The following is a 461,373-nucleotide window of genomic DNA, read 5'->3' as shown; positions in this document are numbered from 1 at the left end:
CGACCATGATGATAGAAATTGTGCCGTTGAACAGATTAAAACCTTTGGCCAGCGGATTGAAATAGACGTGAGCCACCATCCAGTACGCCGCGTAGTTCACGGTCACGTAGAGATACGCCAGCGGGATCAGGCAGGTCAGCATATAGCGGCGCTTATCCGCCAGACGCAGAATAATGGTCGCGCCGATCATCAGGCCGATTGAAGCCATCAGCTGGTTGGAGACGCCAAACAGCGCCCAGACTGAGTTAATATCGCCGGAGTTCAGCAAATATCCCCACAGCAGGCAGGCGACAATACTGCATGCCACCGCGCCCGGCCACCAGTCAGTGCGTTTCAGCGGCGCCCACAGGTCACCGAAGAAATCCTGCAACAGATAGCGCGCCACACGGGTGCCTGAATCGACCGCTGTCAGGATGAATACCGCCTCGAACATCACCACGAACTGGAAGAAGTAAGAGGACAAATGGCTGAACCACGGGATGCGCGTGAAGATATCTGCCATGCCCACCGCCAGCGTCACGGCACCGCCGGTGCGCCCGCTCAGATCTAAGCCAATTTCCTGGCTAAGCGACGGCAGATTCACCACCTGCATGCCAAGACCGGCAAACACTTCTGGCGCGGAGTTAATCGCAAAATAATCCGCCGGATGCAGCGCGGTGGCGGCAATCAACGCCATCACGCCGACCACGCACTCCGCTAACATCGCCCCAAAACCGACCGGCAAAATGTCACTCCATTTGTCTATTTGCTTGGGCGTGGTGCCGGAACCGATAAATGCGTGGAAACCTGATATCGCGCCACAGGCGATAGTGATTGAGATAAACGGCCAGACCGGACCGGCCAGCACCGGGCCGCCACCGTGGATAAACTGCGTGATCGCCGGGAACTGAATTTCCGGGTTGATGAACACCACGCCGACGATCAGCGCGCCGAACACACCGATTTTCATGAAGCTGGAGAGATAACCGCGCGGCGTCAGTAACATCCATACCGGCAGAGCGGTGGCGAAGAAAGCGTAGACCGGCAGGACCAGACTGACCGTCGAGGCGCGCAGGCTGAGCCATTCGCCAAACGCCGAGGCCTGGATGTACGGCCCGATCACCACGCAGGCCATAATCGCGATAATGCCTGCCCACGAAGCGGCTTTCATACTGCCGGTCAGACGCTCCCACAGGCCGACGCAAATCGCCACCGGGATGGTCATGAAGACGGCAAACGTGCCCCACGGGTTACGCTCAAGGGCATGTACTACCACCATCGACAACCCCGCCATGGTAATGGTGATGATAAATAGCATCGCCAGCCCGGTACACCAGCCAGCTACCGGCCCGAGTTCACGCTTAGCGACTTCCGACAGGGACTTACCCCGGTGTTTCATCGAGGCGAACAACACGACGGTATCGTGTACCGCGCCGCCGACCACGCAACCGATCAGCAGCCATAACATGCCGGGCAGATAACCGTACTGCGCCGCCAGCACCGGGCCGACCAGGGGCCCCGCCGCCGCAATTGCCGCAAAGTGGCTGCCAAAGTTCACCCATTTCTTCGTCGGGACATAGTCTTTCCCGTCTTCCAGTAAATGCGACGGCGTGACCTGAGCATCATCGGCTTTCAGCACTTTACGGACGAAAAACACGCCGTAAAATCGGTAGCAGATGGTCAGGATACACAGAGTCGCGATGACAAAAGTCAGTGCGTGTTGCATCTTGTTGTTCTCCGGATGAGGAATAATCCGGTGCAACGTAGCAAAGCCCTGTAGAAAGCGCGTCCGCTGTTTAGGTCAGCGGCGGCATAGCGATTTAAGCGGCAAAATGCAGGGATGAACGGCGTGCCTCAGAGCCCCAGTTGAGCTTTCAGGGCTTTCAGATAGCGACGGCTGACCGGTACGCGCACCTGGTTTTTCATCACCAACTCCGCCAGCCCGCTGTCGTCAAAACGAATTTCCCGCAGATGGCTTATGTTGATCAAAAACTGCCGGTGGCAACGCAGCAGCTGCGTCCGATTTTCCAGGGTGCGCAGTGTCAGTTCTGTAAAACATTCACTGCCATCGGCGCGGTTTACGAAGACGCCGCTGACGCGCGAACTGACAAAAATCACCTCGTCGAAGGAAAGCAGATAAATGCGGTTCTGGCCGCAGCAGGGGATCAGCGCCAGATCCGGTTCTCCGGCCATCAGCGCGGTGATATTTTGTTCCGGCAGATGCTTACGCAGACGACATAGGGTTTTCTCCAGCCGCGATGCCTGTACCGGCTTGAGCAGATAATCAAAAACGTTCTCTTCGAACGCCTGCAGGGCATATTCGTCATAGGCGGTGAGAAATACGATGTGCGGCATACGCTCAGCGTCGATCATCCCGACCAGCTCCAGCCCGCTGATGCGCGGCATATGGATATCGAGAAACACCACGTCGGGTTGCAGCCGGTTGATAGCTCCCAGCGCTTCCACGGCGTTTTCACACTCGCCGATCACGCTGATATCCGCCCTATCCTGCAACAGAAAACGCAGATTTTCACGCGCCAGTGGCTCGTCATCAACAATCAATATTTTCAGCATGCTGACTCCTTAACGGCAACCGTAAAATGACACGGGTAAACTGTTCCGGTTCGCATTCCACATGCAGACCAAATTCTTCGCCGTAGCGCCCGCGCAGACGACGATCGACCAGACTCATGCCCAGTCCCTTTCCGCCAGCCGACGGCGCATACAGCCCGGCGTTATCTTCGACGGTCAGCACCAGACAATCGCCCTGCCCGATGGCGGAAAGATGAATGTGCCCGGCGCCCAGCAGCTGCGACGTCCCGTGCTTGATGGCGTTCTCCACCAGCGGTTGCAGCATAAAAGCGGGTAAAAACAGCTGTTGCAGTGCGTCGGGGAAATCAAACGTCACGCTGAGACGGTCGCTGAACCGCGCGCGTTCGATATGCAGATAGGCTTCCACGTGCTCAATTTCATCGGCCAGCGTCACCACCTCCTGGGGCCGTTTGAGATTTTTGCGAAAGAAGGTGGAGAGATGCTGGACCAGTTCGCCCGCCTGCTGGCTGTCGCGGCGGATCACCGCCACCAGGGTATTCAGCGCGTTAAACAGAAAGTGAGGATTCACCTGCGCGTGCAGCAGTTTGATTTCAGACTGGATCAGCAGCTGCTTGTGGCGCTCATACTGTCCGGCGAGGATCTGCGCCGACAGTAAACTGGCGATCCCCTCGCCCAGCGTCCGGTTGATCGAACTGAACAGCCGGTTGCGGGCTTCGTACAATTTGATCGTGCCGATCACTTCCTGATTCTCGCCGCGCAGCGGGATCACCAGCGTCGACCCTAGCTTGCACGACGGGCTTTGCGTACAGCGATACGGCACTTCATTGCCGTCGGCGTAGACCACTTCGTTATGTTCGATAGCGCGGTGTGAGTGCTCGGACAAAATCGGCGAGCCCGGAAGATGGTGATCGTCGCCGATCCCGACAAACGCCAGTAGCTTCTCGCGATCGGTTATCGCCACCGCGCCAATATCCAGTTCCTGATAAATGATCTGCGCTACCCGCGCGGTGTTTTCCTGATTAAACCCTTGCCGCAGCACGCCCTCGGTACAGGCCGCAATATTCAGCGCACGGGCGCTGAATGCCGTGGTGTAGCGCTCGAACATCGCCCGCCGGTCGAGCAGAATGCGCATGAACATCGCCGCGCCAATGGTATTGGTCACCATCATCGGCGTGGCAATACTTTTTACCAGCCGCAGGGCCTCGTCGAAAGGACGTGCGACCATCAAAATGATCGCCATCTGCAATATTTCGGCAAACAGCGTGACGCCCGCAACGGTCAGCGGATTGAACAACCGGTCAATACGCCCCCGCCGCATCAGCACGCGATGAACGATACCGCCGAGCAGCCCTTCCATCACCGTCGAAATCATGCAGCTCAGCGCCGTCATCCCACCCAGAGAATACCGGTGCAATCCACCGGTCAGCCCGACCAGCACGCCGACGACCGGCCCGCCAAGTAAACCGCCGAGCACTGCACCGATCGCGCGGGTATTGGCAATAGAGTCCTGAATATGCAGCCCAAAATAGGTCCCCATGATGCAGAACATCGAGAACATGAAATAGCACAACAGTTTGTGTGGCAGCCGAACGGTGACGTGCATCAGGGGAATAAACAGCGGGGTTTTACTGAGTAAGTAAGCGATAACTAAATAAACGCACATTTGCTGCAACAGCAACAAAACCAAATTGAACTCATACATAGTCGCTGGCAGTATCATTAAGTGAGACGCGCACTATAGTCGACAATATCCACACAATCTTTGAGGGGGTTCACTCTTTGGTATCACCACTACACATTCGCCCTTACGAAGAAGCCGATCGCCCTTTTTTACGTACGCTGTATCTGGCCGCACGCAAAGACACCTGGACCTGGCTGGAAAACGCTGACTATAAGCTGGAGGACTTCGATCGTGCGGTGATTGGCGAGACGATTCTGGTCGCCGAGCGCGACGGCCATTTGCTCGGCTTTGCTTCCATTTTCACTCAGGAAAATTTTCTGCATAACCTGTTTATCGATCCCCAGTTTCAGGGAACGGGCGCTGGCAGCGCATTGCTGCATGCCGCCGAAAAAACCTTTACCCGCACCGGCTCGCTGAAATGTTTAGTAAACAGTAAAAAATCGGTGGGATTCTATTTATCAAAGGGCTGGATCGTAGTCGCCACGGGGGATAGCCCGAAAGGGGAGTATTATCTCTTTCATTCATCTGCTAAATAAAACAAAGTGAGTTATTCGTCGCTTACCTCATAAATATCAATATTCTGTTCTCCATCAATTTTTCTTTGTTGTTAAGAGGTTAAATTCCCCAGCAGTGCTATACATACTTTGTCTTCTTAAACTTTTTGAGGGTACGAATGAAAAAAATAAAACTGCTTCAGGCCGCACTCGTGACCGGTGCCCTGCTCTTAGCTGGCTGTACCAGTCATGTCACTCAGAGCGAAAAATTCTCTGGTTTCCTCGGTGATTATTCCAACCTGAAAGAGACCAAAACCGCGTCAGGCACCCCTGTGCTGCGCTGGATTGATCCTTCCTTTAAAGCATCAAACTATTCTTACCTGATGTTTGAACCGATCAAATTCTATCCGGAACCACAACCTACCGCGCAAATCAGTAAAGAAACGCTGCAAGGCGTGCTGGATTACGCCAACACCCGCCTGAAACCGGCCATGGGTGAGCGTCTGCAACTGACGGATCACGCAGGTCCACGCACGCTTATCTTCAAAGGGGCCATCACCGGCGTAAATACGTCAGCCGAAGGTCTGCAATTCTATGAAGTGATCCCGGTTGCACTGGTGATTGCAGGAACCGAAACAGCTACCGGCCACCGTACCCGTGATACAGAAGTGTATTTCGAGGGCGAACTGGTCGATGCCAGCACCGGTAAACCCGTCTTCAAAGTGGTACGTAAAGGCTTCGGTAAACAAGTGTCCAACGACACCCAGAAAGTTACCGCGAATGACCTGAAAGTCGTGGTCGATAGTCTGGCGAATGACACTAAGTTATTCCAGGCTAACTAAACCAGACGCGTGAGTGAGTATTTTATGAGGCAGCCGGATGGCTGCCTTTTTTATTCCCTGCACGCTTGATCATACCTCGCGGCTCATAAATTCGCGCAGCCAGATATGGGCAGGATCCCGGTGAGAACGTTCGTGCCAGTACATATACATTTCAAAGCCGGGGATGGTCACCGGCGGTTCAGTGATTTGCAATGCCGGATTGTCGCGTACCAGCCGCTCAGGAAGCATTGCCACTAAACCGGTGGTCATCAGGACCTGAATCACGAATAAAAAATGGGGTACAGAGAGCACCACACGTCTGGATAATCCGAATTGCGCCAGCGCACTGTCTGTTATGCCCTCAAACCCTCCCCCATCCGGTGAAACGACAACATGTTCGAGCGCGCAAAACTCGGCGACAGAAATGTTGGCTGACACGCGCGCAGGATTTTTCCGGCTCACCAGAACGTAGCGCTCGTTGAACAATAACTTCCGATGTAACCCCGACGCCACTACGTCAGAGGTATGAAACGCCAAATCCAGCTCCCCCTGATCCATCTTCCTGACAATGCGCGTCGGAGATGTTTCAAATATTGCCAGCCGGGTTCCGGGAGCGGCCTCGCGCAAAGCCTGTAGGGAAGGTAAAACGATGGTCGATTCGCCATAATCCGCCGCGCCCAGTCTCCACGTATTGACCGCCCTGAAGGGTTCGAAAACTTCACCCGTAGCAACCGCATTTTCAAGTGCTGTCAGCGCCCGCCGGAGAGGTTCACGTAACTCATCCGCGCGTGCCGTCGGGCGCATCCCGCGTGGCCCTGGCAGCAGCAGCGGATCGTCAAAAAAATCGCGTAACTTAGCGAGCTGAACGCTGATAGAGGGTTGAGAAAGGTTTAACCGCTGCGCCGCGCGCGTCACATTATGTTCAGCCAGCAGAACATCCAACGTCATTAAAAGGTTGAGATCAAGACGGCTGAAATTGTTCATGACTATACCTGTTATATTTTAAATTCATTTTAACTATACCTGATGACATCTTACTCTGCATTGATACCCACCACAGAGAGTTCGTCATGAATATTTTAATTGTGTATGCCCACCCGGAACCTCAGTCCCTTAACGGATCACTGAAAGATTTCGCTATCACCCACCTTCGTACTGCGGGTCACAACGTTCAGGTTTCTGACCTTTATGCTATGCAGTGGAAAGCTCAACTGGATGCCCGTGACAACATTGCCCCCTCAGCGGACATTCCGTTTCATCCTTCTCTGGATTCCCAGCGCGCGTTTAAAAATGGCACACAAAGCGCCGATATCGTCGCTGAGCAGGAGAAATTACGCTGGGCGGATACGGTCATTTTCCAGTTTCCGCTGTGGTGGTTTTCAATGCCTGCCATCATGAAAGGCTGGGTTGATCGCGTTTATGCTTATGGATTTGCTTATGGCGTAGGGGAACATTCGGATACGCACTGGGGTGACCGATACGGAGAAGGCGCGATGAAGGGTAAACGTGCGATGCTGATGGTCAGTACCGGCGGCTGGGAATCGCATTACAGCCCGCGTGGCATAAACGGAGCTATCGACGATGTGCTTTTCCCTATCCAGCATGGGGTACTGCATTATCCGGGATTCACCGTGCTTCCGCCGCTGGTGTTGTATCGCACAGGCCGTACTGATGCCGCACGCTTTAATCAGATCTGTGATGAACTCGCCACACGGCTGGATACGTTAGAGAGCACCACACCCATCGCTTTCAGACACCAAAATAGTGGCGAGTACGAAATCCCTTCACTGACGCTGAAGCCTGAAATCGCACCGGGCAAGACGGGGTTTGCGGCGCATTTAAAATAAAAAAGGAAGGCCGTCAACCGATGGCCTTATCGCTGTCCATACCTTCTCGCGCCATCGCCAGAAAAGTACAGGCTGCGCCATTGGTTTCTCCGGCGCGGCTCACCAGCATCAGGTTGGCGGCCAGATCGGGTTCTTCCAGCTTGCGGTATATCAGCCCCGGTATATGCACCTGTTCCAGAGGCTCAGGGACTAATGCAATACCCATTCCGGCCGCCGCTAAAGCCAGAACACTCAGGGTGCTGGAAGTACGATGAGCGATATTAGGTGTATGCCCCAGCATCTCAATGAGCCTGTGAAGCAAATACTCATCCGCATCGTGCGCATCGTAGAAAATCAGCGGTTCTGTCGCGAGCATTGCTACTTTGAGCCGGGGAATATAGGCCAGAGGGTGATCGTCAGCCATGGCCACCCGTCTTTCCCAGTAACCAATTCTTTCAGCCACCAGCGCCCGAACGTGTAACTTGCTGTGATCGGGGGTGTACCCAATGTCCAACTGCCCTGCCAGAATCGCGTCTGCCTGCTGCTGCGGGGGGATTTCACGGACAATCAATTCGACATCAGGATACGCTTTGTGAAAGGCGCGCAGATCGCGCATCAGTTTACCGCTAAAAACGGCGTTCCCGGCAAACCCCAGCCGTATGCTTCCCAGCTCACCCCGTATGACGCGCTGGACGGTTAATTTGGCATGTTCAACCTGAGCGAGCGTACTACGTGCCTGGGCGAGCAGTAAGTGGCCTGCGTCGGTCAGGTCTACCCGGCGGCTGGTGCGCACAAACAACGGCCCTCCGAGCTCTTCCTCCAGCGCACGAATTTGCATACTCAAGGCCGGTTGCACAATGTGCAGTCGCTCAGCGGCTCGCCCAAAATGCTTCTCTTCGGCAACCGCCAGAAAATACCTCAGATGACGTAATTCCATCGCACCCCCATTAATCATTTAAAATGATAGATTATTCATATTAACACATTGGAATTTATCAACGTTAAAGAGGATGCTCTGCTTCATCGGCACACAGGTGCCTTCTGCTTAAGGACTTTGCCATGCAACATTATCTTGAAGATCGTCTGCAAATAACCGACCTGATGACCGGCTGGATCCATCGTGATCTGGGTCAATGGGATGGGCTTCGTGAGCTTTTTCATCCTGATGGCACTATTGAAGTCACCTGGTTCGAGGGTCTGGCCAGCGAGTTTGTTGATGGCTCGATGAAAATGGGTGCATCCGACGCACGAACTAAACACCTGATCGGCACCCCCAATGTGACGTTCAATCAGACCGCGACGAAAGCAATTGTCGAGACCAATGCCATGATCATCGGCGAGAACGTCAAACTGAACGTAGGCTGCGTGGGGCATAACCGTTTTTACGATTGGGTGGAAAAGCGTGATGGTGTCTGGAAACTCCTGCACCGCCAAAGCATTTACGATATGGCGAGTTTCACTTTCCCGATGGGGCCGGTCGAGATCGATAGCGCCGTAGCCGCAAAATATCCGCGTGAATATGCGGCGCTGGCCTACATGCTGGAAAAAAGCGGCTTCCCGGTCAAACGCGTGTTTGCCACCCGCGGGAGCGAGTTAGAAAAAGAAATGAAAGCCAGCGGCGTTGCCTGGCTAAAAGCCTGATCCTCCCTCTCCTCACCGGTGAACCCACTCCATTCCCCGGACATGCTATTTTGCGATTGCAAAAACCCCAAATAAAAAGCCAGCGGATAAGGTTATCAACTGGCTATTTAAGGGTTCTCAATAACAGGTTTATTATTCCTGTTTAAAAATGCGCAGACGTATTCACAATTAAAAAGCCTGTGTATTTCTACTTTGCAGACACACGCTCCAACCATTCTCTATAGGCTTTGCTTGCGTCAGCAGAGACATTTTGACGATGAGCGTTAAATTCGTCGCGCATGCCGAATATTTTCCATACGAGCGGTGCAAGATGAATTGCCGGACTATTGAGTTCTTTAGCTTCACGCAATAAATTCAGGCTTCGTTCCCGATATTCTGCGAGAACCTCTGACTGATAGTCGAAGGCTTTACCCAGCCCGGAGATATACATCACTTTAAGGACTTCTGCTGACGGCCAATGTAAAGCCATGTTAAGCGGCCAGTCGAGCATTGCCCGTTCACCCCACATTGAAGACGCCGGCACCTGTTCATTGGCAATCAACGTCAGCATGAAAGTTTGCCCCAACGCTGTCAGATACACTTTCATGGCTTCAGTAGAAGGACGGAGATAAAACGTATCAAGAGGCTGTTCACGCCTCTGCCCGATGTGAGCAAGCAGACGTTCTTCAAGATTCAGTATCAGAGAACCAAGCTCTGCATCGGGTGCCTGACCACTTTCGAAAGCCTGTTTCTTGCGGGTGGTGCAATTCCACAGACTGAGCGAAATTTGCCACTGACGCTGCTCATCTTCGCCCGAGCAACCGATTTCACCTGTTACAAAAAACTTCATCGCAGGCGGTACAACGTCGAAAAGCGCATTTGCATCCGCCTCCTCTCCCGATACAACAGGGCCTCCGCCCTCTGCGACCTGAATATAGAAACGGGCCGCAAACTGACTCCAATAGTGAGCGGCTTCGGCGAAATACAAAGGAATAGCGCGTGTCAGACGACCAATTTCATCCTCTCGCTGCGATTCGGGACCTTCGTCCCCCTCCCTTTTTTTCGCAAGGGCGAAGAAACCCACATGGTCGATGTCCTCACCCTTTTGTTCGAAGAGCCAGTCTGCTTTGCATAAACCGTAATGCCAGACGGGCTGGGTGAGTACCAGCGTGCTGATTTTTAGCGTGTCAGGGTCAACAGGTATCCCCTCTTCGGCTCTTTTACGCATCGCCTGAAAGGTTTGGGCAAATTCGTCCAGATACTGTTTGATTGGCGTAAAACTCAGGGAATACATTCGAGTTAGCAGCTTTTCGCCCTCCTGAGCATCGCCCAATGCCTGATAGGCGCGCAGCAAATTGAGACCGGCCATCGGATCATGCTTGTGCTCATCATAGACCGGAGCAACAAGTTCGACGATCAGTGGAATCTGCCCATTATTGCCTAGATCGCCGGAAATCATCATTAAAGCTCCCCCGTCGAACAGGCCGCCAGCCAGCACGTCGCTATATAAGGTACGGGCAGATTCAATCTCCTGGTGTTCCAGATGATAACGGGCAAGGCAACATTGTGCTCTCCAGCTGCCGGGCAAAGCAGCTACAGCACGCAGGCCTGATAAATAGGCCGCATCGCCGCCACGTTCCTGCTGAATCGTTGCCCACCACATCAAACCATTCTCCAAATTAGGATCGGTTAAAATGGCTTGCCAAAGCGTTTCCTCTGCCCGGTTTTCATCACCCGCCTCGGCAAATACTTTCGCTAAATTTGTCAACAGCGTGCCCGTGGCACCGGCTTTTTCAATGCCTGTGCGCAAGGTCTTTTCAGCGTCAGATAATTGACCATTTTTCATCAGCACAATGCCCTGAATTACATGGCAGCGCTCGGGAAGATCGTCAATCTCAACCAGACGTCGGGCTGCCGGCATCAGGTCGGCTGCAAAGCCGTCATTCAACCCCGAGAGTATCGTGTCATAGAGCCCGGCAGCGTCGGCCCACTTTTGTTGTAAAGCAGGCAGAAAGACTTTTTCGCGCCAGTCGCCGCGCGTGATATGCATCTCGCGACCATAGGCATCATAAGCAACAATCAGTTCTTCCTGAGTTGTCGGAGGGGTGAGTTCACTTGTTTGATCAGAGACGATGGCAGGAGATTTAACATTCTTTTTGCCGCTGAAGGCAGACAGGATACGTTTGAACATAGTTGAAAATTGCCCATTAGTGATGAGTGTTCATGGTGTTCAAACGGCCAATACCCTCCCTGCCGTTTGTAAATCGATTATCACCCGGTGGGATTTTCTATCCAATAAAATTATAGAGCGGTTTGCGGCACCGCTGCGACGACGCTATCCTGCATCAGGGATCGATTTCAGCTACTGCGTTACTTCCGGTAGCAAGACAGAATAAAAATGAGGCAAAGTCAGATATGAACTCAAATTCCCACCCACCTGCGCCTTCCGGCGAGCTCCCGCCACTGGCATGGCCGGAATTTTCAGATGACAAAGCACGGCTGGGCTGGTGGCGTAGCTGCACCCAGGCCTGGCTTGCACAATGGGAAAAACCGGATCCCTTCACGCCAGTCAGCGCAAAAGAGTTAGCAGCGCTCGAACAGCGTCTGGGCTGCGCCATTCCACCGTTACTTCGTGTTTATCATGAGCAAATTGGTACCCTGAATCTGGCCGAAACGTTGTGCAGTGTAACGCCCGCAAAATACGCCAGCATAGAACCGCTGCACGATGCCTATCCTGGCATTACTGACATTCTGGAAAATGTCCCCGACGCCGCCCCGCAATGGGCGCTGGTCAACCAACTGGTTGTTTTCGGCGACTATCTGGGCAATGGCAACCTGTGGTGTTTTCACCGTGAAACGGGTGAGGTCTGGTACTTCGATCACGACTGCTCGCCGATGCTCACGCAAATGTTCACCGATGTCGGCCAGTATCTCGACATACTGATGTTCAAATGCCTGCTCGACGCGCATGGCGAAGAAGATAATGAAGACCTGCTGCGCGAGCATCTGGGTGATGCCATCGTGGAAAAGTGGATGTATTGAGAGGATAAACCCTCACTGACGCACCATAAAAAAAGCCCGCAAATGCGGGCTTCGTTAATGCAGTGGTTATCGGGGGAGAATCATTCCCACTCAATCGTCGCCGGTGGCTTGCCGCTGATGTCATACACCACGCGGGAAATACCATCGACTTCGTTGATGATGCGGTTGGAGCAGCGGCCAAGGAAATCGTACGGCAGGTGCGCCCAATGCGCGGTCATGAAGTCGATAGTTTCAACTGCGCGCAGTGAAACAACCCAGTCGTATTTGCGCCCATCACCCATCACACCAACGGAACGGACGGGCAGGAAGACGGTGAACGCCTGGCTGACTTTGTTATACAGGTCGGCTTTGTGCAGTTCTTCGATGAAGATAGCATCCGCACGACGCAGCAGGTCGCAGTACTCTTTCTTCACTTCGCCCAGCACGCGCACGCCCAGACCAGGCCCCGGGAACGGGTGACGGTACAGCATGTCGTATGGCAGGCCGAGTTCCAGACCGATTTTGCGCACTTCGTCTTTGAACAGCTCTTTCAGCGGCTCAACCAGACCCAGTTTCATTTCTTTTGGCAGACCGCCCACGTTGTGGTGGGACTTGATCACGTGCGCTTTGCCGGTCGCAGAGGCAGCGGATTCGATCACGTCAGGGTAGATGGTGCCCTGCGCCAGCCATTTCACCGCATCCTGCTTGCAGGCTTCTTCATCGAAGACTTCAACAAACACGCGGCCAATGATTTTACGTTTTGCTTCCGGCTCATCAACACCGGCCAGCGCAGAAAGGAAACGTTCTTCCGCTGCCACGTGAACAATGTTAAGACCGAAACGGTCGCCGAACATTTCCAGCACCTGGTCGGCTTCGTTCAGACGCAGTAAACCGTTATCGACGAAGACACAGGTCAGACGGTCGCCGATGGCGCGGTGCAGCAGCATCGCGGTCACGGAAGAGTCCACACCGCCGGACAGGCCGAGGATCACATGATCGTCGCCAATCTGTACGCGCAGGCGCTCGATGGCGTCTTCGATGATTTTAGCCGGGGTCCACAACGCTTCGCACTGGCAGATGTCCATCACGAAACGTTCCAGAATGCGCAAGCCCTGACGGGTATGCGTCACTTCCGGGTGGAACTGTACGCCGTAAAAACGTTTTTCTTCATTCGCCATAATGGCAAACGGACAGGTATCGGTGCTGGCAACGGTGACGAAGTCTGACGGAATAGCCGTTACTTTATCGCCGTGGCTCATCCAGACGTCGAGCAGCGGCTTGCTGTTATCGCTCAGGGCGTCCTGAATGTCGCGGATCAACGCGCTTTCAGTCTGAACTTCAACCTGTGCATAACCAAATTCGCGTTCGTTAGAACCTTCAACATGGCCGCCTAACTGCATTGCCATGGTTTGCATGCCGTAGCACACGCCCAGCACCGGCACACCGGCTTCGAAGACGTAGTCTGGCGCACGCGGGCTGTCATGCTCGGTGGTACTTTCCGGGCCACCGGACAGGATGATCCCGTTCGGGTTGAATTCGCGGATTTGGGCTTCGGTTACGTCCCAGGCCCAGAGTTCGCAATAGACACCGAGCTCGCGCACGCGGCGTGCAACAAGTTGAGTGTACTGGGAGCCGAAATCGAGGATAAGGATACGGTGCTTGTGAATATTTTCGCTCATGAGGGGCGTTTTCCAGAAAGCAATAAAAGCGTTAAAACAACAGGTTAAATTTTTCTTAGTGCAATAAAAGCAGACAGCGAGCTAATTGCTCGCTGTCTTAAGGGATTAAGAACCCATGCGGTAGTTCGGTGACTCTTTGGTAATGGTCACGTCATGTACGTGGCTTTCCTGAATCCCGGCACCGCTGATACGAACAAACTCAGCCTTGGTGCGGAGGTCGTCGATGGTAGCACAACCGGTCAGACCCATACAGGAGCGCAGACCGCCCATTTGCTGGTGAACGATTTCTTTCAGACGGCCTTTGTAAGCAACGCGACCCTCGATACCTTCCGGCACCAGTTTGTCAGCGGCATTATCGGTCTGGAAGTAACGGTCTGAAGAGCCTTTGGACATTGCGCCCAGAGAGCCCATACCACGGTAGGATTTGAAGGAGCGGCCCTGATACAGTTCGATTTCGCCCGGAGATTCTTCGGTTCCTGCCAGCATCCCGCCGACCATCACGCAGCTTGCGCCGGCAGCGATAGCTTTAGCGATGTCGCCGGAGAAGCGGATACCGCCGTCGGCGATAACAGGAATCCCGGTGCCTTCCAGCGCTTCAACCGCGTCAGAAACGGCAGTGATCTGTGGAACGCCCACGCCGGTCACGATACGTGTGGTACAGATTGAGCCTGGACCGATACCGACTTTCACCGCGCTCACACCCGCTTTCGCCAGTGCCAGAGCACCTGCGCCAGTCGCGACGTTACCGCCGATGATTTGCAGATCCGGGTATTTTGCGCGGGTAGCGCGGATACGTTCCAGAACGCCTTCGGAGTGGCCATGGGAGGAGTCGATCAGCAGAACGTCAACGCCCGCCGCAACGAGTGCGTCGATACGTTCTTCGTTGCCAGCACCCGCGCCAACCGCAGCACCGACACGCAGGCTACCCTGCTCATCTTTACATGCGTTAGGTTTGCGTTCGGCTTTCTGGAAGTCTTTAACGGTGATCATACCGAGCAGATGGAATTGCGCGTCAACCACCAGCGCTTTTTCCACGCGTTTTTCGTGCATTTTCTGCAGCACGACTTCGCGAGCTTCGCCTTCTTTCACGGTAACCAGACGTTCTTTCGGCGTCATGACTGCGGTGACAGGCTGTTCCAGATCGGTCACGAAGCGCACGTCACGACCGGTAATAATACCGACCAGTTCGTTCTCTTCGGTCACCACAGGATAACCGGCAAAACCGTTAATTTCAGTGAGTTCTTTAACCTGGCGCAGAGTAGTTTGTGGCGTAACCGTTTTAGGGTCAGCAACAACGCCGCTTTCATGCTTTTTCACGCGACGGACTTCTTCCGCCTGACGCTCAATAGACATGTTCTTGTGGATGAATCCGAGGCCGCCTTCCTGCGCCAGAGCAATCGCCAGATTCGCTTCAGTCACGGTATCCATCGCTGCGGACAGCATAGGGATATTCAGACGGATTTTAGCGGTCAGTTGAGTGCCGAGATCGGCAGTATTGGGCAGAACTGTGGAGTGGGCTGGAACAAGGAGAACGTCGTCGAACGTTAGTGCTTCTTTTGCGATACGTAGCATGGGCAATATCTCACCAAGGTGGATGCGGAAAAGATAAAATATTGCAGCGGGAGTATACAGGTGAGTAGGCATTCCGACCAGAACTATTTCAAAAACTTCTTGATTACCTTTTACGGGCATGTAGTATCGTTCGATTAAGTCTCTGTTTTTGAATTTGATCTGGATCACATGCCGCTACCTTCTTCGCCTCCTATTTTTACCGTAAGCCGCCTGAATCAGACGGTCCGACAGTTGCTGGAAAACGAAATGGGTCAGGTCTGGCTCTCCGGTGAGATCTCAAATTTCTCTCAGCCCTCTTCCGGCCACTGGTATTTCACCCTCAAAGATGACCGCGCGCAGGTCAAATGCGCCATGTTCCGCAATACCAACCGCCGCACCACCTTCCGTCCGCAAAACGGCCAGCAGGTTTTAGTCCGCGCGACTATTACGCTGTATGAACCGCGCGGCGATTATCAGCTGATTGCCGAAAGTATGCAGGAAGCCGGTGACGGTCTGTTGCAGCAAAAATTCGATTTGCTAAAGCAACAGCTGGCGGCTGAAGGTCTGTTCGATAGCCAGTTCAAACAAGCGCTGCCCTCGCCGGCAAAAAGCGTTGGCGTGATCACCTCCGCCAGCGGTGCGGCGTTGCATGATGTTTTAAACGTATTAAAGCGGCGCGATCCATCACTCCCGGTGATTATCTATCCCACGTCCGTTCAGGGTGTGGATGCGCCCATGCAAATCGTCCGTGCTATTGAGCTGGCGAATGCTCGTGAAGAGGTGGATGTCCTGATCGTCGGGCGCGGCGGCGGTTCGCTGGAAGATTTATGGAGTTTTAACGACGAACGCGTTGCGCGGGCCATTTTCGCCAGCCGCATTCCGATAGTCAGCGCTGTCGGCCACGAAACCGATGTCACTATTGCCGATTTTGTCGCGGATTTGCGCGCACCCACGCCATCAGCCGCCGCAGAACTTATCAGCCGCAATCAGCTGGAGTTGCTGCGTCAAATTCAGTCACAGCACCAGCGTCTTGAAATGGCGATGGACTATTACCTCGCGCAACTTGCCCAGCGCTTCAGCCGTCTCAACCATCGTCTGCAACAGCAGCATCCGCATTTGCGCCTGGCGCGTCAGCAGACTGCGCTGTTCAAACTGCGCCGCCGTCTGGATGAAGCGATGCAAAATCAGCTGCGTCAGATGCTGCGTCGCACTGACCGGCTGCAACAGCGCCTGACACAGCAACAGCCGCAGCCACGTATTCACCGCGCGCAACAGCGGGTTCAGCAGTTACAGTACCGTCTGCAACAGGCCATGTCCGAGCAACTGGGTGAACACCGTGAACGTTTCGGCAAAGCCTGTGCGCAGCTCGAGGGGGTCAGCCCACTGGCAACGCTGGCACGCGGTTATAGTGTAACAACCACGCCGCAGGGCGCTTTGCTGAAGAAAACCACGCAGACCGCACCGGGCGATACGCTGAAAACGCGTCTGGCCGATGGCTGGATTGAAAGTGAAGTGAAATCGATCGTGGTGGAAAAGAAGGCACGTAAACGGGCAGTGAAAGGGGCCTGAAACAGGCCCCGGTTTAATATCAGATTAAGTAACTGTTTGTCCGTTCCCCGTTTATCCACACCTCACGCGCTTCGCCTTCCGGCACAACGATATCCAGGGATTTCCACGCAGGTTTGAATTCGCCACGCTGAGTGATTGTGATATCGATACGTTGCGCGCTGCTGGCAATCTCCCAGTTCAGCCATAGCGCCTGATTTTGCTGCCAGCGGTGGCTTTCGCCGTCATCCTCGAACAACATGCCCGCTGATGTCACCGCTCCCGGCGCCGGATAAACGTGCAGTTCGCGCGTCATATCCTTTTTGCTGTCTGCATGCGCCAGACGCGCAGACTGCGGCAATGCGGCACCGGCGCGCACCAGCAGCGGCAGACGATCGAGCGGCGCATCGCGGCTAATCGTCTGACCGCCTGCGAACCATTCTCCGCTGTAAAAATCGCACCAGCCGATGCTGTTGTCCGGAAGATAAACTGCGCGCTCGCACTGCCCTTCATCGACCACGCTGGCCACCAGTAAATCCCGGCCCATCAGGAAATCGTCGGTTTCGGCAAAGGTGTTTTTATCATGCTCGTGGTCGAGGAACGTGGGCCGCAGCATCGGTTCGTCGTCAGCGTGCGCCTGCCATAACAGCGTGTAGAAATATGGCAGCAGGCGGTAGCGCAGACGGATAGCATCGCGGATAAGCGGCGTCACCTGCGGATACATCCACGGCTCGTTGACGGTGTGATCGTCATTCCATGAGTGAATGGTAAAGCGCGGATGCATCACGCCGTTTTGCACCCAGCGCACAAACAGTTCGGCGTCGGGTTTATCGCCGGAGAACCCGCCGACGTCGTGCCCGACGTTGTACAGCCCCGATAAGCTCATGCCAATACCCATACGCGTGTTATAGCGCAGCGTCTGCCAGCTGGTGCGGTTATCGCCGCTCCACGTCTGTACATAGCGCTGCATGCCCGCACAGCCGGAACGCGAAATCAGGTACGGACGGGTTTCCGGTGCAAAGTTTTGCTGCGCTTCATACGACGCACGCATCATCAGCAACGGCATCACCGGGCGAATGTGTTTGATGGCGATGGATTTACCAAATCCGTGGCAGCGGGCGTCACTGTCCCAGACTTCGTATTCATTGTTGTCATTCCACGTCGAGCCGATGCCTTTTTCCAGCAACTGCTGCGTGACGCCTTTTTGCCACCAGCGCACGGCGGCCGGATGGGTGAAATCGAGGTGTGATCCTTCGTCATCCCAGAACACCGAGCGCTCAGGCACATTGTTTTCGCTGTCGCGGATAAAAAGCCCCTGCTCTGCCACCTGCGGGTACTGAGGGTGATCCTGCAACAGACAGGGTTTGATGTTGGCCGCCAGACGAATACCGGCGTCGAGAAACGCCTGCGACATCACCTCCGGCTGCGGCACTTTTTCGTGGTTCCAGTTGAAGACGTAGCGTTTACTGCCAATCGACGTATAGCCCGATGAAAGCTGGAACGAATCGCAGGGGATCTCATGTTGCTGGCAAAGTGTGATGAATTTCATCAGTTGCTGCTGGGCGTCCGGTGCATCGGTGTAATACATGGTCGAGCCGCTGTAACCCAGGCTCCATTTCGGACCAAACATCGTTTTACCGGTCAGCCTGACAAACTTTTTAGTGACCTCCAACGAGGTCGGGCCGATAAACAGATAGTAATCCAGATCGCCCGCTTCGGCGCTGAAACGACGATACGGCAGATGATAATTATCCAGCTCCTTGCCAAGATCCAGCCAGACATTGCTAAGATTGTCGTAGAACAGGCCAAAACTGACGTCATTACGACGGGTCATCGTAAACGGAATATGTTTGTACAGCGGATCGGTGCTGGCAGCGTTGTATCCCATGGCATCCAGATTGCGCATTTCGAAACGGCGGCCACTGCGGTTGAGATCACCGGCTTTTTCGCCCAGTCCGTAAACGCCGTCCTGCGCCTCACGTCGCTGATAGTGCGCCGATGCGTCGCCTTTCACCGAGAGCATATAGGCGCCGGTTTTGCGGTCACTGACCAGAGGCAACCAGTCACCCGCCGCGTTTTTATGTTCCCACTCCAGCCAGAGAGGCTGATGGACGGTCACGCGCAGCGCTTGCGTCGTGAGGGTGAGCGTGTTTTCGCCCTGTGACAGCTGGAAGCCCGGCAGAGAGAAACCTTCATTGCTCAGACGGTCGCGCCCTTCCCACGGCACATCATTTTGCGGCGCGATGCTCCAGGTGCGATCCAGTGCCAGCTCGCCGTTGCGCTGAATAAACACGCGGATTAAGCCGTGCTCCAGCACCCGCAGACAAAACAGATGCTTACCATCGACACGCAGATCCACACCTGCGTCGTGTTTTCCGGCCAGTTCCCAGTATTTCAACGTCTTCATACGTGCTCCCTTTTTGCCGGATTGCGGCGTTCAGCGATCAAAGCAATCAGGAAGACCGCCCCGATCAAATCAAAGAATCCCATCGCGATAAACAACGGGTTAAAACCGATTGTGTCGGCAACGGCGCCGATCAGCAGAGAAAACAGGAAACTGGCGATCCACGCCGAAGAGCCGCGCATTCCGTTAACGGTCGCGACCTGATTTTTGTCGAAGGTTTCCACGACAACAGCGCTCAACATGCAGGAAATAACCTGATGGCCGAAGCCGCCGATGGAGATCAGCGCAATCGCTGCGTACGGGCTTTGCGTGAGCGCCACCAGCGCCAGCGACAGCATCATGAATGCGCCGGTGACGGAGCTGGCAACGATGGAGTTGATACGGGTGCAGCCGAAAACTTTGCGATACAGCGTGGTGAGATAGCCGCTGGCGATACTGCCGAGATCGGCGGCCAGAAACGGCAGCCAGGCGAACATTACGATGTGTTTTAAATCCATCCCGCGTTCGTTGGCCAGATACAGCGGAACCCAGAAGCTGAACACTGCCCAGGCGGGTTCGGCCAGAAAAGCCGGGATGGCAATCCCGTAGAATTTTTTGTTTTTGCAGACGATTTTCAGCGACTGAATAAACGGCAGACGCGTTTGCTGCGGTTCGTTGTCCTGGCGGATCAGCGCCAGTTCGTCTTTGCTCAGATTAGGATGGGTTTCCGGCGAATGGTAGAACTTCCACCACAGCAAAACCCACAGCATAGAGAGCAGACCGCAGAACAGGAACGCCCCGCGCCAGCCGAAAGACAGATGCGCCACCAGAATAATGGGGGGTGCCAGCATCGCACCAATGGAAAAACCCACGCCCGCCCAGCCTGCGGCGACTGGCCGCTCTTTACGCGGAAACCAGTCAGAAATCGCTTTGGCGTTGGCCGGTGTGGCCGCCGCTTCGGCGCTGCCCATGAAAAAGCGCAAAATCGCCAGCTGGATCCAGCTTCCGGCACCGGCGTGCAGCATACACACGACCGCCCAGACAGAAGCACAGATCAGGAAACCGAGCTTCAGGCCGATCACGTCGATCAGCCAGCCACACAGTGGCTGAAAAATGGTATACGCCGCCTGAAATGCCGCGACGATGTAAGAATATTGTTCGGTGGTCATATTCAGGCTGGTTTTGAGTTCCGCAGCCAGTAATCCCAGCGAGTTACGGGTGATGTAGTTCACCGTCACGCCGAGCAAAAACAACGCCAGCATCCACCAGCGTAACGCCTTTATTTTTCTGCGCCCTGTAACCGCAGTCTTCTCAGTGCTGATTTGAATTGTCATGCCTGTTCTCCCACCCGTCGGCCAATGCCGCAGATGATGTGTTATGTAAGGTACTTCGGCAGAGTAGGCAGACGGATTTGTGAGCGAAACGTGATTTTTTGCAAAAGCTTTCACGCTATAACTTCCCGGCGGCATCAGGAGGAGAAAACGCTTATGTGCTGCTCATCTTCTGTAGTGAAAAATTTTGCATGGTCGATTTTGAAGGAGATCACAGTTTGAAAGGAAAGTTAAATATCCAGCAAATTGCCGACCAGACCGGGCTGTCGATCAGCACCGTTTCACGGGTTCTGGCGGGGAAAAATAATACCAGCACCAGGGCCCGCGAGCGGGTGATGGAATGTGCCAAATCGCAGGGCATTTTCACCGGGCTTTCCACCGGACGCCTGATGCTCAATAACATCATGATTTTCGCCCCGGCCCGCGCCTTCGATGTTCGCAGCGATATTTTCTATTACAAAGTGGTACAGGGGATTCTGGCGGCGACCGCCCATCATGAAGTGCGCGTGCGCTATTGCGCGATGGAAGAAGAGAACGCCGACGCCGCGCTGTTTATCGCCAAAATGACCGACCCGCTCACCGAAGCCGCGCTGCTGGTTGGCATCGACGATCCGCATATCCATCAACTCGCCGCCGAAATGGGCAAACCCTGTGTGCTGGTGAACTGCCATGACCGTTATATGCGCCACGACAGCGTCAGCCCCGATCATCAGACCATGGGCGATTTCGCCTGCGATTATCTGTTCGCGCAGGGGCATCAGCACATTGTGACGCTGCAATGTCTGCGTCGTCATACTATGGAACTGCGTCTGAGTGGCATCAGACAGGCGTTCGCACGTCATCATCAGACCTTTAGCGACAGCCTTCATCTGCTGAATACGTCGGGTTTCGGTGCGCAGGAAAGCGAGCAGGCCATGCTCAACTATCTGGAAGCCTTGCCGGCGGGTCAGCCGCTGCCAACGGCGATTCTGGCAGGCGGCGATTTTATGGCCTCCGGTGTCGTGGCAGCGCTCAGCAAAAAAGGCTTTTCGGTGCCGGGCGATATCAGCGTGCTCAGTACCGACGGGTTTAATCTGGCGGAAATCCACGACGTACAGCTGACCGCCGTCCACGTGCCGCGCGATGAGTTGGGTACTGAAGCCATCGCGCTGTTACAGCGGCGTATGCTGCGCCCTGACGCGCCCTGCACTAATCAGCTCCTTCAGGGAAAACTGGTGGTGCGGGATTCGGTACGTAAGGCTTCAGGCCGGGCAGTCACGCCCCGTGCCCATCAGCTTTATGACCAACAAATCTGATGAATCACAGGTTGTGCGAGGGGCAGCCGGACAGATAAATCTCATCTTTGACCGGCAGAACGTGACGCGGTTCTATACTGATTTGTGACGACTATTCATTAGCCGCTTTTCAGTATCAGATATTCAGAACACCTTTCTTTCACCTGCGGGTGACCCTTGATAAGGAGATTCACGATGAATCACAGTTCAGCGAAGCGTTATAACAGCGTCATTCCACCCTACATGCTCAACCGCATTATCGAACACGGCTCAGAACCTCAGCGCAAATGTGCCCGGCAAACGCTGGTGCATGTAAATACCCTGATGGCACAGCCTTACGCCAAACCGCAAAAAATCGTCACCGCCAAAGCCGGACAGGTGGAGCGCGATATTTATGATGCGAAAAACACCACCCGGCTGCCGGGCGAATCGGTGCGTAAAGAGGGGCAGAAAAGTAACGGCGATGTCACAGTGGATGAAGCCTATGATTATCTCGGCGTCACCTATGATTTCTTCTGGCAGGCGTACCAGCGCAACTCTCTTGACGGGAAAGGTCTGGCGCTGCTCGGCACCGTTCACTACGACAAAGGCTATCAGAACGCCTTCTGGAACGGCCAGCAGATGGTGTTTGGTGACGGTGACGGCGAGATATTCAACCGGTTCACGATTGCCATCGATGTGGTCGGCCATGAGCTTTCGCACGGCGTCACGGAAAGCGAAGCCGGGCTGGAATACAATGGGCAATCCGGCGCGCTGAACGAATCGCTGTCTGACGTATTTGGTTCGCTGGTCAAACAGTTTCACCTGAAACAAACTGCCGATAAAGCGGACTGGATCATCGGCGAGGGCTTGCTGGCCAAAGGCATTCAGGGCACCGGCCTGCGCTCAATGTCGCATCCCGGCACCGCGTACGACGATCCGCTGCTCGGCAAAGATCCGCAACCCGCTGACATGAGCGGTTATGTGAATACCCGCGATGACAACGGCGGTGTCCACATCAACTCCGGGATCCCGAACCGCGCCTTTTACCTTGCCGCGACCAAACTGGGTGGCAACGCCTGGGAACGCGCAGGATATGCCTGGTACGATACGGTGTGCGACAAATCGTTGCCTAAAAATGCAGACTTTGTGACGTTTGCCCAACTGACGGTAAAGCATGCCGAAAAACGGTTTGATGCCGCCGTCGCGCAGGCCGTCCGTGAAGCCTGGGAGCAGGTCGGAGTGATGTAAATGAAACCTTTAGATTCGCTGGAAAGTAATGCGGTTATCGAGATTTACCGTGAAGGTGGTATCGCGTTTATCCCTAAACTCAGCGGGCCGCGAAGGGTCGAGCTTTCGGACATGAGCGATGATAAGCGGCAGCAACTCTGTCAACTTATCAACCAGGCGATGCCCTATGCTCAGGAAAAAGAAAACGCCGGTCATGGAGACCAGCGTTATTTCCGCATCGAGATTTACTTTGCGTCGGCGGAGCATTCGGCCAGTCTGGTGGTGATCGTTCCGGAAACCGAAGCGCCGGAAGAACTGGTGAATTTATGGAAACAGGCCCGGCCAGAGGATCACCCTTCTGAGTAAGGGGAGTACGTCAATATCACCCGCTTTTTAGAAATCATTCCATGCCCGTTTTGGCAGATATAATCCACCGCACCGCAGGCTTTCAGTTCCTGCAACGGTTGCTGACAATCCGGGCATAACGCCGTTTGCTGATACTCACTATGACATGCGTCACAGCGAAAGTGACCGCTTACCCAGCTCATCGGCTGGTCGCAAACCGGACAATGTGCATCCATCCCGCTTCTCCTCTAAATAGCGCCCAGCGTCCGTAATAAATACAGGCCGAGCGCGGTGGTGAAAAATGATCCCAGCGTAGTGACGGCAATAATATTCGCCGCCAGCGTCGCGTTGCCGCCCATGGCCCGGGTCATGACATAACTGCCCGCCGCCGTCGGTGTGCAGGAAAACAAAAAGATGACGCCGAGCGCCGCGCCGCGAAAACCAAAAGCCCAGGCACCCAGAGTCATCAGCGCCGGAACAAACATCACCCGCGAAGCCGATGACCAGGCCGCGACATTTGAGCTGCGAAACATTGCCCGCCAGTCAAGGCTGGCACCCGCGCACAACATTGCCAGCGGCAGTGCCATGCCGGAGATAAACGCCCCGGTACTGGCGAGGGTGGCGGGCATCGGCAAACGGCTGTACTGGAAGGCCAGTCCAAGCACCAGTCCGATAATCAGCGGATTGGTGACGATACCGCGCAAAATCGGCTGTAAGCCGATGCGATTCCCCTGCCCGCCTTTCAGGCTGCGGGTCAGCGTGATCACTGACAGCACGTTGAACAGAATCACTGTCACTGCCAGATACATCGAACCGAGCGCGATCCCTTCGCTGCCAAACGCCAGCGAGGCGTAAGCCAGACCCGCAATGCCGGTGTTAGCGCGAAATCCACCCTGAACAAATATGCCGCGCTCTCGCGGATCCTTCACCAGCTTTAGTGCCACCAGTTCCAGCAGCAGGAAAGAAACCACCGTCGCCACGCCGCCATAAACGGCCAGCGGCAGGTTGGAGCCCGAAGAGTCATGCCCCTGCGCTACGCTGAAAAAGAGCAGGCAAGGTAACGCGATATTGAAAACTAACCGGCTGGCTTTCTCATTAAAACTGTCGTCCATCAGGCCGGTGCGGCGCAGCACCATGCCCAATAACAAAATCAATAAATTAGGTACCGTGACGCCAAATGCAAAACTCCAGGTCTGCCAGAACATCCAGCCAGCTCCTCGCGTAAAAATGAGACAAAAAAATGGGGTACATTTTCATGCACCCCATCAGTTTTTAGGATTTGTTTTTCAGGTGCTGCAGAAGGCGTCTGCGCTTACGCTGCTGATGTGGCGACAGCGTGTTTTTCTTGCCTTCATACGGGTTCTCACCCTCTTTGAACTGGATGCGGATCGGGGTACCCATCACTTTCAGTGAACGACGGAAGTAGTTCATCAAATAGCGTTTGTAGGAGTCAGCCAGATCTTTCACCTGATTACCGTGGATAACCACGATAGGTGGGTTATAACCGCCGGCGTGCGCATATTTCAGCTTCACACGACGACCGTTCACCAGCGGTGGCTGGTGGTCGTCAGCGGCCATCTGCATGATACGGGTCAGCATGGAAGTGCTGACGCGCGTGGTCGCGCAGGTGTAGGCTTCAATCACGGATTCGAACAGGTTACCCACGCCGCTGCCGTGCAGGGCAGAGATAAAGTGGATACGTGCGAAGTCCACGAAACCAAGGCGCAGATCCAGCTGGTCTTTCACCTGAGCACGCGCTTCTTCACTCATGCCATCCCACTTGTTCACCACAATCAGTAGTGAGCGCCCGCTATTGAGGATGAAGCCCAACAGCGAAAGGTCCTGATCGGAGATACCGTCGCGGGCATCAATGACCAGCATCACGACGTTCGCGTCTTCAATCGCCTTCAGGGTTTTGATGACGGAGAATTTCTCGACGGTTTCAGTGACTTTACCGCGCTTACGCACACCGGCGGTGTCGATCAAAACGTATTCACGTTCGTCGCGCACCATCGGGATATAAATACTGTCGCGGGTGGTGCCCGGCATGTCGTAAACCACGACGCGCTCTTCGCCCAAAATGCGGTTAGTCAGTGTGGACTTACCTACGTTCGGACGCCCGACGATAGCCAGTTTGATTGGCAGAGATTGCGGATCGAAATCGTCTTCTTCGTCTTCCGGAATTTCATCACCGGTCGCTTCCTGCTCTGCCCAGTAAGCGGCGTTAGCCTCTTCTTCGGTCAGTTCGACTTCTTCAGGTTTAGCCCCAACGAACGGCACCAGTACGTGCTCAATCAGTTGTGCCACGCCACGGCCATGCGAGGCCGCGATCGGATAGACTTCGCCTAAGCCGAGTGAGTAGAAGTCACCGACGGCGCTGTCAGGGTCAATACCGTCCGTTTTGTTCGCCACCAGGAAAGTCGCTTTTTCACGGCTGCGAAGATGCTGAGCAATGCCCTGATCGGCAGGCATCAGGCCCGCGCGCGCATCGACCATGAACAGAACGATGTCTGCTTCTTCGATAGCCAGCAGAGACTGGCCGGCCATACGGGTTTCAACGCCGTCTTCGGTACCGTCGATACCGCCGGTATCCACGATGATGAATTCATTACCCTCAATCTCAGCACGACCATACTTGCGGTCACGCGTTAGCCCCGGGAAATCCGCAACCAGCGCGTCACGCGTCTTGGTCAAACGGTTAAATAAAGTGGATTTACCCACATTCGGGCGCCCAACAAGCGCAACGACAGGTATCATTTTGAAGCCTCAGTGTTTTTATTTATAGCTAAACGCAAATAGTCTGCTGCCCTTCTGTTTCAGACAAACAGCTATAATTCAATTTGTTACAGCGCAATTCAACGTTCAAATTGCACGGTTTTCAGAATACGAAACGGCCCCTGAGCAATTCAGGAGCCGTTTTTAAGCCCGCGATCAAATGATCTCAGGGCCAGACGCCGGGCGCGGTTTTAGCGGGTGAAGGAGTAAACTTCGCCACCTTTCGCCTGTACCACCAGCTTATCGCTTGCCACAATCGGCGCACTCAGGAAGCCATCACTGTCGACTTTCTGCTGAGCAACGAAACGACCGTCGGTGGTGTTGATCCAGTGCAGATAACCTTCTGAATCACCGACCACGATATACCCATTATACAGCACTGGCGCGGTAAGATTACGGTGCAACAGATCGCTTTGACGCCACAGGCTTACGCCGCCCTGTGTATCCAGCGCCATCACACGGTCATCCTGATCGACCATATAGATACGGCCTGCATCGACGATGATGTCATTTACAGAGCCGACATCACGTTTCCACATCACCTGACCAGAACGCAGATCCATCGCCACCAGATTGCCGTTGTAAGCCAGCGCATAAACAACTCCATCAACGATAACCGGTGTGGTATCAACATCACTCAGACGGTCGATTTCAGTCGTACCGGTAGTTTGTGAAATACGTTGCTGCCAGATCAACTGACCTTCTTTCATCAGCACAGCGCTGACGCGGCCGTTATCACCGCCGACAATGGCTGCACCAAAGGCAACCGCTGGGGCAGATTCACCACGCAGAGAAAGCGTCGGCATATCGAGGTTAGCGGTCCACTGGATCTTACCGTCAGATTCGCTCAGACCCTGCAACATGCCGTTGCCGGTATGCACCAGCACTAATCCATCGCTGGCCACAGGACGGGACAATGCTTCGCCCGCCACTTTGGTCTGCCATGCCACGGTGCCATCTTCAGTGTTCAGCGCATAAACCACCGCTTTTTCACTGCCGATATACACATGGCCGCCGGAAACAGTCAGGCCGCCGGACAGTTGTGCTGAACGGTTGCTGGAGAAGAAACCGGTTTTTTCGGACAGGTTAACACTCCATTTTTCTTTACCGCTGTCAGCATCCAGCGCTTTCACGATGCCAAAACGATCGGCTGCGTAAATGGTGCTGTCCTGCCAGGCCGGACGCAGATGGGAGTAAAAATCACCAACGCCATCGCCTACGGATTTGCTCCAGACTTTCGTCGGAGTAAATTGATTCTCAACTTTTGGCAGCGGGGACATTTTGACGACATCTTCTTCGCTGTTAAACAATGAACAGCCACTCAGCAGGGCAACAGAAACCCATCCTACCAAGAGTGTTTTACGCAATTGCATCGGGGTTCCCCTTAGCTGGCTAAGTTGTTCAATTTCATACGCAGCATTGTTTGCAGCGTTTGAGAGGGTTTAGATTCCAGACCTTTGCTGAAGGCATCACGAGCCCCTTTCGCATCGCCTTTAGCAAGCAGAACATCACCACGGATGCCTTGCTGCATTGCTGCCCAGCCTTCACCCTTCACGCCGTCTAACGTTTTGAGTGCATCATCAAATTTGCCTTGCTGCATCTGGACACGTGCCAGACGTAAATTCACCAGCGAGCGTAAATTGTCTTCTTTGGCCTGACCTTGCGCCTGCGTTAACTGCTTTTCAGCATTGGCGAAATCTTTCGTTTCGACAAAGTGATCGGCCAGTTGCAGAGCGGCAAACACACCGTAATTGTTGTCATTGCTCTGACCAAATTTCTCGAGCTCGGCCACGCCTTGCGCACTTTTGCTGGCCATTGCCTGATTTGCTTTCTGGAAAGACGCAGAAGCTTCCGTCAGGGCAGAGTCCTGATGGCTCTGCCAGAAACGCCAGCCGCCCAGGGCTACAATACCCAGAACAACGCCGATGGCCAGCGCTTTACCGTTTTCGGCAAAGAAGCGACGTACAGCATCAACCTGTTCATTCTCAGTGGTATAGACTTCCACAGTGTCCTTCTCCTTAACCCAACATCGAAGCCAGACGCCCAGCGACTTCACTGTGCGTCAGCGTTTCTTGCGTTCCAGTTTGCAGGTCTTTGACCACAACCTGCTGGTTAGCGACTTCATCTTCGCCTAATACCAGGGCAACTCGTGCACCCCATTTATCAGCACGGGCGAATTGCTTCTTGAAGTTGCCGCCACCGTAATTCGTCATCACTTTCAGTTCCGGCATAGCATCACGCAGCGTTTCAGCCAGTTTCATGGCTGCACCTTGTGTACCCGCGCCAGAAGAAATGACGTAAGCATCAACCGTCGCAGGCGCTTTGAAGTCTGGATTTACGGCCTGAACCAGTAATACCAGACGCTCAAGCCCCATCGCAAAACCGACGGCAGGCGTCGCACGACCGCCCAATTGTTCAACCAGCCCGTCGTAACGGCCACCAGCACACACAGTACCCTGTGAGCCCAGACTGCTGGTTACCCACTCGAACACGGTGCGGTTGTAATAATCCAGACCGCGCACAAGTCGCTGATTAATCGTATATGGGATACCAGACTGCTCTAAAAGTTCACACAGACCGGTAAAGTGTTCCCTTGATTCATCATCAAGGTAGTCACCGAGCTCTGGCGCATCGTTCAATAACGTCTGAATTTCCGGATTTTTGGAATCCAGAACACGCAGAGGATTGCTGTACATTCGACGTTTGCAGTCTTCATCCAGCTTGTCTTTATGCTGCTCAAGGAAGGCCACCAACGCATCGCGATAGTTCGCACGGGCTTCCAGTGAACCGATAGAGTTCAGTTCCAGCGTAACGTGCTCGGAGATGCCCAGCGCACGCCACCAGCGGGCGCTCAGCAGGATCAGTTCCGCATCGATATCCGGGCCTTGCAGACCAAAGACTTCGACACCCAACTGATTAAACTGACGATAGCGTCCTTTTTGCGGGCGTTCGTAGCGGAACATCGGGCCGATGTACCACAGACGTTGTTCCTGATTGTACAGCAGACCATGTTCGATACCGGCGCGCACGCAGCCGGCCGTTCCTTCAGGGCGCAGCGTCAGGCTTTCACCGTTGCGATCCTCAAAGGTGTACATTTCTTTTTCCACGACATCGGTCACTTCACCGATCGCGCGTTTAAACAATGGGGTCTGCTCTACAATCGGCATACGGATTTCGCTGTAGCCGTAACCGCCGAGTACCTGTTTCAAAGTACCTTCGATACGCTGCCACAGCGCCGTGTCTTCCGGCAGGTAGTCGTTCATGCCGCGAATGGCCTGGATATTCTTTGCCACGTCAGTTCTCTATCGTTTTATAAAAAATGAACCCGATTATAGGGGGTTTGTGGTCTGCGGTTCAACGCACAGACGCCATCACCCCTGTCGGGTTCAATATAATACTGCGAGCATACTCTGACGCCCGCAACCGATGTTACTTTTCAAGATGATTGATAACGATACGTTTACTCTCATCCATAATCGCCGCTTTGGCGCGGATCTTCGCTTCTAACTGATCGATCATCTGCTCGTTATCAAAACGATCTCTCTGACGAACGCCGTCTTCGTAGAAACCGCTTTTATTATGGCCGCCAGTGACGCCAATAGTGGAAACCAGCGCTTCGCCCGGACCGTTCACCACGCAACCGATGATGGAAACATCCATTGGCGTGATCAAGTCTTCAAGACGCTGCTCTAACGCATTGACGGTGCCGATGACATCAAACTCCTGACGCGAACAGGTCGGGCAGGCAATAAAGTTGATGCCACGGGAACGGATGCGCAAGGATTTCAGAATATCAAAACCGACTTTCACTTCTTCGACCGGATCGGCGGCCAGAGAAATACGCAGCGTATCGCCGATACCTTCAGACAACAGCAGGCCGAGACCGATAGCAGATTTCACCGAACCGGCGCGTAAACCGCCCGCTTCCGTGATACCCAAATGCAAAGGCTGATCAATACGCTTCGCCAGCAGACGATAAGACTCGACGGCAAGAAACACATCAGAGGCTTTTACGCTGACTTTGAACTGATCAAAATTAAGTCTGTCGAGAATGTCGACATGACGCATCGCGGATTCCAGCAGCGCTTCGGGCGTAGGTTCGCCGAACTTTTCCTGGATATCTTTTTCCAGAGAGCCACCGTTCACACCGATGCGGATAGGAATATTGTAATGTCGGGCGCAGTCCACCACGGAACGGATGCGTGATTCATTACCGATGTTGCCCGGATTAATGCGCAGGCAATCAACGCCGTACTCCGCCACTTTCAGCGCGATACGGTAGTCAAAATGGATATCAGCAACCAGCGGAACATTCACCTGCTGCTTGATAAGCTTGAACGCCTCAGCGGCATCCATGGTAGGCACAGAAACGCGGACAATATCGACGCCTACGCGTTCCAGCGATTTGATCTGGGCGACCGTCGCCGCGACATCTGTGGTGCGGGTGTTGGTCATCGATTGCACAGCAATCGGTGCGCCATCACCTACAGGCACCTTGCCGACATAAATCCGGGTTGATTTGCGACGGGTAATGGGTGCTTGGTTATGCATTACTTCACTCTCCATCGTTGCAATCGTCCGACAAGCTGCCGATTACTCGGCAGCGATAGTCAGGCGCGCAACACGGCTTGATTTTACAAAACGACTTAAATCAACCGGCTTGCCCTGGAATTGAATATCCACTGCACCCGGTGCGCCGATTTTCAGCTTATAAGGTGCAGTTCCCTTCACGCTCAGGGTTTCGCCGCCTTTTTTGATGCCGCTGAACAAGGTTTTACCTGACGCGTCATCGATCTGTAACCAGCAGTCAGCTTTGAACGTCAAAGCGACAGCTTGCGGATCCGCACCTGCCGCAGCAGTTTGTGCATCACCGGTTGGCAGACCATTCTCAGCCGTTGCTGGCTGGCTGGTGGATACCGCAGCAGGTGCTTGTGCTGCAGGCGTTCCGGCGGAAGCCGGTGCGCTGTTATCCGTTGGCGTTTGCGCCGTGTTCAAAGGAATTGAGTTCTGTGATTGTGGCGTCGTCGCTGCTGCGTCAGGCGCAGAAGACGTGTCTTCTGTCGTCGGTGCAGAATTAGAGTTGTCACCACCGCCCAGAGGAATAGTTTGCCCCTGGCCGTTATCCTGATTCAGTTGAGCCGTAGACTGATCGGCCATTGTCGCGATTTCTTCCTGCTGCGCCTGATGGTTTTGCCACCACCATGCACCGGTCAGGCCAATCACCACAAACACCACCAGCCAGGTAAAGCCCATCAGCCAGCCATCGCGTTTTTTGCGAGACTTACCGAGAGAGAAACCCTGCATAGAAGCGACTTTCGGCACTTTAATCGGGGCTTGCTTACCAATCAGGTTTAAGAGCTCTTCTTCCGGGATATGAACCAGTTTGGCATAGGAACGAAGATAACCACGCAGGAAAGTCGGCGCGAGATCGGCCGGCGTCGCATCTTCTTCAATTTGGCGAATCGTAGAGACTTTCAGACACAGGCGTTCTGCAACGGCCTGATGGCTGAGCCCTAACTCTTCACGCGCCTGACCCAGACGTTGGCCTGCGGTCAATGTAACTTTATTTTCTTGGGAGGCTTCAGTATTCATTAGCTAAGAACTGCTGGTACTGTTTGGATTGTGGATAACTTCGCGCAAGCTGCTTACCGAAGCGTTGAACGCTATCCGGATTGCCCGCTAACGCAGCGAATCGAATTTGTAACATAATGCTGTCAGCCGTGGCTGGCAGGACATGCTGGTAGATATCCAGTAGAAGTTTCGCCTGAGCGCGATTCCCTTCTTCAAATTCTTTGGTTGCCTCTGTCAGCAAGGGTGCGCCTTTATCGGGATCGGTTTTTAATGCCCGGCTCAGTAACACTCGCGCTTCCTCATTCTGATTTGCCTTCAGAAAACAGTAGCCTGCATTTTCGAGACTGTCTGCCACCTGACCGTAATCAGGCGCATTGGCTGCGGCGCTAAACTGCTGTTGTGCCGGTACATACTGCCCTAAACTACACAAAAACGCACCGTAATTATTTAAGACGGTCCCATTTTGCGGAGCCAGCTTCAGCGCTTGCTGATAGCGGCTTTCGGCAGCTTTCTGATCGCCGGTTTTTTGCTCGTAAAGTGCCATGCCCAACTGAGTACGATAATCATCCGGCGCACTGTCTGCGGCTTTTTGCAGATTCTGTTTCGCCGCATCCATATTTCCCTGAGTGAGATACGCCATCCCCAGTTCAAGACGGGTTTGGGATGCACCTGTTGCTGCCTGCGTCTCTTTCGGAGCGCTTGAACACCCCGACAACAGAGCAGCCGCCAAACCGGCAGCCATCAGCATTTTCGCACTGCCTTTCATTGCCATGCTTAATTCCCTTTATTCTGCCACCGACAATAAAACGCAGGGCTTTGAGTGATACCTCCAGGCCCTGCGCTGCCCTTCTGACGATTAAACGGCTTTAACGGAAATCTGTTGTTCAGCCGCCATCTTTTTCTTCAACGTACGTTTGGTGCGGTCAATGACGTCACCGGCCAGCTGGCCACAGGCGGCATCAATGTCATCACCACGGGTTTTACGCACGATGACGGTAAACCCATACTCCATCAGTACTTTAGAGAAACGATCGATACGGCTGTTTGAGCTGCGGCCATACGGCGCGCCAGGGAACGGGTTCCATGGGATCAGGTTGATTTTGCACGGCGTATTTTTCAGACGCTCAGCCAGCTCATGCGCATGCTCGGTGCCATCGTTGATATGGTCGAGCATAACGTACTCAATGGTCACGCGGCCCTGGTTGGCGTTGGATTTGCTGATGTAACGTTCAACGGCGGCCAGGAACGTATCGATATTGTACTTGCGGTTAATCGGCACGATTTCATCGCGAATAGTGTCGTTCGGCGCGTGCAGAGAAATAGCCAGCGCAACGTCAATCATGTCACCCAGCTTATCCAGCGCAGGCACGACGCCAGAAGTGGACAGCGTCACGCGGCGTTTAGACAGGCCAAACCCGAAGTCATCCAGCATGATTTCCATCGCCGGAACGACGTTCGTCAGGTTCAGCAAAGGTTCGCCCATGCCCATCATCACGACGTTAGTGATAGGACGGGTGCCCGTAATTTTGGCAGCACCGATGATTTTCGCCGCACGCCAGACCTGACCAATGATTTCGGACACGCGCAGGTTACGGTTAAAGCCCTGTTGAGCCGTAGAACAGAAAGTACATTCCAGCGCGCAGCCAACCTGGGAGGAGACGCAAAGCGTGGCGCGGTCGCCGTCCGGGATGTACACGGTTTCGACCAGTTGCCCGCCGACCTGAATCGCCCATTTGATGGTGCCATCGGTAGAACGTTGTTCGGAAGCGACTTCCGGAGCGCGGATTTCAGCCACGCGCGCCAGCTTGTCACGCAGCGGTTTATTGATATCGGTCATTTGCTCGAAATCATCGCTGCAATAGTGGTACATCCACTTCATGACCTGATCAGCACGGAACGGTTTCTCGCCCATGTTGATGAAGAACTCACGCATTTGTTTGCGGTTAAGATCAAGAAGGTTAATTTTTGCGGCAGCAGGAGCAACAGTTTTCACTTCCTCTGCGGAAATCGGGAAGGTTTCAGACACGTTTTGCTCTGGAGTTGTTGATTCTAACATAATGAAATATGGCCTCGTTGTTACACGTTATGGCGCCAGGGAAGTGCAGAACCGGTACCGTCTGCGCGCATAAGCGGCATTCAGGTGGCCTGCAATAAATTGCGCCCCGAAGAGGCTGGCTCATTCGGGGCGCAACATTGTACAAATTTTAGGGCAGAGTTGCCATGTTTGGAAGGCGACGCTGACAAAATTCTTGCGAATTTGCGGTCTGTCTTCCGGCAATGACGCCCGAAAATCTTAACGCGGGCAGATTTCGCTTTCGTCGAAGAAGTAAGCGATTTCGCGTTGTGCGGATTCTACTGCATCAGAACCGTGAACGGCGTTAGCAGTGAAGCTGTCTGCGAAATCTGCACGCAGGGTACCGGCCAGTGCGTTTTCCGGGTTAGTTGCACCCATGATGTCACGGTTACGCTGAACTGCGTTTTCGCCTTCCAGAACCTGAACAACGATTGGGCCAGACGTCATGAATTCAACCAGACCGTCAAAGAATGGACGACCTTTGTGCTCAGCGTAAAAACCTTCAGCCTGCTCTTTGGTCAGTTTCAGCATTTTAGAAGCAATGATGGAGAAACCTGCGCGTTCGAAACGTGCGTAGATTGCGCCGATGTCATTGTTAGCAACGGAGTTTGGCTTGATGATGGAGAAAGTACGTTGGATAGTCATGGAAAAACCTCTGTCTGACTTTTATAGGTAGGGCCGGTTAATTTAATGTTATACCTGCCGTAAAATGGCGGTGATTATAGGGAGCGAAGTTAAGATTGCCTACCCGAATCACAACATTTAATTAAAAAAATGCGGCATTGATTCACGATCATGCACAAACTGCCTAATCCCCTTAAACAAAACGGGGACAATTAGGGGATTAACGCATAGATCCCCCTTACCGTTTTACGCCTGCCCGGACGAAGGAATAATGTTACGCAGCCAGCTTCCCCACTTGCGCTGATAGAACGGTTGCGTATGGCTTATCAGATAATGACTGATGCCGCGTTCCTTTTCAGAAACGATACAGAAATCCACAGGACGGTCGTCCGGTGATGTTTCGGCGGCCACATTTCCCGCTTCACGGATCAGCGCATCAATTTCCTGCTCATCACCGTCAGCTTCAACCCCAATTAACAGGTTCGGCTGCTCGTCGACGGTTTTGTCGTGGATAAGCGCCATGAACGCCCGGCGTACCGGTTTTTTTTGCGTGAACAATGTCGTCAGCGCGTCAATCATCGCCGACGGATACTCTTCCGGCTGGCCTATCAGAAGCTGGCTTTCTTTATCGAGTACCAGTTCCGACGGCGCATTCAGGCCGCCGTTGTTGAGCAGCAGCGTGACTTCGCTCGGGTAAAACTCTTTACCGTATTCAGATTTCGGATTCAGAAACAGCTCATCACCCTGCGTCATTTCAAATAACACCCGGGCCGGAAGTGCCACAAAGGCCTGCTCATCCGGGCTTTCGCCAGCGCTGGCTTTTTCCAGAACGTCGACGGACGAAAAGAAAGGAATGATCGAGCTACCGTCCTGTTTTTCCCAGTGCAGGATATTCAGTTCGCTGCCCGCAGTGATCGCCACACTGCCCTGTTTTTCCGCATTATCCTGACCGGCATCGCCCAGAACAAACACGGTGGAATCCAGCAGCGTCTGGTAAAACGCCGGACGCCAGGCGGCAGCGGTCACGGACAGACGGAGCAGTCGCTCCAGCTCGTTTTCACCGTCCGTCGCAGCGCTACCGGCAGGGAGATGATCGTGTGGGACACTCATGGTTCTTTACTCCGGTAAAGGTATAAAACGGGGCGCCCGTGAGCGCCCCGTGGTCAAAACAATGCCTGATACAAAAATTCGAGTTGTACGACAAAAGGATCAGGCCTTTTGCGCAGCACTTGCGCATTTGCCGCTCGAAGGGTGCTGGGTAGTTATTTTGCTTTGGCTAACAACAGGTTGGCGACAGTGCGCACGCCCAAACCGGTGGCACCGGCAGACCACTGGTCAGCCGCACTTTTGCGGTAAGTTGCGGAACAGTCGATGTGCAACCAGCCTTTTTTGTAATCCGTCACAAAGTGAGACAAGAACGCGGCAGCCGTGCTCGCACCCGCGGTGTGAGAGGGACCGGCGATATTGTTCAGTTCCGCGAAGTTTGACGGCAGATGTGAACGATGGAACTCTTCCAGTGGCAGACGCCAGAAAGGTTCGTGTTCGGCTTTCGCGCTTGCCAGCAGTTCGCCAGCCAGCGCATCGTCGAAGCTGAACAGCGCGTGATAATCGTTGCCCAGCGCCGTTTTGGCCGCACCGGTCAGCGTTGCCGCGTCGATCAGCAGTTCAGGATTCTGTGCAGAGGCGTCGATCAGGCCATCTGCCAGTACCAGACGGCCTTCGGCGTCGGTGTTCATCACTTCAACGGTTTTGCCATTGCGGTAGCGAATGATATCGCCCAGTTTGAGCGCATTGCCGCTGACCATATTGTCCGCGCAGCACAGATAAAGCTTCACGCGTTTATTCAGGCCGTTGGCCGCGGCCAGCGCCAGCGCACCGGTCAGGGTCGCTGCGCCACCCATGTCAGCTTTCATGGAATCCATAGAGCCGCTCGGTTTGAGGCTGTAACCGCCGGTATCAAAAGTAATACCTTTGCCCACCAGGCAGGCGTAAACCGGCGCTTCAGCGTCGCCGCTTGGGTTGTAATCGAGCGCCAGCAGAACCGGAGCGCGATCTGAACCACGGCCAACAATGTGCAGGCCGTTATAATTTTGCTGACGAAGATCTTCACCTTTGGTGATGCGGTAGCTGACTTTGTCGTTACCAAATTCGCACATCAGATCCACAGCGCGCGTGGCCAGTTGCTCTGGTGACAAGTCTTCTGCAGGGGTATTGATAGTGTTGCGCACCCAGTCGATGATTTTCAGGCGCTGCTTTAGCGTGGTCGAATCATCTTCTGATAATTCGGCCCATTCGACGTTACGGGTGCCTTTCGGGCCACGGAAGCCCTGCCAGAATGCCCAGCTGTTTTCGAGATCCCAGCCTTCACCGGCCAGTTTGACATTTTTAACGCCCTGACCGTCGATACGACGTGCCGCGCGGGAGATTGCCGTCAGCGCGTCGCCGCCATTCAGATGAATGGTCATGCCCGCAGAATCGGTACTCAGTGTGGCTTTTTCGCCCCAGCGCGCATCAGCAGGCTGAGTGGAAAGGAACACGGGCATGGCTTCATTGGTCGTTACTTCGGAACTCATAACAGCACTCCTGATTGTTTTTATCTTCAATGATGACAGGTAAATCGCCCTTTTATAGGGAGGGACTTCATTTCATATAAACCGGTGGCAACTCACGCAGGCGGCGGACCGATTTCACCACCAGCGCAATGGCATAATCAATTTCTTCTTCGGTGGTCCAGCGCCCCAGCGAAAAGCGGATGGAGCCGTGTGCCAGTTCTTCGCTCAATCCTATGGCACGCAAAACGTAGGAAGGTTCAAGGCTGGCGGAGGTACAAGCCGAACCGGAGGACACCGCCAGATCTTTGAGCGCCATGATCAGAGATTCCCCTTCCACGGCGGCAAAGCTGACGTTGAGAATGTTGGGTGCCGCGTGCTGCGGCGATCCATTGAGATGCACCTGATCCAGCTGCTGAATGCCCTTCCACAGACGATCCCGCAGTACGGTCAGACGCTCTGCTTCGGCGGTCATCTCTTCTTTGGCAATGCGGTACGCTTCGCCCATGCCGACAATCTGATGCACCGGCAGCGTCCCGGAACGCATACCGCGCTCGTGGCCGCCGCCGTGAATTTGCGCGTCGATGCGCACTTTCGGCTTGCGGCACACGTAGAGCGCGCCGATACCTTTAGGGCCGTAAATCTTGTGCGCCGAGAACGACATCAGATCGACCGGCAACTCGCTGAGATCGATAGCTATCTTGCCCACGCTTTGGGTCGCATCGACATGGAATAAAACGCCGCGACTGCGGCACAGTTCACCGAGAGTAGCGATGTCCTGAATTACGCCGATTTCGTTGTTCACCTGCATGATTGACACCAGAATCGTCTCCGGACGCATCGCCGCTTCTACCGCCGCCGGGGTGATCACACCGTCTTCGCGCGGAGCCAGATAGGTGACGTCGAAACCTTCGCTTTCCAGCTGGATACAGGTATCGAGCACCGCTTTGTGTTCGGTCTGGCTGGTGATGATGTGGTTGCCTTTCGCACGCTGCGCATGGGCTGCGCCTTTGATAGCCAGATTGTCAGATTCTGTCGCGCCCGAGGTGAAGACAATTTCACGCGGATCGGCATTGATCAGATCAGCAATCTGGTTACGCGCCACGTCGACGGCCTCTTCGGCCTGCCAGCCAAAGCGGTGCGAGCGGGAGGCCGGATTGCCGAAAGTACCGTCCAGTGTCAGACACTGCATCATCATCTGCGCAACACGCGGATCGACCGGCGTGGTGGCGGAATAATCGAGATAGATAGGTAGTTTCATGGCAGGCAAGCTCCGGACTGCGCGTTCGTTATCGAACAAAAGAATTAAAAACGACAGCCAGTTTAAAACGGCTTCACGGATTCTTAAAAGGGAAATGACGTTTTGCGGGCACTAATCGGTAAGAATTGACGTCAGTAAAAGAAAAAAGCCCGCGGAAATTAATTTCCCGCGGGCTTTTTTAAGCGTCGATCATCAGTGGAAAAAGAGATTACGCTCTTAAATTCACATTGATCGTTTCCATCTGACGGCCATTTGGCTGACGACGGACTTCACCGTTCTGACGGTCGGCCACTTCCAGGATTTCCTGGTTATTGACCAGCTCTGCCAGCGTAATGTTGTTCAGGAAGCCGCTGATGCGTTCACTCAGATCACGCCACAGGGTATGAGTCAGACAGCGTTCGCCGTTCTGGCACCCTTCTTTACCCTGACAACGGGTTGCGTCAACGGATTCATCGACGGCAGTGATGACTGCGCCAACAGCGATATCCGCGGAATCTTTACCTAACAGATAACCACCGCCCGGACCACGAACGCTGGCAACCAGACCGTTTTTACGAAGACGCGAGAACAGCTGCTCCAGATAAGAAAGGGAGATGCCCTGGCGCTCAGAAATGTCAGCCAGTGGTACCGGTCCTTCCTGTGAATGCAGCGCTACGTCAAGCATAGCGGTCACGGCATAACGGCCTTTGGATGTCAGTCTCATAGCATGGTTACCTGTGTTGAATTACTTAAAAAAAAATACATTGGTTCGGAACATGCAAATGAGTCTGCCATTCCCGAGTAAAACAGTCAACTATTTAACCTAGTAATTTACTCAAGTATTACAGAGCCAAAAGAACGAGGGAGAAGCAAAGTCGCAACCTTATGATAATCAGACTAAAAACTGTCTTTATTATCAGAAAGTGAGGCTTATTCCTTGCCGTTCTTAGTCTTTTCGATCGACGTCAGGATGCCGCGCAGGATGTTTAACTCCTGAGATTCAGGTCGCGCACGGGTGAATAACCGACGTAATTTGCTCATTACCTGACCGGGATGCGCCTGTCGAATAAAGCCGGTTTCCAGCAACGTATGTTCAAGATGCTGATAGAAACGCTCGAGGTCATCGACCAGCGGATACGGTGACTCTTCATACTCTACCTGCGGCTTCGCGGCTTCCAGTAAAGCAAGGTGCGCCACGCGCACTTCATACGCAATGATCTGCACAGCCATCGCCAGATTCAGCGAACTGTATTCAGGGTTCGCGGGAATGCAGACGTGGTAATTACACTTTTGCAGCTCTTCGTTAGTCAGACCAACGCGTTCACGACCAAACACCAGTGCGACTGGCGCGGTTTGTGCCGCGATGGCACTGTGCTCGCCGCATTCACGCGGTTCGAGCATCGGCCACGGCAATGTGCGCGAACGGGCGCTGGTGCCGATCACCAGACTGCAGCCCGCCAGGGCTTCGTCCAGCGTATCAACGATCTTCGCGTTTCCGATCACATCACTGGCACCGGCAGACAAAGAGATGGCCTGAGAGTCAGGTTTCACCAGCGGATTGACCAGATACAGGCTGGATAATCCCATAGTTTTCATGGCACGGGCGGTAGAGCCCATATTGCCAGTGTGGGAGGTTTCAACTAATACAATACGGATATTGGGCAGCATACAAACTCTGAGCGTGGCGGAAAATCACAACAGCCTATCACAACGGTAGTTAATTTTCAGAACCCCTGCTATACTGCGCGCCGTTTCCCGTATTCCCGTTCTTTAACATCCTAGTTGGAAGATATCCATGCATCCGATGCTCACCATCGCCGTGCGCGCTGCGCGCAAGGCCGGTAACCTGATTGCCAAACATTACGAAACGCCAGATTCTGTAGAAGCGACTCAAAAAGGTACCAATGATTTTGTTACCAATGTAGACCGCGAAGCCGAGCACATGATTATCGACGTCATTCGCAAATCCTATCCAAAACACACCATCATCAGTGAAGAGTGTGGCGAACTGGAAGGCGAAGACAAAGATGTACAATGGATTATCGACCCGCTGGATGGCACCACCAACTTCGTTAAACGCTTCCCACATTTCGCTGTATCTATCGCCGTGCGCATCAAAGGCCGCACTGAAGTCGCGGTAGTTTACGATCCAATGCGTAACGAACTGTTCACCGCGACCCGCGGTCAGGGCGCACAGCTGAACGGTTACCGTCTGCGCGGCACCAACGCTAAAGACCTCGACGGCACCATTCTGGCTACCGGCTTCCCGTTCAAAGCCAAACAACACGCAAAAAGCTACATCAACGTGATTGGCAAACTGTTCACCGAGTGTGCAGATTTCCGTCGTACCGGTTCTGCTGCGCTGGACCTGGCGTATGTCGCCGCTGGTCGCGTTGACGGTTTCTTCGAAGTGGCGCTGAAGCCATGGGATTTCGCCGGTGGCGAGCTGCTGGTTCGTGAATCAGGCGGCGTGGTGACTGACTTCGTTGGCGGCCACAACCATTACTCTTCTGGCAACATCGTTGCCGGTAACCCGCGCGTTGTTAAAGGTATTCTCAATACCATGCGTGAAGAACTGAGCGAAGCGCTGAAGCGTTAATTCCGCTGCTTATCAGTTAAAAAAAACGGACGTCCATTGCGGGCGTCCGTTTTTTTATGCCTTTTTTTAGCGACCGAACGGACCGCCCAGCCCCGATGAAGCCTCTCCGCCCGCTGTGCTGTACAACAGAATACCTGCTACCAGCAGCACAATTCCTCCGCCCAGTGCCAGCAGCGACCAGGCGATGCGTTGCCAGACCGCAGGCGTCCGGCTGGCGCTCAGCTTCACCGCCAGCGCCCGGCTGTAAAATACCAGCACGCCAATAAGGGAAACGGTGAGTGAGGTGCCGATGGCCATGGCGATAGCTGAAATCACGCCCCAGCTGTACACGCCGATCACCTTGGCAAACAGCAACACCATGACAGCACCCGAGCAGGGTCGCAGCCCCATCGCCAGCACGATCGCAATTTGCGTGCGTAAATCTCCGCCCGCCTGCAACTGTTTGTCACTCGGCACATGCTGATGGCCGCAACCGCAATGATCGTCATGAACATGCGGCTGCGCGCCCTGCGGTGAAATACTGCGTATCTTCATCGCGGGCACCGGTCGCAGACTTTTCAGCGTGTGATAAACGCGTTTCAGCGCCCGCCAGCACAGCAAAAGACCGAGCAGGATAACCAGAATGAAGCTCCCCTGCTCCATCCAGAAACTGCTCTGATGCAGCTGACGGGAAGAGAGCTGCAACACGCCGAGCACCACGCTGACCAGCAATATCGCCACCAGCCCCTGCACAATCGCCGAGGCAAAAGTCAGTTTCAGGCTACTTTTCAGTCGGGAAGGATGGGTGGCGAGATAGGTGGTGATGACGATTTTTCCATGCCCCGGCCCGATGGCGTGTACAACGCCGTAAATGAGGCTAAAGCCCGCCAGTGTCATGCCCGCCCGCATCGGATTTTCTTTTACCTGGCGCAATAATCCCGCCAGTTCCTGATGTAAATCCCGTTGCCACATAATGCTGCTGAGCAATATGCGCGGCCAATAATGCATCAGCAGGAAACCCCCTGCCGCCAGCAGAATAAGAAAGACCGCCAGCGGCCACAGATCGCGCCAGGAAATGGTTTTCGATGACGTTGAGATTAATGACATTCCAGCGTGACCTTCTGTGCAAATTGCTGACCGAGATCCATGCTTTCCGGCGGCGCATCGGCTTTATCGAGCGACAGCGCGTAGCTTTGCAGCGAAGCGTTTGGCTTTGGCGTAAACAGCGCCAGCGTGCAGCGCTTTTCCAGGGCAGCCGGCATGTGCAGCGCGGTTTTGTCTTTGTAGGTCATATCGACAAAGTAGGACGGGTCAAACGTCATAAACTCCATCGGTTTTCCGGTCAGTGGCTGAGGACGGGCGAGCGGCAGAACAAACTCAAGCACCGCCTGGTCGCCTTTGCGGGAAAGCTGATATTCGCTCGGTAAGTCCAGATATTTCACCGGCTTTCCCTCACGATAAAAGTTGGTGAAATAATGCTGGCTGAGCACGCGCGCCATCACTTCTGCTGCCAGCTTCTTCCAGATATCCGAACCGGTTTTGGCATTTTGCGCGTCATACAGCAAATCTGCCGAGGTGATTTCATCCATCGTCCAGACCATTTTCAGGCCGGTCAACGAAGTCTCGTCGGCAACCAGCGTGGTCTGCATATCAATAAAGCTGTGCGGATGCGCAGACGCAGCGCCCGGCAGGCAAAATAGCGCCAGCGCAAGCCAGCGCATACTGCGTCCTGAGAGCCTGTCCCTGGTTTTTTGCAACGTCACTCTCCTGTAAAGCATCATTAAATTGTTACTTAGTAACAGTATTTTGCTGTGCATTTAAGCGGTCGTCAAAAATATCTGTGATCTGAGTTGTAAGCCGGAGTAAAACCCAATGGCCGCGGCCTTTCGCGGGCGGGCGGTTTGCTATGCTTGACTAATAATTTCAAGTGACACCATTACAGAAGGTGATATGACTCTGGATCCACAACCTGCTCCCGCGCTTTCCGCTTCGCAACGTCGCTGCCACGTGTTGCTGATGCTGTACGCGCCGCTGACGGCTGTGCAACTGGAGATTATCAGTGAAATCAACCGGGTTGATCTGCGAACGACGTGGGACGATCTGGCGGAAGTCACCTGCGAGATCCAACGCATACACCGGCTGGACGTTCTGCAATACAGCGAAAAAGAGTGCCGCATTCAGGGCGACACCCTCGCCCAGCGCCTGTGTCTGTTTCAGGGATTACGCCGCACCCTGCGTATTTCCCCGGATTTCGTGCCGCGTCATTTTCTGCCCTGGTTACATATTGCGTTCGAAGGTCAGCCTTGCCCAAAGGTGGTACTGCGCACCGATATTCTGGGGGTCATGATCGAAGATTGTGCCTCGCTGTTGCCGAAAGGGCTGAGCGAGCACGATTGCCAGCTGATACGCATTTGTTTGCAATATTGTCTGTGGCAGAACGGTGCATGGCAAAGCGCGCCGTCCGGTGGGATTCGTTTCACCGAACAACAGCGTCGCTGGCTGCGCGAAAAAGCGGAGTATCCGGCGGCGCGAACGCTGTTTACGCAGTTGCAAACCCTGAGTCACGGCCTGATGGATGACAGCGAGTGTGAGTTTTTCACGCTGATGCTGCGCATGCTGAAAACGCACACCTACCAGAGTTCCGGCTCGACCGAAGATCAGCGGTTGCTGCTGCAAATCGAGAATCTGGTGGCGCGCTTTCAGGATGTCGCTGGCATGAAATTCAGCAGTTACGAAGGTCTGGTCGGCCAGCTTTTTGCGCATCTCGGTCCGGCGATTGAACGCTGTCATTTCGGCATTGGCATCGATAATCTGATGCAGGAAGAGGTCAACCGGATGTATCCGCGTCTGGTACGTACCACCCGCGAAGCGCTGGAAGGGTTTGAGCAGGAGTATTTGATCGCGCTCTCAGAAGATGAAATCGGGCTGGTGGCGATCACTTTTGGCGCCTGGCTGATGCAGGGCAATGCGTTACAGGAGAAACAGATATTACTGCTGACGCACAATAATCCGGAACTGGAAGAGGCGGTCGAGCAGCAAATCCGCGAAGCTACGCTGCTGCCACTTAATATCAAATATCAGACGCTGACGGATTTCTATAAATTCGGTGCCCCGAGCGGCGTAGCAATGATTGTTACGCCCTACGCCACCCGCAGCACCGACGCCGATCCGCTGGTCATTCACACCCAACTGCCGCTGGCGAAAGAGCAGCGAAAACGTATCCGCTCGCTGCTCGAAGCGCCTTAACTGACAGGCGTTGCCGGTGCGGAAGGCGTGACGTTTGGACGCAGGAAAATAGCCGGAACCGCCAGAATCGCCATCACCCAGAACAATCCGGCATGCAGATGTTCAAACAGGAAGCCGGACACCATCGTCATAATTGCCACCCCGCCACCCATTGCCAGCGCAGAATACACCGACTGTAAGCGGATCACCTGATCGCGCGGACGCGCTGCAATAAAGCGCATACCCGCCAGATGACAGACGGTGAACGTGCCGCAGTGCAGGATTTGAATCAAAATCAGCCACGGCAGCGCGGTAAATTCGCCCATCAGTCCCCAGCGCACCACACCGCACACTGCCGACAACAGCAGTAAATCGCGCGCCGACCAGCGGCTGAACAGCTGTTTGCTGAAGGTAAATACCAGCACTTCCGCCACCACGCCCAGCGACCATAAATAGCCGATAGTCGTCGAAGAATAGCCGACGTCTTGCCAGTAGATGGCGCTGAAGCCGTAATAGGCCGCATGCGCACCCTGCAACAATGTGACGCACAGCAGGAATCGCCAGACCGGCGTTTCACTCAGCAGCGCTTTCCAGGTGATGGTCGGCGCGCCGCTCTGACGCGGTTCCCCGACCGGCTTCACACTTGGACGCAGCAGCATCCCGAGCAGCATCGCCGCCGCGCCTGCGGTCAGCGTGTATAAAATCGCGTTATGGCCGTAGACCTCCACCAGTTTGCCGGTCAGCGCCGACCCTATCACAAACGCAATCGAGCCCCAGACGCGCACTTTGCCGTAATCCATGTTGATCTGACGTTGCAGCGTCCCCGCCAGCGCATCGGTCAGCGGCACCAGTGGCCCGAAGAACAGGCTGAAACCGGCGATGTTGATCATCAGCCACGCCCAGCCGTTGCCGAACCAGAAGCCGACGGCGAAGGCCAGTGTGAGCAATGCCAGGATGCGCAGCCCGGTTACTAAATGAGAGGGGTCTTTGATGGAAGGAGAAATGATTAACGTGCCAAGGAAGCGAGCGACTAACCCTGCGCCGAGCAGCAGGCCGATATTTTCAGAAGAGATCCCCTCGCCTTTAAGCCATAACCCCCAGAAGGGAAGAAAAATACCGTAACTGAAAAAATAGGTGAAATAACTGAGTGACAGCCAGCGTGTGGAACGCAATTCCATAGATCCTCCGGTGTGAGGCCAATACTTTGACAGAGCTCACAATCGCTAGCAATCCGCAAACCTCTCCATGACAAAAGAATGTCTGCCAGCTCACAAATTCTGATTCATACGTATAAAAAAACCCGCCGGAGCGGGTTTTAGCACCTGACGGTTACCGCAATATTATGCGTAAACCGGGAAGCGTGCACAGATGTCGAGAACTTTGTTTTTTACGCGTTCGATAGTGGCTTCATCGTTCACGTTGTCCAGTACGTCACAGATCCAGCCAGCCAGTTCACGGACTTCTGCTTCTTTGAAGCCGCGACGGGTCACAGCAGGTGTACCGATACGTACGCCAGAAGTTACAAACGGGCTCTTCGGATCGTTTGGCACGCTGTTTTTGTTCACGGTGATGTTGGCGCGACCCAAAGCGGCATCAGCTTCTTTACCGGTCAGGTTTTTATCCACCAGATCCATCAGGAACAAGTGGTTGTGCGTACCGCCGGAAACCACTTTGTAACCACGTTCCAGAACCACAGCCACCATTGCCTGTGCGTTTTTCGCCACCTGCTGTTGGTACACCTTGAATTCAGGTTCCATCGCTTCTTTCAGTGCTACCGCTTTACCGGCAATCACGTGCATCAGCGGGCCGCCCTGACCACCAGGGAAGACGGCGGAGTTCAGTTTTTTGTAGAACTCTTCGCTGCCGCCTTTCGCCAGGATCAGACCACCGCGTGGGCCAGCCAGCGTTTTGTGCGTGGTTGTGGTGACGATGTGTGCGTGTGGCAGCGGATTAGGGTAAACGCCTGCGGCGATAAGGCCAGCAACGTGTGCCATGTCGACGAATAAGTAGGCACCAATGCTGTCAGCGATTTCACGTAGTTTGGCCCAGTCAACAATACCGGAGAACGCGGAGAAGCCGCCGATGATCATTTTTGGTTTGTGCGCTTCAGCCTGACGTTTCACATCTTCGTAGTCGATATCGCCAGTTTCGTCGATACCGTAAGGCACCACGTTGTACAGTTTACCGGACAAGTTAGCCGGTGAGCCGTGAGTCAGGTGACCGCCGTGACCGAGGTTCATCCCCAGAATGGTGTCGCCCGGTTGTAACAGTGCGGTGTAAACCGCGAAGTTTGCCTGTGAGCCGGAGTGTGGCTGAACGTTAGCAAAATCAGCACCGAACAATTCTTTTGCACGGTCGATAGCCAGTTGTTCAACGATGTCGACGTACTCACAGCCACCGTAATAGCGTTTGCCTGGGTAGCCTTCGGCATATTTGTTGGTCAGTTGCGAGCCCTGAGCCTGCATAACGCGCGGGCTGGTATAGTTTTCTGACGCAATCAGCTCGATATGTTCTTCCTGACGAACAACTTCTTTTTCCATTGCTGCCCACAGCACTTCATCATAATCGGCAATGTTCATTTCACGCTTTAACATCCGCATCTCCTGACTCAACAAACTAAAAAATAAACGCCCCTTGCGGGTTCTGCGCCACAGTGTAAATGTTTAAGCGGCCTTCGGATAGGGTCAGCTTAAGGTTTTTAGGCAAACGATTGGCTCCAGATACAGCAAGGCTTTGATCTGTGAACCTCTGTCCATAATCAAGGGAGTTTTATTCACCTGAACATGTACAAATTTCAGCTTTGTGAGCCATTCCTCATCTGATAATAGCCCTACCCCTTTAGGGGTGTTTACAAAAATTGTGGGTTTACATAAGATGCATTTAAAATACATGTTATGGCGTTACAATAAACGACACGGAGTTCACCATGCTTGACAGTCAAACTATCGCAACCGTTAAATCCACCCTTCCTTTACTCGCCGCGACCGGCCCGAAGCTCACCGCGCACTTCTATGACCGCATGTTCGCCCACAATCCTGAGCTGAAAGACATCTTCAATATGAGCAATCAGCGCAACGGCGATCAGCGTCAGGCACTGTTTGACGCCATCTGTGCTTATGCCGCCAACATCGACAATCTCGCGGCGCTGCTGCCTGCGGTAGAACGTATTGCTCAGAAGCACACCAGTTTCACCATCCGCCCGGAACAGTACAATATTGTCGGTACACACCTGCTGGCGACGCTCGATGAAATGTTCAGTCCGGGTCAGGAAGTTCTGAATGCCTGGGGCGAAGCCTACGGCGTGCTGGCGAACGTGTTCATCAACCGTGAAGCCGAAATCTATCAGGACAGCGCAGAGAAAACCGGGGGATGGAGCGGTACTCGTGAATTTCGTATCGCCACGAAACAACCGCAAAGCAGTCTGATTACCTCTTTCCTGCTCGAACCGGTCGATGGCCAGCCGGTAGCGGACTTTCAGCCGGGGCAATATCTGGCGGTGTATATCCGCGACGCTTCGCTGAAGAATCAGGAAATTCGCCAGTATTCCCTGACGCAGGCACCGAACAGCAAAACTTATCGCATCGCGGTGAAACGCGAAGATCAGGGCGCGGTGTCGAACTTCCTGCACAACCACGCACAGCCTGGTGACATCATCCACCTCGCCGCACCGCACGGTGATTTCTTCATGGAAATCAGCGACACCACGCCGGTCGCGCTGATTTCCGCCGGTGTCGGCCAGACGCCGATGCTGGGAATGCTAAATACGTTGGCGCAGCGCGGGCATAACGCCCCGGTTCAGTGGCTGCACGCTGCCGAAAACGGCGCTGTCCATGCTTTCGCCGGTGAAGTGAAAAGTGCCGGGGCGCGACTGCCGTCGTTGGAAAGCCATGTCTGGTATAACCAGCCGCAGGAAAGTGATCTCCCTGGCGAAGATTTCCAGTTTCAGGGGCTGATGGATTTAAGCAAAGTCAGCTCGCAACTGGGCGACCCGGCGATGCATTTTTACCTGTGCGGCCCGGTCGGGTTCATGCAGTTCGCCGCGCAACAGTTGCTGGCGATGAACGTCAGCGAAGACAGAGTTCACTATGAATGTTTCGGCCCGCATAAAGTGATCTGAATCTGAAAGGCTGTAAAGCAAAAAGGCTGACGCGATGTCAGCCTTTTCCGTTTCTGCTCCGCACGGCGGATCAGATAGCTTCTTCGTCCTGCTCGCCGGTACGGATACGTACCACGCGCGCCACGTCGAACACGAAGATTTTACCGTCGCCGATTTTACCGGTCTGCGCGGTTGTCATGATGGTTTCCACGCAGGTATCCACGATGTCATCAGCCACAACAATTTCGATTTTCACTTTTGGCAGGAAATCGACCATGTATTCAGCACCACGGTACAGCTCGGTGTGACCTTTCTGACGGCCAAAACCTTTCACTTCGGTGACGGTCATCCCGGTAATCCCGACTTCTGCCAGCGCTTCGCGGACATCGTCGAGTTTGAATGGCTTGATAATCGCATCAATCTTTTTCATGGCGGACCCTTATAATCATTCGTTTGCTCTCCGCCTTCCTGAGCGGCAGCATGGTTCACAATCTGGCTTCGCAGGCGCGTGGCGTACGAAGGGGCTAAAGGTATCATAGTTCAGGGGCGGGAATGTACCCGATGGCGCTGATATTCTTTACAGTCTTTACTCTTTAAAATCGGTCGCTTCCAGTTCGTGGCGCGACAGCAATTTATAGAATTCGGTGCGGTTACGTCCGGCGATACGCGCCGCCTGCGTGACATTGCCTTTGGTTATCTGCAAAAGCTTACGCAAATAATTCAGCTCGAACTGATTACGCGCATCGGCGAATGTCGGCAATGCGGTGTTCTCCCCTTCGAGCGCCTGCTGAACCAGCGCTTCGCTGATCACCGGCGCGGAAGTGAGCGCGACACATTGCTCGATCACGTTCACCAGCTGACGCACGTTTCCCGGCCAGCTGGCCGCCATCAAACGTCTCAGTGCATCGGTAGAAAAACTGCGCACAAACGGCTTGTGCCGCTGCGCCGAGATCCGCAGCAAATGATTGGCGAGCAGCGGAATATCCTCCGCCCTTTCGCTCAGCGTTGGCAATTTCAGGCTGACCACATTCAGACGGTAGAACAGGTCCTCGCGAAATTCGCCCTTCTCCATCGCTTTGGGCAAATCACGGTGCGTGGCAGAAATAATGCGGACATCGACGTCAATATCATGATTGCTGCCGAGCGGGCGCACCTTGCGCTCCTGCAAAACACGCAGCAGTTTTACCTGCAATGAAAGCGGCATATCGCCGATTTCATCAAGAAATAACGTCCCTCCGGTTGCCGCCTGAAACAGCCCTTCCCGGCTGCTGACCGCGCCGGTAAACGCACCTTTGGCATGGCCGAACAGCTCGGACTCCAAAAGTTGTTCCGGCAACGCACCACAGTTGATGGCGATAAACGCTTTCTTCCCGCGCGGGCTGGCACCGTGGATCGCCTGCGCCAGCACTTCTTTACCGGTGCCGCTCTGGCCGTTGATGAGCACGCTCACGTCGGACTGGGCGACCATATTGGCTTGCTCCAGCAGACGTAGCATGACAGGGCTGCGGGTGACAATTGCTTCGCGCCAGCTTTCATCCGCCGACGGGCTGGACTGCGCCAGCGCCTCATCGATGGCTTTATAGAGCGCATCGCGATCGACAGGTTTGGTGAGGAAACTGAAGACGCCCTGCTGCGTGGCGGCGACCGCATCGGGGATCGAGCCGTGCGCGGTAAGAATGATCACCGGCATGCCCGGTTGGAATTGTTGGATCTCCGCGAACAGCGCCATGCCGTCCATTTCATCCATGCGCAAATCACTCAAGACCAGGTCGATACGTTCACGGTGCAGCACACGCAGCGCTTCTGCCCCGCTTTCGGCAGTGGTGACACGGAAACCTTCGCTGGTCAGGCGCATACCCAGCAGTTTTAACAGGCTGGGATCGTCATCGACCAGCAATAAACTGGCAGCTTTTCGTAGCGTCATTTTGCGTTCGGATCCTTAGGCGGCGTGTAAGTCTCAGCCGGTTTCACGGAGGATTCAGAAGCCGGTTTCGCCGGCGTGGCGGGATCGTTGTCCGGTAAATCACCCTGAATTTGTTTGCGCGAGGAGAGCTGACGTTCGATATCAGTCAGGTTCTCCAGCTTACGGCGCGTATCCGCCAGACTGTTTTCCAGTGTCTGCTGTTGTGCAGTCATCACCTGAAGTTTTTCTTCATTTAGTGATTGCTGGCGGAGATTGCCGGCTTTTTCATCCCCCAGTACCACCTGCAAATTCTGACGCTCGCGCCACAGCTGCACCAGCGGGCGGATTGAAGACGGCATCTGTCCGCGATTCTGGCTGACTTTATTCAGCAAGGCCCGGCGCTGCGTGAGATCCGGATCGGCACCTGACAGCAGGATGCTCTGTTTGAAGATCTGATCCCAGCTGGCGGCGGGGATCTGCTGCGCCTGAAAACGCGCCTGCGCGTCGCTCATACGATCGGCACAATCCATCGCACGCAGCCAGTAGAGGGAATTGGTCAGCGCGTCGTCATCGTCCAGCGCCCAGAGGGTCTCACAGGGCGCAATACGAAAATCAGTCACTTTGCTTTCAGGAACAACATTACTGGAAACTTGCTGATAATAGGAATTATCGGCAGTGTGCTGCACGCATCCCGCCAGTACCAGCGCGCTACCGATCGACAAAAATCGGCGAACAGATTTAATCAGTAAGGTGAATGCGCTCATTGGTCGCACCCGCCAGCGAATATCATCATTATTTATTCTTCTCAGCCGTCAGGGGCAATTCGATACGGAAACAGACGTCAGCATCCTCAACGGCAACCAGTTGCAGCTCTCCATGCATACGGCGAATACAGTCCTGAGCAATGCTTAACCCCAGACCGCTGCCTTTTACAGCCCCTTTTCTCTGCTGGCTGCCCTGATAAAAAGGTTCAAAAATCATCGCGCGCTCGGCGTCGGGGATCGGGGCTCCGGAGTTCGCCACCTCGATAATCACCCGCTCTTCACCATACCGGCTGCGGACCCAAATAGTACCGGATTCAGCCCCGTAGTGCACCGCATTGGAGTAGAGATTATCCAGCACCCGGCGCAACAGCGTCGGTTCTGCCAGACACTGTGGCGCATCAATAACCACTTCACTGCGGATTTTCTTCGCCCGCGCAGGCAGACTGTTGGCTGCCACCACGTCAGTGACCAACGCATTAAGATCGACATTCACGCTGAGCGTTGGCGCATCCGCCAGTTTCCGGTTGTAATCGAGTAACTGTTCGATCAGCGTCTGTAAATGGCGACTGCTGTTGTTTAAGATCGCCACCACTTCTTTTTGATCGGGCGTCAAGGGTCCGGCGACTTCATCGGCCAGCAATTCAGTGCCTTCGCGCATACTGGCGAGCGGTGTTTTCAGCTCATGAGAGATGTGGCGCAGGAATTCATGACGCTGCGATTCCAGCCACGCCAGTCGTTCACTCAGCCAGACAATACGCTGCACCAGCGAGCGGATTTCCCGCGGGCCTTTAAAACGCGAGACATCCCCCAGATTACGCCCTTCGCCCAGCCGGTTGATCATGCGTTCAACGCCTTTCACCGGGCCGATAATCATGCGGGTAAACAGCACCACCAGCGCACCGCTGAGGAGGAACAGCACCAGCGCCTGCCAGCCAAAGAACTGGCCGCGCTCGGCAATTTCTCGCTGCAACTGTAAACCGCGTGAAAACACCACTTCGCGGGTGGCCTGCACCATTTCAGCATTGGTGCGCGAGAAATTCTCCAGCCGCGCTGAGGAATCGTCATCCGGCGAGTTATTGCGGCAAACCGGCATAGTCAGTTGGGTCAGCAACGTGCGCAGCGTCTGGTAATAACGTAAATCTGGCAACACGGCAGAATGCGCGTCCAGTAATTGCGAATATTGTTTGCGTTGATTTTGATAAAGGCGGGAAAGCGTCGGATCGTCAAGGACACAATACTGACGGTAGCTGCGCTCCATTTCCAGCGCGATGCTGGACATGGCCTCGCTGCGACGGGCATCGGTCAGCGTAGTGCGGTTGATCCGTGCAGCCTGGCGGCTGAGCTGGTCGAGACTGTCATAGGCCTGATAAGCCAGTACCAGCAAAGGCAGCAGGACTAACAGGAAAGCCATCAATACCAACTGGCGTAACGAACCGGGGAATAAACGTCCTCTTTTCAACGCATTCATCTCATTTTCAACAGATGAAGTCATGCTAGCTGACAAAGGTATGAACAGCCAGTGTCGCGGCGAATGGTCTTTAAGGTTTTTGGAATGGTAGAAAAAAAGGAAATTTCAGAGGGGTGGTGTTGCAGAACATCCATCAGGATGTTCTGCAAACCGGAAGAGGTGGTGCCTCACTCAACGTGTCGTTCGATGCTTGATAACGTGCTTGCGCAACGATTATCGGTCTGGTGAACGATAGGCACCGTTTCTTAGGCGTCATTCGGGCATTATGAGCATATCAACGCTTTCGCGTGAGCCAATCATAATCAGGTGAATGAGCAACTGCAGTGATACTAGCACAATGCATGCCAACATTTAAATAAAAAATATATCACACTGAAATTTATCATTTTTTATATAAATGTGATTTTATTGTTCTGCCTGCAAACCCGATAACCCGCTGAAAAAACAGCCAGAGTGTCGCCGTAAACCAACACTTCAGACACCTTTTATTAAATAACTTAAAAATCAATAAGATATATGTCTCTAAATGGCGACACCTTTTTTGGGGATTGTCGCCAAATTATGACAATAAGAAATCAGTGGCTAATCACCGCGCGTTTAATGAGCTGCTTCTGGCTGTACATCGCCTGATCGGAGTCTGCCAGCAGGCTATGGACGGAGGCGTGTTTCGCCGCGTCATATTCAATTTGCCCGACGCTGAATTTAATGTCGTAGCCGCGCTGTTCCTGCAAGTTCCACGCAACTACCGCTTCGTGCAGACGCTGCATGATTTCCCTCGCCTCAAGATGGCTGGCGTTGGTCAGCAGCGCAACAAACTCATCGCCGCCGAGTCGCCCGACCACATCAGTTTCGCGTAGCAATCCGCTGAGAATACCGGCGAATACGGTCAGCGCGCGATCGCCTTCGGCGTGCCCGAACTTGTCATTAATCGCTTTAAAATCATTCATATCGAAAAAGAGCATCGTGGCCGGTAAGCCCAGACGCTGACACGCATTCAGCGTCTGCTGCGCCTGCGCTTCGAATCCACGACGATTCGCCACCAGCGTCAGTTCATCCATCGTCGCCATTTGCAGCGCACCGATTTCCTGCTCGGCCATTTTGGCTAAGTCGCGCAGCAACTGGCGTTCATCATCGCTCATCTCACGGGGTTTCACGTCGATCAGGCACAAGGTACCCAGTGAACTGCCGTTGGGGACGACCAGCGGGCATCCGGCATAAAAACGAATACCGGGATCGCCGGTTACCAGCGGATTATCGTGAAAACGTTCGTCACAAAGGGTGTTGGGCACCAGCATGACGTCATTTTCCAGAATCGCGTGAGCGCAGAAAGAGACATCCCGCGAGGTTTCGGTGGCCGCCAGCCCCTGGCAGGATTTAAACCACTGACGGTTGACGTCTACCAGCGACACGAGTGCGATGGGCACATCAAACAGTCTTCGTGCGAGACGGGTCAGGCGATCAAAACGTTCTTCCGGCAGGGTATCGAGCAGATTGTAGGCACGCAACGCGTGGATGCGCTTCGCCTCGTCAGTAGGGATTTCTGGCGTTTTCATTCACAGACCTCATTTTTCATGCGCCGCTTTTCATCGTAAAAACCGATGACGCAAAAGCGAAGCAGATTTCCCGGGTTCAAAATAACTGCAAAAATACGTATTGCGGATGTCCTGAAAATAAAGACATCGTCCTGTTTAGCATGTGTTGTTTATTTAAAGGCTTCATCAAAACAATAGCAAAAAATACAACCACGAAGAGGATGGTAGATGCTGAACAGGTCAGTTTGAACTAAGAATTTTATTACTTACGCAATTTCATCGCGCTGAAGTGCGGGTTAATCCCCGGCACAGCAGCGCTTAAACCACGTATTCAGAGAAGTCCGTAAAGTGCACTAAAACCCTAAATCCGGGGGAAAAAAGCCGGCAAACCACTGTCAATGCTCGCTGAAACCCAGTGAATTTGGCGTCGGCACCGGCTGTTCGCAGTCTATCGGATTATCCACTTTGGCCGGATCGCACTGAGTAGCCTGCTGCGGGATAAATATATGATCGAGGATCGCGCGCGCCGTCGGCCCGGCGACAACGCCATCGCCTCCGCCGTTTTCCAGGATCAGCGCCATCACCACCGAAGGATGTTTATACGGCGCGAACGCGGTATAGAAGATATGGTCACGCAGGCGAACCGGGGTCATTTTAGCGTTATAGACCTGATTCTCACGCAGGCTGAATACCTGAGATGTCCCGGATTTCGCCGCAATTTGATAAGGGGCGGTGTGGAACAACTTATAGCCGGTGCCGTTCGGCAGATTCGCCATGCCGAACATGCCATTTTTGACGATACCCCAGACAGGCGACGTCGGATCGGCAATTTGCTGCGTCGGCGGCATTTTATACGGCGTGATCGTTTTGCCGCTTTTTGACGAATACAGCAGATGGGGCGTTTCGAGCTTACCGTTATTCACCAGCGCACTCAGCGCCCGCACCATCTGAATCGGCGTCGCCACCCAATAACCCTGCCCGATGCCGACCGATACCGTATCGCCCTGATACCAGCCTTTCTTGTGTACCTTCATTTTCCACTCACGGCTGGGCAGAACGCCGCTGTACTGCTCGTCCAGATCGATACCGGTAGACTTGCCGTAGCCGAATTTGCTCAGCCAGGTGTGAATACGGTCGATGCCCATTTCAAACGCCACCTGATAGAAGAAGGTATCGGCAGATTCTTCGATGGCTTTGGTGACATTGAGCATCCCGTGGCCCGTTTTCAGCCAGTCACGATAATGGCGCTGCGTGCCCGGCAACGTCCAGGTCGGCGCGCCGAAGAAAGAGGTTTGTGGCGTGATAACACCTTCGAACAACGCCGACGTCGCCATAAACGGTTTTACCGTAGACGCTGGCGGATAGAGCCCCTGCGTCACGCGGTTGATCAGCGGTAGATCCGGGTTTTTCAGCAGCGCGCTGTACTCTTTGCTGGAGATGCCGTTCACAAACGGATTCGGGTCGTAACTCGGGCTGGACACCATCGCCTTGATGCCGCCGTCGCGCGGATCCATCACCACCACCGCGGCACGCTGGCCTTTCAGCACTTTCTCAATGTACTGCTGCAAACCGAGATCCAGCGTCAGATAAATATTCTGCCCGGCCTGCGGCGGGACTTCTTTCAGCAGACGCACCACGTGACCGTGGTTATCGACCTCCACTTCCTGATAACCGGTGCGGCCATGCAAAATACTTTCGTAATACTTTTCAACGCCCTGCTTGCCGATATCATGGTCTGCGGCATAGTTCTCGGAAATCCCCTCGGCGTCGAGTCGCTTTTCGTCTTTATCATTAATCTTCGATACGTAACCCACCACGTGCGCCAGCTCCGCGCCATAGGGATAACGCCGCTGCTGATAGGTACTTATCGACACGCCGGGGAAATTGAACTGATTTACCGAAAACCGCGCGACTTCGACATCGGTCAGCGCCAGTTTCAGAGGGATTTGCGCAAAGCGACGCCCGTGGATCATCGCGTCATGGAAGCTGTCGAGATCGTCCTGGGTTAAGTCAACAATCGGCTTAAGCGCATTGAGCGTTGCCTGTAAATCCGGGACTTTGCCGGGGATCATCTGCAACTGATACAGCGTGATATTTTGCGCCAGCACCACGCCGTTGCGATCCATAATCAACCCGCGGCTGGGGGCGATCGGGAGCATTTTGATGTCGTTCTGATTTGAGCGGGTCTGATAAAAATCATGCATTCCCACCTGTAAATGATACAGATTTAGCACCAGAACGGCGGACAGCAGAAACACGACCATAAAAGCAATCACGGCGCGGCGGACGAAAAGGACGGACTCGGCGGTATGGTCGCGGATTTCGTCGTTTAGTAAGGCCATAAGCGGGCAACTACCTTTATTATCTGCTTCTTAAAGCGGGCGAAATGAAAAAGAGTGGAGTCTGGAAAAGTGCGAAAGGATAGCCCGCCCTGCAACAGGCGACTATAAGAAGTGTGCTAATGAAGTAGCAGGAGTGTTTCTATTTATTGCAGGAATATTGCAGTGCGTGGCGGATCCGGCCAACGCACCTGCTGCCTGAAAGGGGGCGCCTTTTATTTGGCGGTGTTGAGTTTGCAATCCCCATAGACGTAACCTTCGGTCTGGGTAGCGACCACAAAGCTGTCTTTCGTATGGATATACATCAGGTTATCCTGCGCGCCCGCTTTCATCGGCTGATTGTCTTTGCCGATAATGTCGGTCAGTTCAGGGCTGGTGATCAGTTTGCTACCATCCGGTGAAAAGCTGAACGTATTGCCCGCATCATAAACAGCGGCGTTTTTATTCACCACTTCAGAGACATCACTGCCATCATCCGACTGCGTATGATGGGTTAAAACACATTGATATTGCGTAACAGCCGATGCTGAAAACGACGCCAGCGCCAACATCACCGCCACACAACCGCCTGACCTGACCATCAGATAAATCCATAAAGTGAGTAAGAACGCCATGCTATCACTTGCCCGGCTGGTGGGAAGAGCCTGCAAATAAATATTCATAAGCAGAATGTCTTAAGCCAAATTACTTCTCATAAATAATGGGTTGCCAAACACTCATCTAATGACTCGTTTTTTATACAGTGTTAACTAAAAAATCTGCTTATAATCCGCCCATGACTCTCTTATAAAAACAAAGGATTGAGATGAGATCTTTCAAAGTGCCTGGGGCAGACTTCTATTTACGGTTCCATGAATTATCAGGGCTTGGGGTTCCGCTGGTATTTATACACGGTCTGGGTTGCGCATCATCTTGCGATTTTCCACGCGTGGCGACCGACGCGTCACTGCGCCCGCGACGTTCCTTCCTGCTCGATTTAGCCGGTTCAGGTTTCAGCGATAAACCGCAGGATTTCAGCTACAGCCTGCAGGCCCACGTTGACTGCGTAATCGCCTGGCTGGAAAATCTCGCCGTGCCGCAGGTGAATCTTATCGGCCACAGCATGGGCGGCAGCATTGCCATTATGGTCGCGTCCCGGCGTCCGGATCTCATCCAGCGGCTGATCGTTGCCGAGCCGAATCTGGATGCCGGTGGCGGCGCGTTCAGTCGGGCTGTCGCGAAATATTCTGAAGAAGACTATCTCGACGAAGGGCATGCGCGGCTGATTGAGATTGCGGTGCGTGGTAATGATCAGGTTTGGGCAGGGTCGATGGCGGTAGCTTCACCGCTGGCTATTCACCGTCAGGCCGTCGGACTGGTGAATGGCGAGGCAACATCGTGGCGTGAGCAGCTTTATCAGCTTGAAATGCCCGCCACGGTACTGTTCGGTGAGTTCTCCCTGCCGGAGCCCGACGTCGCGGTTCTGCCGCAGCACGGCATTCACACCGCCGTTGTCCCACAGGCTGGCCATTCGATGATGTGGGAAAATCCCACCGGCGTGGCCGCCGCAATCAACGCGGCGCTGAATGCGCAAGTGGTGTGACCCCCCTTTCATTGTTCCGACTAGCAGGGGCAAATTTTCGCCCCTTTCCCCCCGAACGCCCCTGCCCAAAAAACTAAATAACCGATTAGTGATCCAGATCAACTAAAACCCGCGTCCCGCAAGGACTGCGGAGGCATTTTAAGTCGAATTTCGGGGCGTTTTTAGCCCGAAAATGGCGACTCATACCCTCATAAATGCATTTCATTCCGCAACTCATGCATCTCACGCCGCAAATGAACCGCACATATTCCCGGGGACTATCATAGCCACAGTTAATTGAATCTACTTCGCTCGGGAGAACCCACTATGAGTGACAAATCTGGCATGCCGAACTACAACCGTACCCGCTGGCTGACTCTGGCCGGTACAATTCTGACTCAACTCGCGCTGGGATCTGTGTACACCTGGAGTCTGTTCAACGGTCAGCTTTCTGAAAAGCTGGGTGAGCCGGTCAGTCGCGTCGCACTGACCTTCGGGATCCTCAGCCTGTGTCTGGCTATCTCTTCTTCCGTCGCAGGCAAACTTCAGGAACGTTTCGGCGTTCGCAACGTCACCATCGCCGCCGGTGTGCTGATGGCTGCCGGGTTCTTCCTGACGGCGCATTCCGACAATGTGATCATGCTGTATATCAGTGCCGGTGTGCTGGTCGGTCTGGCGGACGGTGCGGGTTATCTGCTGACGCTTTCCAACTGCGTAAAATGGTTCCCTGAGCGTAAAGGGATGATCTCCGCCTGCGCAATCGGTGCCTACGGTTTAGGCAGCCTGCTGTTCAAATTCGTATGCGGTCATCTGCTGGCGACGGAAGGTTTGCAAAACACCTTCATGATCTGGGGCGGCGTGGCGATGGTGATGGTGATTACTGGTGCACTGATGATGAAAGATGCGCCGAAACAGGAAACCGCTGATGTGACTCGCGAAGAGAACTCTTTGAACGATAACAGCAAAGACAGCCGCGAATTCACGCTGGCCGAAGCGGTTCGCGCGCCACAGTACTGGATGCTGGCGCTGATGTTCCTGACTGCCTGTATGAGCGGCTTGTATGTGATTGGTGTGGCGAAGGATATCGGACAAAGTCTGGTGAAACTGGACGCCCTGACCGCCGCTAACGCCGTGACCGTCATCGCGATTGCTAACCTGAGTGGCCGTCTGGTGCTCGGCGTGCTGTCTGACAAAATGCAGCGTATTCGCGTGATTTCCATCGCGCAAATCGTCTCTCTGGCCGGGATGAGCATGATGTTGTTCACTCACATGAATGAAACCATGTTCTTCATCTCCGTGGCCTGTGTCGCCTTCAGCTTCGGCGGGACTATCACCGTGTATCCGTCACTGGTCAGCGATTTCTTCGGCCTGAACAACATGACCAAAAACTACGGTCTGCTGTATCTCGGTTTTGGTATCGGTAGCATCTTCGCTTCTCTGGTGGCTTCACTGTTCGGTGGTTTCGCGGTGACCTTCAGCATCATCACCGTATTATTGATGGTGTCATTGGTTCTTTCTGCCACGATTCGCTTACCGAATAAATCAGAAGCAGGTCATAATACGCTCCAGCACGTGTAAACCAGCACTTGAGCGCATCATAAATGATGAACGGGAGCGTAATTAGCTCCCGTTTCTTATGAATAAAGCATATCCGTTCAGTGGCTGATTCACACAATACTTATGAACCAATGTGAATACACCGGACACCCGACCATGAAACGCACCACCCTCGCTCTTTTCAGCCTGATGCTCAGCCTTACCGCGTTTAACAGTTTCGCCGTAGCCTATCCTTCCAGCGCACAGGAAGTCGCATCAGAACTGAGCCGTAAAGCCAGCGAAAGCAGCAATCAGCCGTCCACAACGCTTGATGCCAGCGCACACAGCACACTGACTTCCGGCAGCGATTACCTGTAATCAGCGCACCAGCGTCGCGCGCTTGCCGTCGAATTTCCATCCCTGAATCAGATACTGCATCGCAATCGCATCATCGCGGTCTTTTTGCGTCATAGTGTTGTAGCGCTGATGGGCAATACCGACCGCGTCCATATCCAGCTCCACGCCCAGCCCCGGCAGTTCGTTAAGCGCCAGCTTACCGTCTTTAATTTGCAGCGGATTTTTCGTCAGATGCTGGCCTTCCTGCCAGATCCAGTGCGTATCAAACGGTGTAATGTCACCGGGCGCGGCAGCCCCGAGATGCGCCAGCATGGCCAGCGATACGTCAAAGTGATTGTTGGAATGACAGCCGAGCGTCAGCCCCCACGCATTGCATAACGTTCCGATAGTATTCGCGCCGCGCATCGACCAGTAATGCGGATCCGCCAGCGGAATATCGATGGCGTTAAGCTGCAACGCATGGCTCATCTGCCGCCAGTCGTTGGCTATCATATTCGTCGCGACCGGTAATCCGGTGGCGCGCTTAAACTCAGCCAGCGTTTCCCGCCCGGAAAATCCCTGCTCTGCGCCGCAAGGATCTTCGACGTAAGACAAAATACCGTGCATGTCTTTGCACAGCGCAATCGCCTGATCCAGCGACCATGACGCATTCGGATCGACGGTGATCCGCGCCTGTGGAAAACGTTGTTTCAGTGCCCGCACGGTGTCGATCTCTGCCTCCCCTGCCAGCACGCCGCCCTTCAGTTTGAAATCCTTAAAACCGTATTTGTCCTGCGCGGCTTCAGCCAGTTGCACAACTTTCTCGTGCGTCATCGCCTCCTGATGGCGCAGGTGATACCACGCATGTTGCCCCGGTTGCACTTTCCCTTCCTGATAGGCCAGATCCGTTTTCTGCCGGTCGGCGATGTAAAACAGATAACCGAGCACCGGCACTTCATCGCGCTGTTTACCCGGCCCGAGCAGTTGCGCGACCGGCTGATTAAGATGCTGCCCCATCAGATCCAGCAGCGCCGTTTCCAGCACGGCAACCGCGTTGTGGTGCCGCTCGAGATCCCACGGACGAAAGCCGGGCAGCACGGGCCGCGGTGCACGGTTTTCTTCCAGATCGCGTTTATGCAAATCGCTGACCAGCTGATTCATTTTGCCGATCTCCTGGCCGACGATATGCGGGATCGCCTCATTGAGGATCTTCAGCACAACGCCCGTCGCGGGCGACTCGCCGACGCCCGTATGCCCTTCGCTGTCTTTTAGCACCAGCAGGATACGGGTGAAATAACAATTATGTGCACCGGCGATATTGAGCAACATGCTGTCGTAACCGGCAACCGGGATGACCTGCATTTCGACAATTTTTGGTGTATCAGACATGGCGTTTTGGCTCCAATCCCTGCGGGGCGTGATAGTCAGGTTGTGTTGGCGTGCGGTTAGTTTTAGTGAAAAACAGTGTGATGGCGGCGAAGACGGAGGCACCGCTGAGAATATACAGCCCGGCAGTCGTGCTGCCGGTGGTCTGTTGCAGATAGCCAAATACCGCCGGCGCGAAGAATCCGCCGAGATTACCCAGCGAGTTGATAAGCGCAATGCCCGGCGCGACGATAGAAGACGGCAGCTGGCTTTGCGGGATAGGCCAGAACAGCACAGCGCTGGATTTCGTGCCGATGCACACTACGCACAGCGCGAACAGGCCAAACCACGGGCTGCCGAGCGTACACAAACAGGTGCCGATGGCGGCGACAATCAGCGCCAGTGCCAGAATGGTTTCCCGGTTGCCACGGAACCTGTCGCTGACGCGGCCCAATATATTGATGGCGATAATCGCGCAAATCCACGGTACCGAATTCAGCAAGCCAATCTGTAACGGCGACAGCCCCGGAATGCGGCCAATGATTTCCGGTTGCCAGAACACCAGCGTGTAGCCGGTCATGCACATCACGAAGAACAGGAAGCACAGATAGGCCATTTTGCCGTCGGTGATAAGTTTCCAGCGTGACTGCCCCTGCGTATGGACGTCACGCGAACTCGCCTCTTCTTGCAGCGCGGTGCTGAGCGCCTGCTTTTCTTCGACAGTCAGCCATTTGGCTTCTTCCGGTTTTGAAACCAGGAAGAATGCGGCAACGATCCCCACTAACACCGACAGCGCGCCTTCAATGAACAGCACCCACTGCCAGCCGGGTAATCCCATAAAATCATGCAATTCCAGCAATCCGCCGGTAACCGGGCCGGATAACAGATAGGCCGCCGCCGAGCCGGTGAGGATCAACGCCGTGGCACGCCCGCGATAGACGTTAGGCACCCATTTGCGGAAATAAAATAAGATCCCAGGGAAGAAGCCCGCTTCGGCGACGCCGAGTAAAAAGCGCAGCACGTAGAACTGCATCGGCGTGGTAACAAAACCCATCGCAAAGACCACCGCGCCCCAGGTGATCATAATGCGGGTCAGCCAGACGCGGGCGCCGTACTTGTCCATCAGCATATTGCTGGGGATTTCAAACAGCGCGTAACCGACGAAAAACAGACCGGCACCGAAACCGAAGGCGGCGGTACTGATGCCGACGTCTGTTTCCAGGCTGTGTTTGATGAAGCCGACGTTGGTGCGATCGATTTGGTTAATGATCAACATCAGGATGAGCATCGGAATGGTGCGGGCAAAGAATTTGCGGTTTGCACTTCTTACCGCTTTGTTTTCATGACCGTTCATGGTGTTCCCTTAGCGTTGAAATAATGAACAACTGCAACACTACTTAAGAAGCGAACACGGTGAATTGCCATTGTGCACTCGCCCAATGTTTGATCACCCGCAAAGACTGGCGACAACAATTAATTCACATTATCAATGAATTGAGCCATGTGCATAAGCACAACTGATAATTAAGGCGTTTTTCCTTTTTAGATGGAATAGCGAGGCGGTTCACAGTTTACGGAGGGTCTTTTTCAAACAAAGCGCTTAAAATAGGAGCACGTAATTATCCATGCGGTTTATATGTTTGTTATAATTGCGCTTTGAAATCGATCAATGGGACACGCCGTCCCGACACAAGGAGTGTGAAATGAAAGCAACTGCATTTTGGTTAATCATGGCCGGAGGTTCCGTAGCGATTGGCTACGCGATGGCGCTGATGATGGAACTTTTGTAACGTCTTGCGCCGTTCCGCCCTTTTCGATAAGGACATATCTATGGCATTTTACAGCCCCAGGCGCATCATTCTCTATACCGCTGCGGCCATTGCGCTGCTGGTCATCGTGGGTCTGACGACCTACTTCACCGTCGGCCATCTGGCTGTTTAACGATTTCCAGTCTTCAGAATCCGTGGCGATACACAACGTATCGCCGCAAAATCTGCCTGAAAACCTGCTCTGAACATCACACTCACTGAGAGAAGAAACATGACATACAAGGGATTACTGGTGGTTGCTGTCGTTATTCTGCTGGCAAGCATCGGCTCGGAGTCATTGATTAAGAAGGGAATTGCGATGGCGGATGCCAAAATCGATCAGGTAATTGGTCATTACGCAGACAAATAAGGCTTACAACTGCTGGAGTAACCTTACCGGGCGATGACAAAACCATACACAGCGTTTGGTATCGTAAGTCCATCAAATGTTGTGTGATGTCCCTGTGTAATACCCCTGTAGAACCCTGTTATTTGCCCGCCGTGTGCGGGCTTTTTTTTGGCTTTTTTTTGGTTTTTTTTTAAGTTGTTATTGATGCAAAAGCCAATTCCCGAAAGCATGTGGGGTGAATCAAGGCGGCAAGAGAGAAAATCCCGATGCGCTGACATAAGCCAGTGATTCGGTGGAACGGGCGTAGCTAACACAGAGTCAGCCCAAGGGATGAAGGGAATTTGCCGGTGCTTTCCCGGCCGTCATATTGCGGCGTAAGCGTCCATCGTACACTCCTACATTACGCGGCCTGAGCGCGGCCTTATCACAACAGAAAAAACGGCTGAGTTTTTTATTTCCTGATTATCTATTTTTCATTTCGATAAAAATGGCGAGAAAAAAGAAACCGGCTTTTCTGTTGTGGCTCCCGAAATAATTCTGGAAGCTTTTAAATAATAAACCCCGGCGTTGGCCAGGGTTTATTTTTGTGGTTCATAATGTCGATATTGAAACAACGATTCCTGTCTGCTCCGGGTTTACCCCATCTTCGCTATTGCAGGTGATTTGCCTTCAATATCAGGCGACATTACAGAACGACAACGTTACCCGCTGAAGGGCCTTTCTGGCCTTGTTCGATGGTGAACTCTACGTTCTGACCTTCGTCCAGGGTTTTGAAATCATTGCTCTGGATTGCAGAGAAGTGTACGAACACGTCTTTGCTGCCGTCTGCAGGGCTAATGAAACCGAAACCTTTACCAGCGTCGAACCATTTTACTAAACCAGTCATTTTAGTAGACATAGGAAATACCTTCTTTTTTTATTTTATGATGCCATAGGGCAATATAGGTCTGTTTTTATTTGAAATACTTATGGATGCATCAGAGAAGGAAATTCGTCGGAGAAAGGATTTGCTATATCACTTGAACCAGGAACTGCTTTACTAAATGTCTTACATAAATAGGTCTTAACCACAAACCGTTGACGCTATTTACACACAGCAGGATTTATTAAGCAAGCCTTTATTTCAACGCAATTCTATTTATAGCCTTTATATTTGTTAATGGAATAACCCGCAGGGCACGCAGGGCGGCGGCTGTAGCCTGATGAATAAATAATTATGCCTGCCGGATTCAGGCAGGCATTAAGACGATTCTCACCGCGTCATAGATGAAACTCAGCGCGCCGTGGCTCTTTTAACGCAATCAGCGCGGCGTCCGTCCACCCGTTTGGCGAACCATGCGGTGGTCAACGTACGGGTAATTTTCGGACTTTCCAGCGTGATCCCCGGCAGCATCTCACGCGGCTGTCGCTTCCCGGTGGTTTTATCCGCCAGCGCAAACACCTTTTTATAGAGTGTAGTGTCTTCGAACTCCAGCTGTTCGCCCTTCTCCAGCGCCTTGCGGATTGAAGAATGGCTGATATCCAGACGCTTGCTCAGCGTGCGCACCGCCAGCTCGGTGCTGCCAGGCTTATCGGTGCCGTAGTTGATGAGGTCACCATCGAGCGCCAGCGGAATGCCCGAGGCCTTACTGACCGCGCTCTGGAACGCGGCATTCCGGCTGGCGTACCAGCCCGCATTAAAGTCGGCGAAACGGTACAGCGGCTGAGTGTAATTCGCCGGATAACCCAGCAGATGTTTCACGCCGAAATAGATACCGCCGCGACGGCTGAACACTTCGTTGCGAATCGAACTGTCCACCGGATACGGATACCCTTTAGCATTCTGCTCAGCGAACGCGATGCTGACCTGCATCGGCCCGCCGGTATGCACCGGATTGAGATTGCCAAACAGCTTCTGCCCCATCGGCACCATATCGATGAAATCATCGAAAATCGCACTCAGCTGCTTCTCGGTTTTCACATTATCCAGCCGCTCGCTGTAGGATTTGCCGTTTGGCGATTTCAGCAGCAGTGCGGTGTGTACCAGGAAATTCGGCACATGGACGGCATCTGCGCGGCGGTCTATCTCTTTCCACGCGATTTTCCCAAGCCCCGGCACCGGCGCGTCGGCGTTGAAGTTAGATTCCTGCTGCGCCACCGCCAGCACCGAACAGATATTCTCGGTGGTCGGCGCGATACCCTGTGCAGAAAACGCGGCGGTAATGTCCGTCGCCCAGCCCTTGCGATCCGGCGCGGTGGACGGCATCAGCCGCACGATATCCGCCTTAGTGTCCTGCGGATTTTTCACCGGCGCGTCGTTTTTCTTATTAGACGTACACCCTGCGAGGATCAAAATCGCTAATGCACCAAGCGTGCGGGGTGTGGAAAATCGCTTACCGTTCAAAATCATACATTTCCTGAAGAGGGAGTTTCGTGTGTACTTTGGTGACGTTAACCAAGATAAGCGCGGCTTTCTAGTTAAAATTTCAGCTTTTTACGCTAAGGTTAATCTTCTGAATATGGAGCAAAAGGAGCAAGGAATCTATGCAATACGCGATCAAAACCTCTCACTTCACCCGTACTTTCCTGATGCCATTGATGCTGCTGATGATGATTTTTGCCGTCAGCGGCTGTGGTGATAAAGAGCCTGCGCAGCGCAAAGCGTTTATGGATTTCCTCCAGTCGCGCATTCTCGATAAACAGGTGCTGGCCGTGCCGCAGCTGTCGGAAGCGGAGAAAAAACAGTTCGGCGATTACAGCAAAGATTATGCGATCATCACCGGTTTTCATCACCAGATGAACACTGAGCTCGATTCCTCGCTGGTACCCGTGTTTGCCGGTATGAACGGCGTCAACAGCGTTAATGCGCTGGTCGAGCAGCGCGATGACCTCAAGAAGATGGCCGACAGCAGCCAGAACTGGAAAGAGAAAATCATCACGCTCAGAACGCAGGCGGATACCCAACACGCGGCGCTGAAACAGCCGGACGATCTGAAAAAGGTTTACGATCAGGCTTACGAGAAAACAGTGGTCAAACCCTCTGAAATCACCGAACAGGTTTTTGAGCTGCTTCCGCAGGTGCTGAATCTTATCGTCGCCAAAGCCGATTTCATCAAGAGTCAGGGGAAAGATGTCACCATTACCGGCAACCGTCTGCAATTCTCCAACCAGAAACAGCTGGATAAATACAACGCTATCCAGCAACAGCTGGTGCCGCTAAATGCGCAACTGATGCAGCTTAGCCGCCAGATGCAGCAAATGGTACGCTAAACCACCACCCGAACGTCCAGACCGCCGCAAGGCGGTTTTTTCATGACGGCGCTTTTGTTATGGTGTGCGGCACTTAACTAAGGAGACACCGATGAGTGACGAAATTCTTGCCAAACGCGTTGACCAGCTTGAGCGCGTAAACCGTGAACTTCTGGTACAAATTTCCGCCATGCGCCTGCTGTTCGGCAGCGTGGGCAATGTGCTGAACGCCAGCCAGGAAAATGCTTTCACAGTAGCCGTGAATCAGGCGCTGGAAGCAAATCGCGCCGACGTGGCAAACCAGACCGATCTGGACGAAGCTTCCCGTAAATTCCGCGAAGACGTGTTCAAATGCACCGAATCTCTGCTGCCCGGCAGCCGTTAACCGGTGATAAACCGAAGGTGTGTATTCGCCTTCGGTCCTCCGCTCCTCGCGTACAATCTGCTGGCTCATCTGCAACTCCTTTTAGCAGACGTTTTAGTTTGGGCATACCAGCGCCAGCGCCTTATTTTCCGGGAACAGTCTTTCGCTGATAAAATCGATAAATACCCGAAGCTTAGGCGTCATATAACCGCCAGACGGCCACAGAATGAAAAAATCTGCGCTGCGTTCGACGTGCTCGTCTAATACGGTCACCAGTTGACCGCGCGCCAGCTCCTTGCGGACGCTGAAATCCGGCAGGCAGGTGATACCCAGCCCCTGCACCGAAAAACACAGACGCGTTTCAATGTTATTGCACACCATCGACACCGGCAGCGCGACATCCACATGCGCCGGAACCGGCCACGGCTCCAGCTTGCCGCTGTTGGGATAGCGGAAATGCAGGCAGCGATGCGTGAGCAAATCCTGCGGCTCACGCGGCCAGCCGTATTCTGCAAAATAGGCAGGAGACCCGACCAACAGATGACGGAATTTTCCGAGCTTGCGCATCGACAGCCGTGAATCCACCATCTGCCCGGTGCGTACCACCGCATCAAACCCTTCTTCCACCACATCGACCACGCGATCGGTGAAATCCAGATCCAGTTCAATGTCCGGATAGCGACGCATAAACTCGCCGAGCACCGGCAGCAGCAGTGTGCTGACCAGCGGTAAACTCAAACGCAGCCTGCCCCGCGGATTTTCCGAAAGCTGCGACAGCTCGCTTTCCGCGGCTTCCAGCTCCGCGACTATCCGGCGGCTGCGCTCGAGAAACAGTGCGCCTTCTGCCGTCAGCGTGACGCTGCGGGTGCTGCGGTGAAACAGTCTCACCTTCAGCTTGGTTTCCATCCGCGCGATGCTTTTACCCACCGCCGATGCCGACACGCCCAGTATCCGCCCTGCGGCGACGAAACTGCGGGTTTCAGCGACGTGCACAAACACATTCAGACTGCTCAGACTTTCCACCGCTACCTCCCATTGCGGACATCATCGTCCGCATACACTGGAAATCTACCCTACTTTTTCCGCATCGTGGAGATCTCTATTCTGATCCGACACTTTCTTACATTGAGAAATCACCATGAATTCACCTCAGTCCGCCTCGCCGTTGCCGCTTTCCGCCCTGCTGGCGATGGCGATGACCGGTTTTATCGGCATCATGACCGAAACGTTGCCCGCCGGGCTGTTACCACAGATTGCTGCGGGACTTAACGTGTCGCAGGCAATGGCCGGACAGCTGATCACGCTTTACGCCGCCGGTTCGCTGATGGCAGTGATCCCGCTGGCGGCGATGACGCGCGGCTGGAACCGGCGCACCGCGCTGCTCACGGCAATCCTCGGCTTTCTGGTCTTTAACACGCTCACCACGTTTTCGACGAATTATTTCGTGACGCTGTTCGCGCGCTGGATGGCCGGTGCGGCCGCCGGTCTGGCGTGGGGGTTACTGGCGGGCTACGCGAGACGCATGGTGCCGGTGCATCAGCAGGGGCGCGCACTGTCGGTGGCGATGCTGGGCGCGCCGGTGGCGCTGTCCGTCGGCGTACCACTCGGCACCTGGATGGGTACCCTGCTCGGCTGGCGGATGGCGTTTGGCGTAATGTCGGCGGTCACATTGCTGCTGGTCGTATGGGTGATGCGTAAAGTGCCCGATTATCCGGGGCAGGCGGCAGGCCAGCGTCAGTCGCTGCGTCACGTGATAATGATGCCGGGCGTACGCAGCATACTGGCGGTGATCTTATTGTGGATGCTGACGCATAACCTGCTTTATACCTACATTGTGCCGTTCCTAACCCTCTCCGGTCTGGCAGAACGGGCCGATCAGATCCTGCTGGTATTTGGCATCGGCGCACTGGCGGGTATCGCTTTCACCGGCTTGCAGGTGGATAAACGCCTGCGGAAAACTCTGCTGGCCAGCCTTACATTGTTTGCGGTGATTTCACTCGGACTGGCGCTCGACGGCCATTCACCGCTGATGGTCACGCTGTGCGTCGCCATCTGGGGGCTGACTTTCGGCGGCGCGGCGACGTTGCTGCAAACTGCCATCGCTGACGCCACCGGCGAGCAGGGTGATATGGCACAATCGCTGGTCGTGGTGTCGTGGAATCTGGCGATTGCCGGCGGTGGCTTGTCCGGCGGCATTCTGCTTAACACCGCTGGGGTCGGCATTTTTCCGTGGACGATGCTGGTGCTGTTGCTGGCCGCGCTGATTATCGCCTGGTGCGCGAAACGTCACGGTTTTAAGCCCGGTGCCCGATATGCAGAAAATCCTAAGGATCCGGTCGCGGAGGGACAGGATCAAAGTTTCGCATCGTCTGAGCGGGTATAATTTCCTAAACCCTTTCAGAACCAAACGCCTGAAACCTCCTCAGAGGGAGCACTTTCTGATAGAGTAAAAAACAGGCAATGCAAAGACGATGAGAACCATGGAAGCCCATAAGAAAGCCGCTATAATTTTGACTGTACTTGCCGCAACGGCCTTACTGCTGGTGGCTTTCGAGTGGCTTGCCGATCAAACCGTTCCCGAATTAAAGGAACATGTTGTTCATTACGTTGACCGGCACATCACCGGTTAACGTGGATTCAATAACACCTAAGCTCAATACAGGGAGGATCCGATGGTCACCAAAAGGATGATGAGTAAACACTGGAAGATGGTCGTCGTGTTGCTGTGCATCTGCGGCGGCCTGCTGTTACTCCGCTGGGCGGCCATGATTTGGGGTTGAGCTGATATTGTTAGCGATACTATTTTGAGTTAAGTTGACGCTCCTATGAAGACCCCAAAACCGCGTCGTCCCCACGGGCGATGGACCTATTACATTATGTACGAAGACATTCTGTGGCCATGCCCGGTTCGCTGGGAGTGGGAGAATAGCTATGGCGGCTGGCTGCCATTTTACTATTCCCCGACGCTGGAGTTTGTCGCCGGTGATCCGCTCAAAGCCACCAAAGTGCCCGGTTCCAAAACCCGGCCTCTCGTTAAAACCTCCCGCATTCCTCAATACGATTACTGATCCCGCCGTTCACACCGTTTCAATCAATCCGCTCGCCCGCAGCACCCTGCGCTGTACTGCATCCGGCAACACCGCATTCATGCCTCCGACACAGCCCAGGCTGAACCAGTGACGCGCACGGGTAATGCCGGTGTAGATCAGCTCACGGGTGAGGATCGGGCTGAGATTCTCTGGCAGCAGCAGCGCGGTATGGGTAAATTCAGAGCCCTGCGATTTATGCACTGTCATCGCGAACACCGTCTCCACCGCTTGCAACCGGCTTGGCATCACCCAGCGGATACTCTGGGTGCCGTCGCCCGCCAGAAAGGCGACGCGCGATACCCACACCGCTGATCCATCCGCCAGCGTTTGCGGAATTTGCAACGTAATGCCGATATCGCCGTTCATCAGGCGCTGGCCGTAATCATTGCGCGTGACCAGCACCGGACGCCCCGGATACCAGCCTGCCGCCGCCTCCAGCAGCCCTTCTTTCCATAAAATTTCCGCAATACGCAGATTCAGCCCCTCAACGCCCCACCGCCCGCCGCGCAGGGCGCACAGCAGCTGGAACTGGCTGTAGGCCAGCAGCACTTTGGTTGCCCAACGGTGGAAGGATTCCATCGGTTCGTCGATTTCAGGCCGCTCATTTTTCACGACCGTCAGATAGTGACGATATCCGACCGGCGGTGAGACGCCTGCCCGCGCCGTCGCAGCAGGAAACTGCCCCGCCGCGCCGTTAATCACCCAGTCGCGCAGTGCCTGATCGTCAGCCGCGCTGAGCGTCAGCTGCGCCAGATCGCCGTACCCCTGCTTCCACACCTGCTTCAGCGCTTTCACATCGCCATCGTTGACCGCTTCCGCCAGCCGCCCGATGCCGCTTTGAGCATCAAAACGGTAGCTGTGACGCAACATCACCACCGCCTGATCCATCGCCGTTCCGTGAGCATCCACCAATGCCTCCGGGATGATCTCGCCGGTGACGGTTTGCAGCCAGTCGCGGGTTTTCGGCAAATAATGGCCGCCCGCCGCACGCTGGCAAAGTTCGCTGAGCAACGCGCCCGCTTCCACCGATGCCAGCTGATCTTTATCGCCGAGCAGGATCAGGCGCGCCTGATCCGGTAACGCCGCCAGCAGCGCGGCCATCATTTCCAGATCGACCATCGACGCCTCGTCCACCACCAGCACGTCGAGCATCAGCGGATTACCCGGATGATGACGGAAGTGTCGGGTATCCGGGCGGCTGCCGAGCAGACGGTGCAGCGTCACCACGTCGGTATTAATGCTTTCACGTACGGCGTCACCGTTGCCGAGCGCGGTCAAATCGAGTTGAGATACCGCACCGGCAATTGACTCATTGAGCCGCGCCGCCGCCTTACCGGTAGGTGCCGCCAGACGGATGCGCAGCGGCTGCCCGTGGTCTTCCAGCGCCAGCGTTTGCAGCAACGCCAGCAGGCGTACCACGGTGGTGGTTTTCCCGGTGCCAGGCCCGCCGGTCACGATGCTGAACGCACTGCCCGCCGCCAGTGCACAGGCCAGTTTCTGCCAGTTGGCTTGCCCGCTATTGCCGCTGGCAGGAAACAGCGCATCGAGTGCCGCGCGCAAAGGTGCCACCGGCAACGCGTCCGGCTGACTGCGCGCTAGACGTTGTTCAATCGCGTCGCGGACATTCTGTTCATACTGCCAGTAACGGCGCAGATACAGGCGGTGCCCGATGAGCACCAGCGGTGAATTCCCCTCGCCGTTGCCCACCAGCTGCGGATGCACCAGCGCCGCCATCCATTCTGTCAGGCTGAGATTTTCCAGCACTGCGGCCGGGCGGATCACCGCACCGTCAGCATGATCACCCTCCGGCGGCAGCGAGAGCGAAAAGGCGCTGTCGGCGAGAGTGGCCTGCAAATCCAGACACACATGGCCGCGCCCAAGCTGATAGCTGGTCAGCGCCGTCGCCAGCAACAGCAGCGGCTGCGCGTCCGGCGACTGCTTCGCCAGAAACGTCACCAGCGCGCGATCCAGCTCACGCAGCCAGCCGCACTCTACCCAGCTTGCCAGCAGGTGTGCGATTTCTTCACGGCTGTTGATTTTCATGCGCGTTTCTCCTGATCACCGCTAAACAGCAGGTCGAGTTGTTCCATTAAGGCTTTATCCGGCCTCTGAACGCAGACGCCGTTGCCCGTCGCATGGCTGCCGCGCAGAAATAAATACACTGCGCCGCCGATATGTCTGTCGTAGTCATAATCCGCCAGACGGGATTTCAGCAACCGATGCAGCGCGAACAGATACAGCGTAAATTGCAGATCGTAGCGATGATCCAGCATCGACTGCGTCATGGAGACCGGGTCATAGCCGCTGGCGTCGCCGCCCAGCCAGTTGGATTTGTAATCAAGCACGTAATAACGCCCGTCGTGTTCGAACACCAGATCGATAAAGCCTTTCAGCATGCCGTTGAGGTCTTCCGCCAGCAGCGGCGCGCGTGCGGCGCCGTCCAGCGTGTACTGCGACACCAGCTTGTCGAGGCGGCGGGTCGATACCTGCGTCAGCGAGAACCAGAACTCCATTTCCACCTGATACGGCGGCAGCCCGGCCAGCGTAAATGTGTCGCCGTCCGGCAGCGGTAACGGCTGCGTCAGCAACGCGGTCAGCCATTCCGTCAGCGGCGTAATCCATTTTTCCCAGCCGCGCGTATTACAGCGCCGCGCTACCTGATCGGCGATTTTTTCCGGCTTCGACGTCAGTGCGGCAAACCCTTCGTCTCCCGCCCATTCCAGCAAACCGTGCAGGAAATTACCCGGTGCCGGACCGCGCGGAAACGCATACAGATCCGCGCCGGTCATCGGCGACGATACACTTTCCGGCGCTCCGATCGCTTCCAGACCCGTATTCTCTAAACTCTTATTTTCAAGATAGGTATCCTGCGCGGCGCTTTCGATTTCCACCGGCAGTTCACGCGTCACAACATCGGCGGCGATATAGGTCCCGGCCGGGGCGATTTGCAGGCCGGAAAAACTCGACACCCACCAGCGCGGTGCTTTGTGCGTGCGCAGCGGCGGGCGTGGTCCGAGCGCAGGCAGCGCCTGTTCATTACGGAACACCGCTCCGTCCGGCGCAGGCAGCGGCCATGCGCGGATATTCGTCGTTTCCAGCGCCTGTAAACGGGCAGGCAGCGCACCGGCCTCGAAGGTTTCTCCGTCGGGGACGCTGTCCTGATGAAATAAATAGCCGGGCGCACTTTTCTCAAACTCTTTCAGCGGCGCCATGCCGAGCCATAGCGCGTAACGCGAGCGGGTCAGCGCGACGTAAAACTTACGCAGATCTTCCCCCAGACGTTCGCGGTCTGCGAGCGCCAGCTGATCGTCGCTGGCGCTTAACGCCACTTCCAGCTCGCCCTCCGGCGTGTGCCATTTCAGCGGAGAGTCCTGTTTTTTCACCGCGCGGAAGGCGCAGGCAAAGGGCAGGAACACCAGCGGATATTCCAGCCCTTTGGATTTATGCACCGTCACCACTTTCACCAGTTCGGCATCGCTTTCCAGACGGAGTTTTCGCGCGTCGCCGCCCTGATGTTCGTCCTGACGCTGCTCCGCCAGATAGCGGATCAGCGCGTGTTCGCCGTCAAGCTGAACGCTGGCCTGTTGCAGCAGTTCGGACAGATGCAGCAGATCGGTCAGCGCACGTTCATCCCCGCGTCCAAGCAGGCGACGCGGCACATCAAATTCCCACATCAGGCGACGCAGCATGGGCAAAATGCCCTGTTTGCGCCAGCAAATGCGGTACTCCTGGAACTGACGAACGTAGCGATCCCACTCCTGCTCGTCCTGATTGAGGCGATCGAGCGCTTCCCAGCTTAAATTGAGTGACGGCGTGCCGAGCGCGGCGCGCAGCAGACGATCGTTTTCCGGCGCAGCGCAGGCCGCCAGCCAGTACTGCAATTCGCCTGCCTGCGCACTTTGAAATATCGATTCTTTGTCAGACAGATAAACGCTGCGAACCCCACGTTTGGACAGCGCCGTGCGGACAGCCGTGGCTTCACGGCCAGTATTCACCAGCACCGCAATATCGCCCGGCATCACCGGTTGCAGCGTTTCGCCAGACTGGCCGAAACCGGCAGAACCCTGCTGCCCGAGGCGCAGCAGACGGACGATTTCCGTCGCACAGCCGTCGGACATCAGCTGGATATACTGCGTTTTCGGCAGCGCGTCGGCCTGATTTTCCGGATACCACAGCGTCATCGCGGCGGCTTCAGCATCATCAATTATCAGCGTGTCAGCGCGCCCTTTGGCTTCCACCGGCAGGAACGGCACCTGATTTTCATCGCCCCGGCGGAACAAAAAAGCGCCCTCGCCAGAATCGCGGTTTTCGGCAAGCCCAAAGACTTCATTGACCGCCGCCACCATGCTGCGTGTGGAACGGAAGTTGGTCGCCAGCGTGTAGTGCCGTCCGCCCGTATCGCGGCGGGCACGCAGATAGGTATAAATATCAGCGCCGCGGAAGGCATAAATCGCCTGTTTCGGATCGCCGATCAGGATCAGCCCTTGCTCCGGTGCGTTTTTCGCCACGCGATAAACGGTATCGAAAATGCGATATTGCAGCGGATCTGTGTCCTGAAATTCGTCGATCATCGCCACAGGGAACTGGGTGCGAACGATCTCCGCCAATCGTTCGCCATTGTCGCTGCGCAGCGCGTCGTCGAGGCGGGTCAGTAAATCGTTGAAACCCATCTGTGCGCGCTTTTGCTGCTCGATGTCGAAGCGGTTTTCTATCCAGCGGCAGGCGTGTTGCAGCAAACCGCTGCGGGCATCCGGCAGATTTTCCAGCTGCGTTTTCAGGGTTTCCATGGCGGTGATCGCCGGATGCGCAGGGGGTTCGCCCTGCTTCCAGCATTCCGCTAAGCCTTGCGGTGTCAGGCGTTCCCAGCCGGTTTTCAGATCTGGCGTCAGGTCATCCGTGGTCGCCCAGATGTGCAGTTTCTCCAGCCACGGCAGAAAATACCGCGCCTGAATTTTACGGCCATCCACCACTTTCGCTGCCACCGCGCCTTCGAGGAGGGTGCGCAGTTCCTGCGTCCATTCCGGCCAGCCCTGTTTCAGCGCCGACAACTCTGCGGCTTTCTGCTGCCTGACCGTTTCGCAGATCTGCGCAGGCGTTTCGTCTGAGCCCAGTTCTTCGGCGTATTCCAGCAGCGGCGCAACCTTGCTGTGTAACTCTTCCGGCGTCCGCCACCATGCGCGCAGGGTGCGGATATCAGATTCCGGCAATGCGAAATAGAAGCTGCGCCAGTAGTCGCGCACCACTTCCATCAGCAGTTCCGTTTGATCGGTTTCCAGCGTCTGAGTGAACAGGCTGTCGCTGTCGAATGCGTGCTCGCCGAGCATGCGGTTACACCAGCCGTGGATGGTGGAGACCGCCGATTCATCCATCCATTCCGCCGCCAGTTGCAGCTTGCGGGCGCATCCCGGCCACTGTTCAGGAAGATATTCAGCGCGCAACGTCTGCAAAAATTCGTCGCCCTCAGAAGAGGATCCGTCCAGATTTAAAAAGTATTCTGCGGCCTGCGACAGACGCACACGGATACGGTCGCGCAACTCTTTGGTGGCCGCATCGGTGAAGGTCACCACCAGAATTTCCGGCGGCGTCAGCGGGCGACTAAAAGCGTTATCACCGCCGTGGCCGAGCACCAGCCGCACGTACAGCGCGGCGATGGTAAAAGTTTTCCCGGTACCGGCGCTGGCTTCAATCAGGCGGCTGCCGGTCAGCGGAAAATTCAGTACATTCAGGGCCGAGGGCACAGTGCGATCCGTCATTCCTTGCCTCCTTTCTTACTGCGGGAAAGATGATTACGAAGCGGGGCCAGCAGCGAATCGGCAAGCCGGGCGAATTCACCGTCGGACCAGAGCGTCGCGAAATCTGGCCACGCGCGCGCCAGATAACGGTTGCTGTCGCGCTCGCCGAATTTCATGTTGGCCGGATCGTGATTTTCATAAGCATCCCGCGCCGCAAACCACGCGTCGCTGTCCGGGGCACTCTGTTCACTGCCGTCTTTTTTCAGCCAGACGAACGCCGTTTTCACTGCCAGCGGCAGAGGTCGTAATTGCCCCTGCTGCCAGGTTTCGACCAACGTTTGCCACAGCGCTTGCGCCTGCGCAATCTCCAGCGGCGGCAGTTCGGCGGTGCCGTTTTTACTGACGATAATGCTGTGCATCGGCTGCCCGTTAAGGTGTCCGGCCAGATGTGCCACCCAATAGGGCAGCAGTTTGTCGAACCGGTAACTGCGCTCTTTGGTCATCAGGCCGCCGCTTTCGAGCACCACGCGCGCACGCTCGCCATTCTGATTAACACGCAGATCGCTGAGCCAGTCGGAGACATTCACACCGCCGATATCAGCCGACAACGCTTCATTGCCCAATGCCTGTGGCCACGCCTCAAGCACCTGCTGATAGCTGGCGAAAAGCGTGTCCATCGGTTCGGCGAGATCTTCACTCAGCACCGCAGCGAATTCGCCCGGTGCCAGTTCGCCACGCCGCTCGATGCGTTCCAGCTGCTGGCGCAACACGTCCTGACGCGAAACACCCGCCTCCAGCGCCCACTTCTGGGCGCGGATCAGTTCATCCTGCAAACGCCAGTTTTCCAGCGCATTCACGTCGAAAGGTTCCTGATCTTCGCTCCCCGGATCTTCCATCTCAAAATAGATATTGAGCCGCTGACGGAAGAAACTGCGCACCGGATCGGTAAGGAAATCCGACAGCTGACGCAGCGTCAGCGCGCCTTCCTGCTCCAGCGGTTCAAGCGGCCCGAACGCCGTCACCGGTGTATCCGCTTCCAGTCCGGCGCGCCATTCGTGGGCATAGCTGAACAGCGAACCGTCTTTCGTAAAGTAATCACGATTGAACGGTTGCAGACGATGCCCGACCGTCAGCGCGGGCAACAAATCCCCGCCGTCGTTGAGTTTCCAGCCTGCCGCCAGATGGTCGCGCAGTTGCGCTACCAGCACCGACGGCGGCCGCTCGGTATTGTCGTGAATGCTGCGACCGACCCAGCTGATGTGTAAACGCTCACGCGCAGAAAGCAGTGCCTCAAGGAACAGATAGCGGTCATCTTCGCGGCGCGAACGGTCGCCCGGACGGTAATCGCGCCCCATCAGGTCGAAATCCATCGGCACGCGGTTACGCGGATAATCACCGTCGTTCATGCCAAGCAGATAAACGTGACGGAACGGAATCGCGCGCATCGGCATCAGTGTGGCGAAAGTGACCGCGCCGCCGAAGAACGGCTGCGTCAGGCCGGACTGGTCGAACTGCGCCAGCCAGTGATCGCGAACCACGGAAAGCGGCAGTTCAGCTTGCAGATTGACGCTTTCACAGGCTTCCAGCCAGGTTTCCAGCTCAGTGTGCAAACGCACCAGAATAAAGCCGTCTTCGCCTTCATCCCCGGCAAAATACCGGGAAAGGATGGCGCGCAGGCGTTCGCCCCATACCGCCGGTGCAGCCGGTTCGCGCAGCTGACGCCAGGTTTCATCAAGGCAGTTTAAAATATGCGACAGCGGGCCAATCAGCGCCGCGTCCAGCCCGCCGATTTCATCCAGCGGTTCAATATTCTCCCACGCGTCACCGCTGCCCACGGCATATCCCAGCAGCATTCGTTGCAGGCCGAAGAACCAGCTGTTTTGCTCCGGCGAGAGCGGCAGTTCGAGGCTCTGACGCTGTTCCGCGTGCAGCCCCCAGCGCACATTGGCGGCGCTTATCCAGCGGTGCAGCAGCGGCAGCTGTTCTTCTTCAATGCCAAATCGCTCGCGCACCGAGGGCACGTCGAGCAAATCCAGCAGATCGCTGACCGCAAACCGCGACTGCGGCAAATTCAGCAATCGCTCGAGCGCGCCGAGCAGCGAGTTATTCTGGCGCGGCCCCTGATCGGCGACGGTGAACGGGATATAGCGCGGATCGTTGCGCTCCATCAGGCCAAACACCGCCTGAATGTGCGGCGCGTAGCCGTTGATGTCAGGCACCATCACGATAATGTCGCGCGCCTTCAGCGTCGGATCCGCCGCCAGCGCCGCCAGCAGCCTGTCGTGCAGCACTTCCACTTCGCGCTGGGCGCTGTGAGTAATGTAAAAACGCAGGGAATCGTCCTGTGCATCCAGCAGCGGCCAGTGTTCTTTGGTTTCGGCCAGCGGGCGCAGCTGCAAAATATCCTCCTGCAACTGGTGTAAAAGTGTATCGGTACCGTTCGAGGTGAAGAGATCGATGCGCGGGATCACCGGCGCGAGCTGGGCAGCATAGGATTCGTGATTGTCGTATTCATTGAGCAGGCCAATGTAATCACGCCCCTGCTTGCCCCAGGCCGCCAGCAGCGGGTGGGCGTGCTGATGAAGTTCATCTTCGGCGATCACCTGCGGCATGCCGGGCTTACGCAACTGACGGATACGCTCAGCGCGCAGCAGATCTTTATCGGCGATGATATCGCTCCAGTCGTGCTCGCAAGGGTTATGCACGCACATAAAGATGTGGGTCCAGCGGCCAAGAACCGCCAGCACTTCGAGAGATTGTTGCGGCAATGAAGAGATACCAAAGACGATCAGCCGCGCAGGCAGACCGGCCGGGCGCTCATTTTCCGGGATGGTCAGCGCATGTTGCAAAAAACGCTGGTGCAGCGCAGCACGGCTGGTGTTGCGCTCGTTTTCATCAACGTCGGCCAGCAGCGCGCGCCACAGTTGCGGTTGCCACAACAGATTTTCCGGCAGCGGCTCGCTGCCCTGACGGCTGGTGCGCAGCACATCCTGCCCGTTGCCCCAGTCTTCCAGCCAGTCGGCGCGGTACACCTGATACTGATCGAACAAATCCGCCAGACGCTGCGCCAGTTGGTGCAGTTTACGCATGTCGCCGTCGTCTTTTAAGAAACGCGCCAGTGGCGCAAAAACCGGTTGAGTGAGTAACTGAGGCAAAAGACGGATCAGCCGCCAGGTCAGCAGCGGGCGGTCAAACGGCGAGGATTCCGGCACCTGCTCTTTACCAAGCACAGCGCGATAAACCTGCCAGAAGAAACGTGCGGGCAGTTTGATGTCCAGCGCGGCCGCAATGCCGCAGCCGCCGTCCTCAGGGTCACGGGCCATCGCCAGTTTCAGCCACTGATTGATCCCGTTGCTTTGCACCAGAATCACTTCATTTTCCAGCGGCGGTAGCGGATGCGCCGCCATCCAAGAGATCAGCACATCCCTCAACGCTTCTGAGTGATTGCCGTGTAACACCATCAAACCTGAATTCACGCTCGCATCCCTTGTTATCGCCGGTTAAGGAGAGAGATTTTGCGTTGTTCTGGAAAGGATTGGAAGGAAAAGAGGCCGGGACTGCGGGCACTGATTGCCTGACAGTGAAATACACGGATTGATCATTTCGCCGTCCATTTCGTTAGCCAATTAATTAGTTTTATTTAAAAATTTTACATTACCATTCTAATACTCAATTAATTTCTGTTTAATGGAAATAAATTTCCGTATTTATCGCCATTTAAGAAAACACATTTTGTGTAATGAAAACTTAACTGATATAAAGTCGGTGTTAGTTGTTTACCGCATAAATAACAATCAGACCGTACTTTTATTCGCCAGTGCTAAATAACGTTAAAAACCGCATTTACTGGCTTGTAGTCAGGCATGAATAAAATTACCCGACGGATGCAGGGTATATCGGATATTAATATTGAATGTGGATATATCACACGCTGCGCCTTTCTTCCTGAACAGCATATTTTCCTTAGGTAAATTTTCTGCATGGAGACAAACCTGAGATTACCGCGCAACTCCCTGCTTCTCAACCAGGGTGAGCAACTGCTGGCCGTATGAAACTGGATCTCACGGCCAGCAACCGTTGGATAACGGGAAACGATGTCACGCTAAACGCTATACTCACCCCTGCCCCGAAATTAAAGAGGGTGAGGAGGCGACAGCGACGGCAGCTGGCGGGCCTGTGCAGCCTGCAATAAATCGCGCCACATCAGGGTATTTTCAGGGCATCATCTGCTTTCTACAAAACCAAAAACCTGTCTAAAAGGGCTTCATCATGGAAAAACTTCCGGCGGTCACTATTACTTATTGTTCCCAATGCAACTGGCTGCTGCGTGCGGCGTGGATAGCACAGGAGTTACTGAGCTCGTTCAGCACCGATCTGGCCTCAGTTACGCTGGTGCCAGGCACCGGGGGAATTTATGAAATTAAAGTCGATGATGAACTGATTTGGGAACGTAAGCGTGATGGCGGATTCCCTGAAGCGGCGGCGCTAAAACAGCGGGTGCGCGATATCTGTTTCCCGGAGCGGTCGCTCGGGCATATAGATAAGAAGAAAATTCCTGAGGCTGGACAGGCGGAGTGATTGAAAAGGCAGGAATGCCCTGCCTTCAGACTTCACGCGTTCATTAAATCTTACGTGATACGTGTTGCGCAGCAGCGCGGTTGGCTTTGCCGACGGCGTTGGTTGGCGTTGTCCAGCTGACCGACGAATTCGCTGAAGTTAAAGTGCCCGAAGATTTCGCGGGCATCGCGGGAGAAGCTCTGGACATAGTTCTCCAGATTATCTTTGATGTCTTTTTGCCCGAGGTTGCAGAGATTCATCGGCGACAGACCAGATAAAGGCCGCCGTTTGGCAAAAGTCCGTTTTAGGCATGATGGGTTCCATGAAGTAAATAAAGACATACAAAAAAGGGTCTTTATTAAACGCCCAAAACACGGAGATAAAAATAAAATTATATAAATCAATAGTATAATGATGTCGTTAAGCGATTCTAATACCAACCCTCCCCTGTTTAAAAATTGTGATGTACTTCAAGTTTCCCCGGTTTATGTCGATACCTTGATCTTAAGATTCCTTTCAGGGAAATGCCCATGCTTAAGACCCTCCGTTCGCGCATCATCGTGGCCTGCATTTCAATTGTGATTTGCTCGCTGGTTATCAATACGTTCCTGAGTTACACCGTTGCCAATAAATACAATAGTCAGGCGACCGACAGCACGCTCAATGCGCTGACATCCAGCCATACGCAAGGGATCAGCGAATGGGTCAGTTCGAAAACCAGGATGATTTTGTCACTGCAACCGGTGGCGCTGACCGCGGATCCGATCCCGGTCATGAAACAAATTGCGGCCGCGGGGGAGTTCGTCAACGTGTACGTCGGCTATTCCAATAAAACCGCGAAATTCTCGGATCCGACCGGCGTGCCTGCCGATTACGATCCGACAGGTCGCCCGTGGTACAAGCAGGCCGAAAGCGCCGGACGCCCGGTGGTAACGCCGCCGTATATCGATGCGGGCACCGGGAAACTGGTGGTGACGTTTGCTGTGCCGGTGATGGATAACGGCGAGCTGAAAGGGATTGTGGCTGGTGACGTGTCGATGGACAGCGTGGTCAATAACGTCAATACCATTCACCCGACGCCGGAAAGCTTCGGAATGCTGGTTGACCAGTCTGGTACGATCATCGCCCATCCAGACGCGAAACTGGCCCTCAAACCCTTCAGTTCGCTGGCGGAAGGTGTGGATCTGCCGCGTCTGTTTGCCGCCGGTGCGCCTTCAGATATCCTTCTGAACAATGCGGTGAAGCGCGTCCGCGCATTGCCGGTGGCGGGTACCGACTGGTTTACGCTGGTGATTGAAGATAAGAAACAATCGACGGCGGGCATGCGTTCCCTGCTGACGTCGTCGATGATGGCGCTGCTGGTCATTGTGCTGATTTCGGCGGCGGTCATCGGGCTTATCATTACCAAAGCGTTCCGACGCCTGTCGGTGGTACGCGATACGCTCAACGCCATCAGCTCCGGCGAAGATGACCTGACGCAGCGCTTACCGACCGACGGCCATGACGAAGTGACCCAAATCGCCCACGCCTTCAACACCTTCGTTGATAAGCTCAGCAAAGTGATGGGTGAAATCCGCACCACCAGTGAATCGGTGAAGGTCGCTGCCGATGAAATCGCGGCAGGCAATAACGATCTGTCGGGCCGTACGGAATCGGCAGCGGCCAGCCTGCAACAGACAGCGGCGTCGCTGGAGCAGATCACCGCCACGGTTTCGCAGTCCGCCAGTTCGGCCAGACAGGCCAGCGAGACAGCGAAATCCGCGTCCGAAGCCGCCTCCCGCGGTGACGTCGTGGTGAATAAAGTCATGACGACGATGGAAAGCATCGAAAGCGCGTCATCTAAAATCGGTGATATCACCGGGGTTATTGACGGCATCGCCTTCCAGACTAACATTCTGGCGCTCAACGCTGCGGTGGAAGCCGCTCGCGCCGGGGAACAGGGTCGCGGATTTGCCGTGGTCGCCAGCGAAGTCCGCAGCCTGGCACAGCGCAGCGCGCAGGCGGCGAAGGAGATCAAAGTACTGATCGAATCCACCGTCAGCAGCGTGGCGTCCGGTTCGGCGCAGGTGCGTCTGGCGAGCAGCAGCATGAGCGAAATTGTCAGCAACGTCTCCAACGTCAGCAGCGTGATGCTGGAAATTACTCATGCGTCCGAAGAACAGATGCAGAGTATCCACGAAATTAACCGCGCCATCACACAGCTCGACGGCATGGTTCAGCAGAACGCTGCCATGGTTCAGGAATCCACCAGCGCCGCCTCAGCCTTGCAGGAACAGGCCACCGGGCTGGCGGTGGCGGTCGGGCATTTCAGGGTCTGATCACACCGCTTTCCTAAAACGTTTATCACAGTCCCCCGGACCTTATCCTTCGGGGGCTTTGGCTTTACTTCCTCACGCTCATCAGGTTATTCCCGCCGACCTCATACTTTTGTTATGTCTGTTTTATGCTAGGATTACGACAAGAATATATAAACACAGCGTCTGACCTTTGAGGAATAAGGAATGAAGTATCCCGTGCAGTTTCGATGGACTCAAAAACATGAGGATTATTGTTCACGACATAAGGTCCATCTTAAATTCCCGGAAATAGTGGAAGGGATATATAAAAAGAGAAATATATTCCTTTTTAAAAAAGGGGAGAAAATAAAATTCACTGCGGATGTTTGGGTCGAAGAATATGCCTCAATGCCGCGAAAAAGTTTCTGCTCGATGGGCGCGTATTCTTACGCGTGCAGTAAATTACCGAATAACCTTACAACCGGCCGCTTTTGCAGCCTGGCGGCAGGCGTGCGGGTGATGGGACCGCAACATCCCATACACCGGTTTACGACCAGTCCGCTGACGTATCATGATTTCTTCTCGAAAGTGGCGCAGGAGCAATTCGGGGACACGCTGAACATTGCGGGGTTCGACTATATGCCGCCGGCGACGATATTAGGTCATGATGTCTGGGTGGGGGAACACGCCGTATTAAAAGGTGGCATCACCATCGGTAATGGCGCAATCATTGCGGCCAATGCGGTGGTCACCAGTGATGTGCCACCTTACGCCATCGTCGGCGGTATTCCGGCTAAGATCATTAAATACCGCTTTACGCCAGAAATCATCGAGCGTCTTCAGGCGACTGAATGGTGGGATTATAGAATTACCGATCTGCCGGATGTCACCCAGTCGGATGATATCGTTTATTTCATCGAACAGATGGAAGAAAAAATAGCCCGTAACGAAATAAGTAAATATCAGTATAAAATGATGAATATCGCCCAAGAACTGGCGGGGTTATAAAAACAGCAATAATGTCATTACGCCGATTCAACTCAATTGCGCGTACGCTAAAGGCCCGGCCAAAAGTATTGTCGAAGTGGTTGCCAGTTATAATTAACCGGCAACCGGCTTACTGACGGTCAGGCTTTAAGCTCCCGCTCCACCAGGGTAGCCAGCACGCCGATGCCCAGCGGAATGATGTCATCGTTAAAATCGTAGCGCGGGCTGTGCAGTGAGGCGGAAGGCGTGGTGCCATCGGCACCCAGCCAGAAGTAGGCGCCCGGACAGGCTTCGAGCAGATAGGCAAAATCTTCGGCGGCCATCGACGGCGCATTGTTGAAATGCACCTGCGTAATGCCCGGAGCGTTCTCTGCTGCATCACGCAAAATCACCGCCTGCGCAGGATGGTTTTGCGTCACCGGATATCCAAACTCCCAGCGCACCTCCCCTTTCACACCGTAGGGTTGCGGCACGGCCTGCACATATTCTTCAATCAGCCGCCAGCAGGTTTCCCGCGTCGTACGGCTCAGGCAGCGCAACGTGCCTGACATGTGCAGCGTTTCAGGGATAACGTTAATCGCTTCGCCCGCCTGTAACTGAGTGAGGCTGATAACCGTCTGTTCCAGCGGCGACAGGCGGCGGGAAATCAGGCTTTGCAGTGATAAAATCAGCTGTGCGCCCGCCACCACCGGATCCGCGCCCAGTTCAGGCATCGCCGCATGGCAGCCCTTTCCGGTCAGCGTGATGTAGAAATTATCCTGCGAAGCCATCATCGGCCCCTGACTGACCGCGACTTCGCCGACCGGCAGACCCGGCCAGTTGTGCAGCGCGTAAACCGCCTGCATCGGGAAGCGTTCAAACAGCCCTTCTTTGACCATCATCTCGCCGCCGCCGACGTTCTCTTCCGCAGGCTGGAAGATGAAATACACGGTGCCGCGAAAGTGACGGTTTTCACTCAGGTGACGCGCTGCGCCGAGCAGAATGGCGGTATGGCCATCATGCCCGCAGGCGTGCATCAGGCCAGGGTGTTGGGAGATGTGGTCAAACTCATTGAGTTCCTGGATCGGCAGCGCATCAATGTCTGCCCGCAGGCCAATCGACGGGCCTTCGCCGTTTCGGAGCGTTGCGACAATCCCGGTCTCAGCAATGCCGGTGTGGACGTCAAGGCCGAACGACGACAACAGTTCGCTGATGGTTCTGGCAGTGCCGTATTCTTTCAGTCCAAGTTCGGGGCGGGTGTGGAAATCCCTGCGCCAGAGTTTCGCCTGCTCAATAATCTCTCGGGAAATGACTGCCATAAACCCTCTGTGCTGATCTGAATTCCTGCCGGAGCGAGTCGCTCACCGGCAATATGCTGGTTCAAAGTATCACATTCGCGCGTGAACAGATAAACGTGAAAGCAATGGCGAAAAAGGATGTCAAAGCAGCGGGATAAATGCCGCATTGGGGTAGACGCCGGAGGCGCAAACAGAGACCATAAGCCATCAATTATGGTCAACGGGGCTTCAATGAGCGACTCGCCGCATCCCGTGCGTAAGCACCCCATGAAACTCAGCACATCTGTCAGCCTGATGATCAGCGCAGTGATCATTTCCGTCCTGCTGGTGGTGCATTTTCTGTATTTTGTTCAGGTCAGTGACACTACCCGCGACGGCGTGAAAGATAAGGCGCTGGCCGTGGCGCGCACGCTGGCGGATTTGCCTGAAATCAAACGCGCGCTCGCTCTGCCGCCCGACAGCGGCATTATTCAGCCTGTCGCCAGCGCGGTGCAAAAACGTAACGATCTACTGTTTGTGGTCGTGACCAATATGGACGGCATCCGTTATTCACATCCAAATGCGGACGTGATCAACCATCACTTTATCGGCAACGATATCAATCCGGCGCTGCTTGGCAAAGAGAACGTCTCGATCAATAAAGGCACGCTGGATAAAGCGCTGCGGGTGTTCACGCCCATCTATGATGATCATCATCACCAGATTGGCGTGGTGGCGATCGGCATCTCACTGGTGAAAGTGACGGAGCAGATCGACAAAAGCCGCTGGAGCATTTTGTGGACGGTATTGTTCGGCATGATGGTCGGTGGACTGGGCACCTGGATTTTAGTGAAAATGCTCAAACGCATTCTCTTCGGGCTGGAACCCTATGAAATTTCGACGCTGTTTGAACAGCGTCAGGCGATGTTGCAGTCGATTAAGGAAGGCGTGATCGCTATTGATGACGGCGCGCAGGTGACGCTTATCAATCAGGAAGCCCGGCAGATTTTTCTGGAAACCGGTACCCAGATAAGCACCCGCCCGGAGGACAACCGCGATTCTCAGCCGCTGCTCCTCGCATTGTGCGACGTCTTACGCACTGGCATTGCCCGGCGCGACGAAGAGATCAACTTTAAAGGCCGCTATCTGCTGAGTAACACCGTGCCAGTGCGCAGCAATGGCGTGATAATCGGGGCCATCTGTACCTTCAGGGATAAGACCGAAGTCAGCCAGTTGATGCAGCGTCTGAGCGGCATGGTAAACTACGCCGATTCGTTACGTGAGCGCTCACATGAATTCATGAATAAGCTGCATGTTATTCTTGGATTGCTGCACATGAAAAGCTATGCGCAGCTTGAAGATTACATTCTCAAAACGGCCAATAACTATCAGGCAGAAATTGGCTCCTTACTGTTAAAAATCAAATCACCGGTGATTGCAGGCTTTCTGTTGAGCAAGATTAACCGTGCGTCGGACACGCGCCATTTGCTGACGCTGAGCGATGACAGCCTGCTCCCCGACAACGCCAATGAAAATCAGGTGGCAGCGCTGATAACCGTGCTCGGTAATCTGATTGAGAATGCGCTGGATGCGCTGGCGGAACAGCCGGACGGTGAAGTGAGCGTGTTACTGCATTATCAGAATGGCTGGCTGGCCTGCGTGGTCAGCGACGATGGCCCCGGTATCCCGCCAGATGACCTTGAGGCTATTTTCGAAAAAGGTGTCTCGTCGAAAGGCGAAGAGCGCGGAGTCGGGTTATTCCTGGCAAAACAACAATTAGAAAACCTGGGCGGAACGATTGCCGTTGAGTCTGAACCTGACGTTTATACTCAATTTTTTGTTCAACTTCCGTGGGATGGTGAGAGGAAAACTGCATGATCAATGTGCTGGTAGTCGATGATGACGCCATGGTCGCAGAGCTCAACCGCTGCTACGTGGGCCAGATTGCCGGGTTTACGTGCTGCGGAACGGCTTCGACGTTACAGCAGGCGAAAGACATGGTGCTGAATAATCAGCTGCCGATCGACCTGATCCTGCTGGATGTCTATATGCAGCAGGACAACGGGCTGGATTTGCTGCCGGAGCTGCGAAACGCCAGGCGTCCGGTAGATGTGATTGTGATTTCATCTGCGGCGGACGCTAAAACCATCAAAAAATCGCTCAATTACGGCGTGGTGGATTATCTGATCAAACCGTTCCAGTTCTCACGCTTTGAAGAAGCGCTGACCGGCTGGAAACAGAAGAAAGCGCTGATGGATAATCAGCAATATTACGAACAGTCTGACGTTGACCGGCTAATTCACGGTAACAATCAGGCGACAGCGGATACTAAAAAACTGCCGAAAGGCCTGACACCGCAGACGTTGCGCACACTGTGCCTGTGGATTGATGCCCATCCGGACACGGAATTCTCAACAGATGAGCTGGCGCACTCGGTGAATATCTCACGCGTGTCTTGCCGTAAATATCTGATCTGGCTGGCGGACAGCCATATTTTGTTCACCAGCATTCATTACGGCGTGACCGGACGACCGGTGTACCGCTACCGTTTGCAGGCGGAGCATTATTCGTTGCTGAAACAGTACTGTCAGTAAACCGGGCGGAAAGCGTTATCCAGCAGCGTGAAGCTAAACTGACGCTGTGAGGAGAAAATCACCTGCTGATCTTTGGTGACGAAAATGGCCTCGATATCCGGGATATCCCGCAGATAACGCAGGCTTTTTTCGACGCCCATGCCGTACAGCAGCGTGGTGTAGATGTCGCCGTCGATGGAATCATCAGAAATAACGGTCACGCTGAACAGTTCGTTATCCAGCGGGTAACCGGTTTTGGGATCGAGAATGTGGTGGTAGCGGCGGCCATCGCATTCGAAATAACGTTCGTAAATGCCGGACGTCACCACCGATTTGCCGTTCACATTAATCACGCCGATCAGCGCATCCGGTGCTGAAAACGGCGTCTTCAGACCGATTGCCCACCCCCCTTCCCCGCCAGCGCCCAGCGTCTGCACATTCCCGCCTAAATTTATCAGCGCATTCTCCACCTTTTCCTGCTTCAGAAAATCCCGCACTACGTCGGCAATATAGCCCTTAGCGATCGCGCCCAGATCGATTTCCATTCCGGCTTTTTGCAGGAAGACCGAGCGCGTGGATTCGTCGAGAACGACGTCATGAGAATGTGTCAGCGGGAGAAGCGCCCGAAGATCATCGGCATCGGGCACGCTGTTACCGCTGAAGCCGATTTTCCAGCGTTTGACCAGCGGGCCGATGGTGAAGTTGAAACTGCTGTCCGGCGACTCGCTGACCGCTTTCGCGCAACGAATGAGATTAAACACCGGCTGACTGACCACCACCGCATGGCTGCCCGCCGCATGGTTGACGGCCATGACCTCGGAATCGTGCCGGTTAACCGTGAAGATATTTTCCTGCTGTTTGATGAGCCGGAAAACGCGAGACGCCAGACTCTCATTATGTTCAAACAGCTTGAGAAGAATGGGGGAACCCATCAAAACAGCGGAGTAAGCATAAACCCGGGCGTCTGGCGTCATAGAAAATACCTGAACTGAAGAAGTGAAAACCTGCGCCACAGGGCGCGACGCAGGCAATTACCCGTTACCGCAGAGCGTGAATGGCGGCATTACGTCCCGCCAGAATACCGAAGATGATGATATCTGCAACGGCATTCCCGCCGATGCGGTTCGCACCGTGGATCCCACCGGCCACTTCACCCGCCGCAAACGCGCCGCGGATAACCTGTTCGCTGGCATCCAGCACGCAGGTGTCGGTGTTAATGGTCACGCCGCCCATGGTGTGATGCACGCCCGGCGCGATACGGATCGCGTAGAACGGCCCCTGATTGATCGGATGGCGCAGCGCCGTTTTACGGCCAAACTCGGCGTCGTCCTGTTTATCAACGGCGACGTTATAGCTTTCCAGCGTGGCGAGGAGCGCATGGTGATCCATCTCCAGCTTCGCAGCCAGTTCCATTGGTGACGCTGCGCTGATGACAAAACCGCGCGCGATGTATTCATCGGCCGCTTTGTTGTTCAGGCGAATCTGCTCGTCAAACACCACGTAAGCAAATTTCTCCGGCAGAGCGATGATGTTCGCCGACACTTTGTCGCGGGTTTCCATCTCATTGAAGAACCGCTTGCCCGCCTGACTGACCAGAATCGCACCGCCGCCACGGATGGCTTCGGAAATCAGGTAGGACGTGGTTTGCTCCACGGTCGGGTGGATTTGAATTTCGCCCATATCCACAGTGCCTGCACCGATTTTCTGCAAAATCGCGATGCCGCTACCGGTCGCGCCTTTGTGGTTAGTGGTCACAAAGCCGTCCAGCTCAGGGCGATATTTCACCACCATTTCGCTGTTGGCGCTGAAACCGCCGGTCGCCACAATCACGCTTTTCGCGTTGACGATCAGCACATCGTTGTCGTCGTTGAGCAATTCCACGCCCTGCACCGCGCCGTCGTGATAACGGATTTCGGTGACGGAAGTATCGAGCATCACATCGATGTTACGTTTGTTGAGGTTCTTCACCAGACCGCTTATCAGGAAGCCGCCGACGGCGCTGCGATCTGCCGGACGGTGCGTGCGGTCAATGCTCATGCCGCCGGTGATGGTGATGTCGCTCAGCTCAATATTGTGCTCAGCCAGCCATTCGACCGCCTGCGGGGCGCGCTCGACGAACTCTTTGAGCAGCACGGTATTGTTCTTGAACTGGCCACCCTTCAGGGTTTCCTGATAGAACAACTCCTTGCTGTCTTCGATGCCTTTCAGTTTCTGATAACGGGTATCTGCGGCGTTCATGCCGACTGACGCCTTGATGGTGTTGCCGCCGATGGTAGACATTTTTTCCACGATCAGCACTTTTGCCCCTTCATCACACGCCTGAATCGCCGCAGCCAGACCGGCACCGCCGCTGCCCACCACCACAACGTCGTAGCTTTGCGGCTCTGACAGGCTGCCGCCCTCTTCCAGCAGCTGCGCTTTGCAGGATTTGGCGATAGCTTTAGAGACGGCTTTTTTCACCGCTTCACTTTGCTCGGTCGCGCCGGTCACCGCATCAACGTGCGGGCTGTTGGCATCGAGAATACGTGTACGGATGATTTCAAAACTGGTGGTGAATTCGACGTCAACATCACTACCGGCTTGCAGTTCGATATCGGCAATACGGTCAGTTTCCAGACTAACGTTAATCGCCAGCTCATTGACGGGATCCTGCACTTTTTCCTGGAACACGCCGGCTTTGAATTTCTTGGACGTCATGCTCATGTCGCGGATCATCGCGTCCACCAGCGAAAAGCGCCACAGCGGTTCAGGAATGGTCAGCGCCTCGCGCTGGGTGCTGTCGATGAACAGCTCGAGTTTCTGATCACTGGCAATGCGATCGGTCCAGTCGGGATAGGCGATGCAGGCTTTCCCGATGGCGATCATGTCGTAACCGTGGGCCATCGCCAGTTCAGCGTCGGCTTTATTAACGATTCCGCCCACGCCCATCACCGGGATTTTCGCCAGTGTGTCAGAGCGCATCGTGACGTATTTGTCGATAAGCGGCGTCGGGTCAGTGGTATCGACAATAGAAGGTCGCAGCGAGTAGCCCAGCGAGAAGTGCAGATAATCAAGACCGCGCGCCGCCAGTTGCTCCAGCAGATACATCGTGTCGGCGAAACGAATGCCCGGCTCTTCCAGCTCTTCCGGCGAGAAACGATAACCGATGATGAAAGAAGAATCGGCGTATTTCTGCGCCATGGAGTGCGTAATGTCGAGAATGGCCAGCGGGAAACGGGCGCGGTTTTCGCGGCTGCCGCCCCATTTGTCATCGCGCTGGTTGGAGTTCGGTGAGAAGAACTGCTGAATGAGATAGGTGTTAGCGCCGTGGATTTCCACGCCGTCGAAACCGGCTTCGATGGCACGACGCACACCTTCACCGAATTTGGCGATCATGTCGTCCACTTCTTCTGCAGTCAGCGCGACCGGCGTTGCAGCGCCATCACGCGGGGCAGCCAGTGCGCTAGGTGCGACCGGAGTCTGGCCGCCAATCAATTTAGGTTCGCTCATGCGGCCGCCGTGATAAATCTGCAACACCGCTTTAGAACCCTGCGATTTCACGGCATCGGCGATTTTGGCCAGACCTTCAATTTTGCTGTCGTTGTCGATGCCAATCGCACCAGGAAACGCCAGCCCTTTGTCATCAATAAAGCAGCACTCGACGATCACCGTGCCGATGCTGCCGGCACGTGCGCGGTAGTACTCGACCAGTTCGCTGGTCACAGTACCGTCGAAAAAACCAGTACAGGTCGTCATCGGTGCCATCAGCACACGGTTTTTCAGCACGGTGCCATTTGGCAGAGTGAACGGACTCAATAATTGCGGGTTATGGCTCATAATATCCAGCTCCAAATTTAGAAAATATTTAATAATCTGTGAATTCGTTATCGGATTTGTTTTATTAATTTTATTTGTAGCCGATGTCATAGGAGTAATATAACGATATCTTTACTTTCAAAATGTGTAACGTTAGTTTATTAACTATTTATCCATTAATAGAATGCCCGCATTATTAAATTAATGTTAACCATGTTATTAAACGATCACATTAATTTAAATTACAATCCGTTTTACCTGTCATTAAAAGCCGAAAGATTACATTTACGCGGCAGCACATGACGTCATCGCGCACTACGGCAGGGCTGATTTTGTCTGATGCTGGCGGTTTTCACGGCCAGAAGCGGGATTTTAAAGGCAGGATGACTACTCACTTTTTTCATCGGGTGTAGACGCTAAAAATACCCCTATGTGACACTCGGAATTAATTCATATAAATAAACCCTTCATCTATTCCCATTGCCTTTTCTTAAATTTACACAGCTCCGTATTTTCTTGATCGAGATCAACAGTAATAACTGCGAAAAACGCATTATATAAACATATCCTCCCTCTTAAGGGGAATGAGAATAACTAAACTCAAATAACAATAATGGAGCAATTTAAATGCCACCATTAAATAACTAAAGAAACTTGAGTAAGTAAAGAAAGCATAATCATCTTACCTATGTATCAACAAACCTATTCTCAACTACTTGTAGACAAATAAAATGACAGATATCTCAAAAACTACGGTTACACCGCAGGCGAACAAACCGGCCGGGGGCAAGAAAAACCGCCTTCTGCTGATGTTCTTACCTGTGCTGGTTGCAGTGTTGTTGTTACTCGCTCCCGTCCCCAACGGTTTAGAACCGCATGCATGGCACTTCTTCGCCATCTTTGTCGGTGTGATCGTGGGCCTTATCTTCGAACCTTTGCCTGGCGCAGTGATCGGCCTGACCGGCGTCGTGGTCATCGCACTCTTCAGCCAGTGGTTGCTGTTCAGCCCGGCGGAGCTCGCTGACCCTAAATTCAAAATGGCGGCACAGTCCTTTAAATGGGCCGTGAGCGGCTTCGGTAATTCAACGGTATGGCTTATCTTCGGCGCATTCATGTTTGCCGCAGGCTACGATAAGACCCAGTTTGGCCGCCGTCTGGCGCTGATTCTGGTGAAATATCTTGGCCGCCGCAGCCTGACGCTGGGTTATGCCATCACCTTTGCCGATTTACTGCTGGCTCCGTTTACCCCGTCTAACACCGCGCGCAGCGGCGGTACAATCTACCCGATTATCGCTAACCTGCCGCCGCTGTACGGCTCCAAGCCGAATGACCCGAGTGCCCGTAAAATCGGTTCATACCTGATGTGGGTGGCGATCACCGCCGCGTGTATCACCAGTTCCATGTTCCTGTCCGCTCTGGCTCCTAACCTGCTGGCGCTGGGCATCGTAAACAGCATCACCGGGATTAACATTTCCTGGGGCACGTGGTTCTTCGCCTTCCTGCCTGTCGGTTTGCTACTGCTGCTGACCATGCCGCTCCTGGCATATTGGTTCTACCCGCCGGAAGTAAAAATCAATGATGAAGTGCCGCGCTGGGCGACCGCCGAGCTGGCCAAACTGGGCAGAATGTCCCGTCACGAAATCCTGCTGCTGGTCTTCGTGTGCTGTGCATTAGCCATGTGGATTTTTGCCGCCAGCTTTATCGAACCGGCCATGGCTGCACTGCTGGTAGTGGTTCTGATGTTGTGGACTGGCGTTCTGAACTGGAACGATATCACCAGCAACAAACCGGCCTGGAATACCTTCGCCTGGTTCGCCACGCTGGTAGCCCTTGCTGACGGCCTGTCCCGCACCGGTTTCATCGCCTGGCTGGGTAAAGAAGGCGCGGCCACTATGGGCGGCATCTCTCCGGGTACCGCAACTATCGTGCTGCTGCTGGCGTTTTATCTGCTGCACTACCTGTTTGCCAGCACCACGGCGCACACCACTGCACTGTTACCGGCCATGCTGACCATCGGTGCTGCAATTCCGGGCATCAACATGCAGGTGTTCTGTCTGCTGATGGTAACGTCGCTGGGGATCATGGGGATCATCACGCCATACGGCACCGGCCCAAGCCCGATTTACTACGGCAGCGGCTATCTGCCAACCAAAGACTACTGGCGTCTGGGCACCATCTTCGGTGCGATTTTCCTCGCCGCGCTGCTGCTGATTGGCTATCCGTGGATGATGATGATGTTCTGATACGGGTGATAAAATACCCTACAAAGCATTAACAGAACATTTACTGGAAGAAAACATATAAACCACGTTGCCAGCCTGTGTATAAGGCTGGCAACATAGAGAAAGCATATAAACGTCGCCCGATTTATCCCTGATTCACCCGAAACGAGAAGTCCTGCTAGTGGCGGCAATAACGGATAAAGTGAGAAAAACAATGTCGAACAAACCATTCCATTATCAAGACCCCTTCCCCGTTACCAAAGACACAACCGAATATTACCTGCTGACCAAAGATCATGTTTCTGTGAGCAATTTTGATGGTCAGGAAGTTTTAAAAGTCGAACCTGAAGCCCTTACACTGCTGGCACAGCACGCCTTCCATGACGCGTCATTCATGCTGCGCCCTGCGCATCAGCAACAGGTGGCTTCTATTCTTCACGATCCGGAATCCAGCGAAAACGACAAATACGTCGCGCTGCAATTCCTGAGAAACTCTGAGATCGCCGCGAAAGGCATTCTGCCTACCTGTCAGGACACCGGCACCGCGATCATCATGGGTAAAAAAGGCCAGCGCGTCTGGACCGGTGGCGGCGACGAAGCCAGCCTGTCGAAAGGCGTTTACAACACGTTCATCGAAGACAATCTGCGCTACTCGCAGAATGCCGCGCTGGATATGTATAAAGAAGTGAACACCGGCACCAACCTGCCGGCGCAAATCGACCTCTACAGCGTCGACGGCGACGAGTACAAATTCCTGTGTATCGCCAAAGGCGGCGGTTCTGCGAACAAAACCTATCTGTATCAGGAAACCAAAGCGCTGATCACACCAGCGAAGCTGAAAGGTTATCTGGTCGAGAAAATGCGCACGCTCGGTACGGCGGCCTGCCCTCCCTACCATATTGCATTTGTGATCGGCGGGACTTCCGCTGAAGCCACGCTGAAAACCGTGAAACTGGCGTCCACGCATTATTACGACGGTCTGCCAACCGAAGGCAACGAACACGGCCAGGCGTTCCGCGATGTGAATCTGGAACAAGAGCTGCTGGTCGAGGCGAATAATCTTGGCCTGGGCGCGCAGTTCGGTGGCAAATACTTTGCGCACGACATCCGCGTCGTGCGCCTGCCACGTCACGGCGCATCCTGCCCGGTCGGCATGGGCGTTTCCTGCTCCGCAGACCGTAACATCAAAGCCAAAATCAACCGCGACGGCATCTGGATCGAAAAACTGGAAGAAAATCCGGGCCAGTACATCCCTGAAGCATTGCGTCAGCAAGGCGAAGCCGGTGTGGTGAAGGTGGATCTGAACCGTCCGATGCCTGAAATCCTCGCGCAGCTGTCTGAGTATCCGGTGTCTACGCGTCTTTCCCTGACCGGTACTATCATTGTGGGCCGCGATATTGCGCACGCCAAGTTGAAAGAGCGTCTGGATAACGGCGAAGGCTTGCCGCAGTACATCAAAGATCACCCGATCTACTACGCAGGCCCGGCGAAAACGCCTGAAGGTTATGCGTCCGGCTCCCTCGGTCCGACCACCGCTGGCCGTATGGATTCCTACGTGGATCAGCTACAGGCTAATGGCGGCAGCATGATTATGCTGGCGAAAGGCAACCGCAGCAAACAGGTAACGGACGCGTGCCAGAAACACGGCGGCTTCTATCTGGGCAGCATCGGCGGCCCGGCAGCGGTTCTGGCGCAGCAAAGTATTAAGAGTCTGGAATGCGTGGAATACCCTGAATTAGGAATGGAAGCTATCTGGAAAATCGAAGTAGAAGACTTCCCGGCGTTCATTCTGGTGGATGACAAAGGCAACGATTTCTTCGAACAGATCCATGCCAGTACTTGCGCGAAGTGCGTGAAGTAATTAAACAGTCCTTAGGATAAACACAAAGCCTGCCGGAAACGGCGGGCTTTTTTTATGCGATTGACCCGTCCTAAATAGCGCTGACGCTACAAATTGATGGCGCGAACCAAATGAAGAATTACTTATGATCTCTGCGATATAAATCCCACTCGTCGATACGCTCCCCGCCCGGCAGAACACAATCCGCCCGCTCGCCCTGCGCCGTCTGGACGCGCACCGACGTCCCCCCTTTTTCATGACAATATACCGCCGCAGGATTTGCCATGCCGACGGGCGGGTATTTGACCGGTTCTGACTGAGCACCCGCGCAACCCGCCAATACTACGGCACTCATCAGAAGAAACAGTTTGTTCATAGCAGACCTTTTTGAGAATTTCATTGCCGGAGAAAGTGAGGACATTTCAAAAGTCATCTCATCTCACAAACCCATAGCCACTTAAGGGCTATGATGGTTTTTGTCTTAATGACGTTATGAATTTGGGAGGGATGATATGGAAAGGTACCAAAATCGGGGAGGAAATTCAGGTATCGTCGCTTTCGCCATAACGGAAGATTCAATCACGCTGAAGTTTAAAGATGGCTGGCATTACATCTACAACGCCGTCCGGCCGGGGCAAACAGACGTCACCCTGATGAAGGCCATGGCAAAATCCGGCAGCGGGCTTCACGCCTTTATCAACCGCAAGATCCAAAATAATTACTTCCATAAATACCGCTAAAAACGAAAAAGGCGGCAATCGCCGCCTCTTCTGCTTACTTCGTTTAATCACTCATTTGAGCTTATTTATACAGCTCAGCGGTACCGTACATCTGGTTATTACCGGAAGCACCGATGATGCGGTATGAACTTGCACCTGCCTGCGCGGCTTTGGCATTCAGTTCTGATTGCAGACCTGAAAGGTCACCGTTAGAAGATGCACTTACCACACCGATAGTCTGCTGACCGGCCGGAGCAGACTGAACTTCAGTTGCAGCCAGAGTTGAGAATGAAGCGGTAGCCAGTGTCAGAGCAGCGATTGTCATTGCGATGGTTTTCATGATGTTTTGTCCTGTCAGTCAATATTGTGCGGGTCACCTGCTTCGGTAATCCCGGTTTCGGGTCAACGTTAGTTATTAATTAACGTTCGATAAGTAAATGATAGAGAGTGCGGGAAGTTTGCGCAAGACATTTATTTAATGAGTGTTAACTTATTGTGCGATCGGGTGACGGGACTTTTAGGATCAGTGACTTATGAGTTGACCTCAATTATTTTTCGGCTTATTACAGGGGCTTATTTTAGCGAATAACGTTATCTGAATAGTTGGTCATAAAACTCATACATACAAAATATCTATGGCACAAATGGCCTTGTTGTATCTGATTTTACAGGATTATTTTGAGTTTCTATTTTCTAAAAAGGAATTTTTAAAATGGCAATTCCAGCTTATTTATGGCTAAAAGATGATGGTGGTACGGAAGTGAAGGGCTCAGTTGACGTGCATAACCGTGAAGGAAGTATTGAAGTTCTAAGCTTTACCCATGGCCTGCATATCCCCACTGATTGCAACACCGGAAAACTCACCGGCACACGAATTCATGGTGCATTCACTTTCGGTAAAGAGTTCGACAGATCATCGACCTACCTCTACAAAGCTGTGGCCACAGGGCAAACATTGAAATCCGCCGAAATGAAGTGGTATCACATTAATGATGCGGGCTATGAAGTTGAGTATTTCAACATGCTGCTTGAAAACGTAAAAATCGTATCTGTCACACCCGTGATGAACCACTGCAAAGATCCGAACTCTTTACATCTGAATCATATGGAATACGTCGATATGAGATACGAGAAAATAACCTGGAAACATTGCGACGGTAACCTTATCTACACTGATGCCTGGAATGAAAGAGTGACAGCCTGATGTCGCGACTTTCCTTTGATGGCTCAACACACACCCTTTCTCTGCTATCCGATGATGGCTCTGTCATCAATACCTGGACTGCCTACAACAACGTTGATTCCCACGCCAGCCTACGACACGTCAACAATGGCACATATCAGATTCAGGATAGAAATGCGCCTCACCCTCACACCGCGAATCCTAACGGTCCCTACGGCTCATTTGGAATTATACGATTTAGTGTTCCGGGGCATTCAGGCGTTGGAGTACATTCCGGCAGGGCAAACGCCCGTCACCTTCCTGGGCCAGCGCATCCGACGATGGGGTGTATTCGGACTTCTGATGAGGCTATGAAAGCCCTTAAGGAACATATGACTGGTCACTCACTTTCCACGATTGAGATACGGAATAATAGTGGCCCGTCAGCCGTAGGTTCTACGCAAAGAAATGAAAAGCGGGAGTATCAGGGAATGCGGATGGATTTCATATGAAGTGGACTGTCGCCCTTTTGTCGCTATTCCTGTTTACAGGCTCAACACAGGCAAAGGTCTGTACTCAGGAAGATGCCGCAGCCGCAGATCTGGCTGTTGATGGCCTGAATTCATGGGAGGCTATACAGAAAAACTCTGTCGATTACGGCCAATGTGACGATGGCAGCATTGCCGAAGGAAATTCCGAAGCAGTTGCCAGAATGCTTGTCGATAAGTGGTCGGAGATCGGAAAGCTAGAAACGTTAATCAGTCGCGACCCAAGCTTGCAAGAATATATTCTCAAGCATGTCGATTCGACGTTAGCCACAGATGACCTCAATCGGATTATTGAGCTTTCAACTAAATCATGTCCCGAAAAAAACATATTGCTGTGCAAAAAACTAATCAGTGCGGCGAAGAAGTCCTTGGAATAATGAGAAGCAAATAATCAACAGGGGACTGAGGTTTGCGCCCTGTCGCATGAAAGTCATGCTTTGTCCTTTATTCCGCCCGCTGCGGTCGGGCAATAAAATTGCCATACTGATCATGGTCACGGGTCTGCCAGACCCTGTGCGGTATAATACCAAAAGTTAAAAAATAATAATTTCATTTAGTTAAATCTCTATAAATTAAACATGACTAAGATAGCAATATAGAAAATATTACGTTGACTCTTATTCCAACTGAGAAGACTATCGAATGCATCCGGATTTAAAAAATGACAAGTCACGAGTAAAGAAATTTCATTTTTAATAATACACAAATATAGAGGCACTTAAAAAACCAGTCGAGATAGTAACCTTACGTTATTTCCTCGCATTAAATTAATAGTGAGTTAAGTATGTGAGGATTATTAAACCATCATATTAGCAATATTGCTAATAAATAAAATTCTAATTTCCTTAAGGACTGCACATGTCAAATACACATGACTTAATAGCACGAGCAATTCGCGAAAAAAAACAAATAACTGCAATTTATCAAGGTTATTACAGAGAAATGTGTCCTCATGCATTAGGTACTAGAAATGGAAGAGAACAAGCACTTTTCTATCAGTTCGGAGGGCAGAGTAGTACAGGAATTGTTACTCCTGACTCTACTTTCAACTGGAGATGCATTCCAATTGAAGGACTTAGTGAGGTGAACATTCGTGATGGTGAATGGTATACAGCAAACAATCACTCTCAAGATCAAACTTGCATTGATGGCATTGAAATTGAAGTTAAGCCATAAAAAAATGGCGGGAATTCCCGCCATTTTTACATTTAGCTTTTATTCCGCGCCCGCATCGAGCGTGTAATCAAATTTCCACGCTCGTCATAGTAGCGGCTCGGCCAGATCCTATGCGGCGCAATACCGATTGCCGCACAGATGATTGCCTCACCTTTCGGCCATGGTCTTGCTAAAGCATTAGAGAGCGTTGAAGAACTTAACCCCGCAGCGCGTGAAACCGCTGCCAGCGTTGTGCCTTTTTTGCGGAGTGCCGCGATGATGTCAGCGGGATACCAGTCGTTGGAATAATTCATGGATTTCTCCTTCAGATAGTTAATCACTACCACGGGAGCTGCGAAACTCGGCTGCGGATTAGGCCGCAGCGCTGTAGATTATTTCGAAAATCGCAGGAGCAAACCAAGTAAAGTGTTGAAGTTGCGAGATGGATTCCAAGGATTTTGTAAAAAAAAATTTATTTTTAAAGTTTACTAAGGTAAACCACCAAAAAAATGATGGAATTCGACAAACGAATTTCATCATTAAGATGAGAAACTGAAGTTAGTATTTAGTGATTAGAAAACCCATGAGTTTGAAATTAAAAATATTACTGAAAATACTATTTATTGTATTTAAGGGCATTCAGGAAGACTAAGTAGGTTATTAGGTTGTTCACCATCATTTTGAGTTTTTAAATATTTATTTCCAGATGAGCTAGTAGATACGATTATCCAAACTGATTGCCCACCAGCACTGACCCAAAAACGCCACCTCCCTGACTCAATACCAGAAATTGCTTCATCTTGAGATACTCTCCAACGGCTTCCATCGGCATTAATGCCTCCTATGAATTGTATTATTTCATGTGCATTATTACGATTTGATTTATTGATACACTTTACTTGAAGATCCATTACACTAACCTCCTTATTACTACGTGAGAGCATACAGTAGAACAAAGGCGATTTTATAATAGTGATACAGTTCAAAATCTGGAATATTTATAAATTTAATATTTATTAGAAAAATTACTAAACAGGGTTAATAATTTAATAAAAAATTCTGCTGAAGAAATAAATTCACCCACAAAATATGAAATATGTAACTCTTGGAAACTATATTGAGTTCAGAAATGGTGCCGACTACCGGAATCGAACTGGTGACCTACTGATTACAAGTCAGTTGCTCTACCTACTGAGCTAAGTCGGCATTTTGAGGTGTTACCGGGGAACTACGGGGTGATAAATTATTGAAATTTGATGCTGCCGTCAAGCCCCTGACGGTGCGTTTGCTGATTTTCTCGTCATTCTGCGCAAATTAATGAATTCGCACCGGTTTCATGAACAAAAATCCACCGGTGCAACGGCATTACGGACGCACTAAATCATCGCCGTAACCAATCCATTTGTAGGTCGTCAGGGCTTCTAATCCCATCGGGCCGCGCGCGTGCAGTTTTTGCGTGCTGACCGCCACTTCTGCGCCTAAACCGAACTGGCCGCCGTCGGTGAAGCGGGTGCTGGCGTTGACGTACACCGCCGAGGAATCAACTTCACGCACGAAGCGGTCAGCGCTGCTGATCGAACGGGTGAGGATCGCATCCGAATGCTCGGTGCCGTAGGTGCGGATATGCGCCACGGCGGCGTCCAGACCGGCGACCACGGTGACGTTCAGATCCAGCGACAGCCATTCGTCCTGATAATCCTCTTCTGTCACTGCCAGCACGTTCGCCGGGCCACTTTGCAGATGCGGCATGGCAGACTCACTGGCATGCAGCGTGACGCCAGCGCGATGCATTCTGGCGCTCAGCTCCGGCAGAAAACGCGCGGCGATCGCCTGATGCACCAGCACAGTCTCCAGGCTGTTACAGGCGCTCGGACGTTGCACTTTGGCACTTTCAATCACGGTCAGCGCTTTGTCAAAATCAACGCTCTCATCGACGAAGGTATGACACACGCCGATACCGCCGGTGATCACCGGAATAGTCGACTGTTCGCGACACAGTTTGTGCAGCGCCGCGCCACCGCGAGGGATCAGCATGTCGACGTATTTATCCAGACGCAGCAGTTCTGCCACCAGCGCGCGATCCGGGCTGTCGATGGCCTGAACGGCGGCTTTCGGCAGCCCGCACTCTTCCAGCGCCTGCTGAATGACTTTAACCGTCGCCTGATTGGTGTGATGTGTCTCTTTACCGCCGCGCAGGATCACCGCATTGCCGGTTTTCAGACACAGGCTGGCGACGTCGATGGTGACGTTCGGGCGCGCTTCATAAATCACGCCGATAACACCAAGTGGCACACGGCGGCGCTCGAGGCGCAGACCGCTGTCCTGCAATGAACCGTCAATCACCTGCCCGACCGGATCGCTCAGGCGGCAGACATCGCGCACATCGCTGGCAATCGCCGATAAACGGGCGGGCGTCAACAACAGGCGGTCTAATAAGGCTTCGCTCATGCCGCTTTCGCGTGCAGTGGACATGTCGAACTCGTTGGCAAGAATAATGCTCTGGCTGTTGGCTTCAAGCATATCGGCCATCAGCATCAGCGCACGATTTTTCTGCGCAGTGCTGAGGGTAGCAAGCTGCCAGGACGCGGCTTTCGCGGCCTTGCCCATCTCGTTAAGCATGGTAACTCCTTAACTGACAATCATGTCGTCACGATGAACGGCCACCGGGCCGTACTCGTAACCGAGAATATCGCTGATCTGCTGGGAATGGTGACCGGCAATCATGCGCATCGCATCACTGTTATAGCGGCTGACGCCGTGCGCCAGGTCGCGCCCGTTCAGATTGCGGATACGGATCACTTCCCCACGCGAGAAATCACCTTTCACTTCGCGGATGCCTTTGGGCAGCAACGAACTGCCGCGCTCAAGCATCGCCGCCACCGCACCATCATCAATGGTGATTTCACCGGCTGGCGGTGCGCCGAAGATCCAGCGCTTACGGTTCTCCAGCGGCGTCTCCATCGCATGGAAACGTGTACCGACGGACACGCCGTTAATCACATCCGCGATCACGCCCGGCAGGTTACCGGCCGCAATGATGGTATCGACACCCGCACGGCACGCGACGTCCGCCGCCTGCAATTTGGTGGCCATACCGCCGGTGCCGAGGCCGGAGACGCTGTCACCGGCGATGCCGCGCAGGGCGTCATCGATGGTCGTGATCTCACGGATAAGCTCGGCTTCGGGATTGGTGCGCGGATCGGCGGTGAACAGGCCGCGCTGATCGGTCAGCAGCAACAGTTTATCGGCACCCGCCAGGATCGCCGCCAGCGCCGATAAATTATCGTTATCACCCACTTTGATCTCAGCCGTCGCAACCGCGTCGTTCTCATTAATCACCGGAACGATGTGGTTATCGAGCAGCGCATTCATGGTGTCGCGGGCGTTCAGGAACCGCTCACGGTCTTCCAGATCGGCACGGGTCAGCAGCATCTGGCCTATGTGGATGCCATATATCGAGAACAATTGCTCCCAGAGCTGAATTAAACGGCTTTGCCCGACGGCAGCCAGCAGCTGTTTGGAAGCAATGGTGGCGGGGAGTTCGGGGTAGCCAAGATGTTCGCGCCCGGCGGCTATCGCGCCCGAGGTCACAATCACAATCCGATGCCCTGCCGCATGTTGCTGCGCGCACTGGCGGACAAGCTCAACAATGTGAGCCCGGTTGAGGCGGCGGGAACCGCCAGTGAGCACGCTGGTGCCCAGTTTTACAACCAGTGTTTGGCTGCCACTCATAGTCATCTGCCGTTTAATTAGTGTGTTTGATTGAATTGAAACGCTTTGCTTTGATGTGTTTGTATCAGGAGAGAAGCGTTATGCCAACCGGCATAACGCTATAATAGCAGCATTCATGATGGGAATGGGTAGTACGCAATGGTGCGAAAGGTCAGGCAGAAAGCTTCACCGGTTCTTCGCTGAAATCATCAGCAGGTTCCAGTTTGAGGGACATTTCTACAATCATGGCATTGAGTTTTTTGTGAAACCCTACCAACGTCGTCTCAAGCTTCTCGCGAACTTCAGCATCCTTAATGTTTTGAGCCTTCCAGTCGCCTTCTTTGTCGAACAAACCGAAGTGATACACGTAGGTAAAACGTTCGGCTTCGGCCTGTAACTCAATCCACCAGCCCCAGAACTCACGCTTCTCTGGCGCGGGCTTCACGTTGACACAGACAGCTAAGCAGTCAAAGAAAAAGCGGTCGTTCTCGCATTTCCCTTCTCTAATGTACGGCCCCAACGTACCGAAACGTTTCATTAGCCTGCTTTTAGGATGACCACTTGGTAACGTCATAGTACAACCTCCATATAAAGACGATCCTTTTTAGCAAAACGTTAAGAATAAGCAACCATTAAGTTATTGCATTCTCTTTTGCAGCCACTCGCAAATCTCATGTAATGCACGATCAAAGTGCTGATAAAGCGGCTCGCTCTGGATAGCCATCAGCTTGCCGTCAGAGGAGGAATCCGCTATCAGCTTCGCTTCGCTCTTCGGACTGAACACATCGTTCTCCCAGTATGCGGCAAGCATCGGCGTCGGCGTTCTGCGCCCCAGCAGGCCCTGCATTTTCAGAGAATAACGATTAAGTTCGGTTTTCAGCGCCGAGTCCGACGCGCTGGACATGCCGATGCGGCTGGCCAGCACGTCCATGTACATATCCGGCACCTGTTCCTGACATTTTGGGTCACTGAGCAGCGTATGCACCAGCGCACCCAACGTGGCGACAGCGCGCACGCGGCGCGGTTCGAGATATGCCAGACGCACGGCGACGTTGGCGCCAAAACGGTAACCCAGCAGGCTGACGCGCCCGGCATCCACCCATGGAACATTCGGCAACTGCTGCAACACCTGCTGATGTAGGAAGCTGGTGTCCTGGGTCAGTTTCCACTTGGCGGAAAAACCGATCGACGGCATGTCGATGGTCAGCATCGCAATGCCCATCGGCGCCAGATAAGAACGGAACAGGCGCTGATGGTCACTTTGTAACGTATCCAGACCGCCACAGACCATCACCGTCGGGAACGGCGCTTTGCCTTCATTCGGCAGATGCAGGAAACCGGTGATCGGCGCACCGCCAGGGATCGCAAAATCCAGCTCTTTGAGTTCATAAGGCGAATGCTCGGAGGATTTCTCAAACGCTTTGTTCGCCAGGGCTTCGGCCTGTTCCGCCAGCGTATCGCCTTTGAGATGCGGATAACCGGCGATACTGTAAAGGTTGGCAGCTTTCAGCCAGTATTCGCTGGCCAGATCTGCATCTGACTCTTCTGCGGCTTTCTTCTGCCAGAGCATGGCCTGATTCGACCATTCATAAATCCAGTTGCCGTTGCGATAGCCGATGACCGTATCGAGCAGCAGCGGATTGCTGTGCTCGGCTTTGCAAACCGCAATGCGCGACAGCACCTCTTCCACTTCGAGCGGATCCACGCCGCGCCACATCCACATCAGACGGTTAATGGTCCGGTACCAGCAATTCACCGTATCCCCTTCCAGCGCTGAGTGCATCGGCGGGTGAACGTTGTGATGATGAACGCGACGGACAAGCGTCGAGGTTTCCGGGTATTTGAAGGAAGGTTTGAACAGTTTTTCCGTGAGATTGACTGGCGCCATAATGCATGATCCTCCGTTAGCAAGCAGATGGTCGCCCGCAGGCCACCCTTTCATGAGGGGATTATAACGTGTTAACGGTGCGACAAGACAGGAGTGAGGTCAAGCGAAAGGGATTTCAAGTCAATGAAAGCAAAACGCCCGGCAATGAGCCAGGCGTCTTTTATAAAGCGTAGTAAATCATTTTCCCACTAAAGGAGGAACAAACACGACGCCCATATCCCACGGCTGTTCGATCCAGGTGTTCTGCGGGATGTCTATCACGTAGTCATCGACCAGCGGTGCGCCAGCTGGTTTAGCAAAGATAGTGATGAAGTGAGCTTTCGGGTACATCTCACGGATGGCTTTCGCGGTGCCGCCGGTGTCTACCAGATCATCGATTACGATAAAGCCTTCACCGTCACCTTCTGCGCGTTTCAGCACTTGCATTTCGCGCTGATTGTCATGGTCGTAGCTGGAGATGCAGACGGTGTCTACGTGACGGATACACAGTTCACGCGCCAGTAACGCTGCCGGGACCAGGCCGCCACGGCTGACTGCAATAATGCCTTTCCATTGTTCTGCCGGCAGCAGACGTTTAGCCATCGTGCGGGCGTGGATTTGCAGCATGTCCCAGGTTACAACGTATTTTTCGCTCATAAAGGTGTCCCAGCCAGTGAAAAGACGGCTTCTAAGAATGTATTCGGGGGAAAAAAGGTTGCGCGGGATTATAGAGATTCTGGCTCACAAAAACCAGCGAATATCTGGTATCAGGTGCCCAAAAACCCCGGATTTTCTCCCCACATACGCGCACAGCATCAGATTAAGTGATATTCTGTCAGGCCACTCGCCACAACGTCTGGCGGGGATTACTCAACCTTAAACCTACAGCATCTCAATCAGTTCGCCTGCACATGGAGCCTGAATGAGCTGACTGTTACAGGAGACTTATAGTGTCTGAACTGTCTCAGCTTTCGCCACAACCGTTGTGGGATATTTTTGCCAAAGTATGTTCGATTCCGCACCCTTCTTATCATGAAGAAGCGCTGGCAAAACACATCGTTGAATGGGCACAGGAAAAAGGTATCCACGCTGAGCGTGATGAAGTCGGCAATATCTTGCTGCGCAAACCGGCCACCCAGGGCATGGAAAATCGCAAAGCCGTCGCCCTGCAGGCTCACCTCGATATGGTGCCGCAGAAGAACAACGATACCGTTCATGATTTCACTAAAGATCCCATCCAGCCGTTTATCGAAGACGGTTGGGTAAAAGCACGCGGCACCACGCTGGGTGCTGATAACGGTATTGGTCTGGCCTCTGCGCTGGCGGTTCTGGCGGATGAAAGCGTCGAACACGGCCCGCTGGAAGTGCTGCTGACCATGACTGAAGAAACCGGCATGGCGGGCGCATTCGGCCTGCAACCAAACTGGTTACAGTCTGAAATCCTGATCAACACCGATTCCGAAACCGAAGGCGAAATCTACATGGGTTGCGCGGGCGGGATCGACTTCACTGCCACGCTGCCGCTGAGCCGCGAAGCCGTACCGGCCGGTTTCACCACGCTGAAACTGACCCTGAAAGGCCTGAAAGGCGGCCACTCCGGCGCAGACATTCATCTGGGTCTGGGCAACGCCAGCAAACTGCTGGCACGTTTCCTGGCCGATCACGCCGACTCTCTCGGCCTGCGACTGCTGGACTTCACCGGCGGTACGCTGCGTAACGCTATTCCGCGCGAAGCCATCGCGACGCTGGCGATTGCCTCTGACAAATCTGACGCACTGAAAGCGGCTGCACAGGAATTCCTGGCGACGATCCAGTTCGAACTGTCTGCGGTAGAGAAGAAAATCGCGCTGGTGGTTGAAGCTGAACAAAGCAACGCGAAAGCGCTGACGGCACAAACCCAGGGCAAATTCCTCGCGCTGCTTAATGCCACGCCAAACGGTGTGATCCGCATGAGCGATGACGTGAAAGGCGTGGTCGAAACCTCTCTGAACGTCGGCGTTGTCACCATGAAAGATGACGAAGTGGCGATCAACAGTCTGATCCGTTCCCTGATCGACAGCGGGAAAGAGTACGTGGTCAGCATGCTGAACTCACTGAGCGCGCTGTCTGGTGCGAAAAGTCTGGCAAAAGGCAGCTATCCGGGCTGGAAACCAGAGCCAAGCTCGCCGGTGATGACGCTGGTGCGTGAAACTTACGAAACGCTGTTCAATAAAACCCCGAACATCATGGTGATCCACGCCGGTCTGGAATGCGGTCTGTTTAAAAAACCGTACCCGGACATGGACATGGTTTCCATCGGGCCAACCATCACCGGCCCGCACTCGCCGGATGAGCAGGTTGAAATCGAAAGCGTTGAGCTGTACTGGAAACTGCTGACAGCGTTGCTGAAGGCGATTCCTCAGAAGAACTGATTTTTAAGCTCCTCCCCCTTCGCAGGGGAGGAGCTTAAGGCATCCCTACAAACGCGTGAAATTATTCCCAGGGCAACAGCAACTGCCGCTCGATCTGCGGATCCTGCAACGTCACGTGCAGTCCCACCAGCCTTACGCCCCGCCCGCCCCGTCGTTGTTCCCAGGCTTCCCGCGCGACTTTCAGTAAATCTTCTTTATTGAGCACCGGCCAGACGTGTTCCTGCGTGGTCTGCTGAAAATCATGGAATTTGAGTTTTACGCCTTGCCGCGCGATGCGAAGCGTAGGGCTGACTTTGCTCAGCCGCGTATGCAGTTCGGGATATAAGCGTTCGATCAACGCCGCACACTCTTCCCAACTGTGAATATCTTCCGCCAGTGTGCGCTCGACGCCCACTGATTTACGCAGCCGTTCAGCGGAAATTTCCCGCTCGTCGATACCCTGACAACGCTCCCACAGGACCCGTCCAAACTTGCCAAAACCTTTGAGCAACGTTGCCAGATCATAGCGTTGCACATCACCGCAGGTAATTAGCCCGTGTTCCTGCAAGCGCTGGGCGGTCACTTTACCGACGCCGGGAATTTTGCTCAGCGGTAAATCTTGTAAAAACGCATCGACTTCATCCGGCGTGATCACGAACTGGCCGTTGGGTTTATTCAGGTCAGAGGCGATTTTCGCCAAAAACTTGATGGGCGCGATACCGGCCGAGGCGGTCAGATTGATTTCATCAGATATCGCCTGACGGATTTCGGCGGCAATAAGCGTCGCCGAGCCGTTGCACTGGGTGGCGTCTGACACGTCCAGATAGGCTTCGTCGAGAGACAAGGGTTCGATAAGCGGCGTATAACGCGCAAAGATTTCACGGATGTGGTGAGAGGCTTCTTTATAGGCTTCCATTCTGCCGGGGATGACTTTCAGGTGCGGGCAGAGTTTCAAAGCCATCCCGGTGGGCATCGCGCTGTGGACGCCGAATTTGCGTGCCGGATAGTTGGCCGTGCTAATCACACCACGACGATCGCGGCTGCCGCCGATGGCGATCGGAATGTCGCGCAGGGACGGATCATCGCGCATCTCAACGGCCGCGAAAAAGCAGTCCATATCCACGTGAATGATTTTACGCATACCCCTCCCCTGATGACTGTATAAGTATACAGTGAAGAGATGCAATTTCAAACACAGAAAATGGCGATAAATTTGGGTTAATTAATCACCCATTCTGGCAAGTACACATATTTAACAATACGACATTCATTATTCATTATTTGGTGATTGCTAAAATATTAATCAGTATTAATATGGCAGCGTTTGAGACAGGCTGTACATAAGAATCAATCAGTGGCGGTCTTAAAGATGGTTTCATCTGAGAGACAAAACATCAGAATTATTATTAAGCAGGATTTAGAATGATCAGAATCGCGCTGTTCCTTGCGATGCTCCTCAGTTTGCCTTTATTTACAGCAAATTACGCCGTGGCCAGCGAACCTGTCCCGGTCAACGCTGCGCTTAAAAAGCAGTTGTTAGGCGCTCCGGTATATATCCAGATTTTCAAGCAAGAACGTAAACTCGAAATGTACGCGCAGCTCGACGGCGAATTTCGTCTGATCGGCAGCTACGGCATCTGCGACTTTTCTGGTGGTTTGGGAAATAAACGTCGTGAAGGCGATTTCAAAAGTCCGGAAGGTTTCTACAATGTGGATATTCACCACCTGAAACCAGACAGCCGCTTTTATCGCGCGATCAATATCGGTTTCCCGAACGCCTATGACATTTCCCAGGGTTACTCAGGCAAGTACCTGATGATCCACGGTAACTGTAAATCAATCGGTTGCTACGCGATGACCGACGGCTACATGGATGAAATTTTCACCTATGTCCAGGCTGCTTTCCAGTTCGGCCAGCGCAATATGCAAATCAGTATTTATCCGTTCCGTATGACTGATGCCAACATGCAGGCGCACAAAAACTCAAGCTACATTAACTTCTGGCGTCAGCTCCAGCCGGGATATGCGTACTTTGAGAAACACCATCAGGCACCCAACGTGGTGGTAACTGACGGTAAATATGAAGTGCTTCAGCCGCTGTCCAATACCCCGCTGTCCTCACAGCTGGCGTTCACCCAGGTGAAATAACGCGAACTCGCCTGGGGCAATCTTGTTCCAGGTTTCGTTTGCAGTCAGCGGTTGTGTGGCAATCACGGTGACGACATCATTGGGTGTCGTCTGCTGCTGAAAATCAATCTCTACATCCTGATCCAACAACGTGGCCTTGCCGAACGGCGCGCGGCGCGTGATCCAGTACAGATTTGTCGAACAATAGGCCATCACAAAATGCCCGTCCGACAACAGCATGTTAAACACCCCTTTCTGCCTTAACTCATCCGCCAGCGACGCAATGAAGCGAAATACCGCAGGCCAGCTCGCAGGCCGACGCGGATAACGTTCCGTCAGCTTGTGCAGCAGCCAGCAAAACGCGTATTCGCTGTCGGTCTGACCTATCGGGCGCAGCGTACCGGTGTCGAGCTGACGATAACCGCGCAGCTGACCGTTGTGCGCATAAGTCCAGTTGCGGCCCCACAGTTCGCGGGTAAACGGATGGGTATTTTCCAGCGCCACTTCGCCACGGTTTGCCTGACGAATATGGGAAATCACCGCGCAGGATTTGATCGGGTATTCCTGAACAAGGCGGGCGATGGGCGAATTAAAACTCGGCAACGGATCTTTGAAAGTACGACAGCCATTCCCCTCGTAGAAGGTAATGCCCCAACCGTCTTTATGCGGGCCTGTCCCGCCACCGCGCTGCACTAATCCACTGAAGCTAAAGCAAATATCAGTAGGAACGTTAGCGCTCATCCCGAGCAATTCGCACATCTCCCGCCTCCTTTACAACAAAGGTCTTACGCCTTCGCCATCTCTTTTTCGATCAAGAGAATTAAAATATGAATGACTTTAATATGGATTTCCTGCACACGGTCTGCAAAACCAAAGTGCGGAATGCGGATTTCCACGTCGGCAGAACCGGCCATTTTACCGCCGTCTTTACCGGTCAGGGTAATGACTTTCATGCCTTTGGCGCGGGCAGCTTCGATGGCTTTAATCACGTTGCCGGAATTACCTGAAGTCGAGATGCCGAGCAGCACGTCACCTTTCTGGCCTACCGCTTCCAGATAGCGGGAGAAAATGTATTCGTAACCGAAATCGTTGCCGACACAAGAGATGTGGCTGACGTCGGAAATCGCAATCGCCGGGTAGCCGGGGCGGTTTTCACGGTAACGGCCCGTCAGTTCTTCCGCGAAGTGCATAGCGTCGCAGTGTGATCCGCCGTTGCCGCAGGAAATCACTTTCCCGCCCGCTTTAAAGGAATCGGCCAGCAGTACTGCTGCACGTTGAATAGACTCAATATTTGCCGGATCGCTGATGAATTTATTCAGCGTTTCAGCAGCTTCGTTCAGTTCAGTACGGATAATACCCTGGTACATAGCAACCTCTTTTATGTCCATTTGCAGCCGTGTCACACGCGGCCGATAGCAATAAAACTTTCCGCTGTGCAGTGTAACGGATCGGCGGATCGCCGAGAAGCAATGAAGCGGTAATGATTCCGATAGTTTCCATTTTTGACGCTTCGTGCGGCCGGTTTGTGAGCTGTGTTGTAATTAGTATGTAAACACATTGATAAAGAAATGAGCATGGACTAAAACCATTATATCCCTACAACAGGTCAGACCTCCTACTACTCAGGAGCTTTACTATGATGGTTCTTAGCATTGTTGCATTTGTCGTTATCCTGGGCGCGCTGTTCTATCACCGCGTCAATCTTCCTATTAGCAGCCTGATTTTGCTGGCGTTTACCGCCGTGATGGGCGCAATCAACCTGTGGACGCTGTGGCTGTTGCTGCCGCTGGCGATCATTTTGTTGCCACTGAACATCCCTGCCGTACGTCGCGCATTATTCTCAGGACCGGCGCTTCGCACCTTCCGTAAGGTCATGCCCGCCATGTCCCGCACGGAAAAAGAAGCCATTGAAGCCGGTACGACGTGGTGGGAAGGCGATCTGTTTGGCGGTAAGCCAGACTGGAAAAAGTTGCAGGATTACCCGGAACAACGCCTGACCGAAGAAGAGCAGCGCTTTATCGACGGCCCGGTGGAAGAAGCCTGCCGCATGGCGAATGATTTTGAGATAACCCATGAACTGGCCGATTTGCCGCCGGAGCTGTGGGCGTATCTGAAAGAACATCGCTTCTTCGCGATGATCATTAAGAAAGAATACGGCGGTCTGGAATTCTCCGCTTACGCTCAGGCGCGCGTTTTACAGAAACTGGCAGGTGTGTCCGGCATTCTGGCGATCACCGTCGGCGTTCCGAACTCCCTCGGTCCGGGCGAACTGCTGCAACATTACGGCACTGAAGAACAAAAAGATCACTATCTGCCACGTCTGGCCGAAGGTCTGGAAATTCCGTGTTTCGCGCTGACCAGCCCTGAAGCCGGTTCTGATGCCGGTGCAATCCCCGATTTCGGTATCGTCTGTAAAGGCCAGTGGCAGGGCAAAGAAGTGCTCGGCATGCGCCTGACGTGGAACAAGCGTTACATCACGCTCGCACCGATTGCCACCGTGCTCGGTCTGGCGTTCAAACTGAAAGATCCCGATCACCTGCTCGGCAATGATACCGAACTGGGCATCACCTGTGCGCTGATCCCGACTGATACCAAAGGCGTGGAAATCGGCCATCGTCACTTCCCGCTTAACGTCCCGTTCCAGAACGGCCCGACGCGCGGTAATGACATTTTCGTGCCAATTGACTTCATCATCGGCGGCCCGAAAATGTCCGGTCAGGGCTGGCGTATGCTGGTGGAATGCTTGTCGGTTGGACGTGGCATTACGCTGCCCTCCAACTCAACCGGCAGCCTGAAATCACTGGCGCTGGCGACCGGCGCTTACGCCTATATCCGCCGTCAGTTCAAACTGCCGATCGGCAAAATGGAAGGCATCGAAGAACCGCTGGCGCGCATTGCGGGTAACGCTTATGTGATGGACGCTGCGGCGACGCTTATCACCAACGGCATCATGCTTGGCGAAAAACCGGCAGTGCTGTCGGCGATTGTGAAATACCACTGTACGCACCGTGGCCAGCGCGCCGTGATGGATGCGATGGATATCACCGGCGGGAAAGGCATTATGCTCGGTAAAAGCAACTTTGTGGCCCGAACCTATCAGGGCGCGCCAATTGCGATTACCGTCGAAGGTGCCAATATTCTCACCCGCAGCATGATTATCTTCGGTCAGGGCGCGATCCGTTGCCATCCTTACGTTCTGCGCGAAATGGCGGCGGCAGAGAAAAACGATCTGGTTGATTTTGACCGCGCACTGTTCGGACATCTCGGCCACGTCGGCGGAAACACCATGCGCAGTTTCTGGCTCGGCCTGACCCGTGGCCGCACCAGTGATACGCCGGTGAATGACGCGACCGCCCGCTACTATCAACACATCAACCGTCTGAGTGCCAACCTGGCGCTGCTGGCTGACGTGTCGATGGGCGTGCTCGGCGGCAGCCTGAAACGTCGTGAACGTATTTCGGCGCGCCTCGGCGATATCCTCAGCCAGATGTATCTGGCGACCGCCACGCTGAAACGTTTTGATGAAGAAGGTTGTCACGAAGCCGATTTACCGCTGGTTCACTGGGGCGTGCAGGATTGTCTGCATCAGGCAGAAGTGGCGATTGACGACTTGCTGCGTAACTTCCCGAACCGCTTTATCGCAGGCTTGATGCGTCTGGTGGTGTTCCCGCTGGGCGGCACGCACGCGGCACCGTCCGACCGTCTGGACCATGAGCTGGCGCGTATTCTGCAGGTACCGTCTGCGACCCGCAGCCGCATAGGTCGCGGTCAGTATCTGACGCCAAGCGAGCACAACCCGGTCGGTTTGCTGGAGCAGGCGCTGGAAGATATTCTGGCTGCCGAACCGGTGCATAAACGCCTGTGTGACGCGATGGGTAAAAAGTTGCCGTTCACCCGTCTGGATATTCTTGCGCAGAAAGGGCTGGATGCCGGTCATCTGAGCGCCGACGATGCGCGAATTCTCAGCCGCGCGGAAGAGAGCCGTCTGCGTTCTATCAACGTTGATGAATTCGAACCTCACGAACTGGCCGCACACCAGCCGAAGCAAAAGGAAGCCAGCGTAAAAAAGGATGAAGCGAAACCGCGTCATACCGAAGCCGCGTAATCCAAAAGATTAACGGATCAAAAAAGCCTGAGTGTTTACGCACTCAGGCTTTTTTTTCAACATTTCGCCGGATTACCCTAAATAAATCGGGTTGCAGGGGGCACCACGAAATCTGACGGGCAATCAGAAGAAGTATTTAAAGCGGACACGCCCGCCATACCTTTGATCGCTGTCGTTATCGTTGCTGTAATGTTTATCCGCTTCCAGCATTGACACATACGCGCCCAGATAGACGTTGAAGTTTTGCATGTTCATCACGTTCGGGATCAGGTAACTCGCGTGGATCGTATGAATATCGTAGCTACCCGGTTCACTGAACCAGTCATCGCCGGCGTTATCGTTATCCATCGGGCGCAGGCCGTTAGCATTAAATTCTTCTATGCGGTTATGCGCGAAGATGTAACCCAGTTCGAAGTTCTTCCACAGCGCGTTGGTGCCGACGGTAAAGTCTTTCTCGTCAGAAGCATCCATGTACGCCGTACTCAGGTTCGCCACAATGCCGTCCTGCGGATCGGCTTTCTGACCGTTCCACGTCATCGTCATACCGTAACCGTTACGTTTGGACTGATCGATGGTTTCACCCTGATCGTTCTTATAGCCGTAAGCATTATTGACGACGTTGGTTTCCATTGCCGCCGCGATGGAGAACGCATCCCCTTTCCAGGCAATGATCGGACGCAGATACGCGACGTTTTTATCCTGTTCGAGTTTGTTGCCGTGGTAGTTTTGATCGGCAAACAGCGAGGTGCCATTTTCCATCAACGTGTTCAGTTCGAAATACCAGTTGCCGATATTTTTGTTCAGCAAAATATTACCGCCGCTGTCACTACGTCCGCGCCCTTCTTTCATCATGTACACATAGCCGTAGCCATCAGCGTACAAATCGTTGGCGGTATTACCGGAGTATTCAATGAAGGTATCCTGATTCAGCGGGAACATATCGTACGCTTCGAAGCGGCCGATTTTCGCCATCCAGTTTTTCTCTTCACCGAAGAAGAATGCCGCATCATCGACATTGGTCGAACCGTTGAGATCCGCAGTCGGCTGCACCGAGAAACCGGAGAATTGCCCGTTGTCATTACGGCGGTAACCATCAAGACCAATCAACAAACGGCCATTAACATCCCAGCGTTCATTGCTGCCCGCCCATTTATTCCCGTCACCGCTTTTAGCCGATATTAATTGACCGGTACGGCTTGCGCCGTCTACGTTAAATTCCACGTCGCCATACAATTTCAAATTATCGAAGCCATTTAACGTTAATGGTTTGCTGGTCGAGATACCGTCAGATTTCACTTCCACCGGCGTGGCTTCTTTCACACTGGCAATTTCCTGCTCGCGTTGTACATCTTGTTTTTTCAACTGTTGGATCTGTTTCTCTGCCGTATCTGCCCGCGCTTCCGCCTGCTGAAGACGCTGCTCGAGCACTGCCATACGGGCTTCCAGGCTGGAGGACGAACCCGCAGCCAGCACGGAACCCGACACAGCAAGACCAATCAACAAGGCAATTGGCTTAATTTTCATCATATATTGATGTCCTTTTCTTATACCCAGATTAACGATCAGCATTGAATTAAATTCAGCTGTATTATTTTATAGAAATAAGAGCCAGAGGCGTTTTGGCGAGAAATGAAGATAATAGCCAGAGGAATCAACTGTCAAAAAACAAACCGGGGAAACGTGAAGTAAAACTGTTATAACGAAATTTCGCACTTACAAAACCAATAAACGTAACACGGGGCGCCTTTATTCAAGGCGCCCCGTAAATAGATTATTTAGATAAATACGATTTAATTATTTATCGGCTGAATCATCAATACTCAGCTTTTTTTAGGACGGACTTTCGCAGTCAGGCCTTTGAGGAAATAGCGCAGAACCTGATCGCCGCACGGACGGTAGTTCTTGTGGCCTTCTTTGCGGAAGAACGCGCTCAGTTCACCTTCGGAGACTTTGAAATCTGCCGCATTAAGCACGGCGATCAAATCTTCGGTTTTCAGCTCAAATGCCACACGCAGCTTTTTCAGCATGATGTTATTGGTCAGACGTTTTTCCACTTCCGGCGCCGGGAAGCGATCGTCTTTGCCACGTTTGAAAGTAATCAGGCCATTCAGGAAATTTGCCATCACTTCGTCAGGCACTTCCATATAACCTTCTTCATCTTCTTTTTTCAGATAACGGGACATCACGTCAGGACTGACCGGCGTGCCCGTTGTCTTGAGGATCTCAATCAGTTGACCTTCGCTCATATCCAGCATGTAGCGGACGCTGCGTAAGACATGGTTGTGCATCATAATTCTGTATTCCTGTTAAAAGTAAACCGAGGAAATGCCACCGGGTTTACCCCTACGCACCTCGAAGGCGTGCATTATACAAGAAACTCACAGGATTAGCTGAACTGACGGATGCGTGCGATGAGAGACTCCACGTCGTCAATTTGTGATGCCGTAATCATTAACTTTTGACCCAGGCTCAGGGCATGACGCTGGCAATCGGCACGCATCGCGTCGTCTTTGATGGCATCGAGATCGGCAACGTGCGCCAGCCCGATAGTGCGGCGAATCAGCTCCGCACCACAGTAGCCAACCGTATCGCGCCAAACCTCTTGCAGGAAAATCTCCGCGTAGCCCGGTTCCGCCAGTGCCGGATCCTGTGACTTTTCGCGCGCCAGTTGCAGAAAACGTTCGCTGAAACTCAGCCACAGCTCGCGCACATCTTTCAGACGTTGCTCACGACCGTCCGCCGCCTCGCGCACGCCCACCAGCCCCGGCAGACCGCAATAGTTCAGCAGAAGGTTACCGATAGCAGAGCCGGGATCAAATCCGATCGGTCCGTAATAGCCGAACTCGGCATCGATCGCTTTCAGTTTCCCTTCGGCGACAAAAATCGAGCCGCTGTGAATATCGCCGTGCAGCAGTGCTTCGGCTTTACTCAGGAAACGATGTTTCAGTGAAGCCACCGCCAGACGCAGCGGTTTATCTTCACGCAGCGCAGTCACTTCCGGCAGCAACACCGGATCAACGTTATTGCGCTCGTGATCGACATAGGGATCGGTGAAGAACAGATCTTCAGTGATCTGGCACAGTTCAGGGTTGGTGAACCGCGAAACCTCGGCTTTCTTGGTCTGCGCGTTCTGATAAAAATCGGAAGTGTGGAACAGCGTCTGCGCCAGATATTCCCCCAGCTGGCTGGCGGCCTGCGGGAAATATTTCCCCTGCACCAGCTCGCTGCGCCAGATCTGATGATCCGATAAATCTTCCTGCACCATCACCGCCAGTTCCGCATCGTGATGCAAAACGGTAACGGTATGCTGCGGGCAATATTTTCCGTGAATAATCAGGGTTTCGGCTTCGATTCGGGCACGGTCTAAGGTCAGCGGCCAGGATTCACCCACGCAGCGTACATAAGGCAACGCCTGTTTAACGATCACCCGGCTTTTCCCCGCCGTATCGCGGATCTTGAACACCAGATTCAGGTTTCCGTCACCGATTTCATCGGCGGTCACCAGGGATTGCGGATCCGCCACGCCACCAAACTGGCGGGCATATTCAACGGCATCTGCGGCGGTAAACGTGTAGTAGCGCGACATCCTGACCTCTCGAATTCTTTTTTCAGCCTTAAAAGCGTTTAGACGTCTATACATCTATAAAACATGTTGGCAGAATAAGTAATCAGATGCAACCGGGCAACAAGGATTTAACCAACCATGCAAAGCCTCACAACCACCAGTTTACGTATTCGTGAAAACCAGCTGTGGATCCTCGATCAGCAGGCCCTGCCGCAGCGTTCTGACTGGCGCGAATGTCGCGACGTCAGTGAGCTGGTGGATCACATTCGCAGCCTGCGCGTCCGGGGCGCGCCGCTGATTGGCTTATCCGCCAGCCTGCTTCTGGCACTGCTGGCCGAAAATGGTATGCCGCAGGATGCGCTGCATCATTCACTGGACAGGCTTCGCGCTTCGCGCCCGACCGCGGTGAACCTGATGAATAATCTCGACCGGATGAAAATCGCTTTGCAGCGACCTGATTTCGTTACCGCGCTGGTGGAAGAAGCGTTGCGCCTGGTTGATGAGGATCGCACATTGTGCGAAAGCATTGCGATGCACGGCGCAACACTGGTCACGCCCGGCAGCCGCTTACTGACCCACTGCAACACTGGCGGACTGGCGACCGCAGGCGTCGGCACCGCGATTGGCGTGATCCGTCGCGCGCACGAACAGGGTCATGTGCAGCAGGTTTGGGTGGATGAAACCCGCCCGCTGTTACAGGGCGGACGTCTCACCGCCTGGGAACTTGGCGAGCTGGGTATTCCTTATCAGCTGATTTGTGACTCAATGGCAGCAAGCCTGATGGCACAAAAACAGGTCGATGCTATCTGGGTCGGCGCTGACCGCATCGCCGCCAACGGTGACGTGGCGAATAAAATCGGCACTTACAGTCTGGCGGTTCTGGCAAAATATCACGGCATTCCGTTCTACGTCGCCGCGCCACATACCACGCACGATCCGCACTGCCCGGACGGTGCCGCCATTCCCATTGAACAGCGCGATGCCCGCGAAGTCACCGGCGTTTCCGGCAGCTTTGGTTCCGTTCAGTGGGCACCGGTGGATGCGCAGGTGTACAACCCGGCGTTTGATGTGACACCGGCGGAATTGATCAGCGGATGGGTGCTGGATATCGGCGTGGTAACGCCGGAGCAGGTGAAAGAAGGCATTTTCCACCAGACGCTGATCTAAACAATTTTCATCCAATATAACGGCACCTGGAGGGTGCTGTTTTTTTATGCAATAGATAAAAAACAGTACAAATGTAAGGAAACCGAAAGGGGTTATCTGTTAATATTATTCTTAGCCATTTTATTTTTATTGCCTGCCATCGCTGAGGCTATTTCAGCACGTGCATCCAACAGAAATTGGCTATTCGTTTATTGTGTCTGCCTTTAAGTGAAATACCTGTACGTAAAAAAACACAAAATTTTAGTTAAGTTATTTATTAATTAACGGACGTTTATCTTTCGTTGAATATATATAAAATGGACAAGGAAAAGTAACATGATGAAATCAGTTTTGGTTCTGTCGGCATTGATTACCGCAGGCACATTAACCGGCTGTGCCACAGAATCTTCGCGTACTCTGGAAGTCCAGAAAGTCGCTTCTTATAACACGCAATATAACGGCCCACGCAGCCCGATTTCAGTCGGTAAATTTGATAACCGTTCCAGCTACATGAGCGGGATTTTCTCCGACGGTGTTGATCGTCTGGGGAATCAGTCTAAAACCATTCTGGTTACCGATCTGCAACAGACCGGCCGCTTCAATGTGTTAGACCGTACCAACATGGCCGAAATTAAAGAAGAAGCCGGTATTAAAGGCCAGGCTCAGACCCTGAAAGGCGCAAACTACGTGATCACCGGTGACGTCACCGAGTTTGGTCGTAAAGAAGTGGGCGACAACCAGCTGTGGGGCATCCTTGGTCGCGGTAAGCAACAAATTGCCTATGCAAAAGTCAGCCTGAACGTGGTGAATGTTCAGACCTCAGAAGTGGTTTATTCCTCTCAGGGCGCAGGCGAATACTCCCTGTCCAACCGCGAAATTATCGGCTTCGGCGGTACTGCAAGCTATGACTCGACGTTAAACGGCAAAGTGCTGGATTTAGCGATTCGTGAAGCGGTGAATAATCTGGTTAACGGTATCGAAAGCGGTGCATGGCGCCCGACTCATTAATAATACGGATGTTATAAAATGACCTTAAGCAAAACCCAAAGTACGCTGGTAAAAGGCGGACTTATTACCCTGCTGTTATTATTAGCGGGCTGTTCTACAAAGGCGGATAAATCGCTCTATAACTGGGACAATTATCAAACAACGGTATACCAGTACTATCAGGGCGATAAAGTTGGCCCTGAGGAGCAAATCGCCTCACTGAAAGAATCGATTGAGAAATCCCGTGCGACGAATAAAGCGGTTCCACCGGGCCTGCACGCCCAGCTGGGATTACTTTATGCCAACACCGGCCATACTGATTTAGCATTCCAGGAATTCAATACTGAAAAAAGCCTGTTCCCGGAATCAGCAACTTACATGGACTTTTTGCTGAAGAATAAAGGGAAAACTAAATGAAGCGTTTATTCGTATTATTGACAGTCGCCTTCACGCTGGTGCTGACCGGCTGCGCAAAGAAACCGGGATATGATTACACCGCGTTTAAAGAGAGCAAGCCGAAATCGATTCTGGTACTGCCGCCGGTAAACCATTCACCGGACATCAACGCCAGCCACAGTATGCTTTCCACCGTAACCACGCCGCTGGCGGAAGACGGCTACTATGTTTTCCCGGTTGCCGTGGTGGAAGAAACCTTCAAGCAGAACGGCATGACGTCGGCGGAAGATATCCGTTCAGTCAGCGCGGCGAAGTTACGTGAGATCTTCGGTGCGGACGCTGCGCTGTACATTGATATCACCAGCTATGGCAGCACCTATATGGTGGTTTCCAGCGAAACGCGCGTGACGGCGAATGCCAAACTGGTCGATTTGCGTAATGGCAAAGTGTTATGGACCGGCAACGCCACAGCCTCGGACAATGAAAACAGCAACAACAACGGCGGCATCATCGGAATGTTGGTGCAGGCGGCAGTGAAGCAAATCTCCAGCACGATGTCCGATAAAGGTCATGATATTGCCGGGCTCACCAGCTATCGCCTGCTGAGTGCAACGCAGACTGACAGCCTGCTGTATGGCCCACGTTCGCCAGAATATGGCAAAACAGTCACGCGCTAAGCACGCTCCGGTGTTGCTGGCAGTCTGGACAGCGCAGTACGCAAAACAGCCTGTTCAGCTACCAGACTACTTATCTGACCGGCACAAAAAAACCACCTTCGGGTGGTTTTTTTGTGCCGCTAATTCAACCTTAAAATGTTTAAAGCCTTTCAAATGGCAAAAACATCACTCTCCCAACCGCGGGTATGCATCGGCGATTTTATCGCCCGTAAAGTGCGCCACCCACCCTTCCTGATTATCAAATACGCGTATCGCTGTGAACGACGGAGAGCCGCCCATATCAAACCAGTGGCGGGTATTGGCAGGAACGGAAATCAGGTCGTTCTTCTCACACAGGATCTGGTAAATCTTGCCGTTGAGATGCAGGCAAAACAGCCCGGCACCTTCGACGAAGAAACGCACTTCGTCTTCGCCGTGGGTATGCTCGGAGAGGAATTTGGTGCGCAGTACTTCACGCTGTTCGTTGTCAGGGCGCATGCTGATAACGTCCCAGCTCTGGTAACCCTTTTCTGCCACCAGCTTGTCGATTTCATGCTGATAGGCGGCGATCACGTCCTGCGGCTGCGGGTTTTCGCCTAAATCACGATCGGCCTGCCAGCGCTCGAAACGCACGTCAATTTTGTTCAGTTCGGTGGCAATTGCGTCACCGTCGCGGCTTTCCCAGGCGGGGGCCGAAGGATCCTGGTCACTAAAAATCGTCAATGCACTCATGGTCAACCCTCTTATAAGAATGTTTCTAAGGCTATCTGATCAAAACGATTAACTTGCAGGTGATCGCTGACATCATCGGCATCGTCGCGGATCAGCTGACAGGTGTGCCAGCCCGCTAAACGCGCGGCGTCGAGTTCCTGACGGATGTCAGATAAAAACAGTAAATCCTGTGGCGGTAAAATCAGTTGCTCGGCGATGTTCTGATACGATTCAGTCTCGCGCTTGGCGCCCACGCGGGTATCGAAATAACCGCTAAACAGCGGCGTTAAATCGCCCGCGTCGCTATGACCGAACAGCAGTTTTTGCGCATCCACCGAACCGGAAGAATAGACGCAGAGCTTCAGGCCATCTTCATGCCACGCCTGCAACTGCGGCGCGACGTCCTCATACAGATGTCCGCGAAAATCTCCGTTTTCATAGCCGGTACGCCAGATGATGCCCTGCAACACTTTCAGCGACGTCGATTTCACGTCGTTATCCATATAAGTGAAAAGCTGCTCGATCAGCGCTTCGATACTGGCCTGCGGCCTGTCGATTTCGGCACGCAGGGCATCGAGTGCGGCTGCGACGTCAGGTTGTTCGTGCTCATGACGCAGGAATTCGGCCAGACGCTGACGTGCATAAGGAAATAACACCTGATGCACGAAACGAATGTCAGTGGTAGTGCCTTCAATATCAGTGACGATGGCGCGGATCATTTTGCCTCCAGCAGACGACGTTGCAGTTCACACTGGAACAGGAATTCCAGCCCTTCCAGATGGCGACGCGCCTCGGCTACATCTTTGCCCCAGCAGGTCAACCCGTGGCCACGCAGCAGAAAACCATACTGCAATGGCGCGTGCTCTGTTGAAGCCATAATTTTATCAGCCAGCGCGGGAATTTCCTGGCTGTTGTCAAAAATAGGAATAAGCACCCGATCCAAATGCGTCGTCTGGCCGCTGAGGGATTTCTGCATCTCGTAGCCCTCCAGCACCAGCGTACCGCTGCGTTCCACGCGCGACAGTACCGTCGAATTCACCGAATGGGTATGCAGCACCGCGCCGATTTGCGGGTCAAGGGAATAGAGCATGGTATGCAGACCGGTTTCCGCCGAAGGACGACGCCCCTCCGGCGCCCGCCCGCTTGCCAGTTCGACCCGCAGGAAATCCTCTGCGGTCAGCGAACCTTTGTCTTTGCCCGATTCGGTGATAAGGCAATGTTCTTCGCCCGAACGCACCGACATATTGCCGCCGGTCGCCGGGCTCCAGCCCTTCTGACCAATCCAGTGACAGGCCGCCAGCAGCGCGCCCAGTTGCAAATTTTCTGTCATCGTATTCCTGAAAAACCGTGCGTTGATGGGCTGATTTCGAGGTGAAAATCGCGATATATAAATATTTGATATGTTCTAGACTGAATTGGCATTTAGCCATCTAAGCGTCTTGATTGCCAAATATTAACATCGTGTTATATTGTGAGCAACATCGCTATCTGCACCGGTCCAGGAGTATTGACCCGCCATGAGCACAGCCGCACTGATCCCCCAAAGCAAACTTCCCGCATTAGGCACCACGATTTTTACTCAGATGAGTGCTCTGGCGCAGAAACATAACGCCATTAATCTCTCGCAGGGTTTTCCTGATTTCGACGGCCCGGAGTATCTGCGCGAGCGTCTGGCTTACCACGTCAGTCAGGGATCGAACCAGTACGCGCCGATGACCGGTACTGCACCGCTACGTGAAGCCATTGCCGCGAAAACCGAAAAGATTTACGGCTTCGCGCCCGACGCCAATACCGACATCACCATCACTGCCGGTGCGACGGAATCCCTGTACATCGCGATTACCGCGCTGGTGTCGAAAGGTGACGAAGTGATTGCCTTCGACCCGAGCTATGACTGCTACGCCCCTGCGGTGGAACTGGCAGGCGGCGTGATGAAGCGCATCCAGCTCCAGCCGCCGGAATTCAAAGTGAACTGGGCGGAATTCGCCGATCAGGTCACCGACCGCACCAAACTGGTGATCATCAATACCCCACACAATCCATCGGCGACCGTCTGGCAAGACAGCGACGTCGAGCAACTCTGGCAGGTCATTGCCGATCGCCACATTTTTGTCCTCAGCGACGAAGTGTACGAGCACATCTGCTTCGCACCAGAAGGTCACGCCAGCGTGCTGCGCCATCCGCAGCTGCGTCAGCGCGCCATTGCGGTTTCGTCGTTTGGTAAGACTTATCACATGACCGGCTGGCGTGTCGGGTATTGCATCGCACCGGCGGTCATCAGCGCCGAACTGCGCAAAGTGCATCAGTATCTGACGTTTTCGATCACCACCCCGGTTCAGCTGGCGCTGGCAGATATGCTGCGTGAAGCGCCGGAGCACTGGCAGGAATTACCGGCATTTTATCAGGCCAAACGCGACCGTCTGGCGCAGGGGCTGGCGAACAGCCGCCTGAAAGTGTTGCCGAGCCAGGGAACCTATTTCCTTCTGGTCGATTACAGCGATGTATCCAGTCTTGACGATGTTGCATTCTGCCACTGGCTGACTGAACATGTGGGCGTGGCGGCCATTCCGATGTCGGTATTCTGCGCCGCACCTTTCCCACATAAACTGATCCGGCTGTGCTTTGCCAAACAGGAAGCCACGCTGGACGCGGCTTCGGAGCGCCTGTGTCAACTTTAAAACTGTCCGTACTGCAACAGCCGCTGGTGTGGCTGGACGGCGAGGCTAACCTTGCCCATTTCGACAGCCTGCTCGGTGCGCTGACCGGTCGGGATCTGATAGTCCTGCCGGAAATGTTCACCACCGGCTTTGCCATGCAGGCACCGGGCAGCGCGCTGCCGCAGTCTCGCGTGGTGCAGTGGCTGCAACAGTGGGCGCAAAAACTCAATGCAATGATTGGCGGCAGCGTGGCGCTGAGCACCACCGACGGCGCCGTGAACCGTTTCCTGCTGGTTGAACCGCAGGGCAACGTCCATTTTTATGATAAGCGCCACCTGTTCCGCATGGCCGGTGAGCACAATTATTATGTTCCCGGTAAACGCCGTGAAATCGTCGAATGGCGCGGCTGGCGGATCCTGCCGCAGGTCTGCTACGACCTGCGTTTCCCGGTCGCGTCGCGCAATAAACAGGATTACGATCTGGCGCTCTACGTCGCCAACTGGCCTGCCCGACGCAGCCATCACTGGCAGACACTGCTCACCGCCCGCGCCATAGAAAATCAGGCCTACGTGGCCGGATGTAACCGCGTCGGCGATGACGACAACGGCCATCATTACAGTGGCGACAGCCTGATTATCAATCCGCAGGGTGAAGAGCTGGCGCGCGCAGAGCCGGGTTCAGCGATGATCATTCAGGCCGAACTGTCGCTGGAAGCGTTGCAGGATTATCGCGAGTCCTTCCCCGCATGGCGCGATGCCGATACGTTTTTACTGCACGATTAATCCGTCCGCACCTCAGCGCTTCATCAGAACGCTGAGCAGTTTTTTGACCGCCGGGGAATGCTCGAACCGGCGGTACACCAGCCATAGCTCGCTCTCTTTCAACGTATTTTGCGGCACAATAAACCGTACACCTGGCAGTTGGATCACGGATACCGACGCGGGAACCAGCCCCACGCCCAGCCCTGCCGCCGCCAGACTGACAATACTTGCCACATCCCTGACCTGCTGAGCGACCTGCGGCGTGAATCCGGCCTGCGCGCAGGCATCCTGCACTTCCTGCCCCAGCCCGATCCCCGGTTTATCGTCCATCAGCAGCCATTCATCTTGCGCCAGAGCCTCCAGCGGCAAACGGCTTTCTGCGGCTAACGGGTGCAGATGATGCAGGGCAATCAGCAAAGGTTCACGGCTGAAGAGCTGCTGCTCCAGCCCGTCCGGCAGAAGGCCATAGGGCGCGCGAACAATCGCCACATCGAGAATCTCATCGGCCAACGCCTTGAACATAGCGTCCACCGGATACGGCGACAGTCCGATGGTCACGCGTGGCGCAATGCGGTGAAAGTGATTGAGTCGCTCCGGCAGCAAGCCATTGAGCATCGCACTGGCGACGTGCCCCATCGCCACCGTTCCCTGCTCACCGCGCGCAGTGCGCTGAGCCTCACGCACGCCGCTCTCGGCGATCTGTAACGCCAGCCGCGCCTTTTGCTCGAAGGCCACACCGGCTTGCGTCAGCGTCAGACGGCGGTTGGCGCGCACAAACAGCCGCACATCCAGTCGCTCCTCCAGCGCTTTGATCTGCTGGCTCAGCGCCGGTTGGGCGATCGACAACATTTCCGCCGCCCGCCCCATGTGTAACTCTTCCGCCAGCGTGACGAAATAGCGTAAGTGTTTGAAGTCCATCTGCCCTGCTCTGTGTAAAATCGATAAGAAAAACGTATCAATAATGCCGTAACGATGCAATTGATCGCCGACTTTTAAAGGCTCAGAGTAAAGGTAATTTAGTTACGCAGGAAATGATCATGAAAAGCCAGACCCCTCAGCACGCCCTGCAAGCCAGCGACGTCAATGATTTACGCAGCGCCATCGCGTTGCTCAAACAGCACCATGGTCAGTACATCGAAACCGATCATATTGTCGATCCCAACGGCGAACTGGCGGGGGTTTACCGCCACATCGGCGCGGGTGGCACGGTTAAGCGCCCAACGCGCATTGGTCCTGCCATGATGTTCAATAACATCAAAGAGTATCCGGGCTCACGCGTGCTGGTCGGCGTTCACGCCAGCCGTCAGCGTGCCGGATTGCTGCTGGGCTGCAAACCGGAAGATCTGGCGTTTCACATGGGGCAAGCGGTTAAAAATCCGATCGAACCCGTGAACCTGAGTGCTGGATCCGCGCCCTGTCAGGAGCAGATTTTTCGTGCCGACGATCCGGATTTTGATCTGCGTAAACTGCTGCCCGCACCGACCAACACGCCGCTGGATGCCGGTCCGTTCTTCTGCCTCGGGCTGGTGCTGGCAAGCGATCCGGAACTGGGCGTGAGCGATGTGACCATCCACCGTTTATGCGTACAGGGCAAAGACGAGCTGTCGATGTTTCTGGCCGCCGGGCGTCATATCGAAGTGTTCCGCCAGAAAGCCGAAGCCGCCGGTAAACCGCTGCCGATCACCATCAACATGGGGCTGGATCCGGCGATTTATATCGGTGCCTGTTTCGAAGCGCCAACCACCCCGTTTGGCTTCGACGAGCTTTCCGTGGCGGGCGCGCTGCGTAACCGCCCGGTGGAACTGGTGGACGCCGTTTCCGTACCGCAAAAATCTATAGCCCGCGCAGAGATAGTGATTGAGGGCGAACTTATCCCCAACGTCCGCGTGCAGGAAGATCAGCACACGCATACCGGCCACGCGATGCCCGAATTCCCTGGCTACTGCGGAGATGCCAATCCGTCGCTGCCGCTGATCAAAGTCACAGCGGTGACTATGCGCCATCACGCGATTTTACAAACCCTGGTCGGCCCCGGCGAAGAGCACACCACACTGGCGGGCATCCCGACCGAAGCGAGTATTTACAACGCGGTAGAAGCCGCCATTCCAGGCTTCCTGCAAAACGTTTACGCCCACACGGCGGGCGGCGGTAAATTTCTGGCGATCTTGCAGGTAAAAAAAAGGACTGCCACCGACGAAGGTCGTCAGGGACAGGCCGCGCTGATTGCGCTGGCAGCTTATTCAGAATTGAAAAACGTGATTCTGGTGGATGAGGATGTGGATCTGTTCGACAGCAGCGACGTGCTTTGGGCGATGTCGACGCGCTATCAGGGGGATATCAGCACGACGTTTTTGCCGGGGATCCGCGGGCATCAGCTTGATCCCTCACAAATGCCGGATTACAGCCCGTCCATACGCGATCGCGGGATCAGCTGTAAGACCATTTTCGACTGCACCGTGCCCTTTGCCCTGAAAGATCGCTTCGTCCGCGCCCCCTTCCAGGAAGTCGATCCACGCCCTTTTGCGCCGGAACTGTTTGATTAAAGCGTCAATATCTCAGCCATAAAACGAAAAAATCCCGCCAGGTTTATTCACCGGCGGGCTTTGATTTATTGAGGAATTACTGAGATCAGACTGTCGGCAGCCCTGACGTCAGCGCATCGATTAACCCCTGATCCAGCACCTGTTGCGGATGCACCTGAATCTCAGAGCTGTATAACGGCGGCAGTTTCTGGCAATACGCATCCAGTTCAGCCTGTGTAATCGTCGGCACTCCGTACTGAAATGAGTCCGGGTTTTCTGCGGGCAATGCCCCTTCCATTGTCGATCCGTAAGCGCCGAGTTCAATCAGGCTGTGTGATGACTCATCCGGACCATGAGAAAATACAAAAGTACCGTATTTAGGATGGCCGAGATAAGGAAGTACTTTTTCATCGCCCTGACTGTTTCGCAGGTTATAACGCAACTGAGCATAATTGCGGGTCACCAGCAAAAATGCCGTCTGAATAAGCGAGGCTTTTTCGTTGCCAGATAAGCAAAGCAGCAAATTACCGAAGTAATCGAGAAATGCGACTGAATTCCCCTTACCGCCCTGCGCAATATCAGTATTCGCCGCATCAATCATGAATGGCGCCAGTCCGGCATCCGGCGCGCCACGTGTTGGCGCGGTATATTGCAGCGCATCCGGATAGATGGCCTTCAACGCCACCACGATCGGGTCATCTGACGGCAGCTCTTTAATATTTTTTAACTGATCCGGCGGCAAATCCGAATTGATGCTTTCTTTTACCTGAGTCAGGGTGGCATCGAAAATCGATTCACACAGCGCCAGCGTCTGAACATTAATCACGTCTTCAGTAAAGAACGCCGGTACCGGCGCAGAACTGGCCGGACGGGAGAAACAGTTATCCCCGTTCACGGCCGGATAACTGAATGTATCCTGCGCCACCAATGCCAGTTCGGGAGTAAGTGAAGGGAAATCCGCCCTGGTATCATAATTGATACCAGAATAGGTATCGAAAGCCGCGGAAATAACCTTAAAACCGCCGGTAATAATCGAACCGGTACACATGCAGCATGGGTCGAGCGAGGTCACAATGGTAATATCCGACGGTGCAGGCATTTCAATACCTTGAGCAATTTGATCGTAATACCAGTCGATCAGTTGTCTTTCACCGTGAGCGGTCGGGTCATTGGTTTTATTATCTATAACGACGTTATTATGGATTGCATTCAGCACATTACCGCTGGCATCCAGCATCACCCCACCGACGCTGAAAGTATTCTGACAATACGCCAGCATCGCCTGATCCGCTGCAGCAGCAGCGGCGGCTTCAACAGTAGAATACGTGGCTTTGACCGCGGTTGTTTTTTGCGAGTTACAATTACAATTACACATATTAATTCCTTCCATTAGATTAAGTGTATTGATTGAGGTTCAATAATTCGTAAAGCGTCGTTGATTAATAACGCCGAAATTAAAGAGACTGCATCGTGACAAGTTAATCTTCATTTAAACAATGGAAGGTGTTGTGCCAGTACTGGCACCAGAATGAGTTATTAAAAAATATTTTACTGGTGTCGATGTTTAATTTATTTATTTACAACTTGGATAAATATAATATTTTCATTCACGCTCTGAATTAATGCATTTCAGAGCGTGAATATAATTAGCTATTCAGGTAATGACCGGAGAAAATGACGTTTAGATCGCGCCAATAAAATCAGACTTCCCAATCTTCACGCCAACGTGACGTAAAATATTGTACGCCGTGGTGACGTGGAAATAGAAGTTCGGGACAGCGAAAGTGGTGACGTAGCTGTGTGCGGTGAAGTTAAGTTCGAAGTTTTTTCCCTTCACGACGATCGGACGGGATTCATCGCCTTCCAGCTGTTGCGGTTTAACGCTTTCGATAAAGTGCAGGGTTTTCGCAATACGTTCCTGTAACTGCGCGAACGTGGCTTCTGTGTCTTCCATCGCCGGTGCGGCGATACCGGCCAGGCGGGCGATTGCACCTTTCGACATATCGCTGGTGATCTGCACCTGACGCGCCAGCGGATACATATCTTCTGCCAGACGGGTGTTCAGGATCTCCTCTTCAGATTTCCCGTTTTCCTGCGCCCAGGCCGCGCCTTTCTCCAGCAATGCAGAGAGATTCTGTAAACCACGAACAAACTGTGCCGCCGTGCTGGCATAAAGTGATGCTGACATGATGCTTCCTTAATGAGTGTAGGGTTCAGAACAACCGGCGATAGATTAGCGCGTTATGGTCTGAACAGCGTGGCGTTTCGTAGTAGTGAAGTGTTACCGGAGATCACTTTTGCGAGCCGCCGCGCTCTTTTTGTCAACACTTGTAAGCAGACCGCTGTGTGGATCAGTTCTTGCATTCAATATCCCCGCAAAAACATCTGACAGAGGAAACCTGATGACCATCACCTTTATTGCACACTCCACGCCCGAACCTGCGTTGTACGGCGCGATGGCAGCGATACTTGCTGAATTGCGCGCGTTGCCGCTGTGTCACTTTCCCGTCAGTCATGATGCGCGACGTTTCCCGAATGCCCGTCAGCACGTCACGGCACAGGGGCATTCTCTGACCAGCGGACTGGTATGGCTTGAGCGCCTGACCGGGCGCGGTGCGGGTGCTGAATCCAGCCTGGAATCGCTGATTTATCGGGCACTTAAAGAGGATGTCGTGGTGCCACTGCGTGAGCCTCTCTCCGCCGAACTGAGTGCCCAAATCACCGCGCATGGCATCGAAACAGAATCATTAACCGTGGTGCGCCATCAGGATAAATTCCAACTGGAAGACTGCACCACCGGCAAAGTTCGCAGTAACGGCTGGGGGCGCGATGCCTTCGGGCGCTGGGCGTTAGGATCGGTGTCACAACCGGTGATGCGCGCCGGAAAAACCCTTCGCATCGCCTTAGTCGGGGATTTTGCTGAACAGCGCGACAGCTATCCGGCGATGCTCGCTGCACTGGGAGACGCCGCCGATGCACTGGCAATGAACATCGACGTGGTCTGGGTGACGCCTGCACTGCTCGGCAGTCAGCTCGACTCCACCCTTTTTGACGTCGACGGTATTATTTTGCCAGGCACCACACTGACCCAGGGTGACCATCAGGCCGCAGCGCTGGCGACTGCCACGTGGGCGCTGGAAAACCCGACGCCGCTGCTGGGCATTAATCAGGGGATGCATCAGATGGTGACGGCACTGGGGCAGCGGGTGCTTGGGCAGGAGTGCGTGGTGATGCAGGGTCCGTCTACGCTCGGCAGCCTGCAAACCGCGCTGCCGCTGAGTGAGCACTCACAACCGCGTCTGGGCAATCACCCGGTTAAAACCTGTGCGGGCAGCCTGCTGGCACACAAAATGGGCGAGGAATTTACGCTGCGCTATAACCAGCGCCGTTATCTGAATCCGCACATTCTCAGCGCACTGGAAAACGCCGGTCTTACGGTGTCTGGAATGGATGAAAGCGGGGAACAGGCGCAGGCGGTGGAACTGATGAATCATCCGTATTTCATCGGCGTTCAGGGCCAGCCTGAGCTGATGTCACGTCGCGAGCGCCCGAATCCGCTGCTGATGGCGTTCCTGCAACAGGTCCGTCAGAGTAACCGCGAATGCGACGTCAGCCACGCGGCGCTGACCAAAAGCGTACGCCTCAGGCATCCGCACTTCTCAATGGGGTGAAGGAAAAGTATCGTTTCAATTATGCCCCCACGCGTCTTTAAATGAGCAATATCCCCCTCAAAACCACCGCGACCACATGACGCCCTCACCTTCAGGAGGGCTTACTGTCCGACCATTCCCTCATCGCCATCAGCCTGATCCCGCATTTCACCTACAGTCAGCGTGATCCTCAGGACTGGGCAACTGCCGGAATTAGGATCACACAGCGTAAAAACACTTTCATGTTGACTTATTGTGTAATGATCACTATAAAATACACATTACTTAGTGGTCACTACATATATAATGTTAGCGACCCTCTGTAAGCAGAGACTTTTAACCGTGAAATCACCTGTAATACATCTGTTTGATGTGAGGATTTGAGCATGACCAAACCAATCTATGTCCATGAATACAATGAAATCGTGAAAGTACTGAATCAGTACAATGAAGGCGGTAAAAAGGCCGACAGCAGCATCATGAAACCTGCTTTCAGCAAAGAAGCCACAATCTTTGGCGTTGACGGTGACAATAAACTGACCGGCGGTGCGATCCAGGGTCTGTTTGATACCATTGATACCGCCTTCCGTCCGTCGCCTGAAGCGCAGGGCGTCATTGTGAATATTGATATTGTTGGCACCGCGGCCAGCGCACGCATCGATACCAACGATATCTCTGGCTTTTGCTTCACGGACTTTTTTAACCTGTTAAAGGTCGAAGGGAAATGGACGGTAGTCAGCAAAATCTACCACACCCATGTAGCGCCATAATATTTCTACGCTGACGCTGTAAAACCCTCTTTATTCCGTCCCTTAGGGACGGTTTTTTTTACAGAGGATTCTACGGACGTGGCAGCAGGAGAACCGCCTGGTTGGCGACGCGCTTTAGGTCTGCCTGCGAGATCCCGTCCTGTGCGGGAATGGACATCCCCTCCAGAAGCGTATTCAGCGTCAGGGCAATACTCTCGATATCGGTATCAGGGGGCAGCTGGGCAGCCTCTTTTCCTGCCTGCAGACGCTGCCTGAAATATACCCGCCCTTCTTCTCTGAGCGCTTTAACAGCATCGTAGACATCTTTCGAATCCGGTGAAACGTTGATAGCCGCGAGGACCACAAGGCAGCCGCAGGGAACATCTTGCGACGTCAGGATGATGGCCGATTCCTCAAAAAAGTTGCGAATGGCATCATGTACATTCGCTTCCTGAAGCATCTTTTCCCACGGAGCATCCCAGTAGGTTCTTTCGTAAAAGTTTACCGCCTCGAGAAACAGCTCAGCCTTGCTGCCGAATGCCGCATAGAGGCTCGGCGGATTGATTTCCATTACCCGACAAAGTTCACCGACCGAAGCGGGTTCGTATCCGCATCGCCAGAACAAGCCCAATGCACTAATCAGGGCTTTATCCCTGTCAAAATTACGGGGTCTTCCTCGTCGTGAGGTCGTGCTGCGCGTTGAATCTGACATGTGTCCAGCCTGATAAATAAAGAAAAACTGATGGCTCATTATACAAGATTTCGGGCGTGCGGTACCGGGGAAGGATGCAGCTCTCCCCCGTAACTTTTAGCTCACGGCATTCCCGTGTAAAAACACACAAAGTGTATTGAACACTACATAATAGTGTTATTATGTAGCAATTGATACACAATCATACCTGAATTGAGCAACGTTTCGGGCCATTCCCTCCGCCCACCCCCTCCATAAACCTTTTTTTCTTTGTGAATTGAAAAATCAGCTTGCCTTTTTATTTAGTGATCGTTATAAATATACGAATACTTAGTGATCACTATAAAATACAGAGTTGTCTCTCTGTTACGACAGTAACCGCCGACACGCTCGATCACGCTGAAGAAATGATTCAGTAAAAAGCCTGCCAGCCGGGAAAAGACTATCGTATTAGCGAAACTTATTTTGGTAACCGTGTCCCCATGACCGCAGCATTATCTGAATACGTTTCTTGTTTTATAAAAAGTTATCGCCGATGCCATCATCCGAATGGATGACATCAGCAAAAACATGAATTAATTGTTGAGAGAATATAATGAATCCGAAATATGCCCCTTTATTTCAACCCTATACGTTAAATAACGGGGTTACTATCAAAAACCGTTTTACCGTTGCGCCAATGACGCATTTTGCCTCCCATGAAGACGGCAGCATCAGCGACGAAGAACGCCACTTTTTGACCGACCGCTTCGACGGTTTTGGCCTGTTTATCGCCGCCGCAACGCTGGTATCTCCGGAGGGCAAAGCCTTTGTCGGCCAGCCTGAAGCCATCGGTGAGAAAGATTTACCGAGCCTGCGTGAAGTTGTCCGCATTGCTAAGCAACAGGGTGCTACGGCGGTTCTGCAGATTCATCACGGTGGTCATCTCTCCCTCCCTGAATTACTGAAGGGTCGCGAGATGGTCGCGCCGTCTGCGGATGAGAAATCAGGTGCCCGCGCCCTGACCGATGAAGAGATCCGCAACCTGATTTCCGCCTTCGCCAATGCCGCGCATTTAGCCATTCAGGCCGGGTTTGACGGCGTCGAAATTCACGGTGCGAATAATTATCTTATCCAGCAGTTTGTATCGGGTGAGAGTAACCGTCGCAAAGACCAGTGGGGCGGCAGTATTGAGAATCGCCTGCGCTTCCCGCTGGCCATCGTTGATGCCGTTACGGCAGTCAGGCAGCAGTACGCCACCGACGAGTTTATTGTGGGCTATCGTTTCTCTCCGGAAGAGCCGGGAGAGCAGGGCCTGACAATGAAGGATACCTTTGCCCTAATAGACGCGCTGGTCGAAAAACCATTACAGTATCTGCATGTTTCTCTGTGGGATTTCTACAAAAAAGCGCGCCGCGGAGCGGATACAACGATGACCCGTATGCAGTTGCTGCACGAGCGTATTAACGGCAAACTTCCGCTGATTGGCATCGGCAATCTGTTTACCGCCGACCAGATCCTGCAAGCTTATCAGACAGGCTGGGCGGAGTTCATCGCTACCGGTAAAACCGTGATGATGAACCCGGATCTCATCCGGCTTATCGCCTCAGGTCAGGAGGACAAAATTGTGACGGCTATCGATCCGCATAAAGAAGACCGTTACCGCATTCCGGATAATTTGTGGAATCAGAATATGCAGCGTCTGTCTTACCTGCCTCCGGTCAAAGATGACCACAACTGGCAGTCGCCGGATATTTAAAGAATATATTGATATTCAAAAGTAATAAAAAATCTTATCCGTTATTTATTCACCTGACTTCAGTGTCAGGTGAATAAAAGAAAAACATTATGAATTATATTCAAAATAAAACCGTAATGAGCAGCGCAGTGCTCCTTACGTTTTAAAACTTTCGTTTTCGCTGACTCAGCTCCCGCGATACGTCGAATACGCGTAGGGGCTTATCAGCAGTGGCAGGTGGTAGTGATCCTGCCCGCCGTCAATTTTTACATCGATGATCGCCGAGCAGTACAGCGTTTCACGCCCCGTCCCGGCAAAGTACGCGCCGATATCTGCACACAAGCGGTAATGGCCTGAATCCACAGCGTCCGGCGTTAAATTTGCCGCACGGCCATCGGCATCAGTCTGCGTTTCGCTGATTAAGGTGACGTTCTGACCGTCGATTTTTTCCAGCCAGACACGCACGCTGGCGGCGGGCTGGCCGAGTGATGTGTCGAGAATATGCGTTGTAATTTTAGTCATGACTGAAAATCTCCTTTAAGCGCAGCAGGGTAATTTCTTTGAGTTGCTGCGCAGTTTCCTGACTTTCGGTTTCCGGCGAATTCTGTAACCGCCGTTGCAGGTTCCCAAGGATCTCTTCTGAACTGCGGCCTTTGGCGCGGATCAAAAACACCCTGCCAAAGCGCTGCTCATAGCGCAGATTGCCCTCGTGCAACGCATCAATAATATCCTGATGGCTGATGTTCAGCGTCGCCTGTTCCCCGCGCGACAGCTGTGCTTCTTTGCTGCTGCCGTCTGCCCGTTCACCGATGCGCGGATGCGCGGACAGCGCCTGGGTGATGTCTGCCGCCCGCCAGTGCTGACAGGCCGCGCCAGCGCACTGCAACAGGCGATCGGTTGAAGAATAGGGCCGCGCGTCGCTGACCTGTTTCGCCCAGGAGGGAATATTCACCAGCGGGCGAAGCAGTGCGACGGCCTCGAATTCGGACAGCGCATTAAACTCTTCGAGGGTCATCAATGCCCCTCCCCGAAACTCAGCACCGTGTTGATATACGCCTGCACCGCAAACGCCACGTCACCGGTCGTGACCGATTCATCCGGATGATGGCTGATGCCGTCTTTGCAACGCACGAACAGCATTCCGACCGGCCAGCATTCTGCGATAGCAATGGCATCGTGCCCCGCCCCGCTCGGCAAGGACATCGCCTGCCCCTGCAACGGCAAAATGCTTTGATTCAGACGGTGCTGCAACCCTTCGTCGCACTCCGTCGCGCTGATGCCGTAAAACTGTTCGGCTTCGAATGTCAGCCCGCGACGTGCGGCGATTTCATGGCCTTTCGCCAGCAAAACTTTAAGCAACGCACATAAATCTTCATCGCGCGGCCCGCGGGCGTCGAGAGACAATTTCACCTGTCCCGCAATGACGTTCACCGCGCCCGGCAGGCATTCCAGCGTGCCGACGGTCGCGACCAGATTGTGGCCAGTGGCGGTGGTAATACTTTCGATTGCCAGCGTCCATTCGGCGGCGGCGGTCAGGGCGTCCTGACGCTGCCCCATCGGCACGGTACCTGCGTGACCGGCGTGACCGGTGAACTGGCAGTTCAGACGGCGTGCGCCGTTGATCGCGGTGACCACACCGAGCGGCACATCTGCCGTTTGCAGGCACGGACCTTGTTCGATATGCAATTCCAGATACGCGCAGAAATCGCCGACAGCGCGCCGGGATGCGCCAATGTGCAGCGGTTCCAGCCCGACGTTAATCATCGCCTCGGCAACGGAAATCCCCTGCGCATCCCGGCGTTCCAGCCAGTCGGCGGGCCAGGTGCCGGTCAATCCACGGCTGCCGAGCAGCGTGATGCCAAACCGTGTGCCCTCTTCATCGCAGAACCCGACGACTTCCACCGCCATCGGCAAACGAATAGCGTTTTGATGTAAATACGACACCACTTCCAGCGCCGTCAGCACGCCGAGCGGGCCGTCATAGCGCCCCGCGTTACGCACGCTGTCGAGATGCGAACCGAGCAGCAGCGCAGGCGCGGAAGGATCCAGCCCTTCGTAGCGCCCGCAGATGTTGCCGACGCTGTCCTGCCAGACGCGCATCCCGGCGGCGGCCATCCATTCGCCCACAAGGCGGTTGGCCTCTAAATGTTCCGACGACAGATAAACACGGGTCAGCATCCCCGGCGTTTCGCTGATGGCGGCCAGCGCGTCGCAGCGCGCCATCACCCGTTCGGCCGCCCGCGCGGCACTTTCGGACACCGCTGCCAGCGTTAAGGCTTCTGCCATTACTGACCTCCTGCGTAATGTTCCCACGCAGCCTGCGAACCGGCGCCGTATTTCGACGCAAACCCCAGACGGTGCAGCACGGCCTCCAGCGCCACCAGCGTTTGTAATACGCAGTCTTTGCGGGCGTTGTAGCCCATGGTGCCGATACGCCAGATTTTTCCGGCCAGCGGACCAAATGAGGTGCCAATCTCAATGCTGAAATCGTTGAGCATCATCTGACGCACCTGTTCGCCGTGAATACCCTGCGGAATGACCACGCCGAGCACGTTATTCATACGATGATTCAGATCGCCGAATACCTCCAGCCCCATTCCCTGAATGCCCGCCAGCAGCGCGCCGCCGTGCAGTTTGTGGCGCGCAATGCTGTTATCCAGACCTTCTTCAAGGATGATGCGCGCACATTCGCGTGAGGCGAACAGCATGCTGGTGGCTTCGGTGTGGTGGTTCAGGCGCTCCGGCCCCCAGTAATCCATGATCATGCCCAGATCAAAATAATTGGAATAGATCATCTCCTCGTCGCCGTCGGCGTGATCGGCGGTGCGGATCCCTTCTTCGACACATTTACGGCGGCGGATCTGTTCTTCAAAGCGCGGGCTGATGGTGACCGGCGAGCTGCCTGACGGCCCGCCGAGGCATTTTTGCAAACCGGCCGACACGGCGTCTAATCCCCACGCATCGGTTTCCATCGGGTTGCCGCCAAACGAGGCCGTGGCGTCTGAATAGAACAGCACGCCGTGACGGCGGCAGATATCGCCCAGCTGTTCCAGCGGCTGCAACATCGTGGTGGAGGTGTCGCCCTGTACGGTCAGCAGCCAGCGCGGTTTGACGGATTTGATGGCGTCTTCGATTTGCTGCGGGTCGAACACTTCGCCCCATGGCGCTTCGATAGTGTGAACCTCCGCACGGCAGCGACGGGCGATTTCACACAACAGATGACCAAAGCGCCCGAACACGGGCACCAGCACTTTATCGCCCGGACGAATGCCGGAAAGCAGCACGGCTTCGATACCGGCGCGCGAGGTGCCGTCTATCAGGAACGTCCACTGGTTTTCGGTTTTGTACAGCGCGCGGTACAGCGCCATCACTTCATTCATGTAGCCGGTCATGACCGGGTCATATTGCCCGACCAGCTGGCTCGCCATCGCACGCAGCACGCGCGGATCAGCGTTGATCGGCCCCGGCCCCATCAGCAGACGGGTGGGCGGGTTGATTTGTCCGAGTGTTTTGATGTCCAGCATGATTGATCCTTACTATGAAGTTCGTCAGACCGCAGCTTCGTTCAGCCCGCGTACCGATGCGATAAATTGTTTTAACTCCGGGGTTTGCGGATTGGCAAACAGCGCCCGGCTTTCGCCCTGTTCCCACACGGTGCCCTGATGCATAAACACCACGCGGTCGCCCACTTCGCGGGCAAAATTCATTTCGTGCGTCACCAGCACCAGCGTCATGCCCTCTTTCGCCAGTTGCTCGAGCACTTTCAAGACTTCGCCGACCAGCTCCGGGTCGAGCGCCGAGGTGATTTCATCACACAGCAGCACTTTCGGGTTCATCGCCAGCGCACGGGCGATCGCCACGCGTTGCTGCTGGCCGCCGGAAAGGTTGGAGGGGTAATAATCCATGCGATCCGCCAGTCCGACTTTCGCCAGCATCTGCGCGGCCAGTTCACGGCATTCAGCCGCGGATTTTTTCAGCACGCGGCGCGGTGCCAGCATGACATTTTCCAGCGCGGTCATGTGCGGGAAAAGATTAAAGCTCTGGAACACCATGCCGACCGAGCGGCTGATGTCGCGCGCCTGCGAGTCGCGATCGGTGATGGTCATCCCGCCGAGTTTAATGCTGCCGTCCTGATACCCTTCCAGCCCGTTCATGCAGCGCAGCAACGTACTTTTCCCGGAACCGCTGCGGCCAATGATGGAGATCACTTCACCGCTGTCGATATCCAGATCCACGCCTTTCAGGACGTGATTCTGGCCGTAAAACTTTTGAACCTGATTGATTGTGATCAGCGGCATTACTGTTTATCTCCACGCAACGATTTTTCTAAATGCTGACTGTAACGCGACAGCGGATAACACATCAGGAAGTAGCCCAGCGCCACTAATCCGAACACTTTGAACGGCTCAAACGTCACGTTATTGAGCATCGTGCCCGCTTTGGTCAGCTCGACAAAACCGATAATCGACGCCAGCGCAGTGCCTTTCACCACCTGAACAGAAAATCCCACCGTTGGCGCAATCGCGATGCGCAGCGCCTGCGGGGCGACCACGCGCCACAGCGTCTGGCCAAAATTCAGGCCGAGGCAGCGTGACGCTTCCCACTGGCCTTTTGGCAGTGCGGCGATGCTGCCGCTCCAGATATCCACCAGATAGGCACTGGTATACAAGGTCAGCGCAAGTGCAGCAGCGGTCCAGGGGCTGACGTTGATACCAAACAAACCGAGGCCGAAGAACGCCAGAAACAGCTGCATCAGCAGCGGCGTGCCCTGAAACAGTTCGGAATACAACCGCACAAACAACGACGGCCAGCGGCGTTTGGTCAGGCGCATCAGCAACAGCGGCAAAGTAACCAGCGTGCCGCCAATGAATGCGGTCAGGGAGAGCAGAATCGTCCAGCGCGCCGCCAGCAGCAAATTGCGCACAATGTCCCAGTCGGAAAACGTCATCATCCGTTATCACTCCCAAAGAAGCGGCGTCCGGCCAGCAGCAATAACTGACGCATCGCAACCGACAACAATAAATAGAACAATGTGGTGACCAGATACACTTCAAAACTGAGGAACGTGCGCGACTGAATCAGGTTGGCGGCGAACGTCAGTTCTTCATAGGACACCTGCGACACGACGGAAGAACCGAGCATCACGATAATGCACTGGCTGACCAGCGACGGGTAAATACGCTTGAGCGACGGCGGCAGAACGATACGCAGAAATGTCTGACTGCGGCTCAGCCCCAGCACGCGCCCCGCTTCCCACTGGCCTTTCGGCGTTACCTGAATACCCGCGCGGATGATTTCGGTGCTGTACGCGCCGAGGTTAATCAGCATCGCCAGCAGCGCCGCTTCGCCTGCGGTCATTTTCAAACCGATGGCCGGCAGACCAAATACGATGAAAAACAGCTGTACGACAAACGGCGTATTACGGATGGCTTCGACATACACGCCCCAGACCGTCCGCAGGATTTTATGGTTGCCGCAGCGAATGGCCGCGCCGCAAATCCCGATCGCGACGCCGCCAATCGTTGCCATCACCGTCAGCTCAATGGTGGTCCATAAACCGGCCAACAGCTCCGGCATATACGGCCACAGCGCGCTAAAGTTAAGCTGATAGGTCATGAAAGATCCTCGTCAAACCACTGATTACGCGCCGATGGAAGCCGGCAGCGGAGCCTTCATCCATTTTTCGGACAACGTGTTCAGCGTCTTATCTTTAACGCCTTCGGCAATCAGTTCGTTCACTTTCTCTTTCAACGCCGGTTCGTCTTTACGCAGGCCAACGAAACACGGCGAATCTTTTAGCATCACTTTGGATTCAGGCGCTTTGGCCGGGTTCATTCGGGCAATCGCCGCTACCACCAGGTTGCCGGTAGCGATGTATTCCACCTGACCGGACAGGTACGCCGACAGCGTGGTGTTGTTGTCTTCGTAACGCTGAATTTTGGCGTCTTTCGGTGCCACATCAGTCAGCGCCAGATCTTCTACCGCACCACGGGTTACGCCGATGGTTTTGCCGGAAAGCGCGCTCAGCTCCGCCAGCTTGTCGCCCTTCGCGCCAAACACGCCGAGGAAAAACGGTGCGTAAGCGTTACTGAAATCGATGACTTTCTCACGCTCGGCGTTCTTCCCGAGGCTGGAGATCACCAGATCCACTTTATCGGTTTGCAGATAAGGTACGCGGTTGGCGCTGGTGACCGGCACCAGTTGCAACTTAAGTTTCATCTTGTCGGCCAGATACTGCGCCATGTCGATGTCATACCCTTCCGGCTGCAGATCCTTGCCCACCGAACCAAACGGCGGGAAATCCTGCGGCACGGCCACGCGCAGCACGCCGCGCTTCTGAATATTCTGCAACTGATCGGCTATCGCGCCCGATGCCTGAAGAACCAGCATTGCAACACCTGCCCACGCCAACAGCCGTTTGTTCATGTTCATAGATTATCTCCGGTGAAAGGTTTTTGGAACGATAGATTCTTATAAACATGACTTTGCAACGAATGTGCCAAAAGCGGTTCAATCGAAAAAATGTGGACGAAGTCACGCTATGACAAGGAATTACGGGGAATGGGGACTGTTTGGGGTGGCGCCTTTTGCCCTGTGGCAGAGCAGAAAGACGCGAAAAGTAAAAATGGCGGCGCACCGTCATTGTGCGAAGGCACCAAAAAAGCGCCCTGTTTGAACCTGAATCGGGAATCAGCGCTGTTCGAGTTCGTCGAGATCGCTGTACATATCGTTTATCTGATGAATTCGCTGACGCCCTGAGGCCAGCATTTCGTGCAGCAACGCGTTGCTGAGCAAATTTGCCAGACTCATCGCCGAAGAATAGCTGTCAAACGCCGACACGCTGTCGAGTGGCGTCGCCAGATGCCAGGTCGCCAGTGCAGTCAGCGTCTGCGCCTGCGGTTCGCAGACAAGCAGCACCGGCACGCCCAGTGTTTGCAACTGGGTCAGAATGGCCTTCGCCATGCGCGGTCTGCGGCGGAACGCGACGAAAATCACCACATCCTGCGCGGTCAGGTCTACCAGCTCTTCCGCCAGCGTCTGCCCCGGCTGCGGCATCATCGTCACGCCTGGTCGCACCTGAATCAGCTGCTGGCGCAGATGTAACGCCACCGGATAGCTGTTGCGAAAGCCCAGCAGACGCACCTGCCGCGCCTGACTCAGCGCGGCGGTCAGCGCACTGAACTGCGCGCCGTCGATCTGATTAATCCACTGCGTCAGGTTGGCCATTTCCTGCTTGTAGTGCCGGGACAACAGGGTGTTTCCCTGCACCGCATCGCGGCTGTCGGTCAGCGGCATTCCGCTCTGGCGCAGCGTGCGCATTTCATCGCGCATGTCGCGATAACTTGGGTAGCCGAGCCGCTTAAACAGGCGGCTGACCGTGGCCTTTGACACTCCGCTAAGCCGCGCCAGCTCTGCGCTGTTGTAGCTCATCAGGTCGTCAATACTGGCGAAGATAAAGTCGGCTACGCGTTGTTCCTGCGGCGTCAACGCCGGGTAATGGTCGCGCAGACGCTCATCAATTTGTTTCATGTCCGACCCTTTTGTAACGGAAGTTTCAATGAATGGGCGGAACATACCATGCACTATGCTTGCCAATGCAAGCGAATTTATCCGTCAACGCGGCACTTTCCTGCGGATGTGGAACACCTCTTGCTTAACTTAATGACATCGCGCCCTCTTACCCTGCACGCGCGGACTGACATCAGCACATAAGAAAAGACACGCAACAAAGGACATCGCATGATTAACAGTAACAGCGCACCGTTAGGAATGGCGGTCACGCCTCATCATCTGGCGAGCCAGAGTGCGCTTGCGGTATTACGCGAAGGCGGTAATGCCATCGAAGCCATGGTGGCCGCAGCCGCAACCATCGCCGTGGTGTATCCGCACATGAACGGGCTCGGCGGCGACGGCTTTTGGCTGATTGTACCGCCACAGGGCAATCCGGTCGCCATCGACGCCAGCGGCGCGGCTGGCTCCCTCGCTTCTCTGGATTTTTATGCCGGTGACACACACATTCCGCACCGCGGCCCGAAATCGGCGCTCACCGTCGCGGGCACCGTGGGCGGATGGCAGGAAGCGCTGAACGTTTCCGCTGAATTTGGCGGCGAGCAAAAACCGCTGTCGCGCTTGTTGCGTGACGCGATCCGTTACGCCTCCGACGGAATTCCGGTCACCGCCTCGCAGGAAGCCGCCACCCGCTCCAAGCAGCACGAACTCAAAGACATCCGCTCTTTCGCCGATGTGTTTCTGCCCAACGGAGAAGTGCCGCGCGCCGGGAACCGCTTCACACAACCGCAGCTGGCACAAACATTATCGATGCTGTGCGAAGACGGACTGGGCAGTTTCTACCGGGGTGAACTGGCCGACAGCATGGCCGCCGATATGGAAAAGCTCGGTATGCCGGTCACCCGCGCCGATCTCGCGGCGTACAAACCGCAGCGCCGCGTGCCCTTGCGCCTCAAACACAGTAAGGGCGAAATCTACAATCTGACGCCACCGACGCAGGGGCTGGTCTCACTGGCGATCCTCGGCCTGACCGACCGTCTGTCACTCGAAAGCATGGACGAAGGCGCCACGATTCACAGCATCGTTGAAGCCACCAAACTGGCGTTCGGGCTGCGCGATCGTTTCATCACCGATCCACGCATGATGACGCAGGACGCCCAAAGCCTGCTCGATCCGCAGTATCTCGATGCCCTCGCCACCCGCATCAAACCGCACAGCGCCGCCGACTGGGGCAAAGGCAAAGGGCCGGGCGATACTGTCTGGATGGGCGTGATGGACAGCAGCGGGCTGGCGGTCTCGTTCATCCAAAGCATTTATCATGAATTTGGCAGCGGCGTGGTGCTGCCGGAGAGCGGCGTGCTGTGGCAAAACCGCGGTGCGTCTTTCAGTCTCGATCCGGATCATTTGCTGGCGCTGGCGCCGGGCAAACAACCGTTCCATACGCTCAACCCGGCCGCCGCCCGTTTATACGACGGTCGCACGATGGTGTACGGCTCGATGGGCGGTGACGGCCAGCCGCAAACGCAGGCGGCAGTGTTCATCCGTCACGTGGTGCAGGGGCAATCCTTACAACAAGCGATCAGCGGCCCGCGCTGGCTGCTCGGCCGCACCTGGGGCGAAAGCTCCGACTCACTGAAACTGGAAGGCCGCTTCGAATATCCGACGCTCGCCGGGCTGCGCCAGCGCGGTCACGACGTCGAGCTGTTACCGGATTTCAGCGAAGCCGTCGGCCATGCGGGCGCGATTGTGCGCCACACCAACGGCATGTTTGAGGGCGCGTCTGACCCGCGTAGCAACGGCAGCGCTGCCGGTTTTTGATAAGGAGAAAACACCATGAAAAACACACCTGCTGAGCTCCAATGGGCTGCGTATGTCCGCCAGATGGAATCCGTACTGGCGCTGGAACTCGACGACGCACGTCGTCAGGAATTACTGGTGCAATTTAGCCGCATCGCGCAGATGGCGCAGCCGCTGATGGATTTACCGCTCGACCCGCGCCTGGAAATCGCCGGGGTATACAGAGCATGAAATCGTTAGAAAATTTCTCCATCAGCCAGCTGCATCAGGCGATTGCGCAGGGCCACATCTCCGCCAGCGAAGTCGCCACCACCACGCTCGACGCCATAGAACAGGCGAATCCGGTCATCAACGCGTACACCCACATCACCCGCGACAGGATGCTGAGCGAAGCCGCGAAAGTCGACAAAGCCCGCGCCAGCGGTACAACGTTACCGCCGCTGGCCGGTATTCCTTATGCGGTGAAAAACCTGCTGGACGTCGCGGGCGAAGTCACGCTGGCCGGTGCCAGCCTCAACAGCAGCAACGCCGCCGCGCGGCACGATGCCTGGACCATTTCACGGCTGGCCGCACAGGGCGCGACGCTGTCAGGCATGTTGAATATGGACGCCTACGCCTACGGTTTCACCACCGAAAACAGTCACTATGGCGCGACGCGTAACCCGCGCGATCTTTCCCGCGTCGCAGGTGGATCTTCCGGCGGTTCGGCGGCGGCGGTCGCTGCCGGTCTGGTGCATTTCACGCTTGGCAGCGACACCAACGGTTCGATCCGCGTGCCCGCCTCGCTCTCCGGCATTCTCGGCCTGAAACCGACTTTCGGGCGGATCTCCCGCAGCGGAAGCCAGCCGTTTGTCGCCAGCCTCGATCATCTCGGCCCCCTGGCGAGGTGCAGCGAAGATCTTTCGCAGGTCTACGACGCAATTCAGGGCACCGATCCGCAGGATCATTTTCAGGCTGACAAGCCGAATACCGAGACGTTTTCGCAGCTTAAGCGCGGCCAACAGGGTTTACGCACTGCTGTCCTCGGCGGATATTTTTCGACGTGGTGCGATGAGCACGCCAAAGCCGCCGTGCTGAAGGTAGCGCAGGCGCTGGAGGCTCAGGAAGAGATCGAGATGCCGCAGGCTGAACTGGCGCGTTCTGCGGCGTTCATCATCAGCGCCTCGGAAGGCGGCAATCAGTATTTACCCAAACTGCGCAGTATTCCTGAACAGTTTGAGCCACTTTCCCGCGAGCGTTTGCTGGCAGGCGCCATGATCCCGGCGGCGTGGTACGTGCAGGCGCAGCGTTTCCGTCATCAGTTTCAGCAACAGGTGTTGCCATTGTTCGACCATTGGGACATCTTGATTGCGCCAGCCACGCCGTGTCCGGCGACTTTACTGGGTCAGGAAACGATCCACATCAACGGTCTGGACCTGCCAACGCGCGCCAGTATGGGAATGTTGACGCAGCCGATTTCGTTCCTTGGCCTGCCGGTGGTGACCGTGCCGGTAACCACCGCAACGGGTCTGCCGATAGGGTTACAACTGATTGCTCCGCCGTGGCGGGAAGACCTGTGCCTGCGCGCCGCGTGGGCGCTTGAGCAACAAGGTATCGTGAAAGTCAGCAGTTCTTCGGTGATCTGACATTACCGTTTTCCAGGGTGAAGAGAGTTAATCATGAAAACTGACAATATTGACCGCCCGGCGATCCTCGCCGAAATGAATGCGGCATTTTATCGTTATGAGCAGGCGCTGATCACCAACGACACCGCCGTGCTCGACGAGCTGTTCTGGCATGATCCGCGGACTGTGCGCTACGGCGCAGGGGAAAATCTTTACGGCATCGAAGCCATCCGTGAATTCCGCGCTGCGCGCCCTTCTCAGGGGCTGGATCGCGATTTGATCAACACGACGATCACCACGTTTGGCGATGACATGGCGATCGCCAGTACCGAGTTTCGCCGCGAAGGTACGGACAAAATTGGGCGACAGCAGCAGACGTGGGTCAAAATGTTGAGTGGATGGAAGATTGTGGCAGCCCATGTCAGTTTGATGGTTTGATGGTTTGATGGTTTGATCGAGAAAATTTCGGTTTTTCAATAACGGTGATCACCTGGCTTTTCGCGCCGAAACCGACCAAGAGAGGGAATTGCTTTCCCTCTCTTGGATCTCTCCCCGCTTTTTCAAACACGCGCTGTCGCCAGACCGATGGACGTGTTCTGTGACCTCCGTGGAGGCGCAAAATCTTGCCGCTCCGCGGTCCCTTCGTTCGGTCTTCGAGCCATAGGTCTCGAAACACTCTCTCAGCAAAATTTTTTTATCGCGCCTTGGCGGGATCTTAAAAGCATCGCTGGGTTTTTGGTTTTGGGGCTTGGGGTTTTATTTGTATGTTGCTGTTATCGCCATTTGTCATAGCTGCTCGAGTCATTTCGAAATTTTAACAGGCTTTTTTCTCATCCTGAGCCGGTGAAGTTGTGACCTAAAACTTCTGGCCGCTTTCAAAAATCACGCCGGAGGAAGAGGTGGAAAACCGCGCGGCGTTTTGGCGCGGGTTGTAACCCGACCGGAGGGCACCGCACAGCGGCGGGATTTTGCGGCAATAGCGGTGGCTGCTGAAACATAGCCCGTTTGCATGGCACGTGTTTTAAAGAGCCCGGGATTCTCAGGGGGGGTGGCGACAGACCCCCCTTGAGGCCGGCTTGGGTGGCAACCCAAGGTCTTGACCTTATCCTTTTGCCGAAGCCGGATGCTCCCTCTCCCAGTGGTCGGCGATTTCCTGCCGCTTACACACCCAAACACGCTCATGTGATTCAACGTAATCGAGAAACCGCTGTAATGCGCGAAACCGTCCCGGACGGCCAAGTATCCGGCAGTGCATCCCAATCGACATCATCTTCGCAGAGGTTTCCCCCTCTTCATACAACACATCGAACGTGTCTTTCAGATAGGTATAAAACTGCTCGCCGGTGTTGAACCCCTGCGGGGAGGCAAACCGCATATCGTTAGTTTCCAGCGTGTACGGGATCACCAGATGCTGTTTGATTTCGCCGGAATCCAGTTTGACCGGTGTCCAGAAAGGCAGGTCATCGCCGTAGTAATCGCTGTCGTACTGGAAACCGCCCGACTGCGCGACCAGCTGCCGGGTATTCGGGCTGTCGCGGCCGGTATACCAGCCGAGCGGCGCTTTGCCGAATAAGTCACGCAGCACGGTGATGGCTTTTTCCATGTGCTCAGCCTCTTCGGCTTTGCTCATGTCCTGATAGTGGATCCAGCGCCAGCCGTGGCTGACAACGTCGTAATCTGCCGCTTTGATCGCGTTGACGATTTCAGGGTTGCGCGCCAGTGCCATCGCGACGCCGAAGACCGTCAGCGGCAGGCCGCGTTTCTGGAATTCATTGTGGATGCGCCAGAACCCGGCGCGGGAGCCATATTCGTACAGCGAATCCATCGACATATGCCGGTCAGGGAAACTGGCCGCGCCAATGATGTCTGAAAGAAATTGTTCGGAACCGGCGTCGCCGTGCAGGACGTTATTCTCCGCGCCCTCTTCGTAATTAAGGACAAACTGCACCGCGATGCGGGCGTTGCCGGGCCAGTTGGCATGCGGCGGGCGCCCGGCGTAGCCGATCAGGTCACGCGGGTATGCTTGGGTAAAACCATAATCAGACTCAGACATAATGATCTCTCAGATTCAGTCCGGCAAAACGGCCAGACAAGGGTTTTTCCAGCGGGTAATCCAGATCGCCGTGTTTACTGGTCGTCAGGCGCAACGCCGCCAGCGACTCCACCATTTTGACGGCGGCGCTGACGCCGTCGATCACCGGAATATTCAGCTCCAGCGTCAGCTCCTGCGCCAGATCGGCCATACCACCGCAACCGAGCACGATAGCCCCGCTGCCGTCGGTTTTTTTCGCCGCGATACATTGCTCACGCACTTTCTGCTGCGCCAGCCCGCTGCCGTCTTCCAGCGATAACACCGGCAGATCGATGGCGTGCAGCGCCGCGCAGTGACGCTCGAAACCGTACTGATGTAACAAATGACGGGCGATGGTCAGCGTGCGCGGCAACGTGGTGACGATAGAAAAACGCGTCGCGAGCATCGTTGCCAGATGCATCGCCGCTTCCGCGATGCCAATCACCGGACCGCGCGCCAGCTCGCGCGCGGCCAGCAAACCGGGGTCACCGAAACAGGCGATAATATGGCCGTCCACGCCCGCATCACGCCCGGCTTTCACCTGCTGTAAAACGCCCAGCGTCGCGATAGCCTCATCAAAATGCCCTTCTATCGACGGCGCGCCTTCTTGCGGGCACACCGCCATAATTTGTGTATCCCGCGCCGCGACCAAGCGCGCGGTTTGTGCCATCACTTCAGTCATCGCACGGCTGGTGTTCGGGTTGATAAGTTGTATACAAAGCGCACGCGACATCAGCATTTCTCCTGTGCGTTAACCGCCCGTTGGGAGGCAAAGATCTGTGCGAAATCCGGCATCTGTCCGTTGTTCTGCTCGAAACGCAGGCTGGCGACGATGCTGTCGAAATGATGCGCCATGCTTTCGGTCAGCGCGGCGATATCGCGCTTTTTCAGCAGATCGAGAAGATCGTCATGATCATGACAACGACAGCCCTGCTGCCACGGCGCGCCCCAGGCGGCGATCGCCAGGGAGGATCGTAACGTCAGCTGAGAGACCGATTCGGTCAGGACTCTATTGCCGGAAATGGCCTGAAGCTGAACGTGGAAAGCAGCAGAAAGACGGATCGCGGCCGCACCGTCGCGCGCTTCGTGGGCGCGCTTTTCTTCCTGCACCAGTTTTTTCATTGCCACCAGATGCGTGGACTGACAGCGGGCGATCACCAGCGGCAGATTGGCGCATTCAAGAATTTTTCGGGTGGCGAACACGTCGCGGGATTCTTCCGCATCCGGCGTCGTCACGTGCGCACCACGCTTGGGCAAGATCGTCACCAGTTGCACTGCGGCAAGGCGTTGCAACACACGTCGGATGCCGGTGCGGCTCACGGAAAATACCTCCGCCAGCGCTTCTTCCGGCAATTTGCTGCCAGGTAACAGCTGGTGTTCGACAATCGATTTCACCAGCGCGTTATAAATGTGGTCGTCCTTATCCTCGGTAAAATAGGCCGTATTCAGCCCGTTCCAACTGGTCATTGCCGTTACTCCGTATACCGTTCGTGTATTAATCGTATACATGAAATAGTTTTTTTGTATACAAAAAGTGAAATTTGGCCTGATTCGTGCAGTGCTCCTGTGACTGCTTTCATCTTTTGGCAGCCGGGATCCGGCTTCCGACTTTCACATGTTGTTTATGACAGGAGCACGATTTATGCCAAATCAGGAGATCACCTCCGCCACGGCGTCCTCTGAACAGAGCGCCGGGATCATCAAGCCTTATTACAGCCCGCGCCTGTGTAATGATGATTTAGCGCCAACGCGTCATCAAAACTGGAGCTGGTACAATATCTTTTCTTTCTGGATGTCTGATGTGCACAGCATGGGCGGATATGTCGTCGCAGCGAGTTTCTTCACGCTCGGCCTGACCAGCTGGCAGGTGTTGCTGTGTCTGTTATGCGGGATTTGTATCGTGCAGATTTGTGCAAACCTGGTCGCGAAGCCGAGCCAGCAGGCCGGTGTGCCCTACGCCGTGATTTGCCGTCAGGCATTCGGCGTGTTTGGCGCGAACATTCCGGCGGTCATTCGCGGACTGATTGCGTTCGCCTGGTACGGCATTCAGACCTATCTGGCGGCCAGCGCACTGATGCTGGTGTTGCTCAAATTCTTTCCGTCGATCACGCCTTTGACCGTGCCGCACTGGCTGGGTCTGTCGGCGCTGGGCTGGATCTGTTTCGGCATTATGTGGGTATTGCAGGCGATGGTGTTCTGGCACGGGATGAGCGCCATCAAACGCTTCATCGATGTGGCAGGCCCGGCGGTGTATGTCGTGATGCTGATGCTCGCGGGTTGGATCCTGTATAAAACTGGCCTGAGCAATATCTCGTTCACGCTTTCCACCAAAACGCTGACCGTTGGCCAGCAGGGCTGGGAAATGCTGACCGCCACCGCGCTGGTCGTCTCCTACTTCTCCGGCCCGCTGCTGAACTTCGGCGACTTCTCACGCTACGGCAAAAGCATGAGTGAAATCCGTCGCGGTAACCGCTGGGGTCTGCCGTTTAACTTCCTGCTGTTCTCCATTGTGACCGTGGTGATCGTCTCTGGTACACAATCTCTGTTCGGCCAGATGATCACCGATCCCATCGAAACCGTCAGCCGCGTGGGTAACAGCGTTGCCGTGGCTCTGGGCTTGCTGACGATGATTATCGCCACCATCGGCATTAACATCGTCGCGAACTTTGTGTCACCGGCCTTCGACTTTTCTAACTGCTCACCGCAGAAAATCAGCTTCCGCACCGGCGGGATGATCGCTGCTGTCGGTTCCGTATTGCTGACACCGTGGAACCTGTTCCAGTCACCAGAACTCATCCACTACACGCTGGACGTACTGGGCGCATTCATCGGGCCGCTGTTCGGGATTTTGCTGGTGGATTATTACCTGATCAAACGCGGCCAGATGGATGTCGATGCGCTGTTCAACGCCACGCCGTCGGGCCGTTACTGGTACCGCAACGGATTTAACCCGAAAGCCATCGCCGCGCTGGTGCCTGCCGTGGTGATTGGTCTGCTCATCAGCTTTACGCCGAGCCTGCATCAGGTGGCGAACTTCAGCTGGTTTATTGGCGCGTTGCTTTCCGGCGGCTGTTATCGCTTTATCGCCCGCAACGATCGCGTGACCAGCGGCGAGATGGGCTACCTGAAAACCGAAGCGGAATAATAAGACCGGTAAGGAAGGAACATTGCCAGGACGGCAGAAACGACGAAGCCCTGAGTGATTTCTCACTCAGGGCTTCTGAATAGTGGCGGAACGGACGGGGCTCGAACCCGCGACCCCCTGCGTGACAGGCAGGTATTCTAACCAACTGAACTACCGCTCCGCGTTTTGTTCTGGTTAAGAACGGAGCGGATATTAAGGAATCAGCGCCATCGCGTCAATGCTTTTCCTCTCGTTTTCAACCGACTGCACAGTTTTTCTGCATCCTGCGTATTTTAAGTGCAACGACCTGAAAATGAGGGCTCAGGAACGCCAGAGGCAACTGCCGCCCTTTTTCACCACCAAATCCAGACGCTCTTCATGCCACGTCAGCTCCTGCTCGCTGGCGTTAATCACTTTCAGCCCCGACGCCGGGCGTTTAATCCGCTGGATCCCCTGCCCGTCAGCACCCGTATTTTGCTCACCCTCGTGGGTGAACTTGATGCTGGTCTGGCCGCCGGTCATCATCAGATAAACTTCAGCCAGAATTTCGGAGTCAAGCAGTGCGCCGTGCAGCGTTCGTTTGCTGTTATCAATCAGGTAGCGATCGCTTAGCGCATCGAGGTTATTACGCTTGCCGGGAAACAGCTTACGCGCCATCGCCAGACTGTCGGTAATCTTACAGAATGTCTCCGTTTTCGGCAGATCACGTCCGAGCATGTCGAATTCGTAATCCATAAAGCCGATATCGAACGTCGCGTTATGAATGACGAGTTCGCCGCCGCGAATATACTCAATAAAATCGTCGGCGATGTCGGCAAACGTCGGCTTATCCGCCAGGAATTCGTCACTGATACCGTGAACGCCGAAGGCTTCGGGATCGATCAGACGATCGGGTTTGAGATAAACGTGGAAATTGCGGCCGGTCAGGCGGCGGTTTACCACCTCAACGGCACCGATTTCAATAATCCGGTGTCCTTCGTAATGGACGCCGAGTTTGTTCATACCGGTGGTTTCGGTATCGAGAACAATCTGTCTGGTAGGAGAAGAAATCATATTGCAGTGCTCGCAGCGCTCGTTTATGTCAGACTTGGCTTTTACATTTGATGGAAGAGTCTACCAGAGATGACCAAACAGGTAGAAATTTTCACCGACGGCTCCTGCCTGGGCAATCCCGGGCCCGGCGGTTTCGGTGCGATTTTACGCTACAAGCAACACGAAAAAGAGTTCAGCGCCGGTTTCCGGCTGACCACCAATAACCGCATGGAAATGATGGCGGCCATTGTGGCGCTCGAAGCGCTTTCCACGCCGTGTGAAGTGACGCTCAGCACCGACAGCCAGTATGTGCGCCAGGGGATTACCACCTGGATCCACAACTGGAAAAAGCGCGGCTGGAAAACAGCAGATAAGAAGCCGGTGAAAAACGTCGATTTGTGGAAGCGTCTCGACGCTGCCATTCAGACGCATCAGCTGAACTGGATGTGGGTAAAAGGCCATGCCGGTCACCCGGAAAACGAACGCTGTGACGTACTGGCAAAAGAAGCGGCGGGCAATCCGACGCTGGAAGATGTCGGGTATCAGGCAGAGAAGTAAGCGGCTGCGCGCCGCTCATTCTGCGTTTCGCCTCATCTGATCTCAGCCCGCTCGTTAACGCCTGCCTTATTTAGTCCCGATGATCTTTTCGATAATTCCGGGTCGCACCGACGGCCTGCGGGATTTTCTGCTTGTGCGCAGGCACCTTTTTGGCGGTTGGCGTCAGCGGGAAGGTGCGCTTGCGGGCGATGATCAGCGTCATACAGCCCAGCGCGGGCAAATGCGTGCTTAGCAGTTTCCCACCGTTCTTTTTCCACGGCAGCACATGAAAGCGCCGGTGAACCATCACTTCGTAATTTAATAATGAAAGCCAGTCGAGCAGACGCATCTGAGTAAACAGGCGGCTGGTGTAGGGCTGACGTTTGCGAAAAAATGGCATCAGCTTGCCAAGCCCCAACAGACTCAGCGGATTAAAGTTGCTCAGCACTATCCAGCCGTCATCGATAAGTACCCGATCCACTTCACGCAGAATGCGATGAGGGTCTTCGGCATAGGCCAACGTATGGCTGAGCAGGCAGGCATCCACGGATTTCGCGGCAAACGGTAAATAATAGGGATCACCCCTGACATGCAGCCCTTCACCCTGCGAGGCAAAATTCACCTGATGCGAAATAGGACAGGCTTCGGCGTTGAGTTCGGCACTTAATGCGCCGATTTTCAGCAGGTGAAAACCGTACAGTTTCCCCCACCAGGGTTGCAGTTGTTGCTCAAGCGCGGCACGGTAGTAGTCGCCGCACGGGATTTCATCCCATGAAGCCGGAGCAACAATGTTCTTACGGGCGCGGGCTGGTCGCATATTTTATTATCTTCTTTCAAGCAGTTGCCAAAGAGAGGTTGCCATGAATCTTATCAGTATTCCTGCGTTACAGGACAATTACATTTGGTTGCTCGATGACCAGCAAGGGCATTGTCTGATCGTTGATCCGGGCGAAGCTGCACCGGTATTAGCCGCGCTGAAATTGAAGAATTTAACCCCCACGGCCATCTTGCTGACCCATCATCATCATGACCATGTAGATGGCGTAAACGAGATTTGCAGCCACTTTCCTGCTGTAAAAGTGTACGGACCTCACGAAACTGAGGATAAATTTTGTCAGATTAGTCTTAAAAATGGCGAAAAAATGGAAATCGGCGGTCTGGAATGGCAGATCTTTGCTACGCCAGGACACACCTTAGGTCACATTTCATACTATAGCGCCCCTTATCTGTTCTGCGGAGACACGATGTTTTCCGCCGGCTGTGGCCGTTTGTTCGAAGGAACACCCGAGCAAATGTACCAGTCGTTTCAACGGTTAGCTGCACTGCCTGATGAAACATTAGTCTGCGCTGCACATGAATATACTCTCTCAAACCTTAAGTTTGCGCGGTCGGTTTTACCCGACGATGATGATATTCATTCTCATGAGCACAAAGTGCAACAAATGCGTGAAAAGGGGCAATCTTCCCTGCCTTCAACCCTCGGTCTTGAGCGTAAAATTAACGTGTTTTTACGTTGTGATGATGTTGATTTACAAAACAAATTAAACCTTAACGATCCGTTAAAACCTGCCTGGGGTGTTTTTGCCCATTTAAGGGCTCTCAAAGACAGCTTTTAAACCCAAAGGTTGTGTTTTTCGCGCAAGCAAAGTATTATCGCTCGTCTTTTAAGCAACTATGACACACACATGAAGGCATATGCGATCCTAATAATCGCCTCCATGTTGCTTACGGGTTGCCAGGCGTCCAGGCAGGGCGCGCAAGAACCCGAGCAATATGCGCAGAGTTTGTCTTCAGCAAGTCAAAGTGAAGAAGCAAGACAGTTCACAGGTGATGGCCGAGCGGCCTCTGGGGGATGGTTGAATGGAAACGACGCCGCCTCTCAGCAAAATTTGTGGAACTTCATTGGCGACGAGCTGAAGATGAAGGTTCCGGATAACCCCCGGATCCGCGAGCAAAGAGTTAAATATTTAAAGCAGAAGAGCTATCTCCACGATGTAACATTACGGGCAGAGCCGTACATGTACTGGATCACCGAGCAGATTAAGAAACGTAATATGCCGATGGAACTGGTACTGCTACCCATAGTGGAGAGCGCTTTTGACCCCAGAGCAACTTCGTCAGCTAACGCTGCCGGGTTGTGGCAAATTGTGCCAGAGACGGGTCGGAACTATGGTTTGAAACAAAACCAGTGGTATGACGGACGCCGCGATGTTGTGGCTTCGACAACTGCTGCGCTTGATATGTTACAACGCCTGAACAAGATGTTTGGTGGTGACTGGTTACTGACAGTGGCTGCGTATAACAGTGGTGAAGGTCGCGTGATGCAAGCGGTTAAAGCGAATAAAGCAAAGGGACTCCCGACTGATTTTTGGTCACTGTCGCTTCCTCGTGAAACGACGATTTACATCCCTAAGATGCTGGCGCTTAGCGATTTGTTAAAAAATAACAAGAAGTATGGAATTCGTTTGCCGAAACCGAGTGAAGACCGCGCACTGGCGCGTGTTGAAATCGGACAGCAGATGCAATTGACACAAGCGGCGGAAATGGCTGGTATGTCCCTGACCAAGCTTAAGTCGTTTAACACTGGCTACAAGCAGAATGTAACCGCGCCGAATGGCCCGCATTACATTGTTCTGCCGATGGCGCATGCCAACCAGTTAAAAGATTCTCTGGCTGATGGCGATATCGCCGCAGTGCAGAAAACTCAACTGGCCAGCAACACTCCGTCAGGTGCAAAACAGTACAAGGTTCGCTCCGGCGACAGCTTGTCCAGTATTGCAGCCCGGCTGAATGTGAAGTCTCGTGATCTACAGCGTTGGAACAATTTGCGCTCAGCAGGCGCGTTAAAAGTTGGGCAAACACTGCAGGTGGCGGATAACAGCGTCAGTAATACCAGTGTGAACGGTGGCAGCATCACGTATCAGGTACGTAAAGGCGATTCGTTGTCGAGCATTGCCAAGCGTCACGGCGTCAACATTAAAGATGTGATGCGCTGGAACGCGACAGCGGACAACCTGCAGCCGGGTAAAAAGCTAACGCTGTTTGTTAGCAACAAAATGAGCCCGGAGACCTGACAGGTTCCGACCATAAAAAAGCACCCTGAACATTCCGGGTGCTTTTTTTTATGCTTTTTTTTTGCAGGATGCGGTTACTGAATTAACGGTGTACCGGCCAGAAACTCCACCCGCAGCGGGTTATGGTCTGAGGCGCGGGTTTCCATCACCGAGGCGTTAGTGACGCTTAGGTCGCGATAGAAGATGAAATCCAGCGGCCTGCCAAAGGCGCGTTTACGGTAATCGGCAGGGAAACGCACTTCCTCCAGATGAATATTCCCCGCAAAGCCGAACAGCGCGTTAATACGCTGCTTGCTCCAGGCGTTGAAATCCCCCGCCATGATAACCGGCCCTTTATGGTTAGCGATCTGTTCGCCAATCGGCTCGAGCTGCTTGCTGTAAACGTCGATACCCAGACTGAAATTCACCGCGTGAATGTTCACAACCATCAGTAAACGACCGTCTAGCAGCGGATACACGGTGACGAGTGCCGATTTAGCGAGCCTCAGGAGTGGCTCACGCTCACGCAACGGGCAGCAGTAGACCGGATGTGCCGCAGACAGCGTCATCACGCCAGAGGGATGCTGAGGCAGCATGAACGCAGGCACCTGATCGGCGGCCAGATAATTGGACGTGGCGTAGCGGATCAGTTCCGGCGTAGTTTGCGCCTCCTGAAGTAACACCAGTTGGGCATCTTTGCCAAAATCCCGCAGTACTGACAGCCAGTCAGCACGCTGTTGTTTGAAGATATTCCACACCATGACGTGCAAAATATTCGAGTTGGGCAGCGCCGCGCCCGGCGGCAAATCCGGCCCCAAGTGTGCGAGGGCTCCCGGAAAGATTTGCTCAGCGGGCTGACCTGCGACATACCTCATTGCATATGTTTTTTTTCGCACGCTAATCGCCTGTTCACCCATTTTATTGATGCTATGTGAGAGACGTTCTCTCAGCGAAAGTTCAGTATACGCCCGCAAAAGCTCAGGCCAAATCTGTTTACACTGGTATACAACTTGTCCATATCTACAGGCTAGCATAAAAAAACGGCCCGCCAGAGGCGAGCCGTGATAACGCTTAACATAGACAGATCAGGCGAGTGCCGGTTTCCCCTTTTTATCTAAATATCCGCTCAGGCGGATGAGCAGCAATGCGCCGAGCACAATGACCGCGCCAATCCACGGCGTTTGCACCAGCCCAAGCGTTGACACCACTTGCCCGCCGATCACCGAACCTAATGCGATACCAATGTTAAACGCGGCGATATTCAGCCCCGAGGCCACGTCCACGGCGTTTGGTGTGACCTCTTCGGCTTTCTGCACCACGTAAACCTGTAATCCCGGCACGTTAGCGAAGGCGAAGATGCCCATCACCATCACCGTGATCAACGCCGGAATGCCGAAACCGGAGGTGAACTGGAAAACCAGTAATATCAGGGCCAGCGCAGTAAAGATGATCGTCAGGGCTTTTACTGCCCCGTGGCGGTCCGCCAGTTTACCTCCCCAGATATTGCCGATGGCGACAGAAATCCCATACGCCAGCAGGATCCAGCTCACCATGCCTGCCGAGAACCCGGCCTGCTCCTGCATCATCGGCGCTAAATATGTGAAGGTGGTGAACACGCCGCCGTAGCCGAGTGCAGTGACCGCATATATCAGCAGCAGGCGTGGATTCATCAGCACTTTTAGCTGTTCGGCAATACGCGCTGCCGGTTTGTTCTTGATGTTACTGGGCACCAGCATCGCGCTGGCAATAATCGCAATCACGCCAATCATCGATACTGCGAGAAAAGTTTCGCGCCAGCCAAAATGCTGGCCGATAAATGTCCCGAGCGGCACGCCGGTGACCAGTGCGACGGTCAGGCCGCCAAACATCAGCGCAATCGCCGACGCGGCTTTTTCTTTCGGCACCAGACTGGTGGCGATGGTCGCGCCAATTGAGAAGAACACGCCGTGCGCCAGTCCGGTCAGCAACCGCGCCATCACCAGCGTGTTGTAATTCGGAGACTGCCACGCCATCAGGTTGCCGAGCGTGAACAGCACCATCAGGCCGATCAGCAGAGCTTTGCGCGGTACGCGGCCAGTGAGCGCGGTCAGCACCGGTGCGCCAATCGCCACGCCGATGGCGTAAATGGAAACCAGCAAACCGGCGGATGGCACGGAGACGCCCAGTTGCTGCGCGATAGTCGGGATCAGCCCGACGATAACAAACTCAGTCGTTCCTATAGCAAACGCACTGATGGTCAGTGCTAATAGTGCAAGCGGCATAACCTTTACTCCACAATGAATTTCGATTCGATGGCGGCGATTATGGGCTTGTGCTTAAATGACAGAAATAGCCAAAGTATCAAATTATTTATGCTGGAGTAACAACAATGCGAGCCAGTTCTGAAGAGTTGTTGACCTTTGTCACCGTGGTGGAAAGCGGCAGTTTCAGCCGCGCAGCAGAACAACTGGGGCAGGATAATTCCGTGGTCAGCCGGACGCTGAAACGTCTTGAACAAAAGCTCGGCATCACCTTGCTCAACCGCACCACGCGTCAGATCAGCCTGACACACGAAGGCGAGCGGTATTTCGTCCGCGTGCAAAAAATCCTGCATGACATGGCCGCCGCCGAAGATGATTTGCTGGAGAACCGCGATGATCCGCAGGGATTGTTGCGCGTCGATGCCGCGACGCCGGTCATCCTGCACGTCATCACGCCGCTGGTAGCTGAATTTATTGAACGTTTCCCGAAAATGTCGCTGGCGCTGTTTTCTTCAGAGAGCAATATCAATCTGATCGACCACAAAGTGGATGTCGCGATCCGCGTCGGCGAACTCGAGGATTCGAGCCTGCGGGCCCGCAAACTGATGCTGAGCTACCGCAGCGTACTCGCCTCGCCCGCCTACCTGAAAAAGTGGGGAACGCCACAGAGCGTGGATGAGTTGCTAAAGCATCGTTGTCTGGGCTTTAACGAGGTGCTGGCGTTGAACAAATGGCCGCTGCTGTGCACCGACGGGCAGCAGCTGACCATCGCGCCGTTTATCAGCTCCGGCAGCGGCGAGACACTGCGCAGGCTGTGCCTGGAGGGTAACGGCATCGCCTGTCTGTCGGATTTTATGACCGAAGAGGATGTACAGCGCGGGGATTTAGTGAAATTACTGGTGCCGGAGGTTATGCGGATTGCGATGCCGCTGCATGCGGTGTATTACAGCGACCAGACGGTGAGTACCAGGATCCGGTGTTTTATTGATTTTCTGAGCGAAAAGCTCGCTAAAACTGATAAGTAATCGTACTTGATTGCGAGTGCCGGGCAATGGTGGGCTTTCAGGCAGTTCTGCTATTGCCACAAGTTCACCCGCTCAGATCATTCGTAAAAACCAACACTAAACCCTTTGCAAAAAATGGTGAGATGGCGCGATCAAAAAAACCTGCCGAACGGAGCGGCCTGAAGACCTGTGGCTTCAGGACCGAGAGAGGGAACCGCGCAGCGGCAGGGTTTTGCGCCACACGTGGAAGTCACAGAACACGTCCATCGTTCCAGCGACAGCGCGTGTTTGAAATAGCGGGGAGAGATCCAAGAGAGGGAAAGCACTTCCCTCTCTTGGTCGGTTTCGGCACGAAAAGCAAAGTGATCACTGCAAGTGAGAAACCGAAACATTCCCGCTCCCCTGAGCGCTCAACGCGCAATATCAAATTGCGTCCAGACGCGCTGAGTCTGAGAAATAAGCAATCCCGATCCCACATCAAACCCATATTCCTCCGGTGCCATCACTCCTTCCGAAACGGCGACTGCGGTCATCACCGCGCCTCTGACCCCACACCATAACCGGCTGTCGGTGTCAGGTTGAGTAGTAAATTTCCCGGCGGCGGGGTCGAGGCGGATCCGGTCCATCTGCCAGACGCTGCCGCCCTGCTGTTTGAGCCACGCCTCACGCAGGCACCATAGCTGCCAGAATGCCGTCTGCGGGCTAGCCTGCCCGAGCAGCCATTGAAATTCGGTGTCACTGAAAGCAGCCTGTGCGATATCCAGATAGCGCGGACGCGGGCGCATTTGCTCGACATCACAACCGGTTTCCCCGGCGGCGCAGAGCACCAGCTGCAGGCAGTTTTTACTGTGACTGAGGGAAAAAGAAGGTAAAGAAGGATCGACAAAATACGGTTTGCCCTGCGGCGAAATTTGCATCGCAGGCAGCATTTCGCACCCTGTGAAAGTGAATATCGCTTCGGCCAGCAACGCCCTGCCCGCCAGCCATTGCTGGCGGCGGGCGGAGTTCATGCCTTCACCTTGAACGATAAGATCATCAGGCAAGCGTGACAGCGAAAAGCGGTCATCCAGCGAGGCGGTAACCAGACGCGCAGTATTCATCCGTTACGGCCAGCGGCGGAAAACCAGCGACGTGTTAATGCCGCCGAAGGCAAAGTTATTCGACTGAATAAATTCAGTCTGAATATGCCGCGACTCGCTCATGATGTAATCGAGTTCGCCGCACAGCGGATCCGGCTGCGTCAGGTTGATAGTCGGTACAAACCGGTCTTCACGCATCATTTCCAGCGACATCCAGGCTTCCAGCGCACCACAGGCGCCAAGCGTATGGCCAAAGTAACTTTTCAGCGATGAAATTGGCGTTTTGTCGCCAAATACCGCCGCCGTTGCCTGACTTTCTGCGATATCCCCGCGATCGGTTGCCGTGCCGTGTGCACTGATATAACCGATCTCAGCCGCCGGAATACCGGCGTTTTTCAGCGATTTTTCGATACAAATTTGCATGGTCGATTGCTGTGGCTGCGTAATATGTGCTGCGTCGCAGTTAGTGGTAAACCCGACAATTTCGGCATAAATCGTCGCACCGCGCGCCTGTGCATGTTCGAGAGATTCGAGGATCAGTGCGCCTGCGCCTTCACCAATCACCAGACCATCTCGCTGTGCATCAAACGGACGCGGTGAGCGTTCAGGATGATCGTTCTGCTGGCTGGTGGCGAATAAGGTATCGAAGACAGCCGCTTCCGACGGACACAGCTCTTCTGCGCCGCCTGCCACCATTACGGTCTGGTAACCGTGTTTGATGGCTTCATAGGCGTAGCCGATGGCCTGACTGCCCGAAGTGCAGGCGCTGGACGTCGGGATCACCCGCCCTTTCAGGCCGAAGAACAAACCGGCGTTCACCGCCGTGGTGTGCGGCATCATCTGCACATACGTCGTGCCGGTGATGTTGTTGGTATGCTTTTCCGTCAGCATGGTCGCGAATTCGCTGACCGGCCCGGTGCTGCCGGTGGACGAGCCAAACGCAATGCCGGTTTCGCCGTCGGTCAGGATCGGGTCATCAAGCAAACCGGCCTGTTCCAGCGCCAGTTCGACCGCGCGGGTGGAAAGCAGCGAAACGCGCCCCATCGAGCGGATGCGTTTTCGCGTGTAATGCGCAGGCACCACAAAATCATCGACCGGTGCGCCGAGATGCGTATTCAGCCCCTGATAAATCAGCCATTCGTCCATGTGGCGAACAGCATTGCGGCCCTGTAGCAGGCGAGCACTGACGTCGGCCCAGTGGTTGCCAAACGCCGTAATCCCTTTCATCCCGGTGACCACCACACGATGCGTCATACCATGCCTCCGTTGATGGAAATCACCTGACGGGTAACGTAACCGGCGATGTCCGACATCAGATAGCTGGCCAGCCCCGCAACTTCCGCGGCGCTGCCCATACGCTTAAGCGGGATCATGCTCATGGCGGCGTCGAGCGCCGGTTTTTCCATGTCGAGCATGCCGGTATCAATCAGCCCTGGAGCGATGCAGTTGACGGTAATTTTGCGTTTCGCCAGCTCCAGCGACAGCGCTTTGCAGGCACCGATAATGCCCGCTTTGGCCGCGCTGTAATTGACCTGTCCGCGGTTGCCGGTGATACCTGAAACCGAGGAAAGCGCGATAATACGACCGCCCTGACGCAGGCCTATCATCGGCATTACGCAGGGGTGTAAAACGTTGTAGAAGCTGTCGAGATTGGTATGGATCACGCCGTCCCAGTCTTCGTCAGTCAGCGCCGGAAACGCCGCATCACGGGTGATGCCCGCATTATTTACCACGCCGTAATACGCGCCGTGAGCCTCGATGTCCGCCTCAATAACCTCGCGGCACTGCGCGCGGTGACTGATGTCAAACTGCACAATGCGCCCCTCACCGCCGGATTCGACGATCTGTTGCAAGGTACTTTCGGCGCCTGTTTTATCGCTGTGGTAGTGAATCGCTACCAAAAAACCGTCTTTCGCCAGCTGAATGGCAATGGCTTTGCCGATCCCTTTGCTGGCGCCGGTGACTAATACTGAACGCGTCATTCCTGCATCCCCTGAGTTAATTTTATTATTTCATCCTTGTCTGGCTGATACGTATTCAGCCGTCCTTTGGCAACCTGTAGGTTGTCTTGTTCGCCCTTAATACTGATAACACCTTCAAAGCTCGCGATTTTTTCATCGCGTAATACCATGGATACGTCGATCACTAATTCACTGCCCGCCGCAAATTCGGGCACAGTGCATTTCAGCCCGCGCCCGCCGAGCAGCATGCCTAACTGCGGCGATTCGCCGGAGTGCGCGCCATGCCAGCCACTCCAAACGCCTATCGTCTGTGCAATAAGTTCGAGAGCGTACCAGGCAGGCAGCGCGCCCTGCGCATTGAGAAACGGCGCCAGCACGCTGTCTTTCGAAACGTTCACGCTGCACCGTGCGGTTTCAGCGGTGACTTCAATCACGGTTTCCAGCAGCACCATCGGCGCGGCATGAGGCAAGAATTGCGCAGCGTGTTGAGTGCTCATGACGGCCTCCCGATCAGAATGCTGGCATTGTTCCCGCCAAAGGCGAAGGAGTTGGACAGGATAACCGGTTTGATGAGCGGCTCTCCGGCTTCTGCCAGCCAGATGTCCGGCAGGCTTGCATCCCGCGGCGTCAGCGCAAAATCCTGTTGCGGCAGACTAAGATTATGCGTAATGATAAGCCAGCTCAGCGCCGCCTCAGTCGCGCCCGCCGCTCCCAGCGTGTGGCCGGTGAGATGTTTGGTCGAACTGCACGGCGTGCGGTCACTGAACAAACGATGGATGACGGCGGCTTCCACCTGCTCATTAAGCGGCGTCGCGGTGCCGTGGGCGTTGATATAACCGACGTCATCCGCATTCAGTCCGGCCATATTCAGCGCCATGTTGATCGCACGCTCAGCCCCCAGCCCTTCCGGATGCGGCGCAGACATGTGCCACGCATCGGAGGATTCGCCCACTCCCAGCAGCGCCACATCCGCCGGTTCCCTGGTCAGCAGGATAAGCGCAGCGGCTTCCCCAATATTAATGCCGTCGCGGTTTTGCCCGAACGGTGTACATCGCCCGTGCGACAAGGATTCGAGACTGTTAAAGCCGTTGATCGGCATCCGGCACAGGCTGTCTGCGCCGCCGACGATGGCCGCATCCACCAGCCCGGATTCGATCAGCCGCTTTCCGCTGATGATGGCCCGCGCGCTGGACGAGCACGCCGTAGAAAGCGTGTAAGCCGGTCCGCTCAGATCCAAAAACTCAGCCATAAACTGCGAAGGATCGCCGAGCTCCTGTTGGGGATAATCATAACCCTGTGAGAATTCACCGTGCTGATGAAAATAGCGCACGGCCTCTTCACCCTCGGCAATCCCAGACGTACTGGTACCCATGATCACCGCAACGCGATCTTTACCGTACTGCGCGATCGCCGCCTGGATTTGTGTTTCGATCTGCGCCAGCGCGGCCAGTAAAAGCTGATTGTTACGGCTGCGGTGCGACAGGAGATCGGCCGGGATCGCGGGCAGATCGGCGGTGACCGCGCCGAGCCAGATCGGACGGTCTTCCGTCAGCCAGCCTTCCTGCAAAGTCATACCCGGCGAACTGCCCGTCGTAAGGCTTTGTGCAATCTGCGCAACGTCATTGCCCAGCGCATTCACCATGCCCACGGCCGAAAAGTAAATCATGTTAGTCACCGACATTCTGGATGGTTATCTGGTAGTGAAAAGCCTTCTGGGCAATAGACACGGGCTGACGCGTGCTGCCCTTCGGCAGGTAATCGATGCGTGTGATCGTATTGCCGTGGTTATCCAATAACGTACGGCGCAGCGGTTCATCTTTCAGTTGCCAGCCTGACGGCAACAGCGGTTGCCAGCTTTCTGCCGGCCAGTAGCTGAACATAATATCGGCCAGAACCTGATTTGCTGGAGGTAAACCGTCAATCTTTATCGCCTGTTCGGTGTGGATCCCCTGTTGATCGTAGACCACTTTGAACAGGCGGATCCCAAGCGGGGAGAGACCCGCCAGCTGCAATGATTTTCCATCGGCGTTTAGCAGAACCAGTAACGACTGCTGTTTGCCCTTCACGGTGGCGGTCAGCAGCTGCTGTTGATTCACCGGTGTTGCCAGCTGCGGCGACGGTAATTTCACCTGCACGCCGGGTTTCAGCCAGGCCTGCGGCAGCGTCTGTGCGGGAGGAGGAGTCGCACAGCCGCTGAGAGCCAGCATCAGAAAAGCCAGTGCCGGGAAAGTGAATCGGGTCATTTTTTACGTCCTCTTTTTTTAACCGGCAGGGTCAGCGGCGAAAGCAGGAAGGCAGTCAGAATGCCAAAACTCAGCACGATACCGAAACTGCTGATCGCCTGCGTGGCGCTGAAGACCAGCATCCCAAAGGTCAGCAATGTGGTCACGACGGCCATAAAAATCGCAAACATCGATGTGGTCGGCGTCCCGCGCGGATTGGTGAAGAACAGCGTGTAATTGATGCCAATCCCCAGCACCAGAATCAGCGCCAGCAACGAAAACAAATTAAGACTGTGGCCGCTGTAGCCCAGCGCCGCGACGCCCATGGCCAGCGAAAGAACGGTTGGCACCAGACAAATCAGCCCGTGTGGCAGGCGAAAGCGCCAGAGATAAATCGCGGCGATCACCGCCACCGCCAGACCGAGTAGCCAGGTCAGATAGACGCGGTACTGGGAAAAGAGACTGCTGAATTCGGTTTTGCGGTCGATCCAACCAGTACCCGCCGTCGACGCCGCCAGTGCGCCCATCGCGGCGCTGTCTTGTACGCCGTTCACCGGGATTAATGTGGCGCTGCGGCCATCGGGCAGGGAAAGCCATAACAGGCGCCACCCCTGACTGACGACGCTGTTAAACCACATCCGGGGATCCAGAGTTTGCGGGCTGAGATCGGGCGTCGATACACTGACACCCGCCTGTTGTAACTGTGTCACAACCTGTGGCGCGCGCTGTCTGAGCAGTGTTAAATCACGATTCTGTTGCGCCTGCGACGGCAGCCCGATCATCCGGTAGCCGTCGATCACGCCATCGGCTTTGGCCTTCGCCAGTTTCGGCCTTAACGCTTCGAGGCGTTGCAGCGTTTGCTCCGCGTTATCGCCGTACACTACCAGCCATTTCTGATCGTTGGTCTGACCGGTCAGCGCGGCAATTTGCTGTTCCTGCTGCTGTAACGCGGCGGGCAGGGATTGCAAATCGGCAATATCATCATTCACTTTTAGTTGTGCCATTCCGCCTGCCGCCAGCAGGAAAATGGCCAACGGCAGACCGATGCGCACCGCGTTGCGGCTACGCCACGCCAGAAGCCAGCGGAAGATCAGCGCCAGCCCCGGCGTCGGGCCAACTGGCAGACGTTTCGACAAATAGGGATACCAGCACATCACGGTAATACAGGCGGCGCTCAGCCCGGCAGCGGCAAACACCGCCAGCTGTTGCAGGCCGGGGAAGGGTGCAATCAACAGCATCAGATAAGCGGCCACCGTGGTCAGCAGCGCCATCGATAACGCCGGAAACAGCTTTTTCAGGCTTTCCAGCGGCGTAGTGTTTTCACCGTGGACTCGCCGCTCAGTGAGGAAGTACAGCGTATAGTCGGCAGAAATTCCGACGATGCTGGTACTGAGCACCAGCGTCATCACGTGGATTTCGCCAAACACACCCAGCGTAAAGACCGTGCCTGCGAGCGCACCAATCGCGATGGAAAGCAGGCTGAGCAGCATGGGCAGGATCGAGCGGAACATCAGTAAGATCAGCAGGAAGACACCGACAACCGACGCCACGCCGATGGTGGAAAGATCGTGTTCAGCCTGCTGGCTGGCGTAGTTGCTGTAAAAAATCGTGCCGCGCGCCAGCACTTTCGCCCCCGGCCAGCGGGCTTCAAAAGCCTGCTTTACCGCATTCAGGCTGGCAACGGTTTTCTTGCCGGTGGTGATGTCGTACGACGAGGCTTTCAGTTCGCCATGCAGCAAATACCAGCTGCGCCCCTGTTTGTCGCGGGCCATCAGCCAGCCTTGATCGAGCGTCATGCCGCCACTGTTTTGCTGCTGCGCCATCTGCGAGGCACGGACCAGCAACAGCGGATCGTTGGCCAGTTCTTTCCCGCTGACACCAGCAAACGCGGAATACACCTGACCAAGGATCCACTGGCTTTGCGCTTGCGCGCCCGTCGTTAAGCGCTGGCGGGTGGCATCGTCGAGCAAAGCGTTGCGGTGCTGATAGAAGAATTTGCCCCATTCCTGCTGGTGCTGCGTATCCATCGGCCCTTCGACCTGACTCAGTTCAGGCAGAGCCCGCAGCTGTTTCAGCCAGTCGTTGAGCGGTGCAACGCCCGCCTCCGGCGGCGGGCTGACCAGCCACATCAGCTGGCGATCGAGGCGCTGCGTAAAGCCATCAGAAATGGCATGTGGAATATTTTCTCCCTGCTGCTGCGGTAAAAGCGCCAGCACGCTGCTGTTGATCTGGCTGCGTGGCAATAGCCAGAACAACGCCGCCATCAGCAGCGCAATAATCAGCAGCCAGCCTTGTGCCGCGCGGCGATGAAGATCAGGACGCAAAATGGCGTTTCTCTTCATCGGTCAGCGTGGCTGGCGACGTTGTCTGATTGAAGAAGCGGATGTGCGTCGCGTCGCCCTGCATATCATTGATATCAATATTGTTCAGGAACGTTTCCCCATGTAGCTGGATGCTGCGGAACAGGCGGTTAAGAGGCGAGACTTTCGGGGTCAGAATTAGCGTCCATGCGCCCTTTCCAAGGTCAGTAAAGCCGAGCGTGAAGTTTTGCTCCAGCACGCGACGGTCGGCATGAAAAAGCGCACTGAGCAGCGAGTTGAACTGGAACATCTGCGGGTTGGTGTCCGCCGTAACGACCTGCGGATCCTGTCCGGCCATGATTTGCACCATGCGACTCTCGGTCAGTAATAAGGTCAGGCTGAAAGGTTTATCCTGCTGCCACCACAACCCCTGCTGCTGGGCGATAATCAGATTCCCGCTGGAGTTCAGCGGCTGCGCCATCCCGCTGATCGTCCGCTGCTGGGCAAATTCGGTGCGCAAAACCGGCACCTGGCTGAAACGCTGTTGCAAATCTTCCAGCGTGACCGCCTGAGCGGTGATGCTAAAAAGGGTTAGCAGAATAAGCAAAAGCGATCTCACAGGCTGACTCCCGTTTTATCGAACAAAACCTGCGGGGAGACGAAACACATCTCTTTAGTTTGCGCATCCACCGCCACCTGCAAGGTGTAACCGGTTGTCGTGCGTTTACCCGTTTCGATATCAAAGATCTGATAGCCGATCCGCAAACGATTTTCGATCTCTTCCAGCTGCGCGCGGACTTCAATGCGTTGTTCAAATAACACCGGCGCGATGTATTTCAGGCGCGTGTCGACAATCGGCCAGACGTAGCCAGAGGCCTGCATCTGGCGGTAACCGTAGTCGAACTGTTTCAGCAACTGTTCGCGGGCAATTTCCAGATAACGGAAATAATTACCGTGCCAGACGACGCCCATCGCATCGGCGTCATGAAAAGGCACGGTGATTTCAACACGGGTGGAAAAACGCGGCTCGTTAAAACGGGGATCAAGTTTGGACGTCATATCAGTCAGGTTTCCTGTCAGAGGCATCATCCGCGGGATGCTGCCAGAAATCATAAAAATTGAACCAGTCATGAGGCGCAAGCAGGCTGTAATGCTCCAGACGTGCAGCGAAGCAGTCAACCGCCTCCTGCAATGCCGGCAGACGATGAGCTCGCGGAAGGATAAGCGGGTCGGCAAAAGACTCACAATAAATATGCAGACGCTGTTGCTGCATGATGCCAAATATCAGCATGACCGGCGCACGCAATGCGGCGGCCAGAATAAAAGGCCCTTGCGCAAAGGCGGCCGGCTTACCCAGAAAATCACTCCAGATGACGCGGGAATGATCGCCCCGCTGGTGCGAACTGGCAGACGTACGGTCGCCGACAATCGCCACCCATTCTCCGGCATCGAGCTTTTCCTGCAAAAGGATGGCGGTATCCGGCCCCATCTTGCTCACCTGAATCAGATTCACCAGCGCCTGCGGGTTGATCTCTTTCATCACCTGATTAAAGCGTTCGGCATTATCGGTGAAAACCAGTGCATTAACGGTTATCTGATAATTAAGTGCGCCTATCGCGCGGCAGGATTCGATATCGCCCAGATGAGAGGCCAGGATCAGCGTGCCGCGACCGGAGGCAATATGCGCTTCGCAAATTTCAGGATGCACCAGCACCGCATCGGTCAGGGTGTTATCGCCCTGCCAGCTCGCCAGTTTACTCAGCATTGATTCACCAAATCGCATGAAATGCCGGAAGGTGCTGAGCGGATAAGGCAGCGTGATATTACGCTGTGCAGCTGTTTCGCGAATGCGGTCGAGATAGCGGGCGGAGGCCGTGCGCTGAGTGCGGCCGGTCAGCCAGAAGTAGCCGATCACCGGGTAAAGCAGTACGCGAAAAGCGCGATAGCCAAGCAAGCGATAAACGTTGAGCATCAGACGGATGCCCCACAATCCCTGACGTTCCGGCGTCGCAGACCAATGTTCGTTGTTCTGCGAACTTTGCCGCTGACGCAGTAAAAACGGTATGCGCGGCAGCATGCCAAAAAACAGCCGGGTGTGCATCCAGGAGATCTTAATGTTGTCTTTCACCGCATCAAAATGCGAAACGCCATCGGCGGGATAAGTCACCCGCGTCGGCAGGAAGCGGCTGCGTGTTCCCTGCCAGTAAAGGCGCACCATAATTTCCGTATCGAAATCCATCCGCAGCCCCAGACGGTGTTTCGCCATCAGCGCCAGACATGGCTTCAGAGGATAAACACGAAACCCGCACATGCTGTCTCTGATCGAGAAAGACAGAGTTTCCACCCACACCCAGAAATGGGTGACGTAACGACCATACAGCCGCGATTTGGGCACGCTGTCGTCATATACCGGCTGGCCGGAGATCAGACTATCCGGATGTTGACGGGCTTCTTCCAACATCGCGGGCACGTCTGACAGCTGATGCTGACCGTCCGCATCGACCTGGATGGCATGCGTAAAACCTTTCTCAGCGGCCAGCTGTAACGCGGCCATCACCGCCCCGCCCTTGCCCTGATTCGACGGCAAACGCGTCAGGCTCATCCAGGGTGTTATCGCGGACAGACGTTCCAGTTCATCGGCGGTCGCCGCATCACTGCCGTCATCCACCACCAGACAGGGCAAATCGAAAGGCCGGAGACGTTCCAGCACATCTGCCATCATGGCCCCGTGGTTGTAACAGGGAATAATCAGGCAGGGAGAAAATTCATCTTGTTGGTTCATGGACATAGGATAATTTTCCCGCTGCTGGCGACCGCGTCGCCGAGACTGTAACGGAAAACCAGCCGATGTTTTTCTTTCAGCCAGTCGATTTGCACATTGACGATTTGACCGGGCAGTAATGGACGCTGAAATTTCACTACGTCCATACCGTAAAAAACCTTATCCAGCCCGAGAAACGCGCTGGCATAATCCATCACCCAGTTTACCTGCGTGACGCCGGGCAAAATCGGCGAAGACGGAAAATGGCCACGGAACCAGAATAAATCTGCTGAGAGCTGCAGTTGAAGGCTCAGGCTGGTGTCGCTGATTTTTTGCTGGCTCAGCACGTCAGGCATCATCATAAAAACATTTCCTGTAATTCAGCCGCAGGGAGTTTGCCTTGTTGGTTAAGAGGGATAGCCGGAACAATGCGCCAGTAACGCGGGATGGAAACCGGTGAAAGCCAGGTGCGCAGCATCTGGCGCAGCGTGCCGATAAACGGGTTGTGTCCCAGCTCGCGCCGCTGCTCTTCACCGGCTGCGGTCAGAACAAGCACGGCAGCAACGCAGACCCGTCCCTGCTTTTCGAGCGTCAATGTGCAGGCTTCGGATACCAAAGCCAGTCCACACAACCGCTGTTCAATCTCATTTAACGAAATCCGTTGCTCAGCGATCTTCACTACCCGATCTTTACGGCCAAGCAGGTGGAATTGTCGCTGATCTGGCAGGGTATCGACCTCATCACTGAGGATGATACCCTCTGTTTGCGGGATCAGCGGAGACAGCAGGCTCAGAGTGCCGTCAGCGCGGTGGCTAAAATGTATATCGTCGAACAGCGTCCAGGGTACATCCGGCAAGCGATGCGCAATCACCCCGGTCTCGGTGGTGCCATAGATTTCTACGGGAACCGAACCGCAGGTGGCTTTAGCCAATACAGCGGCGTCGCGCGTCAGGGGTCCGCCTGCCGAAAAGATTTGCCGCAACTTTGCAGTTTCCAGTGAGGGATCCAGCCGTGTGAGAAATGCCGGGCTGCTGGTAAGTACTAAAGGATGGGCGCAGGCAAGCGCCTGCAACTGTTCGTGATATTCGATGCTTTTCGTATAAAAAGGCAGGCCGAGAGACAGCGGCAGCATAAAGGCGAATGTCAGGCCATACATGTGATGTGGGGCAACGGTGGCGGCGAAATACGCCCCTTCAAGATCTTCGCCCCAAAGTGTGGCGAGCCACTGACTTTCGCGTTCCAGGCAAGCTACCGGTTTAGTGATTTTTTGCGGTTTTCCAGTCGAGCCTGAGGTAAATAAAATCAGCGAGGCGTGCTGCGGCCATTCCGGCAAAGAAGAAGAAAAAGAGTCAGCGGTTTCGCAGGAAAATGACAGCGTCGGGCAATCTAGCTTAAGTGGAAGATCGGTGATCAGCGCGTCGAATTCATCCCGCTGTTCAGCCAGCACGGCTTGACGAAAATGGCCGGGCAACACCGGCGTTTTACTACTGTAGAGAAGCGCCAGCAGCGTAACGGCAAATGCATAGTTATCTTCCAGACACACCGCCCAGCGCAACGACGGTAAGGCCTGTAGTTTCGTGATAAGCGACAAGACATCACGACGGAATTCGCGCTGTCGCCATTGACGACTTTCGCTCCAGGCGACCAGATGATCATCAGCTCTTTGCGTACTTAGCCATTGATTCATTGGAAGCGTCATGACCGCTGCAGACGCTTTCTGACTGTCCATTCAATACCCATTAATAAGCCAATTAGCAGATAACTGATCCCGCCGTTATAAAGCGCCCACAGACCCACATCGCCGTTCAGGCAGGTATATAAAGCCAGAGAACCATTAAACACAAAGAAGATGCACCAAACTTGCGTGACGCGTCGGGTATAACTTACCCCTGCGGGCGGTAAATCAGGTTCACTGAGCCGGGCAAGGCGTTCCACAATGGATTGCCGGGCACGCAATGAACTGAAAAATAAAATGAACAGCAATAAATTCACCGCGACCGGGTAATACAACAACAGGGAGGTTTCGCGTAACAAGACGCTGATGGCCACCAGCGCAATGCCCGCTAACGCAATCGCTTTACCAAAAAAAGTCAGCTGGCTGAGCTTTCCGCGAAAGGTCAGCAAACGCAGAATAAAAACGCTCCCAAGCAGCGGAGTAAGAATACCCATCCCCCAGGTTTTCAATCCGCACCAAACCGCTATCGGATAGGCAACTATCGCCAGGATAGTTACCCATCGGATAATTGAGGCGACAGAGTCCCGGGCCTTAGACACGTCAGTTACTCAGCGGGCGTGTTAAGTAACTCATCAATGGCATCCACGACGTCCTGAACGGTGCGCACTGACTTAAACATTTCTGGCTTAATCTTTCTGCCGGTGGTTTTCTGCAAATGAACAACCAAATCGACAGCATCAATGCTGTCCAATTCCAGATCTTCATATAATTTTGCATCTGGTTTGATATCACTTTCATCCACTTCAAACAGCTTGATTAATAACTCGCTAATCTGCTGGTAAATTTCTTGCTTCTGCATAGGACTCTCTTTAACCACGCTGCACTGATATAAACCGGGCGAGGCTTTCTACAGAATAAAAATGCTGGCGCATTTCCTGGCTTTCTGCCGAAAGGGTCACGCCGTATTGCTTTTTAAAAGCCAAACCTAATTCAAGGGCATCAATAGAATCGAGTCCCAAACCATCACCGAAAAGCGGCGCCTCTGTCTCTATCTCATCCGGCGTCATTCCCTCCAGATTGAGGGTCGTAATGATCAGTTCTTTTATCTCGTGACTTAATGAATCCATGACTTATTTCTCGTTATCTTGAATATTACTGCGCATCAACTCTGTGCGTAAATGCTGTGTCAGACGTCTGGCTGCTAAGGCCAGCGAAAGGTCATGGTCATCCATAAAATCCATTACTTTCACTTTATCGGCAATCGTAATGACAAATTCAGGTTTTACGGGCGGTATTTCATACCATTTCCCATGCTTAGTCAGCATGGGCGGATGACAGGAGATATGCACAATCCGTACATCGCTCCCCGCTCGTAGCGCAATGTTCGCGGCCCCACGTTGTAGAGTCATCGGCTGACCGGGCAAAGAGCGCGTTCCCTCGGGGAATATTAATAACGTTCCCCCCGCCTGCAAACGTGCCTCGCACGCCAGTAACAAAGCATCCGAACCTGCATTCACCAAATATCCTGCTGCTTTAATAACGCCGCGCAAAAAAGGGTTCTGCAATAAAGCCTGCTTCACAATGCAGTCACAGCGTGGCATACGCGACGCGAGGATCACATAGTCGAGAAGGCTTGGGTGGTTTGCAACGACCAGACAACCGGCGTCCTGCTCAAACTTATCATCGCCGATAAACCGATAATCCATCACACCAAACATCCGTAATCCACCAAGGAAAAAACGGAAACTGTTACGAATACTGTTCAATGTCATACGGTGCAACCTCTCCGGCTGACGGACAATCAGCCGCAACAGGTTAAACCATATGATTGATAGCAACAGCCCGCCAATTCCGAAAAGCGCGAAAAAGAAGCCTGTTGCAGCCCATCGCCACATCCTGTTCGCAAGGGAAGAAATTTCGTAGGGTAATACAGAGATGTTTCTCACAAAGTATGCACCCAGTGCCAACGGCGACGTTTATCCGCATCGACGTAAAAGTTAGGAGACGATGTAAGGTAACCCCGCAGGAATTGTAAGCTCTGAGGAAGGGTAACCGCATCAATATCATCCGGTGAAGTTACGTTGCTACATTGCAATGTATCACCCGCGGTTAATATTATTCCTACAGCATAAGGTAAAAACTCAGAATTCACCGATTTGTCATACATCGGCGGTATTTCACCTTCGAAGTCAATCAACATTACCCGGCTAGCGCCGCCAGCGAGTATCGCTTGAGCTTCGAGTAACCCTTGTTGAAAACTGTCGTTACCTGCCGCCAATGAGGTGATCGGCAGCGGAACTTTGCTAATAATCGTCAGCCAGCCAGCGGCGGTATTATGTACCGACATCGAGAACTCTGTGGGAGAAGTCGATTGCTCATCGGCCAGAGCATGCAGGATTCGTCCTGTGCGCTCGAGCTCACCGTGACGGCTGGTAAAAATGGCAGCATCAATATTATTCGAGGCGAGTAATGAGAGCCCTGTATTCACAGCCAGTCGGCTACCGATACTCATACGCCGTGCAGACATCATCGGGATATGGGACGTTTTCGGGAATTCCCCGGAAAACATATTGATATCAGGCTGATTAGCCCACTGGATCCAGTTTTCGCAACTGTCGATTCCCGCAGCGAGAGCCCGCCAGTCAAGTATATCCAGTGAGAATTTCATGATGAGTTATCTTTATGAATTTGCCGAGCTAAGACTCTATGATATTTGATTGCTCGTTGCATCTGCAATCTATCGGGCAGTCATAGCGGATCGAAGATTTCTTTAACGTGTTTCAATGCTGTATATATTATGACTGAATATTAGATTTTAAAAAACTGGATTATGACGATATATAGCGCGAATTACCTTTAATAATTAACCAAACCAATCATAAACAAGAGCGAATAATAATTATTATGAAATAGAAAAATAATCATTTTAATATTTAATTTGGCTTAATTTTTCGTAATCAGATAAGTAGTAGTCTGTAATCAGGGCAATGTTGGCCAGTTAATACTCAAAATAATGCGTGAGAATTGAAATAGAGAGGGAATGCATACCTTAAATCACGAAAAAACAAATGCAAAAAACCCTGAATCTTTCGATTCAGGGTCTGTGCAATTAGTGGCGGAACGGACGGGGCTCGAACCCGCGACCCCCTGCGTGACAGGCAGGTATTCTAACCAACTGAACTACCGCTCCACCGGTTCTTTCACTCACATCAGAAAACGTCTGATACAAGTTTGTTCCTGTTATTTTCCTTGTCAGGGGAAAAGGAACTAATTTGATGCCTGGCAGTTCCCTACTCTCGCATGGGGAGACCCCACACTACCATCGGCGCTACGGCGTTTCACTTCTGAGTTCGGCATGGGGTCAGGTGGGACCACCGCGCTAGTGCCGCCAGGCAAATTCTGTTTCATCCGTACCGCCACGCACCGTGATTTCTCACAACGCCTCGCCATACGAACCAATCTCGGAACGTCGCTGAAAATCTACTTCCACACGCTCGCGCGCAGCAGAGTCACTCTAATCAAAACACCTTTGGTGTTGTAAGGTTAAGCCTCTCGGGTCATTAGTACTGGTTAGCTCAATGCATCGCTGCACTTACACACCCAGCCTATCAACGTCTTAGTCTTAAACGTCCCTTCAGGTGGCTTAAAGCCACAGGGAAGACTCATCTCGAGGCAAGTTTCGCGCTTAGATGCTTTCAGCGCTTATCTTTTCCGCATTTAGCTACCGGGCAATGCCATTGGCATGACAACCCGAACACCAGTGATGCGTCCACTCCGGTCCTCTCGTACTAGGAGCAGCCCCTCTCAATCTTCCAACGCCCACGGCAGATAGGGACCGAACTGTCTCACGACGTTCTAAACCCAGCTCGCGTACCACTTTAAACGGCGAACAGCCGTACCCTTGGGACCTACTTCAGCCCCAGGATGTGATGAGCCGACATCGAGGTGCCAAACACCGCCGTCGATATGAACTCTTGGGCGGTATCAGCCTGTTATCCCCGGAGTACCTTTTATCCGTTGAGCGATGGCCCTTCCATTCAGAACCACCGGATCACTATGACCTACTTTCGTACCTGCTCGAGCCGTCACTCTCGCAGTCAAGCTAGCTTATGCCATTGCACTAACCTCACGATGTCCGACCGTGATTAGCTAACCTTCGTGCTCCTCCGTTACTCTTTAGGAGGAGACCGCCCCAGTCAAACTACCCACCAGACACTGTCCTCACCCCGGATCACGGGGCCGAGTTAGAACATCAAACATTAAAGGGTGGTATTTCAAGGTTGGCTCCACGCAGACTGGCGTCCACGCTTCAAAGCCTCCCACCTATCCTACACATCAAGGCTCAATGTTCAGTGTCAAGCTATAGTAAAGGTTCACGGGGTCTTTCCGTCTTGCCGCGGGTACACTGCATCTTCACAGCGAGTTCAATTTCACTGAGTCTCGGGTGGAGACAGCCTGGCCATCATTACGCCATTCGTGCAGGTCGGAACTTACCCGACAAGGAATTTCGCTACCTTAGGACCGTTATAGTTACGGCCGCCGTTTACCGGGGCTTCGATCAAGAGCTTCGCATTGCTGCTAACCCCATCAATTAACCTTCCGGCACCGGGCAGGCGTCACACCGTATACGTCCACTTTCGTGTTTGCACAGTGCTGTGTTTTTATTAAACAGTTGCAGCCAGCTGGTATCTGCGACTGGCTTCGGCTCCGAGAGCAAGTCTCTTCACCTACGCGCCAGCGTGCCTTCTCCCGAAGTTACGGCACCATTTTGCCTAGTTCCTTCACCCGAGTTCTCTCAAGCGCCTGAGTATTCTCTACCTGACCACCTGTGTCGGTTTGGGGTACGATTTCGTGTTACCTGGAGCTTAGAGGCTTTTCCTGGAAGCATGGCATCAACTACTTCACCACCGTAGTGGCTCGTTATCACGCCTCAGGGTTGAATATGTAACCGGATTTACCAAGTCACACCCCCTACACGCTTGAACCGGGACAACCGTCGCCCGGCTAGCCTAGCCTTCTCCGTCCCCCCTTCGCAGTAACACCAAGTGCTGGAATATTAACCAGCTTCCCATCGACTACGCTTTTCAGCCTCGCCTTAGGGGTCGACTCACCCTGCCCCGATTAACGTTGGACAGGAACCCTTGGTCTTCCGGCGTGCGGGTTTTTCACCCGCATTATCGTTACTTATGTCAGCATTCGCACTTCTGATACCTCCAGCACCCCTCACAGGACACCTTCGACGGCTTACAGAACGCTCCCCTACCCAACAACGCCTAAGCGTCGCTGCCGCAGCTTCGGTGCATGGTTTAGCCCCGTTACATCTTCCGCGCAGGCCGACTCGACCAGTGAGCTATTACGCTTTCTTTAAATGATGGCTGCTTCTAAGCCAACATCCTGGCTGTCTATGCCTTCCCACATCGTTTCCCACTTAACCATGACTTTGGGACCTTAGCTGGCGGTCTGGGTTGTTTCCCTCTTCACGACGGACGTTAGCACCCGCCGTGTGTCTCCCGTGATAACATTCTTCGGTATTCGGAGTTTGCATCGAGTTGGTAAGCCGGGATGGCCCCCTAGTCGAAACAGTGCTCTACCCCCGAAGATGAGTTCACGAGGCGCTACCTAAATAGCTTTCGGGGAGAACCAGCTATCTCCCGGTTTGATTGGCCTTTCACCCCCAGCCACAAGTCATCCGCTAATTTTTCAACATTAGTCGGTTCGGTCCTCCAGTTAGTGTTACCCAACCTTCAACCTGCCCATGGCTAGATCACCGGGTTTCGGGTCTATACCTTGCAACTTGACGCCCAGTTAAGACTCGGTTTCCCTACGGCTCCCCTATTCGGTTAACCTTGCTACAAAATATAAGTCGCTGACCCATTATACAAAAGGTACGCAGTCACCCAACAAAGTAGGCTCCCACTGCTTGTACGTACACGGTTTCAGGTTCTATTTCACTCCCCTCGCCGGGGTTCTTTTCGCCTTTCCCTCACGGTACTGGTTCACTATCGGTCAGTCAGGAGTATTTAGCCTTGGAGGATGGTCCCCCCATATTCAGACAGGATGTCACGTGTCCCGCCCTACTCATCGAACTCACAATAAGTGCATTTTTGTGTACGGGACTATCACCCTATACTGTGCGACTTTCCAGACGCTTCCACTAATGCACAAACTGATTCAGGTTCTGGGCTCTTCCCCGTTCGCTCGCCGCTACTGGGGGAATCTCGGTTGATTTCTTTTCCTCGGGGTACTTAGATGTTTCAGTTCCCCCGGTTCGCCTTGCATGGCTATGTATTCACCATGCAATAGTGTGTCGAAACACACTGGGTTTCCCCATTCGGGTATCGTCGGTTATAACGGTTCATATCACCTTACCGACGCTTTTCGCAGATTAGCACGCCCTTCATCGCCTCTGACTGCCTAGGCATCCACCGTGTACGCTTAGTCGCTTAACCTCACAACCCGAAGGTGTCTTAAAAGACATCGTCGCATTGCGATTATTTGAGAGACTCTATTACAGACAAAATCATCACTCAGTACTTCTACGGAGAGTGATGTTCAGCTGTAATGTTTCAATTTTCAGCTTGTTCCAGATTGTTAAAGAGCAAAATACTTCGCAGCATACTGTTACCAATATACTCTGAAGTATTATTTAAAGGCTGTACGGTAATGGTGGAGCTAAGCGGGATCGAACCGCTGACCTCCTGCGTGCAAGGCAGGCGCTCTCCCAGCTGAGCTATAGCCCCATACAGTCACTTACAGATACCTTTATCTATCTCATCGCTAGATGAGTCAGCCAATTCATTTCTTATCAAGGCGGAGTCACACGACGTTTGCGTTAGCAAACGAGGGAGGGACAACGCAGAGAAGGAAAGAATTGGTAGGCCTGAGTGGACTTGAACCACCGACCTCACCCTTATCAGGGGTGCGCTCTAACCACCTGAGCTACAAGCCTATAAAGGTATTTCTGCTCGTTACTTTTTCATCAGACAATCTGTGTGGACACTGCACAATGCGTATCTTTAGGTAAGGAGGTGATCCAACCGCAGGTTCCCCTACGGTTACCTTGTTACGACTTCACCCCAGTCATGAATCACAAAGTGGTAAGCGCCCTCCCGAAGGTTAAGCTACCTACTTCTTTTGCAACCCACTCCCATGGTGTGACGGGCGGTGTGTACAAGGCCCGGGAACGTATTCACCGTAGCATTCTGATCTACGATTACTAGCGATTCCGACTTCATGGAGTCGAGTTGCAGACTCCAATCCGGACTACGACATACTTTATGAGGTCCGCTTGCTCTCGCGAGTTTGCTTCTCTTTGTATATGCCATTGTAGCACGTGTGTAGCCCTACTCGTAAGGGCCATGATGACTTGACGTCATCCCCACCTTCCTCCGGTTTATCACCGGCAGTCTCCTTTGAGTTCCCACCATTACGTGCTGGCAACAAAGGATAAGGGTTGCGCTCGTTGCGGGACTTAACCCAACATTTCACAACACGAGCTGACGACAGCCATGCAGCACCTGTCTCACGGTTCCCGAAGGCACTAAGCTATCTCTAGCGAATTCCGTGGATGTCAAGAGTAGGTAAGGTTCTTCGCGTTGCATCGAATTAAACCACATGCTCCACCGCTTGTGCGGGCCCCCGTCAATTCATTTGAGTTTTAACCTTGCGGCCGTACTCCCCAGGCGGTCGACTTAACGCGTTAGCTCCGGAAGCCACGCCTCAAGGGCACAACCTCCAAGTCGACATCGTTTACAGCGTGGACTACCAGGGTATCTAATCCTGTTTGCTCCCCACGCTTTCGCACCTGAGCGTCAGTCTTTGTCCAGGGGGCCGCCTTCGCCACCGGTATTCCTCCAGATCTCTACGCATTTCACCGCTACACCTGGAATTCTACCCCCCTCTACAAGACTCTAGCTTGCCAGTTTCAAATGCAGTTCCCAAGTTAAGCTCGGGGATTTCACATCTGACTTAACAAACCGCCTGCGTGCGCTTTACGCCCAGTAATTCCGATTAACGCTTGCACCCTCCGTATTACCGCGGCTGCTGGCACGGAGTTAGCCGGTGCTTCTTCTGCGAGTAACGTCAATCGCTGCAGCTATTAACTACAGCGCCTTCCTCCTCGCTGAAAGTGCTTTACAACCCTAAGGCCTTCTTCACACACGCGGCATGGCTGCATCAGGCTTGCGCCCATTGTGCAATATTCCCCACTGCTGCCTCCCGTAGGAGTCTGGACCGTGTCTCAGTTCCAGTGTGGCTGGTCATCCTCTCAGACCAGCTAGGGATCGTCGCCTAGGTGAGCCATTACCCCACCTACTAGCTAATCCCATCTGGGCACATCCGATGGCGTGAGGCCCGAAGGTCCCCCACTTTGCTCTTGCGAGGTCATGCGGTATTAGCTACCGTTTCCAGTAGTTATCCCCCTCCATCAGGCAGTTTCCCAGACATTACTCACCCGTCCGCCGCTCGTCACCCAGAGAGCAAGCTCTCCTGTGCTACCGCTCGACTTGCATGTGTTAGGCCTGCCGCCAGCGTTCAATCTGAGCCATGATCAAACTCTTCAATTAAAAGTTCGATTTGCTTAAACAAGTTAAGCGGTGCTCAAAGATTACTTCGTAATAATTCAACTAAATGAATTACTGCTTGGTCACTCTAAGACTTGATATTTTTTTGCCACCGAGGTGGCTGATATCGTCTTGTGAGTGCCCACACAGATTGTCTGATAAATTGTTAAAGAGCAGTGAGTTACGCGCTTTCGCTTGCTAACTCGAGGTGGCGTATATTACGCTTTCCTCATTCAGTGTCAACCGTTTATTTCGCCGGATGCCGCTGTTTTTAATCTTTCCCGACCCGGTTACTTCGTGATGTTGTTCACGTTGTTCCCTGTCGATGGAGCGGCATTATAGGGAGTTGGATTTTAATGGCAAGCGAATAAACACAGTTTTATTTCGTTTGCCGTTTTTTTATCCAAAGACCGTTATTTTAACGCTTTTGCTATAAAGGAAGGCAAGGCAGCAAGGCTTTCAAGTACTGCGTCTGCCACACTTTCGCTTTCCGCTGTCACTGGCTTCCCTGTACGCACTAAAATTTTAGTCCCCACGCCTGCGGCAGCAGCCGCCTGCATGTCTTCAAGCTTGTCGCCGACCATATAAGAAGAGGCCATATCAATATTCAGCTCTTCTTTCGCCGTTAAGAACATCCCAGGCAAAGGCTTACGGCAGTCACAAACCTGAGTAAACTCTTTCACTGAGCCTTCAGGATGATGCGGACAGAAATAGATGCCATCGAGATCGACACCACGATCGGCGAGGGACCAGTCCATCCATTCGGTCAGTGTCATAAACTGGTCTTCGGTAAACTTGCCGCGTGCAATTCCCGATTGATTCGTCACTAACACCAGTAAGAAGCCCATTTCCTTTAACTTAAGGCAGGCGTCGATTACACCGTCGATAAATTGGAATTCATCGATTTCATGTACATAGCCGTGATCGACATTCAAAGTGCCATCACGGTCGAGAAAGATTGCTGAAACAGGTTGTGCCACGTATTTGCTCCTGATGGCTGATTAACGGCGTCAGTATCGCATGTTTTCAATGTCAGTGAGAATGTTAACCTGGTTGACTTAGACGTCTAGACGCCTTAGCATCCACGACATGCTACGAGGGGCTCCCTCGCAGAGTTAAATTCACCATGTCACGGCAAAAAGACAGAATAAAAAATAATATGATTAAACTTTCAAATATCACCAAGGTTTTCCAGCAGGGATCGCGCCAGATCGTCGCGCTTTCCGACGTGAGTCTTCACGTCCCTGCAGGACAAATATATGGCGTGATCGGCTCATCTGGCGCGGGTAAGAGTACATTAATCCGCTGCGTCAATTTGCTCGAGCGTCCGACCGAAGGCCAGGTGTTGGTCGATGGTCAGGATCTGATGTCCTTTTCAGAAAAAGCATTAACCCGCGCGCGTCGCCAGATTGGCATGATTTTTCAGCATTTTAATTTACTGTCATCCCGCACCGTCTTTGGCAACGTCGCACTGCCGCTGGAGCTGGACAACCTCTCCGGGGCTGAAATTAAAAAACGCGTTTCAGAGTTGCTGAAACTGGTTGGTCTGGAAGATAAGCATGACGCCTACCCTGCCAACCTTTCCGGTGGGCAGAAACAGCGCGTCGCGATTGCCCGCGCACTGGCGAGTAACCCTAAAGTTCTGCTGTGTGATGAAGCCACCAGCGCTTTGGACCCGGCAACAACCCGCTCCATCCTGGAATTACTGAAAGACATCAACCGCCGTCTGGGATTAACCATCCTGTTGATCACCCATGAGATGGATGTCGTAAAACGTATTTGCGATCAGGTTGCGGTGATAAGCGACGGTAAACTGATTGAGCAGGATAAAGTGAGCGAGATGTTCTCACATCCGAAAACCCCGCTGGCTCAGCAATTTATTCAGTCAACGCTGCATCTGGATATTCCGGAAGATTACGCAGTACGTCTGGTGCCCGCGCCAGAACAAGGCCGCGTGCCTTTATTGCGTCTGGAATTTACCGGTCAGTCCGTTGATGCTCCACTGCTTTCCGAAGCCGTACGACGTTTTGATGTAAACAATAATATTATCAGTGCTCAGATGGATTATGCCGGTGGCGTGAAGTTCGGGATTATGCTGACAGAAATGCACGGTTCAGAAGAAAACACTCAGGCAGCGATTCAGTTCCTGCATGAGAATCAGGTGAAAGTTGAGGTACTCGGTTATGTCTGAGGCAATGATGTGGTTAATGGGCCGGGGTATCTGGGAAACTGTCATCATGACACTGACCTCTGGCTTCTTTGGTTTTGCGCTCGGGCTACCCTTTGGTGTGCTGTTGTACGTCACCCGTCCGGGGCAAATTGCTGAGAATAAAAATGTCTATCGCGTGATGTCTGCGCTGGTGAACATATTCCGTTCGATTCCATTCATTATCCTGCTGGTCTGGATGATTCCATTTACCCGCGTCATTGTGGGCACCTCCATTGGATTGCAGGCGGCAATTGTTCCGCTGACCGTGGGCGCTGCGCCATTTATTGCACGTATGGTGGAAAATGCGCTGCTGGAAATTCCAAGCGGTCTGGTTGAGGCTTCCCGCGCAATGGGTGCCACACCGATGCAAATCATCCGCAAAATTCTGTTGCCGGAGGCCTTGCCGGGTCTGGTTAACGCAGCCACTATTACTTTGATAACTTTGGTCGGCTATTCTGCGATGGGCGGTGCCGTTGGTGCCGGTGGTCTCGGACAGATCGGTTATCAGTATGGTTATATCGGTTATGACGCAACTGTCATGAACACGGTATTAGTCCTGTTAGTCGTTTTGGTGTATTTAATTCAGTTTTGTGGCGATCGCATTGTAAAAGCGGTCACGCATAAATAACGAAATAACAACTGTAAAACGTAACCCTGCGAATGATTTTTATCCGCTTATTGAGGAAAGGACATGTCAAACAAATTTAAATCCATTGCTGTTGTCGGCGCGCTTCTGGGATCGCTGGCTTTAGCGGGCTGCGGACCAAAAGAACAAGATCCAAACCATATTAAAGTGGGTGTGATTGTCGGTTCTGAGCAACAGGTTGCAGAAGTTGCACAAAAAGTAGCGAAAGAAAAATACGGTCTGGACGTTGAACTGGTGACCTTCAACGATTACGTTCTGCCGAACGAAGCACTGAGCAAAGGTGATATCGACGTTAACGCCTTCCAGCACAAACCTTATTTGGACCAGCAGATCAAAGACCGCGGTTACAAACTGGTGCCGGTCGGTAATAGTTTCGTTTACCCAATCGCGGGCTATTCTAAGAAAATCAAATCTGTAGATGAACTGAAAGAAGGCGATCAGGTTGCATTGCCAAACGATCCGACCAACCTTGGTCGCTCTTTACTGCTGCTGCAAAAACAAGGTCTGATCAAACTGAAAGACGGTGTTGGCCTGTTGCCGACCGTTCTTGATGTCACTGAGAACCCTAAAAACCTGAAACTGGTTGAGCTGGAAGCACCACAGCTGCCACGTTCACTGGATGATGCCAAAATCGCACTGGCGGTAATTAACACGACTTACGCCAGCCAGATCGGTCTGACACCAGAGAAAGACGGTATCTTCGTAGAAGATAAAAACTCACCGTATGTGAACCTGATTGTGGCTCGTGAAGACAATAAAGATGCTGAAAACGTGAAGAAATTCGTACAGGCTTACCAGTCTGACGAAGTGAACGCTGCTGCGAATAAAATCTTCAACGGCGGCGCAGTGAAAGGCTGGTAATCCGGGTCTTCAGGAACTCAGCATTGCGCCTGAAAATTCCTGTGAAATATAGATTTTATAAATAAGTACAAGGCGGGCATATGCCCGCCTTGTTATTTTCTCAATACCTTGGTTCAATAACGCCACATTCATTCCTGTAAACATATTAAAAAGCAGAGGATTTACCATGCGTGCTTTACCTCTCTGTTTGTCGGCGCTTTTGCTGGCGGGTTGTTCCCTGACTCAACACACACAGCCAATCACCACTGCACCTGTTGTTAAAGAAGAGCCAAAACCCGTCAAACCCAAACCGGCTCCAGTTCGCCCGGCTCCAGTAAAACTGTATAAAGATGCAGAAGCGCTGGTCGGCACACCGTTCCGTGACTTAGGCGAAGTCTCCGGAGAATCATGTCAGTCCGATCAGAATGATGCTCCGCCGAGCCTGGCCACAGCACGTAAAAGAATGCTGACCCGAGCATCCTACATGAAAGCCAATGCTGTGCTTTTACATCAGTGCCAGATCCTTGGTGGCGTACCGGGCTGCTTCCAGCAGGCAATTTGTCAGGGCTCCGCTCTGAACGTCACCTTTAAATGACCTCATTTTCTTTTGAGCAAATAGGGACCATCCACTCGCCCTATAAAGAGAAATTTGCTGTCCCCCGCCAGCCTGGTCTGATTCAGGATGGCGGCGGTGAGTTACATTTGCACGCGCCGTATAACCAGCCTGAAGCCGTTCGCGGTTTGGAAGAATTCAGTCATCTCTGGGTGATGTTTATTTTTCATCAGACGATGGACGGTGGCTGGCGTCCTACAGTGCGCCCTCCCCGCCTTGGGGGTAACGCGCGAACCGGCGTATTTGCCACACGTTCAACCTTTCGACCCAATCCACTTGGAATGTCTTTGGTTGAGCTGAAAGGGATCCACTGCCAGGGGCAAAACGTCATCCTGCAGCTCGGCAGTCTGGATCTGGTCGATGGCACGCCGGTGGTGGATATCAAACCGTATCTGCCCTTTGCAGAAAGCCACCCGGATGCTCGTGCAGGCTTTGCTCAGCACGCACCAGACGCCGATATGCCGGTAGAGTTTCTGCCTCAGGCAGAACAGCAGCTGGCCGAACACATTCATCAATACCCTCACCTGCGTCGCTTCATCACGCAAGTGCTGGGGCAAGATCCTCGCCCGGCCTACCGCAAGGGCGAAGCCACCGAGCGGGATTATGCCGTTCGCCTGCTGGAGTTTAATGTCCGCTGGCGGGTGACAGGCTCTGTGAATCAGGTATTGTCGCTCGACAAAGACTAAATTTCCTCTGCGTCTCTTTTGGCAACACCAACTCGCTGGTAAACTAAACCACTTTTTACGTTTTGGCGGCTTTTAGCCGCCCGATTGCAATTTGCAGTGCTAACGGAATCAACACATCATGCGTACTACTCAATATCTGCTCTCTACTCTGAAAGAGACGCCAGCCGACGCGGAAGTTATCAGCCATCAGCTGATGCTGCGTGCGGGGATGATCCGCAAACTGGCTTCCGGCCTGTACACCTGGCTGCCAACCGGCCTGCGTGTTCTCAGAAAAGTTGAAAACATCGTGCGCGAAGAAATGAACAACGCGAACGCCATTGAAGTGTCGATGCCGGTAGTTCAGCCCGCCGACCTGTGGCAGGAGAGCGGACGTTGGGAACAATACGGTCCTGAATTGCTGCGTTTTGTTGACCGTGGTGATCGTCCGTTCGTTCTGGGTCCAACTCATGAAGAAGTGATTACCGACTTGATCCGTAATGAAGTCAGCTCATACAAGCAGCTGCCACTGAACTTCTTCCAGATCCAGACCAAATTCCGTGACGAAGTTCGCCCGCGTTTTGGTGTGATGCGTTCCCGTGAATTCCTGATGAAAGATGCCTACTCGTTCCACACGACGCAGGAATCTTTGCAGGAAACGTATGATGTGATGTACGCGGCCTACAGCCAGATTTTCAACCGTATGGGCCTGGATTTCCGTGCAGTACTGGCAGATACCGGTTCTATCGGCGGCAGCGCGTCTCACGAATTCCAGGTTCTGGCGCAGAGCGGCGAAGATGATGTCGTATTCTCTGACTCTTCAGATTTCGCGGCCAACATCGAGTTCGCAGAAGCGTTGGCTCCGACCGCACCTCGCGGCGCGGCGACCGAAGAGATGCGCATCGTTGAAACGCCAAATGCCAAAACCATTGCTGAGCTGACAGAACAGTTCCAGGTGCCGGTTGAGAAAACCGTGAAAACCCTGATGGTTCATGCAACGCCAGAAAGCGGCCATAAACTGATCGCCCTGCTCATTCGCGGCGATCATGAACTCAACGAAATCAAAGCGGAAAAACTGCCACAAGTTGCAGCGCCACTGACTTTTGCTACCGAAGCGGAAATCCGTGAAATCGTTGCGGCTGGCCCGGGTTCGCTCGGTCCGGTCAATCTGCCAATGCCAGTGGTTGTTGACCGTACCGTTGCTGCCATGAGCGATTTCAGCGCGGGAGCCAACATCGACGGCCAGCATTATTTCGGCATTAACTGGGATCGCGATGCTGCGCTGCCAGAAGTGGCGGATCTGCGTAACGTGGTGGCTGGTGATCCAAGCCCGGATGGTCAGGGTACGCTGGTGATTAAGCGCGGTATCGAAGTCGGTCATATCTTCCAACTGGGCATCAAGTATTCAGAAGCGATGAATGCAACCGTTCAGGGTGAGGATGGTCGTAATCAGGTAATGACCATGGGTTGTTACGGTATCGGTGTGAGCCGCGTGGTTGCCGCCGCTATCGAACAGAACCACGACGATCGCGGTATAATCTGGCCGGACGCTATTGCTCCGTTCCAGGTCGCTATTCTGCCAATGAACATGCACAAATCTTTCCGCGTGAAAGATGCGGCAGAAGCGTTATATGCAGAACTGCGTTCACACGGTATTGACGTGATCCTCGACGATCGTAAAGAGCGTCCTGGGGTAATGTTTGCGGATATGGAACTGATCGGTGTTCCGCATCACGTCGTGATTGGCGATCGTAATCTGGACGCTGAAGAGCTGGAATACAAAAACCGTCGCTCCGGTGAAAAACAAATGATCAAACAAAGCGATATCGTTTCTTATCTGCTGGGCCAGATCCCGCGTTAAGGATCTGCCAAAGATCGTTGTATATAAAAATGCCCGCATTGAGCGGGCATTTTTATTTGTGCTTTTCGCTTAGCAGCGGTACTTACGGACAAGCTTTGGTTGCATCAAACTTTACGTTTTTATCAGCCACCACAGCTTTCTGCATCTGCCCTTCTTCCATCGACGGTTCCGTCATGAAATGACCATCCATTGATACAAAGACCAGCTGATTTGGTGCCTTACGCGCCGCGAGATATCCCTGTTGCAGCGATTTGCTGGCAGACATCGGGAAAACTTTCCCTGTCGCACAATCCTTGAAAGAAGCGGCATCGGCGCTGTACTGCATCATACCGGTCAGCGGCATGGGCGTCTTCGGTAAACTCTGCTGCGTAGGTTTCAGCGTGTAATTGAGCGACGAAATAATCGGCGCACCGCTGGTATCAAGCATTTCAAGATTTTCATCTTTCGGGTGGAAGTAACGCTTTTCACCCTTAGCATCGGTCAGGACCAGCTTGTCAGCGGTTCTCGCCCAACTGCCATAGCTGGCGAAAGTCTGATCGCCGTCTTTGGCTGCCTGATAGGTTTCCTGCAGAACATACGTGCCGTCCTGCTGGAGGAATAAGGATGTCTCCAGCCCGCCACAATCGGCGCACGGCAGGACACCACTGTAACTTTGCTGCATCGCCTGCAACGGTTTTTCCTGATTGAAGGCAGCGGTATGGCAGCCAAACAGTGACAGCGCCCCGAGCGCCAGCACTGCGGTTATGATGATTTTTTTCACAGTTTCTCCCCTACTGCTCTTTCTGAGTGTTGCGATAAAAATTGTCCTGCAACACGATATAAGGCTATCGAACTTTGCCCCGCAATGCTTTTGTCGCGCCCTTGCGCACTTTACTTTCCACCCGGCGGATCTTAGACCCCTTGGTTGGCTTAGTTGCACGACGGGGTTTTTCCACCACCATCGCCTGCGCAATCAAAGTATTCAACCGTGCCAGCGCCGCTTCGCGGTTTTGTTCCTGGCTGCGGGATTCCTGCGCCTTGATAACCACCCAACCATCAGCCGTAATGGAATGGTGATTGAACGCCATCAGACGTTCTTTATAGTAGTCTGGCAAACTTGAGGCTTTAATATCAAAACGTAAATGTATTGCCGTTGACGTTTTATTGACGTTCTGGCCACCGTTGCCCTGCGCGCGGATTGCCGTTAATTCAATTTCGCTGTCTGGTATTTCCATTTTGCCGGAAAGGATTAGCACACCTGTTACCTTGCTTCTTTCACGACTGACTCTTTCCATTCAGAAAAATGAATTTCTAAATTACTCTGAGCATCGGAAAGCCAAATAGTTCCGTCTTGCAAAGTCGCTTGTAAATCCATGGTTCTGCTGCCAAATGCGGTGAGCTGAGTCAGCATTTCATCGTCGATATAACGAATGCGCAAATTCTCAAAACCTCTGACTTTGCCTTCGATTTGCGACCACCAAACTCTGGCCGCGCGCTCACCGTAAGCGTAAAGCACCACTTCGCGCGACTGGTTACAGGCTCTTTTCAGACGCTTCTCATCAGGCAGCCCTAATTCGACCCATAACTCGATGCCATTATGGTCATTTTTACGCCAGATTTCCGGCTCATCTTCTGCGCTTAATCCGCGGGTAAACGTCAGTCGCTCATCGGCATGGTAAATCCAGGCAAGCAGACGCAGCATCATGCGTTGTTCTGTTTCTGAAGGATGCTGGGCCAGTGTCAGGTTGGCGTCATGAAAGAAATTGCGGTCCATATCAGCGATGTTGATCACTGCTTTATAAATAGTTGCTTTTAACGCCATGGTAAACCTCTTGATGATAGACGCACAGTGTACTTGAAAGCGTCACGTCGCGACCAGTTTAACCCCGCAGGTCCTTCTGAATAACCGTTTCAACGCAAACGATAAACCTTTGTGGGTTGTCTAATAACTGAGACTCTCCTGTGCTATAGTCGATAAATACTGAGAGCTTATCTTTCTGCGCTTTCCTCAGAGGGATACGCTTTTAAGGGAGAACCTATGCAACAATACTGTGAGTTGGTACGCCGTAAATATTCAGAGATTGCCAGCGGCGATCTGGGATATGTGCCCGATGCATTGGGCTGTGTATTGAAAGCATTGGACGAAGTGGCAGCAAACGCTGACCTTCCGTCCTCCGTTAGGGACCAGGCGGCCTATGCCGCCGCTAACTTATTGGTGAGCGATTATGTCGATGAATGATGAGTACCAACCCATCAATTGTGATGACTACGATAATCTCGAGCTCGCCTGCCAGAGTCACCTGGTGTTGACACTGAAGCTGCGTAGCGGAGAAATCGTCGAGGCGAAGGCTAACGATCTGCTGATGCGTAAGAAAGTAGAATATCTGGTGGCCGAGGTGAACGGCGAACAACGCGACCTGCGTCTGGATTACATCGAAAGCTTTAGTCATCCGGAAATTGGCACCGTGGTGGTCAGCGCCGAGTAGCGCGCCCTCCACACGTCAAACTAACGGGCAATCTCAGGATTGCCCGTTTGCATTTCTAAGCCCGGCTATTTCAGCGGCGCGAGGCTGGCGTAATATGCCGCCAAATCGCTGATATCCTGATCTGAAAGCGATGCCGTGAATGCCTGCATCACCCCCGCCTGCCCGCCGCTGCGCCCACCTTTCTTATACGCATGTAATGACAACGCCAGATATTCAGCGTTTTGCCCGGCTAAGTTAGGGTAAATCGAATTTGTCGCTTTACCGTTTGCGCCATGACAGGCGGCACAACTGGCCGACTTAGACTGCCCGTCAGCACTGTTTCCCTGCGCGAAAACCGGCGAACTCGCCACTAACAGTGCCAAAATACCTGCAACGTTACGCATTACTTCTCCCGCGGGCTTAGAATGTCCGCCCCAATTAATCATCTCATTTCTTCTCAGGCAACGGACCAGATGACCTGCCATTGCGCTTCATTGTCTTCGGCCAATGCCTGACGGGTAATGAACCAGCCCGGCGCGGCAATAAGTTGCTCATTGTAGTAAATCAACGGAATACGGTCACGCTGCCACGGCGGCACGCCGAGTTCAGACCATAATTTCTTGGCCTGACGCGCGCGGTCACGCCCGACTTTCTCGATATTCCCGTGCGCCTGAAAACGTATAGAGACGATTTCACCGGCGCGCGGCTGACGAACAAATGCGTTTTCATCGTCCGCTACAGGTGAGGAAGCGATAGACAGAGTGCCCAGTCCGTCCGGCAGTGTTAAAGACTGAGCAGGATCCCAGTTCAGCACGACCTCTTTCAAAGGCTGAAATTCTGGTAACAGATACAAACGCTGACGAAAGCGACGAACGGTCAACGCCCCCAGTCTTAACTGCGCCTGCGCATCTTCCCGGCTTAGCGCGACTTCATTCCAGATCATTTGTAACTGTTCCCGCGAAGGCATCTTCGCACCGCGTCGGGCCAGCCAGCGGCGCAGTAAGGCAGAACGTTTCACGTCAGAAACGTCGAGTAGCCCTTCTACCGCTAAACTGCCCTGCGAATCCGTTAATCTGCTCAGAGCTTCGCTCAGCAGTTCATCCAGAAGAGATTCCTGTTCCGCGCACAGCGCCGCACTACGGGCAGTGGCCTGTGCAAAATGCGGCCAGCGCTGATACAGCTCAGGCAGAATATTAAGACGCAGGAAGTTACGGTCAAAACGGGGATCCTGATTGCTGTCGTCCTCGATCCAGTTCAGGTGATGCTCACTGGCGTAGTCTTCCAGCTGTGCGCGGCTGATACTCAGCAGCGGCCGTAACAGACGATAACCTGGCGAAAAGCTGTCCGCACTCATTGCCGACAATCCCGCAGGTCCGCTGCCGCGTTTTAACGCCAGCATAAATGTTTCGCACTGATCGTTTAGATGCTGTGCCGTCAGCAGCACTTCATCTTTAGCCAGATTCTCTGCAAATGCCTGATAACGGGCAGCTCTCGCCGCTGCTTCAATGCCGCCTTGTTGTACATTCAGCTGCACATGCGCGACAGAAAACGCAATGTTATGTTGCAGGCAAAAGGCATGGCAATGCGTTACCCAGCTATCGGCAAACTGGCTTAATCCGTGATGAACATGCAACGCACGCAGCTCTATCTCCGGCAGCACAGTGTCACGCAGTTCTGCCAGACCCGCCAGCAGCACGGTGGAATCCAGCCCTCCGCTGAACGCCACGCAAAGCTTTCGTGCATCACCCATTTTTATGCGCAGATGCTCAGACAGAAAGCTGGCCGCAGAGTGTGAATTCATAGAGTTACCGGGATTCGTACAGTTCTAACGGCAAGCCGTCAGGATCGGAGAAAAAGGTAAACTGCTTGCCGGTATAGGGATCAACGCGAACAGGTTCGCAGCCCACGCCCGCCAGCTCCAGCGCGGCAACAGACTGCGCAATATCATCAACGCTGAACGCCAGATGGCGTAGCCCGCAAGCTTCCGGGCGACTTGGGCGCGCCGGGGGAGTCGGGAAGCTGAAAAGTTCGACGGTGTACTGGCCATTCAACGCTAAATCCGCTTTCCATGAATCACGCTCTTCGCGATAAAACTCCTCCACCAGCGTGAAACCGAGGATATCGCAGTAGAAGCGTTTACTGGCCTGATAATCAGACCCGATAACGGCGATGTGATGAATTTGGCGTAGAGTAAGCATGGCGTTTGTCCTGTTGATTATTGTGGTGCACGTTACTCAGCGTACCCGCAGACGTCAATAAAAAGCCCTCATCATGAGGGCTGTAGGTTATTCCGCGTCAGGAAGTTTAAGGACTTTCACCAGATAGCGCCCGTCTTCGGTCAGCCGCGCACCGTGAATATCCGTTTCAAAGCCCGGATAACGTTCGCCGATCGAACACAACATGATCAGGAAATCGAGCACGGCGCGGCTTTCCTCTGTGATCATCTCGCCCGGCATCACCACCGGCACGCCTGGCGGATAAGGCAGGATCATATTGGCCGAAACTTTACCGATCAGTTCGTCAATGTCGCATTCGTCGATATGTCCGCGCACCTGATGCTGGAACATTTCGTACGGCGTCATTTTCATTTCCGGCAGGACATCAAAGGCTTCCAGCATTAAGCGCGGCAGATCGTGACGGACGATCAGCTTGTGGATCCCCTGCGCCAGATCCTGAATACGCATATTGCGATAGAAATCGGGATCTTCCGCGTAAAGGTCGGGCAGCATATTTTTGACGCGCAGATTGAGATCGTAGCTGCGTTTGAAATCGGTCAGCCCGCGCATCACGCTCATAGACTTGGTTTTATCAATGCCTATGCTGAACAGGAACAGAAGATTGTAGGGGCCGGTCTTTTCAACCACTACGCCCCGCTCATCAAGGAATTTCGCCACCAGCGCCGCCGGGATCCCCTCTTCTTCCAGCGTGCCCATTTCATTCATGCCGGGCGTGAGGATCGTCACTTTGATCGGATCCAGATACATATGATCGGTATCCGCATTGGCGAAACCATGCCAGTTGTCATCCGGATTGAGTGGCCAGCACTGAGCTTCATCAATGTGTTCCGGCTGCCAGATATCGAAGAACCACCCGTCGGTTTCCTCGCGCAGTCTCTGGATCTCTTTACGAAAATGCAGCGCGCGCTCAACGGAACGGTTGATCAGCCGCCGTCCAGGATTACCGCGCAGCATCGCGGCTGCCGTTTCCGCTGAGGCCACGATGCCGTAGTTAGGGGATGTCGTGGTGTGCATCATGTAGGCTTCATTAAAGGTGCTTTCGTTGTAATCGCCTTTAATGTGGATCATCGACGCCTGCGAAAAAGCGGCCAGTAACTTGTGCGTAGACTGGGTTTCGTAAATGACTTTACCAGGCACGCGCTCACCGCTCATGCCGCTTTTCCCCTCGTAGATCGGGTGGAAATTGGTATAGGGCACCCAGGCTGAATCAAAATGAATCGAAGCGACGTCCAGCGTACTTTTAATGTAGTCAGTGTTGTACAACAGACCATCGTAAGTGGAGTTAGTGATGACGGCATGCACCGGCCAGGTGGCATTTTCAGTTTGCGTGATTTTCTCTTCGATACTTTGACGGGAGAATTCGTGTTTGGGGATCCCGCCAAGAATGCCGTATGCGTTACGATGCGGACGCAGATAAATCGGCACGATATTGGTCATCATCATCAGATGCGCCAGCGATTTATGGCAGTTGCGGTCAATCAGTACCGTGCTTCCCGCCGGCGCGGCGTACATTCCGACAATTTTGTTGGCCGTCGAGGTACCGTTGGTGACGATATAACTTTGCTCGGCTCCAAAAGTGCGCGCGATATATTCTTCGGCTTCGAGATGCGGACCGGTGTGATCGAGCAAAGAACCGAGTTCGGTGACTGAAATAGACACGTCGGCCTTCAGCGTTTTGGCCCCAAAGAAATCATAGAACAGCGTGCCGACCGGGCTTTTCAGAAAAGCCGTTCCCGCCATATGCCCAGGCGTACAAAACGTATACTTACCTTCCTCGACGTATTTAAACAGCGCTTTGGTCAGCGGCGGCGTGATGGTATCAATGTATTCGTCGGTGTACTGGCGGATGCGTTTGGCGATATCGTCCGCGGCGGTCAGCGCATACTCAAAGAAATACAGCACCATACGCATTTCATTCACATCGACGTCCAGCGTCGAATGCGTATTGATGAACGCATACAGTGGCAAGTATTCGTTGAGCTCATTAATTTCTGTACACAGCTCTTCGCTGTGCTCATCCCAGTCAAAAATGGCTCCGCAAATGCGGGCATTATTTTCGATGAGTTTCAGTAAGTCAGCGCGGTCCCGGGGATAAATCACCTGGAATCCGAGAAGCGTCAGGGCGCTATCCAGTTCGCGGATTGGCTCTTCTTTGTAGTAAGCCCCTTCCGGGCGCATGATAGCGATAATATTCATCTGACAAATCCTTCTGTTATTAGTATCTCATTTATTTATAGAAACACGGTTAGCGCCGGGTGTGTACCCTTTCGCATTGATTTTCTGGCTGGCAGAGGGAAATTAAGAATGCAGGAAGGACTGACGAAGAAAAATGGACAATAAAAAAGGCCATGCATTTGCATGGCCTTTCGGAAACTGGGGCTGAATCAGCAATAGCCGTAAGTCATCAGACGCTGATAGCGACGGTTACGTAATTCTTCCGTGCTCAACACATCCAGATCGCTCAGATCAGCTTCCAGTTGCGCGCGCAATGAAGCCGCCATTGCCTCAACGTTACGATGAGCGCCGCCCAGAGGCTCAGGGATCACCGAGTCGATCAGCTTAAGTTCTTTCAGACGAGGTGCCACGATGCCCATCGCTTCTGCTGCCAGAGGCGCTTTATCCGCGCTCTTCCACAGAATTGATGCACAGCCTTCCGGCGAGATAACCGAGTAGGTGCTGTATTGCAGCATGTTCACTTTATCGCCCACGCCGATAGCCAGTGCGCCACCAGAACCACCTTCACCGATAACGGTACAGATGACCGGCACGTTCAGACGTGACATCTCACGCAGGTTACGGGCGATCGCTTCAGACTGACCACGTTCCTCTGCACCGACGCCAGGGTATGCACCCGGAGTGTCGATGAAAGTGATGATTGGCAATTTGAAACGTTCGGCCATTTCCATCAGGCGTAATGCTTTGCGATACCCTTCCGGAGCTGGCATACCAAAGTTGCGACGGACTTTCTCTTTTGTTTCACGGCCTTTCTGATGACCAATGATCATCACGGCACGTTCACCCAAACGAGCAATCCCGCCAACGATAGCTTTATCGTCAGCGAATGCACGATCACCGGCCAGTTCATCAAACTCAGTGAAGATATGTTTGATGTAATCCAGGGTATAAGGGCGACGAGGATGGCGCGCCAGTTGGGCAATCTGCCAGGCGCCCAGATCAGAGAAAATCTTACGAGTCAGTTCAACGCTTTTCTCGCGCAAGCGTGCAACTTCTTCGTCCAGATTAATATCCAATTTTTCGTCTTGACGGCTGACGGCAGTCAGCGAGTCAATTTTCGCTTCGAGTTCCGCAATCGGCTGTTCAAAATCAAGAAAATTCAGACTCATAGCATTCCTATTTTAGTCAAATTCCAGTTCCACCTGCTCGCTACCGACCAGGCCTCGCAAATCCAGCAACAGTTTGTCCGTTGGCGTAACACGCCAGGACGCCCCGAATCGAAGCCGGGCTCTTGCGTTTTCTCGTTGGTAATACAGATGTACTGGTATCGTCCCCGATCGATGAGGTTCCAACGATTGGCGGAGACGGTTCAAAAGCTGGTCATCAATTTGCCTGTCAGTCAGCGAGATAGCAAGACCGCGAGCATATTTTTCCCGTGCTTCACTGATGTCCATAATATCGCGGGCCATCATTTTAAGCCCGCCGCTGAAGTCATCAAAGCTGACCTGTCCTGTGGCGATAAGGATACGGTCTTTTTCCAACAAATGCTGGAATTTTTCCAAGGCTTCGGTGAACAACATCACTTCCAGACGACCTGAGCGGTCATCTAACGTACAGATCCCAATGCGGTTACCGCGCTTGGTGACCATAACCCGTGCAGCAAGAACCAGTCCCACTGCGACAGTCATTTTACCCCGATCGGTCGGGTGCATGTCTTTCAAACGCTGGCCGCCGCCATAACGCTCAATTTCTTTCAGATATTGAGTGATCGGATGGCCGGTGAGATACAGACCCAGTGTTTCACGTTCACCGTCCAGCACCGTCTGTTCAGGCCAGCGCATCACGTTGGCGTAGGATTTCTCCACCTGCTCCGGCGCTTCGGCCAAAACGCCAAACATATCTACCTGACCGATGGCTTCCGCTTTGGCGTGCTGGTCAGCGGCTTTAAGAGCATCAGGCAGAGAACTCATCAACGCTGCGCGATGCGGACCTAAACGGTCAAAGGCACCGGACATAATCAGTTTTTCAAGGATGCGCTTGTTGAGCTTTTTCACATCTGCGCGGGCGCAGAGATCAAACAGTTCCCTGAAATAACCGCCTTCGTTGCGTGCTTCAATGATCGCTTCGATCGGGCCTTCACCGACACCTTTGATCGCGCCGATACCGTAAACGATTTCACCCTCGTCATTGACGTGAAAATGATACTGCCCGCTGTTAATGTCCGGTGGCAGGATTTTCAGCCCCATGCGCCAGCATTCATCTACCAGCCCGACGACTTTCTCGGTGTTATCCATATCCGCGGTCATGACGGCCGCCATAAATTCAGCGGGGTAATGTGCTTTCAGCCACAGCGTCTGGTAAGACACCAGTGCATAAGCGGCGGAGTGGGATTTGTTAAAGCCATAACCGGCGAATTTCTCCACCAGGTCAAAGATTTTAATCGCCAGCTCGCCGTCGATGCCGCGCGCTTTCGCACCGTCTTCAAAGCCACCGCGCTGCTTGGCCATCTCAACCGGGTTTTTCTTACCCATTGCACGACGCAACATGTCCGCGCCGCCCAGCGAATAGCCCGCCAGAACCTGCGCAATCTGCATAACCTGTTCCTGATACAGGATAATGCCGTAGGTCGGCTCCAGTACGGGTTTCAGGGATTCATGCTGCCACTGGATATCCGGATAGGAGAGCTCTTCGCGACCGTGTTTACGGTCGATGAAGTTATCAACCATGCCGGACTGCAATGGCCCCGGACGGAACAGTGCCACCAGGGCTATCATATCTTCGAAGCTGTCAGGCTTGAGGCGCTTAATCAAGTCTTTCATGCCACGGGATTCAAGCTGGAAGACCGCCGTGGTCTCCGAGCGTTGCAGCATGTCGAAACTTTTCTTGTCATCGAGCGGAATGGCCGCGATATCCAGCGGCGGCTCGCCCGCTTTTGCACGGCGGGCATTGATCATCCCCAGCGCCCAGTCGATGATAGTCAGCGTACGCAGGCCGAGGAAGTCGAACTTCACCAGTCCCGCATATTCCACGTCGTTTTTATCGAACTGTGTGACCGGGTGATTACCCTCGGCATCACAATACAGTGGCGCGAAATCCGTAATTTTGGTCGGTGCGATTACCACACCGCCGGCGTGCTTCCCGGCGTTACGGGTGACCCCCTCCAGCTGACGTGCCATGTCGATCAGCGACTTAACTTCTTCATCCGCTTCGTAAATTTCCGGCAACTGCGGTTCAGCAGCAAAGGCTTTTTCCAGTGTCATGCCCGGATCGGGCGGCACCAGCTTGGAAATACGATCGACAAACCCGTACGGATGTCCCAGCACGCGGCCCACGTCGCGGATAACCGCTTTGGCGGCCATCGTACCGAAGGTAATGATCTGCGAAACCGCTTCACGACCATACATTTCTGCCACGTGATCAATAACCTGATCGCGTTTTTCCATACAGAAGTCGACGTCAAAGTCGGGCATGGAGACACGTTCAGGGTTAAGAAAGCGTTCGAACAGCAGGTCGAATTCGAGCGGATCCAGATCAGTAATTTTTAGCGCATAGGCCACCAGAGAGCCCGCACCGGAACCACGTCCCGGCCCGACCGGCACGTCGTTATCCTTTGACCACTGGATGAACTCCATCACGATCAGGAAGTAGCCGGGGAAGCCCATCTGGTTGATCACTTTCAGTTCGATATCCAGACGCTCGTCATACTCAGGGCGTCGCTGGGCGCGAACTTCAGGATCGGGGAATAAAAACTCGAGGCGTTCTTCGAGGCCGATTTTGGATTTATCGACCAGAAAATCTTCTGTGGTCATGTCACCGGTCGGGAATTGCGGCAGGAAATACTCGCCCAGACGGATGGTAACGTTGCAGCGTTTGGCAATCTCCACGCTGTTTTGCAGCGCTTCGGGAATGTCTTCAAATAGCTCGCACATTTCATCTTCACTGCGCATATATTGCTGAGCAGTGTAATTACGCGGACGTTTTGGATCGTCGAGCGTAAACCCGTCGTGGATCGCCACGCGGATCTCATGGGCGTCAAAGTCTGTCGGCAGCATGAACCGCACATCGTTGGTCGCCACAACCGGCAGACCGCGCTCGGTGGCCAGCGCCACGGCGGCGTGCAGGTAGTTTTCTTCTTCGGCGCGGCCAGTGCGGATCAGCTCAAGGTAATAGCGATCCGGGAAATATTGTTGATAAAAGTCCAGGCACAGCTCGACCTGAAAATCGTTACCACGCATCAGAAACTTGCCGACATCGCCCATTTTAGCGCCCGAAATCAGAATCAATCCTTCATTGAGTTCTGCCAGCCATTCACGATCCACTATCGGGCCCGCTGCGCCATAACCGCGCTGATAAGCACGGGAAATAAGCAACGTCAGGTTCTGATATCCCTGATTGTTCATCGCCAGCACTGTCAGCTGCGCCAGCTCGTCACCAAGGATCTCGCTTTGGATATTTAAATCAGCACCGATAATCGGCTTAACGCCAGCGCCGTGTGCAGCACCGTAAAATTTGACCAGACCGCACAGATTGGTGAAGTCAGTGATCCCCAGAGCGGGCATGCCGAGTGACGCTGCGCATTTCACCAGCGGACCCACTTTCGCGAGTCCATCCACCATGGAATAGTCGCTATGTACACGCAGATGAATAAAACGAGGTTCGGCCATATCCAGAGTCCAGAAATGAGTGAATTAAGGGTTTGTATCTCCCGCTACAGCAGGAAAGGAACAAGGCGACGCGTTATGCCAGCCCGAGTGCGCGTTTCACTGGTGCGAAACTGCGGCGATGATGCGCTGTTGCGCCAAGTCTGGCGAGGCTCTCAAGATGCACCGGCGTCGGATAGCCTTTGTGTTTCGCAAAACCATATTCAGGGAACTGCAGATCCAGTTCAACCATTTCGCGATCGCGGGTGACTTTCGCCAGAATGGACGCCGCGCTGATTTCGGCAACTTTACTGTCCCCTTTCACCACGGCCTGAGAGGCCATTGGAAGTTTTGGGCAACGGTTGCCATCGATCAGCACCATATCTGGCGTGATGCCAAGACCGGCGACGGCTCTTTGCATCGCCAGCATAGTAGCGTGCAAAATATTTAGTTCATCGATTTCATGCGGTTCGGCGCGGCCAAGACTCCAGGCGAGCGCTTTCTCTTTAATTTCGATATACAACGCTTCGCGGCGTTTCTCGCTGAGCTTTTTGGAATCTGCCAGACCTTGAATCGGATTGGCTGGATCGAGGATCACTGCCGCGGTCACCACAGCGCCCACCAGCGGGCCACGACCCACTTCATCCACACCGGCAATGCACACGGCCTGTGGATAGATAAAAACGTCACTCATTGGCTTGCCAGCTCCATTACGGCCTGAGCGGCCTGCTCATCTGCATTACGGCGGATGCTTTCGTGCAATTCCAGAAAAGTATTACGCAGTTCCTGGCTCTTCTCACCGCCGGCCAGCAAAGGCAGTAGCGCAGCGGAAAGTTTATCCGGCACGCATTCGGTTTGTAGCAACTCAGTGACGATTTCACGTCTGGCAAGCAGATTAGGCAATGAAACGTAGGGCGTTTTCACCAGACGCTCTGCCAGCCAGAAGGTAAAAGGCTTCATGCGGTAACCCACCACCATCGGGCATTTCGCCAGCATACACTCGAGCGCAGCCGTACCGGACGACAGTAGCGCGGCATCGCTGGCGATCATCGCTTCGCGTCCTTTACCATCGAGCAAGTGCGCAGGAAGGTCTGGGGCAATTTCAGCTTTGATACGTTCGAACTGCTCACGACGTTTGGCATTCACCAATGGCACAACGATGTGTAAATCAGGATACGTCTGTCGCAGTTGCAGCGCCGTTTTTAGGAAATCAGCACTGAGCATTTCCACTTCCGCATGACGGCTTCCCGGCAGCAGCGCCAGACAATGCACGTCATCAGGAATGCCCAATGACAAGCGGGCAGCCTGTTTGTCCGGATGCAGCGGCATTGCATCAGCCATCGTGTGGCCGATGAAACGGCAAGGGACGTTGAATTTATCGTAGAACGCTTTTTCAAAAGGCAGAAACGCCAGTACCAGATCGGTGGCTTTACCAATTTTGAAAACGCGTTTTTGTCGCCATGCCCAGACAGACGGACTGACATAATGAATGGTGCGGATACCGCGCTGTTTCAGACGGCCTTCAAGAGTGATGTTAAAATCAGGGGCGTCGATGCCCACAAACACATCAGGCTTAAGTTCGCTGAAACGTCGGGTCAAATCTTTGCGGATTTTCAATAAGCGTGGCAGACGCTCTAATACCTCCACCACGCCCATGACCGCCAGCTCTTCCATTTCGTACCAGGTTTCACACCCTTCCGCCTGCATCAGCGGCCCCGCGACGCCCACGAAGCGGGCGTCAGGATGGTGCTTCTTGAGGGCTCGAATCAGCCCGGCGCCAAGAATGTCACCGGACGTTTCACCGGCCACCAGGCCAATTGTCAGAACAGGCTTTTGCATTATTTTCCGTAGCGCAGATCAGCGAATAATACCGCGGGTTGAGCGGCTGAAGAAATCACTGAAAGGTTTAACCTTCGGGAATTCAGCGGCAATCGCAGCGATTTCCGGCTGTGCTTCTTCCAGAGTTTTGCCACTGCGATACAGTAACTTATAAGCATTACGAATAGCGTGCAGGTCTGCTTTCTCAAAACCACGACGTTTAAGCCCTTCGATGTTAATACCGAAAGGTGTCGCATGGTTTCCCTGAGCAATCACAAACGGAGGCACGTCCTGAGCAACGCCAGAACATCCGCCGACCATGACATGTGCGCCGATGATGCAAAATTGATGCACTGCGGTCATACCGCCAATGATAGCGAAATCGTCAATCTCAACGTGGCCGCCAAGGGTCGCGTTGTTCGCCAGAATGCAGCGATTACCAATGACGCAATCATGGGCGATATGCGCGTTAACCATTAACAGGTTATCGCTGCCCACTTTTGTCAGACTACCGCCCTGAACGGTCCCACGATGAATGGTCACGCTCTCACGAATATTGTTGCGATCGCCGACCTCAACGCGTGTTGGTTCACCGGCATACTTCAGATCCTGGTTAATTTCACCAATAGATACGAACTGGAAGATGCGGTTATCGCGACCAATTTTGGTCACGCCATTAAGAACTACGTGTGATTTAAGCTCAGTACCTTCGCCGATTTCCACCTGGGAACCGACATAGCAGAAAGGACCGATATGAACACCAGCACCGATAACGGCGCCTTCTTCAACAATAGCGCTTGGATGTATATAGGCGGTTTTGTCTATCATGTATTAAGACTCCCGGCGACGGGCGCACATCATTGATGCCTCGCAAGCAATCTCACCATCTACTTTTGCGACACCTTTAAAACGAGCAACACCACGACGCTCTTTAATGAATTCAACTTCCAGAATCATCTGGTCACCCGGCAACACCGGACGTTTGAAGCGTGCATCATCAATTGCTGCAAAATAATACAGCTCGCCCGGTTCCAGTTTTCCAACACTTTTAAACGCCAGAATGCCGGTGGCCTGTGCCATGGCTTCCAGAATCAAAACACCTGGAAAAATCGGCTTGCCTGGGAAATGCCCCTGGAAAAACGGTTCGTTAAAGGAAACGTTTTTCACTGCGCGCAAAAATTTCCCTTTCTCAAAATCCAACACGCGGTCAACCAGCAAGAACGGGTAACGGTGTGGCAATAAATCCAGTATCTCTTCAATACGCAGAGTATGAGTGTCAGTAGTCAAAATACTCTTCCTGTCTATAAAAACTGATGGCATCAAAAACACGGCCTGCCAGACCCCAAAAAAAGGTCATCAGGCAGGCCGCAAATAGGAACGAATGCCGCAGGTTCACCCGTTACAGGGAACGCATTGCAGCATCGTAAGTGGTAATTAGTCTTTTTCGATTTTACGCTCGACAGCTTTCAAGCGCTTATTCATCTCGTCAATATTCATTACCAATGCAGCCGTCTTACGCCAAACTTTATTCGGTTGTAACGGAATACCGGAGGAGTATACCCCAGGTTCAGTGATTGGTCGCATTACCATTCCCATTCCTGTCACCACGGCCTGGTCACAAATCTCCATGTGACCATTGATAACACTGGCTCCGCCTATCTGGCAGTAACGTCCGATTTTCAGACTACCGGCCATAATTACGCCGCCAGCAACCGCCGTATTGTCTCCAATCACGACGTTGTGTGCAATCTGACATTGATTATCAATGATGACGCCGTTGCTGATAATAGTGTCATCCAGCGCACCGCGGTCGATGGTGGTACAAGCACCAATCTCAACGCGATCGCCAATAATCACGGTGCCCAGCTGTGGGATTTTAATCCAGTTACCACGTTCGTTCGCGTAACCAAAACCGTCAGCACCTATCACCGTACCTGATTGAATCAGGCACTGCTCGCCAATCTCAACGCGATGATAAATTGAAACATTGGCCCAGATACGGGTTCCTGCTCCTATTTTAGCTTCTTTACCGATAAAACAGCCTGCGCCAACGATAACGTTATCGCCCAACACAACGCCTGATTCGATGACTGCATTAGCGCCAACCGAGACATTCTTACCTAAAGAAGCAGTTTCAGAAATCACCGCACTCGCAGCAATATCCTGTGCCGGTGCCGGAGTGGTATCCAGCAGTTGCGCCATACGCGCATAGGTCAGGTAAGGGTTTTTAACCACTAATGCCGCTGTAGGGCAAAATGGCAGATCCGCTTCCGTCAACACTACGGCGCCTGCGGTGCAGGAGGCCAACTGTTCACGGTAACGGCTGTTTGATAAAAACGTGATTTGCTCAGAGTGTGCGGAATGCATTGAAGCAACGCCGGTGATGGCAATTTCGCCATCACCGTGCAATTGTGCATCCAACTGCTGTGCGAGATCAGCCAGTCGAATTGAAGACATGTTTATTTAACCTGTTTCAGCACATCAGCAGTAATATCTTTGTCATTGCTTGCATACGCGATGGCATTTGCATCAATAACAACATCATAACCTTCTTTGCTTGCAACAGATTTCACAGCGTCCTGAATACGGCTCAGGATTTTGTTACGCTCTTCGCCCTGACGACGACGGTTGTCTTGCTCAAACTGCTGCGCTTTAGCGGAGAACGCTTCACGCTGAGCCATCACGTCTTTTTCAAGTTTAGAACGATCGCTGGCTTTCATGGTTGAGCCATCACGTTGCAGACGTTGCATTTTGGTTTGCAGGCTACGTTCCTGAGATTGCAAATCAGTTGCACGGCTTTTGAACTCATTTTCGAGTTGTTTGGCCACAGCATCACGCGCTGGCATCTGTTGGAAAATGCTAGCGACGTTAACGATAGCAATTTTGTCAGCAGCCTGAACGCTAGCTGAAGAAGCCATAACTAAACCGAGGCCTGCGGCATATAACCACTTTTTCACTATAAACTCCTTCCATCACCCGTTTGTGCCATCTGGCACAGTAAATTACACAAAACACCTGACTTTAAAACGATACACGGGCCGAAACCCGTGTATCCAGTTCCGCAATCAGGCGATTGCGATTCTGCTGAATAACTCTTGTTCAGGCAGGCCGTTACCAGGTTTTACCAATGTTAAACTGGAACTGCTCTGCTTTGTCGCCTTCGTATTTCTTAACTGGTTGTGCATATGAGAAGACCAATGGCCCCAGCGGAGACATCCACTGCAACGCAAGACCGGAAGAAACACGAATGTTGCCTGGTTTGCTGTAGTCAGGTACACCGGCAGCCATAGTCTGCGGGGTGTTTTCCCAACCTGTATCCCAGACGGTACCGCTATCCACGAACAGAGAAGTACGCAATGAGTTAGCGTATTTTTCGCTAACGAACGGAGTTGGAACAATCAGTTCTGCACTCAGTACTGCCATTGCATTACCGCCCACCGCATCATCCGAATTATCGATCGGACAGCCGCTGTACGAGGTATTAGCCGTAGTACATTTGTAATACGCTGCTTTTGGACCAATGGTGTTCGACTGGAAACCACGAACACTGCTTGAACCACCGGCATAGAAGTTATCGTAGAACGGTACTTCTTTCCCGCCCAGACCATCTGCATAACCTGCGCGTGCACGGCCCATCAGCACCCAATCACGATCCTGATTCAGCGGCATGTAGCTGGTTGAATCGAAGGTGATTTTGTAATATTCGTTATCAGAACCCGGAACGGTGACTTTACCGTTCAGGCTGGCTTTGGTCCCTGACGTAGGGAAGTAGCCACGGTCGAGGTTGTTATAACCCCAGCCAAGGTTCACGAAGAAGTCATCAGCACTGAAATCTGCATCAGCATTGTCGCTGGTGGTGACCGCAGGTTTCAGGCCCACTGAGTTCAGATAACGGAACATGGCGATCTGTGGTTCCATATTGGACAGATCGTTGTGTACGTAATCCAGACCCAGACGCAATGAGTTGTTCTCATTGATTGGGAAACCAAGGTTGCCGCCAATACCATAACTTCTGTTGGTATAGTCAGACAGATCCGCATTATCCGCTTTAAAGTCATTGTAGAAGATACGGCCGCCCAGACTCACACCGTCAACGGTGAAGTACGGGTCAGTGATCGTGAATTCTGCATACGTCTGATAATCGTTTTTGGTACCGCTGATGCCGACAGAGTTACCCGTGCCCAACCAGTTGTCCTGCTGGACGCCAACCTGGAAGCTAACACCACTTTCTGTACCGTAGCCCACACCAAAGTTGAATGTCCCGGTGTTACGCTCTTTTACTTTATAGACCACATCAACCTGATCCGGTGTACCCGGAACGCGTTGCGTATCCACATCTACCGTTTCGAAGTAGCCAAGACGGTTCAGACGTTCTTTACCTTTATCGACCAGATCGTTACCTAACCAGGCACCTTCCATCTGACGCATTTCACGGCGCAGGACGCTGTCTTTACTGGTGTCATTGCCTTCAAAGCGGATGTGACGCACATAGAAACGGTTACCCGCATCTACGTTGATATGCAGTTTGACAGTCTTGTCTGCATCATTAATTTCAGGCTGCGTGTTCACACGTGGATAGGCATAGCCATAACGACCCAGCATCTGCTTGATGTCGTTTTCCATCTTGGTGACTTTAGCGCCGTTATACAGCTCGCCTTTATCAATTTTAGTCAGGCTTTGCACTTCTGCTGAGTGACCGGCCATGCTGCCAGTGACTTCAACACCAGAAAGTTTGTATTGCTCACCTTCTGTGATGTTCAGCGTGATGTAGATGCCTTTTTTGTCCGGCGTCAGGCTGACCTGCGTCGAATCAATGTTGAAGCGGGCGTAACCGCGATCCAGATAGAAGCTACGCAGGGTTTCAAGGTCACCCGCCAGTTTCTGTTTCTGGTATTTGCGATCGCCAACCACGTTCCACCATGGCACTTCATCACGAAGCTGGAAATGAGAAATCAGTTCATCAGTACTGAAGGCGTGGTTACCTACGATGTTGATCTGCTGAATTTTCGCAGAAACACCCTCGGTAAAGACTAATTTCAGGTCGACACGGTTACGTGGCAAAGGGGTAACAACCGCTTTTACCGACGCACTGTATTTTCCGACGCTGTAATAGAAGTCTTCCAGACCTTTCTCGATACTGCCGATTGTTGTACGGTCAAGCGCTTCGCCAACACGGACGCCAGAGGCCTCCAGGTTTTGTTTCAGCATGTCATCTTTCACCGATTTGTTACCGGAGAAAGTGATGCTGGCAATCGTTGGACGTTCTTTAACCTGAACAATCAGAGAATCGCCATCGCGCAGGACGCGAACGTCCTCAAAGTTGCCAGTGGCAAACAATGCACGAATGGTATTACTGATGTCATCGTCAGTCACCGTATCACCGACGCGAACCGGCATATTGAGTAACGCCGCACCGACGGCAACTCGCTGCAGGCCTTCGAAATGAATATCTTTCACTACGAAACCGTCTGCACCGTATACGGTGGCGCTGCCAAACAGCAGCGACGCTATGAGCAACTTTTTGATCGCCATCGTTGTTATGCGTTCTTCCTAACCTAATCCCCAGCCTTAAAGACGGGAGAAATCATTGAAAAGTGCAAGCCCCATTACCAGGAACAGCAATACAGCACCGACCTGATAACTGAAGTTTTGAACTCGCTCGGAAACTGGACCACCTTTTAGCTTCTCTATTGCCAGAAAAACCAAGTGTCCACCATCTAATATCGGTAATGGGAACAGGTTTACGATACCGAGATTGACGCTGATAAGCGCCAAAAACGTCAGGTACGACACTAAACCATACTCTGCTGACACTCCTGCGCCCTGTGCGATGGAAATTGGGCCACTCAGATTGTTCAGCTTCACATCACCGGTAAACAATTTGCCCAGCATGTTGACTGTAAGCTTCATCAGTTGCCAGGTTTTATCACCCGCCTCATATAAAGCGACAAACGGACCATACTGACGAACTGTCTTGTACTCTTCAGGCAACGGTATGACTTTGGGAACCACCCCGGCAAAACCTTGTACAATACCTTTACCTAACGTCCGACTTTCCGGTGTCAGGGTCAATGCCAGAGCCTCGCCATTACGCTCAATGTCTAACGCAATGGGCTTACCCGGATTATCGCGAACCTGCAACGTAAAATCACGCCAGCTCGCCAAAACCTGACCGTCAACTTTAACGATCCGATCGCCCGCTTGCAAACCTGCCTTTTGAGCGGCGGAGGCTGATTGCACCTCAGATAATACGGGTTCTGCCTGCGGACCACGCGGAATAATCCCCAACGCGACCACCGGATCTTGCGTTTCAGGATCAAACGTCCATTCACGCAAATCGACAACTTTTTCAATTATTGTTGATGAGCCTAACTCGGCTACCCCGAGCGTCATTTGGCTGTTGCCAATTTCACCCATCAACGACATTCGAATTGAATCCCAATCAGGCGTTTCGATACCGCCAATAGACTTAAGTTCCATTCCTGGCAAAACTTTGGCTTGCGCGGCAATGGATTGAGGCATGATTTCGGCCACCACAGGTCGTACTGTTGGTACACCAACAATAAAAATGACCCAGTAAGCAAAAACTGCAAAGATAAAGTTGGCTAACGGACCCGCGCTGATAATTGCCGCACGCTGCCAGACAGTTTTGCTATTGAAAGTAAGATTCTTTAGCTCAGGCGGTACGGTTTCTAAACGCTCATCGAGCATTTTCACGTAACCACCGAGGGGGATGATAGCAAGGACATATTCAGTGCCGTGGCGATCGGTTCGACGCCAAAGCGCGCGACCGAAACCTACGGAAAACCGCTGAACGCGCACGCCACAGCGACGAGCAACCCAGAAATGGCCGAACTCGTGCACGGTGATAAGCACCCCCAATGCAACGATAAAGGCGGCCAGGCTCCAGAGTATGTTCATCATATGTCCAACTATTCCTTAGAAAACTTCACCGTCAGCGACGGATTAATACACTAACAGCATCAGGCAGGCAAATACAGGAACCGCAGCAGTCAGGCTGTCGATACGGTCCAATATTCCGCCATGCCCTGGGATCATATGACCACTGTCTTTGATCCCGGCTTCGCGTTTAAACATACTCTCGGTCAGGTCGCCTAAGACTGAAGCCAGCGCAGCAACCACGGAACAAATCAATAATACAGACGGCTGCACGGTAAGCGGTGCATAGCGGCCAAACAGCCAGGCAATCAGCGCACATGTCAGTAACCCGCCGATGAACCCTTCCCAGGTTTTTCCCGGCGAAACTTTAGGTGCCAGCTTGTGCTTACCGAACAGCTTACCAAACAGGTATGCACCAGAATCAGCACCCCAGACGAGTAGCATCACATATAACAGCCACCATGCGCCAGTGTGAGGATTCTCGGCATAACCATATTGACGCAACGCGACCATACCCCAGAAAAACGGTACAATTGTCAGTACGCCAAATAAGATCCGCAGTACGCGCGAATGTCGCCAGAATGCGGCTGAAGCCGGATACCCAACCACCAGCACCAGCGCCACACACCACCAGGCGAGTGCGGCCCATAGGGATCCACTTACCAGCGGCAACTGCGCGCTCTGATGATAGGCAGGAATGCTTAGCATCATGGCGGCCAGCAGGAAACCACAGAGGATGGCGAGCCATATTCTCTGGTTACGGCTTCCGAGACCCGCTAATTGTCCCCACTCCCACGCCGCCAACATGCACACGATTAACGTGACAATGGCAAAACCGACTGGCGGTAGTAAAAAGAGTGCAGCAATAACAATCGGTATTAAAATCAGAGCTGTGATAATGCGATACTTCAGCAAATGTTCTCCCTAGGACGCATTGGCGCCGATAGGTGTAGTCCCCCCGAAGCGGCGCTCGCGTTGTGCAAAAGCATCCAGCGCATCTTCAAAGGTATTTTCATCAAAATCAGGCCAGAGGACATCCGTAAAGTAAAACTCCGCATAGGCAATTTGCCACAGCAGGAAGTTACTGATTCGATGTTCCCCACCGGTTCTGATCACCAAATCGACTGGTGCCAGTTCGCTCATACAGACGGCTGAATCCAGCATGTCTTCTGTTATTTGCTCTGCCCGCAGGGTACCAGCTTCAACCTGACCCGCCAGCGTCTTAACGCCCTGAATAATATCCCATCGGCCACCATAATTCGCAGCAATGTTCAGCGTAAGACCGTCGTTATTTTCTGTAAGTGTTTCTGAACGACGAATGCGTTCCTGCAGACGAGCACTAAAGCGACTGACATCGCCAATGATCCGCAGCCTGACATTATGTTTATGCAGGCTTTTGACTTCACTGTCGAGTGCACGTACGAACAGCTCCATCAATGCGGCGACTTCCTGAGCCGGGCGATTCCAGTTTTCACTACTAAAGGCATAAAGCGTAAGGGCATCAAGTTGATGGTTGGCTGCAAAACTCACGGCTTTACGCACTGATTTTACGCCCGCTTTATGACCAAAGACCCTCATTTTACCCTGACGTTTTGCCCAACGTCCGTTGCCGTCCATAATAATGGCGACATGGCGCGGCTGAGCGCAGGACGTATCAGACATCTGTTGATTTTCGAGGGACATAACGCGTACTCATTTCCTTTTATCAGAACACGACGGCTTTTTAGCTGGCGTTGCAGTTCAAACGCAGGCGCAATAACACGCGCAAAAAAGCCGTGTCTCCCTTGCGGGCACGGCTACTCTGACAGCTTACCGATTCCACATGTCAGATCCAGAGACTAAAAACCTGAATCTACTGTCAGCGTGGCGCAGACTATACCATTTCAATGTGATGCTAACAAACTGCTGCATAAGCAGTAAACTTAGCGTCAGGCCGCAAATGTGCGAAGTTTTTGTTGAGCCGATGCCCGCGATTGTCTGTCAATTTCCAGCACTGCATCCACAGACTCCGGTTCAGCGCTCACCATCTCGTCCATTACCTGACGGTTAATCGAAGCAATATCGGTGAAACGAATCTCACCATTGAGGAATGCCGCCACGGAAATTTCGTTCGCTGCATTCAGCGCCGTCGTCGCTGCCTGCCCGGTGTTGCTGGCTTCGATAGCCAGTTGCAGGCAAGGATACCGCGCATAATCCGGCTCAGAGAAAGAGAGTGCGCCCATTTTACAGAAGTCTAATGCTTCGACGCCAGCAGCGACACGGCGTGGATACGCCATCGCATGTGCAATAGGCGTACGCATGTCCGGCGACCCCAACTGCGCCAGTACGCTGCCGTCACGATAACGTACCATCGAGTGGATAACCGACTGGGGATGGATGATCACTTCCATTTCGGCCGCAGACGCATTAAACAACCAGCGGGCTTCGATGTACTCCAGGCCTTTGTTCATCATCGTGGCGGAATCGACAGAAATTTTACGCCCCATTGACCAGTTAGGATGCGCGCACGCCTGATCCGGTGTGACATCGTTAAAGTGGTTTAACGGTAACTCGCGAAAAGGTCCGCCGGAGCCGGTTAAAACAATGCGGGAAATCCCGTTTTCTTCAAGTGAAGCATAGCCCAGTTGCTGCTGAACGGACTCAGGCAAACTCTGGAAAATCGCATTATGTTCACTGTCGATAGGAAGGAGTTGAGACTGGTTTTCACGGACCGCATCCATGAAGATACGACCACAGGTGACCAGAGACTCTTTATTCGCCAGAAGGATCTGTTTACCTGCACGCACGGCAGCGAGCGTCGGTAAAAGGCCCGCAGCGCCCACAATGGCTGACATCACTTGATCGACATCATCCAGCGCAGCCAGTTCGATTGCGGCGTTTTCGCCGGAGAGCACCTCAGTTTTCACACCCTGCTCGGCCAGAATAGTTCTCAGAGCCCGGGCTGAAGTCTCATCGGCCATGGACGCATAGGCCGGACGAAACTCGATACATTGCTGCGCCATCACGTCAACATTGTGTCCTGCAATCAGGGCTTTGACTGCGAAAGCGTCGGGATTGGACCGGACAACGGAAAGCGTACTGGTGCCGACAGACCCTGTCGAACCAAGAATAGTCATTTGTTTCATGAAAATGCCCGGGATAACGCCATCAATTCAGAATAGTGCACAGTCTGAAACCTCTTATCCGGCTTGTCCATGAGATTGTGGCAGCAGAGAAAAGATTTGAGACCCGTAAAAAAATAAAGCGCCGCATTTGCGACGCTTTATTTGAGAACAAACGAGTCTGATTAGAACTCCATCAGCTCAGCTTCTTTCTCAGTCAAAGCTACATCGATTTTCTTGATGAAGATATCTGTCAGCTTCTGAATATCGTCCTGAGAACGACGATCTTCATCTTCACTGATTTCTTTATCTTTCAGCAGTGCTTTGGTTTTGTCGTTAGCGTCACGACGGACGTTACGCACAGAAACACGGCCCTGCTCTGCTTCGCCACGCACAACTTTGATCAGGTCTTTACGACGCTCTTCAGTTAATGCAGGCAATGGCACACGGATAGTCGCGCCCGCTGAAGATGGGTTCAGACCCAAATCGGAGGTCATGATCGCTTTTTCAACGGCAGCGCTGATTGAGCGGTCAAATACAGAAATAGCCAGAGTACGGGAGTCTTCCACCGTCACCTGAGCCAGCTGACGCAGTGGCGTCGCAGAACCATAGTATTCCACCATGATGCCGTCGAGAATGCCGGGAGAAGCGCGGCCTGTACGGATTTTGCTGATATGAGTTTTAAATGCTTCTACGCATTTTTTCATACGAATTTCAGCGTCTTTTTTGATTTCGTTAATCACGTTGTGAACCCTTGAGAGCTGGTTACCTGGCAGACCATACCATCAGTATAGTCCGTGAATACTTATGCCAGCACTGGCTGGCTGAACGCAATGTTTATAGCGAAGGATCACTCAGCGTTAGAAATCAGCGTCCCTTCGTTTTCACCCATCACCACGCGGCGCAGTGCACCGGGTTTGTTCATGTTGAAAACACGAATCGGAAGATTGTGATCGCGGGCTAATGTAAATGCCGCCAGATCCATCACTTTCAATTCCTGCTCCAGCACTTCCTGATAGGTCAATGTTTCGTACAGCGTTGCTTCCGGATTTTTGACCGGGTCAGCGGAATAGACGCCGTCGACTTTGGTGGCTTTTAATACCACATCGGCTTCAATTTCGATACCACGCAGACAGGCTGCAGAATCTGTAGTAAAGAAAGGATTACCGGTACCGGCGGAAAAAATGACCACGCGGTTATGACGCAGCAGGCTAATGGCTTCAGCCCAGCTGTAATTATCACAAACACCGTTCAAAGGAATTGCAGACATCAGACGCGCGTTAACATAGGCACGGTGTAATGCGTCACGCATTGCCAGGCCGTTCATGACAGTCGCCAGCATACCCATATGGTCGCCTACAACACGATTCATGCCCGCCTGCGCCAGACCCGCGCCACGGAATAAGTTACCGCCGCCGATCACAACGCCTACCTGAATGCCGAGTTCGACCAGCTCTTTGACTTCCTGAGCCATACGATCTAATACACTCGCGTCGATACCAAAACCTTCACTGCCCTGCAGGGCTTCGCCACTGAGTTTGAGCAGGATACGCTGATAAACGGGTTTCGCATTGGTAGCCATGGTGTCTGTCCTAGAAGCAATGTGTCTTAATGAGAATTCAATCTTTACATCATAGCGTTGTTGCCGGGTGTTACTACAGCACATCGCACAATGTCATTGGAATTTGGGGCTGGATAAAACGGAACCGCCAACGTGCAGCGGTTCCATTTTATGGTGCATCAGTTACTGATTAAGACTGTTTGGACATCGCTGCAACTTCTGCAGCAAAGTCAGTCTCAACTTTAACGATGCCTTCACCCACTTCGAAGCGGATGAAGTTGATAACGTCGGCGTTATGCTCTTTCAGAATCTGACCAACAGTTTTGCTTGGGTCGATAACGAAAGGCTGGCCAGTCAGAGAAACTTCGCCGGTGAATTTCTTCATGCGGCCTTCAACCATTTTCTCTGCGATTTCTTTCGGCTTGCCAGATTGCATCGCGATGTCCAGCTGAACCTGGTACTCTTTTTCTACCACTTCAGCAGACACATCTTCTGGTTTAACGAACTCAGGCTTGCTTGCAGCAACGTGCATAGCAATCTGCTTAACCAGTTCTTCGTCAGCGCCTTTAGCAGCGATCAGAACACCGATGCGTGCACCGTGCAGGTAGCTACCCAACACTTCGCCTTCCAGGGAAGAAACGCGACGGATGTTGATGTTCTCACCGATTTTAGCAACCAGTTGCACACGTTCTTCTTCGAACTGTGTTTTCAGAACTTCAACGTCAGTGATTTTGCCTGCAACAGCAGCATCCAGCACTTTGTCAGCAAATGCCTGGAAACCGGCATCTTTAGCAACGAAGTCAGTCTGGCAGTTAACTTCCAGAATCACGCCGTAGTTGCCTTCAATCTTGGTTTTGATCACGCCGTCAGCAGCTACGTTGCCTGCTTTTTTCGCCGCTTTGATCGCGCCAGATTTACGCATGTTTTCAATGGACAGCTCGATGTCGCCGTTAGCTTCAACCAGAGCTTTCTTACAATCCATCATGCCAGCGCCAGTACGTTCGCGCAGTTCTTTTACCAGGGCAGCGGTAATATCAGCCATTGTATTTTCCTCGATTATCTCAGTGCAAAAAGGGTTTTTGCGGTGAGATATTTCTCGCATTTAAGATAAGCAAAGGGGGCCAATAAAGGCCCCCTAACCAACATATTTCAATACCTGGTTAATAAGGGCTCTGCTGAGCTTGCCTTATTATTCAGCTTCTACGAAGCTTTCTTCTGCCTGAACAGCCAGATCTTGCGAACGGCCTTCACGGACAGTGGCAGCAACAGCGCTCAGGTACAGATTTACTGCACGGATTGCGTCATCGTTACCAGGGATAACAAAGTCAACGCCATCCGGATCGGAGTTGGTATCAACAATGGAGAATACCGGGATACCCAGGTTGTTAGCTTCTTTGATTGCGATGTGTTCGTGATCAGCGTCGACAACGAACAGTGCGTCAGGAAGACCACCCATATCCTTGATACCACCCAGGCTGTTTTCCAGCTTAGCCAGTTCGCGAGTACGCATCAGCGCCTCTTTCTTGGTCAGCTTCTCGAAAGTGCCGTCCTGAGACTGAATTTCCAGGTCTTTCAAACGTTTGATGGACTGACGAACGGTTTTCCAGTTAGTCAGCATGCCGCCCAACCAGCGATGGTTCACGAAGAACTGGTCGCAGTTGTGTGCAGCGTCTTTTACCGCTTCGCTTGCTGCGCGTTTAGTACCAACGAACAGGATCTTGCCTTTACGGGCAGAGATCTTCTGCAACTCAGCCAGAGCTTCGTTGAACATTGGAACAGTTTTCTCAAGGTTGATGATGTGAACCTTGTTACGAGCGCCGAAGATGAATGGCTTCATTTTCGGGTTCCAGTAACGGGTTTGGTGACCGAAGTGAACACCGGCCTTGAGCATGTCGCGCATGGAAACAGTTGCCATGATAAAACCTCTATTAAGTAGTTGGGGTTATGCCTCCACGTATCCCATACAACCGACCCTGCAGAATAAATTCCCAAGGCACCCCGGCGTATGTGTCGATACGTGTGTGTTATTACTTACGTTAATAAGTACACATATGAGTGAATTCGGCTTTAATCCCCCGGAGTCTGGGACCCAGAGCGGATTGCCGGCGCGTTTTATACCACAAATAACGGCCGGGCAGCAACTTTTGTTCGCCGAATTGCCCCCCTGGAAATGATAGTTTGGCAGCTAATATCAGGGCTGATACCATAAGCCACAGCTAATTATTGACGACAACGGTGTAGAAATACAGCACACCGGATGTACAAACCTGCAGGAAGACTCATGGCCATTTCAATCAAAACCCCTGAAGATATCGAAAAAATGCGCGTCGCTGGCCGTCTGGCTGCGGAAGTGCTGGAAATCATTGAGCCTCACGTCAAACCTGGCGTCAGCACCGGTGAATTGGATCGCATTTGTTCCGATCATATCGTGAATAACCAAAAAGCCATTTCTGCCTGCCTGGACTATCACGGCTTCCCGAAATCCGTCTGCATCTCCATTAACGAAGTGGTGTGTCACGGTATTCCAAGTGACGACAAAATTCTTAAAGACGGCGATATCGTCAACATCGACGTGACGGTCATTAAAGACGGTTTTCACGGCGATACCTCCAAGATGTTCATCGCAGGTAAACCGACGATCCTGGGTGAACGTCTGTGCCGCGTGACGCAGGAAAGCCTGTATCTGGCACTGCGCCTTATCAAACCGGGTATTCGTCTGCGTACCCTGGGGAAAGAGATCCAGAAGTTCGTGGAAGCTGAGAAATTTTCCGTTGTGCGCGAATACTGTGGTCACGGCATTGGGGAAGGTTTCCACGAAGAGCCTCAGGTTCTGCATTACGATGCAGACGACGGCGGCGTAGTTTTACAGGCAGGTATGGCTTTCACCGTTGAACCTATGGTCAACGCGGGTGATTTCCGCATCCGCACCATGAAAGATGGCTGGACAGTAAAAACTAAAGATCGCAGCTTGTCGGCTCAGTACGAGCATACTATTGTGGTGACTGATAACGGTTGTGAAATTATGACGCTGCGTAAGGATGACACCATCCCGGCTATTCTGACGCACGACTAACAGTTGCCGCTCTGCGAAGTGCGGATAAATCTGTCAATCAAACCGGCGAAAGCCGGTTTTTTTATCTTTAACGTGTAGGAATGGGCTGCGCATCTATGACTGAAAACTTCTCTGCTGAAAAGCGCCTGCAATCTGAACTCTCTCAGGAATTGCCGTTCGCATGCCCGCCACAGCCTGTCTCCCCTGCCGTCTATCCGGATGATGATTTAAACCGTCAGAGCCTCAAGCAACATATGGAACAGTTTCAGGGCTGGCTGGCGGATGCGTTCAATGCCGGGCTGCGTGCAGAAGAATTGGTTGATGCACGTGCGCATTTCATCGACCAGCTCCTGCAACGTCTTTGGACGTTCTACGGTTTCGACAACATTCCCGAAACCGCGATGGTTGCCGTAGGGGGCTACGGACGCGGTGAATTACACCCGCTTTCCGACATCGATGTGCTGGTACTGAGCCAGAAACGCCTTAATGATGAACAGGCGCAACGCATCGGTGAACTGATCACCCTGCTCTGGGACGTGAAGCTGGAAGTCGGGCACAGCGTTCGCACGCTGGAAGAATGCCTGCTGGAAGGGCTGGCGGATCTCACCGTCGCCACCAATCTTATTGAATCGCGTCTGATTTGCGGCGATGTTGCGCTGTTCCTCAGCATGCAGAAACACATTTTCAGCGACGGATTCTGGCCTTCGCCCAACTTCTTCCGCGCCAAAATTGAAGAGCAAAACGAACGCCATCTGCGCTATCACGGCACCAGCTACAATCTGGAACCGGATATCAAAAGCAGCCCCGGCGGCCTGCGCGATATTCACACCATTCTGTGGGTCGCGCGCCGTCACTTCGGTGCAACGTCGCTCGATGAAATGGTTGCATTTGGTTTTCTGACCAAAGCCGAGCGCAATGAGTTGCTGGAATGCCAGAGCTTCCTGTGGCGCATTCGCTTTGCCCTGCACTTAGTATTACCGCGGTATGATAACCGCCTGCTGTTCGACAGGCAGCTCAACGTCGCCCAGCTTCTGCAATATCAGGGCGAAGGCAATCAGCCGGTCGAACGCATGATGAAAGATTTCTATCGCATGACCCGCCGGGTCGGCGAGCTGAATCAGATGTTGTTACAGCTGTTTGATGAAGCGATTCTGGCGATTGGCCCGAATGAAAAGCCACGTCCTCTGGATGATCATTTCCAGCTGCGCGGCGATCTGATCGACCTGCGTGACGAATCCCTGTTCGAACGCCAGCCGGAAACCATTATCGGCATGTTCCACCTGATGGTGCGTCACCGCGAAATCAAAGGTATTTACTCCACCACCGTGCGCCTGCTGCGTCACGCGCGACGTCATCTGAAAGAGCCGCTGTGTATGATCCCGCAGGCGCGTGAGATGTTTATGTCGATTCTGCGCCATCCGGGCGCCGTGTCGCGCGCGCTGGTGCCGATGCATCGTCATAGCGTGTTGTGGGCATATATGCCGCAGTGGGGGCAAATCGTTGGTCAGATGCAGTTCGATTTATTCCACGCTTATACCGTGGATGAGCACACCATCCGTGTGCTGCAAAAACTCGAAAGCTTCGCTCATGAAGAAACGCGCCCGAAACACCCGTTATGCGTAGAGCTCTACCCGCGCCTGCCACAGCCTGAACTCTTGCTGATGGCCGCGCTGTTCCACGATATCGCCAAAGGCCGTGGCGGCGATCACTCCATTCTCGGTGCGCAGGATGTACTCGAGTTCGCCGAACTGCACGGATTGAACTCGCGGGAAACGCAGCTGGTGTCATGGCTGGTGCGAGTTCATTTACTGATGTCAGTGACGGCACAGCGCCGCGACATTCAGGATCCTAACGAGATCCAACAGTTTGCAGCAGAAATGCAAACCGAAGTTCGCCTGCGTTATCTGGTCAGTCTGACAGTGGCCGATATCTGCGCCACCAATGAAACCCTGTGGAACAGCTGGAAGCAAAGCCTGATACGCGAACTGTATTTCGCAACTGAAAAACAGCTGCGTCGCGGTATGCAAAATACACCGGATCTGCGCGAACGCGTGCGCCATCACCGCCTGCAGGCACTGGCGTTGCTGCGTATGGATAATATTGACGAAGAAGCGCTGCACCGTATCTGGAGCCGCTGCCGTGCGGATTACTTCCTGCGCCACTCGCCCAATCAGCTGGCATGGCATGCGCGACATCTGCTGGAACATGACTCCACCAAACCCCTGGTGTTGGTGAGTCGCCAGGCCACGCGCGGCGGCACGGAGATCTTCATCTGGAGCCCTGACCGCCCTTACCTGTTTGCCACGGTCGCAGGCGAGCTGGACCGACGCAATCTGAGCATCCACGACGCACAGATTTTCACTAACCGCGATGGCATGGCGATGGACACCTTTATTGTCCTCGAACCGGACGGCAGCCCGCTGGCGCAGGATCGTCACGAAGCCATCCGTTACGCACTGGAACAGTCGATGACGCAAGCGTATCAACCACCGCGCGCGCGCCGCCCTTCGCCAAAACTGCGCCATTTCAGCGTACAGACTGAGGTCAGTTTCCTGCCGACGCATACCGATCGCCGAACCTACATGGAGCTGGTCGCGCTGGATCAACCCGGCCTGCTGGCCCGCGTCGGGGAAGTCTTCTCTGATTTGGGGTTATCGCTGCATGGGGCACGCATTTCGACCATCGGCGAACGGGTTGAAGATTTATTCATTCTGGCGAACTCCGAACGTCGCGCACTCGACAAGCCGACGCGTAAGGAAATCACGCGCCGATTAACCGAGGCACTCAACCCCGGCGATAAAATGTGATACAAGTACGGTTGTCTATTTAACATCACTTCAGGAAAGAGAACAGGATGCAGCAACTACAAACCGTTATTGAACAAGCCTTCGAGCGCCGTGCAGACATTACCCCGGCAAACGTAGACAGCGTAACGCGCGACGCGATCATTCAGGTCATCAACAAAATCGACAGCGGCGAACTGCGCGTGGCTGAAAAGATTAATGGCGAATGGGTAACGCATCAGTGGCTGAAGAAAGCGGTACTGCTCTCTTTCAGAATTAACGACAACCAGGTCATGGAAGGCGGTGAAAGCCGCTACTTCGATAAAGTGCCGATGAAATTCGCTGACTACGATGAAGCCCGTTTTCAGCGTGAAGGTTTCCGTGTAGTGCCACCGGCTGCCGTTCGTAAAGGCGCATTCATCGCCCGCAATACTGTGCTGATGCCCTCTTACGTCAACATCGGCGCTTACGTGGATGAAGGCACCATGGTTGATACCTGGGCGACCGTCGGTTCCTGCGCGCAGATCGGTAAAAACGTTCACCTGTCCGGCGGCGTTGGCATCGGTGGCGTACTGGAGCCGTTGCAGGCTAACCCGACCATCATCGAAGATAACTGCTTCATCGGTGCGCGCTCAGAAATCGTTGAAGGCGTGATCGTAGAAGAAGGCTCCGTGATTTCCATGGGCGTTTACATCGGCCAGAGCACCAAGATTTATGACCGCGAAACCGGTGAAGTACATTACGGCCGCGTTCCTGCGGGCTCCGTCGTGGTTTCCGGTAACCTGCCGTCTAAAGATGGCAGCTACAGCCTGTACTGCGCCGTGATCGTCAAGAAAGTGGATGCGAAAACATTAGGCAAAACCGGCCTGAATGAGCTGTTGCGTAACATCGACTAAACTGAGCAGTACTGAGAAATAGCGGGTCAATTTTTGTATTTACAACAATACCCGCTATTTTTTTATCTTGTTGATGGCAAATTGTGTCATTAATCAACGATTCGAACCGCCGTTCGGTTCATCATGATGATCAAATATTCTCCTAAACGAAGGTAGCGCTATGTATGACAATCTGAAAAGCCTGGGCATTAATAATCCCGACGATATTGATCGTTACAGCCTGCGTCAGGAGGCGAATAACGACATCCTGAAGATTTATTTCCGCAGAGATAAAGGCGAATTTTTTGCCAAAAGCGTGAAATTTAAATATCCGCGCCAGCGTAAAACCATCGTTGCTGATAATGCGGGACAAGGTTACAAAGAAATTCACGAAATCAGCGCCAACCTGCGTTATGTGATTGATGAGTTAGATCAAATCTGCCAGCGCGATCAGGTTGAAGTCGATCTTAAACGTAAAATTCTCGACGATTTACGTCATCTGGAATCCGTGGTGGCTAATAAAATTACCGAGATCGAATCTGATCTGGAAAAACTCACCAGCGGTCGTTAATTTCAATAATACATGGCCTCATTGATGCCATGCAGAAATGCAAAAAGGTCAGGTTAACTCCCCTGACCTTTTTTAATATTTGCATCGCAGTACTTTATTTCAGCAATAACGCCCACTTCTCGACCCACGGAATGGCCACCGTTTCCGGCTCCGGATTTTCCATGGCATCTATTTCCAGCAAATCGCCGATACGCGCTGCGCCCTGCTCCTGCAATAAATCATCCAGCTTATGACCGCCGCCGCAGAAATGATCGTAACTGCTGTCACCCAGCGCAATCACGCCGTAACGCAGTTCCGGCTGATAGCCAACAGTATCGCGCACCGCCGCGAACAGCGGCGCAATGCTGTCTGGCAAATCACCCTGCCCGGTCGTGGAGGTCACGACCAGAACGAAATGATGACGGTAGTACTGCCAGGCTTCCAGCGTCCCTTCTTCGAACAGCTTTACCTCGTGACCCTGGCTTTTCAGCACGGTTTCCGCTTCTTCCGCTACCAGTAACGCATTGCCGTATACTGTACCGACAAAAATTCCGACCTCTGCCATGGCTTCACTCCTGTGTCGTTCGACTTTCTCTTCGGCAAATACATCCGAAGGCTTTAAATTTGTTCACTATCCTGACCGCAAGCGGGAGCAACATCAACCCTTTCAAGCTCAGGGATTTTTCCCTGCCAGCCAAACTGTTCGACCACGCTTTGCCAGCGATTATCCCAGCGCGCCTGCAAAGACAGTAATTCACCGGTGACCGGATGTGGTAACTGCATATGACTGGCGTGCAGCATCAGGCCGGAACAGCCAAAATGCTCGGTCATTCCGCGGTTTTGCTTGAGATCACCGTGGGCACTGTCACCGATAATGGGATGACGCAGATGCGACATATGACGACGCAGCTGATGCTTACGTCCGGTTTCCGGCTTCAGTTCAACCAGGCTGTAACGGGCCGTGTCGTAGCGGCCAATGGCGACCGGCATTTCCACCTGCGCCACCACGCGATAATGGCTGACTGCAGACTGCGGCGCTTTATCGGGATTAGCAAACTTATCGGCGATTTTATCCAGCTCTTCCGTCAGGGCGTAATCGACCGTACCGTCTTCGCTGACATAACCGCGAACTACCGCGTGATACACCTTATTCATCTGGTGATTTTCGAGCTGCTGGGACAACAACCGCGCCACGTCGCTCGACAACGCCATCAGTAACACACCCGATGTCGGCTTATCCAGGCGGTGAACGGTAAACACGTGCTGACCAATCTGATCCCGCAATGTTTGCATCACAAACACTGTTTCATGTTGATCCAGCCAACTGCGATGAACCAGCATGCCCGCAGGCTTATTCACTGCGACCAGATGTTCGTCCTGATACAAAATTTCCAGCATGTCAGTCTTCTATATTCAGTAAATCATCGAGACGTTGCAGCTGACTCAACAACATTGTTGCTTCAGGCATCGCCACTTCAAAATAAGGTGTGATGGCAAAACGGGTCGGCAACGCCGCACCGGCTTCCAACAGGGCATACATACGGGGAACCAGCACCCATTGCAGCCATTGTTCCGCAGACATGGTATCGACTGAAAACGGCTCCTGGCTTTCAAAAGCGTCCGTATCAGGTGGCGTGGCATGCCAGAGTTTAGCGTTACGCATCGCCTGTTCAATATCTTCTAAAATCTGACGAACCTGTTTTTCTGTATTCATGAGTCGCTCTCTTCGTTCAAGGCCCCGGGCAGCGTCCGCCGGGGGGCGCAAAGCATATCATTGAAGACGTGTTGTCCCAACTTTCTGCATCCGGCACGGTTTATCACTTTATCCCTTCATCCATACGTTTTTCATAGTGGCGAAAAGTGCCCGATACGGGCAAACTACCGCCACTTTTTTCTTTACAGATGTGTACCTATGTCCGCTCAACACACTCAAAAAGCACACGCAACACCCGCCAAAGCGATGCTGGCCTCCGTGACCGGCTATGCCATGGATGGCTTCGATCTACTCATTCTCGGCTTCATGCTCCCGGCCATTTCCAGCGAATTCGGTCTCAGTTCCTCGCAAAGTGGTTCACTGGTGACCTGGACCCTGATTGGCGCAGTACTCGGCGGCGTGATTTTCGGCCCGATCAGCGATCGTTTTGGCCGTATACGCGTACTCACTTTCACTATACTGATGTTCTCAGTGTTTACCGGTTTATGCGCCTTCGCTCAGGGCTATTGGGATTTATTGATTTACCGTACCCTGGCCGGTATCGGACTCGGCGGCGAATTCGGTATTGGTATGGCATTGATCGCTGAAGCCTGGCCGGCTGAAAAGCGTAACCGCGCGTCTGCCTATGTCGGCATGGGCTGGCAGCTGGGGGTGTTACTCGCCGCCTTCCTCACGCCATTATTGCTCGATGTTATCGGCTGGCGCGGTATGTTCCTGGTCGGCCTGTTACCGGCGCTGGCGTCCTTCCTGATCCGCAGGACCATGGGCGAACCGGAAGCGTTCGTGAAAAGCGCTTCCACCGACAACGGTGGTTCACTTTTTAGCCGCATAAAATTACTCTTTCGCGATAAAGCGACAACCAAAGCCAGCCTCGGTATTTTCATTTTATGCTCTGTGCAGAATTTTGGTTATTACGGCCTGATGATTTGGATGCCGAGCTACCTGTCGAAGAACTTTGGCTTCTCACTGACTAAATCGGGCTTATGGACGGCGGTGACTGTCATCGGCATGACCTTCGGCATCTGGTTGTTTGGCGTCTTGTCTGACCGTTTCCCACGCTGGAAAATATTCCTGATATACCAGGTTGGTGCGGTAGTGATGGTGGTGTGTTACGCGCAGCTTTCCGATCCCACGCTGATGCTTTTTGCAGGCGCGGTGATGGGTATGTTTGTTAACGGCATGATTGGTGGTTACGGCGGGCTGATTTCCGATCTCTATCCGGTACGCGTCAGAGCGACGGCACAAAATCTGTTGTTCAACATGGGGCGTGGCGTGGGAGGTTTTGGACCACTGGTCATCGGGATGCTGGTCGCTCAGGTTTCCTTTACTGCCGCCATTACACTGCTGGCCGCCATTTATCTGCTCGATATCTTCGCGACGTTATTCCTGTTGCCGAAAAAGCAGGGTCAGGATGACGTGCTGGGGGCTATCGGCTGACCAGATGCGCTTCGGTAAGCGCCGGAGCGCTCTTGTGTTGCATCATACCTGAGATTCAGACAAAAAATTGGGGGCACTGTTTTCACAGTGCCCCCGGTTCGTTTTATAGCAATCCAGCTACCTAAGTGCTCCCTGCTCAATCCCTGAAAACTTTTCCTGCGGTTATCCTAACCTGCTATCCCTTGCATCGTCCTACTTTCATCCTGACGGTTTATCCTAAGTCATCCCGACTCGCATCCTGGTCATCTGTGACCCGCTCAGCTTCCTTTGTGAGCTCTCTTCTCCGTCCTGGAGGTGTCCCTGGTTTCGTCCTGAAACATCCTGGCATAATCCGATGCCGTCCTGACTCACCCTGAGTCGTCCCCTGCTTTATGAAACAGCCATCATCCTGATGTTCTGTTTCATGCTTCCTTTCTGCACGACTAGAATCGTTGATTTCGGCCTCTCAGGCAAGACAGGCTGTAAGCCACAATAGACGGGTGTAAGCCTGATGGGAGGGGGAATAAGAGTTAACATATTGAATTAAAATGGTTTAACTGTTTTAAGACGAAAAAAACTAAGCCAAATTGGCGAGATCTCTTACAACCTTTGTGAGAGATCTCTCACACGCGTGTGAGCCATTTGTGCGCTGGGGGTATGCTTTCAGAAACGACGATCAGGCGGGGTAAACAGCGGTCAGCATTGTAAGGAATTCTGACAACGATGGCGAGAGTATAGTTCTTTTTTTGCTGCCGAACTGTTCCAGAAAAACATTGCCGGTCACATTACACAAGGAAACCAAATCCAACTCTGAATCGGTCGTCGCCAGAAAGACCGTCGGCGTCAGCTTCAGACGTTTTTGTGTCACCAGATGACCAATCAGGTTTTCCTGCAAGCGGGTGAAATCTTCCAGGCTCCAGACCTGCAGCAGCGTCAATGCATTGCCCTGCCATTCGGCGGTCATGTCGCCGGCAAATTGCGTGGTGTAAAACTGATGAGCTTCCGGGCGCAACTGCAGTTCCATCGCGCGCTCGACATTTTCCAGCGTACTTTCAGGGCTGAAGATTTGCGTCAGCCAGAACACTTTGTCTTCGTCGGTTTTCACAACACAAGGGGATTCCACGCCAAACAGGGCCTCACTCGACGGTGGCATGCCAGTTTCCTGCTGCCATAGATCGACATAACGCTGAGTAAATTCACGCAATGCTACAGAAACTTCAGACTCCATAATTCTCTCATCTTCAGGTAAGGCTGGGTTAAACTAGTCATTATTCTCTATTGTACCGATCTCTTAGCAAGGTGACAGCATGTCCTCTTATCAGGATAACCCCGCACTGGCGCAACTCACGCTGGGCAAAAGCACGGCTTACGTCGATCACTACGATGCTTCTTTGTTACAAGCCGTTCCCCGCAGTATGAACCGTGAACCGCTGGGACTGTTCCCGGATGCCCTGCCCTTTCATGGCGCAGACATCTGGACGCTTTACGAACTCTCATGGCTCAATGCCAAAGGGTTGCCGCAGGTCGCCGTCGGCGAAATCAGTCTGAATGCTGACAGCCAAAATCTGATTGAATCCAAAAGCTTCAAACTTTACCTCAACAGCTTCAACCAGACAGTATTCCCTGACTGGCAGGCCGTCCAGGAAACCTTAACGCGGGATTTGAGCGCTTGTGCACAGGGCAATGTGACGGTCACCATCAGCCGCCTGTCTGACATTGAAGGCTCACCGGTCGGACATTTCACGGGAGAGTGTATTGACGATCAGGATATCGAAATCGACAGCTACGAATTCAGCACCGGCTATCTGGCAGAGGCCGCTGGCGATGAAATCGTTGAAGAATCACTGGTTAGCCATCTGCTCAAATCCAACTGCCTGATCACTCACCAGCCAGACTGGGGGTCGGTGCAGATCCAGTATCGTGGTCCGAAAATCGATCGCGAAGCCCTGTTGCGTTATGTGGTGTCATTCCGCCATCACAACGAATTCCACGAACAGTGCGTTGAGCGAATTTTCAACGACATTCTGCGTTTTTGTCAGCCGGAGAAACTCGCCGTGTACGCCCGCTATACCCGTCGCGGCGGTCTGGACATCAATCCGTGGCGGTCTAACTTCCCGTTTGAACCTGCAACCGCGAGACTCGTCAGGCAATAATGCGAGGCATTGCTCAAGTTTTGCGCTAACGCTCTGTGAGCATTGGTAAAAGCCTGACGACAAGGTTACTGTTAAATCAGAAGGAGATGACGGGCAAACCTGCACCGATCATCCTTTCTGTTAACAGATAATTGTTTTTGTTTGCCCAACGCTTTGCGACGCAAAAAACATGATCCGAAAAATCATGCACGGCGCCCGGCAGCAGAAATAATCACAGCACCGATTGGTGTCAAGGAGCAACTTTGATTACACATATCAGCCCGTTGGGCTCCATGGATTTGTTGTCGCAGTTGGAAGTCGACATGCTCAAGCGCACCGCGAGCAGCGACTTGTACCGTCTTTTCCGAAATTGCTCACTGGCCGTCCTCAACAGCGGCAGTCAGACCGACAGCAGTAAAGAACTCCTCGAACGTTACGAAAGCTTTGATATTAACGTGCTGCGCCGCGAGCGTGGCGTGAAACTCGAACTGGTCAATCCGCCGGAAGATGCCTTTGTCGATGGACGGATCATCCGTTCATTGCAAGCAAACCTGTTCGCCGTGTTGCGAGATATCCTGTTCGTTAATGCGCAAATCGCCAGTAATCCCCGCTTTGAAAACTTCAACAGTGACAATGCGGCGCACCTCACCAATATGGTGTTCTCCATTTTACGCAACGCCCGCGCACTCCATCTGGATGAAGATCCGAATATGGTTGTTTGCTGGGGCGGGCACTCCATCAATGAGGTGGAATATCAGTATGCCCGCAACGTCGGCAGCCAGCTCGGCCTGCGTGAACTGAACATCTGCACCGGCTGCGGCCCTGGCGCAATGGAAGCACCGATGAAAGGTGCTGCCGTCGGTCATGCGCAGCAACGTTACAAAGCAGGTCGTTTCATCGGCATGACTGAACCTTCCATTATTGCTGCGGAACCGCCAAACCCGCTGGTCAATGAACTGATCATCATGCCGGATATCGAAAAGCGCCTTGAAGCCTTTGTTCGTATCGCTCACGGAATTATCATCTTCCCCGGCGGCGTCGGAACGGCGGAAGAATTGCTGTATCTGCTGGGTATTCTGATGGATCCGCAAAACAGCGATCAGGTATTACCGCTGATCCTGACCGGCCCGAAAGAGAGCGCAGATTACTTCCACGTGCTCGATGCGTTCATTAAATCAACGCTGGGCGAGGATGCCGCTAAGTTCTACACCATCATCGTGGATGATCCGACAGAAGTCGCCCGTCAGATGAAACGTGCAATGCCACTGGTGAAAGAAAATCGCCGTAACAGCGGCGATGCTTACAGTTTCAACTGGTCAATTCGCATTGCGCCTGACTTACAGCATCCGTTCGAGCCAAACCATGAAAACATGGCGAACCTGAACCTTTATCCGAACCAGCCGCCACAGGAACTGGCCGCCGCCCTGCGCCGCGCCTTCTCCGGTATTGTGGCCGGAAACGTTAAAGAGTTTGGTATTCACGCTATCGAACAACACGGGCGCTTTAAACTGCACGGCGATCCGGCGTTAATGAAGAAAATGGACAGTCTGTTGCAGGGCTTCGTCGCACAGCACCGCATGAAATTGCCGGGCAGTGCGTATATTCCTTGCTATGAAATTTGTGCCTGATGTTAAGGGTACGCGTTTAAAGCAGATTTCAGGGCGACGAGATGTCGCCCTGTTTATTATGGAGAGTGGATTATGGAGTTTGTCGATGGCGATACATCTGCTGATTATTGATGCCCTGAACCTGATCCGCCGTATTCACGCGGTGCAAGGTTCGCCTTGTCTGATAACCTGTCAGAATGCGATTGGACAACTGATTCAACATACTCAGCCAACCCATGCGGTAGCAGTTTTCGATGAAGACGATCGCGCCGACAGTTGGCGTCATCAGTGTCTGCCTGATTACAAAGCCGGACGCTCGCCGATGCCGGATAACCTTTTCGCCGAAATGCCTAGCCTGAAGGCCGGGTTTGAAGCACTCGGGATCACCTGCTGGCATTCCGCCGGCAACGAAGCCGACGATTTAGCCGCCACGCTGGCGGACAAAGTGTCATCCGGCGGACATCAGGTGACCATCGTTTCGACCGACAAAGGTTATTGCCAACTACTGGCTCCTAACGTGCAAATTCGCGATTACTTCCAGAAGCGCTGGCTGGATATGCCATTTGTGCGTGAGACCTTCGGCGTTCTGCCGCATCAGCTCACCGATTACTGGGGACTGGCCGGGATCAGCAGCAGCAAAATTCCGGGCGTGCCGGGGATTGGCCCCAAAACCGCCGTGACCTTGCTGACGCAGGCCGGTTCACTGGATGCGCTGTATGACAATCTCAGCGGCGTGCCGGAAAAGTGGCAGTCTAAATTGCAGGAGCACCGTGAACTGGCTTATGTCTGTAAACGGGTTTCCACACTGCAAACCAATATTGTGCTCGACGGAAATTTGCAGCAACTGCGTCTGCCGTAATCCCGACACATGGCCAACAGCCAAAGAAAAAGGCGCTTCCCGAAGAAAGCGCCTTTTCATATTTCACTTCACATCAATTTTCATTCAATGAACATCAATGATCGCGTTCATCACGACGGCCACCAATGGCTGACCAGAAACGACGAATATGCACTGTCACTTCCTCACGGTCATGATAAAGCTGCTTGGCAAAGATCTCAGCGTTAACGCCGTTTTCTTTCAGGCGCTCATCAAGGCGCGCAAGAATGTTAGACACTTCTTCGTAGCGCTTCTTCATCGGTAATTTCAGGTTGAAGATCGCTTCACGACACCAGCCGTTGACCAGCCAGTCACACATCAGCGCAGCCACTTTCGCCGGTTTTTCTACCATGTCGCACACCAGCCAGTAGTTCTTGGTACTGGTCGATTTGTAGCGGAAGCCATCTTCACGCAGGTGAACAACCTGACCGGTTTCCATCAGACTTGGTGCCATCGGTCCGTTATCAATCGCGGTGACCATCATGCTGCGTTGCACCAGCTGATAAGTCCAGCCGCCGGGGCAGGCACCCAGATCCGTCGCATACATTCCGCTCGCCAGACGCTCTTCCCACTCATCAGCAGGAATGAAGACGTGGAATGCTTCTTCCAGCTTCAGCGTAGAACGGCTTGGCGCTTCAGAAGGGAATTTAAGGCGATGGATCCCCATATAATACGGAGAATTATTATTGCTGTAGGAGTAGCCGACGTAGCAGCAACCCGATGCAATAAAGAACACGTGCACGACCGGGCGAAGCGGATTTTCACGTTTGCCCAAAATGCGGCGTTCACGCATGGCGGTACGCAGTGGCACCGTCAATTTGCGACAGAACTTGGTCAGTTCTTTGCTTTCATTAGTATCCGGCACTTCCACGCGCAGTTCACCGCCGTTGGTGATAACGTTTTGTACCATACCGACGATCGGCGAAACACGATCTTCAGGCGGTAAGTCTTTGAGTAACTCGCCCACGACGATCAGCTGTCGGGCAAAGATCAGACTGCGGAACGGCAGTTCTTTTGCAATACGATCGGCGTCGTCAGGCTGATAACATTCAAACAGCACATAACCGCTGTTATCTTTTACACGGGCAAAACCGAAGATTTCCATCTTCGCGGCTTTGTCCGTAATTTCTGCTGCACATTCTTTTTCAAAACCCTGACGGCAGTAGAGAGCAACTTTATTCATGGCGTTCGGCCTTTTTCTTCAGGCGCAATGCGCCGATCAACATCAAAATCCAACCGACCAGAAACAAGGTACCGCCAATCGGAGTCACATAAGCAAATAAACGGAGGTGCGACAGCGCCAGACAATAAAGGCTGCCGCTGAATAACACGGTTCCCAGCGCCAGAAACGCGCTGCTCCAGTAGAACCACACATTACGCTGACGCTGCATCGCAACGCCTAAAATCATCACCGCCAGCGTGTGAATACTTTGGTAGGTCAGGCCGGTGTGGATCCAGGCCAGTTCGGCTTCTCCCAGCGACTGACTCAGTACGTGCGCACCGAAGGCACCAAACGCCACATAGATAAAACCGCTGATCGCGGCGAAGATCAGCATTGAACGACTGGTCATTTTACGTTACCTGTTATCGTTGTTTAATGATGAAAACTTTGAATAATCAGTCTCATCAGTACGTTCATGTCCATCAGTTTCTGGTATTCAGACCTCAGGCCTGATCAAACCGAAAGCGCAGTTTTTCCTGCTCGCTGGCTGCACGCGCAAGGATCCACTGGCGAAAGGCGGCTATTTTACCCAGTTCTGCCTGACTGTCATGACAAACCAGATAAAAAGCGTTTTTACTGACTAAAACCTCGTTGAAAGGGCATACCAGACGACCGGCTTCGATTTCAGTTTGCGCCATCACGTTGTTCACCAGCGCCACCCCCTGCCCGTGAACGGCGGCCTGCACCACCATCGCACTGTGGCTGAATATCGGCCCCTGCTGCACATTCACCTGTTGCAGCCCCAGCTGTTTGGTGTAAGCCAGCCAGTCGCGGCGGGACGCATCGTGCAGCAAAGTGTGATGCCCGAGATCGGCAGGTTCTTTCAGCAAATTATCGCCCATCAGTAAAGACGGAGAACAAACGGGGATTAAATACTCCGCGTATAAACGTTCGGCGCGCAGGCCCGGCCAGTTGCCGCGCCCATGGAAAATCGCCACGTCCACGTCGTCAGACAATTTGTCCTCCTCGCGGTCTACAGCCTGAATCCGCACATCGATACCCGGATAAGCTGAGTTAAAGCCAGACAATCTTGGCACCAGCCATTGGATAGCAAAGCTCGGCGGCAAACTGACCGTCAGCGCACCTTTCGCACTCCGCGCCTGAAGTTTGCGCGTCGCTTCATTTAACGAGGAGAATATCTCTTTGATATCCAGATAATAGCTCTGCCCTTCTTCGGTCAGTAACAAAGAGCGATTACGGCGACGGAACAGTTTTAGCCCCAAAAAGTCTTCAAGTGACTTAATCTGGTGGCTAACAGCAGCCTGCGTGACGAACAATTCCTCTGCCGCTTTAGTAAAACTAAGGTGGCGCGCTGCGGCGTCAAACACACGCAGTGAGTTAAGAGGTGGTAAACGTTTTGACATAGATAGGATACTTCTTGTGTGCCGGTCAGCGGGACGCCTGTCCGTGGCTCTGGATATTAGTTTTTTTAATCCGAGACATTATAATTTGTCCGTTGAGGATGTACAGGCAAAAACCTATAGTGGCGCCACTTCCTGAGCCGGAACGAAAAGTAGATTGGTATGAGGATGCTGAAATACTTTTGGCTTGTGGTTGTGATGTTGTGTTTGCAATTGTCCGGCAATCCGGACTCGTAGCTTGAATGCTACAAACTTTTCACTTCCTGTACATTACCCTGTCTGTCCAAAGTGATTTTTTAGCACCGCATTTTGCGGTGCTTTTTTTTGTCCGGATTTCGGCAATCCCGGCAATATCGCGCCGTACATATGTGACAAAACCGGCTACGTCGCATACGTATCCGGTTTTGTCGTGAGGCGCAGTGAGGTTACCCGAAGGTGGTGTCACTCAGGGGATTATTTCCCTTCAGCCATCTCTTTCACTTCAGACTTATTGATCTGCTGCTTGTTGCCATACGCATCGGTATAACTGATCATACCGGTATCACTGTCGGTGCTTGGTTTGCCTTCAGCAACGATAGTACGGCCATCGTTGGTGTGCATCACATAGTTGCTCGAACAGGCGGCAAGTGTAGTGGTCAGCAGTGCGGCTGAAATTACGGCGACGATCTTTTTCATTGTAGACTCCTTGCAGATTAAAATGCTTTCAATTCCCGGGAAGCCCCCAGGGTAATGCGTCTAGTCTTCGTAATTCAGCATAACAAACCTCTGGTATATTTCCAGGTAACCATTCCTAAAATGAATAGATGGTTTGCACAAACGGAAAGTTTGTACTCTTTAGCCCGTAGCCGAAGGATTTGATCTTGCATGACTGACTTTAACGCCGCTGATTTTCGTCAATGTTTTCCCGCGCTCTCGCAGGGACAGTGCTATCTCGACAGCGCCGCCACCGCCCTGAAACCACAGGCGGTTATCGACGCCACCGTGAATTTTTATTCACAGGATGGCGCGACGGTTCACCGCAGTCAGCACCACGCGGCGCAAACGCTTACTCAGGAATACGAGCAGGCACGCGCTCTGGCGGCGGAATGGATTAATGCCCCCCGCCCTGCCGATATCATCTGGACACGCGGCACCACGGAATCCATTAATCTGGTGGCACAAAGCTATTTACGCCCGAAGCTGCAGGCCGGTGATGAAATTATTGTCAGTCAGGCAGAGCACCACGCAAACCTGATCCCATGGTTAATGCTGGCGAATCAGTGTCATGCGCATGTCATCACGCTGCCGGCGGATAAGCTCGGCCTTCCCGATATCAATGCGCTCCCGGCCCTGCTTAACGCCCGCACGCGACTGCTGGCTGTCACGCAAATGTCCAACGTCACCGGTGCAATGCCCGATCTTGCGCGTGCGATTGAACTGGCACATGCCAACGGCACGCCGGTTCTGGTGGATGGCGCACAAGGCGTCGTGCATTCGCCGCCTGATGTCCGGCAGCTTGACGTCGATTTCTATGCTTTCTCCGGCCACAAACTGTATGGCCCGACGGGTATCGGCGTGCTGTACGGAAAATCCGAATTACTCGACAGCATGGATCCGTGGCACGGCGGCGGGAAAATGCTGACGAGGGCGTCGATGTCTGACTTTACACCGCAGGCGGTGCCGCATCGTTTTGAAGCCGGCACACCGAATATTGCCGGTGTGATAGGTATGGCGGCCGCGCTGAAATGGCTGAAAACGGTGGATCTGCCCGCCGCTGAACGCTATGCGCAAAATCTGGCATCGTTGGCGGAAGAGCAGCTCTCGCAACTTAACGGTTTTCGCAGTTTCCGCACTCAGAATGCATCGCTGCTGGCCTTCGATATCGCCGGAGTGCATCACAGCGATCTGGTGACATTGCTGGCGGAGCAAGGCATCGCACTGCGCGCCGGACAACATTGTGCGCAACCGCTGATGGCTGCATTGGGCATCAGCGGAACATTACGTGCATCTTTCGCGCCTTATAATAATGAGCAGGACGTCACCCGCCTGACCGCTGCGGTAAAATATGCCCTCAGCCTGCTAGCCGATTAATTTATTTGAGAAACACGTTTTTTGAGGAATACGATGCACACGCCACACCCTTTTGGACATGAGATCACCGAAGCCTCACTGACGGAAAAATTTGCCACATTCCGCCAGTGGGAAGATCGCTATCGTCAGTTAATCCTGCTGGCAAAATCTCTGCCACCGCTGGATGCGTCACTGAAACTGCCGGAAAACGAGCTGTCGGGATGCGAAAACCGGGTCTGGCTGGGCGCTGAGAAATCAGAAAAAGGGACAATGCATTTCTACGGCGACAGCGAAGGAAGGATCGTCAAAGGTTTGCTGGCCGTGCTGCTGACGGCGGTAGAAGGCAAAACGCCAGACGAGATCCTGAACGGGGATCCGCTGGCATTGTTTGATATTTTAGGTCTGCGGGAACAGCTAAGCACCAGCCGCGCCAGCGGACTGAATGCGCTGGCAGAAGGCGTATTACGTCTTGCCCGTCAGGCAGCCTGAGCCTGACGAATCTGTTTCGCCATCATCTTTTTAAGCACATGGGAAACCGCGACAAAACCGAAGGTGGCGGTGACCATCGTCGCCGCACCAAACCCTGACGCACAGTCCATACGCTTTGGCCCTTCCGCAGTGGCGCGTGACGCACAGACAGAACCGTCGGCCTGCGGGTACATCAGCGGTTCGCTGGAAAATACGCAGTCGATCCCCAGTTTACCTTTACTGTTTTTCGCCACATTGAAATCGTTTTTCAGACGCTCACGCAGCTTCGCCGCAAGCGGATCCTGAATGGTTTTTGCCAGATCGACAACCGCGATCTGGGTCGGATCAATCTGCCCGCCGGCACCGCCGGTGGTCACGACAGGAATTTTGAAGCGGCGACAATACGCAAGTAATGCTGCTTTCGGGCGCACGCTGTCGATGGCGTCAATCACGTAGCTAAACCCTCTATCGAGCATCTCCGCGACGTTATCCGGCGTAATGAAATCGTCGATGCAGGTTACCTGGCATTCCGGATTAATCGCCAGAATACGCTGAGCCATTACCTCTGTTTTCGCCTGCCCGACGTTTTCACGCAGCGCGTGGATCTGCCGGTTGGTATTGGTGACGCACACGTCATCCATATCGATGAGCGTGATCGCGCCGATGCCGGTTCGGGCCAGCGCCTCAGCCGCCCAGGAACCCACTCCGCCGATACCAATCACGCAAACATGTGCCTGCGAAAACAACGCCAGTGCCTGCTGACCATAAAGACGTGCAGTGCCGCCAAAGCGTTGCTGGTATGCGTCGGAGTATGTTGCTGTCATGACCTTCTGAACCTCAGTACGTGTCGAAAACTTAATTTGGCTGGGCATACGCAGTGAACAGCGGTTTGCCATTTGGCGCTGATTTTAACACCCAGACGCGGCCATAGTGGTTATAAAATCCGGCGGCATGCCCGGCATCAGTACCAATTCCCTGATACATATCGAAATGTTGTCCTTTAATCGCGCCGCCAACGTCCAGCGCCACCATCAGACGCATGTGGTATTTACCGGTGAACTTACCTTTATCGTTAAGCTCCGGCACTTCCGCCAGCAAAGTGCTTCCGGCCGGGATCAGCGAACGGTCAGACGCTACGGACGCTTTGGCAATCAATGGCACGCCGCTCGCACCGCGGACAGGTGCAAATGGTTCCGGCTTGAAGAAGACGAACGAGGGATTTTGCTCCAGCAACTCGCGCACTTCGGCGGCGCTGTGCGAATCGGCCCACTGGCGGATGGCCTGCATGGACATATTTTCACGCGCCACTTCACCACGGTCGATCAACACTTTACCAATACTGCGGTAAGCGTGGCCATTTTTGCCCGCATACCCAAAGAACATATAAGGACGGCCATCGCCGTAATCGACATAGCCGCTACCCTGTACTTCCATCATGAAGTTATCCATCAGGGAGTTGGTCCAGGCCACGACGTAATTTTCGCTCAATGCGCCCGAATAAATGGACGCGCGATCCGGCAGGCGACCGCGTTTTGGCGGCATGCGGTACAGCGGATACTGGAATTCGCCCTGACGGGTATAACGCGCCTGAACCACCGGCGTGTAATAGCCGGTCAGCTGGACGTTACCGAAGTTATCGGCACCTTCCATCTGATAAGCACTGATTCCGTACTGGCTAAGGTTGCGGGTATCGGCACCTGAACGCAGCCATTGCTGAACGGCCTGAAACGTCGAATTGTTTCTGCCATATAAGGAAGAAGAGGCGATTTGCACGGCGGCGACCTGATTGGAGTAATCAAGGGCATTTACAGGTTTGCCTGTCGCATTCGGCTCATTGACGTATTCCAGCGCGTTTTCCAGCCGCCCATCCTTATACTGCTGACCCCGGTCGGTCGGGCGCGAGGAACAACCTGCAAGCACCGCAATTACCAAACCACCCAGCAGATATTTACTCCAACGTCCTTTCATTATTGCCGCGCTCTCTTACTTTCAGGGGAAATGACAGGCGAAACGATAACAAACGGCCTATCAGAAAGGAATTGCCCTGGCCGAAAAAAGTGCCCTCAGTCAAATTGGGTATAAAACAGCAACGATATGTGTAAAAAGCCAGCAACTAAGTGCTTTGTTTGAATAAATTCAAATAAAGGGTTGCGCGAAATCTCATGGGGAGTATAGTTCGCCTCCATCGGACGCGGGGTGGAGCAGCCTGGTAGCTCGTCGGGCTCATAACCCGAAGGTCGTCGGTTCAAATCCGGCCCCCGCAACCAATTCGATTCGCAGGCAATAAAATGCCCGATTCAATTGAACGATGAAGTGAAGAAGTAAGAAGTGCTACGGACGCGGGGTGGAGCAGCCTGGTAGCTCGTCGGGCTCATAACCCGAAGGTCGTCGGTTCAAATCCGGCCCCCGCAACCAATTCTAAACTTATGCTTTATGCGCTGAGTTAGAATAATGTGAAGAAGTAAAGCAGTACTAAGTAGTGACGGACGCGGGGTGGAGCAGCCTGGTAGCTCGTCGGGCTCATAACCCGAAGGTCGTCGGTTCAAATCCGGCCCCCGCAACCAACTACTAAAAACCAGTAAACATCAGGCACCTTAACGGGTGTTTTTTTGTCTCTAAATTTTGGCGACAGAATCCTGTCCCCCTTCTCTTCCTGATATCCCTTTACTATTTACCCCCTTGCAGACATTCCACCCTGAGCGAAATAGGCCTTTATCCCTGCCAGTATTGATTCCGCGACCTGCTGCTGAAAATGTGCCGTACGCAGTTTCTTCTCTTCATTAATGTTACTGATAAACGCGGTTTCCACCAGAATGGACGGGATGTCCGGTGCTTTGAGCACTGCAAATCCGGCCTGATCCACTTTGTTTTTATGCAGAGGGTTAATCTTTCCCATCCGCGTCAGCACTTCCTTGCCGAATTTCAGACTGTCGTTGATAGTCGCTGTCTGCACCAAATCAAACATCGTGTGATCGAGATACTTGTCACCACTTTTACTCACGCCGCCAATCTGGTCGGATTCGTTCTGAGTCTGCGCCAGAAAACGTGCCGCTGAACTGGTCGCCCCCTTCGTCGATAAGGCGAAAACGGACGAGCCTTTAGCCGCCCGGCTGGTAAACGCATCGGCATGAATGGAGATAAACAGATCGGCCCGCAGCTTTCGCGCTTTGGCGACACGCACTTTCAGCGGAATAAAGACGTCTTCATTGCGGGTCATGTGCGCTTTCATGTTCTTTTCACGGGCAATAAGCTTTTGCAACCGGCGGGCTATCTGCAAAACGACGTCTTTTTCACGCGTTTTATATTTTCCGATAGCGCCGGGGTCTTCACCGCCGTGACCGGGATCTAACATGATGACCAGTGGTCTGCTGCGCCCTGCCTGCCCGTCTTTTGCGGCTTCCGGCGGCAAAGTCCTTTCCACATCCCCGCGATTGTAATCTTCCAGTAATGCCAGCAGCGGATCATCCTCAGCGCTGACCGCACCTTCTTCCGGATACAGATCGACGACCAGTCGGTTGTGAAACTCTGCCACCGGTTTAAGCGTGAATACATGAGGATTGATTGAGCGCTTGAGCTCAAGCACCATTCGCACAGTGTTGGCATCAAACTGCCCTACCCGCGCCTGCTGAATATAAGGATCGCTCTGCTGGACCTTATCCCCCAGGCCTTTCAGCACGCTGTTGAGGTGAACGCCTTCGATATCTACCACCACGCGCGCGGGTGAGCTCAGCAGAAACTGCTTATACTTCAGAGGAGTACTGGATTCCAGCGTGATGCGGGTATAAGTCGAAGAGGGCCAGATACGCACGGCAATAACCTGTGAACTGGCAGCGAACCCCACTTTACTCACACTGAGCATCCAGGAAGCCGCTACGGTTTGAAGAAGTCGTCGTCTTCCAGGGTTGTGGTTATCGTCAGTCATGCAGTCTCAAACAGGTTTTAAAAGTCTTAAAGTGTTGATTAAAAGCTCAGTTTGAGAATTTTAACCAATCCTTCCCTGCATGTCATTCCTAAACATTATTTCGATATATCAATTTGTTGTGTGTTTGTAATCGTTGTTAATAGAAAAACAGAGATTTCTTACTTGCCACACAGCCTTAAAAGAATAAAAATACAGAAATTACGAATAAAAATTCAAACGAGGTTTTGCCGTGAAGGAACGTAGTACTGAACTGGTTCAGGGATTTCGCCACTCAGTTCCCTATATCAATGCGCACCGTGGCAAAACATTCGTTGTCATGCTCGGTGGAGAAGCCATTGAGCATGAGAACTTCAGCAATATTGTCAATGATATCGGTCTGTTACACAGCTTAGGGATCCGGCTTGTCGTCGTCTATGGCGCGCGTCCGCAAATCGACGAGAATCTCGCCGACCACAATTGTGAGCCGATTTATCATAAAAATATCCGTGTCACCGACGCCCGCGCCCTCGAACTCGTGAAGCAGGCGGCGGGGCTTTTGCAGCTGGATATTACTGCCCGCCTGTCGATGAGTCTGAATAATACTCCGCTACAGGGCGCGCACATCAACGTCGTTTCCGGTAACTTTATTATTGCTCAGCCGCTGGGCGTGGATGACGGTATTGATTACTGCCACAGTGGCCGTATCCGCCGCATCGACGAAGAAGCGATTCACCGCCAGCTCGACAGTAACGCCATCGTACTGATGGGGCCAGTTGCGGTGTCGGTCACCGGGGAAAGTTTTAACCTGACGTCCGAAGAAGTCGCGACGCAGCTGGCCATCAAACTGAAAGCTGAGAAGATGATAGGCTTCTGTTCTTCACAGGGCGTGATAAACGAAGAAGGCAATATCATTTCCGAGCTGTTTCCAAATGATGCGCAGCTTCGTATTGATACAATGGAAGCCAGCGGCGATTACCTCTCAGGCACAGTGCGCTTCCTGCGCGGTGCGGTGAAAGCCTGCCGCAGCGGCGTACGTCGCAGTCATTTGATCAGCTACCAGGAAGATGGCGCGTTGATTCAGGAGCTGTTCTCACGCGACGGCATCGGCACACAAATCGTGATGGAAAGTGCCGAACAGGTTCGCCGCGCGACCATCAACGACATCGGCGGGATCCTCGAACTGATCCGTCCGCTGGAACAACAGGGAATTCTGGTGCGCCGCTCCCGCGAACAGCTGGAAATGGAAATAGATAAATTCACCATTATCGAACGGGATAACCTGACCATCGCCTGTGCGGCGCTGTATCCTTTCCACGATGAAGGCATCGGTGAAATGGCATGCGTAGCAGTGCATCCTGACTACCGCAGTTCATCACGCGGCGAAATGCTGTTGCAGCGAGTGGCCAGCCAGGCGAAGCAAATGGGCCTAAACCGTCTGTTCGTGCTCACCACCCGCAGCATCCATTGGTTCCAGGAACGTGGCTTCAAACCGGCCGAAGTAGATGTTCTGCCGATTCAGAAGCAGGAAATGTATAACTATCAGCGCCGTTCTAAAATCCTGATTTCCGAGCTCTAAACACTGATTTTCATCCATAAAAAAGGACGCTAACGCGTCCTTTTTGCTTTCTGAATTTCAAATCACATTATTTATCAGTCTGTGATTTCAGGGTTTTCTGCAATGTTGAAGTATCAGTGTAGGTTTTGAAACCTTCCGGCGCAGCGTAGTGCGGCGTTTTACTGTCACTACCAGAGACCTGAGACAACATCGCCAGACCGTCCTGTTTAATTACGGCCTGATGGAAGTAATCCGCCAGCTGCGTTTGCGTCAGCCCGGCAATCACACGGATAACATTGGTACGCGTATCAAACTGCGCATTCCCCCGGCTGAAATCATTACCTAATCTGTCAGATTCTTCATCCAGCGTTTGCGGGCGTTGCTGCATTTCATTTACCAGCCCTTGTTTGTACTGAATAAACTCCGCGTCTTTCATTTCACGCAGACGTTTTTCGGCCTGTGGGTAAAAGGCCAGATAGCGCTGATACAGATAGTCCGGTTGCTTGCTGTTACTTTGCAGTAAGAAACCGATCCCCCACTGTTTACCGACAGGAATGGGGAACGCAAACACCGCATAACCGAGTTGCTCCTGCGTGCGAAGCTGGCTGTAGAACCACGGCTGAATAATTTGTCCGAGCAGTGCGCTGTAGCCCATGCTCTGGACTTCATCATAACCGGTCGGTACATACACGGCGGCCAGCGCCGAGTCAGAACTGCTGCCGACACGCTGGATATTGGCTTTCTGAGGCTCAGTCACAACGGCCTGCGTTCCGCGCCACCAATCGGTTCCGTGCGCCCCCAGCTTCTGCATAATCTGCTGGGACATGGCTTTCACCTGATCGCCTGTCATGTTACCCACCACCATGATTTCCACCGCGGCGTGATGAATCAACTGCTCACGGTAGGCATTTACGTCATCAAGCGTGATACCCGCAACCAGCTTCTCGCGTTCTGAACGTTCAGTGTAAGGTACGCGCGAAAGCAGCTGAACCGGCTGGAGTGCTAACTCGAAGGCTTTGCCTTTATCCGCAGAGGCTAATCGCTCCCGATACCATGACTTAGCCTGATCAAGCTGTTGCTGCGTGGGTTTGAAATCAGGATAGCTGTCCACCAGTGCGGCCAGTAAGTCCGGCAGACATTCGGTGAAACCGCTGGCGGTAAACTGCAACCCGTTGTCTGGCGACGTACCAAAGCTCAACCCGCCGATAGAAGCCTGATAACTCAACTGATCAAACGCTACGCCGGTAAGATAATCCGTCAGGCCATAAAGCACCTGATTTTTCGCCGTGCTTAATGCCTGTTCATTACGAAAGGATACCGTCACGCTGGCTTTCGGTTCATCAGCGAAGAAGCGGCTTGGCATGTAAAATACGCGCAGGCCTTTATCTTCAACCAGCAGTTCAGGTTTTGTCGCTTTCGAATCTCTGGTCACCAGCGCCAGAGAGTCAGGAATGTATGGGTTCAGCTCAGGCAGAGTAAGTTTGATTCCCTCCCCCAGGGATTTCCATTGCTCGAAAGTTTGTGGCGGGACTTTATCGACCTGGTAAGGCGCATTCACAAAGTAAGCGACTTTATTGTGTGGCTCATTTGGGCTGATTATCCAATAACGCGCATTTTGTGGCGTCATTTCATCCAGCCTCGACTCGATCGCTTTCGGATCGTATTGGTCCGTCAGATAAGGCGAATCCAGAACGTGTTCTACCGGCACGCGCAACATGGTATCCACCAGCCATTCGACGTAATCCATATCCCGCGTCAGCGCCGGATAGCGGAAGTCCAGCGCCATCACGTGGGCGATTTCATCAAAATAGGGTTTCTTTATGCCCTGCTCGCGCACTTCATGCAAATAGCTGAATATGGCGGCAATGACCGTATCGCGCTCGGCGAGACCTTTATCCGTCAGCGAAACTGAAATATTGAACACGCCCTGATTGCGGTTGACCATCGGATCCGCACCGGCACTGATACCGTCGGCATAGCCTTGTTTTTGCAGCCAGTCAGACAATGTATTCAGACTGCGGTTACCGATCAGGTAGCTGATATAGGTATCCGTTTTGCTGCGAAACGCGGCGCTGTTGTTATCAATGGCGAACTCAACGCGTAACTCTTTGCGCGGCTGTGCGGGAACAAAATGGATATATTCGCCTTTCTGTTTATCCGTTAAGGTCGGCACGGTAATCGGCGGTACGGCAGCATGATGATTGGCAATCTGCCCGAAAGTGTCTGCGGCCAGCTGCGCCAGTTCCGGCAAAGGTTTATTGCTATAAATCACGCCGACCATCAGATTGGCAGAGTAGTAACGATGATAGAAATCCGTCAGTTGATCGTGCAACTTGCTGCCAGGCTTGTCTTTTAGGGTATCGAGATTACCGCCTGAATAGCGCGAACCAGGATGCTCAGGGTTCAGTGTTTCAGCGCGTACCTGTGCCATACGCATTCCGTCGCGTGAACGTGCCATGGTCAGTTCAGCATTCACCGCGTTGCGTTCGCGGTCACCATTGGCTGGGTCTAACAATGGTTCACCGATTGCATCGGAAAGGCGATCTACCGCTTCAGGAAGGGCGTCATTTTCAACTTCCAGATAGAATGCCGTGCGATAGGATGCGGTGCTACCGTTATGGCTGCCGCCATGTTTCTTGAGAAATTCGGAAAGGCTTTCTGGCTGGGGATATTTTTTGGATCCCATCAGCAGCATGTGTTCAGTGTAGTGAGCCAGACCTAACTGTGAGTCAGGATCTTCGAGCGAGCCGACGGGAATAGCCAAAGCGGCGAGAGATTTAGGCGCATCAGGATCAGAAACGAGCAAAACCGTCATATCATTCGCCAGCGTTATCGCCTGATACTGACGCGGGTCATTCTGACTTTTATTGATAGCTTGTGCATAAGGCTGCCAACCGGCGGCACTTGAAACAACAGGGGCCCAAAAGGTCAATAACAACAGTAACCCTGTGAATCGGGTAACCTGTTTAAACATTGCCACTCTCCCTCAATCCAATATACGTGCCACACGGGCAAAAATGACGGTTCAACCACTGATGAACCTCAACCTGCTGTTTTATGCCGTTGAGTCTTTTCAGACCCCGCAGATGCAGGATAGTTGTCGAAAAATCTGTGTCGGGATGTATAACCTGTCGCTGTATCACTTTTAGCAACCGGGGCGTTATTCCCTCCAGATGAATCACCTGTTTAAACCACTCTATGCAGTTAGGCTGTCATTGCAAGCGGCTTAACGGTATTTCTCCTGCTTAAGCGGAAGGTTTACCTGTATCTGGCTCGCAAACTAAACGCTGCAAGCGTGCCTGATATTGTGCCGGTGAACGGATAATTACACTGACAAGTATGCATCGCTGGCCAGCAGAAAAACCGGATATCTGATACTCCCAATCTTTAATCATCAGTTGAGTCCCGTTTCCGCTGACCGAATAGGCTTCTAACTCTGAGTGCGCCTCTGACCACGCCTGCTGCACCTGCCACTGACGCATAAAACCCTGACTCAGCGATTGAAAATAGTTGAGCAATCCAAGTACCGATACTGAGAGCAGCAGCGCGGCGATCATCACTTCCGGCAGGCTAAATCCTTGCTGATTGATTTCTTTCTCAGTCATCACAGAACAACTCATCGGCTTCCGGACAGAAATCCAGCCAGCCTTGCCTGAGTGGGGAAAAAATCAGCAAGCCATCCGCTTGTTTTTGCGCGCTAACCTGCTGGTAAAGGAGCACGGGCTCTCCCCCTTCCGACGCTCTCCCTTCTCCGCGCACAACAAAAACATCTTCACGTAGTGAAGGGCGGACACAGGTACGCCCTGACCCCGCAGTCACGATCCCGGCGGTCAACGTCTGACATTGCCACTTTGTCTGTGCCGTTAATTTCCACGGCTCGCTGACTCCCCAGCTCAGTGAAGAAGCAGCATTCTCCCAGGCAATCGCATACCGGTGCTGATGGGATGTCAGAGCCAGCCCGGCGGAAAGCTGTTGTTGCAGGGAGTTCAGTGCAATCATACCCAGCCCCATCATCACCATAATACTCAATATCATGGCACTGCCCTGCTGATGGTATTGAGAGGGATCCTTCCTGATTTTCGCCCGGAATTTCATAGGGAATGCCCCGCAACCTGGACAATAATTTTCCGGTGGATCAGGGGATCTTTACTCCACCGTGCCTCGAGTTCCAGTGAGAAAAGGCGTCCGGCAGTCAGGCCAGAATGCTCCGTCACGACAAACTTCGTGACGTTAACTTCTGCCGGGTCGAGCAACTTCTCCCAGCCAGAACTGTTGCATGTATCTGCACCACGCTGGGTTTCAATACCGCCCTGACGCAGGCGATAACCAAAATATTCAGATTCTGCACTACCCGGTTTTTCCCAGTGCCCGTTTCGGTTCAGATCATAAATCGCGATAACACAGGAGCCTGTAGTTTCTCCTGACGCATTGCCGAGAATGACGGTTTTACCGTCACACACGCCATTGCAGAATCCAGCGCGTCGTAAGTCTTTTTCGATAGTAAAGCTGGTCTGGCGCAGCAATTGATCCAACTGATAATGTCGCCCGAGGCTTTGGCTTCGCTGGCGCATCAGCGGATAAACTTGCGCCGCACTGAGCATCAGCATGCTGCCGACTCCCATCGCCATCATCACTTCCGGCAGTGTGAAGCCCTGCGTCCGACGGAAAATCACTGACAGACTCCGATGCCCAGCATCGGCTTATTCTCACTGCACAGACGCAAACGCCCTCTGGCTGAGAGCACCACACGCAGACTCCCTGCCGCATTTTTCAGTGTCAGATGCCCGGCCAGCGCGGCATTTCGAAGCCCGTAAAAACCCATCACTTTGTCGGTAAAATCAAATAACTCAATATCCGGTTCACTGACCACAAACACTCTTCCGCCCGCTGCACTGCAAACTGCCGGACGCGCACCTGTACCAACGCACCCGCCGGTACCGCTTATCGCCCACAGTATGGCGGAGCGGTTGTAATTGTTCGCTTCAGCCTGCAAATCATAAAGATACAAACGCAGATGCTGCGCCTGCTGTTCAAGTTTCAGCGCCTGCTGATAGCCGCGCCAGCTGTGTAATCCCCACAGGGTGCACATCGCGACCAGCGCGACAACCACCATCATTTCTATCAGTGACATTCCCTGCTCTCCTGAACGTTCGGTTGTTTTCATACGCTCAGGGTAGGCATTTGAATTTTCACCACCAGTGGCAAAATGATTTTTTCCAGGACATCCCGAGAAGAAAAAGTGCAAAAGAATGCGCGCGACAAAAATGTTGCGCGACGTCTCGCAAAATCAAAATGTGGGATACAAAAGCGATGGGAATCGTCGGGGAAAAGGGTAAAAAGTGTTGCAGAGGGAAGTCAGGATAATGGCTGCCTGACAGGCGTCAGGCAGCAAACAGCGAAGAATCAGATAGCGACAGGCGCTTTTATTGCAGGGTGCGGATCGTACCCCTCAATCTCGAAATCTTCGAAGTTGTAATCAAACAGGGAGGCCGGTTTGCGTTTGATAATCAGTTTAGGCAACGCGCGCGGTTCACGGCTCAGTTGCAGATGCGTCTGTTCCATATGGTTGCTGTACAGATGGGTGTCGCCCCCGGTCCAGACAAAATCGCCGACTTCAAGAGAGCACTGTTGCGCCATCATGTGCACCAGCAGCGCATAACTGGCGATGTTAAACGGCAGGCCAAGGAAAACATCGCAAGAACGCTGATAAAGCTGGCAGGACAACTTACCGTCCGCCACGTAGAACTGGAAGAAAGCATGGCAAGGTGCCAGTGCCATCTGATCCAGCTCACCGACGTTCCACGCAGAAACAATAATACGACGCGAATTCGGATCGCTTTTAAGCTGGTTCACGACATTGGTCAACTGGTCGATTTGCTTTCCATCCGCAGCGCCCCAGGCACGCCATTGCTTGCCATACACCGGGCCGAGATCGCCGTTTTCATCGGCCCACTCGTCCCAAATGCTGACATTGTTTTCACGCAGATAAGCGATATTGGTTTCGCCTTTCAGGAACCACAGGAGTTCATGAATGATGGAGCGTAAATGACAACGTTTGGTGGTGACCAGCGGGAAACCTTCCTGCAAATTGAAACGCATCTGATGACCAAAAATCGACAACGTGCCGGTACCCGTACGGTCGGCTTTAGGGGTGCCCTCATCGAGCACTTTCTGCATTAAATCCAGATACTGTTTCATGTTACCTCACGACAATTGTTTCTGCGGACGGCGGTATGCCCAGACCATCATAATCAGGCCGATGACTACCATCGGAATGGACAGTACCTGCCCCATGCTGATCACGCCGTCGAACAAACCGAGCTGCGCATCCGGCTGGCGAAAATGCTCAACAATGATGCGGAATAAACCGTAACCGATCAGGAACAAGCCTGATACCGCGCCCATCGGGCGTGATTTACGAATAAAGACGTTCAGGATGATAAACAGCACGATGCCTTCGAGCAGCAGTTCATACAGCTGGGAAGGATGGCGCGGAAGGACACCATACTGGTTCAGCAGCGGCTGCCATTTCGGGTCAGAGGCAGCGATGGCGATATCTTCCTGACGGGAGCCTGGGAACAACATTGCCCATGGCACATCAGTGGTCACACGGCCCCACAGTTCGCCGTTGATGAAGTTACCCAGACGTCCGGCACCCAGACCAAACGGGATCAGCGGCGCGATAAAATCCGCGACCTGGAAGAAATTACGCTTGGTGCGGCGGGCGAAGACCAGCATTACGACGATCACACCGATCAGGCCGCCGTGGAAGGACATACCTCCGTCCCAAACTTTGAAAAGGTAAAGCGGATTGTCGAGGAAAAGAGGCAGATTATAGAAGAATACGTAACCGATACGGCCACCGAGGAACACGCCAAGGAAACCGGCATACAGCAGATTTTCGACTTCGTCTTTAGTCCAGCCGCTGCCCGGCTTATTGGCACGGCGTACAGCCAGCCACATCGCGAAGACAAAACCAACCAGATACATCAGTCCGTACCAGTGGAGGGATACCGGTCCGATAGAGAAAATCACCGGATCAAACTGGGGAAACGCCAGATAGCTGTTGCTCATCTATCACCACAAATTGTTTATTGTTTTAGCCCGGTTAGGGGTCAGCAGGGTGCGAATAGTAGCATAGCCGGGAGGATTTCCGGGGCTATGGCCGGGGAAAAGTTCTGTAAAAAATCGTCTCATTCTGCGCCGCATTGGGGGCAGGCAGGAATGACGCGGTGGTAAATGCCGCGCCTGAGTCCTATTTGCCGCCGCGAATCAGGCCGCCCAGACCGCGCCTTTCCATAAATGCTGCCGTCATATGACGAACATCCGTAGTGAAATGTGCCTGCAATACCCGGCTGGCAAGTTCTTCGGCATCCATCAGGTCGATGCGGCGCAGCAAATATTTTACGCGCGCCACGCTGCGCCCGTTCATGCTCAGGTTACGGTAACCCATGCCGGTCAGCAGCAATGCGCCCATCGGGTCGCCCGCCATTTCACCACACAGGCTGACGTCCAGCCCGATCGCTTCAGCGCTGGTAATTATCTGCTTGAGCACCCGCAACATCGCCGGATGTAAGCTGTCATAAAGCCCGGCAACGCGGGTGTTGTTGCGGTCAACCGCCAGCAGATACTGAGTTAAATCGTTGGTACCAACCGAGATAAACTCCACTCTTCCGGCGAGAGCCGGCAGCATAAAGATCATCGACGGCACTTCAATCATCACCCCGATACGCGTGCGCGGCAGTTCGTAACCGAGCTGCTCCTGCACTTCACGTCCGGCGCGGTCTATCAGACGGCGTGCTTCATCAATCTCTTCGAGGCTGGTGACCATCGGCAGCAAGATACCGAGATTCCCTGTCGCCGCATTGGCACGCAGCATGGCGCGCACCTGAATCAGAAAAATTTCCGGCTGATCGAGCGTAATACGAATCCCACGCCAACCCAGACAAGGGTTTTCCTCGCTGATCGGCATGTATGGCAGCTGTTTGTCAGAGCCGATATCCAACGTTCGCAGTGTCACCGGTTTTTGCGGGAACAGCTGCAACATGCCCTGATACTGCGCCACCTGCTCCTCTTCGGAAGGGAAACCGCTTTGCAGCATGAATGGAATTTCAGTGCGGTACAGCCCGACGCCGTCCACGCGACTGCCGAACAGTTTTTCGTGATCGGCGCTCAGACCGGCATTGAGCATCACCTTCACTCTTTCGCCGCTTTTCAGCGCCGCAGGCTGATCAACATCATCCTCTGCGCGTTGGCTCAGCTCCATTTCTTCGCTGATGAGACGCTTATATTCTGCGACCAGCACCGGTTCCGGGTCGATCAGCAGCTCGCCGCGATAACCATCAACAATCAGTTGCCGCTGGCTGAGCAGCGCAGGCTGAATATCCGCGCCCATAATGGTCGGCACACCCATCGCGCGCACCAGAATGGCCGCGTGGGAGTTCGCCGCACCGTCGCGCACCACTACGCCCGCCAGCCGGTCCTGCGGGACTTCGGCCAGAAGCGTTGCGGTCAGTTCATCTGCGACCAGAATAAAACGCTCCGGCCACTGTGTATTGCCCTGAATAGTGTCATCGAGATGGAAAACCAGCCGCTGACCAAGTGCACGCAAATCGCTGCCGCGCTCTCGCAGATAGGTATCCTGCAGGCTGGCAAACTGCGCAGCAAATTCTTCAACAACCTTTTTCACCGCCCATTCAGCAACGGCACCCTGATCGATCTGCGCAAACAGTTCGCGCTTAAGACGGGCGTCGTTAAGCAGGTGTGAATAGAGGTCGAAAATTGCGGCACTTTCTTTTTGTGCACTGGCGGTAAACCGTTTACTGAAACGGCGGAACTCTGCACCGGCATCTTCAAGCGCACGGGTCAGCCGCTCGCGTTCACGCACCGTATCGAGCGTAGACGCCATATAGACGTGTTCAAGTGATGGCTGCGAACTGTCCTGCCAGCCAATACCGATGGCGACACCCGGCGAAGCCGCCAGCGCGCGGACGCGGGTCTGGCGAAATCGGCCATACAGCACGTTCAGTTGGGCCTGTGAAAGGATCGCCGCCAGCTGAGTCGCTAACGTGACTAAAAAAGATTCTTCACTTTCGTCGAACTGTCGATGTTCGCGCTGCTGAATGACCAGCACGCCGAGTAGCTGACGACGGTGAATGATCGGTACGCCTAAGAAGGATCGGAAAAGATCTTCTTTTACGGCGGGAATGTATTTAAAGCTGGGATGACTCTGCGCGTCGGCGAGGTTGATGGGTTCTGCCAGCCGGCCTACCAGACCGACGATCCCCTGATCAAACGCGAGCGTAATAGTACGCCCGCGAGGTTTTTTCAAACCTCGCGTCGCCATCAGGTAATAACAACGACGGTCATTGTCAGCGAGATAAACGGAACACACTTCGGTGTCCATCGCCAGGCAGGTTTCATTGACCAGTACGTCCAGCGCATCATTCAGGCTGGCCGCCATTGCTACCTTTTCAACAATTTCTCGCAAACGCGTGAGCATCTCTTCGCGACTTAGCCTCTTTTACGACGGTAAGCGGGCGATGTCTTGGGAAGGGAAATTTCCTGCATCGGCATAATAGTGGTCGAAAACTCTTTCATCACGCGACGATACACATCGCGCTTAAATGACACCACCTGACGAACCGGATACCAGAAACTCACCCAACGCCAGCCATCAAATTCAGGCGTACTGCTGCGCTGCATATTGATATCAGCATCGTTACACATCAGTTGCAGCAAGAACCATTTTTGCTTTTGGCCGATACAAACCGGCTTTGTGTCCCAACGCACCAAACGTTTTGGCAATTTATAACGTAACCAGTTGCGGGTCGACGCCAGAATACGGACATCTTTGCGGCCCAGACCCACTTCTTCAAACAGCTCGCGGTACATTGCCTGCTCAGCGGTTTCTCCCGGATTAATGCCTCCCTGAGGAAACTGCCAGGAGTGCTGACCGTATCGTCTGGCCCATAACACCTGACCCTGCTTGTCACAGATTACGATACCAACATTCGGGCGGTAGCCATCATCATCGATCACCGGACTACCTCAATAGCTTAAAATCATAGATGTTCTGATTGTTTCACACTACCAACAGGCGGTAAACCACTGGTTAGCGCTGATCCGCACGAATAAAAATGGGATAACTTTCACTAATTGGCAAAGTTATAAACAGATTCAGGTCAGGGCTCGCGATTTTATTCACTTTTTCTGTGGATAGATGTGTGCAGAACTTAAGAGTAAGCAGGGTAAAACTCTCGTGAACTTATCCCAGGCGCGAAAATTAATATTTATAAAAGACATATAAAGCATTAAGTTACGACCGATAAACCGCGTTATCAACCCCCTAAAAAAGTGAGGCACGTCACAGGCAGACATGATCTGGTGAAAGATCCACCAACGACGTTTTTATCCACAGCGATCGTCTAAAAGTTGACGTCGCCGGGGTAGAAATTGGATAAAACACGGTCCGTCAAGCCTGTAAATCGAACCAGTGATCGGATTTATCCAGGGTTATCCAAGAAATCTGTGGATAAGTAGGGGGAAGATCCTGTTCATTGTCGCCTTCAACAGGTGGTCAACCTAAAAACGGCTTGTGATAAACCGGCCAGAGGCCTAAAAAAAACCAAATTAAATCATGCTATTATTCATCCATCTCACGGGTATAACTTTTTATGCACTGCATTACGCAGGGTGAGGTTAAAAATTAACCTAAATTCATGAGTGTTGTTTTTATGTCTATTCCGTTACCCGCAACTGAACCGCCCCGTCACGAAGATGAGCTGCTGCACCGCGCGCAGTCACTGGCAGGTCACACCTTAGGAGAGCTGGCTGCACGTGCAGGATTGCCGATCCCGGCCAATCTCAAACGAGAAAAAGGCTGGGTGGGAATGTTATTGGAAGTCTATCTTGGCGCGATTGCAGGCAGTAAGCCTGAGCAGGATTTCGCCGATATTGGCATTGAGCTAAAAACTATCCCCATTGATTCGCACGGTAAGCCGCTGGAAACCACGTTCGTCTGCGTTGCGCCGTTAACCGGCAATAGCGGCGTGACCTGGGAAAGCAGCCATGTTCGCCATAAACTGGCACGGGTGCTGTGGATCCCGGTTGAAGGCGAGCGTCAGATCCCGCTTTCAGAGCGCCATATTGGCGCACCTTTATTGTGGCAGCCTTCCAAAGAAGAAGATGAACAGTTGCGTCAGGACTGGGAAGAGTTGATGGATTTGATCGTACTGGGCAAAGTTGAAAGCATTACTGCGCGCCACGGGGAATTCCTGCAACTGCGCCCGAAAGCGGCTAACAGCAAAGCGTTAACCGAAGCGATCGGTGAATTCGGTCAGCCGATCCTGACGCTGCCACGCGGCTTCTATCTGAAAAAACGCTTTACCGGCGCGCTGCTGGCCCGACATTTTCTGCTCTGATGTCATCATTTAAAAAAATTTCAGGCACCTTTTGTGCCACTTTTTAAAGGCTTTGCTAGGATAGAATGTGATTATGTCCGGACAGAGTCATTTCGGACTTTCTATAACGTCGTGCACACACAAGGAATGATAACAATGATGAAGAAAATGTTGATGATGACCAGCGCCGCGCTGCTGGTATTCGGGCTTGCAGGCTGCGCCAGTGATTATGTGATTTCAACCAAAGACGGCAATATGATCCTGACCGACGGCAAACCGAAGCTGGATAAATCCACCGGCCTGTTGAGCTACACCGACGAACAGGGCAACGAGCGTCAGATCAACAACGACAATGTCAGCCAGGTGATGGAACGCTAAGTCAGATCCGTGCCCACCGATAAGAGCCGGTTTTGGACTGGCTCTTTCAACGCATCCCCCGCCCTCTCTGATTACCGGCACTCTCTGCCACTTCCACCTGATGATTCCCTTGTATATAGTCAGATAAGGCACTTTTTCTATCAGCCTGACATTCTCAGAAGAAAGGAAGACCGGCAATGCAATATCACCGTATACCCCACAGTTCTTTAGAAGTGAGCTTACTGGGTCTTGGCACCATGACTTTTGGTGAGCAAAACAGCGAAGCCGACGCCCATCAGCAACTCGATTACGCCGTTGCAGCGGGCATCAATCTGATTGATACCGCAGAGATGTATCCTGTTCCGCCACGCCCGGAAACTCAGGGTCTGACGGAAAGCTATATCGGCAGCTGGTTGAAGGCCCGTGGTAATCGCGAAAAGATCGTACTGGCGAGCAAAGTCTCCGGCCCTTCCCGTGGCAGCGATAATGCGATTCGTCCGGCGCAGATGCTGGATCGTAAAAATATCCGCGCGGCGCTGGATGCCAGCCTGACACGTCTGAATACTGATTATCTGGATCTCTATCAGTTGCACTGGCCGCAACGTCAGGCCAATTTCTTCGGCAAGCTGGGTTATCAGTACACCGAAGAGCAATCTCCGGTGACGCTGCTGGAAACACTGGAAGCGCTGAACGAACAGGTTCGGGCCGGTAAAATCCGCTACATTGGCGTTTCAAATGAAACTCCGTGGGGCGTGATGCGTTATCTGCAACTGGCCGAGAAACACGATCTGCCGCGCATCGTTTCCATTCAAAACCCGTACAGCCTGCTGAACCGCAGTTTCGAAATCGGTCTGGCGGAAATCAGCCAGTACGAGGGCGTCGAACTGCTGGCCTATTCCAGCCTGGCGTTCGGTACGCTGAGCGGGAAATACCTGAACGGCGCGAAACCGGCTAACGCGCGTAATACGCTGTTTAGCCGCTTCACCCGGTATTCATCACCACAGGCTGAAGGCGCAGTGGCGGAATACGTGGCATTGGCGAAGAAACACAATCTGGATCCTTCGCAGATGGCGCTGGCCTTCGTGCGTCAGCAGCCGTTCGTTGCCAGCACACTTTTGGGCGCGACCACGCTGGAACAACTGAAGATCAACATCGACAGTCAGGATCTGACACTGGATGCCGAAATCATGGGCGAGCTGGAAAACATCCACAAGCGCTTCACCATTCCTGCACCGTAACCACAGTTTACAGACATTAAAAAAGGGCGCTGAGCGCCCTTTCGTTTTTTCAGATGCCCTTCATTTTTCAAAGAGCGCAGGAATGTCTCAGACCTGACGGCGCTTTTGCATAATCTGCCAGACCCACAGCGCGGTAATGGCCAGCGCGAAGACCACGCCGAAGCCGATCCCAATCGCCACCACCGGCGCACCTGCCATTACCACCAGTGAATACAGGCCGAGCATCAGCAGCATCGCAGTGTTCTCGCCAAGGTTTTGCACCGCAATCGCGTTACCGGCACCGACAGAGGCTTTGCCGCGATGCTGTAACAGCGCGTTCAGCGGCACGACAAAGAAGCCACCGAGAATACCCACCACCACCAGGACGATATACGAGCTCAACATGCTGGTTTGCAGCGCGAAGACAACCACGGCGATACCAATCGCCACGCCCGCAGGCAGGCAGCGTTTGACGGTTTCGAGACGGATTAACTTCGCGGCGGCACCGGCCCCGAAGACAATCCCGATAGCCACCATTGCGTTCAACAGCGTCGGAGTTTTGTTATCGGTGATCCCTAAAGCCACCGGTACCCAAAGCACCAGCAGGAAACGCAGCGTGACGCCCGCGCCCCAGAAAAGACTGGTGCCCACCAGCGAGAAGCGGGTTTCACCATCATTCCACAGCGTTTTACACGCCGAGAAAAACGTCCGCGTCATTTTAGCCGGATGCCAGGACTGTCCGGCGCGCGCAGGGGTCAGTTTTGGAATAAACCAGTTGGCTGCCACGGCAGCGCCATACGCCAGTACGCAGATGCCCAACGCCGCAAGAATATTCCAGTCAGCCAGTGCGCCACCCGCCACAGAGCCGAGCAGGATGGCGGCAATCGTCGACGCCTCCATCAGGCCGTTGGCTTTAACCAGCTGCTCGCCGCTGGCGATTTCACCCAGAATGCCATACTTGGCTGGCGAATAGGCGGCAGCGCCAATGCCCACCAGCGTATAGCCGAGGAACGGATTCAGACCGGCGCAAATCACCGCCGCACCGCCGAGTTTCAGCAGGTTCGCGACCATCATCACGCGACCTTTAGAGAAGCTGTCGGCGAACTGCCCGACAAACGGCGCGAGAATGATGTAGGTCGCGACAAACGCCATCTGCAAAACCGGCTGGCTCCAGTCCGGGTAGAGCTGTTGTTTGATAAGCGCCAGCGCAGCGAACAGCAGCGCGTTATCACCGAAGGCAGATAAAAACTGCGCCACGATCACCGCCGTCATGCTTTTTGACATCAGCGGCGATGCCGCCGCTAAAGGTTTACTCATGCCTCAGTCTCCGATTTTTCTGCCATTTCGCGCAGGGTGACAAAATCAGGTTTACCGCTGCCGAGCAATGGCAGGGCTTTGACCACGCGAATATCACGCGGTACGGCGAGTTCAGGCAGCCCCAGATCGCGCGCCGCCTTGCTCAGCGCATCGCGACGAAGTTCTGCGTCGGTAGTAAACAGCACCAGTGCTTCACCTTTACTGCTGTCGCTGCGTGACGTCGCGGCATGCTGGCCATCAGGCGAGGCTTTAATCGCCAGCTGCTCCACACTTTCCAGCGATACCATCTCACCGGCCAGTTTGGCAAAACGCTTCACACGGCCACGAATGGCGCAGAATCCTTTTTCATCGAGCGTGACGATATCGCCGGTGTCGTACCAGCCCGCCTGCATTTCGCCTTCGGCATTTTCAGCCTGCGGCGTTTCGAGTACGCCCGGATTTTCGACGCGCAGATAGCCTTTCATGATGTTCGGGCCGCGCAGTTGAAGGCGTCCGCCTTCTTCGATGCCCGGCACATTAATCAGACGCGCTTCCATGCCCGGTAAAATCTTCCCGACGGTGTTTATCTTCGTCGCCATCGGTACGTTGATCGCCACCACCGGCGCACATTCGGTCACGCCGTAGCCTTCAAGAATGCGGATACCAAATTTGTTCTGCCAGACTTCCTTGGTGCTTTCTGCCAGTTTCTCCGCACCGGCCACCACGTAACGCAACCGGGCAAAATCATAAGGATGAGCAAAGCGGGCGTAGTTGCCAAGGAAGGTCGAGGTGCCAAACAGCACGGTACAGTTCTGGTCGTACACCAGCTCAGGCACAATGCGGTAATGCAGCGGGCTCGGGTAAAGGAACACGCGCGTACCGGTCAGCAGTGGCGTTAACAGGCCGACAGTCAGACCGAAGGCGTGGAACAGCGGCAGCGAGGACATGAAACGGTCACGCGGCGTGAAGTCCGCGACGGTGCGGATCTGTTCGACGTTTGCCAGCAGGCTGGCGTGTGAATGCACCACGCCTTTCGGATTACCTTCGGAGCCTGAGGTGAACAGCACCAGCGCGGCGTCGTCGGCCTTTTGCGGCAGCATCGCGCCACGCGGGAAGATCAGGTGGAACAAGATCCACAGCTTGTCTTGCGTGGTGACCGTGTCCTTCAAATCTTCCAGATACACCCAGTTGGCTTCCGGCACGTTCTCAGGCAGATGGGTCAGCTTCCCTTTTTCAAGGAACTGGCGGGAGGTGATGATGGTTTTGATCTGCGCCGCTTTCATCGCACTTTGCAGACCTTTCGCCCCGGCGGTGTAGTTGAGCAGCGCCGGAATGCGGTTACGCATCGAGGCGCCAAACAGCGCCGCCGCCATGATGGTGGCATTGGGCAACAACATCCCGACGTGTTCCCCTTCGCGGGTGAACCGTTGCAGGATCCGGCTCACGCCAAGGCATTTTTTCAGCAGTCCCTGATAGGTATCTTCTTTAAACGCGATATCGGCGATGCATTTTTTGCGTCTGCCATAACGCGTTTGCGCGGACAGCAGCGCTTCATACAACGTTTGTGGCTCGCGGGTCGCCATGCGCGCCTGCATCATCACTTTATGCAACTGCTCACCGGCCAGTATCCGGCGTTCACGCGAGCGCGGTGCATCCGGCATCGGGATCGTCACCGGGGGAAGAACGTTGATGGTGATTTTCGGGAACCAGCGGATTTTAAAGCTGCCGAACAGGCGGCCAAACGGCGTGTATTCCGCGCCGTCGATGCGCACCGGGATGACCGTCGCCTGAGACTTCGCCGCCACAAAGGCTGCGCCGTCGTAAATTTTCATTAATGAACCGGTGACCGTGATACGCCCTTCCGGAAAGACGACGACCGGGCGCCCCTTCTCCACTTCACGGATCAGATGTTTAATTGCCATCGGCTTGGTCGGATCCAGCGGCATGAAGTCCACATATGGCTTCAGCCAACGCATAAACCAGGTATCAGTGATGTTGGAATAGACTGCAAATACAGGTTTGACCGGCAGGAAAAGCACCAGCAGCATGCCGTCAATAAAAGAAACATGGTTGGGTGTCAGCAGTAAACGCGGGTAATCAAATGAGGATTTCGCTGGTGTCACAGTAACCCTGAACGCGATGCGGAACAGCCACCTGAACGCGGCGAAAAGAAAGTTATACATGTTTGCCATCTCCTTATGTGTCATCCCTGATCCAGAAAGAAAAAGGTTGGGGAAACAGCATACTATAAGCCGCTGAGTAATGACGACAGTCAGGAGTGAGTTTAGGAAGACGCTGAGCCAGTTGTCAGCATTGAGGCAAAAAAAAACCTACGCATCCGCGTAGGTTGGTGCAAATTTAATCGGTATCAACATGCAGAGCACGTTGATGATTCACCAATCAATACCTCTGGGACGTTCAATTTATCTGGTTTGTGGTAATCACAGCCAGCAGGCAATCGAAACATAATTCCGCAAAGTGTAACGAGTGGTGAAAATGCTCCCGGTTTTAATCATTTAGTGCTGATTGCGTCACTTCAACCAGGCAACTCATGGCATTAGGCCCCTGCGTTAAACGCGAAGTACCGATATCGAGCGTAAGCACATTCGGGTTCCCGGCCTGTTCCGTCTCCTGCCATTTGGCGCCGAAGCCCGGATTAAACCACGCACCGGTGGACATCAGCACCACACCGCGGGTGATCCCGTCGTTGAATAACACACCGGCCAGACAGCTGCCGCGCGCATTATGCACTTTGACACGATCGCCGTCGTTCAGCTGGCGGCTGGCCGCGTCCTCGGGGTGCATAAACAGCGTTTCTTTTCCGGCAGTCTTGTTCGATTGTGCCAGCGGCGACTGATCGAGCTGGCTGTGCAGACGGTCTTTCGGCTGGATGGAAATCAGATGCAGCGGCCACTCCTTTGCCGTCTCAGCGCCCAGCCATTCCACCGGCGGTTGCCATTCCGGATGCGGTGCGAAATCGGCATAACCGTATCCGGCGATGGTTTCCGAGAACAGTTCGATCTTACCACTGTGCGTACCCAGCGGGTTCGCGCGTGGGCTTTTCCGGAACTCCTCGAAAAACACAAAATCTTTTTCCGGCATCGGCAGCTCCACAAAACCGCGTTCCCAGAAGGATTCAAAGTCCGGCCAATCCACGTTCGTGCCTTTCTGCGCTTCACCGCACTGGCGGTAAATATGGCGCAGCCACTGATCTTCATTGCGCCCCTGCGTGAACTGCTCGCGATAACCCAGACGGTCGGCGATATCGGCGAAGATATCAAAATCGTTACGCGCCTGATGCTGGGGTGCAATCGCCTGATGCATCGCCAGCACGAAGCGGTCACGTGAGGATCCGCCGATATCATTACGTTCGAGCGAAGTGGTGGCAGGCAGCACGATATCCGCCATCTGCGCGGCCGGTGTCCAGACGTTATCCTGAACAATGATGGTATCCGGCTTCTGCCAGCCCTCCACCAGACGGTTTAACTGCTGATGATGATGGAAAGGATTGCCGCCCGCCCAGTGCACCAGATGGATATCCGGATAATGCTGTGTTTCGCCCTGAAACTCGTAGGGCTGCCCAGGATTGAGCAGCATGTCGCTGATGCGCGCAACCGGGATCGCCAGGCCGGAAGGATTCGGCCCCGCACTGACCGCAGGCCCCGGCGTGTCATAACGCGGGTTGCCGACGCTGTTCATTGAACCGTGGCCAAATGAGAAGCCGCCCCCCGGCAGGCCGACCTGTCCGAGCATCGCTGAAATAGCAATCATCATCCAGTAAGGCTGCTCACCGCGGTGGGCGCGCTGCACGGAATACGAACAGGTGATAAAACTGCGCACACCGATCAGATCATCGGCCAGACTTGCGATACGCTCAGCCGGAATACCGGTGATGTGACTCGCCCAGTCAGGCGTTTTCGCTACGCCGTCTTTCTCACCGCGCAGATAGGCGGCCAGCTGCGGATACCCCACGCAGTGGCTGGCGAGGAAGGCATCGTCCTGCGCTTCTTTGCGCTGAATTTCATAGGCGATGGCCATCATCAGCGCCGCATCGGTATTCGGGCGGATCGGGATCCATTCGGCGTTAAGGAATTCCGGGCAGTCATCGCGCATCGGACTGATGTTGATGACCCGCGTGCCTTTCTTCGCCAGCTGTTCCAGCGCCGGTTTAAGCGTATGTTCCACTGCGCCGCCGGAGGCCACCTGCGCATTTTTCAGCGCGAGACCACCGAAGGCCAGCAGGATTTCAGCGTGTTCAACCACGCTCGGCCAGGAGGTCACACGGCCGGTCAGCGGCGTGAAAGTGCCGATAACATAAGGAAGGAAAAACTGCGCCGAGCCCCAGCTGTAGTTGCCTAACTGATCCACGCCGCCGCCACCGGTGAAATAGAAACGGCGCACCAGCGAACGGGCATGATGCAGGCGACCAGCGGAAGACCAGCCATAAGAGCCGTTGAAAATACCGGACGCGCCATAACGGTCGCGCACACGGCGGTTCTCTTGCGCGACCAGATCCAGCGCCACATCCCAGTCCACTTCAACAAAATCTTCGCGACCCCGCAGCGAGCGATCGCTGTTTTCGCGTTTTTGCAGCCATGAACGACGCACCGCCGGTTTACGGATCCGTTTATCGGAATAGACCAGCGGCACGATGGAATCGAGTAAGGGCGAAGGATCGGCATCCGCAGAATAGGGTTCGCAGCGGATCAACCGTCCATCTTCTACGACGGCGGTGTATGCGCCCCAGTGAGCCAGTTGCGGATAGCGTTTTATCGACATGTTTTTTATTTTCTCAGCGCAGGTGTTTGACCATAAAAATACCACTCACACAGGCGGAAACTCAAAGCACAAATAATGATAAATAGAATTCTCGGGTCAGGCGGCGTTTGCAAAACCCCGCTGTCAGCGTGTTATGAAGTTAAAACTCGTCGTTTCAGCACTTGCATCAAAAAGTTGCGATCGTCATCCTTGCAGCCACCTGTCTTTTCCGCAAGACTGGCGGTGTAAACGATTACCCTCACGGAATAGCGGAAGTGTTATGGCAACGATTAAGGATGTAGCAAAACTGGCAGGCGTATCGGTTGCGACCGTTTCACGCGTGATAAATCATTCCCCGAAGGCCAGCGAAAGCTCGCGGGAAGCGGTTCAGAGCGCCATGCAACATCTGCAATATCACCCGAATGCCAACGCCCGCGCGCTTGCCCAACAGGCGACCGAAACGCTGGGGCTGATCGTCGCTGACGTCTCCGACCCGTTCTTTGGCGCGATGGTCAAAGCGGTGGAACAGGTGGCGTATGCGACCGGCAATTTCCTGCTGATCGGCAACGGCTACCACAACGTTGAAAAAGAGCGTCAGGCAATTGAGCAGTTGATCCGCCACCGCTGTGCGGCGCTGGTGGTTCACGCCAAAATGCTGCCGGAAGAAGAACTGACCAGCCTGATGCAGCAAATCCCGGGCATGGTACTGATTAACCGCACACTGCCTGGCTTCGAACAGCGCTGTATCGCGCTTGATGACCGTTACGGTTCCTGGCTGGCGACCCGCCATCTGATTCAGGCCGGGCATAAACGCATTGCCATCCTGTGCTCCAACCACGGTATTTCGGACGCCAGCGATCGTCTGCAAGGCTATATCGACGCGCTGACGGAGAATAATATCCCGGTGGATGACAAACTCATCGCCTACGCCGAACCTGATGAAATCGGGGGCGAGAAAGCCATGGCAGATTTACTGGGGCTGGGGAAAGGCTTCACGGCGGTCACCTGCTACAACGATTCCATGGCCGCCGGTGCCTTATCGGTGCTCAGTGATAACAGTATTGATGTGCCGGGCGAAATCTCGCTGATAGGCTTTGATGATGTGCTGATTTCCCGCTATCTGCGCCCGCGTCTGACCACGGTGCGTTATCCGGTCGTGGCGATGGCGAATCAGGCGGCGCAGCTGGCGTTGGCGTTGGCGAACGGTCAGCCGTTGCCGGAAACCACCCACATGTTCAGCCCGACGCTGGTACGACGTCACTCAGTGAGCGGGCCGGCGGTCAGCTAAAAGACTTTTTGTAAACGCGAACTGGCTTATCAGGATAGTCCAGCGCATCGCCAATATAGCGCCAGCCAAAACGTTCGTAATAGCCGGTGAATTCGGCGTAAAGATAGAGTTCGGAAAAGCCGCTGCGGCGGCTGTGCTCCTGAAGAAACTCCTGCAACTGCTGCCCCAGCCCGCGCGAGCGGTAATCCTTATCGACGTACAGCGCCGCCAGCCACGGCGTGAGATCCTGACGGCTTACCAAATCGCAGCGCCATAAACCCACCGTCCCCGCCAGGCGTTCACCTTCCAGCGCAATAAAAGTCTGCGGAAGATCTGCCCCCGACAGGCTGCTTTGCACCACGCTGGCAAAAAAATCGCGACTGTTTTCGCTGCCGAACGCCTGCCACAGCCAGTCGGTCACCTGTTCTTTAAACTCTGGCCGCGCGCTGAGGTTGATGATTTTCATCGCGTTCAGACCATTTTCCCCTGAAAAATCGGCACGGATTCAAACAGATAGCCATCGAACTCCGGCGCATCAACGTCGGAAAGTTCCATCAGGGTATTTTTCACGTTTTCCATGTGCTGCCACATCGCCTGATAGGATCCCATCACGTCGCGGCGGCGCAGCGCGGCCAAAATATTCTGATGATCAGCCAGCCATTTCAGACGATATCCACGCGTGGCAATATGGCTGTGTAACTGTTTCCACAGCGGACTGGAGTCGCGGTGCATCCAGATATTTTTGACCGAATCGAGCAGCATCTGGTTTTGTGTCGCGCCGGCAATTAGCAGGTGAAACAGGCGGTCATTGTCGCCACTCTCATCGTTAGCCACGATGGCGGTTTGTTCCTGCTCCAGCGTGCGGCGCAGATTTTCGATATCAGACTTGGTCGCCATTTTGGCGGCAAACGCGGCAATATTGCTTTCGAGTAACTGCCGCGCCTGTAAAATCTCAAACGGGCCAATCTGCCCCTGATACATCAGTTCATCTTCGCCCTCTTCCTGCGAAGGAATGCGGATCACATATACGCCCGAGCCCTGGCGGATATCCACCGTGCCTTCGAGCTCCAGCATCAGCAACGCTTCGCGCACGATAGTCCGGCTGACGCCATAGGTTTCTGCCATATTGCGCTCAGGCGGCAGACGGGAGCCCACGGCAAACTGCCCTTGCTTGATTTGCTCACGCAGGTCATGCCCGATTTCCTGATACTGTTTTCTGTCCTGCGAAACCACACCTTTTTCCACACGCTCACCTTGCTGCAAAAACAAAAATGAAAATCCAAAATAATTCGGGCTGCAGGCTCATGAACCACGCACCTGCAGCCGGAAGTATGACGGATTACTTTATCAGACTTAATGCCTGATCAAGCACTTTCGCACCATTGAGCGTTCCGTAAGCCATCATATCAATGACATCGATCGGAATATTGTGTTCATCGGTCAGCTTTTTATTTTCTGCCAGTTTGAATCTCACCTGCGGCCCTAACAGCACCACCTGAATATCGCGACCATAGGCTTCGAGTTCATCACGCAGATTATTTTCCGGGATCGCGTAGATCTGAAATTCCAGGCCACGGGCGGCGGCTTCTTTTTCCATTTTGGTGACCACAAGGGAAGTGGACATCCCTGCCGAACAGGCTAAAACGATACGTTTCATAGTGTTTCCTCGGGTTATTTATCTTCGTCGTCCAGCGTCAAAGACAACACGCCATTTTCACTGAGCGATTTAAACCAGCGAGATGATTTCTTCTGATGACGATTCCGGTTGTCATCGAGATCAATTTCAATCAACCCGTAGCGATTTTTAAAGGCATTCATCGGTGAGACGTTATCGGTAAACGCCCACAGCATATATCCCTGACAATTCGCGCCGTCTTCCCGCGCTTTTAACGTCCAGTAAAGATGTTCCGCGATAAATTCAATGCGGTAATCATCCTGAATTTCACCGGTAGCAGCATCGCGGAACTGGCCTTCATTTTCGATACCCATACCGTTCTCGGCCACGAACCACGGAATATTGTCGTATTCCGATTTAATGCGCATCGCCATGTCATACACTACGCGCGGATAAATTTCCCAGCCGCGGGATTTATTCATCCGCCGCCCCGGTAATTCAAAATGTTCGTAATAGTAAGCCGGATGGAATGGCGTCTCTTTATTCCATTCGCGGGACGGCGCTTTCACGCGGTGTGGGTAATACAGATTTATCCCCACTTCATCCACGGTATTATTTCGGATGATCGCCAGTTCCTGTTCGGAATAATCAAAATCAACGCCATGCTTTTCGAGTAATTCCAGCAACTCCTGCGGATACTCACCTTTGATCATAGGATCTAAAAACACGCGGTTATAGAACAAATCGTATAAGTGCGCCGCCTTCTGATCGTGCTGCGCAGTCGAACGGGCGTAGGTGACTTCCGGATTGAGGATCACACCTATGGTGCCCGCCGCGTTATGGCCTTTGCGGTAAAACAGCTCGACGACTTTGGCGGTCGCCAGCACTTTGTGGTGATTCCACTGCATCCATTTCGCCGTGTTCTGCTCGAAAGGCCAGCGGATGGCATCCAGATACACGCGGGTTTGCACCACCACCGGTTCGTTGAACGTAAACCAGCGGTCGACTTTATGGGCGAAGCGCTCAAACACTTTTTCGGCGTACAGCACGAACAGTTCGACAACTTTTTTCGAGCTCCAGCCATCGTATTTTTCAATCAGATAGGCCGGAAGTTCATAGTGCTCAAGGCACAGCATCGGCGCGATGCCCTGTAGTTTCATCTCATCGAGCAGCGAGTCGATGTAAGCGGCATACTCCTCATCGACGGTGCCCAGTTCATAATCGGTGAGAAAACGCGACCAGTTGATCGACGTGCGGTAATGGCTCAGCCCGCTGGCTTTCATCAGCGCCACGTCTTCTTTGTAACGGTGAATGAAATCCGTGGCTTTCGCCGGGCCGTAGCCGTTGTGCCAGACGTGACGGCTGTTTTTGTACCAGAGATCCAGATACGAATCCTGCCCGTTTTTCTTGCCGCTCCAGCCCTCGGTCTGCCACGCGGAAGCCGCGGCACCGAGGATAAATCCGTCAGGAATGGCGATGGAAACCTTGCTCATAACAGTCCTCTTTTATCCGAATAATTTTGTGCGCTTCAGGCCGTTGCAGCCTGTTTCTTCTGCATCGCCTCAAGCTGTGCCTGTTCGGCGCGGCGCGAGGCCACTTTCACAAACGGCAGATAAATCAGCACTGACACCACGATGCATCCGGCCTGGGTGATGACCGCGCCCATCGAACCGGCAGTGGATAGCCAGGCATTGATGATAGGCGGTGTGGTCCACGGCACCATGACCACGGCGCGTCCGGCAAAGCCGAGGCTGGTGGCGAAGTAACCGATGGTGCCGGTGATGAGCGGCGTGATGATGAACGGGATAGCCAGGATCGGGTTGAGCATGATCGGCATACCGAAAATCACGGGCTCGTTGATGTTGAACACGCTTGGCCCGAGCGACAATTTGGAGATTTCGCGCATTTCTTTACGGCGGGTGGCGAGCATCACGGCCAGCAACAAACCGATGGTGCAGCCGGAGCCGCCAATGCTCATATACACATCCCAGAACGGCATGGTGATGATGTTCGGCACTTCATGCCCCTGCTCGAACGCCGTCATGTTGACCATGATCGCGCCCAGCAACAGCGGTTCGCGGATAGGTTTGATCATCTGATTACCGTGAATGCCGATCACCCAGAACAGTTGCGCGACAAACATCAGCAGCAGAATGCCCGGCAGGCTTTGCATCACGGATTCCAGCGGACGCTGGATCACCTGATACACCGCATCGTACAGATACATGCCGGTGACCTGATGGAACACAAATCCGAAGGTGGCAATAATCACCACGGTAATAATGGCGGGAATTAACGCCGAGAACGACGCTGAGACATTTGGCGGCACACTTTCCGGCATCTTAATTCGCAGGCCGCTATAGCTTTCGAGTTTGGAATAAATCTCCACGGACAGGATCGCAATAAACATTCCGAGGAACAGACTTTTGGTATCGGAGAATTGCTTCGCCAGCACGTCTTTGACTTCCTGCATCTGACCATTCACCATCATATCGACAGTGGTGGGCGTCACGGCAATAAAACAAATGACCGCCAGCAGGCCCGGAAATAACGAACGCGAACCATTGATTCTGCCTAATTCAATACCGATTAAGAAGACGGCACCAATAGTCAGGAAACTCAGCGTGGCGTAGTTAATACTGCTCATGATCGGTTTGAGCGTGGCCAGCCACGACAACATTTCAAAGTGTGCTAATCCGTTTTTCGGATCCATCACCATGTTAGAAATTAAAACTGAGAATGCCCCCACAATAATGACGGGCATTAATGTGATAAAAGCCGCCTTGATAGCCATAATGTATCGGTAGCTATTGAAGGTGTTGGCGAATCCCCCGAGAGAATCGATAAAACGGTCTTTAAATGACATGACACCACCTCTTTTAATTTTGTGTAAAGCTGTACAGGTGTTTGTTTCGCATTGACCTTTTATACCGCTGGAAGAAAAGGTGCCGCGCGAAGTAGAGCCAGATTCCGTTTCTGAGAGTGATCCTGTCGGCCCGCATTCCGCTTTATTTCGTTCATAAAGCAAAATGTGGCATGCCAAAAAATAGCGTAATGAGAATTAATTTCTGTGACAGCGTTCTCACATGTGAATATTGGAATTCCAATATGATGAATTCACACTTTTCTGGTATACCAATTTGGAGTTTTCGATGGAATTCGATCTGGAACAAACGGTGATGGAGTTATTGATCAACGCCGGAGAAGCACGATCCAACGCGATGATGGCGATTCAGCACGCGCGTAAAAGAGAGTGGGCAGAAGCCGATGCGATGCTCAAAGCATCCGACGACGCGGCGCGTGTGGCGCACAAAGTGCAGACACAGCTGATTGGCCTGGATGAAGGCGTGGGCAAAATACCGGTGAACTTGATCATGGTGCATTCGCAGGATCACCTGATGACCGCCATGCTGTGCCGCGAACTGGCCGAAGAGATCGTGTTACTGAGAAAAGAAATGTTTGATAAGTAAGTGATCTCCCCCGCGAAGAGAAGGAAGCCTTCCGTTTTTTTAGGTTTGGCTTTTGCTCCTCCCCCTGCGAAGGGGGAGGCAGGGAGGGGGTGTTAATGGCAAAACGGCGACCAAAATAAACGTCAACCACATGATTTTTTTTGTAATACCCACCCCAACTCTCCCCTTTGCCGGGGAGGGAGAAAAAAAATTACAGCTCCAGAGCCAGCAGCTCTTCCACCGTCTGTCTGCGACGAATCACACGCGGTACGCCATTCTCAAACAACACTTCCGGCAAGAGCGGACGGCTGTTGTAGTTGGATGACATAGATGCGCCATACGCGCCGGTATCGTGGAATACCAGATAATCGCCGATGTTAACCGGTGGCAGCGGGAAAGTTTCGACGCCTCCGCCTGCCTGCTGGGTAAAGACATCGCCGGATTCACACAGCGGGCCAGCGATTACCGAATCCGTCAGCGGTTGCCCATCAAGCTGGCGGCCATCGGCCGGTAACAGCGAAATGTGGTGATAGCTGCCGTACATCGCCGGGCGCATCAGATCGTTGAAACCTGCGTCGCACAGCACAAAGTGACGGCTGCCCATATTTTTCACCGCACGGATTTGTGCCACCAGAACGCCGGATTCCGCCACCAGGAAGCGTCCCGGTTCGATTTCCAGTTTTACGTCATGCCCCAGATGCGCGGCGATTTGCTCACGGGCGAGGTTCCAAAGACCAAAGTAATGGCCAGTATCAATGGACTCTTCCTCAAAATGGTACGGAATCGACAAGCCACCACCGGCGGAAATTGCTTCAATATCCTGTCCGGTTTCAATCACCTGACGCACCATCGCATCACACACCTGCTCCAGATGACCATAGTCTACGCCGGATCCGATGTGCATGTGGATCCCAACCAGTTTCAGGCCGTAACGGCTGATTTCTGCCAGCGCCTGCGGTAAATCGGCATACCAGATCCCGTGTTTACTGTTTTCGCCGCCGGTATTGGTTTTCTGGCTGTGGCCGTGGCCGAAGCCCGGATTCACACGCAGCCACACCGGATGTCCGGTTTTCTGCTGCCCAATCTGGCTCAGCATGTCGATGGAACCGGCATTGACCGGGATATCCAGCGCGGTCACGCGTTCAAGCGTCGGCTGATCCATCACGTCGGCGGTAAAGACAATTTCACTCTGCTCGCGGCCCGGAATAAAACCGGCCACCAGTGCGCGTTCGATTTCACCCAGAGAAACAGAATCCACCTTCACGCCCTGCTCGCGCATCAGGCGCAGAATGTGAATATTCGAACAGGCTTTTTGCGCAAAACGGATGACGTCGAATTGACGCAGCTGCGCAATGCGCGCTTTGATGATTTCCGCATCATATGCCCAGACCGGGCAGCCAAACTGTTGGGTAAGAGCCAGTAAATTTTCGGCGTTAAGCGCGGTAGTGGTGTCGTTCAGGGCGCGTGGCATAAGGTTTTCCGTCAGGTGAGATCGTGTCTATTTCCCTCAGTATGCCGTGATACACGGTTGCGATAAAATATCTATTTCAGGCAAGTCTATTCATTTATGATATGACTTATTGCTCATCATCCGGATGAAAATCATGCCCGCCATTTCCCTGCGCCATATCGAAATTTTTCATGCTGTGATGACCACCGGTAACCTGACGGAAGCCGCCGCGTTGCTCAACACCTCGCAGCCGACCGTCAGCCGCGAACTTGCGCGCTGCGAAAAGTTGCTGAATTTACAACTGTTCGAGCGTCTGCGCGGGCGTTTGTACCCGACGGTGCAGGGATTACGTTTATTCGAAGAGGTGCAGCGATCCTATTACGGGCTGGAGAGGATCGTCAGCGCGGCAGAGGGCATCCGCCAGTTTGAGCAGGCGCAACTGTCCATCGCCTGCCTGCCGGTGTTCAGCCAGTCGCTGTTGCCGGCGGTCTGCAAACCCTTTCTGGATAAATACCCTGACGTCAGTTTCAATATTGTGCCGCAGGAGTCGCCGCTGCTGGAGGAATGGTTGTCGGCGCAGCGCCACGATTTAGGGCTGACCGAAAATACCCAGACGCCTGCCGGTACCGAACGCCAGACGCTGTTGACGCTCAACGAAGTTTGCGTGTTGCCTCCAGGGCATCCGCTGGCGGCAAAGCCATGCCTGACACCGCAGGATTTCAGCGGCCTGAATTTCATCAGCTTATCGGCGACAGACAGTTACCGTCAGCTTCTCGATACGTTGTTTGCCGAGCAGCACGTCGCGCGGCGACTGGTCATGGAGACGCACAGCGCCGCATCGGTCTGTAGCATGGTGCGCGCGGGCGCGGGCGTGTCGATAGTCAACCCGCTGACCGCCTTAGACTATGCCGAAAACGGCGTGGTGATCCGCGAATTCAGCATTGCCGTGCCTTTCACCGTCAGCCTGATCAAACCCTTGCATCGCCCCGCTTCCGCACTGGTTACTCTCTTTAGCGAACACTGTCATCAGCAGGCACAACGGTTTGCCGAGCGGCTGGAGCTGGCAGTTTCGTCCATCCGATAAAAAAGGCCACGCAGAAGAGATTCTGTGTGGCCTTTTCATTGCATCAATCGGATATTACGCGACGACTTTCTCAGTCTTTTTTGCCGCACGACGGAAAGTTATCACGCACAGCACGAAGCCGATGGCACCGAGGCCACCCGCCGCCAGAGGCACGCTGCTAAGACCCATGCCGCGTTCGATCACCGCACCGCCCACCCAGGCGCCCAGCGCATTGCCGACGTTAAATGCCGCAATGTTCAGCGTCGAGACCAGATTCGGCGCGTTTTTGCCGTAGGTCACCACGTTCACCTGCAATGCCGGAACCGCCGCAAAGTTGACCATCGCCCAGATAAACAGGGTGATTTCCGCCGCCACAAGATGAACGCTGGTGTAGCTGAACAGCACCGAGAACACGGCGATCAGCAGGAACGTGGTGGTCAGAGAAACACCCAGACGCCAGTCCGCCAGACGCCCGCCGACCACGTTACCGATAGTCAGGCCGAGACCGATCAGCAGCAACGTCCAGCTGACACCGTGCTCTGAAACGCCGGTGATTTCGGTCAGGATTGGCGCGATATAAGTAAACAGCGCAAACATAGCCGCCGCGAAGAAAATGGTGATCGACAAAGACAACCAAAGGCCGAGGCTGCCCAGCGCGCGGATTTCTTTGCGCAGGTCCGTCGGTTCTTCTTCTTTTTTATCCGGCAGCTTTTTATACAGCGCGAACAGCGACGCCACGCCGATAACGGCGACGACCCAAAACGTTGAACGCCAGCCGAATGCCTGGCCAAGCGCGGTACCCAGCGGAACGCCCAATACGTTCGCCAGGGTCAGACCGGTAAACATCAGCGCCACCGCAGAGGCACGACGGTTCGGTGCCACCAGACTCGCCGCCACCACCGCGCCAATCCCGAAGAACGCGCCGTGGCACAGTGCGGTGATCACGCGCGCCAGCATCAGGAAACCGTAACTGTACGACAGGGCGCACATCACGTTGCCGAAAATAAAGATGCCCATTAACAGCAACAGCGTATTTTTGCGCGGCAGTTTCGCGGTCAGCACCGCCATGATCGGCGCACCGATCGCCACGCCCAACGCATATCCGCTGATCAGCCACCCGGCCGACGGGATACTGACATTCAGATCACCCGCCACGTTGGGCAGCAGCCCCATGATGACGAATTCAGTAGTCCCGATGGCAAACGCGCTTAGCGCCAGTGCCAGAAGTGCAACAGGCATAACAACTCCCCGATATTATATTTAACCAATTTTTGAACGACGCTCAGCCGGACGGACTTTAAAAAGTCAGTCTGGCGAAACAAAAAAATAAGAAAATCAGACAGCAAATCAGCAGCGACAGGAATCGATAACCTTGTGTGTTTTATGGTTTTTATGCTGGTTTCCCTTTACAGAAATACCATGCAGATCACACTTTTGACCATACGCAGTCTGTGCCCTGCGCCCTGAAAAGGGCAGGCATTTTAGTTAAGGTTTTGAATATCAAAGTATTAAACAAATGTGAGTAAAGATGTCAAAAAGGAACCGTTCCCAGCGGGCTGACGTCTTTACCGTGGCTCAGTCTTTCTGCCCGCTCAATGACAGCCAGCGCGGATGGCCTTTAAACCATTCCACCAGAAAATCGAGCAGCGCGCGCAACGCCGCAGGCATCTGCCGCCGCGAGGCATAAATCGCATAAATTCCCATCTCCTGCGGCTGCCAGTTTTCCAGTAACGAAACCAGCTGCCCGCTGGCAATAAGCGGGGCCGCCGAATAGTAAGGCTGCATGACGATCCCCGCACCCTCCACCGCGCCGGTCAGCAATACCAGTGATTCATTGGCACTGAGATTGCCGCTTACCGGCACCGAAATTTTTTCGCCCTGCAGCTCAAACTGCCACAGGCTTTTGCCGAAATAGGAGTACGTCAGGCAGTTATGCACGCTCAGATCCTGCGGATGCTGCGGCGTGCCCTGCGCCGCGAGATAGGCCGGAGACGCGCACACCACCGACGGGCACAGCGCAAGCGGGCGGGCGATCAGGTTTGGATCCAGGTCGTTCGTGATGCGCAGCGCCAGATCGATGCGATCTTCCACCAGATTGATCGCCCGGCTCTCCAGCTGAAGATCGATACTCACCTGCGGATGTCGTCGCAAAAACTCGCTGACGGCAATCACCACCGCGCCCTGCCCAAAAGACTGCGAGCAGCTCAGGCGCAGTAAACCGCGCAACGCTTCGTCGGAAGTATCCGCCACGCTGCCCATGTCCGCCGCCACCGCGAGCATCTTGCGGCAGCGCGCCAGCGTATTTTCACCGGCATCGGTAAGGCTGAGTTTGCGGGTGGAACGGTGCAGCAGCCGCGCGCCGGACCACTTCTCCATCTCCGACAGATAACGCGTCACCATCGCCCGCGACATATTCAGCGATTCGGCGGCGCCGACCATACTTTTGCGTTCAACAATGGCAACAAACACTTGTGCAGCGGTAATTCTGTCCATGATTCGTCCGATTTATGCAACAAACAATTGCGCATTATCCTGTTTTTCTCGCGGATTATGCAACGTACAGTAGATGCTTACTGAACGTGATTATTTTTATGCCCCTGAGGAAACGTTATGCGTCTTGATCTCTTAAAACCACTGACCCTGATTGCCGCCCTGCTCAGCACCAGCCTGTCCGCTCATGCCGCTACCGTGCTGAAAATGGAGGTCTACAATCCGGGCGAAAGTGCTATCTTCCCGGTATCTTCAGAAATTATCACCGGCGAGAAAGAAGCCGTACTGATCGACGCCCAGTTCCAGCGTAACGACGCCGAAAAACTGGTCGAAAAAATTAAGGCCACCGGCAAAAAACTGACCACGGTGTACATCAGCCAGTCAGACCCTGATTACTACTTCGGGCTGGACGTGATCCACGCCGCGTTCCCGGAGGCAAACATCGTCGCCACGCAGGCGACCATCGATCTGATCAACGCCAGCAAAGACGGCAAAGTCGCTTTCTGGGGTCCGCAACTGAAAGAGAATGCGCCAAAATCCGTGATCGTCCCGCAGCCGCTGAAAGGCAGTTCGTTCGAGCTGGAAGGACACAAATTTGAGGTGAAAGGCGTCGATGCCGCGCGCACCTTTGTCTACATTCCTTCACTGAAAGCCGTCGCTGGCGGTGTACTGGTCAACGGCGACAACATGCACGTCTGGACAGCAGACACCCAGACGGCGAAATCCCGTAAGCAGTGGGTAGAAGCACTGGATGAAATCGCCGGTCTGAAACCTGATGTTGTCGTGCCGGGGCATTTCCTGCCGGGCGCGCCGCATACGCTTGAAGCGGTGAAATTCACCCGCAATTATCTGCTGACGCTGGAAAAAGAGCTGCCGAAAGCTAAAGATTCCGCCGCACTGGTTGCCGCGATGAAAAAACATTATCCGCAGCTGAAAGACGATTCTTCATTACAGTTGAGCGCGAAAGTATTGAAAGGGGAAATGCAATGGCCTTAATAAATACATTTTCCGTATAATTGAATGAATAAAGCGGCGGGATTATTTCCCGCCTTTTTTTTATTTTAAAATCATTAAGAAATAACCGTGTTAAATACTTTCATGGATTTAACCTTATGATTTTCCGAAAAAAATCAAAAATCCATTATTAAACAACTCTGACTTAGTATTTATAAATTGAACCCTTACGTTCCCCATATTAGACTCCCGCCAGATAGCACTCCCCCACCTCAAGGCCCATGAATCCTGTCATTCACACAGGCTAGCCTGACCCTGTCTTATATAAAGGAATATTATGAATTGGTATTTGAAGGTACTTAAAAATTACACCTGTTTTTCTGGCCGCGCACCCAGAAGTGAGTACTGGTGGTTCTCAATGTTTAATTTCCTTATTTCCATAGCATTAAGTTTGATCGCAAGTTTACTGGGAGATGAATATGTAATATCCGGCCTCTATTCTTTATTTATCTTCCTGCCTGGTCTGGCCGTAACGATTCGCAGGATCCACGATGCCGGTTACAGCGGATGGTGGGTTCTCTGCCCCATTTTCAATTTAATCGTCTTGTTTTTCGCAAGTGAAGATGACAACCGTTTCGGCCTCCGCCCGGCAGATATTGCCCGGTAAACTCGCGTGTGTGGGTACCAGCCCTGCATCCGATTTATGGTTTAAGAATTTTTACGGCGCGAACGTCTAAAGATCACATTTTCATATAGGGTGCTGCGCCATACGCAACACCCTTTTATGGATTGCAGAACAAACCGTGGATATCAGCGGATTACACCGGCTGGTCTGAACGCAAAAACCCGCATAACGCGGGTTTTTTTAATGGCTGTCGCAGGCAGAACTTACGGCGTTACCCGTACAAATTCCCCTTCGGCCTGCACGTTATGCCCGAAACCGCAGTCGCCGGTGGTGTGCAATCTGACGTTTTCATCGGCGAAGTTCATCTCTACCGTACATTGCCCCTCACCCGCTGAGGCGTCATCGGCTTCATGATAAACCGCGTGATTGTCTTTAATCGCGGTCACCACCGAGAATTCGCCGATGTTAGGGCCGTAGTACAGCGACATCTGCCCCATATACTGACCGGAGAAGTCGATTTTAAACTGTGCCTCTTCGGCTTTGACGTCCACCAGATTCCAACTGCCATAACCGGCGTATTGCCAGTATTCGCCCGCCGCGCTCTCGGGTTTTGGCAGCGCATCGAGTTTTGGCTGGATCTGGCTGAGGTTGTATTGTGATTTTTTGTCAGCAGGCGCCAGCATCAGCCAGGCTTTGGCTTTGCGGTAATTGCCCTGACGGATGTAGGTCAGCGCGATGTTGTTGTACGCCGTGGCAATCTGATCCTGTGGCTTGTGGCAGAATTCGCTCCAAGCCACCTGATTGCGGAAAACTTCGCGCGCTTTGGCGAATTCGCCCTGCTGGTACGCCACTTTTCCGGCAGAGGCATAAATACCCGCTTTCACGCAATCGGCGTTAATGTCCGGCTCATCAATCTGAGCAAAGGCCTGAACGCTGGTAAAACATCCTGCCACCAGCAGAAAATTCACTGCGACTTTCATCAAACATCCTTCTACTTTTGTGGTCTACAGAGCTTCGTGCTGGAAAAACATCCTTACAAGTACTTTATTGCCCTATCGCGCTAAGGCACTCATTCTGGGATGATTAGGCTTCACAACATATCGATTAAACATGGCAATTATGACTAAAAAACCTGGGAAATCGGCGCAATGGGGCGCCGTCTGGCAATTGATTAAGCCTTATTGGCGCTCAGAAGAAAAGTGGCGTGCCTGGGGCATGTTGGCCACGATCGTTATCCTCTCACTGGCAACCGTCTACATCAGCGTCCTGCTAAACGAATGGAACCGCGTATTTTACGATGCGCTGCAAAACAGAAACTACCCAGTTTTCAAAGCCCAGCTGTGGAAATTCACCTGGCTGGCACTGCTTTTCATCGTCATTGCGGTGTACAGGGTTTACCTGACGCAGGGCCTGCAAATGAGCTGGCGACGCTGGATGACAGAAGAGTATATGGAGAAGTGGCTGACCAATCACGCCTATTATTACACGGAGTACCAGCATCAGGTGGATAACCCCGATCAGCGTATTTCTGATGACCTGAATGCCCTGACCAGCGGCACACTTTCACTGGTTCTCGGGTTGCTGTCGAGCGTTGTCACGCTGTTCTCCTTCGTCTTTATTTTGTGGTCGATCAGTGGCCCGCTCAACTTCGTGTTCGCCGGCCATCATTTCGACATTCCCGGCTACATGGTGTGGTTCGCCCTGCTGTATGCGGCGCTGGGTTCCTTCATCATCTGGTGGATCGGTAAACCGCTGGTCAAACTCGGATTTAATCAGGAATGGTTCGAGGCGAACTTCCGTTTCGGGCTGATCCGTATCCGTGAAAATAGCGACGCTATCGCGCTGTACCACGGCGAGAAAAACGAACGCGACCAGCTTTCCGGCAAGTTTGATTCGATCAAAACCAACTGGTGGTCGATCATGCGCGTCACCCGTCGCCTGAATATTGCCTCCAACTTCTACGGTCAGTTTGCCAATATCTTCCCGATTCTGGTTGCTTCCCCGCGCTATTTTGCCGGTGCTATCCAGATGGGGGCGCTGATGCAAATCGCTTCGGCGTTCGGTCAGGTGCAGGGTGCGCTGTCATGGTTTATTGATGCCTTTACCGATCTGGCCAACTGGAAAGCGACCGTTAACCGTCTGGCAGGTTTTAACGCCGCGATTGATCAGGTTAACGCTCAGCCACGTGGCATAAACGTCGGTGAAAGCGCGGAACATGCGCTGAAACTCGATAATCTGACGCTGAATCTGCCGGACGGCAGCCCGCTGTTCTGCAACGTTTCTGCCGACATGAAACCGGGCGAACGTGTACTGATTGCCGGCCCTTCCGGCTGCGGTAAATCTACGCTGCTGCGCGCCATTGCGGGTATCTGGCCTTACGGCGCAGGCAATATCTCGCTGGCACAGGGCAAGCGTTACCTGTTCCTGCCGCAACGTAGTTATATTCCGATCGGCACCCTGCGCGATGCGCTGAGTTATCCGGATGCCAGCCGCGAATATACCGACGAGCAACTGCTGCGCGTGCTGGAGCAATGCCGTCTGCCGCACTTGGCTTCGGTCGCCATGCTCGATGATTATGCCAACTGGAGCCAGCGCCTGTCGCCGGGCGAGCAGCAGCGTCTGTCGTTTGCCCGCGCACTGCTTATCAAGCCAGATACGCTGTTCCTTGATGAAGCTACCAGCGCAATGGATGAAGAAACTGAGCATCGGGTTTATGCGTTACTGCTGAGCGAACTGCCGGAAACGTCGGTCATCAGCGTTGCGCACCGTAACACGGTGGCGAAGTACCATCAGAACTGCTGGCGTTTCAAAAATCAGGAAAACGGTCCGTGCGGATTTACCTCGAGCGCCGTTCTGCCTGAATAGCGTCTGACGCCCGCGTAACAAACTATCGAAGCGTATAAAGGTTGCTGATAACAGCAACCTTTTTTTTTGCTTTCATAACCCATTTCAGCGCACAAAACCCGCAACACAATTTGTTCAAATGTATACCCGGCTATACAATTATTCTTAACAGCTATTATTTAGTGACCGGAGGTTTGATGAAAATTGATAAGAATTCGTTCACGCCGCTCTACCTGCAAATTGAGCAGCAGCTGACCGAAAAAATCAGTGCAGGCGACATCAAACCCGGTGATCCGATCCCTACGGAAGCGGCGCTGTGTGAGATTTACGGCGTATCACGCATGACCGCGCGAAAAGCGGTGGATTATCTGGTGCGTCAGGGCAGGGTAGCGCGTTTTCGCGGGCGAGGGACCTTCGTGGTCGAGCCGCCAAAACAGCAGAAAATCATTTTGCCGCTGGACCGGCATCTAACCGCCAGCGAAGTGGCACAGGAAAATAATCAGCGAATTGAAAATCAGGTGCTCGAGTTTCGCCGCATCCCTGCGAGTGAAAGTATTGCTGCTGAACTGAATGTCCCCGCAGGTACGGAAGTCTATTTCATGATCCGGCTGCGCCTGCTCGGCGATGAGCCTTTTGTGTACGAACAGTGCTGGATGCTGTGCGAACGTTTCCAGGATATCACCCGTGCGGCGATGACCTCCTCGAAATACGCCTATATCCGCTCGAAAGGTTTTCAGCCCTCGGGCAGCACCAAACTGATTTCAGCAGAACTGCCTTCTAACGAGATCCGACTCGCGCTGAATTTGTCGCGTGACCAGCCGGTGCTCCATTCTCACGCCATCGTCACCTTTACCGACGGTTCGCTGTTTGAAGTCTCCGACGTGTACTACAACCAGAAAAACTACGGCTTCAGCGTCCATGCCAAAGTCAAAAGTTAGGCGATACCGGAAAGCTCTGCCTTCACCAGATTTGCGACCTGTTCGACCTGCGGGCCGTAAATTACGTGCACGTCAGTTTCAGTAATCCGTTTCACGCCTGCCGCCCCGGTTTTCATCAACGTGCCATCTTGCACCTGTGACATATCTTTCACCTTCACGCGCAGACGGGTAAAGCAGCAATCGACCGCCGTGATATTCCCCTCACCGCCCAGCCCGATAATAATATTTTTAGTTTTTTCACCGGTACCCTGCGCCGGTTTAGCGCGCTCCTCGGCATCGTTCTCATCCTCCCGCCCCGGTGTTTTCACCTGCATGCGCAGGATCACCCAGCGGAAGCTGAAGTAGTACAGCGGCGCGTAAAGTATCCCGAGGATCAGCGGATACCACCAATGTGTTTTGCTGCCGCCGAGCACGCCGAAGATCAGGAAGTCGATCGCCCCGCCCTGCACATTACCGATCATCACATGGAACATTTGCATCAGCACGAAAGAGAGTCCGGTCAGCACGGCGTGCAGGATATACAGCACCGGCGAGACGAAGATGAAGCAAAACTCCAACGGCTCGGTGATCCCGGTGGTAAACGACGCCAGCCCACCCGCCAGCATCAGCGCTTTTACCCGACCTTTATGCTCGGGACGCGCGCAGTGATACATCGCCAGCGCCGCCGCCGGTAAGCCAAACATCATCACCGGAATTTTGCCCTGCGCCAGGAAGCGCGTCGCCTGCTGGGTCACGGCGTCAGAGATCATGCCCGGATTCGCCAGTGCGGCGTTGAAGATATTGAGCGCGCCGACGATGCTTTGATTATCTACCGTCGTCACCCCGCCAATTGGCGTAAAGCGCACGGTTTCGTTGATGATGTGATGCAGACCAGTGGGGATCAGCAACCGCTCAGAGGTGGCATAAATAAAGGTGCCGACCTCGCCGGTTCTCCCGATAAGCTCGCCGACCCACTGGATCCCCTGCGCAACTGTCGGCCAGATAAGCGACATCAGTACACCGACGATCGGCAGCACCAGAATGGTCACGATCGGCACAAAACGCCGTCCACCGAAGAAGGCGATGGCCGTAGGCAGCACGATGGTATAGAACCGGTTATGCAGCCACATGGTGATAAGCCCGACCAGCACACCACCCAGCACGCTCATGTTGTAGGTGAAAATGCCCAGCGTGTTGGTGAACTCCGCCGCGTAAATCATCGCATCGCTTTCGGTCATGCCTTTCGCGGTGAGCTTCGCAACGGTAATGGTTTCCGGCGTAATTCCCTGCGCCAGCAGGCTATAATTAACCCCGACGTGCAACCCGACAAAGCCGATCACTGCGGAAAAGGCCGCCGTGGCCTTCTCTGCATTGGCCAGACCCATCGCGGTCGCCACCGCAAAGAACAGCGGCAGATTAGCGAACAACGCGCCGGACACCTGCCGGATAAACCCGATCACCAGCTGTAACGTTTTCATCTGCGTGAACGCTTCGCCGGTTACCGACGGGTTCTGCAACGCGGCGGCCAGCCCCAGGAAAATCCCGGCGGCGGCGATCACCGAGATAGGCGTCATCAGGGCTTTCCCCAGATCGTGGATCTTGCTGCCAAGTTTCATCATCTGTATCCCCTCAGGTCACTGGCGAAAAAACACACTTTCATTGAGTTAAGTCATAGAATGTATAGTTGTATAGACATAGCAGTCAGGAGTATGAAAGGGATCACATTTTTTGCGGGAAGATGAGAGAGGCGGGATAGATTTAATAATCTCAGCACAACGCAGCCATTAATACCCCCCAACACTCACCAACCACTCATCAAATCCTCTCCTTCCTCATTTGCGCCCTCCGTCACTCTCCCTAAGTCGCTCTATATGTTAAAATTGTTAAAACATTGAGACATTTTTAAGCGTAAGACTTTTGCCGCGCTGCTTCGGCGCGGGTTGATGGTGAGCAATTTAAGGAAACAACATGGGTATCACTCGTCGTGATTTTTTAAATGGTGTGGCAATTACCGTAACTGCCGGTATGACGCCGTTTGAGGCACTGAAAGCATCGCCGCAAACGGCGGCGCAGACGCTGTATTACCCGCCTTCCCTGACCGGGTTGCGCGGGAATCATCAGGGCTCTTACGAGGCGGCGCATATTCTCGGGCGCGAAGGCAAAAAGGTCGATCCTTCCAGTTTACCGGTGGAGGACGAGTTTGATCTGGTGATCGTCGGTGCCGGGATCAGCGGGCTGGCGGCGGCGTGTTTCTGGCAGGAACAGCATGGCAAGCAACAGCGGATTTTACTGCTGGATAACCATGATGATTTCGGCGGACACGCCAAGCGTAATGAATTTCATGTCGAAGATAAAACGCTGCTCGGTTATGGCGGCAGCGAGTCTTTCCAGTCGCCACGCACCAACTTCAGCCCGGTGGCGATGGGCCTGCTGAAAACGCTGAACGTCGATATCGAAACGATGGCGAAGGACTTCGATCAGACGTTCTATCCGGATCTGCACCTGAGCCGTGGCGTGTACTTTGACCGCAAAAACTTTGGCGTCGATAAAATCGTCAGCGGCGATCCGGGCCGCGCAGTGGCCGATGATATTCCGCCGGATCGCCTCAACGGGCGCGATATCCGCGATTTCATCAATGATTTTCCCCTGCCGGAATCTGACCGTAAAGCGCTTATCGCCCTGCATACCGAAGAGAAAGATTATCTGCACGGGATGAGTCAGGAAGAGAAAGTCGCCTGGGTGGACGGACACAGCTATACGCAATTCCTGCGTGAAAAAGTCGGGCTGAGTGAGATGGCAATCCGTTATTTCCAACAGCGCACCAATGATTTTCAGGCAGTCGGAATTGATGCCACCTCGTGCAGCGATGCACGCATCTGCGCCCTGCCGGGGCTGGAAAGCATGGGATTACCGCCGCTGGATGCCGAATCGCTGGAAGATCTCGACCAGCCGTACATCTTCCACTTCCCGGACGGCAATGCCGGTCTGGCGCGCCTGATGGTGCGTCATCTGATCCCGCAGGTCGCGCCGGGCAATACGATGGAAGATATCGTGCTCGCGAAATTCGATTACAGCCAGCTCGATAAGAACGGGCAGCCGGTGCGTCTGCGCCTGAACAGCACCGGAATGCACGTCGCCAACGTGGAGCATGAGGGGAAACCGGCAGTTGAGGTGACTTACATGACCGGCTCGCAGCTGCACCGCGTCCGCGCCGGACAGGCAGTGATGGCCGGATACAATATGATGATCCCGTACCTGGTGCCGGAGATTGCCGACGCGCAAAAAGCGGCGCTGAAGGAAAACGTCAAAGCGCCGCTAGTGTATACCAAAGTGGTTATCCGCAACTGGCAGCCGTTTATCAAACTTGGCGTTCACGAAATCTACTCCCCCGGTGCGCCTTACAGCCGCGTGAAGCTGGATTATCCGGTGGATATGGGCGGTTATCAGCATCCGCGCGATCCGAATCAACCGATTGGTCTGCACATGGTCTATGTGCCGACGCTGCCTGGCAGCGGCCTCAGCCCGCGCGAGCAGTCGCGCAAAGGCCGTGCGCTGTTGCTCGGAACCTCGTTTGATGCGCATGAAAAAATGATCCGCGATCAGCTCCAGGGCATGTTCGGCGAGGCGGGTTTTGACCATCAGCGCGACATCATGGCGATCACCGTCAACCGCTGGTCGCACGGCTATTCCTACTTCCTCAGCGGGATGTTCGACGATGAGGAGCAATCGCAGAAAACCATTCAGCTCGCCCGCCAGCCGGTCGGGCGCATCACTATCGCCAACTCAGATTCCGACTGGAGCCCGTACGCTAACTCAGCGGTGGATCAGGCGTGGCGCGCAGTGAACGAACTGACAGCCATGAAGAAGGTGAACGCATGAAACAGCTGATGATTTTCGCCACACTGATGGCGATGGCAGGATCTGCGATGGCGATGTCCGAAGGAGAATATGTCGCTAAGGCCGCCGACTGCGCGGCCTGTCATACGTCATCGACAGGGGCGAACCTGGCGGGTGGCGTGCGTTTTGCGACGCCGCTCGGTGAAATCTACTCGACCAACATCACGCCAGACGTGAAATTCGGCATTGGCGGCTACAGCTTTGAGGAGTTCGACAAAGCCATGCGTCAGGGCATCGCCAAAGACGGGCATCCGCTGTATCCGGCCATGCCGTATACCTCGTACGTGAAAATGAGCGGCAAAGATATGCACGCGCTGTACGACTATCTGATGAAAGAGGTGCAACCCCAGCCGGTCGCCAACCGCGAGAATGATATCAGCTGGCCCATGTCTGTCCGCTGGCCACTGCACGTATGGAACAGCATTTTCCTCGAAGAAGGCGAATACACCACACAGGCCGATAAAAGTGCCGAATGGAACCGTGGCGCGTATCTGGTGCAGGGCGCCGGACACTGCGGTGCCTGCCATACGCCACGCGGCTGGGCGCAGCAGGAGAAAGCGGTCGACGATCAGAGTACGGCGTTTCTGAGCGGCGGTGAACTTGACGGCTGGTCCGCGCCTTCGCTGCGCGGCCTCAGGGTCAGCCAGCCGGAGCTGGTCACGCTGCTGAAAACGGGTCGTAACGCGCACGACGCCGTCAGCGGTCCGATGGGCGAAGTGATCACTAATAGCACGCAGTTTATGACCGATGCAGATCTCAACAGCATGGCGGTATATCTGCTAAGTCTCAAAGCGGAGCCACAGGATAAACCCGCGAAAATTGCCGTCGCGACACAGGCCGGGCAGCAGACGTTTATGCGCTACTGCTCAACCTGCCACGGTGTGAACGGCGGCGGGAAAGACTATACGATCCCGGCGCTGGCGGGCAATCTGACGGTCAACGCTGAAAATCCGCAAACGTTGCTGCGGGTGATCCTATACGGTGGCCAGACGCCGGTGACGGCAGCGCATATGTCTGACACCATGCCCGCCTACGGCTGGACGCTGACTGACGAACAGGCCGCAGAATTAACCAACACTCTGCGCGCCAGCTGGGGAAATCACGCGGCCATCGTTACGCCAGAGGATGTGGCGAAAGCGCGCAAAGCAGGGAAGTCACAAGATAGCCGATAAACTAACACCCCGTCCCGGCGTTTCCCTTGCGAAAGGGGACGCCGGGACGGGGTTTAGCCATCCACTTCACCACTCATTATTTACCCACATCTCCGTTCCAGCCACCGCCCAGCGCGGCGATAAGCTTGACGCTGGTGACCATCTGAGTGCTGACCAGCGACAGGACGCTTTGCTGCTGGGTCAGGCTGGTATTCTCGGTACTGGCGACGTCAAGATAATCAATCATCCCGGCCTGATACTGGTTGTAGGTCACGCGTGCGGATTCTTTGGCGGAATCGGCGGCGTTCTGGCGGGCGATGAGCTCATTGTCCAGCGTATTTAATTCCACCAGATAATCTTCCACTTCCTGCATCGCGGTTAACACGCTCTGGCGATAACCGGCGACGTCGGCGTCATAGGCGGCTTCCGCCTGGGCGACTTTGCCACGGGTCGAACCAAAATCCAGTACCGTCTGGCTGAGTTCCGGGCCTAAAGACCAGACGCGGTTCGGCAGTGAGAACAGGTTATGGAAGGCAGAGCTGGCAAATCCGCCGCTGGCGCTTAAGGTCAGATCCGGGTAATAAGCGGCAGTAGCAACACCGACAGCGGCGTTGGAAGACGCCATGGTGCGTTCAGCGGCGGCGATATCAGGTCGGCGCTGCAACAGCTGCGAAGGCAAGGCATCCGGGATCTGCGGCAGAGTCAGTTTGACGTCGCGCGCGGCGAGGCTGAACTGCGCCGGTGGTTTGCCGACAAGCACCGCGATAGCGTGCTCCAGCTGGGCACGCTGCCATTGCAGATCAAGCGCTGAGGCTTTGGTGCTTTCCAGCTGCGTCTGGGCCTGCGCCAGCGTGGCGCGTGAGGCGTTACCGCCTTCATACTGATTCTGGATGACGGTCAGATAACGCTGATACGCCTCGATGCTGCGCTGATACAGCGCGATCTGCTGATCCATTACCCGCAGCTGGAAGTAATCCTGCGCCAGTTCGGACTGCGCGCTGAGCGTGGCGTCGGCAAGATCGGCCTTGCTGGCCTGCGCGCTGGCGTCCTGCTCTTCTGCCGAACGGCGCAGTTTGCCCCACAGATCCAGCTCCCAGCTGGCGCTGAGTTCAGCCGACTGATTTTTGGTGACGGTCGATGACGTGCCGCTGCGCGTGCTGCCAACAGAGGCATCGACGGAAGGATAGAGATCCGAACGCGCCTGGGTGACTAACGCCTGCGCCTGACGGTATTGCGCGGCGTACTGCGCGACGTTCTGGTTGGAAATCTGCACCTGACTCAGCAGCGAAGACAGCTCCGGATCCTGATACACCGTCCACCAGTCGCCTTTGCTCTGGTTATCTTTAGGGATCGCCGCCGTCCAGCCTTTGGCTTCTTTAAACGCCGTGGGCATGGCGACGTCAGGCCGCTGGTAATCCGGCCCGACGGTACAGGCGCTGACCATTATAGCCAGCGCCAGCGGAACAAGTCGGGACGCCATAGTACGGGATTTTTGCAAAGTCATCAGATTCGCTTCAGGGTAAGAATTCATTGTTTTATCAGTCATGTGAACTGACCTCCGGCGACGCTGTGTGCGGGCGCAGGCGATGCCATAAGCGATGCGTCGCCCGGCTCGTGCGATCCATATACAAGTACACCACCGGCGTGGTGAATAACGTCAGGATCTGGCTCAGTGCCAGACCACCGGCGATTGCCAGCCCCAGCGGGCTGCGCAGATCTGCATCGCCGCCGCTGCCGAGCGCCAGTGGCAATGCGCCAAAGAACGCCGCCAGCGTGGTCATCAGGATCGGGCGGAAACGCATCAGACAAGCCTGGGTGATCGCCTGCTGTGGCGAGAGGCCGAGGCGGCGTTCGGCATCGAGCGCGAAGTCGATCATCATGATCGCATTCTTCTTCACAATGCCGATCAGTAACAGGATCCCGATCAGCGCAATCACCGTCAGCTGTGTGCCGGTCATCAGCATCAGCAGCAGCGCGCCAAGCCCGGCAGACGGCAGCGTTGAGAGAATGGTCAGCGGATGAATATAGCTTTCATACAGCACACCGAGAACGATATACACCGCCGCCAGCGCCGCCAGAATCAGCCACGGCATCGAGCTGGCCAGCGCCTGGAACGCCTGCGCCGTACCGGCATAACTGCCCTGAATGGTATCCGGCAAACCGATTTTCGCCATCGCAGTTTTCAGCGCAATCTGCGCCTGTTCCAGCGCGTAACCGTCGGCCAGGTTGAAGGCGATGGTCGTGGTTGCCGTCTGCCCCTGATGCGCCACCGAGAGCGGTGCATTTGCGCCGCTGAACGAGGTAAAGGCCGACAGCGGGATCTGCTTGCCTGCGTCGGTCACCACATACAGCTGATTCAGCACGTCAGGATTGCCGGTGTAATCCGAGGTCAGGTTCATCACCACGTGATACTGGTTAAGCGTTTTGTAGATAGTCGCAATCTGCCGCTGGCTGAAAGCGTTATTGAGTAATGTATCGATCATCCTCACGTTAACGCCGAGCTGCGTGGCACGGTCGCGGTCGATATTGAGCATCACTTCCTGCCCGCCGGTCTGCGAGTCGGAATCGACGCCGGTCAGTTCCGGGAGCGCTGCCAGTGCCGCTTTCACTTTCGGTGCCCACTCGCGCAGCAGGGAAAGATCGTCAGCCTGTAAGCTGTACTGATACTGGGCGTTAGCGCTGCGTCCGCCGATGTGCAAGTCCTGCGCCGCCATCAGGAACAGCTGCGATCCCGGGACTTTAGCGGTTTCCATCATCAGGCGGTTAGCCACCTGATTGGCGTTGGCGGTGCGTTTATCGAAATCTTTCAGGCGAACGAAGAACGTGGCGGTATTGCGTGATCCAAACCCGCCGCTGCCCGCTGAGCTCATTACCGCTTCCACTGCCGGATCGTCCTGGATGATCTTGCTGTATTTCAGCACCTGCGGCTGGATCGACTGGAACGAAGTGTTCTGATCCGCTCGCAACATGCCCATCAACATGCCGGTGTCCTGATCCGGGAAGAAGCCCTTTTCCACCACGGTATACAGATAGAAGTTAAGCAGCACGGTCAGGAACAGCCCGACCAGAGTGATCAGCTGATGACGCATCACCCAGCCGAGCGCCACCGAATAGGCGGCCAGCAGCTTGTTGAGCCCGCGTTCGATCATGCGATAAATGCGCGGCTGACGTTTTTCCACCGGTGGTTTACGCGTGAGAAAACGCGCACAAAGCATCGGCGTCAGGCTGAGCGAGACCAGCATAGAAATAATCAGCGAGACGCTGAGCGTCACCGCGAATTCGCGGAACAGACGCCCGACGATGCTGCCCATCAGCAGGATTGGGATAAACACGGCGATCAGCGACAGCGTCATGGAAAGCACAGTAAAGCTGACTTCCTGCGCGCCTTTGATAGCCGCACGCACCGGCCCCATTCCTTCTTCGATATGCCGCGTAATGTTTTCGAGCACCACGATGGCGTCATCAACCACAAAGCCGGTGGCGATAATCAGCGCCATCAGCGACAGGTTATCGAGGCTGTAGCCAAGCAGGTACATCACCGCGCAGGTACCGATTAAAGAAACCGGCAGTGCCAGCGCGGGGATCAGCACCGCACGCCAGTTGCGCAGAAAAACAAACACCACCGCGATCACCAGCAGCGTGGCTTCCAGCAAGGTCATTTCGGTATCGCGCAGGGAAGCGGAGACGTTCGGCGAGCGGTCAAGCGCCAGATTAAGCTGGACGTCGCCCGGCAAGCTTTCTTTCATCAGCGGCAGCGCAGCTTTGATTGCCTCGATGGTTTCCAGCATGTTCGCGCCCGCCTGACGCGTGACGCCGATCATCACCGACGGCGTGCTGTTGTAATAGCCGACGTTGTATTTGTCTTCGACCGAATCGTAAACATTGGCGACGTCGCTGAGGCGGATCGCCGAACCGTTGATGTAGGTGATGATCAGCGTTTTGTACTGTGCTGCGGTACTTTGCTGGCCGTTGCCCTCGATCATCCAGGACTGATTCGAGCCTTGCAGCAGCCCCTTCGGCAGGTTGCTGGTGCTGTTGGCAATGGCTGAACGAATGGTGTCGAGGGAAATGCCGTAAGAGGTGACCGCTTCCGGGCGCAAATCAATACGTACGCCCGGCAGCGCGGAGCCCACCAGCGAGACCTGCCCGACGCCGTTCACCTGCGCAATTTTCTGTTGCAGCTGGCTGGAGGCGATATCGTACAGCTCGCCCTTGCTGCGCGTGGCCGAGGTCAGCGCCAGCATGATGATCGGCGCATCCGACGGGTTGGCTTTGCGATAGGTCGGCAGCGACGGCATGCTGCTTGGCAATAACGCGCGGGAAGCGTTGATCGCCGCCTGCACGTCGCGCGCTGCGCCGTTAATATCGCGATCTAAATCGAACTGCAAAATGACACTGGTGGAGCTTTGCGAGCTGCGCGAGGTCATTTCGGTGACGCCCGCGATCTGCCCGAGCGCCCTTTCCAGCGGCGTGGCGACGGTAGCCGCCATGGTTTCTGGGCTGGCTCCCGGCAAACTGGCGCTGACCAGAATGGTCGGGAAATCCACCTGCGGCAGCGGCGCGACCGGCAATAAACGATAACCGAGCAGGCCGAGCAGCAGAACCGCCAGCGTCAGCAGCAGGGTGGCGACCGGGCGCAGGATAAAGAAGCGTGAGATGTTCATCGGTTATCTGCCCGCTGCGCGGCACGACGGTGGCGCGGATTAAAGCGGTGCGAGAGGTTGTCGAACATCAGGTAGATCACCGGCGTCGAGAACAGCGTCAGGATCTGACTGAAGATCAAACCCCCGACGATCACCAGCCCGAGCGGCTGGCGCAGTTCCGCGCCGGATCCACTCGCCAGCATCAGCGGCAATGCACCGAGCAGCGCGGCCATGGTGGTCATCATGATCGGACGAAAACGCAGTAAACAGGCCTGATGGATCGCCTCACGCGGCGATAATCCCTGCTTGTTTTCCGCTTCCAGCGCAAAGTCGATCATCATAATGGCGTTCTTTTTCACGATCCCGATCAGCAGGATCACGCCGATCAACGCGATCAAACTGAATTCCGTTCCGGCAAAGATCAGCGACAACAGCGCGCCAACCGCCGCCGACGGTAGCGTGGAAAGAATAGTCACCGGATGGATAAAGCTTTCGTACAGAATGCCGAGCACCACGTACATGGTCAGCAACGCGGCGAGGATCAGCCACAACGTGTTACCGGTGGCACTTTCAAACGAGGCCGCCGCGCCCTGATAACGCAGCGTAATACTGTCCGGCATCGCGATATCCGCTACGGTGGTTTTGATCGCCTGCTGCGCCTGCTCCAGCGAATAGCCGTCGTTGAGGTTGAAGGACACCGTCACCGCCGGGAACTGGTTCAGTCGCGCCTGCAACAGCGCGCCGGTGCGCATGTGGATTTTGGCGATCGACGTCAGTTTCACCATGCCATTGCTGGAACTGCTGGTGCTGGTGGACGACGTCGAACTGCCGGATGCGGTGGTCGTTGAGGACGCCGCGTTGCTGTTCGAGGTTGTGCTGCTGGTGGCTGACGTCGTGACGTTGCTTGCCAGATAGATGTCATCGAACGAGGCCGGAGACTGCTGGAACTGCGGCGCGACTTCCAGCACCACGCGATACTGGTTGGCCTGGGTAAAGATGGTGGAGACCAGACGCTGGCCGAAGGCGTTGTACAGCGCGGTATCGACGTCTGACGCGGTAATGCCGTAACGCGCTGCGGCGTCGCGATCTAATTCCACGTAGGCTATCTGCCCCTGATTTTGCAGGTTGCTGACTGCATCGCTGAATTCCGGCTGCTCGCTGAGTTTGGCCAGCAGTTTCGGCGTCCATTCCACCAGATTTTCGCTGTCGGAATCATCCAGCGTGAACTGGTACTGGCTCGGCGTGACCTGATCGTCAACGGTCAGATCCTGCGATGCCTGTAAATACAGTTCGATGCCGGGCACACCGGCGGTTTCCTGTTTCAGACGTTCGATGATCGCCGGCGCACGTTCGCTGCGTTCATCAAAAGATTTCAGGCTGATCTGCAAGCGGCCACTGTTCAGGCTGGTGTTATTGCCGTCCACGCCAATGGTTGACGCGACGCTTTCGACGTCGGGATCTTTAAGGATAGCGGCAGCCAGTAACTGCTGACGACGCCCCATTTCGCCAAAGGACACGTCCTGCGACGCCTGCGTAATGCCCTGAATCATCCCGGTATCCTGCGACGGGAAGAAGCCTTTTGGCACAATCACATACAGCAGCGCGGTGAAGACTAAGGTAGCGGCGGCGACCAGCAGGGTTATCTTCTGGTGATTGAGCACCACGATAAGCATCCGGTCATAACCGGCGATCAATTTGTCGAAAAACTCCCCGCCCTTGCGGTAGAACTTGCTCTGTTTGTCTTCCGGAGTGTGGCGCAGTAAATAGGCACACAGCATCGGGGTGAGCGTCAGAGAGACGACCATCGACACCAGTATCGACACCGCCAGCGTGATGGCAAATTCGCGGAACAGGCGCCCCACGACATCCCCCATAAACAGCAGCGGGATCAGGACGGCAATAAGAGAAAAGGTCAGGGAAATGATGGTGAAACCGATCTGCTTGGAGCCTTTCAGCGCCGCCTGCATCGGGGTTTCGCCCTCTTCCAGCCGTCGCGAAATGTTTTCCACCACCACGATGGCGTCATCGATAACGAAGCCGGTAGCAATGGTCAGCGCCATCAGCGACAAGTTATTCAGGCTGAAGCCGCACAGATACATCACACCAAATGTGCCGATAAGCGACAGCGGCACGGCAACGCTTGGGATAAGCGTCGCCGCCACGTTGCGCAGGAACAGGAAAGTCACCATCACCACCAGCGCAATCGACAGCAACAGCTCAAACTGAACGTCGCTTATCGAGGCACGGATGGTCTGGGTCCGGTCAGACAGAATGCTGACTTTGACCGAATCCGGCAGCGCTTCCTGCAATTTCGGCAACTGGGTCTTAATCGCATCCACCACCTGAATCACGTTGGCGCCGGGCTGACGCTGAACGCTGATAATGATCGCCGGTTCTTTATTCGCCCACGCAGACAGATACTGGTTTTCAGGCGCTTCAGACAGCGTGGCGATATCGCGTAAACGCAGCGCAGCGCCGTTTTCGTAAGTCACAATCAGGTTGGCGTATTCAGACGCGGTGCGCAGCTGATCGTTAGCATCAATGGTGATCGAATGATGCGGACCGTCGAAACCGCCCTTGGAGCCGTTGACGTTGCTGTTGCCGATCAACGTGTTAATGGTTTCCAGCGTGAGGTTGTGCGCCGCCAGTTTACGCGGATCGACCTGCACGCGTATGGCAGGCTGATGCCCGCCCGCCAGCGTCACCATGCCAACGCCGGAGATCTGCGAAAGCTTCAGCGCTACACGGGTATTGACCAGATCCTGCACTTTGGTCAGCGGCAGTGATTCGGAAGTGACGGCCAGCGTCAGCACCGCGGCATCCGCCGGGTTCACCTTTTTATAGGTCGGCGGATTGGGTAAATCGTTCGGCAGCAGACTGTCGGCGGCGTTGATCGCGGCCTGCACTTCCTGCTCGGCGACGTCGAGAGAGAGATCCAGCGAGAATTTCAGCGTGATGATCGAAGAGCCGCTCGCGCTGGTGGAATACATCTGGCTCAGGCCCGCCATCTGGCCGAGCTGGCGTTCAAGCGGCGCGGTAATGCCCGACGCCATTACGTCCGGGCTGGCACCCGGATAGAGCGTGGTCACCTGAATGGTCGGGTAATCGACCTGCGGCAGCGCCGACGTCGAGAGCATGTTGTAGGCAAAAATGCCCGACAGCAGCACGGCGACCATCAGCAGAATGGTCGCGACCGGCCTTTGAATAAAGAGGCGTGAAGGATTCATTTCGGCCCGCTGTCTTTACCGGTTGTGGCTTTATCGACGCCAGCGCCTTGCTCACGCGCTTTCGAAGAACCGGCGGCGGCAGCATCTTCGGTATTGGCGGTCACCACCTGCACTTTCGCGCCGTTGGTCAGGCGATCAATCCCGGTTGTTACCACTTGTTCGCCCGGCTTCACGCCGGACAAAATCGCTACCTGATTGTCACCGAAGTCCGGCCCGGATTTCACGGCGCGGCGCTCGATGGTGTTATCAGCTTTAATCACGTACACGAAATCGCCGTTACTGCTCAGCTGCAACGCCGCAGCCGGAATAACGGTGGTATCTTTAAGCGTGGAAACCTGTAAGCGGGCGTTAACAAACTGGTTCGGATAGAGTTTTTCATCCGCATTGTTGAACAGCGCTTTCAGCTTGATACTGCCGGTGCTGCTATCAATTTCATTACTGATAAATTGCAGCTGGCCCTGATCGAGCACTTCGCTGCCGTCCTGATTAAAGGCGGTGGTCGGCAGTTTATTGCCGCCGCGCAGCGCTTTGAGCAGGGTTTGCAGATTGCTTTGCGGCACGCTGAAGGTGACAGCAATCGGCTGCGTCTGGGTAATGGTGACGATACCGGTCGTTGAGCTGCTGGTGACCATATTGCCCGGATCGACCAGACGTAACCCGACATGGCCGCTGACCGGTGCGGTGATTTTCGCAAACTCAAGATTCAGTTTTGCGGCATCGATTTGCGCCTGATCGGCTTTCATCGCCCCGGCGTACTGCCCGGCGGTCGCTATCTGGCTTTCCAGATCCTGACGCGCTAAAGAGTCCTGCGCATACAGTTTGCGGTAACGCGCCAGCGTCAGTTCGGCACTTCTCGACAGCGCCTGATTCTGCGCCAGGGAGCCCTGATACTGCTCGAGCGTCGCCTGATAGCTGCGCGGATCAATCTGCGCCAGCAACTGCCCCTGCTCAACTTTCTGCCCTTCGGTGAAATACACCTTCATCAGCTGGCCATCGACCCGGCTGGTGACCGTCACGGTGGCGTTGGCCACCACGGTACCCAGCGCACGCAGATAGACTGGCACATCCGCCTGCGTGGCTTTTCCGGCCTGCACCGGCGTATCCATCCCCATCATCATCTGGCCGCGCATGGCGCGCATACCGCCGCGTCCCGGTCCTTTTTTACCCGCGGATTCGGACGAACTCTGATGAAAAGCAAAGAACCAGACCAGGATCGCCGCAATGATGATGGCGATGATAACCCACACGAAGGTGCGTTTTTTAGAGCGAGATGAGGCAGTCGGCAGCATAAATTTCTTGATTTCGCAGTATTGATGAGGAGAAAACAGCTGAAAAATGACCTTCAACCAGAGATTTTATTGTTCGGCGCAAAACCATTATCCCTGAAAACCACGGGTGGCTGTTTTTAGGACACCGTAAAGATTTCGTTAGTAATTAAGAATATGTATTTCAATCATCCGGATGAATTATACCCGCTAATTTAGCCTTTAGAGGTAGCCAATGTTAAGGACTAAATGAGAATGAAAGTTGAAGAAGGGAGCAGAAAATTTTAAGGAACTGTCAACGCCACCCGGAATTTTGTCAGGAATGCGCTGATTTAGCATGAAAAACAAACAACCACATCACCCAAATGGTTTAAAAAAGTAGAGGTAAATCCTGAAAATTGCATTCATTGATAATTTATATTGTTTGCGTCGACCGCCCCTTGTTATGGTTAATTTTCTGGTTGTTTTTCATCTTCATGGCAGGGAATCGGGAGAATGCATACAAAATTTCAATCCAGACCGGTTATCGGGGTCACGCTCGACAGCGAGGAAGCCGGGGGTTACGCCGACTTTCCGTGGTACGCCTTACGTCAGAACTACATGGAAAGTCTGGCAGAACTGGGGGCCGTGCCGCTGGCATTGCCGCATCACGCAGATTTAACCGATGAGTATCTCGCGCTATGCGACGGGATTGTCGTCACCGGCGGCGCGTTTGACGTCCCGCCCGAGTTGTTCAATGAGCAGCAAACCAGCAGTCAGGTACGCCTGAAACCTGGCCGCACCGAATTCGAAAAAGCCATCGTCAAAGGCGCGATGCAGCGCAACATGCCGCTGCTCGGTATCTGCGGGGGCCAGCAGCTGCTGGCGGTCCTTACCGGCGGCACGCTGCATCAGCATATTCCCGATGCGCTGCCCGATGCGCTCGAGCACAGCACCACCGTCGATACCGAAAATGCCGGAGGCAAAAAGCGCGCTCGCCATCAGGTTGAGATCGTCGAAGGGTCGCTGCTCAGCCGCTGCGTCGACAGCCTGCACTATGAGGTCAACAGTTCGCATCATCAGGCGGTGAAATCGGTCGGCGAAGGTTGCCGCATTAATGCGTATGCGCCCGACGGCGTGATTGAAGGCATCGAGTGCGAAGGCTATGACTTTTGCCTTGGCGTGCAGTGGCACCCGGAATATCAGCAACATCAGCAGGATACGCAACTGCTGAACGCGCTGGTGTCGGCGGCTTCGCGCTATAAGCATTCTATGCGCAGTTCGGCGCGGGCGATGACCGACGCAATGACACGCAAAGGGAAAGAAGAGGCATGAATCAGGCGGTGCTGAAAACCAAAACAGACCAGATGTTGCGGGATCTTAATATCGACCCGCGGGTTATCGCGCACCGCACGCTGCCGTACTTCGAGGAAGTAAGTGAGCACTTACTGGTGGACGCTGAAACCGATGCGGCCACCGGTAAAATCTACCGCCTGACCTCACCCGCCGCGCAGGCATGGCAGACGATGAAACAGCAGGCTACCGCCGAAGGTATCGCCATTTACCTGGTATCCGCGTGGCGCAGTGTGGAATATCAGGCGGGTCTTATCCGCGCGAAGCAGGAGGCCGGTATCCCGCCTGAAACCTTCTTTACCTCACTGGCACCGCCCGGATGCAGCGAGCATCACACCGGCTGCGCCGTGGATATCAATACCCCCGGCTGTGATGAAGTCACCGGCGTGTTCGGCGAAACCGACGCTTTCGCCTGGCTGAAAGGCAACGCCGCGCGTTTTGGCTTCGTGATGTCATTTCCGCTGAACAATCCGTGGGGATTCATCTGTGAGCCGTGGCACTGGTGCTGGCACCCGCAATAACGCCATTTGTCTTAAACCGGTGATCTGCCTCTCACTTTCCATAACTAAAATTGTCCCTTAAACATTTTTCTGTTAGGCCAATTTTCTGTTTCATTTTTAGAACAAATAAAACACACTATGTCCTCAAAAGGCTTCCTGAGAAGCGAGCCTGGTCTTTACACCTTCTAATAAGTCATAAATTTCAATGCAATCAGATACCGTTTCGCGCAGGACAGCCTGGCTTCGCGTTGTAATGCTGGCGATCGCCGCCTTCATCTTCAATACCACCGAATTTGTGCCGGTCGGATTACTCTCTGACATCGCCGCCAGTTTCAATATGAAGACGGCGCAGGTCGGCCTGATGCTCACCATTTACGCCTGGGTGGTCGCGCTGATGTCGCTGCCGCTGATGCTGCTGACCCGACAGGTCGAGCGAAAGCGTCTGCTGATCATCATCTTTTGCCTGTTTATCGTCAGTCATGGGCTCTCCGTGGTGGCCTGGGATTTCTGGAGTCTGGTGGCGTCACGCGTCGGTATCGCCCTCTCCCATGCCATTTTCTGGTCGATTACTGCCTCGCTGGCAATCCGCGTGGCACCGGCCGGTAAAAAAACGCAGGCGCTCAGTATGTTAGCCACCGGTACCGCGCTGGCGATGGTGCTTGGCCTGCCGCTTGGCCGCCTTATCGGCCAGTATCTCGGCTGGCGTACCACCTTTATGTGCATCGGCGGCGTTGCGCTGCTGACGCTGATTTGCCTGATCAAACTGCTGCCACCGCTGCCAAGCGAGCATACCGGCTCCCTGAAAAGCGTCCCGATGTTGTTCCGCCGTCCCGCTCTGGTCGGCATGTATATTCTGACTGCGCTGATAGTGACCGCTCACTACACCGCTTACAGTTATATCGAGCCCTTTATTCAGACCGTCGCGGATATGGGTGAAAACTTCACCACGTTCCTGCTGCTGATTTTTGGTGGTGCGGGGATTTTCGGCAGCATCATTTTCAGCGTGTTCGGTAACCGCTTCCCGGCAGCCATGCTCAGCGGGCCGATCCTGATGGTCACGCTCAGCATGTTGCTGCTGTTTGTTGCGGTGATGAACCCGGTCAGTATTTCGATTCTGTGCGTGGTCTGGGGGCTGGCGATGATGATTATCGGGCTGGCAATGCAGGTACGCGTGCTGGGGCTGGCAAGCGACGCCACCGACGTCTCGATGTCCCTGCTGTCGGGCATCTACAATATCGGTATCGGCGCGGGCGCATTGATCGGCAATCAGGTGAGTTTACATCTGGCGATGAGCGACGTCGGCTACGCCGGCGGATTGCTCGGCTGTATCGCCTTTGTCTGGTGTCTGACGATTTTCAAACGCTATCCGCAGTTAAAAACCACCAGCTGAGTGCGTACTGCTTTGGTAAAAAAACTCACTGCGCCGCAATAGCGCAGTGAGCAATAAAACAATTACTCAGTCACAAAACGTGAAACGGAACCCGCCAGGCTTTGCGCCTGATCGCGCAGCGCGTTGGCGGCGGCAGAAGACTCCTCCACCAGCGCGGCGTTTTGCTGAGTCACGTTATCCATCTCGATAATCGCTTCCCCGACCTGTGAGATCCCGCGGTTCTGTTCATCTGACGCCTGAGCAATTTCATTCAGAATTTCAGTGACATTACCGATGGATGTCACGATGTCGTGCATCGTCGTGCCCGCCTGCTCCACCAGCTCCGAGCCCGCGCTGATGCGCTCAACCGATTCGCCAATCAGCTCTTCAATCTCTTTTGCCGCCTGCGCGCTGCGCTGTGCCAGACTTCTTACTTCACTGGCCACCACCGCAAAACCTCTGCCCTGCTCACCGGCACGCGCCGCCTCGACCGCCGCGTTCAGCGCCAGAATATTGGTCTGGAAGGCAATGCTGTTGATGACGGTGGTGATTTCACCAATTTTGCCGGAACTGGCGGTGATCTCATTCATGGTTTTCACCACGTGATTGACCAGCTTGCCCCCCTTGTTGGCCGTCTCAGACGTCTTGCGCGCCAACTGGCTGGAGTGGTGAATATTGTCGACGTTCTGTTTCACCGTCGCAGTTAACTGCTCCATGCTGGCCGCCGTTTCTTCCAGCGCAGCGGCCTGCTCTTCGGTGCGCGCGGACAGATCGTTATTCCCCGCCGCAATTTCGCCCGAGGCAAGGCTGACCTGCGTCACACCACTGCGGATATCCCCGATAATGCGGCGCAGTTCATCGTTCATTGCGCCTACCGCCTGCATCAGTTCACCCAGTTCATCACGACGAGTGGTCTCCAGATGAGCACGCAGATCGCCTCGTGCAATTTGCTGTGCAACGCGCAACGTCGCGGACAACGGCATGGTGATTTGGCGGGTGATGATGAATGCGATTGCAATGCTTAACAGCACCGCCGCCACCATGATCATCGACATCCATAAAATCGCCTGACTGATATCCGAATGCGTCGATTTCAATTCTTCCTGAAACAGGGAGCTGCTGGCCGTCGTCAGCGCCATGCCTGACTTCGCAAGCATTTTCGTTGCCTGCTCCTCGGCAAGATAAGAAGACAGATACGTCTGCGCGCTTTCCTGTTTCGCGGCCACCGAATGTGCCACGTCGCTTAGCGTATTGGCATCCGCCGGGCTCAGCTGTGGCTTCACGGCCTCCATAAGTTGAATCGATTCAGCGATAAATCGTACTAAAGCCTGTTGCGCCTCTTCAGTATTCTGGAGTTCAAGCAGTTTGACGCGCACCGCCACGCCGTTGAGGTGTTTACCGATTTCATTCAGTGCATTCGCCGTGACTGCCGTGGCCGGATCTTGTGAATACCCCTGCGCCAGACGCGTCACGTCGGCCTCTTCTTTGGTCAGCCCCAGCGAGCCGATAATACTTTCACGTTTGCGGGTTTCGCTGACCGTTTCCGCGCGCTGCTCCCGATAGCCCTGCATTGCGCCCGGTAATGTCCGCAGAAGCTCCTGCTGCTCAGGACGCCACTTGTACGCCTGCAAACTTTCTATCTTAAGATCGACCTGTTTCAGTCCTGCTTCGTTAATGCCGATGAACTTTTCGTCATGGGTTTTGACGTATTGCAGTCTCGCATCTTTTGATAAAGCAAACTGATCGGTGATCACTTTTAGCTGACTGATTTTCTCGGCACGACCGGAGATATCATTAAGGTTTTTAATGCCACAGATTGCGACCGCCACGCTGAGTAACAGAACAAGCCCGAAACCGGTTGCCAGCTTTTTTCCGACTTTAACATTTTCAAAACAAACTAATAACTTTCTCATGATAATTAACGCTCCATTATTTTGTTTATATATGCAGGTGTTACCTAAAGCCTTTGCGTTATCGGCAGATAAGGAGAATTAATTAATGATCGTTATAATGATTAAGGGAAATATCACCTTATGTAACTATATAAAGTGCAATGGGATGAATATTGATTAATAAAAACGCAGGGGATGGGAATTAGAAAAGGATTACTGATGGTTAGCGACCCGCACGCGGCGGGTCAGCCATTTTATTGCGTACGTATCAGCGCAGCAGCTTCAGATTGCCGGTCAACGATTTAATCCACTTTTCCGGCCCGACCAGCCCTAAGCCGTCGATCACTTCATCATGCAAATCGCGCTGCTTAAACGTATTTTCATATTCTTCATAGGCATGAAGCGAACGGGCAAACGCCGGGAAGGCCACCACGCCGCGCTCGCCGCCCGCATCGAGGGCTTTAAACATCAGCGCCTTAATGTGATCCGTGGTGCCCTGCAAAATGGGGACGGGATATTTTGAACTGACATCGATCTTCGCGCCCTTTGCATCGGTCAGTGAGTTACCCGCCAGCATCGGGAATTTCGCCGCCAGGCCAATACCTATTGCGCCCGCCGTGTTCGCCAGCAATCCCGGCGGAAGGTCAGGATTGAGGATAATCGCCAGCCGGAGTGTGTCTGTCATTGTGTCGCCCTTTTCATCATCAGTGATGCATAAAGCATAACCATTCGTTGCTGAAAGGTGCTTTCTTTTGTGGGTCAAAAATGCCCTAATCTGGTTACTCCTTTCTAAAATTGACACTATGAAGGCAAATTATGTCCGCAGAAGAAATTTTACCGGCAGACCTTCGCATCCTAAAGCTACTTCAGAACTCGGGCCGGATGACCAATCAGGAACTGGCCGGAAAAGTCGGCATGGCGGCATCTCCCTGCTGGCGCCGCGTAAAACAGCTGGAAGACAGCGGCGTGATAACCGGTTATCAGGCAAATATTGACAGGAAAAAAGTCGGCCTCGGGCTGCTGGCGTTTATCCGGGTCAAAATCGACAGCCACAGCGAAGAAGATGCGCGGCGTTTCGAGCAACAAGTTGGCGCGTTGCCCTCGGTGATTGCCTGCTACGCAATTGCCGGAGATGCAGATTTTCTGTTGCAGGTTGTGGCGAAAGATCTCGACAGTTTTTCGAGCTTTGCGATGGAAGTGGTGCGCCGCCTGCCGGGGATTAAAGAGATGCAAACATCGTTTGTGCTAAGGGAGGTAAAACCCCTGGATGTGCTGCCGTTATAAGAGGGTGTAATGCTCACCCTAAAATTCATCAAAACGGCAGAATATTTTGAATGCACCCCCGATCTGCCATTCTGCTAATTAGATATTTATGCAATAAAATTCACATAAATATGCAAAATGTGTTTTACCTGAACTCCGTTTTGCGATATCAATATAGGCATTGAAACCTTTAACAGACAGACCTCATTCATACAGGATTGAACCGATGACAACTATTCTCAAGCACCTTCCTATCAATCAGCGTGTGGGTATCGCTTTCTCCGGCGGTTTGGACACCAGCGCAGCGCTACTGTGGATGCAGAAAAAAGGGGCGATTCCTTATGCCTACACAGCTAACCTGGGTCAGCCTGATGAAGAAGATTACGATGCCATTCCGCGTAAAGCGATGGAGTATGGTGCAGAGAAAGCTCGCCTGATTGATTGCCGTAAACAACTGGTTGCCGAAGGGATTGCCGCCATTCAGTGTGGCGCATTCCATAACACCACCGCTGGCGTCACTTACTTCAACACCACCCCGCTGGGCCGTGCCGTGACCGGCACCATGCTGGTTGCCGCGATGAAAGAAGACGGCGTCAATATCTGGGGTGACGGCAGTACTTACAAAGGTAACGATATTGAGCGTTTCTATCGTTACGGTCTGCTGACCAATGCTGAGCTGAAAATTTATAAGCCGTGGCTGGATACCGATTTTATCGATGAACTCGGTGGCCGCCATGAGATGTCAGAGTTTATGATTCAGTCCGGTTTCGACTACAAAATGTCAACCGAGAAAGCCTACTCTACTGACTCCAACATGCTGGGCGCGACGCACGAAGCCAAAGATCTGGAGTTCCTCGACTCCGGCGTAAAAATCGTCAACCCGATTATGGGCGTGAAATTCTGGGACGAGAATGTGGTCGTGAAAGCGGAAGAAGTGTCCATCCGTTTTGAGCGCGGCTACCCTGTTGCCCTCAATGGCGTGACCTTTGACGACAGCGTTGAGCTGATGATGGAAGCCAACCGTATCGGTGGCCGTCATGGTTTGGGTATGAGCGACCAGATTGAAAACCGCATCATCGAAGCCAAAAGCCGTGGCATTTATGAAGCCCCCGGAATGGCGCTGTTGCACATCGCCTACGAGCGTCTGCTGACCGGTATTCATAACGAAGATACTATCGAGCAATATCATGCGAATGGCCGCGTGCTGGGTCGTCTGCTGTATCAGGGCCGCTGGTTCGATCCTCAGGCACTGATGCTGCGTGACTCCGCTCAGCGTTGGGTCGCCAGCGAAATCACCGGTGAAGTGACTCTGGAACTGCGCCGTGGCAATGACTACACCATCATGAATACGGTCTCTGAGAATCTGACTTACAAGCCAGAGCGTCTGACCATGGAGAAAGGGGATTCTGTCTTCTCGCCTGACGACCGTATTGGTCAGCTGACCATGCGTAATCTGGATATCACCGATACCCGCGAGAAGTTGCAAAACTATGTTGAGACAGGCTTACTGACATCTTCTGCTGCTACCGGTTTACCGCAGGTGGATAACAATAATCTTCCGCGCGGGTTACAGGTCAAGAATAAATAATTGTTTAGCGTAAACTAAAATACGCAAACAATTTATGCGGACAGGAATGCGGGAAGTGTTACCGTTGTGTAATGAATGACCCTGGAAGGGAAATCAAAACGCGACCTTACTCGTTCACTATTTCATTTTAATATTCACCTGATATACATCAGGTGAATTAATGAATTCTGACTATTATCCAAACATCATATTGGGAATATCATGTCATTACCGGAAGGAAATCCCCCCGACCAAAGAATGGAGTCCTGAAGGATGTCTTGACTCAAAGCGTTGCTCGTCTATTTCTATTTTACCTACTACAACGGTATTAAGGGAGCAGCTGTCACGATAGTGATCGTACCATCCCCCACCACATGTACCCGTAAGCCCACGATCAGACCACTTCTTCATTTTTAATCGCCAGAGCTGGTCAAAATGATCCAGCGGACACACAATTTTAGTCCACGGGTCACAAATCATCGTATTCTCGAGGAGTAGTTTGTTAAACCCCGCAGGCCGGGTGCCAATCAAAACATAAGAATGGTCAACGGGCGCTGGCATATAAACGCGCAAAATTTGAACTTGTCTTCCGGCGGCGCCATCCAGACGACTGGCCCGGTCCAGAAGATAGTAAAATGCAAGAATTGCATTTTCACCACAGTTTCCTGCGTGTGGGATTCGGTTAACGTAATCCCTTTCAAGGGCATTGGCTCTTTCCCGCGGAGACAAATTTTGCCCACGAAAACTGCGCAGAGACTTGAGCCGAATGGCATCTGCTTGTGCCGTATGTAAACTCCAACGCTTCGGATCTTTGGGCATCATATGGCTAACTAAACCTTTATCCCGATAAAGTTTATTCGTTGCCTTCAGAGGTAATCGCGAGCGTGCATACTTAATAGCACCTAATAAAATTGGCGTCATCGCCTGTTCAAACTTTTTATCAATCATAACTAAATCCTTTTACTTTTAATATTTACTGGTGATGAATTATTAATTATTAAAAAATCAAATTATTCTTTAAACAGTAAAATAAATACTCATTAATATGATGAATATATTTTATCTTTATTATATAAATTAATTAATAAACAATTAAAGAAGGAGTTTAATTATACATTGCGCCTGTAAACGATTAAACACGTAATTAATACATCAATTACGTGAATATTATCATTAACTAAGGTTTCGACAGGTAATTCCCTGAGCGACGTATCGTCTCCTGCCCGCTAATTTTGAAAACTAACCGGTAGCAGAGGACAAGGCTGAAGCAAGATTGTGCATGAAGTGACGTATTTACTGGGTTTTGAAGACTTTATGGGATGGTACTGGAAGACGTAATGGAGCGGGTGAAGGGAATCGAACCCTCGTATGCAGCTTGGGAAGCTGCCGTTCTACCATTGAACTACACCCGCATCTATTTGCGAGGGGCATTATAACCTTAACTCTCTGAGTGACAAGCAGTAAAACACCGCCTGGTGGCGGTGTTTTGAGCAGTCAGATTAGCGGAGTGTGATCTCAGTCGCCAAAATAACTCGGCGCTTTATAATACTCGACGATTTTCTGCGCCAGCCAGCCGCCGTCGGTACCGTTGGACTGGATGCTGGTGATACTCACCGTCGAACCTCCGCCCCACAAAATCGAGAAGATATTGTAATTGGTCAGATTATTGACCTGCGCCTGGCCCCAGTCATAACCCTGGTCTCTCTGCAAAAACTCGCCGACGGTTTTCACGCCGTAGTTCACCGGATTCAGTGCGGTATCACGCAATGCCTTCAGGACATTGCTGGCATCAGTACCAATGCGTGAATCCCCCATCAGGAAGGTGCCGCCTGACGCAAAGTGGGCGCTGGAAAGCATGCTGGTACCTTCGGATTCTGTCGGCATATGGCCGCCTGGGATCTGCCAGATCATTGCCGGTTTGTTCAGCCCGCTGGCGGTATATTTCACCAGATTCAGGTAGTTGAACCAGCTCGAGGCATTCCAGCTATAGTGCGCGATAGCATCCGGACTGAAACAATCGCGTTCGAATTTGTCGAAGACGATGAAATCTGGTGCATACGCGCCCTCGTAAACCCCCAGTTCATCCAGATACGCCACCACTTGATCGGCGTACTCCCCCGGATCGACATCATCTTGCAACAACCAGTCTGCTCCGCCGGTTGCCCAGACGTTGGTCTGCCAGCCGAATGCGACGTCAGGCGCAAAGGTGTGGACAATATAGTTTATTGCCTGCAGATAACCGTAAAGGCTGTCGTCAAAATGCGGTAAAGCCGGTGAGGTATATTTGAGGATTGGCTGGAGATCGCTGACCGCTTTTTTCAGCAACGTATTCACCTGAACGCTGTTAGCCTTACGCAGCGCCGCGTAGACGGACGGTTCCTGCTCCATTGCACCGAGGAAATCCGGATTGAGGACAAAGGTCACGGGTACCGGATGATCTTTATCCTTATAACTTTGCGCCGCCACGCACTGCGTGATGAAACTGCCGAAATGATTGCGCAGACGCTGACTGTCGGTAAGATCCGATACAGCACTCCCCCCGCTGGCATTGGCCGTATAAACCACCATCACAGGCATTACCGCAAGGCCATTCGCCTGCTCAATCTGACGCGCAACTGAGCAGGTCTGATGCACCGGCAATGCCTCCAGATCCAGATAACCGTCTCCGTTACGGTCAACCTCCGCAGCAGGGATCGGGTCACCGCCGCCGTCAAAGCCGTCGTATTTGAACAATGCATCAACCGGAACACCTTTGTATGCCGTGACGCTCGAGGCTGAATTGACCGTCACGCCGCCGTGAGCCAGATAATCCGGCCAACCGCGAACCTGCAAATCGACGCTTTTTTCAAAGATAAGGATCAGGCGTTTTGCAGTGCCTGACACCGTGACAACCGTGCCAGATAATGCAACATACTGACGCCCGCCAATGCTCAGTTTATCTGCATTGATGCGATATTCGCCCGGTGCGATGGCGTAAGGGATCGTGAGTTCACCTGCTCCGTAGAGGGTGAAATAGTACTGCGTCGCGCCGTCCTTGCTCACCATCGAGACATTAATTTTCTGGCTGCCCGCTGGCAGGCCCGTCGCCTGAAGAGTAGTGGTGATAAGCCCCGCGTTGCTTACCAGTTTCGTCTGGTAATCCACCGCGACAGCAACCGTTGACGCTTTATCCGGTGTGAAGGTTTTTGCCGCTGCGGCGGCGCTGAATTCAATATTATTGATGCGCGTAGTGTTGATTTTTGCCTGACACGCGACCTGATGCGCCAGCCGGGTGACCAGAGTACTTTTCCCCGGCTCAATGCGTTGTGAAACGGTCTGGGTCGCGCCGGACTGCGTCAGAGTAATGTCGATCACACCTTGTTTAATACTGGCATTCGGCGTCAGAGAGATTTGCGCACTGGCGAAATACACCGGAGCTTCATAATTGATATTCACGATGCACGGTGAATTTGCAGCAGTCAGCGTCACCTTCTGCTGCGTTTTTGTCGGCGTCACCCGGACGCTGGCAGTATCGAGCGGGTCGATCTGCAAGGTGTAGCTGGAATAACTCAAATTTTTAAGGCTGTTACGGCTGTTCCAGGCCAGGGCGTGCGATGTCTCCTCGCCGGCTGCACTGGTAAGGAGCAACGTTGGGGTGCCGATTCCGTCCACCGGTGAGGCGGGAAGAACGACGATCAACTCCCCCTGCCGTGACGGATCGGCAAGCAGTTTGACCGTGATGCTGCCGAACGTGACCGGCGTCTGCGTGGCGCTAAACGAGAAAGTTATTGTGCCCGTTTTGCCTGAGCCGACCAGCATATCGCCGCCCGCCAGCAGCGTCAGGGTGGTGACCTCCAGCGGCCAGCCGCCGTCACGCCTGAGCGTTGGCGTACCGCCGATAAGCGAACCGCTGAACGGGCTATATTCATCAGGATGACCGGTAGCGGAGAACTCGATCACCGCCTGCGTAAAATCGATCGTCTGCGACGTGGTATTGGTCAGGCTCAACGTCACGCTCTGATACCAACTTCCGGTATCCAGTTTGCTGACAGTCCCACTGACACTGAGCACGGCTGGTATTGGATCAGGTTCGGGTATTGGATCAGGCTCCGGCATTGGATCAGGTTCCGGCGTTGGATCAGGTTCCGGGATTGGATCAGGTTCCGGTATTGGGTCTGGTTCCGGCGTTGGGTCTGGTACCGGCGTTGGGTCTGGCTCAGGCGTTGGGTCTGGCTCAGGTGTTAAAGGCTCACTGTCTCCGCCCGTATTGATATGCTCACCGGATGCCAGCACAAGCAGCCATTCAGTGGCCAGGAAGGGAACCTGACTCGCAGAAATATTAAACGTCAGCGTGGCGCTTTTTCCGGCAGCCAGCAACTCAGGGGCGCCGTAAGCAAAATCTATGCGGGTCTTTTTCAACGGCCAGCCGTCAACAACCGTGATAACCGGCGCTTTTTTTTCGGCCAGCGTTCCACTGATCACACCGTAACTGTCCGGTGCGCCGTTTGCGGAAAAAGTAAAAACAGCTTTGTTGAAATCGACGGCGCCACTGCCTGTATTTTTGAATGTCAGGATGACGGGCTGATACCAGCTGTCAGGATCGATGGCAGATGCGGTAACGTGTAAAGAGGGAAATTGCGGGTCAGACATGGGGTGAATCTCCTGAGTGAGTTTCACCCAGCGTTGCACCAACCTGATGATTTAACGATAAATAGCGAGCACATTTATCTCACAACGACTCATTGATTTTCTTTGATGAGGAATGACAGATGTAAAAAAGGGCGCCGGAGCGCCCTTCTGTATTTCTTAACCCGCTTACTTCTGAGTCTGCGGACGCATTGCCGGGAACAGGATAACGTCGCGAATGGTATGGCTGTTGGTGAACAGCATCACCATACGGTCGATACCAATGCCCAGACCCGCCGTCGGTGGCAGGCCGTGTTCCAGCGCAGTCACATAGTCTTCGTCGTAGAACATCGCTTCGTCATCGCCTGCATCTTTCGCAGAAACCTGATCCGCGAAACGCTGTGCCTGATCTTCTGCATCGTTCAGCTCGGAGAAACCGTTACCGATTTCGCGGCCGCCGATGAAGAATTCAAAGCGATCGGTGATTTCCGGGTTTTCATCATTACGGCGCGCCAGCGGAGAAACTTCTGCCGGATACTCGGTGATGAAGGTCGGTTGAATCAGCTGTGCTTCAGCGGTTTCTTCGAAGATTTCGGTTACGATGCGGCCCAGACCCCAGCTCTTCTCGATTTTGATACCGATAGATTCTGCAATAGCCGTCGCTTTGGCCAGATCATCAAGATCGGCAACGTTGGTTTCAGGACGGTATTTGCAAATCGCTTCACGCATGGTCAGCTTAGCGAAAGGTTTGCCAAAATCAAACGTCTGCTCGCCGTACTGCACAACGCTGCTGCCCAGAACCGATTCGGTCAGCGTGCGGAACAGGGTTTCGGTCAGAACGATCAGGTCTTTGTAATCCGCGTACGCCATGTAGAGTTCCATCATGGTGAACTCTGGGTTGTGACGCGGAGAAACGCCTTCGTTACGGAAGTTACGGTTGATTTCGAACACGCGATCGAAGCCACCTACCACCAGACGTTTCAGATACAGTTCCGGCGCGATACGCAGGTACATGTCGATGTCGAGCGCGTTGTGATGCGTGATGAACGGACGCGCCGCAGCGCCGCCTGGGATCACCTGCATCATTGGGGTTTCGACTTCCATGAAGCCGTTTTCCACCATGAAGCTACGGATACCAGACATGATCTGAGAACGGATCTTGAAGGTTTTGCGCGAGTCATCGTTAGCGATAAGATCGAGGTAACGCTGACGGTAACGGGTTTCCTGATCCGCCAGGCCATGGAATTTGTCCGGCAACGGACGCAGCGCTTTGGTCAGCAGACGCAGTTCAGAACAATGGATCGACAGTTCGCCGGTCTTGGTTTTGAACAACTTGCCGGTCGCACCCAGGATATCGCCCAGATCCCATTTTTTGAACTGTTCGTTGTAAACACCTTCCGCCAGATCGTCCCGGGCAACGTAAAGCTGGATACGGCCACCGACGTCCTGCAGAGTCACGAAGGACGCCTTGCCCATAATACGGCGGGTCATCATACGGCCACCGACGGTAACGGTGATGTCTAACGCTTCCAGCTCTTCGTTGGTCTTTTCACCGTACTGGGCGTGCAGATCGTCAGAAATGCTGTCGCGACGGAAATCGTTCGGGAACGCGTTACCCGCTTCGCGCAGCAAAGCCAGCTTCTCACGACGGGCTTTCAGCTCGTTGTTAAGATCAGGGACGTTCTCTGTTGGCTGCTGCTCAGCAGGCGATTGTTGTTCAGACATGTTGGTTCCTTATAACCCGGCTTTCAAACTGGCTTCGATGAATTTATCCAGGTCGCCATCCAACACGGCCTGCGTATTTCGTGTTTCGACACCTGTGCGCAAATCTTTGATACGGGCATCATCCAGCACGTAAGAACGAATCTGGCTGCCCCAGCCGATGTCAGACTTGTTGTCCTCCAGCTGCTGTTTATCCGCATTTTTCTTTTGCATCTCATACTCATAAAGCTTGGCTTTCATCTGCTTCATGGCCTGATCTTTGTTTTTATGCTGGGAGCGGTCGTTCTGACACTGGGTCACAATGTTGGTCGGAAGGTGGGTAATACGTACCGCAGATTCCGTTTTGTTGACGTGCTGACCACCCGCACCTGACGCGCGGTAGACGTCGATACGCAGGTCGGCAGGGTTGATTTCGATAGCAATGTCATCGTCCACTTCCGGGTACACAAACGCGGAACTGAAAGACGTATGACGACGGCCGCCGGAGTCAAACGGGCTTTTACGCACCAGGCGATGAACACCCGTTTCGGTACGCAACCAGCCAAACGCATAGTCACCGATGATTTTGATAGTGGCGGATTTCAGGCCTGCGACTTCGCCGTCAGACTCTTCAATCACTTCCGTTTTGAAGCCTTTGGCTTCTGCCCAGCGCAAATACATACGCAGCAACATGCTCGCCCAGTCCTGCGCTTCCGTACCACCGGAACCGGCCTGAATGTCGAGGTAGCAGCTTGCACTGTCGTATTCACCGGAGAACATGCGGCGGAATTCAAGCTGTTCCAGCTTGGCTGTCAGCTGATCGACTTCTTCCACAGTTTCGTTGAACGTGTCTTCGTCTTCGGCTTCAACCGCCAGTTCCAGCAAGCCGGTCACGTCTTCGACGCCCTGCAACAGCTGGTCGATGGTTTCAACGATGGCTTCCAGCGCGGAACGTTCTTTACCCAGCGCCTGTGCGCGTTCAGGTTCGTTCCACACGTCCGGCTGTTCAAGCTCGGCGTTTACTTCTTCGAGGCGTTCTTTCTTGGCATCATAGTCAAAGATACCCCCGAAGAACGACTGTCCGCTCGGACAGGTCCTGAATGCGGTTTTTTACCGGATTAATTTCAAACATGATTTTTTCGCGTCTTACGTTAGATTCGGAGTTGGCCCAATGCCATTCGAACCGCAGATTCTAACGGAATTAGCAGTCTTTTTATAGCAACGAGCCGTATTTTTGCCGGGTTTATTCTGACCGAAACGGGCTTATTTCGGCCACAAATGTTGAATGATCAGCTGAACGCTGCGATTTCCACGGAATTCATTGATATCCAGCCGGTAGGCCAGTTGCACTTCGCGGATGCTGCTGTCAGGCCAGAACGTCGGATCGATATTAAACGCGATGCCGTCAAGCAGCGGTCCGCCGCCAACCGGTTCAATCATCAGTTTCAGATGACGCTCTTTCAGCAGCTTTTGTTGCAGGATCCGGAACGTGCCATCAAACGTCGGTTCGGGGAACGACTGCCCCCACGGGCCGCCGTCACGCAGCATTTCAGCGGTATCAATCGTCAGTTCCTGCGCGGCCAGTTCACCGTCCGACCACACCACGCCTTCCAGATACGACGGATCCAGCCATTCGCCCACCAGTTCAGCAAAACGGTCACGGAATTCATCGAACTTTGACGCCTCGAGTGATAAACCGGCGGCCATGGCGTGCCCGCCGAATTTCATCATCAGGCCGGGATTGAGCGTGTCGAGACGCTCCAGCGCATCACGCATATGCAAACCGGCAATCGAACGGCCAGAACCTTTAAGAATCCCCTCGCCCGCCGGTGCGAATGCAATCACCGGGCGGTTAAAACGTTCTTTCAGGCGCGAAGCCAATATGCCGACCACGCCCTGATGCCATTCCGGATGGTACATCGCCAGCCCGAACGGCAAGGCATCGGTGCCACGCTCGAGTTTATCGCACAGCGCCAGCGCCTCAACCTGCATCCCCTGCTCAATCTCGCGGCGGGTCTGGTTCAGCGCATCTAAATCGCTGGCCAGCGCGCGCGCCTGTCCGATGTCCTCGGTGAGCAACAGCGCCACGCCGACAGACATATCGTCAAGTCGCCCGGCGGCATTGAGCCGTGGCCCGAGCGCAAAACCTAAATCGCTGGCGCCCAGGGTGCGGGCTTCGCGGCCTGCTACTTCCAGCAGCGCGCGTATACCGGGGCGACATTTGCCCGCACGAATGCGGTTCAGTCCCTGGTACACCATGATGCGGTTATTGGCATCGAGCGGTACCACGTCTGCCACGGTACCCAGCGCCACCAGATCCAGATGTTCCGCCAGATTCGGCGGCGTGATGCCGTTTTGCTCGAACCAGCCGCTGTCGCGAAGCGCACCGCGCAGCGCCAGCATCAGGTAAAACGCCACGCCAACGCCCGCCAGCGATTTGGAGGGAAACGCGCAACCGTGCAGATTCGGGTTAATGATCGCTTCAGCATCGGGCAAGGTCTCGCCCGGCAGATGGTGGTCAGTGACCAGCACCTGAATGCCTTTCTCGTGCGCCAGTGTGACGCCCGCGTGCGAAGAAATGCCGTTATCGACGGTCAGAATCAGCTCGGCACCGCGGGAAGCGGCCTGCTCCACCACTTCCGGGCTCAGGCCATAACCGTCTTCAAAACGGTTGGGCACCAAAAAATCGATATTCCCGCAGCCCATACTGCGCAACGAGAGCAGCGCGAGCGCGGTGCTGGTCGCGCCATCGGCGTCAAAATCCCCGACGATGATAATGCGCAGCCGCTCGGTGAGCGCTTTTTGCAGCAGTTTCACAGCGTCATCGATGCCATCAAGTTGCTGATAAGGCAGCATGCCGCGCACGCTGCGCTCCAGTTCCTGACTGTCTTTCACCCCACGAGAGAGATACAAACGGCGTAGTAACGGAGAAAGTTCGGCGGGGAGTTCCACGCCGGTCGCGGCCTCACGGCGGCGTAGTTGAGTCTGCAAGGTCACGAAAAATCAACCACCGGTTTTATTTGAAGGATTGCGCTTGTCGAGCATCGCGGCCATTTCTTTTGGCGGCTGATAGCCCGGGATCAAGGTACCGTCTTGCAGCACGATTGCCGGCGTCCCGGTTACGCCCAACTGGACGCCCAGCTCAAAGTGTTTCGCAACATCACTGGTTTTGCAGCTTGCCGCGACGATGTCGTCGCCACGCATGGCCGCATCAAAGGTGGTATTGCGGTCGCCGGTACACCAGATCGACTGCATATCTTTTTCGGTCTTAGAATTCAGTCCCTGACGCGGGAAAGCCAGATAACGCACGGTGATGCCAAGATCGTTATAGTCCTGCATCTGCTGATGCAGTTTGTGGCAATAACCACAGGTGATGTCGGTAAACACGGTGATCACGTGTTTTTCGTTTTTGGCTTTGTAGACGATCATTTCTTTTTTCAGCGCTTCCAGCTTTGTCATCAAAGCCTGATTGGTCACGTTGACCGGCTGAGCGCCGCTGACGTCATACATCGGCCCCTGCAAAACGTGTTTGCCATCTTCGGTAATGTAGATAACGCCGCTGTCGGTAGAAATAGCGCGCAAGCCGTTGACTGGTGTCTGCTGAATATCGGCATTTTTCATGCCCAGTTTATTCAGCGTGGCGTTGATTGCCGCATCATCAGCCTGCACCGCGGAGCTCATACACACGGTAATCAGGGTGAGCAGCAGTAAACCTTTTTTCATCATTTCGTCCTTTTTCCCGGCATCATGCGCGGGGATGATGTTGTTGATGTAGCTGTTTGAGTCGTTCAGTCGCTACATGCGTATAAATTTGAGTGGTCGATAAGTCACTGTGACCTAACAACATTTGTACCACGCGCAAATCCGCGCCATGGTTAAGCAAATGAGTGGCAAAAGCGTGGCGTAATACGTGGGGAGATAATCGCTCTGCATCAATACCCGCAAGGATCGCATAGTGTTTGATGCGATGCCAGAACGTCTGACGGGTCATTTTCTGAGCGCGATTGCTCGGGAAAACAATATCGAGCGATTGTCCGTTCAGCAGCCACGGCCTTCCATGCTCAAAATAATTCTCCAGCCAGTACACGGCTTCTTCTCCCATCGGAACCAGTCGCTCTTTGTTTCCTTTACCAATGACACGTACCACGCCCTGTCGCAGACTGATATCGCTGAGCGTCAGCCCGACCAGTTCGGAAACACGCAAACCGGTGGCATACAGCAGTTCGAGCATGGCCTTGTCGCGCAGTTCGAGTGGCACATCGACGCTCGGGGAAGAGAGCAGTGAACTGACCTGCGCTTCGCTGAGATCTTTTGGCAGGCGCTGCGGCAATTTGGGCGAAGAAAGCAGCGCCGTCGGGTCGTCCTGACGAACGGATTCGCGGTTCATATACTGGAACAAGCGGCGCATCGCGCTGAGTAAACGCGCCGAGCTGGTCGCTTTATAACCGCCTTCCACCCGCTCGGCGAGAAAAGCTTGCAGGTCTTCGGCGCTCACGTTCAGCAAATCTGTGTTGTTGTGGTGCAGCCAGCCGCTCAGGGATTTCAGATCCTGACGGTAGGACGCCAGCGTATTTTCTGCGAGGTTGCGCTCAATCCACAACGTATCAAGAAACTGTTCCATCAGGCTCTGGTCGGCCTGATTGACCGCTTCGCCAGCCGGCTCAGGGTTATCCCCCTGACGGATCACATTATCTTGTTTTGGCATCCTGATTCCTTTTGCACAAGTGCACACCGCGCGATGGGCGAACGATGCCATTATGACGGAATACAGCCCAAATCTGCTACACTCCATGCCATTCGTATTCTTTTGACGTTATGGCAACAAGTATGAAGATTGGACTTTTCTACGGCTCCAGCACCTGCTACACCGAAATGGCCGCGGAGAAAATTCGCGATATTTTGGGCGAAGAACTGGTGGATTTGCACAACCTGAAAGACGTTGATCCGGACAAAATGCAAGATTACAGCGTCCTGATCCTCGGTATCCCGACATGGGATTTCGGCGAGATCCAGGAAGACTGGGAAGCCGTCTGGAATCAACTACCTACGCTTAAACTGCGTGGCAAGATTGTGGCGATGTACGGCATGGGCGACCAGCTCGGTTACAGCGAATGGTTCCTCGATGCGCTGGGCATGTTGTACCACCAGCTGGTGCCAATGGGCGTTAAGTTTATTGGTTTCTGGCCGACGGAAGGTTTTGAATTCACCAGCCCTAAACCGCTGAGTGCGGACGGCAAACATTTTGTCGGCCTGGCGCTCGACGATGTGAATCAGTTCGATCTCACCGACGAACGCCTGCAACAGTGGTGTGAGCAGATCCTGCTGGAAATGGACGCCCTGCTGTAACCTTAAGACGTTTCAGCGCCGCCTTCAGCCCGGTTTTTCCGGGCCAGGAGGGCGGCTGTTGAGCAGTATCTGGCGCAAACGCCGCCACTCCTCCACACTCATGCTGTCCGATGCTAACCACAAACGCTGCCGTGAACTGCGCATTGCCTGCGCCAGACCGCCTTTACGTTTTTCACGCCGCAGAGAAAGCAGCGCACCGTGGCTGACCATCCACACCGGATGGCGAAGCTGCCATTCATGACCGCGCCATAAAAGACGCTCCTCATCGAGCAAAATCACTTCACCGGTGCGGGCTGTGATGCGCCGCTGGCTGCGGATGCATTCAAACAGCACCAGCAACAGCAAGGTCATCCAGGCGGGCCAATAGCCTGCGGGCCAGGGTGCCAGCAAAATCAGTAACATCACGCCGCCGTAGCTGCCGAGTGAAATTAACTGACTGCGCCATGACACCCGTAAATCACATCGCCACAGGGCCACGGTCTTTATTTCGTGTCTGAATGAGCGCGACCATGCGTTGTAATTCAGCGTCTTGTGGTGCGCCGTGATTCATCAGCCAGTTAAATAAATCGGGATCATCACTGGTCAGAAGACGGGCAAACAAGGTTTTATCTACATCGTTGAGCGAATCATATTCATGCTCGAAAAAGGGCATAATTGAGATATCCAGCTCGCGCATTCCGCGACGACAGGCCCAGTGAATTCGTGATCTGTTATTGATATCCAGTTGGTTTTTGCTTTCCATAACGAGACTCTTTTGTAGGGACGAAACAGGAATTTTTTCGATTCTAACAGCCGCTTGGCCTGTAAAGTAACTTTTCGCTGCCTTGTTTTGTCAATCTACGTGATGTGCCGTAAATCCTGATGCAAACCTGTCGCCCTGTTTACATTCTCCGGAAGGCATCCCGTAAAAGGCACCAATAACTGTTTTCAAAGGCGGTGGCCTCTTTTACCATGAGGCATCAGTCACATTTCATAGACCGGGATAAGAAAATGGCTCACGAATTTCCGTTTCCACCGCAAAAACCTTCAGCGTCTTCCCATCTGCCCCTCACTCTGATTTCGCTGGAAGACTGGGCGATGGTCACCATGACTGGCGCGGATACAATGAAATATCTGCAAGGTCAGGTCACAGCCGATGTCGATGCGCTGGCTGCCGATCATCATGTGCTCTGTGCGCACTGTGATGCCAAAGGCAAAATGTGGAGCAATCTGCGCCTGTTCAAACGCGGCGACGGAATGGCATATCTTGAACGCCGTAACCTGCGCGATACACAGTTAGCTGAAATTAAAAAGTATGCGGTGTTTTCCAAAATCACCTTTACCGCCGATGACGACGTGGTCCTGCTTGGCGTAGCCGGTTTTCAGGCCAGCGCTGCGTTGACCGGATTGTTCTCGACGCTGCCGAACGCTGAGCAGCCGGTGGTGCAACAGGATGAAACGACCCTGCTGCATTTTTCGCTGCCTGCCGAACGTTTTCTGATTATCACCAGCCCGGAAAAAGCCCGTCAGGTGGTGGAAGAGCTGGGTGAACAGGCGCAGCGCAATGACAGCCAGCAGTGGCTGGCGTTGGATATTGAGGCCGGTTTCCCGGTAATTGACAGCGTCAACGCGGTGCAGTTTATTCCGCAGGCGACCAATATTCAGGCGCTCGACGGCATCAGCTTCACCAAAGGCTGCTACGCCGGTCAGGAGATGGTGGCGCGCGCGAAATACCGTGGCGCCAATAAACGTGCGCTGTTCTGGTTGTCAGGAAAAGCCAGCAAAGTACCGGCTCCGGCAGACGATCTTGAGATGCAGCTCGGTGAGAACTGGCGCCGAACCGGCACGGTATTAGCAGCGGTGCAGCTTAACGACGGCACCGTCTGGGTTCAGGCCGTGCTGAATAATGATCTGGAAGCTGATACCCGTCTTCGCGTTCGTGAAGATGCGGCCAGCCAGTTGAGCATTCAGCCACTGCCGTACTCGCTGGAAGAAACTAAGTAACCGCTTAAAACGCTCCGTTGCCGCCTTCATCTCAGCAATGAGAAGGCGGCAAATATTTCGGTTCCGGCACGGTTAGTCTTCGTGATGTTTACCCTTCTGTCTCAGTAAATCGACGTAGGCCTGATCCACCAGTTCCTGACGATCGATACCCAGCCGCTCAAGTAAATCTTCTGCAATCGCAATGCCCTTTTCTGGCGTTTCGTTCTCTGCGAGCACCACTTCAAACTCCAGATAATCCCCCAGCCCTTTCACCCGATCCAGATGCAAACGGGTTTGCCCGGCCATAAACAACGTGCGCTGCTTAATCACCCGACCGGCCGCGCCATAAGCCAGCGTCAGGGTTTCGCGCAGACTGTCGGGATCATGCGTTTCAGAAAGCTGGTAAAAACTGGTTTTCGGGCCAGCCTGGTCAGGGCGTTGATAAAAAATCAGCTCACCGCGATCTGCCGCCAGCGTACGTAATTTCAGACGCCCGTGCGGGCAGATAAAAAAGGTGTCGTCCTGATCAATAATGTCCGGCAGGCCGTCGCTTATCAGCGCCAGCTTTTCATACAGCGCCGAAAAATCATCAACCTTTGCTTTGATTTCAATGTTTCTTGCCATCGTTGACTCCCTTAACGTTCATGCATTTACACACGGATTGAAAGAACACGAAGTGACCTTACAGTGACAGGCAGCCATGTCGCAAGCAGGTTTGATCTGGCGCGTTAAACCCTCAATCAGGGGCTGCTAAAACCTCTCAGGGTGGTACTCTCAGATGAGTTTTTGGAAAAATGAGGGAACGAAAATGACCAAAATTGTAACGCTCACTCTGGCTCCGTCACTGGACAGCGCCACGCTTACTCCAAAGATTTATCCGGAAGGCAAACTGCGCTGTACCGCGCCGGTATTCGAGCCGGGCGGCGGCGGGATCAACGTTGCTCGCGCCATTGTGCATCTCGGCGGGCAGGCGACGGCGCTGTTCCCGGTGGGCGGCCCGACCGGCGCGCATCTGGCGCAGTTGCTGCGAGATGAAGGGATCACCACCGACACGCTGGAAACGCAGGACTGGACGCGGCAGAACCTGCACGTTCACACCGAAACTACCGGCGAGCAATACCGCTTCGTGATGCCAGGCGCACGCCTGACCGAAGCCGAGTTCGCCAGCCTGAGCGCCAAAATCGAAAGCATCCCGGCCGGTTCAATTCTGGTCATCAGCGGCAGCCTGCCGCCGGGTACGCACATCAGCGCGCTGACCGGGCTTATCCGCAAAGCCCAGCAGGCCGGATTGCGCTGCATTCTCGACAGCTCCGGTGAAGCGCTGGCGGCTGGCCTGAAAATTGGCGGTCTGGCGTTAGTGAAACCGAACCAGAACGAGCTGTCGGCGTTGGTCGGTCATCCGCTGGAAAATCCGGGTGATGTGCTGGCGGCGGCGCAGCAAATCATCCGTGAAGGTGGCGCAGAAAGCGTGGTCGTTTCCCTCGGACCTCAGGGCGCACTGGCCGTGGACGCCCAGGGATCGTTTCAGGTGGTGCCTCCGCCGGTGAAAAAGATGAGTACCGTCGGCGCGGGTGACAGCATGGTTGGCGCGATGACGCTCAAACTGGCCGAAGGTGCTGACCTGCTCGATATCGTGCGCTTTGGCGTAGCCGCTGGCAGCGCCGCCACGCTGAACATGGGCACGCGCCTGTGTTCTGACAAGGATACGCAGCAGATTTACCAGTATCTGTGCGCTCAGACGCCGGCGCATTGATAGCCTGAATGCGCTCCGTGAGGCCTTTGCATCGCACGGAGCGCAAATTCTTTGTCACGCCTGCACGTATTTCTTTCCATTAGCAGATAAACTCGCAGCATCGGGTGTTGCATGCACCTTTCACATCACGCCAGAAAAGGCCGGAGGCCAGGGTCCAGAATGATATGGATTATGCTTGCTGCAATTGTTGTGGTTTTTATTGTGGGTTATTGGTTCATGACAGCGGACACCCGTAAAGCGAATGAGTCACTCGCCAGTCTGTTGAAAATAAAACCGGTTTATATTGATTCCATGCTGCTGGAGATGGGCAAACGACAGAGCCAGATGTTTATCCGCTCGATAAGCGGCGGGTATGCGGAGGAGATCCGCAAAGCGGCTTACGTCGTCTTTATCTATCACACGTTTATCAAAGATGCGTCGGCTGAAAATATTGTCCGCTGGCGCAACATTCTGGTGCGCGCGCATCTGCCGCCGCAGCTGAGCAGCGAACACGCCGAGCTGGCGCTGTTTTACTTCGCAGAGCTGGATATCGAACCTTTCGAACTGGCGCAGTTCCGCCGCGATTACAACGAAACCTATAATCAGATCCATCTGGTATAGATGCAAAAAAGCCGCTGAATTAGCGGCTTTTTCTCGTCATCGATCAGAGACTGGTTACCTGAAACTCATCATCTGAACACGTTATCCAGATAACTCGCCAGGATCTGACGTGAGCTGAAACCGTGGCAAATGCCGTAGTAGGTTTCGTTTTCGCTGGAGACGTCCAGCGGGAAGTTCTTGTAGGCATCGCTGCTGCGAAACGACGCGGTAGGCTCGGCAAAACGCTCGCTGCGTTCTTTCATCGCTGGGTGTATTACCAGGGCAGTCCGGCCAAACCGCGCTTCCCGGTTCACATACACGTAGTACTCGCCACGGCGATAACCGTAAGCTTTATCATCAATATAATCGCGCTCAAACCCTGATGTTTCTAAAACGCGTGCCACTTCATCTGGCCGTAAATACATGGTTGCTCCTCGCTTCTTTAACCGCAAGGCGACCTTACCGCAATAACTCTGCCAGACAATGCCTTTATCCCCAATTTTGGCGCATTTAGGATTTATCTAAACACGCCAAAAGGGCTAACTGGCCGAGGGTTTACGCGAAGTTTGCAACCAGAGTCTGAGTGTCAGCAGCCACGCAATCACCACCATAAACGCAGCGGCCAGATAAATCGACGGCGTCCCCAGATGCGCGATCAGTAAGCCTGCAACTGGCCCGGTGATCCCCAGCCCTAAATCAAGGAATGCCGAATAGAGCCCCAGCGCCGTTCCCTGATTCTGCGGCGGCACCTGTTTGACCGCCTCTACGCCGAGCGCAGGAAAAACCAGTGAGAACCCGGAGCCGGTGAGGAAAGCGCCGAGCTGCACAGTGATAGGATCGGTTCCCATCCAGATCATCAGTAAGCCTGCAATTTCAAAGACAAACGACACCAGAGACACGCGTAAGCCGCCAAACCGGTTGATCGCATTGCCAAACACCAGACGTGTGCCGACAAAACCGAGGCTAAATAAGGTGAGCGTAAATGCCGCGCCGCTCCAGCCTTTATCGGCGTAGTAAAGCGTAATAAAGGTGGCGATCACCCCAAAACCGATGGTGCCAAAACCCAGCCCGAGACCATAGAGCCAAATCCGCCCGACCACCGATTTGAAGGCGATCCGCTTGCCTGCCGTGACCGAAATTGCCGCTTTGCCGCAGGCGACCACGGCGGCAATGACTACGGCGATGACGATAACTCCCGCCACGCCCGCCAGCCCGAAACCATGATTGAGTATTACGCCCAGCGGTGCGCCGACGGCCATCGCGCCGTAAGTCGCCACACCATTCCATGAAATCACCCGCGCCGTGTGTTTCGCACCCACCGCGCCGATCCCCCACAGCGTGGTACCGGTGCTGCCGAAACTTTCTCCGACGCCAAGGAAAACTCGCGCCACGCACAGCAGCAGTAAACTCGCCAGCGGAGAGTGCGCAAAAATAAACGCCAGCGCGTAGAACACACCGCTCATGCCGCAGCAGATCAGCCCGAAAATCACCACTCGTTTCGGGCCAAGCTGGTCGGCATAACGTCCGGCGTGAGGGCGACTGACCAGCGTTGAGAAATACTGGACGCTGATAATCAGGCCGGCCAGCACCGAGTTATAACCCAGGGTGTTATGTACAAATCCCGGTAAAACGGCCAGCGGCAGGCCAATCGTCAGATAGACGACAAAGGTGAAAAGCATAAACGACAAAATGCGTTTATTGAGCTGAAGATTTGAGCGAAGCGTACTTAAAGACATGGGCAAACCGGATGTGAACACTGAGAGTGGAATCAACAGTATAAACGGGTTTTGCCGGTTAAACGGGGTAAAAATGTTATCGCCTGTAACGTCAAACTCACTTGCGGAAAAATCTGATCCGCGTCACGTAAAGCCGCGTCACACCTGAGTTTTTTGACCCGCCTCATGGCCTGTTTACCCCCGAAAATACAGGCATATGTTCTCGAAGAACCATCTGGTACAGGATTTTGGTCTATGCTTTAAGTATCAGTTTTAAAAGTCAGTAAAAAACTGAAAAATATCGTTCAACAAGGAGAGACCGAATGTTTAACAAGAAAACAGATAAAGTAGAAAAAAGCATTGATCAGGACGTGACCTTACTGGCTGACACGCTGGATGAAGTGCTTCAGTCTGCGGGCAGTAAATCCAAGGATGAATTGGACAAACTTCGCAGCAAAGCTCAGGGCGTTTTACGTGATACACGTGCCCGTTTTAACGGCGATAAAATCAGTCAGCACGCTCGTGATGCCGCTGCCCAGGCCAATGATTATGTGAAAGATAATCCGTGGTATGGCGTCGGTGCCGGTGCTGCAATCGGTATTGTGATCGGTGTCCTGCTGGGACGTCGCTAGTCACGAAAGGGCAATTTAAGGTGTCTATTCCTGTGTCGGGATTACTCAGACACCAACGCAGCGCCCCTCATTGCTGCGTGATTGCTAAAAAGACGACGGAGCCCACGGGCTCCGTTTTCTATTTCTGATTTACGCAAACCACCGCCGACAGCCGTGCGGCCAGCGCCTGGGCCTCTTGTGGTGAGGTGATGTTTGGAAATCCCATCAGCAAACCGTTTGGCCGCAATGCATCGCCCCGCTCGCGGCGTAAAACCTGCCAGTCGGACAATGCCTGCACTGCCAGCCCCTGCTCGCGTGCGCGCCTGGCGATCGCCGCATCATTAAGATTTGCATTGAGTCTGGCACACAGCTGGATGCCGCCGGCCTGCTCCGTCACCTGCAACACGTCTGCCCCAAAGGCCGCGGTCAGCGCCTGTTTCAGATAGCCACGACGCTCCGCGTATAACTGACGCATTCGTTTCAGGTGTCGGTAAAAATGCCCCTGCTCGATAAATTCTGCAATGCTGCTTTGCACTAAAGGCGGCGTGCCGCAGATCCGCAGCGGGGAGTAAACCTCCAGTTTTTCCACCAGACTTTCCGGTACCACCACATAGCCACAGCGCAGCGCCGGGAACATCACTTTGCTGAACGTTCCGGCGTAAATCACGCGCCCCTGCGTATCCAGACTTTTCAGCGAAGGCAGCGGCTGGCCGTGATAACGGAATTCGCTGTCGTAATCGTCTTCGATGATCCACGCCTGCTGTCTGGCCGCCCAGTCAAGCAACGCCATGCGTCGCGAGAGGCTCATGGTTACGCCGGTCGGGCTTTGATGCGCAGGCGTCACCACGGCAAAACGCGCCAGCGGATGCTCTTTCACCGCCTGCGGCACGTTCATTCCTTCGTCATCGACATTCACTGCCATCGGCACGGCGTCCGCCGCGCGGAAAAATGCCTGCGTCACCGGATAACCGGGATCTTCAAGCCATACCCCGTCACCCGGTTGTAGCAGGCTGCCGATGATCAGATCCAGCACCGGCGCATAACCTGCGCAGATAAAAATCTGTTCCGGGCGGCAGGTGAATCCACGGGATAGCTGCAGGTAGCGCGCAATAGAATGGCGCAGCGATTCAACGCCGGTCAGCGGTGGGTGCCCGAGATCGTTAATGGCGGTATGACGGATTTGCCGCGAGACAATGCGTGACCAGATGGCGCGGGGAAAAGCGTCGAGCGCGGGTAATCCGAGCTGAAAAGGCAGCGAGGAGACGGAAGGCAACATCGGGTTGATCGGCCCGCGCGCCCTGCTTTCACGCACCGGCGAAGGCGCAGGTGCGTATAAGCTTTCCGGCGCGCTGACCACCGTTCCCGCCTGGCCGCGGCTTTGCAGAAAACCTTCAGCAGTCAGCAGGCCATACGCATTTTCCACCGTCGCGCGCGCCACGCCCAGTTCGCTGGCCAGCGCACGTACGGAAGGCACGCGGCTGCCGCGCGCCAGCTGTCCTTCCATAATAGCCGCTTTCACTCGCTGATAAATCTGCCGATAAAGCGGCGCGTTGAGCTTAGGATCGAGGTGAAAGGTGAGGCTGAAGCGGCTCATCATGACCTGCTTAAAGAGACATTTTATGGCTCTGTAGTATAGACCATACGGCGGGTAAAGTAGCGGGCATTGAGACGCGCTGCGCGTCACCGTTTACTTAAAAAGTGACTTCAAAAATCCCAGAGGAAATCATTATGACTACGCTTCGCCTGCCTTACTTCACCCTGTCTTCATCCGTCATGGAACCGATGAAAGCAGCACTCGGCGCGCTGGAAAAAGGTCCGCTGGATAATGTGATTATCGAACTGGTATTCCTGCGCGTCTCACAGATCAACGGCTGCGCCTACTGTCTGGATATGCACTCGAAGGCACTGCGCAAAATGGACGTGGCTCAGACCCGGCTGGATCAGTTGGCAGGATGGCAGGTGAGTCATGCGTATTCTGAGCGCGAACGTGCGGCACTGGCATGGGCGGAATCGGTCACTCTGGTGGCGGCGACCGGCGCACCGGACAGCGCCTTTGAACCGCTGAAAGCGCAGTTCAGTGAGGTGGAAATCTCAGAACTGACCTTCGCGATTGCGGTGATGAATGCGTTCAATCGTCTGGCCGTCGGGATGCGCCAGTAATCTCATCGCTTAGTTTTTAAGCTTGAAAATAGTTTTCGTCCTACAGCCCGCATCCTGCGGGCTTTGTCGTTTTTGCAATAAGCATTTTTAAAATATCTACATATTGTGTGGTTGAATATTTTAATCACCACATCTAGTATTCAGTCCATCGGGACGCCATGAAGGCACCGACTCTCGCGCCTGATCCCCGGCTGAAGCAGCGCCGCAGCGGTCAGGCAAAAATTGTCTCTGATTTCTTACCAAATGGAAATACGAATCATGAGCATTATTATTTACAGTAAACCAGACTGTGTCCAGTGCAATGCGACTTACCGTGCATTAGATAAACATGGCATCGCTTATGAAGTGATCGATTTGACTCAGGATGCGCAGGCGCTCGGCCAGGTTCGTGCGATGGGGTATCAGCAGGTGCCGGTGATTGTCGCCGGTGACGATCACTGGTCCGGTTTCCGTCCCGACAAAATCAGCGAACTGCGCCAGCTCCAGAACGCGTTCTGAGGACCGGCGGATGAATCCGTTGGTCTATTTCTCCAGCAGTTCCGAAAACACGCATCGCTTCGTCGGCAGAACCGGATTGCCGGCGATCCGCATTCCGATTAACCGTCAGCCCGAAAAATTGCGCGTGACTTCACCGTACATTCTGGTGGTGCCGAGTTACGGCGGCGGGTCGGCCAAAGGCGCGGTGCCGACGCAAGTGATCCGTTTTCTGAACGATGAACATAACCGTTCACTCATCCGCGGCGTTATCGCCGCCGGGAATACCAATTTCGGCGCAGCGTATTGCATAGCCGGTGACATCATCGCCCAGAAGTGTCAGGTACCTTACCTGTATCGCTTTGAATTGCTGGGTACGCCGGAAGACGTTGCAAAGGTTACACAGGGAGTTACTGAATTTTGGCAACGACAGAACTGAATCTTACCGAGGCGGACACCTCCAGCCCCGATTATCACGCGCTCAACGCCATGTTGAATCTGTTCGATGCCGAAGGCCGCATCCAGTTCGATAAAGACCGGCTGGCTGCGCGTCAGTATTTTCTGCAACATGTGAATCAAAACACGGTGTTTTTCCACAATCTGGCGGAGAAATTACGCTATCTGGTGGAAGAGGGCTATTACGAAGCAGCCGTATTAGATCAGTACGCTTTCGACGACATCAAGGCGTTATTCAAACAGGCTTACGCCAAAAAATTCCGCTTCCAGACCTTTCTGGGCGCATTCAAGTATTACACCAGCTACACGCTGAAAACCTTCGACGGCAAGCGTTACCTTGAGCGTTACGAAGACCGCGTGTGCATGGTGGCGCTGACGCTGGCGCGCGGCGATATCCAGCTTGCCGGGCATTTCGTGGATGAGATCATTTCTGGTCGCTTCCAGCCCGCGACGCCGACGTTCCTCAACTGCGGTAAAAAACAGCGCGGCGAACTGGTCTCCTGCTTCCTGTTGCGTATCGAAGACAACATGGAATCCATAGGCCGTTCGGTGAACTCGGCGCTGCAACTGTCTAAACGCGGCGGCGGCGTAGCCTTTATGCTGACCAACATCCGTGAAGTCGGCGCGCCGATTAAGCGCATCGAAAATCAGTCTTCCGGCGTGATCCCGATAATGAAGATGCTGGAAGATGCGTTCTCCTACGCCAACCAGCTCGGTGCGCGTCAGGGCGCGGGCGCGGTCTATCTCAACGCGCATCATCCGGACATTCTGCGTTTCCTTGATACCAAACGCGAAAATGCCGACGAGAAAATCCGCATCAAAACGCTGTCGCTCGGCGTGGTTATTCCGGATATCACCTTCGAACTGGCGAAAAATAACGAAGACATGTACCTGTTCTCGCCGTACCACGTCGAGAAAGTTTACGGCGTACCGATGTCTGAAATCAGCATCACGGAGAAATACCGCGAGATGGTGAATGACAAGCGCATTCACAAAACCAAGATCAACGCCCGCGAGTTCTTCCAGATTCTGGCAGAGATTCAGTTTGAATCCGGCTATCCGTACATGATGTTTGAAGATACGGTTAACCGCGCCAATCCGATCAAAGGTCGCATCAACATGAGCAACCTGTGTTCGGAAATTTTACAGGTGAATTCGCCGACGATTTACGGCGAAGATTTGTCATATCAGCAGGTTGGCAAAGACATTTCCTGTAATCTCGGCTCACTGAATATCGCCTCAGCGATGGATTCACCGGATTTCGGTAACACCGTAGAAATGGCGGTTCGGGCGCTGACGGCGGTATCTGACATGAGCCACATTCGCTCAGTGCCGTCTATCGACCAGGGGAATCAGGATTCGCACGCCATCGGCCTCGGCCAGATGAATTTGCACGGCTATCTGTGCCGCGAGCGAATTTATTACGGTTCCGAAGAAGGTCTGGATTTCACCAATATCTACTTCTGCGCCGTGGCGTTTCACGCGATCCGCGCCTCGAATCAGATAGCCATCGAGCGCCAGCAATCCTTCAAAGGTTTTGCGGATTCAACCTACGCCAGCGGCGCCTATTTCGACAAATACGTCGATGACGCGCAGGCAGATAAATGGCAGCCAAAAACCGGGCGCGTACGTGAGCTGTTCGCGGATGCAGGGATCCCCATCCCGACCACCGCAGACTGGGCGGACTTGAAAGCCTCGGTCATGCAGCACGGGCTGTATAACCAGAATTTGCAGGCGGTGCCGCCGACCGGTTCGATTTCGTATATCAATAATTCGACGTCGAGTATTCACCCGATTGTGTCCCGCGTGGAAATCCGCAAAGAGGGCAAAATTGGTCGTGTGTATTATCCGGCAGCGTTTATGACCAACGACAATCTGGATTACTACCAGGATGCCTACGAAATCGGCCCGGAAAAGATTATTGATACCTACGCCCAAGCCACGCAGCACGTCGATCAGGGGCTGTCGCTGACGCTGTTCTTCCGCGATACCGCCACCACGCGCGACATCAACAAAGCGCAAATTTACGCGTGGCGTAAGGGCATCAAGACTATTTATTACATCCGTCTGCGTCAGATGGCGCTGGCAGGCACCGAAGTTCAGGGCTGCGTGTCCTGCACGCTTTAAGGAAGAAATATGAGTGGAATTAAACAACTGCTGGTGCCACAGCCGGTAAGCAAAGCGATTAACTGGAACAAACTTCAGGACGATAAAGACCTGGAAGTGTGGAACCGTCTGACCTCCAACTTCTGGCTGCCGGAAAAGGTGCCGCTCTCCAACGATATTCCGTCGTGGGCGACGCTCAATGCGCAGGAAAAGCAGCTGACCATCCGCGTGTTTACCGGCCTGACGCTGCTCGACACCGTGCAAAACGTGGTTGGTGCGCCGACGCTGATGAAAGATGCGGTGACACAGCACGAAGAGGCGGTGTACTCAAATATCTGCTTTATGGAAGCGGTACATGCGCGTTCTTACAGTTCGATCTTCTCGACGCTGTGCGCCACCGTGGACGTAGACGAAGCCTACCGTTGGAGTGAGGAAAACGTCGCGTTGCAAAACAAAGCCGCGATCATTCTTTCATACTACGACGGCGAAGATCCGCTGATGAAGAAAGTCGCCAGCGTGTTCCTCGAATCCTTCCTGTTCTACTCCGGTTTTTATCTGCCGATGTACTGGTCGAGCCGCGCCAAGCTGACCAACACCGCCGATCTGATCCGTCTGATCATCCGCGATGAAGCCGTGCACGGTTACTACATCGGCTATAAATTCCAGAAAGCGCTGGCGCTGGAAAGCGAAGAGCGTCAGCGGCAGATCAAAGAGCAGGCGTTTGATCTGATGCAGGATTTGTACGACAACGAGATCCGCTACACCGAGGAGTTATACGACGGCGTCGGCTGGAGCGAAGACGTGAAGAAATTCCTGCACTATAACGCCAACAAAGCGCTGATGAATCTCGGCTATGAAGCCCTGTTCCCGGCCAGCATGGCGGACGTCAATCCGGCGATCCTTTCCGCATTGTCACCAAACGCCGACGAAAACCACGACTTCTTCTCGGGTTCGGGCTCATCGTATGTGATTGGCACGGCGGTCAATACGGAAGATGAGGACTGGGATTTCTAAGTAGCCCCTTGCGACTGGACGGGTTTGTCTATGCTCCTCCCCTTCGCAGGGGAGTGAGTCGAACAGTATTCCGGTGTTGCCCTTATTGCTCTGAGCGTTAGTATAGGAACAGTGTTTCAAAAACCTACGCATTCAAAAAGGAAACATCATGCCCTACAACGCCTCACCCTCCCGCTATGAAACCATGCAATTTCGCCGCTGCGGCCAAAGCGGCCTCAAACTCCCTGCCCTTTCGCTTGGCCTGTGGCACAGCTTCGGCCACGTCAGCCCGCTGGAATCGCAACGCGCCTTGCTGCAAAAAGCCTTTGATTTAGGCATCACCCATTTTGATCTGGCCAATAACTACGGGCCACCGCCGGGTTCGGCAGAGGAGAATTTCGGTAAGCTGCTGCGTCAGGACTTTTCGTCGTATCGCGATGAGCTGATCATCTCCACCAAAGCCGGTTATGACATGTGGCCTGGCCCTTACGGTGCAGGCGGTTCCCGCAAATATCTGCTGGCAAGCCTTGATCAAAGCCTGCAACGCATGGGGCTCGATTATGTCGATATCTTCTATTCGCACCGCGTAGATGAAGAAACGCCGATGGAAGAAACTGCCGCCGCGCTGGCTTATGCCGTGCAAAGCGGCAAGGCACTGTATGTCGGGATTTCGTCTTACTCGCCGGAGCGCACGCAGAAAATGGCTGAGCTGTTACGCGAACTGAAAGTACCGCTGCTGATCCATCAGCCGTCTTACAATTTGCTGAACCGCTGGGTCGATAAGAGCGGATTACTCAATACGCTGGAGCAAAACGGCGCAGGCTGCATTGCCTTCACACCGCTGGCGCAGGGGTTGCTGACCGGTAAATACCTCAACGGTATTCCGGACGGTTCAAGGATGCAGGTCGAAGGAAATAAGGTGCGCGGACTGAATGCCAACATGCTCACCGATGCTAACCTGAACAGTCTGCGGTTGCTCAACGAGATGGCGCAGGCACGCGGCCAGACAATGGCGCAGATGGCGCTGAGCTGGTTGCTGAAAGATGACCGCGTGACCTCGGTGCTGATTGGCGCCAGCCGCCCTGAGCAACTGGATGAAAACGTGCAGGCGCTGGACAATCTGCGTTTCAGCGCGGAGGAGCTGGCGGCAATCGATAAACACGTTGCAGACGGGGAACTGAATCTGTGGCAGGCATCTTCAGATAAATAAAGCATTAATCAAACAGCAGGCGGATAAACGTTTTATCCGCCTCTTCTGCAAATAAAGTCTACTAGGCCGTCAGTTCTAAACGTCGCGCCGTTTCGTAGTGATCTACCCAATATTGATTATTCAGTGATGAGATTGTGACGCCTTGTATTTTGGACGCGTGAATAAACTGGTCATCACCGATATATACCCCGACGTGGCGATCGCCCGGCGTGGTTTTGAAAAATACTAAATCCCCAGGCTTAAGATTATTTTTATTCACCTTGGTGCCATTTTTGATTTGTTCAAACGTGGTGCGCGGCAGTTCGGTGTGCAGAGAATCATTGAAAATATGTTGCATCAGCGCGGAGCAATCGACGCCGCGGTGCGTGGTGCCGCCCCAGTGATACTGCGTACCTTTCCAGCGTGAATACTGGGAAAGCAGGGCCGCTTTGATATTTTTTGACTTACCCGTATTGCCTTCGTATACCGGGGATGGGTTCACATCAAGCAATTCTGTTTGATAAAAATGATGTTTGCCAATTTCTGAAAATTCCTTCGGCAAATCAAACGCAGAGCAATACGTACTGAACAATAAGAAAAACGATACGGATAATGCAGAGGTGAAATTTTTAAAACGAAACATGCGTGATTTCTTTTATTGAAATATAACTCGTCCTTACCTGGGAACCAGCAAACGGGGCGGGTGACTCGTCGTTGAGTGCGCAAATAATAACCGCAGCTTAAAAAATCACCACTCAAAAACGAGTCCAATAAAGGACATTCCCTATTTTCTATTGGGAAACCAATCCCTTCCGCAGAAGGGATTGGGGAAGGCATCAGGAGAAGAACTTCGCCAGCACGAAAAGTCCAACAGAAACGTTGATCGCACCGCCGATGCGGGTCGCAATTTGCGCGAATGGCATCAGGGTCATGCGGTTGCCGGATGTGAGGATCGCCACGTCACCGGTGCCGCCCTGCCCGCTCTGGCAGCAGGAAACGATCGCCACATCAATCGGGTACATGCCAATTTTCTTGCCGACGTAAAAACCGGTAGCCACCAGCGCCAGCACTGTGGTGACAATCACAAGCAGGTTTTGCACGGTAAAGGCGTCGATCAGTTCCTGCCACGGGGTAATCGCCACGCCCACCGCAAACAGCACAGGATAAGTGACCGCCGTGCGAAAGAATTTATACACCGCCATCGAGCCGTGCTGAATAGTCGGGGAAATGCCGTTCGCCAGTTTCACCACCACTGCCGCAAATAACATACCGACCGGCGCAGGCAGGCCTATCCACTTCTGACCGAGCATCCCCACCATGTACAGCAGGATCGCCAGCAGCGCGCCGCAGGCCAGCGCGTTAACGCCGGGATTACCTTTGAATTCGTCGGTGCCACTGCCCAGATGGCCTTGTCTGGCGGGCATCAGCGTGCCTTCTCCGGTCAGATGCGGATAACGTTTACCGATCTGATTAAGTACGCCCGCCAGGACGATCGCGGTCAGACTGCCGAGCATCACGATCGGCAGAATACGACCGAGCGCCACGCCCTGCTCCATGTGCAAGATAGTCGCGTAACCCATCGACAGCGGGATCGCGCCTTCGCCCACGCCGCCGGCCATGATCGGCAGGATCAGAAAGAAGAAGGTTTGCACCGGCGGTAATCCCAGCGCAGTGCCGACCGCCATCCCGGCGATCATCCCCACAATTTCACCGCACAGCATCGGTACAAAGATGCGCATAAAACCCTGGATCAGCACCTGACGGTTCATGCTCATGATACTGCCGACAATAATGCAGCAGATGTAGAGATACAGGATGTTGGTGGATTTGTAGAATTTGACCGTGGAATCGACCACGACGTCAGGCAGCAGGCCGTAGTGCACCATCGCCGAGGGAATAAAGGTGGCGCAGATCGCCGCCGCACCGAGTTTACCCACCACCGGCAACCGCTTACCGAACTCACCGCAGGCAAAACCAAAGAACGCCAGCGTCGCAACCATCACCACGATGTCGCTGGGCAGTTTACCGTTCAGGCAATCGAGCAGGATCAACACGCCCGCCAGTAAAAAGAAAGGCAGCGGAATAATCCCTATCTTGTAGTTATCCAGAATGTGCCACCACTTTTGTCTGGCGGAGAGTCCGGTTTTTTTGCTGTCTTCAACAACAATGTAGGAATCGTCGGTTGTGCTCATGACATCGCCCTTTTCTTATCGATACTTTTTATATTGAGAGGGTCAGCATAAGAAACAGAGCGGTCGGACGGATGTGAGTTTGTTCAAATTAAACTCGCAGGGATTAAGGTTGTTATGGTTTTTATGGCGTTAATGCTACTTCCTTTATAAGGATTACCGGATTAGTAGTAAAAAACCTTATTAACCCTGTAATTACTGCGTGAAATAAAGGGCTTTTTAATTCCCTGTTCACAACTCTGCTTTTGGCGGATTACGATGCCGATTACACCGTGATACGCTTATTCGATATGTGTCTTTTGAAGTTTCCGTGGCGGGTCGAATGAAACGCAGATTGCCTTTTCAGGTAAAACTCTTTTTATCTCTGGTGTTATTTTCCTGCCTGCTGTTAGCACTGCTGGGCGCCATTTTGTTTCACGTTATCGACCGGCAACTGCATCACGATCTCGGCCAGCGGGCGCGGGTTCAGGCAAGTGAAATAGCGCTGATGCCGGGGCTGGCGCAAAAAGTCGCTGACCGCGACGTCGTGGGAATTGCGCGCCTGATCCAGCCGCTGCGGGATCAAAGCGATGCCAGTTATATTGTGATTGGCGACGTCCGCGAGCGGCATCTTTATCATTCCGAATCACCGGAGAGAATTGATCTGCCGATGATTGGCGGCGATAACGCTGAAGTCCTTGCCGGGAAAACCATTATTTCGGTGCGTCAGGGTGGCATCGGCGTTTCATTACGCAGTAAAGCACCGATTTTGAATGCCAGCCATCAGGTGATCGGCATTGTTTCTGTCGGTTATCTCACTTCTTATATCGACAATATTAATGGCCGCCGTCTGGCGCAGGCGGGTTTATACGGCATGCTGCTTTTAATCCTGCTGTTTATTTTCTCGTGGATCTTTAGCCGCAACGTAAAAAAACAGATGTTCTGGCTGGAGCCGAAAGATATTGCATTGCTGGTGCGTCAGCAAAAAGCGTTGCTGGAAGCAATGTATGAAGGCGTATTCGCCATTAACGGCCAGAAGCAGCTGATTCTGATTAACCGCGCGGCGCGTGAATTGCTCGATATCCGCCAGCCGGAAAATGAACTACTCGGCAAACCGCTGGCTGGCGTGCTGGAGACACCACCCACGTTCTTTACCGAAAGTGGCGTTCAGGACGCCTCTCCCGCCAAAAACAGCAGCCGTCACGATCAGATAACCGTACTCAATCAGCGGCAGGTGATCGTCAACCGCGTGCCTATCGAGCTGGAGCCCGGCAAGGAAAGCGGATGGGTGTTCAGCTTTCGCGATAAAAACGACATTAATACGCTCAGCAGCCAGCTGAGCCAGGTGAAACGCTACGCCGACAGTCTGCGCATCATGCGCCATGAGCAACTGAACTGGACCGCGACGCTGGCCGGTTTGCTGCAAATGCAGCGCTACGACGACGCGATGCGCTACATTCAGGCGCAATCCGAAGGCGCGCAAGCGGTGCTGGATTTCGTCTCGGCGCGCTTCACGTCGCCGGCGCTATGCGGGCTGCTGCTGGGTAAATACGTCAGCGCGCGCGAGAAAGGCGTCGAGCTGGCATTCGATCCGGCCTGTCAGCTGTTGCGCATCCCGCCCGCCATCAGCGAAACCGAGCTGATGTCGGTTATTGGCAATTTGCTGGATAACGCCGTGGACGCCACACTAAAAGCGGAGACCGCACCCGCACCGGTGGAGCTGTATATTTCTGACAGAAATCACGAGCTGCTGATTGAGGTGGCCGATCGCGGCGGCGGCGTGGATGACGCGCTGAAGCCGCACCTGTTTGAGCAGGGCGTCACCAGCAAGCCGCAGAGCGGCGATGATATGACGGGCGCGGAACATGGCATCGGTCTGTATCTGGTAGCAAGTTATGTCCGTCAGGCGGGCGGCAGCATCGAAATCTCAGACAATACGCCGCAGGGTACGATATTTTCGGTATTTATCCCGTACCCGGCGGAGGCCTTAACAGGAAAGAAATATGAATAACCTCAGCGTACTCGATGTGGTGATCGTGGAAGATGAGCCGCATCTTGCCGGTCTGCACCGCGATTTTATCGAGCAAAATTTCAATCTGCGTGTGGTCGGTCTGGCCGCCACCCTGGAACAGGCGCGCTCGTTACTCCGTTTGCATCAGCCAAGACTGATCCTGCTCGATAACTATTTGCCGGACGGTCAGGGCGTGGATCTGATCGACAGCCCACTGCTGAAAGGCTTCGACTGCTCGGTGATTTTCATTACCGCCGCCAGCGATATGCAAACCTGTAGCCAGGCGATGCGCAGCGGCGCATTCGATTACATCATTAAACCGGTGTCGTTCCATCGCCTGCGCAGCTCGCTGGAGCGTTTTATGCAGCTGGTGGAAACACTGCGGTATGTGAAAGTGGTCGATCAGCGTGCGCTCGACAGGTTATTCAATTTGCCCGCCAGCGATACGCCGCCCGCCCCTTCCGCCAAAGGCATTGAGCCAAATACGCTTGAACTGGTGCAGCGGGTGTTCAACGCCAAACCGGACGTCAGCTGGTCGGTTGAACAGGTAGTGGAAGAGGTCGGGATCAGCAAAACCACCGGACGCCGCTATCTGGAATATTGTGTGGAAATGGGCTTTATCGGTGTCGAGATGCAGTACGGAAATATCGGTCATCCGAGGCGTCTGTATCGCAAAATATCCGACACGTAAAAATCCGTCTCCTGACGCCCAATTTCGACCTTTTTGCCCGCTCAATTTCCCACGCTCTGCCGGTGTCTGCACCGGCCCGTTCTCCGCATTCCCGGCTGCCTGACAAAAATATTTCACCCATCAGGCACCTTTCAGACAACCGGTAAATTCACGCCTTTCACCTCTGGCTGAAATCTCTATTTACAGCGAACAAATACGCGCTGTGATTTTGCATTTAAATCACTGATCTCAGTGATATATCTTCGTCTAAAACCCCACAAAAAGAAAAGTCATTAAATTCATTTAAATTAGTGAGTTAACTATATTCACCTCGACCATATGGAGCAAAGTAATTAGCAAAAACATAAAAACCTTAACACCCAGGAATTTGTCATTAAATGTCAACGGGAAAGCCGGATAATTAGCGGTGCATGACACGTACAAATACGCCACCAGAATCGCAACCATGAATATTCTTCAGAAACATTGAGACTTGTCTCAGAATTTCGATGTGTTAGGGTATAACGCGTTCACTATTTCGTTACAGGTAATATCCTATACGGTCCAACAGAAAAACTAGACATCGAGCCGATACGGCTATTTATATCCAAGGAATGCACATTGCATGGCAATTAAAATCGAAGTAAAGAATCTTTATAAGGTATTTGGCGAGAACCCGGATCGCGCTTTCAAGATGATCGACGCAGGCAAGGGTAAAGAAGAAATTTTTGAGAAAACCGGTCTGTCACTTGGCGTTAAAGATGCCAGTCTGGCCATTGAAGAAGGCGAGATCTTCGTCATCATGGGGTTATCCGGTTCCGGTAAGTCCACCATGGTACGCCTTCTCAATCGTCTGATAGAGCCCACCCGCGGCGAAGTGTTGATCGACGGCGAAGACATCGCCAAAATCTCAGAAGCAAAACTGCGCCAGGTGCGCCGAAGCAAAATCAGTATGGTGTTTCAGTCCTTTGCGCTGATGCCACACCTGACCGTGTTGAATAACACCGCGTTTGGTATGGAACTGGCCGGTGTGCCGGTGGAAGAGCGCAATGCCAAAGCCCTCGATGCGTTGCGTCAGGTCGGTCTGGAAAACTATGCCAACTCCTATCCCGATGAATTATCAGGCGGTATGCGTCAGCGTGTGGGTTTAGCCCGTGCGATGGCCAACAACCCTGACATTCTGCTGATGGATGAAGCCTTCTCGGCGCTTGACCCGTTAATCCGTACCGAAATGCAGGATGAACTGGTTAAGCTGCAGGCTCAGCATCAGCGCACCATCGTGTTTATTTCCCATGACTTAGATGAAGCCATGCGTATTGGCGATCGCATCGCCATTATGCAAGGCGGCGAAGTGGTACAGGTCGGCACGCCGGAAGATATTCTGAATAATCCGGCCAACGACTATGTGCGCACCTTCTTTCGCGGTGTGGACATCAGTCAGGTCTTCAGCGCCAAAGATATCGCACGCCGTCGTGGCGCACTCATTCGTAAAACCCCCGGTTTTGGTCCCCGTGCAGCGCTCAAGCTGCTGGAAGATGAAGACCGCGAATATGGTTATGTGCTGGAACGTGGACAGAAATTCATCGGCGTTGTGTCGATCGAATCGCTGAAAACTGCGCTGAAAGCCAATCAGCCGCTGGAAAGTGCCCTGCTGGAATCTCCGGCACCGGTGCTGGCAGATATGCCGCTCAGCGAACTGATTTCCCATGTCGCCGCCGCGCCTTGCGCCGTGCCGGTCGTCAATGAGGACAATAACTATATCGGCATTATTTCCAAAGCCATGCTGCTTCAGGCTCTGGACAAAGAAGGGGGTAACGAATGAGCAACTCAATAAATAGCACGATCGTTCAGCACGCACAGGCCGCTCAGGCTGAGGCATTGGATCCGTCAATCGATCCGTGGAGTGCTGATAACGCCAGCGGCGGTGTCGCACCGCAGGCTGACGCGGCGGCTTCAGCGCCTGCCGATGGCAGCAGCGATCCCTGGGGTGGCAGCAGTGATGCCGCCGCCAGCGCGCCGGATGCCACGCATCATGCCGCCGCACAGGCCAACGACTGGCTGAGCGTCGCACCTGAACAGCAACAGCATTTTAATATTCTCGATCCGTTCCACAGCACGCTTATCCCGCTCGATCGCTGGGTGACTGAGGGGATCGACTGGCTGGTCGGCAACTTCCGTCCGGTATTCCAGGGGATCCGAGTCCCGGTCGATTTCGTCCTGAGCGGTTTTCAGCACGGCCTCGAAACGCTGCCCGCGCCGATTGCGATCTTAGTGTTCGCATTGATCGCCTGGCAGATGGCCGGGTTAGGCATGGGTGCCGCCACGCTGGTTTCCCTGGTGCTGATCGGCGCCATCGGCGCATGGTCGCAGGCTATGGTGACGCTGGCGCTGGTTCTGACGTCGCTGTTCTTCTGTATTCTGATAGGTTTGCCGCTGGGGATCTGGCTGGCGCGCAGTCAGAGAGCGGCGAAAATTATCAGGCCGCTGCTTGATGCCATGCAGACCACGCCGGCGTTCGTTTATCTGGTGCCGATCGTCATGCTGTTTGGTATCGGTAACGTGCCCGGTGTCGTGGTGACGATTATCTTCGCCCTGCCGCCGGTCGTTCGTCTGACCATTCTGGGTATCAATCAGGTGCCGGAAGATCTGATAGAGGCCGCGAAGTCCTTCGGTTCAAGCCCGCGCCAGTTGCTGTTCAAAGTACAGCTGCCGCTGGCGATGCCGACCATTATGGCCGGTATTAACCAGACGCTGATGCTGGCGCTGTCGATGGTGGTTATCGCCTCGATGATCGCGGTGGGTGGTCTGGGTCAGATGGTGCTACGCGGTATTGGCCGTCTCGACATGGGTCTGGCCTCGGTCGGTGGTGCGGGTATCGTTATCCTCGCCATTATTCTTGACCGCCTGACGCAGTCCATGGGTCGCGACAGCCGCAGTAAAGGCGGTCACCGCTGGTTCACACGTGGTCCTGTCGGCCTGGTGATGAAGCCTTTCGCGAAGAAAGCCTGATTCACATCCTGCACGTCTCCCGGCGGTTCGCCGCCGGGTTATCCAATCTCTAAGTAAAACAACGCAGTCCACTCTTACGTATTCACAAGCAAGAATAAGGGTTCACCATGCGCACAACATCGCTCAACACACTCGTCCTCGCATTATCGATCGCCACTCCGGCTGTTTTCGCCGCCGACTTACCGGGCAAAGGCGTGGTCGTCAAACCGCTGCAAAGCACCATCGCGGAAGAAACTTTCCAGACCGAACTGGTTAACCGCGCGCTGGAAAAACTGGGTTATGACGTCCAGCAGACCGGCGAAGTGGATTACAACGTCGCGTATACCGCGATCGCCAGCGGCGATTCCACTTACATGGCCGTGAACTGGGAACCACTGCAAACAGACATGTACAACGCCGCCGGTGGCGACCAGAAGTTCTACCGTCAGGGCACCTACATCAAAGGCGCGGCGCAGGGTTATCTGATCGACAAGAAAACCGCCGACAAATACAACATTCACGATTTATCGCAGCTCAAAGATCCGAAGCTGGCCAAATTGTTTGATGCGGACGGTGATGGTAAAGCTGATATGGCCGGATGTAATCCGGGCTGGGTCTGCGGCTCTGTAGTGAATACGCAAATTAAAGCGTACGGGCTGACCAATACCGTCACCCAGAACGAAGGCAACTACTCGGCCATCATCGCCGATACGTTGACCCGCTTTAAATCCGGCAAGCCGGTGCTGTATTTCACCTGGACACCGTACTGGGTGAGCAACGAAATGAAACCCGGCAAAGACGTGGTCTGGCTGACCGTGCCGTTCTCGGCGAATCCGGGCTCGCAGAAAGACATGGATACTACCCTGCCGAACGGCAAAAACTACGGTTTCCCGGTAAACAACGAACATATCGTCGCCAACAAAGCCTGGGCTGAGAAAAACCCGGCGGCCGCGAAACTGTTCGCCATCATGCAACTGCCACTGACCGATGTGAACGCGCAAAACCTGCGAATGCACGAAGGGGAATCCTCTTCAGCGGATATCCAGCAGCACGTTGATGGCTGGATCAAAGCGCATCAGGCCACCTTCGACGGTTGGATTAAAGAAGCCGCCGCCGCCGCAAAATAATCAATAACGAAATTCGAGGATTTTATGAAGAAGACAGGAATCTGGGCGGTCGCCGCCCTCACAACATTTGCTACAGCGTCAACCTTCGCCGCCGATTTACCGGGCAAAGGCGTCAGCGTAACGCCGGTTCAGAGCACCATCAGCGAAGAATCCTTCCAGACTGAACTGGTGAGCAAGGCGCTGGAAAAACTGGGCTACGACGTTCAGCCAACGCGCGAAGTCGATTACAACGTCGGCTACACCACGCTTGCGGCAGGGGATGCGCAGTTCACCGCCGTCAACTGGTCGCCGCTGCATGATGAAATGTACAAAGCCGCAGGTGGCGACAAAGTCTTTTATCGCGAAGGCACTTATGTGACCGGTGCTGCGCAGGGCTGGCTTATCGATAAGAAAACCGCTGAGAAATATCACATCACCAATATCGAACAGCTGAAAGACCCGAAGCTGGCCAAACTGTTTGATACCAACGGCGACGGCAAAGCCGATCTGACCGGTTGTACACCGGGCTGGGGCTGTGAAGCAGCGCTGAATGAACAGCTGAAAGCCTATGGTCTTGAACCGACCGTGACGCACAATCAGGGTAACTACTCTGCGATGATCGCTGACACCATCACGCGCTACAAAGAAGGTAAACCTATCTTCTATTACACCTGGACGCCGTACTGGGTGAGCAATGTGCTGATCCCTGGCAAAGACGTGTTGTGGATGCAGGTACCGTTCTCAGTAGTGCCGGGCGATAAAAACGCTGATACTAAGCTGCCGAACGGCAAAAACTACGGTTTCCCGGTGAGCACGATGCACATCGTCGCCAACAAAGCCTGGGCTGAGAAAAACCCGGCGGCGGCAAAACTGTTTGCCATCATGAAACTGCCACTGAAAGACATCAATGCGCAGAACGCCGCGATGCACGCGGGTAAAAATTCAGATGCGGATATCGCTGCACAGACCGACGGCTGGATCAAAGCCCATCAGGAAGAATTTGATGGCTGGGTAAAAGAAGCGGCTGCTGCGGCGAAATAAGCCTCAGATGAGAAGGTAGTTACACGGGGCAAACCGGATTTCTGGTTTGCCCCGCATAAAACGTTACCTGACTAAGGCATCCACCTTTTCGCGAGCTTGCTTAAAAAGCCCCTGATAATGACTTTCCCGATCAGTAATATCTTCTTCCACTCCAATCGTATTGAAGAGAAAATCCACATGCGATTCTTCAATACCCAGATAGCTCCCTGCCCCCTGTAAATACTCCGTCATATTTTTTTTCCAGCCATACTTCTCGAACCCTGCTTCTGAGCCGCCAACCAGTGCCAGCCAGCACACTCTTTTGGCCGGGAATTCCTGACCTCCGTAGGCCAGACCAAAATTCCAAACTCTTTCCAGATATCCTTTAATCATTGCCGGAAAACTGTACCACCACAGTGGGAAGACAATCATGATGGTATCTTTCCCCTTCAGCTCGCCAAACAACCGGTGGACTTCAGCCGGGTAACGTTTATCCGGATTGCTCCAGTCGGGTTCATCCTCCACGCCCAATACCGGATTGAAGCCGCTTCGATAGAGATCGAGCACGGAAACGTTTATCCCATGATGCATTGCCTGTTTCTGGATCTCCTGCACCATTTGCGCGGTTAATGAATCGGCTCGCGGATGCGCCCACACTATGTACATATTCTCTGATTTCATTACCCAACTCCTTTTTAAGAAAGTACGGGCGACTTTACGACCCCGCGATAGCGCTGTAAAACGGGGTATTTGATATGGGTTAATGAAGGATTTTCACTAATGAAGCTTAACTTTTCAGACTTTGCGACGTTTATCTCAGTGGCCCGCCACAAAAGCTTTCGTGCGGCGGGAGATGAAATGGGGCTCTCGCCTTCTGCCATTAGCCACGCCATTAAACAACTGGAACAGCGTCTGAAGCTGCGCCTGTTTAACCGCACCACGCGCAGCGTTTCTCTGACGGAAGCCGGTGCGAATTTGTACGAACGCCTGCGCCCGGCGTTTGAAGAAATCAGTACCATGCTGGATGAAGTGAATTGTTTTCGCGATACGCCGATGGGCACACTGAAAATCAACGCATCTCGTTTATCTTCCCGTCTTTTCCTGATGCCTCTGGTAGCAGGCTTCACCCGCCAGTTCCCGGATATCAAAGTTGAAATCACCACCGACGACAGGCTGGTGGATATCGTTAAGGATGGATTTGACGCGGGGGTTCGGCTAAGGGCTACCGTGGAAAAAGACATGATTTCGGTGCCGCTGGGGCCTCCGATAAAACTGGCTGTTGTCGCGACGCCTGACTATTTCAGCCGACATCCCGCGCCTGACCATCCACATGAACTGGTGGATCACCAGAGTGTCGTTTTCCGTTTTCATCACGGACGAATTTATCATTGGGAATTTGAGGGGCCGGAAGGAGAGCTTGCAATCGTTCCGTCCGGCAACATTGTAGTGGATGATTTCGATTCTGTGCTCGAGGCCGTTCTGAACGGAGCGGGCGTCGGCTATCTTTATCATGAGCAGGTGAAAACATATCTCGCGACTGGCCAGCTGGTTTCAGTGCTGGAAGACTGGTTACCCGAGCGTCCGAGCCTCCAGTTTTATTACCCCAATCGCCAGTACATGCCCTGCGGATTACGGGCATTCCTTGATTATATTAAGGAAGGCAAATAACAGGTCTTTTGAGATCGCTGTGGATGTGTGGTCATTAAAGCCGGTCATCCTCAGAGAATGCCAAAAAGCGTTGCGCTGCCTGCGATAAAGTCGTTTGCCACACGCAGAAAACCTGACGGCGCGGCGCATTGTCGATGGGAATAGAGATCAGATCACTGCCTGGTTGAATGCGGGAAAGCGGCACAATGCCGACTGCAAGTGAGCGCCGGACAATGTTCTCGAGCCATTCGATATGATCGATTTCAAAACTGACATGACGGGTAACTCCCGCCTCTTTGAAGGCATTATCTGTCTGACGCCGCGCGCCTGAACCGGCGTAAAAATCCACCAGCGGCACCTGCGCAAGTTCACTCAGCGAAACCGTTTCACTCTTTGCATAGGCATGCTGTTGGCTGACCAGCGCGACCAGCGGCTCATCGCAAAGCTGACGGTGCGGCAGTTTGATGATGGATTTATCTCCCGGCCACAGGCCGACAAACGCCACATCCGTTCGCGACTGCTGAACATCTTCCAATATTTTTTCGCTCATCCCGACATAAAGCCGGATATTCACCAGCGGATAACGCTGAGTAAATCGCGCCAATTGTCCGACAACATCTATCGCATTCAGCGTTGATATCGTCCCCACCGTCAATGTACCGCTGAGCTCGCCTTTAAGGGCTTCCATGGTATCGAGCAGTTCTGCCTGTGCGGCCAGCAGCTTCTCTGCCGGCGCCAGAAATGCCCGACCGGCAGCCGTCAGTTTTACCTGTCTGGATGTGCGTTCAAATAACGTGCTACCCAGTTCTTCCTCAAGTTTTGCAATCTGATGACTCAGCGCGGATTGCACCGTGTGGCAGCGCAACGCCGCACGGGTGAAGTTCTGTTCATGCGCCACGGCAAGGGCAAATCGTATCTGTTTAAGGTTCATCGATTCATCGTGAAATGAGATAGTTTTAATCAAAACTATACATTGGTTTAATATTTTTAGGTGAACGATACTGTGCCTCTGCTGCATTTCTGATGCTTCGCTATCTCCAATAAACAGACAGATTTCCACAATGAAAAATTCAAAAACACCTGCAACGCTCAGCTCCGGGCTGATCATTCTGATGGCGATTGCCACCGGGCTGGCCGTCGCCAGTAACTATTATCCGCAACCGCTGCTGGAAACCATCGCGCGCGCGTTCAGTCTTTCCGTCAATCAGGCCGGTTTTATCGTCACCATCGCGCAGCTCGGTTACGCCTGTGGCCTGATGTTTATCGTGCCGCTGGGCGATATGTTTGAACGTCGCAATCTGATTGTGCTGATGACCTTGCTGTCCGCCGCCGGATTGCTGATCACTGCCATGGCGCCGACGCTGACCATCATGCTTGTCGGAACCGCCCTGACCGGGTTGTTCTCGGTGGTCGCGCAGATTCTGGTGCCGCTGGCAGCCACGCTGGCTGAGCCGGAACGTCGCGGTAAAGTTGTCGGGCTGATCATGTCCGGCCTGTTGCTGGGGATCTTGCTGGCGCGGACCGTCGCGGGCGCTCTCGCCTCGCTGGGCGGCTGGCGTACGGTGTACTGGGTGGCGAGCGCGCTGATGATTGTGATGGCGCTGGTGCTGTGGCGCAAACTGCCTAAACATGAGCAGAAAACCGATCTGAATTACGGGCAACTGCTGAAATCCATTTTCTCGCTGTTCATCCACACGCCGGTGCTGCGCACCCGCGCGCTGGTCGGCATGTTCTGCTTCGCTAACTTCAGCATTCTGTGGACCTCGATGGCGTTCCTGCTTGCGGGCCCGGCCTATCAGTATTCTGAGGGCGTTATCGGCCTGTTTGGTCTGGTCGGCGCGGCCGGTGCGCTGGCGGCTACCCGTGCAGGGCATCTGGCGGATAAAGGTAAAGCCCATCTGACCACGACGGTTGGACTGATCTTGCTGTTGCTGTCCTGGGCGGCCATTGCTTACGGGCAGCATTCGGTGATTTCGCTGATCCTCGGGATCATCGTTCTGGACCTTTCGGTTCAGGGCGTGCACATCACCAACCAGAGTGTGATTTATAAATCGATGCCGGAAGCGCGTAACCGGCTGACGGCAGGTTACATGACCACCTACTTCATCGGCGGCGCAGTCGGATCACTGGTGTCTGCGTCGGCCTATCAGACGGCGGGCTGGTACGGCGTCTCCGTTGCCGGAACCGTGATGTGCGTACTGAATCTGCTGGTCTGGTGGCAAGGACATAAGTACAAACTGGCCTGAAATTCATCTGATTAAAATAGAATCAGGAGGGAATCATCACCCCTCCTGATTAGCTTGCGAATAATCATTGATGAAATTTATTTGTACCAAAGGGTGTTAACAATACTTACAGTCTGGTAATGTTTGCGTCATAAATTATTCGCCGGTCACCCTCCGGTTTCACACTGTTTTATACATCCATGCAAAGCAATCCTGATCCCGAAACACCTGACCCGGTTAGTGTTTCAACCTTCAAACAAGGTATTACCGATAGCCTGCCTATCGTCATCGGTTATCTCCCTATCGCTTTTGCTTTCGGCCTCAGCGCCGTCAAACTTGGCTTCACGCCTGCTGAAAGCCTGCTGTTTTCCATACTGATTTACGCTGGCGCCAGCCAGTTTGTGATCACTGCGCTGCTCAGTGCCGGAATGTCTTTGTGGGTGTCTGCGCTGACGGTGATGGCGATGGATGTCAGACACGTTTTGTACGGCCCCTCTTTGCGCAACCGTCTGGTGGGAAAACTTAATGGCAGGAAAACGGCGCTGTGGGCGTTCGGCCTGACCGATGAAGTGTTTGCCGCCGCCACGACCAAACTTATCCGCGATAAGCGCAGCTGGAGCGAGAACTGGATGTGCGGCATTGCGCTGTCTTCGTGGCTTTCCTGGGTTTTCGGTACCGCTGTCGGTGCGCTGTTTGGCAACGGGCCGCTGGAAAATTATCCCGCCGTGGAAGCCGCACTCGGCTTTATGTTGCCTGCGCTGTTCCTGAGTTTCCTGCTCGCCGCGTTTAAGCGCCAGCAAGGTGGGGTCTTTGTGGCCTCGCTGGCGGGTGCGCTCGGCGGGCTGCTGTTCTGGTCAATTCCCGCCGCTATCGGCTGCGGTCTGGGCGCAGGCTGTCTCGCCGCCCTGCTGCAACGCCCGTTCGCGCCTTCCACCGCCGAGGTCACGCCCGATGAGCACTAACGTCATTCTGGTCTGCCTGCTGGTGGGCACGGTCAATTATCTGTTTCGATATTTGCCGCTGCGCCTGGGTGCGCGGCAAACGTCAGGGCGGCTGAAAAGCGGTCCGTTATCCCGCGTGCTCGACAGCATTGGTATCGCCTCGATTTGTGCGCTGCTGGTGGTATCCGGCGTGCCGGAAATTCTGCGGGACTCGCAGAAACTGCTGCCGTCGCTGGCCGGTTTCGTACTGATCGCGCTGGTTTTCTGGCGAACCAAAAGCATCATTATCGCCACACTGACCGGTGCCGTGGTGTACGGCCTGGTGTTCAAGGTCATGCTGCTGGCTGGCTGAAGTGCGTTTTGTTACGCGCAGGCAACAGATAACCAAAGACTGCTGAATACTTTAAACATCGAATAATTCACTGGAGTTATGAATCACACTAATTGCTAAAGAATTGGGGGTTCATGACATTGATATTATTAATTACCATCGTTACTATGTCATCTGTAACTAATGAGGCTTCTCATATGGACAGTTCGTTCGCGCCAATTGAAAACATGTTAAATTTCCGGGCTAAAAAGCAAAAAGATTTCCCTTATCAGGAAATCCTGCTGACCCGCCTTTGTATGCATATGCAGAGTAAACTGCTGGAAAACCGCAACAAGATGTTGAAAGCACAAGGCATCAACGAAACGCTGTTTATGGCGTTGCTCACCCTTGATGCTCAGGAAAGCCACAGTATTCAGCCTTCGGAACTCAGCTCTGCGCTGGGTTCTTCACGCACGAATGCCACCCGCATTGCGGATGAGCTGGAAAAGCGCGGATGGATTGAACGCCGTGAAAGTGACAACGACCGTCGCTGCCTGCATTTACATCTGACTCCCGACGGTGAAGCCTTTATTCAAAAGTTACTGCCACCTCAACATAAGAGCCTGCATTTTCTCTGGTCGACCTTAGACGCTGATGAACAGAAGCAGTTAGAAACCCTGACCCGCAAACTGTTAACTCGCCTTGATCAGATGGATGCGACAGCCTTACAACAAATCTAAATTTCTGTTCAGGTAAACCACACATGTCACTCCAAGCTCGCTGGAGGCTTACGCCGCTGTTTGCCGTTTTGATCCTGGCTGGCTGCGCCTCCAGTAATAATATCGCTCCTCAGTCGTCGCTGCTGGATACACAACAGCTTCACCTGCAGCAGGCAAAAGTCAGCTCTCTGACCATCGGCCCACAGTGGTGGCGCAGTCTTAATGACCCGCAGCTTGATGCCCTGATGACCGCGACGTTGCAAAACTCGCCGTCGTTGCGTCAGGCCGCCGCGCGCGTGCGCGAAGCACAAAGCGTGATGGGCGAAGCAGATGCGGCTAATGGCCCGTATCTGGATCTGAACGGTTCGACACGACGTGAACGTGTGGCGAAAAATACCATTCCACCGTTCCTGACCAGTTATCCCGAAGCGCCGATTTACGACAGCAGTAACAGCCTCGGGCTGAATCTGAGCTATGAGTTTGACTGGTGGGGAAAATACCGCAATCAGGTGAATGCCGCGAAAGCGCAGGTGGATTCCGCCCGCGCTGAACAGGCCGAAGCCGCTCTGACGCTGACCAGTTCGGTCGCGTCAGCCTATTATCAGTTGCAGGCAAACCTGGCCTTACAGGACGTTCTGCAACATCAGGTGGATAACAACCAGCGTCTGGCGGATCTGCGTAAAGCGCAGTACAACGCCGGGGTATACGGTATCGAGATCCCGCAACAGACGCAGGCTCAGGCCGACAGCGCGAAACAGCAAATCATTACGCTGAAATCACAGACCGAACAGCTGCGCCATCAGTTATCTGCGCTCGCCGGACGGGGTCCGGACGCGATGAACGGGCTGCACGCGGTTGCATTGCCGCCGCCTGAAGCACTGGCACCGAAAGGTGAACTGACCCTCGATTTACTGGGCAAACGCCCGGACATCGCCGCACAGCGCGATCTGGTGGAGTCCTATTCCCAGCGTGTGAGCGCCGCGAAAAAAGAGTTCTACCCCAGCCTTTCCATCAGTGCCTTTGGCGGTCTGACGACCACCAACTACGGCGGCACCAGCCCGAATCTTCTGGAAGCCGCGAGTAAAGCCTGGAATATCACGCCCGCTATTTCGCTGCCGATTTTCCACGCAGGCGCACTGCGCTCCAAACTGGGCGAAGAGTCCGCGTTATATGACCAGTCCGTTGAGTCGTATAACCAGACCATCCTGAACGCCATCCAGCAAACTGCGGATGCCATCACCATCGCGAAAAGCAGCGTTGAACAATTGCAGCAGGCTTCTTCTGCCGCGACGTCGCTTTCCGAGGTGTATCGCGTTTCGGATGCAAGATACAACGCTGGCATCATCGGACGGGATGAGCTGTTAACCAGCCAGTCAGCGCTGCTGCAACAACAGCAGGCGCAGCTTAATGCCAGCAGTCAGGTGATGCAGGCAAAAATCAGTCTCATCCGTGCGCTCGGGGGTGGCTATCAGGCCCCGGCGGCGGACCAAAAATCATAATAATTACACAGACTCAGCGTGGAGAAGACCATGAGCGCAAATGCCGAAACTCAGGCAGCAACGCCGCAAGCTCCGAGAAATAAGAAAAAAACGCGCAAAACCGCGATGCTCTTATTAACCGGGATTTTCATTATTATCGCTATTGCCTATCTGTTTTACTGGCTGTTGGTATTACGTCATTTCGAGTCAACGGATGACTCGTACGTGGCAGGTAACCAGGTACAGATTATGGCGCAGGTCTCGGGCAGCGTGACCGAGGTCAATTTCGACAGCACTGACTTTGTGAAAAAAGGCGACGTACTGGTCACTATCGATCCGACGGATGCCGAACAGGCGTTCGAACGTTCTAAAACCGCACTGGCCAACAGCGTGCGTCAGACGCATCAGTTGATCATCAACGGGAAACAATATCAGGCGAATATCGCTCTGCGTCAGACTCAGTTGCAACAGGCGCAGACTGACCTGAAACGCCGCGTCGTGCTGGGCAATGTCGATGCGATTGGCCGTGAAGAACTGCAACACGCCCGTGATGCCGTTGACACCGCCAAAGCGCAATACGACGTCGCGGTTCAGCAATACAACGCCAATCAGGCAATGGTGCTGAATACGCCGGTGGATCAACAGCCTCAGGTTCTGCAGGCCGCCGCTCAGGTGCGCGACGCCTGGCTGGCCCTGCAACGGACCAAAGTACGCAGCCCGATCGACGGGTTTGTTTCCCGCCGTGCGGTGCAGATTGGTCAGCAGATCACCTCATCAACCGCGCTGATGGCCGTCGTCCCTGCCAATCACATTTGGGTGGACGCCAACTTTAAAGAAACGCAGCTTGCCAATATGCGTATCGGCCAGGCCGCGACCGTGGTCAGCGATATGTACGGCGATGACGTGAAATATCACGGTAAAGTTGTGGGGATGGACATGGGTACCGGCGGCGCGTTCTCGCTGTTACCGGCGCAGAATGCCACCGGCAACTGGATCAAAGTGGTTCAGCGCTTACCGGTACGTATTGAACTGAACGATCAGGAAGTGAAGGAACACCCGCTGCGTATCGGTTTATCCGCGCTGGTCACGGTCGATACTCAGAACCGTGATGGTTTAGTTCTGGCCGAGAAAGTCCGTACCGAACCGCTGTACCAGACCACCGCACTGACGCTGGATCTGGCGCCGGTGAACGCCATCATTGCTGACGTTATTCATGCAAATGCAGGCTAAAGCCTCCGGAGGCCTCTGTGGCAAATAAACCGCTGGTAGGCGCACCGCTGGCCTGGATGACGGTGGCTTTGTCGATGGCCACGTTTATGCAGGTGCTGGACTCGACGATCGCCAACGTGGCGATCCCGACCATTGCCGGGAATCTGGGTGCCTCGAATTCACAGGGCACCTGGGTGATCACGTCGTTCGGGGTGGCGAATGCCATCTCGATCCCGATCACCGGCTGGCTGGCAAAACGCATCGGTGAAGTAAAACTGTTCATGTGGTCTACGGTGCTGTTTGCCATTGCATCGTGGCTTTGCGGCATGTCCAACAGTCTGGAAATGCTGATCTTCTTCCGTGTGGTGCAGGGTGTGGTGGCAGGTCCACTGATCCCCCTCTCACAAAGTCTGTTACTGAATAACTATCCGCCGGCCAAGCGAAGTACCGCCTTAGCGCTCTGGTCGATGACGGTGATCGTCGCCCCGATTTGCGGGCCGATCCTCGGCGGATACATCAGTGATAACTACCACTGGGGCTGGATCTTCTTCATCAACGTGCCGATCGGTGCCGCGGTGGTCTTCCTGACGCTGAAAACGCTGAAAGGACGCGAAACGGCTACGCAGATCCGCCCAATCGACAGCGTCGGTTTGGTATTGCTGGTGCTGGGGATTGGCGCGTTGCAGGTGATGCTCGACCGCGGTAAAGAGCTGGACTGGTTTAACTCGACGGAAATTATCGTACTGGCGGTCGTGGCGGTGGTCGCGCTTTGTTTCCTTGTCGTATGGGAGCTGACCGACGACCATCCGATTGTCGATCTGTCGCTGTTTAAATCGCGAAACTTCACCATTGGCGTGTTGTGTATCAGCCTGGCCTACATGCTCTACTTCGGTGCGATCGTTCTGCTGCCGCAGCTGTTGCAGGAGGTATACGGCTACACCGCGACATGGGCAGGTCTGGCGTCGGCACCGGTGGGGATCTTGCCGGTCATCATGTCGCCGATCATCGGTCGCTTTGCGCACCGGCTGGACATGCGCAAACTGGTGACGTTCAGCTTCATTATGTATGCGGTCTGCTTCTACTGGCGCGCGTACACATTCGAACCGGGAATGGATTTTGGTGCGTCGGCGTGGCCACAGTTTATTCAGGGCTTCGCAGTCGGCTGCTTCTTCATGCCGCTGACCACCATCATTCTGTCAGGATTACCGCCGGAACGTATGGCGGCGGCGTCGAGTTTGTCGAACTTTATCCGAACGCTGGCGGGATCGATCGGTACGTCGATCACTACCACGATGTGGTCAAACCGGGAATCGCTGCATCACGCGCAGTTGTCGGAAAATATTACGCCGTTTAATCCGGCGGCGACGCAGACCTATCAGCAGCTCGAGAGTATGGGCATGAGTCACCAGCAGGCTTCCGGCTGGATGGCGAGGGAGATAACCAATCAGGGGCTGATCATCTCTGCCAACGAGATTTTCTGGCTATCGGGAGGGGCATTCCTGGTCTTGCTGATTTTGATCTGGTTCGCGCGGCCACCGTTTAGCAGCGGTGGGGGCGGCGGCGGCGCTCACTGATTGATTGTAGAAGATCGGTGTACGCCAGAAAGCAAAACGGACGCAATAAGCGTCCGTTTTTTTAGCTAACAATCAGGGGATTATGCCTGATTCTGACGCCACCATTCGGCCAGCAAAATACCGGTCGCGACGGAAACGTTCAGGCTTTCTACTTTACCGGTCCCGCCGATAGACACGCTCAGGTCACCCTGCTGCCATGCGCTGTCGGACAAACCGTCACTCTCTTCACCCAGCACCAGCACCATTTTGGCAGGCAGCTCAGCTTTACCGAGCGCAGTCCCTTTATGGCTGGAGGTGGTGACGATGGTGTAACCCGCTTTACGGAAGGTCGCCAGCACATCGAGGAAGTTATCCGCGTTGATGGCTTTAACATGTTCCGCGCCGCCTTCAGCGGTACGCACTGCGGCACCGGATTCCAGCTGGGCCGGATCCTGAACCAGCATCCCGTTGATACCGAAATGCGCACAAGAACGCATGATACCGCCGAGGTTGTGCGGGTTGCCGACGTTTTCCAGCGCCAGCACACAGTCTTTCGCGCGAGCCGTTTGCAGATAGGTTTCTGCATCCAGACCCTGACGTTTTTTGATCAGGAAACACACGCCACCGTGGTGTTCAGTGCCGGAGGCTTTGACCAGCTCTTCGTCTTCAACCACATGGTAAGCCTTGCGGTTTGCCGCCATCCAGCGCAGCGCTTCGCGAAAGCGTGGAGTCACAGATTGCACGAACCACGCACGAACGATAGCGTCCGGACGGCTGGCAAACAGTGCCTGACAGGCGTTTTCACCGTACACGCGGGTCTCTTCCTGACGCTGACGACGCAGTTGCTCAGGATCGATAAAGCTTTTACCGCTGATGCCACCGTGATCGGGCACGGATTCATCCGCAGGCGCACGTGAAACGGTTTTCCACGGCGAAGAATACGGGCCGTCGTCATCACGGGCCGGACGGCGTGGGCGATCGTCACCACGTCGTGTATCTGCACCGCGTGAATCACCACGGGAATCGCTGCTGCGACGCTCATTGCGGCGGGCATCGTCTGGACGGGAACCCTGGCGAGGTTTATCGCCCGGACGTCCTCTGTTATTGGAAGGACGTTTATCGTTATTGCGGTTATCGCCGTCGTCGTCACTACGGACGAACATCACTTTGACTTTGCCGTTCTTGCCACTGAATGAATCGTTCATTTTTCTCTCCACCTACGCGCAGGGCGCGAAGATTACCTGATGTCTGTGAGCTAAGCCACATGCTTTGGACCAAAAGCTTAAAACTATCGTATTCATTGAATAAACCGCGTTGTTAACGGAATGCTGCGCCCTCATACTTACAACATACAATTAACATATCAGCCATTTTTTACGCCGGACCCGGTAAGGTTGATACCGTTCTCACGTTAAGCAATGTAGAGGCTATTTTATGAATACGATTTGTTCATCATGTCAGGCCACCAACCGCCTGCCTGAGGATCGTATCGACGACGGCGCGAAATGTGGCCGCTGCGGTCATTCACTTTTTGAAGGCGATGTGGTTCATGCTACTGCTGCCACGCTGGATAAATACCTGCAGGATGACCTGCCGGTTGTCATCGATTTTTGGGCTCCATGGTGTGGCCCGTGTGTTAACTTCGCGCCAATCTTTGAAGATGTGGCTCAGGAACGCGCCGGTAAAATCCGGTTCATCAAGGTTAATACCGAGGCAGAACCAGAACTGAGTGCGCGGTTCCGGATCCGCAGCATTCCCACCATTATGGTCTTTAATGAAGGCAAAATGGTCGATATGCTGAGCGGCGCGGTACCTAAAGCCCCGTTCAATGACTGGCTTAATGAATCATTGTAACGCATAAGCCGGTATAAAGCCCTGCCGATGGCCCGCTTCTGTGCGGGCCTTTTTTTGTAAACTTCCCGCCAGCAACAGATTCGCTTGCCAGCCCCACAGGGGTGATTAGAATAGCCGTTTTTCGATTATCGGAATGCTTATGTCAGACAACGCCGTCCTTCGCCTGCGAACAGAACGCCTCGCCAAATCTACCCGCCCTTTTCTCGCGCGCGGTTCACGGGCGATCCGCTGTCAGTCATGCCTGTTACCCGTACGTAACTGCATCTGCGCGACGCGCGAAATCCATCAGGCCGCCAGCCGCTTTTGTCTGGTGATGTTTGACACTGAGCCGATGAAACCGAGTAACACGGGTCGCCTGATAGCCGACGTTCTGCCTGATACACAGGCGTTTATGTGGTCGCGGACAGAAACCGATCCCGCACTTATTGCAGCAATTTCGGATCCGGCCCGTCAGGCATACGTCGTTTTCCCTGCCTCATTCGCCGAGCCGCCGCGTCAGGTCTTTACCGAAGTGCCCGCAGGCAGCAAACCGCCGCTGTTTATTATGCTCGACGGCACGTGGAACGAAGCACGCAAGATGTTTCGCAAAAGTCCGTATCTGGATAATCTGCCGGTCTTCTCATTGGATGTGAGCGCCAGCTCCGGTTATATCCTGCGCGAAGCCTCACGCCCGGAGCTGCATTGCACCGTCGAAGTGGCTGCCGCCCTGCTGGAAAAAGCCGGCGACATGGAAGCTTCTGCGGGGCTGTCGCGGCACTTCAATCATTTCCGTACCCAATATCTGGCAGGAAAACCCCACCATCCGGTGCATCAGCTCACAGCAAAGAACGAAGAAAGCCTCTAGAATCAGTTCAGGATGATTGATTGGAGTTCTGATGAGCCAGCGTGGACTTGAAGCCCTGTTACGACCGGAATCTATCGCGGTAGTCGGTGCCAGCAACAAGCCGGGACGTGCCGGATACCTGATGATGCGTAATCTGCTCGATAGCGGATTCAACGGCCCGGTGCTGCCGGTCACTCCCGCGTATCGTGCTGTGTGTGGCGTTCTGACCTGGCGGGATGTCATCAGCCTGCCGATGTCACCGGATTTAGCCATTCTTTGCACGCACGCCGACCGTAATATTGCGCTGCTTGAGCAGCTCGGCGAGCGCGGCTGCAAAACGGTTATCGTCCTTTCCTCGCAGCCACAGCAATTCGCTGAACTGAAGGCCTGCGCCCAACGCTTTTCGATGCGCCTGCTCGGACCGAACAGTCTGGGCATTCTTGCGCCGTGGCAGCGTCTGAACGCCAGCTTTTCACCGGTGCCAATCCTTCCCGGCAAACTGGCATTTATTTCGCAGTCCGCCGCCGTCGCCAATACTATTCTCGACTGGGCACAGCAGCGCGCAGTCGGGTTTTCCTATTTCATTTCGCTTGGCGACAGCCTGGATATCGACGTTGACGATCTGCTCGATTTCCTCGCCCGCGACAGTAAGACCAGCGCTATCCTCCTTTATCTCGAACATATCAGCGACGCGCGGCGTTTTCTTTCTGCCTCACGGAGCGCTTCACGCAATAAACCGATTCTGGTGATCAAAAGCGGACGCAGCGTTAAGGCGCAGCAGCTACTCAACAGCCCGTTGAGCCTTGACGCGGCGTATGATGCCGCCATTCAGCGTGCAGGCTTACTGCGCGTGCAGGATACGCACGAACTGTTTTCGGCGGTAGAAACCCTCAGCCACATGCGCCCGTTAAAAGGTGAGCGCTTACTTATCATTAGCAACGGCGCTGCACCTGCCGCGATGGCGCTTGACCAGCTGCTATCGCGCAACGGTAAACTGGCGGAGCTTGGTGAAGAGACATGCAGGGCATTGAGCGCCGTTCTGCCGGGCACGATTTCGGCGCTGAATCCTTTGGACTTACATGATGACGCCACACCGCAGCTCTATCAGGCGGTCATGACGACGCTGCTCGACAGTACGGATTTTGATGCACTGCTGGTGATCCACGCACCAAGTGCCGCTGCGCATGGGACAGTCACCGCCAGCCATCTTATCGAGGCCGTCCGTAAACATCCCCGTGGTAAATACGTCACGCTGCTGACCAACTGGTGCGGTGAATTCTCTTCTCAAGAAGCGCGTAAACTGTTTACCGAGGCCGGGATCCCGACTTACCGCACCCCGGAAGGTACAGTGACAGCGTTTATGCATATGGTGGAATATCGTCGTAATCAGAAACAGCTGAAAGAAACCCCGGCACTGCCTGCGGATCTTGAACAGAACACCGATGAGGCTCACAGGCTCATCGCCCGGACGCTGTCGGAGGGCACCACCCAGTTAGATACGCATGAAGTCCGCGCGATTTTACAGGCCTATGGGATGAACGTATTGCCGACATGGATTGCAAGCGACAGCGCCGAAGCAGTCAATATCGCCAGTCAGGTGGGGTATCCGGTGGCATTGAAATTACGCTCGCCGGACATTCCGCATAATTCTGAAGTTCAGGGCGTGATGCTGTATCTGCGCACCGCCAGCGAAGTCGAACAGGCTGCGAATGCGATTTTCGATCGCGCCCGTCAGGCTTTTCCTCAGGCGAGAATTCAGGGGCTGCTGGTACAAACCATGGCTAACCGGCCAGGCTCGCAGGAGCTGCGGGTGGTGGTAGAGCAGGATCCGGTCTTTGGTCCGCTGATTATGCTGGCTGAGGGCAGTTCCAACTGGCAGCCCGAACGTCAGGCGGTGGTCGCCCTGCCGCCGCTGAATATGACGCTGGCACGCTATCAGGTGGTTCAGGCGCTGAAAAGCGGCAAGATCCGTGGTCGCAATGCATTACATCCCCTCGATATTTCTGCACTCAGCCAGTTGCTGGTGAATGTATCGAACCTGATCATTGATTGCCCTGAAATCGAACGGCTTGATATTCATCCGCTGCTGGTCTCAGGAAGCGAGCTCAGCCTGCTGGATGTGTCGATGCAGCTATCGACCCAAACGGCTGACGCGCCATCACGTCTGGCAATCCGGCCTTATCCGCGCGAACTGGAAGAGCGCGTTGTCCTTAAAGATGGCTCGCAGGCCTTGTTCCGCCCAATCCTCCCCGAGGATGAACCGCTGCTCAAAGCGTTTATCCTTAAAGTCACAAAAGAGGACCTCTACTACCGTTACTTCAATGAGATCAATGAGTTTACTCATGAAGATTTAGCCAATATGACGCAGATTGATTACGACCGCGAAATGGCCTTCGTCGCCATCCATACGGTGAATGATAAAAATGAAATTATTGGAGTAACGCGAGCTGTCTCAGATCCGGACAATATTGACGCTGAATTCTCTGTGCTGGTTCGCTCGGATCTGAAAGGGCTGGGGCTTGGGCGCAGACTTCTCGATAAGATGATCAACTACGCCGCAGAGCATGGACTGCAACGTCTGACGGGGATCACCATGCCGAACAATCAGGGCATGATCACGCTGGCCAGAAAGCTCGGGTTCGACGTCGACATCCAGATTCAGGACGGCATTGTGAACCTGTCGCTTGTGCTGAAAAAAAACCGAATAACCTTGCAGAAAACCGTGAGCCTAAGCCATGAACAGGCAAAAGATGCGCACATCGGAGAGGACTAATGGTATTATCGACCGATTGTGCGGTTACCACTGTCTGCTTGTGCCGCGAAAGCCATTACATGAAGAGAGAAGAAGCGCACTGTGATGTTGTCTAAATTCAAACGTAATAAACATCAACAACACCTTGCTCAGCTACCCAAACTCCCCCAAACGGTTGATGCTGTAAAAACGCTCTACTGCCCAACAGATTTCCGTAAGACGCTGCTCAGCGCAATTGCCAACGCTACCCAACGGATATATCTGGTCGCTCTCTATTTAGAGAATGATGACGGCGGTCGCGACGTATTGTCGGCACTTTATGCGGCTAAACAGCAACGACCTGAGCTTGAGATTTGCGTGCTGGTCGACTGGCACCGTGCTCAGCGTGGGCGTATCGGCGCAGCTGCGGCTGACACCAATGCTGACTGGTATTGTCGCATGGCGAAGGAGCATCCTGAATGTTCTGTGCCGGTATACGGTGTTCCTGTTAATACACGTGAAGCACTGGGTGTGCTGCACCTGAAAGGTTTTGTGATTGACGATCAGGTGATCTACAGCGGGGCGAGCCTCAATGATGTCTATCTGCATCGCCATGAGAAATATCGCTATGACCGCTACCAGTTGCTGACCAATGCCGCGCTGGCAAACACCATGATCGACTTTATGAAGAAGTCGATCATTACTGCCGCAGCCGTGCAGCGCCTCGATCGTGAAGATCGTCCTAAAAGCATTGAGATCAAAAATGAAACGCGTCAGTTCCGCCAAAGCCTGCGCTCCAGCGGATATCATTTCAAAGACAGCGCCGGGAATGATGAACTGGCGGTGACGCCCATCGTTGGCCTGGGCAAGCAGAACGAGCTAAACCGGACTATTCATCATCTGATGGCCAGTACGGAGCAGAAGCTGACACTGTGTACTCCTTATTTCAATATGCCGGCAATGCTGTCGCGCAATATTATTCATCTGCTGCGCCGCGGGAAGCAGGTGGAGATAATTGTTGGCGATAAGACGGCCAACGATTTCTATATTCCACAGGATCAGCCTTTTAAGATCATCGGTGCCCTGCCCTATCTCTACGAAATAAACCTGCGCCGCTTCCTAAGTCGTTTACAGCGTTTTGTCGACAGCGGTCAGTTGATTGTGCGTCTGTGGAAAGATGGGGATAACAGTTATCATCTCAAAGGTATGTGGGTCGATGACCGCTGGCAGATGATCACCGGGAATAACCTGAATCCACGCGCATGGCGGTTGGATCTGGAGAATGCGATTTTAATCCACGATCCCCATAAAGAGATGGCGGAGCAGCGTCAGAAAGAGCTTGATGAAATTCGTCAGCATACGCAAGTTGTCTCTCATTATATGGAACTGGAAAGCATCCCTAATTATCCGGTTAAAGTACGTAAACTTATTCGCCGTTTACGGCGGATACGTATCGACAGATTAATCAGCCGAATTCTGTAATTGGCTATACTGAAAGCCTGATCATGTTGATCGGGCTTTTTTATATCTGGAATAATACGAATGGCTCACTCACCTCTCCCTCGTTATAAACTCCCCTTAATCACCCTGATAGTAATGAGTAGTGGCTGCACTCACTTCGCCAACGATCAATGGACCGGTAAAGACAAAGCCGAGCACTTTGTAGGATCCGCCGTGTTAGCCGCGACAGCCACCGCTTATGGGGACAATCAGGGATGGAATGAAGCGCGCAGTCGTTCTTTCGGCTTGCTGTTTTCGGTGAGTCTGGGCGCGGCGAAAGAACTTTATGACAGCAGGGAAGGTGGCAGTGGCTGGAGCTGGAAAGATTTCAGCTGGGATATCGCCGGGGCGGCAGTGGGGTATAGTGCTTATCATTTGATGCATTATTGATGATTTTTACTGCAAAATTTCCGTCCATAGCTGCAAAAAAAGGTAAATAGCTGTTTTTCTGCGGTCATTCCCCCCAAATCCCAGACAGCAAAAAGCCCTGTACGTCAGTACAGGGCTTTCCACTTGTTTGATGCCTGGCAGTTCCCTACTCTCGCATGGGGAGACCCCACACTACCATCGGCGCTACGGCGTTTCACTTCTGAGTTCGGCATGGGGTCAGGTGGGACCACCGCGCTAGTGCCGCCAGGCAAATTCTGTTTCATCCGTACCGCCACGCACCGTGATTTCTCACAACGCCTCGCCGTACGAACCAATCTCGGAACGTCGCTGAAAATCTACTTCCCCACGCTCGCGCGCAGCAGAGTCACTCTAATCAAAACACCTTTGGTGTTGTAAGGTTAAGCCTCTCGGGTCATTAGTACTGGTTAGCTCAATGCATCGCTGCACTTACACACCCAGCCTATCAACGTCTTAGTCTTAAACGTCCCTTCAGGTGGCTTAAAGCCACAGGGAAGACTCATCTCGAGGCAAGTTTCGCGCTTAGATGCTTTCAGCGCTTATCTTTTCCGCATTTAGCTACCGGGCAATGCCATTGGCATGACAACCCGAACACCAGTGATGCGTCCACTCCGGTCCTCTCGTACTAGGAGCAGCCCCTCTCAATCTTCCAACGCCCACGGCAGATAGGGACCGAACTGTCTCACGACGTTCTAAACCCAGCTCGCGTACCACTTTAAACGGCGAACAGCCGTACCCTTGGGACCTACTTCAGCCCCAGGATGTGATGAGCCGACATCGAGGTGCCAAACACCGCCGTCGATATGAACTCTTGGGCGGTATCAGCCTGTTATCCCCGGAGTACCTTTTATCCGTTGAGCGATGGCCCTTCCATTCAGAACCACCGGATCACTATGACCTACTTTCGTACCTGCTCGAGCCGTCACTCTCGCAGTCAAGCTAGCTTATGCCATTGCACTAACCTCACGATGTCCGACCGTGATTAGCTAACCTTCGTGCTCCTCCGTTACTCTTTAGGAGGAGACCGCCCCAGTCAAACTACCCACCAGACACTGTCCTCACCCCGGATCACGGGGCCGAGTTAGAACATCAAACATTAAAGGGTGGTATTTCAAGGTTGGCTCCACGCAGACTGGCGTCCACGCTTCAAAGCCTCCCACCTATCCTACACATCAAGGCTCAATGTTCAGTGTCAAGCTATAGTAAAGGTTCACGGGGTCTTTCCGTCTTGCCGCGGGTACACTGCATCTTCACAGCGAGTTCAATTTCACTGAGTCTCGGGTGGAGACAGCCTGGCCATCATTACGCCATTCGTGCAGGTCGGAACTTACCCGACAAGGAATTTCGCTACCTTAGGACCGTTATAGTTACGGCCGCCGTTTACCGGGGCTTCGATCAAGAGCTTCGCATTGCTGCTAACCCCATCAATTAACCTTCCGGCACCGGGCAGGCGTCACACCGTATACGTCCACTTTCGTGTTTGCACAGTGCTGTGTTTTTATTAAACAGTTGCAGCCAGCTGGTATCTGCGACTGGCTTCGGCTCCGAGAGCAAGTCTCTTCACCTACGCGCCAGCGTGCCTTCTCCCGAAGTTACGGCACCATTTTGCCTAGTTCCTTCACCCGAGTTCTCTCAAGCGCCTGAGTATTCTCTACCTGACCACCTGTGTCGGTTTGGGGTACGATTTCGTGTTACCTGGAGCTTAGAGGCTTTTCCTGGAAGCATGGCATCAACTACTTCACCACCGTAGTGGCTCGTTATCACGCCTCAGGGTTGAATATGTAACCGGATTTACCAAGTCACACCCCCTACACGCTTGAACCGGGACAACCGTCGCCCGGCTAGCCTAGCCTTCTCCGTCCCCCCTTCGCAGTAACACCAAGTGCTGGAATATTAACCAGCTTCCCATCGACTACGCTTTTCAGCCTCGCCTTAGGGGTCGACTCACCCTGCCCCGATTAACGTTGGACAGGAACCCTTGGTCTTCCGGCGTGCGGGTTTTTCACCCGCATTATCGTTACTTATGTCAGCATTCGCACTTCTGATACCTCCAGCACCCCTCACAGGACACCTTCGACGGCTTACAGAACGCTCCCCTACCCAACAACGCCTAAGCGTCGCTGCCGCAGCTTCGGTGCATGGTTTAGCCCCGTTACATCTTCCGCGCAGGCCGACTCGACCAGTGAGCTATTACGCTTTCTTTAAATGATGGCTGCTTCTAAGCCAACATCCTGGCTGTCTATGCCTTCCCACATCGTTTCCCACTTAACCATGACTTTGGGACCTTAGCTGGCGGTCTGGGTTGTTTCCCTCTTCACGACGGACGTTAGCACCCGCCGTGTGTCTCCCGTGATAACATTCTTCGGTATTCGGAGTTTGCATCGAGTTGGTAAGCCGGGATGGCCCCCTAGTCGAAACAGTGCTCTACCCCCGAAGATGAGTTCACGAGGCGCTACCTAAATAGCTTTCGGGGAGAACCAGCTATCTCCCGGTTTGATTGGCCTTTCACCCCCAGCCACAAGTCATCCGCTAATTTTTCAACATTAGTCGGTTCGGTCCTCCAGTTAGTGTTACCCAACCTTCAACCTGCCCATGGCTAGATCACCGGGTTTCGGGTCTATACCTTGCAACTTGACGCCCAGTTAAGACTCGGTTTCCCTACGGCTCCCCTATTCGGTTAACCTTGCTACAAAATATAAGTCGCTGACCCATTATACAAAAGGTACGCAGTCACCCAACAAAGTAGGCTCCCACTGCTTGTACGTACACGGTTTCAGGTTCTATTTCACTCCCCTCGCCGGGGTTCTTTTCGCCTTTCCCTCACGGTACTGGTTCACTATCGGTCAGTCAGGAGTATTTAGCCTTGGAGGATGGTCCCCCCATATTCAGACAGGATGTCACGTGTCCCGCCCTACTCATCGAACTCACAATAAGTGCATTTTTGTGTACGGGACTATCACCCTATACTGTGCGACTTTCCAGACGCTTCCACTAATGCACAAACTGATTCAGGTTCTGGGCTCTTCCCCGTTCGCTCGCCGCTACTGGGGGAATCTCGGTTGATTTCTTTTCCTCGGGGTACTTAGATGTTTCAGTTCCCCCGGTTCGCCTTGCATGGCTATGTATTCACCATGCAATAGTGTGTCGAAACACACTGGGTTTCCCCATTCGGGTATCGTCGGTTATAACGGTTCATATCACCTTACCGACGCTTTTCGCAGATTAGCACGCCCTTCATCGCCTCTGACTGCCTAGGCATCCACCGTGTACGCTTAGTCGCTTAACCTCACAACCCGAAGGTGTCTTAAAGACATCGTCGCATTGCGATTATTTGAGAGACTCTATTACAGACAAAATCATCACTCAGTACTTCTACGGAGAGTGATGTTCAGCTGTAATGTTTCAATTTTCAGCTTGTTCCAGATTGTTAAAGAGCAATATCTTAAACACGACTCGTTAAAGTCATCTTTAAGATATTCGGTGATAATGTCTTTCACACATTATCGGAGTGGCGTCCCCAAGGGGATTCGAACCCCTGTTACAGCCGTGAAAGGGCAGTGTCCTAGGCCTCTAGACGATGGGGACACGAAAAATCCGCACCAGACCCCCAAAAGGGCTTGGCACTTTTCGCATCAGCGTAAGGTCTCCCTTACCGCATCAACAGGTGCTCTTGCTCATTAATTTCATCAGACAATCTGTGTGGACACTGCACAATGCGTATCTTTAGGTAAGGAGGTGATCCAACCGCAGGTTCCCCTACGGTTACCTTGTTACGACTTCACCCCAGTCATGAATCACAAAGTGGTAAGCGCCCTCCCGAAGGTTAAGCTACCTACTTCTTTTGCAACCCACTCCCATGGTGTGACGGGCGGTGTGTACAAGGCCCGGGAACGTATTCACCGTAGCATTCTGATCTACGATTACTAGCGATTCCGACTTCATGGAGTCGAGTTGCAGACTCCAATCCGGACTACGACATACTTTATGAGGTCCGCTTGCTCTCGCGAGTTTGCTTCTCTTTGTATATGCCATTGTAGCACGTGTGTAGCCCTACTCGTAAGGGCCATGATGACTTGACGTCATCCCCACCTTCCTCCGGTTTATCACCGGCAGTCTCCTTTGAGTTCCCACCATTACGTGCTGGCAACAAAGGATAAGGGTTGCGCTCGTTGCGGGACTTAACCCAACATTTCACAACACGAGCTGACGACAGCCATGCAGCACCTGTCTCACGGTTCCCGAAGGCACTAAGCTATCTCTAGCGAATTCCGTGGATGTCAAGAGTAGGTAAGGTTCTTCGCGTTGCATCGAATTAAACCACATGCTCCACCGCTTGTGCGGGCCCCCGTCAATTCATTTGAGTTTTAACCTTGCGGCCGTACTCCCCAGGCGGTCGACTTAACGCGTTAGCTCCGGAAGCCACGCCTCAAGGGCACAACCTCCAAGTCGACATCGTTTACAGCGTGGACTACCAGGGTATCTAATCCTGTTTGCTCCCCACGCTTTCGCACCTGAGCGTCAGTCTTTGTCCAGGGGGCCGCCTTCGCCACCGGTATTCCTCCAGATCTCTACGCATTTCACCGCTACACCTGGAATTCTACCCCCCTCTACAAGACTCTAGCTTGCCAGTTTCAAATGCAGTTCCCAAGTTAAGCTCGGGGATTTCACATCTGACTTAACAAACCGCCTGCGTGCGCTTTACGCCCAGTAATTCCGATTAACGCTTGCACCCTCCGTATTACCGCGGCTGCTGGCACGGAGTTAGCCGGTGCTTCTTCTGCGAGTAACGTCAATCGCTGCAGCTATTAACTACAACGCCTTCCTCCTCGCTGAAAGTGCTTTACAACCCTAAGGCCTTCTTCACACACGCGGCATGGCTGCATCAGGCTTGCGCCCATTGTGCAATATTCCCCACTGCTGCCTCCCGTAGGAGTCTGGACCGTGTCTCAGTTCCAGTGTGGCTGGTCATCCTCTCAGACCAGCTAGGGATCGTCGCCTAGGTGAGCCATTACCCCACCTACTAGCTAATCCCATCTGGGCACATCCGATGGCGTGAGGCCCGAAGGTCCCCCACTTTGCTCTTGCGAGGTCATGCGGTATTAGCTACCGTTTCCAGTAGTTATCCCCCTCCATCAGGCAGTTTCCCAGACATTACTCACCCGTCCGCCGCTCGTCACCCAGAGAGCAAGCTCTCCCGTGCTACCGCTCGACTTGCATGTGTTAGGCCTGCCGCCAGCGTTCAATCTGAGCCATGATCAAACTCTTCAATTAAAAGTTCGATTTGCTTAAACAAGTTAAGCGGTGCTCAAAGATTACTTCGTAATAATTCAACTAAATGAATTACTGCTTGGTCACTCTAAGACTTGATATTTTTTTGCCACCGGGGTGGCTGATATCGTCTTGTGAGTGCCCACACAGATTGTCTGATAAATTGTTAAAGAGCAGTGAGTTACGCGCTTTCGCTTGCTAACTCGAGGTGGCGTATATTACGCCTTCCTCATTCAGTGTCAACCGTTTATTTCGCCGGATGCCGCTGTTTATAATCTTTCCCGACCCGGTGACTTCGTGATGTTGTTCACGTTGTTCCCTGTCGATGGAGCGGCATTATAGGGAGTTCTGAGCAGGCCGCAAGGGTTTATTGAAAATTATTTACCGACCGTTCATAAATACACCAAATGCTTTATTTGCGTTCAAAAGGCGCATAAAAAACGGGCTCCAAACTGCTTTGGAGCCCGTTTTGCGCTTTATGCCTAACCGTTATTGTCTTGCGACAATGTGATCATCTTCCACATCAACCGTAATTGGCTTACCTGGAATCAGCTTACCCGACAAAATTTGCTGGGCCAGCGGGTTCTCAATTTGCTGCTGGATGGCACGTTTCAACGGCCGCGCACCGTAAACAGGATCGAATCCGGTATTGCCAAGCAGCTCCAGCGCCGCATCGGTCAGCGTTGCAGTATAGCCATGCTCTTCCAAGCGTTTGTATAAACGCTGCAACTGGATCTGCGCGATATGCTTGATATGCGCGTGAGCCAGCGGATGGAACACCACAACCTCATCTATACGGTTGATGAATTCCGGTCTGAAGCTGTGTGTCACGACTTCCATTACCGACTCTTTCATCTGCGCATAGGTCGCTTCACCAAAGTGTTGCTGAATAATGTCAGAACCCAGGTTAGAGGTCATGATCACCACCGTATTACGGAAGTCGACCGTCCTGCCCTGTCCGTCGGTTAAGCGTCCGTCGTCCAACACCTGCAATAAGATGTTGAAGACATCCGGATGCGCCTTTTCCACTTCGTCTAATAAGATGACGGAATAAGGACGGCGGCGCACCGCTTCTGTCAGATAACCGCCTTCTTCATAACCCACATAACCCGGAGGGGCACCGACCAGACGAGAAACAGAATGTTTCTCCATAAACTCTGACATATCGATACGCACCATCGCGTCATCACTGTTGAACAGGAATGTCGCCAGCGCCTTACACAGCTCAGTTTTACCCACACCGGTCGGGCCGAGGAACAGGAACGAACCAATCGGGCGATTCGGATCCGACAGCCCTGCACGGCTGCGGCGGATCGCATTCGATACCGCTTCCACCGCTTCGTTCTGACCGATGACCCGGCTATGCAGTTCCTCTTCCATCCGCAGCAGTTTTTCACGCTCACTTTCCAGCATGCGGGCCACGGGTATACCCGTCCAGCGCGCCAGCACATCGGCAATTTCCACATCTGTTACGCGGTTGCGCAGCAGTTTCATGGTTTTGCCTTCAGCTTGGGTCGCCGCGGCCAGCTGTTTTTCCAGCTCAGGAATTTTCCCGTACTGCAATTCTGACATACGCCCCAGGTCGCCAACGCGACGCGCCTGCTCCAGCGTGATTTTCGCCTGCTCCAGTTCCGCTTTAATATTCTGCGTACCGGTCAGTGACGCTTTCTCGGCTTTCCACTCTTCTTCCAGCTCAGAATATTCACGCTCTTTCTGATTGAGCTCTGTTTCCAGCATTTCGAGACGTTTCACACTGGCATCATCAGACTCTTTCTTCAGCGCCTGTTGTTCGAGCTTGAGCTGAATGATACGACGCTCAAGGCGATCAAGAGATTCCGGTTTCGAGTCCATCTGCATACGAATACTGGACGCCGCTTCATCAATAAGGTCGATCGCTTTATCCGGTAACTGACGATCGGAAATATAGCGATGCGATAAGGTCGCCGCCGCCACGATTGCCGGGTCAGTAATCTGTACATGGTGATGCAGTTCGTAACGCTCTTTCAGCCCACGCAGAATGGCGATGGTGTCTTCAACAGAAGGCTCGGCGACAAACACTTTCTGGAAACGACGCTCTAACGCGGCGTCCTTCTCTATATACTGACGATATTCATTTAAGGTTGTCGCACCAACGCAGTGAAGTTCACCACGTGCCAGCGCTGGTTTCAGCATGTTCCCGGCATCCATCGCACCGTCGGCTTTACCCGCGCCCACCATGGTGTGCAATTCGTCGATGAACAGAATGACGTTACCTTCCTGTTTCGCCAGATCGTTTAACAGGCCTTTCAAACGTTCTTCGAATTCACCACGATATTTCGCCCCGGCCACCAGCGCGCCCATGTCTAATGACAGTACGCGTTTGTTTTTCAGCCCTTCAGGCACTTCACCATTGATGATGCGCTGCGCCAGACCTTCGGCGATCGCCGTTTTACCAACACCGGGTTCACCAATCAGCACCGGGTTATTTTTGGTACGGCGTTGCAGCACCTGAATTGTCCGGCGAATTTCTTCATCACGACCGATGACCGGATCCAGTTTGCCCTGCTCGGCACGTTCGGTCAGATCGATAGTGAATTTTTTCAATGCCTGACGTTGGTCTTCGGCATTCTGGTCATCCACTTTCTCACCTCCACGCATTTGATCGATAGCCGCAGTAATCTTCTCGGCCGTTGCGCCGCTGGCTTTTAACACATCTGTTAATGAGCCACGGTCTTTCATCACTGCCAAAACAAAGAGTTCTGACGAAATAAAGGTATCGGCACGTTGCTGTGCCAGTTTGTCACAAAGATTTAAAACACGAACCAGCTCATGGGATGGTTGAACATCTCCGCCGGTCCCTTCAACTTGCGGCAAACGCCCCAAAGCCTGATCAACGTCCGTGCGCAGTTTCTGGGTATCAACCCCGGCTGCTGTTAATAAAGGGCGCACGGTTCCGCCTTCCTGAGTGAGCAAAGCGCTCATCAGGTGGACAGGTTCGATAAATTGATTGTCGCGCCCAAGCGCGAGAGACTGAGCATCCGCGAGGGCAAGCTGGAATTTACTTGTAAGACGATCCAGACGCATAACACCTCCAATACTGAACAAAATTGCTACTGGAGATTAAATGAGGTCAACCCTCACGTTTTCAAGGTTATCTTGTCAGTATATTAGGAAGGCAACAGCGATGCGCGATGGATCGTCTTGATTAGACAGGTTATCTCAGCCAAATTAAACTTGCCAGCCGTCCAGTGATCCCATCGCGTCGGTAAGAGTAAAATTTGCTGTTGTCAGACACGGTGCAATATTCACCACCGTAGATGGCGCTTACACCCGCAGATTGCAAGCGTAAGCGAGCAAGCTGAAAGATATCGGCCATGAATTTCGTTCCGGCAGGAACAAAAGCGCAAGAGGATTCAGGATCCACGGCCATAAAGGCTTCACGAACCTCGGCCCCCACTTCAAAATGCGACGGACCAATTGCCGGGCCGAGCCACGCAATTACATCCCCCGGATTTGCCCTGAAGCACGCCAGGGTATTTTCCAGTACACCTGCACACAAACCGCGCCAGCCCGCATGCGCGGCCGCCACTTCATCCCCTGCACGGCTACAAAAGAGCACGGGGAGGCAGTCTGCAGTCATTGCCGCACAAACTACACCAGGCTCACAGGTATAGGCAGCATCAGCAATCAGGGTGGGTGTAACGGGAGTCAGTGAAGTGAGTCGGGCAACATCGGTGCCGTGAACCTGTTCGAGCCAGTGCGGCGCGGCAGGTAAACCACCAAGCGCAATCAGTCGCTGGCGGTTGGCAGCTACATGTTGCGGATTATCCCCGACATGACTGCCGAGATTGAGGGAACCGAAAGGAGACAAACTAATGCCTCCTTTGCGGGTTGTTGCATATGACCGAACCGACGCCGGTTGCGGCCATTGAGGCCTGATAAGCGCACTCATTACCAGTTCATCTGATCCTTGAACTCTTCGGTATCCGCTTTCAGCGCAGTTATCAGGTCAACCATATCCTGAGGAAGTGGGGCATGCCACTCCATCTGAATACCGGTGACGGGATGATAAAGACGAAGCATGGTCGCGTGCAGCGCCTGACGATCGAATCCGCGCAGCGTATTGATGAACGTTTCGGACGCCCCTTTCGGCAAACGTGGACGGCCGCCATAAAGCTGGTCGCCTAACAACGGATGGTTGACGTGAGCCATGTGCACACGGATCTGGTGAGTACGACCCGATTCGAGACGCAGACGCAGACGCGTATGGGCACGGAAATGCTCCATGATGCGGTAATGCGTGGTCGCTGGTTTACCCATCGGATGAACTGCCATATGCGTACGTTTGGTGGAATGACGCGCAATCGGCTCATTCACCGTGCCGCCTGCCGTCATTGTACCAATGGCCACAGCTTCGTATTCGCGGGTAATTTCGCGAGCCTGAAGAGCCATCACCAGATGCGTTTGCGCAGGAACTGATTTCGCGACAACCATCAGACCAGTGGTATCTTTATCGAGACGGTGAACGATGCCGCAGCGCGGGACGTCCATGATTTCAGGGTAATAATGCAGTAACGCATTCAGTACCGTACCGTCCGGATTTCCTGCGCCTGGGTGAACAACCAGATCGCGGGGTTTATTGATGACTAAAATATCGCTATCTTCATAGACGATATCTAATGGGATATCTTGTGGCAGCCAACGCGCTTCTTCTTCAATTTGCGCATCGATTGCGATAGCCTCGCCACCCAACACTTTTTCTTTAGGTTTGGTCACTTTTTTGCCGTTGACCGTGACCCGGTCGTCCAGGATCCAATCTTTTATGCGAGATCGTGAATAATCAGGGAACAATTCGGCCAAAGCCTGATCTAACCGTTGACCGAGTTGAGATTCGGCCACCGTTGCGGTGAGTTGTACTTGTTGTGCCATATGCAGCTTCTTGGTTAACGTTGGGTTTTCACGGCGATGCCGTTTAAAATAATGTGCTATTGTAGCTGGTCTTTGTCGGGAGCTTAACGGACAGTCTCCCAGAATAACACCTGAGGATAATCAAAACGTCATGACGCGTGTGAAATATCTGGTGGCAGCAGCCACGTTGAGCCTGGCGCTGGTCGGTTGCTCCAGTTCCAAAGAAACGGTTCCCGATAACCCGCCTAACGTCCTTTATGCCACTGCCCAGCAAAAGCTGCAGGACGGTAACTTTAAAGGCGCGATTGCGCAATTAGAAGCGTTGGATAACCGCTATCCATTTGGGCCTTATTCGCAGCAAGTTCAGTTAGATCTGATTTATGCCTATTACAAGTCTGCTGACTTGCCAATGGCTCAGGCCTCAATTGATCGCTTTATGCGTCTCAATCCTACCCATCCAAATATCGACTACGTCATGTATATGCGTGGTTTAACGGATATGGCGCTGGATGACAGTGCGTTGCAAGGATTCTTCGGTGTTGATCGTTCTGACCGCGATCCGCAGCATGCACGTGCAGCCTTCCGTGATTTCAGCCAGCTGATCCACGCATATCCAAACAGCCAGTACGCGACTGATGCGACTAAGCGTTTGGTATTCCTGAAAGAGCGTCTGGCGAAATACGAGCTGTCAGTGGTGCAATACTACACTAAACGTGGTGCTTACGTCGCTGTCGTTAACCGTGTAGAGCAAATGCTGAAAGATTATCCGGATGCGCATGCAACGCACGAAGCGCTACCGTTGATGGAAAGTGCCTATCGCGAACTGCAGCTGAACAACCAGGCTGATAAAGTCGCGAAAATTATTGCCGCCAATAGCGCTGCATAATTTCAAATGTCCGAACACAAAAACGGTAGCTCAGGCTGCCGTTTTTTTTGTTCTTTTTTTTGGCATTAATGAAATGAGCTAAGTATGAGAAACCGAGGGGATTAAAAAACAAGCAAAAAGTGATTGATACAAAAGAGGAAGTGCGGCACTGATCTTATCAATCATGCTTCATCCCGATGTAAGTCTCAAGGCATTTACCCCCATAAATTACTCTGAGTCACAGAATCGTCTGAGTTGACAAAAAGTGACAAAAAACCGCGATACAGGGGACGCAATTCATAAAAAAGGCTGGTATGTTGGATTCATCGGAGACGGAAAGAAGAGAGGTAAATTATATGACAGTCAACATTACCAGCAAGCAAATGGACATCACCGCCGCTATTCGTGACCACATCGAAGGCCGTCTGAAAAAACTGGAAAAATGGCAAACTCAGTTAATTAACCCGCACATTGTTCTGTCGAAAGAACCACAGGGATTTGTCGCCGATGCGACCATCAGCACGCCAAACGGCCAGCTGATTGCCAGTGCCACCCATGATGATATGTATGCCGCTATTAACGAGATGACCGCGAAACTTGAACGTCAGCTCAATAAAGCGCAACACAAAGGTGAAGCCCGCCGTGCAGAGTCCGGCGTTAAGGAACTGAACCTGGAACCGGTGGAGGAAGAAGAGGAATAACCGGGTTGTCAAAATGACCGTTAATAACGCGCTCCAGTGAGCGCGTTTTTTGTGCCCAAAGGAAATCTTATTGACACAGGGAAAACCCTGCGGTTACTTTAAGACTCTGCTCACGTTTAAGGACATCACGACTTCATGAATACCCGTCTGTTTTTCTTCGCATTCTTTTTTACCTTCCCCTGATTGGGAGGCGTTTCGTCGCGAAAGAATGAATGCGAAGACGAACAATAAAGCCTCCTGAAAAGGGGGCTTTTTTTATGCCTGCGTTTCACACGATTTTACTGAAAGAAAGAACATCAAAAAGGGTACTAACATGACCGAGAACTCATTGCTGGCACTGCGCGAACGCATCAGTGCGTTGGATCTGAAACTGCTGGCGTTACTGGCAGAACGTCGGACACTGGCAACAGAAGTCGCGCAATCCAAAATGCACACTCACCGGCCCATCCGCGATAAAGAACGTGAAAAAGAACTGATTAACTCGCTGATAGTGGAAGGGAAAAAGCAGGGGCTGGACGGACATTACATCACCCGCGTTTATCAGCTGATCATCGAAGACTCCGTCTTAACGCAGCAGGCACTGCTGCAGCAGCATCTCAACAAAACCAATTCTGACTCTGCCCGCATTGCTTTCCTCGGTCCTAAAGGCTCTTACTCACATCTTGCCGCGCGCCAGTTCGCCGCCCGCCATTTCGAACAATTCATCGAATGCGGTTGCCAGAAATTCCAGGACATTTTCTCTCAGGTGGAAACCGGACAAGCTGATTACGCCGTTCTGCCGATTGAAAATACCAGCTCCGGGTCGATCAATGACGTCTACGATTTGCTGCAACATACCAGCCTCTCTATCGTCGGCGAACTGACGAATCCGATCAATCACTGCGTGCTGGTGGGAACTGACACAGATCTCTCGCAGATCCAGACAGTGTACAGCCATCCGCAACCGTTCCAGCAATGCAGTCAGTTCATTAATCGTTTCCCGCACTGGAAAATTGAATACTGCGAAAGTACCGCTGCTGCGATGGAAAAAGTCGCAGCCGCCAATTCCCCGCATGTTGCCGCCCTCGGCAGCGAGGCGGGGGGTGCGCTCTATCACTTGCAGGTGCTGGAACATAATCTGGCCAATCAGCAGGAAAATATCACCCGCTTCATCGTACTGGCGCGTAAAGCGATTGAAGTCACCGATCAGGTGCCGGCCAAAACCACTTTAATTATGGCAACAGGGCAACAGGCCGGTGCGCTGGTGAATGCACTTTTGGTGCTGCGTGAACAGGGCATCATTATGACCAAGCTTGAATCCCGTCCAATCAACGGCAATCCGTGGGAAGAGATGTTTTATATCGATGTGCAGGCCAACTTGCGTTCGGAAGAGATGAAAAAGGCGTTGAAAGATCTGGCGCCGATCACCCGCTCTCTGAAGGTTCTTGGTTGTTATCCAAGCGAAAACGTCGTTTCCGTCGATTTGTAATTTTCCAAATAAAAAGGGCGCTGCACAATGCAACGCCCTTCTCTTCGATCCCTTCTGCACAACTCACTTACGGTTGTCGTTCGCCTGTCTGAGCAACGCACCGCTTTCCTTCAGGAAACGAGGCGCATAATCGCCAAACCAGTTTTCTACTTTCCTGAATTTATCGATAAATGCCTGTTTGTCACCCTTCTCCAACAGGGCCAGCGCATCGCCAAAACGCTGATAATAACGTTTGATCAGCGCCAGATTACTTTCTGAAGACATAATGATGTCTGCATAAAGCTGCGGATCCTGAGCGAACAACCGCCCGACCATTGCAAGTTCAAGGCGATAAATCGGCGAGGACAGCGCCAGCAACTGCTCGATCTGCACATTCTCTTCGCACAGATGCAGGCCGTAAGCAAAAGTCGCAAAGTGACGCAGTGCCTGAATGAATGCCATGTTCTGATCGTGCTCGACGGCGCTGATTTTGTGCAAGCGCGCGCCCCAGACCTGTAACTGTTCGAGCAACCACTGGTATGCCTGCGGTTCACGGCCGTCACAATACACCACCACCTGTTTTGCCAGGCTGCTGACATCCGGGCCAAACATCGGATGCAGGCCAAGAACCGGCCCTTCATGCACCGCGAGCATCGCCTGAAGTGGACGATTTTTCACTGACGCCAGATCAACCAGAATACAGTCATCCGGTAGTTTAGGCAGGCGCGCAATCACTTCTTCAGTCAGGTGGATCGGCACGCTGACAATCACCATACCGGCGTTGGCCAGTAAGGTTTCAGCCTGAGGCCAGTCTTCCTGCTCAAGGACGTTGACCTGATAGCCAGACAGCTCCAGCAAACGGGTAAACAAACGCCCCATCTGACCGCGGCCACCGATAATCACCACCTGGCGCAGCGCAGGATGAAGCGTTTTAAAACCTTTGTCGTTTTCGCTTGAGTAGGACTCACGCATCACGCGGCGCAATACGTCTTCGATCAAATCCGGCGGGACACCAAGGTTCTGCGCTTCCTGACGACGTGAAGCCAGCATCGCTGCTTCACGTTCAGGCACATAAATCGGCAAACCATAACGGCTTTTGACTTCCCCGACTTCTGCCACCAGCGCCAGACGCCGTGATAAGAGATCTAACAACGCTTTATCTACGTCGTCGATCTGATCGCGCAACGCGTTAAGTTCTGCCACCATAAAAACCTACTCTCCTGCGATTCGTGCCGCCAGCGCGTCGCCCAGTTCCTGATGCATGGTGCGCAGCAGGGTTTCTGTGGTTTCCCAGTTAATGCAGGCGTCGGTTACCGACACACCGTATTTCATTTCTGAACGCGGTTGCTCAGAAGACTGGCTGCCTTCGTTCAGATGACTTTCCAGCATCAGGCCAGTGATGGAGCGGTTCCCGGCTTTAATCTGGTCAATCACTGACTGAGCCACAATGGTCTGGCGACGGTAGTCTTTGTTTGAGTTGCCGTGACTGCAATCTATCATCAAGGAAGGATGGAGTCCCGCATCGCTCATCTGTTTTTCGCACAGCTGAACGTCTTGTGCGCTGTAGTTTGGCGTCTTACCACCGCGCAGAATCACGTGACCATCCGGGTTACCCTGGGTTTGCAACAGGCACACCTGGCCAGCCTGATTAATCCCCACAAAACGGTGCGCCATTTCGGCAGCACGCATGGCGTTGATCGCCGTACCCAGACTGCCGTCGGTACCATTTTTGAAACCTACCGGCATAGATAAGCCAGACGCCATCTCGCGGTGAGTCTGCGACTCGGTGGTACGCGCACCAATTGCTGACCAGCTGAACAGATCCCCTAAGTATTGCGGGCTGTTCGGATCCAGCGCTTCGGTGGCCAGTGGCAGTCCCATGCCCACCAGTTGCAACAGCAGGTTACGCGCAATGTGCAAACCGGCTTCTACATCAAAAGTACCGTCCATGTGTGGATCGTTAATCAGCCCTTTCCAGCCTACGGTTGTGCGCGGTTTTTCGAAGTAGACGCGCATGACAATGTACAGACGATCGCTTAACTCAGCAGCCAGCGTTTTCAAATGACGCGCGTATTCCAGCGCCGCATCCAGATCGTGAATGGAACAAGGACCACACACCACGAGCAGTCGCGGATCACGGCCATGCACGATATCGGCGATAGTTTTACGTGCTTCGGCAATGCTGGTTTCATCGCTCACGCTCAGCGGAAAACGGTTTTTCAATTCTTCCGGAGTGATAAGAATTTGTTCAGCACTGATATGTACATTATTGAGGGCGTCTTTCTGCATGATCGTGATTCGCTCTTTGGGAAAATGGGCAGCCACGTGGGCGTCTGCGAACAACATTACCACAGCGCGTAAAGTTATCAAGCCTTTATTGTAAACTTAACATTACCAATTGGCGATAACACGCCACCTATTGGAAAGTTAAGTTTACATTTAGTGCGTCAGTGGCGAACGAGGTGTACCGCCAAAGTTACAGGGAATGTGTCTTGCAGGGGAGAATCGAAATAAAACAGGAGAGAAGAAAGGCAGTGAAAACGTATTAAGGAGACATCCCTCAGCGAAGTAACGCTGCTGAGGGAAATAATTACAGGTTGCGATCCAGCGTCATAAAGACCTGTCCAAGCGCAGAAACATCATCCACACTGCATTCGAAATGGCTGTCCTGCCGAGCCACTTTCAGGCGGTTACCGGGAATGCGCGCCACATCATACACATCGACATCACCGTCGATATCCAGCAACCAGCGGCCATTTCCCGGATGCGTGCTGCCTAAATCGATAATCCACGAATGATTACCTTTCACTACATAGGCCGGTTCAGCCAGGGATCCGTCCAGCAGAGAGGGGTCCACCGCCCATACGCCTTCTTCCTCCAGCGCCCCGCCGCGTAATCTCAATTTTTTAAGCTGACGGACACTCTCAGACACCGCAGCAACGGAAGAGACCGTATCCTGCATTGTGCCTTTGCCGGTTGCCAGCCAGCGCAATGAAACGCCGGTATCCAGCGCACAGGCCACGACCACATCACCGGGGAAGTAATTCCTTCTTACCCAGGTACTTATCGTCCCAGAAGATAAACCATACAGATCACCCAGCTCTTTCTGCAGGCTAAAGCCATACGCCTGAAGCATGCGCGACAGAACGGCTTTCCCTCCTTCGAGTTCATCTAATTGCATCTGGCGAAAACCCCTGAGCTTGTAAATACCAACTTGACAACTCGCAAATGCAAGTTTAGATTGTTTATGTAATGTACCGAACCTTGTCATGATACCAAATTTACGGCGCAGGGGGAGGATCAGTAAGAAATCTCACGAAGAACCTGAGGTCAGGAAATGAGGAGATGCGATGTTTTTAGGCACAGAGCAGCAGCGTCAGGCGGGTTTACGTCATATCGCACATCTGAAAGAAATCTACTTCTCTGAAACGCGAAATAAGGTGGGAGATATTTATGATCATGCTTCGGATAAATGGAAAACCACATTATGTTTTCACGCTGGTTTGAAACGCCGTCATATTTATCTGACTTATTCTGAACTGACATCTGATGAACAGTTAAAAATTATTCAGGCGTTATTATCGTTACGCCATTTTTCATCATCATTACGAGGAGAATTTATCGATGGCAGACTGGATTGATGAATCACAAGAACACCAGATTAAGATGCTGCAAGAGCAGATAGCTCAGGCGATCAGCGCTCCGCGCCGCGCTTCAGCACACTTTTGTGAAGACTGCGAAATGGCGATACCCGAACCCAGGCGTAAAATTATTCCCGGCGTTCAGCGTTGTATTGAATGTCAGGAATTAAATGAAATAAAACGCAGGAATTATCGATCCATTTAATTCATCCACATTTTTATTTTATTAGCATGACCTCCTGAATTTATTTATTTCTGGAACGGTATTCTATTACCTAAATTGCGGGATCACACTTATGCCAGATAATATCCTAGGAAGGATCGCCCCTTCTCCGCCGCCTGCTTTTCAACGCGCGACAGGCAAACCTTTTACCGGCGCCTGGTGGTGGAATGCTCCGCGAACTGCAATGGAAAATCCCCTCGAAAAACCACTGACCCGCGATTTCTGTCAGCGCCAGCAGTCTGCGCTTGCCTTAATCCACCGGCTTCCGCGCTGCCTGCGCGCGCCGCTCCAACAGCGTTATCATTTTTTACTGGCAACCAAAGGCGTGCGTGCCGCCTTTCATTTCCTGATGACGGTGTTCATGCAACGCCTGTGGCCGCGCATTCAGCGGGTAAATGCACGCCATCACTATTGCCGGCAGACCTCGCAAAAGCTACTTAGTACGGAGGAAGCATTTAACCGCCTGCCCGATCTGAATGACCAAAAGCTCAAACGTCTGGCGAACCAGCTGGCAACACATTTCCAGGATGCGTATGAACATCACTGTAATGAATGGCTGAGAAACTCGCCGGAAAACCCGGACATCCTACTCAGTGATCGCCTGCAAAGCGAAATTTATAGCCATCTGGCGGCAATGGCCCGCGCCTGTCGCGTAACCCCGCTGTACTGGCGCGCCTTTGAAAAAGGGCGGATGACCGCGCACACCGCCGTTGCCAGTATTTCCCGGCTGGTCAGGGGGGAATGGTGGGAGAAGCAACTACGTGCGCAGCAGCGTCTGTGGCGGGAGTCACTGATGATCGCCTGCGGTTATGTAAGCCGGGCGACGTCACCTTATGCCAGTAAAAATGCCATCCGGGACGTCACCTCCCGCCGTTTATCCGCACTGAATTATCTCAGGCAATGCGATATAGAGAACGTCGGATCCGGGGAAAGGCTGAACCTGCTGAGCACCGTTTTGGCCAGCGTGTCGAATCCTAAACTTCGCCGTATGGAGTTAATGACGCTCATTGCCGGAGTCGAAGATGTGGCTGACCTGCAACAGGATCGCGGGCTGTTCATCACCCTGACCACGCCGTCAAAATATCATCCGCTGAGAACGACCGGCGCGCATTCAGCCCCGCTGTTTAATCAAAAATGGAATACTCACGCGTTTACCCCGAAAGATGCCCAGCGCTATCTGGTCGCCGTTTGGGCGAAAATCCGCACCACGTTAAAAGATCGTCACCTCAAAGTGTACGGTGTCCGGGTCGTTGAGCCGCATCACGACGGTACGCCGCACTGGCACATGATGCTGTTTACGCCGCCGGCACACCAACAAAAAGTCATCGACATTATGCGCAAATACGCGCTGGAAGAAGATGCGGACGAACCCGGCGCCGCTGAGTCACGCTTCAATTGCAAGCCACTCAACCGCGGAGGTGCAGCCGGATACATCGCCAAATATGTGGCAAAAAATATCGACGGTTATGCGCTGGAAGGAGAAACCGATTTTGATTCCGGGCGTCTGCTGACTGATGTCGCCACCGCGGTTACGGCCTGGGCATCCACATGGCGGATCCCACAGTTTCACGCCATCGGCATTCCCTCGGTCGGCGCTTACCGCGAATGCCGTCGAATCCGCAATGTCAGCCTCGCCGGTCAGTTTGGTGAACGGGTCGAAGCAGTGCGCTTCGCGGCTGATAACGGCGATTACGCTGGCTACATTCAGGCGCAGGGCGGCATTCATATCGGGCGCAAAGCGCAAACGGTCCGGGTCGCACGTCAGCTGAGTGAAGAGCTCAATGCCTACGATGAACCCCGGCAAAAAGTTGTCGGGATATATGCTCCGCATCTCGGTGCATCGCGGATATTTCTGACGCATACCGAAAGCTGGCGCATCGTCCGTCACCGGCTGCCGCCTCAGGAAAAATCGCTGAAAAACGCTGCCTTTTACCCGCCTTGGAGTTCTGGCAATAACTGTGGAACCGTAATCCGTCGTCGGGACATGGGAATCATTCAAAAACCAGACTAATAAAAATTAATCCATCAATTCAATGAATTATAAATTTTAAAATGCCCGGAGTGTTGACGTATTAGATCAATTAAAGAATACTGTATATAAACACAGTATCTGGCGAGGGGAGAAAATGGAAAACCTGACTAAACAAGAGCTAACGTTGTCCAGGATACAGCTGATCGCGGACATTTCGCAGACGGCGCAATGTAATCCACAAGAATTTCTTGTCGTAATGTCTCTGATTTCAGAGCTGGCCAGCCAGGCGCTGACCGAGGAACATCACGATGCGCTCTATTACAATGGCAGCACTGACGACGCCCACTGATCGCCAGATATGACCGGCGGTGTTAGTCAACGTACCCGGCGCTTACCCTTCCCAGCTCAGGCCGGACTAAGCGCCCCGCCATTTCCCCTGTTTTCCCCTTTCCTGTTGTGCCAATAGTTTCACAACCCTCCCTGATTGCCGCTTTCCTCCCTCTTGCGCAGACTGAAATCACCTCCTGACGATTTCATTCATTTTGCGGAGAACCCCAATGAAATTTTATGCACAACAAGGCGATACCCTCGATTCACTGTGCTGGCGCTATTACGGCCGAACCGCAGTTGTGGTCGAAAAAGTCTTTGCGGCCAATAAAGGCGTTGCAGATTTAGGACCGCTGCTTCCCCACGGGACAGCGATTGAAATGCCCGATATTGCCGAACAACCGGTTCAGGAAACCCTCAAATTATGGGACTGAATACAGAACGCATCAGCTCCGCCTGCGCATACTTCATCGCCACATCACTCACCTGGCTGGCGGGTATGACGTCGCAGGACATTGCCTTTCTGATCGGCTCGGCGGTCGGCATCGGCACTTTTTTAATTAACTGGTACTACCGGCGTAAAAGCTACCAGCTGCTGGCGCGTAAGGGCCTGAGCAAAGACATCTATGAAAACCTCAACTCTTAAGCGTTGCAGCGCCGCCGTGGTGTTAGGGCTGATGACCGCGCTGCCTGGGTATTTGTCATTGCAGGTTTCGGAGGACGGACTTCGCCTTATCACCGATTTCGAAGGCTGTCAGTTGCAACCTTATCAGTGCAGTGCGGGCGTATGGACCAGCGGTATCGGCCATACGGCGGGAGTCAAACCGGCGGGCGCCATAACCGAACAACAGGCGGCGAAAAATCTGCTGGAGGATATTCAGAAAACTGAACGGGGGATCAAAAAATGTATGCCCGTGACCATGCCGCAGCCGGTCTATGACGCAGTGGTCTCATTCAGCTTCAACGTCGGCGCCACCGCCGCCTGCAAATCCACGCTGGCGTACTTCATCAATAAACAGCAATGGCGGGAAGCCTGCGGGCAGTTACCGCGCTGGGTTTTCGTCAACGGTGAACGTAGCAACGGGCTTGAGCGCAGGCGTAACGCCGAACTGAATCTGTGTCTGAAGGGGGTGTAGATGCGCTGGATTCTGGCTCTTCTCGCGGTATTAACGCTGCTGACCGGCGTCCTGCTGCTTTCCAACCGCTCGCTGCAACACGATTTAACCCTCACTGGCCAGCAGCGGGATGCCCTGAAAGCGCAGCTGCAACAACGTGAAACGCTGATCGCCACACTTAACCAGCAGATGCGCCAGCGGGAACGAGCAGAGCTGGTTTTACGTGAAAATCTGAGCATCGCTCAACGGGCGATGCAAACCCGCGAACATCTACGGCAGGGAGAACTTCATGACGATCCGCAATTGCGTCTTTGGGCTGACACCGCTTTGCCTGCTGCTGTTAGCCGGCTGCACCAGCGCCCCGCATTCAACAGCACCGGAGATTATTTACGTTGGCTGTCCGGCAGTCAGCCCGTGCCCGGTACCGTCCGCGCAACCGGCAACTAACGGGGATCTGAGCGCCGATATTCTCCAACTCGAATCTGCGCTGCTCAACTGCGGCCTGCAGGTGGAAGCCATCAAAACGTGTCAGGAGGCACAACATGCAAAAACCGAATCAACTGCAACAACGGCTGATTGAGCAGATCCCACTGTTTCAGTTTGCCCCTGAAAAACTGGTACTCATCACGGGTCAGGGCTATGTGGTGGCCACCGCGACGGCTTCTTTATCCTTTGAATATCGCTACCCGCTGACGCTGACCATCACGGACGACGACGCGCCGCTCAGTGAACAACTGGTCGATCAGGTGGTGGTGACGATCCTCGGCTGGCTGCGGGTCAACCAGCCCGAGATCCTCGGTAACGCCAGCCACCGGCTGAGCGATTTTACCTTCACTCAGCAGGAGCACAGCCTGACCTTGACGCTGCAACTGACTGAACGGGTGCAGGTCGCCGATCAGGATGACGTGCGTACGATTACGCATTTATCCGAGCCGCCGCTGCCGGAGAACGTCGCGCTGCCGCGCCAGGTTTACCTCAACGGAGAACTGATCAGCAGCTGGACCGTGTAACCCGCTGACATTCGTTGTGCCATCCGTTAACGGGCGGTTTTCGATTGTCGCCCAACCCTCTGAAACGGCATCCTTTATCCCATGAATACACATATCCAACTCAACGAAATCATGCGGCTGATTGGCAATCTGGTACGCATCGGAACGGTATCCGAACTGGATCTGCCAAACGCGCGCTGCCGCGTCACTACCGGCAGTAACGTCACGGCCTGGCTGCCGTGGATGACGCACCGTGCAGGCCGCACGCGCAGCTGGTGGGCACCTTCGCCCGGCGAACAGGTTCTGCTGCTGTCGCTCGGCGGTGAGCTGAACACCGCGTTCGTCTTACCGGCGGTGTTTTCCGATGCCATGCCTGCGCCGTCAGTGTCGGCAGATGCTATTCATCTGGCCTTCCCGGACGGAGCGGTTATTGAATACGAGCCGTCCGGTAGTGCGCTGAAAGTCACTGGCATCAAAACCGCCGTGGTCAACGCCACACAAAAAGTGGACGTCACCGCACCGGAAATCCGTTGCACCGCCAGCACGCGTATCACCCTTGATACCCCGGAAGTAGTCTGCACCCGCAAACTGACGGCCGGAACGCTGGAAGTGAAACAGGGCGGCACGCTGACAGGCAATCTCACCCACAGCGGCGGCAGTCTGACATCTAACGGCATCGTTGTGCATACGCATCGCCACAGCGGCGTGCAAACCGGCAACGGCCAAACCGGAGTTCCGCAATGAGTAATCCGAAATACACAGGCATGGCCAGAGACAGCGGCAAGGCGATTGAAGACCTCGAGCATATCAGGCAGTCGGTCAGCGATATTTTGAACACGCCGGTGGGTTCACGTGTGATGCGCCGCAATTACGGTTCGTTGCTTTCAGAACTGACTGACCAGCCGCAAAACGGCGCACTGCGCCTGCAAATGATGGCGATTTGCTACACCGCGCTGCTGCAATGGGAACCGCGTATTTCTCTGAACGCTATCACTTTCGACACCGATTACACCGGCAAGATGGTGGTGGAACTGACCGGAAGCCGTAGCGATACGGCGACGGATTTTTCTCTCAATATTCCTGTGAGCTGACACTATGGCAACGATCGATTTGAGCCAGTTACCGGCCCCCGATGTGGTCGAGGAACTGGACTATGAAAACCTGTTTGAGGAACGTAAAAGTACGCTGATTTCGCTCTATCCCGCTGACCAACAGGAAGCCATCAGCCGTACGTTGACGCTGGAATCCGAACCGCTGGTCAAATTGCTGCAGGAGAATGCTTACCGCGAACTGATCCTGCGTCAGCGGATCAACGAATCTGCCCGCGCCGTCATGGTGGCCTATGCAACCGGAAACGATCTGGATCAGCTGGCCGCGAACTTCAACGTCGAGCGTCTGGTGCTCCGGGCCGCTGACAACGCCACCATTCCACCGACCGCCGCCGTGATGGAAGCCGACACCGATTTGCGCATGCGCATTCCACAGGCCTTCGAAGGACTGAGCGTCGCAGGTCCGACAGGCGCCTATGAGTATCATGCGCGTTCGGCGGACGGACGGGTGGCGGATGCCTCAGCAATCAGCCCCTCTCCCGCGGAAGTAACCGTCACGATTTTATCCCGTGATAACAATGGTTCGGCATCTTCTGACTTGTTGCTCACTGTCGAAAAAGCGCTGAATGACGAAGACGTTCGCCCGGTCGCCGATCGTGTCACCGTTCAGGCAGCGGAGATTGTTCCGTATCAGATAGAGGCGGTTCTTTACGTCTTACCCACCCCAGAAATCGAACCAGTACGTGCGGCTTCAGAAGCTCAGCTTAAAACTTATATCAACAGGCAAAGCCGCTTAGGGAGCGATATCAGACTGTCCGCCATTTATGCAGCCTTACATGTTGAAGGGGTTCAACGCGTGGAGTTGTCTGCTCCGCCGGCCGATATCGTTTTGGATAAAACACAGGCGTCACTCTGTACTGCGTATTCGCTGACTGTCGGAGGATCCGATGAATGATCGGCTGCTGCCTTCGGGATCAACGCAGCTGGAAGTTGCGGCTGCGCAGGCGTTAGCGCAAATAGGCCGTCTCAAAGTTCCTCTGCGCGAACTCTGGGATCCGCAGACTTGCCCTCTGACATTATTGCCCTATCTCGCCTGGGCATTCTCCGTCGACCGCTGGGATGAAAACTGGACTGAATCCGCGAAACGTTCTGCCGTGCGCGCCGCCTGGTTTGTGCATAAACATAAAGGCACAGTTGGCGCATTACGGCGGGTAGTGGAACCCCTCGGCTATTTAATCCGTATCACCGAATGGTGGCAGACCCACGATATTCCCGGCACTTTTCGACTCGATGTGGGCGTGCTTGAAACGGGTATTACTGAAGAGATGTATCTTGAGCTTGAGCGTCTGATTGCTGATGCCAAACCCTGTAGCCGCCATTTGATCGGCCTCTCAATCAATCTGGACGTCACCGGTGATTTTTATATTGCCGCAGCCGCCTACGACGGCGAAGAGCTGACCGTTTATCCCTATATCCCTGAAACCATTACTGCGTCCGGTGCTGGATTTACCGGTTCAGCAATCCATTTAATCGACAACCTGAGAGTAAATTATGACAGCTAAATACTATGCCCTGCTGACCAATCTGGGCGCAGCAAAACTGGCCAACGCCACGGCACTCGGAACGCAACTTAGTCTGACGCAAATGGCGCTAGGCGATGGCGGTGGTGTATTACCCACGCCCGATCCCGCACAAACAAAATTAATTGGTGAGAAACGCCGGGCAGCACTTAATTCGCTGAGTGTTGATCCGGAAAATACCAATCAGATTATTGCCGAGCAAATCATACCCGAGGATCAGGGAGGATTCTGGATCCGGGAAATTGGGTTATTTGATCAGGACAATACGCTGATTGCCATCGCCAATTGCCCCGAAACGTATAAACCACAACTTCAGGAGGGGAGCGGCAGAACACAAACCGTCCGTATGATTTTAGTGGTAAACAGCACCGAGGCTGTCACGCTAAAAATTGATCCTTCAGTGGTGCTGGCAACGCGAAAATATGTCGATGATAAAGTGATTGAAGTGAAAGCCTATGCGGATGACCTGATGGCGAAGCATGTGGCGGCAACAAATCCACATCCACAATACGATCTGCCGGTGGGCATTCCCCTTCCCTGGCCTACAGCAACCGCGCCAGCAGGCTGGTTAAAATGTAATGGCGCCGCGTTTGATAAAGCAAAATATCCAAAACTCGCGCTAGCCTATCCATCTGGCTTATTACCTGATTTGCGTGGGGAGTTTATACGTGGCTGGGATGATGGACGCGGAATCGATTCGCGACGTAGTCTTTTATCGTTTCAAGAAGGTACGATCGTTTCTGGATTTGATGATAATGACTCAGGTGATATTAGCTCTCTCAGCTCCCCAGATTATGGTTTTGGAGATCCGTTGACGTCAGCACAATGGGCTCAAATAAAGGGTAAAACATGGATATCTGGCTCTACGACAGCCAAGCGATATGAATGGTGGGCTTATGTTTCCGCTCGCCCTCGTAACGTTGCGTTTAATTATATAGTCAGAGCTGCGTAAAATATTTTCAATAATAATTGAATTTGAATCATCACCTTACAAAGTATAGAAACCTAAAAATACTAAGCCCTCTTTGAGGGCTTCTTTATTATCTACCCCCCCTCTGTTGTGCCACCGCCCCCACGCCCCTGATCGAATGCGCTTTCTTTTGTGAACCGGCATCCTTGCTTCACCCCCACAACAGAGAGAGTCACCCTGATGGCTGATTATCACCACGGCGTTCGTGTCGTCGAAATCAATGATGGCACCCGCGTTATTTCCACTGTTTCAACTGCAATTATCGGCATGGTATGTACCGCAGAAGATGCGGATGCCACCACGTTTCCGCTCAACACACCGGTCCTGATTACCGACGTTTTGGCTGCCAGCGGTAAGGCGGGTAAAACCGGGACACTGCGTGCGGCACTGCTGGCTATCGCGGATCAATGCAAGCCCGTCACCGTGGTCGTGCGTGTTGCGACCGGCGCGGATGAAGACGCCACCACCAGCAATATTATTGGCGGTTCGGATGCCAACGGTCGTTATACCGGCATGAAAGCCCTGCTTTCTGCGCAGGCAGAATTAGGCGTGAAGCCTCGTATCCTGGGCGTTCCGGGCCTGGATAATCAGGCTGTCGCCACCGCACTGGCGGGTGTATGTCAGCAGCTGCGTGCCTTCGGCTATATCAGCGCTTACGGCGCAAAAACGCTTTCCGATGCAATCAAATACCGCGACAACTTCAGCCAGCGTGAGCTGATGCTGATCTGGCCGGATTTTGTGAACTGGAATACGGCTACCAGCCAGTCTGATATTGCTTACGCCACTGCACGCGCTTTGGGCTTGCGCGCCAAAATCGACCAGGAAACCGGCTGGCATAAAACCCTGTCAAACGTCGGCGTGAATGGCGTGACCGGTCTTTCCGCCAGCGTATTCTGGGATTTACAGGCGAGCGGTACCGATGCTGACCTGCTAAACGAAGCCGGTGTGACGACGCTGGTGCGCAAAGACGGCTTCCGCTTCTGGGGCAACCGTACCTGCAGCGACGATTCACTGTTCATCTTCGAAAACTACACCCGTACCGCGCAAGTGCTGGCCGATACCATGGCGGAAGCACACATGTGGGCGGTCGACAAACCCATGACCCCGTCGCTGGTGCGCGACATGATCGACGGCATCAAAGCCAAAATGCGCGAAATGAAATCAGCGGGTTACATCATTGATGGCGATTGCTGGTACGACGAAACCGCTAACACCGCGGAAACCCTGAAGGCTGGCAAGCTGTATATCGATTATGACTACACGCCGGTTCCGCCTCTGGAAGATCTGACCCTGCGCCAGCGTATCACCGACTCTTATCTGGTGAACTTTGCCGCGTCCATCAACAGCTAAGGAGAAAATGACTCATGGCACTTCCTAAAAAATTGAAATACCTGAACCTGTTTAACGACGGTAACAGCTACCTCGGCCTTGTCTCTTCCCTGACCCTGCCGAAACTCACCCGCAAGCTGGAAAACTATCGCGGCGGCGGCATGAGCGGTTCGGTCGCGGTGGATTTCGGTCTCGACGACGATGCGCTGACGCTGGAATGGTCCATCGGCGGTCTGGACGAACTGGTTCTGCAACAGTGGGGCAGCGTCTCCGATATTCCTCTGCGTTTTGCCGGTTCCCTGCAGCGTGACGATACCGGTGATGTGTCAGCGGTTGAAGTGATGATGCGTGGCCGTCACAAAGAGTTTGATTTTGGTGAGTACAAGCAAGGTGAAGACACTGAAACCAAAGTCACCACCCAGTGCACTTACTTCAAACTGACTATCGACGGCAAAGAGCTGATTGAGATCGATACCGTCAATATGGTGGAAATCGTCAACGGCGTTGACCGCCTGGCTGAACACCGCACCGCACTCGGCCTGTAATTCCCTTCCCTGAGCCGGCAAAAGTTGCCGGCTTCACTTTCGTTTAAACAGGAAACCCTATGAGCCAGATTGAAAACAACGACAACACCGTGATTCTTGATGTTCCGCTCAAACGCGGCGATATGGAAATCACAGAAATTCAGGTGACCAAACCGACGGCGGGCAGCCTGCGCGGTATCGGGCTGGCGGCGCTGGCGAACGCCGACGTCGATGCGCTGATCACCATTTTGCCGCGCATCACTTCTCCCAATCTCACCAAAGAAGAGTGCACACGCCTCGAACTGCCTGACCTGATTGCGCTCGCGGGCAAGGTGATTGGTTTTTTATCACCGAAACCGGTGGCGTAAAGATCGCGCCCCGGCTCACCGTGGATGATCTGATGGCAGACATCGCGGTGATCTTCCACTGGCCGCCGTCCGAAATGGACGGCATGTCGCTCACCGATCTGTTGAGCTGGCGATATAAGGCATTGCAACGCAGCGGAGTCAAAACAGATGAGTAATGTCGAACAGTTACCCTCGACGCTGGGAAACATCAATAAGCAGCTAAAAGCGCTGAAAGCCGCGACGGAAAATGTCTGGCGAAATTTCACAATGCTGCCGGAAAAGACGTTATACAGCGTCATTTCAGATGATATCAGCGATGTCGCTTTGAACTTCCAGACGCTGGAGAAACAATCACGAGTGATGGAGGACTTCTCCGACGCGCAATATAAGCTGATAACCGAAGGGCCGGGCGCATTCCTCCGCCAGCATTCTGTTGATCAACAGAGCCATGATCTTCGCGGTCAGGGCGTGAATACTGAACGACCTGCCATCCTTGTCGGACCACAAACCCGAGACATTAGCGGGCAAACAACACCCCGGCAGGAAAGCGCTGAAGCAAACAAAAACGCGGGCATCGAAGCGATTAACTTTGCTCATCCCCAACTGGAACGGGCAAAAGAATTCCTCAAGCCCGGCGCCGGGCTACAGGCCGCACTCTCTGAAGTCCAGTCGATGCTCGGCCTGAAAAATGACGATCCGCGTATGGCGGCGTTGCGTCAGCAAAGTCTGTCGATGGCAGCGTCTGGCCACGCGCCTTCTGAGGTTGTAGCCACGCAGAAGAAACTCGCCGGAGAAGGGCTGGATGCCAGTCAGGTTCTGGCGCAGACACCGGCTCAGCTCAACGGCGATACGCCGGACGCACAAATGGCCGTGACGGTGAAAGGTGACAACCTCGACGGCGATATCATCAAACTGTTTGCGACATGGGAAACCCTGCGCATCAATCTGTTTGAAGGGCAAAGCTCGGCGCTACGCGAACTGACGCAAACCGCCACCGGCTGGCTGACCACGCTCAATACCTGGATAACCGATAATCCACAACTGGTGAATTCCCTGCTCGGCCTTGCTTTAGGGATTACCGGCATTGTCGGTGCACTGAGTTCAGTGAGTGCCGCCATCGCGCCGGTGCTGAGCGGCATCAATATGCTGATGGCCGGAACCGGAGTACTCGGCCCCCTCTTCACCAGCACCGGCGGCATGATTGCAGCCGCTTTTGCAGCCATCGGGTTGCCGCTGTTGCCGGTCATCGCCCTGATTGCCGGTATTGGCATCGCCATCGTAAAACTTTGGGAGCCGATCAGTGCTTTTGTCAGCGGTTTAGTCGCGGGTTTCAGTTCTGTCATAGGGCCGATCACCCTCACATTCGCACCTTTCAAAGCTGCGCTCGGGTGGATAACTGATTTGTTTACGCCGATTAAATTTACGCAGGATCAGCTGGCGGGATTTAGCAACGTTGGCAAACTGGTTGGGGAAGCCATCGGAGAAATTTTCGTGACGCTGACGAATGCCGTCTCTCAAATCGGGGAAGTCTTTAACTGGGCGCGTAAAGGCGTCGATTCCGTTCTGAATATTTTCAGCAGTGATTACGATGAACCGGCTGAGAACCTGAGTGCGCCAGCGGCCTTTGCGCCGAATATTTCGCCGACAGGCGGAACGCTCAGCCTGTACCAGCCTGCTAAAAACAGCGTTGCCAATAATCTGACCGATAACCGGGCAACGACCATGAATTTCAGTTTTACCGCCACGCCTGAAACAGACTATCCGAAAATTCAGGGCTTTATTAACCAGGCAATGAATGAGCGTGACAGGAATGACGAGAATGCGCTGCACAGCCAGTTCAGTAACGGAGGCTTCTACTCATGATGATGTCGCTGGGTTTATTTGTATTCAAACTGAGCACTCTCCCCTATCAGACCACCAATCATCAGGTGAATTACACCTGGGCGGAAAACGCCCGTTTCGGCCAGCGGGCGGTTTCGCAATTTCTCGGACCGGGCAAGGAAACGTTGAAGCTGACGGGACAACTCCTGCCGGAACTGACCGGCGGCATGCGCTATCTGCAAACCCTGCAAAGCATGGCGGATTCAGGCCGGGCGTGGCCGCTGATTGAAGGCAACGGCACTATTCATGGCATGTTTGTCATTGAGAGCCTGACCAATGACAACGGCGAATTCAATTCAAACGGGCAGGCGCGAAGTATTTCTTTCAGCGTCATTCTTAAACGGGTGGATGAATCTCAGGCCGCCATGTTTGGTGACCTGATGGCGCAGGCTGAAGGTTTGTATAACAAGGCCAGTTCGGCAATTGGTAATTTTATTACCGGAGGTTAACGATGCTTACCGATCTTCAGTTACCCGCTGGCGCACGGATCGCGCCGGCTTTTACCCTGAAAATTAAAAATAAGGTGCTGGAACAGAGTGTTACAGACCGCATCATCAGTCTCACCGTCAATGACAAGAGCGGATTCGCGGCTGATGATCTGACGCTCAAATTCGACGATGCCGACGGACAACTGCAAATGCCCGCCAGAGGCACTCTTCTGCATTTGCATATCGGGTGGTCGAAACAGGCTTTGTACGACTGCGGGTACTTCATTGTGGATACCGTGACCCATCAGGGATCACCAGATATTGTGATCATCACCGCCCGCAGTGCCGATTTTCGTGGGACATTCGAGACGAAACGCAGCCAGTCTTATGATGACTACACGCTGGGTGCGATCGTAAGGATCCTCTCAGCGCGCAATAATCTCTCTTTGCCGGTTATCGCGCCGGAGCTCGACAGCATTAAGATCCCGCACATCGATCAGACCGATGAGAATGACGGATATTTCCTCACCCGGCTGGCACAAAACTTCGGCGCGCAGGCCACGGTGAAAAATGGCGCTATTATTTTTTTTAAACCTTATTCGGCCAGGAGCGCTTCCGGGCAAGCGCTGCCGTGGAAAACGCTGGTGCGCAGCGACGGCGATGAGCATGTTTTCAAGGTGATTGATCAGAAGGCCTTTAGCGGCGTGATTGCCCAGTCTTATGATGTGAAAGCGGCGGCTACCAGCAGTGTAGCCTTGAAAAGAATACCGCCTGCAAACTCCACCTCGCAAAAACAACATCCGGCAGCAACCAAAGCGGCGGTTACTGAGTCTTCTGAAACAGCGCCACCGCTAAAAAGTTATACCGCCGGGTCCGGGGCAAATGTCCTCAAACTCCAAAAAATATATCCCGATGAAGCGTCCGCGAGGCGCGCAGCGGACTCTGCTTTTAATCAGATCCAGGCGGATTCAGCATCATTTAGCATCAGACTGGCAATGGGCCGTGCCGATCTCAGCGCTCAGACACCGCTGAATGTGCAGGGTTTTAAAAATGTGATCGACGACCAGCGCTGGATTATCGACTCGGTTGAACATAGCCTCAATGAAAAAGGGTTTACCACAAAGTTGAATTTGAAGATTTACGTGGCGGATATCACGTATCAGTCATCAATATCACAACCATAAACTTGCTTTTGCAAGTTTATGGTTCCATAATGACCTCATCGCTTACCTGTCATGCCGGAGGTTTTTATGATGCATTGCCCGCTTTGTGGAAAAGTCGCCCACACACGCTCAAGCCGATATCTGAGTGAGTCTACGAAAGAACGGTATCATCAGTGCCAGAACATCGAGTGTAGCTGCACCTTTGCCACACACGAATCCGTCGCTCGCGTCATTTCAAAACCTGGGAGCGAAAAATCAGCGGCGTAGTAAAATTAAGGTCATTCAGAGATAAAAAAAGGGGTTAGCCATTGGCTAACCCCTTGTTCTCTATTAACTAGTCGATGTCGCGTTAGCGATACCTTAGTTAAGACGCTCTTTGATACGAGCAGACTTACCAGTACGCTCACGCAGGTAGTACAGTTTAGCTTTACGAACGGCACCACGACGTTTAACAGCAATGCTGTCGATTACTGGGGAGTGAGTCTGGAATACACGCTCAACACCTTCGCCGTTAGAAATTTTGCGAACAGTGAATGCAGAGTGCAGACCGCGGTTACGAATAGCGATAACCACGCCCTCGAATGCCTGCAGACGCTTTTTAGAACCTTCAACGACCCATACCTTAACTTCCACGGAATCACCCGGACGGAATGCAGGTACGTCTTGCTTCATCTGCTCTTGTTCGATCTGTTTAATGATATTGCTCATAATATGTCTCTTACCCTAGGTAAACTGATATATCGGGAAGGCTTAGCAAAGTGCTCAAGCGGTCCCTCATAGTTTTGTTAACTGAGTCGATGTTCCTTTTGGAACTCTCTCAGTAACACCTCTTGCTCGTCAGTCAGAGCTAGGTTTTCCAGAAGTTCAGGTCTTCTAAGCCAGGTTCGACCCAGCGACTGTTTCAGGCGCCAGCGACGTATATCAGCGTGGTTTCCCGACAGTAAAACTGACGGTACCTCCATGCCTTCCAACACTTCAGGGCGGGTATAGTGGGGGCAATCGAGCAATCCGTCAGCGAAAGAATCTTCTTCTGCTGAAGCCTGACGACCCAGAACGCCCGGTATAAAGCGGGAAACTGAATCAATCAGAGTCATTGCCGGCAACTCACCACCGCTGAGAACATAATCACCAATTGACCATTCTTCATCAATTTCGGTTTTGATTACGCGCTCATCAATCCCTTCGTAACGGCCACACACCAGAATAATTTTCTGATGGGCCGCCAGTTCGCAAACACCGGTTTGATCCAGTTTGCGCCCCTGAGGTGAAAGATAAATCACTTTCACACCTTCGCCTGCCGCTGCTTTTGCTGCATGAATCGCTTCCCGTAAAGGTTGCACCATCATCAGCATGCCGGGACCACCGCCGTAAGGGCGCTCGTCCACGGTACGATGTCGATCGTATGCGAAGTCACGAGGACTCCAGCAGTTTACGCTCAACAGGCCATTCTTAACTGCCCGGCCAGTTACCCCGTAATCGGTGATTGCGCGGAACATTTCAGGAAACAGGCTAATTATACCGATCCACATAGCCTACCCCTTACAAATGCTTTGCCGCTCAACCCGCCGTTGTTTACATCAGTAAACGTTACGGAGGTCAAAAACCAGGATCCCAATCTACTTCGACAGTGCGAGTAGCGAGATCGACTTTCTTGATAACCTGCCCATCGAGGAACGGAATCAACCGCTCCTTGAGTCCGAAGGCATCTTTCAGGTTGGCTTTGACTACCATCACATCGTTAGAACCGGTTTCCATCATATCGATGATTTTGCCCAGTTCGTAACCGGAAGTTGTCACTACCTGGCAACCAAAAAGGTCTTTCCAGTAATAGTCACCGTCTTCCAGTGTTGGTAGCTGCTTTGAATCGACGACAATTTCGCAATTGGTCAGCAGATTCGCTGCATCCCGATCATCAACGCCTTTGACTTTGATAATCAGGTCCTGAGTGTGGCGTTTCCAGCCTTCCAGCTCGATAACCTGCCACTTACCGGCACGCTGGATAAACCAGGGCTGGTATTCGAAGATGCTTTCAGCGTCTTCGGTGGATGAAAACACTCTGAGCCAACCGCGAATGCCGTATGTTGAACCCATTTTGCCGAGTACTAACGGCTCAGCGGGTACCACTGGATTGGATTGCTTGCTCATTGCCACCACCGCGACAGATTAAGCTGCTTTCTTAGCGTCTTTGATCAGCGAAGAAACGCGATCAGAAACGGTTGCACCCAGATCTACCCAATGGGTAATACGATCCAGGTCCAGACGCAGTGCTTCAGCCTGGCCAGAAGCCAATGGGTTGAAGAAACCTACGCGTTCGATGAAACGACCGTCACGAGCGTTGCGGCTGTCGGTCACTACTACTTGATAAAACGGACGCTTTTTTGCGCCGCCACGTGCTAAACGAATTGTTACCATAACATCCTCTTTAGTTAATAAAACAACCAGACCCCATCGGGGAACGGGGTCTGGTTGCAATATAAAAAGCCCCAAAATTTTACTCATTTTGGCGCAAAAAGCAATCGAAAGCGTAGATTGCCTCCGTCGCTATTTGCCTGAGTACGTTTGGGGCCGTTTATGTGGCTGATAAATAGCCAGTCTTGTCGATTAGCGGCCTGGGAAACCCGGTGGCATCATACCTTTCATGCCACGCATCATTTTCGCCATACCGCCATTCTTCATTTTCTTCATCATGCGCTGCATATCGTCAAACTGCTTGAGTAAGCGGTTAACGTCCTGCACCTGCATGCCGGAACCCATCGCAATACGACGCTTACGGGACCCTTTAATAATTTCTGGCTTAGCGCGCTCTTTCATCGTCATCGAATTGATGATCGCTTCCATACGCACCAGCACTTTATCGTCCATCTGAGATTTGACGTTGTCCGGCAACTGCCCGACGCCCGGCAATTTGCTCATCATGTTCGCCATACCGCCCATGTTGCGCATTTGCTTGAGCTGATCGAGGAAGTCGGTCAGGTCGAAGCCGTCGCCTTTTTTGAGCTTGCTGGCCAATTTCTCAGCCTGCGCGCGGTCGACTTTACTCTCAATATCTTCGATAAGTGAGAGAACGTCACCCATGCCCAAAATACGCGAAGCGATACGATCCGGGTGGAACGGCTCCAGAGCATCGGTTTTTTCACCCATACCGAGGAATTTGATCGGTTTGCCCGTGATATGGCGAATCGACAGCGCAGCACCACCGCGGGCGTCACCGTCGACTTTCGTCAGGATCACACCCGTCAGCGGCAACGCTTCGTTAAAGGCTTTCGCGGTATTTGCGGCATCCTGACCGGTCATGGCATCGACAACAAACAGCGTTTCAACCGGATTAATCGCGGCGTGAACCTGTTTGATCTCGTCCATCATCGCTTCGTCGACGTGTAAACGGCCGGCGGTATCGACGATCAGAACGTCATAAAATTTCAGTTTGGCTTGCTGAAGGGCGCGGCGAACGATATCAACCGGCTTTTCCTGTGCATCCGACGGGAAAAAATCCACTTCAACTTGCTGTGCCAGCGTTTCCAGCTGTTTGATCGCCGCAGGGCGATAAACGTCGGCAGACACCACCAGCACTTTTTTCTTTTTCTTTTCTTTCAGGAATTTCGCCAGTTTACCGACGCTGGTGGTTTTACCCGCACCTTGTAAACCCGCCATCAGCACGACGGCCGGTGGCTGTGCCGCTAAATTGAGCTCGGTGTTCGCCTCGCCCATCGCGTTTTCCAGTTCTTTCTGGACAATTTTGACGAATTCCTGACCCGGTGTAAGGCTCTTATTGACCTCAACGCCAACGGCGCTCTCTTTCACCCGGTTAATGAAGTCGCGGACGACCGGCAGCGCAACGTCTGCTTCCAGCAACGCCATGCGGACTTCACGCAATGTCTCTTTGATATTTTCTTCGGTCAGCCGCCCGCGGCCGCTGATATTGCGCAGTGTGCGCGACAATCGATCGCTTAAATTCTCAAACATCGTCTCTTGCTCAACGTAATGACAGGCCGCTTTTGCGACGTAATTGCGGGATTATAACACGAAGCGTTGACGATCTCTGCTTTGGCGTCTCAGATAGGTTGGAGCGTGACGCGGGTAACGTTATACTGCGGTTCTCATTCACTTTTCGATGCTACTGAAACGCTATGTCAGTTTTTGCTCTCGTCGCCATGTTGGCCTATCTGTTCAGCCTTGCACTGATCATTCCGAGCATTATTCGGAAGAACAGCGCATATCGGCGTCTGGCACTGATTTCCGTGGTGGTGGCGCTGGTATGTCATGCCGTTGCGTTGCAGCAGCGCATCTTTGACGTCAGCACCGGCCAGAACCTGAGTCTGGTCAATATCGGCTCGGTGGTGAGTTTAATCATTGGCACGGTCATGACGATTGTCGCCTCGCGCAATCGTGGCTGGTTCGTTCTACCGATCGTCTACAGTTTTTCTCTGATCAATCTGGCCTTTGTGACATTTCTGCCGGGCGAATTCATTACGCATCTTGAGGAAAGTAAAGGCTTGCTGGTTCACATCGGCCTGGCGTTGTTCTCATATGCAACACTGATGATTGCCGCACTTTACGCACTGCAGCTGGCGTGGCTCGATTATCAGCTGAAGAACAAACGTCTCACCTTTACTGCCGATATGCCGCCACTGATGAGCATCGAGCGTAAACTTTTTCACATCACCCAGATCGGTGTCATTTTACTGACGCTGACGCTGTGCACCGGTTTGCTGTATCTGAACAATTTGTTCAGCCCGGAGAATATCGACAAGGCCGTCTTATCGATACTGGCATGGTTCGTTTATATCGTCCTGCTGTGGGGTCATTATCACGAAGGGTGGCGTGGCCGCCGCGTGGTATGGTTCAGCATGGCTGGCGCCATTCTCCTGACTCTCGCCTATTTTGGCAGTCGCCTGATCCAGCAAATCATGGTTCATCAATAATAAGGAATTCCCGTTGGAGCACGTCTCGACAACAACCCTGATCATCATATTGATCATCATGGTGGTGGTTTCGGCTTATTTCTCAGCCTCCGAAACCGGTATGATGACACTCAACCGTTACCGGTTACGTCACCTGGCCAAGCAGGGTAACCGCGGCGCACGTCGCGTCGAAAAGCTGTTAAAACGCCCGGATCAACTGATTAGTCTGGTGCTTATCGGCAACAATTTGGTCAACATCCTTGCTTCCGCTCTGGCAACAATTGTGGGCATTCGTCTTTACGGCGATGCCGGTGTGGCAATTGCGACCGGCGTGCTGACTTTCGTGGTACTGCTGTTTGCCGAAGTCCTGCCGAAAACCTTCGCGGCACTGAACCCGGAACGCATCGCTTTCCCGAGCAGTATTTTGTTGCGCCCGCTGCAAACCATCATGATGCCCTTAGTGTGGATCCTAAACAGCCTCTCGCGTCTGCTGATGAGAATGTGCGGTATTAAAACCACCACCAGCCTCAGCGATGCGATGAGCAAAGAAGAGTTGCGGACTATCGTGAATGAATCGCGCTCGCAAATCTCCCGCCGTAATCAGGACATGCTGCTTTCAGTGCTCGACCTTGAGAAGGTGACGGTCGATGACATCATGGTGCCGCGCAATGATATCGTCGGTATCGATATCAACGATGACTGGAAGTCCATCATCCGCCAGCTAACGCATTCACCGCATGGTCGTATTGTGCTTTACCGTGACTCACTCGATGACGCAATAGGCATGCTGCGCCTGCGAGAAGCGTATCGTCTCATGACGGAGAAAAAAGAGTTCACTAAAGAGAACCTGCTGCGCGCCGCCGATGAGATTTACTACATCCCTGAAGGCACGCCGCTGAATATTCAGCTGGTCAAGTTCCAGCGCAATAAGAAGAAAGCCGGAATTGTGGTCGATGAGTACGGCGATATACAGGGGTTGGTGACAGTCGAGGATATCCTCGAGGAAATCGTCGGTGATTTTACCACGTCGATGTCACCTACCCTGGCCGAAGAGGTGACGCCTCAAAGCGATGGTTCTGTTGTGATTGAAGGCAGTGCGAACGTTCGTGAACTGAACAAAGCCTTTAACTGGAATCTGCCTTCTGACGGGCCACGGACTATGAATGGCATGCTACTGGAAGTGCTGGAAGAGATCCCAGTCATCGGCACAAACTTGCGGATTAAGAATTATGAAGTCGAAATTCTGGATGTGCAGGAGAACATGATCAAACAGGTTCAGGTTCGCCCTCTCCAACCCTTACAAAGCACCGTAAATCAGCGCTAGCCGCAAGAGTTGCAGACATAAAAAAGACGCGAAATTCGCGTCTTTTTTTACGTCTGCCCAATGAACTAGATGTGCAATTCAGACAGTTTTTCTTTTGGCAGAGCCAAATCGTCGTTACGGTTCACGACAACATCGTGATCGACAATGTGCTGCGCGATTTCCTGCGCTTCTTTCAGGGAATGCATCTCGAAGGTACCGCACTGATATTCATTCAGCTCAGGGATCTGACTTTGTTCTTTCACTTTCAGAACATCTTCCATCGCCGCTTTCCAGGAATCCGCGACCAACTGCTCTTCCGGCACACCGATCAGGCTCATGTAGAACCCGGTACGGCAACCCATCGGAGAAATATCGATGATCTCGACGCCGTTTCCGTTCAGGTGATTACGCATAAAGCCTGCGAACAGGTGCTCCAGCGTATGAATACCACGCTCTGGCATCACTTCAATATTCGGGCGACAGAAGCGCAGATCGAACACAGTGATGGTGTCCCCGTGTGGGGTTTTCATGGTTTTTGCGACGCGAACAGCAGGTGCTGCCATACGGGTATGGTCTACGGTAAAGCTATCCAACAGTGGCATATCGTCACCTCTCCTAAATAAATTAAATTTTTTTACGAACTCAGGAAACCTTTTCCCAGCACGCGGGTCTTAATTAGTGAAAGACGCGCATTTGTTATCATCATCCCTGTAAACAGAGATGTTTATTTGGCCACATTAATTGTGGCCTTTTTCTTTTCTACTCTTCGGTACCGCCTGCGTGAGCAGCCAGATAGTCTTCTAAGCTTAGCGTGTCACCGGCTTCCATGTCGCGCTGACGCTGCCATGACCCATCCTGTTCTGCCAGCAATGCACTTTCATCCAATACTTCCAGCGGTTCGCTGACCAGCATCTGACGATATTTCTCGGCCAGTTCCAGCCCTAAATTACCCACGCCCTGCTGTTTCAGTGCTTTCAGGATACGCGCGGAGTAAGTCAGCTCCGGATCATCAAACGTCGCAACAAGTTCCTTGCAAACGTCCTGATACAGATGGTCGCCATTCTGGCTGTCCATCACCTGTGCCACGCGGTTCAAATCAGCGAACAAATCTTTGCCAACCTGATCCAGCGGTTTGCGTTCGTCATAACAACCGATGCCAATCGTCTGACCCGGCTTACGCCCTTCGAGGATCACGCGATTCCAGTTCTGGCGAGTACAACGCAGCTCATCGCTGTTCATCTCAGGTGCGTCAGCTAAGGCACACCATACCAAAAACAGATCGAGGAAACGCGCCTGCGTCGCATCAATCCCCACAGGGGAGAATGGATTGACGTCCAGCGATCGCACCTCAATATATTCGATCCCACCACGCAGCAGCGCCTCAGAAGGCGTTTCACCTGATTTAGTCACGCGCTTAGGACGAATTGGCGCATAAAGCTCGTTCTCAATCTGTAACACATTGGTGTTCAGTTGCAGATATTTCCCGTCTTTCTTCACTCCCATCTCGGCATATTCTGCCGATGGCGTACGGATCGCCCTTTTAACGCCTTTGACGTAAGTTTCAAGATCGTTAAAGGTGATATCCAGGTTGCTCTGCGATTTATTGGTGTAACCCAAATCACTCAGACGCAGCGACGTCGCATACGGGAGATAACACATCCCGCCTTCGGTATATTCGAAAGGCAGATCCGTTTTACGTCCTTTCAGGAATGACGAACAGATCGCAGGCGACGCGCCAAACAGATACGGGATCACCCAGCCAAAACGGTAATAGTTGCGGATCAGCTTAAAGTAACCCGCTGAAATCGCTTCTTTGCCGCTTTCCGCATCCGTAACGCCCAGACGCTCTTGCCAGAATGTCAACGGCAGTGAGAAATTGTAATGGATGCCGGAAATGACCTGCATCAGCGCGCCATAACGGTTCTTCAGCCCCTCGCGATACAGCGTTTTCATGCGCCCGACGTTAGACGAACCGTACTGCGCCAGTTCGATGTCCTGTCCGGATTCGATAAAGCACGGCATGCTGAATGGCCACATGCGCTCTTCACCGAGCTCCCGGGCAACGTGACGATGAATGTCACGCAAAAACGCCATCAGATGCTCGATGTTGTCATCGACGGGCGTAATAAATTCTAATAAGGCTTCAGCAAAATCGGTGGTGATCCAGCGATGCGTCAACGCCGCACCTAAGGATTCCGGATGTCCGGTTGTCGCCAATGAACCATCGGGATTAACACGCAGCGTTTCACGCTCAATACCGCGACGAATACCTTTAAGTGCCTGAGGATGCGCTTCCAGCCAGGAAAGCGCCTGTGATACATCCGGGATCAAATTGACCTCCCGCTCTGTGAAATCATTGATTTGCAAGCATAGTGAGTCTGCATAGATGTGACCATAATTGATGACTGATGCCAATCTAACCGAACCATGAAAGCCCCTGTAGCGTTACCACAGTAATAAGAACGTAACGCACCGCTTTTCCAATAAACATGAAAAAGACCACCGGACCCCACGGCATTCGCAGCCAACCTGCTAAAACGCATAACACATCGCCAATCACCGGTAGCCAGCTCAGCAATAAAGCGGCCGGTCCGAAGCGCTTCAGCCAGCCTTGTGCAACATGTAACCCACGCTGAGGCTTTAGCTGCGGCAGAAAGCGGCCGATGATGACGTTGGTTATGCCACCTAAGGTATTGCCAACAGAAGCGGACAAAACCAGTGCCGCTGGCATTGCACTGCCAGCTGACAATAAAGCCACTAATAAAACTTCTGAATTGCCGGGTAACAACGTGGCACTTAAAAAGCTGCTGCCGAATAAGGAAGCCAGCGCCACAGCACTACTCACAGCGTACGCACGTCCACAAAAGCCATATTGGCGCGTCTGGCCGCCTCAATACCAAAATCTGCATCTTCAAAGACGACGCATTTCTCGGGAGGCACGCCGATGAGCTCAGCGCAACGCAAAAAGGTATCTGGTGCGGGTTTATGGTTCTGCACATCATTAGCGCCGACAATCGCATCAAAGCAATCGCGCAGGCCTAAGTGACGCAGCAGAGCATCCGCCATCCAGTGTTCACTGCCCGTGCCTACCGCCATCGGACGGCGACCGTGATACGCCTTGACGACATCAATCAACGGCAACGGACGTACCGTGTCCAGCAACATTTCTTGCACCGCAGCGGTTTTCTCAGCGGCAAGAATATGCGGATCCATTTCGACATTATTACTGTCGATTACAAACTTGGCGATGCGCCAGGTCGGAGAACCATTCAGAGCAACCATGGATTCGACATCAAAATGCATGCTGTATTTGGTTAATACCTGATGCCATGCCTTACGGTGAGTCGGCTCGGTATCCAATATGGTGCCATCCATATCAAATATTAGCCCTTCGTATTGATCGTACATCGAATGCTCCATGCTCACGAAAAAAACTGGAAAACTACTTTATCGCAAAGTCTGGCGAAAGTCGCATTTTGTCCGTTCACAGAGCACATCCGAACACGTCTGAAAAATCAGGAAAATGAAGAGAGAAAGGCGCAGATGAAATGCAGAAAGCAAAAAACCCGCCGAAGCGGGTTTCTCTAATATGGTGCACCCAGGAAGATTACTCGGCTAATGCCTCGCCCTGCGGGTCGTTGCTAAAGCAACGTTATCTTCCTTCGTGCTATCTGCATGTTGAGTGCAATATAAAATTTTATCATCGCTTCAACATACACAAAATATGGTGCACCCAGGAAGATTCGAACTTCCGACCGCTCGGTTCGTAGCCGAGTACTCTATCCAGCTGAGCTATGGGTGCATTGGGGTCGTGCTGATTTTACTTCGGAAAATACTAAGAGGAAGAATGGTGCACCCAGGAAGATTCGAACTTCCGACCGCTCGGTTCGTAGCCGAGTACTCTATCCAGCTGAGCTATGGGTGCATTTTGATTCTTACTGCAGATTTACCTGATCATTTTTCCCTACTACATCGGCGTTAGCCTCTGCCCATTACGCTCATTTGATTGCAAATCAACATACGCTTTGGAAAGTATGGTGCACCCAGGAAGATTCGAACTTCCGACCGCTCGGTTCGTAGCCGAGTACTCTATCCAGCTGAGCTATGGGTGCATTTTAAATGGCGGTGAGGCGGGGATTCGAACCCCGGATGCAGCTTTTGACCGCATACTCCCTTAGCAGGGGAGCGCCTTCAGCCTCTCGGCCACCTCACCATACGCCTCTTGCGAGTGTGCTGATTAACTTTGTTCAAGCTCATCGGCACTGCGTGGCGCACATATTACTTTCTGGCCCTTATAAGTCAAACCCTTTTTTCCTAACAATCACTCGATTGAACATTTCACGCGCAACATGAGCAGTTTGAAGGCAATAAAGCGGGAAAAATGCAGAAAATTCACATTATTTTTTGTGCAAAGGGGATCAGAGCGCCGGGCTCAAAAGAAAAGAAAGCAGAAAAAACACAGAGAAATACAGGCAGGGAAATCGGTAATACGTAGAAAAGAGGTTCAGCGCCTCGCCGTCAGCGAGACGCCTCGTAAATCAGTAACTCGTCTGTTGAGATTTTTCAGCCTGGATGCGCTGGTAGATCTCTTCACGGTGGACGGAAACCTCTTTTGGCGCGTTCACACCAATACGTACCTGATTACCTTTAACACCTAAAACGGTAACAGTAACCTCATCGCCAATCATGAGGGTTTCACCAACTCGGCGAGTTAGAATCAGCATTCTTTGCTCCTTGAATAATTAAAAGAGTCGGGTCTCTCAGTTTCCCGGCCATTATCGATCATAAGCGGGTAAAACGTAAGCCATGACCCTTACATTAAATGTAAGCGGCCTGCAACTTCAGCCATGAGTACTTTTAGTTTAGCTGAAATCATCGTTGTCGCGACCCTGTCGCGAAGCCTACCCCACCATTAAGACTGAAAACGCCATATTGCACAATACATTATGGCGCTTTCCAGGTTTGCGATTTATTTCTTCTTACAGCTTGGATTCAACCCAGGCCTCTACGGTAGCCAGAGCCGCCGGTAAGGCCTGAACATCGCTTCCCCCTGCCTGTGCCATGTCAGGACGACCACCGCCTTTGCCGCCCACCTGCTGGGCAACAGAAGCGATCAACTCCCCTGCTTTGACACGGTCGGTCAGATCTTTTGTCACACCGGCAATCAGGCTGACTTTATCGTCCGCGATGGTCGCCAGCACAATGATCACTGACCCTAACTGATTTTTCAGGTCATCAACCATCGTACGCAGAATTTTAGGCTCTACGTTATCCAGCTGACGAACTAACAACTTAACGCCTTTCACTTCTTTAGTCTGACCCGACAAGGACGCACTTTCCTGCGCGGCTTGCTGGCCTTTCACTTGCTGAAGTTCTTTTTCCAGCACGCGTGAGCGTTCAATCAGGGAACGGATTTTATCGGTGATGCTGTTCACATCGCCTTTCACCAGATGCGCGACATCTTGCAGCAAATCGCTTTGCTGATGCAGTGCATTAATGGCGTTTTCACCGGTGATCCCTTCGATACGACGGATACCTGCAGCAGTGCCGGATTCGCTCTGAATACGGAACAGGCCGATATCGCCGGTACGGCTGGCGTGCGTACCCCCACAGAGTTCGGTGGAGAAATCGCCCATGCTCAGCACGCGAACGCTGTCTTCGTATTTTTCACCGAACAGCGCCATTGCACCTTTTTCTTTTGCTTCATCCAGATCCATAATGGTGGTCTGAATAGGCAGGTTACGACGAATTTGCGCGTTCACCAGATCTTCGACCTGACGAATTTCTTCTGGTTTCATCGCTTCGAAATGTGAGAAGTCGAAACGCAGGTAACTGTCGTTAACCAGAGAACCTTTCTGCGCGACGTGCTTGCCCAGTACCTGACGTAATGCCGCGTGCAGCAAGTGAGTCGCAGAGTGGTTGAGACGAATACGGTCCCGGCGTGCTGCATCCACTTGCGCTTCAACGCTGTCACCGACGCTCAGTTTACCCGCGCTGAGCGAGCCCTGATGGCCGATGGCTTTACCGTACTTCTGGGTATCGGATACATTGAAGATGCCAGCCGCAGTTTTCAGGATGCCTTTATCACCTACCTGTCCACCGGATTCGCCATAGAATGGCGTGTCATCCAGGACCACAATAGCGTTATCGCCTGCCTGAATTTCATTGACTGACTGACCGTCGATGAACAACGCGACCACTTTGGAATCGCGCTGCATATGTTCGTAGCCGGAGAACTGAGTGACGCCATCCACACGAACCATGCTGTTGTAATCTGCACTGAAACCGCTGGACTCACGAGCACGACGACGCTGAACTTCCATCGCCTTTTCGAAACCGACTTCGTCAACTTTCAGATTGCGCTCACGGCACACGTCAGCGGTCAAATCCAGCGGGAAACCGAAGGTGTCATACAGACGGAAAGCAATTTCACCGTCCAGCGTGTCGCCTTTGAGTGAGGACAGCTCGTCGTCAAGCAAGGCCAGACCACGTTCCAGAGTGCGGGCAAACTGCTCTTCTTCGGTTTTCAGCAGTTGCTCAACCATCGCCTGCTGCTGTTTCAGTTCTTCTGCCGCCGGGCCCATTACGTCAATCAACGGAGCAACCAGTTTGTAGAAGAAGGTGTCTTTCGCGCCCAGCATGTTGCCGTGACGGATCGCGCGACGAATGATACGACGCAGCACATAGCCACGGTTTTCATTCGATGGGATCACGCCGTCAGCAATCAGGAATGCGCAAGAACGGATATGGTCGGCAATAACGCGCAGAGATTTGCTGGTCAGATCGGTCGCGCCGGTGACTTCGGCCACAGCGGCGATCAGTTTCTGGAAAAGGTCGATGTCGTAGTTTGAGTTCACATGTTGCATAACAGCGGTGATGCGCTCGAGCCCCATTCCGGTATCTACGGACGGTTTTGGCAGTGGCAGCATGGTGCCGTCAGACTGACGGTTGAACTGCATGAACACTATGTTCCAGATTTCGATGTAGCGATCGCCATCTTCTTCTGCAGAACCCGGAGGGCCGCCCCAGATGTGATCGCCATGATCAAAGAAGATTTCGGTGCAAGGGCCGCAAGGACCGGTGTCACCCATCTGCCAGAAGTTATCAGAAGCGAACGCACCGCCTTTATTATCGCCGATGCGGATAATGCGTTCTTTTGGAACGCCGACTTCTTTTTCCCAGATTTCAAACGCTTCGTCATCAGTCTCATAGACAGTGACCCACAACTTTTCTTTCGGCAGATTGAACCAGTTTTCGCCGGTCAGTAATTCCCAGGCGTAGTTGATTGCATCATGCTTGAAGTAATCGCCGAAGCTGAAGTTGCCCAGCATTTCGAAGAAGGTGTGGTGACGTGCGGTGTAACCGACGTTTTCGAGATCGTTATGCTTACCACCCGCGCGTACGCAACGCTGAGACGTAGTGGCACGGCTGTAATCGCGTTTATCCAGACCGAGGAAAACGTCTTTGAATTGGTTCATCCCGGCATTGGTAAACAACAGTGTCGGATCGTTTGTCGGAACAAGCGAACTGCTTGAAACAACGTTGTGTCCCTTGCTCTGGAAGAAATCGAGAAACGCTTGACGGATCTCAGCGGTGCTCTTGCTCATAAATATCCCGGAATCATGCTGGAAGAACGGCTCTTGAGCCGGATAACGCTGCTTAGAGCAGCGATCTGTACAGCTCACGAACGAAAAAGTGCGGATAAGATAAAATTTCTGCGCGGGGAAGTAAAATACCGTATGCGGTCAATCGTCAAAATCGCGATAAATAGACTGTATTTCTTCCTGAAAGAAGCCGCGATAGAGCAAATAACGCAGAACTTTTGATTTTTCTTTCCAGTCAGTAGGCAAATCCTCACCAAATTTTCTGACTGCCAGTTCGCGCGCCAGAATACACCAGTCTACCTCGGTGTTTTCCAGTGCCGTCGTAATGATTTCTTTGTCGACACCTTTTTGCATTAATTCTGAACGGATGCGCTGCGCGCCATAGCCCTTGTTACTGCGCCCTGAAATATAGCGGTCAGCAAATTTGGCGTCATCCAGCCAGTGATGCTGATAGCAATAGTCGATCACCGCCTGCACATGTTCTTCAGGGATCTCTTCCGGCACCGGACGCGGTTCGGGCTTAGCTCTGACAATATTTTCCTCTGCGAATTCATTCTGCGCCGGTCGCTTGCGAGATGACCAGCTACTTTTCTTGTTCGCCGGTTTAACGAAAGGCACCGGTGGTGTGCGCAACTTCTTACGCAGTTCCATCTCACCGTGGTCGCGCTGTGAAAGCAGACGCATCGCACGGTTCATCAGCGAATTGATCTTCGCCGCATCCGCGTCTTTTTCCTGAGGGGCAAACAGCGAGGATGCGGCGCTTTCCTGTTCTACCTGCTCAAGCAACTTTTGCAGATCGATGGTGTTGCCATTGGACGATTTTTCATCGGACATGAGTGACTCCCCTGATGCGAAAAATGCCAGCCTGGAAGCCAGGCTGGCATTTTTTCGACAACATTTTGTTTTTGAAAGTGAAGAGCAAAAGCCCTGCTTTCAGATACCGGCGAAATTAAAACTCTTCGCTGGTTTCCATATCGTCGTCTGCAAGTTCTGCTGTGGTTGCAGCGGCCAGTTCACCAGTGCCACTCAACAACATATCACGCAGTTTTTTATCCAGTTCAGCAGCGATTTTCGGGTTTTCTTTCAGATAGTTGCAGGAGTTAGATTTACCCTGACCAATCTTCTCGCCGTTGTAGCTGTACCATGCACCGGCTTTTTCGACCAGTTTGTGCTTAACGCCCAAATCGATCAGCTCGCCGTTAATGTTGATGCCTTCGCCGTATAAGATCTGGAATTCAGCCTGTTTGAAAGGCGCAGCGATTTTGTTCTTCACAACTTTCACGCGCGTTTCACTGCCGATCACCACGTCGCCTTCTTTGATAGCGCCGATGCGGCGGATATCCAGACGCACAGAGGCGTAGAATTTCAAGGCGTTACCACCGGTGGTGGTTTCCGGGTTACCGAACATCACACCGATTTTCATACGGATCTGGTTGATGAAGATCAGCAAGGTGTTGGCGTTTTTCAGGTTACCGGCAAGCTTACGCATTGCCTGGCTCATCATACGTGCCGCAAGGCCCATGTGAGAGTCACCGATTTCGCCTTCGATTTCTGCTTTTGGCGTCAGTGCAGCAACGGAGTCGACGATGATAACGTCGACCGCGCCTGAACGGGTCAGCGCGTCACAGATTTCCAGAGCCTGTTCGCCGGTATCCGGCTGAGAACACAACAGGTTGTCGATATCTACGCCCAATTTCTTCGCGTAGATAGGGTCAAGTGCATGTTCCGCATCGATGAACGCACAGGTTTTGCCTTCGCGCTGTGCGGCAGCAATAACCTGAAGGGTCAGCGTAGTTTTACCGGAGGATTCCGGGCCATAAATCTCAACGATACGGCCCATCGGCAAACCACCGGCGCCTAACGCGATATCCAGAGACAAAGAGCCGGTAGAGATCGTTTCCACGTCCATAGAGCGATCTTCACCCAGACGCATGATGGAGCCTTTACCGAATTGCTTTTCAATCTGGCCCAGTGCTGCAGCTAACGCTTTTTGCTTGTTCTCATCAATAGCCATTTTTACTCCTCGTCTGATACAGGGGAACATCCCGCCTGCATCACTGAATATAATTTATGTACAGGTAATTGGCAGTAATTATACTGTATGCTCATACAGTATCAAGCCTAATTTTGCAGAAACTCAAACAATGCGGTTTGTATCGCAAAAACAGCAGCTTGCAAACGCACCGCTTCGCGATCGCCGGAAAAGTGTTGTTTCGCGGTCACGATCCGCCCGTCTCTTCCGGCGAAACCAAACCATACGGTGCCGACCGGTTTTTCTGTCGAACCGCCGTCAGGCCCGGCAATGCCGCTGACCGACAAGCCGATGTCTGCTCCGGCAGCGTGCAGAACGCCCTGCGCCATTTCGCGAACAACCTGTTCGCTCACCGCGCCATACTGCTCAAGTGTTGCCTCGGAAACCCCGAGCAGCTCATGCTTGGCGGCATTACTGTACGTCACAAATCCGCGGTCAAACCACGCTGAGCTACCGGCAATATCGGTGATGGCTTTGGCAATTAACCCCCCGGTACAGGATTCCGCACAGGTGATCCACAGCCCTTGCGCTTTTAGCTCTGAACCGATTTCCACACTCAGTTCATGTAAACGTTGTTCGGTCATCTTCCCTCCTGACGGTTCAGCTGAAACTCTCCCGATGTTAGCATTTCTCTTTCAATCTGTGAGTCCCAACGCAGTTATTTGCGCGATGCCTTCAGAATTAGGATAAAAAGCAAAAATAAGGGCCGCACCAGGCGACCCTCAGAAGAAATCACGACCGGTTCATCGTGCAGCTTTCACTGCCTGCCCCAGTTGCCATACCGCCATTGCATAATGCACGCTATGGTTGTAACGAGTGATGGTGTAGAAGTTCGGCAGTCCGTACCAGTACTGGTAATTCGTGCCCATATCAAGGCGCAGCAGGCTGGCTTCCTGATAATTTCCCAGTGAACCCAGCGGACTAAGCCCTGCAGCTTTCAGCGTAAAGAGCGGATACTTGGTTTTGAAGCCATTCTCAAGCAACGGCGCCTGACCGGCTGCCGGTACTGCGATCGGAGCACCTTTAGTCCAGCCATGTGCTTTGAAATAATTGGCCACGCTGCCGATAGCATCAATCGGATCCCACAGGTTGGCGTGTCCGTCGCCGTTAAAGTCCACCGCATAATCACGATAAGACGACGGCATGAACTGGCCATACCCCATCGCACCAGCAAAAGAACCGCGCAGACTTAGCGGATCGTCACCTTCACGACGCGACATCAGCAGGAAGGTTTCCAGCTCGCCGGAAAAATATTCCGCCCGACGCGGATACGCAAAGGATAGGGTCGCCAGCGCATCAATAATGCGAGTTTTCCCCATCACGCGCCCCCAGCGGGTTTCCACGCCGATAATGCCGACAATGATTTCTGGCGGCACACCGTAAACCTGCTCGGCGCGTTGCAACGCATCCTGATACTGGTTCCAGAACACCACGCCATTCTGCACGTTGTCCGGCGTAATGAATTTACTGCGATAACGGTTCCATGCGCCGTTCGGCACAGTCGACGGGCCCCCTGACGGCGCCTGTTGATCCATCAATCTGAGCACAAAACCTAAACGTTTTGTCTGCGCCAGCACATCGTGCAACTGCTGGCGGTCGAATCCATGTTCGCGAACCATTTTATCGACAAACTGATTCATCGCCGGGTCATAGGCAAAGTCACCGTTCTGCACTGCACCGGTATGTTCGGCCTGCAACAAAAAACCGCCGCTGGGTGCCGCATTAGTGCTGGCATTTCTTCCATCAGAGAAAGGGTTGCGCGGGCCATCAGGCTGAGCCGGAGGCTTATTACTGCTACAAGCAGAAAGTGTTAAAACCAGGGGAAGAATGACAGCCAGGAGGCGCATCGGATATCCGTAACCATGCAATAAAAGAGGTGAGGGTATGTTAGTGCATTATCAGAGCCGAAAAAACTGAAAATCGTCGTCTTTACAAGGAGGCTGACGATGCAGGTTTACAGCCATTTGTGTGACGTTACGCATCTTCTGCAAGCAACGTGGTTTTTTACCTCTACTCACGTTAGGATCCGTTGTAAAGTCGTTGCATCAGGCGCTATGAGCCAACAGGATGAATAAAATTGAATGAAATCAATCAAAAGAAAAACAATATGAGCGGACTGGAAGCCCACACCCCCATGATGCAGCAGTACCTGCGTCTTAAAGCAGAGAACCCGGAAGTTCTGCTGTTTTACCGTATGGGCGACTTCTACGAACTGTTTTATGACGATGCGAAACGCGCGTCGCAACTGATGGATATCTCGCTGACCAAACGCGGTTCCTCTGCCGGTGAGCCGATCCCGATGGCGGGCGTGCCTTATCACGCTGTAGAAGGTTATCTGGCGAAGCTGGTACAGCTGGGCGAATCCGTCGCAATCGCAGAACAGATTGGTGATCCGGCTCTGAGCAAAGGACCGGTGGATCGCAAGGTGGTGCGCATCGTCACCCCAGGCACGGTGAGTGATGAAGCCCTGCTGAGCGAACGCCAAGACAATCTGCTGGCTGCCATCTGGCAGGACGGACGCGGTTTCGGTTATGCAACGCTGGACATCAGCTCGGGCCGTTTTCGTGTCGCCGAGCCTGACGATCTCGAAACGATGGCCGCAGAGTTGCAGCGCACCAATCCGGCAGAGTTGCTGTACCCGGAAAGCTTTGAGGCGATGCCGCTGATTGCGTCCCGCCGTGGTCTGCGTCGTCGCCCAATGTGGGAATTTGAGCTTGAAACGGCGAAGCAGCAACTGAATCTGCAATTCGGCACCCGCGATTTAAGTGGTTTTGGCGTTGAACAGGCCGCGCAGGCGCTGCGTGCGGCCGGATGTCTGCTGCAATACGTGAAAGACACCCAGCGCACCGCCCTGCCCCATATCCGTGGTGTCACCATGGAACGCCAGCAAGACGGCATCATTATGGATGCGGCCACGCGCCGTAATCTGGAGCTCACGCAAAATCTGGCCGGTGGCGTTGAAAACACGCTGGCGTCTGTGCTGGATCAGGCGGTTACGCCGATGGGCAGCCGCATGCTCAAGCGCTGGATCCACATGCCCAGCCGCGACATCAAAATGCTGGCAAACCGCCAGCGCACGATTGGCGCATTGCAGGATATAACCGCAGATTTACAGCCAGTGCTGCGTCAGGTGGGCGACCTGGAACGTATTCTGGCACGTCTGGCACTTCGCAGCGCACGTCCACGCGATCTGGCCCGTATGCGCCATGCGCTCCAACAGTTGCCGGAAATCCGTGAGATTTTAAACGATACCGGCGCGGAGTATGTTCAGACACTGGTTGAACAGACTGGCGACTTCACTGATCTGGTGGAACTGCTGGAACGCGCTGTGATCGAGAGCCCGCCAGTGCTGGTTCGCGACGGTGGCGTGATTGCGCCGGGCTATAATGCTGAGCTCGACGAATGGCGCGCGCTGGCCGATGGTGCGACAGATTATCTGGATCGTTTAGAAATCCGTGAACGTGAAAAGCTGGGGCTGGATACGCTCAAGGTCGGATTCAACGGCGTTCATGGTTATTACATTCAGGTCAGCCGCGGTCAGAGCCATCTGGTACCAATTCATTACGTTCGCCGCCAGACGTTGAAAAACGCCGAGCGCTATATTATTCCCGAACTGAAAGAGTATGAAGACAAAGTCCTCACCTCTAAGGGGAAAGCGCTGTCGCTGGAGAAAGCATTATATGAAGAACTCTTCGACCTGCTGATGCCACATCTTTCCGCTTTGCAACAAAGCGCCAGTGCGCTGGCTGAGCTCGACGTACTGAGCAATCTGGCTGAACGTGCTTATACGCTTAATTATGCCTGTCCGACCATGAGCGAAAAGCCGGGAATACACATTACCGGCGGACGTCATCCGGTCGTCGAACAGGTACTTAGTGAACCTTTTATTTCCAACCCGCTGAACATGTCTCCGGCACGACGCATGCTGATCATTACCGGTCCAAATATGGGCGGTAAGAGTACTTATATGCGGCAGGCGGCGCTGATTGTTCTGATGGCGCACATTGGCAGCTATGTGCCTGCGGACGCGGCAACCATTGGTCCGGTCGATCGCATCTTTACGCGCGTCGGTGCGGCTGACGATCTGGCTTCCGGCCGCTCGACCTTCATGGTTGAAATGACCGAAACCGCTAACATTCTGCATAACGCCACCGAAAACAGTCTGGTGCTGATGGATGAAATCGGCCGTGGCACCTCAACCTATGACGGCTTGTCGCTGGCATGGGCCTGCGCCGAAAATCTGGCCAGCCGTATCAAAGCGATGACCCTGTTCGCCACCCATTACTTCGAACTGACCACACTGCCGGAAAAAATGGAAGGCACGGTCAATGTCCATTTGGATGCGATCGAGCACGGTGACACCATTGCCTTCATGCACAGTGTGCAGGACGGCGCCGCCAGCAAGAGCTACGGTCTGGCCGTGGCCGCACTGGCCGGTGTACCCCGTGATGTGATTAAGCGAGCGCGCCAGAAACTGAAGGAGCTGGAAACGTTGTCAAACAACGCCGCAGCCAGCAAGGTTGATGGCCCGCAACTGGCGCTGCTGACAGAAGATGTCTCACCGGCGGTCGAAGCACTGGAAGCACTGGATGTGGATTCGCTATCGCCGCGACAGGCGCTGGAATGGATTTATCGTTTGAAAGAGTTGGTGTAACAGCCGCATAACGCGAATGCTGTTTATTAAACTCACAGACAGTGACATGACAGAAATAAAAAACGGTGGGGATTAGCCCACCGTTCTTTTTGATGCCAAATTTGATGCTGTATTTATTGCCTAAAAGCGAATGACTCGCAGAGCACATTACTCACGGAACAAAGCTTCGATGCTCAGTCCCTGTCCCTGCAAAATCTCACGCAGGCGACGCAAACCTTCTACCTGAATCTGACGAACACGTTCACGTGTCAGGCCAATCTCACGACCCACGTCTTCCAGCGTCGCAGCTTCGTAGCCCAACAGGCCGAAACGGCGCGCCAGTACTTCACGCTGTTTTGCATTCAACTCGAATAACCACTTCACGATACTCTGTTTCATATCGTCGTCTTGCGTGGTGTCTTCAGGGCCGTTGTCTTTTTCATCCGCGAGAATGTCTAACAGCGCTTTCTCTGAGTCACCGCCCAACGGGGTATCTACAGAGGTAATACGCTCATTCAGGCGCAACATACGGCTGACATCATGGACCGGCTTGTCGAGTTGCTCAGCAATCTCTTCTGCGCTCGGCTCATGGTCCAGTTTATGCGCAAGTTCACGTGCAGTACGCAGATAAACGTTAAGCTCTTTCACGATGTGAATCGGCAGACGAATGGTACGGGTTTGATTCATGATCGCCCGTTCGATGGTCTGACGTATCCACCATGTCGCATAGGTAGAAAAACGGAATCCACGCTCAGGGTCAAATTTTTCAACTGCACGGATCAGACCCAGGTTACCTTCCTCGATCAAATCCAGCAGTGCCAGTCCGCGATTACTGTAGCGGCGGGCAATTTTAACTACCAAACGCAGGTTACTTTCAATCATACGGCGACGCGAAGGAACATCTCCACGCAGCGCACGTCTTGCAAAATAAACTTCCTCTTCTGCCGTAAGCAGAGGGGAATAACCGATCTCACCGAGGTACAGTTGAGTTGCGTCCAGCACTCGTTGGCTTACAGTCTGCGACAACAACTCTTCTTCAGCGTCGTTGTCGGCAGTCTCTTCGACTGTGGCTTTCTCGTCAAAGGCTTCAGCGCTGTTCTCATCGAAATCTACATCATCATGTAACTCGTTAACTTTCAGCGTATTCTGACTCATAAGCTGCTCCTACCCGTGGTCCCGAGGGCAGAATTCAAGACTCTGCCCGTGTTATCGCTGCGGAAGATAACGCAGCGGATTTACGGATTTCCCCTTGTAACGAATTTCAAAATGCAATCTTACTGAACTGGTTCCGGTGCTACCCATAGTCGCTATTTTTTGTCCCGCCTGCACTTCTTGTTGTTCCCGGACCAGCATTGTATCGTTATGTGCATAGGCGCTCAGGTAATCATCATTGTGTTTGATGATGATTAGATTACCGTAACCGCGAAGAGCATTGCCTGCGTACACTACACGCCCTGAGGCGGTGGCGACGACAGACTGTCCGCGCGAACCAGCGATATCGATCCCCTTATTTCCCCCTTCAGAAGCTGAGAAATTATCGATAATTTTCCCGTCAGTCGGCCATTTCCATGTGGAAACCGGACCGCCATTATTTGTCGGAGTGCTAACGGGAGTACTGGCTACGGCAACAGGTGTGGTCGTGGTCACTGCACCTGATGAAGGCAACATCTTACCTACATTCTGTTTACCAGAAGAATCAGAATACGTGGTAGTTGGTTGAGATGCAACCACAGAACCTGTGAGCATTCCACCCGTCGGAACTTTCGGAACACCACCATTTGTCGCGTCCGTAACGGCTAAAGATCCGCCCGTGCTGGCCGCCGAAGAGACGTTGTTAATCTGGATATTTTGACCGACTTCCAGATTGTACGGCGCGGCAATATTGTTACGCGCCGCAAGGTCTCGGAAGTCGTTTCCGGTGATCCAGGCGATGTAAAACAGGGTGTCGCCACGCTTAACCTGATAGGTGCTGCCGCTATAGCTACCTTTAGGGATAGAATTGTAGCTACGGTTGTACACAATGTGCCCACCGGAGCCGATCGCAGGTGCATTTAGCTGCGAGGAATTCGGAGTATTCTGACGGGTCTGACTACCGCCACCGCCGCCATTTACGCTGCTGATGGGTGCCGATGTGGTTGAATTGTTCGTACATCCCGCCATCCAGGCACTGATAAACGTACAGACCGCAATGCGGCTTAGTGTTTTTATTGGGCTTCCCGTGCTCATATTTCCCCCGTTACGGCAATCTCAGAATAACGCTTTAACCACGCACACCGCGCCAGCTGGCGCTTTTCGTATCATGTCATACCGTGCGGGCAGGCAACATGCCCACTCAGGCCAATCCCCGAATGCGCTGTGCCATAAAAAACTGTAGTGGATGCTATCAACATAGCCAGTACAGCACCATATAACAGTTGTATTTAAATTTTAAGGGGTTAGTCCTGCAGAGTACCGGGATCAGGCCAGCTCGCCTTTCACCAGAGGGACAAAGCGGACTGCTTCAATTGTTTCGGCAGCGAACTCGTCTCCACGTCGGGTTATGCGTTGCAGAGTTTGATTCTCTTCGCCGACGGGCAGGATCATGACGCCGCCGTCATCGAGTTGTTGCAGCAAATCTTGGGGAATTTCAGGGGGTGCAGCAGTGACAATGATGGCATCAAACGGCCCTCGCGAAGGCCATCCCAGCCAGCCGTCGCCATGGCGCGTAGAAACATTGTGCAAATCGAGTTGCTTGAGGCGTCTCTTCGCCTGCCACTGTAACCCTTTTATCCGTTCAACCGAAAATACGTGCTCCACCAGATGCGCCAGAATCGCCGTTTGATAACCGGAACCGGTGCCGATCTCAAGCACGCGTGATGAAGGCTTAAGGCGCAGCAGTTCGGTCATTCGCGCCACTGTATAAGGCTGGGAGATGGTCTGCCCTGAGCCAATCGGCAGCGCAGTATTTTCGTAGGCTTTGTGTTGAAACGCTTCGTCGACGAAACGCTCGCGCGGCACGGCCTCAATGGCATGCAGCAATTTTTCATCGTGGATACCCTGCTGGCGCAGCTGTTCCAGCAGGTTATACATCGGCTTATTCACCATTCGCGCTCACCCCGGCCTTTTCTAACCATGAGACCACGACATCCTGAGCCGCATAGGCGGTTAAATCCACCTGAAGAGGCGTCACTGACACATAACCTTGCGCAACGGCGGCAAAGTCCGTATCTGGCGCGACATCAAACTTATCGCCCGGCGGGCCGATCCAGTACAAATCCTGCCCACGGGGATCCTGCTGACAAAATACCTGTTCAGCCGGATGACGGCTACCACAACGCGTGACGCGAATGCCTTTAATTTCAGACAAAGGCAGATCCGGGACATTAACATTCAGAATTTTGCCAGTACGCAAAGGCTCGCGCGCCAGCGCCCTGAGAAGGCGGCAGGTGATGATGGCAGCGGTGTCGTAATGTTGATGCCCGTCGAGTGAAACCGCCAGCGCAGGAAAACCGAGATGACGGCCTTCCATAGCAGCGGCCACTGTACCCGAGTAAATCACATCATCGCCCAGATTCGGACCGGCGTTGATGCCGGAAACCACGATGTCCGGACGCGGACGCATCAGGGTATTAACGCCAAGATAGACACAATCGGTGGGCGTGCCGTTAATGACAGCGGTGTCGCCATTGGGATAGGACTGAATACGTAACGGGCCGTCCAGCGTCAGCGCATTGGATGCGCCGCTGCGGTCGCGGTCGGGGGCGACCAGCGTCACCTCGGCAAATTCACGCAGCGCGGACGCCAGCGCCTGAATGCCAGGAGCCAGTACGCCGTCGTCGTTACTCAGTAATATCCGCATTGATTTCATCCAGATGCATCAGCTCGCGCACAACGCTCGTCGCGTAGCTGCCTGCCGGTAGCCAGAATTTGAGTTCCAGAGTCACATCATCCCAACGTTGCCAATGCATCTGTAACGGTTGCAACATGATGGCGCGACGCGCAGGTTCGACTCTTTCGCGTTTCAGTAATGACAGTAGATCAGCCTGAGAGCTCAGGCAAGCCAGCTCGAATGCTTCCGCGTCTTCCAGCGTCCCTAACGGGCCATCACCGGGCAGGGGCGCAGTCACCAGCAACTCACCGCTTTCTACACGCGGCAGCAGAGAGTCAAACTCTTCCGCTTTCGCGACAAACCAACTGCCGCGTCCACTGAGCTGCAAGGCGTCACCAAGCATCACCTGACGCACCGTATTATCCGCCAGACGCTGGCTGGCGACGATGTTGAACATCGCGCTGCGGCTGGCCGACAAATAGAAGCTGCGCTTTGCGCGCTCTTTCGGACGGGCTTCGTTGGTTGCCCAGCGTTTCGCCTGCACCAGATTATTGCCGCCACGGCCAAAGCGCTGTGTCCCGAAATAGTTCGGTACGCCCTGTTCTGCTATCTTCGCCAGACGGGTTTCCACATTCTCAATATCACTTATCTGACGCAGCACCAGCGTAAACGCATTGCCTTTCAGTGTGCCGATGCGCATTTTTTTGCGATGGCGTGAAGCGCGGATCACTTCGCAGCCTTCGAGATCAAACTGGCTAAGGTCTGGGTCGACTTTGCCCGGCAAATGCAGGCAAAACCATTGTTCAGTGACCGCATGCCTGTCTTTCAGACCGGCGTAGCTGACATCGCGCGGATGCACTTTGGCAAAACGCGCCAGCTGCTCGGCGACAAACTGCGTGTTGCAGCCGTTTTTGCGGATCCGCACTAACAGATGTTCACCCTCGCCATCCGGCTCAAAGCCCAAGTCTTCTTCGACGATAAAGTCTTCCGGATTGGCTTTCAGCTGTCCGGTTGCCACGGGCTCGCCCAGCAACCAGGTGAGACGGGACATATCTATCATGCGGTAATCTTCCACAACATCATTCCTTAATCAGCAGGGCTACGGCTTCGCACGCGATACCTTCGCCACGGCCTGTGAAACCCAGCTGTTCAGTGGTGGTGGCTTTAACGTTAACGTCGTCCATATGACACTGCAAATCTTCGGCCAGAAACACGCGCATCTGCGGAATGTGCGGCGCCATTTTAGGCGCCTGCGCGATGATAGTGATATCCAGATTGCCCAGCTTGTAGCCTTTCGCACGGATGCGGCGGTACGCTTCGCGCAGCAGCTCACGGCTGTCAGCACCTTTGTAAGCCGGGTCGGTATCAGGGAACAATTTACCAATATCCCCCAGCGCCGCAGCGCCAAGCAGGGCATCCGTTGCCGCATGCAGCGCGACATCACCGTCGGAGTGCGCCAGCAAACCTTGCGGATAAGGAATACGCACGCCGCCGATCACCAGCGGGCCTTCGCCGCCAAACTTATGTACATCAAAACCGTGACCGATACGCATTATGCGTTCTCCTCGTGGGATATGCGGGTTAAATAGAATTCAGCCAGTGCCAGATCTTCCGGCCTGGTGACTTTAATATTATCGGCCCGCGCAGGGACCAACACCGGATGATAGCCACAATATTCCATTGCAGAAGCTTCATCAGTGACCACAGCGCCTTCATTGAGCGCACGGCGCAGGCAGATTTTCAGTAATTCGAGAGGGAAAAATTGGGGGGTCAGCGCATGCCAGAGATCCTGGCGATCGACCGTGTGCGCGATAGCCTGCAACCCGGTTTCTCCGCGCTTCATGGTGTCGCGAACCGGCGCGGCGAGGATCCCGCCGGTCTTACTGCTCGTTGAAATCGCCAGCAAATTATTCAGATCATCGGGGTGCAAACAAGGGCGCGCGGCATCATGTACCAGCACCCAGCCACGTTCTCCGGCAGCCTCAAGACCCGCCATCACGGACTCTGCGCGCTCGCCGCCACCGGTCACCACTTCAATGCGGGGATCCTGAGCGATTGGCAGCGACGCGAACTGCGTGTCATGCGGGCTCAGCGCCACGATAACTTTAGTGACCTGATGATTGTGCAACAAAGCGCGGATCGAATGTTCTATCAGCGTTTTACCGCCGATAGAAAGATATTGCTTAGGACATTCTGCCTGCATACGGCTGCCAATTCCGGCAGCGGGTAAAACGGCAATGACCTTTGGAAGGGAAACTGCGGTGTGGCTCATGGCTATGGGTTCGAATTATTTTGCGAAAGATTGCTGCCCGGAGCGCGTTTATTGTCTGGCACCAGACGATAGAAAGTCTCACCGGGTTTAATCATACCCAGTTCGTTGCGTGCGCGTTCTTCGATCGCTTCCTGACCGCCGTTTAAATCGTCGATTTCAGCGAATAATTGGTCGTTACGTGATTTCAGTTTGCCGTTGTTGACCTGCTGCACTTCAACGTCATCGTTCACACGCACGTAATCATGAATACCATTCTTGCCCAGCCACAGCGAATACTGTAACCAGCCAAGTAAAATCAGTAACAGCAGTGTTAGTTTGCCCATCCCCGCCCCCTAAAAAAGCCGGGCAATCATCCCACAACTTTCCTTCTGACTCCACTGTGGCAGGATAATTGCCGTTGAGATTCAGACTTACGCACGCAATTGTGGGTGAGAATGACACAATGGGTTACATCGTGGAAAAGAATTGCCGGAAAAATCGCCAGTCAAAAGAGATAAAAAAGGATCCTCACAGGATCCGATACAGACGTTTGTTTCCCTCACCAGCCGGAGAGAAATGAGAACACGGTCCAAAACATGCCGATAACGCAAACGCCGGTAGCGACGGGAGTTTTGAACCAGCCCCCGCGAAAAAGCATGCTGAAAGCGATACCGATCAGTACCGACACCGGCATCAGCGCCAGGAAGAAGGGCCAGGTATAGAGGAGGAAAAACAGAGTATTCGAGCCGTACACCCAAAAAGGGATTGCCAGCGCCAGCCAGTAACAGGCGAAACCAATAGATCCACCCTGAAAGGAGTAGGACGGATCGTCGTTTTCTGCACTGTCTGTGGTCTGTGCTAACCGTCGCACCGGGGCATGATCCGCACTGAGGCGATCAAGGCGGATCCGGCTGACCAGTCTGCTGAGTAAAGCCTGCATAGATGATCCCTGTGTTCAGTGTAAACCGGCACGCTCTGTGGCGTTTGGCCGGCAACATTCAGGGATTGATAATACCGCGCCGGCGCATCACATCTAATAATTGGGGAACCAAATGTGTTACCAATTGTTCCCCTTCAAGATGCACATCCGGCGCTTCTGGCGGCTGATATTCAGAGTCGATTCCGGTGAAATTTTTCAGTTCACCGGCGCGCGCTTTTTTGTAAAGCCCCTTCGGATCGCGCGCTTCACAGACCGATAGCGGGGTATCCACAAACACTTCGATGAACTGCCCTTCTTGCAGCAACTCACGCACCATGTCGCGCTCGGCGCGGTGCGGTGAGATAAACGCGGTCAGCACGACCTGCCCGGCATCCACCATCAGTTTGGCGACTTCGCCGACGCGGCGGATGTTTTCACGGCGATCGTCATCGGTAAAACCCAGATCGCTGCAAAGCCCGTGACGGACGTTATCACCATCGAGCAAATACGTGCTGACGCCCAGCGCGTGCAATGCCTGCTCCAGCGCACCGGCGACGGTGGATTTCCCCGAACCCGAAAGCCCGGTGAACCACAGCACCGCACCAAGGTGACCATGTTGTTTCTCGCGATCCGCACGCGTGACGGCGTGCGGATGCCAGACGACATTCTCATCTTTTACTGACTGCGAGTCCTGAGACGCCATCTTATTTGCCACCAAGCAGGTCGCGTGCGCCCCAGTGCGGGAAGTGACGGCGAACCAGACTGTTCAGCTCCAGCTCAAAGGCGCTGTATTTGTCTGACTCTTCATACACCTGCTCCAGTGCTTCGCGTACCAGACCGGCCCCGACGGTGACGTTAGTCAGTCGGTCGATGAAGATGATGCCACCGGTGACCGCATTGCTCTGGTAGTTATCCAGCACCAGCGGTTCGTCAAAGGCCAGCTCGACCAGACCGATACCGTTAAGCGGCAGGTTTTCCACCACGCGCTGCGTCAGGGAATTAATCTCCACCTGATATTCGATGTTCTCCACGCGCGCACGGGCTTTCTTGCCGCCGACTTTAATGTCGTAGCTCTGGCCGACGCTCAGCGGTTGCTCCGCCATCCACACCACGTCGACTTTGGCGTTTTGCACCGGCTTCACGGTTTCATTCGCATCCACCAGCGTATCGCCACGGCTGATATCGCGCTCATCCGCCAGCACCAGCGTAATGGCTTCACCTGCCCAGGCTTCCTGCAAATCACCGTCAAAGGTCACAATACGCGCGACGGTGGATTCCACGCCAGACGGCAACACTTTTACTTTCTGTCCGACCCGGATCGAGCCTGACGCCAGCGTACCGGCATAGCCGCGGAAATCGAGGTTTGGACGGTTCACGTACTGCACCGGGAAACGCATTGGCTGCTGTTCGCGGATATTAATGATGTTGACGGTTTCCAGCACGTCGAGCAGCGTCGGGCCGGTATACCAACTCATTTTCTCGCTTGGCGTGGCAACGTTGTCACCTTCCAGTGCAGAAAGCGGCACAAACTTGATGTCCAGATCGGTCGGCAGTTGCTGCGCGAAATCCAGATAATCCTGTTTAAACTGCTCGAATACGGTTTCGCTGTACTCCACCAGATCCATTTTATTCACGGCAACCACCAGATGGCGGATCCCGAGCAGTGTGGCGATAAAGCTGTGACGACGGGTCTGATCCAAAACGCCTTTACGGGCGTCGATCAGCAGGATCGCCAGATCGCAGGTCGAGGCACCGGTCGCCATGTTGCGGGTGTACTGCTCGTGCCCCGGTGTATCAGCGATGATGAACTTGCGCTTCTCGGTAGAAAAGTAGCGGTAAGCCACGTCGATGGTGATGCCCTGCTCGCGCTCGGCCTGTAAGCCATCCACCAGCAATGCCAGATCGATTTTCTCGCCCTGCGTGCCGTGACGTTTGCTGTCGTTATGCAGTGAAGACAACTGATCTTCATAGATCTGACGCGTGTCATGCAGCAGGCGGCCGATCAACGTACTTTTGCCGTCATCGACGCTGCCGCAGGTCAGGAAGCGCAGCAGGCTTTTATGTTGCTGGGCGTGCAGGTAAGCTTCGACGCCGCCCTGCTCCGCGATTTGTTGTGCAATTGCGTTATTCATTAGCTGCGGCTCCTCAGAAGTACCCTTGACGCTTTTTCATTTCCATCGAACCGGCCTGATCGCGGTCGATCGCGCGGCCTTGTCGTTCACTGGTGGTTGAGACCAGCATCTCTTCGATGATCTCCGGCAGCGACTGCGCTTCGGATTCAACGGCACCGGTCAGCGGCCAGCACCCTAAAGTACGGAAGCGCACCATTTTCTTCTCGATAACTTCACCCGGCTGCAAATCAATGCGGTCGTCATCGACCATCAGCAGCATGCCGTCGCGCTCCAGTACCGGACGCGGCGCGGCCAGGTATAGTGGAACGATTTCGATATTTTCCAGATAGATGTACTGCCAGATATCCAGCTCGGTCCAGTTGGAGAGCGGGAAGACGCGGATGCTTTCGCCTTTGTTAATCTGGCCGTTGTAGTTGTGCCACAGCTCCGGGCGCTGATTTTTCGGATCCCAGCGGTGGAAGCGGTCACGGAACGAATAAATACGCTCTTTAGCGCGGGATTTCTCTTCGTCACGGCGCGCACCGCCGAAGGCCGCATCAAAACCGTGTTTGCTCAGCGCCTGTTTCAGACCTTCGGTTTTCATGATGTCGGTGTGTTTGGCGCTGCCGTGGACGAACGGGTTAATGCCCATCGCCACGCCTTCCGGGTTCTTATGCACAATCAGCTCGAAACCGTAATTTTTCGCCGTGCGGTCGCGGAACTCGTACATTTCACGGAATTTCCAGCCGGTATCCACGTGCAGCAGCGGGAACGGCAGTGTGCCGGGGAAGAAAGCTTTGCGCGCCAGATGCAGCATGACCGAAGAATCTTTCCCGATGGAGTACATCATCACCGGGTTGGCGAATTCAGCAGCCACTTCACGGATGATATGGATACTCTCCGCCTCCAGTTGCCGCAAATGAGTCAGTCGTTTTTCGTCCATAACAGATCCTTTAAGCCAAATTCACAACCGACGGGCGTTGAGTACCGTCAGTCTCAGGATGATGCCCAAACCACGCCAGTTGCTGATGAAGTGCTACCACCTCACCAATCACCAGCAACGCCGGCGTCGGCGCCTGTTGAGCCAGATGTTCAAGATTATCAAGCGTGCCGGTCAGCACCTGCTGATCCGCACGCGTTCCCCGGCCAATCACGGCGACCGGAGTGTGCGCTGCGCGACCATGAGCAATCAGTTGCTGGCTGATTTCAGCCGCCTTGAGGGTGCCCATGTAAATCGCCAATGTCTGCTTGCCTTTCGCCAGCGTTTCCCACTGAATTCCGTTATCTTCCGGCTTACAATGGCCGGTCACGAACACCACGCTCTGCGCGTGATCGCGGTGAGTCAGCGGAATACCGGCATAGGCCGTGGCGCCTGCCGCCGCCGTGACGCCGGGGACAACCTGGAAAGGAATACCCGCGGCCTGCACGGCCTGTAACTCTTCTCCGCCGCGACCAAAAATAAACGGATCGCCGCCTTTCAGCCGCACGACCTTTTTGCCCTGCAGGGCCAGTTCGACCAGCAGACGGTTGGTTTCTTCCTGCGCAACAGAATGGCTGCCCGCACGTTTACCGACGCAAATCTTATCGGCATCGCGACGTACCAGATCTAAAACTTCGTCGCTGACCAGATAGTCATAAAGCACTACATCGGCCTGCTGCATAACCTGCAATCCACGTAAGGTGAGTAATCCTGCATCACCCGGCCCTGCGCCCACCAGCGTGACATTGCCGCTATGCGAGATGTCTTCCGCGTTTTCTAACTGCTGTTGCAGCGCCTGTTCTGCTTCTGCGAGCTTTCCCGCAGAAGCGAGGCTGGCGAAGCGTCCGGCAAATGCCTGTTCCCAGAACCGGCGGCGGGCACGCATTGAGGTGAACTGCGTTTTAACACTTTCACGCCAGCGTCCGGCGATATCGGCCATCTGCCCGAGACTGGTGGGCAGCAAGGTTTCCAGCTTCTCGCGCAACATACGCGCCAGCACCGGGGCTTTACCGCTGGAGGAGATCGCTACCACAATCGGCGAACGGTCGACAATCGAGGGGAAAATAAAGGAGCATTTCGGCTGATCGTCAACCACGTTAGCCATCACGAAGCGCTGATTGGCCTGCTCGAAGACTTCCGCATTGAGCGCCGCGTCGTCGGTGGCCGCAATCACCAGAAACACATCGTCGAGCTGTTCCGGCAGAAAAGCCTGCGCCAGCCAACTGACTTCTGCGGCCTGTTTGCGTTGTTCCAGCTCGGGGGAAAGTGCCTGCGCGACTATCCGAACTTGCGCGCCCGCCCGCAGGAGAAGATCTATTTTGCGAGCAGCGACTTCGCCACCACCGACAACCAGCACCGGGCGTTGTTTGAGGTCGGCAAATATTGGTAGATAGTCCACAAAAGCCTTAACTGATAACCAGAATGAATATCCCGACTATACGTGCAGGCAATAATTGATCTGAAATGACGAAAAGGAATGATTAGTTACTAAATGGAATATAGAGCGCCAGACGGGACTCAGCCTCGCGGGAATTTCATCTGCCTGAATATTTTTCATGACCTTTCCGCTTTTATCAACCTGCGACAAAAAGAGCGATTTCGGATTTGGGAAATTGTCTATTGGCTCACACAATCGCATACTATCGGTCCTGTAAGACCGCCCTGCGCGGCCTGCTGCTTTGATTGCCCTCCGGTTACCCTGACCTACTGACAAGGATTTTTGGCTATGTTTTCTTTTTTACGCATGAAGCGGACGCTGCTGGCTTTTAGCCTGGGCTGTGCCGGGTTGACTCATGCGCTGGCGGCCACGTCACCGCTTCCTCCGATGGGCGAAATCGCCAGTCAGCAAATTCGCCATATCGCCACCTATTTTCCGGGGCGAATGGCAGGCAGTCCGGCGGAGCTGATCGCCGCCGAATACCTTAATCAGCAATTTAATAAATTCGGCTACCAGAGCAATCTGCGCGGTTTCGATACCCGCTATCTGTATACCAGCAACGACGGCAAAAAGGACTGGCACAATATTCACGCCACGTCGGTGATTGCTGCGCGCGCCGGTGAAGTGCCGCAACAGATCATCGTGATGGCGCATTTTGATACCTACGTTCCGCAAAGCGATGCCGATACCAACCATAATCTCGGCGGCCTGACGTTGCAGGGCGTGGATGATAACGCCTCCGGCATCGGCGTGATGATGGAATTGGCGGAGCGGATGCAGGCGATCCCGACGCATTACAGCCTGCGTTTTGTCGCGCTGAGTGCGGAAGAAACCGGAGCGAAAGGGGCCGAAGATTTTATTAAACGCATGAGCGCCGAAGAGAAGAAAAATACCCTGCTGGTGATCAATCTCGATTCTCTCATCACCGGCGATAAACTGTATTTCAACAGCGGCGTGAATACCTCGGCAGCGGTCGCCAAGCTGACCCGCGTGCGTGCCATTAATATTGCGCACAGTCTGGGCATTCCGGCTGAAAGCCATGCGGGTACGCACTGCTGCGACGGCCTACAGGCGCTCGATGATGCGCATCTGCCGCTGCTGAACGTCACAGCCACCAATTATGCGCTGGGCAAAAAGGACGGCGTGCAGCAACGGGCGATCAGCAGCCACTTTCCGCTCGGCACCGCGCGTTATCAGAGCCAGTTCGATAACCTGCAATATCTCGACAGCGTATTGCCGGGCCGCATTGATAAACGCGCCAGAGACAGCGTGAAGGTGCTGTTTCCCCTGCTGAAAGGGCTGGCGAAACCCGCCAAACACGCCTGACACTCTTCTATAGAAAGCACTAATGAAAACGGACGCTAAAAAGCGTCCGTTTTTTTATCGAGGAGGGTGCGAATTATCACTCATGTAAGCCGCATTCACGCTTCAACCCAAAGAAGCGCGTGTCCTCTTCTTTCATCCCTTCTTCCCACTTTTTAGTGGTGTGCGTATCGCCAACGGAAAGATAGCCCTGATCCCAGAGCGGGTGGTAGCTCAGGCCGTTGTCTTTCAGATACTGGAAGATCTGACGGTTATCCCAGTCGATGATCGGCAGGATCTTAAACACGCCACGCTGCACCGCCAGCACCGGTAAATGCGCACGGCTGCCGGATTGCTCACGTCGCAGACCGGCGAACCAGGTCTGCACGCCGAGTTGCCGGATAGCACGGTTCATCGGCTCAACTTTGTTGATCTGATTGTACTGTTCGATCCCTTCGACGCCCTGTTCCCACAATTTGCCGTAACGCGCTTCCTGCCATGCGGGTGACTGCTCAGCGCGAAACACCTGCAGGTTGAGATTCAGCTGTTCGGTTAACGTATCAATAAACTGATAGGTTTCCGGAAAGAGATAACCGGTATCGGTGAGGATCACCGGAATATCGGATTTCTGCTGAGTGACCAGATGCAGACAGACCGCCGCCTGAATGCCGAAACTGGAAGACAGTGCGAATTCGCCGGGCATATTTTCCAGCGCCCACTGCACCCGCTCCTGTGCCGACAGCTTTTCGAGGCTGGCGTTAATTTCCGCCAGCGCCATAGACTGTCCGGATTTCGGTAACTCATTCAATTCAGCCAGACTGAGTAAACTCATAGCGTCTCCGATAACTCGTCGCTCTTAATCGTAAAAATCACGTGCCGGATCAAGCACCGGCCTGATGATACCTGCGCGGATCACGAAGTCGCCGAAGCCCTCATTCGTTTCGCGCTCTTTTGCCCAGCGACCGACCAGTTCATCGATAATGCCGAGGATCTCTGTATCTGAAATGTTCTCGCGGTACATGCGGGGGATACGCGTACCGGCGCGGTTGCCGCCAAGATGCAGGTTATAGCGGTTCATCGCTTTACCGACTAAACCGATTTCGGCCAGCAGCGCACGTCCGCAGCCGTTCGGGCACCCGGTCACGCGCAGAACGATATGCTCATCCCCCACGCCGTGTCCGTGCATGATCCCTTCAACTTTGGTCACAAACTCCGGCAGGAAACGTTCGGCTTCGGCCATCGCCAGCGGACAGGTTGGATAGGACACACAGGCCATCGAGTTTTTACGCTGCTCGGTGATCCCGTCGTCGATCAAACCGTGGTTACGCGCCAGCGTTTCGATCGCGTCTTTCTCTTTTTCCGCGACGCCTGCGACAATCAGATTCTGATTAGCAGTAAGCCTGAAATCTCCTTTGTGGATCTTAGCAATTTCTGCCAGACCGGTTTTCAGCGGCTTGCCCGGATAATCCAGAATACGGCCATTTTCGATAAACAGGGTCAGATGCCACTGGTTGTCGATCCCTTTTACCCAACCGATACGGTCGCCGCGGCCAGTGAATTCATAAGGACGAACGTCCGCAAACTGTATGCCCGCGCGCTTTTCGACTTCGGCCTTAAAGACCGGCACGCCGACGCGTTCCAGCGTGTATTTAGTTTTGGCATTTTTACGGTTGGTACGGTTGCCCCAGTCGCGCTGCGTGGTCACTACCGCTTCGGCCACAGCCAGCGTGTTCTCCAGCGGAATAAAGCCCAGCTCGCTGGCGGTGCGGGCATAAGTGGCTTTGTCGCCGTGCGCGATAGACAGGCCACCGCCGACCAGCACGTTGAAGCCGATCAGCTTGCCGTTGTCGGCGATCGCCACAAAGTTCAGATCGTTAGCGTGAAGATCCACGTCGTTCTGCGGCGGGATCACCACGGTGGTTTTGAATTTGCGTGGCAGATAGGTGGCACCCAGAATCGGTTCTTCGTCGGTAGTTTCGACTTTTTCCTGATCCAGCCACACCTCGGCGTAGGCGCGGGTGCGCGGCAGCAGATGCTCGGAGAGTTTCTTCGCCCACTCGTAGGCTTCGCGATGCAGCTCAGACTCTACCGGGTTCGACGTACACAAGACGTTACGGTTCACGTCATTGGCGGTTGCCAGAGCGTCCAGACCCAGTTTGTTCAGAAGTTGATGCACCGGTTTTACGTTCGGTTTCAGGATGCCGTGGAACTGGAATGTCTGACGGTTAGTAATACGGATGCTGCCGTAAATCGTGCTGTCATCAGCAAATTTGTCGATACCCAGCCACTGCGCAGGCGTCATCACCCCGCCCGGCAAACGGCAGCGCAGCATCATCGCGTGGCGCGGTTCGAGCTTTTGCTCGGCGCGTTCGGCGCGGATGTCACGGTCATCCTGCTGATACATGCCGTGGAAACGGATCAACAGGAAGTTGTCACCGTTGAATCCGCCGGTCAGGCCATCTTTTAAATCTTCGGTAATGGTCCCGCGCAGGAAATTACTCTCCTTTTTCAGACGCTCAGCGTCGGCCAGCGGGGCATCGACGATCAAAGGGCCGGGGCCGGGATTCAGTTCGCTCCACAATTTATTGCTCATAAGGTTTTCGCTCATTGCTCAAATTCGTTAGTAGACGTCACGCTGGTAACGGCGATCCAGACGTAATTCACTTAAATATTCGTCGGCCGTTTCCAGATCCATCACGCCGTTTTCGGCAATGATTTCCAGTAACGCCTGCTCTACGTCTTTCGCCATACGGTTGGCATCGCCGCAAACATACACGTGCGCACCTTCCTGCAACCACTGCCAGACCTCGGCGCCTTTCTCACGTAGTTTGTCCTGTACGTACACTTTTTCTGCCTGGTCGCGTGACCACGCCAGATCGATATTGGTCAGCAGGCCGTCTTTCACGTAGCGCTGCCATTCCACCTGATAAAGGAAATCGTCGGTAAAGTGCGGGTTGCCGAAGAACAGCCAGTTTTTGCCGCTGGCGCCGTCGTTATCGCGCTGCTGAATAAAGGCGCGGAACGGCGCGATACCGGTACCGGGGCCGATCATAATGACCGGCGCTTCCGGGTTGGAAGGCAGGCGGAAATTATCGTTGTGTTCGATGAAGACTTTCACTTCGCCGTCTTCTTCCAGACGATCCGCCAGATAGCCGGATGCCCCACCGGTACGCGGGCGGCCATCGATGTCGTAACGCACCACGCCAACGGTGATGTGCACTTCAGATTCGGTCTCGGCCTGCGAAGAGGCAATGGAGTACAGACGCGGCGTCAGCGGACGCAGTAAATCCACCAGCTGTTGCGCGTCCAGTTCGGTCGGCGCGCGACGTACCATATCCACGAACGGCACGGTCTGCGCGTATTGCTGTAGCGCGGTTTTATCCGCCAGCAGGCCGGTCAGGTGCTCGTCGCGGCACAGCCCGGCGTATTTCTCGATAATCGGTGTGGTGTTCTGCGTCAGTTCGATGTGATGCTGCAACGCTTCGCAAAGCGAGAGCGATTTGCCATTCACCTCCACGGTTTCATCGCCCTTGAGCCACAGCAGTTCGACCACTTCCTGCACCAGTTGCGGATCGTTTTCAAACCATATTCCCAGCGCATCGCCCGGCTGATAACGCAGGCCGGAATCACCGAGATCAATTTCCAGATGACGCACGTCTTTATCGGAATCACGGCCGGTAATTTTCTGGTTCACCGCAAGCGTTGCGGTCAGCGGCAATTCTTTGGTGTACGGGCTGCTGTCGACCTGATTCACACTGCCCGCCAGCGTCGGCGCGGCTTGCCCGGAAGTATTGGCCGGAACGCGCTGTTTCAACACCTCGACAATGCGTTTACGCCACTCCTGCGCCACGTCTTTGTATTCGACGTCCGCATCCACGCGGTCTAACAGGCGTTCTGCGCCCAGTTCGCCGAGGCGACTGTCAAAGTCTTTACCGGCCTGACAAAAGAATTCGTAAGAGGTATCACCGAGCGCAAATACTGCAAACGCGGTGTCTTTCATCTGAGGCGCTTTTTTGGATTGCAGGAATTTGTGCAGCGCGACGGCTTCTTCCGCCTGCTCGCCTTCACCCTGCGTCGAGGCCACGATCAGCAGCAGCTTTTCCTGACCAATTTGCTTGAATTTGTAGTCACCGGCGTTGACCAGATTGACGTTCAGTTTCGCGGCGATGAGATCGTCACGCAGCTGCTCAGCCACGCGGCGGGCGTTGCCCGTTTGCGAGGCGGAAATCAGTGTAATGGCAGCCGCCGCCGGTGCGGCTACCGGAGCGGCAACAGCGCCCGGTTGCTGATTAACCATTCCCCAAAAATATCCGGAGAGCCAGGCCATCTGAGTCGGTGAGTAATCACCAATCGCCGATTGAAGGCGGGCCATTTGCTCGGGGGTCAGCGGGAGCAGTGAAATTGGAGGAGCCTGAGTCGTCATCGCGGTACGAATTCCCTTATGCAGAAGCCAGTCATCAATCCGGCCTTTTACGCATTTTTGCGCCCTTTGCGGTTAAACGAGCGCGCAGGAAAGACCTTTATTGTTTGTAAGGTTAACGAGGCCGATGATAACAATTAAAGAAGTGATGGAAATAATAAATAACCAAAAGAACTAAGAGGATTTAGAGGTAAGATTTACCGGAAAAACTGGTAAGGAGAGATTTTTATCGCACTGAAATCGCTAAAAAATTTCCCCTGCACTTTTCCGGTTGAACGCAAAGTGCCGGATAGATAAAGAAAAACCCCGCCGCAGCGGGGTAATGAAATTTTCTCACTCACGCAATTCAGAGATGGAACGCGTTGTGTTGCTCAAACCAGGCAAATTGTCCGGCAGCAAACACCGACATTTTACTGCCACTGTGACCGACGTCCGAGAGATCGATAAAATGCCAGTTAAACGGCGTGTTGTTCTGCTCGGCGCGCTGCTGCGACGTGGCGAAATAGCTTTCGGCGCGATCCAGACGGTTGGTGCCCTGCGCCATCGCCTGCTTGGATTTACGCAGTAAATGGTTTTCCGGATCATCATCTTCCGCACCGACGGCAATCAGCACCGGCTTGGCAAAGTAATCATTCAACTGCTGCTGACTGACGGCGACGGGCGCTTCACGAAGACCGTAAGGCCAGCGCTGATCGGTGTCCGGCAACGTCCACCACCCTGCTGCTGCGCACACCGCCGCTTTCACATTCGGCTGTGGCAACAGCGTCAGCATACGGTGGACGAACTGGCAGCCCGCGCTGTTCCCAAACAGATAATATTGTTTCTGAGTGGTCACGCCCTGCTTTTGCAGCGTGGTAAAAATGCTATCGACAAGGGTGAACGCCCACTGGGATTTCGGCTGGTGATGGTGAGTTTTAGGATCCACCAGATTGCCAAGGTTGTAGCCCGCGGCGCCGGGGAAATCCTGCTCGCTGAAATGCGGCACCAGAACGCGTAAATGATACTGATCGGCCACGGTCATCCAGTCGTTACGGTAGGTCGCCGCATTGCGGTCGACACCGGTCATGACCATCACCACAGGCGTGGTGTCATCAGCATCGGCGGGCTGATAGGTGAAAACATCCAGCGTCTTTTTGCCCTGCGCGATCGGAATATGCATCACACCGGCACCCGGCGGGAAAGTCACGGACACCTTCGCGGCCACCGGCGATTTTGCCTCAGGATGAACCGTTTTCGCTACGGCGGACGCGGGTGCCTGAGCCGTCGGTGCGGTTTCAGCATACGCGCCAGCGGAGAAGATCAGCGCCAGAACGGCGCAACGCAGCACAGTAATCATTCACTATCTCAACAGGTTAGTTTGTACCGGCTCACTGTATGCCAGCAATGCAGGCAGTGTAAAGGCGGTAAAAGTCAGGATTTGGTGAAGAAAAGCGCAGTGAAGTCATGGCACGCAGGCCGGTATTCCGGTACTATGCCGCGTTTTTTCGAGCAACGAGAGCGCCTCATGACCACCACATTATTTAAAGATTTTCAGTTCGAAGCCGCCCACCATTTACCGCATGTGCCCGCTGGTCATAAATGCGGACGGTTACACGGCCACTCTTTCACCGTGCGTTTAGAAATCACCGGTGAAGTGGATCCGCATACCGGCTGGGTGATGGATTTCGCCGATCTGAAAGCTGCGTTCAATCCGACGTTGGATCGTCTCGATCACTATAATCTGAACGATATTCCCGGATTAGAAAACCCGACCAGCGAAGTGCTGGCCGAGTGGATCTGGAATGAGATGAAGCCGACGTTACCTCTGCTTTCCGCCGTGCGCGTGAAAGAAACCTGCACAGCGGGTTGCATCTACCGCGGCTAACAATATTTACCGCGGGTAACAATATTGCCCGTCAGGCAATGTTCAGATATTTGTGTGTCTGCATTGAAAGCCGCCAGTTCCTTGCAATGCAGGTCGCAATGCAAAGTTTGGTGGCTTCTTCTTTTTGACTGATCGGTTGCAGGGCGATAATGCGCGCTTTGCTGTCGGTCAGCGTTTCCAGCAAAGCATCCAGTGCGTCGATATCACGCTGACGCGCGACCGGATGTTTCACTTCATCAGCACGTTTCAGCGCCTGCGGCAAAATGTCGTAGCCACCGCGCATATTTACTTTTGGCGACACGGTTACCCAGGTATTCACCGAGCAGCGCACTTCATGCGTTCCGCTGGTCTCAATCTGGCAGCTGAACCCGTTTTTTTCCAGCAGCATGGTCAGCGGCATCAGATCGTAAATACACGGCTCACCGCCGGTTATCACGATATGGCGCGCGGTGTAACCCTGCTGCGCAATGATGTCGAGCAACTGTTCGGAAGTCGCGTTGCCCCAGGCATCACTTTCTTCGGTTTTGACCAGAATGCGCTGCATATCGACTTCCCGATCGGCAATTTTATCCCAGGTGTGTTTGGTGTCGCACCAGCTGCACCCTACCGGACAACCTTGCAAGCGTACAAAAATCGCTGGCACGCCGGTAAAATAACCTTCCCCTTGCAGGGTTTCGAACATCTCATTAATCGGGTACTGCATCGTTTTCTCAGTCATCTCTAAAAAGTCAGCGCGCATTATCGCAGATCGCAGGCGCTGCGCCAAACACGGGGCGCAGCGCAAATGTCTGCAAAAATGTCTGTCAGCCGCCAGAGCGAATGGCGTCGGTAAAACGTTGCGTAATCTGCTGAGGCCGGGTGATGGCACCACCGACCACAACAGAATGCGCGCCGAGCGTCAGGCATCGCGCCGCCATTTCCGGGGTATCAACATTCCCCTCGGCTATGACCGGCGTATCGCAGTGCGCCAGCACCTGTCGCAGGAAGGCAAAATCGTCATGCCAGAGTTTGCTGCCCTGCGTCTCCTGAGTATAGCCGTGCAATGTCGTGCCGATACAATCAAACCCCAACGTCTGCGCGTTCTGCGCTTCTTCTAAGGTCGCGATGTCTGCCATCAGCAATAAAGCCGGGAACTCTTCACGAATGCGTTGCACCAGTTCAGCGAGCTGCAATTCGCCAGGGCGCTGATGGGCAGTGGCATCCAGCGCGATCATGTCCGGCGCAACGGCCATCAGCTCGCGCACTTCCTTCATTGTTGCCGTGATGTACACATCGCTGGCGGGATAATCACGCTTGATGATCCCTATGACCGGTAATGGCACGGTGGCGCGAATGGCTTTCACATCCGCAACGCTGTTGGCGCGGATCCCCGCCGCGCCGCCCTGCATCGCGGCCAGCGCCATGCGGCTCATAATAAAATCGCTGTGCAGCGGTTCGTTGTCCAGCGCCTGACAGGACACCACCAGTTTTCCCCTGATGGTCGTTAACATTGACTGATTCATACTCCCAGCATCTCCTCGATTTCATTTTTAATGATCGTAACGTGCGGCCCGTAAATGACCTGAATTCCGTTCCCGCGGATAAGAACAGCCCTTGCTCCGCTGGACTTAAGCTTGCTTTCATCCACGTCAGCGGCCTGAAGGACGCTGATCCGCAAACGCGTTGCACAGCAATCCAGCTCCGCGATATTGGCCGCCCCGCCCAGCGCTTCAATAATCATTCCTGCGCGGTCGGTCACGACGTTATCCTGCTGAATTTCAGCCTCATCACGCCCCGGCGTTTTCAGATTGAAGCGCCTGATCAGATAGCGGAAAGAGAAGTAATAGAGCGCGAACCACGGCACACCGACCAGCGGGACGTACATCCAGTGGGTTTTACTTTCGCCCTGTAAAACGCCAAACAGGATGAAATCGATAAAGCCGCCGGAGAAAGTCTGCCCGATGGTGATCTGCAAAATATGAGCGATCATAAATGCCAGTCCGTCGAACACCGCGTGCAGGACATACAGCATCGGTGCGACAAACAGGAACGAGAACTCAATCGGTTCAGTGATACCGGTCAGAAAGGAGGTCAGTGCCGCCGAGAGCAGCAGCCCTGCAACGCGCTTTTTATTCTCAGGCCGCGCCGTGTGGTACATCGCCAGACAGGCCCCCACCAGACCAAACATCATGGTAATGAAGCGCCCGGACATAAACCTGGAGGTGCCAATATAAAACTGCTGCGTATTCGGGTCGGCCAGCTGGGCGAAGAAGATCCGCTGCGTGCCTTCCACCAGATGCCCATTCACCACTTCACTGCCGCCGAGTGCGGTAGTCCAGAAAGGCAGATAGAAAATATGATGCAGGCCGAACGGGCCGAGCATGCGCAGCACAAAACCGTAAATGAAGGTGCCGAGGTATCCGGTGGCATCCACCAGCCCGCCCATTCCAAAAATAACTTTCTGAAAATGTGGCCAGATGAAGAACATCACCGCCCCCACGACGATTGCCGCGACAGAGGAGATGATCGGGACAAAACGCGAACCGCCGAAAAACCCCAGAAACTGCGGCAACTCGATTTTGTTATAACGGTTATGCAGCCACCACGTCACAAGCCCAATCACCACGCCGCCAAAAACGCCGGTTTCCAGCGTCTGGATACCGAGTGCCATTCCCTGCCCGGCGGCGCTGAGATTGGTCGTGGCGAGCTGACCTTTGAGGATCAAAATAGCGTTGATGGTCGCGTTCATCACCAGATACCCCAGCAGCGCGGATAATCCTGCCGTTCCTTTGTCACTGCGCGCGAGCCCGACCGCAACTCCGACGGCAAACAGCACCGCCAGGTTGGCAAAGACAATCGAGCCGGCACTGGCCATGACGGTGAAAATCGCCTGCAAGGCCGGGATATTCAGAAACGGATATGCGGCTAACGTGTTTGGGTTGGAGAGTGCCCCGCCAATCCCCAACAGCAGTCCGGCTGCGGGCAAAATTGCGATAGGCAACATGAAAGACTTGCCGAATTTTTGGGCTCTTTCGAACCACGCCCCGCCCCCTGAACCATTGAATATTGACATAAGATGACTCCGCGTTGTGTTGTTGTGATAATTATTTTCACCACACTATATAAATAAAATAATAATTACCACCAATTGCGCCGCGTTATCCATACGGAATTCTTCTGGCGTTAACTGCGTCACATCAGCCAAACTAGGGAGGTCAATTATTCTTAGGAGAGCCGAGTGAGTCAGACCAAGGAAACAGGCACGCTATTACTGCGAATGCGTCAGGGGCTGGAGAATTACAGCCCGACGCTGCATAAGCTGGGCAGTTTTGTGCTGGAACAGCCGCAGCGCGTGCTTTACCTGACCATCACTGAACTGGCGCGTGAAAGTGACACCAGCGAGGCCAGCGTCACGCGGCTTTGCCGCCAGCTGGGTTGCAAAGGTTTTACCGAGTTCAAAATGGGGCTCGCGCTTGAGACGCGTCAGAACCCGGCACATCAGGCCGCCGAAGGGAATGACGACGTTCAGACGCTGATCGAAGACAGCATCGCCTCCCTGCGCGATACCGGTAAACTGCTCGATCGTCAGGTGCTGGCGGACGCGGCGTTGCACATTCATAACGCGCGTTCCGTGCAGGTCTATGGCGTCGCCGCCAGTGCCATTGTGGCCGATTATCTGGGCTACAAGCTGCTGCGTCTGGGCAAAGCATCGCAATGTTTTGCCGATATGCATCGTGGGGCGATGAACGCTGTGAGTCTGGACAGCCGGGATATTGTGGTGGTGATTTCCAGCTCAGGCTCCACCAAAGATGTGCTGCACGCGGCAGAACTGGCGAAGCGTCAGGGCACCATGATCATCGGCATCAGTAATACGCTGCGCAGCCCGCTTTCTTCACTGGCGGATATTTTACTGGTCGCCGCCAAACCGGAAGGCCCGCTGACAGCGGGATTACTGACGTCAAAAGTCGGTGGGATGTTACTGGTAGAATTACTGATCAATCAGCTGTTAACGCTTTCCCCTGATTATCTGCAGGCCAGCGAACACAGTGCGAGCGCCACGCTTTCTCTGTTGCTGTAACCCGAAGGTTTTCCGCACATTTCCCTAATTTGCAGACATAAAAAAACCCGCCGAAGCGGGTTTTTCAGGAAAGTGTTGCGGGGCAGTAATTACTGACCTTTAACTTCTTTCAGACCGTTGAACGGTGCAGGTGTACCTTGTGCAGCCAGCGCTTCTTCGATACGAATCAGCTGGTTGTATTTAGCAACACGGTCAGAACGGCTCATAGAACCGGTTTTGATCTGGCCTGCAGCGGTACCGACTGCCAGATCGGCAATGGTAGCATCTTCAGTTTCGCCTGAACGGTGAGAGATAACGGCAGTGTAGCCAGCGTCTTTCGCCATTTTGATCGCAGCCAGAGTTTCGGTCAGTGAACCGATCTGGTTGAATTTGATCAGGATGGAGTTAACGATGCCTTTATCGATACCTTCTTTCAGGATCTTGGTGTTGGTGACGAACAGATCGTCGCCAACCAGCTGGATTTTGTCGCCCAGTACTTGAGTCTGATATGCGAAACCTTCCCAGTCAGATTCGTCCAGACCGTCTTCGATAGAAACGATTGGGTATTGGTTGGTCAGGTCTTCCAGGAAGTGAGTGAACTCTTCAGAAGTGAAAGCTTTGTTGCCTTCGCCGGCCAGAACGTATTTACCGTCTTTGTAGAATTCTGATGCTGCACAGTCCATCGCCAGAGTAATGTCTTTACCCAGCTCATAACCTGCTGCTTTTACCGCTTCAGCGATAACAGACAGAGCTTCTGCGTTAGAACCCAGGTTTGGCGCGTAGCCACCTTCGTCACCAACAGCAGTACCCATGCCTTTAGATTTCAGAACTTTAGCCAGGGTGTGGAACACTTCAGAACCCATACGGATGGCTTCTTTCAGAGTTTTCGCGCCAACAGGCTGAATCATGAACTCTTGAATATCAACGTTGTTATCAGCGTGTTCGCCGCCGTTGATGATGTTCATCATAGGCAGTGGCATAGAGTATTTGCCTGGGGTGCCGTTCAGTTCTGCGATGTGAGCGTACAGTGGCAGACCTTTAGAAGCAGCAGCCGCTTTAGCAGCAGCCAGGGAAACAGCCAGAATCGCGTTAGCGCCGAAGTTAGATTTGTTTTCGGTACCGTCAAGATCGATCATGATCTTGTCGATGTTAGCCTGGTCTTTCGCGTCTTTGCCAGTTACAGCCTCAGCGATAGGACCGTTTACAGCAGCAACGGCTTTCAGAACGCCTTTGCCCAGGAAACGGGATTTGTCACCGTCACGCAGTTCCAGCGCTTCGCGGGAACCTGTAGAAGCACCTGATGGTGCAGCTGCCAAACCAACGAAACCGCCTTCCAGATGAACTTCAGCTTCTACAGTCGGGTTACCACGGGAGTCGATGATTTCACGGCCGATAACTTTAACGATTTTAGACATTAAGATTTCCTCAGTACAAGTTAACTAAAGCTTCGGAAAAGCGATTCCAGACAGTCTGTCCCGAACCACTTCCCCGGTATTTTATTTTACCTGACGCTTCTGATATTCACCGGCAGCCTTCACAAAGCCTGCAAACAACGGGTGACCATCACGCGGCGTAGACGTAAATTCTGGATGGAACTGGCAAGCCACAAACCACGGATGATTTGGCAGCTCGATGATTTCCACCAGTTGCTTATCGCCAGAGCGACCGGCTACGCGTAAACCTGCGGCTTCGATTTGTTTCAGCAGCATATTGTTCACTTCGTAACGGTGACGATGGCGTTCAACTATTGTCGGTTCGCCGTACATCTCACGAACCAGGCTACCGTCGCTCAGATGACATTGCTGCCCGCCGACGCGCATGGTACCGCCTAAATCACTGTCTTCGGTACGTACTTCAACGTTACCGTCTTCATCTCGCCATTCGGTGATCAGCGCCACCACAGGGAATTTACAGTCTGGCACAAATTCGGTGGAGTTGGCATTTTCCATACCCACTACATTGCGGGCGAACTCCATGAGTGCCACCTGCATACCCAGACAAATGCCCAGGTAAGGAATGTTATTTTCACGTGCATAACGAGCGGTTGCGACTTTGCCTTCCACACCACGGTAACCGAAGCCACCAGGGATAAGGATCGCGTCCAGACCTTTGAGCACTTCAACACCACGGGTTTCGACATCCTGAGAGTCGATAAGTTTAATGTTCACGGTCAGACGATTTTTCAGGCCGCCGTGTTTGAGCGCTTCAATCACAGATTTATAAGCATCTGGCAGCTCAATGTACTTACCGACCATACCGATGGTGACTTCACCACCCGGATTGGCTTCTTCGTAGACAACCTGTTCCCACTCGGAAAGATTCGCTTCCGGCGCACTCAGGTTAAAGCGCTTACAAATATAGTCGTCCAGACCCTGAGATTTCAAGAGGGCCGGGATTTTATAAATGGAATCAACATCTTTAAGAGAAATCACCGCTTTTTCTGGCACGTTACAGAACAGCGCGATTTTGGCGCGTTCATTCGCAGGCACTGCGCGATCGGAACGGCAGATCAGCACGTCTGGCTGAATACCGATAGACAGCAGCTCTTTTACGGAGTGCTGAGTCGGTTTGGTTTTCACTTCACCGGCAGCGGCCATGTAAGGCACCAGCGTCAGGTGCATATACAGCGTGTGCTCACGGCCCACGTCTACGGCCATCTGGCGAATCGCTTCCAGGAACGGCAGGGATTCGATATCACCCACAGTACCGCCAATTTCCACCAGCACAACGTCGTGGCCTTCGCCGCCTTCGATGATGCGTTCTTTGATGTTATTGGTGATGTGCGGGATAACCTGAATGGTTGCGCCGAGATAGTCGCCGCGGCGCTCTTTGCGCAGCACGTCAGAGTAAATACGGCCAGTGGTGAAGTTGTTACGACGGGTCATTTTGGTGCGAATGAAGCGCTCGTAGTGACCGAGGTCCAGATCCGTTTCAGCGCCATCTTCGGTTACGAAGACTTCACCGTGTTGGGTCGGACTCATGGTGCCGGGATCCACGTTGATATACGGGTCCAGTTTCATCATGGTCACGTTAAGGCCACGGGCTTCGAGAATAGCCGCCAGAGAGGCTGCGGCAATGCCTTTACCCAGAGAGGATACGACCCCGCCGGTCACAAAAATATAATTAGTTGTCATGCTGAACCTGAGAGGTTAGGTTTAAAGATGATGGAGTAACCAAGACGGGAAAACAGTATACCGGAACCTTGTGTGCGCCACAAATAAACGTTTTGCTGCCCATCATCGTTTTCCTCAGCGTCAGTTCAGAAAAGTTAACCTTTCCAGACTTTTTCTCTCATTCTTTCAAAAACAATCAGTTAGCGGATGAAAATGACGCAACTGTTCGCATGACTCATTGAAACATCTTAGATATCAATTTCTTGGACTTTACCACGCTCAGATCAGGCTTTTAGCGGCTGACTGATACTGAGCTTAACCGTTTCAGCAAATGCAGATCTTGTCGCCGATCAAAGTCCGGGCACCGGTTTTACGGCTTCTCACTCTTCTTTACCTGCTGCCACGCGGCTTCCATCTGATCCAGGGTGGCGTCTTCCATACTCAGCCCCTGCTCACGGATAATGCTTTCCACATGACGGAAACGGCGCTCGAATTTACGGTTCGCGGCCTGCAATGCGTCTTCTGCTTTGTGCCCCAGATGACGGGAAAGATTGACCGTCGCGAACAGCAGATCGCCAATTTCTTCGCCGAGCTTTTCTTCGTCAATCACCGCCTGACGCGCTTCAAACATCACTTCATCGATCTCTTCATAGACTTTATCGAGCACCGGCCCGAGCGTAGTCCAGTCGAAACCGACGTTTGAGCAACGCTTCTGAATTTTGTGCGCTTTCATCAGCGCAGGCAGTGCGGAGGGGATGTCATCGAGCGCCGAATGCAGGGATTTCTCCGCCCGCTCCTGCGCCTTGCGCGCTTCCCATTTCACCAGCACGTCTTTGCTACTGGCGTCTTTTGACCACGCCGCTTCATCGCCGAAAATTTGCGGATGGCGACGTTCAAGCTTATCCGAAATCGCATTGCAGATATCGTCGAAGCCAAACAGCCCCTGCTCGCTGCCCATTTGCGCGTAAAACACCACCTGAAAGAGCAGATCGCCCAGCTCATCGCGCACGTCGTCGTAATCTTTACGCGCAATGGCATCCAGCACTTCATAGGTTTCTTCCAGCGTGTACGGCGCGATGGTCTCGAAGGTTTGTTCTTTATCCCACGGACAACCGGCTTGCGGATCACGCAGGGTTTTCATAATAGCCAGAAGCCGATCCAGATTATTGTTCATACAAAAGCACATCTCACTTTTATCATTAAAGTATTTACTCTATATAACAGATAATAATCCGAAATAAAAATTAAAACATTCACTATAAAAAATTCATAATGACATCATAAAAAAATCAAAGTGATTTTTTTAATTGATATTAATTCAAGGAACCACTAATTATTTGTTGGCAACAACCTAAACATGAGGAAGTTATTATGTCATTTCAAGATATCAACCTTTACCAAAATGGGACGCCTATTGTTTCCCCTGGCGATACGGTAATTGTTCCCTTCACCTTTGTTTCCACAGGAATAGACAGCCCAGGCTCAAGAATTCATGCTATAGCACCCAAGCACTGCCATATATTAGCAATGTCTGTTTATTCTCCTTCTAAAGTCGTCATCGCAGAGGACGGATTATCGTCAAACATCATTAATGCAAATGGGGGTGGGTGGAATGCAAACAGAAGCATCACACTGTCAGTTGATGCAGATGCTCCGGACAACACGGTACTGTCTGGCGGGAGTTTAACTTATTATAGCTCTGAAAATGTTCCAGGTTCATCATGTCCTTTACTGATTAATACTGGTGCAGAGATAAAGCCAATCACTGTAAGTTATGAAAAAAGAGGTTCCTGGCAGGACTGGGAAACACAACAGTGGATATATAGCTACCGTATTAATTTAACCTCAGCAAAAACAAATATTTCCAACTGGCTGGTAGCATTTGATAATTTACCCGCCGGTTCAGAAATAGTTAATCCACAAACATTATGGGTGACAGTTTTGGCAAATGGTACTGAAGGCACTGTCGTGCTTGAAGCACCACAAGAAGGTACGCATATCATTATGCCTGATACTATATTAAGCATTGATATCGAAATTAAGTATTCCGGTACTGATAATGATGTGGAAAGATATAGTCAGCTCTATAACTTAATCGCCTATGACCTCACAGAGGTCTGATTATTGAAATAATTTTTAGTGAGGGGGCTCCCCCTCACTAAAAAACCCATCACAAAATCAGTTGCCGTGCAGGCGTTTGGCGTCAATGACGTCCGGCAGCTGGTTCAGCTTGGCGATCACGCGCCCCAGCACCTGCGGGTTGTAAATTTCGATATCCATATCGATGGTCGCCAGTTGCTGCTTGGTATCGCTGCGGCTGGCAACGCCCAGCACGTTGACCTTCTCGTTGGCGAGGATGGTGGTGATATCGCGCAGCAGGCCGCTGCGGTCGTTGGCGACCACACGCACCACCAGCGAATACCCGCTGGAGTAGCTTTCACCCCATACGGCGTCTACCACACGCTCTGGCGCATTCAGGCGTAAATCTTCCAGCTGATCGCAATCAGCCCGGTGGATAGAAATCCCCCGGCCCTGCGTGATGTAACCGACGATTTCATCACCCGGTATCGGCTGGCAACAGCGCGCGATGTGGTGCATCAGATTGCCCACGCCTTCAACCACCACGCGGCCATTGTCTTTACTGCCATTGCGTTGCGGTGCTGGCGTGGTTTTCTGCGTCAGCTGACGCATCGCCTCTTTATCCAGCTCTTCCGCACTCGGCTTTTTAAGCTGCGATTGCAGGAAGTTGACCATCTGGTTGATGCGGATGTCGCCGTTACCAATCGCAGCCAACACTTCGTCGAGCGAATTGACGTTGTAGCGCGGCAGCAGCAGTTTTTCGGCATCCTTGATGCTGATATCCATTCGATCGAGTTCGTCGTCGAGGATCTGCTTACCGGCGATAATATTTTTGTCGCGATCCTGTTTACGGAACCAGTTCTGGATCTTCGAGCGCCCGCGGCTGGTGGTGACATACCCGAGACTCGGGTTCAGCCAGTCACGGCTTGGGTTTGCGTGCTTCTGGGTGATGATCTCAATCTGATCGCCCATTTGCAGCTGATAGGTAAACGGCACAATGCGCCCGCCGATTTTCGCCCCGATACAGCGGTGACCGACATCGCTGTGGATGTGGTAAGCGAAGTCGAGCGGCGTCGAGCCGGTTGGCAAATCGATAACGTCGCCTTTTGGCGTAAACACGTAAACGCGGTCGTCGAAGACCTGACTGCGCACTTCGTCGAGCATTTCGCCCGAATCGGCCATTTCTTCCTGCCACGCGATAAGTTTACGCAGCCACGCGATGCGACCTTCGTAGCCACCGCTGCGGCCACCGACCACGGCGGTACCTTCTTTGTATTTCCAGTGCGCCGCGACGCCAAGCTCTGCATCTTCGTGCATCTGGCGGGTACGGATCTGGACTTCCAGCGTTTTACCGCGCGGCCCGAGCACCACGGTGTGGATCGACTGATAGCCGTTCGGTTTCGGGTTGGCGACGTAATCGTCGAACTCATCCGGCAGATGCCGGAAATGAGTATGCACAATCCCTAACGCCGCGTAGCAATCCTGCAGACGCTCCACCACGATACGCACGGCGCGCACGTCGAACAGTTCGTCGAAGGAGAGGGATTTTTTCTGCATCTTGCGCCAGATGCTGTAAATATGTTTCGGACGGCCATAGACATCGACTTTAATGCCCTCTTCGCCCATCGCATTTTTGACAGTAGAAACAAAATCATCGATGTACTGTTCACGGTCGATACGACGCTCATGCAACAGTTTCGCAATGCGTTTATATTCATCAGGATGCAGATAACGGAAGCAGAAATCTTCCAGCTCCCATTTGAGCTGGCCGATACCGAGGCGGTTCGCCAGCGGAGCATAAATATTGGTACATTCCTTCGCCGCCAAAACGCGCTCTTCTTCCGGCGCGTCCTTCACTTCACGCAGATGCGCGATACGTTCGGCGAGTTTGAGCACCACGCAGCGGAAATCTTCCACCATCGCCAGCAGCATCCGGCGGACGTTGTCCACCTGCTCCGGCGCCATGGAATCATTGTGCGTGGCCTTCAGCTGGCGGATGGCATCCATATCGCGCACGCCGTGCACCAGATCGGTAATACCTTTACCAAACTGCTCGGTCAGCGTGTCTTCATCGATGATGCCGTCATCGACCAGCGGGAACAGCAGCGCGGCGCGCATACTGTCGTTATCCATACTGAGGGTCGAGAGGATTTCAACCATCTCAAGACCGCGCCACAGTAAAAGCGACGCGTCCTGATGGCCCTGCGTTTGTTGCTCGCAGTAGCGCCAGGTTTCGGCTAAACGGTCACATGACTGCTGGCTGGACAGCCCTAAACTGTTAATCCAGTCGTCGAGCGCAAACTCGCCAGCCGTGTTCAGATGTGCACTTCTTACCGCAACCATACCCTCTCCCTACGTGTCTGACACAACCCCGGTGTCAGATGGGTTGATAAACAGAGCCATCGATTCAAGGTGCCCGGTGTGCGGAAACATATCCAGCATACGAACCTGAGCCAACCGATAACCCGCCTCCAACAAAATTTTACTGTCCCGAGCCAATGTCGTGGGATTGCAGGACACATACACCACGCGCTGCGGGGCAAGCTTAACAATATGCGCCATCACGCCGGCCGCACCGCCCCGCGCAGGATCGAGCAAAACTTTATTGAAGCCTTGCGCTGCCCAGGGTTGCTGACTGACGTCGTCCTCCAGATTTTCGTGGAAGAATGACGCATTTTCTAATCCGTTAATCCGGGCATTATCTTGCCCATTCGCCACCAGTGTAGCAACACCTTCAACTCCGACAACCCGCTTAGCTCTTTTTGCCAGTGGAAGGGTGAAATTTCCCATTCCGCAGAATAAATCCAGCACGCGGTCTTCCGGCGTCAGCGCCAGCCATTCGAGCGCCTGCGCCACCATTTGCTGGTTTACGGCATCGTTAACCTGAATAAAATCACGCGGACCGAAATTCAGCGCCAGGCCATCAATCTGATAAAAAGGGACGTCGCCACACAAACGTTCCAGCGTATCGCTGTCGGGTGCCAGAAAAATCGTTAACTGATGCTTTTGCGCAAACGCCGTCAGGCGGGTGCGATCGGCTTCGCTGAGCGGATCCAGATGGCGCAAAACCAGCAGGGCACCGCTGTCCGCCAGCACCATTTCCAGATGCCCAAGGCGTTTAGCCGCCGTCAGCGAGGCCAGACATTCCTGCACCGGCACCAGCAGTTGCTCGAGCTCAGGGCGCAACACCGGACAGCGGGTGACAGCCACCAGATCGTTCGAACCTTCCTGTCGGAATCCCATCACCAGCGGCCCGTTGCCGGGTTTACGCCCCGGCTTAGCGCCGGCAATTTGCAATCCAAGACGCGCACGGCGGCGATAACCGTATTGCGGACCGGCAATCACAGGTTGTTCATCAGCCTGAATGCCGGTTTCACGGGAAATCAGCCGCAGCAGGGACGCCGATTTACTGCGCTGCTGCAACGCCTCACTGGCGTGCTGTTGCTGGCAACCGCCGCAGGTGGAATAGTGCGGACAGGCCGGTTTGACGCGATCGGCGCTGGTGGTCAGCAAACGTTTCAGCCGCCCTTTGGCGTACTTACTTTTATCTTCTGTTAAGATCACTTCCGCCTGCTCGCCGGGCAATAAGCCACTGACAAACACGGCTTTGCCGTTATGACGTGCAACACCCTGCCCGAAAGCATCAAGGTCGGTGGCAGTCACAGTTATCGTTTGCCGGGTCGTCACACGGCGGTTCGGAGAGTAGAATTGAGCCATTATTGTCGATTGCACGCTGGTTTATTAAGCTTACTTTAGGTAATTCTCCCACATTGGAACCTCATGACCAAATATAGCCTTCGCGCACGGATGATGATCCTGATTCTGGCACCGACATTAATGATCGGTTTGCTGCTCAGCACCTTCTTTGTGGTGCACCGATATAACGAGTTACAGAATCAGTTGATCGACGCCGGAGCCAGCATTATCGAGCCACTGGCCGTCGCGAGCGAATACGGGATGACGTTCCGCGAACGCGAACCGGTGATACGTCTCATCAGCCGACTGCATCGCAATCATTCCAACATTGTCCGCAGCATCAGCGTGTTTGATGGCGACAATAAACTGTTTGCCAGTTCGAACTCCCTGCGCGAATACACTCCTTTACAGGTTCGAAGCGTTAAAGACATTCCCCGCGAACTGACGCAGATGCGCCTCGGCGACTCCCTGATTTTGCGCACGCCGGTTCAGGCAGAGAATCACACGGAGGCCGATGACGCCTCTTTCAGAACCTCTCCCGAACACAATCTCGGCTATATCGCTATTGAGCTGGATATCAGCTCGGTGCGGCTGGCGCAATATCAGGAAGCGTTCGTTTCCACCATGTTGTTACTGCTGTGTCTGGGCATCGCCACCCTGTTCGCCTATCGGCTGATGCGCGACGTCACAGGGCCTATCCGGAATATGGTGAACACCGTTGACCGCATCCGTCGCGGGCAGCTCGACAGCCGCGTCGAAGGCACGATGCCCGGCGAACTGAGCATGCTGAAAAACGGCATCAACTCGATGGCGATGTCGCTGACGGCGTACCACGAAGAAGTACAGCAAAATATCGATCAGGCCACGTCAGATTTGCGCGAGACGTTGGAACAGATGGAAATCCAGAACGTCGAGCTGGATCTGGCGAAAAAACGCGCGCAGGAAGCGGCGCGTATCAAATCCGAATTCCTCGCCAACATGTCACACGAACTGCGTACACCGCTTAACGGCGTCATTGGTTTCACGCGCCAGACCCTTAAAACGCCACTGTCCCCCACGCAGGCAGATTACCTGCAAACTATTGAGCGCTCAGCCAATAATCTGCTGACCATCATTAATGACGTGCTGGACTTTTCGAAGCTGGAAGCGGGCAAACTGGTGCTTGAGCACATTCCTTTCTCACTGCATGAAATGCTCGATGAAGTGGTTATCCTGCTGGCACACACCGCACATGACAAAGGGCTGGAACTGACGCTCAACGTTCACAATAACGTGCCGGAAAATGTTCTCGGTGACCCGATGCGTATGCAGCAAGTGGTCACTAACCTGCTGGGGAATGCGATTAAGTTCACCGAAAACGGCAACATTGATATCAATGTTGAGCTGCGTTCGCAGAATAATTTGCAGGTCGAACTGGAAGTGCAGATCCACGACACCGGCATCGGTATTTCCGAGCGGCAGCAGTCGCAGCTGTTCCAGGCTTTCCGTCAGGCCGATGCCAGTATTTCTCGCCGTCACGGCGGCACCGGTTTGGGGCTGGTGATCACTCAGCGGCTGGTGAAGGAAATGGGCGGCGATATCAGCTTCTACAGCCAGATCAATCGCGGTTCGACTTTCTGGTTCCACGTCACGCTGGAGCTCAATGAAAACCGCCATGTGACGCCGGTTTCCATGAGCTCGCTTGAAGGTAAACGTCTGGCCTACGTCGAAGCCAACCCGGCGGCGGCGAAAGCCACTATGGAAATTTTGCAGGCAACGCCGCTGGAAGTGACCCACCGCACGTCGCTGGCCGCATTGCCAGAAAACTATTACGACATGATGTTGTGCAGTATTCCGGTCAAACAGGATCAGACGCTGGCCGATTATGACGACAGATTAAAACGGGTGCTGGGCATGACGCGTCACCTGCTGCTGGCGCTGCCAAGCCAGTTCCAGGTTGATGCCGAAGAGCTAAAACGGCGCGGCGTACAGGCCTGTCTCATCAAACCAATGTCCAGCATCCGTCTGCTGCCATTGCTGTTAAAAGAGCAACAGCCGGTGGTTCGGATCCTCGGTTCAGAGGAAACTAAAACCTCGCGCCTGCCGCTGACCGCGATGGCCGTGGATGATAATCCGGCGAACCTCAAACTGATTGGCGCGCTGCTCGAAGAACTGGTGGAAACCACCGTGCTGTGCCACAGCGGTGAAGAAGCGATTGAAGTCGCCCGCCACACCGATCTGGACATCATTTTGATGGATATTCAGATGCCGGATATCGACGGCATCCGCGCCAGCGAAATCATTCATCAGATGGCGCGCCACACCAGTACACCGGTGGTGGCCGTCACTGCCCATTCGCTGAGCGGCGAACGTGAACAGCTGCTGAAACTCGGTATGGACGATTATCTGGCGAAACCGATCGACGAATCCATGCTGAAAAATGTGCTGTCGCGCCATTACTCGCATCAGAATCAGTTAGATTCCCCGCTGCAAACTCAGGAAGATCTCGCGCCGAACAGCACGCTCGACTGGCAGCTGGCACTGAGTCAGTCCGCCAATAAAGTCGCACTGGCGCAGGATCTGTTGCAAATGCTGGTGGAATTCCTGCCGCAGGTTGCCGAACGCGTCGATGCCGTTGCACGCGGTGAAACCGATAACGACATTCTGGCGCTTATCCACAAACTGCACGGCAGTTGCAGCTACAGTGGCGTCCCGCGTCTGAAACAGCTTTGCTATTACATCGAACAGCAACTGCGTCAGGGCGTGAGCGTGGAAACGCTGGAGCCGGAATGGCTCGAACTGCTTGATGAGATTGAAAATGTGAAGCGAGCTGCGGTGGCATATTTACCGAGGTAAAAAGAGCCGGAGTGAGGAGTTTCAGGTAAAAACATAACGCCCGGCTAATTCCGGGCGTTTTTATGCGTTGAACGCCGGTTAAAACCAGGTCGTGACAGCTCCGGTCACATCCCATTGCTCGTTCACCAACAGCAGCTGACGCCATTTATCAAATGTCAGACATGGATGGCAGATATCAAACACCAGCATGTCACCGACTTTCAGATCGGCATTTTCCGGGACTGACATAAATGCATGCTGATCCATCATCGCATAAACTTTCCAGTCATCGGGGGCAGGGACGACCGTGGTATAGCCGGCCTGCGTGGCACTCCGCGGGCGGAAATGACCGGCGGCTTTCGGGTATCCGGCATCGTAACCGGCGTCACGCTTGCCGAAAGCAATGATCGCCCTCCCCGGTTCGGGCAAGGACTGCACTGCCGCCCAGACCTGCAGCGCGGGCTGTAAGCTGCTGTTCATTTCGCGCGCTACCGGATTACTGGTTTGCATCCTCTCCAGCGCGGCCTGATACGCACCCACATCGTGCGTAACGTAGCAGCCGGAGCGCAGAATAACGTCCAGCTGGTAACGTTTTTCGTTGTCGAGATGGGGATCTTCACGCGTCAGCTCTTCGGCCACCACGTCAAACCACGCAGACCCTGCGCCGGTCAGCATCACCTGCGGTTCAGAGAATTCACCTGCCTGCGCCAGCGCTTCGGTACGCGCAACAACGTGACGCAGGAAGGCGCGGATCGCCGCTTCGTCATTACTGACGCCCTCATAGAGCTCAACACCCACCAGCGCCAGCGACTGCGGCCAGCGCTTCACGGCCGCCAGCACTTCCGCCTCCTGCTCGCCGGTGCGGATACCGGTGCGACCGCCCTGAATGCCGTATTCGAACATGACGCGCAGTGTCAGTTGCTGGCTGGCAAAATAGTGGCCGAGCGAATCAACGTTATCGGCGGAATCGACAATGCAGGAAAATTCAAAATCAGGATCCTCACGCAATAATCCGGCGATAATCGCCATGCTGCCTTTGCCGATCAGCTGGTTCGCCATAATCACTTTGCGCACGCCGTGCTGGAACGCCACATTGACCTGCGGCGCGGTCGCGAGTGTGATGCCCCAGGCGCCGAACTCCAGCTGCATCTGGTACAACTCCGGGCTCATGGTCGTTTTGCCATGCGGCGCGAGTTTCAGCCGATAGCGCTGAATAAATTCGCGCATCCACGCAAGATTGTGTTCGATTCGCTCCTCAAGCAGTACCGCCACCGGCAGGCTGACGTCCTCGCGCAGGATATTCCAGCCCTGCTGACGGATATCACCCATGCGCGCATCTGCGCTGACTGGCCCTAATCCTTTGGTTCGTGTATTGACCGGCTGCTGCGAAAAATCAATCTCTGACATGGCGGGGTTCCCGTTGCGATTTGATTCTAAAAACTAACGTAAAATCGCCGGGAATAAAATACAAAAACCGGTGCAGGCTGGGGCTGAACACCGGTTTTTTAATGACGTATTGTTGCTGATTCTTTCCGTTAATACGTTCTCAGAGCTTTTGCGATAACTTAATGGTCGCGGCAATATTCCGTGCTGACTTACGCAGATTATCTGCGGCATTTTTCAGAGCATCGTCCAGCGTACATACGCTGTAGAGCACGCTGAAAACGGCATCCAGCCCGTGAGCGTAAACCACATCGACATCTTTAGTCAGGCTGCCCGCAATACCGATCACCGGTTTGTTATAACGCTTGGCGACCCGCGCCACGCCGATCGGTACTTTGCCATTGATGCTCTGACTGTCGATACGCCCTTCGCCGGTGATCACCAGCGTCGCGTCTTTGACCAGCGCATCCAGCCCCAGTGCATCGGTGACAATTTCGATGCCCTGACGCAGTTCCGCGCCGCAGAATCCGTATAACGCCGCGCCCATCCCCCCTGCGGCCCCTGCGCCAGGAACATGCTCAACGTCGATGCCCAGATCCTGTTTAATCACTTTCGCGTAATGATGCAGATAGCCGTCCAGCTGCTCAATCATCTCCGGCGTGGCGCCTTTCTGCGGGCCGAAGATGGCGGAAGCGCCGTCTTTTCCGGTCAGCGGATTAGTCACGTCGCAGGCCACTTCGAAGCGGCATGTTTTGACTCGCGGATCCAGCCCGCTGATATCAATGTGATGCAGCTTCTCAAGCTCGCCGCCGCCCTGGCCGATGGACTGGCCTTCTTTGGTCAGCAGCTTCGCGCCCAGCGCCTGCATCATGCCAGCCCCGCCGTCATTGGTCGCACTGCCGCCGATGCCGATGATGCAGTGTTTCACGCCGTGGTCGAGCGCGGAGTGGATCAGCTCGCCCGTGCCGTAAGAGGTGGTTTTCAGCGGATTACGCTGCGCCGCTGGCACACTTTCCAGCCCGCTGGCGGCAGCCATTTCGATGAACGCGATTTTCTCATCGCCGGAAAGACCGAAGAAGGCCTCGAGCGGGGTGCCCAGCGGCCCGGTAACCTTGACTTTCACCACGCGCCCGCCGGTGGCGGCCACCATCGCTTCCACTGTGCCTTCGCCGCCGTCGGCGACCGGCAGTTTGATATACTCCGCGTCAGGGAAAATCTCACGAAATCCGCTTTCGATGGCCTTCGCCACATCCAATGCAGACAAACTTTCTTTGTATGAATCCGGTGCGATCACTATTTTCATAAAGTCATTACCTTCATAAACTGCACGCGCCGTTGTGGAAAAGCGTCCTGTCAGTTTTGCATTCTGCCAAAAGGGCTACGCGACGCGATTTACTGCTCATCGGGCCGCGCGATCCCCCTGACTAACGGGTAACTTCAACCTTCGCTAAGTTTTCATAATAGCGTGCAATGGCGCTGTGGTCAGATTGCCCGTGACCATCCGCTTTCAATGCCTGCATCATTTCCATGACCAGCGAGGTCAGAGGCAGTTGCGCACCCACGCCATGGGAAGTGTCGAGTGCATTGGCTAAATCTTTGATATGCAAATCAATACGGAATCCAGGTTTAAAGTTGCGATCCATCACCATCGGCGCTTTGGCTTCCAGCACGGTACTGCCTGCCAGCCCGCCACGGATCGCCTGGAAGACAAGATTAGGATCTACGCCTGCTTTGGTTGCCAGCACCAGCGCTTCCGACATCGCCGCAATGTTCAGCGCCACAATGACCTGATTGGCCAGCTTGGTGACGTTGCCCGCGCCGATATCGCCGGTATGCACCACGGAACCGGCCATCGACTTCATGATTTCATAGCATTTATCAAATACGGCTTTCTCGCCGCCGACCATCACTGACATGGTGCCGTCGATGGCTTTCGGCTCCCCACCGGAGACCGGCGCATCGAGCATGGCGATCTGCTTCGCCGCCAGCGCTTCGCTGATTTCGCGGCTGGCCAACGGTGCGATAGAACTCATGTCGATAAAGATTGTGCCGGGGCGTGCGCCTTCAATCAGGCCATTTTCACCCAACGCCACGTCTTTGACCTGCGGTGAGTTAGGCAGCATGGTAATGATTACATCAGACTGTTCAGCGACTGCTTTCGGCGTGTCGGCAGCGGTGGCGCCCAGCGCGACAATTTCGCCCACGGTGTCGAGATTGCGGTCCATGACCACCAGTTCATAGCCTGCTTTGAGCAGGTTTTTGCTCATAGGCTTGCCCATGATGCCTAAACCAATAAAGCCAATTTTCATTCGGATATCCTCAGAGTATTGATGTGATGAGATCACTTGGTGAAGCGATCACACAGCGCCTGCGTACCTGCGCGATAAATGCCTAAATCACTGCCAACGGCCACAAAGGTCGCGCCCCATTCCATATAACGGCGTGCATCGGCTTCAACCGGTGCCAGAATGCCGCTGGATTTTCCGTGCGCTTTTGCACGGTCGAAGATGTGGCGGATGGCCGCCTGCACTTGCGGGTGTCCGGCGTTGCCGAGATGTCCCATGCCTGCGGCCAGATCGCTTGGGCCGACAAAAATGCCGTCGATGCCGTCGGTGGCGGCAATCGCATCAAGGTTATCGACGCCCTGCTGGCTCTCGATTTGCACCATCACCGTGATGTTGTCGTTGATGCTGGTGAAGTAATCCGCCACGGTGCCAAACATATTGCTGCGATGGGAAACGGATACGCCACGGATCCCTGCTGGCGGATAACGAGTAGACGCCACGGCGCGCTCGGCCTGCTCCTGCGTTTCCACGAAAGGAATGAGGAAGTTGTAAAAACCAATATCCAGCAGACGTTTAATCACCACCGGCTCATTGAAAGGCGGACGTACAACCGGCGCGCTTTTGCTGCCTTTCAGCGCCATCAGCTGCGGCACAAAGGTGCTGATGTCATTCGGTGCGTGTTCGCCGTCAAGCAGCAGCCAGTCAAAACCTGCGACCCCCAGGACTTCCGTGGCAATCGGGTTGCACAAGGCGGCCCAACAGCCGATCAGCGTTTTACCTTGCAATAAATCCTGACGGAACCGGTTTGGAATCATTGGATTACTCATAGATGACCTCGTTATAGGGCGGGCGCGGAATTTCCGTCAGCCCGCCATCGTAAATTAGCTTTTCTTAAGTTCGAGACGTTTGATCTCACCGACAACCAGCAGGTAACACAGCATCGCCATCAGCGCAGAGCAACCGACGAAAATCAGGGCCATATTGAAAGAATGCAGACCTTTGACGATGTAACCGATAACCAGCGGCGTGACGATAGAAGCCACGTTGCCAAAGACGTTGAAGATGCCGCCGCACAGCCCGATGACTTCTTTCGGCGCGGTATCGGCAATCACCGGCCAGCCCAGCGCACCAAAGCCTTTACCGAAGAACGCCAGTGCCATCAGGGTCACCACCAGTGCGTTGTTATCCGTGTAATTACATAAAATGATGCTGGTGGCTAAGAGCATGCCCAGGACAATGGGAATTTTGCGCGCCACTGTCAGTGAGAAACCGCGTTTGAGCAGATAATCAGAGAACACGCCGCCCAGCACGCCACCGGCAAAGCCGCACAGCGCGGGAATTGCTGCAATCATCCCGACTTTAAGAATAGACATCCCCTTTTCCTGAACCAGATAAATTGGGAACCAGGTCAGGAAGAACCACGTAATACTATTAATGAAGTACTGACCGAAGAAGATCCCCAACATCATGCGGTTGCTCAGCATCTGGCGGACGTAACTCCATTTTGGGCCACCTTGCGTGCCGTCGGTTTTCTTGTGGTCAATATCGACTACAGCGCCGCCGTCTTTCAGAAATTCCAGCTCGCTTTTAGAAATTCCCGGATGTTCCGGCGGGTTGTGGATGAACTTGATCCACACCAGCGTTAGCACAAAACCGAGCACACCCATCACGATGAAGACATGTTCCCAGCCCCAGGCGTAGGTCAGCCAGCCGAGCAGCGGTGAGAACAACGCGAGCGAGAAATATTGTGCAGAGTTAAAAATCGCCGAGGCGGTGCCGCGCTCTTTGGTCGGGAACCAGGCGGCCACGATGCGGGCGTTGGCCGGGAAGGAAGGTGCTTCAGAGAAACCCAACATAAAACGCAGAATGAACAGCGTAAGCGCTCCGTATGCCAGCGGGAACCAGCCGACAAAGCCCTGCAACAACGTGAACAGTGACCAGAAAAACAGGCTGTAGGAGTAGACTTTTTTGGAACCGAAACGGTCCAGCAGCCAGCCACCGGGCAGTTGCATGATGAGATAAGCCCAGCCGAACGCGGCGAAGATTTGCCCCATATCAGCGGCATCCAGGCCCAGCTCACGCGCGACCTCGGTACCGGCAATCGAAAGCGTTGCACGGTCGGCATAATTTACCGCCGTGATAAGAAAGATAATCAGCAAAATATAATAGCGAATATGTGTTCGCGTCTTACTTTGCGCCAGTACTCGGGACTGGGAATGAACGCTCATGGTGACCCTCATTTTACTAGTACGGAATAATTCGCAGGGAAATAACGGTTATCGAAATAACTTTTTTCGCTTCGCCTGCTGGCTTCCTTTATATGAGACAGGCATTTCGTCGTGATTTATCCATGCCTGAAATTTACCTGTATTGCTTTCAACGCGACCTTCAGAGGGCAAACACAGTATAAAAAATGAGGGCGGAAATAACACTGTGCATTCGCCCAAGAATACGCCGTACGATGACGACTATTCTTTTGCATCCACACATCGTGGTGGGAGGATAATCACAGTTCACACGGGTTCTGAAGGCCTGCAAAACAAAGGGTGATATCCGTCACATCTATTCTGTCACCTGCCACACAGAATGACGTTCCGCGGGCGAAAAGCTGGTCAGTTGCACAATGAGGTTCCCGGACAGCTGCTTTATAATAGGGGCATACCCTGTAATGCCGGAAAGACAAAACGTTAACATTTGTACGCGACCACTTCAGAGAATTAACCGAAGGATCTTTTTTCGGGATGTTTAATAAACGCGGAGACAGTTATGTCACGTAATAAAGATAAAGAGCATGCAACAGACGCACTTTTCATTAAAGTTCATGAAAGCGATAACGTTGCCATTATTGTGAACGATAACGGTTTAAAAGCCGGCACCCGATTTTCAAATGGTCTGGAATTAATTGAGCATATTCCGCAAGGTCATAAAGTGGCTTTAGAACCGATTGCCAAAGGCGGCGATATCATTCGTTATGGCGAAGTGATCGGTTATGCCGTGAGGGAAATTCCGCAAGGCAGCTGGATTGACGAATCGCTGGTCGAATTGCCCGTTGCACCGGAGCTCGCCAGTCTGCCGCTGGCGACACGCGTTCCCCCGGCCTTACCGAAGCTTGAGGGCTACACGTTTGAAGGCTATCGCAACGAAGACGGCAGCGTGGGCACCAAAAACCTGCTCGGCATTACCACCAGCGTGCATTGTGTAGCGGGCGTGGTTGATTACGTGGTGAAAATTATCGAGCGTGATTTACTGCCGAAATTTCCCAACGTGGATGGCGTCGTTGCGCTGAACCATTTGTACGGCTGCGGAGTGGCTATCAACGCACCGGCAGCGGTCGTGCCAATCCGCACCATCCACAATCTGGCGCTCAACCCGAACTTTGGCGGTGAAGTCATGGTGGTCGGTTTGGGCTGCGAGAAACTACAGCCGGAACGTCTGCTGGAAGGCACACCCGACGTGCAGGCCATTTCGCTCGACGACACTCACATCGTCCGTTTGCAGGATGAACAGCACGTCGGTTTCCAGTCGATGGTGGACGATATTCTCACCGTGGCACAGTTCCATCTCGAGCGCCTGAACCGCCGTCAGCGTGAAACCTGTCCAGCGTCAGATCTGGTGGTCGGTATGCAGTGTGGCGGCAGCGATGCTTTCTCCGGCGTGACCGCCAACCCGGCGGTCGGCTTCGCCTCGGATCTGCTGGTGCGCTGCGGTGGCACGGTGATGTTCTCCGAAGTGACCGAAGTACGCGACGCAATCCATCTGCTCACCCCGCGTGCTGCGGATGTCAGCGTCGGCAAACGCCTGCTGGAAGAGATGGCCTGGTATGATAATTATCTGTCGCTCGGGCAAACCGACCGCAGCGCCAACCCGTCTCCGGGCAACAAGAAAGGCGGACTGGCGAACGTGGTCGAAAAAGCGCTTGGATCGATTGCGAAATCCGGCACCAGCGCGATTTCTGAAGTGTTGTCACCGGGACAGCGTCCGACCAAAAAGGGGCTGATCTTCGCCGCAACGCCCGCCAGTGATTTTGTCTGCGGCACGCAGCAACTGGCTTCAGGTATCACCGTTCAGGTCTTTACCACCGGACGCGGTACGCCTTATGGCCTGCTGGCCGTACCGGTAATCAAAATGGCGACCCGCACCACACTGGCTAACCGCTGGCATGACCTGATGGACATCAACGCCGGTACCATTGCAACGGGCGATGCAACTATCGAAGACGTCGGCTGGGAGCTGTTCCACTTCATCCTCGATATCGCCAGTGGCCGCAAGAAAACCTGGTCAGACACCTGGGGCATTCACAATGCGCTGGCAGTGTTTAACCCGGCACCGGTGACCTGATTATCAGTCTCTCACAACGCAAAAAAGGCCAGCAAACGCTGGCCTTTTCTTTAGGGACTTCTGAACAAATGGACGCTTACTTCGCGGCGGCTGCGCCGGTTTGTTCAGCGCCGACCAGCCCGACTTTCAGGTAACCGGCTTTACGCAGGTTATCCATGACGTTCATCAGCGTTTCATAATCCACCGTCTTATCTGCACGGAAGAAAATCGTACTCTGTTTGTTGCCCTGAGTACGCTGATCCAGCATGGCCGTCAGGTTGTCGCTGTTGACCGCGATGTCGCCAAGGAACATTTGCTTGTCTGATTTCACCGTCAGGAAGATGGGTTTTTCCGGACGGGGCTGCGCTTTGGCCGTCGAAGCCGGTAAATCTACCCGGACATCTACGGTGGCCAGCGGCGCGGCAACCATGAAGATGATCAGCAGTACCAGCATGACGTCGATAAAAGGCGTGACGTTGATGTCATGCATTTCACCGCTTTCGTCGATATCGTCGTTTAACCGAATAGCCATAATCTGTTCTTATCCTACGCGTAACTGACCTGTCTGACCGCGCGGCGCATCGCCTTCGCTGGCAGCCAAATCCAAATCACGGCCCTGTAACAGGATAATCTGCGCCGCCACGTCGCCTACCTGATGGCGGTAAGACGTGATGGTACGGGCGAAAATGTTATAGATAACCACGGCAGGAATTGCGGCCACCAGACCCACAGCTGTTGCCAGCAGTGCTTCTGCGATACCCGGCGCAACCACGGCCAGGTTAGTGGTCTGGGTTTGCGCGATACCGATGAAGCTGTTCATGATGCCCCAGACAGTACCGAACAGGCCGACGAACGGCGATATCGCGCCGATAGTGGCCAGAATACCATTGCCGCGGCCCATGTGACGGCCAGCAGCGCCGACACGGCGCTCAAGGCGGAAGCTGGTACGTTCTTTAATGCCGTTGTTGTCGGTAGAACCGGCAGACAGCTCGAGCTCATTCTGCGCATCGCGGATCATCTGCGCGCTGGTGCTGCTGGCGGCGAAGCTTTCAGCCTGCTCAGCGGCTTCGTCCAGCGTACGCACGGAAGACAGTGCGTCAAATTCGCGGCGCATACGGCGTTTGGCGGTAAACACTTCAGAGCCTTTGCTGAACAGCAATGCCCAGGTAACCACTGACGCCAGCAGCAGGCCAATCATGACGGTTTTCACCACCACGTCAGCATGGTGGTACATGCCTAATACGGACAAATCGGTTGGAATGACGGGAGCTTCAGTCTGCGAAGATTGCATGACAGGCGCTGGCGTAGCGTCAGTCGCAGTAGGTGCTGGTTGCGTGGTTTCAGAAGTGACGGCATTCGCCGCCGGCGTCGCAGGCGCAGCCATTGCGTTGCCGCTTAAACCAGCGACCAACATTAACGACATCAATACAGAGGTCGTTTTTTTCATCTTATTGCGAGCCGTTTTCACGCGTCGCCTCCAGCCAGAATCAGTGTATATGGGTTAAATAACGCCGAATTATATCAAATAAAAAGACCTAATTGATAGTCGTTCTCATTATTATTTACATTGTCGCGCCTGACGCCGCCAGTGTCCTTGACGGATGACAAGGTTTTGACCCTTTGGTTAATAGATCGACAGTTTAATCTGCGTCACACTTTTGCAAATAATCCTATGCTAAATCAATCATCTGCCAGCAATTACCAAAGACAAAACAACGTTTTAAATATTAAGTAACAGTATTTTACATTTGTTGCGAGTTTGTGATAACGCTCAAATACCCAACAGTTATAAATAGGGTAAGGTGCTTAGCACGGGCAAAGACCACACACTGGCATGTCCTGTATCCGTTTCATTTACATCATTATTTTCAATACTCTCATGCAGATCTGACAGCGCGCGGTGCGCCGGCCGGTTCATTTTCGCTGTAACTTTTTTCATACCGAATACCCCTGGAGACAAACTGATGAAATTGCAAAAAGCACTTCTCAGCCTTTGCCTGAGTTCCGCCACCCTGTTATTTACCTCCGCCGCGTCAGCGCAGACGTTGAAAGCCGCCGATGTGCATCCGCAAGGCTACCCGAACGTCGTTGCCGTCCAGCACATGGGCGAAAAGCTGCACAAGCAAACTGACGGGCGTCTTGAAATCAAAACCTTCCCCGGCGGTGTGCTGGGCGATGAAAAGCAGGAAATTGAACAGGCACAGCTCGGTGCGCTGGACATCATTCGCGTGTCGATGACGCCTGTCGCCTCTATTTTGCCGGAAATCAACGTCTTCACCCTGCCCTACATATTCCGTGATGAAGACCACATGCACAAAGTACTCGACGGTCAGATTGGTAAGGAGATCGGCGATAAGATCACTAACAACCCGAATTCACGCCTGGTGTTCCTCGGCTGGATGGACGGCGGCACGCGAAACCTGATCACCAAAGAAGCCGTGGTTAAACCCGAAGACCTGAAAGGAATGAAAATCCGTGTTCAGGGCAGCCCAATTGCGCTGGCCACGCTGAAAGCCATGGGCGCGAATCCGGTGGCGATGGGCGTCAGTGAAGTGTTCAGCGGAATGCAAACTGGCGTGATCGACGGTACCGAAAACAATCCGCCGACCTTCGTCGCGCACAACTATCTGCCGGTGGTGAAGAACTACACCTACAGCCGTCACTTCATTATCCCTGAGCTGTTCCTGTACTCGAAAGTGAAGTGGGACAAACTGAAACCCGAAGACCAGCAACTGATCCTCAAACTGTCGAAAGAAGCGCAGGACGAGCAGCGTGAGCTGTGGAAAGCCTATAACGAGAAAGCCCTCGCTACGATGAAAGCCGGTGGCGTGAAATTCTACGAAATCGATCCGGCGACTTATGTGCAAGCCACACAGTCCGTGCGCGATGAGTTCGGCAAAGACCATAAAGCACTGATGCAGCAAATCGCCGACGTTCAGTAAACCTTGTCTCTGCAGGGCAGCGACCGCTGCCCTTTTCCGACACTCACCGGGGGAAGCCTTATGATTTCCGGATATCACACCCTGATGGACATCCTTTACCGCGCCGCAATGTGGCTCGCCGGGATTGCGTTATTGCTAATGGTGGCAGTGATCCCCATCGGGATCTTCGCCCGTTACGTCATGAACAGCGCGCTGTCGTGGCCTGAACCGGTCGCCATTATGTGCATGGTGACATTCACCTTTATCGGCGCTGCCGTCAGCTACCGCGCCGGTTCTCATATCGTGGTGGCGATGGTCACCGACCGCCTGCCCCCTGCGCTAAAAAAGTTCTCGGCGCTGCTGTCAGATCTGATGATGCTGGCCATCAGCATTTTCATTTTCTGGTACAGCCTGCATCTGTGCAGCGAACTCTGGACACAACCGGTAGCGGAGTTTCCACTGCTGACCGCCGGTGAAACCTATTTGCCGCTGCCGATAGGATCCGCCCTGACGATTTTATTCATCATTGAGCAGATCATCGCCGGACCGCAGCATCAGCGCCCGGTGGTGATGCTGGGCAATTCCGACGCCTGACCCGGAGACGTTTATGGACGCACTTATTTTACTTTTAACGCTGGGGGTGATGCTGGCGATCGGCGTGCCGGTGGCGTACGCCGTCGGGCTCAGCGCGCTGGCCGGTGCCTGGTGGATCGACCTGCCGTTTGAGGCGCTGATGATTCAGTTGACCAACGGCGTAAACAAGTTTTCATTGCTGGCGATCCCGTTCTTTATTCTGGCGGGGGCAATCATGGCCGAAGGTGGCATAGCCCGCAGGCTGGTGAGTTTTGCCTACATCTTTGTCGGATTTATCCGCGGCGGACTGTCGCTGGTAAACATTGTCGCCTCGACGTTTTTCGGTGCGATCTCTGGCTCGTCGGTGGCGGATACCGCGTCGATCGGTTCGGTGATGATCCCGGAAATGGAGAAAAAAGGGTATCCGCGCGATTTCGCCGCTGCGGTCACCGCCAGCGGTTCGGTGCAGGCGATCCTCACGCCACCGAGCCATAACTCAGTGATTTACTCGCTGGCGACCGGCGGTACGGTATCGATCGCCGCGCTGTTCATCGCCGGTATTCTGCCCGGTTTGCTGCTCAGCCTGACGCTGATGGTGATGTGCGTGGTGTTTGCCCATCAGCGCGGTTATCCGAAAGGTGAGCGCGTGCCGTTCCGCCAGGCGCTGAAGATTTTCATCGACACGCTGTGGGGCCTGATGACAGTGGTCATCATCATGGGTGGGATCCTTAGCGGAATTTTCACCGCGACGGAATCCGCCGCCATTGCCTGCCTGTGGTCGTTCTTCGTTACCATGTTTATCTACCGCGATTACAAGTGGAGTGAGCTACCAAAACTGATGTATCGCACGGTCAAAACGGTCAGTATCGTGATGATCCTGATTGGCTTCGCCGCCAGCTTTGGCGCAGTGATGACCTACATGCAGCTGCCGATGCGGATCACCGAGTTCTTTACCTCGATCTCTGACAACAAGTACGTGATCCTCATGTGGATCAACATCATGCTGCTGCTGATCGGTACGCTGATGGACATGGCGCCGATCATCCTGATCCTGACGCCAGTGCTGCTGCCGGTGGTGTTATCGCTCGGCATCGATCCGGTGCATTTCGGGATGATCATGCTGGTCAATCTGGGGATCGGGCTTATCACACCGCCGGTCGGTTCGGTGCTGTTCGTCGCCAGTGCGGTGAGTAAACAGAGCATCGAGAAAGTCGTCAAAGCCATGTTGCCGTTCTACTGCGTGCTGTTTGTGGTGCTGATGCTGGTGACCTACATCCCGTCAATCTCACTGTTCCTGCCCAAACTGTTTGGGGTCTATACGGGTTAATTTTTCCTTTGTGTCTGGTTTCTCCTCTGCCCGTTCTGCGAACGGGCTTTTTTTGACTGAAATTTTTTCATTCACCCGGCAAAAGACAGATCCCTGAAATTCCTCATGTTAACTTAAAGACATGTCAGCGGACGCGACAGCGCGCCGATCTCCAAAATCAATCAGGGTGAAATACGGATTATGTCGTCTAAGAAAATTGAAACCGCGCTGGTCAGTGCCGGACGGGACAAGAAATTCACGCAGGGTTCAGTGAATGCGGTTATCCAGCGCGCGTCATCGCTGGTATTTGAAACGGTAGCCGAAAAAAAACACGCCACTGCCAACCGCGCTAACGGCGAGCTGTTCTATGGCCGTCGCGGCACCCTGACACATTTCTCATTGCAGGAAGCGATGGTCGAACTGGAAGGTGGCGCGGGCTGTGCGCTCTATCCGTGCGGCGCGGCGGCGGTCAGCAATGCGGTGCTGTCGTTTGTCAGTGCCGGTGACCACATTCTGGTGGCCGGTTCTTCTTACGAACCAACGCAGGATTTCTGTGAAAAAGTGCTGAAGAAACTGGGAGTTTCTACCACCTATTTCCCATCAGACATGGGTGGCGGTTTGGGAGCGCTGATGCAACCGAACACCAAAGTGGTGTTCCTCGAATCACCGGGTTCAATCACCATGGAAGTACCGGATATTCCGGCGATGGTGAAAGCGGTACGAGCGGTGTCCCCGGACGTCGTCATCATGATCGATAATACCTGGGCGGCGGGTATTCTGTTTAAGGCGCTGGAGTTTGATATCGATATTTCGATTCAGGCGGGAACCAAATATATCGTCGGGCATTCCGATGCAATGATCGGCACCGCCGTTTCCAATGCACGATGCTGGGAGCAGCTGCGCGAGCATTCCTATCTGATGGGGCAAATGGTTGACGCCGATACGGCCTACGTCGCCAGCCGCGGTTTACGCACCATGGGCATCCGCCTGAAACAGCACGCAGAAAGCAGCCTGCATATCGCGCAGTGGCTGGCAACGCGCCCTGAAGTGGCGGTGGTGAATCATCCGGCATTGCCGGGCAGCAAAGGCCATGAGTTCTGGAAACGCGATTTCACCGGTAGCTGTGGCCTTTTTTCGTTTGTGCTGAAACAGCGGCTGAGCAAGCAACAGCTTTCAGACTATCTTGATCACTTCGAGCATTTCAGCATGGCGTATTCCTGGGGCGGTTTTGAATCGCTGGTTCTGGCCAATCAGCCGGAAGAAATTCAGGCAATCCGTCCGGCAGAAACCATCGATTTCACCGGCACGCTGGTGCGTCTTCATATCGGCCTGGAGCATTGTGATGATTTGATCGCCGATCTGAGCGCGGCGTTTGAACGGATTGCCACGGTCTGAGACACAGGGATTGCGACAGACTGCTCAGATCGTTAAGGTATCTGTCGGATTTCCATTCGTAGAATGAGAATACTCTGTAAGCTCTACCCATAACCTCTGGCAATAATTCCCGGAGGTTACATTTCGAACAGAGCGTTCCCAGATCAACATCTCAAAACGCGAATTACGGTACACTTAGAATCGACAAAAGTTGTCACGAACAGCACACGAACAGCACACGAACAGCAACAGGACAGAATATGGCAGTTATTTGCGACATTTTTCATGCACTCTGGCGGCATGATTTTACTATGCTCGCCGACCCCAATTTGCTTTGGGTTATTTATGCTGTCCTGTTCACCACGCTGTTCCTTGAAAACGGATTGCTTCCCGCCTCTTTCCTGCCCGGCGACAGCCTGCTGCTGCTGACCGGTGCGCTCATCGCCAAAGGTGTAATGAGCTTTTTCCCGACGCTGATTATTCTGGTGATCGCTGCCAGCCTTGGCTGCTGGCTGAGCTATATACAGGGGCGATGGCTCGGGCATACCCGCGTGGTGAAAGGCTGGCTGTTGCAGCTACCGGCGCATTATCATCAGCGCGCACACCGGATGTTCATTGAGCACGGTTTGATGGCGCTGCTGGCGGGCCGTTTTCTGGCGTTTGTGCGCACCCTGCTGCCGACCATGGCCGGGATCTCCGGCCTCAATAATGCACGTTTCCAGTTCTTTAACTGGCTGAGCGCCATTCTGTGGGTGGGTGTAGTCATTACGCTGGGATTTGCCATGAGCCACATTCCGCTGGTGAAACGTCATGAAGATCAGGTCATGGCCGGGCTGATGATTTTACCGGTGCTGCTGCTGGTGATTGGCCTTGCGGGCGGTCTCGTGGTGCTGTGGAAAAACCGCAAAGCCCACGCCTGAGGCCAGTCTGTTCGCTATTCTCGCCAGCTAGAATACCGCTTTAAATGATGCATCGGCGACAGCCACTGCGCCAAAATGCCCTTCCCTCAGGCGCGCAATTTCGTCGCTTGGGGTCACGCCAAAGTAACGCTTAAACTCGCGGCTGAACTGCGACGCGCTTTCGTAACCCACCTGCAATGCCGCCGAACTGGCTTTTAATCCGTCGTAAATCATCATCATGCGTGCTTTATGCAGCCGATACGTTTTCAGGTATTGCAACGGCGACGTGCTGGTCACGGCTTTGAAGTTGTGATGAAACGCCGAGACGCTCATGTTCACTTCACTCGCCAGAATTTCGACGCTGAGATTATCGGCATACTGAGCTTCAATGCGGCGCAAGGATTTGGTTATCTGGCTGAAGTGCGTATGGCGGTTGACCAGCGCCTGCAACGCCCCGCCGTTTTCGCTGGTCAGAATAAAGAACAAAATCTCGCGGATGATTTTCGGGCCCAGTACACGGGCGTGCAGCGGTTTATCCATCACATCCAGCAGACGTTCAGTGGCGCACAGAATGTCGTCATCCAAAATGCCGGAATTGATACCGGTGGAAGACTCGCGCTGATGCGCCATCGCCTCATCGCCCATATCCATCAGTAAATCCTGCAACATCAGATTATCGATACTGATCTGAATACCGGCCATCGGTTGTTCCGGGCTGCCGAAAGTTTCGCATTCGAACGGCAACGGCACCGTCAGCATCAGGTAATTGTGCGGATCGTAGGAGAACGTTTTTTTGCCAAGATAGCCCACTTTACTCCCCTGAAACAGGATCACCACGCCGGGATTATAGAGCACCGGCTGGCGCGCATGGTACTGCGTGGTATACATCAACGTGACCTGCGGCACCGCCGATTTACTGAGTATTTTGTCACCGCTCAGCTGCGCGACACGTGCCGACATGCGGGCACATAAGCTGTCCACGTTTTCCATATTAACTTCATCCCGTTTCCGATAAACCATCACTGATAGTGCCATATCCGCCATCATTTCTACAGAGACAAGCAGAAACAGGCAAGCCTTAAGCAGGATTGAGCATCTTCCCTGCGGCAGTTTGGACGTACAGTAAAAACCGTCAAACGATCGGTGAGTTGAAAATAAAATCAGTAGCTTGCTCAGCAAGATGCCGTTTCGTTAACTAGACTTAGTCTCAGGCTAAAGCCCCATTTCTGTCTGTGCCCGCGTATTTCAGCGGGCACGATGTCAATTACGGTCCGCCCATAAGGAGAAACTCATGGCAGCTCAACCCATCATAAAACTTCACGATGGCAACCTGATGCCTCAGTTAGGACTTGGCGTATGGAAAGCCAGTAATCAGGATGCTACTGCGGCGGTAAAAACCGCCATTGAAACCGGTTATCGTCATATCGATACCGCCGCCATTTACAAGAATGAGGAAGGCGTTGGCGAAGCGATCGCCGCTAATCTCGTTCCTCGTGAAGAGCTGTTCATCACCACCAAATTGTGGAATGACGATCAGCTGAATGCGCCAAAAGCGCTGGAAACCAGCCTTAAAAAACTGCAAACCGATTATATCGATCTGTACCTGATCCACTGGCCGCAGCCGCAACAGGGCAACTATGTTGAAGCATGGAAAGCACTGCTGAAGCTGAAAGAAGAGGGTCTGGCGAAAAGCGTCGGCGTGTGTAACTTCCCGCTCGCCCATTTGCAGAAACTGAAAGATGAAACCGGGATTTTCCCGGTGGTGAACCAGATTGAGCTGCACCCGCTGATGCAACAGCGTCAGCTGCATTCCTGGAACGCCACGCACAATATCGCCACCGAATCCTGGAGCCCTCTGGCACAAGGCGGCGAAGGCGTTTTCGATCAGCCGCTGATTCAGAAACTGGCAGATAAATACGATAAAACCCCGGCGCAGATTGTGATCCGCTGGCATCTGGATAACGGGCTGATCGTTATCCCGAAATCTGTCACACCAAAACGCATCCACGAAAACTTCGACGTGTTTGATTTTAAACTGGAGAAAGAAGAGCTGGCGGAAGTGACCAAACTGGATAAAGAGCACCGTCTGGGGCCAGATCCTGAAAAGGGGCTGTAATCCTGCAGTGTTCTGGAAACTAAAAAACCCGCCTTGGCGGGTTTTTTTTGGCATCGAAATCGTTACATCGACGGCTGAACCAGCATATTGCCTGCTGAACCACGATCCGCCAGTTCCAGCGCGCCGCTGCGATACACAAACGGGAAATGCTCGTATGACGGCTGGTTGAAATACACCAGTAACTCCACATCGCCATCGACCCAGACCGTATCTTTGAATCCGGCATCTTCCACCAGCGGCGCAGCACCGTTGACGCTTTTCACCAGGAAGGATACACCCTCGACATGGAACGATTGCGGCATGTCCGCGTGTATTGTCCAGCGCTCCCACGTCCCCTGCTGGGCGGTGAGGTCAATACGGTTGATGTCCCACATGGCGCCGTTAACGCCCGGCTGGCTGTCGCCGAGGCGCAGGTCACGGGTGCGGATCACGTTGCCGGAGAGAATTTGATCGGCCAGTAAACGCATCGGCAGATTATCCGTTACCAAAGGCAGCAGGCCGGTCGGTTTTAGCGTCAGCACCAGCGTGGATACCAGAATACTCGATGGCTCAAACAACCCGCGCAAACGCTCCATCACGCCCGCCGCTTCACCGGCGGTAATCGAGACTTCTTCACCTTGCGACATATCCACCAGCACTTCGCGGCGCTCGCCGGGTGCAAGGGATAAACGCTGCACAGTCATTGGCGCAGGCAGGAAACCGAGATCCGAGGCCACGACGTGGAACGGGCGACCGTCACTCATGCTCAGTTCGTAACGACGCGCATTGGACGCATTCAGTAAACGCAAACGTACCCAGCCGCGTGAGACTTCGACGAACGGGCTCTGCACGCCATTCACCAGCATGGTATCGCCGAAGAAGCCGCCCGATGCGGGTGTGTCGTATTGCGGCACACCAAAACCGTCCAGACGTTTGTCCTGAATGATCAGCGGGAAATCATCGACGCCGTAATGATTCGGCAACGGCAGATTTTTGCTGATTTCATCCTCGACAATCCACATTCCCGCCAGCCCGTTATAGACGTGCGGTCCCATGCGGTTTGGCGTATTGGCGTGATACCAGCACGTCGCCGCTGGCTGACGGATAGGCAAGACCGGCGACCAGTCCACGCCCGGTGACATCATGCGCGCACCACCGCCGGTCAGTGTGCCCGGTTCCAGCAGACCGCTGATGGTCATCGACACCGGTTCAGCCAGACGATTGCTGTAAATCAGCTTCACGTCATCCCCGCTGTGCACTTTCACCGTCGGCCCGAGATACATGCCGTTGATGCCCCAGACAGGCGCTTTGGCACCGCCAAGGAACGACCAATGGGCGGATTGCAACGTAAGGAACAGGGGTTGTCCGCGACGCGATTCTAGCAGCGGCGGAACAGGCAAGGCCGGTTGCGAACCACTCGCTTCTGCTTTCAATGGCAGAGCACCTGCGGCAAGAGCCACGCCGGAGGCTTGCAGGAACGAGCGACGACTGAGTGACATATCTTCTCCATGAAAACAAAAGTAGGCCCCGTCGCCATCAATGGCAGCGGGTTTTAATGTGATATTTAATGACTTTTATTTTTTTTCTGCGGCTTCGCGCAGCGCCACTTCGGCATCAAGCTCAGCAATTTTATCCGCCATCAGCTTATGACAGTGTTCAGATAATTCGCGCAAACGGTCTTTCGTGTAGCCGGTTGTATCTACAGGCGGCAGCATCTCAACAATGACGTGGCCGTTGGACCAGCGGTTGAGCTTCACTTTGCCATTGGTGTTCGATACGCAAATTGGCACGATCGGCACTCCGGCTGAAATCGCTGCGTGGAAAGCGCCCGTTTTAAACGGCATCAGGCCACGACCGCGGCTGCGCGTTCCTTCAGGGAACATCCAGATAGACAGGTTCTTTTTCTTAATCTGGTTCACAACCTGCGAAATCGTACCGTGGGCTTTCGCGCGGTTATTACGGTCAATCAGCAGGTTGCCGGTGAGCCAGTACAGCTGACCAAAAAACGGGATCCAGACCAGACTTTTTTTACCGACGGTGACGGTACCGGGCATGACAACCGACGAGGCGGTCACCATATCGTAATTGTTCTGATGGTTGGCGATATAAATGCATTTACCGTTGTTCGGCGCCTCCGCGGGAATACGCTTTTCAACGGTCAGGCCAAATACCGGCGCCAGATTTCCAAATAACTTTCCGAATGTCGCCACATGTTTCGGATTACGCGGGCTAGACAGACAATAGATACAGCCAAAAAAACTTACCAGAATCGAGTAAATCACCACGATTATCAGTCGTAAAATAAATAACATAACATCCTCTTAAAACTACAGCCGAAGCCGGTAAGAAACCTGTGCAGTTTAGATCCCTGTGCGCCGAACTATTCTCAAGCCTGATTCGACGCTATACAACGGTTTTGTTTATACAAATGTAAAATCTTTGCACTGCACAACAGTCCCAAACAATAGCTGAACGCCACAACGTAGACAGGGCACAAATGTGCCCTGTCCGTGCCGATGAGCCAGCGCGTTATTCTTCGCTGTCGCCGCCTTTACTGCGGGCAGGCGCATCCACTTCGACGCGATCGATCCGTTGCAGGCCGCGTGGCAGAAGGGTTCCCTTGCGCCCGCGTTCCGCGCGGAATTTCTGCAAATCTTCAGGACGCAACAGCAGTTTGCGCTTACCAACGTGCAGGGTGATCGACGTCTGCGGCGGCAGAACCAGCAACCAGGCGAGTTTATCTTCACCGGAAGCGGCCTGCGCAGAAGGAATTGATACGATTTTGTTACCCTTGCCTTTCGACAGTTGCGGTAAATCCGCCACCGGGAACAACAGCATGCGGCCAGCGGCAGTTACGGACAGCAGCATATCATCCGCGCCATTAAGCTCAACGGGGGCAAAGGCTTTGGCGTTTTCCGGCAAGGTAATCATCGCTTTACCGGCACGGTTACGCGCCACTAAATCGTTGAAGGTACACACGAAACCGTAACCGGCATCGGAGGCCATCAGCAGTTTCTGGTCGTCCTGTGCCATGATCACATGTTCAATCGTCGCACCCGGCGGTGGCGTCAGTTTGCCGGTCAGCGGCTCGCCCTGCCCGCGCGCGGAAGGCAACGTCATCGGATCCAGCGCGTAGCTGCGGCCTGTGGAATCGATAAACACCACCGGCTGATTGCTCTTACCTTTGGCGGCGGCACGGAAGCTGTCACCGGCTTTATAGCTTAAACCGGAAGCATCAATGTCATGGCCTTTGGCGCTGCGCACCCAGCCAGATTCAGACAGCACGATAGTCACTGGCTCGGACGGCACGAAGTCGTGCTCGCTCATCGCTTTCGCTTCTTCACGCTCAATGATTGGAGAGCGGCGATCGTCGCCAAAGGATTCAGCATCGGCCTGAATTTCTTTGCGGATAAGCGTGCTGAGTTTACGTTCTGAGCCCAGCAATGCCTGCAACTGATCGCGTTCTTTCGCCAGCTCATCCTGCTCACCGCGAATTTTCGTTTCTTCGAGTTTCGCCAAATGGCGCAATTTCAACTCGAGGATCGCTTCGGCCTGCGTATCAGACAGCTCAAAACGCTGCATCAGCACCGGCTTTGGCTCGTCCTCGGTACGGATGATGTGGATCACTTCATCAATGTTCAGGAAGGCTATCAGTAAACCTTCGAGAATATGCAGGCGTTTCAGAACTTTATCGAGGCGGAAATTCAGGCGGCGGCGCACGGTATCGCGGCGGTAGGCCAGCCATTCGGTGAGGATTTCCACCAGCCCTTTGACCTGCGGACGGTGATCCAGCCCGATCATGTTCATGTTGATGCGGTAGCTGCGTTCCAGATCGGTGGTTACAAACAGGTGATTCATGACCTGATCGAGATCGATACGGTTGGATCGCGGCACCACCACCAGACGGGTCGGGTTTTCGTGGTCGGATTCGTCACGAAGATCTTCGACCATCGGCAGCTTTTTGGCACGCATCTGGCTGGCGATTTGCTCCAGCACTTTCGCACCGGAGACCTGATGCGGCAATGCGGTGATCACCGCACTGCCATCTTCTTTATGCCAGACCGCACGCATGCGCACCGAGCCTTTGCCCGATTCGTACATTTTGCGGATTTCGCTGCGCGGCGTGATGATTTCCGCTTCGGTCGGGAAGTCAGGCCCCTGCACGAATTCCAGCAGGTCATCGAGTGAACTGCCCGGTTTTTCCAGCAGCGCGACGGCAGCAGCGGCAACTTCACGGATGTTATGCGGCGGAATATCCGTCGCCATACCCACGGCGATGCCGGTGGTGCCGTTCAGCAGAATGTTGGGCAGGCGCGCAGGCAGCATTTTCGGCTCCTGCATGGTGCCGTCAAAGTTCGGGACATAATCCACGGTACCCTGACCGAGCTCGCGCAGCAGCACTTCGGCATATTTGGACAGGCGCGATTCCGTATAACGCATCGCGGCGAAGGATTTCGGGTCATCTGGTGCACCCCAGTTCCCCTGCCCGTCAACCAGCGGATAGCGGTAAGAGAATGGCTGCGCCATCAGCACCATGGCTTCGTAGCAGGCGCTGTCGCCGTGCGGATGGTATTTACCCAGCACGTCACCGACGGTACGCGCGGATTTCTTGAATTTGGCGTTATTACTCAGGCCGAGTTCGGACATCGCATAAATAATACGGCGTTGTACCGGCTTCAGGCCGTCACCGATAAACGGCAGCGCGCGGTCCATGATGACGTACATGGAATAGTTGAGATAGGCGTTCTCAGTAAACGTATGCAGTGCTAAACGCTCTGTTCCGTCATGAGTCATTTCGCTCATTGATGTTTAATCCTCAGACCCGTGGCGTTATCGTTTTGGAAATTAAGGAAGCTTGCACTCGCAGGCGCGCAAAGGCACAAGCCGCGAGGCAATGATGTCCGCGATAGTACATCATCTGCCGTATTCCTGTCATAGTTGCTGTATTTATGCGTTGTTTTTAACCCGTTTTAGCCAACCGCACGGGCGAATACGTCGGGTAAATCGGGCGATTATTGCATCTGGGTCAATAGTCTTGTGCGCAATATCACATTTTTTCGCGATGCAGAGTTCAGTACACTACGTGACAACAGCCTGACAGCCAGAATTCATTTAAGGAAATCCCATGAGCAACATCCTGATTATTAACGCCGGCAAAACTTTTGCCCACTCCAAAGGTGCACTGAACAACAGCCTGACCGACGTCGCGTCCAGCTTCCTGCGTGACGCGGGGCATGACGTACGCGTGACCGTGCTTGAAGAGGGTTACGACGTTCAGACCGAAATCGACAGCTACCTGTGGGCCGATGCCATCATTTATCAGCAACCAGGCTGGTGGATGGGCATGCCGTGGACGCTGAAAAAATACATCGATGAAATCTTCACCGAAGGCCACGGCAAACTCTACGCCAGTGATGGCCGTACCCGTTCAGACGGTGCGAAAAAATACGGTTCCGGCGGCCTGTTGCAGGGCAAATGCTACATGCTTTCCGTGACCTGGAATGCGCCGCTGGAAGCATTCGACGATAAAGAACAATTCTTCCACGGCGTGGGCGTTGACGGTGTCTATCTGGCACAGCATAAAGCCAACCAGTTCATCGGTCTGGACACCCTGCCGACCTTCATGTGTAACGACGTGATCAAGCAGCCTGATATCGAAGGTGATTTCGCCCGTTACCGCGCGCACCTTGAAAATGTGTTCGGTCAGGCCTAAGGTAAAAAGTCATTCGTGTAATGAGGTAGTTATGATCACTGTTATCGCCGAAATCAAAGTAAAAGCGGGCCGCCGCGATGCGGTCATGGATAAAATCACCGCGCTGCTGCCAAGTGTTCTCGAAGAGAAAGGTTGCCACCGCTATGAGCCTTACATTGATTTCAACGGCCAGATCCCATGGCGTAAAACCGTTCCTGATTCCATTTTCATGCTGGAAGATTGGGAAAGCCTTGCGCACCTCGAAGCGCATCAGCAGGCACCGCACATGGACAAGCACCGTGAAAACATCAAAGCCGACGTGCTGGATGTGGTGATCCATATTATCGAAAAAGCCTGATCCTAAAATCTGCCTTTGTTTAAAACAAAAATGCCGGCGCTGCAAAGCGTCCGGCATTTTTTTATGGCGCAGTCTGAGGGGATTAAACGTCCAGTTCGGCGGTATCGCCCTTTTCCTGCAACCAGTTACGGCGATCTTCAGACCGTTTTTTCGCCAGCAGCATATCCATCATGCGCAGCGTCTGATCGATATCGTTCTCATCGATAGTCAGCTGAACCAGACGACGGGTATTCGGATCGAGCGTGGTTTCGCGCAGCTGCAACGGGTTCATCTCACCCAGCCCTTTAAAGCGCTGGACGTTCGGCTTACCTTTCTTACGTTTCAGCTGATCCAGCACGCCTTCTTTTTCCTGCTCATCCAGCGCATAGAACACTTCTTTGCCCAGATCGATACGGTAAAGAGGCGGCATCGCAACATACACGTGGCCGCCGCGCACCAGAGATCGGAAGTGACGGACAAACAGCGCGCACAGCAGCGTGGCGATGTGTAAGCCGTCGGAGTCCGCATCCGCAAGAATACAGACTTTACCGTAACGCAGCTGTGTCAGGTCTTCGCTGTCCGGATCGATACCAATGGCCACAGAAATATCGTGCACTTCCTGTGACGCCAGGACTTCATCGGAAGAGACTTCCCACGTATTTAAGATCTTACCCTTAAGCGGCATGATCGCCTGATATTCACGGTCGCGCGCCTGTTTAGCCGAGCCGCCTGCGGAATCCCCTTCCACCAGGAACAGTTCGGTCATGTTCAGATCCTGCGACGTACAGTCCGCCAGTTTACCCGGCAGCGCAGGGCCGCTGGTCAGCTTCTTACGCACCACTTTTTTGGCGGCGCGCAAACGGCGCTGAGCGCTGGAAATGCACAGTTCTGCCAGTTGTTCTGCCGCATGGACATTCTGGTTCAGCCACAGGCTGAAGGCATCTTTCACCACGCCGGAAACAAACGCAGCGCACTGACGGGAAGAGAGACGCTCTTTGGTCTGACCGGCAAATTGCGGATCCTGCATTTTTACCGAAAGCACATACGCGCAACGTTCCCAGATATCTTCCGCAGAAAGCTTGACGCCGCGCGGCAGAATATTGCGGAATTCGCAGAACTCGCGCATCGCATCGAGCAGCCCCTGACGCAGACCGTTGACGTGCGTACCGCCCTGCATGGTTGGGATCAGGTTGACGTAGCTTTCGGTCAGCAGTTCGCCGCCTTCCGGCAGCCACAGCAGCGCCCAGTCTACCGCTTCGATATCACCGGCAAATGCACCGACAAAGGCTTTTTCCGGCAAAGTGATGAGGCCGTTGACCGCTTCCATCAGGTAGTCGGTCAGCCCGTCTTCATAACACCAGCGTTGCTCGGTGTTATTCACCTTGTCTTTGAAAATGATCTCAGCACCCGGACACAGTACGGCCTTGGCTTTCAGCAAATGGCTGAGGCGGCTGACCGAAAAACGCGGGCTGTCGAAGAAGCTGACGTCTGGCCAGAAGTGAACGCTGGTGCCGGTATTGCGTTTACCGCAGGTGCCGGTGACATGCAGATCTTCAACTTTATCGCCATTTTCAAATGCCATCTCATACACTTCGCCGCCGCGTTTTACCGCCACTTCGACGCGCTTGGATAAGGCGTTGACCACCGAAATCCCCACGCCATGCAGGCCGCCGGAGAACTGGTAGTTTTTGTTAGAGAATTTACCGCCCGCGTGCAGACGGCAGAAAATCAGTTCGACGGCGGGCACGCCTTCTTCTGCGTGGATATCCACCGGCATACCACGGCCATCATCGATGACTTCAAGAGACTGGTCTTCGTGCAGAATGACTTCGATACGTTTGGCGTGGCCGGCTAATGCCTCATCCACGCTGTTATCAATCACTTCCTGGCCGAGGTGGTTTGGCCGGGTGGTATCGGTGTACATGCCCGGACGGCGGCGCACCGGTTCAAGTCCGCTGAGGACCTCTATGGAATCCGCGTTATAAGTAGATTGGCTCATCGTTGATTATTCGTGGCTCATAGGTTTGTGGGCTAACGATACAGTATGTGGGCGGGAGGAAAAGCACTGGCAGCACGCAGACGCTCAACATCCGGGGAGAACGTCACCCTGCGATGTTAGTCTGCGGCCAGTTCGAGGAAATCGACAATCGGCGAAAAATAACGCTCAAAGCCGACAAATGCATGATTTCCCTCGGGTTCAACCGTCTGACGACAGGTGGTGTAATATGCCACAGCCTGACGGTAATCGAGAATTTCATCGCCCGTTTGCTGTAATAACCAGAGTAAATCCGGCGACTCCAGCGGTTCGATCTGCATCACTTTCAGATCGTAAACGTGGCGTGACTCTAACACATATTGCTGGCCCGTGTAGGGGTTCTCGTTTTGCCCGAGAAAGTCGATCAGCAGCTCATAAGGCTTGACTGCCGGGTTCACCACCACCGCCGGTAGGGCAAAACACTGCGATAACCACGTGGCGTAATACCCGCCGAGCGAGGAGCCAACAATGCCCAGTTTCTTACCGGCATTTTGTATCACCAGCGTTTCCAGTAACTCGGCGGCCTCGGACGGATACGGCGGCAACTGCGGCGTCACCATATCAATACGCGGATGATGTTCCGCCAGCCAGTTTTTCAGCAACGTCGCTTTAGCCGAGTTTGGGGAGCTGTTGAACCCATGCAGGTACAATAGGGTGTTCATTCGTATCCGTCCGATTCCGTATCCGGGTGAAACTCGGTGGATTCGAGACGGAATACCTGCGTTTCCACGCGGCCATCCGGATATAAATCCAGATAACGCCAGCCCGGCGCAACGGTATCAATGGTGAAATTGGTGCAGTGCGGTTTGAACTGAACGCAGGTCGACGGCGTGGCATACAGACGACGTCCATACCAGTCGAGATCCAGTTCCTGATGAATATGGCCGCACAGCAGCGTATTCACTTTCGGGTAGTTCACCAGCGTATTCGCCAGCATGTGCGCGTTGCGCAGGCTGTGCTGATCGAGCCACGTACAGCCAGATGGCAGCGGATGGTGATGCAACATCAGCAAAGTGTAGCGATCCGGATAGGCTTTCAGGCAGCGCTCCATCCACTCCAGCTGATATTCGCTCAGCTCACCGTGCGGCACGCCAAAGACCTGCGTATCGAGCAGAATGATTTGCCAGTGATCGCCGAGCAGAACGTGCTTCGACGGGTTGATCCCGGCGTCGTGCAGGGTTTCAAACATCGCCGGCTGGAAATCATGGTTTCCGGGAAGCCAGACACAGGGCGCAGGCAGTTCGCTGATGCCACGGCAAAACTGATGGTATGCCGCCACCGACTGATCCTGAGCCAAATCCCCTGTCGCGGCGATGATATCGACTTCGCGCTGCTGCGCCTTGATAGCGTCCAGCACAGCGCGATAGCTGTTAAACGTATTCACGCCCAACAACGTTTCATCTTCACCGGCAAAAAGATGGGTATCGGTAATCTGTAGAACTCTGACTTTGGCCCCATTTACCAAAGGCAGTTTAAACAGGCTTTCCAAATCGTTTCCTTTGTTATTGAAGTCTGTCTAACAAACCGGAATTGCCATCGCTCCGTGCGCAAGGCAATAACGCAGCCAGTCCGCAAGGAACTGGTTAATTTGATGCTTTTCATCACGCTGATGCAACTTTTTATTAGGATAATCATAGCGTGCTTTGAAGCGAAAGATCTGCTGACTTGCACACACTTCCGCCACCATCGCATCGTGATAGAGCCTGACCGTCAGCGACGGCAAACTCCAGTAGCTGACCGCAGGCGCAGTCTGTTTTATTTCTACCAGGGACGTATAGCGCGTCGATTCAAGGATCGTCAGGCAATACGTGGCGCTACTCACCTGATATGTCACTGTTTCGCCAGGCTCATCTGTGCGCGGCATTAAACGGCGCAATTGCGCGAAATTGGTTTCGCACAATCTCATCATTTCAGGGAAATCAGGGGTATAGCGCTTAATCATTCGTTGGCCCACTCTTTTCTCAGGGATTCATAGTGCAGTTGCAGCCATTGCAGAGCAATCACTGACGCCGCATTGTCTATCGCTCCTTCTTCCACCCAGCGGTAAGCCTGTTCGCGGCTCACAACGTGTACCCGGATGTCTTCATTCTCTGCTTCCAGACCGTGAATTCCTTCTGCCGTGGTGGCGTCGACTTCACCGACCATGATGGAGAGACGTTCGCTTGTACCACCGGGGCTCGCAAGATAATTCAGCACCGGTTTACAACGTTTCACCACAATGTTCGCTTCTTCCAGCGCTTCACGGCGGGCGACTTCTTCTACCGTTTCGCCCTCTTCAATGATACCGGCGACCATCTCCAGAAGCCATGGGGTATCACTGGAATCAATGCATGGGATGCGGACCTGTTCGATCAACACCACTTCATCCCGCTCAGGATCATAAGGTAATAACACGGCCGCATGCCCGCGTTCAAAAACTTCACGCACCACCTCGCCGCTCATTTCTCCATTAAACAAACGATGGCGAAACCGATATGCAATAATAGAAAAAAAACCTTTATATCGTGACTCACGTGCAATAATTTCTACATCATCTTTGCCGAAACTTACCGGTGAATTGTTGAATGAAGACATGGAGCGTTCTCCTTTAATACCTCACAAAGGTAAATTATCGCCTTTTGAGGTCAATTTGATGAAAATGCGTTAATAATAATCAAGGTTGTTTGTGATAGATTTAGGCTCATTCAGTTGGGAAGGCACGTTAAGCCAACCGCCCCTTTAGCCTGACTCTGCTAGAATCCGCGTCTATTCGAGTATTTGACTGCGTCACCATACATAACAACATTGCTGCACAACAAGGAATGCAAATGAAGAAACTGCTCCCCCTTCTCATCGGACTCAGCCTGGGCGGCTTTAGTACGATAAGCCAGGCCGAAAACCTGATGCAGGTCTATCAGCAAGCCAGGACGAGTAACCCGGACCTGCGTAAATCAGCTGCTGACCGGGATGCCGCATTCGAAAAAATTAACGAAAGCCGCAGTCCTTTATTACCGCAACTTGGATTGGGTGCGGATTATGGTTATACCAATGGCTACCGCGATGCAAATGGCGTAAACAGCAATGTTGGCAGCGCCAGCCTGCAATTAACGCAGACCCTTTTTGATATGTCAAAATGGCGCGCGCTGACCCTGCAGGAAAAAACCGCAGGTATTCAGGACGTGTCTTATCAGACTGATCAACAGTCTTTGATCCTTAATTCTGCAACAGCTTATTTTAACGTATTGAGTGCAATCGATTCACTCTCCTATACCGAAGCGCAGAAACAAGCTATTTACCGTCAGTTAGATCAAACCACTCAGCGTTTTAACGTGGGTCTGGTGGCCATCACTGACGTGCAGAACGCCCGTTCACAATACGATACCGTGTTGGCGAATGAAGTCACTGCGCGTAATAACCTGGATAACGCACTGGAATCCCTGCGTCAGGTGACCGGTACTTATTATCCGCAGCTGTCTTCCCTGAACGTCGACAACTTCAACACGACGCGTCCGCAGCCGGTCGCCACGCTGTTGAAAGAAGCAGAAAGCCGCAACCTGAGCTTGCTGTCTGCGCGTCTGTCACAAGATTTAGCCCGCGAACAAATCCGTTATGCTGAAACCGGCCACATGCCGACCGTCGACCTGACTGCCTCTACCGGCATCAGCAACACCAAGTACAACGGCGACAAAACCGGCGGCGGATCCAGCTATCAGGATGCCGATGCCGGCCAGAACAAAATTGGCCTGAGCTTCTCCCTGCCACTTTACAGCGGCGGTTCTGTCACCTCTCAGGTGAAACAGGCTCAGTACAACTTTGTGGGCGCCAGCGAGCAGCTGGAAAGCGCGCACCGCAGCGTAGTGCAGACTGTTCGTTCATCCTTCAACAATATCTCTGCCTCCATCAGCAGTATCAACGCTTATAAACAAGCCGTTGTCTCTGCGCAAAGTTCGTTGGATGCGATGGAAGCCGGTTACCAGGTTGGTACCCGTACTATCGTTGATGTGCTGGACGCGACCACAACGCTGTACAACGCCAAGCAACAGCTTTCGAGCGCGCGTTATACCTATCTGATTAACCAGCTGAACATTAAATCAGCGCTGGGAACACTGAACGAAAGTGATCTTCTGGCACTGAATGGTGCGCTGGGTAAACCGGTTCCTACGGCACCGGATCAGGTAGCGCCTGAAACGCCAAACCAGGATGCTGCGGCTGACGGTTATAACAGTGACGGCACGCAGGCAGCTGCGCCACGCACTGAAAGAGCCAGCGCAACGACCACCACCAATACCACCAAAAAAAGCGGTAATCCTTTCCAGAACTGATCCTGAAAAGTCGCCTTTTTTGTTGAGCATAAATCCTGAGGCAGCCTGAAAAGGCTGCTTTTTTTTGCCTCTGTCACGTCCCTCTGTAAAGTCTGGTAACAATTGGCGTGCGCTGCTTTAACAATCACCCTGTTTCCCCTATCCTTAAGCCCTACTGGGAAAGGGCGAAAAAGCCCTGCATATGGGATAAGAACGATGAAACGGACACAACACGTCAACCTCGCTACCTTCCGTAAATCATGGCGTAGCGCTCGAATCACTCCTGTCGCACTGGCTGTCGGCGCTGTATTCATGCTGTCAGGCTGTGAGA

Annotated in this window: 418 protein-coding genes, 14 tRNA genes, 6 rRNA genes and 1 other annotated feature (2 of these 439 cut by a window edge); of the genes, 171 read left to right on the top strand and 267 right to left on the bottom strand. The window is 53.6% G+C overall.

All coding sequences use genetic code 11. From position 1 onward, the window contains the following. From I2123_RS07310 to I2123_RS07300, 3 genes are all read right to left on the bottom strand, one after another. On the bottom strand, positions 1-1,705 hold the 5' portion of the coding sequence (locus I2123_RS07310) for a carbon starvation CstA family protein (protein WP_213052088.1). 101 nt of this gene lie to the left of the window's left edge; the window shows 1,705 of its 1,806 coding nt (coding positions 1-1,705); the start codon lies at positions 1,703-1,705; its stop codon lies off the left edge, out of view. Positions 1,706-1,833: 128 nt separating this feature from the next. Beyond that, a complete protein-coding gene (gene btsR / locus I2123_RS07305; protein ID WP_213052087.1) occupies positions 1,834-2,553 on the bottom strand; it encodes a two-component system response regulator BtsR in 720 nt (239 codons plus the stop codon). Further along, positions 2,531-4,234, bottom strand: coding sequence for a sensor histidine kinase (locus I2123_RS07300; protein ID WP_213052086.1), 1,704 nt, complete (start codon positions 4,232-4,234; stop codon positions 2,531-2,533). The genes btsR and I2123_RS07300 overlap by 23 nt, the downstream gene beginning before the upstream one ends. Before the next feature lie 77 nt (positions 4,235-4,311). Here I2123_RS07300 and I2123_RS07295 point away from each other — a divergent pair, with 77 nt between their 5' ends. Both I2123_RS07295 and I2123_RS07290 read left to right on the top strand, forming a co-directional pair. Beyond that, complete coding sequence (locus I2123_RS07295; protein ID WP_213052085.1) at positions 4,312-4,749, top strand: GNAT family N-acetyltransferase; 438 nt, start codon at positions 4,312-4,314, stop codon at positions 4,747-4,749. Positions 4,750-4,886: 137 nt separating this feature from the next. After that, complete coding sequence (locus I2123_RS07290; protein WP_112164859.1) at positions 4,887-5,549, top strand: DUF3313 domain-containing protein; 663 nt, start codon at positions 4,887-4,889, stop codon at positions 5,547-5,549. A gap of 69 nt (positions 5,550-5,618) precedes the next feature. Here I2123_RS07290 and I2123_RS07285 read toward each other — a convergent pair whose 3' ends face one another. Next, on the bottom strand, positions 5,619-6,512 hold the full coding sequence (locus I2123_RS07285) for a LysR family transcriptional regulator (protein WP_213052084.1): 894 nt from the start codon (positions 6,510-6,512) through the stop codon (positions 5,619-5,621). 86 nt (positions 6,513-6,598) lie between these two features. On the opposite strand from I2123_RS07285, the gene I2123_RS07280 reads away from it, so the two are divergent. Beyond that, a complete protein-coding gene (locus I2123_RS07280; protein WP_112164855.1) occupies positions 6,599-7,375 on the top strand; it encodes an NAD(P)H-dependent oxidoreductase in 777 nt (258 codons plus the stop codon). Between the two features lie 13 nt (positions 7,376-7,388). Here the strand turns inward: I2123_RS07280 and I2123_RS07275 are convergent, their stop codons facing one another. Continuing rightward, positions 7,389-8,291: a LysR substrate-binding domain-containing protein gene (locus I2123_RS07275; protein WP_213052083.1), complete on the bottom strand. Its 903-nt coding sequence runs from the start codon at positions 8,289-8,291 to the stop codon at positions 7,389-7,391. 122 nt (positions 8,292-8,413) lie between these two features. Here I2123_RS07275 and I2123_RS07270 point away from each other — a divergent pair, with 122 nt between their 5' ends. After that, positions 8,414-8,995 carry a nuclear transport factor 2 family protein gene (locus I2123_RS07270; protein ID WP_213052082.1) on the top strand — a complete coding sequence of 194 codons (582 nt, stop codon included), beginning with the start codon at positions 8,414-8,416 and terminating at the stop codon, positions 8,993-8,995. 187 nt (positions 8,996-9,182) lie between these two features. Here I2123_RS07270 and I2123_RS07265 read toward each other — a convergent pair whose 3' ends face one another. Beyond that, a complete protein-coding gene (locus I2123_RS07265; RefSeq protein ID WP_213052081.1) occupies positions 9,183-11,165 on the bottom strand; it encodes a tetratricopeptide repeat protein in 1,983 nt (660 codons plus the stop codon). Between the two features lie 224 nt (positions 11,166-11,389). Between I2123_RS07265 and I2123_RS07260 the strand changes: the two genes are divergently transcribed. After that, a complete protein-coding gene (locus I2123_RS07260) occupies positions 11,390-12,016 on the top strand; it encodes an SMI1/KNR4 family protein (RefSeq protein WP_213052080.1) in 627 nt (208 codons plus the stop codon). A gap of 80 nt (positions 12,017-12,096) precedes the next feature. Here I2123_RS07260 and guaA read toward each other — a convergent pair whose 3' ends face one another. Both guaA and guaB read right to left on the bottom strand, forming a co-directional pair. Then, entirely contained in the window at positions 12,097-13,674 is a 1,578-nt protein-coding gene (gene guaA / locus I2123_RS07255) for a glutamine-hydrolyzing GMP synthase (protein ID WP_213052079.1), read from the bottom strand. Between the two features lie 105 nt (positions 13,675-13,779). Next, complete coding sequence (guaB, locus tag I2123_RS07250) at positions 13,780-15,246, bottom strand: IMP dehydrogenase (RefSeq protein ID WP_136627576.1); 1,467 nt, start codon at positions 15,244-15,246, stop codon at positions 13,780-13,782. 168 nt (positions 15,247-15,414) lie between these two features. Between guaB and xseA the strand changes: the two genes are divergently transcribed. Further along, positions 15,415-16,794, top strand: coding sequence for an exodeoxyribonuclease VII large subunit (xseA, locus tag I2123_RS07245; RefSeq protein ID WP_213052078.1), 1,380 nt, complete (start codon positions 15,415-15,417; stop codon positions 16,792-16,794). Positions 16,795-16,813: 19 nt separating this feature from the next. Here xseA and I2123_RS07240 read toward each other — a convergent pair whose 3' ends face one another. Together I2123_RS07240 and I2123_RS07235 are read right to left on the bottom strand one after the other, a co-directional pair. Beyond that, complete coding sequence (locus tag I2123_RS07240; RefSeq protein WP_213052077.1) at positions 16,814-19,177, bottom strand: glycoside hydrolase family 31 protein; 2,364 nt, start codon at positions 19,175-19,177, stop codon at positions 16,814-16,816. Further along, a complete protein-coding gene (locus I2123_RS07235) occupies positions 19,174-20,487 on the bottom strand; it encodes an MFS transporter (RefSeq protein WP_112164837.1) in 1,314 nt (437 codons plus the stop codon). The genes I2123_RS07240 and I2123_RS07235 overlap by 4 nt, the downstream gene beginning before the upstream one ends. Positions 20,488-20,702: 215 nt before the next feature. Between I2123_RS07235 and I2123_RS07230 the strand changes: the two genes are divergently transcribed. From I2123_RS07230 to I2123_RS07220, 3 genes are all read left to right on the top strand, one after another. After that, complete coding sequence (locus I2123_RS07230; RefSeq protein WP_112165003.1) at positions 20,703-21,779, top strand: LacI family DNA-binding transcriptional regulator; 1,077 nt, start codon at positions 20,703-20,705, stop codon at positions 21,777-21,779. Between the two features lie 174 nt (positions 21,780-21,953). After that, positions 21,954-22,988, top strand: a complete 1,035-nt coding sequence (locus I2123_RS07225) for a M4 family metallopeptidase (RefSeq protein ID WP_112164835.1) — start codon at positions 21,954-21,956, stop codon at positions 22,986-22,988. Then, positions 22,989-23,333 (top strand): protealysin inhibitor emfourin, encoded by a 345-nt coding sequence (locus I2123_RS07220; protein WP_213052076.1) that lies wholly within the window; start codon positions 22,989-22,991, stop codon positions 23,331-23,333. It abuts the gene before it with no gap. On the opposite strand, the gene I2123_RS07215 is transcribed toward I2123_RS07220, so the two are convergent. The 16 genes from I2123_RS07215 to trmJ all read right to left on the bottom strand — a co-directional run bounded on the left by I2123_RS07215 (position 23,318) and on the right by trmJ (position 39,813). Then, the gene (locus I2123_RS07215) at positions 23,318-23,548 is read right to left on the bottom strand and encodes a zinc ribbon domain-containing protein (RefSeq protein WP_112164831.1); all 231 of its coding nucleotides are present in this window, start codon (positions 23,546-23,548) and stop codon (positions 23,318-23,320) included. The two genes, I2123_RS07220 and I2123_RS07215, sit on opposite strands and share 16 nt — an antisense overlap. Before the next feature lie 12 nt (positions 23,549-23,560). Beyond that, positions 23,561-24,517 (bottom strand): AEC family transporter, encoded by a 957-nt coding sequence (locus I2123_RS07210; protein WP_112164829.1) that lies wholly within the window; start codon positions 24,515-24,517, stop codon positions 23,561-23,563. Between the two features lie 67 nt (positions 24,518-24,584). Continuing rightward, positions 24,585-26,069 carry a ribosome biogenesis GTPase Der gene (gene der, locus I2123_RS07205; protein WP_112164827.1) on the bottom strand — a complete coding sequence of 495 codons (1,485 nt, stop codon included), beginning with the start codon at positions 26,067-26,069 and terminating at the stop codon, positions 24,585-24,587. 209 nt (positions 26,070-26,278) lie between these two features. Further along, positions 26,279-27,460, bottom strand: a complete 1,182-nt coding sequence (bamB, locus tag I2123_RS07200) for an outer membrane protein assembly factor BamB (RefSeq protein WP_112164825.1) — start codon at positions 27,458-27,460, stop codon at positions 26,279-26,281. An 11-nt stretch (positions 27,461-27,471) separates the two neighbouring features. Beyond that, positions 27,472-28,092 carry a YfgM family protein gene (locus I2123_RS07195; RefSeq protein ID WP_112164824.1) on the bottom strand — a complete coding sequence of 207 codons (621 nt, stop codon included), beginning with the start codon at positions 28,090-28,092 and terminating at the stop codon, positions 27,472-27,474. A 13-nt stretch (positions 28,093-28,105) separates the two neighbouring features. Beyond that, positions 28,106-29,380 carry a histidine--tRNA ligase gene (gene hisS / locus I2123_RS07190; protein WP_112164822.1) on the bottom strand — a complete coding sequence of 425 codons (1,275 nt, stop codon included), beginning with the start codon at positions 29,378-29,380 and terminating at the stop codon, positions 28,106-28,108. 136 nt (positions 29,381-29,516) lie between these two features. Further along, positions 29,517-30,638, bottom strand: coding sequence for a flavodoxin-dependent (E)-4-hydroxy-3-methylbut-2-enyl-diphosphate synthase (gene ispG / locus I2123_RS07185; protein WP_056781278.1), 1,122 nt, complete (start codon positions 30,636-30,638; stop codon positions 29,517-29,519). A 42-nt stretch (positions 30,639-30,680) separates the two neighbouring features. Beyond that, entirely contained in the window at positions 30,681-31,679 is a 999-nt protein-coding gene (gene rodZ / locus I2123_RS07180; protein ID WP_213052075.1) for a cytoskeleton protein RodZ, read from the bottom strand. After that, on the bottom strand, positions 31,669-32,430 hold the full coding sequence (pilW, locus tag I2123_RS07175; protein ID WP_112164819.1) for a type IV pilus biogenesis/stability protein PilW: 762 nt from the start codon (positions 32,428-32,430) through the stop codon (positions 31,669-31,671). The genes rodZ and pilW overlap by 11 nt, the downstream gene beginning before the upstream one ends. An 84-nt stretch (positions 32,431-32,514) precedes the next feature. After that, positions 32,515-33,714, bottom strand: a complete 1,200-nt coding sequence (gene rlmN / locus I2123_RS07170; RefSeq protein ID WP_112164816.1) for a dual-specificity RNA methyltransferase RlmN — start codon at positions 33,712-33,714, stop codon at positions 32,515-32,517. A gap of 237 nt (positions 33,715-33,951) precedes the next feature. Next, positions 33,952-34,377, bottom strand: a complete 426-nt coding sequence (gene ndk / locus I2123_RS07165) for a nucleoside-diphosphate kinase (RefSeq protein WP_112164814.1) — start codon at positions 34,375-34,377, stop codon at positions 33,952-33,954. A 225-nt stretch (positions 34,378-34,602) separates the two neighbouring features. Beyond that, positions 34,603-35,466 carry an enhanced serine sensitivity protein SseB gene (gene sseB, locus I2123_RS07160; RefSeq protein ID WP_213052074.1) on the bottom strand — a complete coding sequence of 288 codons (864 nt, stop codon included), beginning with the start codon at positions 35,464-35,466 and terminating at the stop codon, positions 34,603-34,605. A gap of 152 nt (positions 35,467-35,618) precedes the next feature. After that, a complete protein-coding gene (pepB, locus tag I2123_RS07155) occupies positions 35,619-36,929 on the bottom strand; it encodes an aminopeptidase PepB (RefSeq protein WP_213052073.1) in 1,311 nt (436 codons plus the stop codon). 67 nt (positions 36,930-36,996) lie between these two features. Beyond that, on the bottom strand, positions 36,997-38,166 hold the full coding sequence (locus tag I2123_RS07150; RefSeq protein WP_213052072.1) for an IscS subfamily cysteine desulfurase: 1,170 nt from the start codon (positions 38,164-38,166) through the stop codon (positions 36,997-36,999). 208 nt (positions 38,167-38,374) lie between these two features. After that, entirely contained in the window at positions 38,375-38,869 is a 495-nt protein-coding gene (iscR, locus tag I2123_RS07145; RefSeq protein ID WP_056781306.1) for a Fe-S cluster assembly transcriptional regulator IscR, read from the bottom strand. A gap of 206 nt (positions 38,870-39,075) precedes the next feature. After that, entirely contained in the window at positions 39,076-39,813 is a 738-nt protein-coding gene (gene trmJ, locus I2123_RS07140; RefSeq protein ID WP_112164806.1) for a tRNA (cytosine(32)/uridine(32)-2'-O)-methyltransferase TrmJ, read from the bottom strand. A 127-nt stretch (positions 39,814-39,940) separates the two neighbouring features. Between trmJ and suhB the strand changes: the two genes are divergently transcribed. Further along, positions 39,941-40,744, top strand: coding sequence for an inositol-1-monophosphatase (suhB, locus tag I2123_RS07135; protein ID WP_112164805.1), 804 nt, complete (start codon positions 39,941-39,943; stop codon positions 40,742-40,744). A gap of 66 nt (positions 40,745-40,810) precedes the next feature. On the opposite strand, the gene I2123_RS07130 is transcribed toward suhB, so the two are convergent. Both I2123_RS07130 and I2123_RS07125 read right to left on the bottom strand, forming a co-directional pair. After that, positions 40,811-41,830, bottom strand: a complete 1,020-nt coding sequence (locus I2123_RS07130; protein WP_112164803.1) for a nickel/cobalt transporter — start codon at positions 41,828-41,830, stop codon at positions 40,811-40,813. After that, complete coding sequence (locus tag I2123_RS07125; RefSeq protein ID WP_244879890.1) at positions 41,821-42,444, bottom strand: DUF1007 family protein; 624 nt, start codon at positions 42,442-42,444, stop codon at positions 41,821-41,823. Before I2123_RS07125 ends, I2123_RS07130 begins: the two co-directional genes overlap by 10 nt. 229 nt (positions 42,445-42,673) lie before the next feature. On the opposite strand from I2123_RS07125, the gene csiE reads away from it, so the two are divergent. After that, entirely contained in the window at positions 42,674-43,969 is a 1,296-nt protein-coding gene (gene csiE / locus I2123_RS07120) for a stationary phase inducible protein CsiE (protein ID WP_213052071.1), read from the top strand. On the opposite strand, the gene I2123_RS07115 is transcribed toward csiE, so the two are convergent. Together I2123_RS07115 and glyA are read right to left on the bottom strand one after the other, a co-directional pair. Beyond that, on the bottom strand, positions 43,966-45,126 hold the full coding sequence (locus I2123_RS07115; RefSeq protein ID WP_213052070.1) for a 3-phenylpropionate MFS transporter: 1,161 nt from the start codon (positions 45,124-45,126) through the stop codon (positions 43,966-43,968). The genes csiE and I2123_RS07115 overlap by 4 nt on opposite strands. 162 nt (positions 45,127-45,288) lie before the next feature. Continuing rightward, a complete protein-coding gene (gene glyA, locus I2123_RS07110; RefSeq protein ID WP_112164799.1) occupies positions 45,289-46,542 on the bottom strand; it encodes a serine hydroxymethyltransferase in 1,254 nt (417 codons plus the stop codon). A 332-nt stretch (positions 46,543-46,874) separates the two neighbouring features. On the opposite strand from glyA, the gene hmpA reads away from it, so the two are divergent. Next, complete coding sequence (hmpA, locus tag I2123_RS07105; protein ID WP_213052069.1) at positions 46,875-48,065, top strand: NO-inducible flavohemoprotein; 1,191 nt, start codon at positions 46,875-46,877, stop codon at positions 48,063-48,065. 70 nt (positions 48,066-48,135) lie between these two features. Here hmpA and glnB read toward each other — a convergent pair whose 3' ends face one another. From glnB to I2123_RS07070, 7 genes are all read right to left on the bottom strand, one after another. After that, positions 48,136-48,474 carry a nitrogen regulatory protein P-II gene (glnB, locus tag I2123_RS07100; protein ID WP_013574351.1) on the bottom strand — a complete coding sequence of 113 codons (339 nt, stop codon included), beginning with the start codon at positions 48,472-48,474 and terminating at the stop codon, positions 48,136-48,138. 156 nt (positions 48,475-48,630) lie between these two features. Next, positions 48,631-49,968 carry a two-component system response regulator GlrR gene (glrR, locus tag I2123_RS07095; protein ID WP_112164797.1) on the bottom strand — a complete coding sequence of 446 codons (1,338 nt, stop codon included), beginning with the start codon at positions 49,966-49,968 and terminating at the stop codon, positions 48,631-48,633. Then, complete coding sequence (gene qseG, locus I2123_RS07090) at positions 49,965-50,711, bottom strand: two-component system QseEF-associated lipoprotein QseG (protein ID WP_112164796.1); 747 nt, start codon at positions 50,709-50,711, stop codon at positions 49,965-49,967. Before qseG ends, glrR begins: the two co-directional genes overlap by 4 nt. 28 nt (positions 50,712-50,739) lie before the next feature. Beyond that, positions 50,740-52,179, bottom strand: coding sequence for a sensor histidine kinase (locus tag I2123_RS07085; protein WP_213052068.1), 1,440 nt, complete (start codon positions 52,177-52,179; stop codon positions 50,740-50,742). Between the two features lie 575 nt (positions 52,180-52,754). Beyond that, positions 52,755-53,732 carry a sensor domain-containing diguanylate cyclase gene (locus tag I2123_RS07080; protein WP_112164794.1) on the bottom strand — a complete coding sequence of 326 codons (978 nt, stop codon included), beginning with the start codon at positions 53,730-53,732 and terminating at the stop codon, positions 52,755-52,757. A gap of 374 nt (positions 53,733-54,106) precedes the next feature. Beyond that, positions 54,107-56,053, bottom strand: a complete 1,947-nt coding sequence (gene mrdA, locus I2123_RS07075; protein ID WP_112164793.1) for a penicillin-binding protein 2 — start codon at positions 56,051-56,053, stop codon at positions 54,107-54,109. A 212-nt stretch (positions 56,054-56,265) separates the two neighbouring features. Beyond that, on the bottom strand, positions 56,266-56,712 hold the full coding sequence (locus tag I2123_RS07070; protein WP_244879889.1) for a hypothetical protein: 447 nt from the start codon (positions 56,710-56,712) through the stop codon (positions 56,266-56,268). Between the two features lie 143 nt (positions 56,713-56,855). On the opposite strand from I2123_RS07070, the gene I2123_RS07065 reads away from it, so the two are divergent. The 3 genes from I2123_RS07065 (at position 56,856) to I2123_RS07055 (ending at position 59,525) form a co-directional block, all read left to right on the top strand. Continuing rightward, a complete protein-coding gene (locus I2123_RS07065) occupies positions 56,856-57,632 on the top strand; it encodes an alpha/beta fold hydrolase (RefSeq protein ID WP_213052067.1) in 777 nt (258 codons plus the stop codon). A gap of 306 nt (positions 57,633-57,938) precedes the next feature. Continuing rightward, the gene (locus tag I2123_RS07060; RefSeq protein ID WP_112164791.1) at positions 57,939-59,189 is read left to right on the top strand and encodes an L-lactate MFS transporter; all 1,251 of its coding nucleotides are present in this window, start codon (positions 57,939-57,941) and stop codon (positions 59,187-59,189) included. Positions 59,190-59,324: 135 nt separating this feature from the next. Beyond that, positions 59,325-59,525, top strand: a complete 201-nt coding sequence (locus tag I2123_RS07055) for a hypothetical protein (protein ID WP_213052066.1) — start codon at positions 59,325-59,327, stop codon at positions 59,523-59,525. On the opposite strand, the gene I2123_RS07050 is transcribed toward I2123_RS07055, so the two are convergent. Next, entirely contained in the window at positions 59,526-60,872 is a 1,347-nt protein-coding gene (locus tag I2123_RS07050) for an enolase C-terminal domain-like protein (RefSeq protein ID WP_213052065.1), read from the bottom strand. Then, positions 60,865-62,202: an MFS transporter gene (locus I2123_RS07045; protein ID WP_112164788.1), complete on the bottom strand. Its 1,338-nt coding sequence runs from the start codon at positions 62,200-62,202 to the stop codon at positions 60,865-60,867. Before I2123_RS07045 ends, I2123_RS07050 begins: the two co-directional genes overlap by 8 nt. A 686-nt stretch (positions 62,203-62,888) precedes the next feature. Between I2123_RS07045 and I2123_RS07040 the strand changes: the two genes are divergently transcribed. Beyond that, positions 62,889-63,026, top strand: coding sequence for a hypothetical protein (locus tag I2123_RS07040; RefSeq protein WP_167457518.1), 138 nt, complete (start codon positions 62,889-62,891; stop codon positions 63,024-63,026). A gap of 664 nt (positions 63,027-63,690) precedes the next feature. Here the strand turns inward: I2123_RS07040 and cspE are convergent. Both cspE and I2123_RS07030 read right to left on the bottom strand, forming a co-directional pair. Next, positions 63,691-63,903 carry a transcription antiterminator/RNA stability regulator CspE gene (gene cspE, locus I2123_RS07035; protein ID WP_101076387.1) on the bottom strand — a complete coding sequence of 71 codons (213 nt, stop codon included), beginning with the start codon at positions 63,901-63,903 and terminating at the stop codon, positions 63,691-63,693. Positions 63,904-64,278: 375 nt separating this feature from the next. After that, positions 64,279-65,394 carry a DUF1615 domain-containing protein gene (locus I2123_RS07030; protein WP_213052064.1) on the bottom strand — a complete coding sequence of 372 codons (1,116 nt, stop codon included), beginning with the start codon at positions 65,392-65,394 and terminating at the stop codon, positions 64,279-64,281. Between the two features lie 134 nt (positions 65,395-65,528). Here I2123_RS07030 and I2123_RS07025 point away from each other — a divergent pair, with 134 nt between their 5' ends. Then, positions 65,529-66,254 carry a DUF3053 domain-containing protein gene (locus tag I2123_RS07025; protein ID WP_213052063.1) on the top strand — a complete coding sequence of 242 codons (726 nt, stop codon included), beginning with the start codon at positions 65,529-65,531 and terminating at the stop codon, positions 66,252-66,254. Between the two features lie 91 nt (positions 66,255-66,345). Continuing rightward, on the top strand, positions 66,346-66,618 hold the full coding sequence (locus I2123_RS07020; RefSeq protein WP_056781372.1) for a hypothetical protein: 273 nt from the start codon (positions 66,346-66,348) through the stop codon (positions 66,616-66,618). A 93-nt stretch (positions 66,619-66,711) separates the two neighbouring features. On the opposite strand, the gene I2123_RS07015 is transcribed toward I2123_RS07020, so the two are convergent. After that, positions 66,712-67,620, bottom strand: a complete 909-nt coding sequence (locus I2123_RS07015) for a LysR family transcriptional regulator (protein WP_213052062.1) — start codon at positions 67,618-67,620, stop codon at positions 66,712-66,714. A gap of 115 nt (positions 67,621-67,735) precedes the next feature. Between I2123_RS07015 and I2123_RS07010 the strand changes: the two genes are divergently transcribed. The 4 genes from I2123_RS07010 (at position 67,736) to I2123_RS06995 (ending at position 69,665) form a co-directional block, all read left to right on the top strand. Further along, positions 67,736-68,980: an MFS transporter gene (locus tag I2123_RS07010; RefSeq protein ID WP_213052061.1), complete on the top strand. Its 1,245-nt coding sequence runs from the start codon at positions 67,736-67,738 to the stop codon at positions 68,978-68,980. Between the two features lie 97 nt (positions 68,981-69,077). After that, entirely contained in the window at positions 69,078-69,227 is a 150-nt protein-coding gene (locus I2123_RS07005) for a hypothetical protein (RefSeq protein ID WP_167457516.1), read from the top strand. Between the two features lie 42 nt (positions 69,228-69,269). Continuing rightward, positions 69,270-69,377 (top strand): small membrane protein YniD, encoded by a 108-nt coding sequence (gene yniD, locus I2123_RS07000; protein ID WP_112164783.1) that lies wholly within the window; start codon positions 69,270-69,272, stop codon positions 69,375-69,377. 45 nt (positions 69,378-69,422) lie between these two features. Continuing rightward, a complete protein-coding gene (locus I2123_RS06995; RefSeq protein ID WP_112164782.1) occupies positions 69,423-69,665 on the top strand; it encodes a hypothetical protein in 243 nt (80 codons plus the stop codon). A 9-nt stretch (positions 69,666-69,674) separates the two neighbouring features. On the opposite strand, the gene recD is transcribed toward I2123_RS06995, so the two are convergent. The 3 genes from recD to recC are packed head-to-tail and all read right to left on the bottom strand — an operon-like array spanning position 69,675 to position 78,879. After that, positions 69,675-71,729 carry an exodeoxyribonuclease V subunit alpha gene (gene recD / locus I2123_RS06990; protein WP_213052060.1) on the bottom strand — a complete coding sequence of 685 codons (2,055 nt, stop codon included), beginning with the start codon at positions 71,727-71,729 and terminating at the stop codon, positions 69,675-69,677. Continuing rightward, entirely contained in the window at positions 71,726-75,439 is a 3,714-nt protein-coding gene (gene recB, locus I2123_RS06985; RefSeq protein WP_213052059.1) for an exodeoxyribonuclease V subunit beta, read from the bottom strand. The genes recD and recB overlap by 4 nt, the downstream gene beginning before the upstream one ends. Continuing rightward, the gene (recC, locus tag I2123_RS06980) at positions 75,436-78,879 is read right to left on the bottom strand and encodes an exodeoxyribonuclease V subunit gamma (protein ID WP_213052477.1); all 3,444 of its coding nucleotides are present in this window, start codon (positions 78,877-78,879) and stop codon (positions 75,436-75,438) included. The genes recB and recC overlap by 4 nt, the downstream gene beginning before the upstream one ends. Positions 78,880-79,687: 808 nt before the next feature. On the opposite strand from recC, the gene I2123_RS06975 reads away from it, so the two are divergent. Continuing rightward, entirely contained in the window at positions 79,688-79,996 is a 309-nt protein-coding gene (locus I2123_RS06975; protein WP_112164778.1) for an Rdx family protein, read from the top strand. 50 nt (positions 79,997-80,046) lie between these two features. Here the strand turns inward: I2123_RS06975 and I2123_RS06970 are convergent, their stop codons facing one another. Beyond that, positions 80,047-80,235: a hypothetical protein gene (locus I2123_RS06970; RefSeq protein ID WP_213052594.1), complete on the bottom strand. Its 189-nt coding sequence runs from the start codon at positions 80,233-80,235 to the stop codon at positions 80,047-80,049. Positions 80,236-80,505: 270 nt separating this feature from the next. Between I2123_RS06970 and I2123_RS06965 the strand changes: the two genes are divergently transcribed. After that, the gene (locus I2123_RS06965; RefSeq protein ID WP_213052058.1) at positions 80,506-82,293 is read left to right on the top strand and encodes a methyl-accepting chemotaxis protein; all 1,788 of its coding nucleotides are present in this window, start codon (positions 80,506-80,508) and stop codon (positions 82,291-82,293) included. Positions 82,294-82,476: 183 nt separating this feature from the next. Then, positions 82,477-83,259 carry a CatB-related O-acetyltransferase gene (locus I2123_RS06960; protein ID WP_112164775.1) on the top strand — a complete coding sequence of 261 codons (783 nt, stop codon included), beginning with the start codon at positions 82,477-82,479 and terminating at the stop codon, positions 83,257-83,259. 119 nt (positions 83,260-83,378) lie between these two features. Here the strand turns inward: I2123_RS06960 and I2123_RS06955 are convergent, their stop codons facing one another. Beyond that, positions 83,379-84,536, bottom strand: coding sequence for a M20 aminoacylase family protein (locus tag I2123_RS06955; RefSeq protein WP_213052057.1), 1,158 nt, complete (start codon positions 84,534-84,536; stop codon positions 83,379-83,381). 210 nt (positions 84,537-84,746) lie between these two features. Here I2123_RS06955 and I2123_RS06950 point away from each other — a divergent pair, with 210 nt between their 5' ends. After that, on the top strand, positions 84,747-86,372 hold the full coding sequence (locus tag I2123_RS06950; protein WP_112164773.1) for a sensor histidine kinase: 1,626 nt from the start codon (positions 84,747-84,749) through the stop codon (positions 86,370-86,372). Next, a complete protein-coding gene (dcuR, locus tag I2123_RS06945; RefSeq protein ID WP_112164772.1) occupies positions 86,369-87,088 on the top strand; it encodes a two-component system response regulator DcuR in 720 nt (239 codons plus the stop codon). Before I2123_RS06950 ends, dcuR begins: the two co-directional genes overlap by 4 nt. Here the strand turns inward: dcuR and I2123_RS06940 are convergent. Together I2123_RS06940 and I2123_RS06935 are read right to left on the bottom strand one after the other, a co-directional pair. Beyond that, positions 87,082-88,041: an FAD:protein FMN transferase gene (locus I2123_RS06940; protein WP_213052056.1), complete on the bottom strand. Its 960-nt coding sequence runs from the start codon at positions 88,039-88,041 to the stop codon at positions 87,082-87,084. The genes dcuR and I2123_RS06940 overlap by 7 nt on opposite strands. A gap of 64 nt (positions 88,042-88,105) precedes the next feature. Then, positions 88,106-90,883 (bottom strand): flavocytochrome c, encoded by a 2,778-nt coding sequence (locus I2123_RS06935; RefSeq protein ID WP_213052055.1) that lies wholly within the window; start codon positions 90,881-90,883, stop codon positions 88,106-88,108. Between the two features lie 710 nt (positions 90,884-91,593). Here I2123_RS06935 and I2123_RS06930 point away from each other — a divergent pair. Next, the gene (locus I2123_RS06930; RefSeq protein ID WP_274611820.1) at positions 91,594-93,105 is read left to right on the top strand and encodes an anion permease; all 1,512 of its coding nucleotides are present in this window, start codon (positions 91,594-91,596) and stop codon (positions 93,103-93,105) included. A gap of 193 nt (positions 93,106-93,298) precedes the next feature. Then, positions 93,299-94,945 carry a class I fumarate hydratase FumA gene (gene fumA, locus I2123_RS06925; RefSeq protein WP_112164769.1) on the top strand — a complete coding sequence of 549 codons (1,647 nt, stop codon included), beginning with the start codon at positions 93,299-93,301 and terminating at the stop codon, positions 94,943-94,945. Positions 94,946-95,063: 118 nt separating this feature from the next. Here the strand turns inward: fumA and I2123_RS06920 are convergent, their stop codons facing one another. Then, positions 95,064-95,300: a putative hemolysin gene (locus I2123_RS06920; RefSeq protein ID WP_112164768.1), complete on the bottom strand. Its 237-nt coding sequence runs from the start codon at positions 95,298-95,300 to the stop codon at positions 95,064-95,066. Positions 95,301-95,436: 136 nt separating this feature from the next. On the opposite strand from I2123_RS06920, the gene I2123_RS06915 reads away from it, so the two are divergent. Further along, on the top strand, positions 95,437-95,664 hold the full coding sequence (locus I2123_RS06915; RefSeq protein ID WP_112164767.1) for a hypothetical protein: 228 nt from the start codon (positions 95,437-95,439) through the stop codon (positions 95,662-95,664). 61 nt (positions 95,665-95,725) lie between these two features. Here the strand turns inward: I2123_RS06915 and bhsA are convergent, their stop codons facing one another. Continuing rightward, a complete protein-coding gene (bhsA, locus tag I2123_RS06910; RefSeq protein WP_112164766.1) occupies positions 95,726-95,983 on the bottom strand; it encodes a multiple stress resistance protein BhsA in 258 nt (85 codons plus the stop codon). Positions 95,984-96,355: 372 nt separating this feature from the next. On the opposite strand from bhsA, the gene I2123_RS06905 reads away from it, so the two are divergent. The 4 genes from I2123_RS06905 to I2123_RS06890 all read left to right on the top strand — a co-directional run bounded on the left by I2123_RS06905 (position 96,356) and on the right by I2123_RS06890 (position 98,529). Continuing rightward, the gene (locus I2123_RS06905) at positions 96,356-96,847 is read left to right on the top strand and encodes an Hcp family type VI secretion system effector (RefSeq protein WP_112164765.1); all 492 of its coding nucleotides are present in this window, start codon (positions 96,356-96,358) and stop codon (positions 96,845-96,847) included. Then, entirely contained in the window at positions 96,847-97,317 is a 471-nt protein-coding gene (locus tag I2123_RS25780; protein ID WP_112164764.1) for a L,D-transpeptidase family protein, read from the top strand. The genes I2123_RS06905 and I2123_RS25780 overlap by 1 nt, the downstream gene beginning before the upstream one ends. Next, positions 97,314-97,730: a hypothetical protein gene (locus I2123_RS06895; RefSeq protein ID WP_213052054.1), complete on the top strand. Its 417-nt coding sequence runs from the start codon at positions 97,314-97,316 to the stop codon at positions 97,728-97,730. The genes I2123_RS25780 and I2123_RS06895 overlap by 4 nt, the downstream gene beginning before the upstream one ends. Positions 97,731-98,211: 481 nt before the next feature. Then, complete coding sequence (locus I2123_RS06890) at positions 98,212-98,529, top strand: hypothetical protein (RefSeq protein WP_213052053.1); 318 nt, start codon at positions 98,212-98,214, stop codon at positions 98,527-98,529. Positions 98,530-98,561: 32 nt separating this feature from the next. Here the strand turns inward: I2123_RS06890 and I2123_RS06885 are convergent, their stop codons facing one another. The 8 genes from I2123_RS06885 to gpt form a co-directional block, all read right to left on the bottom strand. Beyond that, the gene (locus I2123_RS06885; protein ID WP_213052052.1) at positions 98,562-98,822 is read right to left on the bottom strand and encodes a helix-turn-helix domain-containing protein; all 261 of its coding nucleotides are present in this window, start codon (positions 98,820-98,822) and stop codon (positions 98,562-98,564) included. 315 nt (positions 98,823-99,137) lie between these two features. Further along, on the bottom strand, positions 99,138-99,419 hold the full coding sequence (locus I2123_RS06880; RefSeq protein WP_244879888.1) for a DUF3892 domain-containing protein: 282 nt from the start codon (positions 99,417-99,419) through the stop codon (positions 99,138-99,140). 219 nt (positions 99,420-99,638) lie between these two features. Then, positions 99,639-99,714 (bottom strand) — tRNA-Thr (locus I2123_RS06875). A 159-nt stretch (positions 99,715-99,873) separates the two neighbouring features. Continuing rightward, entirely contained in the window at positions 99,874-101,127 is a 1,254-nt protein-coding gene (gene proA / locus I2123_RS06870) for a glutamate-5-semialdehyde dehydrogenase (protein WP_213052050.1), read from the bottom strand. Positions 101,128-101,136: 9 nt separating this feature from the next. Next, positions 101,137-102,240: a glutamate 5-kinase gene (proB, locus tag I2123_RS06865; protein ID WP_213052049.1), complete on the bottom strand. Its 1,104-nt coding sequence runs from the start codon at positions 102,238-102,240 to the stop codon at positions 101,137-101,139. 151 nt (positions 102,241-102,391) lie between these two features. Then, a complete protein-coding gene (crl, locus tag I2123_RS06860; RefSeq protein ID WP_112164758.1) occupies positions 102,392-102,793 on the bottom strand; it encodes a sigma factor-binding protein Crl in 402 nt (133 codons plus the stop codon). 63 nt (positions 102,794-102,856) lie between these two features. Continuing rightward, on the bottom strand, positions 102,857-104,107 hold the full coding sequence (frsA, locus tag I2123_RS06855) for an esterase FrsA (protein WP_112164757.1): 1,251 nt from the start codon (positions 104,105-104,107) through the stop codon (positions 102,857-102,859). A 177-nt stretch (positions 104,108-104,284) separates the two neighbouring features. Further along, positions 104,285-104,743, bottom strand: a complete 459-nt coding sequence (gpt, locus tag I2123_RS06850) for a xanthine phosphoribosyltransferase (RefSeq protein WP_013574288.1) — start codon at positions 104,741-104,743, stop codon at positions 104,285-104,287. A gap of 293 nt (positions 104,744-105,036) precedes the next feature. Here gpt and pepD point away from each other — a divergent pair, with 293 nt between their 5' ends. Then, positions 105,037-106,497, top strand: coding sequence for a beta-Ala-His dipeptidase (gene pepD, locus I2123_RS06845; protein ID WP_112164756.1), 1,461 nt, complete (start codon positions 105,037-105,039; stop codon positions 106,495-106,497). A gap of 61 nt (positions 106,498-106,558) precedes the next feature. Here the strand turns inward: pepD and dinB are convergent, their stop codons facing one another. Then, complete coding sequence (gene dinB, locus I2123_RS06840; protein ID WP_112164755.1) at positions 106,559-107,617, bottom strand: DNA polymerase IV; 1,059 nt, start codon at positions 107,615-107,617, stop codon at positions 106,559-106,561. A 281-nt stretch (positions 107,618-107,898) separates the two neighbouring features. Here dinB and dpaA point away from each other — a divergent pair, with 281 nt between their 5' ends. Beyond that, the gene (gene dpaA / locus I2123_RS06835) at positions 107,899-108,624 is read left to right on the top strand and encodes a peptidoglycan meso-diaminopimelic acid protein amidase (protein ID WP_112164754.1); all 726 of its coding nucleotides are present in this window, start codon (positions 107,899-107,901) and stop codon (positions 108,622-108,624) included. On the opposite strand, the gene I2123_RS06830 is transcribed toward dpaA, so the two are convergent. Together I2123_RS06830 and lpcA are read right to left on the bottom strand one after the other, a co-directional pair. Continuing rightward, positions 108,595-109,362, bottom strand: a complete 768-nt coding sequence (locus tag I2123_RS06830; RefSeq protein WP_112164753.1) for a class II glutamine amidotransferase — start codon at positions 109,360-109,362, stop codon at positions 108,595-108,597. The genes dpaA and I2123_RS06830 overlap by 30 nt on opposite strands. A gap of 26 nt (positions 109,363-109,388) precedes the next feature. Next, complete coding sequence (lpcA, locus tag I2123_RS06825; protein WP_213052048.1) at positions 109,389-109,970, bottom strand: D-sedoheptulose 7-phosphate isomerase; 582 nt, start codon at positions 109,968-109,970, stop codon at positions 109,389-109,391. 269 nt (positions 109,971-110,239) lie between these two features. On the opposite strand from lpcA, the gene fadE reads away from it, so the two are divergent. Then, on the top strand, positions 110,240-112,708 hold the full coding sequence (gene fadE, locus I2123_RS06820; protein ID WP_213052047.1) for an acyl-CoA dehydrogenase FadE: 2,469 nt from the start codon (positions 110,240-110,242) through the stop codon (positions 112,706-112,708). Positions 112,709-112,831: 123 nt separating this feature from the next. On the opposite strand, the gene I2123_RS06815 is transcribed toward fadE, so the two are convergent. The 3 genes from I2123_RS06815 to mtnK all read right to left on the bottom strand — a co-directional run bounded on the left by I2123_RS06815 (position 112,832) and on the right by mtnK (position 116,294). Further along, positions 112,832-114,232 carry a carbohydrate porin gene (locus tag I2123_RS06815; protein ID WP_244207809.1) on the bottom strand — a complete coding sequence of 467 codons (1,401 nt, stop codon included), beginning with the start codon at positions 114,230-114,232 and terminating at the stop codon, positions 112,832-112,834. A 296-nt stretch (positions 114,233-114,528) separates the two neighbouring features. Next, positions 114,529-114,999: a YehS family protein gene (locus I2123_RS06810; protein WP_213052046.1), complete on the bottom strand. Its 471-nt coding sequence runs from the start codon at positions 114,997-114,999 to the stop codon at positions 114,529-114,531. Positions 115,000-115,094: 95 nt separating this feature from the next. Further along, complete coding sequence (gene mtnK / locus I2123_RS06805) at positions 115,095-116,294, bottom strand: S-methyl-5-thioribose kinase (RefSeq protein WP_213052045.1); 1,200 nt, start codon at positions 116,292-116,294, stop codon at positions 115,095-115,097. A 117-nt stretch (positions 116,295-116,411) separates the two neighbouring features. Between mtnK and mtnA the strand changes: the two genes are divergently transcribed. The 4 genes from mtnA to I2123_RS06785 all read left to right on the top strand — a co-directional run bounded on the left by mtnA (position 116,412) and on the right by I2123_RS06785 (position 119,479). Then, the gene (mtnA, locus tag I2123_RS06800; RefSeq protein ID WP_213052044.1) at positions 116,412-117,440 is read left to right on the top strand and encodes an S-methyl-5-thioribose-1-phosphate isomerase; all 1,029 of its coding nucleotides are present in this window, start codon (positions 116,412-116,414) and stop codon (positions 117,438-117,440) included. Positions 117,441-117,755: 315 nt separating this feature from the next. Continuing rightward, entirely contained in the window at positions 117,756-118,427 is a 672-nt protein-coding gene (locus tag I2123_RS06795; RefSeq protein WP_112164746.1) for a CsgG/HfaB family protein, read from the top strand. An 18-nt stretch (positions 118,428-118,445) separates the two neighbouring features. After that, complete coding sequence (locus I2123_RS06790; RefSeq protein WP_112164745.1) at positions 118,446-118,823, top strand: DUF4810 domain-containing protein; 378 nt, start codon at positions 118,446-118,448, stop codon at positions 118,821-118,823. Next, positions 118,820-119,479, top strand: coding sequence for a DUF799 domain-containing protein (locus I2123_RS06785; RefSeq protein WP_112164744.1), 660 nt, complete (start codon positions 118,820-118,822; stop codon positions 119,477-119,479). Before I2123_RS06790 ends, I2123_RS06785 begins: the two co-directional genes overlap by 4 nt. Before the next feature lie 165 nt (positions 119,480-119,644). Here I2123_RS06785 and I2123_RS06780 read toward each other — a convergent pair whose 3' ends face one another. Genes I2123_RS06780 through I2123_RS06770 form a run of 3 tightly spaced genes read right to left on the bottom strand, consistent with a single transcriptional unit; the run spans position 119,645 to position 121,499 of the window. Continuing rightward, positions 119,645-120,190: a 1,2-dihydroxy-3-keto-5-methylthiopentene dioxygenase gene (locus tag I2123_RS06780; protein WP_213052043.1), complete on the bottom strand. Its 546-nt coding sequence runs from the start codon at positions 120,188-120,190 to the stop codon at positions 119,645-119,647. An 11-nt stretch (positions 120,191-120,201) separates the two neighbouring features. Next, complete coding sequence (mtnC, locus tag I2123_RS06775) at positions 120,202-120,888, bottom strand: acireductone synthase (protein WP_112164742.1); 687 nt, start codon at positions 120,886-120,888, stop codon at positions 120,202-120,204. Further along, the gene (locus tag I2123_RS06770; RefSeq protein ID WP_112164741.1) at positions 120,885-121,499 is read right to left on the bottom strand and encodes a methylthioribulose 1-phosphate dehydratase; all 615 of its coding nucleotides are present in this window, start codon (positions 121,497-121,499) and stop codon (positions 120,885-120,887) included. The genes mtnC and I2123_RS06770 overlap by 4 nt, the downstream gene beginning before the upstream one ends. Positions 121,500-121,686: 187 nt before the next feature. Between I2123_RS06770 and I2123_RS06765 the strand changes: the two genes are divergently transcribed. Continuing rightward, positions 121,687-122,847 carry a pyridoxal phosphate-dependent aminotransferase gene (locus tag I2123_RS06765; RefSeq protein ID WP_112164740.1) on the top strand — a complete coding sequence of 387 codons (1,161 nt, stop codon included), beginning with the start codon at positions 121,687-121,689 and terminating at the stop codon, positions 122,845-122,847. Continuing rightward, positions 122,835-123,608, top strand: coding sequence for an amidohydrolase (locus I2123_RS06760; protein ID WP_112164739.1), 774 nt, complete (start codon positions 122,835-122,837; stop codon positions 123,606-123,608). The genes I2123_RS06765 and I2123_RS06760 overlap by 13 nt, the downstream gene beginning before the upstream one ends. 12 nt (positions 123,609-123,620) lie before the next feature. On the opposite strand, the gene I2123_RS06755 is transcribed toward I2123_RS06760, so the two are convergent. Next, the gene (locus I2123_RS06755) at positions 123,621-124,505 is read right to left on the bottom strand and encodes a LysR substrate-binding domain-containing protein (RefSeq protein ID WP_213052042.1); all 885 of its coding nucleotides are present in this window, start codon (positions 124,503-124,505) and stop codon (positions 123,621-123,623) included. A gap of 119 nt (positions 124,506-124,624) precedes the next feature. On the opposite strand from I2123_RS06755, the gene I2123_RS06750 reads away from it, so the two are divergent. Then, a complete protein-coding gene (locus I2123_RS06750) occupies positions 124,625-126,130 on the top strand; it encodes a UbiD family decarboxylase (protein ID WP_213052041.1) in 1,506 nt (501 codons plus the stop codon). 85 nt (positions 126,131-126,215) lie between these two features. Here the strand turns inward: I2123_RS06750 and I2123_RS06745 are convergent, their stop codons facing one another. Together I2123_RS06745 and I2123_RS06740 are read right to left on the bottom strand one after the other, a co-directional pair. Next, positions 126,216-127,484, bottom strand: a complete 1,269-nt coding sequence (locus I2123_RS06745; RefSeq protein WP_112164736.1) for a nucleoside deaminase — start codon at positions 127,482-127,484, stop codon at positions 126,216-126,218. A gap of 306 nt (positions 127,485-127,790) precedes the next feature. After that, positions 127,791-128,297, bottom strand: coding sequence for a DUF1993 domain-containing protein (locus I2123_RS06740; RefSeq protein WP_213052040.1), 507 nt, complete (start codon positions 128,295-128,297; stop codon positions 127,791-127,793). Positions 128,298-128,511: 214 nt separating this feature from the next. Here I2123_RS06740 and I2123_RS06735 point away from each other — a divergent pair, with 214 nt between their 5' ends. Both I2123_RS06735 and I2123_RS06730 read left to right on the top strand, forming a co-directional pair. After that, entirely contained in the window at positions 128,512-129,780 is a 1,269-nt protein-coding gene (locus I2123_RS06735) for a glutamine amidotransferase-related protein (protein WP_213052039.1), read from the top strand. A gap of 365 nt (positions 129,781-130,145) precedes the next feature. Continuing rightward, positions 130,146-130,529, top strand: a complete 384-nt coding sequence (locus I2123_RS06730) for a nuclear transport factor 2 family protein (RefSeq protein WP_112164733.1) — start codon at positions 130,146-130,148, stop codon at positions 130,527-130,529. Between the two features lie 70 nt (positions 130,530-130,599). On the opposite strand, the gene I2123_RS06725 is transcribed toward I2123_RS06730, so the two are convergent. Then, the gene (locus tag I2123_RS06725) at positions 130,600-131,259 is read right to left on the bottom strand and encodes a TetR/AcrR family transcriptional regulator (protein ID WP_244879887.1); all 660 of its coding nucleotides are present in this window, start codon (positions 131,257-131,259) and stop codon (positions 130,600-130,602) included. Between the two features lie 535 nt (positions 131,260-131,794). Here I2123_RS06725 and I2123_RS06720 point away from each other — a divergent pair. Then, entirely contained in the window at positions 131,795-132,937 is a 1,143-nt protein-coding gene (locus tag I2123_RS06720; protein ID WP_213052038.1) for an NADH-dependent flavin oxidoreductase, read from the top strand. 165 nt (positions 132,938-133,102) lie between these two features. On the opposite strand, the gene uraH is transcribed toward I2123_RS06720, so the two are convergent. From uraH to I2123_RS06675, 9 genes are all read right to left on the bottom strand, one after another. Beyond that, on the bottom strand, positions 133,103-133,438 hold the full coding sequence (gene uraH / locus I2123_RS06715) for a hydroxyisourate hydrolase (protein WP_213052037.1): 336 nt from the start codon (positions 133,436-133,438) through the stop codon (positions 133,103-133,105). Beyond that, positions 133,431-133,931 carry a 2-oxo-4-hydroxy-4-carboxy-5-ureidoimidazoline decarboxylase gene (uraD, locus tag I2123_RS06710; protein ID WP_213052036.1) on the bottom strand — a complete coding sequence of 167 codons (501 nt, stop codon included), beginning with the start codon at positions 133,929-133,931 and terminating at the stop codon, positions 133,431-133,433. Before uraD ends, uraH begins: the two co-directional genes overlap by 8 nt. Next, positions 133,931-135,202 (bottom strand): allantoate amidohydrolase, encoded by a 1,272-nt coding sequence (hpxK, locus tag I2123_RS06705; RefSeq protein ID WP_213052035.1) that lies wholly within the window; start codon positions 135,200-135,202, stop codon positions 133,931-133,933. The genes uraD and hpxK overlap by 1 nt, the downstream gene beginning before the upstream one ends. Continuing rightward, positions 135,202-136,440 (bottom strand): pyridoxal-phosphate-dependent aminotransferase family protein, encoded by a 1,239-nt coding sequence (locus tag I2123_RS06700; protein ID WP_112164728.1) that lies wholly within the window; start codon positions 136,438-136,440, stop codon positions 135,202-135,204. The genes hpxK and I2123_RS06700 overlap by 1 nt, the downstream gene beginning before the upstream one ends. A 24-nt stretch (positions 136,441-136,464) precedes the next feature. Further along, a complete protein-coding gene (locus tag I2123_RS06695) occupies positions 136,465-137,214 on the bottom strand; it encodes an amino acid ABC transporter ATP-binding protein (protein WP_112164727.1) in 750 nt (249 codons plus the stop codon). After that, complete coding sequence (locus I2123_RS06690; protein ID WP_167457517.1) at positions 137,214-137,867, bottom strand: ABC transporter permease subunit; 654 nt, start codon at positions 137,865-137,867, stop codon at positions 137,214-137,216. The genes I2123_RS06695 and I2123_RS06690 overlap by 1 nt, the downstream gene beginning before the upstream one ends. Next, positions 137,864-138,532, bottom strand: a complete 669-nt coding sequence (locus tag I2123_RS06685; protein ID WP_213052034.1) for an amino acid ABC transporter permease — start codon at positions 138,530-138,532, stop codon at positions 137,864-137,866. Before I2123_RS06685 ends, I2123_RS06690 begins: the two co-directional genes overlap by 4 nt. A gap of 24 nt (positions 138,533-138,556) precedes the next feature. Beyond that, positions 138,557-139,342: a transporter substrate-binding domain-containing protein gene (locus tag I2123_RS06680; RefSeq protein WP_420834351.1), complete on the bottom strand. Its 786-nt coding sequence runs from the start codon at positions 139,340-139,342 to the stop codon at positions 138,557-138,559. A 264-nt stretch (positions 139,343-139,606) separates the two neighbouring features. Next, positions 139,607-140,446: a MurR/RpiR family transcriptional regulator gene (locus I2123_RS06675; protein WP_112164723.1), complete on the bottom strand. Its 840-nt coding sequence runs from the start codon at positions 140,444-140,446 to the stop codon at positions 139,607-139,609. Between the two features lie 210 nt (positions 140,447-140,656). Here I2123_RS06675 and I2123_RS06670 point away from each other — a divergent pair, with 210 nt between their 5' ends. The 4 genes from I2123_RS06670 to hpxZ are packed head-to-tail and all read left to right on the top strand — an operon-like array spanning position 140,657 to position 144,264. Further along, entirely contained in the window at positions 140,657-142,243 is a 1,587-nt protein-coding gene (locus tag I2123_RS06670) for a gamma-glutamyltransferase family protein (RefSeq protein WP_112164722.1), read from the top strand. A 15-nt stretch (positions 142,244-142,258) separates the two neighbouring features. After that, on the top strand, positions 142,259-142,453 hold the full coding sequence (hpxX, locus tag I2123_RS06665) for an oxalurate catabolism protein HpxX (RefSeq protein WP_213052032.1): 195 nt from the start codon (positions 142,259-142,261) through the stop codon (positions 142,451-142,453). Further along, a complete protein-coding gene (locus I2123_RS06660) occupies positions 142,450-143,847 on the top strand; it encodes an AtzE family amidohydrolase (RefSeq protein ID WP_213052031.1) in 1,398 nt (465 codons plus the stop codon). Before hpxX ends, I2123_RS06660 begins: the two co-directional genes overlap by 4 nt. 33 nt (positions 143,848-143,880) lie before the next feature. Further along, entirely contained in the window at positions 143,881-144,264 is a 384-nt protein-coding gene (gene hpxZ / locus I2123_RS06655) for an oxalurate catabolism protein HpxZ (RefSeq protein ID WP_112164719.1), read from the top strand. Positions 144,265-144,928: 664 nt separating this feature from the next. Here hpxZ and puuE read toward each other — a convergent pair. Genes puuE through I2123_RS06640 form a run of 3 tightly spaced genes read right to left on the bottom strand, consistent with a single transcriptional unit; the run spans position 144,929 to position 147,364 of the window. Further along, a complete protein-coding gene (gene puuE / locus I2123_RS06650) occupies positions 144,929-145,879 on the bottom strand; it encodes an allantoinase PuuE (RefSeq protein ID WP_213052030.1) in 951 nt (316 codons plus the stop codon). After that, complete coding sequence (locus I2123_RS06645) at positions 145,872-146,630, bottom strand: aspartate/glutamate racemase family protein (RefSeq protein ID WP_213052029.1); 759 nt, start codon at positions 146,628-146,630, stop codon at positions 145,872-145,874. Before I2123_RS06645 ends, puuE begins: the two co-directional genes overlap by 8 nt. Next, positions 146,630-147,364 (bottom strand): GntR family transcriptional regulator, encoded by a 735-nt coding sequence (locus I2123_RS06640; RefSeq protein ID WP_213052028.1) that lies wholly within the window; start codon positions 147,362-147,364, stop codon positions 146,630-146,632. Before I2123_RS06640 ends, I2123_RS06645 begins: the two co-directional genes overlap by 1 nt. A 175-nt stretch (positions 147,365-147,539) precedes the next feature. Between I2123_RS06640 and I2123_RS06635 the strand changes: the two genes are divergently transcribed. Then, the gene (locus I2123_RS06635; protein WP_112169148.1) at positions 147,540-149,042 is read left to right on the top strand and encodes an NCS1 family nucleobase:cation symporter-1; all 1,503 of its coding nucleotides are present in this window, start codon (positions 147,540-147,542) and stop codon (positions 149,040-149,042) included. Between the two features lie 83 nt (positions 149,043-149,125). Here I2123_RS06635 and I2123_RS06630 read toward each other — a convergent pair. Both I2123_RS06630 and dnaQ read right to left on the bottom strand, forming a co-directional pair. Then, positions 149,126-149,202: transfer RNA gene (locus tag I2123_RS06630), tRNA-Asp, on the bottom strand. A gap of 140 nt (positions 149,203-149,342) precedes the next feature. Next, positions 149,343-150,074, bottom strand: coding sequence for a DNA polymerase III subunit epsilon (gene dnaQ / locus I2123_RS06625; RefSeq protein WP_213052027.1), 732 nt, complete (start codon positions 150,072-150,074; stop codon positions 149,343-149,345). Between the two features lie 69 nt (positions 150,075-150,143). On the opposite strand from dnaQ, the gene rnhA reads away from it, so the two are divergent. Continuing rightward, positions 150,144-150,611: a ribonuclease HI gene (gene rnhA / locus I2123_RS06620; RefSeq protein ID WP_112169144.1), complete on the top strand. Its 468-nt coding sequence runs from the start codon at positions 150,144-150,146 to the stop codon at positions 150,609-150,611. A gap of 70 nt (positions 150,612-150,681) precedes the next feature. Here the strand turns inward: rnhA and I2123_RS06615 are convergent, their stop codons facing one another. Then, entirely contained in the window at positions 150,682-151,407 is a 726-nt protein-coding gene (locus I2123_RS06615) for a class I SAM-dependent methyltransferase (protein ID WP_112169142.1), read from the bottom strand. Positions 151,408-151,450: 43 nt separating this feature from the next. Between I2123_RS06615 and gloB the strand changes: the two genes are divergently transcribed. Together gloB and mltD are read left to right on the top strand one after the other, a co-directional pair. Continuing rightward, positions 151,451-152,206, top strand: a complete 756-nt coding sequence (gene gloB, locus I2123_RS06610) for a hydroxyacylglutathione hydrolase (RefSeq protein WP_112169140.1) — start codon at positions 151,451-151,453, stop codon at positions 152,204-152,206. Positions 152,207-152,275: 69 nt separating this feature from the next. Further along, entirely contained in the window at positions 152,276-153,664 is a 1,389-nt protein-coding gene (gene mltD / locus I2123_RS06605) for a murein transglycosylase D (RefSeq protein WP_112169138.1), read from the top strand. A gap of 74 nt (positions 153,665-153,738) precedes the next feature. Here mltD and I2123_RS06600 read toward each other — a convergent pair whose 3' ends face one another. Both I2123_RS06600 and I2123_RS06595 read right to left on the bottom strand, forming a co-directional pair. Beyond that, positions 153,739-154,539 carry an endonuclease/exonuclease/phosphatase family protein gene (locus I2123_RS06600; RefSeq protein ID WP_112169159.1) on the bottom strand — a complete coding sequence of 267 codons (801 nt, stop codon included), beginning with the start codon at positions 154,537-154,539 and terminating at the stop codon, positions 153,739-153,741. Positions 154,540-154,728: 189 nt separating this feature from the next. Further along, positions 154,729-155,904, bottom strand: coding sequence for an MFS transporter (locus tag I2123_RS06595; protein ID WP_213052026.1), 1,176 nt, complete (start codon positions 155,902-155,904; stop codon positions 154,729-154,731). Between the two features lie 107 nt (positions 155,905-156,011). Between I2123_RS06595 and yafC the strand changes: the two genes are divergently transcribed. Next, positions 156,012-156,908: a DNA-binding transcriptional regulator YafC gene (yafC, locus tag I2123_RS06590; protein WP_213052025.1), complete on the top strand. Its 897-nt coding sequence runs from the start codon at positions 156,012-156,014 to the stop codon at positions 156,906-156,908. 389 nt (positions 156,909-157,297) lie between these two features. Here the strand turns inward: yafC and I2123_RS06585 are convergent, their stop codons facing one another. The 24 genes from I2123_RS06585 to gmhB form a co-directional block, all read right to left on the bottom strand. Next, positions 157,298-157,987, bottom strand: a complete 690-nt coding sequence (locus tag I2123_RS06585) for a 4'-phosphopantetheinyl transferase superfamily protein (RefSeq protein ID WP_213052024.1) — start codon at positions 157,985-157,987, stop codon at positions 157,298-157,300. Positions 157,988-157,990: 3 nt separating this feature from the next. Then, positions 157,991-159,220: a beta-ketoacyl-ACP synthase gene (locus tag I2123_RS06580; RefSeq protein WP_213052023.1), complete on the bottom strand. Its 1,230-nt coding sequence runs from the start codon at positions 159,218-159,220 to the stop codon at positions 157,991-157,993. Then, a complete protein-coding gene (locus tag I2123_RS06575; protein WP_213052022.1) occupies positions 159,217-159,948 on the bottom strand; it encodes a 3-ketoacyl-ACP reductase FabG2 in 732 nt (243 codons plus the stop codon). Before I2123_RS06575 ends, I2123_RS06580 begins: the two co-directional genes overlap by 4 nt. Beyond that, entirely contained in the window at positions 159,945-160,424 is a 480-nt protein-coding gene (locus I2123_RS06570) for a hotdog family protein (RefSeq protein WP_213052021.1), read from the bottom strand. Before I2123_RS06570 ends, I2123_RS06575 begins: the two co-directional genes overlap by 4 nt. Further along, positions 160,421-161,593: a beta-ketoacyl-[acyl-carrier-protein] synthase family protein gene (locus I2123_RS06565; RefSeq protein ID WP_213052020.1), complete on the bottom strand. Its 1,173-nt coding sequence runs from the start codon at positions 161,591-161,593 to the stop codon at positions 160,421-160,423. The genes I2123_RS06570 and I2123_RS06565 overlap by 4 nt, the downstream gene beginning before the upstream one ends. Before the next feature lies 1 nt (position 161,594). Next, the gene (locus I2123_RS06560; RefSeq protein ID WP_213052019.1) at positions 161,595-162,170 is read right to left on the bottom strand and encodes a DUF3261 domain-containing protein; all 576 of its coding nucleotides are present in this window, start codon (positions 162,168-162,170) and stop codon (positions 161,595-161,597) included. Then, positions 162,167-164,473, bottom strand: coding sequence for an MMPL family transporter (locus I2123_RS06555; protein WP_213052018.1), 2,307 nt, complete (start codon positions 164,471-164,473; stop codon positions 162,167-162,169). Before I2123_RS06555 ends, I2123_RS06560 begins: the two co-directional genes overlap by 4 nt. Further along, positions 164,463-165,068, bottom strand: a complete 606-nt coding sequence (locus I2123_RS06550) for a LolA family protein (protein WP_112169119.1) — start codon at positions 165,066-165,068, stop codon at positions 164,463-164,465. Before I2123_RS06550 ends, I2123_RS06555 begins: the two co-directional genes overlap by 11 nt. Next, positions 165,065-165,508 (bottom strand): acyl-CoA thioesterase, encoded by a 444-nt coding sequence (locus I2123_RS06545; protein ID WP_112169117.1) that lies wholly within the window; start codon positions 165,506-165,508, stop codon positions 165,065-165,067. Before I2123_RS06545 ends, I2123_RS06550 begins: the two co-directional genes overlap by 4 nt. Position 165,509: 1 nt before the next feature. Next, positions 165,510-167,231 (bottom strand): glycosyltransferase family 2 protein, encoded by a 1,722-nt coding sequence (locus I2123_RS06540; protein WP_112169115.1) that lies wholly within the window; start codon positions 167,229-167,231, stop codon positions 165,510-165,512. Continuing rightward, positions 167,228-167,572, bottom strand: coding sequence for an ApeI family dehydratase (locus I2123_RS06535; protein WP_213052017.1), 345 nt, complete (start codon positions 167,570-167,572; stop codon positions 167,228-167,230). Before I2123_RS06535 ends, I2123_RS06540 begins: the two co-directional genes overlap by 4 nt. Beyond that, on the bottom strand, positions 167,569-168,939 hold the full coding sequence (locus I2123_RS06530) for an AMP-binding protein (RefSeq protein WP_244879886.1): 1,371 nt from the start codon (positions 168,937-168,939) through the stop codon (positions 167,569-167,571). The genes I2123_RS06535 and I2123_RS06530 overlap by 4 nt, the downstream gene beginning before the upstream one ends. Beyond that, positions 168,906-169,484 carry a COG4648 family protein gene (locus I2123_RS06525; RefSeq protein ID WP_244879885.1) on the bottom strand — a complete coding sequence of 193 codons (579 nt, stop codon included), beginning with the start codon at positions 169,482-169,484 and terminating at the stop codon, positions 168,906-168,908. The genes I2123_RS06530 and I2123_RS06525 overlap by 34 nt, the downstream gene beginning before the upstream one ends. A gap of 5 nt (positions 169,485-169,489) precedes the next feature. Next, complete coding sequence (locus I2123_RS06520; RefSeq protein WP_112169111.1) at positions 169,490-169,744, bottom strand: acyl carrier protein; 255 nt, start codon at positions 169,742-169,744, stop codon at positions 169,490-169,492. 10 nt (positions 169,745-169,754) lie between these two features. Beyond that, complete coding sequence (locus I2123_RS06515; protein ID WP_112169109.1) at positions 169,755-170,012, bottom strand: phosphopantetheine-binding protein; 258 nt, start codon at positions 170,010-170,012, stop codon at positions 169,755-169,757. Between the two features lie 3 nt (positions 170,013-170,015). Next, positions 170,016-170,780 (bottom strand): lysophospholipid acyltransferase family protein, encoded by a 765-nt coding sequence (locus I2123_RS06510; protein ID WP_112169107.1) that lies wholly within the window; start codon positions 170,778-170,780, stop codon positions 170,016-170,018. A gap of 47 nt (positions 170,781-170,827) precedes the next feature. After that, complete coding sequence (locus I2123_RS06505) at positions 170,828-171,553, bottom strand: beta-ketoacyl synthase chain length factor (protein WP_213052016.1); 726 nt, start codon at positions 171,551-171,553, stop codon at positions 170,828-170,830. Between the two features lie 445 nt (positions 171,554-171,998). Then, positions 171,999-172,075, bottom strand: a tRNA-Asp gene (locus tag I2123_RS06500). 87 nt (positions 172,076-172,162) lie between these two features. Next, positions 172,163-172,278: ribosomal RNA gene (rrf, locus tag I2123_RS06495) — 5S ribosomal RNA — on the bottom strand. 146 nt (positions 172,279-172,424) lie between these two features. Then, positions 172,425-175,334: ribosomal RNA gene (locus I2123_RS06490) — 23S ribosomal RNA — on the bottom strand. A gap of 215 nt (positions 175,335-175,549) precedes the next feature. Further along, positions 175,550-175,625: transfer RNA gene (locus I2123_RS06485), tRNA-Ala, on the bottom strand. A gap of 132 nt (positions 175,626-175,757) precedes the next feature. After that, positions 175,758-175,834, bottom strand: a tRNA-Ile gene (locus I2123_RS06480). 72 nt (positions 175,835-175,906) lie between these two features. Next, a 16S ribosomal RNA gene (locus I2123_RS06475) occupies positions 175,907-177,449 on the bottom strand. Together the 16S, 23S and 5S rRNA genes with 3 tRNA genes alongside form the textbook arrangement of a ribosomal RNA operon. Positions 177,450-177,859: 410 nt before the next feature. Continuing rightward, positions 177,860-178,426, bottom strand: coding sequence for a D-glycero-beta-D-manno-heptose 1,7-bisphosphate 7-phosphatase (gmhB, locus tag I2123_RS06470; RefSeq protein ID WP_112168893.1), 567 nt, complete (start codon positions 178,424-178,426; stop codon positions 177,860-177,862). 179 nt (positions 178,427-178,605) lie between these two features. Between gmhB and metN the strand changes: the two genes are divergently transcribed. The 3 genes from metN (at position 178,606) to I2123_RS06455 (ending at position 181,162) form a co-directional block, all read left to right on the top strand. Continuing rightward, positions 178,606-179,637: a methionine ABC transporter ATP-binding protein MetN gene (gene metN, locus I2123_RS06465; protein ID WP_112168892.1), complete on the top strand. Its 1,032-nt coding sequence runs from the start codon at positions 178,606-178,608 to the stop codon at positions 179,635-179,637. Beyond that, positions 179,630-180,283: a methionine ABC transporter permease MetI gene (locus I2123_RS06460; protein ID WP_112168891.1), complete on the top strand. Its 654-nt coding sequence runs from the start codon at positions 179,630-179,632 to the stop codon at positions 180,281-180,283. The genes metN and I2123_RS06460 overlap by 8 nt, the downstream gene beginning before the upstream one ends. Before the next feature lie 63 nt (positions 180,284-180,346). Continuing rightward, positions 180,347-181,162 (top strand): MetQ/NlpA family lipoprotein, encoded by an 816-nt coding sequence (locus tag I2123_RS06455; RefSeq protein ID WP_112168890.1) that lies wholly within the window; start codon positions 180,347-180,349, stop codon positions 181,160-181,162. A 9-nt stretch (positions 181,163-181,171) separates the two neighbouring features. Here the strand turns inward: I2123_RS06455 and I2123_RS06450 are convergent, their stop codons facing one another. Continuing rightward, entirely contained in the window at positions 181,172-181,330 is a 159-nt protein-coding gene (locus I2123_RS06450) for a hypothetical protein (RefSeq protein ID WP_167457535.1), read from the bottom strand. On the opposite strand from I2123_RS06450, the gene rcsF reads away from it, so the two are divergent. From rcsF to proS, 3 genes are all read left to right on the top strand, one after another. Further along, complete coding sequence (gene rcsF, locus I2123_RS06445; protein WP_112168889.1) at positions 181,329-181,736, top strand: Rcs stress response system protein RcsF; 408 nt, start codon at positions 181,329-181,331, stop codon at positions 181,734-181,736. The genes I2123_RS06450 and rcsF overlap by 2 nt on opposite strands. After that, positions 181,733-182,440 (top strand): tRNA (N6-threonylcarbamoyladenosine(37)-N6)-methyltransferase TrmO, encoded by a 708-nt coding sequence (gene tsaA, locus I2123_RS06440; RefSeq protein ID WP_112168888.1) that lies wholly within the window; start codon positions 181,733-181,735, stop codon positions 182,438-182,440. The genes rcsF and tsaA overlap by 4 nt, the downstream gene beginning before the upstream one ends. A 118-nt stretch (positions 182,441-182,558) precedes the next feature. Next, positions 182,559-184,277 (top strand): proline--tRNA ligase, encoded by a 1,719-nt coding sequence (gene proS, locus I2123_RS06435; RefSeq protein ID WP_213052015.1) that lies wholly within the window; start codon positions 182,559-182,561, stop codon positions 184,275-184,277. An 82-nt stretch (positions 184,278-184,359) separates the two neighbouring features. On the opposite strand, the gene nlpE is transcribed toward proS, so the two are convergent. From nlpE to I2123_RS06420, 3 genes are all read right to left on the bottom strand, one after another. Then, positions 184,360-185,037 carry an envelope stress response activation lipoprotein NlpE gene (gene nlpE, locus I2123_RS06430; protein ID WP_213052014.1) on the bottom strand — a complete coding sequence of 226 codons (678 nt, stop codon included), beginning with the start codon at positions 185,035-185,037 and terminating at the stop codon, positions 184,360-184,362. 64 nt (positions 185,038-185,101) lie between these two features. Next, positions 185,102-185,551, bottom strand: coding sequence for an alternative ribosome rescue aminoacyl-tRNA hydrolase ArfB (gene arfB / locus I2123_RS06425; RefSeq protein ID WP_413535705.1), 450 nt, complete (start codon positions 185,549-185,551; stop codon positions 185,102-185,104). Then, positions 185,518-186,078, bottom strand: a complete 561-nt coding sequence (locus I2123_RS06420; RefSeq protein WP_056781698.1) for a YaeQ family protein — start codon at positions 186,076-186,078, stop codon at positions 185,518-185,520. The genes arfB and I2123_RS06420 overlap by 34 nt, the downstream gene beginning before the upstream one ends. Before the next feature lie 216 nt (positions 186,079-186,294). On the opposite strand from I2123_RS06420, the gene I2123_RS06415 reads away from it, so the two are divergent. Together I2123_RS06415 and rof are read left to right on the top strand one after the other, a co-directional pair. Next, positions 186,295-186,495: a YaeP family protein gene (locus I2123_RS06415; protein WP_112168884.1), complete on the top strand. Its 201-nt coding sequence runs from the start codon at positions 186,295-186,297 to the stop codon at positions 186,493-186,495. After that, complete coding sequence (gene rof, locus I2123_RS06410; RefSeq protein ID WP_112168883.1) at positions 186,482-186,742, top strand: Rho-binding antiterminator; 261 nt, start codon at positions 186,482-186,484, stop codon at positions 186,740-186,742. Before I2123_RS06415 ends, rof begins: the two co-directional genes overlap by 14 nt. Positions 186,743-186,807: 65 nt before the next feature. Here the strand turns inward: rof and I2123_RS06405 are convergent, their stop codons facing one another. The 21 genes from I2123_RS06405 to rpsB all read right to left on the bottom strand — a co-directional run bounded on the left by I2123_RS06405 (position 186,808) and on the right by rpsB (position 211,068). Next, the gene (locus I2123_RS06405; RefSeq protein ID WP_112168882.1) at positions 186,808-187,125 is read right to left on the bottom strand and encodes a c-type cytochrome; all 318 of its coding nucleotides are present in this window, start codon (positions 187,123-187,125) and stop codon (positions 186,808-186,810) included. Positions 187,126-187,178: 53 nt separating this feature from the next. Further along, the gene (gene tilS / locus I2123_RS06400; protein ID WP_213052013.1) at positions 187,179-188,522 is read right to left on the bottom strand and encodes a tRNA lysidine(34) synthetase TilS; all 1,344 of its coding nucleotides are present in this window, start codon (positions 188,520-188,522) and stop codon (positions 187,179-187,181) included. A 4-nt stretch (positions 188,523-188,526) separates the two neighbouring features. Beyond that, positions 188,527-188,919, bottom strand: a complete 393-nt coding sequence (locus tag I2123_RS06395; protein WP_213052012.1) for a VOC family protein — start codon at positions 188,917-188,919, stop codon at positions 188,527-188,529. Between the two features lie 87 nt (positions 188,920-189,006). Then, entirely contained in the window at positions 189,007-191,154 is a 2,148-nt protein-coding gene (locus tag I2123_RS06390) for a lysine decarboxylase LdcC (protein WP_213052011.1), read from the bottom strand. A gap of 188 nt (positions 191,155-191,342) precedes the next feature. Next, a complete protein-coding gene (gene accA / locus I2123_RS06385) occupies positions 191,343-192,302 on the bottom strand; it encodes an acetyl-CoA carboxylase carboxyl transferase subunit alpha (RefSeq protein ID WP_112168878.1) in 960 nt (319 codons plus the stop codon). A gap of 12 nt (positions 192,303-192,314) precedes the next feature. Continuing rightward, a complete protein-coding gene (gene dnaE, locus I2123_RS06380; RefSeq protein WP_112168877.1) occupies positions 192,315-195,797 on the bottom strand; it encodes a DNA polymerase III subunit alpha in 3,483 nt (1,160 codons plus the stop codon). A 73-nt stretch (positions 195,798-195,870) separates the two neighbouring features. Next, positions 195,871-196,467, bottom strand: coding sequence for a ribonuclease HII (gene rnhB, locus I2123_RS06375; RefSeq protein WP_112168876.1), 597 nt, complete (start codon positions 196,465-196,467; stop codon positions 195,871-195,873). Beyond that, positions 196,464-197,612 carry a lipid-A-disaccharide synthase gene (gene lpxB / locus I2123_RS06370; protein ID WP_213052010.1) on the bottom strand — a complete coding sequence of 383 codons (1,149 nt, stop codon included), beginning with the start codon at positions 197,610-197,612 and terminating at the stop codon, positions 196,464-196,466. The genes rnhB and lpxB overlap by 4 nt, the downstream gene beginning before the upstream one ends. Before the next feature lie 18 nt (positions 197,613-197,630). After that, positions 197,631-198,419: an acyl-ACP--UDP-N-acetylglucosamine O-acyltransferase gene (gene lpxA / locus I2123_RS06365; protein ID WP_213052009.1), complete on the bottom strand. Its 789-nt coding sequence runs from the start codon at positions 198,417-198,419 to the stop codon at positions 197,631-197,633. Between the two features lie 3 nt (positions 198,420-198,422). Then, complete coding sequence (fabZ, locus tag I2123_RS06360) at positions 198,423-198,911, bottom strand: 3-hydroxyacyl-ACP dehydratase FabZ (RefSeq protein ID WP_183850297.1); 489 nt, start codon at positions 198,909-198,911, stop codon at positions 198,423-198,425. A gap of 114 nt (positions 198,912-199,025) precedes the next feature. After that, a complete protein-coding gene (lpxD, locus tag I2123_RS06355) occupies positions 199,026-200,048 on the bottom strand; it encodes a UDP-3-O-(3-hydroxymyristoyl)glucosamine N-acyltransferase (protein ID WP_213052008.1) in 1,023 nt (340 codons plus the stop codon). A 2-nt stretch (positions 200,049-200,050) separates the two neighbouring features. After that, positions 200,051-200,548 carry a molecular chaperone Skp gene (gene skp / locus I2123_RS06350; RefSeq protein ID WP_112168872.1) on the bottom strand — a complete coding sequence of 166 codons (498 nt, stop codon included), beginning with the start codon at positions 200,546-200,548 and terminating at the stop codon, positions 200,051-200,053. A gap of 154 nt (positions 200,549-200,702) precedes the next feature. Then, positions 200,703-203,123: an outer membrane protein assembly factor BamA gene (bamA, locus tag I2123_RS06345; protein WP_112168871.1), complete on the bottom strand. Its 2,421-nt coding sequence runs from the start codon at positions 203,121-203,123 to the stop codon at positions 200,703-200,705. 36 nt (positions 203,124-203,159) lie between these two features. Then, on the bottom strand, positions 203,160-204,515 hold the full coding sequence (gene rseP / locus I2123_RS06340) for a sigma E protease regulator RseP (RefSeq protein WP_213052007.1): 1,356 nt from the start codon (positions 204,513-204,515) through the stop codon (positions 203,160-203,162). Between the two features lie 42 nt (positions 204,516-204,557). Further along, positions 204,558-205,406: a phosphatidate cytidylyltransferase gene (gene cdsA, locus I2123_RS06335; protein WP_112168869.1), complete on the bottom strand. Its 849-nt coding sequence runs from the start codon at positions 205,404-205,406 to the stop codon at positions 204,558-204,560. Between the two features lie 9 nt (positions 205,407-205,415). After that, a complete protein-coding gene (ispU, locus tag I2123_RS06330; RefSeq protein WP_112168868.1) occupies positions 205,416-206,174 on the bottom strand; it encodes a (2E,6E)-farnesyl-diphosphate-specific ditrans,polycis-undecaprenyl-diphosphate synthase in 759 nt (252 codons plus the stop codon). Between the two features lie 245 nt (positions 206,175-206,419). After that, positions 206,420-207,616 (bottom strand): 1-deoxy-D-xylulose-5-phosphate reductoisomerase, encoded by a 1,197-nt coding sequence (gene ispC / locus I2123_RS06325; RefSeq protein WP_213052006.1) that lies wholly within the window; start codon positions 207,614-207,616, stop codon positions 206,420-206,422. Between the two features lie 161 nt (positions 207,617-207,777). Next, on the bottom strand, positions 207,778-208,335 hold the full coding sequence (gene frr / locus I2123_RS06320) for a ribosome recycling factor (protein WP_213052005.1): 558 nt from the start codon (positions 208,333-208,335) through the stop codon (positions 207,778-207,780). A 107-nt stretch (positions 208,336-208,442) separates the two neighbouring features. Next, on the bottom strand, positions 208,443-209,174 hold the full coding sequence (gene pyrH / locus I2123_RS06315; RefSeq protein WP_056781743.1) for a UMP kinase: 732 nt from the start codon (positions 209,172-209,174) through the stop codon (positions 208,443-208,445). Between the two features lie 169 nt (positions 209,175-209,343). Continuing rightward, positions 209,344-210,195, bottom strand: a complete 852-nt coding sequence (tsf, locus tag I2123_RS06310) for a translation elongation factor Ts (RefSeq protein ID WP_112168865.1) — start codon at positions 210,193-210,195, stop codon at positions 209,344-209,346. A gap of 147 nt (positions 210,196-210,342) precedes the next feature. Then, complete coding sequence (rpsB, locus tag I2123_RS06305) at positions 210,343-211,068, bottom strand: 30S ribosomal protein S2 (RefSeq protein WP_056781750.1); 726 nt, start codon at positions 211,066-211,068, stop codon at positions 210,343-210,345. A 366-nt stretch (positions 211,069-211,434) separates the two neighbouring features. On the opposite strand from rpsB, the gene map reads away from it, so the two are divergent. From map to I2123_RS06285, 4 genes are all read left to right on the top strand, one after another. Beyond that, a complete protein-coding gene (gene map, locus I2123_RS06300; protein WP_112168864.1) occupies positions 211,435-212,226 on the top strand; it encodes a type I methionyl aminopeptidase in 792 nt (263 codons plus the stop codon). 95 nt (positions 212,227-212,321) lie between these two features. Next, positions 212,322-215,012: a bifunctional uridylyltransferase/uridylyl-removing protein GlnD gene (gene glnD, locus I2123_RS06295; protein ID WP_244879884.1), complete on the top strand. Its 2,691-nt coding sequence runs from the start codon at positions 212,322-212,324 to the stop codon at positions 215,010-215,012. 47 nt (positions 215,013-215,059) lie between these two features. Then, positions 215,060-215,884, top strand: coding sequence for a 2,3,4,5-tetrahydropyridine-2,6-dicarboxylate N-succinyltransferase (gene dapD, locus I2123_RS06290; RefSeq protein ID WP_112168862.1), 825 nt, complete (start codon positions 215,060-215,062; stop codon positions 215,882-215,884). 160 nt (positions 215,885-216,044) lie between these two features. Then, a complete protein-coding gene (locus I2123_RS06285; protein WP_112168861.1) occupies positions 216,045-216,434 on the top strand; it encodes a DUF3461 family protein in 390 nt (129 codons plus the stop codon). A 94-nt stretch (positions 216,435-216,528) separates the two neighbouring features. On the opposite strand, the gene I2123_RS06280 is transcribed toward I2123_RS06285, so the two are convergent. From I2123_RS06280 to I2123_RS06270, 3 genes are read right to left on the bottom strand one after another with little or no spacing between them, the layout of a single operon-like run. Further along, positions 216,529-216,978, bottom strand: a complete 450-nt coding sequence (locus I2123_RS06280; protein ID WP_112168860.1) for a flavodoxin — start codon at positions 216,976-216,978, stop codon at positions 216,529-216,531. Positions 216,979-217,031: 53 nt separating this feature from the next. Next, positions 217,032-217,811, bottom strand: a complete 780-nt coding sequence (truC, locus tag I2123_RS06275; RefSeq protein WP_112168859.1) for a tRNA pseudouridine(65) synthase TruC — start codon at positions 217,809-217,811, stop codon at positions 217,032-217,034. Position 217,812: 1 nt separating this feature from the next. Further along, positions 217,813-218,127, bottom strand: coding sequence for a YqcC family protein (locus tag I2123_RS06270; RefSeq protein WP_112168858.1), 315 nt, complete (start codon positions 218,125-218,127; stop codon positions 217,813-217,815). 198 nt (positions 218,128-218,325) lie between these two features. Here I2123_RS06270 and I2123_RS06265 point away from each other — a divergent pair, with 198 nt between their 5' ends. Continuing rightward, positions 218,326-219,564, top strand: a complete 1,239-nt coding sequence (locus I2123_RS06265; RefSeq protein WP_112168857.1) for an MFS transporter — start codon at positions 218,326-218,328, stop codon at positions 219,562-219,564. A 655-nt stretch (positions 219,565-220,219) separates the two neighbouring features. Here I2123_RS06265 and syd read toward each other — a convergent pair. Then, complete coding sequence (gene syd / locus I2123_RS06260) at positions 220,220-220,771, bottom strand: SecY-interacting protein (RefSeq protein WP_213052004.1); 552 nt, start codon at positions 220,769-220,771, stop codon at positions 220,220-220,222. Between the two features lie 79 nt (positions 220,772-220,850). On the opposite strand from syd, the gene queF reads away from it, so the two are divergent. The 3 genes from queF to xni all read left to right on the top strand — a co-directional run bounded on the left by queF (position 220,851) and on the right by xni (position 224,141). Further along, positions 220,851-221,696: an NADPH-dependent 7-cyano-7-deazaguanine reductase QueF gene (queF, locus tag I2123_RS06255; RefSeq protein ID WP_213052003.1), complete on the top strand. Its 846-nt coding sequence runs from the start codon at positions 220,851-220,853 to the stop codon at positions 221,694-221,696. A 242-nt stretch (positions 221,697-221,938) separates the two neighbouring features. After that, complete coding sequence (ppnN, locus tag I2123_RS06250; protein ID WP_112168854.1) at positions 221,939-223,303, top strand: nucleotide 5'-monophosphate nucleosidase PpnN; 1,365 nt, start codon at positions 221,939-221,941, stop codon at positions 223,301-223,303. An 85-nt stretch (positions 223,304-223,388) separates the two neighbouring features. Further along, positions 223,389-224,141 (top strand): flap endonuclease Xni, encoded by a 753-nt coding sequence (gene xni / locus I2123_RS06245; RefSeq protein ID WP_213052002.1) that lies wholly within the window; start codon positions 223,389-223,391, stop codon positions 224,139-224,141. 94 nt (positions 224,142-224,235) lie between these two features. Here the strand turns inward: xni and rlmM are convergent, their stop codons facing one another. From rlmM to I2123_RS06225, 4 genes are all read right to left on the bottom strand, one after another. Further along, positions 224,236-225,342: a 23S rRNA (cytidine(2498)-2'-O)-methyltransferase RlmM gene (gene rlmM / locus I2123_RS06240; RefSeq protein ID WP_112168852.1), complete on the bottom strand. Its 1,107-nt coding sequence runs from the start codon at positions 225,340-225,342 to the stop codon at positions 224,236-224,238. Beyond that, a complete protein-coding gene (locus tag I2123_RS06235) occupies positions 225,335-225,730 on the bottom strand; it encodes a DUF423 domain-containing protein (RefSeq protein ID WP_112168851.1) in 396 nt (131 codons plus the stop codon). Before I2123_RS06235 ends, rlmM begins: the two co-directional genes overlap by 8 nt. Positions 225,731-225,824: 94 nt before the next feature. Then, a complete protein-coding gene (locus I2123_RS06230; RefSeq protein ID WP_112168850.1) occupies positions 225,825-226,745 on the bottom strand; it encodes a transcriptional regulator GcvA in 921 nt (306 codons plus the stop codon). Between the two features lie 450 nt (positions 226,746-227,195). Further along, on the bottom strand, positions 227,196-227,417 hold the full coding sequence (locus I2123_RS06225; RefSeq protein WP_056781782.1) for a YgdI/YgdR family lipoprotein: 222 nt from the start codon (positions 227,415-227,417) through the stop codon (positions 227,196-227,198). A gap of 189 nt (positions 227,418-227,606) precedes the next feature. On the opposite strand from I2123_RS06225, the gene csdA reads away from it, so the two are divergent. Then, complete coding sequence (csdA, locus tag I2123_RS06220) at positions 227,607-228,812, top strand: cysteine desulfurase CsdA (protein ID WP_213052001.1); 1,206 nt, start codon at positions 227,607-227,609, stop codon at positions 228,810-228,812. A 33-nt stretch (positions 228,813-228,845) separates the two neighbouring features. Continuing rightward, entirely contained in the window at positions 228,846-229,280 is a 435-nt protein-coding gene (gene csdE / locus I2123_RS06215; protein ID WP_213052000.1) for a cysteine desulfurase sulfur acceptor subunit CsdE, read from the top strand. Here the strand turns inward: csdE and tcdA are convergent. Both tcdA and mltA read right to left on the bottom strand, forming a co-directional pair. Then, on the bottom strand, positions 229,268-230,083 hold the full coding sequence (gene tcdA, locus I2123_RS06210; protein ID WP_112168847.1) for a tRNA cyclic N6-threonylcarbamoyladenosine(37) synthase TcdA: 816 nt from the start codon (positions 230,081-230,083) through the stop codon (positions 229,268-229,270). The two genes, csdE and tcdA, sit on opposite strands and share 13 nt — an antisense overlap. A gap of 31 nt (positions 230,084-230,114) precedes the next feature. Beyond that, positions 230,115-231,227, bottom strand: a complete 1,113-nt coding sequence (gene mltA / locus I2123_RS06205) for a murein transglycosylase A (protein WP_112168846.1) — start codon at positions 231,225-231,227, stop codon at positions 230,115-230,117. 222 nt (positions 231,228-231,449) lie between these two features. Here mltA and I2123_RS06200 point away from each other — a divergent pair. The 3 genes from I2123_RS06200 (at position 231,450) to I2123_RS06190 (ending at position 231,823) form a co-directional block, all read left to right on the top strand. Next, positions 231,450-231,526, top strand: a tRNA-Met gene (locus I2123_RS06200). A gap of 71 nt (positions 231,527-231,597) precedes the next feature. Then, positions 231,598-231,674, top strand: a tRNA-Met gene (locus I2123_RS06195). Positions 231,675-231,746: 72 nt separating this feature from the next. Further along, positions 231,747-231,823: transfer RNA gene (locus I2123_RS06190), tRNA-Met, on the top strand. Positions 231,824-231,930: 107 nt separating this feature from the next. On the opposite strand, the gene amiC is transcribed toward I2123_RS06190, so the two are convergent. After that, positions 231,931-233,181, bottom strand: a complete 1,251-nt coding sequence (amiC, locus tag I2123_RS06185) for an N-acetylmuramoyl-L-alanine amidase AmiC (protein ID WP_213051999.1) — start codon at positions 233,179-233,181, stop codon at positions 231,931-231,933. A 229-nt stretch (positions 233,182-233,410) separates the two neighbouring features. On the opposite strand from amiC, the gene argA reads away from it, so the two are divergent. Continuing rightward, positions 233,411-234,736, top strand: a complete 1,326-nt coding sequence (argA, locus tag I2123_RS06180) for an amino-acid N-acetyltransferase (protein WP_112165963.1) — start codon at positions 233,411-233,413, stop codon at positions 234,734-234,736. A 67-nt stretch (positions 234,737-234,803) separates the two neighbouring features. On the opposite strand, the gene ptrA is transcribed toward argA, so the two are convergent. The 9 genes from ptrA to rppH form a co-directional block, all read right to left on the bottom strand. Continuing rightward, positions 234,804-237,689 (bottom strand): pitrilysin, encoded by a 2,886-nt coding sequence (gene ptrA / locus I2123_RS06175; RefSeq protein WP_213051998.1) that lies wholly within the window; start codon positions 237,687-237,689, stop codon positions 234,804-234,806. 271 nt (positions 237,690-237,960) lie between these two features. Next, a complete protein-coding gene (locus I2123_RS06170) occupies positions 237,961-238,320 on the bottom strand; it encodes a prepilin-type N-terminal cleavage/methylation domain-containing protein (RefSeq protein ID WP_213051997.1) in 360 nt (119 codons plus the stop codon). Continuing rightward, positions 238,313-238,750 (bottom strand): YgdB family protein, encoded by a 438-nt coding sequence (locus I2123_RS06165; protein ID WP_112165976.1) that lies wholly within the window; start codon positions 238,748-238,750, stop codon positions 238,313-238,315. The genes I2123_RS06170 and I2123_RS06165 overlap by 8 nt, the downstream gene beginning before the upstream one ends. Before the next feature lie 56 nt (positions 238,751-238,806). Further along, the gene (locus I2123_RS06160) at positions 238,807-239,388 is read right to left on the bottom strand and encodes a prepilin peptidase-dependent protein (protein WP_244879883.1); all 582 of its coding nucleotides are present in this window, start codon (positions 239,386-239,388) and stop codon (positions 238,807-238,809) included. Continuing rightward, positions 239,385-239,879, bottom strand: coding sequence for a prepilin peptidase-dependent protein (locus I2123_RS06155; RefSeq protein WP_274611819.1), 495 nt, complete (start codon positions 239,877-239,879; stop codon positions 239,385-239,387). Before I2123_RS06155 ends, I2123_RS06160 begins: the two co-directional genes overlap by 4 nt. Before the next feature lie 239 nt (positions 239,880-240,118). Beyond that, complete coding sequence (thyA, locus tag I2123_RS06150) at positions 240,119-240,913, bottom strand: thymidylate synthase (protein ID WP_213051995.1); 795 nt, start codon at positions 240,911-240,913, stop codon at positions 240,119-240,121. Positions 240,914-240,919: 6 nt separating this feature from the next. Then, positions 240,920-241,789, bottom strand: a complete 870-nt coding sequence (gene lgt, locus I2123_RS06145) for a prolipoprotein diacylglyceryl transferase (RefSeq protein ID WP_213051994.1) — start codon at positions 241,787-241,789, stop codon at positions 240,920-240,922. Between the two features lie 181 nt (positions 241,790-241,970). Next, positions 241,971-244,217, bottom strand: coding sequence for a phosphoenolpyruvate--protein phosphotransferase (gene ptsP, locus I2123_RS06140; protein WP_112165951.1), 2,247 nt, complete (start codon positions 244,215-244,217; stop codon positions 241,971-241,973). An 11-nt stretch (positions 244,218-244,228) separates the two neighbouring features. Beyond that, positions 244,229-244,756, bottom strand: a complete 528-nt coding sequence (rppH, locus tag I2123_RS06135) for an RNA pyrophosphohydrolase (RefSeq protein WP_112165949.1) — start codon at positions 244,754-244,756, stop codon at positions 244,229-244,231. A 695-nt stretch (positions 244,757-245,451) separates the two neighbouring features. Between rppH and mutH the strand changes: the two genes are divergently transcribed. The 3 genes from mutH to I2123_RS06120 all read left to right on the top strand — a co-directional run bounded on the left by mutH (position 245,452) and on the right by I2123_RS06120 (position 247,712). After that, entirely contained in the window at positions 245,452-246,138 is a 687-nt protein-coding gene (mutH, locus tag I2123_RS06130) for a DNA mismatch repair endonuclease MutH (protein ID WP_112165947.1), read from the top strand. A gap of 138 nt (positions 246,139-246,276) precedes the next feature. Then, complete coding sequence (locus I2123_RS06125; RefSeq protein WP_112165973.1) at positions 246,277-246,495, top strand: YgdI/YgdR family lipoprotein; 219 nt, start codon at positions 246,277-246,279, stop codon at positions 246,493-246,495. A gap of 176 nt (positions 246,496-246,671) precedes the next feature. Next, on the top strand, positions 246,672-247,712 hold the full coding sequence (locus tag I2123_RS06120; protein ID WP_112165946.1) for an NADP(H)-dependent aldo-keto reductase: 1,041 nt from the start codon (positions 246,672-246,674) through the stop codon (positions 247,710-247,712). 87 nt (positions 247,713-247,799) lie between these two features. Here I2123_RS06120 and lplT read toward each other — a convergent pair whose 3' ends face one another. From lplT to I2123_RS06105, 3 genes are all read right to left on the bottom strand, one after another. Further along, positions 247,800-249,008 (bottom strand): lysophospholipid transporter LplT, encoded by a 1,209-nt coding sequence (lplT, locus tag I2123_RS06115; protein ID WP_213051993.1) that lies wholly within the window; start codon positions 249,006-249,008, stop codon positions 247,800-247,802. Beyond that, positions 249,005-251,170 carry a bifunctional acyl-ACP--phospholipid O-acyltransferase/long-chain-fatty-acid--ACP ligase gene (gene aas / locus I2123_RS06110; RefSeq protein ID WP_213051992.1) on the bottom strand — a complete coding sequence of 722 codons (2,166 nt, stop codon included), beginning with the start codon at positions 251,168-251,170 and terminating at the stop codon, positions 249,005-249,007. The genes lplT and aas overlap by 4 nt, the downstream gene beginning before the upstream one ends. A gap of 325 nt (positions 251,171-251,495) precedes the next feature. Next, the gene (locus I2123_RS06105; RefSeq protein ID WP_213051991.1) at positions 251,496-253,766 is read right to left on the bottom strand and encodes a molybdopterin guanine dinucleotide-containing S/N-oxide reductase; all 2,271 of its coding nucleotides are present in this window, start codon (positions 253,764-253,766) and stop codon (positions 251,496-251,498) included. A 259-nt stretch (positions 253,767-254,025) separates the two neighbouring features. On the opposite strand from I2123_RS06105, the gene galR reads away from it, so the two are divergent. Further along, positions 254,026-255,033, top strand: coding sequence for an HTH-type transcriptional regulator GalR (gene galR, locus I2123_RS06100; RefSeq protein ID WP_112165938.1), 1,008 nt, complete (start codon positions 254,026-254,028; stop codon positions 255,031-255,033). Here the strand turns inward: galR and I2123_RS06095 are convergent. The 5 genes from I2123_RS06095 to I2123_RS06075 form a co-directional block, all read right to left on the bottom strand. Further along, complete coding sequence (locus I2123_RS06095; protein ID WP_112165936.1) at positions 255,026-255,478, bottom strand: GNAT family N-acetyltransferase; 453 nt, start codon at positions 255,476-255,478, stop codon at positions 255,026-255,028. The two genes, galR and I2123_RS06095, sit on opposite strands and share 8 nt — an antisense overlap. A gap of 5 nt (positions 255,479-255,483) precedes the next feature. After that, positions 255,484-256,257, bottom strand: a complete 774-nt coding sequence (locus I2123_RS06090) for an FCD domain-containing protein (RefSeq protein WP_112165934.1) — start codon at positions 256,255-256,257, stop codon at positions 255,484-255,486. 94 nt (positions 256,258-256,351) lie between these two features. Next, positions 256,352-256,669 carry a PTS sugar transporter subunit IIB gene (locus tag I2123_RS06085; protein WP_112165932.1) on the bottom strand — a complete coding sequence of 106 codons (318 nt, stop codon included), beginning with the start codon at positions 256,667-256,669 and terminating at the stop codon, positions 256,352-256,354. A 14-nt stretch (positions 256,670-256,683) separates the two neighbouring features. Beyond that, positions 256,684-258,120: a glycoside hydrolase family 1 protein gene (locus I2123_RS06080; protein ID WP_213051990.1), complete on the bottom strand. Its 1,437-nt coding sequence runs from the start codon at positions 258,118-258,120 to the stop codon at positions 256,684-256,686. A 35-nt stretch (positions 258,121-258,155) separates the two neighbouring features. Beyond that, positions 258,156-259,493, bottom strand: a complete 1,338-nt coding sequence (locus I2123_RS06075) for a PTS sugar transporter subunit IIC (RefSeq protein ID WP_112165928.1) — start codon at positions 259,491-259,493, stop codon at positions 258,156-258,158. Between the two features lie 286 nt (positions 259,494-259,779). On the opposite strand from I2123_RS06075, the gene I2123_RS06070 reads away from it, so the two are divergent. Then, on the top strand, positions 259,780-260,097 hold the full coding sequence (locus tag I2123_RS06070; protein WP_112165926.1) for a PTS lactose/cellobiose transporter subunit IIA: 318 nt from the start codon (positions 259,780-259,782) through the stop codon (positions 260,095-260,097). Positions 260,098-260,287: 190 nt separating this feature from the next. On the opposite strand, the gene lysA is transcribed toward I2123_RS06070, so the two are convergent. Continuing rightward, a complete protein-coding gene (gene lysA, locus I2123_RS06065; RefSeq protein WP_213051989.1) occupies positions 260,288-261,547 on the bottom strand; it encodes a diaminopimelate decarboxylase in 1,260 nt (419 codons plus the stop codon). Positions 261,548-261,680: 133 nt separating this feature from the next. Between lysA and I2123_RS06060 the strand changes: the two genes are divergently transcribed. After that, the gene (locus tag I2123_RS06060; protein ID WP_213051988.1) at positions 261,681-262,610 is read left to right on the top strand and encodes a LysR family transcriptional regulator; all 930 of its coding nucleotides are present in this window, start codon (positions 261,681-261,683) and stop codon (positions 262,608-262,610) included. A gap of 54 nt (positions 262,611-262,664) precedes the next feature. On the opposite strand, the gene I2123_RS06055 is transcribed toward I2123_RS06060, so the two are convergent. Then, entirely contained in the window at positions 262,665-263,828 is a 1,164-nt protein-coding gene (locus I2123_RS06055) for an MFS transporter (protein ID WP_112165921.1), read from the bottom strand. A gap of 336 nt (positions 263,829-264,164) precedes the next feature. Next, a complete protein-coding gene (locus I2123_RS06050; protein ID WP_112165919.1) occupies positions 264,165-265,082 on the bottom strand; it encodes a LysR family transcriptional regulator in 918 nt (305 codons plus the stop codon). Positions 265,083-265,199: 117 nt separating this feature from the next. Between I2123_RS06050 and I2123_RS06045 the strand changes: the two genes are divergently transcribed. Together I2123_RS06045 and I2123_RS06040 are read left to right on the top strand one after the other, a co-directional pair. After that, a complete protein-coding gene (locus tag I2123_RS06045) occupies positions 265,200-266,075 on the top strand; it encodes an MBL fold metallo-hydrolase (protein WP_112165917.1) in 876 nt (291 codons plus the stop codon). Positions 266,076-266,370: 295 nt separating this feature from the next. Beyond that, positions 266,371-266,700, top strand: coding sequence for a DUF805 domain-containing protein (locus I2123_RS06040; RefSeq protein WP_112165915.1), 330 nt, complete (start codon positions 266,371-266,373; stop codon positions 266,698-266,700). 221 nt (positions 266,701-266,921) lie between these two features. Here I2123_RS06040 and I2123_RS06035 read toward each other — a convergent pair whose 3' ends face one another. Further along, the gene (locus tag I2123_RS06035; RefSeq protein ID WP_213051987.1) at positions 266,922-267,638 is read right to left on the bottom strand and encodes a tetratricopeptide repeat protein; all 717 of its coding nucleotides are present in this window, start codon (positions 267,636-267,638) and stop codon (positions 266,922-266,924) included. A gap of 130 nt (positions 267,639-267,768) precedes the next feature. On the opposite strand from I2123_RS06035, the gene I2123_RS06030 reads away from it, so the two are divergent. Continuing rightward, entirely contained in the window at positions 267,769-269,523 is a 1,755-nt protein-coding gene (locus I2123_RS06030) for an ABC transporter ATP-binding protein/permease (RefSeq protein ID WP_112165910.1), read from the top strand. Positions 269,524-269,699: 176 nt separating this feature from the next. Further along, on the top strand, positions 269,700-270,440 hold the full coding sequence (locus I2123_RS06025; RefSeq protein ID WP_112165908.1) for a GntR family transcriptional regulator: 741 nt from the start codon (positions 269,700-269,702) through the stop codon (positions 270,438-270,440). On the opposite strand, the gene I2123_RS06020 is transcribed toward I2123_RS06025, so the two are convergent. After that, positions 270,437-272,038: a PTS transporter subunit EIIC gene (locus tag I2123_RS06020; RefSeq protein ID WP_213051986.1), complete on the bottom strand. Its 1,602-nt coding sequence runs from the start codon at positions 272,036-272,038 to the stop codon at positions 270,437-270,439. The two genes, I2123_RS06025 and I2123_RS06020, sit on opposite strands and share 4 nt — an antisense overlap. Before the next feature lie 349 nt (positions 272,039-272,387). On the opposite strand from I2123_RS06020, the gene I2123_RS06015 reads away from it, so the two are divergent. Beyond that, a complete protein-coding gene (locus I2123_RS06015) occupies positions 272,388-274,298 on the top strand; it encodes an NAD(P)-binding protein (protein WP_213051985.1) in 1,911 nt (636 codons plus the stop codon). Further along, positions 274,295-275,488 carry a c-type cytochrome gene (locus I2123_RS06010; RefSeq protein WP_213051984.1) on the top strand — a complete coding sequence of 398 codons (1,194 nt, stop codon included), beginning with the start codon at positions 274,295-274,297 and terminating at the stop codon, positions 275,486-275,488. The genes I2123_RS06015 and I2123_RS06010 overlap by 4 nt, the downstream gene beginning before the upstream one ends. Before the next feature lie 76 nt (positions 275,489-275,564). Here the strand turns inward: I2123_RS06010 and I2123_RS06005 are convergent, their stop codons facing one another. The 4 genes from I2123_RS06005 to I2123_RS05990 are packed head-to-tail and all read right to left on the bottom strand — an operon-like array spanning position 275,565 to position 284,626. Next, a complete protein-coding gene (locus tag I2123_RS06005; RefSeq protein WP_208640487.1) occupies positions 275,565-276,947 on the bottom strand; it encodes an efflux transporter outer membrane subunit in 1,383 nt (460 codons plus the stop codon). 58 nt (positions 276,948-277,005) lie between these two features. Then, positions 277,006-280,131, bottom strand: coding sequence for an efflux RND transporter permease subunit (locus I2123_RS06000; RefSeq protein WP_213051983.1), 3,126 nt, complete (start codon positions 280,129-280,131; stop codon positions 277,006-277,008). Then, a complete protein-coding gene (locus tag I2123_RS05995; protein WP_213051982.1) occupies positions 280,128-283,337 on the bottom strand; it encodes an efflux RND transporter permease subunit in 3,210 nt (1,069 codons plus the stop codon). Before I2123_RS05995 ends, I2123_RS06000 begins: the two co-directional genes overlap by 4 nt. After that, entirely contained in the window at positions 283,334-284,626 is a 1,293-nt protein-coding gene (locus tag I2123_RS05990; RefSeq protein WP_213051981.1) for an MdtA/MuxA family multidrug efflux RND transporter periplasmic adaptor subunit, read from the bottom strand. The genes I2123_RS05995 and I2123_RS05990 overlap by 4 nt, the downstream gene beginning before the upstream one ends. Positions 284,627-285,097: 471 nt before the next feature. Between I2123_RS05990 and I2123_RS05985 the strand changes: the two genes are divergently transcribed. The 3 genes from I2123_RS05985 (at position 285,098) to I2123_RS05975 (ending at position 287,824) form a co-directional block, all read left to right on the top strand. After that, the gene (locus I2123_RS05985) at positions 285,098-285,916 is read left to right on the top strand and encodes a gamma-glutamyl-gamma-aminobutyrate hydrolase family protein (RefSeq protein ID WP_112165894.1); all 819 of its coding nucleotides are present in this window, start codon (positions 285,098-285,100) and stop codon (positions 285,914-285,916) included. Further along, the gene (locus I2123_RS05980; protein ID WP_213051980.1) at positions 285,913-286,455 is read left to right on the top strand and encodes a M15 family metallopeptidase; all 543 of its coding nucleotides are present in this window, start codon (positions 285,913-285,915) and stop codon (positions 286,453-286,455) included. Before I2123_RS05985 ends, I2123_RS05980 begins: the two co-directional genes overlap by 4 nt. A 184-nt stretch (positions 286,456-286,639) precedes the next feature. Next, positions 286,640-287,824: a sugar transporter gene (locus I2123_RS05975; RefSeq protein ID WP_112165890.1), complete on the top strand. Its 1,185-nt coding sequence runs from the start codon at positions 286,640-286,642 to the stop codon at positions 287,822-287,824. Between the two features lie 62 nt (positions 287,825-287,886). Here the strand turns inward: I2123_RS05975 and I2123_RS05970 are convergent, their stop codons facing one another. After that, positions 287,887-289,716, bottom strand: coding sequence for a methyl-accepting chemotaxis protein (locus I2123_RS05970; protein WP_213051979.1), 1,830 nt, complete (start codon positions 289,714-289,716; stop codon positions 287,887-287,889). Between the two features lie 247 nt (positions 289,717-289,963). Beyond that, positions 289,964-290,380, bottom strand: a complete 417-nt coding sequence (locus I2123_RS05965) for a DUF2000 domain-containing protein (RefSeq protein ID WP_213051978.1) — start codon at positions 290,378-290,380, stop codon at positions 289,964-289,966. 131 nt (positions 290,381-290,511) lie between these two features. Here I2123_RS05965 and I2123_RS05960 point away from each other — a divergent pair, with 131 nt between their 5' ends. Continuing rightward, positions 290,512-290,979: an Lrp/AsnC family transcriptional regulator gene (locus I2123_RS05960; protein ID WP_112165884.1), complete on the top strand. Its 468-nt coding sequence runs from the start codon at positions 290,512-290,514 to the stop codon at positions 290,977-290,979. A gap of 205 nt (positions 290,980-291,184) precedes the next feature. Continuing rightward, on the top strand, positions 291,185-292,546 hold the full coding sequence (argG, locus tag I2123_RS05955) for an argininosuccinate synthase (RefSeq protein WP_112165882.1): 1,362 nt from the start codon (positions 291,185-291,187) through the stop codon (positions 292,544-292,546). Between the two features lie 207 nt (positions 292,547-292,753). On the opposite strand, the gene I2123_RS05950 is transcribed toward argG, so the two are convergent. The 8 genes from I2123_RS05950 to xerD all read right to left on the bottom strand — a co-directional run bounded on the left by I2123_RS05950 (position 292,754) and on the right by xerD (position 303,536). Then, positions 292,754-293,473, bottom strand: coding sequence for a hypothetical protein (locus I2123_RS05950; RefSeq protein ID WP_112165880.1), 720 nt, complete (start codon positions 293,471-293,473; stop codon positions 292,754-292,756). Between the two features lie 390 nt (positions 293,474-293,863). Then, a tRNA-Gly gene (locus I2123_RS05945) sits at positions 293,864-293,937 on the bottom strand. A gap of 103 nt (positions 293,938-294,040) precedes the next feature. Next, positions 294,041-297,154 carry a chitinase gene (locus I2123_RS05940; protein WP_213051977.1) on the bottom strand — a complete coding sequence of 1,038 codons (3,114 nt, stop codon included), beginning with the start codon at positions 297,152-297,154 and terminating at the stop codon, positions 294,041-294,043. Between the two features lie 165 nt (positions 297,155-297,319). Further along, positions 297,320-298,855 (bottom strand): lysine--tRNA ligase, encoded by a 1,536-nt coding sequence (lysS, locus tag I2123_RS05935; RefSeq protein WP_112165875.1) that lies wholly within the window; start codon positions 298,853-298,855, stop codon positions 297,320-297,322. A gap of 9 nt (positions 298,856-298,864) precedes the next feature. After that, positions 298,865-299,963, bottom strand: a protein-coding gene (prfB, locus tag I2123_RS05930) for a peptide chain release factor 2 (RefSeq protein ID WP_112165874.1) whose coding sequence is annotated in 2 segments (ribosomal slippage) — positions 298,865-299,887 and positions 299,889-299,963 — 1,098 coding nt in all. Because the reading frame shifts where the segments join, the coding sequence is not laid out codon by codon here. 131 nt (positions 299,964-300,094) lie between these two features. After that, positions 300,095-301,828, bottom strand: coding sequence for a single-stranded-DNA-specific exonuclease RecJ (gene recJ, locus I2123_RS05925; protein ID WP_213051976.1), 1,734 nt, complete (start codon positions 301,826-301,828; stop codon positions 300,095-300,097). Between the two features lie 6 nt (positions 301,829-301,834). Then, complete coding sequence (dsbC, locus tag I2123_RS05920; protein WP_213051975.1) at positions 301,835-302,554, bottom strand: bifunctional protein-disulfide isomerase/oxidoreductase DsbC; 720 nt, start codon at positions 302,552-302,554, stop codon at positions 301,835-301,837. A gap of 22 nt (positions 302,555-302,576) precedes the next feature. Then, on the bottom strand, positions 302,577-303,536 hold the full coding sequence (xerD, locus tag I2123_RS05915) for a site-specific tyrosine recombinase XerD (protein WP_112165868.1): 960 nt from the start codon (positions 303,534-303,536) through the stop codon (positions 302,577-302,579). Between the two features lie 122 nt (positions 303,537-303,658). Here xerD and fldB point away from each other — a divergent pair, with 122 nt between their 5' ends. Next, on the top strand, positions 303,659-304,177 hold the full coding sequence (gene fldB / locus I2123_RS05910) for a flavodoxin FldB (protein WP_112165866.1): 519 nt from the start codon (positions 303,659-303,661) through the stop codon (positions 304,175-304,177). A 24-nt stretch (positions 304,178-304,201) separates the two neighbouring features. Here fldB and I2123_RS05905 read toward each other — a convergent pair whose 3' ends face one another. Then, positions 304,202-304,654 (bottom strand): protein YgfX, encoded by a 453-nt coding sequence (locus I2123_RS05905; RefSeq protein WP_213051974.1) that lies wholly within the window; start codon positions 304,652-304,654, stop codon positions 304,202-304,204. Next, positions 304,635-304,901, bottom strand: a complete 267-nt coding sequence (sdhE, locus tag I2123_RS05900; RefSeq protein WP_112165969.1) for an FAD assembly factor SdhE — start codon at positions 304,899-304,901, stop codon at positions 304,635-304,637. Before sdhE ends, I2123_RS05905 begins: the two co-directional genes overlap by 20 nt. Positions 304,902-305,167: 266 nt before the next feature. Here sdhE and ygfZ point away from each other — a divergent pair, with 266 nt between their 5' ends. Then, positions 305,168-306,160 carry a tRNA-modifying protein YgfZ gene (gene ygfZ / locus I2123_RS05895; RefSeq protein ID WP_213051973.1) on the top strand — a complete coding sequence of 331 codons (993 nt, stop codon included), beginning with the start codon at positions 305,168-305,170 and terminating at the stop codon, positions 306,158-306,160. Positions 306,161-306,232: 72 nt separating this feature from the next. Here the strand turns inward: ygfZ and I2123_RS05890 are convergent, their stop codons facing one another. Next, positions 306,233-306,763 (bottom strand): class IV adenylate cyclase, encoded by a 531-nt coding sequence (locus tag I2123_RS05890; protein ID WP_112165859.1) that lies wholly within the window; start codon positions 306,761-306,763, stop codon positions 306,233-306,235. Between the two features lie 184 nt (positions 306,764-306,947). Here I2123_RS05890 and pfkB point away from each other — a divergent pair, with 184 nt between their 5' ends. Further along, positions 306,948-307,892, top strand: coding sequence for a 6-phosphofructokinase II (gene pfkB, locus I2123_RS05885; RefSeq protein WP_213051972.1), 945 nt, complete (start codon positions 306,948-306,950; stop codon positions 307,890-307,892). A 159-nt stretch (positions 307,893-308,051) separates the two neighbouring features. Further along, the gene (locus I2123_RS05880) at positions 308,052-308,492 is read left to right on the top strand and encodes a DUF1198 domain-containing protein (protein ID WP_112165855.1); all 441 of its coding nucleotides are present in this window, start codon (positions 308,052-308,054) and stop codon (positions 308,490-308,492) included. 68 nt (positions 308,493-308,560) lie between these two features. On the opposite strand, the gene I2123_RS05875 is transcribed toward I2123_RS05880, so the two are convergent. Continuing rightward, positions 308,561-308,896 (bottom strand): DUF2002 family protein, encoded by a 336-nt coding sequence (locus tag I2123_RS05875; protein ID WP_112165853.1) that lies wholly within the window; start codon positions 308,894-308,896, stop codon positions 308,561-308,563. Positions 308,897-309,010: 114 nt separating this feature from the next. After that, positions 309,011-310,207 (bottom strand): MFS transporter, encoded by a 1,197-nt coding sequence (locus I2123_RS05870; protein WP_112165851.1) that lies wholly within the window; start codon positions 310,205-310,207, stop codon positions 309,011-309,013. A gap of 302 nt (positions 310,208-310,509) precedes the next feature. Here I2123_RS05870 and I2123_RS05865 point away from each other — a divergent pair, with 302 nt between their 5' ends. After that, the gene (locus I2123_RS05865) at positions 310,510-310,818 is read left to right on the top strand and encodes an ElaB/YgaM/YqjD family protein (protein WP_112165850.1); all 309 of its coding nucleotides are present in this window, start codon (positions 310,510-310,512) and stop codon (positions 310,816-310,818) included. Between the two features lie 118 nt (positions 310,819-310,936). On the opposite strand, the gene pdxR is transcribed toward I2123_RS05865, so the two are convergent. Beyond that, positions 310,937-312,394 (bottom strand): MocR-like pyridoxine biosynthesis transcription factor PdxR, encoded by a 1,458-nt coding sequence (gene pdxR / locus I2123_RS05860; RefSeq protein WP_420834346.1) that lies wholly within the window; start codon positions 312,392-312,394, stop codon positions 310,937-310,939. Positions 312,395-312,525: 131 nt separating this feature from the next. Between pdxR and I2123_RS05855 the strand changes: the two genes are divergently transcribed. The 6 genes from I2123_RS05855 (at position 312,526) to I2123_RS05830 (ending at position 318,196) form a co-directional block, all read left to right on the top strand. Continuing rightward, on the top strand, positions 312,526-312,957 hold the full coding sequence (locus I2123_RS05855) for a carboxymuconolactone decarboxylase family protein (protein WP_213051970.1): 432 nt from the start codon (positions 312,526-312,528) through the stop codon (positions 312,955-312,957). Positions 312,958-313,215: 258 nt separating this feature from the next. Next, positions 313,216-313,455, top strand: a complete 240-nt coding sequence (gene nrdH / locus I2123_RS05850) for a glutaredoxin-like protein NrdH (protein WP_112165843.1) — start codon at positions 313,216-313,218, stop codon at positions 313,453-313,455. A 10-nt stretch (positions 313,456-313,465) separates the two neighbouring features. Continuing rightward, positions 313,466-313,870, top strand: coding sequence for a class Ib ribonucleoside-diphosphate reductase assembly flavoprotein NrdI (nrdI, locus tag I2123_RS05845; protein ID WP_112165841.1), 405 nt, complete (start codon positions 313,466-313,468; stop codon positions 313,868-313,870). After that, positions 313,852-316,014: a class 1b ribonucleoside-diphosphate reductase subunit alpha gene (gene nrdE, locus I2123_RS05840; protein ID WP_213051969.1), complete on the top strand. Its 2,163-nt coding sequence runs from the start codon at positions 313,852-313,854 to the stop codon at positions 316,012-316,014. The genes nrdI and nrdE overlap by 19 nt, the downstream gene beginning before the upstream one ends. A 9-nt stretch (positions 316,015-316,023) precedes the next feature. After that, entirely contained in the window at positions 316,024-317,007 is a 984-nt protein-coding gene (nrdF, locus tag I2123_RS05835) for a class 1b ribonucleoside-diphosphate reductase subunit beta (RefSeq protein ID WP_112165837.1), read from the top strand. A 148-nt stretch (positions 317,008-317,155) separates the two neighbouring features. Next, a complete protein-coding gene (locus I2123_RS05830; RefSeq protein WP_112165835.1) occupies positions 317,156-318,196 on the top strand; it encodes an aldo/keto reductase in 1,041 nt (346 codons plus the stop codon). Between the two features lie 61 nt (positions 318,197-318,257). On the opposite strand, the gene I2123_RS05825 is transcribed toward I2123_RS05830, so the two are convergent. Both I2123_RS05825 and I2123_RS05820 read right to left on the bottom strand, forming a co-directional pair. Then, complete coding sequence (locus I2123_RS05825) at positions 318,258-318,818, bottom strand: NlpC/P60 family protein (protein ID WP_213051968.1); 561 nt, start codon at positions 318,816-318,818, stop codon at positions 318,258-318,260. A gap of 193 nt (positions 318,819-319,011) precedes the next feature. Further along, entirely contained in the window at positions 319,012-320,367 is a 1,356-nt protein-coding gene (locus I2123_RS05820) for a 2-hydroxycarboxylate transporter family protein (RefSeq protein WP_112165831.1), read from the bottom strand. A gap of 319 nt (positions 320,368-320,686) precedes the next feature. Here I2123_RS05820 and I2123_RS05815 point away from each other — a divergent pair, with 319 nt between their 5' ends. The 6 genes from I2123_RS05815 (at position 320,687) to proX (I2123_RS05790) (ending at position 328,159) form a co-directional block, all read left to right on the top strand. Further along, entirely contained in the window at positions 320,687-322,354 is a 1,668-nt protein-coding gene (locus I2123_RS05815) for an ATP-binding protein (RefSeq protein WP_112165829.1), read from the top strand. Beyond that, positions 322,347-323,045: a response regulator gene (locus I2123_RS05810; protein ID WP_112165827.1), complete on the top strand. Its 699-nt coding sequence runs from the start codon at positions 322,347-322,349 to the stop codon at positions 323,043-323,045. Before I2123_RS05815 ends, I2123_RS05810 begins: the two co-directional genes overlap by 8 nt. A gap of 604 nt (positions 323,046-323,649) precedes the next feature. After that, positions 323,650-324,846, top strand: a complete 1,197-nt coding sequence (proV, locus tag I2123_RS05805; protein WP_112165825.1) for a glycine betaine/L-proline ABC transporter ATP-binding protein ProV — start codon at positions 323,650-323,652, stop codon at positions 324,844-324,846. Continuing rightward, positions 324,843-326,033 carry a glycine betaine/L-proline ABC transporter permease ProW gene (proW, locus tag I2123_RS05800; protein ID WP_112165823.1) on the top strand — a complete coding sequence of 397 codons (1,191 nt, stop codon included), beginning with the start codon at positions 324,843-324,845 and terminating at the stop codon, positions 326,031-326,033. Before proV ends, proW begins: the two co-directional genes overlap by 4 nt. A 107-nt stretch (positions 326,034-326,140) precedes the next feature. Next, positions 326,141-327,139: a glycine betaine/L-proline ABC transporter substrate-binding protein ProX gene (gene proX / locus I2123_RS05795; protein ID WP_112165821.1), complete on the top strand. Its 999-nt coding sequence runs from the start codon at positions 326,141-326,143 to the stop codon at positions 327,137-327,139. A gap of 24 nt (positions 327,140-327,163) precedes the next feature. Continuing rightward, positions 327,164-328,159, top strand: coding sequence for a glycine betaine/L-proline ABC transporter substrate-binding protein ProX (gene proX, locus I2123_RS05790; RefSeq protein ID WP_112165818.1), 996 nt, complete (start codon positions 327,164-327,166; stop codon positions 328,157-328,159). A gap of 63 nt (positions 328,160-328,222) precedes the next feature. Here the strand turns inward: proX (I2123_RS05790) and I2123_RS05785 are convergent, their stop codons facing one another. After that, positions 328,223-328,819, bottom strand: a complete 597-nt coding sequence (locus I2123_RS05785; RefSeq protein ID WP_213051967.1) for an NAD(P)H oxidoreductase — start codon at positions 328,817-328,819, stop codon at positions 328,223-328,225. A 99-nt stretch (positions 328,820-328,918) separates the two neighbouring features. Here I2123_RS05785 and I2123_RS05780 point away from each other — a divergent pair, with 99 nt between their 5' ends. After that, positions 328,919-329,806 (top strand): LysR family transcriptional regulator, encoded by an 888-nt coding sequence (locus tag I2123_RS05780; protein WP_112165813.1) that lies wholly within the window; start codon positions 328,919-328,921, stop codon positions 329,804-329,806. 34 nt (positions 329,807-329,840) lie between these two features. Here I2123_RS05780 and I2123_RS05775 read toward each other — a convergent pair whose 3' ends face one another. Next, positions 329,841-330,716, bottom strand: a complete 876-nt coding sequence (locus I2123_RS05775; RefSeq protein WP_112165811.1) for a LysR family transcriptional regulator — start codon at positions 330,714-330,716, stop codon at positions 329,841-329,843. Positions 330,717-330,846: 130 nt separating this feature from the next. Between I2123_RS05775 and I2123_RS05770 the strand changes: the two genes are divergently transcribed. The 7 genes from I2123_RS05770 (at position 330,847) to emrB (ending at position 338,241) form a co-directional block, all read left to right on the top strand. Continuing rightward, positions 330,847-332,031: an MFS transporter gene (locus I2123_RS05770; protein ID WP_213051966.1), complete on the top strand. Its 1,185-nt coding sequence runs from the start codon at positions 330,847-330,849 to the stop codon at positions 332,029-332,031. A gap of 179 nt (positions 332,032-332,210) precedes the next feature. Further along, positions 332,211-332,972 carry an AzlC family ABC transporter permease gene (locus tag I2123_RS05765; RefSeq protein ID WP_112165808.1) on the top strand — a complete coding sequence of 254 codons (762 nt, stop codon included), beginning with the start codon at positions 332,211-332,213 and terminating at the stop codon, positions 332,970-332,972. Beyond that, positions 332,962-333,303 (top strand): L-valine transporter subunit YgaH, encoded by a 342-nt coding sequence (gene ygaH / locus I2123_RS05760; protein WP_112165806.1) that lies wholly within the window; start codon positions 332,962-332,964, stop codon positions 333,301-333,303. The genes I2123_RS05765 and ygaH overlap by 11 nt, the downstream gene beginning before the upstream one ends. 176 nt (positions 333,304-333,479) lie before the next feature. Next, the gene (gene mprA / locus I2123_RS05755) at positions 333,480-334,001 is read left to right on the top strand and encodes a transcriptional repressor MprA (RefSeq protein ID WP_112165804.1); all 522 of its coding nucleotides are present in this window, start codon (positions 333,480-333,482) and stop codon (positions 333,999-334,001) included. Positions 334,002-334,024: 23 nt separating this feature from the next. Beyond that, entirely contained in the window at positions 334,025-335,479 is a 1,455-nt protein-coding gene (locus I2123_RS05750) for an efflux transporter outer membrane subunit (protein WP_112165802.1), read from the top strand. A gap of 30 nt (positions 335,480-335,509) precedes the next feature. Continuing rightward, on the top strand, positions 335,510-336,688 hold the full coding sequence (gene emrA, locus I2123_RS05745) for a multidrug efflux MFS transporter periplasmic adaptor subunit EmrA (protein WP_213051965.1): 1,179 nt from the start codon (positions 335,510-335,512) through the stop codon (positions 336,686-336,688). A gap of 17 nt (positions 336,689-336,705) precedes the next feature. Then, positions 336,706-338,241 (top strand): multidrug efflux MFS transporter permease subunit EmrB, encoded by a 1,536-nt coding sequence (gene emrB, locus I2123_RS05740; protein WP_213051964.1) that lies wholly within the window; start codon positions 336,706-336,708, stop codon positions 338,239-338,241. Between the two features lie 80 nt (positions 338,242-338,321). On the opposite strand, the gene I2123_RS05735 is transcribed toward emrB, so the two are convergent. Continuing rightward, positions 338,322-339,425: a tRNA/rRNA methyltransferase gene (locus I2123_RS05735; protein ID WP_112165796.1), complete on the bottom strand. Its 1,104-nt coding sequence runs from the start codon at positions 339,423-339,425 to the stop codon at positions 338,322-338,324. A gap of 229 nt (positions 339,426-339,654) precedes the next feature. Between I2123_RS05735 and trxC the strand changes: the two genes are divergently transcribed. From trxC to I2123_RS05710, 5 genes are all read left to right on the top strand, one after another. Further along, entirely contained in the window at positions 339,655-340,074 is a 420-nt protein-coding gene (gene trxC, locus I2123_RS05730; protein WP_112165794.1) for a thioredoxin TrxC, read from the top strand. Positions 340,075-340,213: 139 nt separating this feature from the next. After that, positions 340,214-340,918, top strand: coding sequence for a tRNA-uridine aminocarboxypropyltransferase (locus I2123_RS05725; RefSeq protein WP_112165967.1), 705 nt, complete (start codon positions 340,214-340,216; stop codon positions 340,916-340,918). A gap of 31 nt (positions 340,919-340,949) precedes the next feature. After that, entirely contained in the window at positions 340,950-343,670 is a 2,721-nt protein-coding gene (locus I2123_RS05720; RefSeq protein WP_213051963.1) for a bifunctional acetate--CoA ligase family protein/GNAT family N-acetyltransferase, read from the top strand. Positions 343,671-343,754: 84 nt separating this feature from the next. Continuing rightward, the gene (gene pssA, locus I2123_RS05715; protein WP_112165790.1) at positions 343,755-345,110 is read left to right on the top strand and encodes a CDP-diacylglycerol--serine O-phosphatidyltransferase; all 1,356 of its coding nucleotides are present in this window, start codon (positions 343,755-343,757) and stop codon (positions 345,108-345,110) included. A gap of 60 nt (positions 345,111-345,170) precedes the next feature. Then, positions 345,171-345,518, top strand: a complete 348-nt coding sequence (locus tag I2123_RS05710; RefSeq protein WP_213051962.1) for a YfiM family lipoprotein — start codon at positions 345,171-345,173, stop codon at positions 345,516-345,518. Positions 345,519-345,650: 132 nt separating this feature from the next. Here the strand turns inward: I2123_RS05710 and rrf (I2123_RS05705) are convergent. The 7 genes from rrf (I2123_RS05705) to rluD form a co-directional block, all read right to left on the bottom strand. After that, positions 345,651-345,766 (bottom strand): 5S ribosomal RNA (gene rrf / locus I2123_RS05705). 146 nt (positions 345,767-345,912) lie between these two features. Next, positions 345,913-348,822 (bottom strand): 23S ribosomal RNA (locus I2123_RS05700). A gap of 223 nt (positions 348,823-349,045) precedes the next feature. Then, a tRNA-Glu gene (locus I2123_RS05695) sits at positions 349,046-349,121 on the bottom strand. A 143-nt stretch (positions 349,122-349,264) separates the two neighbouring features. Next, a 16S ribosomal RNA gene (locus tag I2123_RS05690) occupies positions 349,265-350,807 on the bottom strand. A 486-nt stretch (positions 350,808-351,293) separates the two neighbouring features. Next, complete coding sequence (gene clpB / locus I2123_RS05685) at positions 351,294-353,867, bottom strand: ATP-dependent chaperone ClpB (RefSeq protein ID WP_112169430.1); 2,574 nt, start codon at positions 353,865-353,867, stop codon at positions 351,294-351,296. Between the two features lie 130 nt (positions 353,868-353,997). Then, positions 353,998-354,735, bottom strand: a complete 738-nt coding sequence (gene yfiH, locus I2123_RS05680) for a purine nucleoside phosphorylase YfiH (RefSeq protein WP_213051961.1) — start codon at positions 354,733-354,735, stop codon at positions 353,998-354,000. Continuing rightward, on the bottom strand, positions 354,735-355,712 hold the full coding sequence (gene rluD / locus I2123_RS05675) for a 23S rRNA pseudouridine(1911/1915/1917) synthase RluD (RefSeq protein WP_112169426.1): 978 nt from the start codon (positions 355,710-355,712) through the stop codon (positions 354,735-354,737). Before rluD ends, yfiH begins: the two co-directional genes overlap by 1 nt. Before the next feature lie 130 nt (positions 355,713-355,842). Here rluD and bamD point away from each other — a divergent pair, with 130 nt between their 5' ends. From bamD to pheA, 4 genes are all read left to right on the top strand, one after another. Continuing rightward, positions 355,843-356,577 (top strand): outer membrane protein assembly factor BamD, encoded by a 735-nt coding sequence (bamD, locus tag I2123_RS05670; RefSeq protein WP_112169424.1) that lies wholly within the window; start codon positions 355,843-355,845, stop codon positions 356,575-356,577. A 335-nt stretch (positions 356,578-356,912) separates the two neighbouring features. Continuing rightward, positions 356,913-357,257, top strand: coding sequence for a ribosome-associated translation inhibitor RaiA (raiA, locus tag I2123_RS05665; protein ID WP_112169423.1), 345 nt, complete (start codon positions 356,913-356,915; stop codon positions 357,255-357,257). Positions 357,258-357,391: 134 nt separating this feature from the next. Then, positions 357,392-357,516: a sequence feature (Phe leader region), on the top strand. After that, positions 357,393-357,440 (top strand): hypothetical protein, encoded by a 48-nt coding sequence (locus I2123_RS25775; protein ID WP_369794779.1) that lies wholly within the window; start codon positions 357,393-357,395, stop codon positions 357,438-357,440. It overlaps the preceding feature by 48 nt. A gap of 54 nt (positions 357,517-357,570) precedes the next feature. Further along, the gene (pheA, locus tag I2123_RS05660; RefSeq protein ID WP_112169421.1) at positions 357,571-358,725 is read left to right on the top strand and encodes a bifunctional chorismate mutase/prephenate dehydratase; all 1,155 of its coding nucleotides are present in this window, start codon (positions 357,571-357,573) and stop codon (positions 358,723-358,725) included. Between the two features lie 63 nt (positions 358,726-358,788). Here the strand turns inward: pheA and tyrA are convergent, their stop codons facing one another. The 3 genes from tyrA to I2123_RS05645 all read right to left on the bottom strand — a co-directional run bounded on the left by tyrA (position 358,789) and on the right by I2123_RS05645 (position 361,885). Further along, complete coding sequence (gene tyrA, locus I2123_RS05655; protein WP_112169419.1) at positions 358,789-359,910, bottom strand: bifunctional chorismate mutase/prephenate dehydrogenase; 1,122 nt, start codon at positions 359,908-359,910, stop codon at positions 358,789-358,791. Between the two features lie 6 nt (positions 359,911-359,916). Next, positions 359,917-360,993 carry a 3-deoxy-7-phosphoheptulonate synthase gene (locus tag I2123_RS05650; RefSeq protein ID WP_112169417.1) on the bottom strand — a complete coding sequence of 359 codons (1,077 nt, stop codon included), beginning with the start codon at positions 360,991-360,993 and terminating at the stop codon, positions 359,917-359,919. Positions 360,994-361,294: 301 nt separating this feature from the next. Beyond that, on the bottom strand, positions 361,295-361,885 hold the full coding sequence (locus I2123_RS05645; protein WP_112169416.1) for a phage repressor protein CI: 591 nt from the start codon (positions 361,883-361,885) through the stop codon (positions 361,295-361,297). Positions 361,886-362,054: 169 nt separating this feature from the next. Here I2123_RS05645 and I2123_RS05640 point away from each other — a divergent pair, with 169 nt between their 5' ends. The 23 genes from I2123_RS05640 (at position 362,055) to I2123_RS05535 (ending at position 376,509) form a co-directional block, all read left to right on the top strand. Continuing rightward, positions 362,055-362,345: a DUF5347 family protein gene (locus I2123_RS05640; RefSeq protein ID WP_112169414.1), complete on the top strand. Its 291-nt coding sequence runs from the start codon at positions 362,055-362,057 to the stop codon at positions 362,343-362,345. Beyond that, complete coding sequence (locus I2123_RS05635; RefSeq protein ID WP_213051960.1) at positions 362,329-362,550, top strand: TraR/DksA C4-type zinc finger protein; 222 nt, start codon at positions 362,329-362,331, stop codon at positions 362,548-362,550. The genes I2123_RS05640 and I2123_RS05635 overlap by 17 nt, the downstream gene beginning before the upstream one ends. 91 nt (positions 362,551-362,641) lie before the next feature. Beyond that, positions 362,642-364,579, top strand: coding sequence for a replication endonuclease (locus tag I2123_RS05630; protein WP_213051959.1), 1,938 nt, complete (start codon positions 362,642-362,644; stop codon positions 364,577-364,579). A 115-nt stretch (positions 364,580-364,694) separates the two neighbouring features. Beyond that, on the top strand, positions 364,695-364,889 hold the full coding sequence (locus tag I2123_RS05625) for a hypothetical protein (RefSeq protein WP_112169408.1): 195 nt from the start codon (positions 364,695-364,697) through the stop codon (positions 364,887-364,889). Between the two features lie 208 nt (positions 364,890-365,097). After that, positions 365,098-365,301 (top strand): tail protein X, encoded by a 204-nt coding sequence (locus tag I2123_RS05620; protein WP_112169406.1) that lies wholly within the window; start codon positions 365,098-365,100, stop codon positions 365,299-365,301. Beyond that, positions 365,292-365,513, top strand: coding sequence for an HP1 family phage holin (locus I2123_RS05615; protein WP_112169404.1), 222 nt, complete (start codon positions 365,292-365,294; stop codon positions 365,511-365,513). Before I2123_RS05620 ends, I2123_RS05615 begins: the two co-directional genes overlap by 10 nt. Then, positions 365,494-366,003: a lysozyme gene (locus tag I2123_RS05610; RefSeq protein ID WP_112169402.1), complete on the top strand. Its 510-nt coding sequence runs from the start codon at positions 365,494-365,496 to the stop codon at positions 366,001-366,003. The genes I2123_RS05615 and I2123_RS05610 overlap by 20 nt, the downstream gene beginning before the upstream one ends. Then, positions 366,004-366,429 carry an Rz-like lysis system protein LysB gene (lysB, locus tag I2123_RS25435; protein WP_244879882.1) on the top strand — a complete coding sequence of 142 codons (426 nt, stop codon included), beginning with the start codon at positions 366,004-366,006 and terminating at the stop codon, positions 366,427-366,429. Beyond that, positions 366,314-366,562 (top strand): Rz1-like lysis system protein LysC, encoded by a 249-nt coding sequence (gene lysC, locus I2123_RS05605; RefSeq protein WP_244879910.1) that lies wholly within the window; start codon positions 366,314-366,316, stop codon positions 366,560-366,562. Before lysB ends, lysC begins: the two co-directional genes overlap by 116 nt. Beyond that, complete coding sequence (locus I2123_RS05600) at positions 366,525-366,992, top strand: phage tail protein (protein ID WP_112169398.1); 468 nt, start codon at positions 366,525-366,527, stop codon at positions 366,990-366,992. Before lysC ends, I2123_RS05600 begins: the two co-directional genes overlap by 38 nt. Before the next feature lie 81 nt (positions 366,993-367,073). Beyond that, positions 367,074-367,715 (top strand): phage baseplate assembly protein V, encoded by a 642-nt coding sequence (locus I2123_RS05595; protein ID WP_213051957.1) that lies wholly within the window; start codon positions 367,074-367,076, stop codon positions 367,713-367,715. Further along, a complete protein-coding gene (locus I2123_RS05590; protein ID WP_112169394.1) occupies positions 367,712-368,062 on the top strand; it encodes a GPW/gp25 family protein in 351 nt (116 codons plus the stop codon). Before I2123_RS05595 ends, I2123_RS05590 begins: the two co-directional genes overlap by 4 nt. Positions 368,063-368,066: 4 nt before the next feature. Continuing rightward, positions 368,067-368,975 (top strand): baseplate assembly protein, encoded by a 909-nt coding sequence (locus I2123_RS05585; RefSeq protein WP_213051956.1) that lies wholly within the window; start codon positions 368,067-368,069, stop codon positions 368,973-368,975. Beyond that, on the top strand, positions 368,968-369,582 hold the full coding sequence (locus I2123_RS05580; RefSeq protein WP_112169390.1) for a phage tail protein I: 615 nt from the start codon (positions 368,968-368,970) through the stop codon (positions 369,580-369,582). Before I2123_RS05585 ends, I2123_RS05580 begins: the two co-directional genes overlap by 8 nt. Then, entirely contained in the window at positions 369,572-370,552 is a 981-nt protein-coding gene (locus I2123_RS05575) for a phage tail protein (protein ID WP_213051955.1), read from the top strand. The genes I2123_RS05580 and I2123_RS05575 overlap by 11 nt, the downstream gene beginning before the upstream one ends. 198 nt (positions 370,553-370,750) lie before the next feature. Continuing rightward, on the top strand, positions 370,751-371,920 hold the full coding sequence (locus tag I2123_RS05570; RefSeq protein ID WP_112169386.1) for a phage tail sheath protein: 1,170 nt from the start codon (positions 370,751-370,753) through the stop codon (positions 371,918-371,920). A gap of 14 nt (positions 371,921-371,934) precedes the next feature. Continuing rightward, positions 371,935-372,444: a phage major tail tube protein gene (locus tag I2123_RS05565; RefSeq protein WP_112169384.1), complete on the top strand. Its 510-nt coding sequence runs from the start codon at positions 371,935-371,937 to the stop codon at positions 372,442-372,444. Positions 372,445-372,503: 59 nt separating this feature from the next. Continuing rightward, entirely contained in the window at positions 372,504-372,791 is a 288-nt protein-coding gene (locus tag I2123_RS05560) for a phage tail assembly protein (protein ID WP_213051954.1), read from the top strand. A gap of 20 nt (positions 372,792-372,811) precedes the next feature. After that, positions 372,812-372,946 (top strand): GpE family phage tail protein, encoded by a 135-nt coding sequence (locus tag I2123_RS05555; protein WP_056772768.1) that lies wholly within the window; start codon positions 372,812-372,814, stop codon positions 372,944-372,946. Further along, positions 372,939-374,633: a phage tail tape measure protein gene (locus tag I2123_RS05550; protein WP_213051953.1), complete on the top strand. Its 1,695-nt coding sequence runs from the start codon at positions 372,939-372,941 to the stop codon at positions 374,631-374,633. The genes I2123_RS05555 and I2123_RS05550 overlap by 8 nt, the downstream gene beginning before the upstream one ends. After that, positions 374,630-375,100, top strand: coding sequence for a phage tail protein (locus tag I2123_RS05545; RefSeq protein WP_112169378.1), 471 nt, complete (start codon positions 374,630-374,632; stop codon positions 375,098-375,100). Before I2123_RS05550 ends, I2123_RS05545 begins: the two co-directional genes overlap by 4 nt. 2 nt (positions 375,101-375,102) lie before the next feature. Continuing rightward, complete coding sequence (locus I2123_RS05540; protein WP_213051952.1) at positions 375,103-376,263, top strand: contractile injection system protein, VgrG/Pvc8 family; 1,161 nt, start codon at positions 375,103-375,105, stop codon at positions 376,261-376,263. Between the two features lie 66 nt (positions 376,264-376,329). After that, positions 376,330-376,509 carry an ogr/Delta-like zinc finger family protein gene (locus tag I2123_RS05535; RefSeq protein WP_112169374.1) on the top strand — a complete coding sequence of 60 codons (180 nt, stop codon included), beginning with the start codon at positions 376,330-376,332 and terminating at the stop codon, positions 376,507-376,509. Positions 376,510-376,602: 93 nt separating this feature from the next. Here I2123_RS05535 and rplS read toward each other — a convergent pair whose 3' ends face one another. The 5 genes from rplS to ffh all read right to left on the bottom strand — a co-directional run bounded on the left by rplS (position 376,603) and on the right by ffh (position 380,205). Continuing rightward, the gene (gene rplS / locus I2123_RS05530) at positions 376,603-376,950 is read right to left on the bottom strand and encodes a 50S ribosomal protein L19 (protein ID WP_056772777.1); all 348 of its coding nucleotides are present in this window, start codon (positions 376,948-376,950) and stop codon (positions 376,603-376,605) included. A 77-nt stretch (positions 376,951-377,027) separates the two neighbouring features. Further along, on the bottom strand, positions 377,028-377,771 hold the full coding sequence (gene trmD / locus I2123_RS05525) for a tRNA (guanosine(37)-N1)-methyltransferase TrmD (protein WP_056772780.1): 744 nt from the start codon (positions 377,769-377,771) through the stop codon (positions 377,028-377,030). Between the two features lie 67 nt (positions 377,772-377,838). Continuing rightward, entirely contained in the window at positions 377,839-378,387 is a 549-nt protein-coding gene (rimM, locus tag I2123_RS05520) for a ribosome maturation factor RimM (protein WP_112169372.1), read from the bottom strand. An 18-nt stretch (positions 378,388-378,405) separates the two neighbouring features. Further along, positions 378,406-378,654: a 30S ribosomal protein S16 gene (gene rpsP, locus I2123_RS05515; protein WP_104924471.1), complete on the bottom strand. Its 249-nt coding sequence runs from the start codon at positions 378,652-378,654 to the stop codon at positions 378,406-378,408. 189 nt (positions 378,655-378,843) lie between these two features. Further along, entirely contained in the window at positions 378,844-380,205 is a 1,362-nt protein-coding gene (gene ffh, locus I2123_RS05510; RefSeq protein WP_112169370.1) for a signal recognition particle protein, read from the bottom strand. Positions 380,206-380,369: 164 nt separating this feature from the next. Here ffh and I2123_RS05505 point away from each other — a divergent pair, with 164 nt between their 5' ends. Beyond that, on the top strand, positions 380,370-381,164 hold the full coding sequence (locus I2123_RS05505; RefSeq protein WP_112169368.1) for a cytochrome C assembly family protein: 795 nt from the start codon (positions 380,370-380,372) through the stop codon (positions 381,162-381,164). 13 nt (positions 381,165-381,177) lie between these two features. After that, the gene (locus tag I2123_RS05500) at positions 381,178-382,467 is read left to right on the top strand and encodes an HlyC/CorC family transporter (protein ID WP_112169366.1); all 1,290 of its coding nucleotides are present in this window, start codon (positions 381,178-381,180) and stop codon (positions 382,465-382,467) included. Between the two features lie 65 nt (positions 382,468-382,532). Here I2123_RS05500 and luxS read toward each other — a convergent pair whose 3' ends face one another. From luxS to mltB, 14 genes are all read right to left on the bottom strand, one after another. Then, positions 382,533-383,048, bottom strand: a complete 516-nt coding sequence (luxS, locus tag I2123_RS05495; RefSeq protein ID WP_112169364.1) for an S-ribosylhomocysteine lyase — start codon at positions 383,046-383,048, stop codon at positions 382,533-382,535. A 157-nt stretch (positions 383,049-383,205) separates the two neighbouring features. Then, positions 383,206-384,777: a glutamate--cysteine ligase gene (gene gshA / locus I2123_RS05490; RefSeq protein ID WP_213051951.1), complete on the bottom strand. Its 1,572-nt coding sequence runs from the start codon at positions 384,775-384,777 to the stop codon at positions 383,206-383,208. A gap of 85 nt (positions 384,778-384,862) precedes the next feature. Beyond that, the gene (locus tag I2123_RS05485; protein ID WP_112169360.1) at positions 384,863-385,291 is read right to left on the bottom strand and encodes a YqaA family protein; all 429 of its coding nucleotides are present in this window, start codon (positions 385,289-385,291) and stop codon (positions 384,863-384,865) included. Further along, entirely contained in the window at positions 385,288-385,854 is a 567-nt protein-coding gene (gene yqaB / locus I2123_RS05480) for a fructose-1-phosphate/6-phosphogluconate phosphatase (protein ID WP_112169358.1), read from the bottom strand. Before yqaB ends, I2123_RS05485 begins: the two co-directional genes overlap by 4 nt. A 317-nt stretch (positions 385,855-386,171) precedes the next feature. After that, positions 386,172-386,248 (bottom strand) — tRNA-Arg (locus I2123_RS05475). 46 nt (positions 386,249-386,294) lie between these two features. Then, positions 386,295-386,371, bottom strand: a tRNA-Arg gene (locus I2123_RS05470). A gap of 110 nt (positions 386,372-386,481) precedes the next feature. After that, positions 386,482-386,558 (bottom strand) — tRNA-Arg (locus I2123_RS05465). 8 nt (positions 386,559-386,566) lie between these two features. Next, positions 386,567-386,659, bottom strand: a tRNA-Ser gene (locus I2123_RS05460). 325 nt (positions 386,660-386,984) lie between these two features. Next, positions 386,985-387,170 (bottom strand): carbon storage regulator CsrA, encoded by a 186-nt coding sequence (gene csrA / locus I2123_RS05455; protein WP_013574027.1) that lies wholly within the window; start codon positions 387,168-387,170, stop codon positions 386,985-386,987. A gap of 255 nt (positions 387,171-387,425) precedes the next feature. Further along, a complete protein-coding gene (alaS, locus tag I2123_RS05450; protein WP_112164711.1) occupies positions 387,426-390,053 on the bottom strand; it encodes an alanine--tRNA ligase in 2,628 nt (875 codons plus the stop codon). 138 nt (positions 390,054-390,191) lie between these two features. Beyond that, positions 390,192-390,758: a recombination regulator RecX gene (gene recX, locus I2123_RS05445; RefSeq protein ID WP_208640474.1), complete on the bottom strand. Its 567-nt coding sequence runs from the start codon at positions 390,756-390,758 to the stop codon at positions 390,192-390,194. Between the two features lie 241 nt (positions 390,759-390,999). Then, positions 391,000-392,064, bottom strand: a complete 1,065-nt coding sequence (gene recA / locus I2123_RS05440) for a recombinase RecA (protein ID WP_112164709.1) — start codon at positions 392,062-392,064, stop codon at positions 391,000-391,002. Between the two features lie 107 nt (positions 392,065-392,171). Next, the gene (gene pncC / locus I2123_RS05435) at positions 392,172-392,666 is read right to left on the bottom strand and encodes a nicotinamide-nucleotide amidase (protein WP_112164708.1); all 495 of its coding nucleotides are present in this window, start codon (positions 392,664-392,666) and stop codon (positions 392,172-392,174) included. Between the two features lie 159 nt (positions 392,667-392,825). Further along, the gene (gene mltB / locus I2123_RS05430; RefSeq protein ID WP_112164707.1) at positions 392,826-393,929 is read right to left on the bottom strand and encodes a lytic murein transglycosylase B; all 1,104 of its coding nucleotides are present in this window, start codon (positions 393,927-393,929) and stop codon (positions 392,826-392,828) included. Positions 393,930-394,189: 260 nt separating this feature from the next. Between mltB and mutS the strand changes: the two genes are divergently transcribed. Beyond that, positions 394,190-396,736 carry a DNA mismatch repair protein MutS gene (gene mutS, locus I2123_RS05425; RefSeq protein WP_213051950.1) on the top strand — a complete coding sequence of 849 codons (2,547 nt, stop codon included), beginning with the start codon at positions 394,190-394,192 and terminating at the stop codon, positions 396,734-396,736. Between the two features lie 147 nt (positions 396,737-396,883). Here mutS and rpoS read toward each other — a convergent pair whose 3' ends face one another. From rpoS to cysG, 13 genes are all read right to left on the bottom strand, one after another. Then, a complete protein-coding gene (gene rpoS / locus I2123_RS05420) occupies positions 396,884-397,870 on the bottom strand; it encodes an RNA polymerase sigma factor RpoS (protein WP_056772811.1) in 987 nt (328 codons plus the stop codon). Between the two features lie 51 nt (positions 397,871-397,921). Beyond that, complete coding sequence (gene nlpD / locus I2123_RS05415) at positions 397,922-398,941, bottom strand: murein hydrolase activator NlpD (RefSeq protein ID WP_112164706.1); 1,020 nt, start codon at positions 398,939-398,941, stop codon at positions 397,922-397,924. A gap of 231 nt (positions 398,942-399,172) precedes the next feature. After that, complete coding sequence (locus tag I2123_RS05410; protein WP_112164705.1) at positions 399,173-399,799, bottom strand: protein-L-isoaspartate(D-aspartate) O-methyltransferase; 627 nt, start codon at positions 399,797-399,799, stop codon at positions 399,173-399,175. Beyond that, positions 399,789-400,553 (bottom strand): 5'/3'-nucleotidase SurE, encoded by a 765-nt coding sequence (gene surE / locus I2123_RS05405; RefSeq protein WP_213051949.1) that lies wholly within the window; start codon positions 400,551-400,553, stop codon positions 399,789-399,791. Before surE ends, I2123_RS05410 begins: the two co-directional genes overlap by 11 nt. Beyond that, positions 400,534-401,580: a tRNA pseudouridine(13) synthase TruD gene (gene truD / locus I2123_RS05400; RefSeq protein ID WP_213052470.1), complete on the bottom strand. Its 1,047-nt coding sequence runs from the start codon at positions 401,578-401,580 to the stop codon at positions 400,534-400,536. The genes surE and truD overlap by 20 nt, the downstream gene beginning before the upstream one ends. Before the next feature lie 22 nt (positions 401,581-401,602). Continuing rightward, positions 401,603-402,076, bottom strand: coding sequence for a 2-C-methyl-D-erythritol 2,4-cyclodiphosphate synthase (ispF, locus tag I2123_RS05395; RefSeq protein ID WP_101078465.1), 474 nt, complete (start codon positions 402,074-402,076; stop codon positions 401,603-401,605). Beyond that, entirely contained in the window at positions 402,076-402,795 is a 720-nt protein-coding gene (ispD, locus tag I2123_RS05390) for a 2-C-methyl-D-erythritol 4-phosphate cytidylyltransferase (RefSeq protein WP_213051948.1), read from the bottom strand. Before ispD ends, ispF begins: the two co-directional genes overlap by 1 nt. 2 nt (positions 402,796-402,797) lie before the next feature. Continuing rightward, the gene (ftsB, locus tag I2123_RS05385) at positions 402,798-403,118 is read right to left on the bottom strand and encodes a cell division protein FtsB (RefSeq protein WP_112164702.1); all 321 of its coding nucleotides are present in this window, start codon (positions 403,116-403,118) and stop codon (positions 402,798-402,800) included. A 215-nt stretch (positions 403,119-403,333) separates the two neighbouring features. Next, a complete protein-coding gene (locus I2123_RS05380; protein ID WP_213051947.1) occupies positions 403,334-403,714 on the bottom strand; it encodes a DUF3561 family protein in 381 nt (126 codons plus the stop codon). Positions 403,715-403,772: 58 nt separating this feature from the next. Further along, entirely contained in the window at positions 403,773-404,396 is a 624-nt protein-coding gene (cysC, locus tag I2123_RS05375) for an adenylyl-sulfate kinase (RefSeq protein ID WP_112164700.1), read from the bottom strand. A 1-nt stretch (position 404,397) separates the two neighbouring features. Continuing rightward, entirely contained in the window at positions 404,398-405,825 is a 1,428-nt protein-coding gene (gene cysN / locus I2123_RS05370) for a sulfate adenylyltransferase subunit CysN (protein WP_112164699.1), read from the bottom strand. Between the two features lie 13 nt (positions 405,826-405,838). Beyond that, complete coding sequence (gene cysD, locus I2123_RS05365; RefSeq protein WP_112164698.1) at positions 405,839-406,747, bottom strand: sulfate adenylyltransferase subunit CysD; 909 nt, start codon at positions 406,745-406,747, stop codon at positions 405,839-405,841. A gap of 10 nt (positions 406,748-406,757) precedes the next feature. Continuing rightward, positions 406,758-408,182, bottom strand: a complete 1,425-nt coding sequence (cysG, locus tag I2123_RS05360) for a siroheme synthase CysG (protein WP_112164697.1) — start codon at positions 408,180-408,182, stop codon at positions 406,758-406,760. A gap of 327 nt (positions 408,183-408,509) precedes the next feature. On the opposite strand from cysG, the gene I2123_RS05355 reads away from it, so the two are divergent. Next, positions 408,510-409,547 (top strand): aminopeptidase, encoded by a 1,038-nt coding sequence (locus I2123_RS05355; RefSeq protein ID WP_213051946.1) that lies wholly within the window; start codon positions 408,510-408,512, stop codon positions 409,545-409,547. Positions 409,548-409,623: 76 nt separating this feature from the next. On the opposite strand, the gene I2123_RS05350 is transcribed toward I2123_RS05355, so the two are convergent. The 4 genes from I2123_RS05350 to I2123_RS05335 all read right to left on the bottom strand — a co-directional run bounded on the left by I2123_RS05350 (position 409,624) and on the right by I2123_RS05335 (position 415,279). Beyond that, positions 409,624-410,355, bottom strand: coding sequence for a phosphoadenylyl-sulfate reductase (locus I2123_RS05350; protein ID WP_112164695.1), 732 nt, complete (start codon positions 410,353-410,355; stop codon positions 409,624-409,626). A 24-nt stretch (positions 410,356-410,379) separates the two neighbouring features. Then, a complete protein-coding gene (gene cysI / locus I2123_RS05345; RefSeq protein WP_112164716.1) occupies positions 410,380-412,116 on the bottom strand; it encodes an assimilatory sulfite reductase (NADPH) hemoprotein subunit in 1,737 nt (578 codons plus the stop codon). Positions 412,117-412,143: 27 nt separating this feature from the next. Next, positions 412,144-413,946 (bottom strand): NADPH-dependent assimilatory sulfite reductase flavoprotein subunit, encoded by a 1,803-nt coding sequence (cysJ, locus tag I2123_RS05340; protein ID WP_213051945.1) that lies wholly within the window; start codon positions 413,944-413,946, stop codon positions 412,144-412,146. Positions 413,947-414,289: 343 nt separating this feature from the next. Then, entirely contained in the window at positions 414,290-415,279 is a 990-nt protein-coding gene (locus I2123_RS05335) for a hypothetical protein (protein ID WP_112164693.1), read from the bottom strand. Positions 415,280-415,447: 168 nt separating this feature from the next. On the opposite strand from I2123_RS05335, the gene queD reads away from it, so the two are divergent. Further along, on the top strand, positions 415,448-415,807 hold the full coding sequence (queD, locus tag I2123_RS05330; RefSeq protein WP_112164692.1) for a 6-carboxytetrahydropterin synthase QueD: 360 nt from the start codon (positions 415,448-415,450) through the stop codon (positions 415,805-415,807). 31 nt (positions 415,808-415,838) lie between these two features. Here the strand turns inward: queD and queE are convergent, their stop codons facing one another. The 3 genes from queE to I2123_RS05315 all read right to left on the bottom strand — a co-directional run bounded on the left by queE (position 415,839) and on the right by I2123_RS05315 (position 418,859). Further along, positions 415,839-416,510, bottom strand: coding sequence for a 7-carboxy-7-deazaguanine synthase QueE (gene queE, locus I2123_RS05325; RefSeq protein ID WP_213052469.1), 672 nt, complete (start codon positions 416,508-416,510; stop codon positions 415,839-415,841). Between the two features lie 100 nt (positions 416,511-416,610). After that, on the bottom strand, positions 416,611-417,309 hold the full coding sequence (locus I2123_RS05320; RefSeq protein WP_213051944.1) for an N-acetylmannosamine-6-phosphate 2-epimerase: 699 nt from the start codon (positions 417,307-417,309) through the stop codon (positions 416,611-416,613). Beyond that, a complete protein-coding gene (locus I2123_RS05315; protein WP_112164689.1) occupies positions 417,306-418,859 on the bottom strand; it encodes a maltose/glucose-specific PTS transporter subunit IIC in 1,554 nt (517 codons plus the stop codon). The genes I2123_RS05320 and I2123_RS05315 overlap by 4 nt, the downstream gene beginning before the upstream one ends. A 204-nt stretch (positions 418,860-419,063) precedes the next feature. On the opposite strand from I2123_RS05315, the gene I2123_RS05310 reads away from it, so the two are divergent. Further along, positions 419,064-419,864, top strand: a complete 801-nt coding sequence (locus I2123_RS05310; RefSeq protein ID WP_213052468.1) for a MurR/RpiR family transcriptional regulator — start codon at positions 419,064-419,066, stop codon at positions 419,862-419,864. 89 nt (positions 419,865-419,953) lie between these two features. On the opposite strand, the gene eno is transcribed toward I2123_RS05310, so the two are convergent. From eno to mazG, 3 genes are all read right to left on the bottom strand, one after another. Then, positions 419,954-421,258, bottom strand: a complete 1,305-nt coding sequence (gene eno, locus I2123_RS05305; RefSeq protein WP_213051943.1) for a phosphopyruvate hydratase — start codon at positions 421,256-421,258, stop codon at positions 419,954-419,956. Positions 421,259-421,339: 81 nt separating this feature from the next. Then, entirely contained in the window at positions 421,340-422,977 is a 1,638-nt protein-coding gene (pyrG, locus tag I2123_RS05300; protein ID WP_112164686.1) for a glutamine hydrolyzing CTP synthase, read from the bottom strand. 349 nt (positions 422,978-423,326) lie between these two features. Beyond that, on the bottom strand, positions 423,327-424,130 hold the full coding sequence (gene mazG, locus I2123_RS05295) for a nucleoside triphosphate pyrophosphohydrolase (protein WP_167457508.1): 804 nt from the start codon (positions 424,128-424,130) through the stop codon (positions 423,327-423,329). Positions 424,131-424,327: 197 nt separating this feature from the next. Between mazG and I2123_RS05290 the strand changes: the two genes are divergently transcribed. Then, positions 424,328-425,077 (top strand): hypothetical protein, encoded by a 750-nt coding sequence (locus I2123_RS05290; RefSeq protein ID WP_213051942.1) that lies wholly within the window; start codon positions 424,328-424,330, stop codon positions 425,075-425,077. 57 nt (positions 425,078-425,134) lie between these two features. Here the strand turns inward: I2123_RS05290 and relA are convergent, their stop codons facing one another. Together relA and rlmD are read right to left on the bottom strand one after the other, a co-directional pair. Continuing rightward, positions 425,135-427,378 carry a GTP diphosphokinase gene (gene relA / locus I2123_RS05285; protein ID WP_112164683.1) on the bottom strand — a complete coding sequence of 748 codons (2,244 nt, stop codon included), beginning with the start codon at positions 427,376-427,378 and terminating at the stop codon, positions 425,135-425,137. A 9-nt stretch (positions 427,379-427,387) separates the two neighbouring features. Beyond that, complete coding sequence (gene rlmD, locus I2123_RS05280; RefSeq protein ID WP_112164682.1) at positions 427,388-428,752, bottom strand: 23S rRNA (uracil(1939)-C(5))-methyltransferase RlmD; 1,365 nt, start codon at positions 428,750-428,752, stop codon at positions 427,388-427,390. Positions 428,753-428,815: 63 nt separating this feature from the next. On the opposite strand from rlmD, the gene barA reads away from it, so the two are divergent. Beyond that, complete coding sequence (gene barA / locus I2123_RS05275) at positions 428,816-431,566, top strand: two-component sensor histidine kinase BarA (RefSeq protein ID WP_213051941.1); 2,751 nt, start codon at positions 428,816-428,818, stop codon at positions 431,564-431,566. Between the two features lie 78 nt (positions 431,567-431,644). On the opposite strand, the gene I2123_RS05270 is transcribed toward barA, so the two are convergent. From I2123_RS05270 to I2123_RS05250, 5 genes are all read right to left on the bottom strand, one after another. Continuing rightward, on the bottom strand, positions 431,645-432,952 hold the full coding sequence (locus I2123_RS05270) for an amino acid deaminase (RefSeq protein ID WP_213051940.1): 1,308 nt from the start codon (positions 432,950-432,952) through the stop codon (positions 431,645-431,647). A gap of 139 nt (positions 432,953-433,091) precedes the next feature. Next, on the bottom strand, positions 433,092-434,231 hold the full coding sequence (locus I2123_RS05265) for a glycerate kinase (RefSeq protein WP_213051939.1): 1,140 nt from the start codon (positions 434,229-434,231) through the stop codon (positions 433,092-433,094). 121 nt (positions 434,232-434,352) lie between these two features. After that, positions 434,353-435,243, bottom strand: a complete 891-nt coding sequence (gene garR, locus I2123_RS05260; RefSeq protein WP_208640472.1) for a 2-hydroxy-3-oxopropionate reductase — start codon at positions 435,241-435,243, stop codon at positions 434,353-434,355. A 26-nt stretch (positions 435,244-435,269) separates the two neighbouring features. After that, positions 435,270-436,040: a 2-dehydro-3-deoxyglucarate aldolase gene (gene garL, locus I2123_RS05255; protein ID WP_112164677.1), complete on the bottom strand. Its 771-nt coding sequence runs from the start codon at positions 436,038-436,040 to the stop codon at positions 435,270-435,272. Positions 436,041-436,094: 54 nt separating this feature from the next. Beyond that, positions 436,095-437,441: an MFS transporter gene (locus tag I2123_RS05250; RefSeq protein WP_112164676.1), complete on the bottom strand. Its 1,347-nt coding sequence runs from the start codon at positions 437,439-437,441 to the stop codon at positions 436,095-436,097. A 538-nt stretch (positions 437,442-437,979) separates the two neighbouring features. Here I2123_RS05250 and garD point away from each other — a divergent pair. Then, a complete protein-coding gene (gene garD, locus I2123_RS05245) occupies positions 437,980-439,551 on the top strand; it encodes a galactarate dehydratase (RefSeq protein WP_112164675.1) in 1,572 nt (523 codons plus the stop codon). A gap of 76 nt (positions 439,552-439,627) precedes the next feature. On the opposite strand, the gene exbD is transcribed toward garD, so the two are convergent. From exbD to I2123_RS05230, 3 genes are all read right to left on the bottom strand, one after another. After that, positions 439,628-440,062: a TonB system transport protein ExbD gene (exbD, locus tag I2123_RS05240; protein WP_213051938.1), complete on the bottom strand. Its 435-nt coding sequence runs from the start codon at positions 440,060-440,062 to the stop codon at positions 439,628-439,630. Between the two features lie 9 nt (positions 440,063-440,071). Beyond that, positions 440,072-440,977: a tol-pal system-associated acyl-CoA thioesterase gene (exbB, locus tag I2123_RS05235; RefSeq protein ID WP_244879909.1), complete on the bottom strand. Its 906-nt coding sequence runs from the start codon at positions 440,975-440,977 to the stop codon at positions 440,072-440,074. 339 nt (positions 440,978-441,316) lie between these two features. Next, positions 441,317-441,469: a hypothetical protein gene (locus I2123_RS05230; protein ID WP_167457507.1), complete on the bottom strand. Its 153-nt coding sequence runs from the start codon at positions 441,467-441,469 to the stop codon at positions 441,317-441,319. A gap of 25 nt (positions 441,470-441,494) precedes the next feature. Here I2123_RS05230 and I2123_RS05225 point away from each other — a divergent pair, with 25 nt between their 5' ends. The 5 genes from I2123_RS05225 (at position 441,495) to I2123_RS05205 (ending at position 446,624) form a co-directional block, all read left to right on the top strand. Then, complete coding sequence (locus I2123_RS05225) at positions 441,495-442,472, top strand: TRAP transporter substrate-binding protein (protein ID WP_112164672.1); 978 nt, start codon at positions 441,495-441,497, stop codon at positions 442,470-442,472. A 60-nt stretch (positions 442,473-442,532) separates the two neighbouring features. Beyond that, positions 442,533-443,045 carry a TRAP transporter small permease gene (locus I2123_RS05220; RefSeq protein WP_112164671.1) on the top strand — a complete coding sequence of 171 codons (513 nt, stop codon included), beginning with the start codon at positions 442,533-442,535 and terminating at the stop codon, positions 443,043-443,045. A 13-nt stretch (positions 443,046-443,058) separates the two neighbouring features. Beyond that, positions 443,059-444,351 (top strand): TRAP transporter large permease, encoded by a 1,293-nt coding sequence (locus I2123_RS05215; RefSeq protein WP_112164670.1) that lies wholly within the window; start codon positions 443,059-443,061, stop codon positions 444,349-444,351. A gap of 180 nt (positions 444,352-444,531) precedes the next feature. Then, complete coding sequence (gene metC, locus I2123_RS05210) at positions 444,532-445,725, top strand: cystathionine beta-lyase (protein ID WP_112164669.1); 1,194 nt, start codon at positions 444,532-444,534, stop codon at positions 445,723-445,725. 239 nt (positions 445,726-445,964) lie between these two features. Further along, entirely contained in the window at positions 445,965-446,624 is a 660-nt protein-coding gene (locus I2123_RS05205; protein ID WP_112164668.1) for a DedA family protein, read from the top strand. Positions 446,625-446,651: 27 nt separating this feature from the next. On the opposite strand, the gene I2123_RS05200 is transcribed toward I2123_RS05205, so the two are convergent. Then, a complete protein-coding gene (locus I2123_RS05200) occupies positions 446,652-447,593 on the bottom strand; it encodes an AraC family transcriptional regulator (protein WP_213051936.1) in 942 nt (313 codons plus the stop codon). Positions 447,594-447,894: 301 nt separating this feature from the next. Here I2123_RS05200 and dkgA point away from each other — a divergent pair, with 301 nt between their 5' ends. After that, positions 447,895-448,719 (top strand): 2,5-didehydrogluconate reductase DkgA, encoded by an 825-nt coding sequence (gene dkgA, locus I2123_RS05195; protein ID WP_213051935.1) that lies wholly within the window; start codon positions 447,895-447,897, stop codon positions 448,717-448,719. 62 nt (positions 448,720-448,781) lie between these two features. Here the strand turns inward: dkgA and ftsP are convergent, their stop codons facing one another. The 3 genes from ftsP to parC all read right to left on the bottom strand — a co-directional run bounded on the left by ftsP (position 448,782) and on the right by parC (position 453,501). Then, positions 448,782-450,197: a cell division protein FtsP gene (gene ftsP / locus I2123_RS05190; protein ID WP_112164665.1), complete on the bottom strand. Its 1,416-nt coding sequence runs from the start codon at positions 450,195-450,197 to the stop codon at positions 448,782-448,784. Between the two features lie 75 nt (positions 450,198-450,272). Further along, a complete protein-coding gene (locus I2123_RS05185) occupies positions 450,273-451,010 on the bottom strand; it encodes a 1-acylglycerol-3-phosphate O-acyltransferase (protein WP_112164664.1) in 738 nt (245 codons plus the stop codon). 217 nt (positions 451,011-451,227) lie between these two features. Beyond that, a complete protein-coding gene (gene parC, locus I2123_RS05180; RefSeq protein ID WP_112164663.1) occupies positions 451,228-453,501 on the bottom strand; it encodes a DNA topoisomerase IV subunit A in 2,274 nt (757 codons plus the stop codon). A gap of 322 nt (positions 453,502-453,823) precedes the next feature. On the opposite strand from parC, the gene I2123_RS05175 reads away from it, so the two are divergent. Continuing rightward, positions 453,824-454,411, top strand: coding sequence for an NAD(P)H-dependent oxidoreductase (locus I2123_RS05175; protein WP_112164662.1), 588 nt, complete (start codon positions 453,824-453,826; stop codon positions 454,409-454,411). 31 nt (positions 454,412-454,442) lie between these two features. Then, on the top strand, positions 454,443-454,748 hold the full coding sequence (locus tag I2123_RS05170; RefSeq protein ID WP_112164661.1) for a putative quinol monooxygenase: 306 nt from the start codon (positions 454,443-454,445) through the stop codon (positions 454,746-454,748). A gap of 82 nt (positions 454,749-454,830) precedes the next feature. Here the strand turns inward: I2123_RS05170 and parE are convergent, their stop codons facing one another. The 5 genes from parE to nudF all read right to left on the bottom strand — a co-directional run bounded on the left by parE (position 454,831) and on the right by nudF (position 459,336). After that, positions 454,831-456,726 carry a DNA topoisomerase IV subunit B gene (gene parE, locus I2123_RS05165; protein WP_112164660.1) on the bottom strand — a complete coding sequence of 632 codons (1,896 nt, stop codon included), beginning with the start codon at positions 456,724-456,726 and terminating at the stop codon, positions 454,831-454,833. A gap of 116 nt (positions 456,727-456,842) precedes the next feature. Then, the gene (yqiA, locus tag I2123_RS05160; RefSeq protein WP_112164659.1) at positions 456,843-457,424 is read right to left on the bottom strand and encodes an esterase YqiA; all 582 of its coding nucleotides are present in this window, start codon (positions 457,422-457,424) and stop codon (positions 456,843-456,845) included. Then, complete coding sequence (cpdA, locus tag I2123_RS05155) at positions 457,421-458,251, bottom strand: 3',5'-cyclic-AMP phosphodiesterase (protein WP_112164658.1); 831 nt, start codon at positions 458,249-458,251, stop codon at positions 457,421-457,423. The genes yqiA and cpdA overlap by 4 nt, the downstream gene beginning before the upstream one ends. Before the next feature lie 27 nt (positions 458,252-458,278). Then, positions 458,279-458,704 carry a DUF1249 family protein gene (locus I2123_RS05150; protein WP_095923552.1) on the bottom strand — a complete coding sequence of 142 codons (426 nt, stop codon included), beginning with the start codon at positions 458,702-458,704 and terminating at the stop codon, positions 458,279-458,281. After that, on the bottom strand, positions 458,701-459,336 hold the full coding sequence (nudF, locus tag I2123_RS05145) for an ADP-ribose diphosphatase (RefSeq protein ID WP_213051934.1): 636 nt from the start codon (positions 459,334-459,336) through the stop codon (positions 458,701-458,703). The genes I2123_RS05150 and nudF overlap by 4 nt, the downstream gene beginning before the upstream one ends. A gap of 233 nt (positions 459,337-459,569) precedes the next feature. Between nudF and tolC the strand changes: the two genes are divergently transcribed. Beyond that, a complete protein-coding gene (gene tolC, locus I2123_RS05140; protein ID WP_112164656.1) occupies positions 459,570-461,063 on the top strand; it encodes an outer membrane channel protein TolC in 1,494 nt (497 codons plus the stop codon). 195 nt (positions 461,064-461,258) lie between these two features. Beyond that, positions 461,259-461,373: the 5' portion of a DUF1190 family protein gene (locus I2123_RS05135; RefSeq protein WP_213051933.1), read on the top strand. Its footprint extends 554 nt past the window's final position; 115 of the gene's 669 nt are visible here — the first part of the coding sequence; it begins with the start codon at positions 461,259-461,261; its stop codon lies off the right edge, out of view.

The sequence above is a fragment of the Rahnella inusitata genome (assembly GCF_018288855.1).
Taxonomy (GTDB): Bacteria; Pseudomonadota; Gammaproteobacteria; order Enterobacterales; family Enterobacteriaceae; genus Rahnella; species Rahnella inusitata.
The sequence above is the reverse complement of the archived record's forward strand: the minus strand, read 5'-3'. Positions and strand labels throughout refer to the sequence as shown.

Excerpts from the sequence above, each read along its gene's own strand:
- glrR (WP_112164797.1), bottom strand. The coding sequence starts at position 49,968 with ATGACGCTACGAAAAGCTGCCAGTTTATTGCTGGTCGATGACGATCCC.
- I2123_RS06680 (WP_420834351.1), bottom strand. The coding sequence starts at position 139,342 with ATGAACAAACGGCTGTTGGCGTGGGCAGGTGTTGCAATGCTGGTTCTT.
- I2123_RS05505 (WP_112169368.1), top strand. The coding sequence starts at position 380,370 with ATGTCAGTTTTTGCTCTCGTCGCCATGTTGGCCTATCTGTTCAGCCTT.
- yqiA (WP_112164659.1), bottom strand. The coding sequence starts at position 457,424 with ATGAACACCCTATTGTACCTGCATGGGTTCAACAGCTCCCCAAACTCG.
- I2123_RS05575 (WP_213051955.1), top strand. The coding sequence starts at position 369,572 with ATGACAGCTAAATACTATGCCCTGCTGACCAATCTGGGCGCAGCAAAA.
- rlmM (WP_112168852.1), bottom strand. The coding sequence starts at position 225,342 with ATGAATAAAGTTGCTCTCTACTGCCGTCAGGGTTTTGAAAAAGAATGT.
- I2123_RS06225 (WP_056781782.1), bottom strand. The coding sequence starts at position 227,417 with ATGAAAAAGATCGTCGCCGTAATTTCAGCCGCACTGCTGACCACTACA.
- I2123_RS05550 (WP_213051953.1), top strand. The coding sequence starts at position 372,939 with ATGAGTAATGTCGAACAGTTACCCTCGACGCTGGGAAACATCAATAAG.
- csiE (WP_213052071.1), top strand. The coding sequence starts at position 42,674 with ATGACTCTGGATCCACAACCTGCTCCCGCGCTTTCCGCTTCGCAACGT.
- guaA (WP_213052079.1), bottom strand. The coding sequence starts at position 13,674 with ATGAGCGAAAATATTCACAAGCACCGTATCCTTATCCTCGATTTCGGC.
- I2123_RS05970 (WP_213051979.1), bottom strand. The coding sequence starts at position 289,716 with ATGAGAAAGTTATTAGTTTGTTTTGAAAATGTTAAAGTCGGAAAAAAG.
- rpsB (WP_056781750.1), bottom strand. The coding sequence starts at position 211,068 with ATGGCAACTGTTTCCATGCGCGACATGCTCAAGGCCGGTGTTCACTTC.
- recB (WP_213052059.1), bottom strand. The coding sequence starts at position 75,439 with ATGACGGATCGCACTGTGCCCTCGGCCCTGAATGTACTGAATTTTCCG.
- I2123_RS05875 (WP_112165853.1), bottom strand. The coding sequence starts at position 308,896 with ATGTATTTACGGCCAGATGAAGTGGCACGCGTTTTAGAAACATCAGGG.
- I2123_RS06955 (WP_213052057.1), bottom strand. The coding sequence starts at position 84,536 with ATGGCAGTCATTTCCCGAGAGATTATTGAGCAGGCGAAACTCTGGCGC.
- recC (WP_213052477.1), bottom strand. The coding sequence starts at position 78,879 with ATGGTGTTACACGGCAATCACTCAGAAGCGTTGAGGGATGTGCTGATC.
- I2123_RS05815 (WP_112165829.1), top strand. The coding sequence starts at position 320,687 with ATGAAACGCAGATTGCCTTTTCAGGTAAAACTCTTTTTATCTCTGGTG.
- I2123_RS05630 (WP_213051959.1), top strand. The coding sequence starts at position 362,642 with ATGCCAGATAATATCCTAGGAAGGATCGCCCCTTCTCCGCCGCCTGCT.
- crl (WP_112164758.1), bottom strand. The coding sequence starts at position 102,793 with ATGACGTTACCAAGTGGTCATCCTAAAAGCAGGCTAATGAAACGTTTC.
- I2123_RS05175 (WP_112164662.1), top strand. The coding sequence starts at position 453,824 with ATGAGCAACATCCTGATTATTAACGCCGGCAAAACTTTTGCCCACTCC.
- fabZ (WP_183850297.1), bottom strand. The coding sequence starts at position 198,911 with ATGCCATCAGTTTTTATAGACAGGAAGAGTATTTTGACTACTGACACT.
- syd (WP_213052004.1), bottom strand. The coding sequence starts at position 220,771 with ATGGAGTCTGAAGTTTCTGTAGCATTGCGTGAATTTACTCAGCGTTAT.
- rluD (WP_112169426.1), bottom strand. The coding sequence starts at position 355,712 with ATGGCACAACAAGTACAACTCACCGCAACGGTGGCCGAATCTCAACTC.
- ptrA (WP_213051998.1), bottom strand. The coding sequence starts at position 237,689 with ATGTTTAAACAGGTTACCCGATTCACAGGGTTACTGTTGTTATTGACC.
- I2123_RS07235 (WP_112164837.1), bottom strand. The coding sequence starts at position 20,487 with ATGACAATTCAAATCAGCACTGAGAAGACTGCGGTTACAGGGCGCAGA.
- I2123_RS06530 (WP_244879886.1), bottom strand. The coding sequence starts at position 168,939 with ATGGACAGTCAGAAAGCGTCTGCAGCGGTCATGACGCTTCCAATGAAT.
- tilS (WP_213052013.1), bottom strand. The coding sequence starts at position 188,522 with ATGAATTCACACTCTGCGGCCAGCTTTCTGTCTGAGCATCTGCGCATA.
- lpxD (WP_213052008.1), bottom strand. The coding sequence starts at position 200,048 with ATGTCTTCAATTCGACTGGCTGATCTCGCACAGCAGTTGGATGCACAA.
- I2123_RS05540 (WP_213051952.1), top strand. The coding sequence starts at position 375,103 with ATGCTTACCGATCTTCAGTTACCCGCTGGCGCACGGATCGCGCCGGCT.
- metN (WP_112168892.1), top strand. The coding sequence starts at position 178,606 with ATGATTAAACTTTCAAATATCACCAAGGTTTTCCAGCAGGGATCGCGC.
- I2123_RS05200 (WP_213051936.1), bottom strand. The coding sequence starts at position 447,593 with ATGGAAAACGTGGACAGCTTATGTGCCCGCATGTCGGCACGTGTCGCG.
- csrA (WP_013574027.1), bottom strand. The coding sequence starts at position 387,170 with ATGCTGATTCTAACTCGCCGAGTTGGTGAAACCCTCATGATTGGCGAT.
- ispU (WP_112168868.1), bottom strand. The coding sequence starts at position 206,174 with ATGTCCCTCGAAAATCAACAGATGTCTGATACGTCCTGCGCTCAGCCG.
- I2123_RS06270 (WP_112168858.1), bottom strand. The coding sequence starts at position 218,127 with ATGAATACAGAAAAACAGGTTCGTCAGATTTTAGAAGATATTGAACAG.
- I2123_RS06810 (WP_213052046.1), bottom strand. The coding sequence starts at position 114,999 with ATGATGCACAACCATGTCTTACGCAGCGTCCGCTACATGCTGGATATG.
- I2123_RS06965 (WP_213052058.1), top strand. The coding sequence starts at position 80,506 with ATGCTTAAGACCCTCCGTTCGCGCATCATCGTGGCCTGCATTTCAATT.
- I2123_RS06420 (WP_056781698.1), bottom strand. The coding sequence starts at position 186,078 with ATGGCGTTAAAAGCAACTATTTATAAAGCAGTGATCAACATCGCTGAT.
- I2123_RS06635 (WP_112169148.1), top strand. The coding sequence starts at position 147,540 with ATGCCAAATCAGGAGATCACCTCCGCCACGGCGTCCTCTGAACAGAGC.
- mutS (WP_213051950.1), top strand. The coding sequence starts at position 394,190 with ATGAGCGGACTGGAAGCCCACACCCCCATGATGCAGCAGTACCTGCGT.
- parC (WP_112164663.1), bottom strand. The coding sequence starts at position 453,501 with ATGAGCGAAATGACTCATGACGGAACAGAGCGTTTAGCACTGCATACG.
- I2123_RS05975 (WP_112165890.1), top strand. The coding sequence starts at position 286,640 with ATGCAATCAGATACCGTTTCGCGCAGGACAGCCTGGCTTCGCGTTGTA.
- I2123_RS07300 (WP_213052086.1), bottom strand. The coding sequence starts at position 4,234 with ATGTATGAGTTCAATTTGGTTTTGTTGCTGTTGCAGCAAATGTGCGTT.
- uraD (WP_213052036.1), bottom strand. The coding sequence starts at position 133,931 with ATGACCCTCGAAGAGTTTAATGCGCTGTCCGAATTCGAGGCCGTCGCA.
- tyrA (WP_112169419.1), bottom strand. The coding sequence starts at position 359,910 with ATGGTGGCAGAACTTAACGCGTTGCGCGATCAGATCGACGACGTAGAT.
- I2123_RS05545 (WP_112169378.1), top strand. The coding sequence starts at position 374,630 with ATGATGATGTCGCTGGGTTTATTTGTATTCAAACTGAGCACTCTCCCC.
- I2123_RS07045 (WP_112164788.1), bottom strand. The coding sequence starts at position 62,202 with ATGAACGGTCATGAAAACAAAGCGGTAAGAAGTGCAAACCGCAAATTC.
- I2123_RS06755 (WP_213052042.1), bottom strand. The coding sequence starts at position 124,505 with ATGGACTTCAAACACTTACGCTATTTCGTCACGCTGGCGGAAGAGTTA.
- amiC (WP_213051999.1), bottom strand. The coding sequence starts at position 233,181 with ATGACTGACGATAACCACAACCCTGGAAGACGACGACTTCTTCAAACC.
- I2123_RS06890 (WP_213052053.1), top strand. The coding sequence starts at position 98,212 with ATGTCAAATACACATGACTTAATAGCACGAGCAATTCGCGAAAAAAAA.
- parE (WP_112164660.1), bottom strand. The coding sequence starts at position 456,726 with ATGAGCCAATCTACTTATAACGCGGATTCCATAGAGGTCCTCAGCGGA.
- cysC (WP_112164700.1), bottom strand. The coding sequence starts at position 404,396 with ATGGCGTCTCAGGACTCGCAGTCAGTAAAAGATGAGAATGTCGTCTGG.
- I2123_RS06045 (WP_112165917.1), top strand. The coding sequence starts at position 265,200 with ATGCGTCTTGATCTCTTAAAACCACTGACCCTGATTGCCGCCCTGCTC.
- I2123_RS06085 (WP_112165932.1), bottom strand. The coding sequence starts at position 256,669 with ATGAAACGTATCGTTTTAGCCTGTTCGGCAGGGATGTCCACTTCCCTT.
- proV (WP_112165825.1), top strand. The coding sequence starts at position 323,650 with ATGGCAATTAAAATCGAAGTAAAGAATCTTTATAAGGTATTTGGCGAG.
- I2123_RS06545 (WP_112169117.1), bottom strand. The coding sequence starts at position 165,508 with ATGACGTCCAAACTTGATCCCCGTTTTAACGAGCCGCGTTTTTCCACC.
- I2123_RS05580 (WP_112169390.1), top strand. The coding sequence starts at position 368,968 with ATGAATGATCGGCTGCTGCCTTCGGGATCAACGCAGCTGGAAGTTGCG.
- I2123_RS06880 (WP_244879888.1), bottom strand. The coding sequence starts at position 99,419 with ATGGATCTTCAAGTAAAGTGTATCAATAAATCAAATCGTAATAATGCA.
- ftsB (WP_112164702.1), bottom strand. The coding sequence starts at position 403,118 with ATGGGCAAACTAACACTGCTGTTACTGATTTTACTTGGCTGGTTACAG.
- I2123_RS06060 (WP_213051988.1), top strand. The coding sequence starts at position 261,681 with ATGCCCGCCATTTCCCTGCGCCATATCGAAATTTTTCATGCTGTGATG.
- I2123_RS06885 (WP_213052052.1), bottom strand. The coding sequence starts at position 98,822 with ATGAATTATTCCAACGACTGGTATCCCGCTGACATCATCGCGGCACTC.
- queF (WP_213052003.1), top strand. The coding sequence starts at position 220,851 with ATGTCCTCTTATCAGGATAACCCCGCACTGGCGCAACTCACGCTGGGC.
- I2123_RS05315 (WP_112164689.1), bottom strand. The coding sequence starts at position 418,859 with ATGTCAATATTCAATGGTTCAGGGGGCGGGGCGTGGTTCGAAAGAGCC.
- I2123_RS06785 (WP_112164744.1), top strand. The coding sequence starts at position 118,820 with ATGAAGCGTTTATTCGTATTATTGACAGTCGCCTTCACGCTGGTGCTG.
- I2123_RS05650 (WP_112169417.1), bottom strand. The coding sequence starts at position 360,993 with ATGCAGAAAGACGCCCTCAATAATGTACATATCAGTGCTGAACAAATT.
- I2123_RS06615 (WP_112169142.1), bottom strand. The coding sequence starts at position 151,407 with ATGCGACCAGCCCGCGCCCGTAAGAACATTGTTGCTCCGGCTTCATGG.
- I2123_RS06405 (WP_112168882.1), bottom strand. The coding sequence starts at position 187,125 with ATGCGTAACGTTGCAGGTATTTTGGCACTGTTAGTGGCGAGTTCGCCG.
- I2123_RS06450 (WP_167457535.1), bottom strand. The coding sequence starts at position 181,330 with ATGGTAAATCCTCTGCTTTTTAATATGTTTACAGGAATGAATGTGGCG.
- rimM (WP_112169372.1), bottom strand. The coding sequence starts at position 378,387 with ATGAGCAAGCAATCCAATCCAGTGGTACCCGCTGAGCCGTTAGTACTC.
- I2123_RS06940 (WP_213052056.1), bottom strand. The coding sequence starts at position 88,041 with ATGACGCCAGACGCCCGGGTTTATGCTTACTCCGCTGTTTTGATGGGT.
- I2123_RS05890 (WP_112165859.1), bottom strand. The coding sequence starts at position 306,763 with ATGGCAAGAAACATTGAAATCAAAGCAAAGGTTGATGATTTTTCGGCG.
- I2123_RS07065 (WP_213052067.1), top strand. The coding sequence starts at position 56,856 with ATGAGATCTTTCAAAGTGCCTGGGGCAGACTTCTATTTACGGTTCCAT.
- ispF (WP_101078465.1), bottom strand. The coding sequence starts at position 402,076 with ATGCGTATCGGTCACGGTTTTGATGTACATAAGTTTGGCGGCGAAGGC.
- I2123_RS05350 (WP_112164695.1), bottom strand. The coding sequence starts at position 410,355 with ATGAGTTTACTCAGTCTGGCTGAATTGAATGAGTTACCGAAATCCGGA.
- I2123_RS06285 (WP_112168861.1), top strand. The coding sequence starts at position 216,045 with ATGTATGACAATCTGAAAAGCCTGGGCATTAATAATCCCGACGATATT.
- garL (WP_112164677.1), bottom strand. The coding sequence starts at position 436,040 with ATGAGTAATCCAATGATTCCAAACCGGTTCCGTCAGGATTTATTGCAA.
- I2123_RS05770 (WP_213051966.1), top strand. The coding sequence starts at position 330,847 with ATGAAAAATTCAAAAACACCTGCAACGCTCAGCTCCGGGCTGATCATT.
- pncC (WP_112164708.1), bottom strand. The coding sequence starts at position 392,666 with ATGACCGAACAACGTTTACATGAACTGAGTGTGGAAATCGGTTCAGAG.
- bamB (WP_112164825.1), bottom strand. The coding sequence starts at position 27,460 with ATGCAATTGCGTAAAACACTCTTGGTAGGATGGGTTTCTGTTGCCCTG.
- I2123_RS05720 (WP_213051963.1), top strand. The coding sequence starts at position 340,950 with ATGAGCCAGCGTGGACTTGAAGCCCTGTTACGACCGGAATCTATCGCG.
- I2123_RS05600 (WP_112169398.1), top strand. The coding sequence starts at position 366,525 with ATGCAAAAACCGAATCAACTGCAACAACGGCTGATTGAGCAGATCCCA.
- I2123_RS06010 (WP_213051984.1), top strand. The coding sequence starts at position 274,295 with ATGAAACAGCTGATGATTTTCGCCACACTGATGGCGATGGCAGGATCT.
- mtnC (WP_112164742.1), bottom strand. The coding sequence starts at position 120,888 with ATGATCCGCGCCATCGTCACTGATATTGAAGGCACTACCACTGACATT.
- I2123_RS06735 (WP_213052039.1), top strand. The coding sequence starts at position 128,512 with ATGACCATCACCTTTATTGCACACTCCACGCCCGAACCTGCGTTGTAC.
- I2123_RS07265 (WP_213052081.1), bottom strand. The coding sequence starts at position 11,165 with ATGTTCAAACGTATCCTGTCTGCCTTCAGCGGCAAAAAGAATGTTAAA.
- I2123_RS05585 (WP_213051956.1), top strand. The coding sequence starts at position 368,067 with ATGGCAACGATCGATTTGAGCCAGTTACCGGCCCCCGATGTGGTCGAG.
- I2123_RS05170 (WP_112164661.1), top strand. The coding sequence starts at position 454,443 with ATGATCACTGTTATCGCCGAAATCAAAGTAAAAGCGGGCCGCCGCGAT.
- I2123_RS07010 (WP_213052061.1), top strand. The coding sequence starts at position 67,736 with ATGAATTCACCTCAGTCCGCCTCGCCGTTGCCGCTTTCCGCCCTGCTG.
- I2123_RS06165 (WP_112165976.1), bottom strand. The coding sequence starts at position 238,750 with ATGATATTGAGTATTATGGTGATGATGGGGCTGGGTATGATTGCACTG.
- I2123_RS05870 (WP_112165851.1), bottom strand. The coding sequence starts at position 310,207 with ATGTCTTTAAGTACGCTTCGCTCAAATCTTCAGCTCAATAAACGCATT.
- I2123_RS06740 (WP_213052040.1), bottom strand. The coding sequence starts at position 128,297 with ATGTCAGCATCACTTTATGCCAGCACGGCGGCACAGTTTGTTCGTGGT.
- I2123_RS05780 (WP_112165813.1), top strand. The coding sequence starts at position 328,919 with ATGAAGCTTAACTTTTCAGACTTTGCGACGTTTATCTCAGTGGCCCGC.
- dnaE (WP_112168877.1), bottom strand. The coding sequence starts at position 195,797 with ATGGCCGAACCTCGTTTTATTCATCTGCGTGTACATAGCGACTATTCC.
- lpxA (WP_213052009.1), bottom strand. The coding sequence starts at position 198,419 with ATGATAGACAAAACCGCCTATATACATCCAAGCGCTATTGTTGAAGAA.
- der (WP_112164827.1), bottom strand. The coding sequence starts at position 26,069 with ATGATACCTGTCGTTGCGCTTGTTGGGCGCCCGAATGTGGGTAAATCC.
- I2123_RS05225 (WP_112164672.1), top strand. The coding sequence starts at position 441,495 with ATGAAATTGCAAAAAGCACTTCTCAGCCTTTGCCTGAGTTCCGCCACC.
- proW (WP_112165823.1), top strand. The coding sequence starts at position 324,843 with ATGAGCAACTCAATAAATAGCACGATCGTTCAGCACGCACAGGCCGCT.
- I2123_RS06695 (WP_112164727.1), bottom strand. The coding sequence starts at position 137,214 with ATGCCGCTGATCACAATCAATCAGGTTCAAAAGTTTTACGGCCAGAAT.
- I2123_RS05950 (WP_112165880.1), bottom strand. The coding sequence starts at position 293,473 with ATGATTGATAAAAAGTTTGAACAGGCGATGACGCCAATTTTATTAGGT.
- argG (WP_112165882.1), top strand. The coding sequence starts at position 291,185 with ATGACAACTATTCTCAAGCACCTTCCTATCAATCAGCGTGTGGGTATC.
- I2123_RS06170 (WP_213051997.1), bottom strand. The coding sequence starts at position 238,320 with ATGACTGAGAAAGAAATCAATCAGCAAGGATTTAGCCTGCCGGAAGTG.
- I2123_RS05205 (WP_112164668.1), top strand. The coding sequence starts at position 445,965 with ATGGCAGTTATTTGCGACATTTTTCATGCACTCTGGCGGCATGATTTT.
- tcdA (WP_112168847.1), bottom strand. The coding sequence starts at position 230,083 with ATGACAGCAACATACTCCGACGCATACCAGCAACGCTTTGGCGGCACT.
- I2123_RS06660 (WP_213052031.1), top strand. The coding sequence starts at position 142,450 with ATGAAATCGTTAGAAAATTTCTCCATCAGCCAGCTGCATCAGGCGATT.
- I2123_RS07280 (WP_112164855.1), top strand. The coding sequence starts at position 6,599 with ATGAATATTTTAATTGTGTATGCCCACCCGGAACCTCAGTCCCTTAAC.
- I2123_RS05980 (WP_213051980.1), top strand. The coding sequence starts at position 285,913 with ATGAATCAGGCGGTGCTGAAAACCAAAACAGACCAGATGTTGCGGGAT.
- lgt (WP_213051994.1), bottom strand. The coding sequence starts at position 241,789 with ATGAGCAACAGCTATCTGGCGTTTCCCCAGTTTGATCCGGTGATTTTC.
- I2123_RS06020 (WP_213051986.1), bottom strand. The coding sequence starts at position 272,038 with ATGATGAAACTTGGCAGCAAGATCCACGATCTGGGGAAAGCCCTGATG.
- I2123_RS07150 (WP_213052072.1), bottom strand. The coding sequence starts at position 38,166 with ATGAAACTACCTATCTATCTCGATTATTCCGCCACCACGCCGGTCGAT.
- I2123_RS06815 (WP_244207809.1), bottom strand. The coding sequence starts at position 114,232 with ATGAAAATTAAGCCAATTGCCTTGTTGATTGGTCTTGCTGTGTCGGGT.
- I2123_RS06780 (WP_213052043.1), bottom strand. The coding sequence starts at position 120,190 with ATGAGTGCATTGACGATTTTTAGTGACCAGGATCCTTCGGCCCCCGCC.
- cysJ (WP_213051945.1), bottom strand. The coding sequence starts at position 413,946 with ATGACGACTCAGGCTCCTCCAATTTCACTGCTCCCGCTGACCCCCGAG.
- I2123_RS05590 (WP_112169394.1), top strand. The coding sequence starts at position 367,712 with ATGAGTAATCCGAAATACACAGGCATGGCCAGAGACAGCGGCAAGGCG.
- I2123_RS06390 (WP_213052011.1), bottom strand. The coding sequence starts at position 191,154 with ATGAATATTATCGCTATCATGCGCCCGGAAGGGGCTTACTACAAAGAA.
- hpxK (WP_213052035.1), bottom strand. The coding sequence starts at position 135,202 with ATGGCAGAAGCCTTAACGCTGGCAGCGGTGTCCGAAAGTGCCGCGCGG.
- puuE (WP_213052030.1), bottom strand. The coding sequence starts at position 145,879 with ATGTCTGAGTCTGATTATGGTTTTACCCAAGCATACCCGCGTGACCTG.
- bhsA (WP_112164766.1), bottom strand. The coding sequence starts at position 95,983 with ATGAAAACCATCGCAATGACAATCGCTGCTCTGACACTGGCTACCGCT.
- I2123_RS07225 (WP_112164835.1), top strand. The coding sequence starts at position 21,954 with ATGAATCACAGTTCAGCGAAGCGTTATAACAGCGTCATTCCACCCTAC.
- I2123_RS07215 (WP_112164831.1), bottom strand. The coding sequence starts at position 23,548 with ATGGATGCACATTGTCCGGTTTGCGACCAGCCGATGAGCTGGGTAAGC.
- rcsF (WP_112168889.1), top strand. The coding sequence starts at position 181,329 with ATGCGTGCTTTACCTCTCTGTTTGTCGGCGCTTTTGCTGGCGGGTTGT.
- I2123_RS05320 (WP_213051944.1), bottom strand. The coding sequence starts at position 417,309 with ATGAATCAGTCAATGTTAACGACCATCAGGGGAAAACTGGTGGTGTCC.
- I2123_RS05785 (WP_213051967.1), bottom strand. The coding sequence starts at position 328,819 with ATGAAATCAGAGAATATGTACATAGTGTGGGCGCATCCGCGAGCCGAT.
- I2123_RS05625 (WP_112169408.1), top strand. The coding sequence starts at position 364,695 with ATGGAAAACCTGACTAAACAAGAGCTAACGTTGTCCAGGATACAGCTG.
- I2123_RS06515 (WP_112169109.1), bottom strand. The coding sequence starts at position 170,012 with ATGGATTCATTAAGTCACGAGATAAAAGAACTGATCATTACGACCCTC.
- lysS (WP_112165875.1), bottom strand. The coding sequence starts at position 298,855 with ATGTCTGAACAACAATCGCCTGCTGAGCAGCAGCCAACAGAGAACGTC.
- I2123_RS06950 (WP_112164773.1), top strand. The coding sequence starts at position 84,747 with ATGAGCGACTCGCCGCATCCCGTGCGTAAGCACCCCATGAAACTCAGC.
- glyA (WP_112164799.1), bottom strand. The coding sequence starts at position 46,542 with ATGTTAAAGCGTGAAATGAACATTGCCGATTATGATGAAGTGCTGTGG.
- barA (WP_213051941.1), top strand. The coding sequence starts at position 428,816 with ATGACCAAATATAGCCTTCGCGCACGGATGATGATCCTGATTCTGGCA.
- I2123_RS05990 (WP_213051981.1), bottom strand. The coding sequence starts at position 284,626 with ATGCTGCCGACTGCCTCATCTCGCTCTAAAAAACGCACCTTCGTGTGG.
- glnB (WP_013574351.1), bottom strand. The coding sequence starts at position 48,474 with ATGAAAAAGATTGATGCGATTATCAAGCCATTCAAACTCGACGATGTC.
- I2123_RS06575 (WP_213052022.1), bottom strand. The coding sequence starts at position 159,948 with ATGACGCGTTCAGTATTAGTCACCGGCGCCAGCAAAGGGATCGGCAAA.
- yafC (WP_213052025.1), top strand. The coding sequence starts at position 156,012 with ATGCGAGCCAGTTCTGAAGAGTTGTTGACCTTTGTCACCGTGGTGGAA.
- I2123_RS06685 (WP_213052034.1), bottom strand. The coding sequence starts at position 138,532 with ATGACCTATCAGCTTAACTTTAGCGCGCTGTGGCCGTATATGCCGGAG.
- lysA (WP_213051989.1), bottom strand. The coding sequence starts at position 261,547 with ATGCCACGCGCCCTGAACGACACCACTACCGCGCTTAACGCCGAAAAT.
- I2123_RS25780 (WP_112164764.1), top strand. The coding sequence starts at position 96,847 with ATGTCGCGACTTTCCTTTGATGGCTCAACACACACCCTTTCTCTGCTA.
- rodZ (WP_213052075.1), bottom strand. The coding sequence starts at position 31,679 with ATGAATACTGAAGCCTCCCAAGAAAATAAAGTTACATTGACCGCAGGC.
- hpxZ (WP_112164719.1), top strand. The coding sequence starts at position 143,881 with ATGAAAACTGACAATATTGACCGCCCGGCGATCCTCGCCGAAATGAAT.
- I2123_RS06505 (WP_213052016.1), bottom strand. The coding sequence starts at position 171,553 with ATGAAATTCTCACTGGATATACTTGACTGGCGGGCTCTCGCTGCGGGA.
- I2123_RS05595 (WP_213051957.1), top strand. The coding sequence starts at position 367,074 with ATGAATACACATATCCAACTCAACGAAATCATGCGGCTGATTGGCAAT.
- I2123_RS06125 (WP_112165973.1), top strand. The coding sequence starts at position 246,277 with ATGAAGAAAATGTTGATGATGACCAGCGCCGCGCTGCTGGTATTCGGG.
- I2123_RS06730 (WP_112164733.1), top strand. The coding sequence starts at position 130,146 with ATGACCAAACCAATCTATGTCCATGAATACAATGAAATCGTGAAAGTA.
- queE (WP_213052469.1), bottom strand. The coding sequence starts at position 416,510 with ATGCAGTACCCGATTAATGAGATGTTCGAAACCCTGCAAGGGGAAGGT.
- nudF (WP_213051934.1), bottom strand. The coding sequence starts at position 459,336 with ATGTCTTCATTCAACAATTCACCGGTAAGTTTCGGCAAAGATGATGTA.
- sseB (WP_213052074.1), bottom strand. The coding sequence starts at position 35,466 with ATGAGTGTCCCACACGATCATCTCCCTGCCGGTAGCGCTGCGACGGAC.
- I2123_RS06640 (WP_213052028.1), bottom strand. The coding sequence starts at position 147,364 with ATGACCAGTTGGAACGGGCTGAATACGGCCTATTTTACCGAGGATAAG.
- cspE (WP_101076387.1), bottom strand. The coding sequence starts at position 63,903 with ATGTCTACTAAAATGACTGGTTTAGTAAAATGGTTCGACGCTGGTAAA.
- I2123_RS06930 (WP_274611820.1), top strand. The coding sequence starts at position 91,594 with ATGACAGATATCTCAAAAACTACGGTTACACCGCAGGCGAACAAACCG.
- suhB (WP_112164805.1), top strand. The coding sequence starts at position 39,941 with ATGCATCCGATGCTCACCATCGCCGTGCGCGCTGCGCGCAAGGCCGGT.
- relA (WP_112164683.1), bottom strand. The coding sequence starts at position 427,378 with ATGGTTGCGGTAAGAAGTGCACATCTGAACACGGCTGGCGAGTTTGCG.
- I2123_RS07085 (WP_213052068.1), bottom strand. The coding sequence starts at position 52,179 with ATGAATGCGTTGAAAAGAGGACGTTTATTCCCCGGTTCGTTACGCCAG.
- gloB (WP_112169140.1), top strand. The coding sequence starts at position 151,451 with ATGAATCTTATCAGTATTCCTGCGTTACAGGACAATTACATTTGGTTG.
- I2123_RS05310 (WP_213052468.1), top strand. The coding sequence starts at position 419,064 with ATGCGTCAGGGGCTGGAGAATTACAGCCCGACGCTGCATAAGCTGGGC.
- I2123_RS07210 (WP_112164829.1), bottom strand. The coding sequence starts at position 24,517 with ATGTTCTGGCAGACCTGGAGTTTTGCATTTGGCGTCACGGTACCTAAT.
- dsbC (WP_213051975.1), bottom strand. The coding sequence starts at position 302,554 with ATGAAAAAAGGTTTACTGCTGCTCACCCTGATTACCGTGTGTATGAGC.
- mutH (WP_112165947.1), top strand. The coding sequence starts at position 245,452 with ATGTCTATTCCGTTACCCGCAACTGAACCGCCCCGTCACGAAGATGAG.
- I2123_RS06520 (WP_112169111.1), bottom strand. The coding sequence starts at position 169,744 with ATGCAGAAGCAAGAAATTTACCAGCAGATTAGCGAGTTATTAATCAAG.
- I2123_RS06830 (WP_112164753.1), bottom strand. The coding sequence starts at position 109,362 with ATGTGCGAATTGCTCGGGATGAGCGCTAACGTTCCTACTGATATTTGC.
- I2123_RS06455 (WP_112168890.1), top strand. The coding sequence starts at position 180,347 with ATGTCAAACAAATTTAAATCCATTGCTGTTGTCGGCGCGCTTCTGGGA.
- yqaB (WP_112169358.1), bottom strand. The coding sequence starts at position 385,854 with ATGTACGATCAATACGAAGGGCTAATATTTGATATGGATGGCACCATA.
- ptsP (WP_112165951.1), bottom strand. The coding sequence starts at position 244,217 with ATGCTCACGCGTTTGCGAGAAATTGTTGAAAAGGTAGCAATGGCGGCC.
- lpxB (WP_213052010.1), bottom strand. The coding sequence starts at position 197,612 with ATGCAAAAGCCTGTTCTGACAATTGGCCTGGTGGCCGGTGAAACGTCC.
- I2123_RS06960 (WP_112164775.1), top strand. The coding sequence starts at position 82,477 with ATGAAGTATCCCGTGCAGTTTCGATGGACTCAAAAACATGAGGATTAT.
- fadE (WP_213052047.1), top strand. The coding sequence starts at position 110,240 with ATGATGGTTCTTAGCATTGTTGCATTTGTCGTTATCCTGGGCGCGCTG.
- ispC (WP_213052006.1), bottom strand. The coding sequence starts at position 207,616 with ATGAAACAAATGACTATTCTTGGTTCGACAGGGTCTGTCGGCACCAGT.
- I2123_RS06700 (WP_112164728.1), bottom strand. The coding sequence starts at position 136,440 with ATGCTGGACATCAAAACACTCGGACAAATCAACCCGCCCACCCGTCTG.
- I2123_RS06105 (WP_213051991.1), bottom strand. The coding sequence starts at position 253,766 with ATGTCGATAAAACGCTATCCGCAACTGGCTCACTGGGGCGCATACACC.
- pyrG (WP_112164686.1), bottom strand. The coding sequence starts at position 422,977 with ATGACAACTAATTATATTTTTGTGACCGGCGGGGTCGTATCCTCTCTG.
- nrdI (WP_112165841.1), top strand. The coding sequence starts at position 313,466 with ATGAATCCGTTGGTCTATTTCTCCAGCAGTTCCGAAAACACGCATCGC.
- bamD (WP_112169424.1), top strand. The coding sequence starts at position 355,843 with ATGACGCGTGTGAAATATCTGGTGGCAGCAGCCACGTTGAGCCTGGCG.
- I2123_RS06720 (WP_213052038.1), top strand. The coding sequence starts at position 131,795 with ATGAATCCGAAATATGCCCCTTTATTTCAACCCTATACGTTAAATAAC.
- I2123_RS06585 (WP_213052024.1), bottom strand. The coding sequence starts at position 157,987 with ATGAATACTGCGCGTCTGGTTACCGCCTCGCTGGATGACCGCTTTTCG.
- I2123_RS06075 (WP_112165928.1), bottom strand. The coding sequence starts at position 259,493 with ATGTCATTTAAAGACCGTTTTATCGATTCTCTCGGGGGATTCGCCAAC.
- I2123_RS05380 (WP_213051947.1), bottom strand. The coding sequence starts at position 403,714 with ATGCAGGCTTTACTCAGCAGACTGGTCAGCCGGATCCGCCTTGATCGC.
- ndk (WP_112164814.1), bottom strand. The coding sequence starts at position 34,377 with ATGACTATCCAACGTACTTTCTCCATCATCAAGCCAAACTCCGTTGCT.
- I2123_RS05775 (WP_112165811.1), bottom strand. The coding sequence starts at position 330,716 with ATGAACCTTAAACAGATACGATTTGCCCTTGCCGTGGCGCATGAACAG.
- cysI (WP_112164716.1), bottom strand. The coding sequence starts at position 412,116 with ATGAGCAATAAATTGTGGAGCGAACTGAATCCCGGCCCCGGCCCTTTG.
- emrA (WP_213051965.1), top strand. The coding sequence starts at position 335,510 with ATGAGCGCAAATGCCGAAACTCAGGCAGCAACGCCGCAAGCTCCGAGA.
- pssA (WP_112165790.1), top strand. The coding sequence starts at position 343,755 with ATGTTGTCTAAATTCAAACGTAATAAACATCAACAACACCTTGCTCAG.
- eno (WP_213051943.1), bottom strand. The coding sequence starts at position 421,258 with ATGTCTAAAATCGTTAAAGTTATCGGCCGTGAAATCATCGACTCCCGT.
- lysB (WP_244879882.1), top strand. The coding sequence starts at position 366,004 with ATGCGCTGGATTCTGGCTCTTCTCGCGGTATTAACGCTGCTGACCGGC.
- I2123_RS07030 (WP_213052064.1), bottom strand. The coding sequence starts at position 65,394 with ATGATTTTGAACGGTAAGCGATTTTCCACACCCCGCACGCTTGGTGCA.
- ffh (WP_112169370.1), bottom strand. The coding sequence starts at position 380,205 with ATGTTTGAGAATTTAAGCGATCGATTGTCGCGCACACTGCGCAATATC.
- I2123_RS06745 (WP_112164736.1), bottom strand. The coding sequence starts at position 127,484 with ATGTGTAATTGTAATTGTAACTCGCAAAAAACAACCGCGGTCAAAGCC.
- I2123_RS05735 (WP_112165796.1), bottom strand. The coding sequence starts at position 339,425 with ATGAACGATTCATTCAGTGGCAAGAACGGCAAAGTCAAAGTGATGTTC.
- hpxX (WP_213052032.1), top strand. The coding sequence starts at position 142,259 with ATGAAAAACACACCTGCTGAGCTCCAATGGGCTGCGTATGTCCGCCAG.
- rnhA (WP_112169144.1), top strand. The coding sequence starts at position 150,144 with ATGACCAAACAGGTAGAAATTTTCACCGACGGCTCCTGCCTGGGCAAT.
- csdA (WP_213052001.1), top strand. The coding sequence starts at position 227,607 with ATGACTGACTTTAACGCCGCTGATTTTCGTCAATGTTTTCCCGCGCTC.
- fldB (WP_112165866.1), top strand. The coding sequence starts at position 303,659 with ATGAAGATTGGACTTTTCTACGGCTCCAGCACCTGCTACACCGAAATG.
- I2123_RS07025 (WP_213052063.1), top strand. The coding sequence starts at position 65,529 with ATGCAATACGCGATCAAAACCTCTCACTTCACCCGTACTTTCCTGATG.
- I2123_RS06070 (WP_112165926.1), top strand. The coding sequence starts at position 259,780 with ATGGAATTCGATCTGGAACAAACGGTGATGGAGTTATTGATCAACGCC.
- mprA (WP_112165804.1), top strand. The coding sequence starts at position 333,480 with ATGGACAGTTCGTTCGCGCCAATTGAAAACATGTTAAATTTCCGGGCT.
- I2123_RS05230 (WP_167457507.1), bottom strand. The coding sequence starts at position 441,469 with ATGAAAAAAGTTACAGCGAAAATGAACCGGCCGGCGCACCGCGCGCTG.
- I2123_RS05215 (WP_112164670.1), top strand. The coding sequence starts at position 443,059 with ATGGACGCACTTATTTTACTTTTAACGCTGGGGGTGATGCTGGCGATC.
- I2123_RS06595 (WP_213052026.1), bottom strand. The coding sequence starts at position 155,904 with ATGCCGCTTGCACTATTAGCACTGACCATCAGTGCGTTTGCTATAGGA.
- I2123_RS05535 (WP_112169374.1), top strand. The coding sequence starts at position 376,330 with ATGATGCATTGCCCGCTTTGTGGAAAAGTCGCCCACACACGCTCAAGC.
- pilW (WP_112164819.1), bottom strand. The coding sequence starts at position 32,430 with ATGGCAATGAAAGGCAGTGCGAAAATGCTGATGGCTGCCGGTTTGGCG.
- raiA (WP_112169423.1), top strand. The coding sequence starts at position 356,913 with ATGACAGTCAACATTACCAGCAAGCAAATGGACATCACCGCCGCTATT.
- clpB (WP_112169430.1), bottom strand. The coding sequence starts at position 353,867 with ATGCGTCTGGATCGTCTTACAAGTAAATTCCAGCTTGCCCTCGCGGAT.
- xni (WP_213052002.1), top strand. The coding sequence starts at position 223,389 with ATGGCGATACATCTGCTGATTATTGATGCCCTGAACCTGATCCGCCGT.
- fumA (WP_112164769.1), top strand. The coding sequence starts at position 93,299 with ATGTCGAACAAACCATTCCATTATCAAGACCCCTTCCCCGTTACCAAA.
- trmJ (WP_112164806.1), bottom strand. The coding sequence starts at position 39,813 with ATGCTGCCCAATATCCGTATTGTATTAGTTGAAACCTCCCACACTGGC.
- I2123_RS07260 (WP_213052080.1), top strand. The coding sequence starts at position 11,390 with ATGAACTCAAATTCCCACCCACCTGCGCCTTCCGGCGAGCTCCCGCCA.
- ygfZ (WP_213051973.1), top strand. The coding sequence starts at position 305,168 with ATGGCTCACGAATTTCCGTTTCCACCGCAAAAACCTTCAGCGTCTTCC.
- I2123_RS06395 (WP_213052012.1), bottom strand. The coding sequence starts at position 188,919 with ATGCTTACTCTACGCCAAATTCATCACATCGCCGTTATCGGGTCTGAT.
- I2123_RS06645 (WP_213052029.1), bottom strand. The coding sequence starts at position 146,630 with ATGTCGCGTGCGCTTTGTATACAACTTATCAACCCGAACACCAGCCGT.
- I2123_RS06675 (WP_112164723.1), bottom strand. The coding sequence starts at position 140,446 with ATGAAACAAATTGATGAGCGTCTGCGCGACCATTACCCGGCGTTGACG.
- I2123_RS05290 (WP_213051942.1), top strand. The coding sequence starts at position 424,328 with ATGTCATTTCAAGATATCAACCTTTACCAAAATGGGACGCCTATTGTT.
- I2123_RS06935 (WP_213052055.1), bottom strand. The coding sequence starts at position 90,883 with ATGAGCCATAACCCGCAATTATTGAGTCCGTTCACTCTGCCAAATGGC.
- mazG (WP_167457508.1), bottom strand. The coding sequence starts at position 424,130 with ATGAACAATAATCTGGATCGGCTTCTGGCTATTATGAAAACCCTGCGT.
- cysD (WP_112164698.1), bottom strand. The coding sequence starts at position 406,747 with ATGGACGAAAAACGACTGACTCATTTGCGGCAACTGGAGGCGGAGAGT.
- I2123_RS06975 (WP_112164778.1), top strand. The coding sequence starts at position 79,688 with ATGGAAAAACTTCCGGCGGTCACTATTACTTATTGTTCCCAATGCAAC.
- I2123_RS07125 (WP_244879890.1), bottom strand. The coding sequence starts at position 42,444 with ATGCGCTGGCTTGCGCTGGCGCTATTTTGCCTGCCGGGCGCTGCGTCT.
- I2123_RS06670 (WP_112164722.1), top strand. The coding sequence starts at position 140,657 with ATGATTAACAGTAACAGCGCACCGTTAGGAATGGCGGTCACGCCTCAT.
- cysN (WP_112164699.1), bottom strand. The coding sequence starts at position 405,825 with ATGAATAACGCAATTGCACAACAAATCGCGGAGCAGGGCGGCGTCGAA.
- I2123_RS07220 (WP_213052076.1), top strand. The coding sequence starts at position 22,989 with ATGAAACCTTTAGATTCGCTGGAAAGTAATGCGGTTATCGAGATTTAC.
- tolC (WP_112164656.1), top strand. The coding sequence starts at position 459,570 with ATGAAGAAACTGCTCCCCCTTCTCATCGGACTCAGCCTGGGCGGCTTT.
- I2123_RS06035 (WP_213051987.1), bottom strand. The coding sequence starts at position 267,638 with ATGAAAGTCGCAGTGAATTTTCTGCTGGTGGCAGGATGTTTTACCAGC.
- I2123_RS06030 (WP_112165910.1), top strand. The coding sequence starts at position 267,769 with ATGGCAATTATGACTAAAAAACCTGGGAAATCGGCGCAATGGGGCGCC.
- I2123_RS06580 (WP_213052023.1), bottom strand. The coding sequence starts at position 159,220 with ATGACGCATCGTGTGGTGGTCACCGGGATGAAAGGGATTACGGCGTTT.
- I2123_RS06770 (WP_112164741.1), bottom strand. The coding sequence starts at position 121,499 with ATGACAGAAAATTTGCAACTGGGCGCGCTGCTGGCGGCCTGTCACTGG.
- I2123_RS06415 (WP_112168884.1), top strand. The coding sequence starts at position 186,295 with ATGCAACAATACTGTGAGTTGGTACGCCGTAAATATTCAGAGATTGCC.
- I2123_RS07020 (WP_056781372.1), top strand. The coding sequence starts at position 66,346 with ATGAGTGACGAAATTCTTGCCAAACGCGTTGACCAGCTTGAGCGCGTA.
- dcuR (WP_112164772.1), top strand. The coding sequence starts at position 86,369 with ATGATCAATGTGCTGGTAGTCGATGATGACGCCATGGTCGCAGAGCTC.
- I2123_RS07115 (WP_213052070.1), bottom strand. The coding sequence starts at position 45,126 with ATGGAATTGCGTTCCACACGCTGGCTGTCACTCAGTTATTTCACCTAT.
- I2123_RS06025 (WP_112165908.1), top strand. The coding sequence starts at position 269,700 with ATGAAAATTGATAAGAATTCGTTCACGCCGCTCTACCTGCAAATTGAG.
- recD (WP_213052060.1), bottom strand. The coding sequence starts at position 71,729 with ATGAAAATCAACAGCCGTGAAGAAATCGCACACCTGCTGGCAAGCTGG.
- I2123_RS06560 (WP_213052019.1), bottom strand. The coding sequence starts at position 162,170 with ATGACCCGATTCACTTTCCCGGCACTGGCTTTTCTGATGCTGGCTCTC.
- I2123_RS06120 (WP_112165946.1), top strand. The coding sequence starts at position 246,672 with ATGCAATATCACCGTATACCCCACAGTTCTTTAGAAGTGAGCTTACTG.
- qseG (WP_112164796.1), bottom strand. The coding sequence starts at position 50,711 with ATGAGCGCATTCACCTTACTGATTAAATCTGTTCGCCGATTTTTGTCG.
- accA (WP_112168878.1), bottom strand. The coding sequence starts at position 192,302 with ATGAGTCTGAATTTTCTTGATTTTGAACAGCCGATTGCGGAACTCGAA.
- I2123_RS06795 (WP_112164746.1), top strand. The coding sequence starts at position 117,756 with ATGATGAAATCAGTTTTGGTTCTGTCGGCATTGATTACCGCAGGCACA.
- xerD (WP_112165868.1), bottom strand. The coding sequence starts at position 303,536 with ATGCCAAAACAAGATAATGTGATCCGTCAGGGGGATAACCCTGAGCCG.
- I2123_RS07060 (WP_112164791.1), top strand. The coding sequence starts at position 57,939 with ATGAGTGACAAATCTGGCATGCCGAACTACAACCGTACCCGCTGGCTG.
- I2123_RS06790 (WP_112164745.1), top strand. The coding sequence starts at position 118,446 with ATGACCTTAAGCAAAACCCAAAGTACGCTGGTAAAAGGCGGACTTATT.
- I2123_RS05765 (WP_112165808.1), top strand. The coding sequence starts at position 332,211 with ATGCAAAGCAATCCTGATCCCGAAACACCTGACCCGGTTAGTGTTTCA.
- I2123_RS06690 (WP_167457517.1), bottom strand. The coding sequence starts at position 137,867 with ATGATGACGTTTTCCGACTGGGACATTGTGCGCAATTTGCTGCTGGCG.
- I2123_RS05610 (WP_112169402.1), top strand. The coding sequence starts at position 365,494 with ATGAAAACCTCAACTCTTAAGCGTTGCAGCGCCGCCGTGGTGTTAGGG.
- guaB (WP_136627576.1), bottom strand. The coding sequence starts at position 15,246 with ATGCTACGTATCGCAAAAGAAGCACTAACGTTCGACGACGTTCTCCTT.
- I2123_RS05865 (WP_112165850.1), top strand. The coding sequence starts at position 310,510 with ATGTTTAACAAGAAAACAGATAAAGTAGAAAAAAGCATTGATCAGGAC.
- mtnA (WP_213052044.1), top strand. The coding sequence starts at position 116,412 with ATGCAAAGCCTCACAACCACCAGTTTACGTATTCGTGAAAACCAGCTG.
- trxC (WP_112165794.1), top strand. The coding sequence starts at position 339,655 with ATGAATACGATTTGTTCATCATGTCAGGCCACCAACCGCCTGCCTGAG.
- ispD (WP_213051948.1), bottom strand. The coding sequence starts at position 402,795 with ATGAGCCACACCGCAGTTTCCCTTCCAAAGGTCATTGCCGTTTTACCC.
- I2123_RS07050 (WP_213052065.1), bottom strand. The coding sequence starts at position 60,872 with ATGTCTGATACACCAAAAATTGTCGAAATGCAGGTCATCCCGGTTGCC.
- I2123_RS06230 (WP_112168850.1), bottom strand. The coding sequence starts at position 226,745 with ATGTCAAAACGTTTACCACCTCTTAACTCACTGCGTGTGTTTGACGCC.
- I2123_RS05965 (WP_213051978.1), bottom strand. The coding sequence starts at position 290,380 with ATGACAGACACACTCCGGCTGGCGATTATCCTCAATCCTGACCTTCCG.
- I2123_RS07275 (WP_213052083.1), bottom strand. The coding sequence starts at position 8,291 with ATGGAATTACGTCATCTGAGGTATTTTCTGGCGGTTGCCGAAGAGAAG.
- I2123_RS06095 (WP_112165936.1), bottom strand. The coding sequence starts at position 255,478 with ATGAAAATCATCAACCTCAGCGCGCGGCCAGAGTTTAAAGAACAGGTG.
- ispG (WP_056781278.1), bottom strand. The coding sequence starts at position 30,638 with ATGCATAACCAAGCACCCATTACCCGTCGCAAATCAACCCGGATTTAT.
- rplS (WP_056772777.1), bottom strand. The coding sequence starts at position 376,950 with ATGAGCAATATCATTAAACAGATCGAACAAGAGCAGATGAAGCAAGAC.
- recA (WP_112164709.1), bottom strand. The coding sequence starts at position 392,064 with ATGGCTATTGATGAGAACAAGCAAAAAGCGTTAGCTGCAGCACTGGGC.
- rpsP (WP_104924471.1), bottom strand. The coding sequence starts at position 378,654 with ATGGTAACAATTCGTTTAGCACGTGGCGGCGCAAAAAAGCGTCCGTTT.
- ftsP (WP_112164665.1), bottom strand. The coding sequence starts at position 450,197 with ATGTCACTCAGTCGTCGCTCGTTCCTGCAAGCCTCCGGCGTGGCTCTT.
- I2123_RS06725 (WP_244879887.1), bottom strand. The coding sequence starts at position 131,259 with ATGAGCCATCAGTTTTTCTTTATTTATCAGGCTGGACACATGTCAGAT.
- I2123_RS07240 (WP_213052077.1), bottom strand. The coding sequence starts at position 19,177 with ATGAAGACGTTGAAATACTGGGAACTGGCCGGAAAACACGACGCAGGT.
- I2123_RS07005 (WP_167457516.1), top strand. The coding sequence starts at position 69,078 with ATGGAAGCCCATAAGAAAGCCGCTATAATTTTGACTGTACTTGCCGCA.
- proX (WP_112165818.1), top strand. The coding sequence starts at position 327,164 with ATGAAGAAGACAGGAATCTGGGCGGTCGCCGCCCTCACAACATTTGCT.
- I2123_RS06750 (WP_213052041.1), top strand. The coding sequence starts at position 124,625 with ATGAAAAGCCAGACCCCTCAGCACGCCCTGCAAGCCAGCGACGTCAAT.
- yfiH (WP_213051961.1), bottom strand. The coding sequence starts at position 354,735 with ATGAGTGCGCTTATCAGGCCTCAATGGCCGCAACCGGCGTCGGTTCGG.
- I2123_RS06080 (WP_213051990.1), bottom strand. The coding sequence starts at position 258,120 with ATGAGCAAGGTTTCCATCGCCATTCCTGACGGATTTATCCTCGGTGCC.
- mltD (WP_112169138.1), top strand. The coding sequence starts at position 152,276 with ATGAAGGCATATGCGATCCTAATAATCGCCTCCATGTTGCTTACGGGT.
- alaS (WP_112164711.1), bottom strand. The coding sequence starts at position 390,053 with ATGAGCAAGAGCACCGCTGAGATCCGTCAAGCGTTTCTCGATTTCTTC.
- I2123_RS06535 (WP_213052017.1), bottom strand. The coding sequence starts at position 167,572 with ATGATGATGCCTGACGTGCTGAGCCAGCAAAAAATCAGCGACACCAGC.
- I2123_RS05270 (WP_213051940.1), bottom strand. The coding sequence starts at position 432,952 with ATGTCAGAGATTGATTTTTCGCAGCAGCCGGTCAATACACGAACCAAA.
- I2123_RS05150 (WP_095923552.1), bottom strand. The coding sequence starts at position 458,704 with ATGATTAAGCGCTATACCCCTGATTTCCCTGAAATGATGAGATTGTGC.
- I2123_RS07290 (WP_112164859.1), top strand. The coding sequence starts at position 4,887 with ATGAAAAAAATAAAACTGCTTCAGGCCGCACTCGTGACCGGTGCCCTG.
- map (WP_112168864.1), top strand. The coding sequence starts at position 211,435 with ATGGCCATTTCAATCAAAACCCCTGAAGATATCGAAAAAATGCGCGTC.
- uraH (WP_213052037.1), bottom strand. The coding sequence starts at position 133,438 with ATGACTAAAATTACAACGCATATTCTCGACACATCACTCGGCCAGCCC.
- proB (WP_213052049.1), bottom strand. The coding sequence starts at position 102,240 with ATGAGTGGCAGCCAAACACTGGTTGTAAAACTGGGCACCAGCGTGCTC.
- proA (WP_213052050.1), bottom strand. The coding sequence starts at position 101,127 with ATGCTTAACGAGATGGGCAAGGCCGCGAAAGCCGCGTCCTGGCAGCTT.
- proX (WP_112165821.1), top strand. The coding sequence starts at position 326,141 with ATGCGCACAACATCGCTCAACACACTCGTCCTCGCATTATCGATCGCC.
- rnhB (WP_112168876.1), bottom strand. The coding sequence starts at position 196,467 with ATGAGTGACGTTTTTATCTATCCACAGGCCGTGTGCATTGCCGGTGTG.
- I2123_RS06015 (WP_213051985.1), top strand. The coding sequence starts at position 272,388 with ATGGGTATCACTCGTCGTGATTTTTTAAATGGTGTGGCAATTACCGTA.
- exbD (WP_213051938.1), bottom strand. The coding sequence starts at position 440,062 with ATGGCTATTCGGTTAAACGACGATATCGACGAAAGCGGTGAAATGCAT.
- dpaA (WP_112164754.1), top strand. The coding sequence starts at position 107,899 with ATGATCAGAATCGCGCTGTTCCTTGCGATGCTCCTCAGTTTGCCTTTA.
- I2123_RS07040 (WP_167457518.1), top strand. The coding sequence starts at position 62,889 with ATGACATACAAGGGATTACTGGTGGTTGCTGTCGTTATTCTGCTGGCA.
- I2123_RS06000 (WP_213051983.1), bottom strand. The coding sequence starts at position 280,131 with ATGAACATCTCACGCTTCTTTATCCTGCGCCCGGTCGCCACCCTGCTG.
- I2123_RS05855 (WP_213051970.1), top strand. The coding sequence starts at position 312,526 with ATGACTACGCTTCGCCTGCCTTACTTCACCCTGTCTTCATCCGTCATG.
- I2123_RS05620 (WP_112169406.1), top strand. The coding sequence starts at position 365,098 with ATGAAATTTTATGCACAACAAGGCGATACCCTCGATTCACTGTGCTGG.
- I2123_RS05645 (WP_112169416.1), bottom strand. The coding sequence starts at position 361,885 with ATGCAATTAGATGAACTCGAAGGAGGGAAAGCCGTTCTGTCGCGCATG.
- I2123_RS06235 (WP_112168851.1), bottom strand. The coding sequence starts at position 225,730 with ATGACCAGTCGTTCAATGCTGATCTTCGCCGCGATCAGCGGTTTTATC.
- I2123_RS06050 (WP_112165919.1), bottom strand. The coding sequence starts at position 265,082 with ATGGACAGAATTACCGCTGCACAAGTGTTTGTTGCCATTGTTGAACGC.
- mltA (WP_112168846.1), bottom strand. The coding sequence starts at position 231,227 with ATGAAAGGACGTTGGAGTAAATATCTGCTGGGTGGTTTGGTAATTGCG.
- trmD (WP_056772780.1), bottom strand. The coding sequence starts at position 377,771 with ATGTGGATCGGTATAATTAGCCTGTTTCCTGAAATGTTCCGCGCAATC.
- I2123_RS06510 (WP_112169107.1), bottom strand. The coding sequence starts at position 170,780 with ATGTGGCGATGGGCTGCAACAGGCTTCTTTTTCGCGCTTTTCGGAATT.
- I2123_RS06570 (WP_213052021.1), bottom strand. The coding sequence starts at position 160,424 with ATGAGCACTCAACACGCTGCGCAATTCTTGCCTCATGCCGCGCCGATG.
- I2123_RS05640 (WP_112169414.1), top strand. The coding sequence starts at position 362,055 with ATGTTTTTAGGCACAGAGCAGCAGCGTCAGGCGGGTTTACGTCATATC.
- truC (WP_112168859.1), bottom strand. The coding sequence starts at position 217,811 with ATGCTGGAAATTTTGTATCAGGACGAACATCTGGTCGCAGTGAATAAG.
- I2123_RS05335 (WP_112164693.1), bottom strand. The coding sequence starts at position 415,279 with ATGATTACTGTGCTGCGTTGCGCCGTTCTGGCGCTGATCTTCTCCGCT.
- I2123_RS05565 (WP_112169384.1), top strand. The coding sequence starts at position 371,935 with ATGGCACTTCCTAAAAAATTGAAATACCTGAACCTGTTTAACGACGGT.
- I2123_RS05410 (WP_112164705.1), bottom strand. The coding sequence starts at position 399,799 with ATGGTGAATAAGCCGATGTATAACCTGCTGGAACAGCTGCGCCAGCAG.
- I2123_RS05615 (WP_112169404.1), top strand. The coding sequence starts at position 365,292 with ATGGGACTGAATACAGAACGCATCAGCTCCGCCTGCGCATACTTCATC.
- frsA (WP_112164757.1), bottom strand. The coding sequence starts at position 104,107 with ATGGCGCCAGTCAATCTCACGGAAAAACTGTTCAAACCTTCCTTCAAA.
- garD (WP_112164675.1), top strand. The coding sequence starts at position 437,980 with ATGTCACGTAATAAAGATAAAGAGCATGCAACAGACGCACTTTTCATT.
- ygaH (WP_112165806.1), top strand. The coding sequence starts at position 332,962 with ATGAGCACTAACGTCATTCTGGTCTGCCTGCTGGTGGGCACGGTCAAT.
- I2123_RS05560 (WP_213051954.1), top strand. The coding sequence starts at position 372,504 with ATGAGCCAGATTGAAAACAACGACAACACCGTGATTCTTGATGTTCCG.
- I2123_RS05820 (WP_112165831.1), bottom strand. The coding sequence starts at position 320,367 with ATGAGCACAACCGACGATTCCTACATTGTTGTTGAAGACAGCAAAAAA.
- thyA (WP_213051995.1), bottom strand. The coding sequence starts at position 240,913 with ATGAAACAGTATCTGGATTTAATGCAGAAAGTGCTCGATGAGGGCACC.
- I2123_RS06460 (WP_112168891.1), top strand. The coding sequence starts at position 179,630 with ATGTCTGAGGCAATGATGTGGTTAATGGGCCGGGGTATCTGGGAAACT.
- I2123_RS05710 (WP_213051962.1), top strand. The coding sequence starts at position 345,171 with ATGGCTCACTCACCTCTCCCTCGTTATAAACTCCCCTTAATCACCCTG.
- arfB (WP_413535705.1), bottom strand. The coding sequence starts at position 185,551 with ATGGAAAGAGTCAGTCGTGAAAGAAGCAAGGTAACAGGTGTGCTAATC.
- rlmN (WP_112164816.1), bottom strand. The coding sequence starts at position 33,714 with ATGTTAGAATCAACAACTCCAGAGCAAAACGTGTCTGAAACCTTCCCG.
- mtnK (WP_213052045.1), bottom strand. The coding sequence starts at position 116,294 with ATGTCGCGCTACTACACGTTTACCGCCGCAGATGCCGTTGAATATGCC.
- I2123_RS06155 (WP_274611819.1), bottom strand. The coding sequence starts at position 239,879 with ATGAAAACAACCGAACGTTCAGGAGAGCAGGGAATGTCACTGATAGAA.
- I2123_RS05250 (WP_112164676.1), bottom strand. The coding sequence starts at position 437,441 with ATGAGCGTTCATTCCCAGTCCCGAGTACTGGCGCAAAGTAAGACGCGA.
- pheA (WP_112169421.1), top strand. The coding sequence starts at position 357,571 with ATGACCGAGAACTCATTGCTGGCACTGCGCGAACGCATCAGTGCGTTG.
- gpt (WP_013574288.1), bottom strand. The coding sequence starts at position 104,743 with ATGAGCGAAAAATACGTTGTAACCTGGGACATGCTGCAAATCCACGCC.
- tsf (WP_112168865.1), bottom strand. The coding sequence starts at position 210,195 with ATGGCTGATATTACCGCTGCCCTGGTAAAAGAACTGCGCGAACGTACT.
- rof (WP_112168883.1), top strand. The coding sequence starts at position 186,482 with ATGTCGATGAATGATGAGTACCAACCCATCAATTGTGATGACTACGAT.
- I2123_RS05985 (WP_112165894.1), top strand. The coding sequence starts at position 285,098 with ATGCATACAAAATTTCAATCCAGACCGGTTATCGGGGTCACGCTCGAC.
- I2123_RS05810 (WP_112165827.1), top strand. The coding sequence starts at position 322,347 with ATGAATAACCTCAGCGTACTCGATGTGGTGATCGTGGAAGATGAGCCG.
- I2123_RS07270 (WP_213052082.1), top strand. The coding sequence starts at position 8,414 with ATGCAACATTATCTTGAAGATCGTCTGCAAATAACCGACCTGATGACC.
- I2123_RS05750 (WP_112165802.1), top strand. The coding sequence starts at position 334,025 with ATGTCACTCCAAGCTCGCTGGAGGCTTACGCCGCTGTTTGCCGTTTTG.
- dkgA (WP_213051935.1), top strand. The coding sequence starts at position 447,895 with ATGGCAGCTCAACCCATCATAAAACTTCACGATGGCAACCTGATGCCT.
- I2123_RS06265 (WP_112168857.1), top strand. The coding sequence starts at position 218,326 with ATGTCCGCTCAACACACTCAAAAAGCACACGCAACACCCGCCAAAGCG.
- I2123_RS05725 (WP_112165967.1), top strand. The coding sequence starts at position 340,214 with ATGTCAGACAACGCCGTCCTTCGCCTGCGAACAGAACGCCTCGCCAAA.
- dnaQ (WP_213052027.1), bottom strand. The coding sequence starts at position 150,074 with ATGATTTCTTCTCCTACCAGACAGATTGTTCTCGATACCGAAACCACC.
- I2123_RS05880 (WP_112165855.1), top strand. The coding sequence starts at position 308,052 with ATGATATGGATTATGCTTGCTGCAATTGTTGTGGTTTTTATTGTGGGT.
- tsaA (WP_112168888.1), top strand. The coding sequence starts at position 181,733 with ATGACCTCATTTTCTTTTGAGCAAATAGGGACCATCCACTCGCCCTAT.
- I2123_RS06905 (WP_112164765.1), top strand. The coding sequence starts at position 96,356 with ATGGCAATTCCAGCTTATTTATGGCTAAAAGATGATGGTGGTACGGAA.
- pdxR (WP_420834346.1), bottom strand. The coding sequence starts at position 312,394 with ATGATGAGCCGCTTCAGCCTCACCTTTCACCTCGATCCTAAGCTCAAC.
- nrdH (WP_112165843.1), top strand. The coding sequence starts at position 313,216 with ATGAGCATTATTATTTACAGTAAACCAGACTGTGTCCAGTGCAATGCG.
- luxS (WP_112169364.1), bottom strand. The coding sequence starts at position 383,048 with ATGCCACTGTTGGATAGCTTTACCGTAGACCATACCCGTATGGCAGCA.
- I2123_RS05830 (WP_112165835.1), top strand. The coding sequence starts at position 317,156 with ATGCCCTACAACGCCTCACCCTCCCGCTATGAAACCATGCAATTTCGC.
- I2123_RS06895 (WP_213052054.1), top strand. The coding sequence starts at position 97,314 with ATGAAGTGGACTGTCGCCCTTTTGTCGCTATTCCTGTTTACAGGCTCA.
- I2123_RS06565 (WP_213052020.1), bottom strand. The coding sequence starts at position 161,593 with ATGATTTACTTTTCGGCCGTGGGCATGGTGAATGCGCTGGGCAATGAC.
- bamA (WP_112168871.1), bottom strand. The coding sequence starts at position 203,123 with ATGGCGATCAAAAAGTTGCTCATAGCGTCGCTGCTGTTTGGCAGCGCC.
- aas (WP_213051992.1), bottom strand. The coding sequence starts at position 251,170 with ATGTATAACTTTCTTTTCGCCGCGTTCAGGTGGCTGTTCCGCATCGCG.
- rlmD (WP_112164682.1), bottom strand. The coding sequence starts at position 428,752 with ATGGCTCAATTCTACTCTCCGAACCGCCGTGTGACGACCCGGCAAACG.
- rpoS (WP_056772811.1), bottom strand. The coding sequence starts at position 397,870 with ATGAGTCAGAATACGCTGAAAGTTAACGAGTTACATGATGATGTAGAT.
- I2123_RS05825 (WP_213051968.1), bottom strand. The coding sequence starts at position 318,818 with ATGTTTCGTTTTAAAAATTTCACCTCTGCATTATCCGTATCGTTTTTC.
- I2123_RS05940 (WP_213051977.1), bottom strand. The coding sequence starts at position 297,154 with ATGTCTGACCCGCAATTTCCCTCTTTACACGTTACCGCATCTGCCATC.
- I2123_RS07055 (WP_213052066.1), top strand. The coding sequence starts at position 59,325 with ATGAAACGCACCACCCTCGCTCTTTTCAGCCTGATGCTCAGCCTTACC.
- I2123_RS05635 (WP_213051960.1), top strand. The coding sequence starts at position 362,329 with ATGGCAGACTGGATTGATGAATCACAAGAACACCAGATTAAGATGCTG.
- yniD (WP_112164783.1), top strand. The coding sequence starts at position 69,270 with ATGGTCACCAAAAGGATGATGAGTAAACACTGGAAGATGGTCGTCGTG.
- I2123_RS05265 (WP_213051939.1), bottom strand. The coding sequence starts at position 434,231 with ATGAAAATAGTGATCGCACCGGATTCATACAAAGAAAGTTTGTCTGCA.
- iscR (WP_056781306.1), bottom strand. The coding sequence starts at position 38,869 with ATGAGACTGACATCCAAAGGCCGTTATGCCGTGACCGCTATGCTTGAC.
- pyrH (WP_056781743.1), bottom strand. The coding sequence starts at position 209,174 with ATGGCTACCAATGCGAAACCCGTTTATCAGCGTATCCTGCTCAAACTC.
- nlpD (WP_112164706.1), bottom strand. The coding sequence starts at position 398,941 with ATGAGCACGGGAAGCCCAATAAAAACACTAAGCCGCATTGCGGTCTGT.
- I2123_RS06915 (WP_112164767.1), top strand. The coding sequence starts at position 95,437 with ATGGAAAGGTACCAAAATCGGGGAGGAAATTCAGGTATCGTCGCTTTC.
- I2123_RS05570 (WP_112169386.1), top strand. The coding sequence starts at position 370,751 with ATGGCTGATTATCACCACGGCGTTCGTGTCGTCGAAATCAATGATGGC.
- csdE (WP_213052000.1), top strand. The coding sequence starts at position 228,846 with ATGCACACGCCACACCCTTTTGGACATGAGATCACCGAAGCCTCACTG.
- I2123_RS06540 (WP_112169115.1), bottom strand. The coding sequence starts at position 167,231 with ATGAACCAACAAGATGAATTTTCTCCCTGCCTGATTATTCCCTGTTAC.
- dapD (WP_112168862.1), top strand. The coding sequence starts at position 215,060 with ATGCAGCAACTACAAACCGTTATTGAACAAGCCTTCGAGCGCCGTGCA.
- nrdF (WP_112165837.1), top strand. The coding sequence starts at position 316,024 with ATGAGTGGAATTAAACAACTGCTGGTGCCACAGCCGGTAAGCAAAGCG.
- I2123_RS06005 (WP_208640487.1), bottom strand. The coding sequence starts at position 276,947 with ATGGCGTCCCGACTTGTTCCGCTGGCGCTGGCTATAATGGTCAGCGCC.
- I2123_RS07080 (WP_112164794.1), bottom strand. The coding sequence starts at position 53,732 with ATGAAAACGCCAGAAATCCCTACTGACGAGGCGAAGCGCATCCACGCG.
- I2123_RS07130 (WP_112164803.1), bottom strand. The coding sequence starts at position 41,830 with ATGTCATTAATCTCAACGTCATCGAAAACCATTTCCTGGCGCGATCTG.
- dinB (WP_112164755.1), bottom strand. The coding sequence starts at position 107,617 with ATGCGTAAAATCATTCACGTGGATATGGACTGCTTTTTCGCGGCCGTT.
- mltB (WP_112164707.1), bottom strand. The coding sequence starts at position 393,929 with ATGCGCCTCCTGGCTGTCATTCTTCCCCTGGTTTTAACACTTTCTGCT.
- I2123_RS05995 (WP_213051982.1), bottom strand. The coding sequence starts at position 283,337 with ATGAATCCTTCACGCCTCTTTATTCAAAGGCCGGTCGCGACCATTCTG.
- hmpA (WP_213052069.1), top strand. The coding sequence starts at position 46,875 with ATGCTTGACAGTCAAACTATCGCAACCGTTAAATCCACCCTTCCTTTA.
- I2123_RS07070 (WP_244879889.1), bottom strand. The coding sequence starts at position 56,712 with ATGAATATTTATTTGCAGGCTCTTCCCACCAGCCGGGCAAGTGATAGC.
- lpcA (WP_213052048.1), bottom strand. The coding sequence starts at position 109,970 with ATGTACCAGGGTATTATCCGTACTGAACTGAACGAAGCTGCTGAAACG.
- queD (WP_112164692.1), top strand. The coding sequence starts at position 415,448 with ATGACCACCACATTATTTAAAGATTTTCAGTTCGAAGCCGCCCACCAT.
- I2123_RS06920 (WP_112164768.1), bottom strand. The coding sequence starts at position 95,300 with ATGAACAAACTGTTTCTTCTGATGAGTGCCGTAGTATTGGCGGGTTGC.
- lplT (WP_213051993.1), bottom strand. The coding sequence starts at position 249,008 with ATGAGTAAACCTTTAGCGGCGGCATCGCCGCTGATGTCAAAAAGCATG.
- btsR (WP_213052087.1), bottom strand. The coding sequence starts at position 2,553 with ATGCTGAAAATATTGATTGTTGATGACGAGCCACTGGCGCGTGAAAAT.
- I2123_RS05960 (WP_112165884.1), top strand. The coding sequence starts at position 290,512 with ATGTCCGCAGAAGAAATTTTACCGGCAGACCTTCGCATCCTAAAGCTA.
- I2123_RS06995 (WP_112164782.1), top strand. The coding sequence starts at position 69,423 with ATGAAGACCCCAAAACCGCGTCGTCCCCACGGGCGATGGACCTATTAC.
- I2123_RS05185 (WP_112164664.1), bottom strand. The coding sequence starts at position 451,010 with ATGTTATTTATTTTACGACTGATAATCGTGGTGATTTACTCGATTCTG.
- I2123_RS06970 (WP_213052594.1), bottom strand. The coding sequence starts at position 80,235 with ATGAATCTCTGCAACCTCGGGCAAAAAGACATCAAAGATAATCTGGAG.
- I2123_RS05355 (WP_213051946.1), top strand. The coding sequence starts at position 408,510 with ATGTTTTCTTTTTTACGCATGAAGCGGACGCTGCTGGCTTTTAGCCTG.
- I2123_RS06040 (WP_112165915.1), top strand. The coding sequence starts at position 266,371 with ATGAATTGGTATTTGAAGGTACTTAAAAATTACACCTGTTTTTCTGGC.
- proS (WP_213052015.1), top strand. The coding sequence starts at position 182,559 with ATGCGTACTACTCAATATCTGCTCTCTACTCTGAAAGAGACGCCAGCC.
- I2123_RS07285 (WP_213052084.1), bottom strand. The coding sequence starts at position 6,512 with ATGAACAATTTCAGCCGTCTTGATCTCAACCTTTTAATGACGTTGGAT.
- galR (WP_112165938.1), top strand. The coding sequence starts at position 254,026 with ATGGCAACGATTAAGGATGTAGCAAAACTGGCAGGCGTATCGGTTGCG.
- pepB (WP_213052073.1), bottom strand. The coding sequence starts at position 36,929 with ATGAGTTCCGAAGTAACGACCAATGAAGCCATGCCCGTGTTCCTTTCC.
- I2123_RS05220 (WP_112164671.1), top strand. The coding sequence starts at position 442,533 with ATGATTTCCGGATATCACACCCTGATGGACATCCTTTACCGCGCCGCA.
- metC (WP_112164669.1), top strand. The coding sequence starts at position 444,532 with ATGTCGTCTAAGAAAATTGAAACCGCGCTGGTCAGTGCCGGACGGGAC.
- exbB (WP_244879909.1), bottom strand. The coding sequence starts at position 440,977 with ATGAAAAAAACGACCTCTGTATTGATGTCGTTAATGTTGGTCGCTGGT.
- surE (WP_213051949.1), bottom strand. The coding sequence starts at position 400,553 with ATGCGGATATTACTGAGTAACGACGACGGCGTACTGGCTCCTGGCATT.
- pfkB (WP_213051972.1), top strand. The coding sequence starts at position 306,948 with ATGACCAAAATTGTAACGCTCACTCTGGCTCCGTCACTGGACAGCGCC.
- I2123_RS06765 (WP_112164740.1), top strand. The coding sequence starts at position 121,687 with ATGAGCACAGCCGCACTGATCCCCCAAAGCAAACTTCCCGCATTAGGC.
- rseP (WP_213052007.1), bottom strand. The coding sequence starts at position 204,515 with ATGATGAACATACTCTGGAGCCTGGCCGCCTTTATCGTTGCATTGGGG.
- glnD (WP_244879884.1), top strand. The coding sequence starts at position 212,322 with ATGACTGAAAACTTCTCTGCTGAAAAGCGCCTGCAATCTGAACTCTCT.
- mrdA (WP_112164793.1), bottom strand. The coding sequence starts at position 56,053 with ATGGCCTTACTAAACGACGAAATCCGCGACCATACCGCCGAGTCCGTC.
- I2123_RS06055 (WP_112165921.1), bottom strand. The coding sequence starts at position 263,828 with ATGCCTGTTGCACTTCTGGCACTGGCGCTAAGCGCGTTTGCCATCGGG.
- I2123_RS06280 (WP_112168860.1), bottom strand. The coding sequence starts at position 216,978 with ATGGCAGAGGTCGGAATTTTTGTCGGTACAGTATACGGCAATGCGTTA.
- xseA (WP_213052078.1), top strand. The coding sequence starts at position 15,415 with ATGCCGCTACCTTCTTCGCCTCCTATTTTTACCGTAAGCCGCCTGAAT.